Raw genomic sequence first — 459005 nt, 5'->3', positions numbered from 1 at the left:
AGTTGTGCCAACATCAAGACGAACATTCACGCCGGAAGAAAAAGCACGAATTGTACTGGAGATTCTAAGAGAAGAAAAGTCCATTTCGCAGCTGGCTTCGGAAGAAGGAATCCATCCCAATGTGTTAAATCGCTGGAAGAATGAAGCGACTCAAAATCTGGCTCAGCTCTTTGTAGACGACCGGAAAGGGATCACGAAGATGAAAAAAGAATACGAGCAGCAGATCGAAGACCTCTACGCCGAAGTGGGTAAACTGACCACCCAATTGTCGTGGCTCAAAAAAAAATCTGGCCGATAATCTCAGCCGTGCCGAACGGTTGCTCCTCGTCGAGTATGGGAACGCTGAACTTTCCATTCAAACGCAGGCGGACTTGCTCAGCCTGAATCGTTCCAGCCTGTATTACAAGCCGGTCCCTCCCTCCCCGGAGGAAATTCGCCTCAAGCACCGGATTGACGAGCTTTACACCCGCCATTCGTTTATGGGTTACCGGACGATTGCGGCCATCATGAACCGGGAAGGGGATGCTATTCATCCCAACACCGTACGGCGGTATATGCGGGAAATGGGGATCATGGCGATCTTCCCCGGTCCTAACCTGAGTAAGCGAGACCTACAGCACCGGATCTACCCGTACCTGCTGCGTAAGCTGCCGATTACAGCGCCGGATCAGGTCTGGAGTGTCGATATTACCTATATCCGCATGAAACAGGGCTGGATGTATCTGTATGCCGTCATGGACTGGTATTCGCGCTTCATTGTGGACTGGCAACTGGATCAAAGTCTGGAAATTGACTTTGTCCTGGAAACCATGAAACGCGCCTTGGCCCGTCGTGTTCCGTCCATCGTGAACAGCGACCAGGGCAGCCACTTCACCAGTCCCAAGTACATTGATCTGCTCAAGGAAAAGGAGATTCGGATCAGCATGGACGGGAAGGGCCGAGCGACAGACAATATTGTCATTGAGCGCTTTTGGCGCAGCCTAAAGTACAACGAAATTTACATCAACGAGTATGGCAGTCCAAGAGAGACCCGGCAGGGTGTAGGAGGATATATCCATTTGCATAATCACTACCTGCCTCATCAGTCCCTGCAAAACCATACGCCGGCTGCTGTGTATAACCAGGAGGTCATGCTTTCATCCACATAGGAATAAGGTGAAGGGAACTTTGTTCCCCTCCCGCGCCTTCGCTTGGGCCTTGTCCTCCACCTACAACAGCTCTACTTTTCACTTTGCACTTTTTTTCACACCTTAAATATATTCAAATCTCTGTCTTGACATCTTGTAGCACCATATTGGGGGGTATATGTAGAATGAGTGAGGGGGGTAGAGCGGCACGATGTCGGACCAGCAATAAGGTGAGGAACTGATGTTAGAACTCTTACTAAAGAGAGAAAACACTACTCCAACTTTTTTCGGAGATTTTGAAACCGAATATTATTTTTGAAGATACCAAATCCATTTGAACTATAAGGGAGTAAAATAACAAATAAGTTTTTGATGTATCTTGTATGAATCCTTTACGGCCTATTTAATGCAAAATGCATGAAGATAGGCCTTTTTTGACGATTAGAGATTATGACGCGGTAGAATATTGCTTAACTGATGCCCGATTCCGTAACTGCTTGATTTGAAACTTTCGATTTTAAAAGTATCGGAATGACGAGTGGATCGTGAACATGACCGACTCTGAGGGCGGCGTCCGCATGTGGCAGTATGACGAGCTGAGCCGGGTGAGCAAAATCGTGGAGGCCGATCTGACGGGGACGTTCTTACTTGTGACGGATGTCATCGGATCAGCGAAGTGAAGAATCCGCAGGCCACGGTAACGAAACTTTTCTACGACGAGCAAGACAACCTGATTTAGGTGACATCGCCAGTTTACATTCTGAGAAGTTTGCAATTTTTTGTTAAAATTAGGAGTGAACACAATATCTTAAAGTGTATTGGACTATTTGAGCAGTACCGGTACGTGGCATCAATTTTCGCCTCGAATCCAATGAGACGAGGTCCACATCATTCATCCCGCCCTAGTAATGTTCTTACTTGGCAGTATTGACTATTTCTCTATAAGCAGACATCAGGCATCCACTATAGCGACGACAAAAAGTGCCTTTAACCCGCATGGTTAAAGGATTTATGCTCGAGCTTTCCGTGGTGTAGAAAAGGGGCTAAGGGGACTACTTCAAGACTTAAAATCCTGCAGTAGGCGAATACCGTACCGGCTCGATCCCGGTCCTCGGCATCTAATCTATAGGTATTTGGAAATGATCGCATGGCCCCGTTATTAAGTGGGTGTCTGTGCGATTTTTTTCGTGTCTAAAACATTCAGGCATTTGCTCATGGCATTAGCCGAAGTGGGATTATATTCCTATAATGGCGGAGCATCAGGAAAGGCACTCAGTTTGCGAGCAAGCTAGTCCTTTCTGGTTAATACCTCAACCATGATTCCTGCTCCAAGCCGGAAGCCGTATGTAAAAGAAGAGGCCAGTTCCATTCCATGGGTCTGAGCGTATAAGTCCAGCAGAGCCTCAAGCTCCTCAAACTCCTCCTCGGAATGCCGCTTTTTCCAAGCCTCAATCGCCTCGGATGTCTTTCGGCTGATCTGCCGATAATCCGGGTCGCTGGAGATCACTTTTTCATCGGGACACAGGTTGCCGTGATACAATTCCTCCAAAAGGCTTCTCATTCCATCCATCCTATCTGTAAAAGTATATAATATAGCGCTTTAACCTTGCCAAAGCTAATGAAGTTTAAAAAGAATCCAAGTTCAATTTAGAAGCGCTGTCCCCAGTGGGGCCTTCTCTTGATAAGCTGTTGACAGATTACCGCGTAAGCGACGTTCAATTATCAGATAAATCCTATCTAAAATGTCAATGAAAGCTCAGCTTTCACGCAGTTCTATTCGCAAAATGACAATTTGCTATTCCTGACTTTATCTTGTCCCTGAAGCACTGAGATGGCACAGGTATCTTTTTTCTTGAATAGATAATACCATACAAATTTCATTTTGTAGAGTATACTACGTGGATTATTCTTGGCATACAACGGAATAATGAATCAAAAAGAGGTATTTTCCTTGAAATCAGAACAAATATTTGGACAAGTTTTAAGGACAATTCGTAAAAAGCAGAAAATGAGTCAGGAGAACTTGGCCTTTCGAAGCAATCTTGATCGGACATACATATCTATGTTGGAGCGTGGCATTCATCAACCAACATTAAATTCTTTGCTTGCAATCGCCAGTGCTTTAAGCATGAAGGCTTCAGAGTTGGTGGAACTCGTTGAAAATGAGATTGAAAAAGAATGAGCGACCATTATAATTATTTCAAAATGACTGTGCGAAAACGCATGGTCATTTTATTTTGAGTAAGTGTTGATAAAAAAACGCTGGATACCACCCGAGCGCAAGGGAGAAATGAAAGACAAATTGAACAGTTGCCAAGGCAGATACGTTGTTGACAGTCTACCGCTTCTTTTGGAGCGGTTTTTCTTTTGCTGATAACCTTCGCAATTTCACCCCATTAAGTATTAACTTGTAAGCGATTTCCATGTACTGTACCTTAGCTTCCACACCAACACTCTGCCGAGATCACCGCGATTGGCTAGGAAAATAGTCTGATTTTAGGGAAATTTATCCAAAAAGTTCTCAGTTTGTTCATTGATCTTTGTTTCTCTGCCCCTTTATAATCTGTGTGGATTTTGCCATAAAAAGAAAGTGGTTCCATGGATAAGAGACTCCCAATCGACGAAAAGGAGAGATTTGATGAGAATCAACAGAAGGGATTTTCTCAAGTGGTCGGTGGCGGCAGTGGCAGCGCTGAAATTGGAAATGGATATGGACAAGCTGAACACGGTGATGGCAGCGGACACGGACCCGCCGGTGATTTGGCTGCTGGGATCGGGTTGTTCGGGCTGCAGCATATCCACTCTGAACGTGACGAACCCGACCACCATCGAAGATGTGCTTCAGAACAAAATCAGTATGAAGTATGATAGCACGCTCATGGCGGCCTCAGGTGAAAGTGCAATGCAGGCGCTTGAAAATGCGGCGAACCAGTATAACGGACAATTCATTCTTGTAATCGAGGGTGCTATTCCGGGGGGAGCCTCCAAGAACTACTGTATTATCGGTGAGCAGAACGGGGTTCCGCTTACCATGTATGATGCTGTACTCAAATATGGACCGAAAGCGAAATACGTCGTATCGGCAGGCACCTGCGCCTCCTTCGGCGGTGTGGCAGCCGCAGCCCCCAACAGCACAGGATGCGTAACCGTTAAATCACTGCTGAGCGGCCAAACCGCGAACCCGGTCGTCAATTTGGCGGGATGTCCTGTGAATGCGACGGTAATGGTGCAGACACTGCTTGATTTAATTTTGACTGGTGTACCTTCTCTCGACAATAACGGCCGCCCGAGTAAATATTTCGGCACAAGCATACATAGTGTGTGTCCGAGAAGAGGACAAACCCAGGTCTCCCAGCCTGGAATTTATGGCTGCTATAAGAGTGTCGGCTGTAAAGGTCCCTTTAACCAATCGCCATGCCCGTCGCTCAAGTGGAACAACCAACAAGGCTGGTGCATCCAATCGGACTACCCGTGCATCGGTTGCACAGCACCTGCATTCCCGCTAAATCCACTCATCAACGCTTAAGCGGCGACTAAGAATGGGTGAATGATCGAAAGGTCCCCTTTAAAGTGGTTCCATGGATAGGAGACTCCCATTCCGCGAAGAGGAGAGATTTGATGAGAATCAACAGGAGAGATTTTCTCAAGTGGTCGGTGGCGGCTGTGGCAGCGCTGAAGTTGGAAATGGATATGGACAAGCTTAACACGGTTATGGCAGCGGACACGGACCCGCCGGTGATTTGGCTGCTGGGGTCGGGATGTTCGGGCTGCAGCATATCCACGCTGAACGTGACGAACCCGACCACCATCGAAGATGTGCTTCAGAACAAAATCAGTATGAAGTATGATAGCACGCTTATGGCTGGCGCAGGTGAAAATGCGATGCAGGCGCTTGAAAATGCGGCGAACCAGTATAACGGGCAATTCATTCTCGTGATCGAGGGCGCTATTCCAGGAGGAGCTTCTAAAAACAACTGTATTATCGGCGAGCAGAACGGGGTTCCGCTTACCATGTATGATGCTGTGCTCAAATATGGACCGAAAGCGAAATACGTCGTGGCGGCAGGTACCTGCGCCTCCTTCGGCGGTGTGGCGGCCGCAGCCCCCAACAGCACAGGGTGCGTAACCGTTAAATCGCTGCTGAGCGGCAAAACTGCGAAACCGGTCGTCAATTTGGCGGGGTGTCCCGTGAATGCGACGGTAATGGTGCAGACGCTGCTTGATTTAATCTTGACTGGTGTACCTTCTCTCGACAGTTACAGCCGCCCGAGTAAATATTTCAGCACAACCGTACACAGTGTTTGTCCAAGAAGAGAAACAGAAGAAGTGTCCCAGCCCGGAATTTACGGCTGTTATGAGGAAATCGGCTGCAAAGGCCCTGGAAACCTATCGCCATGCCCGTCGCTAAAGTGGAATAACCGACAAGGTTGGTGCGTCCAATCGAATTATCCTTGTATCGGTTGTACATCTCCCGCATTCCCGCTAAATCCTGTCATTTCCGTCTCAAGCCACGATTAAGAAAGGGTGAATGATAATGAGTACAATTAAACTGGATCCAGTAACTCGTCTGGAAGGACATTTGAAGGTCGAAGTCACGCTGGACGCAAATAATGCGGTTGCTTCCGCCACCGTCGCCGGAATGCTGTTCCGGGATTTTGAGAACATGCTGCTGAGTCGGCCTCCAAGAGATGCTGCTTTCCTGACTCAGCGGATTTGCGGGGTATGCCCGGTACCGCAGGCCGTTGCTTCCTCCAAGGCGGTTGAGAAGATAACGGGCTTTAAACCCAATCTCCAGGGGCTGATGCTGCGGAATCTGATTCAAGGGGCGAATTTCCTGGACAGCGGAATCACGCATTTTTACCATTTATCGTTACTAGACTATATTCAAGGTCCGCAAATGAGCCCGTGGACGGGAGGCTACACGCAGGATCTAAGGTTCAGTGCCGCCGATACCCAAACGCTGACGAATCACTATCTTTCGGCGCTGCAAATCCGCAGGAAGGCTAACGAAATGGCGGCCATCTTCAGCGGTAAGCTTCCCCATGCCGCGAATATTGTTCCGGGCGGTGTAACGGCCCTGCCATCGGCAACGGAAATCACCAACTTCAGAAACTATTTGAACGATATACAGTCCTTCATTTCCAGTACTTATCAATCGGACGTCAACATGCTGGCTTCGGCTTACAGCGATTACTACAACGTGGGGACAGGGTACGGCAACCTGATCACCTTCGGTGTGTTTGACACAAATACTTCCGGAGGCTTGTTATTCCCTGCCGGTACGGTCACAGGCGGAACCGTCGGCACATTCAACGAAGCGAACATTAAGGAATACAATAAATATTCGTATTACTCCTCTCCAAGCGGACAAGCTCCGGCAAGCGGCACCACGACAGCGAGCTACGGAAAGAGCGGAGCTTACACCTGGTTGAAATCTCCCCGGTACAACAATACGCCATTCGAAGCGGGACCGCTGGCCAGAGTGTGGGTAAGCGGCGACTACCGCAATGGCGTATCCGTTATGGACCGGCATATGGCGCGCTACGTAGAAATGGCCAAGCTCGTAAGCAATATGCAAACGTGGCTGGATCAATTGACGCCAGGGGCCAGCGGATTTACGAATATCGGCGATCCGGCATCGGGCAGCGCCTCCGGATTAACGGAAGCTCCCCGGGGCGCGATCGGCCATTGGTTATCGGTATCGAGCTCCAAAATTTCCAAATACCAAATCATTACCCCAACCTGCTGGAACGCCTCTCCGATGGACGACTCCGGCAACCCGGGCCCTGTTGAAAAAGCACTGATTGGCACCCAGGTGGCAGACCCGGCGCAGCCTGTGGAACTGCTCCGCATTGTGCATTCCTTTGACCCCTGCACCGGTTGTTCTGTGCATGTCATGTCCCCAGACGGCGTGGAAATGTCCAAATTTGTCGTGCAGCCTCTTGGCAAATAACGATGAAGGACACCGCGGTCATTGGAATCGGCAACATACTCCTGAAGGATGACGGCATCGGCGTCCATACGATCCGCGAGTTGGAGAAAGAAGACCTCCCGTCCACGGTTGAACTGGTGGATGGGGGGACTTCCACCCTTGCCATGCTGAGCTATTTTCTGGAGTGCCGGAAAATTATCGTTATCGATGCGCTCAAGGCCGGCTTGGAGCCCGGAACGATTTACCGGATCAGGCCGGAGGATCTTGCGAGCTACGAGAAGGGGAATTTATCCATTCACGATGTTCAAATTTTAGATGTGGTCCAAATGGCCCGCATGCTCGGCGCCGCTCCGGACGTGACCATATTCGGCATTGAACCGCTGGAGATCGGTTATGAACTCGAAATGTCGGATCTCATGAGGAACAAGATTCCTGAGATTATCGGGCTTCTCAAGCAAGAATTGGGCTTCGCAAGTCAGGAGGAGACGAGCTTTGCATGAAGCGGCTATTGTAGAAAGCGCCTTGGAATTAATCCTCGCGAAAGCTGAAGAGCACCATTTGACCAAAATTAGGCGCATCACGGCCAAGGTAGGAGAACTGTCGGGGGCCCTGCCGGAAGCCATGCAATTCGTTTTTCTGAACGCATCGCAGGGGACGATTGCTGAAGGGTCCGATTTTATCATCGAACAAGTGGAAGCAACAGCCTCATGCGGGAGCTGTGACATTACGTTTCCCATCCGTTTTTACCATCCCGTGTGCCCTTCATGCGGCGGGCTGGACAATCAGGTGCTTACAGGTTATGAGCTGTATATCGATACGATGGAGGGTGATTAAATGAGCAGCATTAAAGTCGTTACCAACATCCTGAAGGTGAATGACGAGCTGACGCGGGAGAACAAGAAGCTGATGAACCAGAAGGGGCTGTATGTCATCAATTTAATGAGCTCCCCGGGGTCCGGCAAAACTTCCATTCTGGAGAAAGTGATCGCGAGGCTTAAGAATGAAGTGAAGATTGCGGTGATTGAGGGTGACCTCTATACGACTAAGGATGCCGAAAGAATCGAGGCCCACGGCGTGCAGGTCGTGCAAATCAACACCGAGGGCGGGTGTCACCTGGACGGGCAGATGATCCGGAACGCCTTAAGCCATTTGAACTTGGAAGAGACGAACCTGCTGATTATCGAGAATGTCGGCAACCTGATTTGTCCCGCATCCTTCGAGCTGGGGGAGGATCTGATCATCACCGTATTAAGTACGACGGAAGGAAACGACAAGCCGCAGAAATATCCGCGCATGTTCGAAAAGTCCGGCATTGTCATTTTGAATAAAGTCGATTTGGTGCCTTATACGAACTTTAACAAGGATGAATTCCACAAGGATATACAGGAAATTAATCCGAAAGCAAATATTATTGAAACTTCCTGCGTAACCGGCCAGGGAATTGATGAGCTGTGCTCCTGGTTGAAGGAAAAGATCTCGATCTCGAATCCAGTATAAAAAAAGGAGTGTTACCTATGCCTCATATTGGTTTTGGCGAACTTATTGTTATTTTGGTCATCGCGTTAATTGTGTTCGGTCCCGGCAAGCTTCCCTCGGTGGGCGGAGCCATCGGGAAAGCCTTCTCTGAATTCCGGAAAGCGTCCAAAGAGTTGACCGGCGAGGCTGCCGTTTCAACTGCCACTAACGAGCCTGTTCCGATTCAAGCTGCCTCTGTTCCGGTTCAAGCAGCCGTTACTCAAGAAACCAATGAAGTCAAGTCATAATCGTCTCATCGGTGAATGTTGATGTGGGAGAGCGAAAATATCGTTAAGGCCGTTCGCTGGCTGGGCAAATTCCGCGCCCGCATCATCGCCGGAGTGTTGATTGTCATCGCCTTGGCGGCGGCCGTATATGCGGTGTCGGACCCGCTTCTGAAGCTGTTATGCCGGCCGCTGCAGGATCAGCCGCTGTTCTATATGACGCCTGTAGACGGAGTGATGACGAAGCTGAAGGTGGCGATGTTCGGAGGAATTGTCGCTTCTTTTCCCGTTCTGGCCTGCCTGATCGTGTCCATGTTCGCCCCCCTGCTGGGACGCGGCATTCGTCTCAAAATTTATTTTTTGGCCATTCCGATCGCTGTCGTTCTGTTTGCGGGGGGGATCGCATTTGCCTACGAGTTTATTTTGCCGAACACCGTCGACTTTCTGATCAAGAGCGGACAAGGAGTTCTGAAGCCGATGATTTCCGGGAATGCTTATGTATCGTTTATGGCATTCTTTTTGATCTCGGTGGCCCTGGTTTTTGAACTGCCGATCGTGATGGTCGCGCTGTCGAGAATTGGCCTGATTCATTCCAAGATGCTGATGAGAAAACGGAAATTCGCGATACTGGGAATTGCGATCCTACTGGCGATTTTGTCTCCAACCCCCGATGCGTTCTCGCTCTTGGCGGAATCGATACCGGTGGCGGCGCTGTACGAAATCAGCATTTGGACGATTTACCTTCTGGAGAGAAAGGGCATGCCAGGGATGAAGCGTGTGACTACCCATGATTAATCAAAACCGTGTACGGCAAGATACGGATCAACCGGTGCTCGAGCATTTGGCGGAGCTGCGCAGAAGGTTAATTGTGACAGTGGTTTCCATCATTGTTCTGACCGCCGTCATTTACACGAAAGCGTTCCTGATTGTGGAGATTTTAAAAAGATCCGTTGGGAACGAGGGGCTGGATCTGGCGTTTTTTTCGTTAACCGGAGCTTTTGTCCTGAGGGTCAAGCTGTCTTTTATTGCGTCCCTTGTCGCGCTGTCCCCGCTCATCGCTTACCAGCTGTTTGCTTTTATCGGTCCCGGTCTGACCGCCAAGGAACGAAAAGTGCTGCTTTCGGCGGTGGTTTATATGGTTCCCAGTTTCGTTTTGGGCGTCGTGCTCAGTTATGCGGCGGTCGTTCCTTCCGTTTTGCGCGTCCTTCTCACATACGGAAATTCTTATATGAAGGCGGCCTTGTCGGGCGAGGAATACATCAGCTTCATTGCGATGCTGTGCGTCGTTTTCGGTCTTGTCTTCATGCTTCCTTTTCCGCTCATCGCGCTTGGGAAGCTGGGGCTCCTGCGTTCCTCCTGGATGAAAAAAGCGAGGTTCACCATTGTGTTCTCCGTATTGATCGGGGAAGGCTTGCTCGTGGCTGACATCACCTCGGTGATCCTGCTGGCCGTACCTTTGATTCTTATTTACGAAATCAGCCTAAGAGTCGTCATACGGATGGAGAAACGCAGGGAGGCGGCGTCACAATAACATCTAGGAATGGAATGAGGGCGAGAAGCTATGTTGAGTGAGGTCATCCGGGTGGAGGTCCAGGTGAAGGGCATTGTGCAGGGAGTGGGATTCCGCCCTTTTGTCTACCGGCTTGCGCATCAGCATGATCTGAGAGGATGGGTCACGAACGACGCAAGCGGCGTCAGACTGGAGGCGGAGGGCCGCAGGCCGGACATTGATACTTTCTTGGCTTCATTACGAACGTCCGCCCCGCCGCTCTCGCATATCGAGGAACTGACCTGGGTGCTGCACTCCCCAATCGGATACACGGAATTCAGCATAAAAGAGAGCGTTGGCGCTACCTCTCACGAGGTGAACCTCTCGCCGGATATCTACGTGTGTGAAGATTGTCTTGCGGAGTTGAAGGACCCCGGTAACCGGAGGTTCCGCTATCCGTACATCAACTGCACCAACTGCGGGCCCCGGTTTACTATTACGGTTCAGGTTCCATACGACAGGAAGCATACGACGATCCGGGATTTCGAGCTGTGCGAGGATTGTAAGAAGGAATACCATGATCCATCGAATCGGCGGTTTCATGCCCAGCCGGTGTCATGTCCAAAGTGCGGACCAAAGGTATATCTGCTGGATGCTTCCGGCAAAAGAGTAGATACCGCTGATCCGGTCGCGTGTGCCGCCGAACGGTTGAAGTCGGGCGCCATTCTAGCGGTCAAGGGCCTTGGCGGCTATCACCTCGCTTGCGACGCGGCGCAGGAGTCGGCGGTACGGGAGCTGCGGGCGCGTAAGCGCAGGGACGGCAAACCGTTCGCCGTTATGGCGGATTCGCTGGAGACGGTGCTCCGCATTTGCGCCGTTACGGAGAAGGAACGGGAGCTTCTAACGAGCCCCCGGCGGCCGATCGTCCTGCTTCCGTTGAAGACAGAGGCATTGAAGTTTCTTCCGGCGGCGGATTCCCTTTCACCCGACAACAACATGCTGGGTGTGATGCTGCCGTATACGCCGCTGCAGCATCTGTTGTTTCAGGACGGAATGGAGCTTATGGTCATGACGAGCGGCAACCGTTCCGGTGAGCCTATTGTGTACCGCGACGAAGAGGCTGTACCCGCTCTTCAAGGAATCGCCGACTATTACCTGGCTGGGAAACTGCCAATTCATATGCGGACGGACGATACGGTAACCAGTGTGTTTCGGGAACGGGAGTACATCATCCGCCGATCACGCGGGTATGTTCCTTTTCCAATTGACTTGTCCGCTGTCGTTCAATCGGCGGAAGGAAAGCCGCACAAGTCCGGCAATCCTCCCATTTTGGCTTTGGGGGGAGAACTCAAGAATACGTTTTGTTTGGTCAAAGACCGCAAAGCCTTTGTCAGCCATCATATCGGCGATCTGGATAACCTGGAAACACTGGATTCCCTGATCGGCGGAGCAGAGCATTTTCAAAATATATTCGCAGCCGAACCCGGGGCTTTAGCCTTCGATATGCACCCTGGATACCGGTCCTCTCAATATGCGTCCGAACAAAAGAATATCGTCAAGATTCCCGTTCAGCATCATCACGCGCATATCGCTTCCTGTATGGCGGAGAACGGCGTTTCCGGTCCGGTGATTGGAGTTGCCTTCGACGGCACGGGACTGGGCGAAGACGGGCATATCTGGGGCGGTGAATTTTTCGCCGGGGATTACAGTGGATTTGAGCGTATGGCCCGCTTCGGGTATGTCCCGCTCCCCGGAGGGGATGCGGCTGTCAAGGAGCCTTGGCGGATGGCCTTGAGCTATATTCTGAATGACGAAGCTGCTGAGCTGCCGGCCGAGTTGCTGAAGACAATCGAGCCGTACAAAAGGGACATTGTCACACGCCAAATTCTGCAGCGCATCAACACGCCGCTTACGAGCAGCGTCGGCAGGCTGTTTGACGCCGTGTCGTCTCTAACCGGGGTATGCCATTATGCCGAATATGAAGGTCAGGCGGCCATCCGTTTGGAAAGCGCGGCTGACCGGGAGACGGCACGGATCTATCCTTACGAAGTGAAGACTGTGCAAGGCATGCTTGAGATCGGCACTGCGCCTCTGATCCGGGAATTGGTTCGCGAAATTCGCGACGGCATGAGCATTTCCGGAATTTCCGGAGCGTTTCACCGGACACTGGCTGCCATTGTAGCGGATATCTGCGGACGGATTCGATCCAAGCGGGGTCTGAATGAGGTGGCGCTCAGCGGCGGTGTGTTTCAAAACCGCTTGCTGCTCGCCCTTACGGTCGACGAATTGGAACGCAGCGGGTTTCGCGTATTGCTTCACAGCAAGGTGCCCGCTAATGATGGGGGGCTCTCACTGGGTCAGGCGGCGATCGCGCTGGGCAAATATCTTACACGGGAAGGGATGCGAGAAGCATGTGTTTGGCAATACCCGGAGTAGTAGAAAGCGTAAGCGGCGACAGGGCGGTGATCGATATTACCGGTATCCGGAGGGAAGTGTCCATTGCCCTGGTTGACCAGGTGAACGTTGGAGATTACCTGCTCGTTCATGCGGGCTGTGCGATTGCGATCATCGATAAGCAGGAAGCGATGGAGACGCTGGAGCTGCTTAATCAGCTGGCGGGGAATATCCATGCTTAGTGAACTGGAACCATTCAGAAATGAAACGTTGGCGGAAGGCCTGGTGAAGGCCATCCAGCGCTATGACGGCAGGCCCGTTTCAATTATGGAGGTGTGCGGCACCCATACGATGGCGATCTCCCGTTATGGAATTCGGGAGCTGCTGCCGCCGAACGTCAGGCTCATTTCGGGACCGGGCTGTCCGGTCTGTGTAACCCCGAGCTTTTACCTGAAATCAGCTTTGGAGCTCTGCAGGAGAGAGGATACCATCGTGGCTACTTTCGGTGACATGATGCGGATTCCGTATAAGGGCGTCAGCCTGCTGACCGAGAAGGCGCTGGGCAGAGATATCCGTATGGTCTATTCCCCGCTGGACAGTCTGGATATCGCCCGACAGCACCCGGACAAGACCGTCATCTTTCTGTCCGTTGGGTTTGAGACGACGGTTCCCGTTACGGCAATCGCGGTTCTGGAGGCCGCACAGCAGGGGCTTGACAATTTCATGATCCTGTCAGCGAATAAAACGATTCCGGCGGCGATGCACCTGCTGTCTTCGGACCCTGAAGTCGCCGTTGACGGGTTCCTGTATCCCGGCCATGTCAGCGCGGTGATCGGCTCTGGCCTTTACGAGGAACTGGCCAAGGCGTATGGGATTCCGGGAGCCGTCACCGGGTTCGACCCGGCGGATATTTTGGGCTCGATCCTCTACGTGCTGGAGCAAATCCGGGACAAGAAGGCCACCGTCGCCAACTTGTATTCCATGGTTGTTCAACCGGGTGGCAATCCGATTGCCCGGGGAAAAATCGATGAGGTATTCGAGCCTTCAAATGCCGTCTGGCGGGGACTCGGACAGATCCCGGGCTCAGGCCTTCGGCTTCGTGAGAAATACAGAGCCTTTGATGCATGGGGCCTGATAAACGGCTCCGTGGAGGAACGGGACGAGGAAGCGCGCGGCTGCCGCTGCGGCGATATTTTGAAAGGAAAATGCCTCCCATCCGATTGCAAGCTGTTTGGAAAAGCATGCACGCCCGAAACCCCGGTCGGTTCCTGTATGGTGTCGAGCGAAGGGACCTGTGCGGCATATTACCGATATCAATAGCGGGAGGAAGTCCAATGAGCGAAATCATTACTTTAGCCCATGGCAGCGGGGGGAAGCTGACCCATCAACTGATCCAAGGGATATTTCAGAAGCACTTTCGGAACGATTGGCTCCTAGAGGGCGGCGATTCGGCAGTGCTGGAGACTCTCCCGGGACAAATGGCGTTTACCACGGATTCCTATGTGATTCATCCGCTTTTTTTCAGGGGAGGGAACATCGGGAAGCTGGCCGTCTGCGGGACCGTTAACGATCTGGCCGTCTGCGGTGCGATTCCGAAGTATATCAGCTGCGGCTGGATCATCGAAGAAGGGTTTCCTCTGGGGGAACTGGAGGAGATTGCGGAATCCATGGCGGCGACCGCGCAGGAAGCGGGCGTATTTATTGTAACCGGTGATACCAAAATCGTTCCGAGAGGCTGTGCGGACAAGCTATTCCTTAACACCTCCGGAGTGGGCTTTATTCCGGAAGGTCTCCGGCTGTCTCCCGCCTTGATCCGGCCGGGGGACCAAGTGATCGTCACCGGTACGATCGGGGACCACGGGACAGCGATTCTGATTGAGCGGGAACAGCTTCAGGTGGAGACCGGACTTGCCAGCGACTGTGCGCCGCTGAACGGAATGCTGGAGCTGATAACGGCTTCAATGGGCGGTGCTGTAAGACTTATGCGGGACCCGACCCGCGGCGGCGTAGCCACTACACTGAATGAATTTACGGAGGGGCAGAGCTTCGGCATCCGGCTGGAGGAACATGCGCTTCCCGTAAAAGGGGAAGTGAGCGGTCTATGCGGCATGCTGGGAATGGACCCGCTGTACATAGCTAATGAGGGCAAAGCCCTTCTGATCGTCGACGGGGCCCAGGCAGAGCGAGCGATGGAATTGCTGCGCAGTCACCCCAACGGACGGGACGCTGCCGTAATCGGCGAAGTTGTCGCGGATCATCCGGGAAAGGTGTATATGCGTACGCTGGCCGGAGGCCACCGCATCATCGATATGCTGGTAGGCGACCAATTGCCCCGGATTTGTTAAGCAGCGGGATACCCCATCTTAAAGAAGGACCTTATCCCCGGATTACGAAATACTAAGACGGTCTGAGACTGCAGTAATGAAAAATGATGCGCGAGGCGCTTCTACCAGGAGAAGGTGTATGAATGAGGAAAATTTCCGCCAGTAACGGCTACGTCTACTTTCTTGTTGTATTGGCGCTGCATGTGTTGGGGGGAGCCGGATTTCTCACGGCAGCGGCCCGCGAGCCGAAGCTGTGGGGTCTTGGCCTTTTGGCTTATACGCTCGGCCTGCGTCACGCTTTTGACGCCGATCATATTTCGGCCATTGACAATACGATCCGGAAGCTGATCGAACGGAAAAGAAACCCTTTAGGCGTGGGCATGTTTTTTTCCCTCGGGCACTCGACGGTTGTCTTCCTCATGGTGCTGGGGATCGCGCTCTCGATGAACACGTTTGTGCTCGATAATCCAAAAGTACGTGAAGTCGGCGGGCTGATCGGGACGCTGGTATCCGGCTTCTTCCTGATCTTTGTCGGACTGATTAATGTGTTCACACTTATGAAGCTATGGAGCAGAGCCCGGGGGGCGGCGAACCAAACAGGCGGGAATTCCGGATTGAGTCATATGCATGGACCCAAGGGGATGTTTACCCGATTTTTGGCTCCTGCCCTTCGGATGATCAGCAAAAGCTGGCATATGTATCCGCTCGGATTTCTGTTCGGGCTTGGCTTTGATACGGCGACGGAAGTGAGTTTGCTTGCTATATCGGCCAGCACTGCGAACGAATCGGTCTCGATTATCGGCATTTTGTCCCTGCCGCTGCTGTTTGCAGCCGGAATGAGCTTAATGGACACGGTCGACGGCGCGATTATGACAAGGGCCTACCGCTGGGCATTCATTTCCTACAAGAAAAAGACAGCCTATAACCTGATCGTTACCGGTGTCTCGGTTGTATCCGCGTTTTTTATCGGCTCCGTTCAGCTCGTTCATCTAATTGAAGCGAAATGGCCGCAGCATCTCCAGTGGATCAACAGGCTCGGTATCGATCACCTTGGCTACGCTCTGGCCGGATTTCTGATTTTGATCTGGATCGTCTCGATGATCATTTGGAGAGGGATGAGAGGCAGACAGGCCGTTGACGGATGTGAACTTTAGGATATTCAAGCTATCACATGATTCCCGCCATGCGGGGATTGTGTGATTTTTTTAAAATATAAGAATCTATAAGTTTCACACTTATAAATGGCCTTATATTTCTACGAGAAACAGATGCCCTCCTTCTGCAAGGACGGCGCAACCGTTTCTTCTTGTCTATTAATACTTCTCCAATATCGTCTCATTGATGATCATGCTTACGAATTGGGCCATTTGCTCAGGTGCTTCGCGACGTTCCTCCCGTATCCACTGGATAAGGCTATTCCAAAAACCGCCGGCGGAAAAGGCCATGATATATTTGGCCATAGCCGTATGGGGTCCAGGTTCTGTAAGGGGAACCACGGTCCGGTGAATCACCGGGAGGTATTGATTATATTTTTGCAGCAGCAAATGCAATAAATCATTGTTCTCCAACCTCATAAGAAAATCCATATGCTTCTCCCAGAAAGTAAAATAAACTTTGGCCATATTATACACGGTTAAGGTTGGTTCCGCCTGCAATCGTTCGATGTATTCCTCGCACAGTTTTTGTACGTATCCATTCAATACTTCATCCTTGGATTTAAAATTGCGATAAAAGGTACGTCTAGCCAGTTGGGCTTTCTCCGCTATTTCGGAGATGGTGATTTGACTGTATGTTTTATGTTTCATTAATTCCAGCAACGCCTCGATAAGCCATGTCTTGGACTGCTCCGCAATGGGATTGATTTTCTCGTTCGGCATAAAGTTCTCCTTCGGATAGGTGTCACAAATGATTGGCTTTGTAGCACTTGCGCCTGATCTGTTGACCTTATTTGATGCGGTTATTATACTGAAAACCAATCAGTGTCACAAGTGTGACATTCGCTTAAGGAGGGGGATTATGAAAACATTTTATATGATCGTCTGGCTGCTTCCGGTCATTTTTATGTTGCATGATTTTGAAGAAGTCATTATGATCAGAGCCTGGCTGCAAAGAAATAAGTCATACATTCGGGCCAGAAAGGGCAAACCGGTTCCTTTTAATATTCAGGCTTCAACGGCCTCATTTACAGTCGCGGTAGCCATTGAGTTCGTCATTTTATCCGTAATAACGATCCTTTCGTATTTGCTGGATAATTATGTTGTCTGGTATGGAGCTTTTGCAGGTTTTACCGTTCATTTAGTGTTTCATCTCTATCAATGGATTCGCTTTAAAAAATATGTTCCGTCCGCGTTGACCTCCGTTGTTTTTCTGCCGGTATGTTGCTATTTTCTATATAAATCCGCTGTCTTCCTAGGATATGACGCTTTAACTCTAATACTATCGACTTTAATTTTTACAGTCATTATTGCAGTGAATATAGCTGTTTTGCATAAGCTGATGGTTCGTTTTGACAGATGGCTTGATCAGTACAAACTAACCGTTAACTAATGGAGAGCGCATTGCTCTCGCGGATACGATCGGCTGTGCTTATCAATGGCCTCCTATTTCTATGAGAAACGGATGCTCTTCTCCTGTGGGGTGTATCCGTTTTCATTTCAGAAAATGACATGTTTTATAAAAAAAATTTCTTCCATTTAAAATTAACTGAATTTCTCCTTCATTTGCCCCGGGAAATCGGCCCGGCCGGTCATTTGGCGGCGCAGCAGGCGCAAACCCTTGATCTTATGCGGAAAATCCATGCTCGGGCCGCTTAAGAAACGTAAAATTTAATCGTTTTCATTTCGGTTTATTTTTTACTAAAAAATGGGCTCGAAAGCGATGCGAGTAAGCGGATTCATTTGCTGGAGTTTATGATGCCCAGCTTGACGCAAATACGTATGTTTGTTACGGTTTTTACAAGCGAATGACCGCTGAACAGCATTTTTGCGAAATATTTGCTTAATGATGCGAGGGATGTTGACTAAACGGACAAAGAGGAGATGGTTGATCTTGATCAAAGGACTCATATTCGATTTTGACGGAACGATTATCGATACGGAGACGGCTTGGTACACCGCATTTCAGGAAGCCTATAAGGAACATGAGGTCGATCTGACGCTCGAACAATATTCGACTTGCATCGGAACAAGCCTCAACAGCTTTAATCCTTATGAATACCTGATGACCGATTTGAAGCTTGATATTGACAAAGCTGAATTCAGAAAGGCTGTCCGGCAAAGGCACAGCGAGCTGATGGAAGTTCAAGCGGTACGCCCGGGCATTCAGCATTATCTGGATTCGGCCAAAGCAGCCGGACTGAAGATTGGGCTTGCCACCAGCTCAGATAGAAATTGGATTGACAAGTATATGGACCAGCTCGGCATCCGCGAATATTTCGATTGTATCTGTACTGCGGACGATGTCGAGAATGTAAAACCCGATCCGGAATTGTATCAGAAGGCACTGTCCTGTCTCGGTCTGAAACCAGAAGAGGCTGTGGCTATCGAGGATTCGCCGAACGGCTCCAAAGCTGCTGCTGCGGCCGGCCTTGATTGTGTCGTGATTCCGAACGAAATCACAGGTTTTCTTAAATTTGAAACTCCGCATCACAGAATAGAAAGTTTATCACACCTCGATTTCGACCATGTGCTTACCCGCCGCTGTTTCCAAGACATGAATCTCCAGGTTTAAGCCCGCTGACGTTCACTTCTTTCCGACTGACCAAGTTCAGAGAGGAGCAGGTGTACATCCTAAATTCAGACTTTCATAGTTCCTGTTCCTCACAGCAGTATTTTAAAAATGACTAAGGGGGACGCCATTGTGAAAGCCGTACATTTTGGAGCTGGCAATATTGGCAGAGGGTTTATCGGCCCCGTCTTGTCTCGCTCCGGTTATAACGTTTGTTTTGTCGGACGCAATAAGAGAAAGATTGCCGAACTGCAAAAAAGGGGACAATATCCGGTCACCCTGGCCAACGAGAACCGGGACAAATTTATTGTGGATAATGTAACAGCCATTAATTTGAATGATACCGAGAAGGTAGCGGAAGCGATCGCCGATGCGGAACTCGTAACGACTGCCGTCGGAGTCTCCGCGCTGAAGGATATTGCGGGAACGATAGCCCGCGGTATCGAGCTGCGGCTGAGCCAAAGCGGCACACCCCAGCCCCTGCATATTATCGCCTGCGAGAATGGCATCGGGGGAAGCCAGCGGTTGAGAAAATCCGTATATCGGCATTTGCGGCCAGACGTGATCAAGCGAGCCGACCGCATTGTAGCGTTTCCGAATACGATGGTCGACCGCATTGTGCCCGTCCAGAAGCATGCCGACCCGCTGGCGGTCATGGTTGAACCTTTCAGCGAGTGGATTGTCCCTCGAAGCGGGATGATCGGCGATTATAACGAGATTGAAGGGGTCCGTTATGTCGATTCACTTGATCCCTATCTGGAACGGAAGCTGTTTACCGTTAACACGGGTCATTGCAGCGCCGCTTATTTCGGATATCTTGAAGGCTATACTTCACTTCAGGAAGCGATGTCTGATCCTGTTATCCGCTCCCGGGTATATGGCGTCCTGCAAGAAACGGGGGCGATGCTGGTACACTTATACGGATTCGACCCGGCGCAGCATGAGAAGTACATTAAGAAAATGATGGAACGCTTCGCAAACCGCAACTTCAAAGATAAAGTTTCGCGAGTGGCCAGATCTCCGCTCCGCAAGCTTTCCCCGAATGAACGGCTCGTACGGCCTGCGCTGAAGGCCCATGAGCTTGGATTCGAAACTTCTCATTTGGTCTCGGCTATTGCCTCCGCGCTGCTCTATGAGAATAATGATGATCCAGAGGCGGTAAGTCTTCAAATGGCTATTCGGAGTTCGGGTATTGAAAAGGTAGTGTCCGATGAATTGGGCATTCCGGCCGAACATCCGCTGCACAGCCGCATTGTGGAGGAATATTTCAACACCTGTGTAAAATACCAGCATAAGGCCGGCTTGGGCTTTGAGACGCTTACCGACTCCTTAAGCCCTTCGGCGATATCCGACAACCCGTAATTGAAGGCTTACCGCAAGGTTTGAGAATATCGAAAGACAAAAGAGACCGCATATTTGTGGTCTCTTTTGTTGTGCGTATTGCAGGGTATCGCCTCACCTAACTATTTACTGAACAGTAATCCGAAATGATAAGGGGGGAGATCAATGATGCGAAGTAAGTTAAATCCTGCATCAATCCATATCCGAGCATCTTGTGGTAAATCCATTAAGCGGAGTGTCTCCGAAGGGTCAAAAAAGGTAGCCCATAATGCTTCGGAAGGCATTCCAGATTCATGAAATTTCAACGTTATCACCCCGTTACGATTTCTTTGGTTTCGGACTAATTTCCACAACTTCGGCATCGTATTAAATATTTGCATTTGCTTAATTGACTAACATATTAGCGAATGTTAATATGATATCACAAATACATATTAAAATTTATTAATATGAGGTGCAGTTATGGATCACCTTGATGTTACAGCCAAATTTATTCGCGGGTTTGCGGATAAGACAAGATTGCAAATCCTATACTCTCTGATACAAGAGGGGAAGACAGTATCACAGCTCATCGAAGAGATCGGGGCCTCCCAGTCCAGAATATCTCAACACTTAGCCTGTTTACGTGATTGTGGAATCGTAGAGAGCAGGCAGGAAGGAAAGTATGTGTATTACTCTGTCAAGAATGAAGATATCATTAGCCTTCTCCGCATGTTCGATATAGCTTTGCAACCTGTAAAGTCCTTAGTTTCATGTTGTGAGACGGTAGAAACATTAACTTGCTTATCCGCAGACAACATAGAGAGTAAGAAAGGTAGCAAATTGAATGAACAATCAATGGAACAGGTTGATTTATAAGGCTTGGTCGCCCGTCTACGATATTTTCTTCAACTCGCCTCCATTCCGCTCTGCACGACAGAAAATTTTCCAAAAGGCAAAAATTAAGAAAGGAAGCAGCGTTCTGCTTGTGGGTGTTGGTACTGGTGCTGACCTTTCGTACCTTTTGAGCCTAAATATAAAGATTTCAGCTGTCGACCTTTCTAAGGAAATGCTTGCCCAGGCTCGGAAAAAGGATCCTTCGAATGAAGTTGACTTTCTTGAGATGGACGCACAACGGCTTTCATTTCCAGAAGGTCATTTCGATGCCGTTATTGCAAACTTAATATTATCGGTTGTTCCTGATGCCGGCAAATGCTTCAGCGAAATGGTTCGTGTAACAAAGCGCGGAGGCCAAATCATTATAATGGATAAATTTATACCCCGAAGTGGGAAGCTGCCGAAACCAATGGTTTTTCTCCGACCTATTATTGCGCTTATGGGTACAGACATTGGACGGAGTTTTGAACAAATTTCCGCCTCGTACCAGAATCATTTTAATATCCAAGTCGATGAAGGAGTTATGCTTGGCGGTATGTACAGAGGTATTTTACTGCAGAAAGGGAAGGTTTTTCATGAAGGAACATGAACAATCTTTAAAAAGCAGCACTCCCGGATACGAAGGCGTGGTTTTGTCTAATGTAGTTCAGAATCAATGAAGCATGGGAGTCAGACCATTTTCTTGTTGAAACGATACATTAAGAACAATGCCCTGACAAACAAGTCTATTGCAATAGACAGCCACACTCCCGCAATTCCAAGCCCCATCGAAATGCCCAGAACATAAACGCCTATAACCCGAATGAGCCACATACCTATGGTTGTGCTGTACAATGGACTTTTGGTGTCACCCGCACCCTGTAGTGCTCCTGCCAACACTAATCCGATCGCCAGGAAGGGTTGGGCGAAGGCATCAATACGCAGGGCTGTAATGACCATACCGCGAACCTCAGTCTCGTCTGTAAACCATGCTGCGGCGGCAGGGGAAAGGAAGAATAACAGAACACCCACGAAGGACATGAACAGGACAGCGATCACAGTGGCTATTTTTCCAAATTGGTAGGCGTCATCTTGACGATTCGCCCCTAAGCTTTGCCCTACAAGCGTTGCTGCCGCCACCGCTAATCCATATCCGGGCATATAGGAGAACACCTCGATATTGCCTGCTATGGTGTGAGCGGCATAGGTTTCGGTGCTAATCCGGACAATTAAGCCGAAGTACAGCACCTGGCCAAAACGCATGATAAGCCGTTCAATAGCAGCGGGTGTAGATAATTTCAATAAAGGTAGAGCAAATTCACGATTGAAAATGAACCCCTGGGTTATCGGGAAAGATAATCTCGTCTTCCGAATGTGAAGATACAGCAGAACCGTACCCGCTATTCGCACCATCGTAGTCGCCCACGCCGCACCTGTAATGCCAAGCCCGTGAAACCCGAGAATCCCAAAAATGAGTACATAATCCAGAGGAATATGAAAGATGTTAATCCACAGTCCGATCTTCATAGGGGTCTTGGTATTGCCCGCCGCCCTTAATATGCTGCCGAATACCGTCATTAACGAAATCAGAATCGAGGGTACGGCGACAATACGGAAATACTTCACTCCTTCGGCTACCACATTCGGCTCCGCTCCCATGGCACGCAATAACGTTTCGGCAAAGAAGAATGTAACTATTCCAAAAAATAATCCCGCCGCCGAGGCTGCCCATGTTGACTGTGTGACGATAGCTTTAGCTTTGTCAAAATCACCTGCCCCCACGCTTTTCGCGATCATGGAAGAGGCGCCAACCCCTAACGCCATAAACACAGCTATGTAGACAGCTAAGATCGCATTGGTCACACCAACGGCCGCGACCTCTGTCAATCCCAGTTTAGACACAAACAATGTATCGACAAATCCTACGACCGTTTGAAAAAAATTCTCAATCATCGCAGGGACAGCTAAAGCCAATATGATTTTGGCTTTCTGACCCCGAGTCTCACTCGGCATCTCAAGCAGATTCGATGACACAGCATTCCCTCCGTTATTAGTTGATGGGGATGGTATTAGCTTTATTTTATCCCCCCAGGGGGGATGTGTAAACGAAATAAAAACCCACGGAGAAAAGCTCATTTTCCGCGGGCTTCTTCATTATATTTTTCATTCACTATTTCCAAATCTTCTGGATATTTTGATTTCACTATCTGTACCTTTAATTTGCATCGAAAGCAGGGCATTCAGATCGTTAAGAGACAGATTTTCCAAAGAGTTGATTTTTTCCATAATTTCGCTATTGAATATTTCTTCTACGACCCGAATCTGAGCAGTCAATTTTTCCCCTTCAGGCGTTAAAGAAATAATGGTTTTTCTGCTGTCATTCTGAGAAATTTCTTTATATATGAATTTCTTATCCATCAGTCTTTGTACAAGCCGGCTTGGATGTTGTGAGTTGCATAATAATAAGTCCCCTAGTTCAGCAATGGACATCGGCCCAAATTTGGATAACACCGTAATCACTTCACTTTGGCTAGGTGTAATATCTAGTCCGTTTGCTGTCAGCAAGTCGGTAAAACGATGATTTCCTTCCCGCTGGGCACATTGAATTAAGTAACGTAATTTATCTATTGCCTCCAAGTGCTTCACTCCTTATGCAATCAGTATACCATATATGTGCCTTGACATATAACTGCTGTTTTAATATTATATGTCTAGACATATATGTCGAGGCGTATAATATAGGAGGGAAGCCAATATCATTTACCGTAGCCTTAAATAAGGAATACAACGGCGTTGGATTCAATATGCTAGCCGTCTGTCCGGGAGCAACGGATACTAACTTTTTCAAGAACGGCGGAATATCCTTTGGAAATAAAAGAACGCCCGGCGATGTTGTCAGGGCCGCGTTCAAAGGGCTGGAAAAGAAAAAAATAAGTTGTGGTGGACGGGAAGCAAAACATGTTTTCATCTGTACTTTTACCAATATTTTTATCGAGAAATAGAATGGTTAATCTGGTGTCCAATATTATGGTTAAACGAATAGATAAGGGAGGGCTATAAAATGAGAACAAGAGTATTGGGTTCCGATCTGGAGGTATCTGAAATTGGCTTGGGCTGTATGGGAATGAGTCAATCCTATGGAAAAACGGATGAAAAAGAAGCCATATATACGATTCACTATGCTCTGGACAATGGAATCAATTTTTTGGATACGGCGGACATGTACGGAAACGGGCATAATGAAGAGCTGATAGGCAGAGCATTAGCTTCATATACAGGATCTACTGAAGTTATTATTGCTTCCAAATTTGGAATCGTTAATGGGGATGATATTACTAGGCGTTACATAGACGGCAGCCCGAAATACGTTAGATCGGCGATTGAAAAAAGCTTAAAGCGTTTAAATCTGGATCATCTGGATTTATACTATATTCATCGCATCGATAAAACCGTCCCGATTGAAGAAACCGTTGGCGTGATGTCCGATTTGGTTGCAGAGGGAAAAATCAGAAATATCGGGATATGCGAAGCATCACTGGAAACCATCGAAAAGGCCAATCAAGTTCATCCGATTACTGCCGTACAATCTGAATATTCGCTTTGGAGCAGAGATGTCGAGGCAGCTATTTTGCCTAAATTAACAGAGCTTGGCATTGGATTTGTTCCGTATAGCCCGCTTGGCCGGGGATTTTTAACAACTAATTTCCAGTTTGAAGAACAGGATATGCGGAGGTTTTTACCGAGATTTCAGGATGAGAATTTATTGAACAACCAAAAATTAGTAGATGAGCTTACAAAAATGGCGGAAGATATGAATTTAAAAACTGCGCAGCTGACTCTAGCTTGGGTGTTAAACAAAGGTGAACATATTGTTCCTATCCCTGGAACCACAAAAATATCTCACCTGAATGATAATATTAAAGCGGCGGATGTTGTGTTAACTGCTGAGCAAATGGCTGAGTTGGACCGCTTATTTGACTTGTCAGCCATTCAAGGAACGAGATATCCTCAAATACTTATGGAAGAGCTAAATTTATAGGAGAAGCTGAGTACCCAATGCAATGCGGAGGTAATGTGTTAATGATGAAGGAATATGCTCTGGGACAGGATCTTCACATCCGTATGCTGGCCTCTGACGAACCGCCGCCTTATGAACTGCTGCTGCTCGCCGACCCGTCCCGCGACCTGGTAGACCGCTATCTGCAGAAGGGAACCTGTTACATTGCCGTATTGTCCGAAGAGGCATTGCTGCAAAAGCCGGTTGGCGTCTTTGTACTGCTGCCGAGGGGTGCGGAAACGGTTGAGATTATGAATATCGCCGTAAGGGAAGATGCTCAGGGCAAGGGGATCGGGAGAAGATTGCTGCAAGCCGCAATTGAAATAGCGAAAGCATTTGAAGCCCGGAACATCGAGATCGGCACAGGGAACTCCAGTATTCATCAGCTGGCGCTATACCAAAAATACGGATTTCGGATCGTCGGCGTAGATCGTGACTTTTTTGTCCGAAATTATACGGAGGCCATCTATGAGGACGGCATACAGTGCCGGGATATGATCCGGTTAAGGTATAACGAAGGCGGCAGTATAACAGAGTCTTTGGAATAACGAAAAACCCGCGAGAAACCTTTTTAAGGGTGTTTCGCGGGTTTTGTATTTTTTACAAAATGATCTGAGTGACGGTTCTGATCGTTACGGCAGCGTGACGGTTACTGCTTCTTTCTTTAGGGCCTTTTTAAACATTTTGACCGCGGAAGCGATTAGTATTGCACCAAGTACCAATTTCAGCAAGCTGGAAGATACATAACCGATTAACATTCCGCCAATAAAGGAACCAATAATGGAGCCAATGCCCATAGGCAGGACGAGATCTTTCAATTCGGTTCTCTGTTTATATGCCCCGTTGGAGCCGTGTCTAATCATGCCGATCAGCACAGTCGGTAGGCTAATGAGAATGCTGGCTGTACCTGCAACTTTAATATCCAGTCCAAAAACAAGAATTAGAGTGGGGATAATCAGCTCGCCGCCGGCCACCCCAAGCAGACTGCTCACAATTCCAATGCCTATACCAAAAATGACACCGACAATAATCGCAACCGGAAGCGCCATAGGTATGCCGCCCGATACAATCGGATGAAAGGATTCGACTAGAAGGAGAATGCCGATGCCAACTAATAGCACGAGGATTACTTTCTCCAGAGCCCGTTCCGACAGATGCTTCGAGTAATTGGCTCCCGAGTAGGCGCCGAACATCCCTCCAGCTATAAATGCGAGTATGATTGGAATATCGTTGACGAGATCACTTACCGCGATTTTGGGAAGGCGAAAGATTAGAGAGGAGATCAGAGTAACTAAACTAACCGCCAAATTAAAAGCGACGGCTTGCCGGGCGGTATAACGGAATAGGCCAACTAACACCGGAAGACGAAACTCAGCACCCCCTAGTCCGATTAAGCCTCCTAAGCAACCGATGGGTGCGCCTGTAACAAAAGCGAGTAACGACTTTCTTCCACTTCCTGCCATTTAACGAAAACCTCCTTAGAATATTTATATAAAAACAAAACAATACATAACAGTGTAAAATCATGCTCTATTTTTCGGTGAAATGAATTAAATATAACAAAACAATACATAACAAAATTAAAACAAGTCTATCCTATGTCCTAATAAAAGACAATAGAAAAATTCTGAATATTTTCTTAGTCGCGGATAGATTTTTTCCTGTCGGTTCATTGCGAATAATGTAGAAAAAGCATTGACAAGACTCCGCCTGAACTCTATACTTTAAACGTTAATCCGACAAAAATGGTATGTTTAAATAAGAAGTGTAAATTTGTACCATTGTACGGGATGTTTAGAGTAAAGGAGCCAAGGCAATGCCGGAATTAAGTAATAGGCTGGACGGATTTACCGAATCGATTATTCGCAAAATGACCCGTGTAGCCAGAGAGTATGACGCCATTAACTTATCCCAGGGCTTCCCCGATTTCGATCCGCCCCGGGAGCTGACGGAGGAGCTGCGGAAAATAGCGGACAACGGCCCTCATCAGTATGAGATTACGTGGGGTTCCGAGTTGTTCCGGGAGAAGCTTGCGCTCAAGCAGACAAAGCTGATGGGTATCCCGGTAGATCCGGCAACGAATATTGTCGTGACCTGCGGCAGCACGGAAGCCATGATGGCAGCGATGATGACGGTGTGCAACCCGGGCGACAAGGTTATCGTATTCTCTCCGTTCTATGAAAATTATACGGCGGATGCGATTCTGACCGGCGTAACCCCCATTTATGTGCCGCTCGCCCCGCCGGAATTCCAGTTTGACTCCGCGAAATTGCGGAACGCTTTTGAACAGGGAGTTAAGGCGATTGTCCTCTGCAATCCGTCCAACCCGACAGGAAAAGTGTTCACGCGCGAGGAACTGGAGGAGATTGCCCGGCTCGCGGTAGAATTCGACACGTTCGTAATTACGGATGAAGTCTACGAGCATATTGTGTACGAGCCGCATGTGCATACGTACATGGCTTCTCTGCCAGGGATGTTTGAGCGCACGCTGTCCTGCAGCTCGCTGTCCAAGACGTACTCGATCACCGGCTGGAGACTGGGGTACATTATCGGTCCAGCTCATGTCATTGAGGTCTGCCGCAAGGTGCATGATTTCCTCACTGTCGGAGCAGCTGCTCCCTTGCAGAAAGCGGCGGTGAAGGGACTCGAAATGGACGACGCATATTATGAAGAGCTTACTAAAGTTTATGAGCGGAAGCGGACGCTGTTTCTGGACGGGCTGGACCGGATCGGTCTCAAATATTACAAGCCCCAAGGCGCGTATTATGTGCTGGTAGATATCAGCGAGTTCGGCGAGCCGGATGATTACAAGTTCTGCGAGTGGCTGGCGAAGGAGATTGGAGTGGCGGCGGTTCCGGGATCAAGCTTTTTCCGGGAGGACGTGCGCCAGTATATCCGGTTTCATTTTGCCAAGAAGGAAGAGACGCTGCTCGAGGCGCTCAAACGGCTGGAGAAGCTTGAAGCTTACCGGGGCACGGAAATAACAAATTTAAAATAAATCGAAAACGAGAGGAATAGACAAATGAACAAGATAAAAAAAGGGTTGGTCATTACACTGGTTGTTTCCCTGATGGGACTTCTGCTCGCCGCTTGCGGCGGCAATGAGAAAGCTGCGAATGAGGGCGCATCGCCGGAGACGAAGAAGGACATCAAGATTGGCGTATCTCCCGGCCCTTATGGCGATATGATCACTAAAGCGATTGCTCCTTATATGGAAAAGCAGGGCTACAAGATTGAAGTCGTTCAATTTTCGGACTATGTGCAGCCGGACCAAGCGCTGGGCAGCGGAGAAATCGACGCCAATCTGATGCAGCACACGGTATATCTGACGAAATTCGCTGCGGACAACAAGCTGGACATCGGCAAGGTGATCTCGGTTCCGACAGCGGGCATGGGCGTGTATTCCAACTCGGTGAAGAATATGGCGGACCTTCCGCATGGTGCCAAGGTAGCGATTGCCGTCGACGCTTCCAATCTGGCGCGCTCGCTGCGCTTCCTGAAGGCCCTCGGTTTGATTGACCTGAAAGCCGACGTGGACCCGACCAAAGCTACTGTGCATGACGTATCGGAAAATCCGCATAACCTGGAGTTTGTGACGATGGATGCGGCCCAAATCTCGCGCAGCCTGGACAGCGTGGCGATCGGCCTGATTCCCGGAAACTTTGCCATCGCGGCAAAGCTTGATCTCGCAAGTGCACTGGCTGTTGAGAAGCTGACGGAGGATTACAAGAACGTCGTTGCAGTGCGGACTCCGGATATTGACGGCCAGCTTGGCAAGGATCTGAAAGCGGCAGTTGAGTCGGAAGAATTCCATCAAGCGATTGAAGACGCGAACGGAATTTTCAAAGCTTTTGACAAACCGGAATGGTATACAACCAAATACGGCAAGTAATCAATCAGCTGGACAGCATGGCATGAACGGTGTTGATTGCAGGAAAGGGTGCTCGTGGTGATTGTTCTTGATAAAGTGAACGTGATCTTTAAACAAAAGGGCCGGATAATGCACGCGGTCAAAGAGGCATCCATTACCGTAGGCAAGGGCGAAATCTTCGGAATTGTCGGGCCGAGCGGAGCCGGGAAGAGCACTTTGGTTCGGGTAATCAATCTCCTGCAGCCGCCCGCTTCCGGCCAAGTCATTGTAGGCGGTCAGGATATTACCCGGTTCAAAGGCGCCGCGCTGCGCAATGTTAGATTGAAGATAGGCATGATCTTCCAGCACTTCAACTTGATCAGCGGAGCGACGGTATACAACAATATTGCGTTCGCGCTCAAAGCGAACAACTATCCCAAGGAGAAGATTCGCGCCCGGGTGCTTGAGCTGCTCGAGCAGGTGAATCTGTCGGACAAGGCGCAGGTGTATCCGGCCAATTTGAGCGGCGGACAGAAGCAGCGGGTGGCGATTGCCCGTGCGCTCGCGAACGATCCGGAAATCCTGCTGTGCGACGAGGCGACCTCGGCGCTCGACCTGGAGAACACGGAAGAGATTATCCGGATTCTGCGGCGCATTAACCGGGACAATCCGATTACGATTGTGTTCATCACGCATGAGATGGACGTGGCCCGGAAGCTGTTTGACCGTATTGCGGTGATGGCGGAAGGTGAAATCGTGGAGGTAGGCGATACGTACCAAATCTTTACGGAACCGCAGCATCCCTTGACCCAGTCTTTGGTTTCCCGTGTGCTGAATATTGAAGTGCCGGAGCATTTGGAGCTGAGGGACCAGGAGGAAATGCTAAAGATCACCTACACCGGAGAGAGGGCTTACGAACCGCTCATCAGTAAGGTGTCGAAGGAATTTGACGTGCTGGTCGATATTCTCCACGGCAAGATCGAATATATTCAAGGCAAACCGCTCGGTATTCTGCTTATCAAGCTGAGCGGGGACGCAGCGGAAATTGCCAGAGCCCGGGACTATATCTCCGGACAGGTGTTTAAAATTGAACGGATTTCCGCCGTAAAGGAAGGGGGAGAGCTGAATGGATAGCACCTGGGATATTTTACAGTTGGAGCTGCCCTCCGCGATTTGGGAAACGCTGATTATGATTGGCATTTCCTTAGCCGCTTCGCTTGTGTTCGGATTGCTAATCGGTCTCATTCTGTATTTGTCTGCCAGTCCCCTGTTCTTTCCCAAACGGACGCTTAATGCGGTGATGGGCGTGCTGGTGAATGTGATCCGCTCCGTTCCATTCGTCATTCTGCTCGTGCTGCTCATTCCATTGACTAAGGTGATCGTCAAAACGACCATCGGGCCGGTAGCCGCTTCGGTTCCGCTGGCTTTTGCATCCGTCGCATTTTTCGCCCGGCTGGTTGAAGGGGCGTTCAGCGAAGTGGATAAAGGCGTGCTCGAAGCGGCCATTGCCACCGGAGCGGGCCTAGGTCTGATTTTACGGAAGGTGCTGTTTGTGGAGGCAATGCCGGGCCTGATCCGGGCGACGACCGTGACGGTTATCAGTCTGATCGGTTATTCCGCGATGGCGGGCCTGGTTGGCGGCGGCGGGATCGGCGATTTGGCGATTCAGTACGGATATTACCGCTATGAAACGGGCGTGATGATCGCAACGGTCCTTCTGCTGATTGTCATTGTCCAGGGAGCGCAATTCGTCGGCGATTGGTGCGCCCGGGTATTTACCAGAAAGTAGAGGTGGGTTTCTTGCAGGAACTGTACAGCATTATTTCTGATCCGCAGCGGATCAAGACGGAAGGAATCGCGGAAAAGTACGTTACGGATAATCTGGGACGCCTGCAGGGAACCTGCGACGCTCTGGTGTTTCCGGTCAGTACGGAAGAGGTCAGCGGAGTGATGAAATGGGCGTACGCGAACTCTGTTCAAGTGACGCCGCGTGGGGCGGGGACGAATCTCGTCGGTTCTACCGTTCCGGAGCATGGGGGGATCGTGCTTGATCTGTCCCTGATGAACCGGATTGTGGAGCTGGACGAAGACACGTTGACCGTGACGGTGGAACCGGGCGTTCTGCTTGCCGACCTGCAAGCCTATGTGGAAGCCCGCGGGCTGTTCTATCCGCCAGATCCCGGGGAGAAGCAGGCGACGATCGGCGGCAATATCAGCACCAATGCAGGCGGCATGCGCGCGGTCAAGTACGGCGTGACGCGGGATTATGTGCGCGGGTTGACGGCAGTTCTGCCAAGCGGCGAGGTGATTCACACCGGCGGCAAGGTGGTGAAGGACAGCTCGGGGCTGTCGCTCAAACATCTGCTCATCGGTTCGGAAGGCACGCTTGGCATCATCACCGAATGCGTATTGAAGCTTATTCCGAAGCCTGCGTTCGTAATGGGGGCGCTTGTGCCTTTTGACAGCCTGAAGACAGGGATTGACGCTGTGATTCGGCTCATTCACGAGAATGTGGGACCGACCGCTATCGAGTTCATGGAGCGCAAGGTGGTTGCGTTGGGCGAGCGGTTTATGGGAGTCTCCTTTCCATATCCGGAGGCGTCGGCGTACATCCTGCTGTCCTTCGACGGCAACAGCGAGGGTGAAGTCCGCTCCAATGCGGAGCGCGCGCGTCAGTCTGTCGTTCGCAGCGGAGCGCTCGACTTCCTGCTGCTGGAGGACAAAGAGACTCTGGACGAAGTCTGGAAGGTTCGCGGGGCGCTGGTCAAGGCGGTAGAAGCGGTGTCCGAGCAGGAGCCAGTGGATATCGTCGTACCGATCAACAAGACGGCGGATTTTATCGCTTACGCCAATAAAGTGGAGCAGGAAAGCGGCGTGCAGTTGATCAGCTTCGGCCATGCCGGGGACGGCAATGTGCATTTATGCGTCGTACGCGGGGAGCGGGATGCGGAGGCTTGGCGGAAGGATTTGAAAGCCGTCATGAGCCGCATCTACGGAAAAAGCCATGAGCTTGGCGGCTTGACGTCGGGCGAGCATGGAATCGGGCTGAGCAAGAAGCCTTATTTCCAGAAAGCAACGGACCCGGCGGTGATCGCTGCCATGAAGCAGATCAAGGACGCGCTTGATGACCGCCACATCCTGAATACGGGCAAGATTTTTTAAGGAAAAATAATAGGTTAGAGATGAAGCACCGTCACCTGTTTTTAGGGTGAGGGTGCTTCTTTTTTTGTTACAGCAGAACGGTAATCTGGAGCGTCAACCGTCCTGGGAGTATCAGTAGAAAATCGGCGATAGCTAATACCTATCAAAAGATAGCTTATTAATCTTGGTAAAGTCTGAGAGAGCATGCTAATCTGTTGACATCTGGCCAGATACATAATTGATAGAAGAAGGAGGGCAATAAAGTGGCACATAACGAAAGGTTATTGGAAGCTAATGAACAAAACTTTGCTTTGGCTGCCCAATGTGTAAGCAAGGGAGGAGTGATCATCGCCCCCAGTGATACGAATCTGGCACTGACGCTTAATCCATGGGCTGATGAAGCCATTGACCGGGCTTTCGCCATCAAGAATAGACCGGCGACCTCCGCGTTGACTTTGTTTTTTCTGAATCCCAATGAATGGAAAGAATATGCGACGGCGGCTGATCCCGGGCTTGTCCAAGCATTCGTTGATGCTTATTGGCCCGGCCCCCTCAATATTGTGCTCCCGAAGAAAGAAAATGTTCCTGATAAGATGATTCGCGGCGGCTCCACAGTAGCGTTGGGTTGTCTCAGCAATCCCGTATGGCGGGGAATGATGCGTTATTTGGATATGCCTGTGACCATGACATCAGCGAATCTTTCAGGTCAGGCTGACGGTGTTCTTGTAGATATGAAGCTGGCTCTGAATCAAGTCGGGAGCAAGGTGGATTATATGCTGGAAGGAGGGGCTCAAGGTACGACAAAGTCCAGTACGATCATCGACCTTTCCGGAGAACCTCGCGTCCTGCGGTATGGAGATATTACTGTCGCCCAGTTGAATCAAATCGCTCCCGTCTTTAAGGAAATTAGTTAAGCTCTATCTTTGAACTAATTTCAGAGGCAAGTTGCCGCTTTTCAAAAATCTCCTTTCAAGCCTAACCCAATCCGGCTCTAAGGGAGATTTTTGTCTATTTCTGGATTTATTGCTGCTTCCCCAGCAAATTCAACTGCCAAGTCACCCCGAATTGATCGCCGACCCAGGCGAACTTATCGCTGAAAGGATATTTATCCAGAGGCATGAACACCTGGCCCCCCTCGGACAGCTTGCCGAACAGATTCTCGATCTCTTCCTCGGTCTCGCAATTAACATAGAGTGAAATGGCGGGTGTAAAAGTAAAGTCATGCGGGGTATTGCTGTCAATGCACATAAACTGCTGGTCGTTCAGGGAGAACACGGCATGCACCACGCTTCCTTCAGCTCCTGCCTCGCCAGGTCCGTAACGCTGCATATGCAGAATTTCCGACCGCTCGAACAAGGAAATGTAGAAGTTCATGGCTTCCTCGGCTTGTCCGGAAAACATTAGAAAAGTCGTGATCTTTTGATTATCCATAAACATCGCTCCCTTATAGAAATAGAAAAAAACAAACTCAGAAACGAACAAGTGTTCTCTATACATCATTATTAATAAGTATCGACGACTTGTCAAGTGCTTAATCATTTTCAAGAAAATCGCATCTTTGCCCTGTCCTAATTGTTAATAAAGGTGGATAATGGAATCGGCAGGCAGAAAGAGTGATTCTTAAAAAGAAAGGGCGGTAGCAATGAAAGACTTAGTTCAAGCGAGGAAAAAAGAAATGAGTTATCATGAGCAGTTTTACCGCGACACCGCTCTTTTTGAACCTGGGACATGGTTATCCAAGCCGGTAGAAGTCGTACTGGATATGCTTTCAAGATTAGACCTTAATAACGAAGTCAGAGTGCTTGATTTGGGATGCGGCGTTGGAAGAAACAGCATTCCTATCGCGCAGAAAATTCAGAAGACGGGCGGGTCTGTGGTTAGTATGGATCTGCTGCCCATCGCCATTGACAAACTAAGAACATACGCGGAAAAATACAAGGTGAATGAAAGTATACATACAAAAGTAGCGGATGCGGAATTTTATCCGATCACACCAGGCCATTTCGATTACATTATCGCTTGTTCCTGCCTTGAGCATGTCTCCGGCATAGCCGCTTTCCGGTCTGTGATTCAGCGGATGATTAACGGTACAAGAAATGAGGGTATCCATTGTATCCTGATGAGCACGGAAGTCATGGAATATCAGATTGAAACTGGTGAAGAAACGGAAGGAGAGATTGAATTAAATCTGAAGACGGAAGAGGCTGTCAGCACGTTGAGAGAATTGTATACGGATTGGGAAATTTTGATTCAAAGAGCGGTACCGCAGACCATTCACGAAAAAAAGTATGAAAAAGAGATAGAATTCAGAAGCACCTGGCTTACTTTTGCAGCAAGAAATGCGAGAAAGCGATTTTGAGGAGGCCTAACGCAGGTGACCGATTTAAAGCGGATTGGGCAAGGCAGAACCGCCGATATATTCGAATATTCGCAAGGAAGGATTATCAAGCTGTACAAAAAAGATTTTCCCGCCGAGGCGATCAATCAGGAGCTTGTGGTCAGCGGGTTAGCCAGTTCGCTCGGTATTCGCACGCCGGAGCCTTTTGGACATACACAACTGGACGGCAGGGACGGATTAATATTTCAGCGCATATCCGGTGTTTCTTTACTTAGTCTTATTATCAAAAAGCCCTGGGCCATTTCTAATTATTCAAAATTACTGGCGAGCCTGCACGCTGAAATCCATGCTTATGAGGCGGCTGAATTGAACAGGACTCAGAAGAAGGTCCTCTGTGATTACATCCAACAAGCTCCCCTGCTTACCGAACAGGAAAAGGAAAAGATTATCCGCTACACAGAGGAACTGCCTGACGGGAACAAGCTGTGCCATGGCGATTTTCATCCGGACAACGTGCTGTGTGACGAAGGGTATTGGATCGTTGACTGGATGACCGGAATATCGGGAAATCCTGCCGGCGACACGGCCAGAACGGTTATTTTGCTCAGTGTCGGTTCTATGCCTGACGATACTCCAGCTCCCCTTAAGCTGTTTGTCCAATTCCTAAGAAACAAGGTAAAGGCAGCCTACATTAAAGAATATCTTCGTTTAACCGGGCATGAATATTCAACCATCGATGAGTGGATATTGCCGGCAGCGGCGGCCAGATTGGTCGAATGGATTCCGCAGAATGAGAAAGACGCGCTGTTATCTATCATCAGAGCGAGGTTAAAGACATTGGTATAATCTTCATTGGATCGAAGGGAGATGCCTAAAATTGATTTATGTAATCAAATTTATCTACAGCTTCGTGCTGCCTCCGGGAATATTTGTTGTGCTGCTGGCGCTGCTGGCATTATGGCTGTTATGGAAAAAACAGCGCGGTCCGGCAGTGGTCCTTCTCTCCGTAACGCTGCTGCTGTATTTGGCGTCGGTGCCGCTGATCGCGAACCCGCTGATGCGCAGTCTGGAATCGCGGTACGCCCAGCCGGAGCGGGTTCAGGGCGACTGTCTGGTGGTGCTCGGAGGCGGGGCTACGACAGGAACGCCCGACATTGATGGCGAAGGCAGCTTGGGCGGATCGGCGGCCAATCGGCTGGTAACTGCGGTCCGGCTGCATCGCTTGACTGGATTGCCGGTGCTGTTCAGCGGCGGGCAGGTTTTTGCCGACAGCGGCAACGAGGGCGATATCGCCCGCAGGCAGCTGCTCGGACTGGGAGTGGATGAACGGAGTATTCTTATCGAGAACCGTTCGCTGAACACGGAGCAGAATGCCGAATTTACGGCCGCGCTCATGAAGGAGCACGGGCTAAGCCGCCCGGTGCTGGTTACTTCGGCATTCCATATGCCGCGGGCGGTTGCGGAGTTCAGGCAGACCGGAATGAAGGTTCAGCCGTATCCGACCGATTACCATATAAGCGGCGGCGCCACGGCGGCTTGGTATGCGAGCATGCTGGCGCCCAGCCCTGGTGCAATTGGAACGGTTGGAACGGCGCTGAAGGAATATCTCGGATTACTGGCTGCTGTGATCAAAGATAAAATATAACGATGGAGGATCTAGGTTATATACTTAAGCGAAGATCCCGTTTCTTCGTGGAGCGGGAGTTCCGGAACAAGGGGATCGCCCGGAGGATTGTGCAGCGGCTGGAAGAGGAAGCGGCCAGGCAGGGATATAAGGGAATCAAGCTGGAAACGGGAGATCAGCAGACCGAGGCGATCGGATTCTACAAAAAGAATGGCTACGGCGAGATTGAACGGTTTAGAGAATACGCCGATTGTCCATCCAGCCTGTGTTATGAGAAGAGACTGTAGATTAGAAAAAGAAGGTGATCATTTGAATTTTTCGCATATTTTATTTGATCTGGACGGAACGCTGACGGACCCGAAGATTGGTATTACCAAGTCGGTGCAGTACGCGCTGGCCAAGTTTGGGATTATCGAAGACGATTTGGATCGTTTGGAGCCGTTCATCGGGCCGCCGCTGGCTCATTCGTTTCAGGAGTTTTACGATTTTTCAGAGGAGGATGCCTGGCAGGCCGTGCAGTATTACCGGGAGTATTTTGCGGACAAGGGTATTTTCGAAAATGAGCTGTACGCCGGCATTCCCGAGCTATTGAGCATGCTCACGCAGCGGCAGGCCGTTCTGATCATAGCAACTTCCAAGCCGCTTGTGTTCGCGGAGAAGATTCTGAAGCATTTTAAGCTGGATCATTTTTTTCATGCGGTGGTCGGGAGCAACCTGGATGGAACGCTGTCGGATAAGAGTGAGATCATTAAGTATATCCTGGAACAAGAGAATTTGGACACAGCCAGCACCGTAATGATCGGAGACCGGAAGCATGACATTATCGGAGCGCATAACAACGGAATATCGTCGATTGGGGTCTTGTACGGATATGGCAGCGCGGCTGAGATGGAAGCTATTGGGCCGACGTATTGCATACATACTGTGCAGGAACTATATGAAGCATTTGCTTCAGGAGAGGAGGAGGCAGGATAACTATGATTTCCATCAGGAAGATCGGCAAAGAAGATTTGCCAGAGTTAAACGGTTTGTATGAGGAACTGACGGGACACAAGAGCAATGAGGCCAAGCTGGTCAGCGTGTTCGAGTCGCATGAAGATAATGACAACTACATACTGCTGGGTGCTTTTCAAGACGATATACTGGCTGGTTCGCTAATGGGGATCATCTGCCAGGATTTTGTGGGAGAATGCAAGTCTTTTATGGTTATCGAGAATGTCGTTGTTGCCAGCCGTTTCAGAAGACAAGGTGTCGGCAGGGTACTAATGCAGGAAATCGAGCGGGCGGCGCGGGAAAGAGATTGCACTTATATCATTTTTGTATCGGGCGGGCAGCGGACGGAAGCGCATAAGTTCTACGAAGAGTTAGGCTATCGGGAAGAGAATGTGATGGGGTTTCGCAAGCATTTTTAAAGGAGCGTCAGCTTAAGGAAAGGCGGTAAAGGAATGCCGATCGATTTTCACGACCACAATAATCAATTCACCTATGCCTCCAGAGAGGCAGAAGCAAGCTGGGTTCAAACGATTGAGCGGTACGTCCGGCTTCAAGGGAAGCGGGTGTTGGACATAGGCTGCGGCGGACAATTGCAGGGACATTCCGAACATTACTTTTGTTTGCTCAAGGGAATGCGCTTGATACGGGTCTCAAGGATGGGGAATACGATATCGTGCTGGATCGCGCGTTGATTCATCATATTAGAGATTTAGGCGCGTGCTTTCGGGAAGCCCATCGGGTAATGAAGCCTGGCGGAAAATTCATCATCCAAGACCGGACGCCTGAAGATTGCGCGCTTGCGGGAAGTCCAAGCCATATCCGGGGCTATTTTTTTGAAAAATACCCGAAGCTGCTACAGCAGGAAATTCAAAGACGCTATTCCGGCAGTGAGGTTATTGACGCTTTAAGACAGACCGGGTTCAGCCTAACCGCCGAGTTCTCATACTGGGAAACCCGAAAAAGATATGAGGACTTCGAACAGTTGGGACTGGATTTGCTCAAGCGGACGGGAAGATCCCTGCTATTTGAACTGACGGATGACGAGCTCTCGGAGCTGGTGAACTTCATCGGGCAGCGTCTGGCAAGCGGCCAACCCATTCAAGAACAGGACCGATGGACGGTGTGGATCGCGGAGAAACAATAAGAACGGCCGGAGGTGAAAATGATCATGTCCATGGATTTACAGCCTGTTACATATCGGGAGTACACGCCGACAGGGGAAGAGTTTATCACCTTGGTTGAAAGCGCGGGCTGGCACGGGGTAACGGAGAAGGGAAGCGAACAGCTGGAAAAGGCTCTGCGCCAGAGTTGGCTGGTAGTTTCGGCTTTTGAGGAGGATCGGCTGGTTGGAATGGGCCGGGTGATTTCGGATGGCATTTTTCAAGCGTTCATATGTGATTTGATTATTTTACCGGAATACCAGGGCAAAGGCATTGGCGCCGGTATTCTGAACAGATTGCTGAAAAAGTGCAAAGAACAGGATATCCTGATGGTTCAATTATTTGCGGCGGCGGATAAGTCCGGATTTTATAAAAAGTTCGGGTTTGAGGAACGGCCTGAGGCGGCGCCGGGGATGAGATGGGTCGGCAGAGACAGCGTATAATCGTATAACAGCGGGAATTCGCGGCGAAACCGATGTGAAGTTGAAGAATTTCGATTCTACAAAGAGGATCAGATTCCCGAAATCGTAATACCTTATCCAAGAGAGATCTTTACCCGGTAAAAAAGGGAAGCTGCGATGTTTGATTTTAGAAGATGATTATAAATGCGAAATGGGTGAAACGCTTGAAAAAAGTGCTGGTTCATTTGTTAAAGATGGTCGTTTTGGTCACCGTATTGCTGCTTGTGGGGTTTGCTGTCAGCGAGATTACCGAATACCGAAGTCAATATTTCAAGTTCCCATTCCCCGATCAGCTTGTTTTTCTTTACCCTCTAATTCCCTCCCTTTCCGGTTTGGTTATCGGAGTTGAGACTTTACTTCGAGAACGCAGCCGTAAAGGCCGCTGGACCTTTAACGGGTATCGGCTGATTTTTCTTGCTTTACCTGCCCTATTGTTCTGTGTTTATCCGTATATGCCATGGAAAATGGAGTGGCTGCCGAAGGGCGTAGTTTATTTGCTGCTGACTTCCGCTCAAATCAATGTAATCTCCGGTGTGCTGTTCGGATACTTTGTGATTACAAGTTTGGAGAAAAGGGACACTGGAATCACTTATCTGGAGAAGGAGCGAAAAATATAAATCGTTGGGAATATCGGACGGTAAAATATAAGACGGGCGGCTTTCTGGGTGGCAAGCTGGACGAGGAGGACTTTCAAAATCTGTTGAACAGCTATGGAAATGACGGCTGGGAGCTTGTTTCCTGCTTTGATACCAGCATCAGTCAGGGTCAGACCCGGGATGTTGTGGCCATTTTCAAAAGACCAGTATGAGGACATTGTAAATCTGTAGTGAACGATGATGCGCCAAGCTATTTTCCATACTAGGTACTTCAATCCGAATTGAAGTACCTAGTGCTGGAATTTGGTATCTGATCTGGAGTACAGCACAACCGACCCGTCAAAATTTTTCAGCTTTACGTATTCATCGGAGAACATTTGGACAAGACCTGCGCCTACGCGGGAATACATGCCGTCAGGACCGATCTGCAGAGCGAACACGTATTTTTGCGCCAGCGCGGCGGTAAAAAATTCAGCGTTTTTCATAATCGTATATGGCATGAGGTTCCCTCCTGGTTTTTTTGGACTAACATATGGGATCGCGTTAATTTGCTAAATTATACATCGGTGTTTCAAAAGTTTCAATGGGTTTTCATTTTGGTCACATTTATGGAAAAAAGGGCAGAAAAATAAAGCAGCGACCGGCGCTGGAAATGGCGTCCGATCCGCTGCTTTTTCATACATCGCTGCTCTATGCCTTGCCTCTGCCTCCCGGGCGTGAATCACGGTTCCCGGTCAGACTTTCCTCTACATTGTCCATAATGCCCCTGACGATATCTTCCACCTTGCCGGTCGACCCTTCCCTATTCGACTGAGGGCTGTCGGGATCGGGAATCGGCTCGACGCCGCTTCCCTTGGGATCTGTCAGCCTGCTCTTATCCTCCATGGTATCTCATTCCTTTCTGCACAGGTTCGCTGATTAGGTTATGCAATACCGGTCTTTCTATGTACTGAGTAAACCGGATCAGGGAAATTGAGCACAGACTTCATTGAACGGTTTGGGCACAAGGGAGAATCCGGAGATAGACAGCACTTGTTCTTAAGCAGATACAGGCACGGACGGGAAAATGTCCCTTTCATTTTCGAAAAAAAGCCCGTTCTAGAACGATAAGCGGGAAAAGCTCCGGCTTAATTCTCCAATTTCTTATGGCTTCGGTAAAATCGCCTGAATAAAGCGGAGAAATTCCCTTCAAAGCGCTGTTTAAACCGTTTTCAGACAAATAAGAGGGAGGAATTCCGTTTCATCCGTCCCCCCCATTTCCCGATCACCGTTGACATGCAGTGCAGGTGGCAAATATAGGATGAGAGCGGCTGAGATGCCTTGAATTGATATATAACCAAAAGCTGGCGGGCAGACGCGCGCAGCCCTCCCCCGCAGAAGGGGGAGGGCTGCCATATTAGGAGAGCAATTACGTTAATGTTAGAGCAAACTGCTGTCGCAGGAAGCTAGGATTGCAATGTGGACAACGCTTTCAATTTCCAGGCGACAATCTCTTTGAAAATGTCTTTAATACTCATGTCTAAGCGCGTTCTTTGGATCTTGAGAATATCTTCCGATCTTACGCTTACCTTCCTACCGTAAACCGTGACCTCCCATTCATAGCCCAAACCGGAAGTTTTTCTCACCATGGACATTTCGTAAGAAGATTGGCGCGCCTCATCATTAATTGCCTGAACATCCCGTGATAAACGTTCGAGCCTTTCTTCAGTAGCGTTGTGAAATAAAAGAACCATAATTGTCCCTCCTAATAGTAGTTTGGTAGCATAACTTTATCGATCAGCGATTGTACAATACTGACTTCAAAAGTGTATGTTTTGTAATGTATATATAGTATGATACTGGAACTTGAGGCAGGAGTGAAGAGATGTTTTTGTCGGAATCATTCGAATGCTCAAAATAGCCAGATGGTCCCAAATTATTTCGTATTTGTCTTCATCTAAAACGTTTACACCCTTGAATTTACTTGAGATTTGAGATATCCATTTTGTATATCATACAGTATGTCGACATTTTGCTTATTTACGTTATTAAACAGAAGAGGATTTGTCGAAACACCCTGCAGTACACTCTTTGTTTACCGGCTGCATTATCCTGTTGTGTCTTCCACATTTGTAATTTAATATTAATCAATAATGCTGCAGGAAGGAGCCGGCATCGTGGCAAAACAGAAGTACTATGTGGTATGGGAGGGACGGAAGCCGGGAGTGTACGCGACTTGGGCGGAATGCAAACGGCAGACGGACCAGTTTACAGGAGCAAAATACAAATCCTATGAGTCGAAGACCGCAGCTGAGGAAGCGTTCCGGATAGGCTGGAAAGGCAATTGGGGCAAGACGGGATCTGAAAAAGGCAGCGCAGCCGGAGGGTCTCAGGGAAGCTATACTTCCAAGCGGACGGGCGCGCAGACCGCGGAATCAATTGACTATGACAGCATCTCGGTTGATGTGGGAACAAGGGGAAACCCCGGCCCTGTCGAATATAAAGGAGTAGACACACGGACTGGTGAGGTCATCTTCTCCTGCGGTCCGATTAGCAAGGGTACGAATAATCTCGGTGAATTTCTGGCTATTGTGCACGCCCTTGCGCTTCTGCAGAAAGAAGGCAGCGGCAAGACGGTATACAGCGATTCGGTCAACGCAATGAAATGGGTCAGAGAGAAAAAGGTCTCGACCACCCTGCCCCGGGACCATACAACGGAGGAGATTTGGGGGTTTATCGACCGGGCGGAGAAATGGCTTCAGACGCATACATATGATAACAAGGTGCTGAAGTGGCAGACCCGGCAGTGGGGAGAGATCAAGGCGGATTACGGAAGAAAATAAGAGAGAAGCGTCCCCTGCATCCCAGCAGGAAACGCTTCCATACTGGGGAGATATGGAAGGGGAACCCTATGATATTCGGCAACGATTGGGACGAGGTATTGCATGAAGAAACGCAGAAGCCGTATTTTCAGGATCTGCGCTATACATTGGCCAGGGAATACAAGCAGTATACGGTTTATCCGCCGAAGGAACTGCTGTTCTCCGCTCTGAAGCAGACGGACTACAGCAAGACGAGGGTCGTCATTCTTGGACAAGATCCTTATCATGGCGCGGGACAGGCCCATGGGCTCAGCTTTTCGGTGATGCCTGGTGTGCGGATTCCGCCGTCCCTGCGCAATATTTATACTGAGCTGGCCAGCGATATCGGCGCTGATATTCCGAATCACGGGTCGCTGCTGCATTGGTCACAGCAGGGGGTGCTGCTGCTCAATGCGGTTCTGACCGTGCGCGAAGGCCAGCCCAACTCGCATAAAGGAATGGGCTGGGAACGGTTTACGGATGCTATTATGGAGAAACTTAACGAAAGGGACACACCGTTGGTCTTCATTTTATGGGGCAGCCATGCCCAGCAGAAGGGTGCTTGCATCGACCATAGCCATCACAAAGTGATCCGGTCGGCTCACCCGAGTCCGTTCTCGGCTCACCGGGGCTTTCTCGGCAGCAATCCATTCTCGCAGACCAATCAATTTTTGAGCGCTCACGGTCTGGAACCGATCGATTGGAACATACCGAATTTATAGGACGGGTCAGGCAGAAGGGGGCTATTAGAATGAGACATTGGGTAGGCAAGCCGGTTATTGCGTATCTTGGAAAGCCTCCTTACGTCACGATGAGAGGAGTGCTGCGCAAGTGGGACAGCGCCGCAGGGCGCGTAGTCATCGGCCATCAGGAGGCCGGAGTCCCTATTCGCGACATTGCGATTATCAAAGCGCTGGCTCCCAAAGAAAGAGCGCTCCCTCCAGTCCTTCATTCCGTCGGCTATATTATGAAAGACCGGCTGCAATTCGATAATGCCGTCTATTTCAAGTCGGCGGTCACGGTCTGGAAGGGGGACCGGCTGATTGCGCTTAATACCACCCTTGTTTCCCATACGAAGGGATCGGTCACTTTGGAAGACGGAAGAACGCTGATGAAAGGGACGCATCTGTTTGTCGTCCGCTCGCTAAAAGGCTAGAGCGCAAGTTTAAGCCAGCAACCTCAAGAGCCTTGTCTGCAAATTATGCAGGCAGGGCTCTTTTTAACACGGTATAGACAGGCCTCAGTTAAGTTTCATTCATCCGTTCTGCAACGATAATTTCGTATACCCGAAGAAAAATAATTTTGACGGTCATATAGACCGGCAGTGCCAGCAGCACACCGATAATACCGTAGAATTCTCCGCCCACAAGTACAATGATTACCGTAGTCAGCGGATGGACATCCAGAGATTTGCCGTAAATGATCGGAGTAAGCAGGTTATCCTGGATTTGCTGTGCAGCGACAATAATGACCAGAGACCACAAGGCGGTCATGGGAGATTCGATAAAACTGACGATTACAACGGGAATGGAAGCAAGAATAGCGCCGATATAGGGAATGAAGTTCAACGGCACCGACACGAGGGCAAGCAGCAGGGCATATGGCAAACCGATCACAAGAAAACCGATGTACAGGGTGAGGCCCAGGATCAGATTCAGAATCACCCGCGTAACGATGAAGCTGCTGAGCGCAGAATCGACTTGCTCCAGCGTTTCCTGCCCTTCACTCCGGTATTTTCGCGGAATCAGTCCGAGCAGAATACGGGGCAGCTTATGGCTGTCTTTCAGCATATAGTACAAAATAATCGGCAGCGTGGCCACAACGACAACAATGTTGGAGATGACCGTTATCAGATTGCTGATGGAGTTCGTTACCCAGGTTACCGCGTTTTGCAGGTATTCGGTTAGCCGGACCGTCAAATCCGATTCCCCGTGAAATAACCTCGCAAACATCGGGTTCTCGCGCAGACGGTCAAGCTGGGTCTGGAGATCCTGGACAAGGTACGGCGCGTTTCGGATAAAATTTTGGATTTGATCCTGCAGCGTCGGCCAGACGGCGACCCAGAAAATAGCGAACAGAGCAATAAATACGGCATAGATGAGCAAAATGGCGATCGGGCGCTTGAGCTTTCTTTTTTCCAGATAATTGACCAGCGGGCGGAGCAAATAATACATGAATCCGGAGAGCATCATCGGTACAAGCAGCAGGTTAATGATGGTTCCGATAGGCGAGAATAGAACGATAACCTTGGAGCCGAGATAAAGGATAAGCAGTAGAAATATGATTCCAAGCGTGGTACGGAAAAACTTGTTCTGCAGCAGCAATGGCCGCACCTCCTAATATGGACCCAAATAGTATGTATGATGGATCTACTAATATGCAGTCTACTAAATAGTTAAACCCGATTCCAGGTTTGTAACCGCCGGATTCATTTCAGGCCAAGGAATGGCGAACATGACAAACAGGCTGTCTTCCCGAATTAATCGGAACGAAAGACAGCCTTGCTTTCATGTACTTCTGCGAGAGCGGCGCCGCCGTTTCTTCTTGAAATATAAGACTTTATAAGCTTCTCGCCTATCGTTTGGCCTTATATTTTTACGAGAAACGTACCTGCTTCTTAAAAAGACTCCGTCAGGCGTTTCTTCTTATTATCTTAATTTTTTGTTAGGTTCTGCCTGAGTCGTTTCCTTTGCTTTTACAAGGGACAAGAAAAAGAAGAAATCGCCTAAAGCGCTCAGCGCCGCAGCGATGATGGCGTAATCTTCTGCGGACATTTCCTCTTCCTGTGGGATGCGTTGGATGTTTTTCTTATTTGCCATCTTCTCTCACCCGCTTCATCTGGTCGTATGCTACAAGGTATGCTGCGAAGAGTAAAGACGGAATAGGCGGGAAGGATGTATTTTCCAAGGCTTCTTGAGCAGGAAGGGGCATATTGATTATACTGGATTAATCGGACAATCACTGGCTAAAGGAGAATTAAGGGATGATACTGCATAAAGGGGAGATTTTATTTAGGCAGGGCGATAGCTGTGATACGTTGTACCATATCAAGAGCGGTCTATTCAAGGTGACAAGACTGCATGAGAATGGGAATATCGTGCTGTTCAACATTCTTTATCCCGGGGAGACGGTGCCTCACCATTCGCTCATCTCGCCTAAAGAAGCTCACGGGACGGCCACTGCGCTCATGAGCAGCGAAGCCCAGCCCATCCCGGCCTCGGAATGGTACCGCCAGCTTCGCGAGGAGCCGGGTAAAGCAATGGAGGTTGCCCTTCTGCTGCAGGAAAAGGTAAGATTCATGCAGACCCGGCTGGATCATCTTACGATCGGGTCGCCTGCCGAAAGGCTGGAGCTGCTAATAAAATGGCTGCGCGATTATTCGCACGGGGTCCCATTAACCGAACTGCTGACTCAGGAAGAGATCGGACAGCTGATCGGCGTCCGCAGGGAGACGGTGAACAGGCTGCTGCGCGGCTGAGCTTGTACTTTTTCTGGAAGAACTTGTCTACTTGTTGGGAAATAGCCTTTTCTGTGGTATAATGGGGTCAGAATTCAAAACAAAATCGAAAGGATCAGGATACCATGTGTCCCCGAAGGACGATTCCCCAAAGGACGATTTGGAAACGTTATGATCTATCTTATACTTAGCTTCCTTGTAGAAGGTGTGTGAACAGTCAGTTGACGCTAGCCGCCTCTACGAAGGAAGGGAATAGGTATGCGAAGGAGAAAGACAACCGATTCACCCCGTCGTAGAGGTTGGTGGGACGTCTAGCCGCCATTTACGATAAGGGGAGCCTGTATGAGGAACCATAACAGCGGTGTTCGTCTGCCGCTACAATTGACGATTAATTTGATCGGAACGTTGTTGCTTAGTTTTACTTACTATCACATCAATTATCAGAACCATTTGACCGAGGGCGGGTTCGTTGGGCTGTCGCTGCTCGGCAAGTACGTTCTGGGACTGTCGCCATCGCTCACCGTGCTGCTGCTTGATCTTCCGGTTCTGCTGGCAGCCTTGGTACTCAAAGGAAAGAGATTTGTCTGCAATACATTTATTTCCATAGGGTCGTTTACCGTGTTCTACGGACTGATGGAGCGCTATTCCGGACTAGTGCTTAATTTCCATGGCAACCTGGCGCTGGCGGCGCTGCTGTCCGGACTGCTGACGGGTCTTGGCGCGGGACTGGTGCTGCGATGCGGAGGCGCTAGCGGCGGTGATGACATCCTGTCTCTCTTGATCAGCGAGTGGAAGGGGATTAAGGTCGGCACCGTGTTCATTATAATGGACATTGTCGTGCTGCTGCTGTCACTCTTCTATATGCCGCTCAGAGAAACGATGTATACGGCGATGGCGGTGATCGTGGCCGGCCAGGTTATCACGTTTATAACCTCGCTTGGCAAGCCGAAACGGACAAAGAAAAAGCTGCAGGTTCAGCCTGCGCTTGTGGGCCGTAAAGAAGCAACCGCCGCAGGAAAATTATAATAATTATTTGGGGTCAGCCGAAACCGGCTGGCTTTTTCTACGTATAGAAGGAGTAAGGATGCAAATCCTAAAACTATACAGTATCCGAATAAAAGGAGGAAACAGCATGCTCAGGAGGCTTATCGACAAACTCATTCACTCCGTCGGACACTCGAAACACGAAAGACACGGAGGTTCTTCCGGAAATTACCGGAGACCAATGCATTACAGAAATTCGTCCAGCAGCAGACCCGGTTACGGGAGCGGACGCGGCCACGGCTATTACAAGAACAGATATGGAAGTTCAAGCTGAATATTCGCTTCTAAATGCAGTAAATAAGAAACGGATGCTAACCTATTTTAGGGAGGCGTCCGTTTCTTGTTATTCATTGAGATCGGCTAAGGAGTCCAAATCGGATAATGCCTGCTGGGCATCCCGAATGAACTCCTGCGTTTCCGTGTATGGATTCGATTCCTCGTCAAGCAGTCTCAGCAGTATGTGCCGCACTCCCGCCGTAAGCTCCAGCTCTTCGGACCAGCTTCGCTCGGCGCCGCCCGGCGCGGGAGTATACCCTGAATACAGCATATAAAGCATAAGATGTCCGATATCGTGCAAATCCGATTGTTTGGACGCGGGCATGCGCTTTGGCAGTCCGTCCTTATCCCGCTCCGCTTCGCCGTTATTACAAGGGGGATCGTCCCCGATCCGGCGGGCCAGACCAAAATCGATTAAGTAGATATCATCCCCCCGGAGAATGATGTTGGGAATGCGCAGATCAAGGTGCACGAAGCCGCGTTCATGCACATGGTTCACCCGTTCCATCAAGCTCAAGACGAAGCGGAGCGTGTCTTTTTCCCCGAAAATGAATCCCCGCTCGAAAATTAGCTGCTCCAATGTATAACCCTCAATATAATCGGTAACCAGCCAAGCAGAGCCGTTCTCCTCAAAATAATCTCTGCAGGCCGGGATATAGGGATGATCCAGCTGCTTAAGGATATCCCGTTCCCGCTTCAGCATCTGCTTCCCAGCATCCTGTTTGCTCGGTTTGGCCTGTTTGACGGCCACCTGGCGTCTCTCCCGCTTATCCAGGCAGCGGTAAGCCAGTCCGTAGCTTCCCATGCCGATCCGGGAGAGCACCTCGTAACGCTGCCCAATCAGCTCTCCTTTCTCCCTGGGGTAATCCCTCCAGGCGGATATGAATGCGCGCATGCGTGCAAGCAATGGACATCCTCCCAACAGTATTCCGTCATGTGTAATCTATTCCTTCATTATTGCATATTTACCTAGGGCATTCGCAAGTCTGGAAGTCAGATGACAAGAGATGCGGTTAGAGTTTCTTACCTGAAAAGTGGGGCTGCAAGTTTCAGAAATTACATCCAGTGTTTAAGCTACAGTATAAAGAAAAAATATTGAAATCTAATCATTGAGGAGGCGTAAGCTTGGATCTGCTAGCCATTATTAAAGCCATCGTACTTGGTCTGGTCGAAGGCCTGACCGAATTCGCTCCGGTATCTTCTACAGGACATATGATTATTGTCGATGATATATGGTTGAAATCGCAGGAGTTTCTCGGAAAATACACAGCTAATACATTTAAAGTCGTGACCCAGCTCGGTTCAATCCTTGCGGTTGTCGTCATTTTCAGGAAACGTTTTATTGATTTGCTCGGACTGAAACGCTTTAGCAAGGAATCGCTTGAACCGGTCCCGGACGGCCAGCTGCAGGTACAGACCGGGGGCCGTCTGAAGCTTGGACAGGTTATTGTAGGTCTCATTCCTGCCGGTCTGCTAGGAATGTTATTCGAAGATTATATTGATGAATATTTGTTCTCGACATCAACCGTGCTGATCGGTCTGGTAATTGGCGCCCTATTTATGATTTGCGCGGATTTATTTGCTCCGAAGCGCGCCAGGAAGCAGAGTGTTGACCAGATTACATACAGGCAAGCGCTTGCGGTGGGGTTAATCCAGTGTGTCTCGCTCTGGCCCGGCTTCTCCCGCTCCGGCTCGACGATTTCGGGAGGCGTCCTGCTTGGCCTGAGCCACCGGGCCGCCGCCGATTTCACCTTTATTATGGCCGTTCCGATCATGGCCGGCGCAAGCCTGATCTCGCTTTACAAGAACTGGCAGTATTTTACGCTCGATGCACTGCCGTTCTTTATCGCCGGATTTATCAGCGCCTTCGTGTTCGCGCTGCTGTCGATGCGGTTCTTTCTGAAGCTGATCAACCGGATCAAGCTGCTGCCGTTCGCCATCTACCGCATTGTGCTGGCCACCGTGGTCTATATTATTTTCTTTTAACCGGTTATCAGGTATCGATATAACCAGAACCCCTATCTCCTATTGCGAGCCGCAGGGTCTTGCCGTAACATAAATGTTGTACTCATCAACCACTCAAACCATTCACTAAATAACGGAAACAGGTGCTTGCCGGAATAGAGAATTCCGGAGCTTAATAGGGAAGCTCGGTGCAAAGCCGACGCGGTCCCGCCACTGTAACGGAAGAGTCTTTCAGCCCTTTATGCCACTGTCAGCCCGCGCTGACGGGAAGGCCGCTTACGGACGATGACGCCGCAGCCAGGAGACCTGCCTGTTTCAACGCACTGCAGTACCTACGGGAGATAGGGAGGTGTTAGATCGCAAACGTGATATTAACGTAGGCGTCTTTCCTCTTGGGCTTTTAAGGAAGGACGCCTTTTTGTTGGATCGTTTATGTGAAATAGGAAGCGGGCCTTCCGAGGCGGATAAGATGTCACTTCCTCAAACAACGTAGTTTGATGTTTTTTTGGAAGACCACGGCAGGATAAGTCGAATAGGAGGAACATGGAAATGACAACGCAAGTAAAAACAAGCAATCTCGGATATCCAAGAATCGGCGCGAACCGGGAATGGAAAAAAGCGCTGGAGGGTTACTGGGCGGGACGAACCCAGGAGGAACAGCTGCGGGCGGAAATGGACCGCATGCAGCTGGGTAATCTGCGCAAGCAGCAGGAGGCGGGTATCGATCTGATTCCTGTCGGAGATTTCACCTATTACGATCATGTGCTGGATACGGCAGTCATGTTCGGCATTGTGCCGCCCAGGTACCGGTATGAAGATAGACCTGCCGGACTGGATTTATATTTTGCCATGGCCCGAGGTAATTCCCGGGCGGCGGCATGCGAAATGACGAAATGGTTCAATACGAATTACCATTACATCGTGCCGGAGATCGGGGATCTTAAGCCTGTTCTGACGGAGAACAAACCGCTTGCCGCATACCGGTTCGCCAAATCGCAGGCGGGCATTGACGGCAAGCCCGTGGTCATTGGACTCTATACGTTCCTGAAGCTGTCCAAGGGCTTTGCCCCTTCGGAAATCCGCAGTGTGGCGCAGCGCTTTCTGCCGGTCTATGTGCAGCTGCTGCAGGAACTGGAGCGAGAGGGGGCGGCCTGGGTTCAAATAGACGAACCTGCGGTAGTGACCGGACTTCGGGAAGAGGATATTAAGCTTCTAAGCGAAATTTATGGCGAGCTTCATTCCGCTGTTCCGGGACTCTCCATTATGCTGCAGACTTACTTCGAGTCCGCCGAACCGCTTGAAGCCCTGCTGAAGCTGCCGGTGCAGGGGATCGGACTCGATTTTGTACACGACAGCGGGGCTAATCTGGAAGCGATCGAGCGCTTGGGCTGGCCGAAGGATAAGACGCTTGGAGCCGGAGTGATCGACGGGCGCGGGATTTGGCGCTGCGACCCGGATGATAAGCTGGCGCTGGCTCAGCGCTTGACTGCCCTTGTCCCGGAGGGCAAATTGATTTTGCAGCCGTCCAGCAGCCTGCTGCACGTGCCTGTGACAGTGCGCAGCGAGGAGAAGCTGAAGCCGGAGGTGCGCAGCGCGCTGGCCTTCGCCGATGAGAAGCTGGCGGAGCTTGCGCTGCTGAAACGGGCGCTGCTTGAGGGCCGTGACGCCGCCGGGGCTTCGTTAGCCGAGACGCAGGCTGCGCTGGCCGCCTTCCGCAAGCTGCCCGAGCGCAGCCGCGCGGACGTGGCGGAGCTTGAACGCGGCCTGGCCGAGCTGCCCGACCGGCGAAGCCCGGCCTATGCCGAGCGGGCAAAGCGCCAGCAGGACAAGTGGCGGCTGCCGCTGCTGCCGACAACGACCATCGGCAGCTTTCCGCAGACGCCGGAGGTCCGGCAGGCGCGGCTGAAATGGCGCAAGGGCGAGCTGAGCGAGGAAGTCTATGACGGCTTTATCCGCCGGCAAATTGCGGACTCCATCGCACTTCAGGAGAACATCGGTCTGGATGTTCTGGTGCATGGCGAGTTTGAACGAACAGATATGGTGGAGTTCTTCGGGGAGAAGCTGGATGGATTTCTGTTCACCCAGAACGGCTGGGTGCAATCCTACGGTTCCCGGTGCGTTAAGCCGCCGGTCATATACGCCGATGTCGCGTTCACCGAACCGATGACTGTCAAGGAAAGCGTCTATGCGCAGTCTTTGACGAAGCTGCCGGTAAAGGGCATGCTGACCGGGCCGGTCACGATTCTGAACTGGTCCTTCGTGCGTGACGATTTAAGCCGGGAGCGGCTAGCGAACCAGATTGCGCTCGCGCTGCGGCAGGAGGTGCTGGCACTCGAAAGCGCTGGAGTGGAAATGATTCAGGTGGACGAGCCGGCGGTGCGTGAAGGACTTCCGCTCAAGGAGAAGGACCGCAGGCATTATCTGGACTGGGCCGTAAAATCTTTCAGAATCTCAACGAATCTCGTCCGCGATACGACGCAAATTCATACCCATATGTGCTATTGCGAATTTGGTGATATGATCGACTCCATTTCCGATATGGATGCGGATGTTATTTCCATTGAGACATCGCGCAGCCATGGTGAGCTGATTGCAAGCTTTGAGAAAATGGAATATGACAAGGGGATCGGCCTTGGAGTATACGACATTCATAGTCCGCGGGTTCCGTCGGTCGAAGAAATGGAGACCGGCATCGACCGTGCGCTGCGGGTGCTGCACCCGGAGCAGTTCTGGATCAATCCGGACTGCGGACTGAAGACGCGGGGCTGGAGCGAGACGGAGGCATCATTGCGAAATATGGTGGCGGCCGCTGAGGATGCAAGAAAGAAAGCGCGGGCTATTCAGCCGTAACTTGCGAAAGATCGACTTTAAAAAGCAATAAACCGGGAATCCGATCCCGGTTTATTGCTTTTTATATACATACCTTATTTCTTCTTAAACGTGTCACAATCTGTTTCTTCGGAGCGGGAAGCTTGTTGCACGTTGTTGAAAGCAATGAAGATCGACTCAGCGTTGCACTTGTTTTCATTCGCCCAATAAGTACAGGTGTTCACTTCGCAAAGCACATCTTTTGCCATAAGTATTCACCTCCTGTCATGAAATGAATAACGCCCGGACAAGGTGGACCTTATCCGGGAAAGCACGCCCTCATTCTTGCGAATGTAGGGCTGTTCGTTAGTATAATTTCCTCATTCTTCTTGATTTATACCACAAAGGTCATACCGGAGGATGATCCCAGGACACTAATATACCCGGTATCTGAGATACTCATCAGCGCCTGTCTAAAGAAATTGCATAAGAAAGATTTGTGCTCCGCAACCTTTCAATGTCTGGAAACGTCTGGAGATTAAAGATCGGACCAACAGATAATTTTTGGGGGGATGCGGATGTTCAAGCGAGGTCTGTATTGTATGGTAACGGTGCTGTTGTTGTCTATCATGCTGGTTGGCTGCAGTTCGGGCAGCGGCGCCAGGAACGCGGATAAGGCTGAAAAATCCCTGATGAAAAAAAGCGACTCGTCTCAATCGAATGCGGTCAGCAAGGGGGCTCCTGCTGCGGACGTTCTTGCAGATACCGCCGAAACCGCGCAAGCTGCCGGATCGGAGGGCGGTAAAGAGTCTGCAAGCTACTCGGCTGCAGAACAATCCATCAGCAGTTTCAGCGGTTTCGCGTCCGGCGATGTAGCCGCTGGGCTGAACAACAAGCTAATCTATCATGCCAATCTCAATATGGAAGTCGAAAATTACGAGCAAGCGCAGACGGAAGTGCGGAATATGATTAATCTTGCCCGCGGATACATTCTTGGATTCACGGAAACGATGTCCGATTCCGAGCATGGCGGTACATTTGTTATAAAGGTGCCGGCCTCCGGGTTTTCCTCTTTCCTGGACAGTCTAGAGAAGATCAAGAGTGAATCTCTTCAAAGCAGCATCGAGGGTCAGGACGTTTCCGAAGAGTATGTTGACCTCGAAGCGCGTCTGAAGGCGAAGCAGCTGCTGGAATCCCAGTACGTCGAATTTATGAAAAAGGCGACCAAAGCCACGGATCTTGTATCGTTTGCCAACGAGCTTGGCAAGATTCAGGAGGAAATCGAGCAGATCAAGGGAAGAATGCGTTATATCGATCAAAATGTGCTGTACTCGACGGTGGAACTGCGGCTGTACCAGCCGGACGAGAGCACTTTAAGCTTGCGTAAGGACGAGCCGCAGTCCCTATTTGCCAGAGCCTCAGACGCGCTGCGCGGAACCTTGAATGCCCTCTCCACGGGGTTAGAGTGGCTCTTTATTCTCCTGGCCGGGGCGCTGCCGGTACTAATCGTAGCCGGCCTCATTCTAGCCGCGCTGCTCTGGGTCCGTCGTTCTAGACGCCGCCGCGCAAAGGCCTCGCTGCTGATCCGGGAAGTCAATCGGCGTACAGACGAGGGGGCTTACGAAGGACCGGCTGGACAAAGCCGGACAGACGGAGAAGATGAGCCTGGAGAAGCGCTGCACACGCCGGAACCGCCAGAAGATAAATAAGAGAAAAAGCCTCCGGACGGGCGAAAGGCCCGTTCTGGAGGCTTTTGTTGCATTCACTCTCTACAAAGAGAGCTCTACTGGAATAAGAAGCGGTATTCGCCATAACCTTCCCGCTCAAGATCCTCTATCGGAACGAAGCGCAGCGCGGCGGAATTGATGCAGTAGCGCAGACCGTCCGGTCCCGGTCCATCGTTAAAGACATGGCCGAGATGCGAGTCCGCTTCCCTGCTGCGCACCTCCGTGCGGATCATCAAATGGCTGAGATCGGTCTTCTCCTTCACTGAATAGTCGCGAAGCGGCCGGGTGAAGCTGGGCCATCCGCAGCCGGAATCATATTTATCCCTCGAACTAAAGAGCGGCTCTCCGGACACGATGTCCACATATATGCCTTCTCCGTGATGATCCCAAAAATCATTTTGAAAAGGGGATTCCGTGGCATTATTCTGCGTAACCTCGTATTGCAGGGGCGTAAGCCGCTGCTTCAGGCTCTGCTTGTCCTCTTTATGTGACCAATGCTTCTCGATAAAGGCTTCCCGGCCGGAGGCTTTGCGGTAGCGTTTGTAATGGCCCGGATTTTTGCGGTGATAGCCTTGATGGTATTCTTCCGCAGGGTAAAAGACCCCAGCCGGAACAATTGGCGTCACAACCGGACCCGAGAAGCGGCCGCTTTGCTCGGTTGCGATCTTGGATGCCTCTGCTTCCTTGCGCTGCTCCTCATTATGATAGAAGATCGCCGTCCGGTAGGACGAGCCGCGGTCATGGAATTGGCCGCCTTCATCCGTCGGATCAATTTGCTGCCAGAACAGCTCGAGCAGCTTGCTGTATGGAAAAATTATAGGATCGAACGTAATTTGCACAGCTTCGGCATGGCCCGTTGTTTCGGAGCAGACTTCTTCGTAAGTCGGATTAACCGTATGCCCTCCGGTATAGCCGGAGACGACGTCGATAATGCCGGGCAGTTCCTCGAACGGGGAGACCATACACCAGAAGCAGCCTCCTGCGAATGTCGCTTTTTCAGTGCGGGAGCCTGTTTCGTTAGTCGGATTGTCAGTCATAGTTGTCCCTCCTGTTAAATCAAACAATTAAATAGAACACAATTTAATTATAAACCATTTAAGTGCTTTATGCCAACAAGCCGCATGCTTCAGGCTGAACGATTGTACCGATGCCTGCCGCCTTTTAGCAGGAGGCTAAGCAACAGGAGCGCCGCAATGTACAGCGCCGCAGCTATTCCGGCGGCGGCGGGATGCTCCCGGGCGCTGCCGCCAAGAAAGGCGAAGAGAGCGATGCCCGGTATTTTGCCCAGTCCCGAAGCAAGGATAAAGGTCCAGAAGGGCAGCCCGGCCGCAGCGGCATACACATTGACCGCCGCTTGCGGTATGACCGGCAGCAGGCGGGCTGCAACGACAGAGGCGAAGGGCCGCCGCTGAACGGCAGCCGTGAATTTGTCCAGCGCCGGAATCGAAGACAAATAAGCGCGTCCTTTTTCCGGAAACAGCCATTTGACGCCGCCAAACATCAGCCCCGCAGCAATCGTTGTTGCGAGCCAGCACATTGCTCCGCCTGCCAGACTTCCGTATACATATCCGAACAGTCCGATGACGGCTTTGTACGGTACGACCGGGAATAGAGCCAGCGCGGCCGCGGCCAGGATCGAGAGCAGAACATGCCCGTCTTGGCCCAGCCAGTCTAGAATGGTATATCTGTAGATAAACGCGGCGCCCATGCCCGAAACATAACACAGCGCCAATAGCCATTTTCTCATTGTAATATGTCCTTTCCCTTTCATCTTCACCCATCATACTGAAAAAAATTGAAGAATAGAAGAAAACTCATTTGTCGGATTGCCTTGGCAGGGTATAATAGTTCATTAGAGATGAAGCGGCTGTTGCCGCAAGGGACAGAACAGGCAGAGAGGGGGAAAGAGAATGGATGATTACCGCAAATCGGTGGAAGACCAGATTGTGGAAAGCTATAGGCGCGACGAAGAAATGATGATCCTCGTATTTGCCCAATGGTGCGTGAATAACGGTCTTGATCCGGAAGCCCTCTATTTGCAGGCATATCCGCAGCAGCAGGGCAATGAACAGCTTGCCAGGGCCATTGCGCTGACTGTGCCGGTGGATGAGTCCGGTTTTATATCGGATGATACGGTGCTCGGAGTGCTTTCGCTATATGGAAACGATGACTTGGCTTTTGTTATCACTGAGGCGATTGCGGCACGTAAATAAACTTTTATTGGAAAACAATGTTCAGCAGGCACGTAATGTGGTAAAATTATATGTACTAACTAAATGTAAGTTTTTTAGTGAGAGGTGAGAACAATGGAAGAGCATCAGTTGGCGTTGTGTCCCCGGTTCGAGACGGCATTCTCTTTCCTGGGCAAACGGTGGAACGGCCTCATTATTAAGACATTGATGAGCGGACCGAAACGCTTTAAGGACATATCCGGCCTTATTCCCTTGATGAGCGATAAAATGCTGTCGGAACGGATGAAGGATCTGGAGAGCGAAGGCATTCTGGAGCGGCATGTGTATCCGGAGACGCCTGTGCGCATCGAGTACGAGCTGACGGAAAAAGGCCGCGCGCTGGAACCTGTCATGGAGCAGATTCAGAAATGGGCGGAACAGTGGGTGAAGTAATGGCCGCGCAAACAGTAGATCAAGAAGAAAACTGACGTCGAATTTATCGGCGCCAGTTTTTTTTATAAATTCATACGAGAATGCCTTTCTCTTTTTTTAATTTGAAAATCTCTTCAACTGCTTTTTTATAGCCGCCGGCCTGCTTAAAAGAATCGCTGATCTTCTTAATATTTTCAACATAGCTAGGATCGTTTAACACCTTTTCCACCGAATCCTTTAATAGTTCCGGAGTAAGCTGGTCCTTATCCAGAGAAATGGCCGCTCCGAGTTCCGAAGCTCTTCCTGCCATATAAGGCTGGTCCGCGCCTATAGGTATCGCTACAAAAGGCACTTCATTATATAGTAAGTCACTGGTGCTGTTCATGCCTGCATGAGTTATCGCCACGTCGGTATATTTTAAAATCTCCGATTGAGGCACAAAGTTTCTTACAATGAAATGATCGGGTATATCAAATTCAGATAAATCCACATTGTATGCGGTCATCACCACAACAGCATCGGTATCGGCAAAGGTTTTAAAGAAAAGTTCATAAAGCTTGGTGTCCGTGTTGAACACGGTGCCGAGTGAGATATATACGACTTTTTTGCCTTCCAATCGTTCAAAAGGAAAATCCAAATTTTCTTGCCGGTCATAGATTGGCGGTCCGATAAATTTAAAGCTGTCATCATAATACTCCGGATGGGAAACAAAATATTTTGAAGTATAGGCAATATTGATATCGCCTTTATTAAAAAATAAGCTCATCAGGTTATCCGGCATTTCCACCCCATAGACTTCTTTCAATTGTTTTGATGCTTTTTTGTAGGTTTCCATAACGGGATGATTTTTCATTAGCTCTTCATTGGAGAATTCTTTGTGCTGAGCCATAAGTTCCTTGGGAGTAGCAAATACGGCAAAGGAAGAAACCGAAGGGATTTTTAAAATTTGAGCAAAGGCATTTCCAAAAGGATACATCGCTGTATACATAATATAATCAAAATGTTTATCTTTAATTTGATCTAAAACATCTTCTATTATTTTATCGCTTGACTTGAGCGCTTCATTAATATTATCAAATAATCTCGCTAACCCCGTGTCTTGAGGCGGGTTGTCTTTTCTGTTGCCAAAGATTGATTCTATCTTATAGCTTTTAAATTCAGCGCCGGTTTTTTCGATTTTTTCTTTAAACTCTTCTGTACAAAAATAAGTGACTTCCTCACCTTGATTGATTAATTCATTTACCAATCCGAGTGTCGGATTAACATGACCATGAGCCGGGATACTTAAAAAAAGTACTTTTGACATCTTTTCACATCCTCTTCTTATTTCTTGCAAAAAGATCTTTAGTGTGCAACTTGTGCATTTTTTTGGCTGTGTAAAAGCTTTTCAATGGCTTCAGCGGCTTTTTTAGCTCCGCCGGCCTCTTGAATGTTCTTCTGCATATCATATACACGCTGCTGCAGCTGCTCATCCTCTGAAACTTCTTGAACCGCTTTCTGCAATACTTGAACGGTTACTTCATCCGGCAGAAAATGCTTCCCCAGTCCCAATTCCGTTACGCGGCGGGCGGTGATTTCCTGCTCAAACATCTGCGGGACGACAACCAGGGGTACGCCGTTGCTCAACGCTTCCATCGTGCTGTTCATGCCGCCATGCGTGATAAACAACCGGGTATGAGGGAGAATTTCAAGCTGCGGGACCTTTTGGCGGACAATAAAGTTATCTGGAATATCCCCCAAGCTTTCCGGAGTGATCTTAGATCCTGTAGACATGACTATCTGCCAGCCGGAGTCGCGAAAAGCTTCGATACACATGGTATAGAATTCCGGCCATGGGTTGAAAATCGTACCGAGCGATATCAGCATGACAGGGCGCTCATGATTCTCATCGATCGGCAGGCTCTCATCATAATTGCGCTTGCCAATAGACGGACCAATAAACAGGAAGCGTTCGTCAAACAGATCTCCTTTGAGCTGAAAAGCCCGAGGCATAAAGGCAATATTTAATTTCTCCGGAGCGAATAATTCCATAAAGGATGCAAACGGAATCCCTTCCTTCTCCGAAAAATCCTTGAGCTTTGACGCCAATTCATTCTTGATCTCGTCCGAAACCTCAGGTAACGCCGATACATGCTCATTTTCCGCATAGGAAGAGTACAGCCGTACCGCAGGAATGCCGTGCTTTGCAGCGAACAGTTTTCCGGCCAACGCTATAAAATCAAACAGAATTAAATCCGGAAGATCATCCGCATACATCTGCTCCAATTGATAATATGTGGAAATCGCTTCTTCAATGAATTTCATGTGGAGATTTTCCGCATTGCTGCTTATGGCTTCATTGATTTGTTTAACATGATCTAGTTGATCTAAAATATCCATTGAGGGCGAATGATAGGGAATAACCGAAACCCCCGTTTGCTCAATATCCGGTATAAACTTTTCTGTTGCCGGATAAGTCACTCTATAGCCTCTTTGAACGAGCTCCGATACAACGGCTAGAGTTGGATTAACATGTCCGAAAGCAGGAATATTAATCATGGCAATATGAGTTTTTTTCACTTTAATCAACCTCCATTTGGATTAGAATTGTACCATGTGATGGAATAAATTATAGTATATGTAAAAATAGAGTTCAATTTTAATAGAGACTTTAACGACGAAAATAGACAAAAGAGGTGAAAGTGTTGCATCAAACAAGAGAATGGATTTTTGAGGCGTTGCTGTTATTGTTGGAGACTACACCCTACGATCAGATTAAAATTACCAGTATTACAAAAAAAGCAGGAGTCGCCAGACAGACTTTCTACAGGAATTATAAAAGTAAAGATGACATCATTATCCAATATTTAGATGATATATTTAAAGAGCGTCTATTAATAATAAAAAAATGGCAGGGCATTAATGAGAATGATGTTCTTACTGATCTCCTCTTTGCTCACTTGAAGAAACATCGTGAATCTTTACTAAAAGTCATCAAAGCTGTGCCTGATTGTTTACTAAATGAACGCGTTGAGGAATTTATAAAATATTTAGTGCATCTGTATAATAAAGAACATACAAATACAGATAAATTAAAAGAATTACATTTTAAATATTCAATCCAGTATCAACTTGCAGGAGGATTTACGATCATAGTAGACTGGCTTAAGAACGATATGCCGTTGTCTTTTGAAGAGATGAGAAAAATCATGAGTGAATTTGGAAAGTCATTTATTGAACAAGGCATTTATGTGCCTGATATTTTATATAGTCTTGCGAATCAATTGGAGAGTTTGTGATAGATCTCATCCTCCAAAGCGTTCAAAAAGCAGCTCGGAATCCCCCGGGCGAAGTATCGGCTTCAGTCGGAGTAAACCGCCCGCCATTCCAAAGAATGACGGGTACTTTGTGGTTTGCATATTTTCCCTGAGAAAAAACTTGCACAAAGGCCATAAAGAAGTAATATAATAAAAAAAACGAATGTCCCTTGCTTATTGGAAGCGCTTACTAAAATGCTGCGTCAAACTACCTTTACACATCGTGACGTAACGGCTATGTCTTTCGGATTGCTGTACACACCTGAATTCATTCCTTTATAAATTCCCCCGCCATGCGGGGTAAATTGAGGGAGGCGAGCAAGATGAAGACCACTCTGCTTTCACGGGAAGTAGGTTATGGAAAGGAGGATGTCGCCGAGCTGGAAACGGCATCCGTTAAAGTGCAGCTCATTTATGATAAGACGCTGTTCATGCTGCACAGCCACATGCCTGCCTCGTTATGGGACGCTACGATTGCAGTGCCTTACAGCATAATTTCTTCTCTATACAAAGGTAACGGCGACGGCGGCACGGTGTTTCAGAAATGGATTCAAGGGCCCTCGGGCTGGAAATGCATCGGTTGTGAGAGACATTGTTTGGAAAAGGGCGAATCGGAAAGCAGAACGAATGTATCGGATCAGCGTCGCACCTACACGTTTCATAACGGCAGAAGACAAAGCCTGATTCTTCAGGCGGTAATTTGGTCTCTGTTTGAAAAAACGCTGCTGCTTCATCCTTTTCTGGGCGCCGAGGCATTTCTGGACGGTGATGATCTGGAGACGATATCGGCCTATTTTGTGCCCACCTATGTCAATGACGTCCGTTTTCGGGAGCTTAAAAAGCCTTGCAAAGCATACACGGACAGGGGTGTCCGCGTTTTTCAGGAATGGATTGCGGCTCCGGACCTTGTACTTCAATGGGATGGCGGTTTGACGGAAGGAAGATGGATGACCGGCGTGTATGTCAATCAGGCCAAATTTGCCGGACTCGGGCCGTACTTGAAGGACGCCGCAGGCAAGCGCACTTACATGCAAGCCTATGTGCAATAAGATCTGTTCAAAATGTTGATGGATTTGCCGTGATTCCAATCACACGGAAGCTCTCTCTTCAGGGTTAAGGTGTAAGAGTAGATAAACCAGCACCCCTGAGGAGGAGCCATAATGAGCATAAAACAACCTTTATTCAATAGTGATACGATGGTAAGAGATATTGTGCTGCAGTTCCCCAAAGCAGCGGACTACTTCAAGGCGAACAAAATCGATTTCTGCTGCGGCGGCGCGAAGCCGCTTCGGTCGGCAGCGGACGAGCTCGGTTTAGATGCGGGCGCCGTCCTCGGCGATTTGTACAAGCTGGTGGAGGAGCACCCTATTCTGGAAGAAGATACCGTATGGAACGAGGCATCGTCCGAAGCGCTGATCGGCCATATTGTGAGCAAGCATCACCGCTATTTGCGCGAAGAGCTGCCGCTGATCGGACAGAACGTTGCCAAGGTATTTCATGCGCACGGCGGAGACTCCCCGCATCTGGCCGAGCTGTACCGCCTGTTCAACCAGTTGAAGGACGAATTGCTGGAGCATACGGCGAAGGAAGAAGCGCAGGATTTTCCGAGTATTCTTGCCTACGAGCAAAAGGGAGACGAAGAATCTTTGGCCGCGCTGCGGGGAGCTCTTCACAATTTGGAAGAGGAGCATGACGCCGCGGGGAACATTCTGAGACAGCTTCGAGCCGTCACTGGCGACTTCACTCCACCTGAGCATGCCTGCACAACTTATCGTCTGACCTATACGCGGCTGGAAGAACTGGAAGGCATGACCTTTGAGCATGTACATCTGGAGAATAATATTCTATTCCCGCGATATCAATAATTGATTTTTTATAGCAGCCGATTTTCCGAGACGTGATTGTTTCAGGAGAATCGGCTGTTTTGGGTTGACTAAAATGAGCGGTTTGTCAATAGGGGGAGCATTAAAAGTTGTTACAAGTTAGTGTGAAAACTTTCACGATTGGTGTGACTGGGGTCACGCGGCATAAAAATGTAAACTGTATAATTCCGGTATAAAGATACGATAGATGACAATCAAAGCTTTGAGGAGGACCTGACAATGACATCGAATCGAGAAAAATTAGTGCTGATCGGCAACGGAATGGCAGGCGTCGGAACCATTGAACAGATTTTGAAGCTTGGCGGCGCATACGACATTACGGTCTTCGGCAGCGAGCCTCATCCGAATTACAACCGCATTATGCTGTCCTACGTCCTTGAAGGAAGCAAAACGGTGGACGATATTATCCTGAACGACCGGAACTGGTACAAGGATAATGGCATTACTCTGCATACGGGAACTACGGTAACCCGCATTGACGGAGACAAGCGGCAGGTAATTGCGGAGAACGGTTTGACCGCTCATTACGATAAAGTCATTATCGCCACCGGTTCCAATTCGTTCATTCTGCCGATCCCGGGCAGCACTAAGGAAGGCGTCGTTGGTTTCCGCGACATCTCCGATTGCGAAGCGATGCTTGAAGCTGCGAAGCAGTATGGCAAAGCGGCTGTCATCGGCGGCGGACTGCTCGGGCTGGAAGCGGCGAAGGGGCTCGTGAACCTCGGTATGGACGTAACCGTCGTCCATTTGATGGAGGACTTGATGGAGCGCCAGCTGGACCATACCGCCGCTTCGATGCTGAAAGCGGAACTGGAGCGCCAGGGTGTCAAGTTCGCCATGGGCAAGCAGACAGTGGAGCTTACCGGCGATGAGCGGGTAAGCGGTCTGCGCTTTAACGACGGTACGGAGCTGGAGGCGCAGTTCGTGGTCATGGCTGTCGGCATTAAGCCGAATGTGGCGGTGGCGAAGGACAGCGGCATTGAGGTGAACCGGGGCATCGTCGTTAACGACTATTTGCAAACGTCGCTTGCGGATGTGTATTCCGTCGGGGAATGCACCGAGCACCGAGGTGTCTGCTACGGTCTGGTAGCCCCGCTGTTTGAACAAGGCACGGTGCTTGCGAAGTATTTATGCGGCGTTGAAACCAAGCCTTATGAGGGTTCAGTCGTCTCGACCAAGCTGAAAATTTCCGGCGTGGACGTCTTCTCTGCCGGGGAATTCATTGATACGCCGGAGCACACAGTTATTTCCGCCAAGGATGACTGGAAGAGAACCTACAAGAAAATTTTGCTGAAGGATAACCTCATAGTCGGCGCCGTTCTGTTCGGCGATGTGACGGAATCAGCCAGCTTGCAGAAGCTGGTGAAACAAGGTGCGGAGATGACCGATGACATCTATGCGGACGTTATGGGCACCGGCTGCTGCGGAGGAGGCGGGGCCAAGAAGACGGCGTCCGTCGAAAGCATGTCCGACGAGGAAATTGTCTGCGGCTGCAACGGCGTGACCAAGAAGGCGATTGTCGATGCCATCACCGAGAACGGCTTTACAACCGTGGACGAAATCAAGGCCTGCACCGGCGCTACCCGATCCTGCGGAGGCTGTAAGCCGGTCGTAGAACAAATTCTGCAGTACGTGCTCGGCGACGGCTTCGAGCAGAGCATGAAGACCGGAATTTGCGGCTGTACAACGCTCAGCCGGGATGAAATTGTGGCCGAAATCCGGGCCAAAGGGCTGACAACGACCAAAGAGGTCATGAACGTTCTTGGCTGGAAACAGGAGGAGGGCTGCTCGAAATGCCGTCCGGCGGTCAACTATTATCTGGGTATGATCTATCCGGATACGCATAAAGACGAGAAGGAATCGCGCTTCGTCAACGAACGGATGAGCGCTAACATTCAGAAAGACGGCACGTTCACTGTCGTTCCGCGCATGTACGGCGGAGTGACAACCCCTGAAGATCTGAAGAAAATTGCCGATGTCTCCATCAAGTATGATGTCAAAGTCGTCAAAGTAACCGGCGGACAGCGTCTGGATCTGATCGGTATTAAAAAAGAGGATGTGCCCAAAGTATGGGAAGAGTTGGACATGCCTTCCGGCTACGCTTATGCCAAATCGCTGCGGACGGTCAAGACCTGCGTAGGCTCTCAGTTCTGCCGGTTCGGCACACAGGATTCGATGAGCATGGGAGCGCTGCTGGAGCGGAAGTATGAGCGGCTTGATTTCCCCGCCAAATTTAAAATGGCCGTGAACGGCTGCCCGCGGAACTGCGCAGAGTCCTGCACGAAGGACATCGGCATTGTCGGCAACGATGGAGGCTGGGAAGTGTTCATCGGAGGCAACGGCGGCATCAAGCCGCGGATAGCGGATTCTTTCTGTAAAGTGAAGACGGACGATGAACTGGTGGAGATCTGCTCCGCCGTAATGCAGTACTACCGTGAGACCGGCAATTACCTGGAAAGAACATCTGAATGGGTGGAACGGATGGGGCTGGAGCATATCAAGACAGTCATTCTGGACAACGAAGAGGAGCGTAAGGCGCTTGCGCAGCGCATCGACTTCGCCTTGACCCAGGTCCAAGATCCATGGAAAAAAATGCTGAACGACGGCGCGACACGCTCTGCGCTGTTTGAAGCGACAGAAATCCGTTAAATCAATCCGGGCAAAAGGAGAGAGAACGATGGGAGCAGCAAGACAGACCTATGCCGCAGGCAAGGTAGAGGACTATTTGAAGCAAATCGGCCGCGTGATCGTTATCGAAGGCAAAGAACTGGCCGTATTCCGTACTTCGGGAGACGAGTTCTACGCTCTGGAGAACCGCAATCCCCATCCCAAAGGCGGCCCTTTGGCCGAGGGAATCGTATCCGGGCATTACCTGTACGACCCGCTGTACGATTGGAAAATCGATCTTCGCACCGGCGAGGTTCAGGCGCCCGACAAGGGACAGGCGGCGGCTTATCCGGTTCATGTTGACGGAGATACCGTTGTTATCGGGATTTAAGGATAGTCAGAGAAAAATAATGAGGTGTTAGGGGCATGTTTACGCAAAGTGTGGAAAATATTATTACTGCTGCGGTTACCAAACGCGACAAAATGAACGAAAGCCTGCCGCGTTATGCATTGGCCGCGCTGCTTGCCGGCGCTTATGTCGGTATCGGCATCATCCTGATCTTTACTTTGGGAGCGCCTCTGGCAGCGGCCAAGTCGCCCTTCCAGCCGCTCGTAATGGGAGCAACCTTCGGCATCGCGCTGACGCTGGTCATCTTTGCCGGTTCAGAGCTGTTTACCGGAAATAACATGTTCTTTACCGCCAGCACTCTGGCAGGCAGAACGAGCGTATGGGATACGATCAAGAACTGGATCATCGTTTTTCTCGGCAACCTTGCCGGCGCGCTGCTCCTGGCCTGGCTGGTGCAAGGAACAGGACTGTTCAAGGCCGCTGCCCCGGATCATCTGCTCTTCGCCGCTGCTGCCAAAAAGATGAGCCTGCCTTTTTCCGAATTGTTCTTCCGCGGGATTCTGTGCAACTGGCTCGTCTGTCTGGCGATCTGGATGTCGTCCAGAGCGAAGAGCGAAGGCGCCAAGCTGGTGCTGATCTGGTGGTGTCTGCTTGCCTTCATCGCGAGCGGCTACGAGCACAGTGTGGCGAACATGACACTGATGAGCGTGGCACTGCTGCTGCCGAACCATCCGGAGACCGTCAGCTTGGCCGGTTGGCTGCATAACATGATTCCGGTCACGCTGGGCAATATGATCGGCGGCGGCGTATTCGTCGGCATGGCTTATTGGGTCATTTCGCCCGTCCGTTCCGTCCGCAGCAAGCGATAGGATTTAAGTATTATGAGAACAAACGGCATGTCTCCGATGGGTTGGGGGCTTGCCGTTTTTTTCTGAAATAAAAGAAAAAAAGCGCCCAAACAGGGCGCCCTGACCACGAAAATCAAAGGGTCAAAAACACGGACAATTTATGATTCACTGAGGAAAGAATAGGGTAAAATAGTTGGGATGTTAGATTCGGCAGATCTCGGTTGGGCACATCTCACAATGGCAGATTTCCTGAAGCATCTCAATATTTTTAATAACAATCATGCCGTTCTCGTATTCTACGGCGTCTTTTTTGCGAAGATCGCTAAGCATACGATTAACACTCTCGCGAGTCGCGCCGATCATGTTGGACAAGTCGGTATGTGTAATTTTTTTGTTAATCAGAATAGCCTCGCCGTTCTTCTCGCCGTACGTATGACTCAGACGAATCAGCGTGGAGCAGAGCGCGCCCGGTTTGCCGTACATCATCAAATCGCGGAACTTGGTTTGCGTCAGGCGGTGATGAATACCCATCCATTTCATAAAGTCGATGGCAAAATCACAGTGCTGGCAGATCAGAATTTCGAGATCTTTGTGTTCGATCACACCGACCTCGCTCTCCTCGATCACTTCGGCAGTGAAGCTGTGCTTCGTGCTGAAGAAGGGATCGGCTTGGCCGACCATGTCGCCGGCTTGATACATATAAAGTATGAGTTCCTTGCCTTCATCCGTGGATTTTGTCAGCTTGACGCGTCCGCGTTTGAGATAAAACAGCTTATCCGAATAATCGCCTTCCCAGAATAAATGAGAGCCTTCCGGAACCAACCTTTCTTTCATCGTTACTAGCAGTCTGTTAAAGTTTTGTTCGGAGAAACAGTTAGTGTTTCCGTGGGCTTCGATAACATTCGTATGTTCTTTCATAATCGACATCCCCCTTTATTCCCTCAGTTTTTCAATAAATTTTAAATTAATTATACAATGAATTTTTTAATTGTGGGTGGAAAAATCACGGAAAAAGTGTCTAATTTTCAACATTGTGATTATTTTCACTTCAAAAGCGCGATTTTTAGTGTGATTTCTAATAGGTTTTTCTAATAATGCTGTTTTCGTTACCCGAAAGGGAGCAAACAGCTTTTCTTAATATAAAACATGGTTAAGCCTTAGGCAAGTAGAATGTGATTTAAGACACAACTTTTTAAGAGCTGACATAAGCCGGTCAGAACAATGAACATGATTGCTTATTCCGGCTTGAATGATGTTGTTGTACGAATCTGGGTCAAATCGGGAGACTATTACGTTTCCGCCTTGCTCTTACCCGAAGAAATGGTAATGAACTGCTGTGGGGCTTTCCGATTTTTTTGCCGGAGATTGATCATACTATATAAGAAGTTATTTTGTTGGCATATTCCCAGTGATCTTGAAAGCTTCCCGGATCAGCGGCGCGGCGGAGCATGAAGCCTTCTTTTGCAAAAAAACCTCAGTTTTAATTAAAATTAGGAATAATAGCATGGATAGTTCTGCTAACAAGCGACAACTTATGCAATTTCCCGGATAAAGGCATTGATTTCTTCTATAGAAACGATTGTTAGTCTGAGATTAATAAGCATAGAAAGAGAAGGATATAGGAAGGATGGCCCTAAAAAAGAGGCGTAATGTAAGCGGTTTTATAATAGAAGAAAAAAATTTTTATACTTTGTGAAAGATTTCACTATACAAGTGGCACATGATGTGATATTATCGATTTTGTAGAGAGGAACAAACACAAATTGACAGGAGGACGAGGGAAATGGCAGTAAAGAATGAAGTGGCCGCCCAAGTGAAACAACCTACCGCTGAAGAATATATTCAGACATTGGTAGATAAAGCAAAGAAAGCTCAAGAAGCTTATATGGCCCTTGATCAAGAGCAAGTCAACAATATCGTTCATGCTATGGCGCTGGCCGGACTCGACAAGCATATGTACCTGGCTAAACTGGCAGTTGAAGAAACTGGCCGCGGTGTTTACGAAGACAAGATCACCAAGAACATCTTTGCTACAGAATATATCTACCATGGAATCAAGTATGACAAAACTGTAGGTGTTATCGAAGATAATCCTTATGACAACTTCCAAAAGATTGCCGAGCCAGTTGGCATCGTTATGGGCATCACACCGGTAACCAACCCAACATCCACCACGATGTTTAAAGCATTGATCGCCGCCAAGACACGCAATCCTATTATATTCGGTTTCCATCCATCTGCGCAAGAGTGTAGTGCCGCTGCTGCAAAGATTTTGCATGATGCTGCTGTCAAAGCCGGCGCACCGGAGAATTGCATCCAATGGATCGAGCAGCCGACAATGGATAAAACTAACGCACTGATGAACAATGATGGTGTGGCTCTGATCCTGGCAACAGGCGGATCTGCAATGGTTAAAGCGGCATACAGCTGCGGCAAACCGGCTCTTGGCGTAGGCCCTGGTAACGTACCTGCCTTCATTGAAAAGAGCGCTGATATCGATCAAGCGGTAAATGACATTATTCTTTCGAAAACATTTGACAACGGCATGATCTGCGCATCCGAGCAGGCTATCATCATCGAAGAGCCGATTTTCGACCAAGTGAAGAAGAAATTGATCGCCAACGGTTGCTACTTTGTCAACAAAGAAGAAGCTGCCAAGCTGACCAACGGCGCGATGAACGTAGAAAAATGCGCGGTTAACCCGGTAATCGTCGGTCAATCCGCTGTAAAAATCGCTGAAATGTGCGGAATTCAAGTGCCTGCAGGCACCAAAATCCTGATTGCAGAACTCGAAGGCGTGGGCACGAAATACCCGCTGTCCGCTGAGAAACTGAGCCCGGTTCTGGCTTGCTACAAAGTTAAGAATGCGGACCAAGGCATCGAGCGTGCGGCTCAGATCGTTGAATTCGGAGGCATGGGGCATAGCTCTGCTATCCACTCGAACAACGAAGAAGTAATCATGAAATTCTCCAACCGTCTGCAAACCGGACGTATTCTCGTAAATTCGCCTTCCACCCATGGTGCAATCGGCGACATCTATAACACGAACATCCCTTCGCTGACTCTGGGCTGCGGATCCTATGGCCGCAACTCGGTATCCCAAAACGTTACTGCCATTAACTTGATCAACGTGAAAAGGGTGAATCGTCGTACCGTGAATATGCAATGGTTTAAACTGCCGGAGAAGATCTACTTTGAAAAAGGCGCAACCCAATACCTGGCCAAAATGCCTGACATCACTCGTGTAGCAATCATCACCGACCCGATGATGGTTAAACTGGGTTATGTGGAAAGAGTTGAGCACTACCTGCGTCAACGCCAAACTCCTGTAGCAATCGAAGTGTTCTCGGAAGTTGAACCGGATCCATCGACAACTACAGTTGAAAAAGGTACTGCCATGATGAACAGATTCCAGCCGGACTGCATCATCGCCCTTGGCGGCGGTTCCTCTATGGATGCTGCAAAAGGAATGTGGCTGTTCTACGAACATCCGGATGCTGACTTTGATGGTCTGAAGCAAAAATTCATGGATATCCGCAAACGGGTCTACAAATTCCCGAAACTGGGCATTAAAGCGAAATTAGTTGCAATCCCTACAACTTCGGGTACTGGTTCGGAAGTAACCTCCTTCGCGGTTATTACCGACAAAACAACTACTCCAAATATGAAGTATCCGCTGGCCGATTATGAGCTTACTCCTGACGTAGCCATTATCGATCCGGAATTCGTATATAGCTTGCCGAGAACAGCTGTTGCTGATACGGGTATGGACGTGCTGACACATGCGATCGAGGCCTATGTGTCCATCCTGGCAAGCGACTACTCCGACGGTCTTGCTATCAAAGCTATTCAGTTGGTATTCCAATATCTGGAGAAATCCGCACTGGAAGCCGACAAGCTTGCCCGTGAGAAAATGCATAATGCATCGACGCTGGCCGGTATGGCCTTTGCCAACGCGTTCCTTGGCATCAACCACAGCTTAGCGCACAAATGGGGCGGTCAATACCACACGCCTCATGGACGCACCAACGCTATCCTGTTGCCGCACGTTATCCGCTACAATGCGAAAAAACCTTCGAAGTTCGCTTCGTTCCCGAAATATTCGCACTTTGTGGCTGACGAGCGCTACGCTGAAATCGCCCGTATTTTGGGACTGCCTGCCCGCACTACCGAAGAAGGTATCAACAGCCTGATCAACGCCATTCGCGAGTTGAACAAAAAACTGGGTATCGAAGATTCCTTCCAGCAACTGGGCTTCGATCCGAAGGATTTCGAAGCCAATGTAGACTACTTGGCCGATAAAGCCTTCGAAGACCAATGCACAACTGCCAATCCGAAGCTGCCGCTGGTAAGCGAACTTGCCGACGTATACCGTAATGCCTTCTACGGCAGATTTGACAACTAATTTTTAAGTCTGAATCAGGCTTAATGCATATACAGAAATAGGCTTTTTGACAGTTCAAACTGGGATTGTCCCTTGAGTGACAAATATCACCGAAAAGATGCTGAATGGTGATATTTGTCACAGTTTTCTCCGGGAAAGTAAACTAAGATGTTTATATAAGATCCCAGTTATTGAACTTCAATTATGGATTTTGTTACAGATAACAGCGTGGGATCACGAGACACGGGATTAACCTTCAAGCCCGCGATCTCTACAAATCATATAAATATATGGAGGGATTAGCATGTCGGTGATTGAAAGAGAAGTACAAGAAGTTAAGTCGGGATGGCGTGGATTTGTTAGTGGCAAATGGAGCAAGCATGTCAACGTCAATGATTTCATCGAGAAGAACATCAAACCTTATGAAGGAAACGAAGATTTCCTCGTGGGTCCAACCAGCAACACTAACGAATTGTGGAAAATTATTTCCCAATTGAGCAAAGAGGAAAGAGAAAAAGGCGGCGTGTGGGATATTGATCTTAACACGGTTTCCACCATCACTTCTCACAAACCTGGCTACATCGACAAGGACAAGGAACAAATTGTAGGCGTTCAAACAGATGCGCCTTTCAAACGTTCGATTCAACCGTTCGGCGGTATCAAGATGATGATCGATGCTACCAAAGCCTATGGTTTCGAACTTCCGAGCAACATTGTTGACATGTTTACGAATATCCGCAAAACGCATAACCAAGGCGTTTTTGATGCATATACAAATGATATGAGAGCCGTTCGTAAAGCGGGCATCATTACGGGTCTTCCTGATGCTTACGGCCGCGGCCGTATTATCGGCGACTATCGCCGTGTTGCTCTGTACGGTATTGATTTCTTGATCAAGGAAAAGAAGCAAGATCAGCTTAACCTTGAAGTGGATTCCATGAGCGAAAGCGTCATTCGTCTTCGTGAAGAGCTGTCGGAGCAAATCCGTGCCCTGAGCGAGCTGAAAGAAATGGCTGCTGCGCACGGGCTTGATATTTCCAAACCTGCGAACACTGCGAAAGAAGCTTTCCAATGGGTATACTTCGGCTACCTGGCTGCTATCAAGGAACAAAACGGTGCCGCGATGTCCCTTGGACGGGTATCTTCCTTCCTGGATATCTACGTTCAACGCGACGTTGAAGAGGGTACTTTGACTGAAGAGCAAGCTCAAGAGCTTGTTGACCATTTCGTTATGAAACTGCGTATCGTGAAATTCCTTCGTACTCCTGAGTACAACGACTTGTTCTCCGGTGACCCGACTTGGGTAACAGAATCCATCGGCGGTATGTCCGTGGACGGAAGAACTCGCGTTACGAAGAACAGCTTCCGTTTCCTGCACACTCTGTACAACCTGGGACCGGCTCCAGAGCCGAACCTGACTGTTCTGTGGTCCGAGAAGCTTCCTGAAGGATTCAAGAAATATTGCGCCAAAGTATCTATCGAGACTAGCTCGATCCAATACGAAAATGACGATCTGATGCGTCCGATCTATGGCGATGACTACGGTATTGCATGCTGCGTATCCGCAATGCGCATCGGTAAACAAATGCAATTCTTCGGCGCACGCGCCAACCTGGCTAAAGCTCTGCTGTACGCTATCAACGGTGGTGTGGATGAGAAATCCGGCGTTCAAGTCGGACCTGAATATCCGCGCATTACTTCCGAAGTGCTCGATTACAACGAAGTAATCAGCCGCTTCAAACCGATGATGGAATGGCTTGCTAAGACTTACATCAATACTCTTAACGTTATCCACTACATGCATGATAAATATTCCTACGAACGCATTGAAATGGCACTGCATGACCGTGACATTCTGCGTACGATGGCTTGCGGTATCGCTGGTCTGTCGGTTGCTACCGACTCCCTGAGCGCGATCAAATACGCTAAAGTTAAACCGATCCGCAACGAACAAGGCATTGCAGTAGACTTCGAAATCGAAGGTGAATTCCCTTGCTACGGCAACAACGATGATGCTGTTGACAGCATTGCAGTTGAACTGGTTGAGTCCTTCATGAACATGATTCGTAAACATCAAACTTATCGTGATTCCCTGCCGACTCAATCAATTCTGACAATTACTTCGAACGTTGTATACGGCAAGAAAACCGGTACTACGCCTGACGGACGTAAAAAAGGCGAACCGTTCGCACCTGGTGCTAACCCAATGCATGGACGCGACAAGAAGGGTGCTCTTGCTTCCCTGAGCTCCGTAGCTAAACTGCCTTATGAAGACAGCCTTGACGGTATTTCCAATACCTTCTCGATCGTTCCTAAGGCCCTGGGTAAAGATGAAGAAGGACGCAAGGCGAACCTGGTATCCATGATGGACGGATATTTCCACAGCAAAGGTCATCACTTGAACGTTAACGTATTTAACCGCGAACAACTGATGGACGCTATGGAACATCCTGAGAACTACCCGCAACTCACCATCCGCGTATCCGGTTATGCCGTTAACTTCATCAAGCTGACTCGTGAACAACAACTCGATGTTATTAACCGTACGTTCCACGGATCGATGTAAGTTGTCTCTAACGTAAATTAAACTTTAAATATGCTGTAACATGCAAGGTGATACCGCCCTTGATTCAAGGGCGGTAAAATCTTGTGCTGATATTGTTAAAATTTTAAGTTTTTGATTGATAGCCAGTCGTGAAGAAAGGATGACCACCTATGATTAAAGGCCGTATCCACTCTCTGGAAACCTTTGGAACCGTAGACGGGCCTGGTATCCGTTTCATTTTATTTATGCAAGGGTGTTTAATGAAGTGTCAATACTGCCACAATCCGGATACATGGGCTTTAGACGAGGGAAGAGAAGTAACTGTAGAAGAGATTCTTAAGGAAATCGAACCTTACCTGAATTATTACCGTACTTCTGGTGGCGGACTGACCGTATCCGGCGGAGAACCGACGCTTCAGGCCAAGTTTGTGGAACAACTGTTCACTGAAGTGAAGAAACGTTGGAATTTACATACGACTCTGGATTCCAATGGATATAACGAAGGAGATAAAATTACGGACCTCCTGAACGTAACGGATCTTGTGCTTCTGGATCTCAAGCACATCGATGACGAGGCTCATCTCAAGCTGACTGGAAAGTCGAATGAGCGTACACTAAAGTTGGCCCGCTGGCTGTCCGATCACGGACGCAAGATGTGGATTCGTCTTGTTTATGTACCTGGAATTCATGATAAGGAAGAAGATCTGCTCAATCTGGGCCGGTTTATCGGGACTTTGAAAGGTGTAGAGAAGTTCGAAATTTTGCCTTATCATCAGATGGGGGTCTATAAGTGGGAAATGCTTGGTAAGCCTTACGAACTGGAAGGTGTGCCAAGTCCTACCGATGAAGAAGTGCAGCGGGCATACCAGCTTATCGACGAAGGTCGCAAGCAGACGGCTCTTGTATAATATTATTTCAACCTGAATATTAATCGGGAATCCGGAGCGAGGTTCTGATTTTTAATAACGGATGAGTGTCACTCAACCGTGCACAATAAAAGCTGCTTTCACAGTCCGATATTCTTCGGAGCATGGAGCAGCTTTTTTCATGATTTGAGAATGCTAATAATATCGTCATACGAGCCTTCATTATTGATTTCCTGGGAAATTGGCCTGCGAAATCACCGAATTCGGGAACGCATTTTGAACTAAATTACATCTCTTCAAGGGAGAATTTTATGTTTTTTTGCAAATTTTCTCCATTTTGCTGAAACTTTTTGCCTGGGATTGCGTCTAATAATATGTTTTGTTTTTGGGGGAAGCCATGACAAAAGCGCTAGCCGCCTGTGGGCGGCTGTGTTTTTGCCGGGAATATCAGAAATAGGCGGAGTTCACGCCATTTAAGTTCTTATTTTTACAAAAAAGGGAGCAGAAGGAGTCATACTAATGAACGTTAGAAAATTGGCATTAATAGCTGTACTTACGGTGGCGCAAGCCGCCTCGGCAATTCCGGCATTTGCCGAATCCGCAACACAGATACCGGCTGAGACGGCAGCAAAGTCCGCAGTCGCCAATACTGTATCCTCCGCTTCACCGAAAGTAGCCGCTGCAGCTACGGCGATTACCGGAACGGTGTCACCGGCCCCAACAACGTCGCCTTCTCCAACAACGTCGCCGGCCCCAACTGCATCGCCGAACGCTTCGGCCTTTCCGTCATCTACCGTGGAAGGATCGCCGGTGGTGGAACAGCCTGGTGTAACTCCGGAGCCATCGGCCTCCGTGTCACCGTTAGCCACACCTCAGCCGACCGCAACTTCGCCAGTACCGATTCCTGCCAGTGTCGCCGGTGCGGGTCAACTTGTGTTGATGATGAACAGCAATAAGATGTATTTGAATGGCGTCCAATATTTGGCGGGCCAGCCAATGGCCGTGAAGAATGGCGTTTCTAATGTGGCCATCCGGGCTATGGTGGAGCGCGTGGGCCTGAAGTTGACCTACAACGGAGCAACTAAAGAAACGATTATTATGAAGGACGGCAATGAGCTGCGTTTCAAGACAAATAGCAAGATTTATACGGTTAACGGCAAAGCTACAACGATGAAAGGTCCAGCCTACCAATACAAAAACACCTTTATGGTCCCGCTGACCTCGATTACCCAGGCGCTTGGCATCCCATATACGGTGGATAACGTGCAGAAACGTGTCATCCTGACCTTGCAGACGAAGCCTAAAGCTTCCTTTACGGTGCAGCCAGCCGAAATTTTCGCGGGAGAAACGACCGTTAATTATGTGACCAGCAATACAGCCTCGAACGGTGCGACGATTGTTGACGAGCGCTGGGAAGGACGGCAGGATATTTTTGAACAGCCCGGCTATTATACAGTCAGTTATTCAGTTATGGATTCCAACGGCCAGTGGAGTGACCCGTATTCGGTAACCATAAATGTCCTCAAGCCGAATCAGCCGCCGGTGGCGCAGTTTACGACTAACAAAGACGAGTACAAGATGGGTGAGCCAATCACTATCACGAATATCAGTTCCGACCCGGACGGCGATCAGTTGACGGAATCATGGTCCAATCGGGCGCTGGCTTTCTTTAATCCGGGTCCCGTCTCGATTCAACTGACGGTCACTGATACCCATGGTCTCAGCAGCACATTCGAGAAGACGATCAATATTACGAACGAAGTGTTGTACAGCCAAGAGGACTTCAACAAGCTCTTCGTGCCGCTGGGCGACATTTATACGATCAACGGAAGCGAGATACCGAGTTGGAACAAGATCTCCTATACTACGGGTTCCGAGCCCGTGACGCTGATCCGCAGCAACAGCCCTGAAACCGTATATTCGGAAGGTATTGTCTATCAGGAGACAGCGATGGGGGATACCCGGTTGATGGTTCACCATAAGAATTCGATGTCAACTAACATGAAGATGTACGTCATTGCAACGAACAACAACATTTATCCTACTACCATTACGACGCAGCGCTCCGGCTTTGGCGGTCCGCTTGATATTCCTACGGCAACAGGCAAAAAGTCTATCGAAACGTATTATCAGTCGATCCAGACGGGCAGTGCTTATAGCAATGTAACCTTGCAGCCTGGAGAAAGCAAAGCGGTTCTTACCACAATTAATAATGTAACGATGAAGCCGGGCCAGATCATTTCACTCATGTCCGATGTATTCAGTGATTACCCGGTGAAATATTCCGTGATCATGATTGACGCTACCAAGGACCCGCTGCTTACGCTGCCAACTCTTAGTTACCTGGATCGCGACGGTGTGCATAACCGCGGGACATATGCGGACGCGAACCGCATTATCACGGTAACCGATCCGGTGGGCGCGACACCTTCAAGATTGGTGATCGGGGACAACAACAGCGACCCGAATCTTCCGGGAACGGACGCGCTTTCGGGTTCGGTGGCTTCCAACGCGGGCAACTTCGGCGTCGTCTACAAAATTACGCTGACCCGGGTAGCCCCCAACACGCTGATCACGCTTAATCCGCGAGGCGGGAAATACCAGGGACCGCTGCTGGTAAACGGTAATATCATCCAGGCTCCGAACTCGAGCGCCGTTGATGCCCCGAACCAGAACAGCGTGCTGTACCGCACCGGTAATATTGAGCAGACGGTAGAAATCATGTTTACCGCAGCTTCCGGAAGCAATCTGCCAATTAATCTGTTGTTTATGCCGCTTCCGGCTCAGAAGGCACAATAACTAAAAAACTACTTGACGTTATATAAATCTTCCCGGCAAAGCGCGTGTTCAAACAGCTTGCCGGGAATTTTTTTAAGAATACCTCTGAATCCGGCTGTGAGCAGCGCTTCATTGACGGCGTCATATTTTTGGGGCATTATAAAAAGAGGGGTTATTTACCTTGAACCTTTACTTTTGGGAGATGAGCTTATGCTGTCGACAGAAGAAATACTAGAAGCCATGTCGGAGCAGGGACTGCGAATCACCGACCAGCGCAAGACGCTTGCCAAATTATTCGGCGAGAGTACAGGATATTTGTCCGCCAAGGATGTATATAAACATATGGAACGCAAGTACAGCGGGCTCAGCTTTGATACGGTCTACCGCAACCTGCGGGTGATGGAAGAGATGGGCGTGCTGGAGCAGATCGTCTTTGAGGACGGTATTAAATTCAAAGCCAACTGCAGTCAGGACCATCACCACCATCATATGATATGTTTGCAGTGCCAGAAGACGTATCCTATTTCCTTCTGCCCGATGAATATGACAGATACGCCCGATCAATTTCGGGTTGTGAAGCATAAATTCGAAGTGTTCGGGTACTGTAGGGAATGTGAGGAGGCCGGCGCGGAGGATAAAGCGGCTCGCGGAGAAGAGGGGAAATAGTTATGGGAATCGGACGAACTGCGGTACAAGCGCCGATCAAGATTTACCGCAAGTACATCTCTCCGTTAAAGCCGGCTACCTGCCGGTTTTATCCGACCTGCTCGGCGTATGCGCTCGAAGCGGTGGAAGTGCATGGTCCTCTTAAGGGCTCCTGGCTTGCTGCCAAGCGGATTGCCCGGTGCCATCCTTTTCATCCGGGCGGTCTCGATCCGGTACCTCCGGCCAAAGAGCAGATTTCGAGTCAGGAAGCTGCAGGCCCTACTTGACATAGGTAAGCTATATTGGTTATATTTTCAATAATAATGTATTTCCGACGAATGGATGAGTACATCGGGACGCCAGTACAGAGAGCCGGGGCAGGTGCAAGCCGGTCTGGAACGTCAGGTGGAAGATGGTCCGGGAGGAACCGCTTGCGAGCGATCTGAGACTGCATCAGTCTCCGCGTAAGCCTGCGGCGTGACCAGCGTTAATGGGCAGTTCCCAGAGCGGGAACTGGATGAGTCCGTTCTCCGTGAGGAGGCGGAAAATTGGGTGGTAACGCGTGAGACAACTCTCGCCCCATATGGGGGCGGGAGTTTTTTTTGCGGGCAAAAACATTTATGAACAGGTGCGGCGCTCCACAGGTGCTTGACATAACGACACATTGTGTCATGGAGAAACGAACCGGCCGGGTTAACCCGGCAGTGCAGCTCCGGCTGCAACAAAAGAAAGGATGACGGAAATGAGCCAGGAGAAAACTTTTTATTTAACAACACCAATCTATTACCCGAGTGACAAGCTGCATATCGGTCATGCGTATTCGACGGTTGCGGGCGATGCAATGGCGCGCTACAAGCGGCTTCGCGGGTATGAAGTCCGCTATCTTACGGGAACGGACGAGCACGGCCAGAAGATCGAGCGTAAGGCTGAGGAAGCAGGTAAGACGCCGCAGCAATTTGTGGACGACATCGTTGCCGGGATCAAGGATTTATGGCGCAAGCTCGACATCTCCAATGACGATTTCATTCGCACAACGGAAGAGCGTCATAAAAAGGTTGTTCAGGACATTTTCGACCGCCTGCTCCAGCAGGGGGATATTTACAAAGGCGAGTATGAAGGCTGGTACAGCATTTCGGACGAAACCTTTTACACGGAGACGCAGCTCGTGGATATCGTTCGCGATGCGGACGGTAATATTATCGGCGGTAAAAGCCCGGAGAGCGGCCATCCCGTGGAACTGGTGAAGGAAGAAAGCTATTTCTTCAAAATGAGCAAATATGCCGACCGGCTGCTGCAGTTTTACGAGGAGAATCCGGAGTTTATTTTGCCTGAGTCGCGCAAAAACGAAATGATCAACAACTTCATCAAGCCCGGCCTTGAAGATTTGGCGGTATCCCGGACGACATTTGATTGGGGCGTTAAGGTCAAAGGCGACGAGAAGCATGTAGTTTATGTCTGGATTGATGCGCTGACCAACTATATTACAGCTCTCGGCTACGGCTCCGAGGACCGCAGTCTGTATGATAAGTTCTGGCCTGCCGATGTGCATATCGTGGGCAAGGAGATCGTCAGATTTCACACGATTTACTGGCCGATCATTTTGATGGCGCTGGGCGAGCCGCTGCCCAAGAAGGTGTTCGCGCACGGCTGGCTGCTGATGAAGGAAGGCAAAATGTCCAAATCGAAAGGCAATGTCGTGGACCCGGTAACGCTGATCGACCGTTACGGTCTTGACGCTCTCCGTTATTATCTGCTGCGTGAGGTTCCGTTTGGCTCCGACGGCACGTTCACGCCCGAAAGCTTCGTAGACCGGATCAACTACGACCTGGCCAACGACCTCGGGAACCTGCTGAACCGCACCGTTGCGATGATCGACAAATATTTCGGCGGCGAGCTACCGGCTTATGAAGGCCAGGTAACCGCTTTTGACGGCGAACTGGAAGCAGCGGTTGCTCTTACCTACGCCAAAGTGGAAGAAGCGATGGAAAAAATGGAGTTCTCGGTTGCGCTGGCCGCGATCGGAGCGCTCGTCAGCCGCACGAATAAATATATCGATGAGACGCAGCCATGGGTGTTAGCCAAGGATGAGAGCAGAACGCGCGAACTGGCTTCCGTGATGAGACATCTGGCCGAGGGACTGCGGACGGCTTCGATTCTGCTTCAACCGTTCCTGACTCAAGCTCCGGCAAAAATCTGGGAGCAGCTCGGCATTGAAAAGGGTGAGCTGACCACCTGGGACAGCGGCAAGACGTTCGGCTTGATCCCGGCTGGCACGAAGCTAGTGAAGGGATCGCCGATCTTCCCTCGCCTGGACGTAGAGCAGGAGGTTGCCTACATCGCATCCGTGATGGGAGGCGGCAAGAAGACCGCTGAGTCCGGCGCGACTACCGCCGAAGCCGCTAGCGCGCAGCCGGCAACCGCAGCAGCCGCCGAGCCGGAAGAAGAGCATAAAGAAGAAATCGGCATCGACGATTTCGCCAAATCCGAGCTGCGAGTGGCACAGGTGCTCGCCGCCGAGCCGGTGAAGAAGGCCGACAAGCTGCTGAAGCTGCAGCTCGATCTCGGCTATGAACAGCGCCAGGTCGTATCCGGCATTGCCAAGTTCTATACGCCGGAGGAGCTTGTCGGACGCAAGGTGATCTGCATCGTGAACCTGAAGCCGGTGAAGCTCCGGGGCGAGCTGTCGCAGGGTATGATTTTGGCGGCTTCCAAGGGTGACCAGCTTACGATTGCGACGGTACCCGACTCGATGCCGAACGGCGCTATTGTAAAGTAGATTGAAGAAGCAGAACGCTTGATTAGGAGTTTCATTCCGAAAAAAGCGGCTTGGTCATTGGACCGGGCTGCTTTTTTCTATCAAAGATAGTTAAGAATAGTATAAATCGCTCTATTACCGTAAGAATGAATATTAGGCGATTGACTTATCGTAACGATTACGACTATAATCTAATAGTAAAGTTTACGATCAGGAGGAGAAACACACAAAATGTTATTCAAAGGAATTAAGGGACTGGCGCTTCCCCTTATGCTGTTGGCGCTTCTGCTGGCCGGCTGCGGCCCGAAGAGCAGTGGTACGATCGTGGAGGACAAGGTGAACGTAGTTACTACTTTTTACCCCATTTATGAATTTGCGCAGGAAATCGGCGGGGAAGACGTCAATGCCATCAATCTGCTGCCGGTCGGCGTGGAGCCGCATGACTGGACACCGCGCAGTCAAGATATCGTGAATACTTCCAAAGCGCAGCTGTTCCTGTATAATGGTGCAGGTCTGGAGGGCTGGGTGCCAAATTTCCTGAAGGGTCTGGACAGCGGCAGTAAGGTGCAAGCGGTCGAAGTAAGCAAAGGCATCGATTATATTATGACGAATGAAGAGGAAGACCATGATCACGGCGCGGAACATGCAGAGGAACACGGAGAGGAAGCATCCGGCGACTCGCTCCATACCGATCCGCATACATGGGTTAGCCCGAAATCGGCCCTTCTGATGGCTGAAAATATTAAAAACAGTCTGGTTCAGGTTGATCCCGCACATAAAGACGGATACGAAGAGCGTTACAGTAAGGTAGCGGATCGTCTGAAGGCGCTGGGTTCCAAGTTTGAAACGGAGCTGGCAAAGGTCCCGAATAAAGAAATCGTGGTGTCTCATCAGGCGTTTGCTTATCTGTGCCGCGATTACGGCCTTACCCAGCACGCGATTATGGGCCTGTCTCCGGACGCCGAGCCTCGGGGTCAGGATTTGGTGAAGCTGGCGGAACTGGTGAAAAAAGAGGGCATTCGTTATATTTTTTTCGAGGAGCTGGTTTCGGACAAATTGGCCAAGACGTTAGCCGCCGAAGCGGGCGTGTCGACTATGGTGCTTAATCCGGTAGAGGGGCTTACGGAACAGGATCAGAAAAACAATGAAAATTATTTCACTCTTATGGAGAAAAATTTGCAAAATTTAATTCTGGCTTTAAAATAAGGGAGAAAGCCTACGTGAAAGGGGGGATTGCCATGCAACCGGTATCCCTGGACTGCCACCAGCATATGATCGATATACAGAACCTATCGTTTTCCTACGGGGAACAGAAGGTCATTTCCGATTTGAATTTAACAGTGAGAGAACGTGATTTTGTCGGCATTATCGGCTCGAATGGAGCCGGCAAAACTACACTGCTTAAAATGATTGTCGGCCTGCTTCCGGCAACCGAAGGCGAGATCAGCTTGTTCGGCCAGCCGGTCCGCAAGTTCAAGGATTGGGAACGAATCGGTTATGTGCCGCAAAAAAATGCGTTCAACCCGCTGTTTCCCGCCACGGTACGGGAAGTAGTCATGTCCGGACTTTACAACAACAAAAAAGTATTCCGCCGCATCTCCCGTGCCGAGCAGTGTAAATGTGATGACGCATTGGAAGTTATGCGCATTCAGGGCATTCAGAACAAACGGGTAGGCATGCTGTCCGGCGGCCAGCAGCAGCGCGTCTTTCTGGCGCGGGCGCTGATTAACCATCCGGATCTGCTCATTCTGGACGAACCTACGGTCGGCATCGACATCGAGACGCAGGCTGCATTCTTCGATCTGATTACGCATATGCATGCCCATCATCATATGACATTCCTGATGGTTTCGCATGACATCGATATGATTCAGAACTATCTTGGCAAGGACCCTTTGAAGTGTAACGGCAAAATCAATTTCTATTCCCGCCATTCGCATGAGCTTCAGAACTGCGCCGCCAAAGACCTGCAGCATACGCTCACATAATAAAGATCGGCCATTGTACAACATAAGCTGATCAGGCCTTTGCCCTTAAGGTTTTAATCTTGATCTTTAATACGATCGGCCATTGTACAACATAAGCTGATCAGGCCTTTTGTCCTTAAGGTCTTAATCTTGATCTTTAATACGATTGGCCATTGTACAACATTAGCTGATCAAGCCTTTGCTCTTAATTCGATTGGCCATTGTACAACATTAGCCGATCAAGCCTTTAATCTTTAAGCTTTTAATCTAGGTACGAAAAAAGTCAAGCGTGTCCCGCTTTTTGGGACGTAAGCGCTCATTGAGTCAAACAGACCCAGGGAGCGTCCCCCTGAACACCTCCGCCAAAAATTGCGGGTGTCCAGAGGGCGCGGCCCTTGGGGCCCTCCCCGGTGGGGAGGGTTTGGGAGGGGAAACTTTGGATATTTTATTCAGCGATTTTTTTCAGCGGGCGCTCGCGGGCGGCCTGTTGATTGGGATTACGGCGCCGCTTATGGGCGTTTTTCTTGTGCTTAGAAGGTTGTCCATGATTGGGGACTCGCTGGCCCATGTCACAATCGCCGGGGTGGCGCTCGGATTTCTGACCGGCTTTTACCCGCTGGGAGCAGGGCTGATTTTTGCCGTCGCGGCTTCATTCGGGATAGAGAAGCTCCGTAAGGCCTACAAGAGTTACGCGGAGCTGTCGATCGCCGTTATTATGTCGGGCGGCGTGGCGCTGGCCTCATTATTTTTTACCTTGGGAAAAGGATATAACGCCGATGTCATCAGCTACCTGTTCGGCAGCATTTATACGCTTGACAATACCGATCTTCTGGTCGTTGGCATCGTGACCCTTGTGGTGGTAACCGTAATGTCGGTGTTTTTCAAGGAATTCTTTCTGCTCAGCTTCGAGGAAGACGCCGCCAGCGTGAGCGGACTGCCTGTTAAGATGCTTAATGTGCTGATCACGGTTCTGACGGCGCTCGTCATCAGCACCGCGATCAAAATCGTCGGCTCTCTGCTCGTATCCGCGCTCCTGACTATTCCGGTGGCGATCAGCCTGCTGCTGTCGCGCAGCTTTAGGATCTCCGTTATTTTATCGGTTGTTATAGCGGAAATCGCCGTTGTCAGCGGGCTGGTCATTGCGGGGATCTGGAATCTCGCGCCGGGTGCAACGATTGTTCTACTGCTGATTGCCCTTCTCGCGCTGACACTGGCCGGTAAAAAAGGAGTTCGCCTGTAGTATCGGCCGGGAAGGATGGGTAAGCGCAGCAAAACCGGAAGCCCGAAGGCTCCCGGCACAGTGACTGAAGGAGAGATGCCGCAGTGTCCAACATTAACGCGGGAATCGCTTTAGCCGCCGGTCTGGCTTCATTCATTTCCCCCTGCTGTCTGCCGCTGTATCCTTCTTATTTATCATACATAACCGGGCTGTCGGTCCAGCAGCTAAGAACGGGAGAACAGAGAAGGGAAGCCCGTCTTCGTACGCTCAGCCATACACTGGCGTTCATTCTGGGGTTTTCGGCCGTCTTTTATACGCTCGGCTTCGGCGCCGGGGTATTTGGGCAGTTCTTCATCGAACAGCGCGAGCTGATCCGCCAATTGTCCGCTATCTTGATTATTGCGATGGGACTGTTTCTGCTGGGCATTTTTCAGCCCCGCTTCCTTATGCGCGAGCGTAAGCTGGAATTCAGCCGGAAACCGGCGGGGTATGTCGGCTCCTTTATTTTCGGCATCGGCTTCTCCGCCGGCTGGTCTCCCTGCATTGGTCCGATCCTGACGGCGATTATCGCCCTGTCGGCGAGCGAACCGGGAACCTGGCTGAAGCTGATTACGGCGTACAGCATCGGGTTCGCGCTGCCTTTTTTCGTGCTGGCCTTTTTCGTTGGGGGGGCGCGGCGGCTGCTGAAATATTCGGGTCCTCTGATGAAAATCGGCGGAGCGCTGATGGTCTTTATGGGCATCCTGCTGTTTACGGATCAGATGTTCCGCATTACCATTTGGCTGCAGGGCATTACTCCGGGTTGGCTTAAGTTCTAAGGAAGGCTTAAGTAAAATAATCGATCCGGCCCGCTGGAAAATACGTAAAAATACGCTCTGTGATAAATTCGCGCAGGGCGTTTTGCTGTTCATACGGATAACGCTTCTCAATGACCGCTCTGGCGTCAGCACACTCATAAACTCACACACTCCTTTGCAAAAAGGATAAGCTTATTTTCCCGAATTAAATTGTCAAAAAATCATGGCAATGAAGTGCAGATTGGGCGCAGTTCTTGTGTGCTTTCGACTTGCCAAGCTTGGGGAGAAACATGTATCATTGTTAGAACAAGATTTGGTCTTAGGACCATGGTCAATATAGAAAAGAGGTAATTGCATGCCAACACCCAGCATGGAGGATTATTTGGAGCGCATATACAAGCTGATCGACGAAAAAGGCTATGCGCGGGTATCGGATATTGCGGAGGGCCTGGAGGTTCATCCCTCTTCCGTTACCAAAATGATCCAAAAACTGGATAAGGACGAATATCTCATCTATGAGAAATATCGTGGGCTCGTCCTGACCACTAAAGGAAAAAAAGTAGGGAAACGTCTGGTGGACCGCCATAAGCTGCTGGAAGAGTTTCTCGCGATAATTGGCGTTCAGGAGCAAAATATTTACCGGGATGTCGAGGGAATTGAGCATCATTTGAGCTGGGATTCCATTACATGCATAGAGTCTCTTGTGGAATTTTTCCGCCGGGATGAGAGCAGAATTCAGATGTTAAATCAGATTCATCAGGAATTATACAGCGAATCATGAGCACAACCGGAAACGGATATTGTCCTGAAATGGACAGTAGATCCGTTTCTTTTGCTTTTTCCGCAACCTTTTCCATTTTTCCTCGTCCAAATTTGTAGCATGTTACATAACCGGAGGTTTGGGGAGGAATTATGAAACTGAAGAATTGGGTCATCGGAATGCTGCTTATTGTTCTCTGTGTACCGCTGTTGTCTTCCGGTGCCGCTCGGGCGGCATCAGCTGTAATTACAATTGAACTGGACGGAATCCCGCTTGCGAGCGACGTGCCGCCGTATATGACTTTCAGAAATGTAACAATGGTGCCGCTCGGAGTGATCAGCCAAGGTCTGGGCGCGCAGGTGGTATGGAATCAGAGCAGCAGGACCGTTACGATCGTCAAGGACGGCATTGAGCTGAAGCTCATGAGTGGCAAAAAAACGGCAGTGGTCAACGGAGCCTCCGTTGCTCTGGATAATTCGGTCGTAATCAGGCAGGGGCGGATTATGGTGCCGATTCGGTTCGTGGCGGAGAATCTCGGCCTTCAGGTTGTATGGAATAAAGCCGCCAAGCAGATTTCGCTATATACGGACGCCGAGCCGGCGCAAGCAAGCGATCCGGTAAATCCGCAGACGCCCTCCGTACCCGTTATTCCGAAGCCAACTGTCTCCAGTATTCCCGGTGCAGGCTCCAAGGCGATGAAAGGGGTTTGGATATCCAGCGTATTCAATCTGGACTGGCCCTCTGCGTCTTCGATGGGGAAGATCGATCAGCAGAAAAAAGAGTTCATCAGCATGCTCGACAAGCTGAAAGCCATCGGCTTCAATGCCGTATTCGTGCAGGTTCGCCCAAGCGGCGACAGCCTGTACCCGTCTTCGCTTGTTCCCTGGTCCAAGGTGCTGACCGGCACCCAGGGCAAGGACCCGGGCTATGATCCGCTGGAGTTCATGATCGACGCGGCGCATGCACGGGGAATGCAGTTCCATGCCTGGTTCAATCCGTTCCGGGCGACGACGGACGCTTCTACGTCCTCACTTGCCGCCAATCATGTCGCCAAGGCGCATCCGGAGTGGATGGTCAAGGCGTACAACAAGCTCTACATTAACCCGGGAATCCCGGAGGCGCGTCAGAGCATCATCGATACAGTGCTTGAAGTCGTGAGAGGCTACTCGATCGACGGCGTTCATCTGGACGACTATTTCTATCCGTCTTCCTCTTTTGATGATGACAGCACATTCAATACCTATAACGCTAACCATATCGCAAGCAAAGACGACTGGCGGCGTGATAATATCAACGACTTTGTTCGCGAGCTCGGGAAGCAGATTCATGCGCTGAGGCCCGAGGTTTCATACGGAATCAGCCCCTTTGGCGTCTGGCGCAATATCAAGATGGACAGCACCGGTTCGGATACGACGGCAGGCGTGTCCGCATATGACGATATATACGCCGACGTCCGGACCTGGATCAAGCAGGATTGGGTCGATTATATCGCTCCGCAAATTTATTGGAGCCTATCCTTTGATGTAGCCAGGTACGACAAGCTGGTGGAATGGTGGGCGAACGAGGTTCGGAATACGGGCGTGAAGCTGTATATCGGCCAGGCGGCCTATAAAGTGGGCGCGGCGGACCAAAGCGCCGAATGGCAGAGCGGCGAGCAGATTATCAACCAGTTGAAATTCAACGAAAAATTCGCTGAAGTGCAGGGCAGCATCATGTTCCGGGCCAATGATATTGTGGTGCGCAATCCATCAGATTTAAGCAGCTTGCTAACCTTTTATTTTAAATCCTAATCCGGTTTCCTAGGCATTAAATATCCCCCGTGCTCATAGATAAGCAGTATAAGTCTATGGGAACGGGGGATTGCCGTTTATGGAGATCAATGCGGTCTTTGAAGGAGGCGGCGTAAAGGGCATTTCGCTTGCAGGGGCGGTTCAGGCGTCGGAGGAAGCGGGTGTTACATTCAAAAGGGTGGCAGGCACCTCCTCAGGCTCTATTGTCGCCTCACTGCTTGCAGCCGGGTACAGCGGGGAGGAAATGAGCAGAATTATTCAGGGCACCTCGTTCCGATCTTTTTTGAAACGCTCGCCATTCTTCAATACCAAGCTAATCGGTCCCGCCCTGCGGGTGATGCTGAAAAAAGGGCTCTACTCGGGAGAGGCGCTGGAATCATGGATACGCGGCATTTTACGGCAGAGGGGAATTGTTTCTTTTCGAGATCTTCCTCCGGGCAAGCTGTCGATCATCGCTTCCGACATTACAGATGGCCGGCTTGTTGTCCTGCCTGAGGGACTTGAGGAGTATGGGATCAACCCCGATAATTTTGAGGTGGCCAAGGCGGTGCGCATAAGCTGCAGCATCCCCTATTTCTTTGATCCGGTGATACTGCGCAGGAGCGGGAAAGCGGCGGAAGGAAAGTCTTTTGCCGAACAGTTTGTCTATATGGTGGACGGAGGATTGCTGAGCAATTTTCCGATGTGGCTGTTTGAGGAAAAAGAGCCCGGCGTGCAGGGTGCGGTAAAGGTTCCGGTAGTCGGCTATCAGATGGTCGGGCGCACAGCACCCCAGGCCAACCGGATCACAGGACCGTTCAGTATGCTCCAGGCACTGGTCGGAACGATGCTGTCGGCGCATGACGAGCGCTATATTGAGCAGGAAAAGTTCGTCCGTACCGTCAAAATTCCCACACTCGGGATCGGTACGGTCCAATTTGAACTGACCCCTGAAGAGAGCACGTCACTGTACAATTCCGGATACCATGCGGGAAAGGAGTTTTTCCAGAAATGGCGTCCGGGACGGTTTGAGAAGCTGCTGATTATAAATAAAAAAGCGTCCTCGCATTTTTGATGGAATGCGAGGACGCCGGGTACCGTGCTTAAATCAGTGATATCTGGGCAGTTGTTCATCTTCGTTCTTCCCTTTGCTGCCTTCAATGACTCGAAAAGGATAGGTCTTGCGTTTGCCGGCTGGCGGCGGGCTCTTTCGCATGCCTGCGACCTTCGCCAATGTCTTCTGGGAAGGCTTTACCTTGATTTTGGGCTGTCTCCGGTTACCGCTTCCCGTAAACCGGCGGGGCGGGAACTTGTAGAGCAGGAACAAGACAAGGAACAAAGCGACGGGAACGATAAAGCCCTTCAGCGAACTAAGGCCATCTGTTTCCAAACCTGATACGAGACCGAAAACCGCTAGCAGTACTGCGGTCCAAAAAATCAAAGCATGCCGTTTCATAGGCCACTCATCCTTTCGCAGGGTCCAATATGCCTCCGGTTACACTTGATTGTTGATATCCTTTTGCTTCGATTGCCGCATCCAATTCGCGCATGCGGTTGAAGGAGGCAATCGATACTTCCACCTGATCGTCCTTTGGTTCTTTCGTTGTAAGCAGCTGCAGCCATAGTCCGGGATAGCCGAGAAAGCGCAGCACCGGAAGTTCACGTACGGCGTTGGTGCCCTTCAGCACTTCGAAGGATACACCGATAACGAGTGGAAGCAGGATAAGCCGCTGCACGATCCTCTCTACAAGGGTATCCCAAGGCACAACGGAATAAATGATGACACCCAGCACTATCGTCAGCATCATGAAGCTGCTGCCGCAGCGGTAATGCAGGCGGCTGTGCTTCTGTACGTTCTCTACCGTCAATTCGTCGCCGGCTTCGAACGCGCTGATGACCTTATGCTCTGCGCCGTGATACTGGAACAATCTTTTGACAACAGGGGTCTGGGAGATAGCCCACAGATAGACAAGCAGCAGGACCAGCTTAATGGCCCCTTCAATGAGGTTGTGCAGAACGTAGTTCTTGAATGCATTGCCGAACAAATAATGTTCTACGAACACGGGAACAAGGGTGAAAATAATTTTGCCGACAATGAAGGATAAAATACCCATGACGGCTACGCCCAGCATCATACCAAGACTCCAGCCCTCTTCTTTCTCCTTCTTCTTATTCTGCTTGGCGATTTCCTCCGTCTCCGTCTCGTCTTCCGCATAAGCCTCCGCGGAATAATTCAAATGCTTGGAGCCTTTGGCGCTGGCATCTATAATACTGACAAGGCCGCGGAGCAGCGGGATCTTGCGCAGTTTGACAACCCAGCTCTTCTCGCTTCTCGGCACCTCCAAAAAAGTAATTTCCTGATTCTTCCGCCGCACGGCTGTCACATTGACATGCTTGCCGCCGAACATAACACCTTCGATGACGGCCTGACCGCCGTAACTCGGAATTCCCTGAGACAACCAATTCACCTTCCCGTAATATTGTAGTGTATTGCTCTTTATATTCTTCATTGTAACTAATTTTTGTTTACATTTCTACTTGGATCGATCTTTCCTGCGCATACTAGTCTGTAAAGAGGATTAGAGGCCAATTGTAAGGGCTATATCTTATAGTAGAAAGAGGAGAGTGCGGCTAAATGGGCAATGCGGCGAGTCAGCAGCGGCAGAAGACGAATCCGTTGTTTTTTGCGATTGAAACGGGTTTTTTTGCGGGCCTCATCTGGGGCGGATTGCATTGGATATTCTATGTGCTTCACTTTACAAAGGTAATCCCGGGCTTTCTGGGCGAGCCGATCTTTAAGCATAAATTTCTGGTGACGGTCGCTGGGCAACTGGCGGGGTATCTTCTGTTCATCGGCTTCTCGGTTCTTTGTTCCATCTTGTATGTTCTGGTTTTCCGTAAAATTAAAGGGCCTTGGGCAGGAATGATCTATGGAATTGTGTGGTGGTCGGTGCTTATTCTGGCCTGCTCCTGGCTCTTCCTGATGCAGCCGCCTTTTCGGCTTCCCTGGGATTCGTTAATCAGTGAATTTTGCCTGTTCCTGCTATGGGGACTGTTCATTGGCTATACGGCCGCGACCGAATACACGGATGAGCGCAAGAGGGACAGCAGTACGGGAATGGCCTGACGATCAAAAAAACTTCTCAGTTGGCATGGCCCTATGTTACAATACAATGTGGCTATTTTCGAGAGGAGAATGATCATGGGCAACAACCGGGTCTCCAAACTGCGGAAGGTAGTACAGGATCGCGGTCTGGATGCGATGTTAATCACGAGCAGCATTAACCGCCGTTATTTGAGCGGATTTACCGGTTCATCCGGCTATGTGCTGATTACGGGCGACGAGAGCTATTTGCTGACCGACTTCCGCTACATGACCCAGGCTTCGGAACAGGCGAAGGGGCTTAAGGTCGTGCAGCATGGGCCGAAGTTTATCGATACGGTTCGCGAGCTGCTGCCGAAGAGCGGGCAGGTACGCCTTGGCTTCGAGCAGGACGACGTGTCCTACGGCGCATATACGTCATACGTGGAAGCGCTGAAGCCGGCCGAACTCGTTCCGGTATCTCAAGCGGTAGAGAAGCTTCGCATGTTCAAGGATGAAGATGAGCTTGCCGTGATGAGAAGAGCGGCGGATCTTGCGGACGATACGTTCCGGCACATTCTGAATGTGATCAAGCCGGGCATGACCGAGCGGGACGTCGATCTGGAAATGGAATTCTACATGCGGAGCCACGGGGCGACCGCCTCGTCCTTCGATACGATCGTAGCTTCCGGAGAACGCTCCTCCATGCCGCATGGCGTTGCGAGTCAGAAGGTCATTCAGAATAATGAATTCGTGACGTTTGACTTTGGCGCGCTGCTGGACGGCTACTGCTCCGACATCACGCGGACGATCGCGCTGGGCAGCCCTGACCCTAAACTTAAAGAGATTTACGACATCGTGCTGGAGGCTCAGCTGTACGCGCTGGAGCATATTAAGCCGGGCATGACCGGCAAGGAATGCGACGCTCTGTCACGGGATATCATCACCCGCTATGGTTACGGAGAGCAGTTCGGGCATAGTCTTGGCCACGGCCTTGGCATGGAAGTTCATGAGTGGCCGCGGCTGTCGAAGCTCAGCGACGATGTGCTTCAGCCGGGTATGGTTGTCACCGTTGAGCCGGGCATTTATGTGCCGGGACTCGGAGGCGTTCGCATTGAGGATGATGTAGTCGTAACGGAGACCGGCGTCGAGAGATTGACTCATTCATCTAAGGATTACACCGTTCTCTAAATTTCGGTAAAACCGCCCTGCTAGGTTACAGCCGAAACAGTTTAATTGTTCTAATATAAGGACAAGTTATTTTCGAATTCAGGAGGGGTTTATTAGTGATTTCCGTAAACGATTTTAAAACAGGCCTGACCGTTGAGGTGGACGGCGACATTTTTACTGTGTTGGACTTCCAGCATGTTAAACCGGGCAAGGGCGCGGCGTTCGTCCGTTCCAAGCTGAAGAACCTGCGCAACGGCAACACCGTTGAACGTACTTTCCGTGCGGGCGAGACAATCGGCCGCGCCATCATCGAGAACCGCGCCGTGCAATATCTGTATGCGAGCGCTTCCGAGCATGTGTTCATGGACAACCAAACCTATGATCAATTCACCCTTGAAGCTGACCAGCTCGAATGGGAACTGAACTTCCTTAAAGAGAACATGACGGTTAACATCGTCAGCTACCAGGGCGAGCTTCTCGGCATCAATCTGCCGACCAGCGTTGAGCTCAAAGTTGTGGAAACCGAGCCGGGCGTAAAAGGCAATACAGCCCAAGGCGCGACGAAGGCGGCCAAACTTGAGACCGGACATACCGTTCAGGTGCCGCTCTTCATTAACGAGGATGACGTTCTCCTGATCGATACACGCGAAGGCAAGTATATTTCCCGCGCGTAAGCTTGCTTTGTCTTGTTACCGCACGATACCGGCCTCCCCGCATGGATGCGGGGAGTTTTAGCGTTCAACGGCCTTAAGATATGTCGCTATTTTTTGCAAAATAATTAACGCATCCGGTCACTTTCGTATTATACTGTGTAAAAGCGGGAAACCGAATGTATTAACTGCTACATAGAATTTGAAGTAGGGAGTGAATGAGGCTTTGTCACTTTATGTCATGAAATTCGGAGGCAGCTCCGTAGGCGACACCGAGCGTATGAAGCGGGTTGCCAAACGCATCGCAGACAAGCAGGATGAGGGCCATCGCTGTGTCGTGGTCGTCTCCGCCATGGGGGACACGACCGACGATCTGATCGATCAGGCCAAGCTGCTTAGCAGCCAGCAGCCTGCGCGCGAGATGGACATGCTGATGACGACAGGGGAGCAGATCTCCATTGCGCTGCTGTCCATCGCTCTAGCCGGCATTGGACGGGAGGCCGTTTCCTATACGGGCTGGCAGGCCGGCTTCCGCACGGATGAGACGCACGGACGGGCTCGGATTAACGAGATTGTACCCGGTCGTGTGCTGGAAGCGCTGGAGAAAGACAAGATTGTTATCGTTGCCGGCTTTCAAGGGATGACGACTGACGGCGAAATTACGACGCTCGGACGCGGCGGCTCCGATACGACGGCGGTTGCGCTGGCTGCGGCGATCAAGGCGGACGTGTGCGAGATCTATACCGACGTTGATGGTGTATATTCCACCGACCCGCGCATCGTGAAGAACGCGCGCAAGCTTAAAGAAATCTCATATGACGAAATGCTGGAGCTCGCCAATCTGGGCGCTGCCGTGCTGCATCCGCGCGCGGTGGAATACGCAAAGCGGTACCAGGTGAAGCTGGTTGTGCGGTCGAGCTTTAATTATAATGAAGGCACTGTGGTGAAGGAGGAAGCAAGCATGGAGCAGGGAGTGGCGGTAAGCGGCATCGCTTACGACAAAAATGTGGCTCGGATCAGTATTTCGGGAGTGGCCGATGTTCCCGGCGTACTGGCTCAGGTGTTCGGAAAGCTGGCCGCTGAAGGCATCAACGTCGACATCATCGTGCAGAGCGGCGTACAGAACGGGGAAGCGGATTTCTCCTTCACCGTTTCGCTGGGCGAAATGGAAAAGGCCAAGGATGTTATCCGGCAAATCAGACAAGAATTGCCATACCGCCAAGTAACATCGGAAGATAATCTGGTCAAGATCTCCATCGTCGGCGCGGGCATGGTCAGCCATCCCGGTGTCGCGGCGCAGATGTTCGATGTGATTTCAAGTCTTGGAATCAGCATCAAGATGGTCAGCACCTCCGAGATCAAGGTATCTTGCGTTGTGGAGTCCGGCAAGCTTCAAGAGATTATCCAGGCGCTGCATACGGCGTACGGTCTGGATACCGACCAGCAGGTGTTTGTGGGCGGTCCGCAGGATCGCCGGTAGTCTACCATTTCAAAGATTTGATAAAGTTTAAAGCGGAATAATCCACAAATTTCTATACAGTAAGCAGCAACAAGGGACTGCCCCGCGAGCCTAGCAAGGCTTTCGGAGCAGTCCCTTTTTTTAATTCATTCGAATGTGTAAGCTGCCCTTAGGCCAGCCGTTTGAACCTCCCCAGTATTTCCACTGTCTCCAGCACATTGACGAATGCGGTTGGGTCGACTGTAACAACCACCTTGCGAAGCTCCGCAAGCTCGTACCGCGTGGTGACCGTCATCAGCATCGTGTTGCCTTCATGGCTGTATCCCCCTTCCGCATTGACGACGGTAACGCCATGCGGAAGCCGGTTCAACTCCGCGACCATCTCATCCTTCCGCTTTGTAACGATGAAGCAGGTCAGTTTGACATGCCGGATATGAATGATGTCAACGACCTTGCTCTTCACAAAGGTACACAGCATGGCGTACAGCGCGGAATCCCAGCTTTTCATAAAGCCAAGGGTCAATATGATCACCCCGTCCATAATGAACAGCACTGTTCCCATAGGCACATCGCGCTTGCGCGTGATGATGGAGCCCAGAATATCGAATCCTCCCGATGATCCGCCCGCACGTAAAGAGAAACCGATGCCTCCCGCAATAATAACCCCGCCGAAGATGCTGGCGAGAATTGGATCTTTGGTCACCTGCACCTGGGGAATGATCGTCAGAAACCAGGTCGTGCTGGCGACGCAGAGCATGCTGAGGCAGATGTATTTTTTCCCCACGGCAACGAAGCCCCAGAGCAGAATCGGCAGATTGATGCCGAAATAGATGAGCGAAATATACTTGGGATTGGTCAAGTATCCGATGACGGACGCCGTTCCTGCCACTCCTCCGCTGAGCAGCTGATGCGGGATGAGGAACAGCTTGAGACCGGCGGCGACCAGGAGGGCGGAAAGTACGACAATAGCTGCTTCTCTGGCCGTTTTGGCAAGACTTTCAAAAGTGTTGACTACTGCATGATGACGCGTGTGCATGGAAGCATTCCTTTCTGTATCATGACTTGGTTATCATTTTGCTAAAAATATTTTATCACACTGATGAGATTTTTCTATCACTTTTTTCGCAATGGTTTCTTTTCCATATATATTGGATTGCCGCACCTGATTTTATGCCGGATTCTTGTTGTCTAAAGCGGGACAATCCCGCATATCTATGAATATAACAGCCGGGAATCGGCGGCTTTCGGAAGAAGCGACGCAAATTTCGGGCAGAGGGGGCTGTAACGAAGGTGGACAAGTATGTAAGCTGGATGGCTATTCTGCGGATGCTGTCGGGCAGCGTGGAAATCACTGCTGCGCTAATTATGCTGCGATTGAACCAGGTGGATAAGGCGCTTGCGGTTAATTCGGGGCTCGCGCTGGTCGGTCCGACCGTGCTGATTCTGACGACGGCCATCGGACTAACGGGCATGGCGCAGGATCTCTCTCCCAGCAAGCTGGCCTGGGTGGGTATAGGCGTGGCGTGTCTCTTAATCGGCATTTTGAAAAAATGATAGATTGGTAGTCATATTGCGAACGTACAAGCATAGATATGGAATAAAGCATTCCATAGAGGACAACTGGGGGTACGGCTTATGGCCAACGACTGGCTTCAATTATTTCCCGAAAAAGTGAAAGCCGCGCTTTCCCGGCTCCCGCTTACGTTGCTGGAGACGGTGGAAGAAATACGCATTAGGGAAGGTCGTCCGCTGGAAATCAATTATGCAGGTAAATACCATTTTGTAGACGCGGCCGGGGGGCTGACCCTGGAACCGGAGGAGGCATACAAACCGGACCGCGAAGACAGCCACCGGATGCTTGATCTGATCAGCAACCATTCACTGTATACGATGGAAGAAGAGCTTCGCAAGGGATTCATCACCATCCCGGGCGGACACCGGATCGGGCTCGCTGGGCGGACGGTTCTGAGCGGCGGCAGTGTAGGTCATCTCCGGGACATCGGCGGATTCAACGTCCGGATCGCAAGAGAGATTCCCGGAGTCGCCGACCGGCTTCTGCCGCATCTTCTGGACGGGAGCCGCCAGCGGGTCATGCACACGCTCATTCTGTCTCCGCCCCAGCATGGGAAGACAACGCTGCTCCGTGATCTAGCCCGGCAGATTTCCGCCGGGAGCAAGGGAGGAAGGGAAGGGCGCAGGCCGGGCCTTAAGGTAGGCATCGTGGACGAGCGTTCCGAGATTGCCGGAAGCCGAAGGGGGATTCCTGCCTTCGACATCGGCCCGCGCACGGATGTGCTGGACGGCTGTCCCAAAGCCGAGGGCATGATGATGATGATTCGCTCCCTCTCGCCGGATGTGCTGATTGCAGACGAAATCGGCCGGCCCGAGGATGTCGAGGCGGTGTCCGAGGCGCTGCACGCCGGAATTACCGTTCTGGCAGCCGCGCACGGCCGGGAAGTGTCCGAGCTGGCACTAAGACCCGGTCTGGGCAGGCTTATCGAGCTGGGGATGTTCGAAAGGTATGTCATCCTCCGCCGGTCGGCAGGAGAACTCTCCTTCCGCGTGCTGGACGGCCGCAAACGCTCGCTTCCGGTATACACCGGAGAAGTTAAAGGAGGCGAACGCCATGCTTAAGCTTCTCGGCGCCGCGATGATCCTCCTCGCGGCCACGCTGGCGGGCTTCAGGCGGGCCGGCCAGTACGCAGACCGGCCCCGGCACATCCGCGGTCTAATCGCCGCGCTTCAGCGCCTGGAGACCGAGATCATGTACGGCTATACGCCGCTGCCGGAAGCGATGAAGCGGATCGCTGTCCAGTCAAGGGAGCCGCTGCGGGGCTTCTTCGCCGCAGCCGCCGATAGCATGTGCGCGCCGCGTAACGAGAGCGCGCAGGAAGCGGTGGGCCGGGCGATGGAAACGCACTGGAAGGCGACCGCGATGAAAGCGCCGGAGCAGGAAATTGTCCGGCAGCTCAGCTGCACCCTGGGCACCAGCGACCGAAGCAATCAAGCGAATCATATTGCGCTGGCGCTGCAGCAGCTGAAGCAGGAGGAGATTTCGGCCCGTGAGGACCAGGCCAAGTACGAAAAAGTGAGCAAAAGCCTGGGACTGCTGCTGGGGGCGCTCATCGTCATTTTGATCTTTTAGCGAGGTGCCAGGAATGAATATTGAAGTCAATGCGATCTTTCAAATTGCCGGCATCGGCATCATTATCGCCATGATTCATACCGTGCTCAAGCAGATGGGCAAAGAGGATATTGCCCACTGGGTGACCGTCATCGGCTTTGTCGTCGTGCTGTTCATGGTCATCCGGATGCTGGACGGACTGCTGCAGGAAATCAAGACGATCTTTCTTTTTCAATAGGCCGCGCCATGGAAATCATTCAAATCGTAGGAATCGGGCTGATGTCGACCGTCCTCATTCTTGTACTAAAAGAACAAAAGCCGATGTTCGCCTTCTTGCTAGCCGCGGCTACGGGCATACTCATCTTCCTGTTTCTGATCGGCAGAATCGGCGGCGTCATATCCACGCTTCAGCGGCTCGCGGAGTCTTCGGGCATGGAGACCGTATATCTAAAGACTGTGTTCAAAATTATCGGGATCGCCTATATCGCGGAATTCGGAGCCCAGATCGTACGCGACGCGGGCCAGGAATCGATCGCTTCCAAAATCGAACTGGCCGGGAAGGTGCTGATTATGACGCTTGCTGTGCCGATCATCGGCATCATTATTGAGACGGTCATGAAACTGCTGCCAGCGTAAAAGGTGTCATTAGGTCAAGCCCATCCGCAATCGAAAGGAGCAACGGCAATGGAAAAGCGCGGCATATTCCGTCCTCCCAAACTTGGTGCCGCGCTGCTGCTTCTCTGTCTCGTGTTGATCGGATGGAGCCGGGCTGCCGCCGCATCGCCTGCGGACGAAGCCGGAATGACCGCAGGCCAAATCGGGAATAACCCGGGCCAAACGGAGACTTATACGGGCCAAGCCGGGACTAGTCCGGTCGAATCCGGGAATTCAGCCGATCAAGCCGGAGCAGCGGCGGAGCCGGCCGGGGCTTCAGCGGTGTCAAGCGGGGCGCAAACCGGTCAGGCAGAAACACCCATTGACCAGTGGGTAAAGAGCCAGGTGGACGAACTGCCCAAAGACGAGGTCGAGAGGTACTGGGATCAGCTGATGAAGGATTACGGCGGTTTTTTTCCGGATGGGGCCACACCTTCGCTCATGGATATGCTGCTACCGGGCGGGAAAGGGCTTAGCCTGCAAAATGTGCTGTCGGGACTCTTATCTTACATGTGGCATGAAGTGCTCTACAACGGCAAACTGCTCGTCACGATCGTCATGATCAGTGTAATGAGCATGATTCTGGAGACGCTGCAAACGGCGTTTGAGCGAAAGATGGTCAGCAAGGTGGCGTATACGATCTGCTTCATGGTGGTGCTGGTTATCGCGGTCAACAGCTTTAATGTCGCCATCGGCTATGCCAAGGACGCCATCGACCGGATGATCGACTTCATGATGGCGATGATACCGCTTCTGTTCGCTCTGCTTGCTTCTATGGGCAACATCGTAACCGTCTCGGTGACCCATCCCCTGATCGTGTTCATGATCCATACGATTGGCACCCTGATTCATACTATGGTGTTTCCGCTGCTGTTCTTCTCGGCGGTTCTGCATCTGGTCAGTTCCATCTCAGACAAATATAAGCTAACCCAGCTTGCAAATCTGCTGAGAAATATCGGCACTGGGGTGCTTGGCGTCCTGCTGACCGTCTTCCTGGGCGTTATCTCCGTCAGAGGCATTACGAGCTCGGTTACGGACGGAGTAACGCTCAGGGCGGCTAAATACATTACTGGAAATTTCGTACCCGTCATCGGCAAAATGTTCGCGGACGCCACCGATACCGTCATATCCGCTTCATTGCTGGTGAAGAATGCGATCGGTCTGTCAGGCGTAATCATCATCCTGTTCCTATGCGCGTTCCCGGCGATCAAAATCCTTGTGCTGGCTATCATTTACAACGTAGCCGGGGCCGTGATGCAGCCGCTCGGCGACACGCCGATCGTATCCTGCCTGCAGACGATCGGAAAGAGCATGATCTATGTGTTCGCCGCCTTGGCCGCCGTGTCGCTCATGTTCTTTCTGGCGGTCACCATCATGCTGACGGCCGGAAACGTCACGGTCATGATGAGATGACGGCATACAAGGGAGGTGGATTATGAGCTGGCTGGGAGGATGGCTGCGGGAAATCATTTTAATCGTGCTGCTGGCGACATTCGTCGAACTTCTGCTCCCGAGCAAGTCGATGGAGCGTTATGCCAGGCTTGTGCTCAGCCTGCTGATTCTGCTGACGCTGCTCGGCCCCATCGTCTCGCTGTTGAAAGGCAGCGCGGCGTCCGAGCTCAGTCTGGCCCTCAGCCGGTCGGACGGCGGGACATCCGGGCAGACCGGGACGGCAGCTGCGGAGCTTCAAAAAATTTTGGCCGACGGGCGAAGGCTCGCCGCAGGCAGCAGGGACCAAAGCCTAAAGCTGGCCGCGCAGCAAATCGCCGGACAGATGAGAGATCAGATTGCCGCAGAGACGGGGAAGCATGGAGCGAATGTGAACGTAACGCTCGCTCTGACGAATGAGGCGGACGCTACATGGGCTCCGGCCATAACTCAGGTGGTTGTCACGCTTCCCGGTGAAGCAGGCGCCGCTCAAGGCAATGCGCCCGGTGGACCTGGCAGCGGCGGAAGCACTCCGATCATGGTTCAGCCCGTGGAGGATATCAAAGTTAAACTTGGCGAGGGAGAGAATAGGCCGAAGGAACAGGACGCAAGCGCAGGCCGGGCCGATCTGGCGGTATCCGGGACGGACGAGGGAGGCGGATCTGGCGGTGCGGACGCCCAAGCGGTAACGGCGCTGCTGGAGAAGAACTGGAGCCTTGATCCCGGCAAGATAAAAGTAGTGGGCGGCGGCACGGACAAATTATAACGACAGGGTTCATCTGACGGGAAATGGAAGGAGGGCAAACGATAGTGGGCAATTGGCTGAAGAAGCTGGAGCAGCTGGTCGGCGGCGGGACGGACAATCCGAAGCGAAACCATACGTTCCGCTGGCTGATCATCCTGGGTCTCCTAGGCGCGGCGATTATGCTGTTCAATTCCTTTGTTAATGTGAAGAAGCTCGACAGTGAGAATACGGGGAGAGGATCGCCGCAAACTCAGAACTCGCAGGCGGCCATGCAGGAGGAGACGGGGGAAAGCACAAGTTCGTTTGACGGCATTGAGCGCGAAATGGAGAACCAGATGAAAGGTATTCTGGAGCAAATCGTCGGGGTCGGCACGGTGGATATTATGGTGACCGTGGATTCCACCGAGGAGGTCGTCGTCCAGCGTAATGTGAACGATTCCCAGCAGCTCAGCGAGGAGACCGACGCGAACGGCGGCAAACGCCACACGACCACGTATACGAGAGACGGCGAAATCGTCACCTACACCCAATCCGGAGACGAGACGCCGATTATTACCAAAAGAATCAAGCCTCAGGTTCGCGGTGTGCTCATTGTCGCCAAGGGAGCCGAGAACAAGGTGGTGAATAGGCTGATCATGCAGGCGGTCGAAAAAGCGCTGAACGTCCCAAGCTACCGCATTTCCGTTGTGCCGCGCAAGCAGGAATAAGAAGCGCGATAGGCTATGGTTTCGGCAGACGAATCTGAAGGAACAGCAAAAAGGAGGAAAAGTAATGAACGGCAAAAGACAAACAATCTGGTTGGTGTCTATGCTCAGCTTAATGGTAGTCCTCTCCGCTTACTATTTGTTCACGGAGGACTCGGGCGTCTCTTCGCCCAAGGATACGGCCGGCACGATTCAGGTGGATACCGTCAAAGATACGGCGGGGGCTGCGCTTCCGTCGACAGCTGACAGCGGCGCGACTGCAAGTGAAGTGACTCCGCAGGGCGGCGATTCGGCCGCTGATCCGAATGCGTCCTCGGATTCGGCCGCGGCCGCCGATCCAAATGCCGCGGCAGACCCGAACGCCGATTCAAATGCCGCGGCAGACCCGAACGCGGCACCAAGCTCAGCGGAAGACGCTTCGAGCTCCGCGCCGGCGGGAACGGATGACGGCAAATCCGCGGCAGACCCGGCAGCGGATGCCGGTAAGGATCAGGCATCCGCCTCGGCTCCCGCCGCTTCCGCGAAACCGGACACGGCCTCATCGGATAGCGGTAAGGATGCCGCATCGGCAGACAGCGGCGTATCGAAGGACGATGCAGCCGTTCTGAATGAAGTCGCATCGCAAAGCACTTCGGCCTCCAGTCTGTTCACCAACTACTTATACGAACGCGAGCAGAAGAACCTGAAAGAACAACATGATCTGCTGGCTGCGATCAATGATATGGACAAATCGCCGGCGGACAGCGCGGCGGCGCAGGAGCAGCTGCATCAGCTGGAAGAGAAGGAATCCAGAATCAACGGAATCGAAGAAAAGCTTCAACAAGAGTACAGCGAAGCAATCGTCAAGGAAGGAAGCAATGATTCCTACAAGGTGGTTGTGCTCAGCGACAAGCTGGATGTGAAACAGGCGGCTTCGATCATCGATCTGGTTATGAAAGAGCTGAGCGTTTCACAGGATAAAGTAAGCGTACAGCATGTATCGGAGCAGTAATACGAACATAAAATTACGCAGGAATTGGCGAAAGAGCTCGGGTTGTCCCGGGCTCTTTCTATTTCCTCCGTTTGTGATATAATACATAAAGTTATCATGGAAAATAGGTGGATTAGCTTTGCAGCTAACCTTTGCCCTATGTTTTTGCGAGTGACGTGTTGACGCCCCCGAAAGGGCCGCGAAGCCGTTTCATCTTATCCGCCGAGTTGGCGGGTTCGACAGAAAGCTGAAGGAGTGAACTGATCGAAATGTTCAAATTAAGTGAAATTAAGGAATTGATCGAATTGCTGGACCAGACCTCTTCCGTGCATGAACTGGAGATTGAAAGCGAAGGAATGAAGCTGGCTATCCGCAAACCGGACCGTTCCGAGGCTGCTGAAGCGCATGTAATTCCGGCAGCGCCTTTTCCTTACCCCTTTACGCCCGCTCCACAGCCGCCCGTTCCGCAGCAGATTGCCGGGCAAGCTGCCGTCAGTCCCGCCGCTCCGCAAGCGGAGACGATCTCTACTCCCGCAGAGGGAACCTTACATAAAATCGTTTCTCCGATGGTGGGAACATTCTACACCGCAGCTTCGCCGGATTTACCTCAGTTCGTAAGCGTTGGCGACCGGGTGACCGAGAAGTCGACGGTGTGCATTATCGAAGCGATGAAGCTGATGAACGAGCTGGAAGCGGAAGTCCGCGGGGAAATCGTGTCCGTACTTGCGGAGAACGGCCAGCTTGTGGAGTACGGCCAGCCCTTGTTCCTGGTGAAGCCGGAATCTTAGAATCGGGAGGAAAGTAATGAATATACAAAAAGTGTTGATCGCCAACCGGGGGGAAATTGCCGTTCGGATTATTCGCGCCTGCCGCGAATTGGGCATTTCAACCGTTGCGGTCTATTCGGAGCCCGACCGCGATTCGCTGCATGTCCGGCTGGCCGACGAAGCTTATTGCATCGGACCGACAGCTTCCAAGGACAGCTATTTGAATTTTACGAATATTATGAGCGTCGCCACCCTGACTGAATGCGACGCCGTCCATCCAGGCTACGGCTTCCTTGCCGAGAACGCCGATTTCGCCGAGATTTGCGGTTCCTGCAATATCATATTTATCGGTCCGTCCCCTGAAGCCATCACCCGGATGGGTGACAAAGCTGTGGCGAAAGATACGATGAAGCAGGCCGGCGTTCCGGTCATTCCCGGTTCCGACGGTCTTGTGGACGATGTGGAGGAAGCGATGCTGCTTGGCAGAGAGATTGGTTACCCCATTATCATCAAGGCTACCGCCGGAGGCGGAGGCAAAGGCATCCGTATCGCCGAAGATGAGGAATCGCTGGTCAAGCAGATTACTGCCGCCCAGCAGGAAGCGCAGAAGGCATTCGGCAACGCCGGAGTCTATCTGGAGAAATACCTGACCGGCATGAAGCATGTCGAAATCCAGATTATCGCCGATAACCACGGCAACGTTGTCCATCTGGGCGAACGGGACTGTTCCGTGCAGCGCCGCCGCCAGAAGCTGGTGGAGGAGGCGCCTTGCTCTGTTCTTACGCCGGATATCCGCCAGGCTATGGGAGAAGCGGCTGTCCGCGCCGCGCTGGCCGTAAATTATTCCGGTGCGGGAACGCTTGAATTTCTGCTTGGCGCAGACGGGCAGTTTTACTTTATGGAAATGAACACCCGTATTCAGGTTGAGCATCCGGTTACCGAAATGGTAACGGGAGTGGATTTGATCAAGGAAATGATTTCGGTGGCCGAGGGCAACCCACTTTCATTCACCCAGGAGGATATCGTCATTAACGGCTGGTCGATCGAGTGCCGCATCAATGCGGAAGACCCGGCCAAGAATTTCATGCCTTCTCCGGGCAAGATCGGCTTTTACCTGCCTCCGGGCGGACTTGGCGTCCGTGTGGACAGTGCCGCGTATCCCGGCGGAACGATATCGCCTTTTTATGATTCCATGATTGCAAAGCTCATCGTCTGGGCGCCTACGCGCCAGGAAGCGATTTTCAAGATGAAGCGGGCTCTGGGCGAGTTCGCCATTGAAGGTATACATACCACAATCCCCTTCCATCAAAAATTGCTGGAGCATCCCGTATTCCTGGACGGCCATTTCGATATCAAGTTCCTTGAAGAAAATGAAATTTAGGGCGAAGCCGCATTGTTTGTCATAAACTTCGCCAAATGATATAGTATGTTTAATGGAGAGACGTGCTTTAAGCTTGCCATCATGAACAAATGTGAAAGGTGTGGGGGACAAAATGAGTACACTGCCGACAGAATTTGAACGTACGGAAATCGGTGAAATCCAGATCGCTCCCGAAGTGATTGAGGTGATCGCGGGCCTTGCGACCGTTGAGGTTAAAGGCGTAGCGGGCATGAGCGGCGGATTTGCCGGAGGCATTGTCGAGCTGCTGGGACGCAAGAACCTTTCAAAAGGCGTTAAGGTGGAAGTCGGACAGCGCGAGGCTGCGGTGGACGTCTCCGTGATTATCGAATATGGAACCCGTCTCCCGGAAGTGGCGGCGGAAATTCAGCGAAACGTCAAACGGTCCATCGAAACGATGACAGGCCTGACGGTAGTAGAAGTGAATGTGCATATTCACGACGTCCAGTTCAAGAGTGCGGAAAAGAACACTGCTGCCGATGATACCGAATTTGCCCTTCGTGTGAAATAAGGACTTCCGGTCTTCATTAAACCCCCGACGGTCAAGTCGAGGGTTTAGTCTACTTTGAGGAGGTTAATAGGCTCGTGGCCAAAATTTTAGACAGACTTTTGCTGTTTATTTACAGCTTGAGCGTTGGAACATTATCTGTTATTGCCATCCTCCTGTTAAGCGGTGTTCTTCCGCGGAGTCTGGAGATCCGGAACTGGGAAACCGCTTATATCGCCGTGATTGTTGCGGCGGTGATTTTGTTCCTGCTCAGTATCCGGTTCTTCTACATCTCCATTCGCCGGGAGCGGACATCCAGTCTGTCGGTCGATCAGCGGACGGAGTACGGAGATATTCAGATTTCCATGGAAACGATTGAGAATCTCAGCCTAAAGGCGGCCGGAAGAGTCAAGGGCATCCGCGACCTGAGATCGCGTATTCGCGTCTCCCAGGCGGGACTTGAAATTATGATTCGCGGTGTAGTGGACGGCGAGCATTCGCTGCCGCTTCTGACTTCGGAAGTACAGCGGCAGGTGCATGAATATGTGCAGGATACGACGGGCGTTCCGGTTGCCGACGTGTCCGTCTATATTGCCAATCTTGCCCAGGCGCCCAGCTTCAAAAGCCGAGTGGAATAGAGGTGAATTTCCCTTATGCCTTGGAGAGAAATATGGGGAAGTCACGGAGGTAGAATTGCCGGAGTGGCCTTTGGCTTAATTCTTGGCATCATTTATTTAATTAGCGGTTTCTGGGATATGCTGTTCTTTGCACTGGTTGTGTTCATCGGATATACGCTTGGCGGCAGAAAAGACGCGCAGGCTCCACTGTTCCCGTGGCGGGAGCTGCTGGAGCAGTTGTCGGGCCGCTGGCGTCCGTTCAAGTGAACCGCGCTAAAGCCTTTCTTTCGGAGCGAACTGGTCATCCTGTGTTTCTGTGCCCGAAAGAAGGGCGGTGCGGTTTTTTTGCGTGCTGCAGAGATCATTGGAGTGTGCTGATTTCTAGAGAGACTGGAAAATCTTCATCTAATTTGAGTATTTCGGACGGGAACGGGGTATTATGCTGAAATTATAGGGAGTTTTTCCAGCTGTCTAATTCATATATGACGTAGAGGGAAATTGAACGGGAGTATTTCCGCTATCCTTGTTACTTGAAGCATGATTAATTTAAAGGAGGAACAAATGAAAAGACGTATAGCGAGAGAAATTATCGTACAAAGCCTGTATCAGATGGAAATGAACGAGGTGGAAAGCGGCGAAGCGGTGGAAATGCTGCTGGAAGAGGCGGCGGAGGAAAATGAGACCGAGCGCGTTATTTCGGACGAGCTGCAGCTAAAGGATTATGTGCTGGACCATGTGAACGGCATTTGGGAAGCTAAGCCTGCGATTGACGATATGCTGGAGCATTATTTGAAGGGCTGGCAGATGAGCCGGTTGTCCCGCGTCGACCGTCAGATTTTAAGGCTAGCCGCCTATGAAATGATTTATCGGAATGACGTTCCGGCAAAGGTTGCCGTCAATGAGGCGATTGAGCTCGCCAAGCATTTCGGCACCGAGGATTCCGGCAAATTCGTCAACGGTGTGCTGGGAAAAATGATTCAGGATCTGGAAGAACTGAAGACAAACCGTTCCAAAAAATGAAGTTGTTTCACTAAAAGATGTTACGATGCGCCTGGTGCGCCCTTTTTTCACGAAAAGACAGCCTAACAACTATCAAAGTTCATCAAAGGGGAGATCGTGTCATGACAGCAGCAATCATCAGCGGTAAACTGGTTTCCGAAGAGATTCGTGTGGATATTGCCCGGGAGGTTGAGGCACTTGCGGCGCGCGGGGTCAAGCCTGGCTTGGCTGTAGTGCTTGTAGGTGAGGACCCGGGTTCCCAGGTATATGTGAACAGCAAGGAAAAAACCTGTATCAGCCTTGGCTTCCATTCGGTAGTTCATCGGCTGCCCGCTTCGACTTCCCAGGAAGAACTGCTCTCGCTCGTTGACGAGCTGAACCACGCGGACGAGATAGACGGCATTCTGGTGCAGCTTCCGCTGCCGAAGCACATTAATGAAAAAGCTGTGATCGACGCCATCTCCGTAGAGAAGGATGTTGACGGTTTCCATCCGGTTAATGTAGGCAACCTGGTCATCGGCGATGACAGCCTGCTGCCTTGTACGCCTGCGGGCGTAATCGAATTAATCAAGCGTACAGGCATCGACCTTTCCGGCAAGCATGCCGTCGTTATCGGCCGCAGCAATATTGTCGGCAAGCCGGTGTCCCTGCTGCTGCAGCGCGAGAACGCTACGGTCACGATGTGTCATTCCCGCACGAGCAATATGGCCGAGCTATGCCGGATGGCTGATGTGCTGGTGGTGGCGATCGGCCGGGCCAACTTTATCGATGCTTCCTATGTGAAGCCGGGTGCGGTCGTTATCGACGTGGGCATGAACCGGCTTGATAACGGCAAGCTGGCCGGAGACGTTGACTACGACAGCGCGAAGGAAGTTGCAGGCTACATAACGCCGGTTCCTGGCGGCGTAGGGCCGATGACCATTACGATGCTGATGGTCAACACGCTGACCGCGGCGAAGCGCCGCCACGGACTGGAATAGGACAGGCATCATGGCGGAGCGGAAGGTATATTCCATTAAAGATCTTAACCGTTACATCCGCATGAAGCTGGACTCGGATCATCTGCTCTCCGATGTGTGGATACGCGGGGAGATCTCCAACTTTACGCATCATGGCAGCGGACATATGTATTTTACGCTGAAGGATGAGAGCAGCCGCATCAAGGCGATTATGTTCGCTTCCCATAACCAGCGGCTGCCTTTTGTGCCGAAGGAAGGTTCGCGGGTTATCGCCAGGGGCAATGTGACGGTATACGAGAGGGATGGGCAGTACCAGTTCTATGCGACACATATGCAGCCCGACGGCATCGGCAGCTTGTATCTGGCCTATGAGCAGCTGAAGAAGAAGCTGGAGCAGGAGGGACTGTTCGCGGCGGAGCTCAAGCGTCCGCTGCCCCGTTATCCGCGCTGCATCGGCGTCGTTACGTCGCCGACGGGCGCGGCGGTTCGGGATATTCTAATTACGCTGCGCAGACGGTTTCCGCAGGTGGCTATTGTGCTCTATCCCGTTCTTGTGCAGGGTAAGAGCGCGGCGCCTTCCATCGTGAAGGCCATCCGCGATCTGAATGCCATGGGCGAGGCCGATGTGCTCATCGTGGGCCGCGGCGGCGGCTCGCTGGAGGAGCTCTGGGCCTTTAACGAAGAAGCGGTAGCGCGGGCGATTGCGGCCTCGGATATTCCGGTTATCTCAGCCGTCGGCCATGAGACTGACTTTACGATCGCCGATTTCGCGGCCGATCTGCGCGCCGCGACGCCCACGGCCGCAGCGGAGCTGGCCGTGCCGCATGCTGCGGAGCTGGCTGCGCAGCTCCGCCAGCAGCAGCGCCTGCTGCGCCAGGGGCTGCAGCGGCGCGCGCAGCGCGGGCGCGAGCGGCTCGCGGCGCTGCAGCGCTCGCCGGTGCTGGCCAGCCCGCGCCGGCACCTGCTCCAGCACGCGCAGCGGCTGGACATGCTGCGCCAGCGGCTCGGCCGAGCCGCCGAAGCGCGGCAGGCGCGGGCCCGCGAGCGTCAGGCGGTGCTGCATCACCGCCTGGAGCGTTACAGCCCGCGCGAAGGCATCACCGCCGCGCGGCGCCGGAGCGACGCGGCAAGGCGCGAGCTGGCCGCCGCCATGAGAGCGCGTCTGGCGGACAAGCGCTCCCGCTTTGCGGCGGAGCTTAAGGCGCTGGACGCGCTCAGCCCGCTGAAGGTCATGGCGCGGGGGTACAGCCTTGTCTATGATGAGAAGGAACGGCATTTGATCAAATCGCTGAACGAGGTCCAGCTCGGCGACCTGGTGGTCGTCAAGCTGGCCGACGGTCAGCTGGATTGCCAGGTATGGGGTATGAAGGAGGATGCGAAGGATCATGGCGAAGGAAGAAGCGGAACTGGGGTTTGAGGAGGCAATGGACCAGCTTGAGCTGATCGTACGTGAACTGGAGCAGGGCGACGTTCCGCTGGAGAAAGCGATCGACCTGTTTCAGCAGGGGATGAAGCTCTCGCAGCTGTGCGGAGCCAAGCTTGAGCAGGTGGAGCGCAAGATCGAAATGATTGTGGAAGAAGACGGAGAACTGCGCAAGAAGCCGTTTGGCTCCTCGCTGGAAGGGGACGGCGATGACTCCTTTTAATAACGGCCTTCCCGAGAATGAACCGGCAGAAGCTCAGAGTGCTGAATCCGTAAATCGTGAGCCTTTAAATCAATATATCGCCGGTGTGGGCGATCTCGTCTCGGGTGAGTTCAGGGCGTTATTCCCACCGCATTGGGAGGTTCCCGATAAACTGGCGGAAGCGATGAACTATTCGCTTCTAGCCGGCGGAAAGCGCCTCCGCCCTCTGCTCGTTATCGCGGCGTGCGAAGCGATCGGAGGACATCGGGAAGCGGCGCTTCCAGTGGCCGCAGCGATTGAAATGGTGCATACGTATTCATTGATTCATGATGATCTGCCCGCGATGGACGATGATGATTACCGGCGGGGAAGGTTAACGAACCATAAAGTGTACGGCGAAGCGGCAGCCATATTGGCGGGAGACGCCCTGCTGACGCATGCCTTTTACAGCGTCGTACAGGCCACCCGCAGGTACGGGGTACCTGCAGAGAGCGTGCTGTCCATTGTGGAGGATCTGGCGGAAATGGCCGGTCCGCGCGGTATGGTCGGCGGGCAGGCGGCTGACATGGAGGGAGAGCAGGGACTGACCGATCTCGAGAGCCTGCGCTACATTCATTTACATAAGACGGGCGATCTGATCGTCTTCTCGCTGCTCGCCGGAGGGCGGATAGGTGGAGCTTCGGAGGAGCAGCTTGAGGCCTTGCGCCGGTTCGGTGTCAGCATCGGGCTTGCTTTTCAGGTGCAGGACGACATCCTTGACCTCGTCGGCGACGAAAGCAAGCTTGGCAAGAAGACGGGGAGCGACGTGAAGCAGCAGAAGGTGACCTACCCTTATTTCATCGGGCTGGAGGCCTCCCGCCGGGAAGTGGAGCGGCTGACGGAAGAAGCCAAGACCGCCGTGCGAGCAGGAGGATTTGCCGACGGGTCGCGCCTGCTCGAAATTGCAGATTACTTAATGTCCAGAGATCATTAAGCTTTACGCAAACGGCTGATTTCGATAGCCGTTTCATATATGTTATAATGAAGGCTATACTTTACAACATCAGGAAAGCGGGGAGATCACGTGCTGCTTCCACAACTGAATGATCCTAAGCAACTGAAATCGCTATCGATCGAACAATTGAATACTCTGGCGGAGGAAATCCGCGGGTTTTTGATTGAGAAGCTGTCTGTGACCGGCGGACATCTCGCCTCCAATCTGGGAGTAGTGGAACTCACGCTGGCCCTGCATTACTGCTACAACAGTCCAAGGGATAAATTTATTTTTGATGTCGGACATCAGGCGTATGTCCACAAAATATTGACCGGCCGTAAGGACCGGTTCGATTCGCTGCGCAAGCAGAACGGTCTCTGCGGCTTTGTCAAGCGGGCCGAAAGCGAACATGACGTATGGGAAGCCGGCCACAGCAGCACTTCTCTCTCTGCCGCGATGGGTATGGCTATGGCCCGGGATTTCAAGGGAGAGGACAACAAGGTTATCGCGGTGATCGGCGACGGGGCTCTCACCGGCGGTATGGCCTTCGAGGCCCTAAACCATATCGGACATGAACGCCGCAAGCTGATGGTTATTCTTAACGATAATGAAATGTCCATCGCGCCCAATGTCGGAGCTATGCATAACTATTTAAGCCGGATTCGCTCTGACCGGCATTATTTACGGGCCAAGGATGAAGTGGAAGGGCTTCTAAGGAAGATTCCGGCCATCGGCGGCCGGTTGGCGAAGACTGCGGAACGGATGAAAGACCGCCTCAAATATATGATGGTTCCCGGCGTTCTGTTCGAGGAACTGGGCTTTACATATCTTGGACCTGTGGATGGACATGATCTTACGACTATGATCGATACATTCCATCAGGCCGACAATGTGGCGGGTCCCGTGCTGGTGCATGTGCTCACTACGAAGGGCAAAGGCTATAAGCCGGCGGAAGCCGATTCCTATAAATGGCACGGCATCACGCCGTATAAGATTGAATCCGGCCAGGTACTGAAAGCTGTAGGCAATCCTATGTATACGGAAGTATTCGGCGAGACCTTGATTGAGCTTGGGCGCCAAGACGAGCGGCTGATCGCCGTGACTCCGGCGATGCCGGGAGGTTCGGGCCTGTTTCCGTTCTCGAAGGAATTTCCCGGCCGGATGATTGATGTGGGTATCGCGGAGCAGCATGCGGCGACGCTGTGCGCTGCGCTGGCGATGGAGGGAATGAAGCCGGTATTTGCGGTCTATTCCACTTTTATGCAGCGCGCATACGACCAGATTGTACACGACATCTGCCGGCATAACGCGAACGTGATGTTCGCCATCGACCGGGCGGGATTTGTCGGAGCAGACGGGGAGACGCATCAGGGGGTATACGATATCGCTTTTATGCGGCATATCCCGAATATTGTGCTAATGATGCCCAAGGATGAGAACGAGCTGCGCCATATGATGAAGACGGCGCTGGAATATAATGAAGGCCCGATTGCATACCGTTATCCCCGCGTGAATGGCACCGGAGTAGCGCTTGATCCGGAGCTTCGCTGCCTGCCGATCGGCTCGTGGGAGCGGCTTCGTCCGGGCGATGACATTGCCGTTATTGCTTGCGGACCGATGGTGCAGTTGGCCGAAGAGGCGGCAGACCAGCTCAAACGGGAAGGAATCCAGGTTGGCGTTGTCAATGCCCGGTTCTTGAAGCCTTTGGACGGTTCCATGCTGCAGGGTCTTGCCCGGGCCGGAACGAAGATGGTCGTGCTCGAAGAAGCGAGCCAGGCGGGGAGCCTAGGCAGCGCTGTGCTCGAGTATTATGCTGAACATGGACTGCATACTGTCAGCGTTGAATTGATGGGCGTGCCGGATATATTTGTCGAGCACGGCTCGATTAAGGAGCAGCGCCAACTGACGGGACTTACCGTTGAAGCGCTATGCGGACGAATCAAATCGATGAGGGCGGCAAGCTCTTATCCTTACGGCAAGACAACTACGTCTTCGTAAGCTTGCGAAGATGCGAGAATAGAAGTTGGAGATGACTATGGAGCACGGTAAAGAAAAAGAACGGAGCCCTAAGGAAAGAATCGACGTTCTGCTCGTCGAGCAGGGCTTCTATGAAAGCCGCGAGAAGGCCAAAGCGGCCATAATGGCTGGCCTGGTGCTAGCCAATGAAGAACGCATCGAGAAAGCCGGCATGAAGGTGCCGCGAAGTGCTGTCCTTAAGGTGAAAGGCGCTGTACACCCTTATGTCAGCAGGGGAGGGCTCAAGCTTGAAAAGGCGCTGCGCCTTTTTGGCATCGATGTTTCGAGCCGAACAATGCTGGATATCGGCGCTTCCACCGGAGGATTCACCGATTGCGCGCTTCAGAACGGAGCAAGCTATGTTTATGCCATCGACGTAGGCTATAACCAGTTGGACTGGTCGCTGCGCGAAGATGAACGGGTATGCGTCATGGAACGGACGAATTTCCGGTATATGACGCCGCCCGACCTCAAAGGCCCCGTTCCGGATTTCGCCAGTATCGATGTTTCTTTCATCTCCCTAAAGATCATTCTTCCTCCGCTCATGGCGCTGCTGGACCGCCCCGCCGACATTGTAGCGCTGATCAAGCCCCAATTCGAGGCCGGTCGGGAAAAGGTCGGCAAATCCGGTGTTGTACGCGATCCGGCGGTTCATCGGGAAGTGCTGGAGAATGTGCTGACAATGGCGCGTGACCTTGGCTTTATTCTCAAGGGCCTGACTTTCTCGCCGATCACGGGCGGTGAGGGCAACATCGAATTTCTGGCTCACTGGCGTCTTGAACAGGAAGGCGTACACGATAGCGGCGAAGCCGCTGACCGGGGGGAAGTGTCCCACGATCAGGCTTCCTCCGAGTCTTACGGCGATTTTGCCGCAATCGCGAAAGACGTGGTGGCGGAAGCCGCGGGCACGTTCGGCGGTCAGGCATCCACTCATGGAAACTCATCGAGAAGATGAGTTTCTTTTGGCTATTAGGAGGGATTTTGCCCTATCTGCTCGAATAAATCACCGAGGTGATTCGGATGTCGGGTAGCCCGGACAAAGCGGTTATGGCGGTGATCGGCGTTGGGCTGGCGGTATGGGTCGTCTACCGCATTTATGTATGGCTCCAGAGCTCGCCGCGTTCCTTTTTGCAGGATCATATTCCGCTGAATGATGAGATTAACCCCCACCCGGCTGTAAGTTTGCTGGAAGATGCAGGCTACGAAGTTGTCGGCGGCAAGCTGAAAATTCCGCTGTCCTTTAACGTTGACGGCGCTCCGCTGTACAGCCGGCTGTTTGTCGATTACATCGCTGCAGCGGAGGATGGCACACAGTATCTCGTCGTGCTTGCTCGTCCGCGCCGTCCGGTGGAGTGGACCGGAAGCGGACTGCGGGATATGCTGCTTCCATATCTTTTGATTTATCCAGGGGTTGGGGGTCTGCTCTATGTGAATGCTCCGGCCGCCACGGTCAACGTGATCACTTTTGGCAGGGATGATGGAGAGAATGATTAGCACTTTTTAAATATACGGGAGGCTATTAATGAAAGGTCAAAGACATATCAAGATACGAGAAATCATTACCCATAGGGATATTGAAACACAGGATGAGCTGGTTGAAGCGCTTCGAAACGCTGGTTTTCAAGTTACCCAGGCAACCGTGTCCCGAGATATCAAGGAACTGCTGCTAATCAAGGTTCCGATGGATGACGGGAGATATAAGTATTCGCTGCCAACCGATCAGCGCTACAATCCGACACAGAAGCTGAGACGGGTGCTCGTGGACAATTTTGTGCACATCGACTACTCGGGCAATCTGGTTGTTATGAAATGTCTGCCTGGAACGGCCAACTCCGTCGCCGCGCTGATCGACAGTATCGAGTGGCCGCAAATTATGGGGACAATCTCCGGTGATGATACGATTTTGATTATCTGCCGGGAGACGGAGGACAGCAAAAAAGTAGTATCACAAATCATGGGTTACATTTAATTTAAGTATCAGCGTTAAAAAAGACCCCTTCCTCTATATGCATGGGATGAATCGGCTCCGGACAAGGGAGGGTCTTTGCCCTCTTCATTGTCCGCTATCTTCAAGCATCTTGTTCGATCTATTCCATAGCCATTTTTACGCCCCCCTTCGGATGTTTCACATTTGCGCATTAATTTCGTTCTTCTCGCCTGACAGTAACTTTTTTACTGAAAACCCCTTGACTCCGAACCTATGTTCGGTCATACTTTGAGCATGGCCGTGTAAATCTTAAACGAATTTGCCGGGAAGCCAAATTAGCTTGGCTAACGTCTTTTTGAGTAGAATGGACTTTACAAGAGCTCCCTTTCGCTAATCATTAGTATGAGGGAGAGTTCATAGGGCATGTTATTTATGCGTCGGAGGTGCAATATTTGTGCTTGAAACATTATCCATTCGCAACCTGGCGGTTGTCGAGTCGGTAGATGTCTACTTTTATCCGGGCTTTCACGTGCTTACCGGTGAGACGGGCGCGGGCAAATCAATCATCATTGATGCGCTTGGATTGATTGCCGGGGCCAGGGGCTCGGCGGAATCCATTCGCTACGGCTGCGAGAAGGCGGAGATGGAAGCCCTGTTCAGCCTGCCAAGCGGACATTCGGTCTGGAGCACGCTGGAGAAGCTCGGAATCAGGGCGCAGAAAGAAGAGCATTTAATTATACGCCGGGAGCTGAATTCCCAGGGAAAGAGTACTTCAAGAGTTAACGGCCAAATGGTAAATCTGACGATGCTGCGTGAAATTGGTGAGCAGCTTGTCAATATCCACGGCCAGCACGAGCACCAGAATCTGCTTAGACCGGAGCGGCATCTGGGGCTGCTGGATACGTATGGAGAATCTGTAATCGGACCGCTTAAGGCGGAATACCAGGAGAAATATTCAAAGTTTGCCCAGGTGGAGAAAGAACTTCGCGAGCTGCAGGATTCGAGCCAAAAAAGCTATCAGATGCTTGATCTGTACCGGTTTCAATTGGAGGAGATCTCTTCTGCTGCCTTAAAGCCGGGAGAAGATGAATTACTTTCCGAGGAAAGGGTCAAACTATCCTATAGCGAGAAAATGATGGATTCCATCTCCGGCGCTTACGAGCTGCTGAATGGCCGTCAGGGGCTTGAAGCGATCAGCAACGTTATTTCCTCCTTGGAAGAAGTTGTCCGTTATGATGAAAAAGCGCTAAAGCCTGTTCTGGAACAGCTTCAGTCCTCTTTTTATCAATTGGAGGATGCCTCTTTCCAGCTGCGCGATTACCGCGAAGACATTGAGTTCAACCCGGCAAGGCTGGAAGAAGTGGAGAATCGGCTTGATCTTATCTCCGGCCTGCGGCGTAAATACGGCGACAGCGTGGAGCAAATTCTGGAGTATTACGAGCAGATCTCCCGTGAAACCGATTTACTTGAGAACAAGGACGAACATTTGGAGAAACTTACGGTTAAGCGGGACGTCCTGCTTAGCGAACTGATGGAGACAGCGGTGCAGCTTAGCGAAGCCCGGCGTCAGTGTGCGGCGGATCTGGCGTCACAGGTCGAAGGTGAACTGAAGGACCTTCAAATGGAGCGGACTTCCCTTGAAGTTAAGATTGATACGCTTGATGATCCACGGGGAGTTGAATATGAAGGACGCCGCATCCGGTTGACCCGGCAGGGTATAGACAGCGCCGAGTTCATGATTTCTCCCAATCCGGGCGAGCCGCTGCGTCCGTTGAGCAAAATTGCTTCGGGCGGAGAGCTGTCGCGTATCATGCTGGCAATGAAGAGCATCTTCGCAAGGCATGAGGATATCCCTGTTCTGATATTCGACGAAGTGGACACCGGGGTCAGCGGACGTGCAGCGCAATCCATCGCCGATAAGCTGTACCGGCTGTCCTCAACATGCCAGGTCTTCTCCATAACTCACCTGCCGCAGGTGGCCTGCATGGCGGACCATCAGTATCTTATCCGTAAAAAGGTGCAGGAAGGCCGTACAATGACCGAGGTGGAGGCCCTGTCCGAAGATGGACGGGTTAAGGAGCTGGCCAGAATGCTGGGCGGTGTGGAGATTACTGAAAAAACGCTGCATCATGCGCAGGAAATGCTTAATCTGGCGGAGGCCAGCAAGGCTGGGGAAGCCCAAGCGGTTAAGTATTGACAGTAATAAAAGCCTGGGGGCAGGGTTATCTTATAGGTACGCAATTGGCGACCACTTTTTTCGTCAAGCGAAAGAAGCAAAAGGGAGCGTGACAGCCTTTGAAGCCCAACCTCAGGAAGTTAATGCCAGGTCTTTTATTTGCCTTCTTTCTTAGTGTTTCAGGTTTGACCGTTCCGGGTTCCGGCTATGCCTCGAATGCCGAAATAAATCACGGACACGCAGCGGCCCAGAACGGAGCAGAGCACGACATTAGGGTATATCCCGGCGGGCAGACAATCGGCGTTAAGGTGAAGTCGGCAGGCGTGCTGGTTGTGGGACATCATCTTGTCGACGTGTCGGGGCAAACTAAAATATCACCGGGCGAGACGAGCGGACTGCTGCCGGGCGATCTTATGGTATCCATTGATGGCGTCAAGCTGAACGAGATAAGCAGGGTGTCGGATCTGGTAAAGAGGGCAGGAAATACCGGCAGCGAACTCAACATCCGTTATATTCGTGAAGGTAAGGAACGAACAGCCAGACTCAAACCGGCTTATGATCGAAATGACAAGGTATGGCGGCTCGGCTTGTATATCAGGGATTCCGCCGCAGGCGTCGGAACACTGACTTTTTATGCCCCACACGAGGGTGTTTACGGAGCGTTGGGTCATGTTATTACCGATATGAACACCGGTACTCCTATTGTCGTCGGGAGTGGTCATATCGTGGAATCGAACGTAACCTCTATCTCCAAAAGCCATAACGGCGACCCTGGAGAGAAACGTGCAGTTTTCATGAAGGAAGGTCAAGTGCTCGGCAACGTTGAAAGCAACACCGATTTCGGGATTTTCGGCAAAATGGGGCGTAATCCGGATCATAGCCTGTACCGTGAACCCATTCCTGTGGCTATGAGCAGCGAAGTCAAGGAAGGTCCCGCGCAAATTCTTACCGTAGTCGAAGGCCAGCGGGTCGAGCGGTTCAACGTTGAAATTATCCATGTATCCCGCCAACAGGAGCCGGCTACTAAAGGAATGGTCGTGCGGATCACCGATTCCAGACTGATCGATAAGACCGGAGGCATTGTGCAGGGCATGAGCGGCAGCCCTATTCTTCAGCAAGGCAAGCTGGTCGGTGCAGTGACACATGTCTTCGTCAATGATCCTAAATCCGGTTACGGTTGTTTCATCGAATGGATGCTCAAAGATTCGGGGGCGGCACAGCAGCATAGTTTTCAACCAAATCTTAAGGCGGTTTAGCCTTAAGATTTTTTTGTCGAACGTTCATGAAGATAATCGAATGGTGTAATAAAAATATTAATTATAAATCATGGCTAAAAAAAAATAAAGAAAAATAATTTTCGACAGAAGGAAATTCATTCCACATGTCGAAATCATTATGCAGAGAAGATAAAATGCTGTTTGATAAAAGCAGATATTCATAAGGAGGAAACAACCAGTGCAAAATATTGAAGTGTTATTGGCTGATGATAATCGGGAATTCACTAATTTGCTTGCTGAGTATATTTCCGAACAGGAAGACATGACTGTAACTGGAATTGCGTACAATGGTGAAGAAGTAGTTCAATTATTAAGTCAAGCCCGCAAGATCCCCGACGTTCTTATCCTTGATATCATTATGCCGCATCTTGACGGACTGGGTGTACTCGAACGCCTGCGGGAGCTGGATTTGAATCCCCAGCCAAAGATCATTATGCTGACGGCCTTCGGTCAGGAAAATATCACACAAAGAGCGGTGCAGCTCGGAGCGTCGTACTACATCCTGAAACCGTTTGATATGGAAGTGCTCGCGAATCGTGTACGTCAGCTTGTTGGAACCCAGAGCGGCAATGTCACGGCCAGTTCTCCTTCCGGTTCTCAAATCTTCTCGTCGGTCAAATCCAATGTCGTTCCGCTGTCCAAAGGTAAAAATTTGGATGCCAATATCACTTCGATCATACATGAAATCGGTGTTCCTGCGCATATTAAAGGATATCAGTATTTGCGTGAGGCCATTACGATGGTATACAACAATATTGAAATTCTTGGTGCCATCACAAAGACACTCTATCCAGCCATCGCCGAAAAATTCAAGACAACGCCGTCACGCGTAGAGCGGGCGATCCGCCACGCTATCGAGGTAGCCTGGACGCGGGGCAACATCGACTCCATCAGCCATCTGTTCGGCTATACGATCAATATCAGTAAGTCCAAACCGACCAATAGCGAATTTATCGCGATGGTGGCAGACAAGCTGCGGATCGAGCATAAGGTGTCTTGAAAGCCCGGTGTTACGCGGAATGAGGACGATAGATAGGACGTTTGTTCCCGTCAACTTGTCCGTACGTTGAGCGGAGATTCCGATAAACTATCGGTGCGCGACTCCGCTAAACTTTCCGTATTCGCCTCGTACAGTAGCGCATATTTATCGGTCGTTTAGCTATCGAAATCATACCGCAAATCAGCGGCTTGTTCAAACATGCGCTCGATCCTTTAACGGGGTCGGGCGCTTTTTTGCGTTATTCAGTAATCGAAAATAAACACAGGTGTGATCCTGACAATCCCCTACAAGTCAAGATATAATCTAATGTTGGCCGAAATTTTACACAGAAAGGTTGTTTGGAATGGTCAACAGTTACGAATTTGCGCGCAATGCTGGGTCGGGGGATATGCGTCTAGACGAATTATTTGAAATCTTTATTTATGCGAAGCTCTCCGAGGGGAAATCCGAACGGACGATAGAGTCGTATACGGAATACTACCGATATTTCTGCCGATATCTTGATAGCTGCGGAATAGAGAAGGTGTACTCGTCCGTAACGCCGAGCTTATTGCGCAACTACATGGGTTGGATGCTTTACGGACAGCGAAAATGGGACGGGCACAAACACAAGAGCGAAAAAAACATGACTCAAGGTTTATCCCCTACGACGGTCAATACGAAAATGAAAGCAATTAAAGCTATGTTTAGATTTTTGCACGAGGACGGGGTTATCCCTCATAACCCGGCTGCGCGCGTAGGTAAGGCTCGCGAAACGGAGAATGAGATACGGATACTTACGGTTGAAGAACTGCAGCGTCTTCTTAGAGCGCCAGATAAGGATACATACCCAGGTTTCCGGGACTATGTAGCGCTGCATGTTTTAATAGACAGCTTTGCACGAGCGGGTGAGTTGCTGTCACTTAAAGCTTCAAACGTGGACTTTAACCGAGGAGTGCTCCATTTTGAGGCCGACATCGTTAAGACGCGTAAGGGGCGGTCTGTTCCTGTATCGAGCTATACACTAAGGCTTTTAATGATTCTAATCCATGAGAACGCAAATTTCGAATCAGAGTATATATTTTTAACAAAGAAGGGAAGGCCGTTGCGTGATGATCGGCTTAGAGAGCGCATTAAGCTACACGCGAAAAATGCCGGCATTGACGCGAATGTATTTTTACATCAGTTCAGGCACACGGCCGCTGCGATGTTTATGGACAAGGGCGGATCACTGCGTTGTTTGGCCGCTATGTTAGGTCATACAGACCTGCGGTCAACAATGCGGTATACGATGCCTACTGACCGGGCGCTGAAAGAGCAGCATGCGGCCTTTTCTCTGATGAACGACGTTGTAAGTCCGCTGTAAAAAACGGTGATAGGGAGTAAAAGAGTGGCCGGAAAGCCCCGCGAGGAGCCGACCGGCTTTTTCTTCGGAGGCAGACCGGCTTACCGTTCGCCCTTGTACTCGCGCTCGTCAACGTCAGGGAAGGCGCTTTCCCATAGTTTATACGTCTTATGTAACGTCCTTTCTCCGTTTTTGTAAAGGTGAACATTGGCATATCCGTATTCATCACCGTTCCGATGACGGGCGCGGCCGAGCTTAACCGATATAATACGGCCGGACCGCGTGACCTCGTACACTCCTTCGTAGTCTTTAATTGCACGTTTTTCCTCGTCCACATTAACGCCCCGCTTTCGCTTTAAATACGTACTCACTTCATGCGTAGTAGTGATAACGACTTGAATGTTTCTGGCTTACACAAGAGTTAAGGTCACAGAACTTGGGATAACACTACAACGCCTTGTAATTGTTCTAATATGCTTTTGTCAACCATCTTCGTAAACTCCCTGTATTGCTCTCTATGTCCCAGGATTACCGTAACAGCACTAAGGTCGAACTTGAAATCCCCCTTAACACGCCATTCACGTTCGTGAGTCCAGTCCGTAATTTTCTTGCTATTCGAGAGATCGAAATCAACTATCCTCCACCAATCAGACGGAGGGAGGAGTTTTTTGGCAACTTCGCTTTGTTCATAAAAACAAGGCCTGCCACCTTGTCTATAGATATACAACTTATAAAAACACAGGCCATTTGCGGAATACCGAAGCTTTCCTCCTAACTCTTTTCTATACACCCCTTCATGATAGACATTCTGGCTAATCCCAGAAAGAGGCGCATCCTGAAAACACACGGCAGGGCTGTCGCCCACAATAAACCCTGTGCTTTTTTCGCTTCCTCGTATACAACGGTCTTCAAGAATTTTAACTAAATTATGGACATTGCTCGGAGAACCGTTGCGCTTAGTTAAATGTACAAGTGATGAGCTCATGTCAGTTCTGTTGTGTAACCTTCTCTCCCATTTATCCTTGTCGTAGGACATTTCTTTAACCTCCATATTCAACAATGTTCACTAAAGGGGATTTACTTTCTATTTTCTCCGTCATTTCGCCGTGAAATCAGCGTGTGTCAACCTGCAGTGTCCGTCCGGAATGATTAGGTAGGGTATGCGAGGAAAGACGCTAAAAAGCCGCGTTCCTACGGTGAGGGCGCGGCAGGTTATGTATTATTCTTTCTCGATCGTAATCAACTCGGATATGTCGTCAATTTCTAATGCATCGGCTATTTTCGCCAGATGTTCCCGATTAATGCCTGTGCGCATGTTGTTCGTAAGCTCACTTATTGACGCTTGGCGCACTCCGGACATTTTCATCAATTCAGTTTGTGTTATTCCCCTCGATTGAAGAACCTCGTCTAGTTTAACGCGAATTTTTCGCACCACGCTCACCGTCCCTAAACCCATTATACCCAAAGAGAAAAATATCGTAAATCAGATGTTGACAATATACGAATATACGTATAATATTAAGCCATCGGATATACGAATATACGTAAAATTATATAGGAGGTTTCAAAAATGACTAACCTAATCTCAATAATCGCAGCCAATATAGAAGTCTCCCCGTCCCCGAGCCGCGCATATTCACGCGTAGCCGTCCGTAACCGCCGGGCCGCCCTCAAGGGCGCGCTTTGGCTCGGTCTTAAAGCGGCCGCAACCTTATCAGCGGTCTTCGTACGTGAATTATTCCTATAACAACGTAACAACTTGGCCGGCGGGCATACGCGGGAGGGGAACTATGGCGAGATTGCGGGAAATGGTTCGTTGGGATGCGAATACGATCCGCGACGGAATCGGATATGTAGTTTTCTGGCGCATAGGTCGTAGATGGGAAAGTGAAACGCTTTGGTTAGATGAAAATGACGGCATCGCGCCAGAAGACCGAGAAACGATCAACCGCATATTGGAGCAGGATGAAAACGCGATAGCGGTTAATGGCTACCATTGCGGACAGCTTAGCGCAGATATGACGGTTGAAGAAATCGAAAAGTGCATTCGCTGGATTTACGATGAAAAGCGTAATCTTCTCATACACTTCATCGCCGCGCCACAGCCAGAGGGAAACCGGTCTAAACAATGTAAGCCTAATGCTTCCCTGTCGCGGAAAGGAGTGACGTTAATGCCACGCAAGAAAGCCGCATCCGAACGTTTGAACTATTATCTACGCAAACTTGGCGAATACGGCGCGCGCCTTGAGGCCGACCGCAACTATGACGAATGGGGATGGCGCCGCTACCGCCTTAACGCGTACCGGAATCGCGTGTACAAGCTGCTTAACTGCGAGAGAATGCGGGAGCTGCGGGCTAAATACGGAAGGGGAAACCGCCAATGAAACGGACTAAACGTATTGTGACAGTAGTATACGAATATGACAGCGCAGAGGAAGCCGCGCAGCACCGCCGCATAATGGAGGCGGACGAATGGATTGCGCACGAAATTAGCGTAACCAGCGTCTTGACTACGATGTACACGTTGGAATTAGCGGAGGAGGATGGCGTATGAAAAAGATGAACGCATATTGCGTACTAAGCGTAAAGTAAACCGCCTGATGAGCGCCTAGCGCCTTGGACCCGCTGCGGTGCGGGTTGAAACGATGGGGTCGTGAATCACGACGTCACCGTCGCGGATTACCGCAAAAATTCATATAACAACGGGAGGTTTTAGCATGAAAACAATCGTTAGCTATCTTCGATCCGGCAAAAAGGGACGCGTATCTCTCACGCTGGAAGGCGCAGGAGCCCAGCAGCGCGCACTCGTATCATGGTCTACGTTCATCGTCACGTTCCCGCACGTCAGTCTCCGCTCAATGACCGGTGAAATCCCGGCCACTCCCGCACAACTCCGGAAACTCGGCTTTAACGTCGTCGACATTACCCCGATCGCGCCCGAAGCGTTCACCGAGCAGGTCGTGTATAGCCCCGGCCCTTACGGTCACTTCGTTGTTTCTCTCTTTGAAACAAAGCAAGAACTGGTTATCAATCCTCGCGCTTTCCGTCGTATTACCGGTGTATCCGATCGCGCCTACATGGGCAGCGTCTGCGTTACCCGCGAACAGGCCGCCGATATCGGATTCATTTTCCCGCCAGTCGAAACGGAGGAGCCGACCCATGCCCTCGCAATCTAAATACCCACGCGTTAAAATTCGTTGGATTCCGGAAGCCGGCAGCGGTATGGACCCGGAAACATATAACGGAATCCTCGTAGCTGACAACGCCAGTCTATACCGCTCACAGGACGGCCGTACCGCGCTGGGTATCGTTGAGCCTGCGGATATGGCCGGCTCGTACCGCATCAAGGGCGCGGACCTCGTATTACTGTCGCGGGAGTCATTACCGAAGCTGGCTGAACTTCTCAGCGGTATGACGGCGTTGCAGTATTTGCTTTCACTGGTGCCGCGTTTTGACTGCCCGGATGAACTACACGTATGAAGGAGGTGAAAACGATGAAATGGAACCGTAGAATAGTGCGCCGGGACCGTAGACGCCTTTACGTACTACAGACCGGCGACACATACGCAGAGATTAAACTGCGCCCGCAAGGTGTGCGGCTTGGGTAACGGTGCGCTAACACTGTATAAGCTGACCAAAGCAATGTTTGTACCAGGTAATACCCGACCACCAGCGTTGCACAGTTGACGGCCGATATTTCCGCGACTTCCGGTTGCCGCCGGAGGGCCTGCCTCGCGGACAGCTTTACCTCGTACCGTCAGCGCCAAATGACGGATCGCCATACGGGAGATCTTACGCAGTACGCCAATGCTGCGCGTAACAACGTGGATTACGCCAATAATCTGCTAAGCGTATCCGGTCACTCACGCCAATGTGTGGCCGGATTTACTTACGCCAATTTACGTTAACATACAGCGGCTGGCTACCGCCAAACCTTGCGGACAACCTCGGCCGGGAAACTGGGAATCGGGCAGCGTGGTCGTCCGTTTCTTATGTCTATTTGTACGAACATATGTGCCGATTGGTTTCAAGTTTTTGCGATTAATTCGCCGGCGCTCCGTTTTTTTTGCGTCAAAGTGTGCCAAACCGATGTGTAGGATGTCGGTATACATGAAAGGATTTGACGCATAGTGAACGAACGTACACCGCTGCCTAACGATAAGTAAACGCTAAATTACTCCCACATGTCCCAAACTGGCAAATTTTTGTCCCTATATTTTGTCCCTATATACAGTGTAAGGGGATGTCCCAATTTCCGGAATCACTGTCCGTATGTAAGTAAGAATTAAATTTCCGGAATCGGTGCGGGAGCCCCCGTTGATTACGGATGTTAAAAGTGTAGGATAAAAAGTTTCCGGTGAGGTGTACGTTCTGCATTTGGGCGGTGTCATAAATAGTGAAGGCGAAATTTCACTCGGAAATGTGCGAAACAGTATCCGGGCGTCGTCTTTTTAGGTAGAAGGCGGCATGACCGCTTAACTATAAAAACTAAACGAAAAGGGAGCGATTTATATGACGATGGCAGCGAAAATTAACGGTGAGATTAAAGCGGAATTGACTCGTATCAGCACGCAGCTTAACTACGTGACGGCGAGGCTAGAAGCGGGGGGTCGCGCTAAAGAATCAGCGGCATACGTGCTACTTTCGGGAGCTGAGTCGGCAATGCTTCTCATGATGGCCGGCGGTGTCTCAAGTGATTCCGCTGGCTCGGCCGAAGATTTCACCGAACAGATCATGTCCGTATTTGACGAGGCTCTAAACATCGTTCGGCTCGGCGATGAAATCGAACGAACAGCGCCCCTCTACGCAAGGCTCGGCCGGCAACTCAAGTTCCGCGCTGATAAGGTTCTACAGGAGTTTGGTGCAGTTACAGGGGCGAGCCTCCTACGTAGTGAGGGCATCATGAAGAAGCGCATTCCAAAAAAGTCCGGAGAGCTGTTCAAATTGAGAGTGCAAGTCTCAACGGCAGCACAAGACGAGAAAGTACGCTTGCTTCAACTGGCGTAAGACGTATTTTAGCGCGCGGCTCTGTAATGGAGCTGCATTTTCAACGTCAAACTATTGGTAGGCCGACCAGGACGGCTAATATTGACGTTAACAACCGAAGGAGTCCGGGTTATCTTAATTAACAAGGGCGCTCCGACTACGGGGGCGTCTTTTTAATCTAATTCGGAAAGGGGCACGCTTTATGACAATTACATTAACGGAGACAGCGGTGGCACTCGGCGAAAACGAAGTCATGATGCGCGAGTTCTTGTACAGGCGGAAGGTCCTGCGCAGATACGGCCTGCCACTCAAGCGTTATATCCCGAAGTATTTCGTTATCCGGGAACACCTCGTAACGGATACGAAAAATCCTCCGTACATTGAGCGGTATACTGGCGTGACTGCGGAAGGGATCGCGCTCATACGGAAGCTTCGAGAGGGCGAGGTTGTGGACGTACGACAGGAGGATATAGCAGCGTAGGTTGTTATCCCGTATTAGTAAGGGCGGTGGTATATACGGCCTGCTCAACGAGCACACGTTATTAATACGTAATTTTAATATCGGTTGTGGCAGGCGGTTCGACTAAAATTGTGAAAGGATTGTAACATGTCCGCTATCCATAGTTCAGGCGAAGCGCTCTCCGCAAGTTTAAAGCAACGCGCATACCTCGACCGCCGCCGGAAGGACGTAGACGACGCATGGGCGACGTACATACTCGAAGCGATTGAGCGGTCTAAAGCTGGCAAGCCACAGCCCGTCCGCTATGGATTCGATGACCTAAACGCACAGACTGACACGTTCGTCAAACGCGAAGCCGGCCGGTGGGCGCGGTCATGCCGGAAATACCGATTATATGAGGATGACTTCGAGAGTCACTTCCGGTTTACCGTCGCTAAGGCTGCGTTAAGGTACGACGGTAAGAACGGGTCATTTTTCGATTACCTGCGGGGTTCGATTCGGAATGCTGGCCGGGACATGGTGAGGCGAGCGTTAACGAAAAAGAACCGGATAAATCACCTTGCGTTAAGCTTACAGGACGAAGCGGTCATGCGGGAAGTTGAGCGGTCCGGCATCGTGGCGAGTGCGGAGGAACAGGCAATCGCGCAATACACAGTCGAATGCATGGCGGCGGACACGTCACTTACGGACACAGAACGGGCAGTATTCGAACTTTTGCGGGCCGATCCGGAAGCTACGCTGCAGGAAATAGCAAACGCGCTCGGCTTGTCCGACCGAAAGCAGGCACAGCGACTAAAGCAGCGACTAGCGGAGAAGCTGCGCAAGTACATCACGGATGCACCGTAATAATCCCGGCTGGCAGCTTCGCGCGGCCTGACCGTTTACATAAAACCAAAACGAAAAGGAGCGTGTCTATAGTGGAACAGTTAACGAAAGTGTTTGCTTACGGTGCTGCAGAAGTAAGAACGGTAATAATCGGAGGCGATCCGTGGTTCGTCGCAAAGGATATATCGGATGTACTTGGGTTTTCCGAGACGTCTGCAATGACGAGGTATCTTGACGAGGACGAGAAAACCAACCTGTCAATTAAGCAGGGCGGTAGTAACTTAACTACGAACATCACCGTAATAAGCGAACCGGGGTTATACTCCGCAATCCTCCGCAGTCGCAAACCGGAAGCCCGCGCGTTCAAACGTTGGGTCACGCACGAAGTCATCCAGTCAATCCGTAAAACGGGAATGTACGCGGCGGATGAATTGCTCGATGACCCGGACTTGCTACTCAAAACAGTAACGCGCTTAACAGAGGAGCGACGCGCACGTCTGGCAGCAGAGGCACAGGTAATCGAAATGACTCCAAAAGCTGAGGCTTTCGATACGTTTATTGACGCTGACGGAACGATGACAATCGATCAAGTAGCGAAAATGCTCGGCATTAAACCGAAGGGATTGCGCGATACGTTACGCGAGCGAAAATTGATTCGACAGGACGGACTTCCCTATCAGCGGTTTACTCCACGTTATTTTGAGGTAGTACCGTATGTGTCCCCCAGTGGCACAGCAAAACCGTACTCTCGCGTGACCACGGAGGGGGTAGCGTACATTGAGCGGATACTCGCGGGCGCTTGCGTTGAAGAACCGCCAGCAGCTTCAAATGTTATTGCGCTCCCTACGCGACAGCTACAGTCTATCACGCTGAATTTGCGGCAGGACGCGTAACGGTTCGAGGAATAAGCAAGGGTTCTCGCATATCAGCGGGAGCCCTCTTACACACAAACAAAGGAGGGAGCGAGATTGAACAACGATTTTATAGCGGACGTCATCGCGTTTCAAACGGCCGGAGACGAACGGGCAATCGAAAAGGCGCTCGCATTCACGCGCCAAGATTGGGCGGTGACAGACGACGACCGCCACTACTTGCGGATTGCAGCGCAGATTAAAACGAGCACGTCAGGAGCCCGCCGCGAGTTCCGCTACGATCCGACCACAATGCCAGAATATCGCGAAGCCATACGCAAGGGAATCGGCGTGGACATAGCGGCCGGCGCTCCGGACCTTAACGCTGTGCTGGCGTACCTGGGCGACAATGAATACGGAGCTCTGGCGGAGGCTTGGCGGGCCGAATATGCATATCGTGGCCACGTTGAAACCGTCATTAAGCCGGCGCTTCGTCATGCGTTAGGACGCGTTGATGCTACGAGATCGCCGCGTGAAATGGTCGGCTACATACGCCGTGCGTTTATGACCGAATACAGCCGACTTGACCGTGAACAGACCGGTATCGTGCGGCTAGGTCGGCGAAATGAAGCCGGGGATTTCACCAACTTATACGTCACGCCTAAAGAGCCGCAGCCTTGGCGAATAATCTTCGACCGGGACGTTAGGGACTTGGACGTGCCCGCTATTCTTAATAGGCTCACGCGTAAGCAGCGCGGCTATATCGAAGAGGCTCACGCGATCGTTGAGCGTGATATAGAGGCTGGGGACATGCGCGAATACAAGGTCGATGATGGCGGCCATTACCGGATGAAGTCGCGATACATCGCGCGGCGGCTCGGAATTGGCGAGAGTAACTTCCGGAAATGCTTGGCGAATGTCCGTAAAAGAGCAGTGAAGTAGTTGCATTTTTGCATATATATAGATAGTGTACATTGGTTGACACGGACAGGCCGGAGTCAGGCCCCATCATACAACAATTCAAACTAAGGAGGAATTATGATATGGGCGCAGCAGTCGTATATAACAACGAGGGAATGTTCGTGGATGTGACCACAATTTGGGACAACGGCTATTTCTTTAAAGGTGCGTTCGTTCCCGGACAGGATAATTACGCCACGCTTGCTGAGGCCGTCGCATGTTTGACCGGATTCTCGCTGCAGATGGCGGAGAGGGACGCGGCTGTCCGAGATTTGAGCGGATATTATACGCACACTACTGGCAAGGTGGTTCCGCATCCCTTAACGGATAAGCTACGCGCGTGGGTTCGGGCTGATTACGACTTGGCGGAGTCTTCGTTCCTGTCAGAGACCGAGATGCAGCGCCGGCGTACGCAGCACGAATCGTTAAGTTACGAGGATCGCGCGAATACGTCGACCGGACTGGACGGTACGCCAACTAACGAGTGGATGATCGAGGTCCGCAGGGTAGGCGGTTCGGCCGAAACGAAAGACTGGCCGGATAAGGAAGACCGCGTGAAAGTGCGGTTTTAGTAGGCGGAGAGAAGAATAATAGACCGGGCTGGCGGAGTCGGTCGGCCTATTTAATCGGGAGGTGTCAGTTTGAGCGTACTGCCAATCGGGATTAACCCGGAGACAGGCGAGATAGGTCGCTTTTTGCCGGAAGGGGAAGGCTACGAGTTCACTACGCCAGCACAACGGGAAGCCAGACGCAAACGTCGACAGAGGTCTCGTGCCATTGAAATGCGGTCCGGCATGCGCTGGGTGGCGTGCTACCATGACGCGATCAGAAGCGTGACGCTGGCGCTGTCTCTTACGGAGGCGGGCGCGCTTATCCGGTTGCTTCCGTACTTGCGATTCAAAGGTGAGGGCCGCCTAATCGAGAACGGAAAGCCGCTCAAGCAAACGGACATCCAGCGTATTATCGGACGCAGCAAGGCCGCCACGATCGCGCTGCTCAGACGTTTAGAAGAGCTCGGAATAATAACGAAGGAAACGAACGGCCGCACGAATATCTACTCGTTCAATGCGGAGTATCATACGTACGGCACCGTTAACGACGGCGTTAAGTTCACGAAGCTGTACCAGTACCACGCTAACGAGATTACGCGTGACCTTGGCCTGAATGAAATCGGCCTGCTCTACAAGATTCTTCCGTATTTCCATTACACGACGTACTACCTTTGCGCCAATCCAGATGAGGAGAACGAGAACAACATCGAGCATTTGACGCGCGAACGGCTGGCGGAATTGATCGGCCACGAACCGGAGACAGTGTCTCGCCTAGTTGCGAGCCTGCAGGCAAAGGGCGTTATACTATCGACGCGATCGGTCAGCAGTGTTAATTATATCGTCCATCCTGACGTCATGTATCGGAAGGAAACAGAGGATGTAGAGTATACGGATTTCGTACGGAGACTGTTCAAACAGCACCAACTCCGGCAGGCTATGTGATCAAATCGATACCATTCGAGGGGGTCTATGTGATCAAATCGATACCATTCAAAAGTCGTGTCCGCCTTAGAGCGGCGCGGCTTTCAGCGTTTTTTGGGCAAAATGTTCTCTTCTCTTATAGATAACGTCCAATAACGAAATAAATAAATCGGGTGAATACGAAACATATCACTTCGGGCCGAGAAGCCTGGCCCTTGTGAGATATTGAGTGCGCAGATAATTAATATTCCGACATACGCGCCAGCGGATGGAGGGGCAAGGCCAAGGGCTGCGGCAGGAAGTTAAGCATAAACCTTTCCCACTCATATTCATGAAGCATAATCGAAGAAGTATCTCATGTAGGCAAACACAAAGAATAGCGCGGATAAAGAAACGGAGTTGATTGCGTAATGTACTGCGTATGGTTAGCGTTATGTATCGTTCATATCGCGTTAGCTATAGCGGGAGTGTTCGCTTACGTACGTTTATGTATAGACGTAGATGAGCGGATAGACTTCGGTAATGTCGTATTCATATGCGTATTTCCTGCGTTATATCTAGCGTTAGTATACGCGTTTAAGCGCTGGCCTGGCGGTTGGATATAGCGCTAATATACGTCGTTCTTACGCCCTGCCTGAGCGTGAGAGCGGCGCTTTTTTATTGCGCTGGTGTGTTCGTTACGGTATCGCAGTACGCGCGCTAATCCAGGCGCATAGGAAGCGATAGACAGGTGCCTTTCGTCCGCTTTGCCTGAGCGGATGAGGGCGCTATTTTTATTCGACAATACGGGAGGAATTAACGATGGCATTGAAACGGTTAGAAGCGCACCACCTTATCGCGCTGCAATGGCTCGCGTTGCCACGACGCGGAGGCCTGACGATGGCAGAGATCGGAGAGAAGGCGGGAGTCACACGCCAGGCTTTGTACGACTGGATCAAGGACCCACTTTTTGAACGGGAGTTAAAGCGCCAGATTACACGCAATACGCTAGACCGGATTCCGGAAGTAACTGACGCTATGATTGACGCAGCAGTACAGGACAGGAACGCTGCGGCTGCGAAGTTGGTACTCGGTCTTAACGGAATGCTAACGGAACAGTTTGAGGTTATTACCGCTGACGCTACCGCATTGGATCGCGCAGACCTTGAACGTAAGCTTGCGGAGTATCGAGCACGGAAAGACGGCGCTAAGACAGAAGAGTAAAGCGGGGCAGTTTTCGTCCCACTATAATGAAGGAACGCAGATGCTGCGGCTTGACTTCGGTTGACATGCGGCCTTTTTCACCTGCTGCGGGCTCCTGGCGCGTGCCCTCCGAAAACTTTTGACGCAATTGCGCTATCAGACGAAATCGAACGTATTTTCGCCTTATAAACGCTGAATACTCCGTTTCCAATTCGCGGGAAATACGCTGCATAAACTGGAAGCGGAATAGAACGGTGAATACCGCTAAACCCGCGCCGTTACTACGTTCTTTATCCGCTGGAAATGGTAACGAATATTCAACGCATAATAGGCGTTTATGCAGCGCGATATAACGGCCGAAAAACGTTGATTTGGTGCGGTTTTTGTGGGTGTAAAGGTATTTTATATGACCGCCAAATGCGTATTTTGTGAAGTAGTATGCGCATAAACGGTGTATAACGTAAAGTGTACGATTTAGCGGTCGGAATTACGTATTTGCGAGAGGGGCGGCCACCCCCGCACCCCTACGCGCGGCCCCCTTCAAGCGTCAGAACAATCCGCGAATCAAATTTAACTTTGAACTTTACACGGACAGACCTACGTTATGCGTCGGCCGTAGTTACACGTATTTTTGGCATAGAATCACCGTCGAATTAGCCTGCGTACGGCTTCCGGAGTGTATTCGTACCCCTACAGACCAAACACGCTAATTTCACGGCAATATTAAGCGATAATCAAGCGCTGTCCTTTCGTGAGAGCAGCGCTATTTTTATGAGGAGGTGGAGGGCCATCGCATGGGTAAATGACCGTTGGCTTGATCGGAAAGAGCGCGCGGAGCTAATCGCAAGTATAGACGCGCTTATCGGCGAGATGTCAGTAGCGGAATTAACGCTTGAGGAAGAGGCGGAACTCGCGCAATATCTGGACGAGCATGAGCGGTTGACGCGTATTCACCGAGCGGAGAGTGATTTGCTATACTTCGCACTCGAATACTTTTCGGAAGCGCACAATCCCGGTAGCGCCGGCAATTGGGACGGGTTCGATATTACGGAGGTGTCCGAAGCACCGGAATTTCACCGCGAGATATGCGAGACAATGGACACCGTGTCTATGCGCACCGTTAACGCAAAGGTAGCGCGCGGCGCGCCCCGTTCACACGCAAAGTCAACGTATTTGTCGCGTGCTTTTCCTGCGCGTGAGATTGCGTATCGACATCGCAAGTACATAATCAATATATCGGAGACACCTTCCGTTTCTACGGGGAATCTTGAGTGGATTGCGAACCAATTGAAGTCAAACGAGAAATTACGGCGTGATTTTGGTCCATTATTGCATATTAACAAGAATGTAAACCCAAAGGATAATTCTAACGAGTTCGTCGCATGGGAGCCCGGGGCAGATGGAAGGCCGCACCAGTTAACGAAAGTTGAAGCGGCGTCGACGAATCAGTCTTTACGCGGTCGTAACTGGGACGGAGTTCGCCCGGACCTCATTATCTGCGACGATTTGGAAGATATACGCTCAAACGCGGCTACTCCGGAGTTGCGTCAGAAAATGCGGGACTGGTTTTCGCAGACTGTAATTCCGCTCGGCGATCCTAAAGGTAAAAAGACCGCATTTGTTTATATGGGAACGGTCGTACATGCGGAGTCGTTACTGCTAACGGTCATGAAGCGTTCAGACTTTAACGCCAAGTTATACAAGGCGCTGATTGACGAGCCTGAGCGATTGGACCTGTGGGATAAGTGCCGCGAGATTTACCTTAACGCTGACAATCCTGGTCGGGTATCAGACGCACTCGCTTTTTACGAAGCAAACCGCGTCGAAATGGATCGCGGCGCGGTCGTATTATGGCCGGAAGTTCAGCCGCTTTGGAAGCTAATGACGTGGAAATGGGACAACGGGTCGAAAGCGTTCAACACGGAGTACCAAAACAATCCGATTGACGAAGAATCAGCGATATTCAATCCGGAGACGTTCCGGTATTACGATGAATCCGACTTGCTTGATTCAAACGGCCAACCGATTCCGCTGGACGTATACGCGTTTTGGGATATCGCGCAAGGCAAGAGCAGCCGGGCCGACTACAACGCGATTGTAACGATCGGCAAGCACCGTCAGACGGGCGTTATGTACGTGCTTGAAGCATGGGCCAGGAAATGTCCCGCGCATATAGCGTTAGAGCAGGCGGTTGAATTTATTCGTGACTACGGATACAAGACGTTTGCGATTGAAACAGTAGGCGCACAGCACGATATGTACCGTCAACTTTGCGAGAGGCTGCAGAAGGAGCGCATCGGGAGTACGAGAGTTAAGCCGGTTGTAAGCCGCACAAAGAAAGAAATACGCATTGAATCATTGGAGCCGCTCGTGGAGAACGGCTTTTTGCGTTTTAATAAATCGCATCGACTTTTATTCGAGCAAATGGAGCAGTTCCCGTCTGGAACTCACGACGACTTACCGGACGCCCTGGCTGGTGCAGTAGAAGCATCCGGAGGAGCAGCTAGAAGAGGTCGCACATGGAGCAGGAAGCCGAAAGGATTGTAAAGGAGGTATACGGTTGTTTGAAGTAGGGAGCCAGTACCCACCAAAAGAGCATGAAGACCGCGTTAAGCGTTACCGTGGAAATAGAGACGTAGTAACGAGTAACGCCGATCTAATTAAACGTATTAGCGAACGAATCGAGCAGGACGGCCGCCGTTATATTTATGCGAATTACGCGGACCTTATCTGCAAGAAAGCGGCTGACTTACTGTTCGGTGAGTCGCCGATCTACGGAGCCGGTGAAGAGGGTTCTCCGGAACAGCAAGCCGTAGAGCGAATCGTCAGAGATAACGCGCTGAACGTAACTAATTACGAAATGGCTTACGGGAATGCTTACCGTGGGGACTCGTTTTATAAGGTGAAATGGGCGCAAGAATATCGCGGAGTTTTAGCAGAGTCTGTAGACCCGTACCGCGTAATGATCGAAGCGCAAAATGCGGCTTACGTATTCCCGGAAGAGATTCCCGGAGACCGAAAGAAGATCGCACGCTATCATATCGCGGTCCCGGTAAGCGTCAGCGAAGGAAACTCGGTTAAATGGGAGCTTCACGTTGAGACACACGGACCCGGCACAATCATAACCGCAAAATACGCAATGACTCCGCTTTCGACCGTTAATGGCGAGGTTTTTACGTGGCAGATCACAGACGAATTAGAAGCGCCGAGCGAACCTATCAAGACAGGTGTTCCGTTCCCCCTGGTCATTCACGCGCCGAACTTCGCATTAGATGACGCATGGGAAGGCGTCGACGACATTACGGAGCACGCCGCCATATTCTACGAGATCAATAACAGGTTAACGCAAATAGCGGCGATCCTAGATAAGCACGCCGACCCGATTCTCACAATGCCCGCAGGTGTTCTGGAAGAAGGGCCGGACGGTGTTCCGCAGATGCGCGCTGCTTACGCAAAAGTTATTGAAGTTGTTGGCGAGCACGACGTTGTTCCGCAGTATATTACCTGGGACGGAAAGCTCGACTCTGCCTTTAAAGAGTTGGACACGCTTATTGATACGCTCCTAACGACCGCCGAATTGCCACCGATCGCACTCGGCAAAGAGAACGCCGGCACAAGCGGGGCGACCGGTCTTGCGGTCAAGTACCGAATGGGTCCGCTACTTTCGAAGATCGCGCGTAAACGTCAGTATTTTGATAAGGCGCTAACAGATGCGCTGTTTATCGCGCAGCTTTTGGAGCACGCGCAATCCCGAACAAAACCGGAGTACACGCCGACGAAGCCGCACATTATTTTCGCGGATGGATTGCCGACAGATGAGCGTGAGCAAGCCGAAATCGCACAGATTCGTACGGGAGGCAAGCCGACTCTCGCCGTGAACGACGCAATTAAGCGCCTTGACGGTGTAACCGACGCGCAGGCGGCCGAGATTATCACGCGGATTGACGCGGACGAAGAGCGGACAATGGGAACGGTTGACTCGACGATATTTAACGCGGAGGGAGGCGGTCAAGTTGCCTAAATTCAGGAAAAAGCCCGTTGTCATTGATGCGTGGCAGTTCACGAAAGAAAACTTTCGAGAAGGTGTCCCCAGAGACTTTAGAGACAGACGGGTTACTTTGTGGAGTCAGTACGGCGGAGAGGTAATCGAAGGAGAAATAGATACATTAGAAGGGAAAATGCGAATCTCAGAAGGCGACTACCTCGTTAAGGGCGTGTCGGGCGAGTTTTACCCATGCAAACCGGATATCTTCGCGCTAACGTACGAAGAGGTTGACGAGTAATGTCCGTTATCCCCGATCCGGACTACGATTACGACGTTAACCTGCTCATTAAAGCGTTTAAGGGCGCCCTGCTCGCGATCGCCGGCGAACTGTCGCGCCTGGACCTAACCGGAATCTCCCGCGCTAATGCGAAGGCCGCACTCGCCGAGGTTGCGGCTATTTTGCGTGGGCTTAACGAAGAGTCGGCGGAATGGGTCGAGAAACACGTACCCAAAGCGGCGACCGACGGAGTTATCCGCGCTATCGTAGACTTAGGCGCAGCGGAGACGGTAGAGGAAGCGGAGAAGATTGCTAAGTTTAATCGGATCAACCGCGAATTTGTAGCGTCGGCCGTTGCGGATACACAGGCGGACTTGCTTGCGGTTACTCAAAACGTTGAGCGCCGCGTTAAGCAAGCTGTGCGTCAGGCAACCGCTGAATCACTGCGCGCTAATTTGACGAAAGGCGTAAACGGCCAGCGAACGCTTAATGCGGACATGCTGCAACGGATGAGGCAGACGCTCGGCAGCGCGATTGATACCGGGATTATTGATAGCGCAGGCCGCCGCTGGAAACCGGATGTTTACGTCGAAATGGTCAGCCGGACGAAGATGAACGCAGCACATCGTGAGGCTACGATCAACGAAGCGGTCGGGCGCGGCGCTTTATATGCGAGGGTATCCCGACATGGAGCTACGGATGCCTGCCGAAATTGGGAGGGGCGCATTGTCAAGTTGACGCCGGGCGCTCCGGGTGACTATCCGTATATTGGCGACATTTCAAGGCGCGAACTATTTCATCCGAAGTGCCGGCACGTTTTATCACCGGTGCGCGATCCGCAGCTATTGGCGCAGTAGAGCGCCCGTCCAGACGTGGAATGACGTTAAACTTTACGGAAATTGTGCCGACGGGCCTAGTACGGGAGGAATTAACGATGAAACGATTTGCTAACGAGTATTTTCCACTTTTCAACGCAGATGACGGAAGCGGGGGAGGCGGCGGCAACGAAGGCGGAGACCCAAAAACGTTTACCCAGGAAGAACTTGACGCAATCGTGCGCGACCGTTTGGCGAGAGATCGCAAAGGCCACGAAGACTACGACGATATCGAGGCGCGGTTAGCTGGTTTCGAAACTACGCAGGCTGAACTTAATGCGGCGAAAGAAGCTGCGGAGCAACGCGCGCAAGTAGCGGAGGAAGCACGTTCCAAAGCGCTTGAGACTGCGAATCAACGTTTAGTAAAAGCGGAGTTTAAGGCGCTGGCCCATTCCGCAGACCACAAAATTAGGCCGGACGCGATCGAGGATGCGTTCAAGCTGGCGGACATTTCCGGAGTGACCGTCGATGATACCGGTAATGTGGTCGGAATGCATGATGTAATCAAGGCGCTGATTGAGTCGAAACCGTATCTTACGGAGCAGTCGAGCGGATCGCGGCAGATTGGCGGAGATACGAACGGCGGAAGCAGCAAAATTGATACATCCAGCATGAGCGCACACGACATGCTAACACTCGCATACTCGAAGCAGGGCAAGTAATAAGCAGGTGAAATCGTCTTGCTTATTTTATTTTAATTTCATAACACATTATAGGGGGAATTAATCAATGGCTTTAACACTTTTGGAATCCGCAAAACTGACACAAGACGCACTGCAGAAGGGCGTAATTACAACCTTCGTCCAATCCGCACCAGTCCTGCAGATGCTCCCGTTTATCGAATATCAAGGTAGTGCGTACGCCTATAACCGGGAGGACACGCTGCCTGACGTCGCATTTCGTGGAGTTAATGAGTCTTACACAGAGTCTACCGGTACAGTAGCGAGAGAGTCTGAAACCCTTGTAATCCTCGGCGGCGTTTCTGACGTGGACAGATACCAACAACAGACGGAATCAAACCTCAATGACATCCGCGCCGTACACACTGGGCTGAAAGCCAAGGCTACCGCCTTTAAGTTCCAAGATACTTTTTTCAACGGGGACGTGGCTGTAGACTCAAAATCGTTTAACGGGTTGAAGAAGAGGATTTCCGGGGACCAGTTGCTCACAGCGGCTACAAATGGGCTCGATATTAGTGACGACGCCAACGTGCATATTTTCCTGGAGGCACTAGACGCCCTGATTTATCAAACACGCGGACGTGCCGACGCACTTTTCATGGACTCCAAGACCATGATTAAGCTCAACTCTATCGCACGGAAATTGGGATTTCACGCGCAAAGCGTTGATGCTATGGGGCAGCCTGTTACTTTGTATAACAATGTTCCAATCTTCGACGCTGGCGAGAACGCAGTCGGGGCCAAGATTATCGGACACGGTGAGACAACGGGCTCCGCTGTGAATACGACTTCTATTTATGCCGTTAAATTCGGCGCTAATCAATTCTTGTCCGGGCTCACTAATGGCGGCGTACAAGTCGAAGACCTGGGACTAACGGACAGCGGCACCGCATACAGAACGTTGGTCGAGTTTTATTGCGGCATCGCTATGTTTGATCCAAAGTCCGCTGCACGTCTGTCCGGTATCATTGCCTAACTTAGTGGGAGGTGTGCAGATGTTCGTTATCAAAACGCCAAACCCGAATTATGACGGGATAACGCTCGGAGTTAAGTTTAATAACGGTATGGCCGTGGTTGAAGACGAGAGTCTGCGCAAGATTCTCGTTAACGACTACGGCTATATTTTTGAAGAAATCTCGCCGGAGGAGCCGCAAGTCAGCGCTGTGAAGGCACCAAAGCCGCGTAAGACTGCCGCAAAATCCTCCGGTAAATAAACGGAGGTGTGCGCATGTCAACAACAGTAACCGCAGCAGATACGTATATCACCGAGAACGTAATCGATACCGAGGGATGGGCGGAATCAGACGCAGCCAAAAGACAACGACTGTTAAACGCGGCCGAGCGTACTTTAATCCGCTATTACTCGAAATATACGATTCCAGACGATGCCGTTTACGAATTTGCTGCGGCTCTGGCTACGGTATACAGCGATGTAATGATCGCGGGACAGCGGGGAGTCCAAGCAACGTCATTAAGCGGCGTTACTTCGACGACTTTCCGGGAAGGCCAGCGCGAGCTCGTGAATCTAATTCCGCAGGCGTGTCGTGATATTGTCGGGGACGCTAACGGTGTTACCCTACCCGCGCGTAAGGTCGGGAGGTTGGTCCTGTAATGGCGATTATCCCACTACCGCAGACTGCCGTAATCTCGCCCCTTACTGGGTACGATCCGGACTATAACGAGCCGACTTACGGTGACGACTACGAACTTCGCTGCCGCTTTCAGGAAGGCACAAAACTTGTCCGGGATAGGAACGGGGAAGAGGTCGTAAGCGTAGGCGAGTTCCTTTTTGACGGACTCGCGACGGTCACGATTAACGATAAGCTCACGTACACCAACGAATTAGGAGCGGCTACAACGTACACGCCAATCGCAATAAGCGTAAAAAGGGCGATCAACGGAAAGCCAATCTTAACGGAGGTGAACGTATAGATGGCAAATACAATCGAATTTGACATTAGCGCGTTTACGAAAAAGCTGACGGCGTCCAAAGCGGAATTGCTGGCGGGGGCTATATCCGGTATGCACGACGCTACCGACCATTTGCTTGCGGTTTCGCGCGATGAGGCTCCGCTAAAGTCGAGTACATTGCGCACAACGGCCGGCAAAGACGTAACGGTAGAGGGCGATACGGTAACAGGCGAAGTTTACTATTCGGCTACGGAAACGGACTCGAAGGGTGAGCGGTATAACTACGCGCTCCGCGTCCACGAAATGGGCGAGTATAAGAATCCGACCACGCCCGGCACTCGTCCGAAATTCCTATCACGACCGCTTCGGGTTAACGCAAAACTTTACCGGAAGATGCTTATTGCCGGAATGAAGCGGGGAGGTGGCGCAGGTGCTGACCATAGCGGAAACTAACGCGCTGCTTCGTACGTTGATTCCCGGATTTACCTTCGTCGGTAATGAGTTCACGTCAGCTAACCCGGACGATTGCGCTTTTATGCGGATCAATGGAGGTAGCGCCCCGAGCGAATGGACTCCGAAATCCTATCCGTCAGTACAAGTCGTTGTTCGTGCGAAGTCAGCGCTAACGGCCGAGACGAAAGCGAACGAGATTTACGCAGCGTTGCACGGAAAGACCGAGTTTACGGTCGGGAGCCAGCGCGTAGTTAAGTGCCTAGCGGAACAAAGTGCGCCGTGGTATCTCGGTAAAGACGAGAGTGCACGTACGATGTACTCGCTCAACTTTACGTTAACGACAATTTAAACGAGGCTGTCCGATTACGGGCGGCCTTTTATAATTTGAGGAGGAATTAATACATGGCTCAAAACATTGAGAAAATCGAGCTTGGCCCGGCAATCGTCGAGTTCGGAACTGGCGTTGACCTGGTCACGTTTGAAACTACGATCGGTGGCGTAGTGCTCACGACCGAGACGTCGTACCGCGAACAAAAGACGGACCAAACCGGTGAGACTGTCGTAGGCAAGCGTGTCACAGGCCGTAATGTATCCGTAACGATTCCCTTTGGTGAGTATGAGCTGTCTGTTATCTCGAAAATCATGGTAGGGGCCGAAGCGGTGACTGACGGTACAGACACGAAGATCAACGTTAAGACTGGCGTTGGCCTTAATCTGTTAGATGCTGCGAAGAAGGCGATTATCAAGCCTATCGCCCACAAAACGGACCCGAATTATTGGGCAACGCTGCCGCTCGCTTATCCGGAAACAGACCTGTCTTACAGCTTCAACAACGAGAATGAACGGATCACGAACGTTACGCTCCGGTCTACTCCAGACGCCAGCGATGTCGTGCTGATCCTCGGTGACGAAACGATTACGGCTACCCCGTAATTTAACGGGCGGGCTTCGGCTCGCCTTTACTTTTTACGATAAGGAGCGAAAACAATGCTATTTAAGCGTTCAGATAAAGGCGCAGGGGCTACGTTGCCGACGCTGCCTAACCTCCCAAATACGGTAGTCTTCGGCGAAGATAGCGCGCAGCCTAAAACGGTCCAGGTGCGTAAAATTACGATCGCACAGTGGCGGGAGCTTTTTGGCGCAATCCAAACGTTGCCGCAACTGTTGGTTAGCGTAATCTCCGCGCCAGCAGATCGGCGTGTAGCCTTCGCACTTGTGGCGCTAGAGCAGTCGCTTGGTGATTTCGTGCGCGTTGTATCCGTACTGACCGGAATTGACACGGAATGGATCGACGAGAACGCGTCCGTTGACGAGATACTGGCGTACTTAACGGCGGTGGCGAGCGTCAACAACTTCGGAGAAATGCTAAAAAACGTGCAAGGCGTCCTGAACCTGGGAATACCGAAAACAGCGGAATCGGCGGAACAGGGCGCGGAGTAACAGCGGAACAGTTTTTTATCGATGCCGCGATTAAGCTCGGCAAAACGCAGATCGAGTTTGAGCGCGGCTACTACGTCATGGACATTCTCGACGTGATCGACGCAGCCGACCGTTACCAGGCGCAGCAGACGCTCGCAGCGCTGAACAACGCGGTAATGTCGCAGACGACCAGCGTAGAGGATTTTCGAAAGTATGCGGACGCCCTGCAGAAGCGCGCCGGCTACGATAAAGTCGCGGACACACCCGCGTTCGATAAGAGCGGATTCGACCGTTTAAAAATGAAAATGAAACTCGGAATATAGCGCCTTTAACGGGCGCTCTTATTTTTGCCCGAAGAGGTGATTACGATAGATACCGCAGCAACAGACGTCGGAGCGATAAAGGCCGTCATAACCGCAGACATTTCGCAATACACGGCTGGCGTAGAGCAGGCAAAGAAGAAGGCTGCAGAACTCGGACACTCCGCGCACCAGGCGGAAGCATCGTTTATGGGCTTGAATATGGCGCTCAAAGACGTTGGTGCGTCGTCCGCTCAGATTACGCGAATTAACGACGCTCTCCGCCGGTCGAACCCGGAACTACTCCGTAAACAAATCGCAGCCGTTACGGACGAGATGCGTAAGCTTGGGGCAAGTGCAGCGGAGATCGATAAAGTCGCTAAGGAAATCGAAAAGAACGCACTCGCCACGAACCGGACAGCGAACGAGGTTAAAGCGTTAGGCGCGGCCTATATCGGACTTGCCGTTGCGATGGCTGCGATTATTACGAAGTCCGTCCAGACGGCGGCGACGTTCGAGCAGGCGATGGCGAAGGTTAAGGCGATTACGCAGGCGACCGGAGCCGAGTTCGAGAAGTTACGGGAACAAGCGATACAACTCGGAGCGTCAACGGTATTTAGCGCGAGTCAAGCGGCAGATGCGGCCGCTCTCCTCGCACAAGCCGGATTTAAAACGAAAGACGTTATGACGGCGCTGCCTGGCGTATTATCGCTCGCAGCCGCCGGTCAGATGGACCTCGCGCAGACGGCCAGCATCGCGGCAAGCGTACTGAACGGATTCCGGCTAGAGACGGAAGAAACAGGACGCGTAGTTGACGTATTGGCGAAAGCGTCGATTGACTCGAACGCGGATATATCAGACCTGGGTAAACAGCAATGCCCGGTTGCGAAGAAACTCGCAGCATAAAAACTAGGTGAATTCGGTGAAACCTAACCTATCTAGGAGGAATAATGGTAAGTACGAAACGTAAAACTACGGATGAGTTCTTCCGAGAAGTTGAAGAACTAACCGGTGGAGAATACGTATTCTTCGGGGAATACAGAAACAACAAAACTAAAATGCAAGCAAAACACTCTGTATGCGGCAGAGTGTTTTTTATTAGCCCACACAGGTTCTTAGCAGCGTACAAAGAACGTAAGGGCGGCTGCCCAGACTGCACTATGCAGCGAGTAGTTAACGCGAGAAGAGGCGACCCAGCAGAGCAGAACGCCAGGATACAGGAAGCCCTCGGAGACGATTATGTCCTACTCAGTAGCTACGTAAATTCACGCACTAAGGTATCCGTCAAACACCTAGTATGTGGGACGTCGTTTAGTGCGACTCCTAATAATATTCTTTCAAAGGGAAGTCGATGTCCTGGCTGCAAAATCTCAAAAGGAGAGGACGCGATTCGCAAGCATCTTGAGTCCATTGACGTTACTTTCGCAAGAGAGTACAGGACTCCTGACTGCAAACACATAAACACCCTGCCTTTCGATTTCGCGGTGTTTGGAGAGGGGCACGTCGTCCTTTTGATTGAATTTGACGGGGAACAACACTTCGAGCAGAAAGACTTTTTCGGAGGGAGACCCGCCTTACTAGCACGTAAGAGGAACGATAGGATAAAGAATGAGTATTGCAGCAGAAGCCGCACACCGCTGTTGCGAATTCCTTATTGGAAGTTTGATCAAATCCCCGAATTAATTAACTCGTACTTATTAGATAGTATGGCAATACCGAGCGAAGCCTGTTGAGAAATCACGGGAACGTGTAACGACTAGGCGGAGTACCCTACGTCCTGAGGATACGGGGAAACGCCCACGAGCGCCTAGCACCGTAACGTTAAGACGACGGTGAAGAGATAGTCTGAACTTACGGGAAACCGTAAGAAGCGGAGGATAAAGAGCCTCTGCGATAACACATTGCTTGCAATGAAATATATTGCACCAGTCGCGGCCAACATGGGCCTGTCCGTAGAAGAAGCGACGGCAGCGGTCGAAGCGCTCTCCAACGCAGGCATACGCGGTGAGAACGCAGGTACGTCCCTTCGCGCTATCCTTTTGCAGCTCGCGTCCCCATCCGAAGAGGCCGCGTTCTATATGGATAAACTCGGCGTTTCTATTCAAGACAGCGCAGGCAACGTACTCCCATTCGCGCAAATCATCGGACAGATGCAAGGCGCATTCGCACGGTTGACCCAAGCGCAGCAGGCAGACGTAGCCGCAACACTCGTCGGCCAAGAAGCGGCAAGCGGATTCCTTACGCTCATCTCGAACGGACAGTCAACGCTCGAATCGTATACCGCGCAGCTTCAAAACGCAGGCGGGACCGCTGAACAAGTCGCCGGAACGCAGATGGATACGCTCAAAGGATCGATAAACGAGATGCAGTCCGCGCTCGAATCCGCCGGTATCTCGGTAGGCGATAAGTTCGCGCCAGCCGTCCGGTTAGTCACGGAGCAAATTACGGGACTCATTAACGGATTTACCGGGCTGAGCTCGCCAATGCAGGGCGCAATCATTGCGTTTACGACGATAGCTCCGTTGGTGGCCGGGGCTACCGCCAGTTTGATTTCACTCAGAATTGCGCTGAAAGCGATAAAGGATACCTCAGAAGTAGCAGCCGCAGGCATGACCGCTTTTAAGGCAAGTCTCCCGATCATTGGCGTAATCTCTATCGCCATTTCCGCATTAGCAGCCGGTGCCGCAGCACTAGCGGGCAGATATGCAGAAACGAAAAAGGCAGCGGAAGACTTTGCGGCAGCACAAACGTCATTGAACGACGCGCTCAGTAAGTCGCCATTAATGCGTACAACGGGCGACCTCGAAGACCTACGCGGCCGAATCGAAGAAACTACGCAGGCACTCCGGGACCGTGAGGCGATTGAGCGCAGGATTGCGAACCTGAAAGGCGGAAATACCGGGCAGGACTGGCGGGCAGGTGCGGCCGAATTGCGCAAGCTGAACGATGAACTCGACGCCGCGGATAAGAGACTGCGCGACTTAGGGTACGCGAGCAGCGAGGCCGCGGCGGGCGGAATCACGAAGATGAACAAAGCGATAAACGATTCAGTTCCGGCGTTGCTACAGGAGGAGCGCGCTAACTTACAGGCGGCGGCTGCGAGTAACGAGCGGTTGACCGCGATCGAGTCAAATATCGCTACATATAAAAAGCTGTCTAGCGCGCAGCGGCTCGATGCCAACCAAAAGGAGCAATTGCACAGCGCAACTGCCGCGTTGGTTAAGCAATACCCCGGACTGCATACGGTTATGGACGAAGAGGGTAATATCCGCATTACGAACATTAACCTTGCGGAGCAGCAGGCGGGGGCCGAACGGAGCTTACTTGACGGTACGCTAAAAGTGGAGAAGGCCCGCATCGAACAGATGGAGCGGACGACTAAGGCGCAAAAGGCCGCTATCGAGGCGCAAATCGCAAACTACCAAGCGCTGCTGAGAACGATGAACGCGGTTATCAGCGCGTCTGGAAGTTCAGCGCTAACCGACCCGGACTCCCTTGCGGCTGAGAAAATTTACGTCCAAGGACAGAAGCGCCTCGACGCCCTCTACCCTGAGCAAAATCAGGTACAATCCGCTCTTAACGAGTTAGAAGCGCAGAAGTCCGCATTAACAAGCGGTAATTTGGGCGCTTACTCCGGTAAGACTACTGGACCCGGCGTTGACTTATCGAAGCCGAAAAAGCAGAGAACATCGAAGCCGAAAACAGAAAAGCCCGGTAAGTCCGCCGCCGAGATCGCAGCCGAAGCGCGTAAGGCCGCGTATGAATCCGACCTCAAGACCGTCCAGTTCCAATCGGACTTTTACGATTTATCCGCCGATGCGCAAATCAAAAAGTACGAAGCGCTCCGGAAGAAGCACGCGCAGTTTTTGAAGGAGTCCGTTGACGATGCGCGTACCCTTACGCTCCAAATCAAGAAGCTGCAGGAAGACAGCGTCCAATCGCGCTACGACTTTTCGGCAACGTGGATTGAGGCGGAAGAGAAGCGCATGGAAGATAGCGGAAATACCGAACTCCAAATCGCGGAAACAAAACTCGCAAGCTGGACGCGTCTCCGTAATCGGTATAAGAAGGACTCCGAACAATACAAGGCGGCCGACGAAGAAGTACGCCAGTCCCGCAAAGACGTAACCGCCGCGCAGGAAGAGGAAGCGCAGGCCCAGTACGAAGCCTCCGAGAAGTGGATAACTGCCGAAGAACGACGCATGACTGATGCAGGCAAGTCGGAGACCGAAATCGCGCAGATGAAGATTGCGGCGTGGGCTCGCGTCCGTGACCGCTACTCTAAGGATTCGGAATTCTACGCGCAGGCAGACGAGGAATTGTATGCAGCACGCAAGGACCTGACGGAAAAAACGGCCGAACTCGCGAACGACCTCGTTGAGGCGGAAAAGGACGCGGTCGAGCAGGCAAAGAAAGCGGAACTTGACGCAATCGAGGCGTCAAAAGATGCGGATATCGAAGCGATTAACAAGCGCAAAGACGAGTACATCAGCGCTCAGGACGCTAAGATTGCCGCTATCGACGACCTCCTCGCGAAAGAGGCCGAACTCAATACGGATGCGGACTACGAAACGCAGCTCACGCAGAAGAACGCCCGCATTGCGGAACTCGGCAGCGCTGTAGGCCCCGAAGGTATAGCCGAGCGCGAGAAGACGATCGAAGAACGCGACCGGATGATTCTCGAACATGAACGCGACCTCCGCAAACGCGAACTCGAATCGCAAAAGTCCGCGCTGGCAGACGAAAAGGATACGCAGGCCAAAGCGTTCGAGGCGGAAATCGACGCGCGCGAGAAATCGTATGAGCGCGAGAAGGCGGATGCCGAGGCGCAGTATGACGCGCTGCTTGCCGCATTCGAATCGTACAGCGGCGATATCCAGACGATTGAGGCCGCGATTGCGTCGTTCCGCGTATCGTCTGCTGCAAGTGCCAACGCCGAAATTCTCAGCGGACTTGATGTGTTCGTCACGGAATACAACGCGAAGATGGCGTCTGTTACCGCAGCCAAGGCCGAGGCGCAGGAAGCGCTAGACTTGGCCGAGTACAACAACAATAAGGACGCATGGGCAGCGGCGAAGGCTGCGGGCAATACGGCGGAAATGGAACGGCTGGCCGCCCGTAATAAGGAGCTGCGCATTAAGTACGGTGTTACGAAAGATACCGGAGAAAAGCTGCAGTACTTTGCGGATGGCGGCATCGTTCAGGGGGCGCGTGGGCAGGCGGTTCCAGTTATCGCGCACGCGGGCGAAATCGTACTGAATCCGCAGCAGCAAGCGGCCTTGTTCGATATGCTCGCGGTTCCGCGCTTGGCTGCACCGGGTCCGGCGGCCCCGACGTACATTACGCAGCACATTGACCTCGGCGTGGATGAAGTGACGCTGAATGATCGCGCTGATATTGTAACGTTCTATGACGAAAGAACTCGCGCACTGTCCCGGTTGCAGGCGATGGGGGTGAAAGAGTGACGTACGACGTTGCGGTAAACGGTGTTTGGTTATCTACGCAGGGAGCTTCACTTTTCGAACGCAAGCTCCCGGTCCTTCCGGAAACGGATGACAACACGGTTAAAATCGCGGGCACGGACGGCGTTATCGATTTCGGCGGGTCTTACGGAGCGCGGACGCTCGGCCTGACGTTCGAGATTACGGTTAGCGGCGCGGACTTTCATCGGACAGTCGCGTACCTTGCGCGTACGTTTAACGCCAAGCGCGGCGAGATTACGCTCGAATTTAACGACATGCCCGGTAAGTATTACCGCGCGACTTACGCGGGAACGCTGGCACTCGGCGCTACAGGCTCGCGGCTGATAGACGTAAGTCTGCGCATGAATGATCCGTGGCCGACCGGCAGCGAAGTCGTAACGGAATTTACGATAACGAACTCGCCGCAGTCCGTGTCGATTACGTCAGCGGCGGATGTTCCGGCGGAACCGGTAATCACGTTGACTAATACGGGGAGTAATACGATTTACGGCTTTACGATTAAGAACGAATACGAAATCGAATAAACAGCGCGCGGATAGGCGCTCGGTCACTACAGCCGGGCGTATTTTTGTTGCGCTAAAAGGAGAACGATTAAATGGCGATGCAAATTTCGAATTACCTTAGCGCGGCTCTACTCAATCAGGCGTTCCGCAACGCAACATGGACACCGCCCGGAACTGTTTATCTGGCGCTTTACACGTCGGACCCAACAGCGGCCGACACCGGAACAGAGGTAAGCGGCGGGGCATACGCTCGGCAGGCGATAGCGTTCGGAGCCGCAGCGGTTGAAGGCGGAAAGATGACGGTAAAATCGTCGGCTGACGTGGCGTTTCCGATTGCGACGGCGGACTGGGGGCTCGTAACACACGTTGGGCTGCGGACGGCATCTACGGGCGGTAATCTACTGTGTTCGCAGGCGTTGGCGAATCAGCGCTCCGTGCTCGTGGGAGATACGCCGAAATTTCTGGCGGGATCGACGCTTGTTAGATTCGCACAATAACGGAAGGAGGTAACGCTTAGATGACGCAACAAACGATGTATCCCGCGTCGCCTAACTCGCAGGTAACGGAATTGTCAGCGGCGATTACGGACACTGATACGGCTATCACGGTCGTAAACGGGGTGGTACTACCGGGCGCTCCGAATATTGTAACGCTGGGAACGGATGAGACGGCGGAAACGGTGTTGTATACGGGTAAGAGCGGGAATAATCTGACGGGAGTAACGCGCGGATTCGGCGGAACAACTGCGAAATCGTGGGCGGTAGGTACGAAGGTGGCGCGGTATTTTACGGCCGCAGATCACGAGGCGTTTCGCGGGAACATAAACGACATCATCGCTCAGAAAGGCGCAACAAACGGCATAGCTACGCTTGGTACAGACACTAAAGTACCTATCGCGCAACTGCCCGCTGCAACAGCCTCAACCGTCAATACGCTAATTCAGCGGGATGCTAATGGTCGCGCCCAAGTAGCTGCCCCGTCAGCGGCGGCGGATATCGCCCGAAAGGATACGGTGGATGGCGCAATAACCACGCATAAGGCTGAGAGCGATCCACATACCCAGTATTATAAAGAGGGCGATTCCGTTCTGCCAATGGGGTATGGGGCACAAATCCGAGCGAAGACATCGGGAGGTTCGGATTGCGTGTTAGTTGATCAATACAACGGAAACTCTATCCGCATTGGCGACAGTAACAATCAGGGCATTTCTAACTGGGCAGGTCGAGAAGTTCCGTACGAAGGGATTTCGGCCCTTGTCTTTGGGTTTGGAGGGCAGCTCAAGGCTAGAACCGCTGACGGGACAGGCAAAACGGTTATTATCAATCATTATAACGGAAATACCGTGCAGCTCGGGGACTCCAACAACCAAGGGATTTGCAACTGGGAAACCAATGAGTTATGGCATGCTGGGAGCCTGCTATACAAGAAAGGAAATGGATCACCTGAGGGCAGTGTAACGGCTCCGGTGGGCACGCTATATGCTCGAACGGACGGCGGCGCTAGTACAACGCTTTATGTAAAACAATCCGGCAGCGGGAATACGGGGTGGGTGGCAAAATGATAAAAACATGCTTACGATTAAATGATCAGATCATTAACATCGGGCCTTGGGACGAGCAAGTTGTTAAGGTACTAGTCACTCCGGCGGAGTATGACCAAGAAGGCAATGTAACGCAGGAAGATGTATACGAGGATCGCGTCATCAACCCATTACCGGAGGGTGCGGAAACGGTGGAACTTGATGTAGAATACGGCCCTGATCGCGGATGGTATGTTGTTGGTTCCGATAACCACCCGACCGAGATCGAGCAACTGCAGCAGCGCCTTGACGCGTCCGAAACGGAGCTAACGAATACACAAATCGCTTTAGCGGACACTTACGAACAGCTCCTCGCGGCCCAAACGGAGACAACTAACGTTCAACTCGCGCTCACTGACGTATACGAACAATTAATTGCACTACAAGGAGGTGCTGCGTAATGGCTAAGGTGTACGCGGACTTGATCCGCAAAGGGTACAAAACGCTTGACAACGTTCCGGCTGGTCTACGCGATGCGGTAGCGGGCCTACTGACGGAGGAGGTGGCGCAATAATGTTTGGTGGCGCTTTTAACCGTTTACCATTCGACCGCCCGTATTCCGTCGAACTCTATTTCGCGCTGACATTCGATATCGTGACGGAGGTTGGCTCGCACATGTCACTCGAATTTCCTATCTCGGTAGCGTACGAGTTTACAACGGAGGCAGCAGCGGAAATGGTACGCGATATTCCGTTCGGCGCCACGTACGAATTTACGACGGAATTTGATGCGCCAATGACCCGCGAGCTAATGATAGCTGCCGTCTACGATTTGCTTACGGAGTTCGAAGCGGGCGTACGCTACACCCATACGGACGCCGTTACGTTTAGCGGTGGATTCGCTCCGGGCGACAAGATCGTCATTGACTGCGCCCGCAAGACCGTCACTATCAACGGGGATAATGCGCTGTACTTGACGGATGGCGATTTCCTGGCGCTCATTAACGGAACGAATTTGGTCACGTACACAGACGGAGAGGGTGTCCGCAGTGTCCGAGCCCGCATCACTCATCGCGATAAATATCTGTACTAAGGAGGGCGCAGCTTGACGCAATATCTACAATCGTACGATAAAAACCGCCAGCGTATCGGCGTCCTCGTTGACGCTTACGATATCACGCGGACACGGCGGATTAATGCGGACTATTCGTTAACGTTTTCAGTGCCGATGACGTCCGCCGACTACCGCGAAAAGCTTCCGCTCAAGGGTCACGTCATGGATGAGCGCGGCCAGTATTACGTCATTAACTCGCGGCAACGGACGCGAGACGGCCGCAAGCTGACCGCTCAAATTTCGTGCTCACACGTAATGTTCAAGCTCGCGGATTACAAATTTCCGTACGCATCCTACATTGACGAAGCCTACGGCATCCATATCACGCAATTAACAGCGCTTATCCAGTCCGTAACGGGCGGGCGCTTCGTTTTCTCCGTTGACGATACGTTCGACCTCGTAGACGTCAAGGACTTCGGGCGCGGAAACTGCTTGGAGGCGCTTAACTACGTTATTAACGCGTTCGGAGCCGAAGTCGATCCGGATAACTTTACGCTGCATCTCCGTAAACGAACCGGCAACGCATCGGCGGCCCTACAGTATCGCGTCGGCAAAAATATCGTAAGCTCAACGCTCACGGACAGCGGGGAATCGCTGTGTACTCGGCTGTTCGCGGAGATGAAAGATTCGCGCACATGGATCGGTCAGCCTGCGTCGATATTGACTGCGGAGGAGCGTGCGCGGCTTGAAGCGATACCGGGCGCGATCGTTAACGGAGTCCTACAGGTGAACTACCTTGTCTCCCCGTACGCGTCCGTATGGACCAGCGATAGCGTGCCGTTTTATGACGATGTGCTTTCGGAGCAGGACGTTACCGATCCGCTGAAACTGCTCGAAGCAGCGCGGAAGAGGTTGGCCGAGCGGGATGTGCCGGCGTTGGAGGTATCCGTTAGCGCGGCGGACTTATTCAAGCTGGACAAAACGGAGCCTGCGCCGGGCCTCGGCGATACCGTTACGCTGATTGACCCGGACATGGAGCTGAGCGGAATAACCGCGCGAATAACGGAATTGACGGAGTATCCGTACGCTCGCGACCAACACTCGCAGGTAACGGTAGCTAACGTCATGCGACGGGACTATGCTCAGATTATTGCGGACTTGGAGGCGGGGCGGCGAGCGGTTGAGTCCGTATTCAGCGGCGGCCGTATCCGGGCGGAAGCGTTCGAGGAGTTTGCGCGTCTGGCCGTCAACGAAGTCAACGCAAGTAAAACGCAGGTCAAGTACGATACGCGCGGAATCGTTCTGCAATCGACGGCGGATGCGGACGACCTCGTACTCTTAACTTCGAACGGTATCGTTATCTCAACGGACGGAGGAGCAACGGCCCGTACCGCGATTACCGCGAACGGCATAGCAGCGGAACAGGTTATCGGCCAGTTCGGTAATTTCGTGTCAATGCTGATCGGCTCCGGAAACAACGTTACGCAGATCAACACGAACGGAATCGCGGCCGGACACTCGGACTTTAACAGCGCACCGTTCCGCGTTGATATGCAAGGTAACGTAACGGCGAACCGCCTGACCGCGAACTCTGCGAATATCTTCTCGTCCAACTTCACGAACGGCGCTATAACCGGCTCGTCGATTAACGTCGGTAACGGAGTCTTTACGGTGGACTCGTCCGGCAACATGCGGGCGACAAGCGGAGAGTTTAGCGGATTTATCAGCGCGTCGTCAATTACGGGTACGAACATAAGCGGCGGTACGATTACGGGTGCTGCAATTCAGACCGCTACGTCGACACGTAAAATCGTCTTGAATGCGGACGGCTTACGCTCGTTTGACGGTAGCGGAACCCGGCGCATTTCAATCGATACGAATGACGGATTCGGCACGCAGGAGCTACGCTTCTACGGAGCGACCGGCGGTAAGAGCGGCGTGGTCAGCGGAAGTGATGGCCGCCTGAATGTAGCGGCATCGTCCGGGCTCCTTGTACTCGCGGGTCCGACGGTCGTACTCGGCGGGGAAGCAAACGTAGAGGACTTCCCGATTACGCATACGGTAGCGGTCGGGTCTGGCGTTAGTGCGTTCGACTTTAACGGTGTGCCGGTCGCTAACTTTACCGCACTCGATGCGCTGGCGGGCGATGTATCGACGCTATCAGCCGCTCTTAGCAACAAGGCCGACCGCTCAATCGCAGCGACAAATATTACGTTTGACCCGTCGACACGCAACCTCAAGATGTTCAGCGCAACCGGGGCGCAGTTGGCTATCGTAAACATACCGGCGTAAAGAAAGGACGTAATGAAATGAAAGCACGCGCACTACTCGAATGCACAATTGATACCGCTAATCCCGCCGCTGAACTGTCCGCAACCATTAGCGCGGTGCTGGCGGTTTTGCCGACGGAGGGGCAGCGCCTATCCGTTCTACGGTCGCTCGATGACGAGATTGGCCGAGCGCTCGCGGATTACGAAACGGAGGGGGCCGCTTAATGACGGAGGCTGACGTATTGAAATATTTCTTAACGCAGGGACCGTTCGCGGTCCTTTTCGTTTGGCTGCTCATCTACGTGATGAAGACGAATAGCAAACGCGAGGGACGCCTGCAGGACCTACTCGATAAGTTTAGCGATAAGTACGACGTAATCATCGGAGAGCTGCGGGAAATGAAAGAACGTTTTCCGCGCGGAAAGGAGTAACGATATGAATTACCGCAAGGACTATATTCCGAAGACGACAGCGTGTAATCGGCGGCCGGGCCTCGCTATGACCGCGCAAACTATCACGATACACAACACGGGTAATCCGTCAAGTAGCGCCGCCGGCGAGCGCGCATGGTTAGCGAACGGCTCGAACACGCGGCAGGCATCGTTCCACATCGTAATCGACAGCGCAGAGGCAATCGAAGCAATTCCGCTGAATGAGTGCGCTTGGCACGCGGGCGACGGTAGCGGATTGCGCAGCGGAAACCGTACGTCGATCGGCGTTGAAATCTGCGAGAGCGGCGATTACGCGAAGACGCTCGATAACGCGGCTACGCTTGTGGCCGGTATGTTAAAAGAGCGCGGCTGGGGCGTTGACCGACTGCGCCGACACTACGATTGGTCCGGCAAAGTCTGCCCGCGCTTAATGTATGACGGCGGAAAGTGGACGGGATGGGCGGAGTTTAAGGCGAAGGTTGACGCTATATTAAATGTGAAGGAGATCGATGACGACGTGAAAGTCGATAAGGCCAACGTTAAGATTAACGGCGTGAAGTCGAAGGGTGGCGTATTGATTGACGGGACGGTGTACGTTCCGCTGCGTGAGGTTGCGGATAAGCTTGGAGCGGCTATTGCGTGGGATAACGTTAGCAAGACGGCAAGCGTAACGACAATTAAAGCGAAAGCTAAAGGAGCGAAATAATAATGAAGAAACGTTTATTGAATCCGGTATTTATCGCAGCGGTGGCAGGCCTGACGTATCAACTACTCGTTAAGTACGGAGTGGCTCCGGAGGCCGGCGTGTATCAGTCGGCGGTTGATATCGTGACGTACGCGCTGATTGGCGTAGGTATTTATAAGACATTCCCGGCGGAAGAGGGCACGAAGTAAAACGAAGTGAATAAAAGAAGCGCAGTTCTCGCGGAAATTAATCCGTTGAGGGCTGCGCTTTTTTGCGTTTATTGAAGCCCGTACTGCGCCTTAGAAACGACCTTACCGTCCGTATATGTAATTATTGCGTTAGCTCCTAAATCGCCTATGCCTTCGTAAGAGTATACCTGTGTTCCGTATCCTTCTGATAGAAGCTCGCCCGTGCCGCCTACTATTTTCACCACGTCATATAGCCGCATCCCTTCCTTAATACTTAAAAAGTCGGCCATCGTCATTTTTGCGTTGTCGTCTACTGGTATCCAGTCGCTTGTATCTGTCGGTTGCGTTATCTCAGGAGTAGGAGAGGGGACGAGAGGAAAGTCACCTTTTCGCACATCTAAATTCTGCAATTTTTCCTCCATGCTAATTCCTTCTATAAACTCAATGGCCGATTTTGCTGCTTTGGCCTCTTTCGTCCCCGGATAACTATTTAGTATCTGATAAAACATTTTCCGAGCGGTTAACGGCTTGCCCTCGTTAAGTTCGGTTTTAGCACTACGGAATAACTCGTCAGGCGGGAGGGAAGGTTCGGGCGAGGGCGACGGAGTTATAATCGGCTTTGTCGAAGGGGAGGGGCTAGACGTTGGTATCGCTTGTTCTGTGGCGGGCCTACATCCGGCAAAGAGTATGAAAGCTACGAGCGCAAGTATACTACGTTTCATGTTATCTCCTTTAGTTTTACAATGTTTCTAATATTATACGAAGAAAGGTTGTTTCAGTGTCAATGACATTTCCAGATTATGCCGCCGAATTAGCCGGCGTAAGATACTCGCTATCATACCGCCAGCCAACGAACACGTCCGTAATCTTCTCGACCGCGCTATCTAACGCTACCGGATCGAGCGCCCAATGTGTAGGCCCGCCGTTAACCGCGACGCTCACTGCCCGGCGCTCCGAAAGCGTGAGTCCTGCGCAATTCACCGCGCGCTGAAAGTCCGCCAGAAGAACGACAAGCTCTCCGCTACCTCTCGCCAAGCGATCGGCCGCCAGCGTGTCGTATTCAACGAGTACCCGGCGCACCGTTTGCGCATCCTCCATACGAAACTTCTCGTCAAATGCCCGTTGTACTTTCTCCGTATCGATTTTACATGCGCCCATATTTACGCCGCCTCCGTTTTCGTAGTAGATTCGATCCAAATCGTAATACTGTCGCGGGTGTCCACCTGAACTTCAGCCATTACGCTCAGCTCCCTTCGAGTTGCTCCGCGCTCTCGATAACCGCTTGAACCTCCGTAGTAAGCGGGAAATGGCGCGCAATCTTGAAGCGCAATCTGTCTGTTACCTTCCGCTTTCCCGTTTCGGCCATCGCGACCGAAGATAGGCTCGTTCCAAGGCACTGCGAAAATTCCTGCTGCGTCAGTCCGTAAGCCAGTCTAATAGCGCGCATTTCTTTTCCATTCATTTCGATTCCTCCGATTCTGTATTCTCACATTAAGGCGAAATAAAAAAGAACCCATACGGGCTCTCTCATTTCTTCCTTCATATAAATATGTACGCAAAAGTAGGAATCTTACGGTTAAAAGTATCCGGTTATCACATTGCTAATTCAACAGGAGGGTCAATCAGAGCGGGCGGACCACGGTATTTACTTTATCTATTCACTCGTAGTTACTCGGTTTACACGTATAGGGCGGAGCATATATCGGAGGCCCCAAAAGGGGTTACGTAGTATATAACGTAATTTTCGACATGCTTGTGGCAGGCAAAATCAATTATTTTGTGTCTGTTTTATGAACGGTAGCGACGAAGCCATTTTCGAAATTGGCAGTCGTCTGAAAGACGTAAGACTAAATAGCTGTGATATTAAATGAAACGTTCTAAATGAGTAAAGGAAAAGGCATAGTGTGCAGAAGAATCCGCATTTACTATGCCTTTTCCGTCTTTTTTTATTCTTGTGATTTATATTCATCTAGCGAATTTGTGAGTGAGGTGTTAATTTCATCAACAAAATCGTATAACCTAGGCATGAAGTCGTCATAAAGAATATGATACTTAATGGCAAGGTGTTGATAAACTTTGTTGTCTATTAATGGTTGCGGGCAAAAAGGTTCCGGACTATCGACGTTACATAATTGAAATAGAACGTAGTTAAAGAGTTGAAGTTCATCTAAAACTTCCTGAAACAGTTTCGGGTACGCTGTTGTTACATTTCCGTATGCATTCAGCGGGATATCTCCATTTATCGTAGGAGTAAAGAACGTTGAGATTGCAGAATTGAAAGATGAATGAAGTGATTCGGAAAAAAACTCATGTTGTCGCTTTCTTCTTTCATCAAAGAACTTAATTTGGGCTGTGGCGTCACCCAGCTTATTCAAAAGTCGGTGTATTTTAGGTTTAATATGCTTTTGCTTTGCGTTCTTTATCCAAAATTGGTTGTTATCGTAAAGTTCATTTAGATTTCCATATTTGTTCAAAAAGTCGCTATCTATGAGACACACGTATAGCATATCAAATGCTTCAGTCAAAGGTCTAAATAAGCACTTAAATACATCAGGAAGTCCTGAGTGAATCGCTTTTCTTATTCCAACTAATAGAGTCGTGACCTTGGAGATAAGGACTAGGTAAGTTATTTGTACTGGACGAGCGTTTTCAAGTGTATCTCGTATTTCAATAACAAGCCGAAGTCCAACATCATAAAGAGAAAGGAAGTCATCTAGCTCTGCTTCCCGTATCGTAGATAGTACGTCACTTTCAGTCTCCTTCAGAATAAAGTCAAAATCAAGGCGAGGGTCAAGAGAACTTTCTGTGAAGAAAAGTGCATCTAATAGATTTGATTTTTCAAATAGTTTGTTGCTCATAAGCTCCCCCATTCCAGGTAGATACTATATATTGTATTTATATGTGAATTATAACTCTATATAGAGTGTGTGAGTATACCTATTTTTGAATTTTTTTTGCCTGCAATGTACGTCTACCTTTCTATTTGTTAAACCGTCGCTTACCGCGTTTCTTTTCGTTTCCACTATCAATCAAGTTGGTCACTGGCGATGCCTTGTCGTGCTGTTCGCGCAAGTCCGTTCCCGTGTATTTAACGTAAACTTGCGTCATATTTAGTGAGGTGTGCCCGAGAATACGCGCAAGGGCCATTGGATCACCCCCACCGCGCAGGAATTTTACAGCGAAATAATGACGAAATGTGTGCGCTGATACTCGCGGGCCTGAAACGCCGACTCGGTTAGCGTACAACTTTAACATTTTACCGAAAGTGTCCCCGAGGTAGCGCTCCCCAAACTGCGTTAACCAAACGTAATCACCCGGCCCCACATCCATATAAGCGATAAGCTTTTCGAGTTCCTTTAGCGTTCGCTGAGATACCGGAACGACGCGTGTAGTATTCGTTTTAGCGATTTCGGCGCGAACGACAATCTGACGTAGTTTAAAGTCTATATCGTACACGCGCAGATTGGTCAGTTCTTTAATGCGTAGACCGCAGTCGCAAAGAACGAGCATCATGCAGTAATCCCTCCGGCCCGTATATACCCGTTTGTTTGGTGCGCTCAGTAGCCGAAGTACGTCGTCATCAGTGAATACTTCGAACGTATCTTTTTCCTCTGCCTGGTAGCTGACCGCGTTCATTGGTGAATAGGTGATGATACGTTCTCTTACGAGGTAATTAAAGAAAATCCGCATGTTCCGTATGACGTTGTTAACAGTACGCGGTGATAGCCCCTTTTCACCGTTAGGACTCGTCGGATGGTCGTCCCATTTCGTTTTGTTAAACGTTAGGTATTCGATATACTCCCGCAGGACTTCGGTTGTAATTTCACTATAGCTTCCTGCTTCGTACCATTTCCGAAACTGCTCAAGTACCTGCGCATAGGCTTCGAGCGTTTTTGGTGAGCGCTTCTCAATCCGCTTGGAATCAAGAAACTGCGGGACATGCTTGTCCAGCGCCACCTTTACGCCTTTTTTACCTCTCGTTACAAACGAAAACTTCGCTTCCTTCTTCGTCATTTATCCGCGTCTCCTTTAGCGATAAAGTTTCGCTAAACGTTCCGATAAAGGTGCGCGCAGTTTATTGCAATAGCGACAAGTTCACGTCCAACTTTCCGCGTCGTTGTGCGGTTTTCTGGCGTTGACGTCCGGGACCAATAGCGAGTTTATCGCGATGGTGGCAGACAAGCTGCGGATCGAGCATAAGGTGTCTTGAAAGGGTAAGGATCAGTGATACGCTTAGGGATTGGTGGGTTTAACGGATAATTTGGTTGAAAATAATTTTGCCTATAAATATTTTTTGAGCATTTGGAAACGAATAACTATCTAATTGATTAATACTATAAATTCATTCCTCTATTGAGTGCGGAAAAAATCAATGGAGGGATGATTTTTTTATCCTTAAAAAGTAGATTTAACCAACACTCAAAACGAACCGTTGAGCAAAAAGTTTATTCTACCCCGTCCAATCCGTACATTGGAATGTCCAAAGAATAGCTTAGTTCATCATTATGGGGCTAACCAATCGACATCAATAAAACAACCACAGCGAATGATACATTTGAACAATGGGTTAATTTTTTTATGTCATCATTCTCTTGCATTTGTTTTGCCCTTTTCGTTCGTCTTTAGACGGGTATATTAACAGGATTTTTATGAATCATCTACTAGAATATTTCTAGGAGGTGTTTCTATGAAGAGAGATAAGGGAGGTAAGAAAATGTCTCCAACTGCGCTTGCAAAAATAGCAGAAAAAAAGAAACAATTAACCGAAGAAAAAAGAAGTCAAATGGTTAAGGCTGGAGGATCAATTAAAACAAGAAATGTTATTGATGCTCAAGAGATTTGCCGGGAAGTTAGAGGTAAATAATAATGCCTTTATCTGAAATTGATTTTGGGAAAAGCATTGTACCTCTTATTGAGGGGGAAGATGCTTTTTTTGTTGATACAAATGTTTTAGTAGCTTATTTTTATGAAAAGGACATAAAGCATTGGAGCCTGTGGTGTAACGGGGATATGGATAGGTGGAGATCTTTAGATAAGAGGATAAGATTCAGGTGAAGAACATAAAATAGCCCACCAGAATTGGAAGCAACTGCCTCTGCATAGAGGAAGCGGCTTCTATCTGGTACTCTTCTTTATTTGAGGCGCATGCTAGCAACTTTCACAGTGCTCCGGTCTTCTTTTTGTCAGCACGTCTTCGATAATTTCTATAAATTCGGGAGATGCCTTCGCCTGTACCGCCAATTCATAGATGTTAAATAGCTGTTCATCGGTTAACATTTCAAGTGAGGAGGGGCGCGGAGAAGGAGTAAAATGATAGTCCATTAGATTCCTCCATAAGTTAATTAGTTTCTTGAAAATACATCCTTTCCAAATGGTACCATCTATCCCTCTCCTTGTCTTCCCTGATTCTCCCTCTCAATTTCTCTTTACAAATGATGGATAATATGTAATAATAGTTGTTCTTCTTAAAGCAGCTGTATATTAAAAAAGCAGTACGATAAATTGACCAGCAATTTGTCGCGCTGCTTTTTAATTGGGTGAAACGGTTATTCTTACGGGTTTTTGTCTACCGCTGCCAGGAATCTTTGGATGCGTCTTTCGTTTGCCTCCGAAACTGTTGCGAATTGTTCTCCCGATTGGAAGAGCACAATCTTGCGACTAGCATCGTAGTCGTTAATATTATTCATATTGACGACATTGCTGCGGTCAAGACGCTCAAATCCCCGACTTCCATAAGCGGCAAACAGGTCAGACAAAGTTGTGGGGAGAACAAACTCGCCTTCTTTCGTATGGACGAATATTGTATTCTTGTAATTGGAGAAATACAATATATCTTCCTCTTTGACTTCAAGGGAGGAACCGTCTTTTAGTAGAACACGCATGTTTTCCCCATCCTTAATCGATTACTTGCGCAGTTCTTGCGGGATTTCAGGGCTGTTTAGGCCTATTTTCATTACGGAAGCAAAGAAACGCGCAGAAGCGGAAAGAGCAGAAGAGGCATGTTTTGCGACAGTTTTTCTCATGATCATAACCTCCTTTCCCAGGGTATAATGGTTAAAGACTGAATGAAAAATGCTAAAGCCATATTAGAAGATTCAATCCAGAAGTTGAAGCAGACCAGCAAAATCGAAACGCATTTAAGGTAAGGGAACCATTTTACTGGAATTTGAGCATTTTTATCCGGATTGGGAGCAAAAAGAATCATCATAATCAGAGATACGGCATTCATGGTCCAAAGAATAGTCCCGCTAACCGCAAAAAAATAAGGAGTGAAGGAATAGATCAAGGTAGAGGCTATATTACAGGCAGTAGCTGTCTTTAGATGAAAGCCTCCTGAACATAATCGCAATAGGTTAAAACATAGCATAAAAGTTAGTGTCGCTTCAAAATTGCCTAATAACCAGCCAATCAATGAAGATACGGCAAAAGTAAGAAGAGCGTTCAAAATGATGCCTAGGGAATATTCCATTACTTCAATGGAACTGGTATCTTCTGGATTCGCTCGTTTAATAGCAACAGCGATTTTATTGGCCAAGGTGCTCAGAATATATCACCACGATCCTTTTTGTTGGAGAAATACAAATAACCAATTAATACGGTGCCATAAAACAAAGGAACCAGAAAAGCAAACTGATATAAATATTTCAGGAAATACATCATTAAGAATAAACAGGCAACAGATGGAACAGATAAGGAGAATAATATGATATCTCGTTTGTTAATTATGAGTCTAGCATCGGGTTTATCGGGTATATAATCAAAGCCTTTTCTTTTTTTGCCAATATAATAGCCTATAAATATAACAACTGAGTCAGTTATTAATTGCATCAGAAATATTCCAGTAGAGACGATGGGGAAATCCAGTTGATAAATCCCGGTGATATTTATGACAATATAGATTAGTGATTGTATCAACATAAAAGCCTGCAGAGCTGTGCCGGCCATAATAGTAGCGTAAAAGATATGTATCCGAAACAGCATCCATAAAAAGCAGACGAAAAAAACAAATTGCATGAAAACATCCAGATATGCGTAGCCATGCTCTACTCTGATTACGTATGAGAGGAAAGTCATGATTAAACTTGCGAAGATAATTTCTTTTAGATAAAGATCAATCTTAAAAAGCTTCAAAGCAAGATAAAAGAGTGAAGCAGTATCCAAAACCGAAAAAAACACGTAAAAAATAAAATTAATCAATTCAGACACGCTCCAAGTGTGCAAACTCTCATTTCCTAATTCTTGAAATTAGTATAGCGAATAATATACAATTCAACAACAGATAATTACACTTTCCACCAAATATTTCTTTTTATTTTAAAATCGAGAGGAGATTTGTTATGAATCAGCGTCTGTTAAGCGAGGAATATGACGAAAGTTACGAAAAGTATCTTAAATTGGTGCCGGAAAAGGGAGAGCTTGCCGATGTGCTGCTGGAACAATCGAAGACTGCGTTCGCCTTGTTTGAAGGATTGACCGAGGAGCAGGGGAGTTACCGGTATGCCCCGGAGAAATGGAGCATCAAGCAGCTGCTAGGTCATTTGACCGACAGTGACCGGATTTTCGCCTATCGTGTGCTGCGGATATCAAGGGGAGATCAGACGCCGCTTCCCGGGTATGATGAGAATGATTTTGTGAATGCAGCCGGGTTTGATTCCTATTCGCTGGAGGAGTTGACCCGGCAATTTAAAGCCTCGCGCCAATCGACGCTGGCTTTGATTGCGGCCATTCCGGAAGAAGCGTGGACCCGCAAAGGCTCCTCGAACGGCCATCCTATTACGGCAAGGGCGCAGGCCTGCCTGCTGATCGGTCATGAGCTGCATCATCTGAGCATCATCAAGGAACGCTACCTGGTATAATCTGAATTTCTCATAGATATCAATAGCTTTATTATTCGTGTAACGGATGCTTCCCTAAAGGAAAGTATCCGTTTCTTTTTGCTTGCATAAACATGACATACAAATAACATATACCTATAAAATAGTGCGCCTTGCATAATGAAACACCTCGAAAATTGTCGAATTGAACAATTAAATGTAATGTTAGTTGACCTAGTTCTTGGCTTCATGTACATTTTGCTTACACAAACGAAGTGATATTTATCACACTTTACATCGAATTCAGTGTCAAAGCATGCACAGGAAATCGATTTCCTGAGGGAATCGGCAGCTTGTTTTCATCAATGCATGTTGGGAAACCGGTTTCCTGAATGTGGGAAGTTCGTCGCTAATTCGGCTGGTCGCTTCTTTGCTGCGAAGGGTTGGAGGGAGTCATGAATATCACGATAAGAGATGTAGCCATGAGAGCTAATGTGTCACCGGCCACCGTATCACGGGTTCTCAATCAGAGTAAACCAGTCAGCAAAGCGGTAAGGGAGAAAGTCATGAGGGTTGTGGAAGAGCTGAATTTCAATCCCAACTCTGTTGCTCGCAGTCTCGCCATGAAGGAAAGCAAGTTGATCGGTGTGGTCATTCCAAACATTGACAGTGTATTTCTTTCAAAGTTTGTAAACATCATAGAAGAGGAATTCTTTAAGCACAATTATACGACGCTGCTCTGCAATACAAGACGCGATGATGATGTTGAGAAGGATTATTTAAGGCTCTTAAAAGACAAGTATGTGGATGGTGTAGTGCTGATGACCTCTCATCCCAAGCCGCATCAAATTGAGTTTTTCGAGCAGGAAGACATTCCTGTGGTATTTGCCGGGCATACCGACACGACCGAGCAATTCTCGTCTGTGAATATTGATAATTATCAGGCTATGTATGATGCGGCCCGGTATTTGCTAGAGAACGGTCATCGAAGAATCGCTTTTTTTGGCGGCCCTTTTATCTATCGTCAAGCAGTGGAAAGGTTGTCCGGTTACAAGCAAGCGCTGGCTGACTACGGAGTCAAGTACGAAGAATCGCTTGTTTTTGCAAATGATTATGATATCGAACACGGCTTTGAGAACGGCATCCAGTTGTTCCAAAGAGCGGACAGGCCAACAGCTGTATGCTGTGTGAGTGATATGGTCGCTGTCGGCGCGATAAAGGCGGCGGAAATGAGCGGGCTCAGGGTTCCCGAAGATATTTCGATTATGGGCTTCGATGATATCCGCTTGGCGAAAGCTTACCGTCCCGGTATTACGACAATCCGGCAGCCGATTCATGAGCTCAGCGTTCAGGCGGCAGAAATGCTGCTTAAGCAAATCAAGCACAAAGATGAGTATATCAAGGAAACGAGGATTCTTTCCCATGAAATTATCGTAAGGGGGAGTTGCATGGCAGTGAATGGCTGATGCTGAGTTAGTATAACTGGTTCTGGAAAGGATACGTACACACACGCTTCAACTGCATCGCAGGTTTTTAAAACGACTGATTATTTTATACAGAGGGGTAGATTATCCATGAAAAAGAAGCTGGGCGCTGTATTGCTTTCTACATTAATGATGTTCACGCTGGCTGCTTGCGGCGGAAATGCGAGCACGAATTCAGCTAATCCAACCAGTAATACGGGAGGCACGCCTGCAAATACCGCTGAGCCTGCCGCGAACGAAGAGCTGAAGCCCGAACCAGGGGCGGAATTAAGATTTTGGACGTTTACCACTGACCTGAAGCCATTCACAGACTACGCACTGAAGGAATTCGAACAGAAGTATAACATCAAGGTCACGGTTGAAGATGTAGGCTACTGGGATAGCATTGGCCGGTTGTCAACCGACGGGCCGGCCGGCGTAGGCGCCGACGTGTTCGGTCTTCAGACCCCCGATGTAGCGAATGCGGCCCAATCCGGCCTCATACTGCCGAACGACTATTTTGAAGAAGAGACGAAAAGCATCAATAAGCCGGACACGATCGCTGCGGCTACCCATGACGGCATTCTGTACGGTTATCCCTGGAATGTGTACACGTTCAGCCTTTACTACAATAAAGATCTCGTTAAAGATGCGAAGCTTGAGACATGGGATGATATCATCGCCTTCTCTAAGAAATTCAATGATGTAAAGAACAACAAGTATGGCTTCTTGTATGAACCGAAAACCTCTGCATTTGACGTTGCCTTCATGACCGGTTATGGCGGATACATCTTCGGCAACAACGAAACCGATGTCAATGATATCGGAATTAATAACGAAGGCTCCGTCAAAGGGCTGAAGTTCATTCAATCGCTTCGCGAGATTATGCCGCTTGCATTGGCTGATGCTACGAACAACCTGAAGGAAGGCTTGTGGGGACAAGGCAAGCTCGCGATTAATATGGACGGGAGCTGGGCAATTGGCGAGCATAGCAAGCAGCCGTTTCCTGTAGGTGTGCTTCCAATGCCGAAGCTGCCGGGCGGAGAGAATGCGATGCCGCTTGCGGGAAGCACCGGATACTATGTAAGCTCCTATACCAAATATCCGAACGCGGCGAAAATTTTCGCGAACTTCATTACAACGAAGGAAATGCAAATTAAAAACAATGAGCTGACCGGCGCTCTTCCTGCCGCGAATATCACCGGAACCGAACAGGGCATACGTAATGATGAGCTGACTCAGGGCTTCCTTAAACAGATTGCAAGCAGCCACAGATTCCCGGGCCTGTTTGAAACCCAGTATGTATGGCCGGCGCTGGATGCCGCTGTAGCTGAAGTGTGGAATGGCGGGGACCCCAAGGCTGCTCTGGACAAGGCTGCGGACAAATTAAAGAGCAATATCGCTAACCAGAAATAAGGTTGAATGTTGGAAAGGGCAGGCGGTCACCCGTTTGGTTAAGGGTGGCCGCAGTTTATTAAAGGAGGTTAAAGGGTGATGCAGGAGCTCATAGCGAAGCAGAGCAAATCCGGAGCAACCAAATCCTACAGCACAATCGCCACGATCTTATCGGTGCTGGCCATGGGCTTGGGACAATTGTATAATCGCCAGTTTATGAAGGGTATTATTTTGCTGGCGGTTCATGCGATTACGTTGTATACCGTTATTTTTAAGCTGCCTCATGCGGTATGGGGACTTACAACCCTTGGTGAAACACAGACTCAGCTCAAAAAAGTGGGCAGGCTTTATCAGCAAGTCATGGGGGACCATTCCGTGTTCCTGATGATTGAAGGTCTAGTGACGATATTCGCCGTAATCCTTCTGCTATGGATTTACGTGCTGAATATCAAGGACTCCTACCGGACCGGCAAATTGCGGGAACAAGGAGGGGTTCCCAATACCTTCAGACAGACGGTCAGCTTTGTGCTGTCCTACCGTTTCCCTTATCTGATCCTTGCGCTTCCGCTGGCTGGCGTCTTCTTCTTTACGATTATGCCGATCGTATTCATGATTTTGATTGCCTTTACCGACTACACCTCCAAGAATATGCCTCCGGCGCATCTGCTGAATTGGACGGGCTTTGATGCCTTCAGGGACGTCTTCCAGCTGAAAGGATGGAGCACCACCTTTTACAAAGTTACGCTCTGGACCTTCCTATGGGCGATTCTGGCGACGCTCACCGGTTATTTCGGCGGATTTGGAGCCGCGCTGCTCGTACAGCAAAAACGGATTCGGTTTAAATCGTTCTGGCGCACGCTGTTCATTCTTCCATACGCCATTCCGATGTTTGTCTCGATGCTGATTCTGCAAAATATGTTTAACGGCCAGTTCGGACCGGTTAACCAATACCTTGAGCTTATGGGCTTCGACCGAATTCCGTGGCTGTCCGACCCGACCTGGGCCAAGGTCACGCTCGTTATTGCGAATTTCTGGGTAGCTTTTCCGGTATCCATGCTTATGATTATCGGAATTATGTCAACGATCCCTAAAGATATGTATGAAGCGGCCGATATTGACGGCGCGAGTTCTTTTCAGAAGACCCGGCTCATTACCTTTCCCAGCGTTATGTATTCGATGGCGCCGCTGATTATCATGTCTTTCGTGGGCAATATGAATAATTTCAATGTGATTTTCCTGCTGACGAATGGCAATCCGATCAATAGCGACCTCCAGTTTGCCGGGGATACCGATATTCTGATCACTTGGCTCTATAAGCTTTCCATGGGCTATGGACAGTACAACTACGCATCCGTCATTGGCATTATTATCTTTATTATTCTGTCCGTGTTCGCGATTTGGAATGTTCGCCGGACCAAGACATTTAAGGAGGACACCTCATCATGAGCCGCAAACTAAGAGGATCAGTCTGGCTGTCAATCAGTTATGTGCTGCTTGCTGTTATCGGTGTCTTCTCCGTATATCCCGCTCTTTGGGTGGTTATGTCTTCCTTCCGGACAGGCAACTCGTTATTCAGCGAAACGCTATTTCCGACAGCCTTTACGTTAGAGCACTATGCGAATCTGTTTAACAAATATGACTTTGCCCTGTGGTATACCAATACCTTGAAGATTGCCCTGACTACTACTGTTATCGGCACTGTTCTGACGCTGCTTCCCGGCTATGCGTTCTCAATCTTCCGGTTTACCGGACGGAAAACGATGATGAGCACATTGATGGTGCTGGGCTTGTTCCCCGGATTTATGAGTATGATCGCCATATTCATTCTGCTGAATCTGCTGAACCTGTTGAACACGCATTTAGCGGTCATTCTCGTCTATACGGCGGGAGCGCCTCTGTTCTTTCTCTTTGCCAAGAGCTACTTCGACACGATTCCCAAAAGCCTGGTGGAAGCGGCGCGTATTGACGGGGCAGGCCACTTAAGCATCTTCTTCCGGATTGTCATGCCGCTGTCCACGCCGCTGATTGTGTATACGGCGCTGAGTATTTTTGCCGGCTCGTTCACCGATTTCCTCTTTGCCAAGCTCGTGCTGCGAACGCCGGAGACGAAGACGCTGGCTGTTGGGCTATTCGATATGATCAGTGCACGGCAGGCTACGGACTTTACCAGTTTTGCGGCCGGATGTGTGCTCATTGCGGTTCCGATTACGTTCTTGTTCATCCTGCTGCAGCGTCTGCTGACGGAAGGGTTAACGGCTGGCGCCGAGAAGGGATAAGAGCCGAAGAAGATTTTTGTTGACACTGTTTTTGTGTGATGTTAGGATACTTAAAAATACATGTTATGATAAATGTCATTGCAATCTTGTATAAGCTCATTAATCGGGTGTGGGCGTTTCTACAGGCAACCTTAATTGCCACAGGCTACAAGAGGAAGCAGAGCCAGGAATTCGCTTTTTCGGGTAAAAGATGTTTGCGCCCCGGCAAAGGCGTTTCGGCTGCTCCCTTTTGTTCCTGTGGCTATTTGCTTATCCGTTTAGATTACCCGAAGAACGAAAAATTGGATGTAAAGCGAGGTCACACACAATGATTAAAGATCAAGTATTGGCAAATGATTGGATATCGGTAGCTTATTCCCAGGATATTGGAACTGAACCGGTGCCTATTACTGTTTTGGAAGAGAGGATCGTTCTTTTTAGAACCCGGGAAGGGGTACACGCTTTTAAGGATTTATGTATTCACCGGGGGGCGTCGCTGTCATTGGGTAAAGTGGTGGATGATTGTATCGTATGTCCCTATCACGGCTGGAAATATGATGCGGAGGGAAAATGCGTTAGAATCCCCCAACAGCCCGCAGAGCAGACGATTCCGCCAAAGGCAAAAGCGATTGCTTATCCATGTGCGGAGAAATACGGCGTGATCTGGGTAAAGCTTGACGGGGACGATTCGGAGACTCCGGTTCCTTTTTATGAGGAATATGAGGACCCTTCCTTTAGAACGGTTCATGCCGAACCGTATATCCTGCACGCGGCCGCGCCGAGAGTCGTTGAAAATTTTCTGGATGCGAGCCATTTGGCATTTGTCCACGACGGACTATTGGGTGACTCCGCCTTTCCGGAAATCCCTGATTACGGTGTGAACTGGAAGGAGAACCGGTACGTTTCCGACGAGATTCCCGTTTATGCCGATGCGGACGGTTCGGGTAATTATGCGACGATCTATTATACCTTTGAAATTCTGCGCCCGATGACCGCAAGGCTGAAAAAAGTAAACTATACCAACAATCAGATTCTTTCGATGTTATTTACGGTACTTCCGCATGCAGAGAGGGAAACGACGGTGTTCGCACTGGTCACCAGAAATTATGCGCTGGATCAACCGGATGAATATTTCCGGGATTTTCAGAAGAAGGTTATTGAACAAGACGCAGGGATTGTGGAAAGTCAGAAACCGGAGGAGCTTCCTCTTGATTTACAAGCGGAACTTCATCTGAAAGCGGACAGGGTCAGCATTGCTTACCGGCGTTGGCTGGGAGAGCTTGGTGTGACCTACGGAAGCGATGTTACGGGTGTCAAGAAGTGATAGAAATATAATTTCACAACATTAGTCAGATTTTATTACAGGAGGATGTTACATTGTGAGTAAAGATCAATTATCTGTTGAACCGGTGGATATCGTCATTATCGGCGGTGGCCCGGCCGGAATGTTTGCCGCCTTTTACGGCGGAATCCGTCAAGCCTCCGTTAAAATAATCGAGAGCATGCCCCAACTGGGGGGACAGCTTGCCGCCCTTTATCCGGAAAAATATATATACGATGTGGCCGGATTTCCGAAGGTAACGGCTCAAGAGCTCGTCAATTCGCTGCAGCGGCAGCTGGATCACTTCTCGCCGGAAGTTTGCCTGGAGGAGAAAGTGGTCGAATTGATCAAGCTGGAGGAGCGGCTGTTCGAGATCCGTACGAACAAGGCGGTACACTTTGCGCGCTCAGTCCTCATTACCGCCGGTGTCGGCGCGTTTGAGCCCCGCCGTCTGGAGCTGCCGGAAGCGGCAAAATACGAGAAGAAAAATCTGCACTATTTTATCAGTGATCTGCATCAGTTCAAAGGGCAAAAGGTGCTGATCAGCGGTGGGGGCGACTCTGCGGTCGACTGGGCGCTCATGCTGGAGCCGATTGCGGAAAGTGTGACGCTCATCCACCGCCGGGACAAATTCCGGGCACATGAGCACAGCGTGGAAAGGCTGATGAAATCAACCGTAAATGTTCAGGTTCCAATGGAAATCGCGGCGATTGAGGGGGAAGACGTGATCGAGAGAGCTACCCTGCGCAACGTAAAAACGAAAGAAACCATGAATCTTGACGTCGACGCCGTCATTGTCAACTTCGGATTCATCTCTTCACTTGGACCGATCAGCGAGTGGGGGCTGGACATTGTGAACGGCTCTATTGTCGTCGACTCCCGGATGGAGACGAGCATTCCGGGCATCTTCGCCGCGGGCGACGTGACGACCTATCCCGGTAAAATCAAGCTGATTGCCGTCGGATTCGGTGAAGCCCCAACCGCTGTCAACAACGCCAAGGTGTATATCGACCCGAACGCCAAGCTGTCACCTGGCCACAGCAGCAATATGAAGCTGTAATTGATATAAAGGCCGTGATTCTCTACGAATAGTAGAAAGTCACGGCCTTTTTAAGTTTTTCATCCGGCCCCTGTCGCACCGCTGTCCTGAAAAATGATTTCGCACCGGAGGTTATCCTTTAGCGGATCTTTTGGCTTGGCCGCTTACAGCGGCGGATTCTTATGGCATTTGCGGCATACCGGATAATAGGCTTCGTTCCCGCCGATCTGGATTTGCTTGCCGCTGTAGACAGGCTTCCCGTTCTCGACCCTTAGCGTCATCGTCGCCTTGCGCTCGCAGAACCAGCAGATTGTCTTCATTTCCTCGATTTTATCGGCATAAATCAGCATATACTTGCTGCCCTCGAACAGATTGTTCTGAAAATCATTCTTGAGGCCGAAGGCCATCACCGGAATGTCCAACTCATCAACGATGCGAACCAGTTGGAGAATACTTCCTTTATTCAAAAATTGGCATTCATCGATCAGCACGCAGTGGGGTTTCGGCTGGGCCGCACTCACGATTCCGAAAATATCCATATTATCGTCAATGGCGATAGCCTGTCTGCGGAGCCCGATCCGCGAGGAGACATAGCCGATTTCATCCCGGTTGTCGATGGCCGAGGTGAAAATCTGCACCGACTTGCCTTGTTCTTCATAATTATGAGCAACTTTAAGAATCTCGATCGATTTTCCGCTGTTCATTGACCCGTATTTAAAAAATAACTGTGCCACTGTCCATCTGTCCTTTCTTAAAAGAAGACCTAAAATCCAATATCCGAAAATGCGACCTTAATAGATTAGCACACTCCCAGCCGCCGAGGCCAGCCAAAAAAAGCGCCGTGCTGGTTATTTGTTTAGGCTATCTGTTAATATATCTGTATGGGAACCTGCCGGTCTTTGACAGTGCGGGTTATTTTGCGCGAAGTGAACCGGATGAGTGTGGAAACTATAGAGAAAGGAGCGGATGAGAATGGCGGAGAAGCTTGATTCATATAAGGAACGGATCGCGAAGCTGAAAGAGGATGGCAAGCTGACGGCTGATGCGGAAGCGCTGCTGGAAGAATTGATGATGGGCCTTCTGGAGATGGAGCGGAGCAACAGGGCGCTGCGGAAGGCGGCGGTAAAGGCGGCCGGAGGACAGACGATGTCCAGCCGTCTGCGCGATGCACTGTACGAATAGGAAGAAGCGATTATGGAGGAACGCGGATGTCCATGATTTTTCCTTTTTTGAAAAAATACCGGGTCGCCGCCGGCTTCGCCCTGCTTATGATGCTGGTGGAACTGGCGGTGCAGCTGTCACAGCCTTTGCTGATTTCCAAAATTATTGATGGCGGCATCCGGCAGCGGAATCTTTCCGTGGTCTGGCTGTGGGGCGGCATATTGGCGGCAAGCGCGGCTTTGGCTTTTACCGCCGGCATTCTCAGTTCTTTTTTCGCCTCGCATGCCAGCCAGGGATTCGGGTTCGATCTAAGAGACAAGCTGTACGCGAAGGTGCAGTCTTTATCCTATGAAGCGTTTAACCGCTTTGCCGCGTCCACGCTGATTACGCGCCTGACGGGAGACGTGACGCAGCTGCAGGATATGGTCTTTACGTGCCTGCGGTTTATGTCCCGCATTCCGCTTATGGTGGTTGGCAGCGTCATTATGGGTCTGGTCGTGCAATGGAGGCTTGGGCTTATTCTGGCGGTGACCGTGCCGGTTATGATCGTCTTCCTGTTTATCCTGATGAGAAGATCATCGCGGATGTTCCATACGGTCCAGAGCAAGCTGGACGGAGTGAACAGCGCCTTGCAGGAGAACTTGACCGGTATCCGGCTAATCAGGGTATTTGTGCGGATGGGCCATGAGATTGGACGGTTCGCTGGTTACAGCAAGGATCTTATGCGCAGTACGGTATCTGCGCTGCGGCTTACAGAGTCGACGATGCCCTTCATACTGTTGATGATGAATGGCGGCATTCTGCTGCTGCTGTGGCTGGGCAGGATTCAAATCACAGCAGGGGCAGCCACGCAGGGCCAGACCGTCGCGGTGATCAACTACTCGCTGCGGACCATCGGAGGATTGTCGGCTTTATCCGGGGTTGTGGCAGGCTATTCCAGATTGCTGGCTTCCGGACTTCATACGGGACAATATTCGCTACGGACGGCTGGACGCTTCCGACGAAGAGGTGGAAAGGGCCGCCAGATTGGCCAACGCCCATTCCTTCATCATGCGTCTGCCGGGAGGGTATGACCGGATGCTGTCGGTTGAAGGCGGAGGGATCAGCCAGGGGCAGAAGCAGCTGATTGCCATCGCCAGGGCGATTCTGGCAGATCCGGCCATGCTGGTGCTGGATGAAGCGACCAGCAGCATTGACACGGAAACCGAACTGAAAATTCAGGAAGGTCTCCAATCCTTGATGAAAGGGCGCACCAGCTTTGTCATCGCCCACAGGCTGAATACAATTCGTCAAGCCGATCGTATTCTTGTGCTTCAGGGCGGCAGGCTTGTTCAGCAGGGCAGCCATGAGGAGCTGCTGGACAAGGGCGGGTTATACAGCGAACTGGTTAAGGGCGCAGTGAAGGCATAAGCCATGGCCGTAATCTCCGGTCCTAGACCAACGGGGGCCGGAGATTACGGCTAAATGAGGGGCGAGTAACATCTGCCCCGCGCCGACCCTCACTCGCCCGGATAAGTCTTCCTCAGAAAAGACACCGATTGCTTGATCAGCGCTTCTAACACTTCAACCTTAATATCAGCGATTTTATTAATGTAGACGCAGCCTTTTCCTGCTGTATATTTTCCCAAATCCGCAAGCAAAGCTTCCCGTTCCGGATTATAGGCCGCTAAATAAAGGCTGATCTTGGCCTTTCGTGGCGAAAAACCGGCGAGCGGCGCATCGCCCTCGTGGCCCGTGGCATATTTATAGTGATAGGTTCCGAATCCGATAATGCTCGTTCCCCACATTTTTGCCGGGAATCCGGTCGTTTCCGTAAAAATATCGAGCAGCTTGTACGCGTCCTCACGCTTTTGGGGATGCTCCACGTTTTCAATAAATTCGATAACACTGCTGTCGTTTTCTTTCGTCTTGGGTTCATACATAGCAGAAATTCCTTTCGCAGTCGGACTGGACCCGGCAGCACAGATTAAACGGCTTCTTTCGCTTCCTTCAGCTCGCGGAGAGGGCCGCTTGTCCATTTTTTCCCTAGCTTAATTGAAGGCTTCTCGATGTAATAGTACGACAGGCTGGAAGCCAGAAGCGACGCAGCGATAGCGATGGAGAGCGTCGCCCACATAGGCAGCAGATTGTGGAAAGCGTAAACGCAGGAGAACAGCACCACCGAATGGTAGAGATACAGGCTGTAAGAGATCGCCCCCAAAGATTTGACCGGTTTTTTCTCGAGCAGATTTGAAATCCTGGGTGAAGACAAGGTCGATGTAATCAGGATACACACGCCAACCGCGATTCCCCAATCAGCCGTGAGAGACAGCCAAACCCCGCTAACGGAGAACAACCGTTTGAATACAGCATCGCCGATCCCGGCGTAGGTATACACGAACAGACCGGACAACAATAGAGCATATTTCATTGGAACACTTAAACGCAGCACTTTCGAAATGAGATTTACCCGGTATTTGGCAAGCAGGGCGCCCAGGATAAAGAACGAAATGTAGTGGAGAGTAAAGTAGAGATTGGAGGAGATGGGATGCGAATTTGCCGGATGCGCCAGATTGTTGAGTAGAAGCGCCGTACCCGATAAGAGTATGCCCAGAGCCACATTTGACTTCCAGCCGAATCGCTTGATGAAGAGCATGATGAAGGGGAAGACGAGGGAGACTCGTAGTTCGACGGACAATGACCACAGGACGGGGTCCAATGCGTAATCCTTAAAGCTGCCCAGCAGAATCATATGATCCACAATCAGCCAAAAGGACAAAGGCGTGCTCCATACATCATGAAAAAAAGAGCTGAACCCGGAATGAAGTCCCGGATGATAAAAAGCCAGATAAGCCAAAATCGAGCACCCGACGGCCACGATGTAAGGAATATAGATTCTGCACAGCCTTTTGATAAAAAAATGCGGGATATTCACTTTTTTTCCATCGGAATAAAAGGGCAGCGACAGGACAAATCCGCTTAAGACAAAGAAAAAGATAACCGCTTCATGCCCCGCTTTGAAGATTCGAAGTGGTGTGTAATTTAACGCATCCAGCCACAGCAATCCTGTAAAAATAAAGACAAAATGATGAACGACAACAGTCAGCGCCGCCAGACCTCTTAAAGAGTCCAACTGATGATATCTTATCAACCCAGCACCTCCGCGATATTCATTATTGAAAATATGATCAGGATCAGGAAGCAGGTTTGGAAGGCCGCCTCGGTCCGTCTCTATGCTTCTCCTTGAAGCGGGGTCCGACATAATTCCGCTTGCGGTCCCGGGTCAGAATCCAGCCGCCCAGAAAGCTCATGCCCGCTGCGAACATGACAAGTCCTCCGGCAAAATGAAGCCAGGCGAACAAAGGCGAGGCCGTCTCGTCGCCGTGCATCGCAAGATAGTTGAACAGATCGTCTTTCATCATGAGGAAGCCCTTCATAGCCAGCAGACCAGGCAGCACCAGAATAAGGATGGCAATAAAGCGGGAGAGCAGCAGTTTCATAACCGTTTCCTTCCTCTCTATAACCTTTATCCGGGAATGGGCGGAACGTTGTATTCACTTAATTAACAGCATTTTGCAAAATACTCATATTTATGATAACGCTTCGAATTTTAAATGTCCATGGCGCAAAGGCATTTTGTGATATGGGCAAAAGGGAGTACAATAGAGTGGATTATGCGAATGATGCGTAAAGAACTGGGGGATACGAATTTATGACCATTTCATGTGATGTCGCGGTGCTTGGGGGAGGAACCGGGGGCTATGTAGCGGCAATCCGGGCTGCACAGCTCGGCAAGTCGGTTGTCGTCATCGAACAGGATAAACTGGGCGGGACGTGCCTGCATCGCGGCTGCATTCCAAGCAAGGCGCTGCTGCGCAGCGCGGAGGTTTACGCGGATATTGCAGAAAGCGAAGAATACGGGATTGAAATTTCCGGCGTTAAGCTGGCGTTCGGCAAAGTGCAGCGCCGCAAGGAAGCGGTTGTGGAGCAGCTGCATCAGGGCGTCCAGTATTTGATGCGTAAAAATAAAATTCAGGTGCTTAAAGGTAAGGGGCGGGTGATCGGCCCTTCGATTTTTTCTCCGCGCAGCGGGGCGGTCGCGGTGGAGCTTGAGGACGGCGAGATGGAGACGGTGGTGCCGGTCAACCTGATCATCGCCACCGGGTCGCGCCCCCGGGTCATTCCGGGGCTTGAGCCGGATGGGCAGTATATTCTAAGCAGCGAAGAAGCGCTTCGGATGGAGGAGCTGCCGGCCTCGATGCTGATCGTCGGCGGCGGGGTTATCGGCGTGGAATGGGCGTCGATGCTGGCCGACTTCGGCGTACGGGTCACAGTCGTTGAGGCAGCGGAGCAGCTGCTTCCCCGGGAAGACGCAGAGGTAGCCAGAGAACTGCAGCGCCTGTTGAAAAAACGCGGAGTAACCGTAATGACGGGCGTAACGGTGAATGCTGGCACATGCCAGGTAACCGAAGAAGGCGTCAGCGTTGAAGTGACGAAGGGCGGCAAAACCGAGGTGCTGACCGCCGGCAAGCTGCTGATATCGGTGGGAAGAGAGGCCAATATCTATAATATTGGCCTGGAGAACACGGATATCCGCTTTGATAAGGGCGTCATCGAAGTGAATGCCAATATGCAGACGAACGAGCCGCATATTTATGCGATTGGAGATTGCATCGGGGGACTGCAGCTGGCTCATGCCGCCAGCCATGAAGGCATTATGGCGGTCAATCATCTGGCCGGAGAGCGGCTGCATCCCTACCATACCCACCTCGTCCCGCGCTGCGTATATACGCGGCCGGAGGTGGCGAGCGTAGGGTACACGGAGAAGGAGGCCAAAGAGCTTGGCCACAATGTCGCAACCGGAAAATTTCCGTTCTCGGCGATTGGCAAAGCGCTTGTGTACGGTTCGAAGGACGGCTTCGTGAAGGTTGTCGCCGATAAGACGAGCGGAGACATTCTCGGTGTGCAAATGATCGGGCCTCATGTGACCGATCTGATTGGCGAGGCCGCATTAGCCCAGCTGCTGGATGCGACGCCTTGGGAAATCGGCGAGGCGATCCATGCGCACCCCACGCTCTCTGAAATTGTCGGCGAAGCGATGCTTGCCGTGGACGGCAAGGCCATCGGTATTTGACAGGGGCCGAGGCGAAGGGTGGATGGCTGCCGGGTGAACGCACTTTACACTTTACGGACTTCCGGATGAAGGAAAATCACGTAAAAGTCCTGTAGCGCCCGGATACGGCCGAAGCGGGGGACTGCTTAACCCGGTCCCGCGTCATTGACGCGCAAACGGGCGCTGATCGGCTTTTCTTTTTGAAGTCAAACGCTATATAATAGACTTACACCCGATTAGTACCAGGTTTTAAGATCAGATCAATAAACGGTCTGCCTGCCGGTGGCGGAATCGGGGCCAGAACGAAGGAGGTACCCCTACTATGGATACGCAAGGTACTGCAAATAAAGTGAACAGGCATGAACCGCTTGGACTGACCGACGGCCAAGTGATCGACATGTACCGATATATGATGCTTGCGCGCAAATACGACGAGCGCAGTCTGCTGCTGCAGCGGGCCGGAAAGATCAACTTCCACGTCTCGGGCATTGGCCAGGAAGCGGCGCAGGTGGCGGCCGCCTTCGCGCTCGACCGGGAGAACGATTATTTTTTGCCCTATTACCGCGATTACGCATTCGTGCTGTCTGTAGGCATGACGACCCGCGAGCTGCTGCTGTCGGTATTCGCCAAGGAAGAGGACCCGAACAGCGGCGGACGGCAGATGCCCGGCCATTTCGGCAGCAAACGGCTGCGTATCGTTACCGGCTCCAGCCCCGTAACGACACAGGTTCCTCATGCGGTTGGCTTTGCGCTGGCCGCCAAGATGCAGAAGAAGAAGTTTGTCTCTTTCGTCACGTTCGGTGAAGGCTCCAGCAATCAGGGAGATTTTCATGAAGCATGCAATTTTGCCGGAGTCAATAAGCTTCCGGTCATTATCATGTGCGAGAACAACCAGTACGCGATCTCGATTCCGGCTCACCGCCAGCTTGGCGGCAAGGTCAGCGACCGCGCGCTCGGCTATGGCTTCCCGGGCATCCGCGTGGACGGCAACGATCCGCTGGAAGTATACCGCGCCGTCAAGGAAGCCCGCGAACGGGCGATAGCCGGTGAAGGCCCGACGCTGATTGAAGCGATGATGTACCGCCTGTCCCCGCACTCCACCTCCGATAACGACCTTGCGTACCGTACCAAAGAAGAGGTCGAGGAGAACTGGAAAAAAGACGGCGTAGCCCGTTTCCGGGATTATTTGACGGAGCTTGGCCTATGGAGCGAGGAACAAGAACGCGATCTCGCCGCCCAGTATAATCTGGAACTCAAAGAAGCAATCGAATACGCCGACAATGCGCCGTTCCCGAAACCGGAAGATACGCTGCTGCATGTGTACAGCGAATCCGAGGGAGGAGTGTAACCCATGGCAATGATGGAATATATCGACGCCATCCGGCTGGCGATGAAGGAAGAAATGGAACGCGACGACTCCGTCTTTGTTCTTGGTGAAGACGTTGGCGTTAAGGGCGGCGTGTTCACCACGACCAAGGGGCTGCAGGAGCAGTTCGGCGCTGAGCGCGTGCTTGATACGCCGCTTGCGGAATCGGCGATTGCCGGCGTGGCAATCGGCGCGGCGATGTACGGGATGAAGCCGATTGCGGAAATGCAGTATTCCGATTTCATGCTGCCGGCCACCAATCAGATTATCAGCGAAGCGGCCAAAATCCGCTACCGCTCCAATAACGATTGGAGCTGTCCGGTTGTCATCCGTGCGCCGATTGGCGGCGGCATTTTCGGCGGTCTATACCATTCACAGTGTACCGAATCGATATTCTTCGGCACACCGGGTCTAAAGATCGTCGCGCCGTATTCGGCATATGACGCGAAAGGGCTGCTGAAAGCGGCCGTACGCGATCCGGACCCGGTTCTGTTCTTCGAGCATAAGAAATGCTACAAGCTGATCAAGGAGGACGTTCCCGAGATCGACTATACCGTTCCGATCGGTGAAGCGAATCTGCTGCGCGAGGGTGATGATATCACAGTCATCGGCTACAGCCTGCCGCTGCATTTTGCGATGCAGGCGGCGGAGGAATTGGAGCGTGAGCAGGGCATTACGGCGCATATTCTCGATTTGCGCACGCTGCAGCCGCTGGACCGCGAGGCAATCAAGGCAGCCGTGCGGCGGACAGGCAAAGTGCTGATCGTGCATGAGGATAACAAGACGGGCGGCGTAGGCGCAGAGGTTGCGGCGATTATCGCCGAGGAGTGCCTGTTTGAGCTGGACGCGCCGATCTTCCGCCTGTGCGGGCCGGATGTTCCGGCGATGCCGATCAGCCCGCCGATGGAGAAATTTTTCATGCTCAGCAAGGACAAATTGAAAGCGGAAATGCTGCGCCTGGCGCAGTATTAGGGGTAGGCGGGCAAGTGGCCGGGCAGCGCGGGAAGTGCCGACTTCATGCGAAGCGAAATGGAGCGGCTTAGCTGGCTGTGGGGCTCGCTGAAGGCCAAGGGCGCGTTGCTGGCGAGGCCAGCGGAGAAGGCGCGGCCAAGGCCGTAGGGCTAGGCGCGCTAGCGGAAAGGCCTTGATCATAAGCAAACCCGGCGTGGCGCCCTCCCCCTTGAAAGGGAAAAACTCCCTCATATTCGCCTTCAACCGAACAAATCTACCAATGAACGGGAATTGTTCCCGCTTATTTTGCTCATTCGGCTGAAACAGACGGTTTTCAACTGAATAAACTGGAGGTTTTCCGTCTTATTTGATAAAAAGCGCTTCAATCCATAGATTTAACAGGAGAAATTCCCTCTTAGCTATTGAAACCCGGGCTAAAAATGGTTTACAACAACTTGCAACCAATGAAGACACGGTCTTGCGAGAGCGGGACGTTTAAGGAGTGAAAGTATGACCGACAACAAGAAATTGACGGACGTTACGATGCCTCAGCTCGCGGAGTCGCTGGTATCGGCAACCATCGGCAAATGGCTGAAGAAGCCGGGAGATTCGGTGGAGCAGTATGAGCCGCTGTGCGAAGTGATTACGGATAAGGTCAACGCCGAGCTGCCGTCCACGGTGGACGGAGTCATGGGCGACATCCTGGCCGAGGAAGGGCAGACGGTCGCGGTCGGCGAAGTGATCTGCCGGATCGCGGTATCCGCTCCGGCGGCCCCGGCTTCGGCCCCCGCCGAAGCCGCTCCCGCGCGCGCCGAGGCAGCGCCGCGCGCGGCCGTCGCCGCCGCGCCTACAGCGGCGGCGCAGCCTGCGGCATATGGCGCAGCCTATGCCGCGCACGATCCTAACGCGCCGATGCGGGCGCGTTATTCTCCTGCTGTGCAGAGCCTTGCGGCGCAGCACAGCATTGATCTGTCCGCCGTGCCGGGCACCGGCCTCGGCGGACGCGTCACGCGCAAGGACGTGCTGGCGTTCCTTGCGAACGGACCTGCTGCGGCGGCGGCCCCGCCGCAGAGCAGCCCCGCGCCGCAGCCTGCGGCGGGCGGCGCGTACGGCGCAGCCGCGCAGCCGCAGGGCGCGGCGCCCGCCTGGCAGACGGCAAGCTCGCCTGCGCCGGCGGAGACGCTGCCGCCCGTCCGGCACTCCGGGCTGCATCTGTCAGAATTGCCGCGCATCCCGGAAATCGAGGTGGAGAGCGGCCGTTCCGAGTATTTGATCGACGTGACGCCGATCCGCAATACGATTGCTTCGCGGATGCGTCAGAGCGTCTCGGAAATTCCGCATGCCTGGACGATGATCGAGGTGGACGTGACGAACCTTGTGCTGCTGCGCAACAAGCTGAAGGATGAATTCAAGCGCAGAGAAGGGATCAACCTGACGTATCTCGCATTCCTGATGAAGGCTGTCGTCAGCGCGATCAAGGATTACCCGATTATGAATTCGGTCTGGGCGGTTGACAAAATCATTGTCAAGCGGGACATTAATATATCGCTGGCGGTCGGCACCGAGGATTCGGTCTGGACCCCGGTTATCAAGAAGGCGGACCAGAAGAACGTGGCGGGTCTTGCCCGGGAAATAGAAGAACTGGCGATGAAGACTCGCGACGGCAAGCTGCGCGTTGAGGATATGCAGGGCGGAACCTTTACCGTCAACAATACCGGCTCATTCGGCTCGATTCTGTCTTATCCGATCATTAACTATCCGCAGGCGGCCATTTTGACTTTTGAATCGATTGTGAAAAAGCCTGTCGTCATCAACGATATGATCGCTGTCCGTTCGATGGCCAACATTTGCCTCTCGCTGGACCACCGGATTCTCGACGGCGTTATCTGCGGCCGCTTCCTGCAGCGGGTGAAGGATAATATCGAGAGCTACAGCATGGATACGAACGTCTATTAAGCGAAGCGCTCGCGTCGGTACGAATACCGGCCTGACTGGGGTCCGGGTAACCATCGGGCACAAGGACAGGCCGATTCCGGACCGGTTCTTAACGACTGCCGGGATACCAGAACAGGCCGTTTTTTACAAAGGCTTCGTAAGAATCAAGGGCAAAGGAGATGTTAAAGCATGGACACCGCAGAACCTCGGAAGCTGGAAATATCCTATTTTCCCATGATCGAATACAGCCAAGCCTGGGATATGCAAAAAGAGTCGGTCCGCGCCATTGACGCTGGCGAGCGCCTTGAGCGGCTGATTCTTCTGCAGCACCCGCCAACCTATACGATCGGGTCGCAGAACCATCCCGAGCATCTTCTGATGAATGCCGATCAGCTGCGGGAGCAGGGAATCTCCTTGTTTGAAATCGACCGCGGCGGGGACATTACCTATCACGGGCCGGGACAGCTGGTTGGTTACCCGCTGCTAAGAATCGGCGAGCAGGGCAGAGTCGACCTCCACGGCTATCTGCGGTCGCTGGAGCAGGTGATCATCGATTACCTTGCAACCTTCGGCATCGAGGGCGGCAGAAAGCCGGAGTATACCGGAGTATGGGTAGGCGATGTGAAGATTTGCGCCATCGGCGTGAAATTCAATAAGAGCCGCTCACGCAAAGGCTTCTTGACCAGTCACGGCTTCGCCTTTAACATTCGGGAGGGCATTGCGGAAGAAGGCTTCCGGGGAATCATCCCCTGCGGGATTTCACAGTACGGCGTGACCTCGCTGGAAGAGTGCACTGGCCGCAGGTTCGAGATCGAAGAAGTCGCAGCGGCGCTCGTTCCCCATTTTCTGAGCCGGTTCCCCTATGACGGGATCGTGTCGGACTGGGCGAATACCCCGAATGGACAGTAAACGAAGAGCAGCGCAAACAGCGGCCCGGAATATCCGGACCGCTGTGTAATTAGCGGGGAAAGCGCCAAGTCTCGTTATCCGGCAAGAAAAGGCTCGATAACAATCATAAGTGTAGAAGCAACCATTGCGATCAGCATTACATAAATAAAGACGCGGAACCATTTTTGACGTTGCATGTGTGACTCCTTTGAAATTAGTTTAAGTTTAGGGCATACAGCGCTTTTGCCGGGGGATCGGCTACAGCTTATTGTAACGTATACTTGAAAGCGAGGGAAGTCCGGTGGTAGTACAAGACCGATTGATTCAGGAATTTATGGAGCTTGTCCAGATCGACAGCGAGACGAAGAATGAACGGAACATCGCCGATCATTTGATCGGCAAATTCAAGGAGCTGGGACTGGAAGCCGTAGAAGATGATTCACAAGAAAGAACCGGGCACGGCGCGGGCAATCTGATTGTCACGTGGCCTGCGGAGAATGCGGAAGACGCTCCCAAGCTGCTGTTCACCTGCCATATGGATACGGTTGTTCCGGGTCAGGGAATCAAACCGGTGCTCGGCGAAGACGGCTGGATCACGAGCGATGGCACGACCATCCTTGGGGCGGATGACAAAGCGGGTCTGGCCGCGCTCTTTGAAGGGATTCGCGTAATCAAGGAGCAGAACATTCCGCATGGACAGATTCAATTTATCATCACGGCGGGCGAAGAATCCGGGCTGCTCGGCTCGCGCTCGCTCGACCCGAAATATTTGGACGCGGATTTCGGCTTTGCGCTTGATTCCAACGGCGAAATCGGCTCCATCGCGGTAGCCGCTCCGACGCAGGCGAAGATCACGATGGAGATCTTTGGTAAATCCGCCCATGCCGGCGTCAATCCCGAAGACGGCATCAGCGCCATCCAGGTAGCAGGCAAAGCGATTGCCGCGATGAAGCTTGGCCGCATCGACAGTGAGACAACCGCCAATATCGGCAGATTCGCAGGCGGCGGACCGACGAATGTCGTCTGCGACCATGTGCAGCTGGATGCGGAAGCGCGGAGCATTGTCCAGGAAAAAGTGGATCTGCAGCTGGCGCAGATGCGCGAAGCGCTTGAAACTACTGTGCGCGAATACGGGGCGGAATGCGAATTCCGCAGCGAGATCATTTACCCGGCCTTCAGCTTTAACGAGCATGACCCCATTGTGCAGCTGGCTGAGCGGGCCATCTCCTCGGTTGGACTGACACCAAGACGGTTCCCGTCGGGCGGCGGCAGTGACGCCAACGTGTTCAACGGACTGAAAGTACCGACGCTCAACTTGGCAATCGGATATGAGAATATCCATACCACTAAAGAGCGGATCAAGGCGGCTGATATCGTCAAGGCGGCCGAGCTGGTAGTGGCGATTGTCAAGGAAAGCGCAAAAAAATAGCGGCAGACAGCCGCCCGGCGACTCTTGTAAAGGGAAGGAGCCGCAGGCGGCCGCAATGCAGCGAGAAGCTGCTCTATGGGCCGAAATGCCGGCCAATATGAGCAGCTTCTTTTAGTGTTTCAGAAAACAAGAAGGGAAGATCACGAGGGTAGGCCGACTGCCGGATGCCTGTGGAACGGATTGCCGAAGTCGAGAGCGGCCGGATTAGCCCGAGAGGGCACCCTAAGTTTTACATGGCCTGGGGCGTTACACCTTCTTGCAGGCGGTTCTCCGAGTGCAGGTTGATATATTCCCGGTTGTGCAGCGACAACACATAAGCCAGCGGCATATCCGGCCCGAACCGCTTCTGCAAAGCGAGCAGCCCTTGACGAATTTGTTCCGGTTTTCCCGCGATCAACAACCCTGTACGGCCTACCCTGTTATTCATGACGATTTCCTTCTTTCTCTTGAAGTTTGCTATAATACACCGTATGCAGACCAGAGATAAAGGAGACCTGATAAATATGGAAAATCAAGGAACTGGATTGAAAAAAGTATGGCCGGCCAATCCGGCGCTGGACGAGACTACGGTATCCACCCAGCCTATTTTTGAAGGCAGAATTATTACGCTTCAGGTGGACACGGTGACCCTGCCGGACGGCAATACCGCAACCCGGGAAGTAGTTAAGCATCCGGGAGCGGTGGCGGTTCTGGCCCTGAATAAGGGTAAGATGCTCGTTGTCGAGCAGTTCCGCCAGCCGATGGGACGTACGGAAGTGGAGATTCCGGCAGGTAAACTGGACCCCGGCGAAGATCCGCTGGAAGCCGCTGGGCGGGAATTGCAGGAAGAGACGGGCTTTCACAGCGGAAATCTGTTCCTACTGAAATCGTTCTACACCTCTCCGGGTTTCGCCAACGAGATTATTCATCTCTATGTGACGGAGAATGCGCAGAGCGGAGAGATGGCGCTTGACGAGGACGAGTTCCTTGTTGTGACGGAGCTGACTCTTGAAGAAGCGTACGAGTACATTGCCGATGGGCGGATTGCCGACGCGAAGACCATGATGGCGGTCTACGCCTGGCATTTGTATACGCTGACCGGGAAATGGAACTAGGACATAAGGGAGCGCAGCAGGGCTTGAATTTAACGGGACTGGAACACGGGAAGGGCGCCGGGTGGAATCCTGCCGAGCCGGCTTCCGGACGAGGGACGCATGATCTGAATCGGCCCTCCATGGATGAGAAGCACAAGCGGAAAGGGGCCTCGGCCGCATCCTCTTCCGCGCTGGAGCTTGTCCGCTGCTATTGCGACCTGCATGTCCATATCGGCAGAACGTCCGAGGGACAGCCGGTCAAGATCAGCGGCAGCCGCGAGCTGACCTTTGCGGGAATCGCCAAGGAAGCGGCGGAGCGCAAGGGCATCGGCTTGATCGGCATTATCGACAGTCACTCGCCCGCCGTTCAGCGGGATATTCTGAACTGTCTCCATGATGGAGAGATGACGGAGGCCGAAGGCGGCGGCATCGCGTACCGCAGAACGGCAATCATACTCGGTACAGAGATCGAAATCCGCGAGCCCGGGCGCAAAGAATGCCATGTGCTGGCCTTCATGCCCGATCTTAAGGCGATGACCGAATTCAGCCTCTGGATGGGGCGCCATATGCGGAACGTTAACTTAAGCTCCCAGCGCATCTATGTCCCCTCCCGGGAGCTTCAGGACGAAATATACGGGCGCGGAGGGATATTGATACCCGCCCACATCTTCACGCCGCATAAAGGCTTGTACGGCTGCGCCGCCGAGCGGATGGCCGAGCTGTTCGACCTCCGGCGGATCGCTGCGGTGGAACTCGGCCTCAGCGCGGATTCGGAAATGGCCGGTTATATTTCCGAACTCGATCCGTACACGTTTCTGACGAATTCGGATGCTCATTCGCTGGGGAAGATCGGACGCGAATACAATGAAATGGAGCTCGCCGACCCTTCGTTTGCGGAGCTGCGGCTTGCGCTCGAAGGCCGCGAAGGCCGCCGGGTTACGGCCAACTACGGGCTGAACCCCCGGCTTGGCAAGTATCACCGGACGTACTGCGCGGGCTGCGGCAGCATTATCGACGAAGCTTATGCAACCTCGCAGCGCTGTCCGTACTGCGGCAGCGTAAAGCTGGTGCAGGGTGTGCTGGACCGGATTCTGAATATCGCGGACAGGGAGGAGCCGGTCGTTCCGGACCGCCGCCCGCCTTACCGTTATCAGGTTCCGCTGGAGTTTATTCCGGGTCTTGGAAAGGCGAAGATGAATCTTCTGCTGGAGGCCTTCGGCACTGAGATGAATATTCTGCATGAAGCCGGCGAGGAGGAACTGGCTGTGGTAGCCGGTGTGGAGCTGGCTGCGAAGATCGCCGCCGCCCGCTCCGGAAGCCTGGAGCTTACCGCCGGCGGGGGCGGAACGTACGGAAGGGTAGCCCTTGCGCCCAAGGACAAGTCATAGAGCGGGGCGTTTCTTCATATGGTGTAACATGTGACCATGAGAGGAGAACGTCCCGATGCGGAACTTCCGTCATATGATTAAGGAGCAGACACCGCTTTATATTTTTGTCGCCGTATTATTCTTGGTAGGGGTCGTCTTCGGCGCCCTGATCGTCAGCGCGCTGACGATGGACCAGCAACAGGAGCTCAGCGACTATCTGGGCAATTTCTTTATGACCGTGGATCAGCACGGGCTACCCGCGGCGCCGGAATCGTTCTGGAGCATAGCAGGTCTTCATCTGAAATGGATCGGCCTCATCTGGATTCTCGGCCTGTCGGTTATCGGGCTTCCCGGTATACTTGTCCTGGATTTCCTCAAGGGCGTGCTCATCGGCTTCACGGTCGGCTGCCTGGTAAGCCAATATTCATGGCATGGCCTGCTGTTCGCGCTCGTGTCCGTCGCTCCGCATAATCTGGTGGTGATTCCGGCGCTTCTCGTATGCAGCGCGGCGGCCATCGCGTTCTCGCTGCTCATGATCCGCAGCAGGGTGACTGCTCGCCGTCCGCTTCGCGTCGGGCGTCCTTTTGCCATGTATACGCTGCTGTCTTTTGTTATGGCCCTCTTAATTCTCGGCGTATCCTCCTTCGAGACGTGGGTTACACCGACAATGATGCGCTGGGTGACCCCCTCTTTGGTGCAGTCGGCGGCGGAATATAACGGACAGTAAAAGCGTTTGACTTCTCAAGATTACTCCCCCTATAATGAAAGAAGTGACTTTAAGAGAGAACACAGCGCTATTTTCCTGGGGGGAGGGAGAATGATGATGGAAGACAAGATCGATAAAATTAAGCAGCAACTGCAATCCCAAGGATACAAGCTTACACCCCAACGGGAAGCGACCGTACGCGTACTGCTGGAGAATGAGGACGATCATCTCAGCGCCGAAGACGTGTTCATGCTCGTAAAGGAGAAGGCTCCGGAGATTGGTCTCGCCACCGTATATCGTACCCTTGAACTCCTCAGCGAGCTTCATATCGTAGAGAAGATCAACTTCGGCGACGGCGTCGCCAGATATGATCTGCGGACGGATACTTCCAAGCATCATCATCATCATATGATATGTGTGCAATGCGGCAGCATGGATGAGATCCGCGAAGACTGGCTTGCGCCATTGGAAGAGAAACTGTATAAGGAATTCAATTTCTCGGTCATCGATCACCGGCTTGATTTTCACGGGATCTGCTACCGCTGCAGGGAGAAGAACAATTCGGAAGGTAAACGTTCTGAGTAAATTCATAGACCTATTAAGTTACATGAAGTTAATAGAAGATACACCCAGTAGCTCTCCCCGGCACTCTGCCGGAGAGAGCTTTTTGGTGGTGTCAGTAAGCCTTCTCATAACGCCAGAATATACATAAGCGGGCCGGAAGCTGCATAAATTGGGAAGGGATTGTCCGTATCAGCGGCAAAGCTATGAGGGCATCGGTTTTTTGCAGGGGTCAAAAGTTTTTCGCGGGAGGAATGCAAAATGATCATTTCCGTACCCAAAGCGCTTCGACGGCTCTGTTACATTGTGATATTTGTCGCATTGAGCTGCCTGTTCTATAATATAATGGACCTGCTTCACAGCTGGATCAATCCGGTTCCCGATCCGTACATACCGGAAGGCTCGGCAGTTCGGGCGTTTCACGAGATTCAGCCCGGGGGAGAGGCAATGAATCCGGGAGAAAGGCTTCGCCTGTACTACTGGTACGGGGAGTGAATTCGCTTTAGGCAGGAATAATTACGAAAGTTGTCGAATGAAACGTTTAGAAACGGGGGGTTCTTCCGGGGCTGTAAGTTTTGCGCGTTGTGGCGCCCTTTGCGCCGAATTTTTAACCGCATCTATGCGGCGCGCCAGGGTGGGAGCGTGGACCAATGAAGTCACACTTGCAGGCCTTTTTGCAGTATCTTTCCCGTGAAAAAAACGTGTCGCCCAGCACTCTGGAATCCTACGGACGCGATGTCTCACAGTTTCTGCACTATGCCGAAGGACGGGGCGTCCTAACCGTGGACGATATCCGCAAGCCGCTGATTACGCTCTATCTCGGCGGGCTTAAAGCGGCGGGCCGGGCGGCGGCGACCATTAACCGGAACCAGGTCTCGATCCGCGCCTTTTTTCAATTTCTGCTAAAAGAAAGGCTGATCACCGCCGATCCGACGCTTGAGATGGAAGCGGTAAGGTCCGAGAAGAAAGCTCCGATGGTGCTGAGCGTTGAAGAGGTAGAGCAGCTGCTGGCAGCGCCCGATCTCATGACTCCACACGGGCTTCGCGACAAGGCTATGCTTGAACTGCTGTATGCTGCCGGAATCCGGGTGTCCGAGCTGATCATGCTTGATGTTGGCGATGTGCAGCCCGGCCTGGGATTTGCACGGTGCTGCGGCTTCGGCGGCAAGGAACGGGTGGTGCCGATTGGGGTCATCGCGTCGGAATGCGTGGAGGCTTATACCAGGGACAGCCGGGACAAGCTGCTGCGTGAAGACAAGAACGAACCGGCGCTGTTTCTCAACAGTCTAGGCGGCAGGCTTACCCGGCAGGGGTTCTGGAAAATAATTAAAAAATATGCGAAGGAGACGAATATCCGGCAGGATATTACGCCGCATACGCTGCGGCATTCGTTCGCCGCCCATCTGCTGGAAAGAGGGGCCGATCTGCGCTCCGTGCAGCAGATGCTCGGACATGCCGATATTTCCACGACGCAGATGTACAGCGGCATCGCCCGCGCAAATATGAAAGAAGTTTATGAAAAGCATCATCCCCGGGCGCGCTAATGTATTTTTTTGGGAAAACATATCCATTATAACCATTACTTAAGCTAAAGGGAGCGTGGACGGAAGTGTCCTCTTTTAAACGGATTTGCTTTATCGTACTTGACAGCGTCGGCATCGGGGAGGCCCCGGACGCCGCCGGCTTCGGCGATGCGGGCGCGCATACGCTCGGCCATATTCTGGAGCGGAACCCTGGGCTAAAGCTGCCGAATATGCAGCGTTTGGGCCTGGCGAATATCGCCCCGCTGCCGCCGCTTGAGCCGGCTTCGGCACCGGAAGCCTATTATGGAAAGATGCAGGAGGTTTCCGTTGGCAAAGATACGATGACCGGCCACTGGGAATTGATGGGCCTGAAGATCGAGACGCCGTTCAATACGTATCCGGACGGATTTCCCGCGGAGCTTATACAGAAATTCGAGGCTGCCACAGGCCGCAAGGTGCTTGGCAACAAACCGGCCTCCGGTACCGAAATTCTTGTGGAATACGGCGAAGAGCAGATGAAGACGGGGGCCTGGATCGTCTACACCTCTGCGGACAGCGTGTTTCAGCTGGCTGCGCATGAGGAGATCATCCCGCTGGACGAGCTGTACCGCGCCTGCCATATCGCCAGAGAGCTGACGATGGCGCCTGAATTCTCGGTCGGCCGTGTCATTGCCCGGCCCTACGTCGGTGAGCCGGGAAGCTTTACCCGGACGCCGAACCGGCATGATTATGCGGTGAAGCCGCCGAAGCCGACGGTAATGAACGCGCTGGCCGACATCGGCAGGGATGTGATCGCCGTTGGCAAGATCAACGATATTTTTACGGGCGAGGGCGTGTCGGTTTCTTACCCTACCAAGAGCAATGAACATGGTATCGAAGTGACGATTGAACAGCTTCGTAAGCCGTTTGACGGGCTGCTGTTCACGAATTTGGTCGATTTCGATTCCCTCTATGGACACCGGCGCGATCCGGAAGGCTACGGCCGTGCTCTTGAAGTGTTCGATAAGGCGCTGCCGGATATTATGTCCGCCTTGGGCGAGGACGATCTGCTGATTGTGTCCGCCGACCACGGCAATGATCCCGTACACAGCGGAACCGACCATACCCGCGAATACGTGCCTCTGCTCGTATATGGTCCGAAGCTTAAGGCCCCGAGCAGTCTTGGCGTTCGGAAGACCTTTTCCGATGTGGCGGCGACAATCGCCGAGAATTTCGGAGCAGCGGCGCCGCAGTACGGGACTAGCTTCCTTGGAGAGCTGAAGTAATCCGCCTGACGGCGGCATGGATTTTTTGGAATCTGCATCATAATTACGCACACGCCTACATTTAAGGAGGAGCATACATGACGAACACAGTAAGCCTCGGCGCGATTCAGGAAGCAGCAGAGTACATCAAGAGTAAAGGGGCGGAAGCGCCGGAAATCGGGCTGATTCTCGGCTCCGGGCTCGGTATTCTGGCCGATTTGATCCAAGACGGGATTAGTATCCCTTATCAGGATATCCCCCATTTTCCGGTGTCCACTGTTGAAGGACATGAAGGAGAGCTGCTGATCGGTACGATCGAAGGCCGCAAGGTCGTGATGATGAAAGGCCGCTTTCATATGTACGAGGGTTACGGACCGGAGACGACGGCGTTTCCAGTACGCGTGATGAAGGAACTGGGCGTAACCAGCCTGCTCGTGACCAACGCCGCGGGCGGTGTGAATACGGATTTCTCGGCGGGGGATTTGATGCTCCTTACCGACCATCTTAACCTGACGGGCCGCAATCCGCTGATCGGACCGAATGATGCTAAGCTTGGCGTGCGCTTCCCTGATATGTCCGAGCCGTACAGCCGCCGGCTGATCGCTGTGGCGCGCGAAACGGCGAAGGCCCAGAACTTCACGTTCAAAGAAGGCATCTACGCGGGCCTGCTCGGGCCGTGCTATGAGACGCCGGCCGAGATTGTCATGCTGCGCCGCCTGGGCGCCGATGCGGTCGGCATGTCCACTGTATCCGAGACCATCGTCGCCCGCCATGCCGGTATCGAGGTGCTCGGCATCTCCTGTATTACGAACATGGCCGCTGGCATTCTCGACCAGCCCTTGTCCCATGATGAGGTCATGGAGACAGCGGAGCGGGTGCGCGAACGCTTCTTGAGCCTTGTGCTTGCTCTTATTCCGAACATGTAGAAGGAGGAATCCACAATGACACAATCCGCAAACAGCGCACCTGATGCCGTTGCTTATGGCGTACAGGTGAAGGAAGCCGCCGCCTATGTAGAATCCAAGCTGGGCTCTTATAAGCCCGTTATCGGCCTGATCCTCGGTTCCGGCCTTGGCGATCTGGGCGACCAGATTGAGGATGCCGTATATTTGCCTTACGAAGAGATTCCTCATTTTCCGCGCTCGACGGTGGAAGGACATGCCGGACGGTTCGTCATCGGCAAGCTGGAAGGCAAGGACGTCATCATTATGCAGGGACGTTTCCACTATTACGAAGGCTATGCGATGCGCAAGGTTGTGCTGCCCGTTTACGTTCTGGCCAAGCTCGGCATCGGTACGCTCGTTATCACCAATGCGGGCGGCGGCATGAACCGGGCGTTCAAAGCAGGCGACCTGATGCTGATCACCGATCATCTGAATATGACGGGGGACAACCCGCTGATCGGACCGAATGATCCGGAGCTTGGCGTACGGTTCCCGGACATGTCCCGCGCTTACGATCCGGAATATATCGCGCTTGCCAAGAAGCTGGCGCCCGAAATCAAGGGGGCGGATGGAGAAAGCTTGAAGCTTCAGGAAGGGGTATACGCAGGCATCAGCGGCCCGACCTATGAGACGCCGTCCGAGCTGAATATGCTCGCGTTACTCGGCGGCGACGCCGTCGGCATGTCGACTGTTCCCGAAGTCATCGCCGCGAGCCACAGCAGATTGAGAGTGCTCGGCATTACCTGTATCACCGACATGGCGATCGGCGACGAACTGGAGCCATTGACGCATGAGCAGGTAGTCAAGGTGGCGAATCTAACCAAACCGAAGTTTATCGGTCTTGTCCGCGCTTTCGTGCGCGAGGTACAAATTTAATATGCGGGCCATCGACATTATCCATAAGAAAAGAGACGGAGGCGAGCTGAGCCGCGAGGAAATCTCATTCCTCATCCAGGGTTACAGCCGCGGGGAAATACCTGATTATCAAATGTCCGCCTGGGCGATGGCCGTCTATTTCCGGGGCATGAACGCCCGCGAGACCGGCGATTTAACCCTGGAAATGGCCAAGTCCGGCGACCAGGTCGATCTCAGTCCGATTGCGGGCATCAAGGTGGACAAGCATTCAACGGGAGGCGTGGGCGATAAGACGACCGTCGTTCTCGCTCCACTAGTGGCATCGGCAGGGGTTCCGGTCGCCAAAATGTCCGGGCGCGGCCTCGGCCACACCGGCGGCACGCTGGACAAGCTGGAGTCCATCTCCGGCTTCTCCGTCGAGATGGACCGCGAGCGCTTTTTCGCTCAGGTCGGCGAAATCGGCGCGGCGGTTATCGGCCAGTCGGGCAATATTACCCCGGCTGACAAGAAGCTGTACGCTCTGCGTGACGTGACCGCTACCGTGGAATCCATTCCGCTCATCGCCAGCTCCGTCATGAGCAAGAAAATCGCCGCCGGCGCGGACGCCATCGTGCTTGATGTCAAGACCGGCAGCGGTGCGTTCATGAAGACGCTGGATGATTCCATCGCGCTGGCGCAGGCGATGGTTGATATCGGAACCCAGCTTGGCCGCAACACGGTCGCCGTCATCAGCGACATGGATCAGCCGCTCGGGTACGGCATCGGCAACGCGCTGGAAATCAAGGAAGGCATCGAAACGCTGCGCGGCCATGGTCCGAAGGATCTCACGGAAGTATGCCTGATCCTTGGCAGCCAGATGCTGGTTCTCGGCGGCAAGGCGCAGGATACGGAGGAAGCCCGCAGGGTCCTTCAGGAGCACATCGCGGACGGCAGCGCCTTTGAGAAGCTGAAGGTGATCGTCGCGGCCCAAGGCGGGAATGTTGCTCAGATTGAATCGCCTTCGATGCTGCCCGCCGCCCGGAAGCAGGTGGAGGTTAAAGCGGCGGCAGACGGCCATATCGAAGCGATCCAGGCCGAAGAAATCGGCATCGCCGCCATGCTGCTCGGCGCGGGACGGGAGACGAAGGAATCCGTCATCGACCTGGCTGTCGGCATCGTGCTGTCGAAGAAGGTTGGCGACGCCGTCTCCGCCGGAGATACGTTGGCCGTCCTGCATGTGAACGACGCTTCCGGCAGCAAGGTGAAGGAAGCCGAGGAGAAGGTGCTGGAAGCCTACCGCATTACGGCTCAGCCTGTAACGCCTCCGCCACTCGTCTATGCCATCGTTACAAAGGATGGCGTAACCCGGTATTAGTGGAGTATACTGGGATTGATTGTATTTTATGTGGTGGAGGAGAAGGAATGAGCCAAGCGTTTAAATTGTTGGATCCGCAAGAATTGTCGGATAATGTATTCAAGCTGATTGGGGAAGACTGGATGCTGATCACGGCAGGAGGAGCCGAGCGGTACAACACGATGACAGCCAGCTGGGGCGGACTGGGTATCCTCTGGCACAAAAAAATCGCTTTTTGCGTAGTAAGGCCAACCCGATACACCTATGAATTTATGGAGTCCTCGGATACGTTCTCGCTGTCGTTCTTTACGGAGGATTACCGGAGTGCGCTGGAGATTTGCGGCAGCGCCTCGGGAAGAGATACGGATAAAGCGGAGGCAGCGGATATCACTCCGGTGGAAGACACGCCTGGGATCGTGTATTTCCAGGAGGCCAGACTCGTACTTGAATGCCGCAAGCTCTACTATCAGGACCTAGACCCGGCTAAATTTCTGGATGAAAGCATTCATCAGATGTATCCCAAAAAAGATTACCATCGTTTGTATGTTGGTGAAATTACGCAGGTCCGGATTAAAGAATAAATTCGATTGACAATTTATTTTGATACGGCAAGAACGGCCATTCCCTTTGGGGTTTGGCCGTTTTTTTTATATTTTATCTGGAAATACCGGGAATATTTCCACCCTTTTCTGACGAAACTGGAACACAGTACCTGCGATAAGAAGGTTAACGTTCAGGAGGGGAACTTTGATGACAAAATTTCGCTTATGTTTGCTGGCGCTGTGCATCGTATTTAGCGCTGTGAGCCCGGCCACCGCGGCGTTCGCGGAGGAAAAGGGGCAGAAGTCCGGCGGTGCCGCCAAGGCGGCCGATCTGGCGCCGCAGGCGCGCTCGGCCATTCTGATGGATGCCGGGACCGGAACCGTCATTTACGAGAAGAACAGCCATGATAAGCTGCCTCCGGCAAGCATCACGAAGATCATGACGATGCTGCTCACCGTTGAAGCGCTGGATGACGGACGGCTGAAGCTGACCGATAAGGTCCGGACAAGCGACTACGCTGCGTCGATGGGGGGTTCACAGATTTTTCTGGAGCCGGGTGAAGAAATGACCGTCGATGAGATGCTGAAGGGCATCGCGATGGCTTCCGGGAACGATGCGTCCGTGGCGATGGCGGAGAAGCTCGCCGGTTCGGAGAGCGCTTTTGTCGACCTGATGAACAAGCGGGCGGAGGAGCTCGGCATGAAGGATACACATTTTGCCAACTGCAATGGGCTTCCTGCCGAGAACCACTATTCCTCTGCGCGTGATATCGCGGTCATGAGCCGCGAGCTCCTGAAGCATGAACGGATTATCAAATACACCGGCTCCTACCAGGATTATCTGCGCAAGGATTCGGAGAAGCCGTTCTGGCTCGTAAATACGAACAAGCTGGTACGCTTCTATACAGGGGCGGACGGACTGAAGACCGGCTATACCTCGGAAGCCAAATTCTGTCTGTCGGCGACCGCGTCAAGAGACGGGCTGCGGGCAGTCGCCGTCGTGCTGGGAGAGCCCAATACGAAGACCCGCAACAGCGAGGTATCGGGCATGTTCGACTTCTTGTTCTCGCAGTATAAAGTCCATACGATTCATAAGGCCGGCGAGACGCTGGGCACACTCAAGATCGGGAAGGGCGTAAAGGCCGAGCTGCCGATCAAGGCGCAAGAGGACTACACCATTTTGCTGAAAAAAGGAATTACCCAGGAAGGCGTCCGTCATGAAACCGTCATTCTGGATCAAGTCAAGGCTCCAATATCCAAAGGGCAGACGATTGGGAAGCTGGTTGTTTACCAGGGCAATACGATTGTGAAGCAGTATGAGCTGAAGGCGCCCGAAGATATTGCCAAGGCCGGCTGGTGGAAGCTGTTCAAACGGACGGCAGGCTCGATGTTCAAGGTGAACTGACGGATAGAGCGGCGCGTCAACACTGAGGGATTCGTCCCTTCATGCTTTGCCGGACATGAGGCGGTTTATGCCGGCTTGTCCCGATCCTTTTGTAGAACGATGAGAGTTTTCTTCTAGTTTTGTCGTGAGGCAGGATTCGCTCTTTGCCGCGTAGAAATCGTTGTCCTTGAAGACGTTGTAAGCTGCCAAAGACCGTTTCAAAGCAACGAAGAGGAGAGTGGCAAATATGAATTCTCATGTACAGTTGGAGCATCACAGGGGTGTGCTGGTCGTTCGTTTGACCGGGGAGCTGGACCATCATGCGGCCGATTTTGTGAGAATGGACTTGGATGAAGCGATTTTGCGGAAGCAGGTGGAGCATCTTGTGCTGAACTTGAAGGATCTCCAGTTTATGGACAGCTCGGGGCTGGGTGTTATTCTGGGACGGTACAAGCTGATTCGCAGCAAAGGCGGAAAAATGGTCATCTGCGATGCCAACCCGCCGGTCAAGCGGCTCCTGGAAATGTCGGGTCTGCTGAAAATCATGCCGCTGTATCAGGATGAAACTGCAGCGCTTTCGGATTTGGAGGTCGCGTTATGACACAAGCACAAGCGGAAAATTACATGAGCGTCCAGTTTGCGGCGCTGTCGGAGAATGAGTCGTTCGCGCGCGTAGTCGTCGCGGCTTTCGTCTCCAGGCTCGACCCGACCCTGGATGAGCTGAACGATCTGAAGACAGTTGTGTCGGAGGCGGTCACCAACTGTATTATTCACGGCTATGACAGCGATCCGTCGGGGATTGTATACATCTCTGCGGTGATCAGAGGGGAGACGGTGCATCTTATGATCGAGGACAAGGGTAAGGGCATCGACGATCTGGAGCTGGCGCAGCAGCCGCTGTACACATCCAAGCCGGAGCTGGAGCGTTCGGGCATGGGCTTTACCATCATGGAGAACTTCATGGACGAATTTGAAGTCGCCAGCGAACCCGGACAAGGGACCTCGATCCGGATGAAGAAGACGATCGTCTCAAAAAAAGCTTTATATAATTAGGGGATGGAGCCATGGATGCAGAATCAAAAAAAGCTCCGCAGACCTATTTGGACGATGCGGAGGTCAAACGGCTGATCGCGCTCAGCCAGGCCGGGGACACGACTGCCCGCGACACGCTGGTGGGCTGCAATATCCGGCTGGTCTGGTCGGTGGTTCAGCGGTTTATGAACCGGGGGTACGAGCCTGACGACCTGTTCCAGATCGGCTGTATCGGTCTGCTGAAGTCCGTGGACAAGTTCGATCTCAGCTATGACGTCAAGTTCTCAACCTACGCTGTACCGATGATTATCGGCGAGATCCAGCGGTTCCTGCGTGATGACGGCACTCTGAAGGTCAGTCGGTCGCTGAAGGAAATGGCCAACAAGGTCCGCAAAATGAAGGACGAGATGTCCAAAACGAATGGCCGTCTGCCGACAATCGGCGAGGTGGCGGAGGCGCTGGGCGTTACGCCCGAAGAAATCGTCTTCGCCCAGGAGGCCAACAAGCCGCCAACCTCAATCCACGAGACCGTGTTCGAGAATGACGGCGACCCGATTACCCTGATCGACCAGATTGCTGACGAGTCCCAGGAGAAGTGGTTCGACAAGCTTGCGCTGAATGAAGCCATCGGTTCCCTGACCGAGCGTGAACGGCTGATCGTCTACCTGCGCTACTACCGCGACCAGACCCAGTCCGAGGTCGCAAGCCGCCTTGGCATTTCCCAGGTCCAGGTGTCGCGGCTGGAGAAGAAGATTTTGCAAAGTATCAAGGACCAGATTGCACAGTGAATGGTTGCCGAACGGATGACCCGTAGGAAGAAGCCTTGGCGAAGGCTGCTTTTTACGGGTTTTTGTCTGCTTTGGAATATTAGTTGTTTTATTGATGTTTTTTGCCGAATATAGTAGTAGACAGTCCCAATAACATAATTTACAATGAGTGCATATTTGAAAATATAGGATGAATTATAAATATTTTATCAATATTTTTAAGGAGATGAGGGTGTTGGTCGGTATTTATGGCGTGAAAATCCCCAAGTCACCAGGAACAGATTATCATGAGGTACTGAATCGTCTGTCGGAAGAGAGGAGAAACCGTACGCTTCGCTTTTCCAGAAAGGATGACCGTATCCGAAGCGTAATAGCGGAAGCCTTGATTCGAACTTTGTTCCTTCGGGAACATAAAGTTGACAACGAATCTCTTCGGTTCACGGCTAACCGATACGGCAAACCTTTTCTTGCTGCATATCCGGATTATCATTATAATCTATCGCATTCCGGAGACTATGTTCTTTGCGCCGTTGACCAGCAGCCTATAGGAATCGATATAGAAGAGATTAAGCCTATAGACCTAACTATAGCCGACCGCTTCTTTTCCGGCAGGGAGAATGAGGAAATAAAGGAAATACCCGAAGATAGGCGTATCGGTTATTTCTATCAATTGTGGACCGCCAAGGAGAGCTATATCAAGTTTAGAGGTAAAGGACTGTCCATGCCGCTCAATTCTTTCTCTATCCGGATTGACGATAACGGTATTGAGCTGTCAGAGAAAGACGGCTGTCCGCTGAAAGAACCGGATTGCTATTTCAAAGCGTTCCATCTTTCCCCCCAATATAAGGTCACACTATGCTCTGAAAACCCAAATCATCCCGAAGAAATACAAAGGATCGATGGCCTTGAACTATTCAAGGAATTTGTTGAGGTGTCGGGAGGGAATTATGCAGCGCGTTAAACTGTCGGCAACGAATTATTCAGGTATGGCTGACAGTGACTTTATTAATCTCCTTAGGGCAATTACTGAATATCCGGAAAAAGTGATAATGGTCATTAATCAGGTTCTATCAGCTAAATCCCTCAATTCTTCCGGGGGACGTACGGTTTGAACATTTTTCTCTCATTCGTCATGTTTTTCTCTCTCATGTCAGGCATTGAAAATAGACTTCATGATATGATAGAGGGGAAAATATAAAAAAGGATGGAGTGTGGCTACATGCAAGAGGAATTGGCAAAAGCGTTAAATGAGCAAATGAATTTTGAATTTTATTCGGCGCATGTGTACTTGGCGATGGCAGCGTATTGTTCGGGCGAAAGTCTGGACGGGTTCGCGAACTTTTTTCTGATTCAGGCGGAAGAGGAACGTTTTCATGCGATGAAGATCTACAAATTCCTTAACGACCGGGATCAGCGGGCTACTCTGGCGGCACTGCCTGAGCCGAAGAATGATTATGCTTCCGTTCTGGAAGCTTTTGAGGCAAGCTACGCCCATGAACAGAAGAACACCAGCAAATTCTATCATCTGGCCGATCTGGCGCTTGACGCGCGTGAGCATGCCACGATTTATTTCCTGAAATGGTTCATTGACGAGCAGGTCGAGGAAGAGGCGCTGTTCAGCAACATTATCCAAAAGCTGAAACGGATCGAGAACGACAGCAACGCTTTCTATATGATGGACGCCGAGTTTGCGGCCCGCACATTTACGCCTCCGGCCGAGTAAGACCGGCGGCCCTGGCTTCTGAGGGGTACATACTTAAATCAAGCCCGAGCCTGAGTGCCGGGCTTTTTTGTGTTGCCATAAGGGGCTGTTTTCGGATACAATTCTATCGATAATGATTATCAATATCAAATATTTAGAGGGATTTATATATGCACTTACTGGAGGAGAGCGATGGAGCACCAACCGGAATTATACGATGTAACGATTATCGGCGGAGGGCCTGCCGGTATGTATGCGGCTTTTTATTGCGGTATGCGTGACCTGAAGACCAAATTAATCGATGCGAATCCAGAACTGGGCGGTAAAATGCTCATATATCCCGAAAAGGTCATTTGGGACGTAGGCGGTGTCACGCCTGTACTTTGCAGGCAGCTAATCGACCGGCTTAAGCAGCAGGGGGTTACCTTCGATCCGGCCATTGTACTGGGGGAGCAAATTGCCTCGATGGACCGGCAGGAGGATGGGACTTATCTATTGACCTCCTCGGGGGGAAACATCCACTGGACCCGCACGGTAATTCTGTGTATCGGGTACGGTATTCTAAAGATGGCGAAGCTGGAGATTGAAGGAGCGGACCGATATGAGATCTCTAACCTGCATTATACCGTTCAGGAATTGGAGCTATTTAGAGGCAAGCATGTGCTGATATCCGGCGGCGGTGACACTGCAGTAGACTGGGCAAACGCGCTGGAGCCGGTGGCGGAGCGGGTTACCATCGTGCATCGGCGCGAGCAGTTCGGCGGACATGAGAAGAATATTGCCAACATGAAAGCGTCCTCGGTAAATGTACGCACGCCTTATTCGGTAAGCCAACTGTACAGCTCCGGTGGTGAACGAATAGAGGAAGTTACCATCTGTCATGTGGATACCGGAGAAACCGAACGGATTAAGGTGGACGCCGTCATCGTCAATCACGGGATGAGATCCGATTTCGGACCCGTGCGGGAATGGGGGCTGGACATGGGGGAATGGAGCGCGAATGTCAGCGAAAAGCTCGAAACGAATCTGCCCGGCGTGTTCGGCGCGGGTGATTTTGTCAACTATGGCAGCAAGGTGAGGCTGATTGCCGGAGCGTTTACGGACGCGGTATTAGCGGTGAACAGCGCTAAGCTGTACCTTGATCCGGAAGCCCCGAAGGTCGCTTACGTCTCTTCGCATAACGAACGCTTCAAAGAGAAGAATAAAGCGCTGGGCGCTCTGGAATGATCGGCAGAGGTTGACGGTCCGCAGGATATCCGCTAAGTGAGAGGAAGGCTGCGCTGTCCTTACTGGGGAGGCACAGCCTTCCGCCTTATTTCGGCCTTTCGCCAAGGGCAATGTTCCGGGGTAGGATGGGAAACAAATTTTTTCTATAAAATGCTAAATAAAGCGTTTACACAAAATCTTCCTTATGCTATGATCGAATAAACATGATCATGCAAACGTTTGTGAATTTTCTGCTGTGCTTGGAAACCGGAGAGGCAGCAGATTTTTTATGCGTTCTGTGCAAACGTTAGCACCAATGTTTAATGAACCTAAAGCGGAGGGGATAAAATTTCTATGTCAATGGAGTATGACAAGAAACGCTGGCGCTGGCTCTCTTTTGTAACCGCTATCATTATGGTTTTTCAGTTGGTTTCGGGGCTGCTGCCGACAGCGGCGCACGCCGATCCGGACACCTTGGCTGCCGATTCGCTGACCGACCAGCCGGGCGGGGCAACGAAGTGGATCGTTGTCGGCATTCAGAATTGGGACAACAGTAATACGCAAATGCAGATGAAGCATCTGGCAGGCGGATTTTACGAGTATTCCACCGTGCTGCCAGCTGGCCACTACGAGTTCAAGCTCGTTAAATCCGGCACCTGGAGCGGATTTGACAACAGCGGCAATAACTTTTCCTTTGATCTGGGCGCGTCCACGAAGGTCAATTTCTACATAAATGAGGACCTGAATGAGGCGCGGATCAGCTTGCCGAACGTGCAGGGAATCCAGCAGTATACCCCAACTCTGCCCCCTGACAAGTGGCCCAGACTGGTCGGAGATCTGCAGCCTGTCTTCGGAGAAGCGGAGTGGTCGCCGGGAGAAAGCCAGCAGTTTTTTGTCGATTACAACTTTGATAACACGGTATACAAAATCCAGCGGAGCCTGCCTGCGGGGAACTATCAGGCGAAGGTCATTTTCGGAACCGACTGGAACAACGACGAGAACTACGGAGACAACGGTCAAAACCTTGCTGTAAACGTGCTGGATCCGGCCAATGTAACGTTTACGATTGATTACAGCTCGGGCAGCAGAAATCTGACCCATGATTATGTTGCAAAAAATTCGGCCTACGACGGCAAAATCGATAAAGGCGCCATCGCGTTCGACAGCCGTTCCATTACTTACAAGAAACCCTTCGGTGCAATTAAAAAGGGGCAGCAGGATGTCACTTTGCGGATTGCCGCCCAGCAGGGCGACGTGCAGTTGGCTAAGGTGGAGCTGACGAATTCGGATTCGCTGTCCAAAGATTTTACGATGAACCGGGTGACTTCGGTAAATAACAAGGATTATTTTGAAGTGACGATTCCGGGAAGCCAGTTCTCCAAGATCGGTATTTGGGGCTATAAATTCATCCTGGTGGACGGTGCAGCCAAAGCAGAGTATGGCGATGACACTTCCAGAGGCGGAAGCGGAAGCGTCAGCGATGACGGCGCCGTTCCTTACGATCTGACGGTATACGATCCGGACTTCAAAACGCCGGACTGGATGAAGAATGCGGTGGTTTATCAGATTTTTCCGGACCGCTTCTTTGACGGGGACAAGAGCAACAACCGCGCCAAGACTGCGGATGGATACCGAGGGGCGAACTCGGATAAATATGCGACAGAGAAGGACGGACAGAAGCTGCAATATTTTGACGGCGGGGTAACAAATGATCCGACTCCGGATCAAGTTTGGGGAACGTGGGACGATGTACCGGAGAATCCCGACCGCACCACAGCGGAGAATAAGCCTTCCTATCCGGACGCCCGGACTGATGGAGCATGGACCAACGAGTTCTACGGCGGTGATATCCAGGGGATACAGGCCAAACTCAGTTACCTGAAATCACTGGGTATTACAACTCTGTATCTCAATCCCGTAGCCTGGGCGGCTTCCAACCATAAATACGATGCCACCGATTATGAGCATCTGGACCCGATGTTCGGCGATCCGGTTTATAATACCCCTGGCGATCCGTCCTCGGGACTGGATTACACCGCTTCGCGGGCGGAATCCGACCGGGTATATCAGGCTTTTGCCAAGGCTGCCCACGAACAGGGAATGCATATCATTAACGACGGCGTGTTCAATCATGTGGGGGACGACTCGATTTATTTTGACCGGTATGGTAAATATCCCGAAATCGGTGCCTACGAATACTGGGCCAAAGTCTATGAAAAAATGAACGCGGACAAAATATCTAAGCCGGACGCGGAAGCCGCGGTCCGCGCGGAGTTTACGGCCAAGATCAATCCGCTGACAGGTGTAAAATATAAGTACCCGGACGATTTTTCATATACAACCTGGTTCACCATTTCGAACGAAAAGGTTAAGAACCGCGACGACGACAACCTGCATTACAAATACGACGCATGGTGGGGATATGACTCTCTGCCGGCGATGGATGCCAAAGAACCGCAAACGGAAGCAACGGACTTTTTTCCTGTGGATACAGAGGCGCTTGAGGGGCAGAACGAATGGAATAACATCGGCTATCGTGAGGCGGTCATCGGGCATGACCTTGCCGGTCTTAGCGAAGCCGACGCCGACAGAGAAATGCAGTCAACTAACTCGCAGAGATGGATGTGGATGGGCTCCAGCGGCTGGCGGCTTGACGTTGCTCCCGACGTATCGGGCGGCACGTGGCAGAAATTCCGCGAAGCGGTCAAATCGACCGAGGGGAGAACCGACGCAAACGGCAATCCGATTGAGGAACCGCTCATACTTGGCGAAGAATGGGGCGTTGCCACGCGCTACCTGCTCGGGGATCAGTTCGACTCGGTAATGAACTACCGTTTCCGGGGGGCGGTTCAGAGCTACATGATTTCCGGAGATGCGAATACCTTGAACCAGTCGCTGGAATCGATTCGTGAGGATTATCCGAAGGAAGCGTGGCAGGTCATGCTGAACCTGGTGGATTCGCATGATACTACCCGATCCCTCACAAAATACGACTATCCGGAATATGAAGAGGAGCATTTGGTGATTGCGAAAGATGCTACTGAGCGGGCATTGAAGCTGCAAGCTTTGACGGCGATTCTGCAAATGGGCTATCCCGGCGCTCCAACGATCTATTATGGCGATGAAGTCGGTGTCACAGGCACGAAGGACCCTGACTCCAGACGCGCTTTCCCATGGGAACGAATTGTTGAGAATGACAGCGGCAGTTACAGCGCAGCAGGAAAGTATGCAGAGCTATTCGGCACCTATCAGAAGGCGGCGAAGGTTCGGGAGGACAATGAAGTCTTCCGTACCGGCGATCTGAAGGCGGTCTATGCAAGCGGGGATGTGATTGTATATGCCCGTAAAAATGATACCAAAGGCGCGCTGGTCGCCATTAACCGGGGCAGCGACGCCCAGACTGTTCAGGCTGATGTCACCGGCTTTTTGCCCGAAGGTATAACCCTTCAGGATAAGCTGGGAAGCGGCGCGGAAGGCACGGTGACTGGAGGCAAAATCAGCCTGACGATTCCGACGCTCTCCGGCATGATGATGCTGTCGACGACTGAGTTGTCTGAAGTAGCTCAGGTCACCGGCCTGAAAGCGGCGGGAGGCAGCGGCAGCGTGGCTCTGTCCTGGAATGCCGTGGATGGCGCTGAGGGTTATATTGTCTACCGGGCGGCCATTGAAGGCGGCGGCCTGCAAAAGGTAGGCGAAAGCGGAAGCCTTGGCTTTACCGACAGCAGCGTCATTAATGGAAATAAATACTATTACACCGTGACGGCTAAAGTGGGAGCGAACGAGAGCGAGCCATGCGACATGGCTTCGGCAACGCCGGCTTTTGTCATTGATTCCGTCACAACGGTGCAGGAAGCAACCTATATGACGGTCGGCGTCGGCAAGGCAACCTACGAAATTCTGGTAGATATCAACATTCCCGGACTGACGGATGTGCCTGCCAATATTGGTCAGGATCCGACGGGCGTTATCGCCAAGCTGATTTACTATCCAAGCTCCGGCTCGCCGGATCAGGCTTTGGAAACGAAGCTGCGCTATAAAATGGACAATGCGGAGACCGGCTCCAAGGTGTACTGGGCGAAGTTCGAGCCGTCAGCGGCAGGCAGCTATACGTATTTGGCCCAGGTATCTACGGATAATGGAGAACATTTTGTATCTTCCAATCCGTCAATCCTGGCTGTCTCCCCCGACCCGGACGATACCGAAGGCCCGGCAGCCCCTGTACTGGGTGACATTCCGGTCGAGTCGAATATGACGCATCTGACCTGGACACTTGACGCGGCGGATGCCGCAGGCATCGAAATTTACCGGAAGGAGGCGGGAAAAGAGTATAGGCTGGTAGCTGCGCTTCCAAGCAGCATGCGCCAGTACACGGATTATACTGTCAGCAACGATACGGCTTATACGTATAAGGTCGCTGCCTATGACGCCGCTTACAATCGTTCTTACTCGGCGGAAAAAGAAGTCACCCCGAAGCTGGTCATGGTCGATGTCACGCTTCGCCTGCATTTGCCGGATTATACGCCGAGCACGGACGGCATTTATATCGCGGGCGATTTCAACGGCTGGAACGCCGGTTCGACCGCCATGAAGGTGCCGAGCGGCGCGACCGACAGAAGTGTGGTCGAATACAATTTCAAGATGATGGCGGGCAAGTCGATCCAGTATAAATACACCCGTGGTTATTGGGAGACCGAGGCGTTCACGAGCCATTCCCGGAATGCGGACGATACGACCGATATGGGCAACTGGGCATACAGCTCCACCGACACCAATATGAGGCTGACGATTGCCAATCAGGGCGGCAGCAAGCAGGTTATCGAGGATTACGTGCTGCGCTGGATCGATATGCCGATGATCGTTACGCTTCCTCGAACCTCGTACGGCACAGACATTGAGTATACGACGGACGAAAGTGCTATGAATCTAAAGGCTATCGTGCCGTTCGGCGTAGCCTTTACGATCAACGGGCAGCCGATCGCGGATGGCGCGATGGACGCTCACGGCAATGTCCTGCTAAGCAATATCCCGCTCGCGCCGGGAGTGAACAAGTTCGTGCTTCATATCGAGCCTACGGCTGAGACGCTGGCCCAGCCATGGTATACGGATAAAGGACGCGCCGGTCAGGCAACGAAGACGCTGGCGATTACCGTCACAAGATCTGGCAGCGATAACGGCGGCGGTGGCGGTACTACGCAGCCGACTCTGACTGAACTTACGGTGAGCCCGCCTACTTCAAGCCTGACCGTAGGCGACAAGTGGAGTACGTCTGTTCAGGCGCTTTACAGCGACAACAGCAAAGCCGATGTAACGTCGCAAGCAACGTTTGAGTCGGCGCAGCCGGGGATCGCCAGTGTTAGCGGCCAAGGCATCATAACGGCGGTAGCGGAAGGCAGGGCCGAAATTACCATCCGTTACGGCGGGCTATCGAAGGCAATTACAGTGCAGGTGGTTAAGAAGCCGGAGGAACCGGACGCGAGCAAACCGAAATTTTTAATCGTCGGCAAGCCTGCTTCAAGCCTGACTGTAGGCGACACGTGGAGTACCGTTGTTCTCGCCGTATACAGCGATGATAGCAAGGTTGATGTAACTTCACATTCGACGTTCGAGTCGAGTAACCCGTTGATTGCAAGCGTTGAAGCAGGGGGGAGGGTAAAAGCTCTCTCACCGGGTACGGCTGCCATTTCTGTCCGTTATAGCGGACTGTCTATGAGCTACGATGTTCAGGTGGTCCAACAGAGCGGCTCGGGCGGAACAGGCGGCACCGGCAGCGGAGGCGGCACATCGGCAGCCGATCAAACCCTAATAGCCGGGACGCAGACGGTAACGGCGGATCAGCTGAAACCTGACAGCAGCGGCGTCGTGTCGATCACGCTGGACCGTAATGCTGGGCGGCTCCTTCTGCCCGTTCAATCTGTATCGGCTGCGGGAATGAGCAGCCTTGAAATTAAGGGAGATCAGGTTACGCTGACCATTCAGGCAGAGGTATTGCAATCCCTCTCCGCCTTGCTGACAGCGGAGCAGCTGAACGGAGCGCATATTGCGGTGAGCGTGCATAAGCTGGAGCAAGCCTCCAAAGAGGCTGCGGCCAAGCAGCTGTCCCTGCCTTCTGGAACCGTTATGAGCTTTGCAAGTGAGGTGTACGATTTGGCTTTGCAAGCGGTCACGAAGGATGGTAGAGCGGTGAGTCTTGCCGCGTTCCCGAAACCGGTGGAGCTTACTTTCCACATGGACGCAAAAGCCGATTCACAGCTTACCGGCGTATACTACCTGAATGACGCCGGTATCGCGGAGTATATTGGAGGAGAATGGGACGGCGGCCTTCTCAAAGCGAAGGTGACCCATTTCAGCCGTTACGCCGCAATGGAATACATTAAGACTTATAATGATGTTCCGGCAGGACATTGGGCGAACCGGGCCGTTACCGTGCTGAGCGCCAAGCATATCGTGAACGGCATAAGCGGCGGAGGCTTTGCGCCGAACCAGCCGGTCACGCGCGCGGAGTTCGCGGCAATGCTCGTCCGTTCGCTGGGTCTTGCCGCTAAGGAGAAGGCATCTTTCTCCGATGTAACCGGTAAGGAATGGTATGCTGATTCCATAGCGGCCGCTTACGAGCGCGGAATTGTGAAGGGCGTGAATGCCGGGTCCTTCAAACCGCAGCAGCAAATTACACGCGAAGAGATGGCGTCCATGATCATCCGGGCCTATCAGGTGAAGGCGGGAATATCCGCGGCTTATTCGGAGCAAGCTTCATTCACCGACAGTTCACGCATCAGCGGTTGGGCGAAGAATGATGTGGCCGCAGCCGTGTCGCTTGGCCTACTGAAAGGCAAGGATGGCGGCCGGTTCGTGCCGAAAGAAAATGCAACCCGCGCCGAGTCCGCGCAAGCTCTGTATAATTTGATCTCGAAATAATAAGACATAGCTGCTTTTAGCCCCAAGCGGACGCTTGGGGCTGTTTGCTGAGGAAGGAGAGGGACATTAAAGCGAATGAGCAGCCCGCACATGAATGAGATTGCGGACTCGGGCGCTGCACGCTGCACCATCGACAATTGACGTTATTCGCTGGAAGGGGGGATTATGAGCTTGGCCTCTTCCTCAGGATTAAGCCAAAAATGCCCGTCTCCCAAATCCAGGAGACGGGCATTTATATGGGCTTAAGCGTTAGTCATTACTTTAGCGTGCTGTAATATATCCTTCCGCTTTCAGCAGCTCGGCGATCAGTACGGCGCCGCCGGCGGCGCCTCTAAGCGTATTGTGGGACAGTCCGACGAATTTGAAGTCGTACAGCGAATCTTCGCGCAGTCGGCCGGCAGAAATGCCCATGCCGTTCTCGAGATCGCGGTCCAGGTTCGTCTGCGGCCGGTTCTCCTCTTCGAAATAGGTGATGAACTGCTTCGGTGCGCTTGGCAGCTCCAGCTCCTGCGGGCGACCTTTGTAGTTCTTCCAGCTTTCCAGAATGTCTTCCTTGGAAGGCTTGTTCTCGAAAGAGACGAATACGGTGGCCAGATGGCCGTCCGTAACCGGAACGCGGATACATTGGGTAGTGATTTGAGGGCTAGATGCTTTTACAATCGCCCCGTCTTCAACAGTTCCCCAAATGCGCAGCGGCTCCTGCTCGCTCTTTTCTTCTTCACCGCCAATATAAGGAATGACATTGTCCAGCATTTCCGGCCAGTCGGTAAATGTCTTGCCTGCTCCGGAAATCGCCTGGTAGGTGCTGGCGACGACCTGTGTCGGTTTGAAGCCGCGCAGTGCGGTCAGCATCGGCACATAGCTCTGGATGGAGCAATTGGGCTTGACGGCGATAAATCCGGTTTCGGTTCCAAGACGCTTACGCTGGGCGGCGATAACCTCCAGATGCTCGGGATTGATCTCCGGAACGACCATCGGCACGTCCGGCGTCCAGCGGTGGGCCGAGTTATTCGAAATAACGGGCACGCCCGCTTTGGCGTAGGCTTCTTCAAGGGCCTGAATCTCATTCTTCTTCATGTCGACGGCGCAAAAAATGAGGTCAACCCCGGAGGCCACTTCTTCGACATGCGAAGCGTCTTGAACAGGAATATTCTTAACGGTTTCAGGCATTGGGCTGGAGAGCTTCCATCTGCCCTTTACTGATTCTTCGTACGTTTTGCCCGCAGAGTTCGCGCTGGCAGCGATTGCGGTTACCTGAAACCACGGATGATTTTCCAAAAGAGCGATGAAGCGTTGGCCGACCATGCCGGTTCCGCCGACAATACCGGCTCTAAGCTTTTGTGTCATAACGTTTTTCAGTTCCTTTCGAGGGCCGTAAAATAGCGGCATATAATGTACTGAATTATAAAGGATATGCCGGGAACGTTCAATATGAGAATGCACCCAAACAGCATATTTGTTTCATATTGTGTAAGGATTATGACGGATTTTTGTTGCCAATTGCATGAAGAGTTTGGGTGACGAACCATTTATGTTTTTCACGCATAGTGTCCTCGGTTGCTTGATCTAGTCCCCAATCGGGAAATCTGGAGCAGACGGAATGCCGCAAATAAATCCCAATAAAGGAGATTTGTGAAGTCAATCTCCATGCAAAGATGACATTGTTATTGGTCCGAGGCAAGGGCCAGAATGATTTTAACATATCCCGGATCATGGCCTCGTTCAGCGATTTGTCCATTTTCACAGAGTCAATATCCAGCATTTTCGTGATTATTTCTTCTTGTTTAGGCAGAAAGTCCAAGTGAAGCTTTGAGCAATCTACGCTGTCGGATTCAGCCATAAGTTCCTCCAAGTAAGCTTGCCATTGCTGCTCTTTCGATTTTCCCTCTATAATATAAGAGTATAGCACAGTGTGGTACATTGCTTTACCCTCGTCTAAGGGACATCAGGGTTATTAAGGGGTATTAATAGATATAGAGAGGAGTGAAGGTTATGACGACATGGAATTTGCAGGGAACAGCATGCCATTTGCTTGTCTGCGGGGGGAGCAGCTGCAAGAAACACAAAAGTGGGGAGATCGCGCAGGCGATCAAGAAAGAAATTGAGAAGCAGGGCGGGGAGGCTCTGATTCATACGACGTTTACCTCCTGCGCCGGACGGTGCGGAGATGCGCCGGTCGTTATTTCCTATCCCGAAGGGGTCTGGTACGGGGATATGTCGCCAAAGCGGGTCAAGGTGCTTGTCAGAAAATCGCTGGTGGGAAAGCGGTTCAAAAAAAATATCCTGTACACATTCGGGAAGGATGGCATGAAAGCTTCAGCCAAGGAAGGGATGAAGGGAAAGAAAAAGGGGAAAAAATAGAGTATTATGTAAATTGAACGCGAATTATACAGGTCTTCCGCCTTACCCGCACTCGGCAAAATAGCCGTCTGCGGGTTATTTTCTTTTGCGGCACGGGGCATTATCATCGAGTTGTTGGAGAAAAAGAAAGAATAGAGGTGAACGAACCGGATGTTCGTAAAGCTTGCCGACCGTGATCCCGTTCTAAACGGAAAAGTGTTCTTGAAAGACGAGATCCGCTATAACCTGCTGCATCTGATTTGTGGGAGTCCGGAAGCCCTGCGGATCAAGAGCAAGAGCGAAGATCTGATATTCGCTCAGACTCCGGGCTTCAATCCCTGGCTGTGGCTCTCCCCAGAGCTAACTGAAGAGCGAAAGGATGAGATGCTACGGAACCTGGCAGAGCATGTGCGGTCTCAAGTTTTTCCGGGGATATCCTCCGATCCCGGGACCGCAGAGTCTTTTGCACGTTATTATACGGAAGGCCGCAGGCTAAAAGCCCAGCCGTATATGATACTGGAAGCGTACATATGTCCCGAGGTTAGGCCCCCGGCAGATGTGAATGGATATATCGAACGGGCGAATGCGCGGCATACAGAAATGGTTGCGGCGAATATGTCCGCTTTTTCAAAAGAAGTATTCGGTGTCACGCCCATGCCCGACGATGTCTATAGAGCTGCTACGGCGGCTATTGGAACGGGAGGGCTATACCTGTGGAATGTAGATGGTATACCGGTCTCTATGGCGAGAATCGCTCACCGCACGGCCCGGCATGCCCGGATTAACGATGTGTACACACCGCCGGGCGAGCGGAAGAGTGGTTATGCCAGCGCCATTGTAGCGGCCATTAGCAGTTACTGTATACGGGACGGCTTGACTCCGCTGCTGTATGCGGACGCCAAAAACCCGGACTCCAATAAAGTGTATCAGTCGATCGGCTTTGCGGGCGCAGGAAGGATCGCGGATATAAGGTTTCGGTAATTTGTCTGCGGGATTTGACTTGTCTGCCGCAAGTTGACTATGCTATTAAAAAAAGCCGACGTACGCTTGATTAATCGCCGCATTGGGAGGCTTGGGGATGCAAAGATTGCAGATTTGGCCGGAGAGATTCCGCAAATTTTTTCTGAACAATAAATTCGTCGTTTTCCTGCTCGTGCTGCTGCTTATCGGGCTCAATGTGCTTGTATTCGCGAGGATACCGTTCATCTTTATGCCGTTATCGGTGCTGCTTCATACGGTGGCGCTGCCTGTTATTTTGTCGGGGGTCGCCTATTACCTGTTGAATCCGCTGGTGGACCGGCTGGAGCGTAAGAGCAAGGTTAAGCGCGCCTATGGGATCGTGATTTTGTATCTTCTTATTATCGGTGTCATAACCGTTATTCTGCTGACGGTCATTCCGATTATCAAGGGTCAGCTCTTGGATTTAATCGACAATTTCCCCCGTTACAGCGCTCAAATCCAAGAGGAATTCAGTGATTTAACGGGCAGCCGGCTATTCGATCAGTTACAGCAGAGCATGGGAGCCGACGTCAGCTCGCTGACGACGCGAGTGTCCGAATGGCTGACTACATTTCTACATAACGCTCTAACGGGTGTGGGCAGCTTGGTCGGAACGCTTACCGAGATCATTCTGGGAATTGTAACGACCCCGTTTATCCTTTTTTACATGCTCAGGGACGGCAAACGTTTCCCCGATTATATTCTGCATATGGTTCCTACCGCGCTAAAGCCGCAGACCCGGATGGTTATGTCTGAGATGAACAAACAGATTTCTTCCTATATCCGCGGTCAGATCATCGTAAGCTGCTGTATCGGAGCACTGCTCTACATCGGCTATCTGATCATCGGCCTGAAATATTCGCTTGTGCTCGCCATTGCTGCCGCTTGTACGGCAGTTGTGCCTTATTTGGGTCCGGCCATCGCAATTACGCCCGCGCTTGTCGTGGCACTGGTCACCTCGCCATTCATGCTGCTGAAAATGATTATGGTCTGGACGGCCGTTCAATTGATTGAAGGCAAGTTCATCTCTCCGCAGATCATGGGCAAGACGCTGAAGATTCATCCGATTACGATTATTTTCGTGATTGTTTTTGCCGGCAAAATGTTCGGGGTGATCGGCATAATTCTGGCCGTGCCCGGCTACGCTGTGCTGAAGGTAGTGGTCACGCATATTTTTCAGTGGTTCCGTTTCCGTTCCGGACTGTACGACTCGTCCGAGGACGGCAAAGAGCAGCCATAAGACAAACTGACGAAAGGATGAACGCTTGTGCGACAGCCTGAAGCTGCAACGATGTACGGAAAAGTACGGGGCATACAAGATCATGGCATTAACATCTGGCGTGGTATTCCTTTCGCCGCTCCTCCCACCGGCGAACTGCGTTTTAGGGCGCCTCAGCCTCCGGCAAGCTGGAACGGGGTGCGGGACGCCTTCGCCTTCGGCCCGGTATGCCACCAGCCGCCTGACCGGAAAGGCACCCGCTTTCCCGGAGGAACGCCGGTCTACGATGAGGACTGCCTATACCTGAATGTATGGGCGCCTGCCGGGGCGGAGTCTCTGCCTGTTATGGTATGGATTCACGGCGGGACGTTTCTGACCGGAGCGGGCAGCCAGCCGCTGTTCGACGGTGCCGCTCTTGCCCTCAGCGGAAATGTCGTTGTCGTATCGGTCAATTACCGTCTGGGACCGTTCGGATTTCTTCATTTGGCGCCGCTCGGCGATGACTACTCATCCAATGTGGGACTGCTGGATCAGATTGCCGCGCTGGAATGGACGCGAGGCAATATTGCCGGTTTTGGCGGCGACCCGCAGCGGATAACGGTATTCGGCGAGTCGGCGGGAAGCATGAGCATCGCCGCGCTGCTGGCAATGCCGGCCGCGCGCGGCCTGCTTACGGGCGCGATTATGCAGAGCGGCCCATCCCAGGCGTTTCGTCCCGAGCAGGGCGAGGCAGTTGCCTTAGGGCTGCTCGCCGAGCTGGGCATTGACCGGGCGAATGCAGGGAAGCTGCTGGAGCTTCCGGCCGAAGCCATTATGGAAGCGGCTGGAAGGCTAGTGCAGCGGCTGACCGGCGGTTCGCCCGCCATGATCTTTCAGCCTGTGGTTGATTCCCTGACACTGCCGGAAGAGCCGGTTCGGGCCGTCGCGAACGGTTCTGCGGCGGGTATTCCGCTGCTGATCGGCACGAACGCCCACGAAGGCCACTATTTTTTCCGTGAAGGTGCGCAGGTACCGGCCATCGAAGAGTCGCTGAAGGTGCTCCAGCAAGCGCTGGGTACACCGGATCTGTCAGAACTTGCCTCACATTATCCTGCGAACTGGGAGGGGCCTGCCGGGATCTTGACCGATCTGTTCTTCTGGGGCGGTGCGATTGCGTTTGCGGAGAGCCAACTGGAGCACGGACCGGTCTGGATGTACCGCTTCGATTGGGGAGTGAAGGAGCATCCGCTGCTCTTAAGAGCGGTACACACCGCGGAGATCCCCTATGTGTTTGGCAATATGTCGCATTTGCGGGACTTGGGACTCGCAATCAGCCCGCCGATGGAGTCGCTTTCGAGTAGCATGCAGAATGCATGGATTGCATTTGCCCACGGAGGAAGACCGGGTACCAGAGACCTTCCGTGGCCGGAGTACGGGCTTACGGAGCGAGCCACCCTTATTTTTGACGAAACCGCATGCGTGGTGAAGGACCCTGACCCGGAGAAACGCCGGCTGGTGTTCAAATATATTTCTTAAGATTGTATCGTTTGCATAAAACTCTTTACGAATCAGGGAAAAAGGAATAAGCTGGGATTGTGAAAAAAATTACGGAATACAAGATTCTCGGGGTAAGGTGAAATTCCTGACCGGCGGTGAGGTTCGCGAGGGCGGACCGCAGCCCGCGACTCCTTTTTTTCTTAGCTGGAAAGAAGGGACTGATCTGGTGGAAATCCAGAGCCGACGGTAAAGTCCGGAGGAGAGAGGATCAAAGGATAGGAACGGCTTTTTGCTAAGATTAAAGAATTTATAAGTTTTCAGCGGAGCTGAACAATTCTTTAATCGCAAGAAAAGCTACCGCTAATGAAGGATTCGGCGGCATCTTCGAAAGGGCACCAATCGGTGCTTTTCTTATGGACGTTTTTATTCAATATAACCCCCGAGATTGCCTCAAATTGGCACTCGGGGTTTTTTTGGTCTTGAACGGGATTTTGTATCGACAAGGAGAAATGATTTATGAGTAATGTAACGGCTTCTTCTCAAACTCAAACGGTGCGGACGGCGCCGCTGCGCGGCGGATTCTGGCTGGTGGTTCTTGGGGCGGCTCTATGGGGCGTCGACCCGCTGTTCCGCATCCTGCTGCTGAAGTCTCTGACTTCGTCGCAAATCGTGCTGCTGGAGCATGTGGTGCTCTTTCTGGCGGCCGCTCCCGTGTTATGGCGCCACCGGGCCGAACTGAAGCGAATACGGCTGCGGCATGCGGCCGCATTGATCTTCGTATCCTGGGGCGGATCGGCCGTGGCGACCATCCTGTTCACCAAGGCGCTCGCAGGCGGCGACATTAACGCTGTGGTGCTGCTCCAGAAGCTGCAGCCGCTGTTCGCCATTGGCCTTGCCGCCCTGGTGCTGAAGGAACGGCTGCCCCGCTATTTCGGTCCGCTCGTTCTGCTTGCGCTCCTTGGCACCTATTTGCTGACCTTTGGCTGGAGCATGCCGTTCGGGCAGGCCGCCAGCTTCATCGGAATCGGCAGCGTCATGGCTCTTGGAGCAGCGGCGCTGTGGGGCGGATCGACCGTGATGGGCCGCTATCTGCTTGGAACTATGAAGTACGAGACCGTTACTTCGCTGCGCTTTATTCTGGCGCTGCCGTTTCTATTCGTCCTTACGTCGATGGAAGGAGCGCCTTGGCAGCTGCAAGGGGGACTCGGTTCCTCCGCCGCCATAGCAATCAATCTGCTGCTGCAGGCGCTTCTTCCCGGGCTGCTCAGCATGCTGCTGTACTACAAAGGACTGAGTACAACCAAAGCCTCTTTTGCGACACTCGCAGAGCTAAGCTTCCCGATGACCAGCCTTGTACTGAACTGGATCGTCTATCAACAGCTAGTCACGTGGCAGCAGATTCTGGGCTTTGCGATGATCTGGACCGCGCTGTTCTTCATCTCCAGCCAGCAGAGAGAACGGCTTGAGGCGGCGAGCCAGCCGAATTCATAAAGCATGCCATGGAACGCCTGAGGGGACAGCCCCAGGGCAAATGCTCGAATATAGAAACGTCCAAGCCGGTTAACACCGCTGGCTTGGACGTTTTTTTCTATTTGGAAAAGTCAGTTGAAATGGGGAACCAGCTTGACAGCTCCGTATCCTAGCGATGCCAGCTGGCCCTGGGTCATGAACAGCCTGCCGCCAGTGCTGAAGCTGTTGGAAGGTGTGAGAGTGATTTTTGCCGCTCCCTGCGAGATTGTATATTGATAGTTCGAGGCTTTATAGGATGTTCCCGGCTGATCCAAGAGCTCCACCTTCCAGCCGAGGGCTGTCGCGAGAGGCCGCACAGGAATCCAGCGTTTGCCGTCTGCTTCAAATACTGTACTTACCGGGATGCTGAGGCCGTTGATCTCCGCCGTATACTCATATTGTTCAATAACGGGTACCGGGACGACGGGCAGTTCGGCAGGATTAATGCCAGCAGGTAAGGCTGATGAAGGTCTGGAAAGGACAGAAGGATAGATGGCCGACCGTTCTGCTTCACTCGTGAGAAGATGGGAGGCAGACGTCTTCAGATCGTACACCCTCTGCAGCCGGCGCGGCTCGTTCTCCACATACAGCAGTTTGGAGATGGAATTGTTAAAGGCATACATCGAGCCTGCTAGGACAGTGGTTCTTTTTCCCGTCTCTGGATTGTAAGCCGTAATCAAATTTTGTTTCGCCTGGCTGTCATACCCGGATTCCAGCAGCGTGTGTTGGTCGTACCAGCCCGTACGAAAGCTTGTCTGCATAGTTTTATACAAAGAAACGTCTCCGGTCTTCATATTTTTTAAATAATAGTCGTTAAGCTTGGCAATGTAGTCGCTGTATGGCGATAGACTCTTTACATAAAGATAGCGGGAACGCTCCAGAAGTCCCCATTTCCCGTCCGGTGACAGCGAATAGATATTTTTGTGGACAATGGCTTGGCGATCTGGATCGTATACATAACTGCCCTCGGGATCATCTGAACCACCGATTATTAGTGAGCCGTCCTCTGCTGTTCTGAAGAAATGGAATGGTTCCTGCCATTTGGCAAAAGTGCCGTCCTGCTGCTTGTATACCACCGCATTTTGGTACTTTTCGTCAACCATGTAGCGGATCGAGTATATCTCAACTCCTTTGGCGGCATCCACCGCGTAATCCTGCACGCTGTTTTCGGATTTGGCATATACGGAAGGCAGGACTTGTCCACTAAGGGTCAGCAGCACCGCGGCGGCTAAGATTATTCGGATAAAGGCTTGGGATAATAACTTCATGATTTTGGTTAATCCTCCTTCTTTTGCAATATTGAGTATAGACTCATTCGGCCGTGAAAAGTTTCGGGATATTCCTGATATAAGCAAGTCAGTCTGATGATTGCCCATGCGCAAGAGTAAAAATAAACCTTTCCACCCATACTACCGTTAATCTGGCTTACTGGCGTTAGTTTGAAATAGGAGGACAAGCGGATGAAGACCCACTCTGGTTCCGCCATCTATATACAACTGAAGAATCGGGTGACGCTTCCTCAAGGTAAAGGTGTGAAGCTTGGCGACATCGCATACCTGATTGCACCGCCGGAGTGGGAGGAGCGGCTAAAATCACTGCTTCTGGTCCAGCCGGAGTACAGCGACGGCAACCTGATCCTCATCGATCTGCTGAAGGTCATTCCTCTGGTGAAGCAGCTGCTGCCGGAAGCCGATATCGAGCCGATTGGAGAAGGAAAGACGATTGTCCAGATCAGCGAATCCAAGGGCGGTCAGAAGCCGTCGCCTGCGATGTTCGCGCTTGTCTGGCTGCTGCTGTTCTTTGGCGCGGCGCTGACGATTATGAATTTCCATGCGGACGTGAGTATGCAGGCGGTCCAAATCCGGATTGTGGAGATGCTGACCGGCCGCAGGGACGAGCATCCTTATCTGTTCCAACTGGCCTATTCCATCGGTATCGGGTTCGGCATGGTGATCTTTTTCAATCATCTTTTTAAGAAAAAATGGAATGAGGAGCCGACCCCGCTCGAAGTGGAAATGTTCCTGTATCAGAAAAATATCGACCAGTACGTTATTCATGAGGAATACCGGAAAATGAAGCGTGACGAAGGCGGAACAAGTGAAAGGGAGGAAGTGTAAATGACGGCTCCGATTGAGGTGGGCCTGAATTTGATCCTTGGCATTGCGGGAGGCATCGCCGTCGGCGGCGGGGTGATCGCTCTGTTTGTCGTGCTCGACATGATTCCGCGGTTGGCGCAGCTGACGAAATCTTACGATAAGGTTCACTGGTATGAAGGCGCTATGGTCAGCGGATCGCTGCTAGGCACGGTGAGCGATTTCTGGAACTGGAAAATTGCAGCAGGCCCGGTGGCCGAAGCGGCGGTCGGCTTGTTCGGGGGAATCTTTGTCGGCATGCTTGCCGCCGCCTTGACGGAAGTTCTTAACGTACTGCCGATTTTGGCCAAACGCCTTCATATGACTTCACACCTGTTCGGTCTGCTGATGGCGATGGTATGTGGCAAAGTGGCGGGTTCCTTATTTGATTGGTTTGTGTATCGACAGTAAACGGAGGGCTAAAGATGAGCAAATACATTCATAGCGGTGATTACTTGGACAGCAAAGGACCGAAGCAGCCGCTTTCGGATGCGGAGAACGCCGGAGATACCAGCGGGGCATCCAATCTTGTTGTGGAGCAAGCCGCCGGAGAAACCGAAGCAGCGGCTGAGAGCGACGCGTCGAGCGGCGCCAGTGAAGGAGTGAGCGCTGGCGCAGTTGACTTGGCGACAGGCTTCGTAATGAAGCAGAGCGCCGGAGCGGGCGAAATGGAAGCATCCTGGGAGCCTGGAGCTCCGGAGGAGGGCTCCGAAGGAGGGGTAACCGGCTTTATCAAGAGTATTTTGAGTGGTGAAGACGGCAGTAAGGAATCTTCTTCAGAGCAGGCTCAGGCAGGTTCGAACCTATCCCCGGACGAAGAACGGCCGGAAGAGCAAACTGGCGATGGGGCGCAAAAGGGAGAAGAAAATCAGGGTGCGGAGAGCCTTCAAGAACAGGAGGCGGCTTCGGGGCAGCCTAAAGATCCCAAGCAGGAGAAACGGGATAAGGAACTTTCAAATTCCGTGAAAGAATCCATTATATATTGGCATGGCGAGGACAAGATTCCGGAATCGCTTGATCAGACAAAAGAAATTTTGACCGAAGTGATGGGCCTTGGAGCGTCATTCGACGTAGTATTCCGGGAAATGGTCTTAGGCGGCAGAAAAACGGGTCTTTTATTAATCAGCGGCTTTGCCAAGGACGTCGTCCTGGATGAGATCCTGAAGCGGCTTACCTACTTGACCCCAGTCAGTATGTCTTCTGATGCCTTGGCCGCATTTATGAATGAGTACATCCCTCATATCCAGGTCGAGAAGGCCGATCGGATGAGCGACGCGATCAACCAGGCCATGGCGGGGATGAGCGTTCTGTTTATTGAGGGAGAATCGCATGTCATCATCATGGATACGCGGCTTTATCCGGTTCGGGGGCCGGAGGAGCCATCTATCGAGCGAGTGGTGCGGGGCGCGCGCGACGGGTTCACGGAGACACTGCTGAGCAATATCGCCCTTGTTCGCCGCAGGCTGCGTGATCCGGGACTGAGAATCGAGCTTCACAAGGTGGGACGGAGGACGCAAACGGATGTGTCCATCGCCTATATCGACGATATTGTGGATAAAACCCAGGTCAAAGCGGTCACCGAAAAAATCAAAAGCGTCGACATTGACGGCATTCCGCTGGCAGACAAGCAGTTGGAGGAGGCAATCATAGGGAAGAACTGGAATCCGTATCCTATGGTCCGTTATTCCGAGCGGCCGGACGTTGTCGCTTCCCACCTGCTTGAAGGCAGGGTCGTCTTATTCGTTGATACGTCCCCCAGCGTAATGGTCATCCCGACGACGTTTTTTGATTTGTGTCAGCATGCGGAAGAGAACCGCCAGACCCCGCTTATGGGCTCTTATTTGCGGTGGGTTCGGCTCGCCGGAATCTTCGCTTCCATCTTCCTGCTGCCGCTCTGGATGCTGTTAGTCATCCATCCCGAGCTAAAGCCCCCGATGCTCGAATTTATTGGTCCGCAGAAGAATGCCAGAATTCCGCTGCTTGCCCAGTTTCTGATCATCGAGTTCGGTGTGGATTTGCTGCGCATGGCCGCAGTGCATACACCCTCACCGCTTGGTTCGGCCATGGGCCTGGTCGCCGCGATTCTGATCGGAGACATCGCCGTGCAGACCGGACTGTTCGTTAATGAGGTTGTCCTGTATATGGCCGTGGCTACGATCGGCATGTTTGCTACGCCAAGCTATGAGCTTGGCTTGGCCAACCGGATTGTCCGCCTGCTCCTGCTTCTGGCCACAGGCTTCTTCCATGTTTCAGGACTTGTGGTCGCCTCGACCCTGTTCATCGTTCTGCTGACGGTCAACCGTTCCTACAACTCGTCCTATCTGTGGCCATTCATACCGTTTAATGCAAAGGCTATGGGGGCAATCCTGTTCCGCGTGCCGGTGCTTTCTTCCAAAACAAGGCCGTCTTTCAATAAAACGAGGGATAATACGCGTATGCCTCTAACCGCCGGAAAGAAGGACAAATCGTAGGATAATACAAATCAACTGCATATTTGTCCATTCTATGGCGTTCCCTTCCTCTGCTATACTGAATAGCATAAAAGAATGGGATGGATATTCCACAGAAATCGGAGGATTGCGAATATGTATTTACACGGGACGAGCCGGATTAACGATGCCGGTCATTTGGAAATCGGCGGATGCGACGTTACGGAACTCAAAGCCGAGTACGGAACTCCGCTATATATCATGGATGAACAGCTTATCCGCCGCCGCTGCCGCGAATATATGGACGCTTTTGCCGCCAGCGGGCTGGGCTTCCAAGTAGCCTACGCCAGCAAGGCGTTCTCGGTAATGGCGATGTGCCGGATCGCGGATGAAGAGGGGCTTTCCCTTGATGTCGTCTCCGACGGCGAGCTTTACACAGCTTTGCAGGCCGGATTTCCGGCTGACCGGATTCACTTTCATGGCAACAACAAGACGCCGTTTGAAATCGAGATGGCACTGGACGCGGGAATTGGCTGCTTCGTCGTCGACAACTTCGTTGAGCTGGAGCTTCTGCAAGCCATCGCGGCGAGCAAGCATGTAAATGTCAATATTCTGCTGCGCGTAACGCCTGGTGTTGAGGCGCATGCGCATCATGCCTATGCCGCCACCGGCCAGACCGATTCCAAGTTCGGTTTCGATATTGGCAACGGCTCGGCCTTTGAAGCGGTAAAACAGGCATCTGCCAAGGACAATCTGACGCTGCTGGGCGTACATTCGCATATCGGCTCCCAGATTTTTGAGACGGAAGGCTTTGAAATGGCGGTTGAGCGTGTAGCCGACTTTGCCCGCCGCGTGAAGGAAGAACTGAACACCGAGTTCCGCGTGGTCAACCTCGGCGGAGGCTTCGGCATCCGTTATACCGAAGGCGACACGCCGCTGCAAGTATCCGAATATGTCGCCGCCATCACTGGCGCGGTGAAGAAGTATTTTGCGGGAATCGGCGCGGTGCTGCCTGAAATCTGGGTCGAGCCGGGCCGCAGTATTGTCGGCGACGCAGGAACGACTCTGTATACGGTCGGCACGAACAAGACGATCCCGGGCGTACGCAAATATGTCGCGGTCGACGGAGGGATGGGCGATAATCCGCGTCCTGCGCTCTATGAATCGAAATATGAGGCGCTGCTGGCGAACCGTGCGAATGAGGCGTCCGTGGAGACCGTATCCATCGCGGGCAAATGCTGCGAAAGCGGCGATATGCTGATTTGGGATGTGGAGCTGCCGGAAACGAAGAGCGGCGATCTGCTCGCCGTAGCTTGCACAGGCGCCTATAACTATTCCATGGCCAGCAACTACAACCGTATCGCCCGTCCGGCCGTTGTATTCGTGCAGAACGGACAAAGCGATCTTGTGGTCAAGCGTGAAAGCCATAGCGATCTGATTGCCAATGACATTATTCCGGCGCGAATCGCGAAACAGCCGGTAACGAAATAACGCGTGTAGCGCGGGCTTTGAAGGCCATCATGCACATCATGTGCCGTGATGGCTTTTTGCCGTGCCGGGCGCCGGGCGATCACTGCTTGAAACTCCTGGCTTCGGTTGTGCACTGGTGATCCGCTGTTAATGTGCCGCCTAACTGGTCCGGGGAGACAAGGCGCATCAGAAGCGGACCTATATGCTTTGCTTTGGGAAGACTTTCATAGTAAACTGTAAAAGTATTGCACATTTTGTCCAACGTGAAAGGGGTATTTATATATGGCAAAACAAGCGAAAATCACACTCGAAAACGGCGGCGAAGTCCTGCTCGACCTGTTCGATCAAGATGCTCCCAATACCGTAGCCAATTTTGAAAAGCTGGCGAGTGACGGTTTCTATAACGGTCTTGTGTTCCACCGCGTGATCCCGGGCTTCGTGGCCCAAGGCGGCTGTCCTAACGGCACAGGAACCGGCGGACCAGGATACACAATCAACTGCGAGATCAACCCGAACAAGCATGAGCGCGGAACGCTCGCCATGGCGCATGCCGGACGCAACACCGGCGGCAGCCAGTTCTACATCTGCTTTGCTCCGCAGCCGCATCTTGACGGCCAGCATACCGTATTCGGCAAAGTAGTAAAGGGCATGGAATACGTCGATGCCTTCCAAGGCCGCGACAAAATGACTTCCGTGGAAGTTTACGAAGCGTAAGAACATCTTACAGCCCAAGCTCAATCAGAAAGCATAAAGCCCGGCCGCATGACCGATTGATTCGGAATGCGACCGGGCTTTTTTTATAGACGCTTAAACGCGTTCTCCGGCAGCTTCCCACCAATTACCACCTCGAGGCTTCTTGTGCAGATCAGGTTCCTTATAGTAGACTATAATTATTCCTTATTAAGAACAGGTATAGGCGGCCACGAACCTAAGATAGACCCCCAAATAATTCCTCCTGCAGAAAATAAAAAAACCAAGATCGAAAGTGAAAAAGTGGGTAATACAAATTAGGGATAACAGGTGCTGCCGCCGCTAACAACATACCGGCAAAGATTAAGAAGGAGTGTGATGAGACTTACATAAGCGCGCAAATAAGAAAAATGGTTCTTTTATGGTCAGTTCTGCTGTATTAATTGTAACGGACAATTCCCCTGATTAGCGAGCAATCCAATTTATATATTTGAACACGGTATTTTACCGTCAATTGACATGGGAGAGGGGAAGAAAGGGATGACGTTGCGGAAATTGATGAGGAAAAGAATCGCCTTGTGGCTCGTGATCCTGATGCTGGTTGCCCAATACAGCTATGGTCTCGGATTTACGACTGAAGTCAAGGCGGGAGCTATCGAGAACGACACGAATATTATCACCAGTGTGTCAATGGCGGTCTATGGTCCCGGCGGAGAGACGGTTACGGGCGATGTCTACGAGCAGGGCTCGGAAGTAACGTTGAATTATACCTGGGCCTTGCCGGATGGGCATAGTTATAAGGCCGGGGACACGTTTGCTTTCCATCTGCCCGACCAGTTCAAGCTATTCAATGATATTAGCGGTCCGCTGGTTTCTGATGAAGGCGACGTGGGCAGTTTTACCGTTAACAAAGATAATCATCTTGTTGTCATGACATTTAACAGCTTCATTGAGGACCATGACAATGTACATGGAACGCTGAGCTTCCGCACCAAGTTCGATAAAGAGGTAATCAAAGGCAGCACCGTTCAGGAGATCCTGTTCCCGGTCAACGGGGATACCCAAGTGGTCACCCTGCGTTTCAAGCCGAATATCGCGTCCGCCATTGAGAAAAAAGGAACGCCCGAGGGGTACAATGCGGAGAGCATTCAGTGGTCGGTGGATGTGAATAAGACACTGGAATCGGTCTATGGCGCGGAGATGAGCGATCCCATTCCGGCGGGCTTGACCGTTGATACGGTAACTGCCGCTGTCTATCAGCTTGATGTTCAGCTGGATGGGACGGTGAATCAAGGCCCTCTTGTTGATTCCGCAAAATACACGCTGGATGTTCAGAATGGAACGCTTAAGCTGAAGTTTGCCGATTCGCCGATCACCGGCGCATACCGTATTGTGTTTTCCACAGCAATTACCGATCTGACCAAAACGAAATTTACAAATACGGCATCCTTCTCTGGCGACAATTTGTCTCCGGTGACCGCCTCGGCAACGGTTGCGGTTCAACGCGCGCCGAGTCTGCAAAAATATGCAATTCGTTATGAACCCTCCACACAGACTGTCACCTGGGGCATCAATTACAATTATAACTATGGTACGATCCCGCAGGCTGATACGGTGCTCAAGGATTTATTCAATGACAGTCAGGAATTGGTTCCGGATTCCGTTAAAGTCTATAATGTGAGCGTGGATTCCGATGGAAAGGCGGAGGTGGGCTCACAGCTGGCGGAAGGAACGGATTATACGGTTTCACCGGCTTCCGCAGTTGGCAAAACCGGGTTTAAGCTTCAGTTTTTGCGGGATGTGACCACGCCTTATTTTATCGAGTACAAGACCAAGAACAAGGAGCGTCTGTTCGACTCCAAAAGAATATACAACACGGTAACCTCCGGCACTTATAAAGCGGAATACAATCAGGATATTCACCCCGTCATTATTTATAAAACAGTCGATGCCGCCGGAGCCGATTACCGCAACAAAACCGTAGACTGGAAAATTACGATCAACGAGGACAACTACCCGATGAGTGATGTTGTCGTCAAGGATACCTTCCCTTCCGGCGGCCTTACATTTATTCCGGAGTCGCTGGTAGTCCGCAATGCTTCGGGAACCGTAGTCCCTGCATCGGAATATACATTGGAGTATACCCAGCCGGTTGTGCAAGGAGAAGGATTCACCGTAGCTTTCAAAAAGCCGATTACCGGAAAATATACCATCAGCTATAAGCTGCGCTTTGACTATTACGGCATCAAGGACGGCGGGGATAAATTCTATAATACGGCAACCGTTACCTGGGACGAAGGAACCGCCTCGGCGAAGGCTATATTCAATCCCCGGATCGAAGTCAAGAATAACGGATTCAAATATGGACAGTACAATGCGGCGTCCAAGGAAATAACATGGTCGATTGGAGCCAACTATAACGGCAAGCCGCTGCAAAATGCGGAGATTGTTGACGCCATTGAGGCGCCGCAGCAGCTGGTGCCCGGATCGGTGAAGATCAAGCAGTTGTATTTATGGCCGAATGGCCTCACCTGGAAAATGTCCGACCTGAATGTGAAATACTCGGTTACACTAGGCAACGACAATGTGCTGAGAGTGAAATTCGATGAACCGGTGAATTACCCTTTCTACGTCGAGTTTAAAACAACTCTCGAAGGACAGCTGATTAACAGCGGCAAAGTTTATAATACGGCAAGCATTTATGACGGAAATAAGAAGGTATCGGGAGATCTGACTGGCGCTGTGACCATTCCATATGGTGGAGAGTATGTCGTCAAGAGCGGAGCGCAGGCTGGCGACAAGATTAACTGGACGATTCATATCAACCGGGGCCAATCCTTCATAAAGGATGCGAAGATTACGGATGTCGGAAGCGCGAATCAAATGCTGCTGACCGATTCGTTCCATCTGTATCCTACGACGGTTGCTCAGGACGGAACGCTGACCAAAGCAGCTCCGGAGCTTGTAAAGGGAACCGATTATACTCTCGATATCACCACAACGAATGAAGGCAAGCAGACATTTGTCTTAAGCTTTGTGAAAGACATTAAATCGGCGTATATCCTGGAGTACCAGTCGCTGATTGCGGCCCGCAGCGGAGAAACGGTGACGAATGCCGTTACGCTCAGCGGCAACAATGTGGTGGAAGTGACGAAGGAAACTTCGACTGAGATTATCGTCGGCGTGTCGAGCGGCTTTGGAACAGGCAGCGGTTCAAGAAGCATGCTGACGATCAAGAAGCTGGACGACGACGATCACCTGAAGCTTCTAGTTGGAGCGACATTTGATTTGTATCGTCTGAACGGAAGCGAACGCTTGTTAATCGGAACGAAGACGACTGGGGCGGACGGTACCGTTATATTTAACGGAATTTTGGCCGGAAGCTATGTATTGGTAGAGACGAAGGCACCCGAAGGCTATGTTCTGGGTGCCGCCGAGCGTCCGGTGACCGTTGGTGCAGGGGCAAATATTGTACTGCCAATAACCAATCATAAGCTCGCTTCACCGACACCGTCCGTAACACCGTCGCCAACGCCGTCCGTGACACCATCGCCAACACCGTCGCCAACGCCGTCGGCCGTTCCATCGGTACCGCCGTCTGTGAACCCGTCGGTTGCGCCATCGGTACCGCCGTCTGAGGCCCCGTCGGTTGCGCCATCTGAGCCGCCGATCGTGAACCCGTCGGCTGCGCCATCAGAATCACCGTCCGTTACGCCGTCAATTACACCGGCTCCATCAGCAACACCTACGGCTTCGACCGTCATTATCCCGGATGAGCAAATTCCGGCAGGGCCGGCGAATTCGAGTGAGCCGCAGCCTTCACCGGTACCTAGTGTGACGCCGACGGAAGTGCCGGCAGATGACGAGGTTCCGCTTGGCGGGGTCGACATTGACGAGGATGACGTTCCCAAAGGCGGCCCTTCCGACCCGGGTCCAAGTCCCGCAACCGGCAACTTGCCGAAGACCGGAGAAGGAAGCTCGCTTCCTATATATATGGGCGGTCTGGGTCTTATCCTGATCGGACTTATCCTCAACCGCTGGTTGATCCATAACAAGAAAACGAAATAACGGCCGGTCTAACATCCAGTATACCGGCTGAATCGGTAAGCGCCCGGGAGCCAACCCGGGCGCTTTTGCTAAACATTAGGGGCAGGTACGAGATTGCACGTATTCCTGTTTTTGAGACATTGAGCGATCATGATAAGCTATACTGGTAAAGAAGAGCAAGAGAATCCAAAGAGCGGGGAGGAAGGGTATGCTGCAGGAACAGGTGATATATAGAGTACTGACTGCCGCACTTGAAACCGGCGCTGATTTTGCGGAAATCTTCGCCGAGGATAAGACGAGCGGGCGACTTGAGATGGTGGGAGGAACGCTGGAAAGCTCCCTTTCCGGCCGTGATTACGGGGTAGGCATCCGGATTTTGCGGGAGAACTTTTCCGTCTATGCGTACACGAACGACAGCAGCGAGCAGAATCTAATCGCTACGGCCCGTTCGGCAGCGGCGGCCATTCGCGGCGGCGCAGCCGGCAGCCGGGTAATGGATCTTCGGCGGACGGTCATTGATCATCGCCATGTCATCGGGATTATGCCGGACAGCTCGCAGAAAAAGCGTAATATTGAACTGATGCGGCGCGCCCACAGCACGGCGGCAGCATATGATCCAAGCATCGCCCAGACGAAAATTCACGCGACGAATCAACTCCAAAATGTGCTGATTGCCAATACCGAGGGCCTATTGGTTCAGGATATGCGGGTCTATACTAGACTTGGGATCAGCGCGGTGGCGGAGGATGGGGACCAGAAGCAGTCCGGCTTCAGTGGACCTGGCGCCTATGCCGGTCACGAGTTTCTGGAAAGCCTGGACATCGAAGAACATGCCCGGAAGGCTTCCCGGATTGCGGTCACGATGGTCAAAGCGGCCTATGCGCCCAGCGGGAGGCTCCCCGTCATTATCGACAACGGGTTTGGCGGCGTCTTGTTCCATGAAGCCTGCGGCCATGGGCTGGAGTCGACCGCCGTCGCACCAGGATCGTCAGTCTTCGCCGGTAAAATCGGTGAGCAGGTCGCTTCGCCGCTTGTGACCGCGGTCGACGACGGTACGATCCTGAATGCTTGGGGCTCGCTGAATATCGACGACGAGGGCGCCAAGACGCAGCGCAACGTCCTGATCGAGAACGGCATACTGAAGGGCTACTTGATCGACCGGATGGGCTCACGCAGAATGGGCTTACCTTCCACGGGCTCCGGCCGCCGGCAATCCTATAAATTCGCTCCGGCTTCGCGGATGAACAACACGTTCATTTGCAATGGAGCGTCGACCCGCGAGGAGATAATCGCAAATACCGAATACGGCATTTATGCCAAGTCCATGGGCGGCGGCTCGGTAAACACGGCCACGAGCGACTTCAATTTTGCCGTTCAGGAAGCCTATATTATACGTAACGGCAAAATCGCCGAGCCGGTCAAGGGCGCGACCCTGATTGGCAAGGGGATCGACTGTTTAAGCAAAATTGACATGGTTGGCAACAACCTCGAACACGGACAGGGCATGTGCGGGTCAGTCAGCGGCAGTCTGCCGGTTAACTGCGGACAGCCGACGATCCGGGTGTCGGAAATGACCGTCGGGGGAAGAAAGGGGGAGTAGCGCGTTGAATATCGAAGAGTTTCAGAAAGTTCTTTTTGCACAAGGCCGGGAAGCGGGCTTCACCGAAATGGAAATCTACTATGCGAACGGCCGGTCCACCTCGGTCTCGGTGCTTAAAGGTGAAATTGATGCGTACAACATCGTAGAGAGCGGCGGCCTGTCGTTCCGCGGCCTCATCGGCGGCAAAATGGGCTATTCATCCACCGAGAGGCTGGATTATGAATCCATAGACTATTTGCTTGACGAAGCAGGAAGCAATGCCGAAGTGCTGGAGAACGAGGAGCCGGAAGAATTGTTTGCCGGTTCCGGGCACTACCATTCCGTGGATACCTATTTGGCTTCTCTAATTAAGACTCCCCCCGGCCAATTGATCGAAGCCGCCCTTGCGATGGAACGCATTGCCCTGAATGCCGATCACCGCATTGATATGGTTAGACGCTCCGCCGCCTCGGTCAGCGAAAGTGAAGTGCTGATCGTAAATACGAAAGGCCTGAACTGTCACAGAAAGCATAGCTCCGCCTCTGCGAGCATTTATGTGCTGGCTAAAGAATCGAAGGATGCGAAGGAGACCGTGACCGGAGGCTGGTTCGACTTCTCTCTGCGCAGCTTTGACGATATCGATCTGGAAGGTGTGGCGCTGACAGGCGTCCGGGAGGCCGTTTCCAAGCTGGGAGCGTCGACGGTGCCTTCGGACAATTATCCCATTATTTTTAGAAATGACGCTGCAACTTCTCTGCTGTCAAGCTTCGCTTCGGTGTTCTCCGCCGAGTCGGTGGACAAAGGATTTTCCCGTCTAAAAGGCAAGCTGGGCGAGCAGGTGGCGGGGAGCAATATATCGATCATCGATGACCCGCTGATGGAAAATGTGCCGTCAAGCAAGGCGTTCGATGCGGAAGGCAGCGCCACCGCGCGGCATGAACTGATCAAGGACGGCAGACTGCTTACCTTTTTGCATAACCGCAAAACGGCCCGAAAGGCAGGGGTCCAGAGTACAGCCAATGCCGCAAAGGGCGGATACAAAGGCATGGTCGAAGTTTCGCATCATAACCTGTATATCGCACCCGGAACAACCAGCCTTTCGGAAATCATCCGTGAAACGGAACGGGGGATTCTGATCGTGGAGCTTCAGGGTCTGCATGCGGGGACGAATGCGACTTCGGGGAGCTTTTCCCTGGCGGCAATAGGCTATTTGATCGAGCACGGTGAAATCGTAAGACCGGTAAATCAGATTACGGTATCCGGCAACTTTTTTGAGCTGCTTAATGGGATCGAGAGGATTGGATATGATTCGCGGTTTATCGGCAGCTGCACCTCTCCGACGCTCAAGGTCAGCTCGTTGTCCGTGTCGGGAGCCTGATCGGACGCTATGGCAATGAATAAATAAATAAAACTTACAATAATAAAGTAAATTTAATTATGTTATTTAGTAATGATTGATTTTTGCGCGATAAAATGATAAGATACCGTCATAAACGTCGGTATATTGCCGGCTCAAATGAATATAACAATCCTTCAGGGCAGGGTGAAATTCCCTACCGGCGGTGATGATTCGTATGACGCGGGAGCGGCATACGCAAGACAAGTCCGCTACCCGGAACGCGCTTGCCGCGCGGACGGTGGACCCGGTGAGATTCCGGGACCGACAGTATAGTCTGGATGGAAGAAGGAGAGAAAGCCGCTTGCTCTATTCTCATAGGGCAGGCCCAATGAAATGGCTTCCGATATTATGTGCGATAATTCACAAGAATCTGATGTTCAGGGACTTGTCCGCATATGGTTATGGATGCTTTCTCACTCTCAAACTGCCCATTTAAGGCTCCTCGAAGGAGTATTGAATGGGCTTTTTAGTTAATAACAGATGACGCTGCAGGGGACGGAGGTTAGGCATGAATGTAATGAATGACGAGTTCTATATGTCGCTTGCGCTTGACATGGCTGAGCGCGCCCAGGGGCAGACGGGGATTAATCCGGTTGTCGGCTGCGTTGTCGTTAAAGATGGAGCGGTTATCGGCCTGGGCACCCATCTGAAGCGGGGTACCGGGCATGCGGAGGTGCATGCGCTGAATATGGCGGCAGGGCAGGCGGCGGGAAGCACCGCTTATGTGACGCTGGAGCCCTGCAGCCATTACGGCAAGACGCCCCCGTGCAGCGAGCGGCTGATTGCCGAAGGCGTGACAAGGGTCGTTATCGCTTGCGAGGACCCGAATCCACAGGTGGCCGGACGCGGAATCGCGATGCTCCGGAAGGCGGGAATCGAAGTGGAGGTCGGGCTGCTGCGCGAACGCGCCCTGCGGCTCAATGAGAAGTTCATTAAATATATACTGACGAAGCAGCCTTTCGTCACATTGAAAAGCGCCAGCACGTTGGACGGCAAGATTGCCACGCGCACCGGCGACAGTAAATGGATATCCAATGAGGCGGCGAGGGGAATCGTACATACGATAAGGCATCGTCATCAGGGCATCATGGTTGGCGTAGGCACGGTCATTGCCGATAATCCCTCGCTCACGACCCGGACCGAGGTGCCAGGCATCAATCCGGTGCGGATCATTATTGATTCGAATCTTCGCACTCCGCTTGAATCATCGGTTGTGACCGACAAGCAGGCGCAGACGATTATTGTTGCGGCAGAAACCGTCGACGCTGCGAAGGAAGAAGCGCTGACAGCGGCCGGGGTGCAGGTGCTGCGCTGCGGCGCAGGACCGCAAGTAGACCTGAATACCGCCATGTCCAGGCTCGGCGAACTGGAGATCGGTTCCATCCTGCTGGAAGGCGGAGGCATCCTTAACGGGGCGATGCTGGAGCAGGGGCTTGTGGACCGTGTGGTGCTCTTTTTCGCTCCGAAGATTGTCGGAGGCGGCGCTGCGGCGCCGGCCGCGTTTTCTTTTGACGGGGTGGAGCTGATGAGCAATGCCATTACGCTGCGGGGAGTGGAAGTAGAGGTTCTCGGAGATAATGTGTGCATCAGCGGCATACCCGAGCTAGCATAGAAGGAGAGGGGAAACAGGATGTTTACAGGATTGATCGAAGAAGTCGGCGTGCTGCGCAGCGTTTCCTCGGGCGGCGAGATGATGGTTCTGCATATTAATGCTTCCGTCATCATGGACGATCTCAAAATCGGCGACAGCGTGTCGGTCAACGGGGTCTGTCTGACGGCGACCTCGATAAGCGATCACGGCTTTACCGCCGACGTCATGCCGCAGACATACCGCAACAGCACACTTAAGGAACTGCGGGTCGGCGGCCGGATCAATCTGGAGCGGGCGATGTCGGCCAGAGGGCGTTTCGGCGGGCATATCGTGCAGGGCCATGTCGACGGTACGGGAACCATCAAGAGCGTAAAGCGCGATCAGAACGCTGTTGTATTCGAGATTGCGCTGGGCCGCGCGTCGCTGTTCAAGTTCATTATTCCGAAAGGCTCGATCACGATTGACGGAATCAGCCTGACGGTGGCGGGTACGGCGGCTTCATCGTTCACCGTGTCCATTATCCCGCATACACTTGGCGAAACCGTGCTTGCCGACAAGCGAGCAGGAGATCATGTTAATATCGAATGCGACGTGCTGGGCAAGTATGTGGATCATCTGCTCCGTTACGGCTCCTCCCCGCAAAATGCTGCGGATGAGGAAGAGGCTGAGGGTTCCCGCATCAGCAGCGAATTTTTGGCGGCGAACGGTTTTTTATAAAATCGGAAAGTTTACAGCGAACCAGGAGGTCAAGGAAATGAGCCAATATAATAACGAAGATATTCGCCTGGACCCGATTGAAGAAGCGATCTACGATTTGATGCGCGGCAAGGTTGTTATCGTTGTCGATGACGAAGACCGCGAGAATGAGGGCGACTTTATCGCATTGGCGGAACGGGCGACGCCGGAAGTGATCAACTTCATGATTACCGAAGGACGCGGGCTTGTCTGCCTGCCGATTACGGCGGAGCGGGCGGCGGAGCTGGATCTGAAGCCGATGGTCAGTCAAAATACCGATTTTCACGGGACGGCCTTTACCGTTTCGATCGACCACAAGGATACAACGACCGGGATCTCGGCCTATGAGCGGTCGCTGACCGCCAAGGCGATTATGGACCCGAAAGCCGGCCCGATGGATTTCCGCAGACCTGGCCATATGTTCCCGCTGATCGCGAAAAAGGGTGGCGTGCTGCGCAGAAGCGGCCATACGGAAGCTGCCGTGGATCTGGCCCGTATGTGCGGCGCCTACCCCGCTGCGGTTATATGCGAGGTTGTTAAGGAAGACGGCACGATGGCCCGTCTCCCCGATCTGCATGAAATCGCCAAGAAGCATGATCTGAAGCTTATCAGCATCGCGGACCTGATCCATTACCGCAATGAGAAGGAGAAACTGGTCACCCGCGAAGTGTCGGTCCGCCTGCCCACCGATTTCGGCGAATTCCAGACGATTGCCTATACGAACGAGGTGGATGATAAAGAGCATGTTGCTCTCGTCAAAGGGGATATTTCCGGAGACGAGCCGGTGCTGGTCCGCGTACATTCGGAGTGCCTTACCGGCGATGTGTTCCATTCCCACCGCTGCGACTGCGGACCGCAGTTCGAAGCGGCGCTGCGCCAGATCGAAGCTGCGGGCAAGGGCGTTCTGCTCTACATGCGCCAGGAAGGCCGGGGCATCGGCTTGATCAACAAGCTGCGCGCGTATAAGCTTCAGGAACAAGGTCTGGACACGGTCGATGCGAATCTGGAGCTCGGGTTCCCGGCGGATTTGCGCGATTACGGAATTGGCGCGCAAATCCTGAAGGATTTGGGCGTTCGCCGGATTAAGCTGATGACAAATAACCCGCGCAAAATTAAAGGGCTGGAAGGCTACGGCCTTGAAGTTGTGGAGCGCGTGCCGATCCAGATGCCGGAGAACGAAGACAATACGAATTATTTGCACACCAAGCAGTCCAAGCTCGGCCACCTGTTGAAGTTCGACGATATTGAACAGAACGAAAGCTCCAAGGCGTAAGCCGTTATTCAAATTTGAGCAAGCAGATTTTTAATATAAGCTGACTAATTTATGGAAGGGTTGTTGATGAGTATGCCGCAGATTTTTGAAGGACATTTAGTTTCAGAAGGTTTGAAATACGGGATTGTAGTGGGACGTTTCAATGAATTTATTACGAGCAAGCTGCTGTCCGGGGCTCTCGACGCATTCAAGCGTCACGGTGTTAAGGATGATGAAATCTCCGTAGCCTGGGTACCGGGAGTGTTCGAAATTCCGCTGATTGCGCAAAAAATGGCCGAAAGCGGCAAATACGATGCAGTCGTTACGCTGGGCACTGTAATCCGCGGTTCCACGACCCATTACGATTACGTCTGCAACGAGGTATCCAAAGGAGTGGCTGCCATTAATCTCAAGACGGGCGTTCCGACAATCTTCGGCGTGCTGACAACCGAGAACATTGAGCAGGCCGTCGAGCGCGCCGGCACGAAAGCGGGCAACAAGGGCTGGGACGCGGCGGTATCCGCTATTGAGATGGCGAATCTTTCCAAACTTATTTAAAAATATAAGAATTTATAAGCTGAGCGCTTATCAATTTGCCTTATATTTCTACGAGAAACGGTGCCGTCCTAAAAGGCCGGCGAAGGCGTTTCTTCTTGAGGAAATGGAAATTCCGCGAAGTCCGCTATTGACGAATCCGTCCCAAACGTGCTTATTTATATGTATAAGGAAGAAAGCGATCTAATCTAAATCTTAGAGTTTTCGACTTGTGTAGCGCCCTCACCCCGGGCGCTGCACTTTACTTTTTTGCGGGAGGTTGGCTCGTGACTGTATTGTACAAGCTGGAGACGTTTGAGGGCCCGCTTGATTTATTGCTGCATTTGATCGACAAAGCGGAAATCGACATCCAGGACATTCCGGTCAGCGAGATCACCGAGCAGTACATGGAATATTTGCGGAATATGCAGGAGCTTGAACTGGAAATCACAAGCGAGTTCCTGGTGATGGCCGCGACTTTGCTCTCCATTAAGAGCAAGATTCTGCTGCCCAAGCCGCCCGTGATCGAATTCGACGAATTCGAATATTACGAGGAGGACGACTTCGATCCACGGGCGGAGCTGGTGCAGCGTCTGATCGAATACCGTAAAATCAAGAGCATTGCCACCCAACTGATGGATATGGAGAGCGAACGCAGCCTTATTTTTACGAAGGAGCCGGAGGATTTGGCTCCCTTTGTGCCATCCCAGGTCGACAATACCCTTAAAGGCCTTCATACGTCGGATTTGATCGCCGCATTTCGCAAAGCGCTTGGCAAGGCGGCCAGACGTTCCGCCTATGCGCGGATTACCAGAGATGAAATTTCGGTCAAGGACCGCATCCGCGATGTATCCGAGGCGCTCCGGCGGACCGGCAAGGGAGGAAGGCTGCGCTTCTCGTCGCTGCTGAATGAAAGCATGGAGAGGTATGAAATCGTTGCTACCTTTCTGGCTATTCTGGAGTTGATGAAGATGAAGGCGATCTTTTGCTATCAGGAGAAATTGTTTGACGACATTGTGATGGAATGGAGAGGAGCAGAAGACTTCAATGGATTACAAGAGTCTGAAATCAATTATTGAGGGATTGCTGTTTCTGGCCGGAGAGGACGGGCTGTCCGCCCGGCAAATTGCCGAGATAACAGAGCAGCGGACGGAACTGGTTGCAGAGACTATGGAGGAGCTGCGGGAGGAGCTGGCCTCACAGGGGCGCGGCCTTCAGGTCGTGCAGATCGCCGGCAACTACCGGCTCGCGACGCTGCCGGAGCATGCGCCGTATTTCGAGCGGCTGGCGTATTCGCCTTCCCGCGCGTCTTTGTCGCAGGCGGCGCTGGAGACGCTGTCTATCATCGCATACAGGCAGCCGATTACGCGGGTGGAGATTGAGGAGATCCGCGGGGTGAAATCCGAGCGGGCGATTCATACGCTGACCAATAAAGACCTTATTCAAGAGGTCGGCAGGGCGGAAGCCGTGGGGCGTCCGATCCTGTACGGAACGACCAAGTCTTTCCTGGAGACGTTTGGGCTGGCCAGCCTGAAGGAGCTGCCGGAGCCCGCCGCACTGGATAGCGGAGATCATCTGGAGGAAGAAACGCAGCTATTGTTCGACAAGCTGGATACCCGCCAGCTGACAATTGATGAAGTGGAGCAACCTAAAATGGAGTATGAAGAATCATAGGCGCAATGGGTCTATGATTTTTTTGTATTTGAGAGCTTAGACGAATTTATCGTCATGCGAATTTTTCCAGTCTGAAAATGCCATACTAATCCAAGGGGTCCTATCAAAGATTGCTTGGAGGTTGACACGTGAAGCTATGGCTGTTAATTGGCGTCCTGCTGCTGGCTGGCTCGATCTTGCTGCTCTCTTCCCGCATTCATATTCATTTCAGTCTGAATAGAACAGGCCAGGATGACCGGATCGTGCTTGATATTACCGCCCTTTTCGGATTGGTTAAGCTCCATTACTCGCTTCCGGCGCTCGCATTTGAAGGTTTTAAGCGCGGGCTGCATGTCAAGCTGGAAGAGACCGGTATCGCGCCGGCAAGATCGTCGAACAAGGAAGAGACGGATATCGACAAGGATGACGTTATCGAATGGATGGAATATGGAAAAAAAGCGCTGCGCGCCACGCAAGGGCTGAAACGCTGGACCGCCGATACACTGTCCCATCTGCAGATTACGAAGCTGGACTGGTCCACCAATTTTTCACTGGGCGACGCAGCGGGAACGGCCACGGCGGCCGGGGCGCTTTGGGGGCTGAAGTGGAGCTTGATCGGCTGGGCCTCGCAGTGGGTAAAGCTGCTGCACCGTCCGCGCCTATTCGTGGTTCCGGTGTTCGATGACGACGTGAAATTTTCCACCGAGGTCGATTGCGCCGGAAGAATATCTGCGGGCCACGCGCTGTTTGCAGGATTCAGGCTGCTGGTACGGGCCATGCAGGCGGATGAAGGCATCAGACAGTGGAAGGAGCTTGTCCGCGAGATGCGGTCCCGGAAACGGGGAAAAAGTGCTGCATGACCCTGGCGGGGTACATAGTAACGCTTCTTTCGGGGGAATATACGTTGTGAAGGAATTCTATTCCCTAGAAGTCGAAGGAGGATAACAATATGAGTGACCACCCCATTCAAGGTCTAATGCAGACCGCGATGGAAAACATTAAAGGCATGGTCGACGTCAACACCATCGTCGGCGAGCCGGTTCAGACGTCGGACGGCAGCACGATTTTGCCCATTAGTAAAGTTGCATTCGGATTTGCCGCAGGGGGCAGTGACTTCAATGTCGAAGATGAAGACAAGCCTGCGAATGGCCAAAGCGGCGTGAAGCTGCTCCCATTCGGAGGCGGCAGCGGGGGCGGGGTTTCCATCCGGCCAATTGCTTTTCTTGTCGTCGGCCAGCAAGGTGTGCATATCGTGCCGCTCGACAACCAAACTCATATTTTTGAGAAAATTATCGATGCCACCCCAGGGCTGATCGACAAAATCCAGTCGATGTTTCCCGCTCAAGGCGGCCAAGGCGGTCAAGGCGGAAACGCGACTGCACAGCAAAATACACAGCCGCCCGCACAACCGGTAACCGTCACGCAGTAACCGAAAGGGAGTTCGGCAGACTGGTCCCCGCGAATCCGGTTCATGCCGGGGCATGCCGTAAAGACCGGTGCGGTCTGCCGCAAACATAAGGATATCGCTAGCTGCGGTATCCTTTTTTGCGCAACGTGAAAGGAAAGGACATACCGTTCCCGAAACAAGCATACACTTGTACAAAATGCCGATAGGAACCCGGAGGGTGAACATGAAGAGAGTAAATTTCGGATTCTTTATAGCTCTGGTCTGCATCAGCCTGCTCCTGCTCTTCACTCCGATTGCGGCGGCTGACACGGAAACGGAGCAACAGAACGTATCTACCCATGCCAAGGCGGCCGCGCTGATTGATGTGGAGTCCGGTCGGATACTCTACAGCAGCCACGGTGATGAGCCGATGCTGATCGCCAGCCTGACCAAGATCATGACCGCCATCGTGGCCATTGAGAACGGCGATTTAAGCAGCAAGGTCAAGGTCGGCAAGAACGCTTTTGCCAAGGAAGGATCGTCCCTGTTCCTTAGACAGGGAGAGGAGATGACGCTTGAGAACATGCTGTACGGTCTGATGCTGCGTTCGGGCAATGATGCGGCGACGGCCATCGCGGAGCATGTCGGCGGTTCTGAGGAAGGATTTGTCCATCTTATGAATGCCAAGGCGGAGGCGCTGGGACTCGCCCATACCCATTTTGCCAATCCCCACGGCCTTGACGCCAAAGGACACTTCTCCACAGCCAATGACCTTGCCGAACTGACGGCCTATGCGCTGCATAATCCCGTATTCCAGGAAATTGTGAAGACGCAGGTGAAGACGGCGGATAATCCATACGATAAATGGGACTACAAATGGAGCAACAAAAATAAAATGCTGCGGCTCTATAATGGAGCGGACGGAGTGAAGACGGGCTATACGAAAAAAGCGCTGCGCTGCCTTGTCAGTTCCGCGACCCGGGGAAGACAGCAGCTGGTCGCGGTAACGCTTAATGACGGCAATGATTGGAACGACCATGCCTCGCTGCTCGATTTCGGCTTTAACCGGTTCCCGCTAAAAACGATTATCGAACGGGGAGAGAAGCTGACGGGCTATGAGCTCGCGGCGGGCCTTAACTTCTCGTATCCATTCAAGCAGGGAGAACAGGAGCGGATCGTCACAGAGCTGGTTCTGAATCCGAAGCGGGCGACCAAAGACGGCACCGATAAGAATTTCGGACTACGGGGAACGCTTGTACTGAAGCTAGGCGGTGAGCCAATTGGCCAGGTTCCCGTCTATGAACCTGACCGTCTGCCGCCGGCAACATCTCCATATATGGAAAAATACGCTTCCACCACGGCCTATCCGGCGGACACATGGCTTCAGGCCGCCTACAGCGCGCTGCGCGCTTTGTTCCGGATCGGGGCGGAAGGAGGCGTCTCCCATGATTAACATCATTTGGCTGGGTATGATCGTTATTGGCTTTGTGTTCGCCGCCGTGAACGGCCGGATGGACGCTTTTACTGCCGCTGTATTCGACGGCGCAAAGAATGGGGTGACGGTCAGCTTCGGGCTGATCAGCGTCCTGGTCTTCTGGCTTGGCGTCATGAAGATTGCGGAAGATGCCGGACTGCTGCGCAGCATCGCCAGACTGCTTGGGCCGATTGTCGGCTTCCTGTTCCCGGATGTGCCGAAAGGGCATCCGGCGATTGGCTATATTCTATCCAACATGAGCGCCAACCTTCTTGGCTTGGGCAATGCTGCGACGCCGATGGGAATCAAGGCGATGCAGGAGCTGCAGACCTTGAATCCCGACAAGGATACGGCCTCCCCCGCGATGTGTACGCTGCTGGCGCTGAATACCGCCAGCATCACGCTCATTCCGGCGACGCTGATCGCGATCCGCCTGAACTACGGCTCCTCCGATCCGGCGGATATCGTCGGGACGACGCTCGCGGCGACCTTCGTTGCAACGCTAGCCGCCATCTTCGCAGACCGGCTGTGCCGCCGGATGCTTCTGCTGCGAAGGCCCCCGGGGCCGCCAGCGGAGAGCCGCTCCCCAACTGGGGGCGGACCGGCTTCACCACATTATCAAGTGAAAGGGTGAATGCCCTTGTACCAGATCATCAGCTTGATTTCAACCTGGGCCATACCCGTCATGATTGCTTTCATACCATTATATGCTTACGCTCGAAAGGTTCCCGTCTACGAATCGTTTGTGGACGGAGCCAAGGAGGGCTTCGGAACGGCAATCGGGATCATTCCCCATCTGGTCGGCATGATGGTGGCGATCAGCGTGTTCCGCGCTTCCGGCGCGCTAGATTTTCTCATGGGATTCATCTCTCCGCTGCTGAGGGGTCTCGGAGTTCCGCCTGAGGTGCTGCCGCTCGGATTGCTGCGCCCCCTTACCGGCACCGGCTCGCTAGCCTACGCTACCGAACTGATTCGCGTTCACGGCCCTGATTCACTGATCGGCCGGATTGCCTCCACCATTCAGGGCAGCACGGACACTACCTTGTATGTGCTAACCGTCTACTTCGGCGCCGTCGGCATCCGCAACGGACGCTATGCGCTCAAGGTAGGGCTCTTCTCGGACCTCGTAGGCTTTGTCGCCGCCATCGCCATTTGCCTGCTGGTGTTCGGCTGACGCCAAGTCCGAATGCCGGGATTGGTCGTTGGTTGGGGGGATCGATTGACGGGTTGCTTGGAGTACTAGGCTGTGGAGGCGGCGGGCCAGTGGGCTGTGGAGATTCCTGTGTTAATACATCTTTTTCCGTAGAAATCCCCATCCTAAACCACAATTTCTGCAAAAGTGCAGGCATTTCTCCTCTATCTCCCCGTTAGGCAGCGGGTAAGCTCGAAAATCTGCACAATTGCAGCCTTGACCTCTTCCTGTGCTAAATACACCTGGTGAACCTGCAGGTTTGCAGGAAAAACGCCAGCCACCATACCCGGGACACAGACTCAACAGAAGTTATTGGGTCAGTAGGTGGTTTTGCAGGAACCCGCCGCGAGTTAGGCCCGGTTCCCTGGGCCACCCATCTCTCAGCCGCAGTGAAACGGGCGACTTTTCGGCGAGGCGTAACGCAGACTTCCTCTTTTTCATATGCTATTGAAGCAATGGAAAAGGGAGGCAACGGGTATGCCATATCAAGGGTTCATCATTCACACTTCCGTCTGTCCGTCTATCAACGGCAAAGGTTTTGATTTCTGGATCGATGCTTCGGGCACAACCCATGCGGCGCCGCTTCTGACCGACCCTGAATATATCCACCTCTGTCTGGAGGGCGATTTCGGGAAGCCTTTGACCGCTGCGCCGCCAGCCCAGATTAAGGAGCAGGTTTTTTCGGCATGCCGGCTCATTCTGGATTTGGCCGCGCTGTACAGCATATCACCGGTGATTGTTAAGCCCCACAACGATTCATGCCCCGGCCCCTATTTCCCCTGGAATGAACTTGTGCTTTATCCCGGCGATGGTTATCATTAGTCTGAGGTGACCAATCGACAATGGAAAGATTACAGAAAATACTGGCACAGGCCGGAGTTGCGTCAAGACGTAAATGTGAAGAGCTGATTCTGGCCGGCAAAGTGGAAGTGAACGGCGAGGTCGTGACGACGCTCGGAACGAAAGCCGATCCTAATAGTGATATCATCAAGGTGTCGGGCAAAAGGATTTCGGGCGAGAATAAAATTTATATCATGTTCAACAAGCCGAAGGGCGTTATTACAAGCGCTTCCGATCCGAAGGGCCGCAAAATCGTGACGGATTACATGAAGGGCATCAAGGAACGGGTGTATCCGATCGGAAGGCTTGACTACGATACGGAAGGTCTGCTTCTGCTGACTAACGACGGGGAATTTGCCAATCTGCTGACCCATCCGAAGCATCATGTGCCCAAGACGTATCTGGCTACGGTCAAAGGCATTCCGCACGGCACGGCGCTGGACAAGCTGAAGGACGGCATCAAGCTGGAGGACGGCATGACGGCTCCTGCGGAAGTGGAGTACAAGGATATTGACGAGGACAGCAAGGAGTCGGTCATCAGCATCACGATCCACGAGGGCCGCAACCGCCAGGTGCGCCGTATGTTCGAGGCGATCTCTCATCCCGTTATCCGGCTAAAGCGGATTTCGTTCGGCGATATTCTGCTGCAGAATCTGAAGCGCGGCTCGTACCGCCATTTGACCAAGGACGAGATCAACGGGCTGAAACAGCTCGCCATGGCCGGACTGGCCAAAGGAAACAACACCCGCAAAGACACATAATGTTCACAAGTGCCGCAAAGACCCCCCGGAAAAATGAAGCCGTATTCGTTATAATGTTCATAGGATGTTCACACTTCTTGTTAACGATATGAACGGTATCATAGAAGGGGGCAATCTGTGTGGGCAAAGCGAGAAAACCGGTACAAATCATCATTTTGGTTCTGATCGTGCTGCTTGGCGGGTATGCGGTCGGAACCTCGGCGTTGGGAGGAGACGGCAAGCCGAAAGAGGGCAGCCGTGCTCCTTCCTTTAAGCTGCTTGGGCTGGACGGAAAGACCCATACGCTGGACGAATATAAAGGTAAGCCGATTGTCCTGAATTTCTGGGGCTCCTGGTGCGCGCCATGCGTAAAGGAAATGCCTGCTCTTCAGGCGCAGTGGGAGAAATGGGAGACCTTAGGGGTCGTTGTCGTTGGCATCAATGTCGGTGAGGATCAAATGACGGTCCAGAATTTTGTAAACGGTACCGGCGTCAACTTTCCGATTCTGATGGACCAGAGCAGGGAAGCGGTTCGCAGCTACGGGATCTCTCCTCTGCCAACGACCTTTTTTATTAACGCCAAAGGAAAAATCGATACGATCCATATCGGTCAGCTTGAACTGAGCACGCTCGATGCGCAAATCGGAAAGCTGGTGAACCGATGAGCGGACGTACACCCCTGTTCGTCAATACGAAATGCGAATGCGGGCATCAGAATCCCGCCGGTACGGTGCTATGCGAAGCGTGCGGCAAGCCGCTGCAGGATAACGCGGACTCCGGTGATCCGCTTGAAATGCGCTATGACGGCATGGCCCGCCGTTCCCAAAAGGCCAACCCCGGCGTCATCGACCGGGTGTGGAACTTTTTTTCCTCGGTCAAAATCGCGATCTACCTGATCGTGCTGACGCTTCTCGGCTCCACGCTGGGAACGATCTTTCCGCAGGAAAGCACCTTTCTTAATATCGATCCTTCCACCTACTATAAGCAGAGTTACGGCACAGCCGGCGAAATCTATTTCAGACTCGGCCTATCCCATACGTATGAATCCTGGTGGTTCATCACTCTCCTGGTTATGATCGGAGCCTCGCTCGTCATTTGCAGCCTTGACCGTGTGCTCCCTCTGTACAAAGCTCTTCATCGGCAAAATATCCGCAAGCACCGCCGGTTTCTAACAAGGCAGAAGGTTGTTCTTGTAAGTAAGATCGCGGAGGATTCGGATGCCTGGGTGGCAGGAGCCGTTCAGCCTCTGAAGAAACAGGGTTATCGGGTTATGACGGACGGCAGCGCACTGCTCGCGGAGAAGCACCGGTTCAGCCGCTGGGGGCCTTACATTATCCACATCGGCCTCATTATCTTTCTGCTTGCCGTGCTGGCCAGAGGGCTGCCAGGGCTTAATATGGATCAGCATCTTGCCTTTCCGCAGGGAGATATCATCCATATTCCGGATACCTCCTATTATTTGGAGAATGAGAAGTTCACCGTAGAGTTCTACAAGGATGAGGAGATGCCTGAAGAATTTCGCGGCAAAAAAGTGCTGCCCAAGCTGTACGAAACGAAGGCGGTGCTGTACGAATGTACGGCAGACTGCGGCGACCCATCCAAAGAGCCAAAGCTAACGAAAGTGGATTCGCATGCGATCCAGGTTAACGATCCTTTAAGCTACAAAGGAATGAAAGCGTATCAGTTCGACTACGACCTGACCCCTGTGCTGCGTTCGGTAACGCCAAAGCTGGTCAATTCCGCGACAGGAGAATCGTACGGTTCGTTCAAGCTGGAGATGAAGAACTCGCAGCGCAGCTTGGCCGCCGGTCCCTACACGCTGGAGCTGAAGGAGAAGTATATGGAATTCGGACTGAACGAGGAAGGACGGCCGATCTCCAAATCACCGTATCCCAACGCGCCTGCCTTTCTTTTTCTGATCAAGGGCCCGAATTTGCCGGCGGACGGCGAGCAGTATTTCTATTTTCCGAAGCAGAACGACAAGGCCGAATTCCAGCAGGATGCAATCAATGACAAGCTCGGGGGAGAGGAACGCTTTCTGGAGCTTGAGGTGGGCGATATGAGCGGCGTCGATTTCTCGGAGTCAACCAGCTATCTCAACATCCGCGTGGACCGTGCGATGCCCTTTGTCTGGGTCGGCGCCGGAATTGTCATGCTCGGCCTGGTGCTTGGTTTTTACTGGCAGCATAGACGGATCTGGCTGACTGTGGACGGGGGAGAGCTGACGCTTGGGGCGCATACGAACAAGAACTGGTTCGGACTTCGGCGGGAAGTGAAATCCTTCTTGGAGAAAATGAATATTTCCGTGGATGAAAAATCATTGGAAAATGGGGGAGGTCAAGCATGAGTCTGCTCGATTTCAGCAATGATGCATTTATCGCAGCCTTTTTCCTGTACAGCGGAGCGTTCATGTTGTTTACCATCGCCATCATGGGGCGCAGATGGTCCGGCCGGAGTCCCGAGGAGCATACCGCGCGCTGGGGCAGAATCGCCTTTATCACCTCATCCCTTGGACTCTTATGTCATCTTGCGTATTTCTTCACCCGCTGGGCGGGCGGGGGACATATTCCCGTCAGCAACATGTATGAGTTCATGACCTTCTTATCGATGATGGTGATGGCCGCGTTTACCGTCATCTTCTCCATTTACCGCAAAATCCTGCTCGGTCTTTTCTCCGTTCCGATTTCCATCATTGTTATGGCGTATGCCGCCGTGTTCCCGCAGGAAGTGCAGCCGCTTATTCCATCTTTAAAATCGATCTATCTGAACATTCATGTGACGCTGGCTGCTCTTGGCGAATCCTTTTTTGCGGTGGGATTTGCGGCGGGATTGATGTATCTGCTGAGAACAGTTAATTTTAATAGCTCGTCAAAAAACGACAAACGCCAGCAGCGGGGAGTCGAATTTACGCTGTTCATCATCATCGTTATTATCGGATTTCTGGTGTCGGTATTCGCATTTCGGGGGGCGGGCTACGAGACGGTTTTTACCAGAAGCAACGTTACCGTTGACAATCCCGGGCAGAAAGATAGTACAATAGAGAAAGTCAGTTATAAAATGCCGCCCATTGTGGCACCTTACCATAGCGAAATTGAGAGCTTCCAGTCGATTCTTGGCATCAAGAAACCGCTAACCGAAGCGCCATTCTGGATGAAGGGTGTCAATGCCGGAAGGAAATTTAATACAGTAATCTGGTCGCTTCTGACCGGAACTGTCATTTACGGCGTATTGCGCCTCATTGTCCGCAAGCCGCTTGGCAAAGCGCTTCAACCCGTATTGGACGGAATCGATGAGGGCGATCTCGATGAGATTACATACCGGGCAATCGCCATCGGTTTCCCTATTTTTACGCTGGGGGCTTTGATTTTTGCCATGATATGGGCCCAGGTGGCATGGGGAAGATTTTGGGGCTGGGATCCGAAGGAAGTATGGGCTCTTGTGACTTGGCTGTTTTACAGCGCCTATCTCCATCTTCGGCTGGCGCGCGGATGGCAGGGACGCAAATCCGCATGGCTGGCCGTACTTGGTTTTCTGGTTGTCATGTTTACTCTGGTTGGCGTTAATCTGGTGATCGCCGGACTCCATTCATATGCCGGAACAGAATAAGTTGTCTACTGGGATACCGGTAGCGTCAATCTGGGTAATCTTCTACTGTATCGATGAAGGGGTTGTTGTGAAATGGCAGAGCATCTGAATAGAATTCTGGTGGTAGACGATGAGGAACGTATCCGCCGTCTGCTGAAAATGTATCTTGAGAAGGAAGGCTATGAAATCGACGAAGCAGAGGACGGAGAAATTGCGCTGCGCAAAGCAACCGCCGCTGATTACGGATTGATTCTGCTGGATGTCATGCTGCCCGGGATTGACGGCATCGAGGTGCTGACCCGGCTGAGAGACGTAAAGTCCACTCCGGTTCTCATGCTGACTGCCAAGGGCGAGGAGATCAACCGTGTGCAGGGCTTTGAAATGGGAGCCGACGATTATGTTGTCAAACCGTTCAGCCCGCGTGAGGTCATCTACCGGGTAAAGGCGATTATGCGCCGTTCCTCGGCGACCGCCTTTCTGTCGAAGGAGACGAATTCCAGCAATAATATCGTATTTACACATCTGGTGATCGAGCATGACGCGCACCGCGTTACGGCCGGAGGGCAGGAGGTCAGCTTGACGCCTAAGGAGTATGAATTGCTGCATTATTTGGCGGTATCTCCGGATAAAGTATTCTCGCGGGAGGAATTGCTGAAGGATGTATGGAATTATGAATTTTTCGGCGATTTGCGTACAGTGGATACCCATGTGAAGCGTCTTCGCGAAAAGCTGAATAAGGTGTCGCCGGAATCCGCTGCGATGATCACGACGGTGTGGGGCGTAGGCTACAAGCTTGAGGTCCCGAAATAAGTGAACTTCTGGAGAAGCCTTGTCGGCAAGCTGTGGGTGACGATTATCTGTCTCGTCGCTGTCGTGCTTATGACACTGGGGCTGTTCCTGCTGCCATACATTGACAGCAACTTCGCCAATTCCGGCGCAATCAAAAGATTATTCATGTATACGGCCTTGATCGGGTTTTCCATGACGACCTTCTTCGCATTGTTTCTGTTCACCAAGATTACGCAGCCGATGCATCAGGTTATCGCAGCGGCGGATGCAATCCGCCGGGGAGAGTACGGTAAAAGGCTAAAGCTTGTCACAAGCGATGAAATCGGCGAGCTGGCAACATCCTTCAATCATATGGCTGCCGAGCTGGAGGGTACAATCCGAAGTCTGAATCATGAAAAAGGGCTTCTGTCCAGCGTACTTCGCAGCATGAGCGATCCCGTGATCACATTCGACAATGAAGGGAAGATCGTACTCATCAATCCGCACGGCCAGTCCCTGCTGGAAAGTTGGAGTGATTTGAAATGGGAGCAGGAAGGCGAAGACGATTTTGAATACGTAAGCGGAGAGGCTCAAGGTGTTCCGCGTCCGCTGCGCCTGCTGTTCCGGCGTACGCTTCGGGATGGCGGCGACCACAGCTCTAATGTGCATGTGCGCCAGGATGTATGGTCGGTGCATATGGCGCCGCTATATTCGGACAATCAAATTCAGGGCACCGTAGCCGTGCTGCGGGATGTGACCGAAGAAGTCCGGCTTGAGAAAATGCGCCGCGATTTTCTGGCCAATGTATCCCATGAAATCCGCACTCCGCTGTCGATGATGCAGGGATACAGCGAGGCGCTGCTGGACGGCATGGCTTCTTCGCCGGAGGAGAGCAGCGAGCTTGTTCAGGTGATTCATGATGAGGCGCTGCGGATGGGCCGGCTGGTGAAGGATCTGCTTGATTTGGCCCGGATGGATGCCGGACATACGGATCTGCATAAGGCTCCGGTCAACATGACCGAGCTGCTGGAACGGATATACCGCAAATTCTCCGTGCGCGCCAAGGAGCGGGACATCGAATTGCGCTGCATTAAAAAGAGCAGCGAGTTATGGCTCCATGATGCGGACGAGGATAAGCTGGAGCAGGTTCTGACGAATCTGCTGGATAATGCGTTCCGGCATACCCCCGCTGGCAAAAAAATCGATATCGTGGCCGACTGGATTATTTTTGCGAACCGGTCGGAAATCGAGGTCGAGGTTCGAGACGAAGGGGTGGGCATTCCTTCCGAGGATCTTCCCTTTATTTTTGAACGATTCTACAAAGCGGATAAAGCCCGGGTTCGCGGGGAATCCGGAGGCACCGGCCTTGGGCTGGCTATCGTTAAGAATATCGTCGAATCCCACGGCGGACATATCTCGGCTGCCAGCAAATTAGGCGAAGGAACCTGTTTTACGCTTCGTCTGCCTGTCGAAAAACAATAAATTTTAAATATTTTTGATTGCACCTCTTGCCTCGGAGGTGCTTTTTGTTGAATGGAGCCGATAAATCTTGTTCTCCGTGGAACAAGCTAACAGGAGGATTTTCAATGAGAAAAATGACAATCGTTAAGCGCTTCATTTCGGTAATTATCCTGTTTCCAGACATGCTTCTGGACGGAGCCGCACGATGAGCCGCTACATTTTGTCTCTGGACCAGGGCACGACCAGTTCGCGGGCGATTCTGTTCGATGAAGAAGCCAAAATGGTCAGCCAGGCTCAGTATGAGCTAACCCAGTATTTCCCCCGTCCAGGCTGGGTAGAGCATGATCCGGAACAGATCTGGAATATGCAGCTCAGGTCGGCAAGAGCAGCCGTTGTGAAGAGCGGTATCGATCCCTCGCAAATCGCCGCGATCGGCATTACGAACCAACGTGAGACGGCGCTGGTGTGGGAGAAGGCGACAGGCAAACCGGTATACCCGGCCATCGTATGGCAGGACCGGCGAACTGCGGAGATGTGCGAGGAACTTAAGCGAAGGGGGCTGGAGCGGGAAATCGGGGAGAAAACAGGCCTCGTCGCCGACGCTTATTTCTCGGCGACGAAGATCGCCTGGATATTGGATCATGTGGAAGGCGCGCGTGAAAGAGCCGAGAGGGGCGAGCTGCTCGCCGGAACGGTGGATACCTGGCTGACCTGGAAGCTCACCGGCGGCGCCGTACACGCTACGGACGTCACCAATGCGTCGCGGACGATGCTGTTCGATCTGCACCGGAAGGTCTGGGACGGGAAGCTGATGGCCGAGCTGAACATTCCGGCAGGTATGCTGCCCGAGGTGCGGATGTCGGGCGGGTCCTTTGGAACGGCGCTTAAGCAGTGGTTCGGAGCGGAGATCCCCATTGCTTCCGTGCTTGGGGATCAGCAGGCGGCGCTCTTTGGCCACACCTGTCTGGAAGCCGGGAGCGCCAAGAATACGTACGGCACCGGCTGCTTTATTCTGATGAATACGGGAAGCGAAGCGGTTGTCTCGCGGCATGGACTGCTGACGACGGTGGCATGGGGAATAGGCGATCAGCTGTATTATGCGCTTGAGGGCAGTGTATTCGTCGCGGGAGCGGCGGTGCAGTGGCTGGAGGAGGGTCTCGGCTTGATAGAAAATCCGGGGCAATCCGAGGAAAAGGCGCGGGAGGTTGAAGACAGCGGCGGGGTCGTCGTCGTGCCCGCTTTTACCGGACTGGGCGCGCCGTATTGGGATATGTATGCCCGGGGAGCGGTGTTCGGTTTAACGCGGGGAACGACCTCCGCCCACCTTGTACGCGCCACGCTGGAATCACTTGCATTCCAATCAAGAGATGTCATCGGGGCAATGGAGAAGGACGCCGGCATGCCGCTATCCGACCTGCGGGTGGACGGCGGAGCGGTACGTAATGATCTGCTGATGCAGTTTCAGGCAGATATTCTAGGCAGAGAAGTAACGCGAACGACATACGCAGAGACAACGGCGCTGGGTGCGGCTCTGCTGGCGGGTCTTATCGCGGGCTTTTGGAACCGTGAAGAACTGCGGAATTTCAACAAGGCGGAGAAGACTTTTACGCCTGTCATGCCGCAGGAAGAACGGGAGGACCGCTACCGTATTTGGCAGGACGCCGTCTCAAGGACGATGGGATGGGATAAGCATGAACGCCTGTGAGAGTATCGTTGGCCCCTACAATAGAAAAGGGTTATGACAAGAAGAGGCGGATCGCGATCCTTTAAGAAAGTTGCGGTCTGCTTCCCGGTGTCCGGTAGAGGGAGGCAATGGCGCTGGCTGTATGCTCAATTTCCTGTCTTAGCTCAGGCGGCGTGGTAACAATCACGTCCGCTCCGTAAGACAGAATGATGCGTTTCGCCGATTCGAACGTATGGAACTCCGCCTCTACTTTAAGCCATGCGGGGTCTGATGAAACGGCGGAAAACAGCACCTTCACATAACGCTCTTTTTCAAGCTCCGGGAGTGCAGAGTCCCGAATCCGCAGCTCGGCGGGATAGCGGGGCAATGAAGCCTTGAAGTCGCGGGTAGACTGCTCCCAGTACGCCCTAAGATCGAAATCCAGAGGCCGCTGAAAATGTTCCTCCATAATTTCCGCCTGTACTATCCGCGACACCCGATATGTCCGAAGATTGCTTTCGCAGAAAGCCACCGCGTACCATACCCCTTTTTTCGCCACCAGTCCGAGAGGTTCGATGGTCCGTTCCTTCGCCTCAGTACTAGCCTCAGTACTCTGCCCGTAGGTGATTCTGACTCTCTGGCTTTCCCGGATTGCTTGCTGAAGCAGAATTAGATAGAGGACGGATTCATCAATAGGATGCCATGAGGCACCGTCAATGTGAATTTGTCCGGCCAGACTGTACCCGGCTTCCGGGCTGAGTGGTCTGGATACGGCCTCGAGCTTGCGGGCTGCCGCAGCAAAGTCCTCTCTAATCCCTAGATCATCAAGGATCGCAGGATCGGCAGTCAAGAGCAGCGCGCCGATCTCCTGGGGCTTCATGCCCGTAAGCCTGGTACGGTAGCCTTCCGCGAGCATCCAGCCTCCTTCGCGGCCCCGCTCTGCCAGCACAGGAATGCCCGCTGCCGATAGCGCCTCCATATCCCGGTGCACCGTCCGTTCGGATATTTCAAGCATGCCTGATAATTGGCGGGTCGTAAGTTTGCCGCGATTCTGAAGCAGCAGTAGAATGGACAGCAGACGGTCGGCTCTCATCTCCGCGATTCCTCCTAACTTAAATATAACTTTTAACAGCTATATCTATAATATACGACAATCCATGACATATATAAGGGCTAAACTGAATATACAGCCTGTGTTTAATCCAGTGAAGGCCGGAAAAGCTGAAAATCTGGAGAAGCTAAATGGAGCAGGCGAGTTCTGGTCTCAGGGAGGCACCTTAATATGAAAACGCTGCAGGGAAAGATTGCGCTTGTCACCGGAGCAAGCAGAGGAGCGGGAAAGGGTATAGCGCTGGAATTGGCCGCCGCCGGGGCTTACGTCTATGTGACTGGCAGAAGCGTTAATGGAAATCTCAAGAAAAATAGCCCGGGAAATATTGATGCTACAGTGGAAGAAATCGTAAAGGGAGGGGGGCTCGGAGCGGCGGTAAGATGCGATCATACTGATACCCGGGATACGGAAAGCTTAATTTCGCGCATTACTTCCGAACAAGGCAGGCTGGACATACTGGTGAACAATGTCTGGGGAGGCAACGAGCTGCCGATTGATGAGCGGCTTTTCTGGGAGCAGCCGCTGGAGCATTGGAACCATATGTTCGAATCCGGCGTACGCGCACAGCTGCTAACGAATTACTTTGCGATCCCGCTGATGCGCATCCACAAGAACGGACTGATCATTCACACTACTTTTTGGGACCGGTATAGACATATCAGCAATTTCTACTATGATTTGTCCAAAAATGCGCTGGTGCGCATGGCGTGCGGATTATCCAAGGAACTTGCGGCTGACGGAATCGCCGTCATTCCGCTGTCTCCGGGCTGGATGCGGACAGAGCTTGTTCTGGACGCCTTTCATACGGATGAAGCACATTGGCGGGAAGTGGAAGAACTGCAAGCAACCGAATCCACCCGTTATATCGGGAGGGCCGTATGTGCTTTGGCCGCCGATCCGAAGATTATGGAAAGGTCGGGCGTGCCTCAGCAGGTAGGGTATTTGGCGGAACAATACGGTTTTACCGATATTGACGGCCGGGTGGTTCCGCCATTCCTAATATCTGAATAATAAAAGCGCCGGCTGCCCATTTAAGTGGCAGCCGGCGCTCTGTTTATGCCGTGTATTTAGGAATATTAAAGTCTACTGAAGTACGACTTCTTTAGCTGTATTGATCTCCGATAAGGCGGCCAGTTTCACCAGTACGTCATTCGGAACTTCCTTGTCAACGGTCAGCAGCATAACGGCTTCGCCGCCGACAACGATACGTCCCACCTGCATCGATGCGATGTTGACGTCGTTCTGGCCGAGCAGCGTACCCACGTTGCCGATAATGCCGGGTTTATCGTTATGGGAGATCAGGATTTGATTGCCTTCCGGAGCGATATCAACTGGGAATTTACCGAGCTGCACGATCCGTTCACCGTATCCTTGCAGAAGCGTACCGGCAACAAGACGCTCTTCGCCTCCCTCGGCAATGAGCTTCACTGTAATCAGGTTGGTGAAGCCTTTGGTCTTCGAGGCTTTCGTCACGACCACATTTACTTCACGGCTTTTGGCCAAGTGCATGGAATTGACGATGTTGACGTCGCCGCCGAAGTGGCGGGACAGCACGCCTTTGACAATGTACCGGTTCAGCGGTTGGGTGTCGACGTCCGAGAGATCCCCGGCAAATTCCACATGAATTTCGCTGATGGCGCCATTCGTGATCTGCGAAGCGAAGCTGCCAAGCTTCTCGCCGAGATTGAAGTAAGGCTGCAGCTTGTTCATGACGCTCGGCGCAACCGGAGGGATGTTAACCGCGTTGATGAACGGCTCGTTCCGCAAAATATGCAGCACCTGCTCGGATACGTCGATCGCCACATTCTCCTGAGCTTCCACAGTCGATGCGCCAAGGTGCGGAGTAACGATAATTTTCGGATGCGACAGGAAAGGATGATCCGCTTGCGGCGGTTCTTTCTCGAATACGTCGAAAGCCGCTCCGGCTACGATTCCTGCATCAATAGCTTCCACCAGAGCCATTTCGTCAATGACGCCGCCGCGTGCGCAGTTAACGATGCGCATGCCTTTTTTCATAACCTCGAACTGAGCCCGGGAAATCATATGGCGCGTTTGCGGAGTCAGCGGAGTGTGGACCGTAATGAAGTCCGCGCCCTTTACAATGTCATCGACCGTAGCCAGTGTAACTTCCAGCTTCTCTGCCCGGTCGGCCGTCAGAAACGGGTCAAAGGCCAGGATGTTCATGCCGAATGCTTTGGCGCGCTTGGCAACTTCGCTGCCGATTCGGCCCATGCCGAGTACGCCAAGCGTTTTGCCGCGGAGTTCAACGCCGAGAAATGATTTTTTGTCCCACACGCCGGTAATGGTCTTCGTATAGGCTTGGGGAATATGACGGGCCAGAGCCATCATCATCGCAAAGGCATGCTCACAGGTAGTGATGGTGTTGCCGTCCGGCGCGTTAATAACGACAACTCCGCGCTTCGTGGCGGCTTCCAGATTGATATTGTCCACACCGACGCCTGCACGTCCGATTACTTTCAGTTTGGACCCCGCTTCGATAATTTTCTCGGTGACAGTGGTTTGGGAGCGTACGAGCAGACCGTCGTATTCGCCGATAATCGCAATGAGTTCATCCTCGCTGAGTCCCGTTTTTTTGTCTACCGTTACGTCGCTTGCTTCCGTCAGCTGCTGAATGCCCAGATCGCTGATCGGGTCCGATACCAAAATTTTAAACATGATTTCTTTTTCCTCCTTAGATGTGTGAACACTATTATTTTTTGAGGAGGCCTTTAAGGCTCTCCGGATTACCTGAAACAGCTTTTCCACAGAAGAGGGCGATCATACCGCATTTTCAGGCAAGCGTCAACGCGGTGTCGCAGCAGAGAATAGGTCTGAAGCAGGACCCTGAAGCATGGGCTGCTCATCCGGGCGGGCATTAGAGAAGCAGGCGGTCAACAAAAAAACTCCCGATCTCATACTGCTTCCGCAGTAAGGGACGAGAGTTGTCGTGGTACCACCCTAATTCACCGCATCCTTTACAGACACAGCCTCATATCCTGAAAGACAGGAACACTGGTAACGGAGATGATCCGATTGTGCCTACTATTAGTTCAACACAATATCTCAGGAGCGCTAAAGTACACTGTCCGCCACCGGCTTGCACCATCCGCCGGCTCTCTGAAGACCTTCAGTATCTTTGTTCCATCATCGGTTTTGCTTGATTAATTTTTTCATAATGTAACATGGCTGTGCTACATGTGTCAATAGTATTTTGCCGGATGATTGTGGTATGATTCATTTGCCGATATCAGTCGTAGAAGAAAGGGAGCTGCGGAACCGTTTCCTTGCTGTAGTACTGCTGGCGCCATCGGGAGAAATCCCGTTCCCTAATGGCTCCGGTGGATACAAGCAGGGAGGTTGCGCTCTGGATATCCTTAAGTTTCAGGGATGCGGCCTTGCCGGAATGGGTCAGATTATCGATCTTGGCCGTTACATCCTGCGGTTCGTAATCCTCGAAAATGCTGCGGTTCAGCATGATTTCCGCGATAGCGGCGTTCTTTTGCAGCAGAGGCATTTTGTTCCATTTTGCTAGCGGGATAGTCTTCAGATTGCCCGTCTCGGAAGGAATGGAAGAATTCTTCTGGGAACCCCATTTAAGCATTGAGGCATAATAATTGCTCTGGGCCAAAAGTCCGTATCTAACTGCTCCAGCCGCAAACTCCCCGTTTTTCAGTACCTTTGCCGCCTGTGCTTTCCCGGAGGCCGAGGATGCCTTGCCGGCAGCTTCGGAGAAGAGGCGAAGGCTTTTCAGAATATTAAGCTGGCCTTGCTTCAGAAGCGGAGATTCGTCGAAGATGGAGTCCTGTGTCACTTGCGAGTAAGCGCCATCCGCGAGATTGCGGAGATTTTTGAGTATTTCCGTACGATCAGCGCCGCTTCCCCGTATGAGAAGGTCAACCTGCTCGTTCCAGTTCCGCTTGAATTCCCGATATGGCGAAAATACGTTATGATAGAAAGTAACGAGATCCGTTTGCCGGTAATATGCGAAGGATTCAGAGGATTGTCCATCGGCGTTCAGTTTCTCATATTTGGCCTCGACCTTGTCGGCGCCGACCTTCACTCCGGTGAAAAAGACAGCAAAGGCAGAGATCAGGCAGAACAAAAATCCAAGTGTGTACAGCATTGGCTTGCTGGATGAACGGTGATTCATTTTAAAAGCTCCTTTTTCTATGAGGATTGAATTGGATATGAATGCTAGGATTTGAAATATTTTAAGAACAGGTAGGTAATGGATGAAAAAATTTAAACTCAGCGACATAAAAGTACAAAAAGCAACACCTGAGCAGTTAACCGACCGGCTGCTTTTAATTAATCTTTATTTTACACAGGGCCTTACCCTTATTATCGGATTGATCTGGGTATTATTTCAGAAAAGAAATCCTTTTCAAGTACTAAATTTTCCCGAAAGCATCAATTTTGCCGCCTGGGGCCTAGGTCTCGCGGTCATTATGCTTGTAGTGGACTTCGTGTTAACCTATATTGTCCCCGAACAAACCATGGATGACGGAGGGATAAACGAGCTGTTGTTCCGTAAACGGCCGCTTTGGCATATCGTACTGATCGCCGCCATGGTGTCCATTTGCGAAGAGCTGCTGTTCCGAGGCGCCATACAGTATGCTTTCGGGCCGTATTGGACGAGCATACTGTTTGCGATTATCCATGTTCGCTATTTAAGGCACTGGATTCCTACGGGCTGGGTATTTGCCAGCAGCTACGGCCTCGGGCTTATCTACATCTATTCCGGTACGATCTGGGCGCCTATTTTATGTCATTTCATCATCGACCTGTTCTCAGGACTGGTGATCCGCTACAGGAGGGAGTCATGAGTGAGGAGCTCAGCCGGGTAAAGTCCCGCCAGAACAAAAGAAGCCGCGGGGGCATGTCCGGCGTCAAAGCAAGCAATCCGCGCAAAGCGGAAGCTTCATCTCCAAGAAAAAAAGAATCATCCTCACAAGCCTTGTCCCGGTCGCGAAAAAAGAATACGGAGGGCGGAAAGTCTGCGGCGGTAAGGCAGAAGGCCGGAACCGCGCGGGGCGGGAGAAGAGCGGACCGGCCCAAACCGGGAGAAAACAAGGAGCAATCCCCCCCGTCCCGCTCGGCGACCTATCGCTCGGAACGGATCAGGCTCAGCAAGCTGTTCGTGAATTCGCTGAATGTTCTGTTTATGCTGCTGTTGATCTTTCTGCTGTGGTGGGGGATAAAAGGGGCTCCGCCGCTTAGGACGCTATGGTAGCGGGCTTGGCCGGGCTGCTTCAGTTTACGATAATCAGGTGAAAGGCCCCGCTCATCCTTCGCATAAGATGGGCCGGGGCCTTTTTCGCTTAATTTTAGCTTACCGCATTTTCAGTTCGATACTGCGAGGATCGACAAAGCCGTAGCCCTTGCTCTCAAGCGTCGTCAGCAGTTTATCCAGCGCTTCGGTTGTCCACGGCAGTTCGTGCATCAGGATATTGCTGCCGGGATGGAGCTGATCGGTGACGTTCTTAATCAGCTTTTCCGTCTTGCCTGTGTCCTTTTCCTTCATCGTCCAATCAAGGGAGCCGTTCGACCAGGTCATGTACAGCATTCCGTTCTCCGCGGCGACCTTTTTGCCGACATCTCCGCCCGCCCCATGAGGGGGCCGGAAGAATACCGGAGCCACTCCAGTGACTTCCTTAACGATTCTCTGTACATCTTCAATTTGTTTCTTGACGGCGGTGTACGGCTTATCTTTGAGAACGATATGATCCCAGCTGTGATTGCCGATGATTCCGCCGCGTTCCTGAATCAACTTCAGCAGCTCCGGGTTCTCCTTGATGCGGTACCCGTTGACGAAGAAGATCGCTTTGGCATGATGTTTTTCCAGCGTGTTGAAGATTGAGTTGATCAGTTTCGCTTCCTTGGGTCCGTCGTCGAACGTAAGCAGTACGACCTTTTTGTTCGTGGTTTCTTCATTAGGCTTAATGTCGTAATTCTTGTTCATGTGGTACAGCAGCGGTACTTTCACTTCCGTTCCGCTTCCGGCCTGTTCTTCTGGATTTGCGCCGCCGTTAACCGATCCGGCGACCGGGGAAGCGGAAGCTCCCGGCGATTCAGCGGTATCCTCACTGCCGGCGGCTGCAGCGGAAGGCTGAACAGAGGGGCTTGCTGTAGAAGTTCCGGTCAGGGCCGCTGAAGATGAAGCATTTGCGCTTGGCGACGCAGCCGTCATTCCGCCATCCGGAGCAGTGTTCTCCGCGCTGCTGCACGATGTCAGCAGAAAGGCGGCAAGCAGCAGCGCAGCTGTCTGTTTACCCACTTATTTCAACTCGCTTTCCTGTGATTAAGCTGTATGAGGCGGAAACCTTCTGCGAACACTAGAGATGATTTTATCATACAAGGAGGTAATAAATGTGAAGACTTCGTCATTTTTTTTCGGAGTGATGCTGGGTGCCGCCGCCAGTATGCTTATGTCCAACAAGCGGAACATGTTTATGCCGATGCTGGGGCAATCCAGGGCTGCCGAAAAAGCAAAAAATAAAATTATCAATATGGCGACTACAGGCTTTGGGAACACTTCCGCAAATCAGCAGCCGGCCAAAACGGAAAGCTCCGGATCGGAGGGGCATAAGGCAGCTTTGCCTGTCCGTTCCAAGGAAGCCGACCTGAGCATGCTGAAGGATTTTATCCGCAGCAATCCCGATGTCAAACACGACGTGGAAAAAATCCTCAAAGAAACCCATACAGCCATACCGGGCTTGTAACCGAAAGGCAAAGGCCGACAGAATCATTTTGGAGACTTTCTCCAGAATGATTCTTTTTTTAATATAGGAAGAAACGGTTAGCCGTACTTTTGAAAATGCTGCTTTTCCCGCTTATAATATATTTACGTGCATTTATTGCGGCAAAATGGTAACATACATACATATCAATCACCATAATAACCATTTTTGGCTCATTACTCGGGACTCATCATACACTATAATAAATTTGAGTTTTCAAAAGGAGGATCCTGTCATGAGAATAGAGCGTTTAAGTCAAGATAAGATACGGATTTTCCTCACTTTTGACGATCTGAGCGAGCGGGGAATTCAGAAAGAAGACATGTGGCAGGAAGTCCCTAAAGTTCATGACCTTTTTACGGAGATGATGGATCAGGCATATAATGAACTCGGATTTGACGCAACCGGTCCTCTTGCCGTGGAAGTGTTCGCTCTGCCTGCACAAGGTATGGTCGTCATCGTAACCCGGGGTAAATATGATCATCAGTACGGTTCGCCAGGGGAAGAAGAATTACCAGATGAGATTTACGAAATGGAAGTCACCCTTGAACAAGCGGACTCCATTGTCTATGCTTTCCGTGATTTTGAAGTCGTGGTTGAAGCGGCTCATGTGCTCATCGGCAATATTACTTCCGCAGGCAAGCTGTACTCTTATCAGGATAAATGGTACCTCTATTTCGATCCGAAAGAATTTGAGGAACCCGCACTGTCAGCGCTTGTCGCTGTGCTCGCCGAATTCGGGGATTCATCTCCGGTGACCGAGGCGGTACTGAACGAATACGGCAAGACGGTTATGGCGGAGAACGCCATTCAGCAGCTTTGCGCCTTTTTCAAACGCCAGGAATAATGAGGAAGGGGTGGAACCTCGGTGACCCTTTACCTGTTGTTACGACGACGCCGGCTGGTCCTGCCTGTTTCATAGGGGATAGGCCGGCTGTTCTTTTATTTTGACAAGCGGGGAGGTACGTTCGGTGCTTTTGTTATCGGTAGTTTCGTCGGCAGTGGCACCGGGGCTTGCTCTGTTGATATATTTTTACCTGAAGGACAAGTATGACCAGGAGCCGCTCCATATGGTGCTTAAAGTTTTTTTGCTGGGCCTGCTGATTGTCTTTCCGGTCATGATTATTCAAAGAGGACTGACGCTGGGGCTGGATACGGGTCCTTACACGGAATCATTTCTGATCTCCGCCGGAGTGGAAGAGTGCCTGAAATGGTTTGTGATGTACCACATCATCTACAATCATACCGAGTTCGACGAACCGTATGACGGCATACTTTATGCTGTTGCGATTTCGCTCGGTTTTGCGACGATTGAGAATGTGATGTACGCTTGGTACAGCCATGCTTCGCTTGGCTCCATGTTTCTTCGCGCGCTTCTTCCGGTATCGGGGCATGCCATGTTCGGTGTTGTGATGGGGTATCATCTTGGCAGAGCCAAATTTTCGAACGGGGTCAGAAGGCGCGGCATCCTTGCTGTATCGCTGCTTCTTCCTTGGATCTGGCACGGAATTTACGACTTTATTTTGAACACAACGCCAAACTATTGGATTTGGTATATCGTTCCTTTAATGGCCTTCTTATGGTATGGAGGCATGATTAAAGTAGCGCGGGCCAACAGCCTGTCGCCTTTTCGCCTGCTGAAGCGGGAGGAAGAGGTTAATCTATAACGCAGATGGAGACACTGTTACGGGCAGATTTTCCACAGAGAAAATTAGACTGTAAAGAGAGGTGTCTTTTTTTGCGGGTAAAAGTGCGAATCGTGTGCAAGCAGTGCGGTGAAAGCTATATTCTGCGCGGCATAAAATATCATGGCATTGTTCAGACCGGGTTCAAGCAATGTCTCTGCAACTGCACCGAAGGATTTCTGATTGAAGAGCAGGCCTAATAAGGCGTTGCTCTTTTTTGCTATTGTATACCGTTCCTATACCGATTCTCTTTGCGGCTGGTGCATAAGACCTCTTTACTTTAGTCAAACTAACGGCAATAAGCTACCAGAAGGGAGTCTTCAAGGCATATGTACAAAAGAATGAGTGCCGTATTGTTCCCATTGACTTTGATTCTGCTCATCGGGGCGCTTGTATGGGGGTATCAGGAGAATCAAGAAAAGAACGCCGTTCTGCTGAAAGCGGAAAACCAATACCAGCGGTCCTTCCACGATCTGTCTTATCATATGGAGCGGCTGCATGGCGAATTGGGTAACGTACTTGCCGTCAGCTCAACCTCCGATGGAATGCATCACAAGTTCTTGACGAATGTGTGGCGAATTACCAGCGAGGCGCAAAACGAGATCAACCAGCTCCCGCTGACACTGCTGCCTTTCAGCAAGACGGAGGAGTTCCTCTCCAAGATTTCCAACTTCTCATACAAGGCGGCGGTGCGCGATTACGCTGCCAAGCCTTTGACCGATGGGGAAATGAAAAACTTGACGGCTCTGTATAAAAGCTCCGGCGAGATTTCGAAGGATCTTCAGGATGTGCAGAACAAGGTCATTACGAATCATCTCCGGTGGATGGACGTTGAAGCCGCTCTGGCAACGGAGAAAAAAGCCGAGGACAACACGATTATCGACGGTTTCAAAACGGTTGATAAAAGAGTGAGTGCTTATCCGGAGCTGGATTGGGGGCCATCCGTAGCCAGCGTTTACGATAAACGTTCCGTCAAAAAGCTGAATGGTCCGCCCGCCTCGGAGGATGATATCCGCCGCAAGGCGCTGAAATATGCCGACGCCGGCAGCGGGGCCAAGGTGCATTTGACCGAGAACGGAAAAGGCACGGAATGGGAAACGTACACGGCGACGGTAAGCGGAGCGAATGAAACGGTAAGTATGGATTTCACGAAAAAAGGCGGGCTGCTGATTTCTTATAACAATAACCGCGAGATTGGAGCCCCGAAGGTATCGGTGGATGATGCCGTCGCCAAGGCCGGCGAATTCCTGAAACGCAAGGGATATTCGGATATGACGCCCGTCAGCGCTGACCGGTACGGCAATATGTGCAATTTCACGTTTGTTACGAAGCAAAGCGGTGTACTGATCTATCCCGAAAAGATAACGGTGCGCTCCGGACTCGATACCGGCGATACCACCGGTTTTCAGTCCAGCGATTATGTCAATGAGCATCAGGAAAACCGCAAAATTGCAAAGCCCGGAATGAGCCTTGCCGATGCGCGGAAAAAGCTTAACCCGGATTTCCGGGAGATCTACAACCGTCTCTCCTTGATTGAGAATGATGACGGTGAAGAAGTCCTCACTTACGAATTCGGCGGCCGGATTAACGGTTCCCAGTACCGGATTTATCTGAATGCGGACACCGGAATCGAAGAATCGGTTGAAGAGATCCGGACCGCTTCCGGCGCCCAAAAATAATAACAGCAGTGAAGAGTTTCATTAAATACCGGATTAAGGCTGTCCGCTTGCGGATGGCCTTTTTGCGTCATAAATGATATGAACTCCGGTATCCTTGCATGGATTCGTACTGGAGCGTCCCCGTAATATTTTCTCACCCAGCCGCCGCATCACATGGTATAATCGCCATTAGAATATCTTACTAATTTCAATGGCGGTGACATGTTTGTATCCCAAAATTAACGACCAACTGTTCATCCAGGTACCATCCAGCGACGCTTCCGAAGCGGAAGTCGAATACCGGTCCAGAATAGCTGAACTGGAAGACGAGGCCTTTCTGATAGAAATTCCGATGCAGGAAAGCAGCGGACGGCTTAAGAAACTGCATATCGGGGATGAGCTGTCGGTTTATTTTATGGGCGAGGGCGGAATCAAAAATTATTTTTATACGCATGTGCTCGGTTTCAAGGAAGACGTCATCCGAATGGTGCGTGTACATAAGCCGGCGAAGGATGAGATTCTGAAGATACAAAGACGAAGCTTCCTGCGTGTCAGCGCAGAGCTGGAGCTGGCTGTCAGAACAGCGGCGGGTATCCGCTTTCTGGTTCGAACCGAAGATATCGGCGGCGGCGGAACTTCGTTCTGGACGGACGTAAGCACTCCGCTTGAAGTCGGTGATCGGCTGGAGTGCTGGCTTCTTATCCCTTACCGTAACGGATTGAACGAACATGCTTACTTTGAAGCCGAGGTAGTACGGATGAAAGAGCTCGATACCGGGCGGAGTGTGGCCATGCTAAAGTTCGTAAACATCTTGGATGGCGAGCGTCAGAAAATTATCCGCTTTTGCTTCGAGCGGCAGTTTGATTTCCGCAACCGTTAAAGCGAGTCAGGCTATAGTTTCACGCGGGATTCGCGGAAAGAGTTCTAAAATACCCTGAAATTTGCTGCCATTCCCCGATTTTTTTGCTGTATTTTGAGTCTATGCGATTTTGCACTGCTGTACAAACTGTGGTATAATTTTATAAGTCGCAGGCAATGCCTGCTTTTTTCTTGAAGATATCAGAAGGTATGAATTTATGTTCGTGCTTTCCGGTAGGTCAAGTGGATCAACGCCAAGCGCGATCTTGGCATTATGCCTGAGGAGGAATGCCCCTTTGGTTAGGCAGGGGACACATATCGCTGACAAAATTAACGTCGCCATCGACGGACCTGCCGGGGCAGGCAAGAGTACAGTAGCCCGAATGGTAGCACAGAAGCTTTCTTACATTTATGTCGATACGGGAGCCATGTACCGGGCGGTTACCTGGTATATGATCCGCAAAGACATTATGCCGGAAGATCATGATAACGTGCTTCAAACAGTACGAAATATGGTGATTGAATTAATACCCGGAGAAGAAGTGCAGAAAGTGATAATCAACGGGGAAGACGTGACTCCTCATATCCGCAGTTTGCAGGTCAGCGGCATGGTATCGCAGTATGCCAAGATTGAGTCCATCCGAACAAGGCTGAGTCAGCTGCAGCGCGAGATGGCGCTTGGTAAAGGAGTCGTGATGGACGGCCGCGATATCGGCACAACCGTACTGCCGGATGCTGAAGTGAAAATTTTCATGACGGCAAGCGTGAAGGAGCGTGCGCTCCGCCGCTACAAGGAGCTGAAAGATGCGGAACAGGTAACTCTGGAGCAGCTTGAGAACGATATTGCGCAGCGCGACCTTCTGGATCAGAGCCGGGAAATTTCGCCGCTGCGGCGTGCGGATGACAGCATTCTGCTCGATACGACGTCGATGGATATCGTACAGGTTGTGGAGACCATCGTGTCCCATTGCAGATCTTATGCCCGCGGGGAGAGAAATCATTAATGATTTATGTCATTTGCCGAGGATTGCTTCGCTTGATCTATGCCGTTCTGTTTCCGCTTAAGACGGTGGGAATTGAAAATATTCCGAACGAGGGCGGAGTACTGCTATGCGGCAACCACACCAGCAATCTTGATCCTTTTACTATGGGCATCAAGCTGGAGCGCAAAGTGAACTATATGGCCAAGGCTGAGCTGTTCAAGGTTCCTGTACTCGGCCGGCTAGTCAGACAGGTGGGCGCTTTTCCGGTTAAACGCGGCGGTGTAAGCAAAGAATCCATTAAAACGGCGCTTAATTTGCTTAGAAGCGGGCAAGTAATGGGCATTTTCCCGGAAGGAACGCGGAACAGCGACAGCGGAATTGCCAAAAAAGGAGCGGCGACTTTTGCCCTCCGCAGTGGCGCGGCAGTTGTACCGGCGGCGATAATCGGCCCATACAAGCCTTTTCGCCGGATGGTCGTCGTTTACGGCGCTCCGATTGATCTGAGCGAATATGCCGCAGGCGGCAGCGATTCGGCTGAAGCGGTTACCGATCTTATCATGGCCCGGATTCGCGAGATGCTGGAGACCGGTAAGCCAAGCGGGAAATAAAGCGGCATAGCCGTTATTATTTGGAACATAATAGGATAGTAACATCTATAGCGGGGCATTTGTTAAAGATGTATGTTTTGAACCCTGCTCTAGTGCGGGTTTAAATAAATGGGGTTTTGAATCGAGGAGGGTAATCACATGTCTGAAGAAATAAGAAATCAGGAAGCTGCGGAGAACAACGAATCCGTAGAGGCGGTTGATTCCGCTGCTAGCAATCAAGAGGAAATAGCAAGCCAGGATGAGCTGGAGCAAATCATTTCCTTGAAAAAAGGCGACACCGTGAAAGGAACGATCGTCAAAATCGAAGATAACCAAGCTTATGTGAGCATTGGATATAAATATGACGGCGTCATTCCGATTCGCGAATTGTCTTCCGTTCAACTCGACAATGCCGCTTCGGCTGTTGAAGTCGGACAAGAAGTGGAGTGCAAGGTTGTCAGCATCAACGACAACAAGGAAAGCCTTGTTCTTTCCAAACGCGCTGTGGACAGCGAGAAATCCTGGGACGATCTGGAGAAATACTACAATTCCCAAGAGGCTTTCGAAGTCACCGTGGCCGACGTGGTCAAAGGCGGTCTGGTTGCCGACGTGGGTGCCCGCGGATTTATCCCTGCTTCCATGGTTGAGCGTCATTTCGTTGAAGATTTCAGCGATTACAAAGGACGTACGCTTCGCGTAAAAGTGAAAGAGCTTGACCGTGAGAACGGAAAGGTTATTCTCTCCGCGAAGGAAGTGCTCGAAGAGGAATTCGAAGCCAACAAGCAAAGAATTATGTCCGAGCTTACCGAAGGCGAAATCATCGAAGGTACGGTACAGCGTCTGACCCAATTCGGAGCGTTTGTCGATGTGGGTGGCGTTGATGGACTCGTTCACGTCTCCGAAATCGCTTGGAGCCATGTTGACAAACCTTCCGATGTGATTTCCGAAGGTGACAAGGTACGTGTAAAAGTACTGAAAGTCGATCCGGAAAAAGGCAAAATCAGCCTGAGTATCAAAGCGGCAACGCCTGGTCCTTGGGACACGGCTTCCGACAAAATCAATATCGGCGATGTGGTAACAGGCGAAGTAAAACGTCTTGTCAACTTCGGAGCGTTCGTTGAGCTGTTCCCTGGTGTAGAAGGTCTTGTCCATATCTCGCAAATTTCCCATAAGCATATCGGCACACCGCATGAAGTGCTTAAGGAAGGACAGGAAGTTCAAGTGAAAGTTCTGGATTTCAATCCGTCCGAGAAGCGCGTCTCCTTAAGCATTAAGGAAACGGAAGAAGCTCCGGCGCCTACTGCCAAGCCGGAAAGAAACAGAGACCGGGCTCCTAAAGAAGTGCTCGACAACCCCAATGTTTCGCTGAGCAACCAAGGACTCAGCTTTACGCTGGCCGAACGTTTCGGCGACAAGCTGGACAAATTCAAGGGGAAATAATTCCTTATTTTGTCTGACATAATGGGTATACTTATCGGCGAACCCTTTTATATGAGGGTTCGCCGATTGTGTTTTTAGGCGTTAGCCAAGCGAAGGCTTTTTTGCTATGATGGGTAACGAAAGGCAGACAGGAGGAATGAAACATGGCAAGACCCGTTGTGGCCATCGTAGGAAGGCCCAATGTAGGGAAATCAACGATTTTTAACCGGCTGATCGGTGACCGGCTGGCTATTGTAGAGGATAAACCCGGAATCACCCGCGACCGGATATACGGCGTATCGGAATGGAACGGCAAGGCGTTCAGCGTAATTGATACGGGCGGTATCGAGATCGATGGCGAGGATATGATTTTGAAATCCATCCGTATCCAGGCAGAGCTGGCGATCGAGGAAGCGGATCTTATCGTATTTATGTGTGAAGCGAAGAGCGGATTGACTAATGCGGACGAGGAAGTGGCTCAACTGCTGTTCCGGTCAGGCAAGCCGGTCGTACTCGCAATCAACAAAGTGGACAATATGAAGCGGGCTGAGGATATCTATGAATTCTACAGCCTGGGCTTCGGAGATCCGATCGGCATCTCCGGCAGCCACGGCACCGGAATCGGCGATCTGCTGGATGAGGTTACGGAGCGGCTTCCGGAGCCGCAGGACGAGGAATACGACGAGGATGTGATCCGCGTTGCGCTGATCGGCCGCCCTAATGTGGGCAAATCGTCCTTGGTCAATGCGATACTCGGCGAGGAGCGCGTTATTGTCAGCGATGTGGCGGGAACGACCCGCGATGCAATTGATACGCCGTTTGAACGTGACGGACAGCGCTATGTGCTGATCGATACCGCTGGTATGCGAAAGCGCGGCAAAGTGTATGAAACGACGGAGAAATACAGCGTTATGCGCGCTATGCGGGCAATTGAACGAGCGGATGTCGTACTCGTCGTTATTAACGGCGAAGAAGGCATCATCGATCAGGATAAGCATATCGCCGGTTATGCGCATGATGCCGGCAAGGCATCGATGTTCGTGGTTAATAAGTGGGATGCCGTCGAGAAGGACGATAAGACGATGCAGCACTTCGAGAACAAGATCCGCGACCATTTCTTGTTCATGACCTATGCGCCGGTTGTCTTCCTGTCCGCGCTGACAAAACAGCGCCTGCATAAGCTGCTGCCCATTGTACAGCATGTCGCGCAGCAGCATTCCCTGCGCATTGCGACGCATCTTCTCAACGATGTCGTCTCGGATGCTGTTGCGATCAATCCGCCGCCGACCGATAAGGGACGCCGTCTGCGTATCAATTATGTGACTCAGGTGGCCGTGAAGCCGCCGACGATTGTCGTATTCGTCAACGATCCTTCGCTGATGCACTTCTCCTATGAACGTTACCTGGAGAACAAAATCCGCGGTGCGTTTAATTTTGAGGGAACGCCGATCCGAATCTTTACACGGCGCAAATCCGACGATGAATAGGGGAGAAGAAGCGTGGCGTTTGAAATTGTAGTAATTGTTGTTAGTTATCTGCTTGGCTCCGTCAGCTTTAGCGTGCTGCTGGCAAGGCTGATTAAGGGCATTGATATCCGTCATTACGGGAGCGGCAACGCAGGAGCAACCAATACGCTGCGGGTTCTTGGAACAGGACCCGCCATACTGGTGCTGGTCCTGGATGTGCTCAAAGGCATTATCGCCGTTTGGCTCGGTGTATGGGCTGGCGGGTGGGGAGGCTGGGTCTCCGCAGCCTGCGGTATAGCGGCGATTATCGGGCATAACTGGCCGCTTTACTTTCATTTCAAAGGCGGAAAAGGTATCGCGACCACGATTGGCGTAATGGCGACACTAGCCTTGGTGCCTGCGCTGTACGCTGGAATTATCGCCATTCTGTCCATCGTTGTTACCCGTTACGTCTCGCTCGGGTCGCTGCTGTTCGTTGCATTGACGCCGGTGTTCCTGCTGTTCACCGGGTTTACATATCCGGTGCTGTGGACTAGCCTTATTATCGCTGTCTTTGCATTCTGGCGGCACCGGACGAATATAATTAAAATTGCGCAGCGGCGCGAGAACAAAATCGGTTCCAAGTCCAAAGGAGGGAAGCGCGTTGTCTGACAAAGTCGCCGTACTCGTTGCGGGAAGTTGGGGAACAGCGCTGGCAAGTGTTCTGGCGGCGAACCATCCGGAGGTCTATCTATGGACGCGGAATGCATCCCAGTCGGAGGAAATCAACGCCAAGCATACGAACGAGCGTTATTTGCCGGGAGCGGTTCTTCCGGGTAACATTATCGCGACAACCGATATGGCAGAGGCGGTTGCAGGTGCCAAAGCGGTCGTCATCGTGGCTCCTTCATCGGGTATGCGCCAGGTCGCCCGCAGTCTGAAGCCTCATTGGAAGGAAGAGATGCTATGCGTTCATGCGACCAAAGGCTTTGAGACGGAGACCATGAAACGGATGTCCACGGTTATATCTGAGGAGCTTGGCTGTGATGAAGACCGTATCGTTGTCCTATCCGGTCCGAGCCATGCGGAGGAGGTCGTCCGCCATTGCCCGACAACGGTCGTCGTCGCTTCATTGGATGAGAAGGCCGCGATACGGGCTCAGGATTTGTTCATGAACAATGACTTCCGTGTATACACGAATCGGGATATGCTTGGCGTGGAATTGGCTGGAGCGCTTAAGAACATCATTGCGCTCGGTGCAGGGATGTCCGATGGTCTCGGATACGGAGATAATGCCAAGGCGGCGCTGATTACCCGGGGCATCGCGGAAATTTCCCGCGTCGGCGTGGAGCTCGGGGCGAACCCTCTGACGTTCGCCGGTCTCGCTGGAATCGGTGATCTTGTCGTAACGGCGACGAGCAAGCATAGCCGCAACTGGCGGGCAGGCTCGCTGCTCGGACAGGGCAAGCCGCTGGATGAGGTGCTAGGGTCGATGGGCATGGTAGTAGAAGGCATACGCACAACCCAGGCAGCATACGCCATCTCCGCAAAACTGGGCGTGCAAATGCCGATTACGGACCAAATTTATCATGTGCTGTTCCTTGGCCGGAGTCCGCGGGAAGCGGTCGAGGCCCTTATGGGACGCGATCCGAAAGCCGAACTCGAGTCCATCTCTCAGGAAACATGGGAGCAATGGCATACGTGAAGTAACCTTGGAGTGCCCTCACCTTTTACCGGATCTCCTCATATGCTGTATCGGGGATTGACGGAGGAGGGATGACAAATGAGCCGAAATTTTTCCAAGGACGCCTTGAACGCCATTAATAAAAAGGCGGGCAAAAACATCTCGGAAGGCGCCGTTAAAAGGCTGGCCGGTACAGTAAAGCCGGGAACGCTGCAGAGTGAAGCCCAGCTCCGCCAATTGATCAAGCAGGTATCAGCGATGGCCAATGTGCCGGTCAGCGAAGCTACAATTAAGGAAATTATCCATGCTGTAAAGAAGACCGGGGCAAATCCGAACAGTATGGAAACCTTAATGAAAATGATGCTAAAAAAATAGGGCCTTCTTTCCAAAAAGAGCAAAAGAACCAAAGCGGTTCGGATGCTCTTTTTTTTGTGATCGTGTTATAATATACCTATAATATCCAGTTGAAAGGAGACGTACGAATGGACCCGATGACCAAAATGTGGATGTCTCTGATTGCTATTTTGATCATGGGTCTGTCCGTATTTCTGATTACGTTTGCCCGCAACAGGACGAAAGGCCTGCTCCGCGGAGTGTTGTCCGTCATCGCTTTTGTCATCATGCTAATCGGATTGCTTGGCGGCTTGGCCTCAATTATGTAAGCCGTTACATATAGCTGCGGCAGTAGGGCGGAAGATATGGTCCGAATAATTGCAGGAAGGCTGCAGCACAGATCTGCCAGGCAATACTGGAAGTAACAGGTAACCTCACAGCGTCGAACCGAACATATTTCTGATTGAATCGTAGCACGATTTTTGAAGGAATGGGGCGTGAAGGAATGTTAGCCGGTGATACTATGCCGCAGGGGCTGCGTAAGGCTCTTGTACAGGCTGCTGATGCATTATGCTTTGGGGAAGAGGAAGACCCGCCATTATGGCTTCTGGGAGGAAGCTGCGGGCTGCTTCTGCACGATGTGCCGCTTGCGGCGCCTCCTCGCGATATCGATCTGTACGCGGATCTGGAAGCTGTGGACAGGCTCCATTCCGCTCTTGGACGATATGCTTGCGGGAAACCCGCTGAAGACTGGAGCCGCGGATGCTTTTCGCTAATCGGCCATTACCGGCTGGATGATTATCATTTGGAGCTCGTATGCGGGTTCAAAGTATGCAGCGGCCCATCGAAGTACAATGTGGAGACCTGTCTTCTGCAGACGGGCGCACCCGCCGAGAATTATCCCGGTATCGGAAGGCTGCGGCTCATGCCGCTGGCCCATGAGTTTGTATTCAACGTGCTGCGCGGACGCAGAGACCGTTATGAGGTGATCGCCTCTGTCATGAGGAGAAATTTGCCTGCGCATCTGCCGCTGGTTCAAACGCTGATCCGGCGCAATTCGCTGGAGCTTTCCCATATTGGGCTGCTTGGAGAGCTGCTGGGCGTAACCGCGCTCTGCTCATAATTTTGCTATTCGAACTTGTCGAGCCATAAGAGGAGGATACTGACATCGATGAAACCGCATAGAGGATATAAGGTTGTATTTTTGCCGGAGGGGCGGCAGACCGAAATTGCCGGGGGCGTATCGCTGCTCAAAGCGGCGCGCAAGGCTGGCGTTAAAATAGCTACCCGCTGCGACGGGAAAGCCGGCTGTCTGATGTGCAAGGTCAAGATTGAGGATGAGACTGCAGGCGGGGTTAAGCCCCCGGGGGATATCGAACGGCGCAAGCTGGGCAGCCAGCTCAACGATGGCGTCCGTCTGGCCTGTCAGGCCATTGTGCAGGGAGACATCCGTGTGACCGTTCCCGAAGACCCTTTGAAAGCTGCTGTACGACGCAGGCTGGAAGAGGCGCGGCGCGGCCACGAGGATGAATTGTGGTAAATATGCCGAAGGAGCCGCCAAGCCGGGTAGGAATCATTCGGGGAGGCACTCTGCCGTCTTTACGTGTAGCAGGCGTGCTGGGAACGCTGCTCCTTACTCTCTTCCTGTCCGGCTGCCTGTATAACGGTAAGGAGGAGGGAAGGACCGCCGTCAGTTACCATGAAAGTGTGAGCCGGGTTCAGTCCGCTGTCGACGATTTCTACCAGAAGGAGGGCCTGCTTCCGATCTTGAACGCTGACAGGGAGACGCCAAGGTTCGAGAAATTTCGGATTGATCTGGATAAGCTGAACAAAAAGGGCTATTTGGATGATATTCCGGCGGCGGCCTTCGAAAAAGGAGGCAGCGCCTATTTTTTGCTGCTGGATGAGGAGAGAAATCCGACCGTAAAGGTGATGGATCTTGTCACGGTTCAGGCTGTGAACGATGTCCAGCGGAAGGTGAATCTATACCGTTCAGCCCATAATGGCGAACTGCCCGCAGCTGGAGAGCTGTATCCCGGTCTGTACAAGATCGACGGCAAAAAGGCCGGGACGGAAAGGCTAAAGCTGACAAGCGTGTACTCCGGCCAGGAGATGGATTTTATTATGGATAAGACCGGGGGTGTATACGCCGATTACGCATTCGACATTATGTCTGCGATAGACAGGATAGGAGTGCAGCCGGCCACAGGCGAGGATCTGCGCTCGCTGCTCCTGGAAAGTTTCTGGTTCGTCCCTGTCAAATCGCTCCCTTATTACTGGGTGGGGGGCCAGCCCGTTCCCTGCGTATTATCCGAAGAGCAAGGAGCGGAGTAACAAAATACACGTAACTTCTAAAAAAGGGCAGTTGTCCGTGGGATGACTGTCTTTTTGCGTGCGATGAAAGATTAATAGATGTGTCCGGGTCACGCTTCCGGCGGGAGTTCTATTTCGGGCGGGATGCTCATATGCATGATGAGAAAGCTTCCGGGCTCCAGTAACGCCTGCCGTGCTCCCAGTCTGAGAAACAACCTTCAATTTGCGTGAAAGCAGGTCATAAATCTGCAGCGGGTACATATGATGATACTAGTCCAAATGCATGTCCGAGCGTTCGGAGTTTACCGCGGGGCAAAGCTTACGGACCTTACGGACCAAGCTTCAGCCGGGCAGCAAGTGCAGAGTCCGGTTCATGCCGAGAAGGCGATGAACACCGGCGGCAAGCGCGAAGTCGATGCTCTTCAGGCATTTTTTCTTCGGAAGTATATGAGGAGGGATCTCTTTTGGAAAAAGTGGATATTTTCAAGGACATTGCCGAACGCACCGGCGGGGACATTTATCTCGGAGTCGTCGGCGCGGTCCGCACGGGGAAATCAACATTTATCAAGCGCTTTATGGAAACGATCGTACTGCCTAACATAACGAGCGAGGCGGACCGCGTGCGTGCCGTGGATGAGCTGCCGCAGAGCGCCGCAGGCAAGACGATTATGACGACCGAACCTAAGTTCGTTCCGAATAACGCGGTACAGATCAAGGTTGCCGAGGGGCTTGAGGTTAACGTCAGACTCGTGGATTGTGTCGGCTACGCGGTCGATGGCGCCAAGGGCTATGAGGACGAGAACGGCCCTCGGATGATCTCCACACCTTGGTTCGAGGAGCCGATTCCGTTTCAGGAAGCGGCGGAAATCGGCACTCGCAAAGTGATCCAGGAGCATTCGACGCTTGGTGTCGTCGTCACCACGGACGGCACCGTTGCGGAAATTCCGCGCAGTTCGTACGTAGATTCGGAAGAACGCGTCATTGCGGAGCTTAAGGAGGTCGGCAAGCCGTTCGTAGTTGTCATCAACTCCACTCGGCCGAGAAGCGAGGAGACCCAGCAGCTCCGCAGCGAGCTGGCCGCCAAATACGATATTCCGGTCATGACGCTCAGCGCGGCTACAATGTCCGAGGATGACGTAACAGGCGTGCTGCGTGAAGTCTTGTATGAATTCCCCGTGCATGAAGTGAATGTCAATCTGCCGAGCTGGGTAATGGTGCTGCCCGAGAATCACTGGCTGCGCAGCAATTACGAGAATTCCGTGCGCGACACCGTCAAGGATATCCGCCGCCTGCGCGATGTCGACCGGCTGGTTTCCCAGTTTGCGGAATATGACTTTATCGACAGAGCCGGACTCAGCGGCATGAATATGGGCCAAGGCGTCGCGGAAATCGACCTGTACGCGCCTGAAGAGCTGTATGACCAGGTACTGATGGAAGTCGTCGGCGTCGAAATCCGCGGCAAGGACCATCTGCTGCAGCTGATGCAGGAATTCTCTCATGCCAAACGGGAGTACGACCGGTTCGCGGAAGCACTCGAAATGGTCAAGACGACAGGCTACGGCATTGCCGCGCCTTCCCTGGCCGAAATGGCGCTCGACGAGCCGGAGCTGATCCGCCAGGGCACGCGCTTTGGGGTGCGGCTGAAAGCGACCGCTCCGTCCATCCATATGATCCGTGTCGATGTGGAATCGGAGTTCTCGCCGATCATCGGTACGGAGAAGCAGAGTGAAGAGCTTGTCCGCTATCTGATGCAGGATTTTGAGAAAGACCCGATAAAGATCTGGGAGTCGGATATATTCGGCCGGTCGCTGCACAGCATCGTAAGGGAGGGCATACAAGGCAAAATCGCCATGATGCCGGACAACGCCCGCTATAAGCTGCAAGAAACGCTGGGCCGCATTATTAACGAAGGGTCCGGCGGCTTGATTGCTATTATTCTGTAAGCCCATTTAGCAACGAAAAAATAGCGAAGAAAAAAGAGCGGGACGCCAGCGTCCTGCTCTTTTTATGCCGTTTTGGAGATGCAGGAAATCATTTCAGCTTGTTTTTTTCGGAACGCCTTGAAATTATGGATGGGCTGTATTACTATAAATTTGTTGCGCATCCGGGGAAGGATGCAGGCAATAATGCATTTTATGAAAATCATCACGTATATTTTGCGTTGAAACGGAAACAGTGAACAATAACAGAGAACTTGCCAGGGAGGTGAGAAGAAATGAATAAATCTGATTTGATCAACCAAGTGACGGAAGCAACTGAACTTCCCAAGAAGGATGTTACCAAAGCAGTAGACGCCGTATTCGAGGCGATTACGGAAGCTTTGCAGGGCGGTGACAAAGTGCAACTGGTCGGATTTGGAAACTTTGAAGTCCGCGAACGTTCCGCACGCAAAGGCCGCAATCCGCAAACCGGTGAAGAAATCGAAATTCCTTCGAGCAAAGTTCCGGCATTCAAACCGGGCAAAGCGCTCAAAGACGGAATTAAATAATGATTTCTACATAGCCGATTATTATTATGATTCGAATTAACCATGCCGCCCTTTCAGGCGGCATTTATTTTTAAGAGCGGCAAAACGTTATTTCCGAAGGGAGGACTAGCGATGAGCGAGAGCAAGAACGAAGGCGCCCCGGATGCGGTGGAGAGCGATTATATCGTCGTGAAGGCCAAAGAGAACGGCGTGCAGGTGATCGGGCTGACGAGAGGTCTGGATACCCGCTTTCATCATACCGAGAAGCTCGACAAGGGAGAGGTGCTGATTGCGCAGTTTACCGATCATACCTCGGCGATGAAAATCCGCGGCAAGGCGGAGATCATGACCAAGCACGGACAATTGGAGAGCGGCATCTAAAGCAGCAGGCATAGCCTGCTTTTTTTTGCATATAAAAAAGTATAGTTTTCACGCTTAATCCAGGTCTTCTATATGCGTACATTGCTGCTTAGGCGTAAAGGGGGATGAATGATGAACCGGACATGGTGGATTGGAGCGGCGATGCTGGTTACGGCGGTTTCCGCCGCTTTGCTTCCAAGGATGGAAAGCCTTCATTCATCCATGCTGGGCGAACATAGGATAGTGGAGACCCTTTCGTCAGCCAAGGACGGAATTATTCTAGGGGACGCCAATTTGGTGGACTCAGTCGGCAGCCTCCCCTTCTCTATGTCCATCGGCAGCGTCGGCTTAGAGGATGGAGTGCTGTCGCTGGATTTGAAGGTAACGGACAGCAGGCTTGAGCCCAGGGAGGTATACGCCGATATGGCCAAGGCTTTCCTGTTCGCTTTCCGGGATACGGAAAATATCGATCAGGTTATGCTAAGAGTCATAGCGGAGGACAAATGGCTGGGTACGGCGCGTCTGCTGCTTGCTGCGGACGCCAGGCGCCAAGAACTGTCCGGCGAACTGCTGAGCGAGCTTCAAACAGCCGGCAATCTGCCGCTTACAGGCGGTCTCAAGGCGGCTTTTCGAATCAGTGAAACGAGCCTCTGGAAAAATCAATTCATTCCTCCCTCATCCGGGTAAATGTAACTAAGAAGCTTGGAACGGCTGGGAATCCGGTTGTGCGCGACTCAAAAACATGTGATATAATGGTCAAGATTGAGACAAGATTGTGAACAAACGATCAGTCATACATTTTTATTGGCTCGGAGGCTGAAATGAAACCGTACCGCATACCGCAACTGGCTAAAACTTATACGGACTACGACATGATTCAGCGGCATACGGACCTGCCGCCATTTCCGGATGCCCGGGTATCATTGTTATATATATTTCTGAACCATGGCGCCGCGAGGAAGCCCGACGCGGAGCTGTGTTCGCTCGTTACCGCGCTCGTGCAGCTTGGGCTCGATACCCATGAGTCGATCGATCTTATGGCAGACCCTCCCGGAGGGGATGCTATGCGTTCACGGCAGTTGAAGGTGCTCGCGGGAGATTATTTCAGCAGTTGGTTTTATCATATTTTGGCTAAGAGCGGGGAAATCGGGATCGTCGGTTCTTTAAGCGCGGCAATCGCCGATTTTAATGTTCTTAAGGCGCAGCTGTACATCAAGGCGAAAGAAATGATTCTTTCAGCTGAAGCTTATTTGCAGGCCGCTGTGCAGCTGAACATGCGTCTATTCCTGTCTTTTACCCCCCTGATCGATCGTTCTCTTGCTGAGACGTGGGCGAATCTGCTGTATGAATTCAGCCGGTGCGAGACCATAGCGCTGGAACTGAAGCGGGGAGCTTCGACTGCCGAAGCGCTGCATGGCTACTGTTTCTGGCATTTGCTGGAGGCGGCGAATGATGAAGAGAGACGGCAGCTCCGGGATCGGAAGCTCGGGCCTAAGGATTGGAAGAAGCTGAAAATGAAGTATAAATGCGAATCCCTGCTGACGGACAAGCTGCATCAGGCGATGGATTCCATTCAGAAGCTCTTTCAGGATCTCAGGGACGAGAGCCTCGCCCGCGAACTGCGGGTGACGCTTGACCGTTTCCATCTGCAATTGAAAATGTCGGGACAAGCAGCGGGGGAGGCATAGGATCATACATGAATAAGTCAACAGCGGCCGGCGATAACGGGATCAAGCCGAAGGAACAGTTTGTCCATTCCGTATTTGAGAAAATCGCCGGGAAGTACGATACAATGAATGATATCCTCAGCTTCCGGCGTCACAAGGCTTGGAGGCAGTTTGCCATGGACAAGATGGCGATGCGCCGCGGAGATACCGCCGTCGATCTATGCTGCGGCACCTGCGACTGGAGCATCGCGCTCGCTGAGAGCAGTGAGACCGGAGGCGTCATGGGACTCGACTTCAGCGAGAGTATGCTCGCCGTAGGGCGCCGCAAGGTGGAAGAGCGGGGGCTTGGCGACCGGATCTCCCTGGTACAGGGAAACGCCATGAATCTTCCGTTCGGTGATTGCTCCTTCGATTACGCTACTATCGGCTTCGGTCTGCGCAATGTGCCCGACCCCATTCAGGTGCTTAGCGAAATGAAGCGCGTGGTGAAGCCCGGCGGGATGGTTGTCTGCCTGGAATTGTCCAAGCCAACGGTCCAGCCATTCAAAGGCATTTATTATTTCTACCTCACACGGATGCTGCCGCTGATCGGCAAGCTGTTCGCGAAGAGCTATGAGCAGTACAAATGGCTTCCCGAATCGCTTGCGATGTTTCCGGACCGAAGGCAGCTGGAACAGATCTTTCGTGAAACCGGTCTGGAGCGCGTAGAATCCTTCCCCTTGACTGGAGGCATCGCGGCATTACACATTGGGCTCAAGGAGAATGTGGATGTTTAAGAAAATTGGTATTTTTATGCAAATGATAAAGTTTGAACATACGTTATTCGCACTTCCGTTTGCATTTATGGGCGCCTTGCTCGGCTCGATGGTGATGTCCGGCTCACTTCCTTCCTGGCGGGATATCGGCTGGATCATCATTGCCATGTTCGGCGCCCGCAGCGCCGCGATGGGACTGAACCGATTAATTGACCGCGTAAGCGACGCCAAGAATCCGCGTACGGCAGGTAGAGCCATTCCAGCGGGATTGTTGAAGGCGGGAGAAGTGATTGTCTTTGTCGCCTTTTCCTTCTTCCTGTTGTTCTGGGCAGCGTTCAAGCTAAACCCGCTGTCCGCGAAGCTGCTGCCGATTGCGGTGTTCCTGCTTGTGTTTTATTCCTTTACGAAGCGTTTTACCTGGGCCTGCCATCTGATTTTGGGCCTCACGATCGCGCTGGCCCCGCTTGGGGGATGGGTCGCGGTCACTGGCAAGGTGGATTGGACCGCCATGGTATTTTATTTTACCATCATGTTCTGGACGGCCGGGTTTGACGTTATTTATTCGTGCCAGGATGTGGAGTTCGACAAGAAGGAAGGGCTGCACTCCATTCCGGTCCGCTTTGGTGTTGCGGGAGCGCTTAAGATCGCCAAGGTATTTCATATATTGACCGGCATAGGCTTCATTTCTTTGCTGTTCATGGCTCATCTGAGCTGGTGGTATATCGCAGGCATGCTGATTGCTTACGCTATTTTGTTCTATGAGCATCACATCGTTTCCCCGAACGATTTGAGCCGTCTGCAAACGGCATTTTTCACGATGAACGGGGTGCTCAGTATCGTGGTGTTCTCTTTTACCTTGATTGACCTGGTGGTGCAGACTAACAAATGAGCAATTCAAGATCGAAGGGCTTTATAGTCGGCATTACGGGGGCCAGCGGCGCGATATACGGTGTGCGTTTGACGGAAACGCTGCTGTCCCTAGGGTCTATTGTGCATCTTGTTATTAGCAATGCGGGCTGGCGGGTTCTGAAAGAAGAGCTGGGCTGGAGCGTCTCTGACCGGGAGGGCGTTCTGAATGATCAATTTGGAGGCTGGCCCGGTTCTCTGATCTATCACCCCGTCGCCGATATCGGAGCTTCCATCGCGAGCGGCTCCTTCCGGACGGAAGGGATGATCATCATGCCCTGTTCCATGGGAACGCTGTCGGCCGTGGCGAACGGCTCCTCCGACAATTTGATGACCCGCGCCGCAGATGTGATGCTGAAGGAGGGGCGTCCGCTGGTGCTCGTTCCCCGGGAGACGCCGCTGCATGCGATACATTTGGAAAATATGCTGAAGCTGTCCCGGCTCGGCGTTCGAATCATTCCGGCCATGCCGGCTTTTTATTTCGGGCCGCAAAGCATGGATGATCTGGTCAACTTTATGGTCGGGAAGGTGCTGGACAGCTTCGGAATTGATCACGCTTTATTTCGCAGATGGGGGGATTAAGATGAGGAGCGGTCCTGCCGTAATCGGCAAAATCAGCTATACCAATTCATGGCCCGTTTTTTTTAACTTTGATCCCTCTGCTCTTTCTTTTCCGGCCCGGATGGTTAGCGAGGTGCCTTCCGTACTGAATCGCGGCATGGCCCGCGGTGATATTGATGTTGGGGCGCTGTCTTCTTTTGCATTTGCTGAAGCGAGCGACAGGCTGCTGCTGCTGCCGGGCCTGTCCGTCAGCTCGGACGGTCCCGTGAGGTCGATTCTTTTGTTCTCGAAGGGAACGGTGGAAGAAGCGGCGAAGGGAACGGTCGCCGTGACGAACACGTCGGCTACGTCGGTGAATCTGCTGAAAATTTTGCTGGAGAAGGCTGTGGGCGGAAATCCGCAATACATAAGCGCTGAGCCGAATCTGGAGAAAATGATGGAACAGGCGGATGCCTGTCTGCTGATTGGCGATCATGCAATCCGGGCAATGTGGCAGAATAAACAGTATAGAGTTACCGATCTGGGCGAAATGTGGAAACGGTGGACGGGACTTGGGATGACTTTTGCGGTATGGGCTGTAAGCCGGAAATCGGCGCTGGAAATACCGGAGGCGGTCGCTGAGATCTGCCAAGCCTTAATCGAGAGCAAGCGGCGGGGACTGCGGAATCTGGCGCCGATTGTCTCGGAGGCCTGCAATCGAATCGGCGGCGATGCCGGATACTGGTCTGGTTATTTCCAGAATTTGTGTTATGATTTTGGAGAAAGGCAGCAGGGAGGTTTGGATCTCTATTTCCGTTATGCCAATGAAATGGGGCTGCTGCCGCAGAAGGTGAAAATGGAGTTTTGGAGCGACAATCTGCTGACACGGGTGAAGGAATGAAACGACTGCAAATGTTCGGCCTGCTAAATAAGGATATGGAAATTCTGGAAAAGGAACTGTACCGAAGCGTACAGGGCGATGATCCCCTGCTCACGGAAACGTCGCTCCACCTGCTGAAGGCCGGCGGCAAGCGGCTGCGTCCGGTATTTGTGCTCATGGGCGGTAAATTCGGCACATACGACCTCGACAAGCTGAAGCGGATTGCCGTTCCCCTGGAGCTGATTCACAGCGCTTCCCTTGTCCACGACGATGTCATCGACGATGCGGATACGCGGCGCGGCGAGCCAACCGTTAAGGCCAAATGGGACGACAAAATCGCAATGTACACGGGCGATTATATCTATGCCAAGGCGCTGGCCATAACGGCGGAGCTGCCGAACCCGCGCATCCATCAGATTCTGTCCAAGGCGATGGTGGAGATGACGATTGGCGAGATGGAGCAGATCCGCGATTTCTTCAACAGCGGACAGAGTGTACGCCATTATTTGCGGCGTATCCGGCGCAAAACCGCCTTGCTCATTGCCATCAGCTGCCAGCTTGGGGCGCTGGCAGCGGACGCTGAGCTGGAGAAGGCCGGGCTGCTCTACAAGTATGGATATAATGTAGGGATGGCTTTCCAAATCCGCGACGATCTGCTTGATCTGAGAGGAACGGAGAAGCAGATTGGCAAACCGCCGGGCAGCGATATGCGGCAGGGGAATATTACTCTGCCGGTCATCTACACCCTGGAGGACGACCGTCTGCGCGGCGCCCTTCTGGATGAACTGGAGCAGATCCGCGAAGGCCGGGCGGGAGCTGGCCGCGCCATTGACATCATTCTATCCGGGGACGGCATTTCCCGAGCGGAGGAATTGGCCTCGCGTTACATCGACAAGGCGCTGGCCGCGCTGGATAAGCTGCCGAACAACCGCACAAAGGGCAATTTGCGCGACATTGCCTATTTTGTAACCGGCAGGGCATACTGATAATGCTGCGTGGTCCGATTTAACAATTTAACAGACAGCGGCGATTTTGGTAAGATAGCTTAACAGACCATCATCTATAAGGGAGAATGGAGAGTGAACCCTATGGAAAGAACGTATTTGATGATCAAACCTGACGGTGTGCAGCGCGGTCTGATTGGCCGCATTGTAGCCCGTTTCGAGGACAAAGGTTTTAAGCTGGTCGCCGCCAAGCTCATCACGGTAACGGAGGAGCAGGCCAAGATTCATTATGCGGAGCATGAAGGCAAAGATTTTTTCCCGGAGCTCATCTCGTTTATCACATCCGGCCCCGTTTTTGCAATGATCTGGGAAGGCGACGACGTGATCGCTCTGTCCAGACTGCTGATCGGGAAGACGAAGGTGGGCGAAGCGCTTCCTGGGACCATCCGCGGGGATTTCGCCAGCCATACCCCTCTCAATCTTATTCACGGTTCCGACTCTCCCGAGAGCGCAGCAAGAGAAATCGCCAACTTTTTTGCTCCCGAGGAACTGAACAAGTATAACAAAGATATTGAGGCCTGGATCTGATCCGGGCATAAAGACAGGGGTAGATGAAAATGATGCCTGAACGTGAAGCGGCGGCAGTGGATCCCGATTACACGGGGTTTATTCAAAATGTCAATAAAAGTACGGGCATCGATCTGTCACAGTATAAGGAAGCCCAGATGAAACGGCGTCTAACGACACTTCGCACGAAGAACGGATACCATACTTTCACCGACTTTTTTGCGGCGATGATGGCAGACAAGGGTCTGTTTTATGAGTTCCTGGACCGGATGACGATTAATGTTTCTGAATTTTGGCGCAATCCGAACCGCTGGGAAGTGCTGCGCGATATTATTTTGCCTGAACTCCAGGGAAGCGGCAAGGGGCTGAAACTGTGGAGCGCGGCTTGTTCCACCGGAGAAGAGCCTTACACACTCGCCATGATTCTATCCGATAAAAAAATTCTGCGCGAGACCAGCATTCTGGCGACCGATATCGATGAAGGCGCATTGGCCAAGGCCAATAAGGGAATATATCTTGAGCGTTCGCTGAAGGATGTACCGAAGGACGTGGCCGCACGGTATTTCTCGCCTGAAGGGCTGATGTATAAGGTCAGTGATGAATTGAAGAAAAATATTAACTTCCACAAGCAGAATCTGCTGCTGGACAAATTCGATACCGGGTTCGATCTTATCGTTTGCCGGAACGTAATGATCTATTTCACGGAGGAAGCCAAGGATAAGCTGTACCGCAAGTTCTCGGCCAGTCTCCGTCCCGGCGGCTATTTGTTCGTTGGAAGCACGGAGCAGATTTTTACACCTTCCAAATACGGGTTCGAATCTACGGAAACTTTCTTTTACCGGAAAAAATAAGACGCTTCTCTATTGTTGTCCTGTACTTAGGTATACTTTCGGCTGCATGCAGAGATACTGAATGATAGAATCAGTATGCCAAGCGAAAGGTCGTCTATAAATGGATAAAAGCAAGGTAATCGACGCATACCGCCGGGGGTTCATTACGGTAAAGGAATGCGGACAAATTCTCGGTGTGGAGGATGTGCAGCTTCAGCTCCTGCTTCGGCAGGAACTGAGCAAAATGTCCTGCATGCGGGAGAGCCGGCGTGTCGGCGGCTAAAGTCCCGTTTCATTGCAGTCGGCGAAGGCGCCGCCCGCTCCTATAAAATGGAGCCCGGGCGGCGCTTTTTTGCTATGTGCAGACCAGGACCTCACTTTGTGCCGCTATCTTGATGTGACTTTCTTGTCAAAAGTGATTTCCCTATACTATAATGAGCAAAGGTCATAACGGATTTTAGCAGTTTACAGTTTGAAAGCGCGAAGGGGGAACGCAGCATGAGTTTACGTTATTTAACTGCCGGGGAGACACACGGTCCCCAGCTTACGGCGATTATAGAGGGTATGCCCAGCAATCTTACGCTGGATTTTGAACAGCTTAATTTTCAATTGCAGCGGCGTCAAAAAGGATACGGCCGCGGTCGCCGCATGCAAATTGAGAAAGATACCGCCCAGATTGTCGGAGGAGTACGTCACGGAGTCACGACCGGAGCTCCAATTGCGCTGGTTGTAGAGAATAAAGACTGGACTCACTGGAAGAATATCATGAATGTTGAGCCGATTTCGGGCGCAGACGAGGATAAGCGGCGGGTGAACCGTCCACGTCCCGGGCATGCGGACCTGAACGGAGGACTTAAATACAATCTAACGGATTTGCGCAATGTCCTGGAGCGTTCCAGCGCCAGGGAGACGGCGGCGCGGGTGGCCTGCGGCGCGGTGGCGCGTCAACTTCTCGAAGCATTCGGAGTGAAGATTGCCGGACAGGTCATCCGTATCGGTGAAATCGAAGCTCCTGCGAATGACTTGCCCATTGACGAACTAATTGCCCGCACGGAAGAATCCTCGGTCAGAGTAGTGGACAAGGAAACCGAGAAGAAAATGGAAGCCTACATAGACCAGATCAAGGAAGAAGGCGACTCCATCGGCGGAATCGTGGAATGTATCGTCGAAGGGCTTCCGGTTGGCCTTGGAACCTATGTGCAGTATGACCGCAAGCTGGACGGAGCCATCGGCGGAGCGGTTATGTCCATCAACGCTTTCAAAGGCGTGGAGATCGGGATTGGCTTTGAAGCGGGCAAGCTGCGAGGCTCGAAGGTCCATGACGAGATTATGTACGATCCCGCACGCGGATACCACCGGGCCAGCAACCGGCTTGGCGGATTTGAAGGCGGAATAACGAACGGCATGCCGGTTGTGGTTCGCGGTGTGATGAAGCCGATTCCGACGCTCTACAAGCCTTTGCAGAGCGTGGATATCGATACCAAGGAGCCGTTTACCGCACAGGTGGAGCGCTCCGATGCCTGCGCGGTGCCCGCAGCATGCGTCGTAATGGAGAATGTGGTTGCCTGGGAAATTGCCAAGGCGTTCCTGGATAAGTTCGGCGGCGATTCCTTGGAAGAAATTAGAGCCAATTATAATAACTATCTCGCCCAACTGGAGAGCTACTGATATGCGGCGGATTCAAGTAGATTTGGGTAATCGTTCCTATCCGATCGTGATCGGCAGCGGAATACTGGAGGGCATTGCCGGACTGTGCGCGGAAGCCGGATTTCCGGTGCGCAGCCCGCTGCTGATCGTCAGCGACAGCGCAGTAGCTCCTTTATATCTGGCTAATCTGGAATCACGGCTAAAGGCCGGGGGCTATACGGTGGTCAGCCATGTCATTCCGTCGGGAGAAGCTTCAAAGTCCCTGACTGTGTACGAGGAAGTGATGACGACGGCGATCTCTGCCGGGCTAGACCGCAGCTCTGCCGTTCTGGCGCTCGGAGGCGGGGTTGTCGGCGATTTAGCGGGCTTCGTGGCCGCCACTTATATGCGCGGCATCGGCTTCTTGCAGATTCCGACGACGATACTGGCGCATGACAGCAGCGTCGGCGGCAAGGTGGCGGTGAACCACCCGCTAGCGAAGAATATGATCGGCGCCTTCTATCAGCCGAAAATGGTCGTGTACGACCTGAACACGCTGAAGTCGCTTCCTCCTCGCCAGGTGCGATCCGGTCTGGCCGAAGTTATCAAGCACGGTCTTATCCTGGATCGCGATTTCGCCTACTGGTGCCGGGACCATGCAGCCGAACTGCTCGATCTGGAGCCGGAGGCGCTGGGCTATGCGCTGGAGCGCGGCTGCGCGATCAAGGCGGACGTCGTAGGCGAGGATGAAAGGGAGCATGGGCTGCGGGCCATCCTGAACCTGGGTCATACGATTGGACATGCCGTAGAAGCAGTGGGCGGTTATGGAACCTTCCTGCACGGGGAGGCCATCTCCATCGGAATGGCGGGCTCGGCGCTTCTGGCCGCCAAGCTGGGGCGTTCCCGTTCTCTCTACGAAGAGACGGTTTCCATGCTCAGCGCGCTGGAGCTTCCAACCAGATTGCCGGCCGAATACGGCGAGGAAGACATCATCGAAGCGATGATGCATGACAAGAAATTCAAGGAAGGCCGGATAACGTTCATCGTTCCCGACGAAATTGGAGCCGTCAGCATTGTTGACGGTATCGAGGAGTCTGCGGTACGCGAGGTTATCAGGCAGCTTAAAGAGGAGGGAAGCCCATGGTAAACCGTGGAATTCGCGGAGCGACAACCGTAACTCGCAACGACGAAACGGAAATTCTGCGGGAAACCGTCCTGCTGCTGCGGGAAATGGTTGAACGCAATGACATTATTGCCGAAGATATTTGCAGTGTGTGGATCACGATGACGACCGATCTGGATGCAACTTTTCCGGCGCGGGCTATTCGGGAAATCGAGGGCTGGGAGCTGGTGCCTCTTATGTGCTCGACTGAAATTCCGGTTAAGGGCAGCCTGCCGAAATGCATTCGCCTGATGGTGCAGGTCAACACGGATAAGAGTCAGAGTGAAATCCGCCATGTATACCTGAACGAGGCGCAGAAGCTTCGTCCCGATCTATCCGAAAGCAAATAGCGCGGCTTAACTAAAAGGTAAATGACAGTTTACCCGGTCCTTGCCAAGGGAACGCTTTTAACATCGATGCAAGTCTCCCTCATAATATAGTTGTCCAGGGGTTGTCAATAAGCGTTGGTATCATGTATAGTGTAAACAGACGAGTGAAGCAGAGCCAAGACTGAGATTAGATGAGCTGAGAAGAGCAGAGTGTAAGGGATTTTCAGGGTACATACAAGGCGCGAGATATGCAAGTACAGGGACTGCGGATTAGCAGGCTTACAAGTGCATGAATATCTGATGATGGATTGCCGCCCGTTTATGTAATTCCGAACTTTATCGCCCTTATATGTGGGTAGCGTCTTTTGGGGAAATCGTATTTGCGTTGTTCTGATGTGCGGAGTTTTCTTCATGAATGATCTGCCGTGGAGCCATTGCATTTTCCAGAAGCCGGAATCCCGCTCTTATATACGCTTGTTTAACATGACCTCTACTTCGGTGGAGGTTTTTCTGCATTTTGGGCCCCTGTTTTCGAAGCTAAAGACACGGGTGACGTATGATGTACCAACCCTTTCTAAGTCCAAGGAGGAACGACAAATGACCAGTCCTAATGTAGAACAAGTGGTGTCGCTCTCGCGGCAGTATAATCTGATTCCCGTAGTGAAGCGGCTGCTGGCCGATATGGAAACCCCGATCCGGATATTCCAGCGGTTCGCCGGCCGGAAGAATGCCTTTCTGCTGGAAAGCGTGGAGGGCGGCATCCAATGGGCCCGGTATTCGTTCATCGGCAGCGATCCGTTTCTGCTTATCTCCGGCAAAAAGGGTGCGATCAACGTGGAAATCGGCGGCGAGAAAAGAGGGCTGAAAGGCAAGCCGATCGAGGAACTGAAAGCCCTTCTGCGTTCATACCGCAGTCCCAAGCTTGCGGAGATGCCTCCGTTTACCGGCGGGGCAATCGGATTCTTCGGGTATGATCTGCTGCAGTATTACGAGAAGCTGCCGGCTCATGCCAGCGACGACTTAAAGATGGATGACATCCGCTTCATGTTCTGCGACCGGATTATCGTGTTCGACCATGTCAAACAGCAGATCCTGCTGGTCGGCAACCTGCATGTCAAGGACGGCGACACGGATTCCGATATCCGGGCGAATTACGAGAAGCTGAACAGCAAGCTGGATGAAATGGCGGAGGAGCTGTGCAAGGAAGCGCCGAAGGAAAACATGAACCGGCGGAGCATCCCGCAGGATATCGAGCTAGGAGACATTCACTCCAACCTGACGAAGGAACAGTTTATCGGTAATGTGGAGCAGGCCAAGGAATATATCCGGGCCGGCGATATTTTTCAGGTGGTGCTGTCTCAGCGGTTTCATATCAATACCGAGGTGTCTCCGCTCCATGTCTACCGGCTGCTGCGCACATTGAATCCATCCCCGTACATGTATTATCTCAAAATGGATGAAGAGATCATCGTCGGAACATCGCCGGAAGCACTGGTGAAGGTGGACGGTGACCGAGTCGAGACCCGCCCGATTGCCGGAACGAGACCCAGAGGAGAGACCGAGGCGCGGGACCGCGCACTGGCGGCTGAGCTGCTGGAGGATGAAAAAGAGAGAGCCGAGCACCTGATGCTCGTCGATCTTGGCCGCAACGATCTTGGCCGGGTGTCGAAGTTCGGAACCGTCAAATGCGATTCCTTCATGGAGATCGAGAAATACTCTCATGTCATGCATATGGTGTCGAATGTCTCGGGCACGCTTCGCGAGGATAAAGACTTCTTCGACGCTTTCCTTTCCTGTCTGCCGGCGGGCACCGTATCCGGAGCGCCGAAGCTGCGGGCGATGGAGATTATCGCTGAGCTGGAGCGTGAAGCAAGGGGAGCGTATGCGGGAGCAATCGGTTATCTTGGCTTCTCCGGAAATATGGATTCCTGCATTACGATTCGGACGATTATTTTCCGCAAAGGCCGGGCTTATGTTCAGGCAGGGGCGGGGATTGTATGGGATTCGGTGCCGGAGAAGGAGTATGAGGAGACCGTAAACAAGGCGAAGGGCATGCTCAAAGCGATCCGGATGGCAGAGACGATGTTCCCGGCAAAAGCGAAAGAGGGCGGCAGCATCAATCAGGATTATATGTACGAGTACACTCCTTGACGCAAAGAGCGCGGGAAGAGCTTGGAGCGGGCAATAATCTAATATAAGCGGGAGGAGAAAAAAAGGATGAACAGCAATGCCAATCTATTGATCCAGTCCGGAATCGCCGGATTGATCGAAGGCAAGAATTTAACCCGGGAGCAGGCGCGGGATATCATGGGCGGGATCATGGAAGGAGCAGCGACGCAGGCCCAAATCGGCTCCCTGCTTACCGCTCTGCGGATCAAGGGGGAAACAGTGGAGGAAATAACCGGCTTCGCAGAAGCGATGAAGGGCTACGGTACCGCGGTTGCGACAGAAAACTCGCGGCTGCTGGACACCTGCGGAACGGGCGGCTCGGGTATTCACAAGACCAATATCTCCACCACTTCCGCCATTATTGCCGCTGCCGCTTCGGTGCGTGTCGCCAAACATGGCAATCGTTCCGCTTCCGGCAGAACGGGCAGTGCCGATGTGCTGGAAGCACTCGGGGTTAACATTCATCTGGATGCGGAGCAGGCTGGGCGGTGTCTGGACGAGATCGGCATCTGCTTCCTCTTCGCGCAGCTTTACCATCCGTCCATGAAGCATGCGGCCGGCCCCCGCAAAGAGCTGGGCGTGAGGACGGTATTCAACGTGCTTGGCCCGCTGACGAACCCGGCCAGAGCGGACCGCCAGCTTCTAGGGGTATACGACAAGGAGAAGACGGAGACGCTCGCCACGGTCCTGAAGGAGCTGGGCCTGAAGCGCGCTCTCGTGGTCAGCAGTCACGAAGGTCTGGACGAGATCAGTATTTCGGGACCGACCGCTGTGGCTGAGCTGCGGGATGGCAAGGTTACGACCTATGATATCACCCCGGAAGAGCTGGGGCTTTCCCGCCATCCGCTTGAAGCCATTCTAGGCGGCGGCCCTGCAGAGAATTCGGCCATTATCCGCGCGGTGCTGGACGGCGCGAAGACACCGTACCGGGATATCGTGCTTGCCAATTCCGGTGCTTGCATCTATGTCGCCGGTCTCGCCGATACGCTTGCCGAAGGTGTACGGAAGGCGGCGGAAACGATTGATTCGGGCGCAGCGGCCCGCAAGCTGGAGCAGCTTATCGCCATAACGGAGGAGCTAAAACATGTATCTAGATAAAATCGTAGCCACAAAGATTAAAGAGGTTGAGCTGCTCGCCGAATCCTTCTCTCTTACCGAAGCGGAAGCGCAAATCGCCGGCCTGCCGGAGACGCGCGGCTTCCGCAAGGCGCTCACACTCGGACGGAAGCGTGATATGGGGCTGATCGCCGAGGTGAAGAAGGCATCCCCCTCCAAAGGACTGATCCGGGCGGATTTCGATCCGGTCCAGATTGCCAAGGCTTACGAGACTGGCGGAGCGGACTGCCTCTCCGTTCTCACCGACAGCCAGTATTTCCAGGGCAGCGGCGAATATTTGCGGCAAGTCCGCGAAGCGGTCGCTCTGCCGCTCCTGCGCAAGGATTTCATCATCGACGAGAAGCAAATCTATGAAGCCCGGCTGCTTGGTGCAGACGCCGTGCTGCTGATTGCGGCCATTCTGACGCCGGCGGCGCTCTCCTCACTCTCAGACACGGCTGCCGGACTCGGACTCGACGTACTGATTGAGGTCCATGACCGCAGCGAACTGGAGGCCGTGCTTGATACGGGCAGAGCGGAGCTTCCACATGTGCTGCTCGGCATCAATAACCGCAACCTGCACACGTTCGAAACCGCGCTGGCAACGACAGCTGAGCTTGCGGCGCTCGCTCCGAAGGGGGTTCCCCTAATCAGCGAAAGCGGAATTGCGGGGCCGGAGGATATTGCTTATCTGCAGACGACCGGGGCTGAAGGTGTGCTGGTCGGAGAATATTTTATGAGACAGCAGGATGTGGAGAAGGCGGTCGGTAAGCTGCTTGGCCCTGTTCTGCGAGGTAAGGACCAGGTGCGCAATGGCTGAGGCAAAAGTAAAAATCTGTGGACTTCAGGACGTTGAAGTGCTAAAATCTATGGTACACTTGCCGGTTGATTATATCGGCCTTGTCTTTGCTCCGAGCCGCAGGAAGGTGTCGCCGGAGCAGGCTTCGGGTCTGATATCCATCCTGGCTGATTGGAGAACGAGCCAGGCCCCTATTGCCGCCGGGGTATTTGTTGACCCGGACATGGATGAATTATATAAGATTCTTTCCGCCGCGCCGCTCGGCGTTATTCAGCTGCACGGGACCGAAAGTCCGGCATTTTGCCGTGAGGTCAAAGAAGCCTTTCCTGGCGTTCAGGTATGGAAGGCTCTATCTGTGGCGGCTCAAGGTGGCGAGGTGAACCATGAACTGGCGCTTGAAAGCTATGCCGGAACGATTGACGCCGTTCTGCTCGATACGTATGACTCCGCGCAGCGTGGCGGCTCCGGACGGACCTTCGCCTGGGAACAGATCCCGGATTACCACAAGCGGGCGAGGGCGATCGGTGTGTCGCTGTATGTGGCCGGGGGACTTTCCCCGGACAATGTCGGCGGTCTTCTGACGGCTTACGCGCCGGATGGAGTAGACGTATCAAGCGGTGTGGAAAGTGACGGTGTGAAAGATATAGCCAAAATCACAGCTTTTGTGGAAAGGGTGAAGCAATCATGATACAGGTGCCGGACCGGCATGGACGTTTCGGAGCTTTCGGGGGACGCTTCGTACCCGAAACCTTGATGAATGCATTGATAGAACTGGAGGAGGCTTATAACAAGTTCTCAGCCGATCCGAAGTTTCAGGAGCAGGTCGATTATTTGCTTAAGCAGTATTCCGGACGCGAGACACCGCTGTACTACGCCGAACGGCTCAGCGCGCAGCTGGGCGGAGCGAAAATATATCTGAAGCGTGAGGACCTGAACCATACCGGAGCCCATAAGATCAATAACGCGATCGGCCAGGCCATTCTCGCGAAGATGATGGGCAAGAAGAAGGTCATTGCCGAGACAGGGGCAGGCCAGCACGGCGTCGCAACCGCAACGGTCGCCGCGCTGCTGGGCATGGAATGCAAGGTATTCATGGGCGAGGAAGATACCCGCCGCCAGCAGCTTAACGTATTTCGGATGAAGCTGCTGGGCGCCGAGGTTATTCCCGTTACCTCCGGATCACGGACGCTTAAGGACGCCGGCAACGAGGCGCTGCGCTACTGGGTCAGCAACGTAAACGATACTTTCTATGTTCTCGGCTCTGCGGTCGGTCCGCATCCATACCCGATGATGGTCCGCAATTTCCAGCGGGTTATCGGAGATGAGACGCGGCGGCAAATTTTGGAAGCCGAAGGAAGATTACCGGATCTCTTGGTGGCCGCCGTTGGCGGCGGCAGCAATGCCATCGGAATGTTCTATCCTTTCCTTGAAGACGAGACCGTGGATATGGTCGGCGTTGAAGCCGCTGGCAAAGGGGTCGACACGCCTTATCACGCCGCAACGATGAGCAAAGGAAGCCACGGTGTGTTCCAGGGCTCGATGAGCTACCTGCTTCAGGATGAATACGGCCAGGTTATTGAGGCCCATTCCATCTCCGCAGGGCTCGATTATCCCGGAGTCGGACCGGAGCATTCCTATCTGAAAGATATTGAGCGCGTTAAATATGTCCCCATTACGGATCAGGAAGCGCTCGACGCTCTTAAGCTGCTGTGCGTGACCGAAGGCATTATTCCCGCCCTGGAATCGGCTCATGCCGTGGCACAGGTTACGAAGATTGCGCCGGCTCTCTCCAAGGACGATATCATTGTCATCTGTCTATCAGGCCGGGGCGACAAAGATGTGGAATCGATTATGGCTTATACGGAAGGAGCAGGGCTGAAATGACGACCGAAACGACGAACCGCATGGATGTGACATTCCGGCGGCTGAAGGAACAGGGACGGGCGGCGCTGATTCCGTTTCTGACCATAGGCGATCCGGATCTGGAGACGAGCCTGGCCATTATTGCCGAACTGGAAGCGGCTGGAGCGGACATTGTTGAGCTGGGCGTTCCTTACTCCGATCCTTTGGCGGACGGCCCTGTGATCCAGCGCGCATCATCGCGGGCGCTGCGAGGGAATATACACCTGCGGACCTGCATGGAAACGGCGCTGAAGGCTCGTGAAGCCGGAAGCAAGCTGCCGTTTATTCTCTTTACTTACTACAATCCCGTGCTGCAGATGGGACTCGATACGTTTTTTGCCGAATTGAACCATCATGAGATCAGCGGGTTGATCATTCCGGATTTGCCTGTTGAGGAGGCGGAAGAAATGCGCTCCCGCAGCCGTGACGCAGGCATTAACCTGGTTCCTCTTGTAGCGCCGACCTCCAGCGAGCGCATCGCGAAGATCGTATCCGGCGCGAACGGATTCGTATACTGCGTATCCTCTCTTGGAGTAACAGGGGAGCGTGCATCTTTCCATGAAGACGTGGACCGGTTCATTGAATCCGTCCGTCAGGCGACCGATCTTCCGGTGGCGGTCGGATTTGGCATCTCGACTCCAGAGCAGGTCGCCAGATTCGCCAAAATCTGCGATGGCGTAGTGGTCGGGAGCGCTATCGTACGCAAGATTGAGGAAGTAATTGTTCTTCTTGAAGATCCGGCGAAGCGCGCTGAAGGGCTGTTGCAAATCCGTGATTTTGTGGCACAATTAAGACCATAGTTTTATTGAAAATATAAGACTTTATAAGCTTCGCGCCTATCGTTTGGTCTTATATTTCTACGAGAAACGGATGCCCTCCTCCTGCGAGGACGGCGAAGCCGTTTCTTCTTGCACCGATAGATTATTACCGAGAGAGAGGATCGTTCATGAAGCCGAAACCCCATATCGTTGGCCTTCCGGTCTACAAGCCCGGCAAGCCTATAGAAGAAGTGAAGAAGGAGTATGGTCTTGAAGAGGTTATTAAGCTTGCCTCCAATGAGAATCCTTATGGCTCTTCACCAAGCGCAAAAGCTGCCATTCAGGCGGAACTGGACAATCTCAGCCTGTATCCCGACGGCTCCGCTGCCGAATTGACCGCTTCCCTCGCCGCCCATTTGGGCGTAAGCAGCGACAATATCATTTTCGGCTGCGGATCGGATGAGATTATTGCGCTTATCGCCCGCGCCTTCTTCCTGCCTGGCGACGAGACGATTATGGCCGACCAGACCTTCTCCGTCTACAAGAGCAACGCGGATATCGAAGGCGCGGTGAGCATCGAAGTGCCGCTGGTTCAAGGCACGCACGATTTGGATGGAATGCTCGCCCGAATTACCGGCAAGACCAAAGTAATCTGGGTATGCAACCCGAATAATCCAACGGGTACAATTGTATCCGGGCCGGCGCTGACCGCTTTCCTGGACGCTGTCCCGGACGGCGTGATGGTCGTGCTTGACGAAGCCTACTACGAGTATGTGACCGACCCGTCCTACTCCGACGGTATCAAGCTTCTGGATCGCTATCCGAACCTCGTCGTGCTGCGCACCTTCTCCAAGATATACGGGCTCGCGGCGCTGCGGATCGGATACGGGGTCGCCAGACCCGAAATTATTACGCTCATTAATCAGGTGCGCGAACCGTTCAACACTTCCCGTCTTGCGCAGGCTGCCGCGATTGCGGCTCTGGGAGACCAGGACTATGTGGAAGAATGCCGCCGCCTAAACAGCGCCGGACTGATTCAGCTTCAGGGTGAATTCAAACGTCTTGGGCTGGAATCCTTCCCGGCGCACGGGAACTTCATTATGGTTGATGTCCGTGTGTCTGCGTTTGACATTTTCGAATTGCTGCTCCGCAAAGGCGTTATCGTGAGAGCCGGACACCGCCTTTATCCTACCTACATCCGGGTTACCATCGGCTCGCAGGAGCAGAACCAGGTCTTTATCGAGGCATTGGAGGCCGCGCTCAAAGAGCAGGGAGTTCTGGTATAGCACGGACAGCGCAAGGAAATTACAGAAGGCGAGTTGTTTAAAGACATGACGACTAAGATTGCAATATTCGGCGTCGGGTTGATCGGCGGTTCCCTGGCTCTCTGCTTTAAGGGCAGAGAAGGGCTAAATGTGGTGGGACATGCCCATCGCCCGGAATCGGCTGCCAAATATGTAAGCAGAGGCGTAGTCGACAGCGCGACGCTGTCTTTTGAAGAGGCGGCGCTGGACGCGGATTTTATTTTTTTGTGCGTCCCGGTTGGGATGCTGGAAGATTATATGCTCAGGCTGAGCAAGCTGCCGCTTAAGAAGGGCTGCATTATTACGGATGTGGGCAGCACCAAAGCGAGCATTGCCGCCTGCGCGGCTTCGATTGACCTGCATGACGTCTATTTTATCGGCGGTCATCCGATGGCTGGCTCGGAACGCTCCGGTGTGGAGGCAGCTTCTTCGCTGCTCTTCGAGAATGCCTATTATGTGCTTACTCCGCCCCCGGATATCCCGGAAGAGGCATATGAGGCCCTTAAGACGCTGCTGGTACATACGAGAGCGCAGATCGTCCGGCTGGAGCCCCAGCGGCATGATGAGATTGTCGGAGCAATCAGCCATTTACCCCATATAATCGCCGTGGCGCTTGTGAATCAGGTTCACGGGTACGACTCTGCCGATTCGCTGTACAGCACGCTGGCTGCGGGAGGATTCCGTGATATTACACGGATTGCGTCGAGCGAGCCCGTTATTTGGCGGGATATTTTGCTGAATAACCGCTCGGTTATGCTGGAGCTGCTGAAGGACTGGAACGAAGAGATTTCTGCTTTCGTGCAATTGCTGGAGAACGAAGACGGAGAAGGGATCGAGAAAGCGTTCCAGGAAGCGGGCGGTTTCCGCAGCAAGCTCCCTGACCGGCGCAAGGGCATGATTACCCCGCTGTTCGATCTGCATATCGACGTTCCCGATCATCCCGGCATCATTGGACGAATCGCAACGGAACTGGGCGATCAGGGCATCAACCTGAGCAATGTGCAGATTATTGAAAGCCGGGAGGACGTTCCGGGTATTATGCGCCTGTCTTTCCGCCAGGAGAGCGATATGGAACGCGCCAAAGTGCTGCTGCAGCGGCATGACTACACAGTGTACGTATAACGTTTAAAGCAAGGCCGGGCCAGCGCCCGGCTTTTTTGAGTGAAATCAACCTGAAAAAGATGACGTCCTGCTTGCAACGGCTATCGAGAACCGATGCCGCAGATACAGGGCTCAGCTGTTAAGCCAGCGCTATATAGAAAAGGGCAAAAAAAGACCGCTTTCAGAAAGCGGCCACAGTTCACTGTATTGGAACTGAACAGTTTTGGATAGGAGTGGAGAGAAACCATACTGTACTTTTATTATATGTATCCGTTTACATTTTGTCAACGCTTTCAAGAAAAGTTTTTGTGTGGTATTCGTAATGCTTCACAACTGCCTGGATACAGCCGATAAATCTAGAATACAGAAGAAAGGCTGAATGGCCTCCCTGTCGAAGCGGAAGCTCGTAAAGGTAAATAAGGATTTGCGGCATAAGTCTATTAATGTCATTGGAAACCGAATTGTGGTACAATAGGAAAAGTATTTTTATAGAGTTACCAACTGTAACCAAATGTCCGAAATTCCGCAGTTTATCGTTGGCCTTAATGAATATACATAGAAACCGGTATGAAAATCAGATTTTTTTCAGAAAGACCGCAACTTTTTTGGTCCTGTTCGGTAATAATGGGTACGAACGGGATATAACGCGCTATGGCGAGGAGGCAATGCCCACCATGACGGATTCCCAGTTAATCCAGCAAATCAAGCAAGGAAATACAGAACTTTATTCAGAACTCATGCGACGCTATCAACGCAAAATACTGGCATTTGTCTATCATATGTTGAAGAATTCCCAAATGGAGCTTATCGCCGAAGATCTCTGTTCGGAAACGTTTTACAAAGCCTTCCGCAGCCTTCATTCCTTTCGTGAGGTAGATGCGTCCTTTTCCACATGGCTGTACACCATCGCGCGCAATACCGTACTAAGCGAGCTTCGCAAGAACCGCGGGGGGAATGTATCGCTTGAAGAAAGCGGCTATACGCCGGTCGCTCCGCTGGAAGTGGCTCCTGAGCAGGCCGTACTGCGCAACGAGCGGATGAATCTTGTGCGTAAGGCCATCAACAATCTTCCGGAAAAACAGCGCTCCGCGCTGATTCTGCGGGAGTACGACCAAATGGATTATCAGGAGATCGCAACTATTCTTGACCAAAGCGTCAGCTCGGTCAAATCGCTGCTGTTCCGTGCGAGAAGCAGCGTTAAGCTTCAGCTTGAATCCTATTTTTACGAACCCGCTTACGAACAACACCTTGAGAGGATGAAAAGCCAATGAACTGCAGAGAAGCGCAGAATCTGATTCCGCTTCTTTGGGATGCTCCTCCCGGTAAACCGGAGCGAATTCGTCTATTGCAGCACATCTCGGGATGCTCCTACTGCGCAGCCGAATGGGAGATGTGGGAAGAAAGCAGCCGGCTGATCAAAGACATGAAGTCTGAGATGAGCGAGGAACGCGCCGAGGCCATTAATGCCCGGGTGATGGAACGGATTTATTTGGAAAGCCCCTGGCTGATGCCGGGGGACGGCAGGTCGGCCGGCAAGCCCAGTATCTTCCGGCGGCGGATCAGCTTGTGGATCGCCTGTTTTTTGGCGGTGTTCCTATGCAGCTTACTCTACTATACAATGGTGCAGACGCCGGGTAACACCACTATGGCGCAGAGCGGAATTATGCCGACCGGGATTGCCGGATCGTCAAACGACTGGCAGTCTGTCTATCCGGTCACTTCCGGAGGCAGCCAGATTATCGAGCCTCTTGTCGTAAGCATGGGGCCAACCCATCCGCAATACTGGATGCTGCTGTCGATGCTGGGTGTAGGTTTGTCCATCTTTTCGCTTGCCCGGCTTAACCGGTATCGCAGACATTGAAAGAGCTCTCTTAGATATTCAAGAGGGCTCTTTTGCTGCGTAGAAACGTCCAAACTTGGAGACATTTAAGCTCATCCATGTTACAGTAAGAAGAAATATACGGAAAAGGATGGGAGTTTACTTATGTTGATGGGCTTGATACGCCATGGCCAAACGGATTGGAATGCTGTCGGCAGGATTCAAGGGCAAAGTGATATCCCGCTTAACGGCGAAGGCCGCAGACAGGCGGAACTGCTCGCGGAGCGGCTTCTGCGCGAGCCATACCGCTGGGACTACTGCATCACCAGCAACCTTTCCCGTGCGGAAGAAACGGGGAGAATTATTGCCGGAAGACTAGGGCTTCCGCTCCTTGAGGCAGACGAGCGTATCAGAGAACGCGCCTACGGACAGGTAGAGGGGCTTACAGCCGCTGAGCGTGAAGCTAGATGGGGAAAGAACTGGAATCAGCAGGAATTCGGCCAAGAGAAGGATGAACAGCTTCAGGCGCGGGGGCTTGCTTTTATGGAGGACTTATCCGGGAAGCATCCGGACCGGAATGTGCTCGTTGTGTCGCATGGAGGGTTTCTCGCCCAGCTCTATATCGCGCTATATAAGGACAAATACACCCAGCGGATTGGCAATCTTTCCCTTACGATTCTGGAGAAGCAAGAGAAGGAATGGAACCCGCTCCTGTATAACTGTACCCGGCATATCCTGCAAAACCAGCGTTAACCCGATCGCCTTCGGGTTATTTTTTTTACGAAAAATGGAATAAAAAAAGCCATTCATCCCATAATGGTATTAAAACGGCGAGGCGATGAAGATGAATCTGGCGGATATGCTCAGCTTTGCGGACATGAGTCAGCTGACGGCCATAGCAGGCCGTTACCGGTGCGAATGTAAGCAAAATTCCAAGCATGACCTTATTCAGACCCTGCTCATAACGCTTGGAAGCAAAGACTTTATGGAAGCGCAATTGAGGGAATGCACACAAGACGATTTGCGGTTTCTGAATACCCTGCTGTTTGATGAAAGAAGCTATCTTACTCTTGAGGATTTGCTTGCCGCAGCGAGAGCGTCGTCATTCGAGACCCAGCCTGGAACAAATGGAGGCTATCGCGAGACGGTAACCCGGTTCAAAAACGGAGGGTGGCTCTTTAACGGTGCATCTCAGCATACCAAGTACTTGTTTCAAGTTCCGAAAGATCTTAAGGAACGCTTCCGTGACCGGATGGCGGCAAGGATTAAGGAAGGGCTGGAAATAAGCGGGGAACCGGGCGTGTACAGGGAGGAAGGCGAACTAGCCGCCGCCGATTTGCTGACCCTTCTGCGTTTTGTTTTGGAGAACGAGCCGGAATTGAATCTGGAAGGCGCGATGTACAGAAGATGCCAACAGCAGTTGATGAATGGCCTGCATATTTCCGAACCGCTTCTGACCAAAGGAGGCTGGAGGTTCGGCTACGGCAGAGCCTGCGAGCATTACCCGCCAAGGCTGGCCCTCCTGTACGATTATGCACGCCATCGGCGATGGATTGCGGAGGAAGGGCAGAGGCTTAAGCTGACGAGCTTAGGCGCGGCGGTTTTGGATGAAGCAAAATATGAATCCCTGTTGCAGATTTTCTCCTTTTGGTTAAGACTTTATAAAGGCGCAATTCCAAATCTTCCATCACTCGTATATTGGATCAGTGTCAGCGCTTACGATTGGGTGACAGTCAAATCTTTAAAAAATGCGCTGGGCTGGCTCATTAAGCCGTTTTATTACGACGATGCCGATTCGATTTTGGAAAAACGCATTCTGCGTATGATGTTGCATCTGGGAATGCTCAGAATGGGAGAAGGGGATGCAGGCCCTGTAATCAAAATGACTACATGGGGTATGGAAAGAGTGCAATCCAGGCAGTTTCTCCTATAAGCAAGGGGGAGCTGTGTAACGCCGGTATCTCACCAGGAGGCCATAGGTCATGTAGCCGAAGGATTGCCGCTTCTGATTGAGGACGACATATCGGTCGGACACGGGGCAATTGTCCATGGCTGCAGGATAGGCAAAGGAACATTAATAGGAATGGGCGCTATTGTATTGAACGGAGCAGAGATTGGTGAATATGCTTTAGTAGGAGCCGGTTCGATTGTAACCGAAAACAAAAAAATTCCCCCATACACCCTTTCCCTCGGATCTCCGGCCAAGGTAGTACGGGAATTGACGGACCAGGATCTGCTCCGGATGGCGCGCACGTCTGCCAGATATGTGGAGTTAGGGAAAGTATACGGATTAACATAAACAGCGGAGGTGTATTCGAATGGACAAAATGAAGGCAACCTATGAGGTGATGTTAGGGCTCGCGGCAGAAATGGTGTGGGACGAAGCGCTGCGCAAGCGCCGGTGCGCCATCTTGTACCGTGAGATTGACACGGCGCTGGCAATCGGCGACGAGGAAGCATTCCGAAACCTGACTGAAGAACTGAAAAGTTTAGCATAAATACATGAGGTGCGCTTAATGGCGCATCTTTTTTTGTGAAAACATTCTCGCTTACAGAATTTCCAAATGAGGGGGAGCCAGAATGAAATTCAGCGATTTCAACAGCGGCAGTTGGGAAGAGAGTGGCCATTATTATGATACTTGTTCTCATACCGTTCACAGGATTGACAGGACAGGAATCGCCGCCCCAGGCGGTGGAGAGATTGCGCGATTACATCGATAGGATTGGGCGATAATAAATGAAATATGTCATAATGTAAAATCCAGTAATTTCAGGTATGCCATCGTGCTGAATGCCGGGGGAACACTGACTGCCGCCGATGTATTTGAAAGCGATTTACTGATTGATATCAAAGGGTTTTTCGACGATAATAGCTTTAGGGGGATTGCGCTTGCAATTCAGGAAATACAAGAAATGTGGCTAAAAGATATGAAATAAAATTGTGACTAAAAATGGACAATTCATAATGAGCGCTTTCCCAAATCCGAAAGGGGGTAAACGCAAAATGAGCAGCCATGACGAGCATCCGGAAAAACCGGACTTGAAACCGCCCAGCCGAAAAGAGATGTCCCGCAGACAATTTCTGACCTATACGCTCGGAGGAGCCACCGCTTTTATGGGAGCGGGCGCCCTTCTGCCCATGATCCGTTTCGCCGTCGACCCGATACTACATAAGAAAGGCGCGGGTGATTTCATCAAGGTGGCGGAAGAATCCAAGATAACGGATGAGCCCCAGGAATTCACGTTTGAGCTGAAGCAGCAGGACGGATGGTACGCCAGCACAGCGACGCTGACCGCGTGGATCCGTAAAAACGAACAGGGAGAAATTTATGCGCTTTCACCGATCTGTAAGCATCTGGGCTGTACGGTCGGATGGAATAATAACAAAGCCACTCCGGATGAATTCCACTGTCCCTGCCACGGCGCGCGTTACACCAAAGAGGGCTTGAATTTGGCCGTTGCGCCGAAGCCGCTCGATCAGTACAAGACCAAAATCGAAAATGGCTGGGTATACCTCGGCGATATCGTGCCGAATACTGAGGCCGCCAAGGAGGCGTAACTGCCGATGTTTAAAAATATCTACAACTGGATTGACGAACGTCTGGATATTACGCCGATTTGGAGAGATGTGGCCGATCACGAGGTTCCTGAGCATGTAAACCCTGCGCATCATTTTTCCGCATTTGTATACTGCTTTGGCGGATTGACCTTTTTCATAACCGTTATTCAAATTCTGTCCGGCATGTTTCTGACAATGTACTACGTTCCCGACATTATCAACGCTTACGCCAGTGTTGAATACTTGCAGACCAAAGTCGCTTTCGGGCAAATCGTCCGCGGTATGCACCATTGGGGGGCCAGCCTTGTTATTGTCATGATGTTTCTGCATACGATGCGGGTATTCTTCACCGGTTCGTATAAGGCGCCGCGCGAGATGAACTGGGTGGTCGGGATGCTTATTTTTTTCGTGATGTTGGGGTTAGGGCTCACCGGATATTTGCTTCCGTGGGATAACAAGGCTTACTTCGCGACAAAAGTCACACTGGAGATCGCCAATTCGACGCCCGTATTGGGTCCGGTGCTCAAGGAGCTGATGCAGGGCGGCGACGTTGTCGGCGCAGAGACGCTGACGAGGTTCTTTGCTCTCCATGTATTCTTCCTGCCGGCGCTGCTGCTTATACTGCTCGTTGGACATTTCATCATGATTCGCAGACAAGGCATTTCCGGCCCGCTGTAACGGGCTGCATCCGAAGAGAGGAGGACTTATGGTGGCTCATGAAGACAACTCTAAGGAAAAAATAGTCTATGTCGGCGATTCCCGCGTCAGGCGGGGAGAAGGCTTTATCCCTCCTGCCGACTATACAGCTTACCCCGGGAAATCCGAGGCGTTCATCCCGAACTTTCTCCTCAAGGAATGGATGGTCGGCGTCGTGGTGCTCGTAGGCATTCTGGTGCTGACGATTTCGGAGCCCGCGCCGCTTGGCTTTCCCGCCAACGCCGGCGCGACGGTTATCCCGGTTCCCGACTGGTATTTCCTGTTCTTATATCAATATCTGAAGCTTCCCTATGCTTCCGGAGACTATATCGTGCTCGGGACGCTTGGGGTTACGGGCGTGGCTTTCGGTTCCCTGCTGCTGGCTCCTTTTTTGGATACAGGAAGAGAACGCAGATTTTACCGCAGACCGATCGCTTCCTCGCTGATGTTTCTGTCGCTCGCGGCGATTATCTACCTGACGAACACAGCCTGGACAGAGTATAAGCATGAAATGGCGGCTACCGGCCAGGTGCCTGAAGATGTGCAGCGTGAGGAAAAAGCCGCCGAGAACCGGGCAAAGGGGCTTCCGGCCGGCAGCGCCGCGCAGGCAAAAGAGATCGCTATCGTCGACAAGGATGATCCGGCTATGGCAGCCTTTCAGAAGGCCGGATGCGTGGCCTGCCACGCTGCTGATCTGAAGGGCGCGGCAGGACCGTCTCTACGGGGTGTCGGTGATACTCACGATAAGGCAGCCATTTTGACCATTATTAAAGAAGGTTACAATAATAAGATGCCACCCATGTATGATACAGCCATTAACGCGGGGTTAACCGATCAGGATATCAACCATTTGGCGGAGTGGCTTGCGAAACAAAAATCCGAACAGTAGAATAAAGGTAATATCGCATAACCTGATCGAATAGCTGCGGTCAGGTTTTTGTATGCTTTGGGGGAGACCGAACGTGTCGATTGTTGGAATGAAAATGGACAAGCTGCTGCAACACAGGGCCATAATTTGGCTCCTGCTGGCAGTCAATGTCCCGGGAACGATTTACGGATACATATGGTACGGCAATCAATTGGCCTATACGGCGGCTCATTACCCAAGCTGGCTTTTGCCTTTCGTGCCTGACAGCCCTACGGCAAGCTTGTTCTTCACACTGGCGCTTATTTTGCTGCTCTATCCGCCGAAGACCGCGGCAGGAATTTCGGTGAGAGCCTTGATCGAGGCGCTCGCGGTTGTAACTTCCGTTAAGTACGGCATCTGGGCGGTATCCATTATTGCAGCGGGAGGCTATCAGGGAGGACCGATCGTTTGGCAGGATTGGATGCTGATGATTTCGCACGCGGGAATGGCTGCGGAGGCGCTGCTGTACGCCCGGTTTTTTATTTGCCGAAAGATGATTCCGGCGGCTCTGCTGTGGACTCTTCTTAACGATACGGTCGATTATTCCTACGGCGTTTATCCTTGGCTTCCCAGGGCGCTTACGGACGATGTTCCGCAGGTCCGGAACTTTACCTTTCTGCTGACTCTCTTTAGCGCGGCGGCCGCTTGGCTCGCGTCCAAGGATGTATATCCAAGACGTGCCCAATAAAGAGAATATGACGTTCTAATCCTTGTCCCTAAGCCATACACATAAGGCAGGAGGGAGGGATGTCCCATGCTGCGCGGGAGGAATTGGATATTCATTACGCTGGTTGTACTGGTCTGCACGGCTGGATGGGATGCGTCAAGTGTGTCGGGTTACAGCGAGCTCGCTGCTAGCCAGTCGGATTCAAGCCGGGCTCAATCGCCGGCGGAGAGAACGCAGCCGCCGGTAACCGCCGAAGCGAATGCTCTTAAGCTGGAGCAGCAGGCGGAGACGCTGTACGGGTTAGTCACGGAAGGGAACATCAATAAAGCTAGGGAAACGATGGATGCGATTTCCAGACTGTTCGTGCAATCTTCTTTCGATGGACTCACATCTGTGGAAGGAATCAATGCGCTCTCGGGGGCGATTATTGATATGAAAGCCGCCGTGGCGGGAGTAAGCGTGCAGCAGGAGCGTTGGGAGACGTCTGCAGCAAGGCTGCGTCTAGCCGCCAATAGTCTGGCTCATCCCCGTCAGCCGATGTGGCTTCAATATTACAAGCTGATCCGCGAGGATCTGAACGATATGGAACAAAGCGCGGCCAAGAGTGATATGACAGGCTGGAGAACGGCGGTTGCCCGTATTCAGGAGCGTTATGATACGATCCGGCCTGCCGTCATTATTGCCCGCAAGCCGGAAGAAGTGAACCGGTTCGATGCTTGGCTGTCTTATGCCGCCGGGCTTATGTCAGGGAGCCGGCCGCCGGAAAGGGAAGAGCTCATGAATGCCGTCTCACACGGCAGGGAGGCCGCCAGAGTAATGTTCGGCAAGGAAAGGGATGAACCGGCGCTGTCCCTTCCGCTCGCTCCCCGGGAATACGGCTTGGCGGGATGGCTGGGCGCTGGATTTATCCTGGCTGCGCTGGCCTACACCGCTTATAGGAAATATCGAGGCGAAAGAAGCCGCTGGCAGCTTTTCTGAAAATGAATTTCTCAAAGAATGCATAATATTAGGAGGTGTCCCATAAGCCATAGTGAACTGTGGCCTTATTTGAGGACAGATAGAAAAAAAGGGGCGCCCTTTTATTTAGGCTGACCCGGGCGATCGCTTACGAAATGATAGACGGAGAACATCCCGATGCATTCCCGTCCGAGTTGAAGCGGGACAGTGCAGAAACCTGAAATCGTGCATCTTTGGGTCGCCCGAGAAGACCTGTTCTATAACGTGCCTGCAAAAATACACTCTTTTTCCCGTTCCGCCTCAAATTCAGTCAGCACAGCCTCAAATCCCTGCAGAAAGTGCAGGATTTCCCGGTGAATAAACGATTTGGATTAAAAAAAGCTGCATTTTAGCTGTTTTGCCAGATGCTGAACTATAATCGCACTCAACCCGATCCGTCCCCGACCTAATGTTGGAACCATTGTCCTGATTCCTACAACGGAAGCCGGCAAGCCTTTCGATATCCGAAAGACCTGCCGCTTCTTAACTTTTCTTTGCCATTCTGAATAGAGAAGGCGCTCTTGTCAAATAGGAATATCCCCTTTTGGGACAGCCCCTTTGCGCTTTGTAAAAACGGACGCTGCTGCAGGGTTCAGATTTCCCGGAAGCCCTCTCCCTGAACGTCGTGCACATCGCTGATAATGACAAATGCCCGCGGATCGACGGATTTGACCAGCCGGCTTAATTGCCGGATTTCCTGACGGGAAACAATGCAATATACCATATGCTTCGCCTGCTTGGAATAAGCGCCGATGGAAGGAATGAGGGTAACGCCCCGCTCCATTTCATTAGTAATCAGGTCGGCGATTTCCTCTCCGAAGTCGCTAATAATCGTAAAGGCTTTGGCGGCGTATGCCCCTTCCTGGATAAAATCGATCACTCGGGAAGCGATAAATACAGCGACCAGCGTATACAAAATTTTCTCTCTCGGGATGTAGATAAGGGATAATCCGATAATAACAACATCAGTTACCAATATGACCTGTCCCATGCTCCAGCCAAAGCGGCGGCCGAATATGCGGGCCACAATGTCGACGCCGCCGGTCGTACCGCCGAAGCGGAAGACGATGCCTAGTCCAAGGCCAAGGGTTACTCCCGCATAAAGAGAGGCCAGAATAAAGTCATGCTCTGTCTGAAAGGGGTCGAACCAGCCAAGGGCAATCATCCGCTCGAAGAGCCAAAGGAAGAACGACAGCGAGCCGATGCCGACGCCGGTGTAAGCGATTTGCCTTGCGCCAAGTTCTTTCCAGCCCAGCAGAAACAGCGGAAGGTTAAGCAGCAGGGTGGTAAGGAACACAGGAATGTCAAAGCCGTAATTCAGCAGAATGGTAATCCCTGTGACTCCTCCTTCCATGAGCTGATTGGGAATAATGAAATAAAGCAGTCCGAAAGCGTATACGGCAGTTCCCAGCATGATCGGAGCGACCGTCTTAATGGTTGAAGTCAGTTTCAAAGTGTTCATGGATTCCTCCGCAATGCCGTTTATTACGGCAGTTTTTCTTCCTTTACGGGAAAGTATACCTCTGATCAGGGGGTGAGATAATCAAAAAAGATTTGTCTTCAAAACGTCTTTACGATAACATAGTGGCAAACGAAAAGGCAATATGCGGCAGACCGAAAGGAGCGCCTTCAGGAAATGGAGAAAAGCCTCGCCGAAATACAGCGGGAAGTGGACGCTTATATAGGGCAGTTTAAAGAGGGTTATTTCAGTCCGCTCTCTATGCTTGCGCGCATGTCCGAGGAAGTGGGAGAGCTGGCGCGGGAAGTCAATCATTCCTTCGGGGAGAAGCCGAAAAAGGCGGACGAGCCGGAAAATTCCATCGAAATGGAACTGGGAGATATTCTGTTTATCACCGTTTGCTTCGCCAATTCACTCGGCATCGATTTGACGGAAGCCATGAACAAGGTCATGCATAAATTTAATACCCGGGACGCGGACCGCTGGACGAAAAAAAACACCGATTAAGCCCAGACGCATATGATGAAGCATATGACGGGGGGTGGTAGGCATGAGTCCCGGTGATTATGTCAAAGAGGCGTACCGTTGTATTCTGCGAAGCGATTTCGAAGAAGCGATAGTGTGCTTCGAAGCTGCGATTGCGGCCGATCCGAATGATCCGGAGGTCCGGTATCGCTGCTCAATCACTTACGCACGCAGCGGGAAGCTGGAAAAGGCGGCCGAACATGCCAGAGCCGCGGTGAAGCTTGACGGCGCGAAGCCGGATTACCGTCTGCATTTGCAGCACCTGCAAGCTATGCTGCATGTGCAGGAAGCCAAACGGTTGCTGGAGGAAGCTATCGGCTACAGGAGCAATCCCTACCGGCCGGTCACATTGCTGAAGGAGGCTGTGAAGCTTGACCCGCTTTATGGGGATGCTTATGTATGGCTGGCCATTGCTTACAGTCGAGTGAACGATCCTTTGGCGGCGATCGCAGCCATGAAAGAAGTTATTTTGCTTCATCCGGACGATGAAGGTTTGAAGGAATTAATGAAAGATCTGCAGAAATCACTGCAGAAGTATGTGCAGTAATCATCAGATGAATGAAAGCGGGGGCCATATCTAATATGAAAAATAAAATCAGAGTCATAGTTTCAGGAGCCGGTGGCCGGATGGGCAGAGAAGTCGTTAAGCTGGTTCTGCAGGATGAAGAGCTGACGCTTGCCGCCGCAGTGGATCATTCGTTGCATGATATTGATGCGGGCTTGCTGGTTGGCCTGCCGGAAGCGGGAGTAACCGTTACAACGGATCTCGATGCCGCGTTGTCTGCCGGAAGCGCAGATGTGCTGGTCGATTTTACGATACCGCAGTCCGCGTATTCCAACACGGTTGCGGCAATTAAATATGGTGTAAGGCCGGTTATCGGTACGACCGGCTTTACGCCTGAACAGATTAATGAATTGGACAAGCAGTGCCGGGAACAGGGAATCGGCGGACTGATCGCCCCGAATTTCTCGATTGGAGCGATCCTGATGATGAAGTTTGCGGCGCAGGCGGCCAAATATTTTCCCAACCTGGAAATTATTGAGTATCATGGAGACCAGAAGCTGGATGCGCCCTCAGGTACAGCTATCAAAACGGCTGAGCTGATTGCCGAGGCACGCGAGGAGGTACGTCAGGGTAATCCACAGGAGGAGGAAACCATCGAAGGCGCTCGAGGCGGCTACTATAACGGTTTCCGGATTCACAGCGTGCGGCTTCCGGGTGTATTTGCGCAGCAGGAGGTTGTCTTCGGCAGCTTCGGCCAGACGCTGAAGATCCGCCACGATTCCTATGAGCGTTCGGGGTATATGCCTGGGGTCAAGCTGGGGATCGAAAAAGTTATGGGATATACTGGTATGATATACGGATTTGATCACTTTATCGAATAAACGGGGGAGAAACCGATGAAGATTGCATTTATTGCGCATGACCGCAAGAAAGATGAAATGGTTAATTTTGTAACCGCTTATGAGGATGTGTTTCAGGGGCATGAAATGTACTCGACCGGTACAACCGGCCAGCGTATTATGGAAGCGACAAGCTTAAGAATTCACCGCTTCATGTCGGGCCCTCTCGGCGGGGACCAGCAGATTGGCGCTCTTGTGGCGCAGGACGAGCTGGACCTGATTATTTTTCTCCGCGATCCGCTGATGGCGCAGCCGCATGAACCGGATATTTCGGCTCTGCTGCGGTTATGCGACGTGTACGGGATTCCGGTGGCCACTAATATAGCGACTGCGGAAATTTTGGTCAAGGCGATCGACCGCGGCGATTTCGCCTGGCGGGACCTGGTGCACAAGTACAAGCCGGGTATTGAAGAATGAAGCTCGATATTCTCGTATTCGGAGCCCACGCCGACGATGCGGAGATCGGCATGGCCGGAACGATTGCCAAGCATACGACAGCCGGCCTTAAGGTGGGGCTCTGCGATCTGACCGCAGCGGAAATGTCCTCCAACGGTACGGTGGAGAGCCGCAAAGAGGAAGCGGCCCGGGCCGCAGGCCTGCTTGGCGCTTCGTCGCGCACCAATTTGGGGCTGCCCGACCGGGGATTGCGCCTGACCGAGGATCAAATTGCGGCGGTAACGGCGGAGATCCGCCGCTGCTCGCCGGATATCGTGTTCGCTCCCTACTGGGAAGACCGCCATCCCGACCATGTAGCCTGCAGCAGGCTCGTGGAGGAGGCGGTTTTTAATGCGAAGCTTCGCCGGTATATGCCGTCGCTTCCGGCGGTGAAGGCGCCGCAGCTTTATTTTTACTTCATCAACGATTTGGGGCGCACAGATCTTATCGTTGACGTGACGGATCATTACGGACTGAAGGAATCTGCCTTGTCATGCTATATTTCCCAATTTCAGAAATTACCAGGAGAAGATATTGTGGCAACACCGCTGAACGACGGCTATATCGAACGCGTCCGTTCCAGAGATATGCTGGTCGGACAGCGCAGGGGATTTGCTTATGCCGAAGGTTTTGCTTCAAAAGTTCCCTATGCGGTTGATTTGTTCAAGAGATAAGATGGATACGTGGCGGGTGTTTGCACAGCGGATGCTCGCGGACCAACCAGCAAATAATTAAAGGAGACGGACATATGGACCGGTTGTTGAAAATAGGCATTACCTGTTATCCGTCTCTCGGCGGTTCCGGTGTGGTGGCCACTGAACTAGGGAAGCTGCTGGCTGAAAAGGGCCATGAGGTTCATTTTATTACTCACAGCGTTCCGTTCCGTCTGGGGACGTTTCAGAAAAATATATTTTATCACGAGGTTGAAGTTAACGACTATTATGTGTTCCGGTACCCGCCCTATGATCTTGCTCTGGCGACGAAGATGGCCCAGGTAGCCAAGATGGAGAAGCTGGATTTGCTCCACGTTCACTATGCGGTTCCGCATGCCGTCTGCGCCTTTTTGGCCAAGCAAATGGTGGGCGGGCAGGTCAAAGTAGTAACGACGCTTCACGGGACGGATATAACGGTTCTAGGGCAGGACGAATCGCTTAAGGATCTGATCCGGCTAGGCATTAATGAGAGCGACGCGGTAACGGCGGTGTCACAGGACCTTATCAACGAGACTCGCCGGGTGCTGGATATTACGGATGAGATCGATCTGACCTACAATTTTGTGGACAAACGGGTATATTATCCGAGAGATGTATCCGATCTAAGAGGGGATTTTGCGTCTCCAGATGAAAAAATTTTGATGCATATTTCCAATTTCAGGCCGGTCAAGCGTGTTGGAGATGTGGTGGATATCTTTGCTAGAGTCGCTAAGGAAATTCCTGCCCGTCTTTTGCTTGTCGGAGAGGGGCCGGAGCTTCCGAAGATTCAGGCCAAAGTCGCCGAAATGGGTATAGAGGAAAAGGTAAGGTTTCTCGGCAAGCAGGATGAAATCGCTCAGGTGATTTCGCTTGCGGATGTGCTGCTGCTCCCCTCGGAGAAAGAGAGCTTCGGGCTTGTAGCCTTGGAAGCGATGGCCTGCGGCGTGCCGACGATCGGCTCGCAGGCGGGGGGAATACCCGAACTGGTGCTGCATGGCGAGACCGGATTTCTGGCCCCGATCGGCGATACGGCAGCCATGGCGGAGTACGCTGTCCGGCTATTGACGGACGAGGATCTTGCGGGCAGGTTCCGCAAAGCATGCCTGGAGCGCGCGCGAGAGGATTTCTGCAAGGACGCCATTACCGATCAATACGAAAGTATCTATTACCGTGTGCTGGACCGCAGGGTGACGAAAGCGATCCGATAAGAATGGAGCCGTGGCATTATGAATTGGAAAATGGCCGATCCCCTGATGGCCGAAGCTGCCGGGCGAATCATCATTCGCCTGACCGATGCCGGGCATGAAGCCTACTGGGTAGGCGGCTGTATCCGGGACGAGCTGCTGGGGCGGCCCGTTCACGATATGGATATCACCACCTCAGCCAAGCCGGAGTCGGTCATGTCGCTCTTTCCAAGATGTGTGCCGACAGGCCTGCAGCATGGAACGGTTACAGTGCTGGAGGACGATTTCCCGTTTGAGGTGACAACCTACCGGACCGAGAGCGGCTATGCCGATCACCGGCGGCCGGAGACGGTTACTTTTGTTATGGATGTCAAGGAGGATCTTCGCCGCCGTGACTTTACGATCAATGCGATCTGTCTCGGTCTGGACGGAAGATTGATCGATCCGTTCGGCGGGGCGGATGACCTGCGCCGCCGGCTGATCCGCTGCGTAGGCAAGGCGGAAGACCGCTTTGACGAGGACGCGCTCCGCATGCTCCGCTGCGTACGCTTCGCGTCCACTCTGGGCTTCAGCGTCGCGAAGAACACGTGGCGCGGCCTGCTGCGCCGCCGGGACGGCCTGGTGCATATCGCCGTGGAGCGCGTCTTTGCTGAGCTGACGCGCATCGTGGAAGGCCCCCGGCCGCTGACGGGCCTTGCGATGCTGGCGCGCAGCGGGCTGCTCGCGCGCGGCAAGGCCCCGTTCCCCTGGACCGGAGAAGACCTGGCGGCTGCAGCCGCAGGTCTTACCGGCATCGGGGAACTGGGGAGCGCCCGCCTGCGGTGGGCGCTGCTGCTCCATGCCCTGGGGGCGACGGCCGAGGCGGCCGACGGCTTGATGCGGGCATGGACGTTCCCGGGGGCGACGCGGCGCGGCGTCGCCCAGGTGCTGCGGGTCCGCGAGGCGTGGACCGCAGCGGCGGCGGAGGCGGGGCCGGGAGAAGGCCCCGCAGACTTCCGGCGGCGGTTCCTCGCCGCCGCGCTGGCCTTCGGCGCGGAAGCCGCCGAAGGGTGGCTGGCGCTGCTGGCCGCCATGCCGTGCGGCGGCCCGTGCGCCGGGCTTGTTCCGTCCGCCCGGCGGTGGCTGGACGAAATGCCCGTGCGCGGCCTGGCCGATCTGGCGGTGACGGGCGGCGATTTAGCGTCCGCACTGGACCGCCGTCCGGGGCCTTGGCTGGGAGAGCTGCTTCAGGCACTGCTGCTGGCAGCGGCGTCCGGCATCCTGCCTAATGACAGGACAGCATTGATTAACGAAGCGAAAAGGATGAATCACCATGAGCAATGATAAAATAATGGCCGCTGCTTCCGAAGCGGACTTACTAAGAGATACGAACTGGGCCGGTAGACTGAGGCGCCTGGATACCGTCGTGTCTACTCAGGAGGAAGCCAAGCTGCTCGCAGAGAAGGGCGCTCCCGAAGGGACTGCCGTTATGGCTGAAGAGCAGACAGGCGGACGGGGAACAAGGGGCCGGCGTTGGCATTCCCCGAAGGGCAAGGGCGTCTGGATGAGCGTTGTTTTGCGGCCGGAGATACCGCTGCAGTCTACGCCTCAGCTGACGCTTCTGGCAGGCGTAGCCGTTTGCTCAGCCATCCGTAATTTTACCGGTGTGGAAGCAGGAATCAAATGGCCGAACGATCTTCTGGCCCGCGGCAGAAAGCTGTGCGGCATTTTGCTGGAATCGAATGTGGGACCTGGAGGGCTCCAGTATGCAATCGCCGGGATTGGCATCAGCACCAATCTGTCGGAGGAGGACTATCCCGCAGAGCTTCGCCATATTGCGACATCGCTGCTGATTGAGAGCGGCATGCCTGTTGACCGCGAACAATTGGCCGCAGAAGTGCTGCGGGAGCTGGAACACCATTATAGGCTGTACATGGAGCAAGGCCTGAAACCGATCGCGAGGCTGTGGGAGGAGCACTCGGTTACCCTAGGCAGAAGGATTGGGCTGGAGACGCCCCGGGGCTGGCTGGAAGGGACGGCTGTAGGCCTCGGCGAAGACGGCGGACTGCTGCTTCGGGAGGACAATGGATCGGTGACGAGTGTATATTCCGGCGAAATCACCTTAGTATAAAATACCAGACCTTGTCACATTTATATCGTGTAATTGTCCGGCAGATTTGTTATACTGATCGCAAGAGGCGGTATCTGTGAAAAGAACTGCACTCTTGGCATAGCAAAGCTGCTTTTGTTTATACCTTCATAACTGTAATGAACGGTTACGTTGGATTCTGCTCTGAGCCGCAAGGACCGAGACAGAAGGGACGATCGCGAGTGACTCTTTTTTGCCCTTCGGACCTTTTTAGCGGATACGCTAAAAGGTTTTTTTGTTTGCGCTAAAACAAGCGCGGTGACTCGCAAAAGGGGAAAAGGGAATGGCTGACAAACAAGCACTGAACATTGTGAAAATGAAAAAAATGAAGGCGGAAGGCGTGCCGCTGAGCATGCTGACCGCATATGACTATCCTTCGGCCGCCTTGGCCGAAGAGGCCGGCGTCGATATGATCCTGGTCGGCGATTCGCTCGGCAATGTCGTTCTTGGATACAGCTCGACGCTGCCTGTCACCATCGACGATATGGTATACCATACGCGGGCGGTCGCCAGGGGAGCGGAGCATACGTTCATCGTGGCGGATATGCCGTTTATGACGTATCACGGCGGCATCGACGAGACACTGAAGAATGTGCGTAGGCTTATGCAGGAAGGACATGCCCATGCGGTTAAGATGGAAGGCGGGCTTGAAATATGCGCCGCCGTGTCTTCCATCGTCTCCGCGGGAGTGCCGGTACTGGGCCATATCGGGCTCACGCCGCAGTCGGTAAATACAATTGGCGGGTACCGGGTGCAGGGCAAGGATGCCCAGGATGCGCAGCGGCTTATGGATGAGGCGAAGGCGCTGGAGAAGGCGGGCGCATTTGGCATCGTGCTGGAACTGGTTACCGAAGAAGTGGCTGAAGCGATCACGAAAGAGCTTACCATTCCGACCATTGGAATCGGAGCGGGACGCTATTGTGACGGCCAGGTGCTCGTGTTCCACGATGTGCTGCGGTATGCTTCGCCTTACAGGGAGAAGCGGTTTGTGAAGACGTATGCCGACGTCGGCGGTATCATCCGCGACGCGCTCGGCCAATATGTGCAGGAAGTCAAACAGCGTGCCTTTCCGGAAGCAGGCCATGCGTTCGGCGCGGATGAGAGTGTGCTGGAATCATTATACGGCGCAGCCGGAAAAGGAGCGAGATCATAATGAGAGTCGTTAGAACAATAGAGCAGCTTCGGGAAGCCACCTCGTTTATGCGGCGTACAGGACAGGGGCCTGTCGGGCTGGTTCCGACGATGGGTTATCTGCATGACGGCCACGCAAGTCTGCTGCGGCGGGCGGGAGAAATGTGCGGCACGGTTGTCATGAGCATTTTTGTCAATCCGATTCAATTCGGACCGAATGAGGATTATGAGGCCTATCCGCGCGACGAGCAGCGGGATTTGGAGCTTGCGGAACGCGAGGGCGCCGATATCGTGTTTATTCCGACGGTAGAGGTGATGTATCCCCGCCCAATCCGCAGTAAGATAACGGTGTCCTCTCTTACAACGAGATTATGCGGCGCCTCGCGCCCGGGCCATTTTGACGGAGTGACGACCGTGGTCGCCAAGCTGTTTAATCTGGTTCAGCCCGAATATGCCTTTTTCGGACTGAAGGACGCGCAGCAGGTAGCCGTGCTTCGGCAAATGGTGGATGATCTGAACATGAATGTGGAGATCATCCCTTGCCCCATCGTACGTGAAAGCGACGGGCTCGCGCTCAGCTCCCGCAACGTCTATTTATCGGCCGAAGAACGCCGTCAGGCGCTGGTGCTGTCCCGCTCGCTTCAGGAGGCCCGCAAGGCGGTAGAGGAAGGACAGGCCGCTACGACCGATGAAGTCCGGGAGCTGCTGACATCCGTTATTTCCGGCTCGCCGCTTGCCGACATTGATTACGCGGAAATCTTGACATTTCCGGAGCTTGAACCGCTTGAAGGGAACTTCCCGCTTACGAGAGCCGAAGGGGAGATTATAATGGCGCTGGCCGTTCGGTTTGGCCGTACGCGCCTGATCGACAATATCATCTTTACGCCGAAGGAGGTCGCAGCGCTTGTATAGACATATGATGAAATCGAAAATCCACCGGGCGACGGTCACCGAAGCCAACCTGAATTATGTCGGCAGCATTACGATTGACGAGGATCTGATGGAAGCCGCAGACCTGCTTGAGAACGAGAAAGTGCAGATTGTGGACAACAACAACGGTTCGCGTCTGGAAACTTACGTCATACCGGGTCCGCGAGGCAGCGGCGTCATTTGTCTGAACGGCGCGGCGGCGCGGCTTGTGCAGCCCGGCGATACGGTCATTATTATTTCATATGCGATACTTTCCCGGGAAGAGCTTGAAGTGCATAAGCCTACGGTTGTGTTTGTGGACGAGAACAACCGTCCCGTTAAGCTTGACAATAAGGAGCTTCACGCGACGATTGTCTGATTTGGCTATCGGGCCCTGTGACCATGCAATGACTGCCACGCATGAAAGGCCCGCTCCGGGCGAACAATGAAGTCAGGCAAGCTGCACTGATCTCATTTTCGCAAGGAGGGATGGCTCCTATGTTTCAACAGATGTTTGCCGAAATGAACGAAATGCTCTCCGATATCGCCAGACAGCTGCCGAAGGCTCAGGGAGTAAAGCGGCATGAGCTTTTAGGCAAATACCGCATGCTCCGCAAGCTTAGCGATGAAGCGCTGGATGAATGGCTGGCTTTTGCGGAAGCGCTCAGTCTGTTTCGCCAGAAAGCGGAGCTTACTGAGGAGCCGGAACCGGAGACGCCGCTTAGCGGGGAAGACTCCGGAATTGAGTTGGAGAATTTTGCGCGCGGTCAAGGGTATTACAAGCTGCTGATGTTTCCAAAATGCATCGAGCAGTTCAGCATTGTCATTTCCCATTATCCCGACAATCTGGCGGCGCGTCTGTATCTGGCCATGTCCCATCTTCATCAAGGAGAAGCCCTCACGGCGCGGGTTCACTTGGAACATATGCTGCCCCTTGTTCAGAGCCGCAAGCTGAAGGCGCATCTGTATAATGCCGTGGGCTGCATTGCGGCGTCGGGCCGCCAGTTCGATGAAGCGAAAGAACTGTTCGGGCTGGCATTGAAATACGATCCGGCGCTGCCTGAACCGGACGCCAATCTGGAGGTCTGCAGGCGCGGCAGAGGCGAGCTTCAGTTCGGTTCTCAGCTGGTTTCGCTATTATAATAATCAGGCTTTTCATTTGGTGCGATGCAAGCTGCTGCTTTCCGGCGGAGTGCATCGCCTTTTTTCGCAACTTCTGTTATGCTGATTAAGAGTCTCGAATGAAAGGGTTTAGAAAACATCATGAAATTTGCGGTGCTTGATTTTGAAACGACGGGAACCCAGTCCGTAGGTGAAATTATCCAGGTCGGACTTGCCATCATAGAAGAAGACCGGTCCATTTCGCGTGTGTACGGCTCCTACGTCAAGCCCAAAGGACCGATACCCCCTTTTATTACCGGCTTAACCGGCATTACGGACAGCGATGTGCAGGATGCCCCCGAACTGGAAGAGATGATGATGGAACTGGTGCCTCTTCTTGATGATGTCGTGCTTGTTGGGCATAATGTCGCTTTCGATTTTCATTTTCTTCAGAGCGCTCTGGACCGGTGCGGTTATTTGCCGTTTCAGGGGCGTATTCTCGATACGATCGATTTTTTAAAAATCTGCTTTCCATCGCTCACCTCCTACCAGCTTGGAAACGTCAGCTCCCATTTCGGGCTTCAGCATGAACGTCCGCATCAGGCGGACAGCGACGCGCTGGCGACAGCGCATGTATTGCTGAAATGTCTGGATGAGCTGTACAGCCTGCCTTTGCTTACGGTACAGCGGTTGACCGAGCTGTTTGCCGGTGAAGACAGCGATCTGAGCTGGTTTTTTGAGGGCTTGCTGAGTGAGCGTGAGCTGGAAACCTTCCAGCCTGAAGGTGATCTTAAGTTTTACCGCCAGCTTGCATTAGCTGTGGGTGATTGGACGGAGCTGGCTCCACCGCGCGAGGACGGCTATAATCCGTTGGAGCATATGCCGTTTGAGGCTTACTTGAACGAGATTACCGAACGGCTGCGGAGCATCCTGCCCCAGTACGAAAGCCGGCAGGCTCAGGAAATTATGTTCGGCGAAGTGATCAAGGCGCTGGAAGAAGAGAAGCATCTGCTGATCGAGGCGGGCACAGGGACCGGCAAATCGCTCGGCTATTTGCTCCCGGCTATTTACCAGAGCGTTTGCACGGGGCAAAAGGTAATGGTCAGCACTCATACGATCAATCTTCAGGATCAGCTTCGCGAGCGCGATGTTCCACTCTTGACCGAAGCCGTTCCTTTTCCGTTCAAGGCTGCCGTCTTCAAGGGAAGGGGACACTATTTGTGTCTGCGCAAGTTTGAACATAAAATAAATAAAAAGGATTACGCCTCACCGAGAGAGGATACTCTAACATCGGCGCAAATGATTGTGTGGCTCACCCAGACCGAATCGGGCGACGACGAAGAGCTGAATTTAAGCGGCCGGGGCGGCGATTTCTGGGAAACGGTGGCGAGCGATACGGACTCCTGCCTGGGACGGTCATGCCCGTGGTTCCGTAAATGCTATTACCATCGCGCCAAGCAGGAGGCGGGTAACGCCGACGTGGTCATTACGAACCACTCGAAGCTATTCGCCGATATGAAAGCGGGCCATCAGCTGCTTCCTTCCTATGAGTACCTTGTAATTGACGAAGCGCATCAACTGGAGGAAGTGGCCGGCAAGCACCTGGGCATGCATATGAAGCATTTTACCGTCTCCCATACACTGAACCGCTTGTACAAAGACAGCCGCACCGGTCAACTGCCCGCACTCCGGCAGATCCTGCAAAGCTCGGGCAGTGAACAGGCCGCCGAGTGGAGCGGGATTATCAACCGGCTGTATCCCGACCTCCTTACCGTAAAAGAGGCATGGGATCTGCTCAGCGATAAGCTGTATGCATTGATACCGGAACGGGCCGACTCGGCGGGAGAAGCGGGGCAGTTGGTTCACCGCCTTCTGCCTGCCAAGAGACCAAAAGGCTGGGAAGAGCTTGCTTCACTGGAGAGTACACTAAATTTGTCTTTAAGCGATATTATCCGCAAAGGGGAAAAAATGCTTGCCGAGATGCGTGACCAGGAAGGTCAATCGTCAGCGGATAGCCTTGTAACTGATATCGGAGGACTATTCAAGGATTTGGCCGATATCCGCGAGCAAGTGCGTTTTTTTATGGGCATGAAAGACGAAAATGTTGTATATTGGCTGGAGGCAAATGGAAACTATCGCAGCAAATCCCTGCAGCTGTACGCCGTGCCCGTTGATGTCAGCGCGCAGCTCAAGGAGCTTTTCTTTGATAAGAAAAAAAGCGCTGTCCTGACCTCGGCAACCTTGTCCGTAGATAAATCGTTCCAGTATATGATCGACAACCTCGGATTGAACGAGGCGCAGGAGGAAGGAAGGCTATCGACCATACAGCTTCCTTCACCCTTTAAGTACCGGGATCAGGCGCTGCTGGTCATTCCGCGGGATTTCCCAAGCGTGAAGGGAACCGTCGGCGACGCCCGATTTGTCGATATGCTCGTTCATTCCCTGGCTGAAGCCGCAGTGACCACGCGCGGGCGGATGCTTGTGCTGTTCACGTCATATAAGATGCTTCGGCAGGTATACGAGCCTCTCAAGGAGGCGCTTGCGTCCGAAGATATCACTGTACTCGGGCAAGGCGTTGAAGGAGGAAGCCGAAGCAAGCTGCTCCGCCGGTTCCAGGAGAATTCAGCTTCCGTCCTGCTTGGAACGAGCAGCTTCTGGGAAGGCGTCGATATCCCTGGTGACGCGCTAACCTGTCTGGCAATCGTCAGACTGCCTTTTCAGCCGCCTAACCATCCGCTCGCAGAGGCGAAGGCCGAGCTATTGCAGGCGCAGAAGAAGAATCCGTTCATGAAGCTGTCCGTGCCTCAAGCCGTAATCCGTTTTAAGCAGGGCTTCGGCCGCCTTGTACGGACCGCGCAGGATCGCGGCATTGTTATTGTTTATGATACCAGAGTAATCGAATCTTATTACGGTAAGTATTTCCTGTACTCGCTGCCAGGACCTAAAATGGAGCATATGTCGACGGAACAAATGGTCCCCCGCATCGCCGAATGGCTACAGCAAGACGGCGCATCCTAATAAAAATACTCGATTGGCCATTGTATAACATAGGCCAATCCAGTCTTTTGCTTTTCAGCACTTCGATCGGCCATTGTATAACATAGGCCAATCCAGTCTTTTGCTTTTCAGCACTTCGATTGGCCATTGTACAACATAGGCCGATCTGCCGATCTTAATCTTTACATGGGTCATACTGTATGTAGATTCCGCCAATTGTCAAGCGTGTCCCGTCAGGGACGAAAAGCGATCCTTCATCCGCCTGATTCAAGGTCCCGCCCAACTTTTGCCGGGCGCCAATTTGCCGTGAGCGGGTGTCCAGAGGGCGGTAGCCCTTGGGGCCCTCCCTTTTAGGGAGGGTTTGGGAGGGTCCTATTTAAAATTTAGGAGGAGAACTCATGAAATCGGACAAAATATCTGAGGCCGTCGTCCGCAGATTGCCAGTATATCTGCGTTTTTTGAACGACCTGCAAAATCGCGAAATCGCCACTGTTTCTTCTCAAGAACTCGGACAACGACTGGATTTAAATCCTGCGCAAATCCGCAAGGATTTGGCCTATTTTGGCGACTTCGGCAGGAAGGGCATTGGTTATGACGTACCCTACCTGATCGAAAAAATCCGCCACATCCTGAAGCTCGACCAACAGATTAATGTTGTTCTGGTAGGAGCGGGGAATCTGGGTCAGGCGCTGTCCAATTACAATATTTATCTGAAAGATACAATGAAAATTACGGCCGTCTTTGATTCCTACCCGCCGAAGATCGGGACCAAGATCAATACTTTGACCGTTCAGCCTATGGATGAACTTGCAAGTACCGTACGCGAGCAGGGCATTCGCATAGGCATTATTACCGTGCCCGAGCAGGAGGCGCAAAAAGTAGCGGATATTCTTATCGGAGCCGGCATTGAAGCGATCCTGAATTTCGCTCCGGTAATCCTGAAGACGCCGCCTGAGATTCGTGTGCATGCGGCGGATTTTACGACCGACCTGCAAAGTCTGGCTTACTATCTGCATGAAGGAAAGGACGAAGAAGAGCATGGGTACTAAATGGATGATCCGAAACGGCAAATTTGCCGTGCCTGGCGCGGATAAGCCTGTTTTTGAAGGATATATGGTAATTGATAACGATTTGATTACGTACATAGGGGAAGAAGCGCCCGTTCTTGAAGAAGACGTACCTGTCTTTGAAGGCAACCGCCTGCTGTTCCTTCCGGGGCTTGTCAATACGCATGGGCATGCGGCGATGTCGCTGCTGCGCGGTTATGGAGACGATCTTGCCCTTCAGGTATGGCTTCAGGAAAAAATGTGGCCAATGGAAGGGAAATTCACCGGAGACGACGTCTACTGGGGAACCGCACTCTCGGTGCTGGAAATGCTCAAGGGCGGGACAACGACGTTTCTTGATATGTATGATCATATGGACCGGGTGGCTGAGGTGGCGGAAGCATCTGGAATACGCGCCGTCCTGATGCGTGGTGTAATCGGGCTGTGCCCGGCAGAGGTGCAGAATCAGAAGCTTGCGGAAGCGGTTGCTTTTGCAAAAAAATGGCATAACGCGGCGGATGGACGGATCACCGCTATGATATCACCCCATTCGCCGTATACTTGTCCTCCGGATTATATCGAGAAATTTGTCCAGGCGGCGCATGACCTCGACCTGCCTATTCATACGCATATGTCCGAAACGCGGCGGGAAGTGGAGCAAAATGAAGCGGATTACGGCCTTCGGCCCGTTGCCCATCTGGAGAAGCTCGGGATGTTCACCCGGCCGTCGCTAGTGGCGCACGCTGTCCATCTGAACGATGAGGAAATCGAAATTCTTGCCCGCAATCAAGTTGGCGTCTCGCATAATCCGGGCAGCAATCTGAAGCTGGCAAGCGGCGTGGCGCGCGTTCCCGAGCTGCTGAAGGCCGGTGTTACGGTATCGCTCGGAACGGATGGCGCGGCAAGCAACAACAACCTGGACATGTTCGAGGAGATGCGTCTAGCCGCGCTGATTCATAAAGGAGTGTCCGGCGATCCGACGGCGGTTCCGGCAGGCGAGGCCCTGCGTATAGCTACGGAGTATGGCGCAAAGTCTTTATTCCTTAATCAAGTGGGAAGGCTCGCGCCGGGAATGAAAGCTGATTTCATCGCCATTGATATTGACCAGCCACATCTGCTTCCGCATACGGATCTGATATCCCATACCGTATACTCGGCGAGCGCCAAGGACGTAGAGCATGTATGGGTCGACGGCAAGCAGATCATTAAGCACGGGGAATGCCTGACCTTGGACGAAGAGGCAATCCGGCGCAAGGCGCAGGAAGCATTCGAGGGACTGCTGAATCGGTAAATTTAAGGAGCTTTCGCTGACAGCCTGTACGACTACTGGAACAAAGGAAACAAGAGCCTCGTCATTTTGGGACGGCGGTAATGTTTCTTCCTAAGAAGGAGAGCTGCACGTTGAGAAAAAGGAGAAAATGGATCTACTACGGGGTGTTTCTGGCCCTGCTCCTTCTGTTCGGATTATATCAATTTTTTGCCTACGTGCTGAAGGATCAATGGAGCGAGCGCAGCGCAGCCGAAGCTGCGGCAATTAGCGGGGCGGGCCTAACCGAGATTGATAAAGCGGAGAAATCGGTATGGGATGAGAACTCTATTTATTGGGTGATTACTGGCAAAAGCAAGACCGGCTCCGATATGATGGTGTGGGTGCGTTTTACTGTTGACGGCAAGCCGGCCAAAGGAGAGAACGCCGTGCATGCGCAGGAGCTGTCTCAGGGAGTATCCGAGGATAAAATGCGGCAGATTATCGCTTCCTCCATTCCGGGTGCCAAGATCGAGCGTTTGCTTCCCGGCGCCTATAACGGCGAGTACGCCTGGCAGCTTTTTTATAAAGAGGGGGACCGCTACTATTACCGGTTCTACCGCTTCTCGGACGGTGAGCAGATCGGCGACGGCTACAGCCTGCCCAATCGTTAATTAGACGTAATAAGAAGAACCAGCCACAACCTAAAGAGGATGGCTGGTTCTTTATTTTTTAAAGATTATTTTCGGGCAGCTCTGCATGAAGTAAATGATAAAAATGATCTTTTGCCATTCGTTCTTTCCAAGGCGTATGTCCGCAATGCTCAAGTAAGTGATAACGGAAGTCTTGCAGGACGGCAGACAGAGGCCGTATGACGCCTGAATAGGGATGAGGATCATGTATTCCGTGAATCGCGACAACAGGACAGACCACATGATAGCCTAGCTTTAGCAGCTCGCCGGATGACCTAAGCGCATCGGCTTCTTTCCAGATGTGATGATAGGCATTCAAATCGAATTCCACCATGTCATCATCAGAGGGTATGGGATCAAACAGGTCTGTTTTTTCCATTATCTTTCCATATTGACGAAGAATTTCATTCTTATCGGATTCGTTTTTTTCCAGACCGGCCTCGAGCTCACGGACTCTTCTTTTATCCTGCTCGTTTAATCGGGCTAACCTGGTGGCCTGCAGATCTTTGGTATACTGCTGCTCGAAAGGAGCGCTCCCGACTAGAATTAACTTCCGGACGAGATCCGGAAATGACGCCGCAAAAATAAAGCTCAACCAGGCGCCCCAGGAATAACCGACGAGACAGACGGGTCCGTTGACGTAATGCTCAATATCCTTCTTGAGTTCGAGAAGTAATTCATCTATTGTCAGCCCGGTCTGAAAGGACTCGATAACTCCGACTTTCTCTGATAAAAAAGCCGCCACTCCAGCCATCTCTCCGGCAGCGCCCGGCCCGCCATGAATTAAAAAGGTTTGATAGGGAGGCTTGCCGTACGCTTTTGCCACAATAATGAATCTCCTTTCGGAACAAAGGCAGAAAATAGAAAGTAAAATTTTAAATATTCTTCACATTTGATTCGTTCTAGTATATACACCTATGATATACTACTAGTTGTATCAGGGCATGCCAAAATGCATGCCAGTCTCGAACGGCGCTAGGCACGCTGCTTGGAAAGCAATAAAGTTAGACATCATTAGAGAGGAGGACGTTGTTTGAAACTTCGTCTAATGCCTGTATTGTTGACTGCACTGCTGTCTGCTGCGCTATTGTTCGGCGGGTGGTTTTTGTACCGTGAGTTTGCCGTTCAGGAACCGCTTGAAAAGATGGTCAGCAGTTATGAGGGTGTTAAGCAGTCCCATATTACCATTAACCGCAATGAGGTTACTTTGAAACTTGATTTGCAGCCGGGCACGAAGCTTCGTGAACTGGTTCATTATATAAATACCGAAGGCAAGTCCATAATCGGAGACCGGACCGTCAAGCTTGATGTGGAGGAACATTCGAGTGAAGTGCTGGACGATTATTGGGATCGAGCGCTGTTTTCTGTAGCTGAGGCGATGGAGAGCCGCAAATATACGGTTATTCCGGAGACGCTGAAAGAGCTGTCCGCTCAGTATAAGAATGTTGCCGTTACAACGGAAATAGACGACAAGAATGTGTATGTGAGTTTGTCGGACGGCACAAAGAGCAAATTTATTATTTTGCCGCGCGAGCCTGAAACGATGGGGGTATGGAACAATGCCTAAATGGAGCAAAGAAGTATTAATCGGATTTGTGCCGGTGCTGCTGATTTTTATGGCTTTTCTGGGTATTAATATCGTGCCTGTTATCGTTGCTGCCGCCATGGTCGGCGCCCTGCTCGTTATCACCCATATGCGCGGCGGCATCGCCGTAAATGCGGGTGCGGAGAAGAAGCGTAAGAAGAAGGGTCCGGCTAAGCTGACGTTTGAAGAAATCGGCGGCCAGGATAACGCGAAGCAGGAACTGCGCGAGGCGCTCGATTTTCTGATCCGGCATGAAGAAATCAGCAAGTTCGGGATTCGTCCGCTCAAAGGGATTCTTCTTACCGGCCCTCCCGGGACGGGCAAGACGCTAATGGCGAAGGCTGCGGCCCATTACACGAACTCGGTATTCGTGGCGGCCTCCGGCAGTGAGTTTGTGGAAATGTATGTCGGCGTTGGCGCCGGACGGATCCGCGATCTGTTCAAGGACGCCCGTACCCGTGCGGTTAAGGAGAATCGGGAAAGCGCCATTATTTTCATCGACGAAATTGACGTCATCGGCGGCAAGCGTGAAGGCGGGCAGCAGCGGGAGTATGATCAGACGCTTAACCAGCTTCTTACCGAGATGGATGGCATTTATAATTCGGAAACTCCGCGTATTCTGCTGATCGCCGCTACGAATCGTAAGGAGATGCTTGATCCGGCGCTGCTGCGTCCGGGGCGCTTTGACCGTCATATTCAAGTGGACATGCCCGACAAAAAAGGCCGCAAGTCCATTTTAGAGCTGCACGCCAAGAATAAGCCGCTACATCCCGATGTCAATTTGGATAAACTTGCGGAGGAAGCTTACGGCTTCTCCGGAGCCCAGCTCGAAAGCGTGATGAATGAAGCCGCGATCTATATGATGCGTGATAATTTGACTCAAGTAGAGGACCGCCATTTGGCAATGGCGATTGACAAGGTCATGATGGGCGAGAAGACGGACCGTGAGACGAACCAGGAAGAGAAGAAGCGGGTAGCGATTCATGAGCTGGGACATGCCATTATGGCCGAGCTTCTGCGTCCGGGCAGCGTCAGTCAGGTAACACTCACTCCGCGCGGTCAGGCGCTCGGCTATGTGCGGCATAACCCGCAGCAGGAGCAGTATCTGTACACGAAAGACTATCTTGAGGAGCAGATTATGATTGCGCTCGGCGGAGCGGCAGCCGAAGAAATGTATTACGGCGGACGGAGCACAGGCTCCCGGGGCGATTTCGACCAGGCGCTCGGTATTGTGGAAATGATGATGAAATCCGGCCTGACCTCCCTTGGAATCGCCAAGCTGGAAATGGTAACAACGGAAGAACTAATGAAAGAGAATAGTAAAATATTGGACGAACTGATGGAGCGAACCCATTCTCTTCTGGAAAATAAACGAAATCTTTTTGATTATTCCCTGGATATCCTAATGAAGGAAGAAGTGCTCTCCGGAGAACAATTTCGTTGTCAATTTCGTGACAGTGTCCTTTTACCGGCATAATTATTGATGCCGGTTATTTTTTTTTACTTTTAATGCATGCTAAGATATTATAAATGTCGGAGTATGCTGTTTTTTCGACAGACAAATAGGTCCTACACAAATGTAGAGATACCTGAAAGGATGGAGGCTTTTTATGAATTTTAAGAAAATCGGTGTCATCGGCGGAGGCACGATGGGACAAGGGATTGCCGAAATGTTGGCAGCCAAGGGTCTGGATGTCCTGCTCGTAGAGAAAACGCCGGAAAAACTGGACTACTCTTACAGCATGATCGAGACGAGTCTCGATAAACAACTGGAGAAATGGGCAATCACTCAGGCAGAGAAGAAGCTTATCCTCGGCCGTATCCAAAAAGTGACTCATTTCGCGGAACTCAGCTCCTGCGACATGGTCATCGAAACTATAATTGAGGATCTGGAAGAGAAGAAGAAAGTATTTAATCAGCTCGACCAGGTATGTCCGAACAATATTATTCTTGCCAGCAACACGTCCACGCTCAGCTTAACGGAGCTTGCAAGCTCCACGATGTACCCTGAACGTGTCATCGGCATGCACTTCATTTATCCGGTCGCGAAGGTGGACGTCGTAGAAATCGTACGCGGCCTTAAGACGTCGGATTCGACATTTGAGAATACTAAAGCTTTTGTTGACGATGTTGTTGAGAAGAAAGGCGTAATGATCTACGAATCCCCGGGATTTGTAACTTCACGCCTCATTTGTCTGTTCATTAATGAAGCTATGCATGTTCTGCAAGAGGGCGTCGCATCCCCGGAGGATATCGACGATGCTATGCGTATCGGCTACCAGTTCCAGTACGGCCCGCTTGAAATGGCTGACCGCTTCGGCCTGGATTCGGTTCTTGCCGCTCTGGAGCGTATGTTCCGCGAGTACGGCGAACTGAAATACCGCCCGTCGACCATTCTGAAAAAGATGGTGCGTGCGGGACAACTGGGCATGAAATCGGGCGAAGGCTTCTTCAAGTATGACAAGGATGGTGACCGTGTATGAAAGTACTCGTAATTAACGCAGGTTCTTCTTCGCTGAAATATCAGCTTTATGACATGACCGATGAATCCGTATTGGCCAAAGGCTTGGTCGAGCGCATTGGTATGGATTCCTCGATCCTGACGCATAAGCCGACAGGCAAACAGGAAGTTACCGAAGTAAGCGAAATTCTGGAACATACGACGGCAATCCGTAAAGTATTGGCCAATTTGACCGACAAGGAACATGGCGTGATCGACTCCATTAAAGAGATCAATGCCGTAGGTCACCGCGTCGTTCACGGCGGCGAGACCTTTAAGGCATCGGCACTGGTAGACGGGGCGGCCAAATCGGAAATCCGCCGGCTGTTCGACCTTGCTCCGCTACATAACCCGGCGGCTGTTATGGGGATTACCGCTTCGGAAATCAATATGCCGGGTGTTCCACAGGTTGTCGTATTCGATACCGCATTCCATCAGACTATGCCGGAAAAAGCTTATATGTACGCCATTCCGAGAGTGCTGTACAACAAGTACAAAGTTCGCCGCTATGGCGCGCACGGCACATCGCATGATTTTGTAAGCAAGGCTGCAGCCGAGTACCTTGGGCGTCCGCTGGAAGACCTCAAGATTATCACCTGCCATATCGGCAACGGCGCCAGCGTTACCGCTGTTCAAGGCGGGATATCGGTGGACACTTCGATGGGCATGACCCCGCTGGAAGGTCTCATGATGGGTACGCGCAGCGGCGACATCGATCCGGCTGTCGTTCCTTACGTCATGAACAAAGAGGAGCTTACTCCGGGCGAAGCCAGCTCCATGCTCAATAAGCACAGCGGCTTGCTCGCCATTTCCGGAACAAGCAGCGACATGCGGGACATTATTGACGGCTATGAGAAGGGCGAGCCGAATTCCACACTGGCCTTTGAAATGTACGAATACCGTCTGCGCAAATATATCGGTTCCTATGCGGCGGCGATGGACGGCGTTGATGTCATTGTCTTCACGGCCGGCGTAGGCGAGAATGCTTCATTGCTTCGCGAGAAGGTTCTGAGCAACCTGACCTTCCTCGGAATAGAGCTGGACAAGGAAGCGAACAAGGTTCGCTCCGGCGATCCTCGCCGCATTTCAGCGAGTGGCTCCAAGGTAGAAGTGCTTGTCGTTCCGACCAACGAAGAACTCGTTATCGCCCGCGATACGCTTCGCATCGTGCAAGAACAAGCATAAAGAGTTACAATAGTAAATAGCAAGAGGAATCCACAGCCAAAGGCCCGTTAGCGGTCTTTGGCTGTCGGACCTTTTACCGTACTGCACTTCTATAGAGGAGAGATTGAGGGCATGGCTAACAAAACTGTTATCCAAGGCGTGAAAGATCATGTTGGAGAAAGCGTCGTCATTGGCTGCTGGGTAAATAACAAACGATCCAGCGGCAAAATACAGTTCCTGCAGCTTCGGGACGGAACCGGTTATATTCAGGGCGTCGTCGTGAAATCGGAAGTACCGGAGGAGGTCTGGAACGCAGCTAAAAGTCTGACCCAGGAAAGCTCTCTTTACGTCACTGGAATTATCCGCGAAGAACCCCGCAGCCAATCGGGATTTGAGATGACGGTGACCGGTATCGAGATTTTGCACCTAACCGAGAATTATCCGATTACACCGAAGGAGCATGGCGTCGACTTCCTGATGGATCACCGGCATCTGTGGCTCCGCTCCTCGAAGCAGCGGGCGATTCTTGTGATCCGGGCGGAAATTATCCGGGCGGTTCAGGAGTATTTTGACATTAACGGCTTTACCCTCGTCGATCCTCCGATCCTGACCCCGACATCGGCGGAGGGAACGACCAACCTGTTCCACACCAAGTACTTTGAGGAAGACGCCTATTTGACGCAGAGCGGACAGCTATATATGGAAGCCGCGGCGATGGCGCTCGGCCGTGTATACTCGTTCGGACCGACCTTCCGCGCGGAGAAATCGAAAACCCGCCGCCATTTGATCGAGTTCTGGATGATTGAGCCGGAGATGGCGTTCACGGAGCATGAAGAAAGCCTGCGCATTCAGGAAGAGTTCATCAGTCATGTCGTGCAGTCCGTGCTAAAGAACTGCCGGACGGAGCTTGAGGCGGTGGGACGCGATATTTCCAAGCTGGAAAATATCAAGGCTCCATTCCCGCGCATCACATATGACGACGCGATCAAATTCCTGAATGATAAAGGCTTTGACATCCCTTGGGGAGAGGACTTCGGCGCGCCGCATGAAACGGCAATTGCGGAAGAATATGATAAGCCGGTATTCATTACACATTATCCGGCCGGAATTAAGGCTTTCTACATGAAGCCTGATCCGAATCGCCCGGATGTCGTACTGTGCGCGGATATGATTGCTCCGGAAGGATACGGGGAAATTATCGGCGGATCGCAGCGGATCGACGATCCCAAGCTGCTAGAGGAACGCTTTAAAGAGCATGAGCTGTCACTGGATACGTACAAATGGTATATGGATCTTCGGACGTATGGCTCTGTTCCTCATTCCGGTTTCGGACTTGGTCTGGAACGGACTGTAGCCTGGATTTGCGGATTGGATCATGTGCGCGAGACCATTCCGTTCCCGCGGATGCTGTACCGTCTCTACCCTTAAGAAGAGAGGAGGGGCTTATGGACGGCAAGGAAGGAAACAGTTGGAGCGGAGGCGCATCCTTTGGACTGCAGAGCGGGATGGCCGTCATTCCATATACGCTTCTAACCGCTTACCGAAGGCTGGGTTTGACCGGCAGCGAGACGCTGCTGCTCATTCATCTGCTCTCTTTCCGCCAGATTGAAGGAAAGGACTTTCCTTCACTGGAGGAGCTGCAAGCCGTTACCGGACGCAACGGTTCGGTTATTGCCAGTGAGCTGCAGAAGCTAATCAAAGAAGGATTCTTAAAGATTGTAGCGGGCAGCGACGAGCGGCAGGGTATCCATTACGAACGCTATGACTTCTCGGGGCTGTATGATAAGCTGGGTTCTTATCTCGCCTCCCAGAATGATTCTTCAGCAGCTGATGGGAACCGTGGTTCAATTCGAAGCGGCGGCCGGGCAGTATCGCTCGGAACAGGCAATAATCTTCCCGGTGATGCGTTTGGGGAAGATGAAAGCCGTAGTCTCTTCGTTGTATTCGAGAAGGAGTTTGGCCGTCCGCTTTCACCGATGGAATGCGAGACGATCTCCGGATGGCTCGACCAGGACCGGTATCCCGAGGAACTGATTCTGCTCGCTTTGAAGGAATCCGTCTTCGCCGGAAAGGTGCATTTTCGTTATATTGACAGGATTCTGCTAGAATGGAGCCGCAACCGGGTGAAGAACGCCCAGGACGTCAAGGCGTACTCCCAGCGGTTTCGCGGGGGAAGATAGCAGGGATAATTAATAAGGCCGATCAAGGAATCAGACTTGATCGGCCTTATTTGCTAGGCGAAAATGTTGAACTATAAAAGATGCCGGGTTGTTAGAAATCGACTATTCCTTTTCGTCGTTTGGCGTAAGCTCCGCTTCCAGCGCAGCTCCCATTTCACGCGAACGTTCGGCGCAGCGGCTGACCGCCGCAATAACCGTTTCAAAAAAATCACCCTTGTCCAGCACTTCCAGCGCAGCCTGGGTGGAACCGCCCGGAGAGGTGACCTTCTTACGGAGGGCGGCTGGTTCTTCACCCGTCTGCTGCACCATGCGGGCCGCGCCGAGCACCGTCTGTACCGTCAATTCGGCGCTCTGCTCCTTCGACAGTCCGCCGCGGATGCCGGCGGCAATCATCGCTTCCATCATGTAATAGATGTAAGCGGGACCGCTGCCGGAGATGCCGGTCAGCGTTTCCATGCGCTCTTCATCGATCACGGCCGTAAGCCCTACCGCCTCGAAGATGTTAAGTGCAAGCTTCCGTTGTTCTTCAGACACTTCCTTGGAGAAGGCAATGCCTGTTGCGCCAAGACCGATTGAGCTGGAGGTGTTCGGCATGGTGCGGACAACAGGCTGTTTCTTGCCGAGCAGTCCCTGAATCGTGCGGATGGACAGGCCTGCAATGACGGAAACGATTAACTGCCCGTCCGTGAGCAGCGGTGCGAGGTCCCGAATTGCCGCCGCCGCATCCTTGGGCTTCATGGCAAGCACAATAACCGGGGATGTACGCAAATATTCGTCTTTATGTTCGGGGTCGTTGGTCCCGTTGACGCCGTAGCGGGAACGCAGTTCGGCCAAACGTTCACTGCTGCTGCGATTAAGCATTACTACATTATCGGCATAAATGACGGAGCGGGCGATCAGACCACGGACGATCGCTTCTGCCATAGAGCCGGCCCCGTGAAAAACGACCTTATGATTAATTAAAGGCTTAGCAGTTTGTTGACACATCGTCTTGAGTTCCTCCTTGGCGGATAATGGCTAGCTTCGGATTTGTCCGTTGCCGTAAATTTTGTATTTGGTAGAAGTCAGCGCAGGCAGACCCATCGGTCCGCGGGCATGCAGCTTCTGGGTGCTGATGCCAATCTCGGCGCCGTATCCGAATTCGAAGCCATCGGTGAAGCGGGTAGACGCGTTATGGTAGACTGCCGCAGCGTCGACTTCATCTTGGAACCGTTCGGCGCTCTCCTCATCCTCTGTCACAATGCACTCGGAATGCTTTGTACCATACCGGGCAATATGTTCCAGCGCTTCATCAATTCCGTCTACTACTTTAATGTTAAGGATATAATCATTATATTCTGTCGCAAAATTCTCCTCGGTGACCGGGAGCGCCCATGGAATGAGCGTCCGTGTACGGGAACATCCTCGAAGCTCCACCTTAGCGCTGCGGAAAGCTTCTCCAAGCGCGGTCAGATGCTCAGCCGCGAAGCTCCGGTGAACAAGCAGGGTCTCCATCGAGTTGCAGACGGAGGGACGCTGCGCTTTGGCGTTCAGGCTGATGGATTCAGCCATTTCCGCGACTGCGCTGGCATCCAGATACGTATGGCAGATGCCTGCCCCCGTCTCAATAACGGGAACCGTAGCGTTCTTCACAACATTCTGAATCAGCGAGCTGCCGCCGCGCGGGATAATGACATCAAGTAAACCGTTCAGTTTGAGCAATTCGTCAACGGACGAGCGGTTTGGGTCTTCAATAAGCTGCAGCGCCTCAGGAGGGATGTTCGTCCCAGCCAGAGCAGCATGCAGCACCTCGACGATTTTGCGGTTGGATGAGAGAGCGGCTGAACCGCCCCGCAGCACGACGGCATTACCCGTCTTCAGGCATAGACCGGCGGCATCGACCGTAACGTTCGGGCGAGCTTCATAAATAATGCCGATAACGCCAAGCGGCACACGGATTTTCTCAATGATCAGACCGTTCGGGCGCTCCAACGTCTCAAGAGTATCCCCGACCGGATCGGGAAGAACGGCGATTTGCTGAAGCCCCTCGGCGATTGCGTCGATCCGGTCGGTATCCAGCGATAGCCGGTCCAGCATGGATTGCGGCGTACCGCCTTGTCTGCCCCGTTCCAGATCCTCGGCGTTAGCTTCGATAATCGCGGCAGCTTCCCGCCGCAGCGCATCTGCCATTACCAGCAGCGCTTCGTTCTTCTGTCCGGTAGTCAGTCTGCCGAGCGCCCCTGCAGCACGTTTAGCCAGGGCCGCTTTGCTTGCAACTTCACCCATCATCTTTCCCCCTTAAACAAATTGAATCATAACATATTAGGCAAAAAGGTTTCACAGCAGAAGTTGTTTATTTCAACGTAATCCATTCATCCCTGTGAATGACCTCAAGCCGGTGCACTTCTTCTCCAAGCTGGTGCATGACCTCACCGCTCGGCAGTCCCCGGATGATGCGCAGCTGAGTGTCGTCGTAATTCACGATGCCGCGTCCGAGCAGCTTGGAATCGAGACCGAGCACTTCAACGACATCTCCGGCATGAAAGCTGCCCTGAACCTCCCGGACGCCTACCGGCAGCAGACTGTGCCCTCCGTGAACCAGTGCTTCTTCTGCTCCGGCGTCGACAATCAACGAGCCGAGCGGTGTGGACATGAAGCCCAGCCATTGCTTCTTGACGGGGAGGGAAGACAGCGTTGTGGCAAAGTACGTGCCCTTGCCTTCGTCCTTGACCGCCAGCTGTAAATCGCCGGGTTCGGTCACGCGTCCCACAAAGACGGGCACGCCTCCACGGGTGGCGATCTTCGCGGCGTCGATTTTGGAGCGCATGCCGCCTGTTCCGACTGCTGAACCGGCTCCTCCGGCAGTCGAATAAATTTCCGGCGTGATCTCTTCGATAAGCCGGTAGCGCTTGGCATCCGGATTGCTGCGCGGATCGCTGCTGTATAGGCCGTCGATATCCGTTAGCATCAGCAGGCGCGAGGCTTTGAGCAGGTTGGCGACCAAAGCGGATAGCATATCGTTATCGCCGAATTTCAGTTCATCGACGGACACCGTGTCATTCTCATTGAATACCGGAATCACACCCTGCCTCAGCAGCTCTTCGACGGTCATTGAGGCGTTGTTCATTGCGCGGCGGCTGCGGAAATCCGTGCGGGTCAGCAGAATTTGGGCAGCAGTCAGGCCGTGCGCGGAGAAGGCTTCCTGGTAGGCCTGCATCAATAGCGCCTGGCCCACGGCTGCGGCGGCCTGCTTCTCATGAAGCAGCTTGGGACGCGCGGGATATCCGATGCTGCGGAAGCCCGCGGCAACCGCCCCCGAGGTTACGAGCAGCACTTCGCAGCCGCTGCGCCTCAGATCCGCGATTTCGGACGCGAAAAAGGCGACCGCGTCGCGGTTAAGCCCGCCTTCGGCTGCGGTCAGAGAGCTGCTGCCAATTTTGACCACTAATCGTGTAGACATTGCCTTTCACTTCCTATTATCCATATTGAACAACAAAAAAGCCCCCATCCTTAGACTGAGCAAAGGACGAAAGCTTGGGTTCACTTCCGCGGTACCACCTTCATTGATGAGGGATCATCCGACTTTAGCCTCGTAACGGGAGGAATCCGTCCTGCGGAGCAGGCCGTTCGGGGGTAGGATTCGGAACGCTAGCCGCGGTAAATTCTTTCAGCCTATCGGAATTTACTCTCTGGCGCGGTAGGATCGTTCGTACTGGTCCCGTCTGCACGTTTACCTATTTGACAATTAGAATACCATGAGGAGCCAAGTTTGCCAAGAGAGTTCAAGCTATTGCCTTTGAAAAGACCGGTGTATGGAAAATGTTTATCCTTCCGGCGAGCGGGCAAAATAGATCTATTCCGTGTTCAGGAGGTGGAACCATTGAATAAAGAGAACCTGCAGAAGCTTCAAGAAAGAAAAGATGAACTGGAGGAGCAGCGGCAGACTATGCGAGAATTTATTGAGGAAGAGACCGGCAGTCCCCACTCAAGAGGGCCGGTTGACGAAGATACCTCGCATGTGCCTGATACTCAGAACCATTTCATTTCCGAGCGTAATTTCCGTAAATACCAGAACTAACGTCAATTGTAAAATAACCAAAGCCGCTCATCACATCCGTAGTGATGGACGGCTTTTTGCCGCGTAACCGAATTATTCGTCGCCTTTCGGCGGCTATTCCTGCGCAAGCTCGGCTACCGTTGTTTGGAACGTGTGAATAAAAGCTTCGGCTGCTTTGGACAGATAGCGCCCCCTGCGGTAGGCGACGACTAGTGTCCGGCTGGGCACAGGCTCAGCCAAAGGCAAATAGACCGGTACAAACTCGCTGCGCGGAGCGCGGGAAATAAAGCGGGGAACCAGCGTCACGCCCATGCCTGCCGCCACAAGCGATTGGATGGTTTCCATATTATTGCTCTCGAAAACAATGGACGGATCAAATCCGGCCTCCCGGCACAGGTCCACTGTCATTTTACGAAAGCCTTGGCCTTCTTTAAGGACAATAAACGATTCTCCTTTTAGTTCTTCTATTGCCGTTCTCATGCCGGTGAACGCGCGTACAGCCAAAGGATGCTCCGGCGGAACCGCGAGATCAATGCGCTCCTCCCCAAGAATTTCATAGGCCAGCGCGGGGACCTCCAGCGGCAGAGACAGCAGGCTGAGATCCGTCTGGCCGCTTGCGGTTAGCTTTTCCAGATTCATTGAGGAATCCTCCAGCAGCGTAATATCTATATCCGGGTATTTTCGCTTAAATACCGGCAGCACATAGGGCAGCAGGTGGGCTCCCGTAATCGGCATGCTGCCGACAACCACACGTCCAGTACGAAGCTCTGATATATCATTCATCTCCTGGCGAAGCAGCTCAACCGCATCGATAATGATTTGCGCCTGATCCACAAATTTCCTTCCCGCATGGGTAAGCTCAACAGTGCTTGTATTCCGCTGGAATAGCATTACGCCGAGCTCCCTCTCAAGCTTGGAAAGCTGCTGGCTTAGCGAGGGCTGGGCGATATGGAGTTTCTCCGCGGCCCTTGAGAAATTTCGTTCATTTGCGATTTGCAGCACGTAAAGCAGTTGTCTGAGTTCCATTCTAGTAGTCTCCTTCTAAGATTCATCCTCTTATAAGCATAACCTATAAAGGAGCCCGAATAGATATTAAAAAAATACACTTTACAATACTGTACGTTCAGTATATTATATAATATGTAAACGATACGTTCAGTATTTATTTTGTGGAAAATAAAGGGAGGAATTTTTAATGAAAGTTGTAGCTTTTAATGGAAGTCCTGCTAAAGCAGGAAATACTTATCATGGAATAAAAATAGTTATTGATGAACTTGAAAAAGAAGGAATAGAAACGGAAATAGTTCACGTAGGGAATAAACCTGTTAGAGGATGTATTGCTTGTAAAAAATGCATAAAAAATAAAAATGGAAAATGTATTATTACTACTGATCCGGTTAATGAATGGGTTGAAAAGATGAAAGAAGCGGATGGAATAATTTTAGGGTCACCCGTTCACTATTCATCCATTGCTGGAACAATGAAATCATTTTTGGATAGAGCTTTTCGTGTGGCAGAAGCCAATGATAGTATGTTAAGACATAAAGTTGGTGTATCAGTTGTAGCAGTAAGACGTGCAGGTGGAATTCCAACTTTTGACCAGTTAAATAACTACATTAATCATTCTGAAATGCTTATGGCTACTTCAAATTATTGGAATGTTATTAACGGAACAGCACCAGGGGAGGCAATGCAGGATCAAGAAGGGATTCAAATCATGAGGATACTTGGTAAAAATATGGCATGGCTTATGAAGTTGATAGAAAACGGTGAAGGAAATGTAAAGAAGCCTGAAAGAGAAGAAAAAATATTTACTAATTTTATTCGTTAAGGCGAGTGGAGTTTTATGGGAAGTTTTTCCTAACAAAGCGTATCCATCCTTATAATATTTACCTATAAGAATTATAGATATTATATCTTGGCGTAATAAACAACCTCATGTTATATTTAGATCATTCCAAGGGGAAATCTATTTTTCCTTACAGATGAACGAATCTATGACGAGGTGAAATTATGGGCAAGAAAACAATGTTCGAGAAAATCTGGGACAATCACGTTATCTATCAAGAGGAAGGCAAACCTAGCATTCTATATATCGACTTGCAGCTGGTGCACGAAGTTACATCGCCGCAGGCTTTTGAAGGACTTCGTCTGAGCGGACGCAAGATTCGCCGCCCGGAGCTGACTTTTGCAACGATGGACCACAACGTTCCTACCACTGACCGTTTCAATATTACGGACCCGATCTCCAAACAGCAGATCGATACACTCACGAAGAACTGCGCCGATTTCGGAGTGAAGCTGTTCGGTCTTGACGATCTTGACAATGGGGTCGTGCACGTTATGGGGCCGGAACTGGGACTTACACATCCCGGCAAAACGATCGTCTGCGGAGACAGTCATACTTCGACCCACGGTGCTTTTGGAGCCCTTGCTTTCGGCATCGGGACAAGTGAAGTAGAGCATGTTATGGCAACCCAGTGCTTGCAGCAGGCTAAAGCGAAGACGATGGAAGTACGCTTTATTGGCAAGCGCAACCCGGGTGTTACGGCGAAAGACATGATCCTTGGACTGATTGCCAAATACGGCACGGACTTCGCAACAGGTTATGTCATTGAATACACAGGAGAATCTATCAGCGAGCTGTCTATGGAAGAGCGGATGACCGTCTGCAACATGTCGATTGAAGCCGGAGCCAGAGCGGGCATGATCGCTCCTGACGAGAAGACATTCGAATATCTGCGCGGCCGTCAATATGTTCCGCAAGGCGCCGCATTTGACGAGGCTGTAGCATCTTGGAAAGAGCTGGTTACCGACGAAGGCGCGGAGTTCGACACGGTTGTCGAATTTGCAGTGGACTCGCTGATTCCGCAAGTAACTTGGGGCACAAGCCCGGGTATGGGTACCGACATTACGTCTACAGTGCCGAATCCGGCTGATTTTGCTACCGAGAACGAACGTAAAGCGGCTGAAAAGGCGCTGGAATACATGGATTTGAAGCCTGGAACTCCTATTTCCGAAATTGCCATTGATTATGTCTTCATCGGTTCCTGTACAAATGGCCGGATCGAGGATTTGCGCGCGGCGGCTGAGGTTGCCAAGGGCCATAAGGTATCGGAGAACGTAACGGCCATTGTCGTGCCGGGTTCGGGAAGAGTAAAAGCTCTGGCCGAGAAGGAAGGTCTGGACAAAATTTTCACGGAAGCCGGTTTTGAATGGCGCGAAGCGGGATGCAGCATGTGTCTGGCGATGAACCCTGACATTCTGCAGCCGGGAGAGCGCTGCGCGTCGACCTCCAACCGGAACTTTGAAGGCCGCCAAGGACGTGGGGGACGTACGCATCTTGTCTCGCCTGAAATGGCTGCCGCGGCTGCGATCAAAGGCCACTTCACGGATGTGCGGGATTGGAACTTCAAGACGGAAGCCGTCAGCTCATAAGAATTTGAGATAATCGGGAGGGTAATATAGATGGAAGCTTTTAAGAAATTAACCGGGATTGTCGGACCTGTGGATCGGGTCAATGTGGATACGGATGCCATTATTCCGAAGCAATTCCTTAAAAGAATTGAACGGACAGGTTTCGGACAGTTTCTGTTCTTTGAATGGCGTTTTGATGAAGCGGGCAACGACAATCCGGCATTTGCGTTGAACCAGGACCGCTACAAAGGTGCGTCCATTCTGATCTCCAGAGCCAACTTCGGCTGCGGTTCCTCCAGAGAGCATGCTCCGTGGGCGATCTTGGACTACGGCTTTAAGGTGATTATCGCATCGTCATATGCCGATATTTTTTACAACAACTGCTTCAAGAACGGCATTCTTCCGATCAAGCTCTCTGAAGAGCAGGTGGAAGATCTGTTCCAGCGGACTGCAGCCCATGAAGGCTATGAGCTGACTGTCGATCTTGAGAACAACAATATCAGCGACGCTCATGGTCTGAGTATCAGCTTCAATATTGACGAGCACCGCCGTCAGTTCCTGCTGCAAGGTCTTGACGACATCGGTCTGACGCTTCAGCATAAGGACGCAATTGCTGCCTATGAACAGAAGCATGCGGCTAAGCTTTTTGCCTAATAGGGGCTGGGGAGCAGCAAAGATACGAATCTCGTAAATTTTTACACAAAACTTCCATTTCCTGTACCGGAAATGGAAGTTTTTTTGCTATAATAGCAGAATGTATAAACATCAAGACTAGAATTGCTGTCTCATATGTAACTTTTGGCAAATACCCGCGTCTGGAATTTATCGCAGTCGTTCTGCAATTAGGGAGTAAGGGGAGAAGAGAATGAGGAAGACTTGTCTGAAAATGTTCGCGCTGCTGCTGCCCCTGCTGGTGTTTATTGTCTGGTTCGGGCAGGACGCGGAGGCGGCGGGTAGAGGGAAAATAGTGCTGGATAACCAAGAGCTGGCGCTGCCGCAAGGTATTAAGCTCGAGAACATCAACGGGAGTGTCATGATCCCGATCCGTGTCGTCACAGAGAATCTGGGATACGAAGTGTTATGGGATCAAACGGCCCGTAAAGTGACGATCCGTCAGGATTTTAAAGAGATTAAGCTGTTTGTCGGGAGCAAAAACGCCGATGCGGACGGTGTTCCGCTCAGCCTTAACGCCGCGCCTAAACAGACCGGAGGGACGGTTCTCGTCCCGATTCGGTTCGTTGGCGAACAGTTCGGGCTTGAAGTCGGCTGGGACAATAAAGAAAAGATTGTCTATCTGTCCGGGAATTCATCAGATTCTAGCTCGGCTATGCCTGAAACCTCGCTGGCTGCTGCGCCTTCTCCGCCCGCAAGTCCGGCGGTCAGCTCGCCGGCGCCTACACCTGCGCCGTCGCAGACTACCGGCACGGTAACGGGGACAGCTTCATCACCGCCCGGGCCTACAGAGGCGCCTGCCGGAACCGCTGAAGGCACGCCGATACAGGTAAAAGGGGCGGATTTTATCGCGAATCAGCTGATCATTGCCGTTACCGGTACCGTCAAGCCGAATATTACGACGCTGGATAATCCGAGCCGAATTATCGTGGAGCTGCCGGGCACTTCGTTGGCGTCCGATTTCGCGGGGGGAGGACCGGTCTCAGGAGCTGCCCAAGGTACGCTTGATGTTTCGGAATATCCGCTAATAGCCGCTATCGGTTATTCGTTGACAGGTACTGCTCCTTCCGCCGTCCGGTTTGAAATTCAGACGACGGAAAAATTGCCTTATCGGCTAAGCGTTGATGACAGCACTGGTCTTATCACCGTGGATCTGAACGTTAGTGATACAGGAGGAGCCACTAGCGGCGGCAGCGGCAACCCCGTGGTTGTGCTGGACGCCGGACATGGCGGTTCGGCTTCAGGTGCGGTTAGCCCGGCAGGACGAAAGGAGAAAGACTTCAATCTGGCGGTCATTCAAAAGGCTGGAGCTCTGCTGCAAGGCGATGGGCGCGTGACGGTTGTGTACACGCGGACAGAGGATATTACGCTTGGTCTGCAGGATCGTGTTGATATCGCGGAAGCGGCTGGAGCGAATCTCTTCGTATCGCTGCATGCGAATGCGATAGAAACGACAACCCCCAATTGGTACAAGGTTAACGGCAGCGAAACCTATTACACCCGCAGTGACAGTCTTCCGTTAGCCAGGGTTATGCATAAGCATCTGGTGAAGGGAACCGGCTTCAAGGACAACGGGGTTAGGACGAGGAGCTTTCATGTGACCAGGGAAACCTCAATGCCGGCGGTGCTGCTGGAGTCAGGTTATCTGACGAATACTTCAGATGAATCGAAGCTTTTTTCCAATGATATTCAGGATTCACTGGCTCGGGAAATTGCGGCGGGCATTATTGAATATTTAGGAATTTAGGAATTTAGGCTCATTTATAATAAGGAGCAGCGATCTATTTAGACGCCGGATAGGATGGAAATCTTTCGCAACTTTTCATGAAGCCCGGCGTCTAATTAGTGTCAAAGGTTGTCGGGCGGATGCCACCATAGAACGCCGTTCCGGGGCGGAATACTAGATTCCTAGAGGTGAAGAATGAAGAAATTAAGCTTTTTGCTGCTCGTGCTATTGTTCGTACTCGTTATGCCGGAAAATGGACATGCCGCTTCTGGAAACAACAAGATTTTTCTCGACGGCAAGGAATTGACCGCAGGACAAAGCGTCCCGGTCGAGAATTTGAACGGTACCGTTATGGTACCGCTGCGGATGATTGTCCAGAACTTGGGATACAAAGTGGACTGGAACCAGAGTGCTAAGACGGTGACAATCAGCCAGCAGGGTAAAGTGATCTCGCTTGTAGTCGGCCAAAAAACTGCGACAGTCGACGGCAATGAGGTAACTCTTAATGAGGCCCCCGTCCTGAGGACGGATACCTCGCTTGTGCCCATCCGTTTCATTTCCGAGCAGTTCGGGTTAAAGGTGGAATGGGATAACAAGGAGAAGACGGTAACGATAACATCGCCGCCGACTTCCGCTGACGGCAGTTCGCCTGCAAACAACACTCCATCCACAGGAGGCAGTTCATCGGGAGATGGAACCAACGCGGGAGTGACGCCGTCCGGATCCGCAAGCAATTCAACGAAGGTTAACGGCGTTAGCTTTAGCGATAACCAGCTTCTTATCGCGTTATCCGGTGATTCGGCGCCTAAGGTTTCCGTTCTGGATGGTCCCGCTCGAATCGTGGTTGATATTCCAAACGCCTCCTTCTCCGATTCGTTCGGGTCTGGACAGAACCTGCCGTCCGATCAAATGAATACGCTTGATGCGACAGGCTACCCGGATGTCAAGGAAATCCGCTATTCTTTATACAGCAGTAATCCTTATATGGTGAGGTTCGTTATCGAACTGAATGAGTCAAAAGATTTCGGTTACAGCTTATCCGGAAACGATTCGTCGTCCAAGCTGGCCATCATTGACCTGAATAGCACTGGAGGATTGGTTGCCGCCGCCGGTGGAACCGGGACGGATGTAGCCACGGGTCCGCTTGACAGAGGCGGCAAGAAGCTCGTTGTACTGGATGCCGGGCACGGTGCCAAGGATTCCGGCGCGGTCGGGGTTACAGGGAAATATGAGAAGAACTTTAATTTGGCGGTAGTCCTCAAAGCAGAGGCGCTGCTGAAGCAGGAGGCAAATATCGAAGTTGTGCTGACGCGCAGCGATGATACTTTCCTTGAGCTCAAAGAGCGGGCGGCTATCGCCAATAACTTGAACGCAGACTTGTTCATTTCGGTACATGCGAACAGCAGCCCGTCTACAGCTGCCAGCGGCACCGAGACGTACTATAAACGGGATGAGAGCAAGGCATTTGCCGCTGTCATGCATAAATATTTGGTGCAGGCAACCGGACTTAGCGACCGGGGCGTGCAGTACGGCAATTTTCATGTTATTCGTGAAACGAAGATGCCGGCGATTCTGCTGGAAGCCGGATATCTCAGCAATAAAAAAGACGAAGCTCTCCTATTTACGGAAGATTTGCAGAATAGGGTGGCCGCAGCGATTGTGAGCGGAATTAAAGAGTACCTGGGCATCAGCTAACAGCCTCACGGCAGACTGACGCCGCAGAGTCAGGCTTCTGCCCATGCAGGGATAGAGGATGCTTTGCGGGAAGGTCTGCCCCTTCTTATAAATTTACAAGATATGCACACGGCATCATTCTACTAAGGAGGCTTTGAAATGTGGAATAAAAAAATGGGGATCATCGGTATAGCGTCGGCTCTTCTGCTTGTCCTGGCAGGATGCGGCGACAAATCGTCTACTGCGCCTGCAAATGAGGGGGGCATCACTTCACCGGCTGTCGTCAGCGGTACTGAAGCGAATGTTGAAGCTTCGGAGCAGCCTGCGGAAAGTGCCGTTCCGGATCCTACGGCGCAGCCAACGGCAGTAAATGAGAGTCCTCCTTCAGTTGAGCCGTCACCGAGCGTTGCGCCGCCCGAGGAGAAGCAGGGCCAAACGATTGATGTCTATTATACGGATTCTCAAATGACGGATCTGAAGCCGGCAAAGGCGGACATTGCTTTCAAGGATGACACCGAAAAATACACGGAAGCTTTCAAAGCGCTGCAAAAAAGCGGCAACTCGGACCTGCTCTCTTTATGGGGAAAAATGGAGCTGAAGTCTCTGAAGTTTGAGAACGGGCAAATCGTGATGGATATTCACAAACCGGCAGAGGCTCAGCTAGGAGCCGGAGGCGAATCCTTTGCGCTCAGCGCGCTAACTAAGACCCTGTTCCAATTTCCGGAAGTTCAGAGCATTGAGCTGCTGGTTGATGGAGAGCAGGTTGAAAGCCTGATGGGCCATGCAGACCTGCTGCATCCGATGACCAGGGAGAACAGTCAGTAAGCCGGCACAGGAAAAGAGCATCGGCATGTCTAATACCCTTAATGACAGGGACGGCTTATCTATATGCAGAGAGGGGAACATTCCAAATTGTCTGGACTTAATAAATACAACTATTACTATAGGGGATATACTAAGAAGGCTATATCCATCCTGCTCACCGGGGCGATTGCGTTTGGCGCAGCGGGGACGGTATTGGCGGACAGAGCGCCCGCCGGGAACACAGCTGGGGCCGTATCGGCGCCGAGTGCAGCGGGGACTGGGGCTTTCTCCGATGTAACCTCCGGCTTTTGGGCCGAGAAGCATATCTACAAACTTGCCGCACAGGAAATCATCATAGGCAACAACGGAAAGTTTCGTCCAGGGGACCCTGTTACCCAACAGGAAGCTGTGCTGATGGCTTTGCGTTTCATGAAGCTGGATGACCAGGCTTCGAGCGGGACGGCAACAGCGCTTCCGGCCGGCTTTGACGTCTCCAATTATTACAAGCCATATGTCGTATTGGCGTTTCAGCGGAACGTGCTGGACAAAACGACGGAAATGGCTGTCGACAATCTGAAGACGTCCTGGGGCACACGCAAGGCTACCCGTGAGTGGATCGCCGAGCTGTTGATCCGCGCCCTTGGCAAGACATCAGATGCCCAGGCAGTCGCCAGCGAGCCTTCGGGGTTTGCGGATGACACCAAGATTTCCGAAGGTAAACGCGGATATATCAACGTTGCCATCGACCTTGGGCTTACGAACGGGCTAAGCGGGAATATTTTTAATCCAAAGGGAGAAGTTACGCGGGCGCAGCTCGCCACCTTCTTAAGCCGGGCTGAAGTTCATTCGGCGGCGGTATACAATAATACGTCAAGCGGTATCGTAACCGAAGTAAAAGAAGGCAAAATGACACTATATAGCGGTGCATCCAACTCCGTGTACTCCTTGAACTCCGGGACGGCTTATTTCAGCAGCGCTGCCGAAACGGCGATCTCGCTGAACAATATCCAGCCTTATACTAAAGTCACGGTCATTGGCAAGAACGGAGCGGCTGCCTATGTAGAACTGACTGATCCGAAACCGCAGGTGGAGACGATCCAAGGCACATTCGCGAGATTATCCGTAAGCAGCAACAAGCTGTGGCTGAAAAATGCCGACGGTTACCCGGAATATGCCTTCGACAATGCTACTTCCTTTGTGGATGCTGGGGGCAGCGCCATTGCAGCTTCCTCGATTTCGGAGGATAGTATCGTGGCGATTACACGAGAGACATTTACAGGACAGAATAAGATTCTTAAAGTTCAGGTCACTTCTGGTGTCGTCAATAAAACAACATCCGGAACGCTCAAAAGCATCGACCTTACCGCCAAGACGATAACCTTCACGAACGCTACTGGAACGGAAGAAACATTCAAATGGGCGGACAGCGCCCTATTCAGCTATCAAAAGGCTATTCTGCTGCCTTCTGAATTGAAAGCTGGTTCTGCGGTGAATTATAAGATTGTGAACAATCTGATCGTTTCCGTTGAGGTGACGCAGGCTGTAGAACGGACGGTACAGGGAATGCTCACCGATCTGAACGGTTCCTCTGTAGTCTACAAGAAAGCGGATGGTACACGCGGCGTCCAACTGCTTGCGTCAAGCACTGCCATCGTCATACCGGGCTATGCCAAACCGGCCTCGTCGGATCTCATTGCGGACGCGACTTACGGCGACACTGTAGAACTGACGTTAAACGGCAGCGACCAGGTAACAAAGATAGCGGTAGTCAGCCGCAAGCTGGAGCAGCTGTTCGGAACGTCGGTAGTCAGCTATAACTTCAAGACCAAGCTGCTGACAGTCATGGACAGCGACAATCAAGCGCGTGTCTACCAGCTCGACGAGAATACGAAGTTCATCAACGGTTTCGGTAATGTGCCAACGCTGAACAATATTGCTTCGATGCTCACAGAAAATCAAAAGCTGAATATTAGCGTACTTGGCCAGCGGACGCTTTCCCTGGAAATTGTAAGCAAATATGAAGGTACATTAGCCTCGGTCAATACCGCGACAAGAACGCTTGTCCTAAAGACGACTGACGGCCGTTCCATGATCCTGCCGTATCCGCCGATTGTCGAGATATTCGGACGAACGGGTCTTTCCATTACCGATGTAACTGTTGGCAGTGCCGTAACCGGCTTCCTCACGCCAAGCCAGGATTCGCTGACTTCACTGAAAGTGAAGACATCCCAGCAACTGGAGCTTGCGTATGTCGACGCGGCGAACAACAAATTGGGTGTCAAGACATCCGGAGGGAATATCGATATTTACACGCTCGCCATTCCGCTGACCGATGAGGCCGGACAGACGATCAAGCTGAGCGATCTCAAAGCCGGAAACTATGTGAATGTCAGCGCACTTGGAAGCTCCCCAACGTCGATTCAATCCGTAAAGCTGACGGCAGGCCAGGTAACAGCCATTGACGCCGCAGCCGGGACCTTGAGCGTTAAAGACTATTCGGGAGCCGTCCAAGCCTTCGGAACGGGAGGAAGCGTCAAAATTGTCCGTGACAATGGCACTTCCGCTGCACTGGGTTCACTTTCTGTATCCGAAAGAGCGGAGGTCCGCAAGGATGCCGACGGAACGACGATTGTCCGCGTACTGCCCGTTCAAAACCGCTACTTTTCGAGCTATGATGCAGCCGCAGGCCGCATTGTTGTCAAGCGGGATAACGTCAATGACGAAAATTACCGGTTTATCCTGTCGCCTAACGTATACATTCACCAAGGCGACACGACTTTATCCGTGCAATCTCTCAAAGAAAATGATAAAATTGCAGTATATTTCAATAACAATGTCGTAGTTGAAATTGTGAAGCAGTAAGGAATGGCGGCTTTCCGCGAGAGATACCGTCCTGACGCATGGCTTCCCTGCGTCGGGACGTTTTTTTGAGGAAGAGGAGATACAATCTTGTAATGTATGGGACTGCACTGTTATAATACATACTTCATTGAACTTTCCTTGAATAAGTTGGTGCAACCATTTATACTAGCAGAGCGATATATCTGAAGCGTGAGGTACACCATATGAAGATTTCAGATGTCCGCCACATTCTGGATACGATTGGCGAAATGTTTCCGGATGCGGACTGTGAGCTGAACCACAGCAATGCGTTTGAGCTGACGATTGCCGTGCTGCTGTCGGCTCAATGCACGGACGCAACCGTAAACAAAGTCACTGCAGACTTGTTCCGGAAGTATAAAACACCGCTGGATTATGTATCGGTCCCTCTGGAAGAACTGGAGCAAGACATACGGCGGATCGGCCTTTACCGCAATAAGGCTAAGCATATTCAGAATTTATGCGCGATTCTGATCGATCAGTATGGCGGGGAAGTGCCGCAGGCCCACGATCAGCTGGTTACACTTCCGGGAGTGGGACGCAAGACGGCCAATGTGGTCGTTTCCAACGCCTTCGGCGTGCCTGCGATTGCCGTGGATACACATGTTGAGAGAGTATCCAAGCGTCTGGGGCTGGCGGGCTGGAAGGATTCGGTGCTAGAGGTTGAGAAGAAGCTGATGAAGGCGGTCCCGATGAATGAATGGACGCTGACGCATCACCGGCTGATTTTTTTCGGAAGATATCACTGCAAGGCGCAGAATCCGAAATGTCAGGTATGCCCGCTTCTGGATGTATGCCGCGAAGGAAAAAAACGTATGAAAACCTCGCAGGTAAGTAAAGCTAAGAAATAGTGAAGCGCGGCCGCTTTAAGTCAGATATGAAGAAGAGGATGGGATTAGAATGAAATGCATTTCCGTATACACAGATAATTTTGAGCTGTTCTCGGATATTTTCGACCGTGTAGTGGACAGTTCGATGGAAGAGAACGAGGAGCAGGAAGTAGAGGGCGTAACGATCAGCCATTCCGGGGACGTACCCGAACATTACCTTGAGCGTATGGCGCAAAAGCCTGAAGTCGTGGTTATGAAAGATAAATCCCGCGGGCTGACGATCCTTCAGCATGGCAAGGTATTTGAAATTCTGCTGCCGGTGCTTGAGACGGCCTAAGCGGCTAAACGGCGGAGTTCCCAATGAGGGGGCTCCGCTTTTTTGCACGGTTTGTCTATTGAATATATTTGTTAATGGCTTCCAGATTTACTTTGGAAATGGGCTTGTATGACTGCTTGAATGGCAGTTCTGCAAGCCTATTTTTTGGTTTAGGAAGATCGGATTTCGAAATATGAATTGTTTTTTTCAAGTATTGTTTTGAAGGATGATTTTGCCGATATAAACGATAGTGCTTTTAGAAAATCAAACCGAAAAAGGGGATTTTTGCTTTTACAGAAATGAGGGGGATGGGTTTCGTTGAAAACAAAGCATGGTATGCAGTGGAATTTTCATTCGGTCAAAAGCAAGCTGATTATGTCTTTTTTGTGCATTTTGCTTTTGCCCAGTCTGGCGATCGGCGGCGCTTCTTATTTTACCGCACGTAACAAAGTCAATGATGACTTAAGGCATTCGGCATCTTCCAATGTAAATCTGCTGAATCAAATGATCGAGAAGAGCATTAGTGAAAAAATGAAAGCCATTGATTTCTTATCCCAGCAGGTGGATGTCAATAACATAATTTCCGAATCGGGTGCTGAAAATGCCGAAATAAAAGAGCTGCTTGTCAGCTTCAAAGCATTGCATCCGGACTTGGAAACGGTATTTGCATCAAATAACCAAGGGGCTATACTTAGCGCGACTAAATTGAATCTGCCCAAAGGCTTTGACCCAAGGACGAGACCTCAATATATCAAGGCAATGCAGCATAAAGACCAGGCTATCATAACAGATGCATATACATCCGCCTCGACGAATACTACGGTTGTAACCATAGCGAAGGCGACGAAGGACGGACATGGGATCGTGGGGGCGAATTTCAGCCTGGCCGAGTTAAGCAAAACCGTGGCAGGAGCGAAAATCGGCTCACAGGGCTATGTCATTTTGATCGACAATCAGAGGAAGTATCTGGTGTCGCCGGGTGTGAAGATTGGCGATACGGCTAAATTAGAGGTGATCGGTCGTATGTTTAAATCCGGTTCGGACGAACTGGATTATGTAAATGAGAGGGACGGAAAGACTAAGAAATTGATATTTGTCACCAATGCTCTCACCGGATGGAAAATAGCAGGCACATGGTACATAGATGAAGTGAAGCGGGAGGCTGCCCCAATTTTCCGGATGACGCTTATCGTTCTAATCGCAGCTATGGCAGCAGGTTTGGCCTTAATTTTGTTTATTATCCGTTCGATCACTTCTCCGCTGCGTTCGCTTAAAGAAGCTTCCGAGAAACTCGCCGAAGGGGACTTGTCAACTCACGTGCAGGTGAAATCGAAGGATGAGTTGGGGCAGCTTGGATCGACTTTCAACCTGATGATTGATTCGCTGAGAGGAGTGCTTACTGAAGTAAGCGAATTGTCTGATCAACTGGCCGCTTCGGCGGAGCAGCTCGCGGTGAGTTCGGAGCAGACCGTCAAGGCTACCGAGCATATTGCGGGAGCGACGGAGAAAATGTCGGATGGGGCTGAAAAACAGGTTGGAACGGTGGATGAAGGGGCTCAGACCGTTTATGAAATAACCGCCCGCATTCAAGAAATTGCCGCTGCCGCCCAATTGGTCACGGATACCTCGAACAAAACGGCGACGTTGTCGGCGGAAGGTACTCAAGCCATCGGAAATGCCGCAGAGCAGATGGATTCCATCGATAGTTCAGTCGAAAATTTGGCGCGTCTTATTCAAGTATTGTCCCACACTTCGCAAAAAATCGGTGAAGTGACGAAAGCAATTACTCAATTTTCCGGACAAACAGGCATGCTCTCGCTGAATGCTTCTATCGAAGCGGCCAGAGCGGGAGAGCATGGGCGGGGGTTTGCAGTGGTGGCCAGTGAAGTGAAGAAGCTGTCCGATCAGTCTGCCCAGTCGGCGCAAGAGATCTCCTTGCTGGTCCGCAATATCCAAGAAGAGATTGTCAACGTTCAGGCCTCTATGGACACTTCCACACAAGAAGTTAAGGGAGGTATGGTCACGGTGGGAACCGCCGGAAGTCTGTTCTCGCAGATCGAGCGGTTTGTAGACGAGGTGAATGATCAAATCGGCGGCGTCTCGTCGGCAGTGAAGCAAATTTCCGACGGGGCGTCGGAAATGAACGAGGCCATTGATGCCATCGCGCACGTTGCCCGGTCCAATGCGACCGAAACGGAGAATATTTCCGCCGCCGCCCAGGAGCAGCTGGCCTCCATGGAGGAAATATCGTCGTCATCGGCGGATTTATCCAGAATGGCTGAGGAAATGCACGCGTTGGTTGACCGATTCAAGCTGTAATTTAGATGAGGCTGTCCCTTTTTGCCGCTTTCGGTGACTGGGATAGCCTCGCTTTAATATTTTCGGCAAAATCGGCCTAAAAACCGTGGGCGCCAATACGGCTAGTGCGATTCGGGCGTTGTCATGGCAAGGATCAATCTGATGAACGGTATCGGAATCGGGCTAATCGAGTTGCTATACGGTAAGTGGATACAGTTTTATTCTCTCTGCATATTTGATTTGTGCCAATCCGATGATAAAATGGAATTATTCTATTCTTATAAAAATACTTACCGGATATCGGCAGCCTGACGGATAACCATTACATATCGGCAGAGGTGGATAGCATATGGGTGCGGAGCGGGAGAGAATACAAAGCGATGTGAATACAGCTTCGAAATGGAATTTGGCAAGGCTCTCCGAGTGGGCGGAGCTGCAAGGTGACAGGGATACAGGTCGCATTTTCGCGGATTTGCTCGAAAAAGAGAAGTCCGGGGAGCTGGTCTTCGCCTTTTGCGGTCATTTTTCGGCAGGGAAATCAAGCCTGATCAATGCGCTGTGCGGCAAAGATATTCTTCCTTCGGGACCCCTGCCTACGAGCGCAAACGTCGTTTCGATTCGCTCTGGATATCCGCGAACGCTGATCTATAAAGGCAGTGGCGGGACCGGCATGGGAGAACCTATGGAAGTGTCAGCGAAGCAGCTCCGTGATTACTGCCGCCTTGGAGAAGATTACAGTGCAATCGAGGTGTGGGAGGATGTGCCGCTTCTGGGGCCGCATGGCGTGCTTATGGATACCCCTGGGGTAGATTCCACGGAGGAAGGCCATCAAAGCGCAACCCGTTCGGCGCTGCATTTGGCGGATATCGTATTCTACATTATGGATTACAATCACGTGCAGTCAGAGAATAATCTCGTCTTCGCCAAAAATTTGAGCGATTGGGGCAAGCCGCTATACCTGATCATCAACCAGATCGACAAGCATCGGGAACAGGAGATAAGCATTGAGGATTACCGGAAGCAAGTGGTAAGCGCTTTCCGGGATTGGGGCGTCAAGTTTGCCGGTCTGCTGTTCACTTCGCTGAAAGAAAAAGAGCATCCGCTGAGCCGCCTGGAAAGCCTCCCCGGGCTGATTGCTGAATTGCTGGAACGGCGGGAAGCGCTTCTGACATACAGTCTATCCCGGTCGATCGAGCATACGGCCGATGCTTACTTGTCGTCGTTCCGCGAAGAGCAGCGGGAGGAAAGGGAAGCGCTGCTTAAAGAACTTGACGGTGAAGATCCCGTTAGCCTGGAACGTGAGTTGGCAGAGATGGAAAAAGAGGAGAAGGAACTGGAAAAACTGCCTGATCTCGCACGGCATAAGCTTCGCGCCAGTCTGGACGCTCTTCTAGGAAACGCGAACCTGATGCCCGCCGATATCCGGGAAGCGATAAGCCGCTATGCCGATAGCCTTAAGCCGGGATTTCGGACGGGGCTGCTGACCACAGCGGCCAAGCGGGAGAGGGAGCGGGCAAGCCGGCTTGCGCTGCTCGCCGATGCGCTGGAGCGGCAGGTATCGGCGCAGCTTGATGGGCATGTGCTCTCGCTTCTTCGCTCATGGGGCGGGGAATTGGAGCTGTGGAGCGATGCCGACGAGCTGGAGCTGAGGAACGCTTTTCCGCAGACGGGAGCTGAGTGGCTGGCGGAAGCGGTGAAGCCGGGAACGCCCGTGGAGGGCGAGGCGCTGCTCCAATTCTGCCGCGGCCTGGCGGCGGACATCCGGAGCGGCTACCGCCGCGCCGCCCTCGGCGCAGCCGACGGGCTGCTGGCGAAGCTGCCGCCGCTCCTTGAGGCGCGGCGCGCGCAGCTTGCGCGCCGCAAGGCCGCCCGCGCCCGGCAGGCGCAAGCCGCCGCCGCGCTGGGGGCCCTTACCCGCGCGTACGAAGCCCGCGCGGCTGAACTCGCGGCGAAGCTGCCGCCGCGACGCACGCTCACCCCCGGCCTGCTGCCGGAGGTGAGCGCCCTCCCGCGGGCGGCCCGTGCCGGGGCCGCCCCGCAGGAGCGTCCGCCGCTTCGCTTGGCGGACGCAGGACCGGCCGCGCAGGGCGCTGCGGCCGGACCCGCGCCGGCGGAGGGGCGCCGGCGGCTGGGCGAAGCCGCGCAGCTGCTGGCGGGCGCGGCTTCGCTGCTAAGTGGCGAGCCGTCAATGGGGTCGGCGGCTCGCAGCCTGGCGGCGCGCGCGGCGGACCTCGCCGGCGGCCGGTTCACGCTGGCGCTATTCGGAGCATTTAGCGCCGGCAAATCCTCCTTCGCCAATGCGCTGCTAGGCGAAGAGGTGCTGCCCGTGTCTCCCCATCCCGCCACGGCAGCGGTGAACCGCATTCTTAAGCCAGAGGGACCGTTCCGGCACGCCACGGCTGAAGTGGCGATGAAGAGCAGGGAAGAGATATGGGACGATATCCGCCATTCCTTCGAAGTGCTTCAGCTCGGAGAACCGTCGCCCGGAGCTTGGGCGGACGCGGTGTCTGAGCTGCCCGCACGGGGCTTGCACCCGTCGGCGCTGCCGCATGCCGGATTCCTGAGGGCGGCGACAAAAGGCTGGAATGAGGCGGAATCTCTCCTCGGAACAGTACGGACGGTTGAGCTTGACGAGTACCGCAAGCTTGTCGCCGAAGAGAGCCGGGCCTGCTTTGTCCGGAGTATCGATCTGTACTACGCCTGCCCGCTGACGGATTGCGGAATTGTGCTGGTCGATACGCCGGGGGCCGATTCCGTGCACGCCCGGCATACCGGCGTCACCTTCGCCTACATGAAGGAAGCCGACGCGATTTGTTTCGTTACCTACTACAATCACGCTTTCTCCAAGGCCGACCGTCAACTGCTGGCGCAGCTAGGCCGGATCAGGGAGAGCGGCGCGCTGGACAAAATGTTTGTCATCGTCAACGCCTCAGACCTTGCATCGGATGAGGCTGAGCTGGCGGAAGTCAAGGAGCATGTCGCCGGCAATCTGCGCTCAGCGGGGCTGATCAACCCGCGTATTTACGCGGTTTCCAGCATGCTGGCACTGGAGGGCAAGACTGGGGGAGGCCATGCGGTATTTGAAGCCTCCCGGTTTGCAGTCTTTGAGGCGGCGCTGTGGCAATTCGCGGGTGAAGAACTGCCTGCTCTGTCGCTGAAGGCGGGGATGGACAGTCTTAGATCCGTCACCCGCCAGGCAGAGGAATGGCTGGACATGGCGCTGAAAGCCGACTCGGACTGGGACGACGAGATCCGCCGCATGGAAGAACGCCGCCGCGCAGCGGAGATAAGGCTTGCACAGCTGGAAGCCGAAGAGCGTCCCGCGCGTGAGCTGCGGCGCGAGGGAGGAGAGCTGCTGTACCATGTACATCAGCGGCTCGGGTTCTCGTTTGGCCGGATGTTTCAGGAATCCTTCCATCCGTCGCTGCTGCGGGACGATGGCGGCGGTCTGAAGGATGTCTTCGCCGCTTGCGGACGTGACTTGTGGCGCACCGCAGGCCGGGAACTGGAGTCGGAGCTGTGGGCGACGACGCTTCGGCTCACGGATGCCGGCCGCCGGCTGGTCCGTGAGGCTGCGGCGGCTGCGGCTTTCGAGCTTGGCCTGCCCCATGAACTGCCGTCTTCCAGGGTAACAGAGGATAACGCTTGGCCGGCGCCGGAAGGCCTTGAGGGCAATCTGCCTCCTGCGGATTGGGGAAGATTGTGGGGACTGTTCAAATCGCCGAAGCACTTCTTTGAAGGCGGCGGGCGGGACGCGTTAAGAAACGCGGTGGAACCGCTGCTGAAGGAAGCGCTTGCCTCGGCAGCATTGAAGCGGGAGAAACTTCTGCTGGATCATTACGAATCACTAACGCTGCAGGCACTGGCTGGAGCTTCCGAAGCGCTGAGGGAGATGATGAAAGAGCAGGAATTGGCGATGTCCGCGATGCGGAAAGGGGGTGATTCGGCGGGGCGCTGGAGCCAGCTTGTCGGCAGGCTGCGTGACCAAGAAACCGCTTTTGGCAACCTCACAAAAATTTAAAGTGTGAAGTTTGATGGAAAATGTCGAAGAATACTTGCAATCTGTCGCGTCTTGGAAGAAAATAAAGAAGCCTGAAAATTTGCAGAGAAACTGCTGCTTTTTGCATGGAAATTGCAGGAAGGAGCGGGTTTTGCCGAAAGAGGTTGAATACCGATATGTGGGGATCTCCCTATTCTGCTTACAGCCGCAAGCTGCTGCTGCTGGGCAGCGGAGAATTGGGCAAGGAAGTGATCATTGAAGCTCAGCGACTCGGCGTAGAGACGGTAGCCGTAGACCGTTACGATGGCGCTCCCGCGATGGGGGTTGCCCACCGTTCCTATGTGCTTGATATGCTGGATGGAGAAGCGCTTAAGGAGCTGATCCGCACCGAGAAGCCCGATGTTATCGTTCCGGAGATTGAAGCTATTGCCACGGACGCTCTTTTGGAATTGGAAGAAGAAGGATTTTGTGTCGTGCCGACCGCACGCGCAACCAAGCTGACTATGGACCGGGAAGGCATTCGCCGGCTGGCTGCTGAGAAGCTTGGATTTCCTACGGCGGATTACCGGTTCGCGGACAGTCTTGAAGAGCTCCGGCAGGCGGTGCAGGAGCTGGGAACGCCGTGCGTGATCAAGCCGATTATGAGCTCCTCCGGCAAAGGACAGAGTGTCTGCCGGAAACCCGAGGATGCGGACAGCTGCTGGAACACGGCCCTTGAGGGAGCCAGAGCGAAAGGAACACGGGTCATTGTGGAATCTTTCGTCGTCTTCGAGAGCGAGATTACGCTGTTGACCGTTCGCTCTTCCTCCGGGACGGTGTTCTGTCCGCCGATCGGGCATATCCAGAAGGATGGGGATTATGTGGAATCCTGGCAGCCGCATGAAATGACGGAAGAACAGCTTGCTCAGGCGCAAGATATCGCGCGTAACGTAACGGACGAGCTTGGCGGTTACGGCATCTTTGGCGTTGAGCTGTTCCTGACGAGGGAAGGCGTTCTGTTTAGTGAAGTAAGCCCGAGACCGCATGACACCGGAATGGTGACGATGGTTACTCAGGATTTGTCGGAATTTGCTCTGCATGTCAGAGCAGTTCTCGGTTTCCCGCTTGAGCCGGTGGAATTGTTGTCACCGGGAGCGTCGGCGACGCTTAAGGCCGGGAAAGATGCTGTCGGACAGGCTTATGCCGTTACCGGACTGAATGAAGCGCTGCGGCTTCCCCGCACGCAGGTCCGTGTATTTGGCAAACCGGAGGTCCGCCCGGGACGGCGGATGGCGGTCGCGCTAAGTGCGGCCGATAATGTGGAGAAAGCGCGGGCGACAGCCAAAGAGGCGGCGTCACTGCTAAAAGTGGAGGTATACAAGGATGAACAGTAGTACTCAGGCACCGGTACTGCAGATTCGCAACATCGATATGAACGATCTGGAGACAATTACGGCACTGCTGAGAGGATTCGGCTATCCGACAACCCTTAACGTGATGAAAGAGAGACTGGAGGCTGTGAAGAATGATCCGGCCTACTGCACGCTCGTTGCTGAAGTCGACGGTCAAACGGTCGGAATGATTGAACTCCGGCAGGTTATCTCCTATTGCAAGGAGCAGGAATCCGTCGCCGAGGTTACCGCCATTATTGTCGAGGAGTCTCTCAGAAGAAGCGGGCTTGGCAAACGGCTGATAGCTGCCGGAGAAGATTGGGCGCGCGGCCGTCAATGCAAGCAGATTTTCCTTAGCAGCGGCAATCGCGTCGAACGAGCGCCAGCACATGCTTTTTACCGCCATCTCGGATTCGAACAGAACGGTTATCGCTTTTGCAAATCGCTGTTTTAAATCGTTTTGAAATAAATCGTTTTACACCAAAACGTATACTTTACCGAGCATCCATCCCCATCCCGCTTTCAGCAGGGGTGGTTTTTTTATTGAGAGACAGCAAAGGTTAAAAGGATTCTTGTTTGAAATAAAGACACATCAGCCTTACAATTAAAAATGAAAGCGCATACTTTATCGTTTGCGAGGAGGAGCATCATTTTGTACTTTTAAAGGGAGGCGTAAAAAGCGGGAGCGGTCCGGCGTCGGCATACGCAATGTGGATGAGCGAATCCGTTTGTACTATGGGCGGGAATACGGCCTATCCTTCAAGAGCGAGCTTGAAGAAGGCACTGTGGTTACGGTTACTTTTCCGGCTCATGAAATCCCAATGAAAAGGATACCGGTATGGCTGACCCTGCTTCTCTTAATCCTTATGGCAGCGGCGCTGTCCTCCTGCTTGGGATCGACCCCGCCGCACATCGACGATACGGGGACGAAGCTGATTAATCTGGATAATATGCTGTGGCCGGAAAATCAGAAGCTGCTCTTCCCGTTCGTGAGGTAAATTTCATTGATAGAGTTGCAGCTTTCATGCTAGAATTTCGCTACGCAGTGCCGTGTCAAGGCGGCTGTATGCCGTGCGGAGTCAATGAACAGCTTGCAGGCGGCAATTTAGAAGGGAGAATACAGAATGTCTTACAAACTGGCGGTAGGAAGCAGCGACGGGGAGCTTGTCGATCAGCATTTCGGAAGAAGCGAGCGGTTTTATATTTATGAAGTCGGCGATGAAGGAGAATGGACTCTGCTGGAAGTCCGCGACAACGTAACCACGCGGGAAGAGGGAGAGCATCACACGGATGAACTCAGCAAGACGGTCGACATGCTCAAAGACTGCAGCAAGGTGCTTGTGCTTCAGATCGGGCCGGGAGCGCAGCAGAGGCTGAAGCAGCTCGGAATTACAGTGTATTCCAGCAGGGGGACAGTCGAGGACGCGGTCGGTAAGCTGATTGCGTTCGAGAACAAACGGAAGAACCGGACGTTTCTGGACCGTGAGCAGGCGGAATAACATTAGGCGGCCGCAGCCGTACAGGGCGGCGGAGCATAGAAAGGTTTGGGTGGACGCGAAAGTCTACCCAAACTTTTTTTTGCGTAAAAGTCCGCTCAACCCGTACAATTCCCCTTAAAAAAGCCGGTATTTGTCTGTGTAAGGAGGACAAGTCGAGGAATCAGCCAAAGGCATCGCCGAGGTGGACATCGTGGACACCCAGAACTCCCAGCCTACTCAGAACGATAAGATGGATCTGTTCCTTACCAAGAAATACAGCACCATGCTGATCAATCCGGTCGACCAAGCGGCGGGCGTCATCATCAATAAAGCAAAAGCGGCCAATACTCCGGTCGTGTTCCTGAACCGCAAGCCGCTTCCCGGACCGTCGGAATTTTTTTCGCGGATTGGGGGCGGCTTTTTGCCGTCAGCTCTCACAAAATGGGCTCCTCTCCCATATTCTATGGGCAAACGCCTTATGTCAGGGGGAGCGGAACATGTTGAAAATCGACTTACGCGGTACGCGGGAAGCAAAGAAGAATGCATGGAGGACGGCGGAAGTATGGAAATGGGACGGCAGCGGATGGAACGAGCGTATATCCCAGCCGGAGCAGGATGCTCGGACCCCGGAGATTGCCTATGCTGTTGTGCCGTCTGAACCCGGCTGGTACCGGATTGATCTCCACAGCGGGGATGTAGACGTGACCTACGGGGATGAATTTCAAGCCGATGCCGAATTGCGGGCCATTTCCCTTCACCCGGCGCCGTTTAGGCTAAATGAAGGGGTGCTTTGGGGATACATTGGCGACAATGGACGCACGGTCATTGAACCCCGCTTCGACTATGCCGAAGAATTCCAGGAGAACGGTCTTGCCGTCATTCAAAGCAAGGGTCACAGCGGCTTAATTAACACAGCGGGCAAAGAAGTCGTTAAGCCTGTGTACGCGTTTATCGGGCCTTTTGAAGAAGGACGCGCGGTCGCGAGCGACAGCAAAGGTTATTTTTTAATAGATGAGAAGGGAAAGCCTTTGACAGGACGCAGATACGACTATCTGAACTCCCTGCAGGAAGGGCGTGCGCTGTTTTACAAGCAGGTGGATGACAAATACAGATACGGCTATTTGGACCGTAACGGCCGGGAAGCCATTCCAGCCCAATACGAGGATGCGTCCGACTTTAAGGATGGAAAGGCGCTTGTTAAGGTCCAGGCGGGAGAATTTGCACTGATCGGGAAGAACGGCGAAGTCCTGCATACGTACCACTACCCTTTTGTAGGCAATCCGGGAGACGGCTTGCTTGCCTATCAGGCGGAGGAGAACGGCAGATACGGATATATCGATGAGGAAGGAAAAACGGTCATTAAGCCGCAGTTTACGACAGCGCTGCCTTTTTCGGAAGGAAGGGCGGCTGTTAACATAGCGGAGACCTATCAGAACGCCTATGGCTTGATCGATAGGAACGGGACGTTTGTCATTCAGCCTAACTACGAGTACATCCAGCAGCTCGGGGAGAACCGCGTCGCGCTCGGGACACCTCTGAAGCCGGCTGAACCGTTCCGTGGCTCCTCGTATACTATAGCCGATGCTGTAACCGGCCGGATACTTGGCGCTCATCCGCTGCGCGGAGTGAACAATTACAGTGAGGGACTCGCCTCCGTATATGATGAACAAGAGACTTATTTCATTGACCGAAGCGGAAACCGGGCAGCACAGCCGCCGGTTGTTCCGGGCTCGGGCACCCTTTCATTCAGCGGAAAACTGATCAGAGCGGACGTGGATCAGCGTACCAGTTATTATGACCGGAACGGAAGACAGGTGTGGAAGGAAAATACGCTCATTCCCCTCCGGCTTCCCTACGCCGTGGAAGAGCGGAAGTTTAAACCGGACTTCAATTACCTCGTCTACTACCCGTATGTACAAGGATTTTCCGATTCGAGTGTGTCTGCCCGGGTCAATAACAGACTGAAAGAGCTTTCGCTTGTTAATGAGGTTATCCCTGAAGATCAGCGGGATTACAGCTACACGGGTGATTTTTCCGTCTCTTTTTTCCGCAAAAATCTGCTGCAGCTTGAGTTAGACGGTTACCGCTTCCCTTATGGAGCCGCCCATGGAATGCCTACCCGTATTTTTACGCCCATCGATTTGCGGTCCGGTAAATTCTATGAACTAAAAGATTTGTTCAAGCCGGCGATCAACTACACGGATAGGCTCAGTGAAATTGTTGCCCGGCAGATCGAGAACGATCCCCAATACTCGTATGTATTTGAGGGTGCCTTCAAAGGCATAGCTCAAGACCAGCCGTTCTATGTCGACGGAGAAGCGCTCTATCTTTATTTCGCTCCTTACGAGATTGCCCCTTACGCCGCAGGCTTCCCGACCTTCCGTGTTCCTTTTGCGGAGATTATGGGCCTCATCAACACCGAGGGAGCATTCTGGCGGTCTTTTCACTAAATATAAAGGCACACGGCACTGATAAGAGATTACAAAGGCACACCTAAAATGGCAGAAATTAACGTCACATAACGGGTGAGTAGTATGTTACAATGACCAAGGAACATATTACAACTTTGTAATCTTTGCCGCTATTCTCTTATACGGCATAGAGACACAACAAGAAGAGGAGATGGCGGAATGAAGAGCAACATGGTAAAAGCACTACTAAGCGGAAGCGTAGCGGCGGTAATGGCGCTTGGCATATCCTTACCATCGCAGGCACAGGCGGCTTCGGCGCAGGTGACGGTTAAGGAGGGAATCAGCTACGAACAGCTGATGCAATATTTGCAGCGAAATTATGGTAAAACGATCCCGTCTGATCTGACAGGTATAACAGACGGTAATTGTTCCAATCCTGCCGTGGCTAAGCCGGCACCAGCGCCGGATGCAAAGCCGGTCGAGACTAAGCCGGTAGCAGCCCCGGCGGAAAAGCCGGCTGTAGCGAAACCGGCGGAAACGCCAGCCCCAGCGGCCAAGCCTGCGCCACCAGTGCAAACAGCTCCTGAGGCTGTCCAGTCTGACAAAGCTTCATTTGTCAAACAAGTAGTAGACTTGGTAAACCAGGAACGTGCCAAAGCCGGTCTTGCTCCGCTGACTGCGCTTGACAGCTTGAACAAAGTTGCGGCGGCTAAAGCGACGGATATGCGGAGCAACAACTATTTCTCGCATACGTCACCTACGTACGGTTCACCGTTTGATATGATGCGCACTTTTGGCGTTACTTATAACTATGCCGGCGAGAATATTGCAAAAGGCCAGCGTACGCCGGAAGAAGTCATGAATGCCTGGATGAACAGCCCGGGACACAAAGCCAACATTCTGAACAAAAATTTCAACTATATCGGAGTGGGCTTTGACAATTACTATTGGGCGCAGGAGTTTATCGGAAAATAATACATTCGCGTTCCCGTGTTACACGAGAGACCGTCTTTCTTCCACTGCGGAGAAGGGCGGTCTTTCTTTATTTGAAATTTGAAAAAACGAAAAGAAGCACGGGAGATTTCCTGTGCTTCTTTAATATGGGTTATGCAGGGGTCGAACCTGCGACCTGCCGATTAAGAGTCGGCTGCTCTACCAGCTAAGCTAATAACCCGTGTCAATGATTCAACGAGAAATAGTATAACTCTGATCATAGATTTATGCAAGCTTTTTTTAATATTTTTTTGATTCCCAATTAATTCCTTTATATTTCTCTGTTTTTCAGTACATTTGCAAAATAAAGATAGAAGAATTATGTTTAAATACAACACATATTATCGATCGGATGGAGGGATAGGTTTGAACGATTTCAGATGGACCTGGCGGGGTCTAAGCCTTCTGTCCATTGCGGCCACGCTGCTGCTGGTCATCGGCTTCATTTATGCAGCTAGAGATATCATGTCCCCCCGGGGAACCAGTTACTCCGCTGAGGTCCCTCAGAATACGGCGGCTCCCGCCGAAGAATCAGGCATTCTTAAGGTCGCGGCAGTCGGCGATTCGCTGGCCAAGGGTACGGGGGATAATACGGGCGAGGGCTTTGTGCGGCGGGCCGTGGCAGGTTTGTCCGCAGACGGAACGAAGACCGAGCTAGTCGGGAACCTCGGCATTAACGGCCTGACAACAGCCGGGCTGCGGGACAAGCTTAAAGAAGAAGGCGTACAGTATGTTCTCCGTCAGGCCAATATTATTCTCGTTTCGATTGGCGGCAATGATCTGTTTCAGGGAGCGCAGCGCATGCTGAACGAATCGGGGGGAGGAACAGATGAGAGCAGGGAAGCCGCATCAGGGTCTGCAGATGTTCAAGCGGGTTCCGGCGGGAGCGAAGGCGCCGCTGCGGGCAGCGCTGCGGTTCCCGGCAGCGGTTCCCCGGAGAACGCTGCGTTAAAGGATCTGACTCCTGAACAGCTGCTCAGGAGTCTTCCCGGCGCCTCAAAGCGGCTGGAGGAAGTTCTGAGCGCAATATCTGAGATCAATCCGCAGGCGCGGATTTACTATATCGGTCTGTACAATCCTTTCGGGGATCTTCGGGAGATGCTTATTCCGGGCAATCAGGCCGTCACATCTTGGAATGGTGCGGCGATGGATATCATCAACCGCAACACCGGCATGACACTTGTCCCGACTCTTGATTTGTTTAACGGCCATCTCGGCCAATATTTGTCCAGCGACCACTTTCATCCGAACGGCGATGGGTATCAGCGGATGGCGGACCGGATTGTTCAGGCGGTAAGGTAGAGGAAAGAGGTGGAATACATGATCACGCATGACAACATAAACAGCTCTGGAGCCGTCGTCTTATCCGTTAACGGGGTCCGCAAAAAAATAGGACGGAAGCGGATTATCGACAACGTTACTTTTGACGTTCGGGAAGGCGAGATTTTCGGCTTTCTCGGTCCGAATGGGGCAGGAAAGACGACCACAATCCGCATGCTCGTCGATTTGATACGGCCAAGCGAGGGTTCCATTACCGTATGCGGCTATAATGTTAACAAACAGCCTGAAATGGCGCTGCAGTATGTTGGCTCCATCGTCGAAAATCCCGAGGTTTATTCATACTTGACAGGCTGGGAGAATTTGCAGCATTTCGCGCGCATGCAGCCGGGAGTTGATGAGGAGCGGATTGCCGAGGTTGCCCGGACCGTCCGGCTTGACCAGCGTATACATGACAAGGTGAGGACTTACTCGCTTGGTATGCGCCAGCGCCTGGGGATAGCACAGGCGCTGCTCGGACGCCCGCGGCTGCTTATTCTGGACGAGCCCACGAACGGTCTCGATCCCAAGGGCATCAAAGAAATGCGGGAATTCATCCGCAAGCTGGCGGAAGAGGGAATGGCGGTGTTCGTATCCAGCCATCTGCTGAGCGAAATTCAGCTGCTCTGTGACCGCGTCGCTATTATCAGCAGAGGGCGCGTGCTGGCCGTTGGCGGCGTGAGCGAACTTGTCGCCCGCAATTCGCCTTATGTGCTGTGGGAGCTGGAGCCATACGAACGGGGCGCAGCCTTGCTGGAATCAAGAGCGGGAATCCGGCTTGCAGACCCGGCCGAGCTTGCGCTGGATGATACAGTCATTGCGAATCTGAGGAGCGGGTCCGCCGTGACGATTATGGATGACGATGCCGTACCGGATACCGTCGCCGCGCTCGTAGCCTCGGGAATTGAGGTTAGAGCCGTGCATAAAATCAACCCGACACTGGAACAGCTATTCTTGAAACTGACGGAGGGTGAGACTATTGAATAGCCTGCTGCCGCTCATCCGCAATGAGTGCATGAAAATCATTAAGAAGAAACGCTTCTATGTCATTTTGCTTATTCTGGTCGTGCTTGTTCCGATGTTCACCTATGCCCAGATGCGATCGGCTGAACGGAACAGGGAGAAGTTCAGTTCCGATTGGCGGCTGGAATTGCAGCAGCAGATTACCGATAACGAAAATTCGCTTAGCAGCAGCCGGATTCCGGAGGAGTGGAAGACGTACCGGCGAATTTTTATACAGCAGATGCAGTATTATCTCGATCATGATGTGAATCCGAACGAACCCAGCGGCGTAACCTTTACCCGCGAATTTTTGGACAATTCGATCTCATTGTTCATCCCGCTGATGATCATGGCGGTTGCTTCCGATATTGTATCCGGAGAACGAACGACGGGAACCATTAAAATGCTGTTGACCCGGCCCGTAAAGCGCTGGAAGGTGCTTATGAGCAAATTGATCGCGCTGCTGATGTTTGTGTCACTGATTATTTTATCCGCCTTTCTGGTAAGCTACCTTATCTCCGGACTGGCTTTCGGGTACGGCGGCTTTAACGCGCCAGTCTTCACCGGCTTTCAGCTTAGCGGAGACTCGGTCGATATGTCCGCGGTTCATTCGGTGCCGCAGTGGGAATATATGCTGATGCAGTGTGGTCTCATCTGGTTTGTCAGCGTAGTTGTCGCTCTGCTCGCCTTTATGGTTTCGGTGCTGTTCCGCAGTACGGCGGCAAGCATCGTCGTAATGATGGCCGCGCTGATCGCCGGCACGATCCTTACCAATATGGCATCGGCTTGGACTTCGGCCAAGTATCTGTTCATGGTTAACCTGGGCCTGACCAATTATCTGTCCGGGTCTCCGGCGCCGATTGAAGGGATGTCACTGCCTTTTTCGATTGCGGTTCTGAGCATTTGGGGGATCGTATCTATAATCATTTCATTCGCCGTCTTTACGAAAAGGGATATTTTGAATTAGAATGTACAAAGTAACCAAAACATTTGTTTGCATTTTGGGATTAGAGAAGAGAAGGGGGAACATGAATGTTCGAACAGGTCGATATGTTCGCTGGAGTCTCGAAGAACGGCGCAGCAGACCGGACTGGATACGATGCTGACGACATTCAGGTGCTTGAAGGTCTGGTTGCGGTTCGCAAACGGCCCGGCATGTATATCGGCAGTACGAGTTCCTCGGGACTACACCATTTGGTATGGGAAATCGTAGATAATGCAGTGGATGAACATCTGGCGAAATATTGCACGAAAATCGATATCGTGCTGCGCAAAGACGGCTCGGTGACCGTTACCGACAACGGCCGGGGAATTCCGACAGGCATGCACAAAACGGGCGTTCCGACGCCGCAAGTTGTATTCACCATCCTGCATGCCGGCGGCAAGTTCGGAGGCTCGGGATACAAGAAATCGGGCGGACTGCACGGCGTCGGCGCTTCGGTGACGAACGCTCTGTCGGAATGGCTTGAGGTGGAGATCTACCGGGAAGGCAAAATACACCGCCAGCGCTTTGAATATTGGGTCGGTAAAGACGGTAAAGAACATGTCGGAGAACCCGTTACGGGTCTTGAGATATTGGGCAATACGAACAAAACCGGCTCGAAAATCTCATTCAAGCCGGATATTCGCGTGTTCCAGGGAGGCATTTCGCTGAACTACGATACGCTTGCCGAACGGCTTCAGGAGATTGCATTCCTCAACTCGGGACTACGCATCACGCTGACGGACGAACGGGGCGGACGCCAGGATGAGTATTATTATGAGGGCGGAGCCAGCGAATTCGTTCGCTATCTGAATGAAGGCAAGGATGTACTGCATGACGTCATCCATTTCAGCGCCGAGAAGGATGAGATTGAGGTAGAAGTGGCGATCCAATACAACGGTGGCTATACCGAGACGATCGCGTCATTCGTGAACTCGATTCCGACCCGCAGCGGCGGTACGCACGAGACCGGATTCAAGACAGCGTATACGCGCGTCATGAATGATTACGCCCGGAGAACGGGGCTGCTGAAAGAGAAAGATAAGAATCTGGATGGCAGCGACCTACGGGAAGGCATGATGGCTGTGATCAGCATCAAAATGGCCGAGGTCGAATTCGTCGGCCAGACCAAGGACCAGCTCGGCAGCGCCTCGGCGAGAGGCACGGTTGATTTTATCGTCTCCGAGAATATGCAACGCTTTCTTGAAGAGAATCCACAGGTGGCGCAGAGTCTGCTGAGGAAATCCATCCAGGCTGCCAAAGCGCGCGAAGCGGCCCGCAAGGCGCGGGATGAAATACGCAGCGGCAAGAAGCGCAGTGAAGGCTCGAATCTGGGCGGCAAGCTGTCTCCTGCGCAATCCAAGGACTTTTCCCGCACCGAGCTGTTCATTGTGGAAGGCGATTCCGCAGGCGGCTCAGCCAAGCAGGGGCGCGATTCCAAGATTCAAGCGATTCTGCCCCTCAAGGGCAAGCCGATGAACCCCGAGAAGGCAAAATTGCCGGAAATTCTGAAGAACGACGAATACCGGGCGATCATTGCTGCCATTGGCGCTGGAATAGGCTCGGATTTCACAGTCGAAGACTGTAATTATTCCAAAATCATCATCATGACCGATGCGGACACCGACGGCGCGCATATTCAGGTGCTGCTGCTGACGTTCTTCTACCGGTACATGAAGCCGCTGATCGATGCGGGCAAAGTATACATCGCTCAGCCTCCGCTGTATAAGCTGACCCGCAAATCGGGCAAGCTGGAAACGGTCAGATACGCCTGGACGGATGAGCAGCTTCAGAACTATTTGAAAGAGTTCGGCAAGAACTTTGAGCTTCAACGCTACAAAGGGCTCGGCGAAATGAACCCCGATCAGCTGTGGGAAACGACAATGAATCCCGAGTCGCGGACCATGCTTCAGGTGCAGATTGAGGATGCCGCCAAGGCGGAGCGCCGTGTGTCTACGCTGATGGGCGACAAGGTCGACCCGCGTAAGCGCTGGATTGTCGAGAATGTCGATTTTACCGAGATTGTAGAGTAGTGACGAGACATAATATTTAAGTGTTCTCGTCACAAGGTGACGAGAATTTCGAGATTTTAGAAACTTGGCGATAAAGAGCGCAGCGGCGGAATTGTCTTGGAGGAGCGTCAGCGTTCGCCTTTGTCCCCGAATATCAACCTTTGAATAATATTAAAGATATTTGGGGACAACAGCGACCGGAAGGACAATCCGCAGCGGAGCCGCGTTAATCGTCACATTTTTTCATAAGGCGACAGTTTGAGGAACAGAAGGTGAATGCATGAGCAGTTTATCCGAACAATTTTTGCCGGCATTTCTGGAAGAGGTCGTCGGCGACCGATTCGGCCGGTATTCTAAATATATCATTCAGGACCGGGCCATTCCCGACGTCCGCGACGGACTGAAGCCCGTGCAGCGCCGAATACTGTACGCTATGTACGATTCGGGCAATACACCGGACAAACCGTACCGCAAGTCGGCCAAGACAGTCGGGGATGTGATGGGGAATTACCATCCGCACGGCGACTCGTCGATCTATGAGGGCATGGTAAGAATGGCGCAGCCTTGGAAAATGGGGCATGTGCTCGTTGACGGACACGGCAACTGGGGCTCGATGGATGATGATCCTGCGGCAGCCATGCGTTATACGGAGGCCCGGCTGTCACCGATTGCCATGGAAATGATGCGCGACATCGAGAAACGTACCGTCCTGTTCAAGGACAACTTCGACAACACGGCCAAGGAGCCGGTCGTGGTTCCGTCGCGGTATCCGAATTTGCTCGTGAACGGCACGAGCGGCATCTCGGCCGGCTTTGCCACCGAAATCCCGCCCCATAATCTGCGCGAGACTATTGATGCCTGCATCGCGGTTATGCAGAAGCCGGAGATCGAGCTGGAGGAGATCATGACCTTCATGAAAGGGCCGGATTTTCCGACAGGCGGTCTTATTATGGGCGGCGACGGAATTATGGATGCTTACCGGACAGGCAAAGGGCGCATCTACCTGCGCTCCAAGACGGAGATTGAGAATCTGCGCGGAGGCAAGCAGCAGATCGTCATTACCGAAATCCCGTTTCAGGTCGTCAAATCGCGTCTGGTTACCGCCATGGAGAATATCCGCCTTGAGAAAAAGGTTGAAGGCATAGCGGAAGTACGCGACGAAAGCGGCCGCGAAGGTCTGCGGATCGTGATCGAACTGAAGAAGGAAGCTGATGCGCAGGGGATTCTGGCCTACTTGCTCAAGAAGACCGACCTGCAGATCACCTATAATTTCAACATGGTCGCTATTGTCAATAAAGCGCCCCAGCAGCTGGGCCTTAAGGCCATCCTTGAGGCTTACATCGCCCATCAGCGTGAAGTCGTAACGCATCGTACCCGGTTCGATCTGGAGCGGGCGGAGGACCGGGCTCACGTACTGGAGGGGCTGGTCAAGGCGCTCAATATTCTGGATGAAGTAATCGCAGCTATCAAAGCATCCAAGAACCGTCAGGACGCCCAGAACAATCTGGTCTGGATGTTCGGCTTCAGCGAAAGACAAGCCGATTCGATCCTGACTCTCCAGCTGTATCGTCTGACTAATCTGGAGATCAAGACGCTGGAGAAGGAATTGGAGGAGACGCAGAAGAAGATTGCTGCCTTGCGCAGCATCCTGGAGAGCGACAAGAAGCTGATTGGCGTCATCCGCAAGGAACTGATGGAGATCCGCGATAAATACGGCATTGACCGCCGGTCCGCCATTCAGGTCGAGGTGGAAGAGCTCAAGGTCAGCATTGAGGCGCTGGTCAACGCGGAGGATGTGCTTGTAGCGCTGTCGGGGGACGGCTATATCAAACGGACAAGCATGCTATCCTTCACCCGCTCCGGCGGCGAACGGAATTCTTCCGGCGTCAAGGAAGGCGACTATATCGCCAGCCTGCTCGACGTTAATACGCGGGACAGTCTGCTGGTATTTACGCGCAAGGGGCAATATTTCCTGCTGCCCGTCCATCAGATTCCGGAGTTCAAATGGAAGGATCAGGGCACCGCGATTGTAAACGTGATCGGTCTGGGCAAGGGAGACAGCATAGCCGGAATGATACCTGTAAGCAATTTCGAAGAGCCTGACCAAAGCCTGTTCTTTATTACCCGCAAAGGACAGGTGAAGCGCACCGAGCTGAAGGAATACTTCACCAGCCGCAGCGGCGCCGTGGCGGCATGCAAGGTGGCTAAGGAGGATGAAGTGCTGTCGGTTATGCTGAGCGGTGGAGATAAAGATCTAATGCTAGTCACCAAGGAAGGAATGAGCATCCGCTTCCGCGAGAGCGAAGTCAATCCGATGGGCCGCGTAGCCGCTGGCGTAAAAGGGATTCAGCTTCGAGAAGGCGATGAGGTGATATCCTGCTTCCGCGTCTCGGACGACGAGGGAGAGGTTCTGGCTGTGACTGAACTGGGCTACGGCAAGCGCAGTCTGCTGCTGGATTATATGCCGCAGAGCCGGGGCGGCAAGGGATTGCCGACATTTGAATTCAAGGAAGGCAAGCGCGTCCGTCCGAACGGCAGCCGTATTGCCGGGGCATTTTACTGTAGAGAACCGTTTGAACTGACCGCCATTACTCGCGAAGGCGCGCTGTACCATTTCTCCTCGGAAGCCGCGCCAATCGCCGACCGGCGTTCGACCGGCAAGCTTCTTGTTCCGCTGGAGAAGAAAGACGAGATCATCAGCTTGCAAATTTCCGTGAAATAAAGCGGATTTTATCGATATCGGGAGAATCCGCAACCAAGCATCCGCCGCCTCTTTTCGACAGAGGCGGCGGATGCTTTTTTCAAAGATGCTTCAAGGGCGGCGCAGCCGTTTCTCTTGGTGGAGAAGTATACTGATTAATACATCCGTGCTGTGGGTAAAAAGTTCACGGAGTTATTTATTTTTTTCCACTTGCAGGAAAAAGAAACTCTTCCGCGAACATATCTTAATAACGGATCTTTCGCCAAGAAAGGAAGGAACAACTGTGAACTCCTTTGAATTCAGTAAAATATGGCATAAAATTCTTAAAGACTATAAGGTTCATATGGATACAAAGCTGGCTCCTACGCTTACCGACGCGCAGCTTACGGTGCTTGAATTAGTTCAGGAACGGGGAGCCGCCAAGCCTTCCGATCTGGCTCCGCATCTGGCTACCAGTCCTGCCGCGGTTACGATGCTGCTCGACCGGATGGAGCGGGGCGGACTGATTATCAGAGACAGGGATGCCTCCGACCGCCGGATCGTCTGGGTCAGCATAACCGATCTCGGCAGGAAGGAAACCGCGCGCGGCCTTAAGGTCCGCAGCGATTTTTTCGCGGAAGTGCTGGACCATATTTCGGCCCATAATCAGCAGCTTCTGCTGTATTTAATGGGTAAGCTCGTGGCTCCGGGCAATGAAGCCGCCCCTCTGGAAATGACCAGGTAACCAGGAATTAGCGGGGCAGATATAACAAAAGCAGGCCTATCCCGCAGAGGGATAGCCTGCTTCTTGCAATGGTCAGCGGAATGCTGACATGAATTTTGTGGGGGAACACCCCGCTGCGTAACAGTGTCGCTGCTTTTACCTGAGAGCCCGCTCCTGAAGCTCTTCGCTCCACAGGTCCCAAGGATATTGACGCGGAGGTAGAGAGATCAGTTCGACTTCTTGTTTAGTAACGGGATGCGGGAATCCGACAAGCGAAGACCACAGCGCGATTTGCTGTCCTGGCTTGTTGACGGACGCTCCGTATTTTTGGTCTCCGTACAGCGGACAGCCGGCATGGGCAAGCTGTACGCGAATTTGATGAGACCGTCCGGTAAGCAGGTCCACTTTTACAAGACTGAAACCTTCGGTGAAGCCAAGTACGGTATAATCCAGTATGGCTTCCTTTCCGCCAGGTGTACCTTCCCGAACAACAGTAACTGTGTTCGTCTTGGCATTTTTGAGCAGGATATTTCGCAATCGGCCGTTTTGAGCAGGCAGCCGTCCGTGTACGACGGTCAAATACACTTTGCGGAAGCTACGGCTGCGGACACTTTCCGACAATCGAGAAGCCGCCTTGGAGGTCTTGGCGAACACCATGGCTCCGCCGACGGGACGGTCTAACCGATGAACGAGGCCCATATAGACATTGCCGGGTTTATCATAGCGCCGTTTGACATCCTCTTTCAGCAGGGTGAGCAGATCGGCATCTCCCGTGGCATCCTCCTGTACGGGAATGTTAACCGGCTTAACGATTCCAAGAAGATGATTATCCTCATACAAAATCTGACAGGAACCCGGCATCTGTCCGTCTTCCTGTCCGCCGTTTACGCTCCGCACCATGGCTCTACGACTCCCAGCGGCCGAGAATGCCGCAAGGCAGATTCAGTCCGGAGGAAGTGATCGGCAGGCCGATTTCCCCGGAGCTGAGCTTGCCTCCGTAGCGCGATTTCATCGTCATGGCCAGCATGTTCTCCAGAACGGTTGGGGAAATGCCGGTCGTATAGGAATTGATGAGCAGGAAGAGCGGGTTATCACTCAAAATGCTCATGCAGCTCTCCAGAAACGGATACAAGCTCTGCTCCAGCTTCCACATCTCGCCGCCGGGTCCTCTGCCGTAGGAGGGAGGATCCATAATGATCGCGTCATACTTATTGCCCCGGCGCTGCTCGCGCTGCACGAATTTGAAGACGTCGTCGGTGATGAACCGGACCGGACGCTCTCCGAGGCCGGACAGCTGCAGGTTTTCTTTTGCCCACTGAACCATGCCTTTGGCCGCATCGACATGCACGACGGAAGCGCCCGCGCTGGCCGCCGCAACGGTGGCCCCGCCTGTATAAGCGAACAGGTTAAGCACCTGTATTTTACGTCCCGCGCCCGCAATCTTGTCCATCATCCAGCTCCAGTTGGCCGCCTGCTCCGGAAATAATCCCGTATGCTTGAAGTTGGTTGGACGAAGATGGAATCTAAGCTTGCCGTAGCTGATGCTCCAGCTATCAGGTATGCTTTTTTTCATTTCCCAGTGACCGCCGCCCGATGAGCTGCGATGATAATGTCCGTGAACATCCTTCCACCGCGAGGTTTCTTTTGTAAGCGGCCATATAATTTGCGGGTCCGGCCGCCGAAGAATGATATCCCCCCAGCGCTCCAGCTTTTCTCCGCCTCCTGTATCGATAATCTCATAATCCTTCCAGTCCCGAGCCATGTACATGTTAATCCATCCTTCAAAAATTCATTTAGCCTATATTGTACATCATTTTGCCGGTTTATAACAAACGGTTCGAGCGCTTTATCCATGAGCTATTCTGCTGCAAAATATCATTGACATTGATAATCATTATCAATAGAATGGGTTTATATCCCACACCGCTACTGGAGAAGGGATACTTTCATTGTTTTCAAAAACGGCTTTCTGTCATTTGGGGGAGGATATGGAACATGGCTAAAATATTGGTGGTATATGCCAGCCTGACCGGCAATACAGAGGAAATAGCGGAACTGATCGCGGAGGGAATCCGCCAGTCGGGAGGAGAGGCGGTCATGAAATCGGTCACCGACTGCAGCGCCTTCGATATAGCATCCTATGATGGTTCCGTGTTGGGAGCCTACACCTGGGGAGACGGAGAGCTGCCCGATGAATTCCTCGATTTCTATGAGGAGCTGGATGAAATAGATTTAGCAGGCAGAAAGACGGCCGTGTTCGGAAGCGGCGACACCGGTTATGACATCTACTGCGGTGCGGTTGACCTGATTGAGGAAAAGCTGAGGGAAAAGGGCGCCGCCATAGTACAGACGAGTCTGAAAATTGAATATGGGCCGACAGCCGTGGAGAAAGAGGATTGCCGCAAATTCGGACAGCGTTTTGCCGAGGCCTGCGTAGGGGTATCTTAAGATGAATACGGCATGCGGCGCAGTTGCTAATCCGGCCTCCCGTCTTCCAAAATTTCACGATTATATCGTAGAGCGTACGCTGCTTGATATGGCGGAGGTAAGCGCCGGCGGAAAAGAATTGCCTTTGTGGCGGCAGCAGGTGCAGTATGCGGTCGGTCATACGTTAAACGATTATTACAGCTTAACGCCCGAGGTGCGCAGGGAGACGCCTATTCAGTTTCTCCTGGAGCGCAGATGGCCTCTGCGAGTTCAACTGTTTCCTTCGCTTATGCACTATTGGGAGGTTAAAAATACGATATCCGATGCACTGGTCCGCCTAGTAAGCAGTTGTCACGAGGGAGAGATTCCGTTCATGCTGTATGAACAGTGGTATGTGCCCGTACCTGAACTGCAAATGGACTTGTCCATCATCTTTCAATTGGTCTGGCACTCCCGCAGAAGAGGCAGCGGACTGAATGTGCAGAAGTTCATGGTGTGCGGAAATGAGGAGGTTGCCCGGGGGTTCATACATATGGCCAACGTGTTCTGCCGCAAGACTTTCGGCGCGCCGCCCGAGAGCGTGGAGATTCATTATCTCATGGAGGAGGAGAGGCGCCTCTACGACGGGAATGCCTATACGCTGGAAGCCTCGCTCGATTACTTAAGGCTGCTAGCCGTATTGAATAGCGAGGGAGGCAGCGGATGCGCAGACTGTACGTCAAAGGGCGAAAGCTGAGGCAGAACCAGTAAGGACAGCTTATCAAGGCATCTCCTGATGTGACTTAGGCTGCCGCGTTGTGACACACAAGGACCCTACGGACCGTCGCCGGACCATAGGGTCTTCATGCCGCCGGTTCCCGGCGGATCTTTCACGCTTAATAGTCACTTAACCGGGTCTAGCTGATATAACGATAGTAATCCTGCTTATTGGTAATGACGAATCCGCAGCTTTCATACAGTCCGAGCGCGTTAGGGTTGTCCAGTGCGACTTCCAGGTTAATTCCGTTACCGATGCGTCTTTCCCGTTGAATCGTCTGAATAAGAGCGCTGCGTCCGATGCCTCGGCCCCGCATTCTCTCATCTACGGTGAAGGCGTAAATCCACGTTTCGTGATGTTCTGTCCACAGCCGCATTTTGCCTACGGGCTGCCCCTCAAGCTCAATAATGATATGCTCATTGCTGCTTTCCCCATCCAGTTCTTCATACATTTCTACCGCTTCTTCCAGCGTCGTATTGAAGCCCATGCTGTCGAGAACGGCGAGCAGTCTCTTCTCGTCGGCGCGGGCGGGACGAAGGATCACCATGTCATCAGGCAGGATCTTGTTCTCGAAAGCTGAACGGTCCTCAGCCTTCTCATAGTCCCATTTCATCTGGTATTCCGCATGATTGAACTCGAGCGGCAGGGTCTTCAGAAAGCCGGAGGCGGATTTGGAAGCCGCCGGCGCATTGAGCAGTATGCTCTTCGCCTTCATGCGGACGATCTGTTTATAGGCCTGCTGCCATAATGAGGTGAAGATGCCGCGCCGGCGGTAGCCGGGCCGCACCATTCCGCAAACTTCAACTTCGCCGCCGAAGCTGTACAGTCCGATAAATCCGGCCAGCAGCCCCTCTTCGTAAGTATAGAGCCACTGAGCGCCTCCAGACCCCGGTTCGCTTCGTAGCGAATCCCAGTTAAGCTTCAGCGATATGCCATCATAATCTTCGCAGCGGCGCTGCAATTCCTCTATTTCTCGTAAAATTTCCTGTGTCGCCAAACCCGTTTCCTCCTAATCATTGGAATCGCAGCCCGAGCGGACATTTCGCTGCGAATAACGGGCAGTTTGTTTAAGACAGACCGCTTCCGTTCTCATTCAGCACGTCCCCGTACTCGGGATGCTTCTTGAATTGATGCGCGGCGTAGGAGCATTGAGGGATGATCGATAGTCCCTCGTTTCTTGCTTTTTCTACAACCGCTTTGACCAGCTCTTCGCCTGCTCCCTGACCCCGCAGTTGTTCCGATACATACGTATGATCGACGATCATTGTCTTGGAATTGTCCAACTTGTATGTAATTTCAGCAAGGTCTTCTCCATCTCCGGCAATGTAAAACCGACCTTCTCCTGAAGAAATTTGCCGCATATTCATCACTCCTGTTATATGGATTACCGTTATTTTACTCTCTCTACGGGCAAAAAGCGAGTTAGACTCGAATAATATTGACCAAAGGCAGAAAATCGCGAATTTTGGATTAATTTGGGTAAAATGACAATTTTGACTCTCGTTTTCAGGAGTGCTATACTGGTTGCACAGCAAAGCAATATGGTTAGTATGAGACTGATTAGAATATAGATCTAATCGGTCTTATGTTTTTAAATCCATACTTAGGAGGAATTGGTAATGAGTGAAGCAGTACGATTGATGGAAAGAACCGGGAAGCCTGCCGCGCAGCGGAGACAGGGCCTGGTGCCTGTTGTCATCTACGGTGCGGGTTCTGAATCCCTTTCCCTTAGCGCGGATGCAAAAACGATAGACAGTATTCTGAGCAAAAATCCGCGGGCGATTGTGAAAGCGGAACTGCCGGCGTCCGGCACCAAAGATGTGATTATTCAGGGCGTACAGCGCCAGCCTTTGACCAAAAAGCTGCTGCATATCGACTTCCATGTCATTGATTTGAAAGCCGAGCTGGACACTAAGGTAGCCCTGCATTTTACCGGTACGCCGGAAGGGGTTAAAGCCGGAGGCGTGCAGACGGTCGAGCTGCATGAGCTGGATATCCGCACACTGCCGGACAAGCTGGAATCCGTATTTGAAGTGGACGTAAGCAGCTTGAATATCGGAGATCATCTGCTCGTTTCAGACCTGCCGAAGCATCCGGGATGGGAAGTGCTGACAGATCCGGAAACGCTGGTCGTTAAGATCGCGCCGCCTGCTGTCCAGGCAGAGCCTGCGGCCGAAGAAGGGGCTGCGGAACCGGCGGCCGAAGAGGTTGCCGAAGGAGCGAAAGCCTGACCTGCGGCTCGCAATTGAGATATATACAATTAAAGCGCGTCCTCTCCGGACCCGGAGGGAACGCGCTTTTGTGTGAGCAGGCGTTGATATTCGGCTTGGCTGCCTGTTATTCATCGGCTATGACAAGCTTGATATTGTTCTCCTCCGCAAACTGCTGGTAATCGCTCCCGGGCATGGTGCCGGTAACCAAATAATCGATATCTTCCAGCTTGCAGTAGGTCATGAGCGCATGCTTGCCAAATTTGTTGTGGTCTACAAGCAAGAACACTTCCCGGCAGCGTTCGACCACGATTTGCTTGATTTCGCTCTCGAGCGGAGATGAATTGGTTACGCCGCTCAAGATTGAAATGCCGGTTGAAGCCATAAACGCTTTATTAATATTGTACGCTTTCAGCAGGTCCATATTTTTGAAGCTGGCAAATGATTTTGTCTTGCGCTCCAGGACACCGCCAGTTGAAATGACATTCAAATTGCCGTAAGGCAGAGAACCAAGGATGAAGTCAAGATTGCTTGTAATAACGGTCAAGTTCAAATGCTTAATATATTCAATCATCTCAAGAGTGGTTGTTCCGGAATCAATGTATATAATATCCCCGTCAGTTACATACCCCGCAGCAGCTTTGGCAATTCTCTGTTTTTCGCTGTGGTTCTGCGACTTTCTGTCGTTAAAAGAAATGAGAGGCGGGTTTACAGCGGCTACACCGCCATACACCTTCTTAACTTCCCCTCCTTCGACCAGTTCCTGGATATCCCGTCTAATCGTATTTTTGGAAACATCGAATACAGCAACGAGTTCGTCGAGCGACACGGTGTTGTGTTCAATGATATAATCCTGAATTTGCTTAATGCGTTTGGTCTTTAGCATGTCGATCCTTCCTTAGTATATCGATTAATGTAACTGCACATTGCCTTTAATTGCATTATACCAACAAAACACCAAAAGTTAACCATTTATATTCAGCACACAGGGCAGCGACAGTTTTACAACGTAACAATGTTATGTTACAATGCGTTTATGAGGTGAAGAAAATGGAGGATGATTTAATATCAAAAAAGGAGCTTCTGGACCTTACCGGAATTTCATACGGACAGCTTTACCGCTGGAAGCGCAAGCAGCTCATTCCGGAAGAATGGTTTATCCGAAAATCCACGTTTACTGGACAGGAGACCTTTTTTCCAAGCATGCTTATTCAAGCCCGGATTCGAAATATCTTAAATATGAAGGATGATCTTTCGCTTGATGAGCTCGCCAGCAGACTGTCCAATACGGAAGGGTATAGCGAGATCCGTTTGACCAAAGAGGCTATAATAGAACGAAACATTGTTACGGATATTGCAATGTCTGCGTATGGACCGGAGGTTCAGAGCAATGAGGGCTTGTATTCCTTCGAGCAGCTTCTGCATTTGTATGCGGCGGACACTTTACTTGCCAGAGGGGAGATGAGTCTGGATGAAGGAAGGCTTTTGCTGCGTACGCTGGAGAAGCATGCCGGCGCGCTGACAGGTAAGCCGTGCGAGCTTTATTTTGTCCGGAAAATGGGCGTTGCCTTATTTCTGCTAGCGCCGTCGCCGGCTGAACTCTATTTCGATGAGGGTGTCCGGCTGGTTGCGAAAGTGACGCTCGGAGATTTGGTTGAACAGTTGAAAGGGAGGTTATCGTAGAGTGACAGAGGAAGATAAGGAGCTAGGGCAGCGGCCGGATCTTATCCTTAATGGAGTCGGCAGCGCTGCGGGAGGGGCTTACGACAAAGTCCTTATAGACGGAGTGGGGAAAGTCGAGGGTTCGCTAAATGCGCGGTTATTCAAAGCGAACGGGCAGATTCGGGTGAAAGGAGGATTGTTTACCGAAGGCATGGAAGTTAATGGTATAATGAGCCTCGGAGGGCCTCTGCGGATCAATACAATGAAATTGGACGGTATCCTCCATATCGATGGCAGCGTCATAGGCGAGAACTGTGTTCTGAACGGGCTGATGACCGCAAAGGGGGATTGTGAATTAGAGGAATTCAGAGGCGTGGGGGGATTTACGATTGAGGGTCTGCTGAGCGCGGGACATGTAGACATCCGGCTGGAGGGAGCGGGGCAAGTTCATGAAATCGGAGTGGAGAGTCTGAAGGTCCGTCAGGGGGATCAGAGTCTATGGAACCGGTTATTGGGCGGAATCATCCCGAAACTGAAGCCGATGCTTACCGCGAGGGTCATCGAGGGAGATGATCTGGACTTGGAATATACAAATGCGGATGTCGTCAGAGGGAATGATGTTATTATCGGAGAGGGCTGTTCCGTCGGGTTGGTGGAATACCGAACCGGATTAACGGTCCACCCCGGAGCCCGTATTGGAAAGGAAGTGAAGACCGGTGACTGATACAGCTCGCGGTAATTTCAAAATAATGGGCACAACGTCATCCGCCGGAGGTTCGTTCCGAAATGTGGGTATAACGGGTGAGTGCAGGTTTTCGGGAGATGTCGACTGTGTAAAGTTCGGCTTGACCGGGAATTCGGAAATTGATGGCAGTCTGAAGGCGGAAGAAATCAAGCTGACCGGTGAATGCGGAGTGCAGGGCCATATCGATGCACTGTCCGTAAAGGGGCGCGGAGAACTGATGGCGGGTTCCGGGATAAGGGCTGAGCGGCTTGCGTTTGAAGGACACATCGGAGTGAAGGGTGATTGCGAGGCGGGAGAATTCCGGCTTACCGGCGTGGTGGAGATCGGCGGACTGCTGAGCGGAGATCAGTTGGATATCAATCTAATCGGATACAGCCGGGCGGGAGATGTCGGTGGAGGCAAGATCCGAATCAAACGAAGCAAGGGATATTTGTTGATGAAGATGGTCAAACCGGGCCAGGAAGCCCGCTTCGAGGGAAGAAGTATTGAAGGCGACTTCGTGGAGCTTGAGCATGTGGCGGCCGAAACGGTAAGGGGCGGAAATGTCATTATCGGACCTGGCTGTGAGATCGAAACGGTGGAATACAGAGAAGCACTGGAGATACACAAGAGTGCGAATGTGCGTCGCCAGGTTAAACTGTAAACCGGATACTTATAGAAAAACGGGAGTGGAGAGTATGAGTGATAAAAAGAATAACCGTCTGGGCCTGGTCATTGCCGGGCTTTTGCTGGGCATTCTGATGGCATCCATGGACAGTACGATCGTGGCGACGGCCATGGGGAACATCGTTGGGGAATTGGGCGGGATGGACAAATTCGTCTGGGTTACCTCGGCCTATCTCGTCGCCGAGATGGCGGGCATGCCGATCTTCGGCAAACTGTCGGATATGTACGGCCGCAAGAAATTTTTCGTGTTCGGCCTTCTGGTGTTTATGGCAGGGTCCGCGCTGTGCGGAACGGCTGAAAGCATCACCCAACTGGCCATTTACCGGGCGGTGCAAGGGATAGGCGGCGGAGCGCTGGTGCCGATAGCCTTCGCGATTATGTTCGATGCGGTGCCGCTTGAGTCCCGCGGGAAGCTGGGCGGCGCTTTTGGCGCGGTATTCGGACTGTCCAGCATATTTGGTCCGCTGCTCGGCGCCTACATTACGGATCATATCGCCTGGCAGTGGGTATTTTACATCAACCTGCCGCTCGGAGTCTTTGCCTTTGTGCTGGTGGCGTTCTTTTACAAGGAATCGCATGAGCATTCGAAGCAGCCGATTGACTGGCTTGGCGCAGGTACGCTGCTTGGGGCGGTGATCTGCCTGATGTTCGCGCTGGAACTGGGCGGCAAAGAATATGCATGGAATTCTGGGTTTATTCTCAGCCTGTTCGGCGCGGCTGCGGTGCTTGCTGCGGTGTTTCTGTATGTGGAGACGAAGGCGGAGGAGCCGATCATTTCCTTCGGATTGTTCCGCCGGCGGCTGTATGCCTTCAGCATTCTGATCGCTCTGTTCAGCGGAGCGACATTCGTTGTCGCCTCGGTTTATATCCCGATCTTTATTCAAGGCGTGCTTGGGGGCACGGCCACCAATTCCGGTCTGGTGCTTCTGCCGATGATGGTGGGTTCCGTTATCTCGGCAACCGCAGGAGGCTTCCTGATGAATAAATTCAGCTACCGCAGCCTGATGGTTCCTACCCTCGTGCTTCTGGCGCTAGGAATCTGGCTGGCCTCCACGCTTCCGCCGGATGCGACGCGGCTGCTCGTCACTGTGTATATGGTTCTTATCGGTTTTGGCGTCGGCGCGTCTTTCTCGGTTCTGGGCAACGCCGCCATAGACGGCTTGACCGCCCGGCAGCGCGGATCGGCGAGCGCAACCCTGAATTTCATCCGGTCCCTGGGCATGACAGTAGGCATTACCTCCTTCGGCATTATCCAGAGCCATTACTTGACGGACCGGCTGAGGAGTCTGACTGCGGCATCGGGAGCGGCTCAAGGCGGGCCGGGAGCGATCAATCTCTCGGACCCCCATACTCTGCTGTCCCCGGCTGCGAGGGCGCTGATTCCGCCGGAGATATTAAGCAAAATCACGGAGGGGCTGGCTTCATCCATCACACAAACCTTCGCCTGGGCCATGATTCCGGCGGTGCTGGCCCTTCTCGCCTCGCTGTTCATGGGAAGCAGCAAAATGGTTGGTACGGAAGAAGAAGCAGCGGCCTCCGGCCATTAACCCGGCAAGCCCTTATTCCCAGTTCTTGCAGACATCGACCCATGCCTTGCCGCCCGAGTATTGCTCCAGTTCGGCGCAGGTAAGTTCAATTGCGGAATTCGAGCTGCCGCAGGCGGGGAAGAGGGTATCAAAGCGCTTCATGGAGATATCAAGATAGACCTCGAGGTCATTAGCCAGTCCGAATGGGCAAACGCCGCCGACGGCATGTCCGGTCTGCTTCAGTACTTCCTCCGGAGACAGCATTTTCGGCTTGAATCCGAACTCGCTCCGGAATTTTTTGTTGTCGACCTTAGTATCGCCGGCGGCCACAACCAGGATTGCGGCTTCGCCTTCGCCGTAGAAGGACAGCGTTTTGGCTATACGGGCGGGGATGACGCCGATCGTCTCCGCGGCTGTCTCTACAGTAGCGCTGGAGGATTCAAATTCCATGATATGCTGCTCTCTTCCAACTTCGTGGAAGTGTGCTTTTACACTTTCAATAGACATGACAAAGGGTTCCTTTCCTCATAAAAAATAAAGATTTTGCGATAATTAATCATTTTAACGGCTTATTTGATATGTGGCAAAAGATTCTGTTTCGGCACATCAACAAAGCGGCGCTCCTCAAGCGAAGAGCGCCGCTTTTGTATTTTTTCAATCCTCCAGATTGAGCTTTTGCAGCAGGGCGATCAGTTGATCCTCTTCTTCATCCGTCAAATCGCGTGTCAGCTTGGCGTTGGATTCATCCAAAAGGGTCTGAAGCACCGGCTGGAACTCTATTGCTTTATGAGTGGGGTAGAGCTGGTGCGACCGGCGGTCCTCCGGGTCTGCCCTGCGCTCGATATAGCCTGCAGCTTCCAACTGCTTGACCGAGCGGGCGGTGGTGGCCTTGTCAAATTTGAGGCCTACGGTCAACTGGTCCTGCGTTGTTCCCGGAGACATGAGAATCGCCTTAAGGAAGCTGTACTGCCCGCCGCCGCCGATTCCGTACTCGCCGAGCGAGCGGGACATGCGTTTCAGTTGAGTTCGGTGAATATAGGAGATCAGCTTACCGATCGGTTCTTTTTTATTAGGATCGGATTCTTTCATAAGCACTCCTTTCGGGATATCGGGTTCATATTCGCATGCTTTCATCATGATAAAAAAATTTTACCGCAATATAGTTGCGCGCGCAACAAAATTGCAGTACACTTTGAATTGTAGATAGTTGCGTATGCAACTAAATCGGTACATGCGAAAAAGAGGTGGCTTATGAGCACAATTAATCGGGGAACTTATCAAGAGGATGCCGGCGTACAGGGCCGCCGCTGGCTGATTCTTATTGTATTAAATCTGTTTATTTTCATGTCCACCTTGGACGGAAGCATTGTGAACATTGCTCTGCCGGTGCTGTCGGAGAAGCTGAATCTGCCGATCGCACAGATCGAATGGGTGACCACCGGCTATCTGATGGCGATTTGCGCGGCGATTCTGTTCTTCGGAAGACTTGGAGATATCGCCGGCAAGATTAGACTGTTCAAGATCGGCACGGTCGTCTTCATCCTTGGTTCCTTGCTGTGCGGGCTGAGCGGTTCGCTGCCGGTGCTGGTGGCGGCCAGGGTTGTTCAGGCGATGGGCGCATCAATGACCATGGCGAACAGCCAGGGTATTGTGACGGATATTTTTCCGGCAACGGAGCGGGGGAAGGCGCTCGGGCTTATGGGCACCTTCGTTTCTCTTGGAAGTATCGCCGGTCCAAGCCTTGGCGGCATTATTGTTGCCAATCTCGGCTGGGAGTATATCTTCTGGGTGAATGTTCCGATCGGCTTGATGGCAATCTTCCTTGGCTGGAAGGTGCTCCCGAAAGATCTGATCCAGGTGAAGGCGAGAGTCGACATTCCCGGAAGCCTGCTGTTCGCATGTTTCATTATTGCTCTGTTTACGGGCCTTCTGCTCGGACAGCAGCATGGATACGGGAGTACCGGCATAATAATTGCGCTCTGCGCTGCCGTACTAGCCTTTATCGCCTTTCTCCAGGTGGAGCTGCGGAGGCCCGAGCCGCTGCTGCAATTGAATCTCTTCAAGAATCCGCTGTTCTCGCTCAGCATTCTTTGCGGGTTTCTCGTATTCGCCGCCAACTTCTGCTTTAACATTATTTCGCCATTCTACACACAGAACATGCTTGGCCTGTCTCCGTCTTCGGCGGGCTTTCTGCTCATGCTGTTTCCGATAAGCATGGTAGTCATCGCCCCGCTGAGCGGCGCTTTGTCGGACAAGATCGGCTCGGAATTTCTTACATTTGCCGGACTGGTCGTCATGGTCATCGCCCAATTCGGACTGGCTCAGCTTCATGACGGGAGTCCAGTCTGGCTCGTGGGTGTATGGATCGCGATGCTAGGGGTTGGCAACGGACTGTTTCAGTCCCCTAACAACTCCCTGATTATGTCCACAGTGCCCCGCACTGAGCTCGGTTCGGCGGGCAGCGTGAATTCGCTGGTGCGCAATATCGGTATGGTCGTCGGCATTACCATTGCCACCACCACCTTGTTCCATGTGATGAGCGGCAAAGCCGGCTATCGCGTCACCGGTTTGATCCCGGACCGTCCCGATATTTTTCTGGCGGGCATGCATGTCGTGTTAATCACTTCAGCGGCAATCAGTCTGGCGGCGGCTCTGCTGACGGGCTGGCGGTTCATGCACACAAGACGGGTTCGTGTAGAGGTTAGTCAGCACAGACCGGGAGAGGGCAGAGGATGACCCTAATGAGTTCAAGGTGAGGGAATCCTTAGATCATAGATATAGCACACTTAGGAAAAAAGAAACGCCTCCGATCCATCGCTGATCGCGAATGGAACGGAGGCGTTTGATCTTTGGTGCTTCATTCCGGCAGCCGGCTCGGTGACCGCCTGCGGCCCTGCGGCCGTTTCGAACGGACAGGCAAATGGTACAAAGCTCCAATGTTTAGTGAAGCTGTGACGCTTCTTTCCATACCAGAAAGCGCTTTTTCAGTCTGGCGAACAACAGGTTGATGATAATGCCCAGCACGGTGATGAACAGGACGATGCCGTACATGAGCGGCAGATCATAGCGGGCGGTAGAGTTGATGTAATACCATCCGAGCCCCGTGCTGGCACCGATGACTTCAGATGCGATAATCATGAAGAACGATAGCTGGGCGGCAAATTCAATACCGATAAAAATATTGGGCGCGGTGAACGGCAGGACGACCTTGGTAAACAGCTCTCTGCGCGTAGCTCCCATGGACCGTGCCGCCCGCAGCAGGTTGTAATCGATATCCTTGGCTCCGGACATCGTATTAAACAGTACGGGCCAGAGCGCAGACCAGAAGATGACGACCACCTTTTCCGAAGTTCCGATTCCGAAGAAGATCATGAAAATCGGAATGATCGCGAAGGGGTTCAGCTTCTCGCAGGTGCGGAAGAAAGGCAGCAACGCTTTTTCCGCCGAACTAAAAAAGGTACCGAGCAAAAATCCGAGCGGAATACCGATAATCAGCGAGAGCAAGAACCCGAGCAGCACCCGGTACAGGCTGATTAGCGTCTGCCCCAGCAGCACGTCGGAGAATGCCGAGCGGAAGATGGCTAGAATCGCGTCGCTGGGAGGCGAGATGACGCCCTTCGGAATGATTCGGGCGCCGATCTCCCAGAAAATGAAGAACAACAGGATCGGGATGCTGCCGATGCCGATTTTTTTAAGCTTGACTGCGGTGGAATTCATGGAACCCGTCTCGTCCTCCTTTACTTAAGATAAGATCCGGCTAGGCCGCGGCTTTATGGCTTGAATCGGGAGCCTGCCGCCAATGCAGCACTGCACTCTCCAGGTATTCAAGCACATAATTGAGCGCCAGACCGACGCCTGCAACCATAATGGCTCCAAGGTAAATGCGCTCGACAAACCCCATGCTTTGGGCATTGTGGATCATCCAGCCCATACCGGAATCGGCGCCCATGCTCTCCGAACCGATCAGCATGAAGAAGCTCATGGTCAGTCCGGTACGGAGTCCGGTGATCAATGTCGGCGAGGCGCCGGGCAGGATCACCTTTGTGAAGATCACCAGTTTGCCCGCATTCATGGATTTGGCCGACCGGATCAGCAGCGGATCGACATTCTGAATACCGGCTATGGTCGTGAACAATATCGGCCAGAACGACGACCAGAAGATAACCGTATAGATGCCTCCCTCTCCGATTCCGATAATGATAACGAAGACCGGAAATAGAATAAACGGCGGGATGCTGGAGAGAAATTTGGTGAGAGGGTGGAGAAATGCGGCCAGCTTCGGCATGGCTCCGGCCAGAATAAAGCCAAGCGGCAGGGCCAAAATGGTAGCCAGGACAAAGCCGACAAACACTCTTTTCAGGCTGATGGAAATGTAGAGAAAAATGTTTGTCAGTCCCAGTTCGACTCCGGTCTTTACGATCCGCGAGAAGGGCGGGACAAATACGTTGCTAACGAGTCCCAGCCTCGGCGCAAGCTCCCAAACGATCAGCACCAGGAAAAAAAGATAAAAGCTTAACAGTTTCCGATGAACCGAAATGATCCATTTCATCGCGTTTCCATCCTCCTTACTTAGGGGCTTGCGTCTGCAGAGCCGTGTCCTCATCCTCTACCACACTGAAATCAATCAGCAGCCGTTCCAGTTCGTCCATATCGATCGGAGTGGGAACGGTCAGCTGAGCCAGGGTGTTTTGCGAAGTGGTGGATTTGCCGAGTCCTCTTTTGCCGTAAAATGCGATTTGTCTCAGTTTTTTAGTCATAATCGGGTTCTCCCTCAACTATTGGTTGTAATTAAGCGGCGAATAATCGCCGCTTTTCCTTTGCATAATGGCATTTCAGCTAGGGTCAAACTGGGTGGTGATCAGGTCATTGACGTGAAGCTGATCCTTCTTCAAGGATCCGGATACAACGAGGTCATCAATCCAAGGCTGGATCAGCTTGTCCTGGAATCCTTTTCCAGTGTAGTAGTAGTGCACGGCGTTTACCGGTTGGCCGATATAGTCGCCGGTCAGCTTGATCGCTTCTTCCTCATGCGCCGGGTTGACGATCCAGTCCTGCGCTTTCTTAATCGCGTTGACAAAGCCCTGGATGGCTTCGGGATTATCCTTGATAAATTGTTCCGTGAAGTAGTAGAAGGTTGTGCCTGCCGCTTCGCCGAGTCCGGTATCCGCCGTGTCGAAAATTTCGATCAGACCGGAGTCCTTTGCCAACTTGTAAAAGGGTGGATGGACGCCGACGATGTCAATATTGCCCTGCTGGTTGGCCTGCAAGGCCGCCGTGTCGCTTTCGAAAGCGACAAACTTGATTTGATCACGCTTGAAGCCCAGATGGTCGAATGCGTTGGTGGCGATAAAGGTTGTGCAGCTCGGTACGGTGCCGTTGATCGTAATTTTCTCACCCTTCTTCTTCTTGATCAGCTCATCCAGGGAAGAAACACCCGCCTTGGGGCTGACATAGAATTTCATGTGATGATATTTTTCATCAACATCCGGCTTCGGTTCAACTCCGCCGATCGTAACGCCCTTGATTTTGGCCCCGCCGGCGATATAGGTGGCGATATTGTTAACATGGGTGCTGGAGACATTGTTCGTTCCGTTCAAGATGGAGGGAAGTACTTGTGCGGTAGTCAGCTCGCCGGTATATTCCACATTGATCCCTTCCTCGGCGAAAAAGCCTTTTTTCTCGGCAATCACCCATGGTGTGGAGGAGCAGTTGACCTTGGTGTCGGTTTTGATGGTGTACACCTTCTTGCCGGATTTGGCCGGGTCAAACCCTGCGTTCTTTAAGGTCGATAACCCTGCGGCGCCTTGGATGCCGATTCCTTTCTTCGTCTGCCCCAAGTAGCTGCCCACGCCGATTCCTACTACCACCAAAGCGGCGACTACGGAAATAATAACCCATTTCTTTTTACCATCTGCCATCTTTCTCACACTCCTAAAAATTTTAATTTAAGTTAAATTTTAACATATAAAGATGCAACTATTCAGCCCTTCATCACCTGCCTCGGTGTAATATAAAAAAGAGACTAAACGAACTTCCCGAGGGGAAGAACGTTAGTCTCCAGCTTACTGGTCAACTTTCTTTAATCCGATAATTCTTATGAGATTTATAGATTAAAGCTTATTCTAAGACTTTCATGATTGTCAACGCATGAACTTACATAAATCGTTCAGTTCGAAAATTTGTAACATTATTATATTGGTTGTCATTTTATAGCGGGATGGCCTAGCCATTTGCCTGCCGCTGACATGATTCCGTCCAGCACGATGGCCAGGACCGCAATAATCAAAACTCCGGAGAACATCTCCACAATCTGATAATTGGCTTGCGCCGTATAAATCATGAAGCCCAGGCCGGAGCTGGATCCCATCATTTCAGCCGCGATCAGAAACAGCAGCGCATAGCCCGCAGCTAGACGTGTTCCGGTCAAGATGGAGGGGAAGGCTAAGGGAAGCAGGACTTTCGTCGTCAGCCGAAGGCGGCTTAGCCCAAATGAACGCGCCGCTTTGACAATGTCTGCGTCGGCATGGATCATCCCGGACAGCGTGCTGAACATAATCGGCCAAATGCAGGCCCAGGCGATAATCGAGACTTTCGTGGGCTCGCCGGCTCCCATGAATACGATGATGATGTGAAACACAACAAAGGGATTGATGTGAGAGAGCCACTCCAGCACCGGCCTGGTGGCAATACGGATCTTGTCCGGCCAGCCGGCCAGGGCTATTCCGAGCGGCACACCTGCAATCAGGGCGATGGCCAGTCCTCCGGCGGCGCGCCCCAGGCTAATCAGCAGATGGTGCGCCAGCGCTCCTGTTGCCGCCTGTTCGCCGATGAACTGAAGCACCCGCGTGAGCGGAGGAATGAATTGGGGGTCTACCCATTCGAACCTTACACTGGCTTCCCACAGGACGAGGAAGGCGATGACGACAGTATAACGCTTGCCAAGCTTTGTTAACACATTCACTTACGTTCCTCCCGACACAATTTATTTATCGCCAGATCTGTTAAGGATGTCCGGACTGTACCGGTGAAGCGGATGGCGAAGTATGGCCTGAATGACCGGAATGCCCGGCTGCAGGCGACGAATGCTCATGTGACATGTGGCCGCTGTGATCGCTGGCGGATGGCGAAGGCACATCACCCTCTCCCGAGAAGCTGCCGTTCGTTCTGCTCAGCCGGCTTGTTGACGCGCCACCAGCCACGAGAATCAGCAACATAGCGGACAATACGGTAACCGCAAAAATACGGTTTGGCCTGCCTCGCAGCTTACGGGGGGCGGGCGCCGCACTCCATGCGGATTCAAGAGGCTTCCAGAAAAACAGATCGCGTTCCAGCTTGCGCAATACGGCGCTCAGAGCGACGCCAATCAGGGAAATACATAGCCCAACGGCAAAGATTGGCGTCGTGGCATACGGGGACGAGTAGTAATTGCTGGACCAATGAAGCAGCCAGCCGAGACCGGCCAAGCCTCCCAGCATTTCTCCGGCCACCAGAATAGCCAACAGCAAGATAATCGACGTACGGACCCCCAGCAAAATAGAGGGAGCCGCCCCTGGCAGTATGATCTGCAAGAACAGCCGCGAGGGAGAGGTTCCCATACTGCGCGCCGCTTTCAGCAAGTCCGCATCTATATTCTGCACACCGCCAATGACATGGTGAAGCAGAGGCCAGAATGCGACCCAGGCGACGATGATCAGCTTCGCCTTTTCCCCGATCCCGAAGAACAGCAGAAATACCGTCATGAGCGAAAAGGGATTGACCTGGGCCAGAATGCGGAACAGCGGGTTCAGTCCCGCAGCCAGACTGGGCAGCCAGTACCCGAGAATCGCACCCGCCGGCACGGCTAGCAGTGCTGCCAGCACAATGCCTGCAACCACACGCCACAGTGTGGCTATCGTATGGCCAAGGAGATGCTGGTCCCGCAGAAGAGCTGCGATCTCCTGCAGCACCGCAGACAACGGCGGGAAGAAAGTCGGATTCACCAGCCCGCTTCTCGGCAAAACCTCCCACAGAATACAGAGCAGGGCGATGCCGGATAAACGTAAGCAGACGAGCAGCAAAACCGGGATATTCCTGGTTGCCATGAAAGTATAACCCCCTGTTCGTTTAATAAATCCTATTTTTCTCATAAGTTTTGTACAGTTTAGATTTGTCATCGATTTTTTGTCAATAGATTTACTGGCTGGATAAGAATTCGAATTTGACGGAATCAAGAACATTCGTCAGTCACTGATCGCCGCTCGCCGCTGCTTTTCCATGGATTTGTTACTTTCGCCGTTGACAGAAACTGGGGATCGTTCTATAATACCCTAAGCATATGGGGATTATGGGATAACGAACACGGCCGACCGAATGTAAGGAAGCCGGATGACTGCAGCGGCAGTTGTCCGGCTTTTGTCGCTTTGCGGGTTATCGGATTCCAGAGCCAACCGGTTTACCGGAGGCTTGAGATGAGCGGCACTGCCGCTCGTTTAAGCCTCAAGTCTTCATAGGCAGAGTCGCACCATGAGATGCCCGCTTCCGTGGGAAATGATCGGAACGATCCGGTCGCTCCCTCAGGCGGTACATTATGCATTTCTTGTCTGGCTGCGGCGGACAATCGCCGCCAAGCTCTAACGTACCAGATCGGGATATCGTCTTCGCGGTGAAGGACGAGCCTGGACAAATTGATGGAAAGGTGGTATTTGCGTTGGCGAACGAATCACGCCATCCTTGTTACGACGAGATGGCGCATCATTATTTTGCCCGCATGCATGTGGCGGTAGCGCCGAAATGCAATATCAACTGCAATTATTGCAATATCAAATATGACTGCGTCAGCGAGAGTCGCCCCGGCGTCGTCAGTAAGGTGCTTACGCCGCAGGAGGCTTACGCCAAGGTGCGCAGTACGCTGGCTTCGCTGCCGCAGCTGACTGTGGTCGGCATCGCAGGACCCGGCGATCCGCTGGCCAATCCGCGGGAGACGTTCGAAACCTTCGGCCTGCTGTCCGAAGGCCTGCCCGATCTGCAGCTGTGCCTCAGTACCAACGGGCTGAAGCTGCCCGATTATTCGGAGGATATCGTCAGGCATCGCATCTCCCATGTGGCCGTCACGGTCAATGCCGTCGATCCGCAGATCGGGGCGGAGGTATACCGCGCTGTGTTCTTCCGAGGTAAGGCCTACAGGGGCAGGGAGGCTGCAGAACTGTTACTGCACAACCAGCTGGAGGGCATCCGGCGGATCGCTAGAAGTGTGGCGTAAAGGTCAAAGTCAATTCCGTGCTGATTCCCGGCGTTAATGACAGCCATCTGATCAAGGTGACCGAGGCGGTCAAGGCGGCAGGCGCTTGCTCCCATAATATTATGCCGCTGATTCTCTCGCCTGGCAGCGTATATGAGAAGGAAGGACGCAAGGAGCCCGCTCCTTCGCTGACGCTTCAGGTGCAGGCGCGCAGCGAGGCGGTTATGCCGGTCATGCGGCATTGCCGCCAATGCCGCGCCGACGCGGTCGGGCTGATTGGCGAAGATCTTGGCGTCAAGACCGGAAACGCACCGGCCCGGGAATATGACCCGGCAGCACGCGAGGAGCTGCTTATCCGGCTGGACCGGACGACCGCGGAGCACAAGCGGCGCGAAGCCAATGAGGGAGAGCAAGGAGAGCGCGGCAGCATGCGCATCGCCGTGGCGACGCGCGGCGGGGGCCAGGTGAATGTACATTTCGGACATGCACGCGAGTTTCTTGTCTACGAGGTATCAGGGCAAGAGCAGAAGCTGCTGGGCGTTCGGCGGATTCAGGCTTACTGCAACGGCAAGGCCGAATGCGGGGAAGCGGACAAGGAGGCGATTCTGGATGAGACGGTGGCGCTGCTGCAGGATTGCTCCATCGTTCTCTGCGCCACGATCGGTCCCGGACCGGCCGAGCGGCTGGCCCGCGCCGGTCTGACAGCGCTGGCGCGAGAGGGAGAGATCGGCAAGCTGCTGGAGCAGTGTGCCAAATATCATCGCTTCTTCAGCTCCATCTCCTGCTCCCCACCTTCAGCTTGCCCGTCCGCTGCGCAGCAGCGGTGACGGTCCAGGAATATAAAGCGGGCTTCGTGGCTTAACCGGACGCGGGGCCTGCTTCGTATATGAGGTCAGCCCCTTTTCTGGTTGGCCTTTTTTTATGGTCGTTTTTGTGTGTCCAGGCGCTTATTTCACTCCGGTACCGGGGGGAAATGATCTGCTCCGCCGTGAAATCCGTCAACGAATGAAATGCGGCTTTCTACGAAGAGAAGGCTGTCTGCTGATCAGCGGATGGAATTACGCGTTCAATGATTTCATACTCGGGATACCGCACGGCAGCCCGCTCCAATCGAAAAAAGCCTCCGGTCAATCGCAGCAATCAGCGATGGATCGGAGGCTTTTGGCCTTCCGGCGCGGCGCTCAAGCGGCCGACCGCGCATGGGCCGGACCGGGTTCGCGGTCCGGCTTTAGTTCTTGAAGCTGTGGATTGGGGCAGGAATCCGGCCGCCCCGGTCGATAAAGCCCGCGCAGTTAAAGGAGTTGACAGGCATAATCGGAGCATAGCCAAGCAGACCGCCGAACTCGACCATCTCGCCGACTCCCTTGCCAATCACGGGAATGAGGCGAACGGCTGTCGTCTTGTTGTTGACCATGCCGATCGCAGCTTCGTCGGCGATGATGCCGGAGATCGTCTCTCTGGACGTGTCGCCCGGGATGGCGATCATATCGAGTCCGACCGAGCAGACGCAGGTCATCGCTTCGAGCTTCTCCAGCGTCAGCGCGCCGCGCTGTACGGCTTGAATCATGCCATGGTCTTCACTAACGGGGATGAACGCGCCGCTAAGTCCGCCTACATAGGAAGAAGCCATGACGCCGCCTTTCTTGACGTTGTCGTTAAGGATGGCGAGCGCAGCCGTCGTTCCGGGCGCTCCCGCTTCTTCAAGGCCCATTACCTGGAAGATTTCCGCGATGGAATCCCCGATCAGCGGCGTTGGCGCCAGCGACAGGTCGATAATGCCGAACGGCACGCCGAGACGCTTCGATGCTTCCTGCGCTACGAGCTGGCCGACACGGGTCACCTTGAAGGCGGTCCGCTTAATCGTCTCGCACAGTGTCTCGAAGTCCTGTCCTTTCACTTCCTCCAACGCCCGTTTGACAACGCCGGGGCCGCTGACCCCTACGTTAATGACGCATTCCCGTTCGCCTACACCGTGGAAAGCACCGGCCATGAAAGGGTTGTCCTCCACGGCGTTGCAGAATACAACCAGCTTCGCGCAGCCGATAGAGTCCCGGTCCGCCGTACGCTCAGCGGTCTGGCGAATAATCTCGCCCATCAGCTTGACGGCGTCCATGTTGATGCCGCTGCGCGACGAACCGACATTGACGGAGGAGCATACTCTTTCCGTTACGGCGAGCGCTTCGGGAATGCTCTCGATCAGCTTGCGGTCGCCCGTGGTGCAGCCCTTCTGCACAAGCGCGGAGAATCCGCCGATGAAGTTGACGCCAACTTCCTTAGCCGCCTTGTCCAAAGCTTCCGCAACCGGAACATAGCTGTCCGTATTCAGAGAACCCGCCGCAATGGAAATGGGCGTAACCGAAATCCGTTTATTGACAATCGGAACGCCAAACTGTTTTTCCAGATCTTCACCGGTCTTTACCAGCTTCTCTGCGGATTTGGTGATCTTGTCATAGATCTTTTGGTTAAACACTTTCAAATCCGTATGCGCGCAATCCATCAGGCTGATGCCCATGGTAATGGTCCGCACGTCCAGGTTCATCTCGCGGATCATTTTATTCGTTTCTTGTACTTCCACCAGTGAAATCATGGTAACCCTCCCGCTTGCGTTTATCATTAAAAAGTCTGTATGGATCGGCTTAGCGCCTTAAATACGGTGCATAATATTAAAAATATCCTCATGCTGCAGCTTGATTTCCACGCCAATCTCCTCGCCGATCTGCTGCAGTTCTTCTACCAGAACCTCGGTGGATTTCGCCGCTTGCGAAATATCGACAATCATCATCATGTTGAAGTAATCTTGGACAATCGTCTGAGAAATATCCAGAATATTTACATTTCTTTCTGCCAAATACGTGCATACCTTGGCAATAATACCCACCTTGTCTTTTCCGAGTACAGTAATGATCCCTTTCAATGCTGCTTCCCCCTTGTCTCCATACTTTCCGCCCATGAAAGGACGTAATTGTTTATTTAACTCATTATGTCAAAAGGCGGTGCAAGCTTCAACCAAATGTTTTATGTCAGATTGCATTTACTAGGAAATAAAAATCGCAATAGCTTCTGAATTGTCACATTATAGAGGATTTTCTGAAAATAACTCGAATACTATTACCCTCTGGAATCGGCGAAAAACTGAATAGCCGGATATCCGAACTCCGGAAGAAGGGGTGATCAAATGGTAATATCCATACTGTTATTTATTTTGGCGGGACTTGCGGAAATTGGCGGGGGTTACCTGGTGTGGCTGTGGCTGCGGGAATCAAGGCCGCTCTGGTTCGGCATCACCGGAGCGCTGATCCTTGTCGTGTACGGCATTATTCCAACCTTCCAGCGCTTCCCCGGCTTTGGACGCGTGTATGCGGCCTATGGCGGTGTCTTTATTATGCTGGCTGTGTTATGGGGATGGCTTGTCGACAAAAAGACACCCGACCTGTACGATTGGATCGGCGCAGCGGTCTGTTTGGCCGGAGTCAGCATTATGCTGTGGGCGCCTCGGACCTAAAGATCCATTTGACGATCAGCCGGAAGGCGAAGAAGAGAAACAGGATGCCGGTAAGAAAGTTCAGCCATTGTGCGAACGCAGGTGTAACGAGAGGGTGAGCCAACTGCCCCAGCAGCGCAATCGCCGTCAGAAACAGAACGGTCGCCAGCAGGCAGCCAAGCCCGTACTGAGTCAGCTCGCTGCTCCGCAGCTTAAGCTCAGCCATCTTTGCCGAAAAGATTCCGGTCCAGAAGAGGAGAGTCAGCGGATTGGATGCGGTCAGCAGAAAGGCGCGGACAAACATGCCGTCTTGGCCGGAGCCGTTCGCAATAGGGAGGACGGGCAGCAGGCTGTAACCGAATATTCCTGCGATCATAGTAAGGCCGAACACCATAAGCGTGCCTGCTCCGAGCACATAAAGAATACCGCCGGGCCTCCGCCCTGCGCCAAGCAGAGCAACCCCCCGCAGCGCGGCGAGAATGAATAGACCATCAGCCACCGATACGCCGGCGACTCCCGCTTCGGCTGCGGCGAAGCCGCGCAGCGAGGCGGCGTGAAAAATAAACAAACAAACCGGACCCACGGCAAGCTGAAGCAGAAGGCCCAATTTTAACCCCTTGAATATCATGTGTTCCCCCCCTCCCGTTCATCTGTTCCACTTCTCTTTTAGTGAAGACATGGAAATCATGGTATTGCTTCTGATCACTCCCGGCACGCTTTTCAGCCTATCGGACAAAAATTTCTCCAGCTCCCCAGTGTCCTCCACAAGGACCTTCAGCAAGTAGTCAAATTCGCCTGCAAGGTGGTGGCATTCCAGCACCTCGTCACAGTCTGATATGAATGCGCGAAACGAGGGAATTTGCTCCGTCCGGTCGATGACGACCAGCACGAACGCCAGCAGCTTGTAGCCTGCCTTGGCCCGGTTAATCCTGACGGTGTATTCTTCGATCGTTCCGGACTCGTCCATTTTGCGGATTCTCTCCGTAACTGCGGGGATTGAGAGCTTCACTCTTTTGCTGATGTCGGAAACGGTCATCCGGCTGTTCTCCTTCAGCGCTTCCAGAATACTGCGGTCGATTTCGTCCATGGTCAACCTCATCCCATCATTGATATAAGATGATTGTAAGGTAGGCGTTAATAATCGTAAATGATTTTGCATAATACATTAAAAAGTAAAGAAATATATGCCATTATATTAAACTTTTAAGTCTGGTCATATCATAGATTAACATCCAAGAAGACCCCTTCACAGTATTCCCGGTTAAGCCGTTAATAGAGACTATAGGCATTTATGCATTTTGTATGATAAGAAAGGTTGGTATTGGTGAAAAAGTGGCAAAAAAGGCTTATACTAATGGTGAAATGGAAGGGGCTTCCGCCAGGGTATGGCGATTTTCCATGGCTGATTGCCGCTTATATTTTTGACTTTAATGCCGATATTGAAGTGTAGGATAATGTTTAAAGGTGGACTGGGTATGACTGCGATTGACAATTATCTAATGCTGGAAACGATCTCCGATAATGCTAGCAAATCAGTGTACAGATGCAGAGATACGGTCTCCCAGGGTACAGTTATATTAAAGGTCCTGAAATCGGAATCTGCCGGGCATGAGGAGGTCCTGCGGTTCAAGCAGGAATACAGCATGCTCCGGGAATTAAGCGGATGCGTCGATGGCGTAATCAAACCTCTTAAGCTGGAAGAGCAGAACGGTTACTTTATTATGGTACTGGAGGATGTGCAGGGGCGGTCCTTAAAGCGGATCATGGCTGATAACAAACCGGATCAGGAAGCTCTGCTGCGGCTGTTTATTAAGATTGTCGATATTGTTGGAGCCATCCATGAACACAATGTAATACATAAAGATATCAAACCTTCCAATATTGTATGGGATCAGGAAAAAGACGTCGTGCAGGTGATCGACTTCGATCTGGCGGTTAAGCTGTCCAAAGAAAAGCGGGATTTCCAAAACAGCGGCGTCCTGGAAGGCAGTCTATTATACATCTCTCCGGAACAAACCGGCCGGATGAACAGAAACATCGATTACAGAACGGATTATTACTCACTCGGCGTTGTATTGTATGAGATGGTGACCGGCGTCAAGCCTTTCGAATCGGCTGATATCCTGGACCAGATTTACTCCATTATTGCAAAAGAAGCGGTTTCTCCTTATCAGCTAACCGGGGGCAGAGTATCGCGGTCATTATCCGGCATCATCATGAAGCTCATGGAGAAATCGCCCGAAAATAGATATCGAAGCGCCTACGGCATCAAAGCCGATTTAAAGAAATGTCTGGACGGCGGCGGTGATTTTGAGCTGGCACAGGAAGATAAACGGAATATCTTTCGGATTTCGCAAAAAATCTACGGCAGGGAAGAGGAACTGAGCCGTCTGGCTGACGCCTTTAGAACAAGCTTGAGAGACAAACCGCAAATCATGCTGATTTCCGGGGATGCAGGTGTAGGCAAGACCGCCCTGGTGAACGAGCTATATCAATATATAAGTCAGGAGAAAGGGCTTTTTGCGGCAGGAAAGTTCGATCAGTATAACCAGAACAGCCCATATAGCGCGATGATCCAGGCTTTCAGGAAATTGATTCATCAGCTGCTTGACAGCACTGATAACGAGTATAAGAAGAAACTGGAGATGTCTCTGAGAACCGCTTTGGACGGCAATGGAATCCTGATCACGAATATCATACCTGAACTTGCGAAGCTGATCGGTGTTCAGCCGGAAATTGAGCCTCTGAATCCTGCCGAGGAAATCAACCGCTTCGTTCAGACCTTCATTAACTTTATCGCGGGGATTACGAATAATGAAAGACCCTTGGTCTTATTTCTGGATGATGTTCAGTGGGCCGATTTGTCAAACTTGCAGCTTATGGAGAAGCTGGCGCTCAGTAATCATTTGCGGAAATTATTTATCATTTGCTCATACAGGCAGCTTGCGGCGCCGGAGAGCGGTCCCCTTTTTGCCGCTATCGCTAAAATTGAAAGAAGTACGGAAGCAGGAAAAATCGCCTTGGGTTCCTTGTCCCTCAGGGATGTGGAAAGCTTCATTGCAGATACGCTTTATGCCGAACCCGATAGGGTAAAGGAACTTTCCGAAATTATTTATGCGAGAACTAAAGGGAATCCCTTTTTTATAAACGAAGTTTTAATTGAATTGCATAAGAACGGCTTTATTTATTTTGACGACCTGGAAGGCCAATGGAAGTGGGTGCTTGCCCAAATCTCCGATTTGAATATTAACGACAATGTCGTCGAGTTCTTGATGATGAAGCTGCAAGCCCTGCCGGAGGAAGACCAGAGAGTACTAAGATTATGCGCATCGATTGGCAATCTGTTCGATTACAGAATGCTGTCCCTGATCGCCGAAGAGGAGCAGCGGGTTATTGCCAAGTCTCTCATTAAGGCCATGGGTGAGGATATTATCATTCCTGCCGACACGAATCACTCCATGCTGCCCAGTCTCCTTGAAGAGACGGAGGACATCCCCCGGGATATTAACGCTTATTTCAAATTCCAGCATGACCGGCTTCAGCAGGTTTGCTACCAAATGATCGATGCCGGGACAAGCAAGAAGCTGCATCTGAAAATAGGAAGACTGCTGCTTATGCAGCTGGCTCCCGGAGAAATTGAAGATAGGCTCGCAGATATTGTAACGCATATCAATAAAGGGATTGAATTTATCAGCGAAGAGGATGAAATCAATCAAGCTATTCAGCTCAATCTGAAAGCCGCAAACCAAGCGAAGGCGGTCTTTGGCTATGACGCCGCATTTGCGTTCCTGGAAGCAGCGTTTAGCCTTTTGCAGAAGAGCCCATGGAAGAACGATGAGCGGCGGACCTCGGAAATTTATAGACTGTATGCCGAATGCGGTTATTTGACCCACCGTACCGAAGAAGCCGACAAGGCATGCGCCATTCTTCTAAAGCAGACGAGCGACAGCTTTGCCATTGCCCAGGTCTATGAGATGCAGGCGAATCATTATACTTATCTGGGGATGATGAAGGAATCCATAGCTTCCGGGAAGCGCGGGCTTAAAGCACTGGGTATCAAAATACCGGATAAGCCCGGAATGGCGTCCGTGTTAAAGGAATTTCTAAAGGTTAAAGTAAGTCTCAGAGGCTTGACGATCGAGGAGATTTTCGAAAAACCTGAAATGAAGGACGAAAAAGTCAAGCTCATCATGAGACTATTGATCAATATTTTTCCTCCGGCGTATATTTCGGGTGAGACCAGCCTGTTTGCCTTTGTCGTGCTGAAAAAAGCTCAATTGACATTGAAATACGGGAACAGTCCCGAATCCGCAATTGCTTTCATCGGATATTCCATTTTGTTGTCCGGGTTTGGCGATATAAAAGGGGCCTACGATTTTGGAAGGCTGGGCATAAGAATCAATGACAAATTCGATGATTTACAGTGGAGAGGGGCCGCACATGTATTATATACGCTGTTTTGCCACGTATGGAATGAACCCTGGGACACCCTGCAGGAATGGTTCGGCAAAGCGGTTGATTCCAGCCTGAGAACAGGCAGTTGGCTGTATCTTGCTCATTCATGCTTTTATATCAATCTCTGGAATCCTGCGATGGACATCACCTCCTATCTTCATGAGAGCAAAAGATACATTGCAATGATTGAAAATACAAGGCACAAGGAAGCGCTGGCGATGGCCAAACTGGCGAGGCAGCAATTTCTGAATCTTGCCGGGGAACTGAAAGACCCTCTCTCGTTCAACAGTGAGACCTTTAGTGAAGAGGCGTATTTGGAAGAACTTGAAGAAGCTAAATATTATTCCGGAATTAACGTCTATTATATTTTTAAAATGAAGCTTCTGTTTACCTACGAAAGCTACGGCGCTTCCCTGACATATATCGACAAGGCGAATAAAATGATCGGCACCCTTACGGGGACGGCTTTCATGGAAGAATTCTCCCTGTATACATTCCTGAATCTGGCCTATTGCTATAAAGACTTAAACGCTTACGGAAAGGTAAAGGCAAGAGCAAGAATGCACAAAGAGTACGGCAGGGTTCGAAAGTGGGCGGCCCATACACCGGAGAATTTTCTGCTGCATGAGAGATTGATGAAGGCCGAATGGGCAAGAATCTTGGGCAAGAATGAACTGGCGGGTAAATATTACGATCTTGCCATAGCAGCCTGTGAAAAAGGGAATATTGTCAGATATAAGGCGCTTGTCTATGAGCTGGCCGCGAAATTCTATAACAGCAGACAATTCACGGAGTTTGCCTCATATCTGTTCAGACAAGCTTTATATTACTATTCCGTGTGGGGAGCCAAAGGCAAGATCAAGCATATTAATCAGAAATATCAGGATATCGTGAAATATAAAAGGGAATACCCCATGGGAAGATCGGTCACGGATTCCACAGAGAGCATCGACCTCAATTCCATTCTTCTGGCATCCCAGGCCATTTCAAAGGAAATCGAACTGAATAATCTGCTGGAAGCGCTGATGGAAATCGTCATTAAAAATGCGGGAGCCCAAAGAGGCTGTATCCTATTGAGATCCAACACGAATCTGCTGGTCGAAGGAGAATACAGGCCCGATGACGACAAAATTACCGTTGTGGTGCATCGCCATTCAGAGGATTACAATCTGCCGTATTCCATTATCCATGATGTGGAGGAGAGCAAGGAAACTCTGATTTATCAGGATGCCTGTTCCGAAGCCGGGCTTATTAATGATCCCTATATTATTAAGCACCAGCCCAAATCTCTCGTGTGCATGCCGCTAATTAATCATAACAAGACGATTGCTATAATCTATCTGGAGAATAATCTGGTAACAGGCGTGTTCACGAAAGAAAGAATGAGAATTATCAATCTGCTGTCGAGAGAAATGGTGTTCTCGCTTGAGAACGCCAGCCTGTATACGGATCTGGAGCGCTCGGAAGAGAAATACCGCGAGCTTGTCAACAACATGCTGGACGGAATATTCATTATTCAGGACATGCAATGCAAATTTGTTAACACGGCTTTGGCGCGAATGATTGGCTATGAAATGGAAGAGATGATAGAGCAGCCTTTTGATAAATTTATTGCTCCGGCCCAGAGGGAAGATGTGTTGGCTTTGCACCGAAAAAGGATTGACGGGATAGATACTCCGGGCGAGTATGAAAGCAGACTGGTGCATAAGGACGGTATACAAGAGGTTGATGTGATTCTTAAAGCCATTTCCATTAACTATCTGAACAGGCCGGCAGTTCAAGGAACGGTTAAGGATATTACGGAGCGAAAAAGAGCGGAAGAAGAGCTGAGAAAGCATAAGGAGCATCTGGAAGAACTGGTAATCGAGAGAACCAAAGAGCTGAAGCAGAACAACGAGGAATTGAACAAGAATATCCTGTTGATCGAAAAGATATCCATTACCGATGAACTGACCGGCTTGTATAATAGACGGCATTTCAATACGATTTTTTATAGCGAAGTGGGCAGAGCCGGGATAGACAAAGGGTATTTGGCTTATATTATGCTTGATATTGACTATTACAAAAAGTATAACGACACGTACGGCCATTATGAAGGCGATAATGTATTGCGCAGGCTTGGAGGAACGATCAAAGAGCAGGCTGCCAAGGCCAGTGATTACGTATTCCGGCTGGGAGGAGAGGAATTCGGGGTTATCGTCACCGGATTGACTCCCGAGCAGTCCTTCGAGTATGCCGATGGAATCAGGAGAAGCGTTGAAGAATTAAACATACCGCATGAAAAGAGTCCGGTCTTCGGATACTTAACCGTGTCGGTGGGAGTTGCGGCGGTAAGGGTCGACGGTCTGACGGAGAAAGATATTTATAAGCTGGCGGATGACGCGCTTTACCAGTCCAAGGCCGACGGCCGAAACCGGGTTACCATGCTCGAACATAAGGTAGAGCACGGATGAAATGCAAAGTGAAAGAAGCCGGGGCGCATCATTATGCCGCTAATTTCGGCTTCTTTGCTGTTCCCGGACTGAAAGGGAGGCGCTATTGACAGCCGCTTTCGGTGTGGAGTATATTAAACCATGTATTAAACAACGTTTAAATCACTGTGTAAAATAGGCGCAGGAAGGAGAAATGGCTCTACATGACCCTGGAACAAGATCCTGAGGTTTTCGGAGATAAAGATACGAAGCAGCAAATTCTTGACGCCACAGTAGATTTGATATGCGAGGGAGGAGTAGAATATGTAACCTTGCGCCGAATAGCCGCGAAGGCCGAGGTGAATCTGGCGCTTGTAAATTACTATTACCGGTCCAAGGACAATCTGCTGATTGAGGCGATCCGTACGCTGATTTCCCGTTTTGATGCCGCGCTCAATGCGCTTGAGGATGACGCTCTGCCGCCCAAAGATCGGCTGAAGCTGTTCTTCAAGAAGTATGCCGGCCATCTTCTGCAATATCCGGGACTGGCCAAGCACATGATGAATAAGACCCCGAGCATCATGGGCTCACTTCATAAATATTCCCAATACAGCAAAACAATGAAGCAGCAAAAAATGCTGTCCGTCTTGCGGGAGACAACAGGCGAGCAGGATGAAGACCGGCTCAGGCTGATGATGGTTCAGCTGTTCGGAGCCGTATTAATGCCGATTGTCGCGTACACATGCGCGGAACCGGAAGACGATGACGAAAGCTTGCCCAGCGCGCATCTGCCCTCGGTGGAAATTCAGGTTGATCATCTGATCGACCATTACTTTCACAAGTATGAGGTTTAACCGAAAACATATATAGAAAGAGTGGAGATTCATGGAACATACGAAACAGGCGGTTTCGTCCGCCGCGGAAACGGAGTCTTTTTCGCTAAAAGCGATCATTCCGCCTCTGCTGGCGATTATCGTCGGCATGATTATGGTTATTCTGGACAGCACGGTGGTCAATGTCGCCATTCCGAACCTTACCGACTATTTCAATGCGGATCTCAAGACTATTCAATGGACCATTACCGGATATACGCTTGCGTTGTCAGCTGTGATCCCGCTGGCCGGATGGATGACCGACCGGTTCGGCGCCAAACGGATATTCGTAGCGACGGTTGTGATGTTCGTTATTGGGTCGGTGCTGTGTTCAATAGCCCAGACACCTGTACAGCTTATTATTTATCGCGTCATTCAGGGCCTGGGCGGCGGAATGGTCGCTCCGATCGGGATGGCTATGGTATTCCGCCTGGCTCCTCCGGAGCGCAGAGGCTCCATTATGGGCATGCTCGGCATTCCGATGCTGCTGGCCCCGGCGCTGGGCCCGATCCTTTCCGGTTGGCTGATTGAGTATGTAAGCTGGCACTGGATCTTTCTGATCAACCTGCCGATAGGCATCGTTGCCGTTATCCTGGGCGCGAAATATTTGCCGAATACCGAGCGGCATGAGACGCCGCATCTCGATCTGCTCGGCATCATTCTCGCTCCGATTGCCTTCTCGATGCTGGCTTATGGTGTCAATGAAGGCGGAGGCACCGGCTGGTCGACGACACCGGCGATTACTGGACTCACCGTTGGCGGCGCCGCACTGCTCTTGTTCATTATTGTGGAGCTGCGGCAGAAGAATCCGCTGCTTGAGCTGCGTGTCTTTGGCTCATCCGACTTTACCCGCGGCATCTTCCTGTCCTGGGTTACCCAGGCGGCCTTGTTCGGCTCCATGCTGTTCGTACCGCTGTATTTGCAGAATGTGCGTCAATTCTCTGCGCTTGAGACCGGTCTGATTCTTCTGCCGCAGGCTCTGGCCTCCGCCATCGGTATGCCGCTTGGCGGACGGCTGTTTGACAAGATTGGCGCAAGACCGCTGGCATTTGTCGGGCTGTCGATCATCTCGACCGCGCTGTTCCTGCTGTCGAATATTACGATCGAAACAAGTCTGCCGAGCATTATGGTCTGTCTTGGACTAATGGGCCTTGGCATGGGTCTTACGATGATGCCGGTGAATACGCATGTGCTTAACGCCGCGCCGCGCCATCTCGTGGGACGCGTTACACCGTTGACAACGGCTGCACAGCAGGTTGTCGTTTCTTTCGCCGTTGCCGGAATGACCGGATATCTGACCACACAGATTAGCGAACATATGGCAGCGGCCGGCAAGGGCGGCAATCCGCTAGTAGCGGCGGTCATGGGCTTTGACGATGTCTTCTTCCTGTCAGCCTGTATCGCCGCTGCCGGAGTTGTGATCAGTCTGATTCTGCGCAAGCCGAAAGCGGGATCGTCCGACGAGGGCGAAGTGCAGCAAGAAGATGCCGCGCTCTTGCCCGGCCATTAATAACAGGCTGTACCTTATAACCGGCAGAATCCGGATGCAGTGATGTAAGTCAGGGGATGCTCCGTGAGCGAAACAATCGCTTGCGGGGCATCCCCTTGTTTTGTATATGGGAGCGGACGATCTGCCGACGAAATTCAGGATGTGATGAAGGTTCCGCACTGCCATGGGTAATTCCTCCGATATTTGCAGATACTGATGTCAAACATGTCGTTGGAGGGCGTCTTATGAAGCGTGAAGAGAAGGGTTTATCCGTATGGCAGCTTACCATGCTTGCGCTTGGAACCGTTGTGGGCGGCTCATTTTTCCTGGGCTCCTCGGTGGCGATTCGTGCGGCGGGACCTTCTGTACTGGTGGCTTATGTTATTGGCGGGATTCTGGTCTATTTCATTTTAACGGCGCTGTCAGAAATGACGGTTGCGAATCCGGCGTCCGGATCATTCCGCACTTATACTGAACAAGCCTTTGGCCGGGGAGCCGGCTTTACGATAGGCTGGGTATACTGGACCGGGCTTGTACTGGCTATGTCAAGCGAAGCGACGGCGGCGTCCATATTACTTCGGAATTGGTTCCCCATACTTTCACTCCCCGTACTCGGGGTGGTTATTATTATCATCGTAACGCTGCTTAACTTGCTGGGAGCACAATGGTTAGGCAAGCTCGAAAGCGGGCTCGCCGCGATAAAGCTGCTTGCCATTGCTGCTTTTGTAGTTATTGCCGTATGCTTGGCCGCCGGAATCGGGACCGCTCTGTTCGGTACCACAGCCGGGCAGGGCGGCGCAGTGGCGGCCGGGTACGGCCTCCTGACGGGCGAGCCCTGGATGCCGGGAGGGATCAGCGGCATTGCAGGGAGCATGCTGATGGTGATGTTTACCTATGCGGGATTTGAAGTGCTCGGACTCGCCGCGTCCGAGACGAGTAAGCCAGCGGTAACGATACCGAAGGCCATCCGGCTCACAATTGTCCTGCTGGTCGGTCTTTATTTAGCCGCTATAACAGCTCTGTTCCTGCTGATTCCCCGTTCCCTTGTGTCTGAAGAGGTCAGCCCGTTCGTATCGGCGCTCACCCTGCATGGTTTGGGCTGGACGGGAACTGTAATGAACATCGTACTGGTATCAGCGATTTTATCCACAATGCTTGCATCCGTATTCGGCTTGGGCCGTATGCTCCGCTCTCTGGCCGAGGAAGGGCATACGCCGGTCTGGATGCGGGACCGCTCGGACATACCGTATCGCGGCATTCTCGTATCGGGAGGGGGTATGCTCGGCGCTCTCGGTCTCGGATTGATGCTGCCGCAGGGCATTTATTTATTTCTGGTCAGCTCGGGCGGCTTCTCTCTGCTGTTCGTCTATGTCGTCATCATGGCCAGCCATTACCGGCTCCGTAAACGGCATGGCGGCTCATTTGTACAGCGGCGCGGAATGAGAGGGTTTCCCTATACGTCATGGCTCTCCATCGGAAGCCTGATCGCAATTATCGTAAGCATGCCGCTAATCCCGGGCCAGGGGGGAGGCCTTGCGGCTGGAGTGATGTTTGTTCTGCTGTTCGCAGGCTTGTACGCGTTCGGCCGCTTTCGCCGAAAATCGCCTTATCTATCCCGAAAGCAGCTCCGCCCGCTGCCGCCCGTCAGACCTGTGTCTCCCGGTTATGCCAACGTAGAGATGTCTGAAGAACTGACCGATCCTAAGTCGAAGAATTGAGAAGGGCATTCTTTTCAATCAAGCCCCCCAGCCTTACAACAAGACTAGGGGTCTTTTTGGCGGTGATATATTGTTAATATTTCTTTACACCGTTACTTTCCCGGGACTGAAAAAAGCAACATCCAGCGGATTCCGGTCCACTAATCTTTTGTATTGATACATAGGGTATCCCACCATCACTGCTCCGGTGATGATCTTATCTTCTGGGATATGGAACAAATCCAGCATGGGGGAACCTTCTGCACGCGCACAAAATTCGAGCAGCCCCGCCCAACAGGAACCTAAGCCGATGGAAGGCGCAAATAATTCGAGATAGGTCAGCGAGAAGATCGAATTTTCCCGGGCGTTCTTGAAATCTTTAGCAGCAGTTGTGAGGATAAGGCTTGGAGCATTGCGCAGAATCACATCCGTTCCTTCTTTACGGTATGTGTCAACGATGGAAGAATATCGCGTGCCTAATACGGGGGCATTTTCCAGGCACTGGATCGTCATTTCCGAAGCCTTGCGCAAAGTCTCTTTATCCTCAACAATGACATAGGAGATCCCCTGTGAATTGCTGCCCGTAGGCGCGAAGCGGGCGATCTCCACAAGCTGCAGCAGTTTTTCCCGTGGAACCGCCGTCTTCTTGTAACTGCGTATAGAACGGCGGGATCGTAAGAAGCGCTCGGCTTCTTCTGCGCTAAACTTGCTGAACTCTGAGATTGGAAGCTGTCCGGCCAGCGGCGTTAATGAATGATCAATCGCTTCGTTTGGGCATACAGCGACACAATGTCCGCATTCAATACAGGCTGTCGGCGACGTCTCTTCGGGACCTTGTTCTCCCATAGTTAAAGCACGGGTTGGACATTCTTTCACACATATCTCACATTGTATGCACTCTTCTTGATCTACTGTAATTAATCCCACACGTTTCACTCCTTCACATTGGGCCTATTGGTATGTAATAAACTGATCGGTCTAATATATCGTATCACACCCTCTTAATCTGTCAATATCTGGGTTACGCCTCTTTTGAGCTAAAGCTTATATGATTTTTCTTTGGACGAATTTAGGAATGTTCTGTCATGCTATAATGGGTCTATGTCTAGTAGAATGGCCGAGAACCTAGCGGCAGAAGGAGGCTTTTTCCATAAATGAAAGACAAAATTACAAGCCTTCCCACATCGCCGGGAGTCTATCTGATGAAAGATTCGCTTGGCGGGATCATTTATGTCGGCAAATCCAAGAATCTCAAAAAAAGAGTGCAATCCTACTTCTATAACTTGAGGTCCCATCCCAAAAAGGTAAAGCAGCTGGTCGGCCACATAAAGGACCTGGAGCACAGAGTGACAGATACCGAATTTGAGGCTTTTATGCTGGAGTGCAGGTTAATTCAGGAATTGAAGCCCATGTACAATAAAAAAATGAAAAATCCGCTCGCCTACACCTATATTGTTATAAAGATCACCGTAGGGCTGCGCCGTATAGAAATTACCAACAAACCTGGCGCAAGCGATGACCATGTGGTATTCGGACCCTACACAGCTAACCGAAATTCGGTGGAACGGGCGGTCCAAGGGATTCAGCAATGTTACAAAATCGCCTGCACTCATTCTCACTGGAGCAGCTCCGCCTGCTTGAACTATTCACTCGGGCTATGTCTAGGCATGTGTCTGGGCGGGGAGGCTGTTAACGAATATAACCGGATCTTAGACCGGTTTATCGCTCTTCTTGACGGCAGTGACCGGGGACTGTATGAAGAAATGCAGCAAAGAATGCAGGAGGCGGCCGAGCAGTACGACTTTAAGGCGGCGGCGAAATACAGGGACTATATAGAGTCCGTAGACTTCATTCTAAATAAGGAAAAAGTAATCGGATTCACCGAAGAGAACCGGAATATCGTCATCTATGAATATTTAAGCGAGGATACGATCAAGCTCTTTCTCGTCAAACGGAATGTCATTCTTCACAGGGAGAAGCTTACACTCGGGCCGTCTGGAATGGAGCCGCTGCACGCCAGGATAAAGGACTTAATTATGAACAGCTTCAGGGCCGATTCGACTCTTCAATCCAGTAAAGTTAGCCGTGAAGAAATTGATGAGGCTCAGATTATTTACAGCTATCTCCAGGGCAGCGCCTGCCATTATCTCTTTATTCCTGAAGAATGGCTTGAATCTGGCGACCACCCCGACATTGACAAAGCGCTGCATGCTTATCTGAATAACGCATTGACTCCCATTTGAAAAAAGCATATACTCAAATTGCACATTAGCACATTTTATATCAACATGAACAAATGTGCAAAAGCTACGAGGTGTCTACATGGATAATAATGAAGAGATCAGGTTAATGCTGAAGGTTGCCCAGATGTATTACGACAACGACATGACGCAGAGCGAAATTTCGAAGGAGCTTGGGATTTACCGGACGACCATAAGCCGCATGTTGAAGAAAATCCGCGAGAAAGGCATCGTGAAGATCACGATTAACTATAGCCTGAGCGAAACCTTCAGCATCGAACGGCAGCTGGTGGAGCGCTTCGGTCTGAAGGAAGCAATCGTAGTCCCGGTTACAGGCGACGATAAGAAGTCCAAGCTGAAAGTCATGGGCCAGGCTTGCGCACAGCTGATCAGCCGGATTGTCGGTGATGAAGATGTGGTCGGTTTAGCCTGGGGAAGCTCGTTGGCCGAGGTCATTAATGAACTGGAAGAGCCCCGCGAATCCGGCGCCGTGTTCGTGCCTATGGTTGGCGGACCGTCGGGCAAGCTGGAGAGTCAATTCCATGTGAATACCCTTGTGTACGCAGCCGCGCAGAAGTTTAAGGGAACGTCCTACCTGATTGATGTTCCTGCCATACTGGAGCGCAAGGAAACGCGGGATCAGATCGTGGAGTCGCAATATTTTCAGAACATTTCGGAACTTTGGGAAAAGGTTACCATTGCGATTTTTGGCATCGGTTCCATTCAGATAAAGGGCAGCGCGACCTGGAATTCTTTTTACGGGAACGAGCTGTTTGAAGAGCTGGAAAGAGGCCAAATTGTCGGGGATATTTGTTCCCAATTTTTTGATATCGGCGGAAATCTTGTGACTACAAGCATCTCCGAGCGCAGGATTGCGATTGGGCTGGACCATTTGCACAAGACGAAGTATTCCATTGGAGTTGCGGAGTCGGAGGAAAAGGCGGACGCCATTATTGGCGCTTTGCGCGGAAAATATGTTAACGTTCTGGTGACTACTGAAGAAACGGCCCGGATCATTTTGGAACGCACAGTCTAAGGAGGAGAACAATGTCTGACGATATCAAGAAAATCTGCGCTAGGGAAGCCCTTAAGTTTATTAAGACCGGCACGGTTATCGGCTTGGGCGGAGGAAGCACCATATCCTATCTGATCCAATATCTCAAAGAGGATGCCAATCTTGAGATCAAAGTGGTGACGCCATCCGTCAAGACGAGACTGCTCTGCATCCAGAACGGGCTGGAGGTGCTGTACACGTCCGCGGTTGAGCAAGTATCGGTAGCTTTTGACGGCTGCGACGAGGTGGATGAAAGCCTGAACGCGCTGAAGAGCGGAGGCGGCATCCATACGAAAGAAAAGCTAATCGCTTCCATGGCGGAAGACTACATACTGCTTGTCGACGATACGAAGTTTGTGAATCGCCTGACCTTTAAGCATCCCGTCGTTCTGGAGATCCTTGAGGATTCTTTGGCCTATGTGCAGCGTAAAGTAACGGAGCTGGGAGGCAAGCCGTCCATTCGGTCGAGTGCCGCCAAAGACGGGTTCACCGTGACGGAGAACGGAAATCTGCTGCTGGACGTGCATTTTGAACAGGTGGAGGATATTGCCAAGCTTGAAAGCGATCTGCAGCAGATTCGCGGGGTGGTCGATACATCCTTATTTGTCAATGTGGCTACGAAAGCGCTGATTGCCGGTGAATCCGGCATCCGACTGGTGTCCGCAGCGAAGAATTAAGCCCTACTTTATAATCTTATCCGTTAAAAAAGTCCAATAAATCGGGTCGCGTGACGCTGGAGGCTTCAGCATACGACGGTGCGGTTTATTGGAGTTTTGCTTTTTAATGCAATCGGCTTCACTATCCTGTTAATGGGATGGGGGAGCCGTTTTTCATTAGAATAGACCGCCAAATTTCAGCCGAAATTCGACCGAAATTTTATGTTGACAATCCCAAAGCGGGTGTTATACTGAAACTGTGAAAACGAGCACAAATTATTATTCAATGCACAAATGTGCAGATCAATTAGGTGGTGGTAGGTTAGCCGGGAATGGGGAGTCAGGAAAGAAATAATTTAATAACCAGATTGTAAGCGCTTAATTAAAGAACAAGGGGACGATTAATAATGAAGCTTGTAGCCATTACGTCTTGTCCGACCGGTATAGCTCACACCTATATGGCGGCGGAAGCACTTCAAGTGGCAGCCAAAGCAATGGGTCATAACATCAAAGTAGAGACCCAAGGCTCCGTTGGCGCCGAGAACGTGATTACAGAGCAGGATCTCCGGGAAGCGGACGGAATCATTATTGCCGCCGATACCAAGGTAGATAAGAGCCGTTTTGCCGGAAGAGCGATCATTGAAGTTCCGGTTAAGGAAGCCATCAGAGATCCAAAAGAGCTGATTAACCGGGCTTTAAACGCCAAGCCGGAGGCTGCCGCAAAAGTGGATCTGACCGAGCAGGTAAATCAAATCAAGGCGGAAGAAAAAGAATCGAGAAGTGGAATCTACAAGCATCTGATGACCGGCGTTTCATTCATGATACCTTTTGTGGTGGCTGGCGGCCTGCTGATTGCGCTGGGCTTCGCCATCGGCGGTATATATGTCTTCGACCATCCGGGATCGATTGGCGAAACGTTGTTCACAACCGGTAAATCGGCATTTGCCTTGATGATTCCCATCTTGGGCGCATATATCGCATACTCGATTGCCGACAGGCCCGCTCTAGTACCCGGGATGATCGGCGGATACTTTGCCAGCACGAACGGGTCGGGCTTCCTTGGCGCTCTGCTTGCCGGCTTTGCTGCAGGTTATCTGGTGCTTGCGATCAAGAAGTATCTGAAGCTGCCCAAAACGATGCAGGGCCTGATGCCAATCCTTATTATTCCTTTACTGTCCGCGGGTATTATGGGACTGCTCATGGTTTACGTTGTTGGAGAGCCGGTCGCCTTCGTCAACAAGGCATTGGCTGATTGGTTGAATTCGCTTAATGGTACAAATGCGGCAATACTTGGAATTATTCTTGGATTGATGCAGGCCTTCGACATGGGAGGTCCGGTCAACAAGGCGGCCTATGCGTTCGCCACTTCCACGCTCGTACCGGGTCACGCTTCGCCGATTATGGCGGCTGTTATGGCAGCCGGTATGGTTCCGCCGCTTGGAATTGCACTGTCGACCGTGCTTGCGAAGAGAAAGTACACGGCTGCGGAAAAAGAAGCGGGGAAAGCCTGCTGGGCCTTGGGCGCATCCTTCATTACCGAAGGCGCTATCCCATTCGCTGCGACCGATCCTCTTCGGGTCATCCCGTCCATCATGGCCGGTTCCGCAGTGGCCGGCGGTCTGTCAATGGTGTTTGGAGCTGGACTAGCCGTTCCGCACGGCGGCGTATGGGTGCTGTTGATTCCGAATGTCGTAACCCAACTGGTTCCGTATATCATTGCCATTTTGGCAGGGACAGCGGTTACGGCGGGCATCCTTTCTTTTGTTAAGAAAAATGTAAGTGAAATTAGCGGTTCAAAAGTACAATACGATAACGTTCAGGGGGAATTGAAACTATGAGTAAGTTGAATTGGGCCATCATTGGCCCGGGCTGGGCAGCATCGGATTTTGTAAAAGCGATCAAAACGGTAAATGGAAGTGTCTACGCCGTAGCAGGAATATCACAGGAAGAGGCACAGGCCTTTGCCGATAAGAATCAAGTCGAAAAAGCCTTCGGAGATTATACAGAGATGTTAAAGGACGAAGCGATCGACGTTGTCTACATCTCCACCCCTCATAATCTGCACCACAAGTTTATTATGGAGAGCCTGAAGCATGGCAAGCATGTGATCAGCGAAAAGGCAATTACGGTAAACAGCGAGCAGCTCACTGAAATTATCGCATTGGCCGAAGAGAAGAACCTGGTCGTTGCCGAAGCGATGACGCTGTACTATATGCCGCTATACAAAAAACTCAAGGAGATTCTGGATTCGGGTCAGCTGGGCAAGCTGAAAATGATTCAGGTATCCTTCGGAAGCTGCAAGGAATACGATGTGAAGAACCGCTTTTTCAGCAAAGATCTGGCCGGGGGAGCGCTTCTCGATATCGGAACCTATGCGTTGTCCTTCACCCGCTTCTTCCTGTCCCAGCAGCCGCATGAGGTTCTGACGACGGTGAAAACATTCGAAACAGGGGTGGATGAGCAGTCCGGAATTATCCTGAAAAATGGTGCAGACGAAATGGCAGTCATCTCGCTGACCATGCGGGCCAAAATGCCGAAACGCGGTATAGTCGCGGGAGAGCTCGGGTTCATCACCGTGGACAACTTCCCAAGAGCGGATAAAGCCACCATTACCTATACTGCGGACGGCAGAGTAGAACAGATTGAGGCCGGAGAGACGGCTAAAGCACTGGAGTACGAAGTGGAAGATATGCAGAACTTCATCTTGAATAAGAAGAATACCGCTACGCTGCATCTGTCCAATGATGTTATGGCTCTTATGACCAATGTCCGCAATCAATGGGGCATAAAATATCCTTTCGAGTAATAGCACACAAAAGACCGAGTCCCGGCAGAGCGCTGGGGTTCGGTTTTTTGTCGTATTTTGAGTCGAATTAACGCAGCTTTCGATTACAGGTTTCCAGATTATAGTATAATGAGGCTACAGTACATAAGGAACTGTTACTCAAATGAATTTATACGGAAGTGTACCGAGTTGCTGATTGATGCAGTGATTTAACTTGCGGTAAAAAATTTAACTATAAAGAGGTGTTTTATTGAAGAAATGGGCTTTTATTCTTCCCTTATCCTTTTGCTTACTAAGTACGGGGACGAGTTTCGCAAGTTCATCAGATAGCCAATCGATCATCGTTACTGTAAACGAAAAGGTAATAAATTTTGATGTACAACCTATTAATGATCAAGGCACGGTTTTTGTCCCAATCCGTTTTATTGTGGATGAACTGGGCGGAAATATAACTTCATGGAAGGACAACGAGATTTCCTTAAAGAAGGGTATCACAACCGTTACTTTAGGTATCGGGTCTACAACAGTTTATAAAAATCAGCAGCAATTCTCGCTTACAGCCGCTCCAAAATTAATAAATGGTAGAACGTTAGTGCCTCTCCGATTTCTATCCGAAGCGTTAGGAGCATCCGTAAATTACGAAAACAATCGTATATCGATTAGTACAGATGATACTAAACAATCTCTAGCCGTCAGAGGTAATTCCATCGGAAACCTAAACAACGGTGGCTGGTATGCGACTGATAATGAATGGATTTATTTCAACAATCAACTTGACAGCGGCAAACTTTATAAAGAAAAGATGGATGGCTCTGAAAGTCAAAAAATCAGCGATGACCAGTATGTCGGCTATCTTAATATCGTTAATGAAGGTCTTTATTATACAAGTGACAATAAACTTTTTAAATCAGATTTAGATGGGTCCAACCGAATGCTGCTAAAGGACTTTGGAATTGGGCTGAACTTTGTAACTGTTGTAGGCGATTGGATTTATTATACTGAAGGCAGCTCAATGTTTAAGCCGCTATATCGCATGAAGACAGATGGCACATCAAAAGTGTTGCTTGAAAAGTATGGTGTATCAAGTATCGCCGTATCAGGCGGACAAATTTTTTATACCATTGATGCTCGTAAATTATTTGTTATGAACACTGACGGCAGCAAAAAAAAGAAACTGCTTGAGGGCAGCTATATCACATGGGTAGACGTAAAAGATCAATCATTACTCTTCAATTACGATAAGCAGCTTTATACAATGAGGATAGACGGAACGTCATTAACCAAAATCTCGGAACATAATGCTCAAAATATTAACGTGCAAGGCGATTGGCTGTACTACAGCAACTATTCGGAATATAGCAAAAAATTATATCGGATCAACCTTATTGATAAGACAACCCAAAAGTTAAGCGATAATAAAACATTTTATCTTCACATACTAGGCAACAAAATTTTCTTTCTCAATGCTAATGTCAGAAGTGTCGAAGAGATCATTGTTGATTAACACAATAGACCGGTTAAACGGCAATGAGGAGGATCGAATATGAAGCTTTATCAAATGTCATCACGGCCAAACGGCACTGATCGGTTGGCGAGCTTTCTGGAAGACAACTTCGTCTGTATCGGCTGGCCGGGAATCAGTGATCTGGAGCATACGGGCAGTGACGAACTGCGGGAGAGATTCGCCGCCGTGTACGGCAAGGAGTTAGCCGATCCAGACGCAGCGGCGGTCGGGGTCGCACTTTTTGTGCATGGGATGCAGGACGGCGATTACGTGCTGGTAGTTGCCGAAGACGCAGGATATGTGTATCTGGGTGACCTCGGCGACTATTTCTATGACGAACGATATGATAACGAGCAGGATGGAATGTGTCACCGCAGGGGAGTTACCTGGCTGAGCCGCATTCCCCGGGACGAACTGAACCCCGCCTTACGGGAATGGCTGAATGAAGGCGCGGCTGTTTCGGTTTACCCCCTACCGGACGAAGAGGCAGGGCTGGACCGCTGGCTTAACCCTTCAATCGAACCGCAAATATCCCGGACGGAACGGGTTAAGGTAGATAACAAGACGATTGAAGAAGCGCTGGAGGTTCTGAAATCGGCGCTTCGCAGTGAAGACCCGGAACGGCGGGAAAGAGCGGCGGCGGCGATTCTCGGGTATGCCAGGGGGCAGTATTGAGAAGTGCAGATGTATGCTATCCGCTGTTTCGCTTAAATGCCTCCAGGCACTTCTTGCAAATGCAGGCTTTGCCGAGATACTCCTTCGAAATCTGCTTCAATATCTCCTGCGGAAAAATCTCTTTCATGCACCAGCAGTCTGCATGGGAGCGGCCCGCCGCGCCCGCGCAGTCATTGGCCTTTCCGCACAGAGGGCAGATTCCCGCAGACTGTGCTGCTTGTTTGGCTTGATCCGGCATTTAGAAACTCCTTCCTTTCTATTTCGTCGAATGTTAGAATGTAAAATAATTTGGTTATCTAAGGGGCAGTTATCGATATGGAAACAACAAAAGCCGAGGCAGACCATAAAGATTATTTAGAAGCTTATTCCGCATGCCTCTCGTTGTGGCCGGTTGCTTATAAAACCGTCTACGTCACAACCAGCTATGGAGATACTCATATACTCATTAGCGGTTCGGAAGAGAATCCGCCGCTTCTTTTACTGCATGGACTGGGTTTCAGCTCTACCATGTGGTATCCCAATATAGCAGAACTAAGCAAAAGTTGCTGTACATATTGTATTGATATTGTTGGAGACGCCAATAAGACGATATTCACCCGTAAACCGGCTTCCAGATCCGAGTTATCCGAATGGCTGCTTGAAGTAATTAAGGCGTTGAACTTAGAGCGGCCCGATCTTGCCGGATTGTCGTACGGGGGATTCATTGCGCTTAATTTTGCGATTCACTATCCGGAATACATCAATAAGGTTATATTACTTAGTCCGGCAGGCACTTTACAACCTTTTAAACTACAATTTTTCGCAAGAGTATTCTCAACTTTATTTTTCTCCGGAAAAAAGGCGTTATTGGATAACTTTCTGCGCTGGATGTTCGAGGAGCGATATGAGATGCATCCTTTATTTTTACAACAGCTAACTGCCGGTATGAGGCTTAGACGCTCATCCAGTGTTGACCGAGGGAAGAAAAAATCCAAGTCGATCTGGCCGAGTGTTATTCCAAATGATGAATTGAAAAATATAAAGTCTGACGTAATGCTGCTCCTTGGAGAGGAAGAAGTGATATACAATCCGGTCAAAGGCCTCAAGAGAGCAAAGAAATGGATTCCGAGAATTGATGCCAAGCTATTAAAAAATGTCGGTCATGGTATGTCAATGGAACAACCTGACCTTATCAATAACTACATCCTGAGTTTTCTGCAAAAGTGAGCTTGGCGTCAGTGGGGACAGGAGGTGCTGCCATGACAAACGAAAACTTTTTCATCTTATCTACAATTGTTGGGCTAATCATCCTATGTTGGGCTAATCATCCTAGTCGCGGGATTCAGCGGAATCCACTTTTTTTGTCCCAGCCATTTCATTTACAAACGCAGCTCCCAAAATCAAGATCCCTCCAAATATTTGTAACAGAGTCATTCCTTCATGCAGGAAAATACTTGACATTAGGATGGCTGAAATCGGGTCGATATAACTGAAAGCGGCAATGTATTGACTGCTTAATTTCCTTAGGGCAGAAAAATAAATGAGGTATGCAACACCCGTATGTACAACTCCCACGATAACAAGCAGTCCTATGGATGTGCCGGATGTTGAAGATATTTGAAATCCGTCGTTGGTCAGCACATATGGAATCAATGAAAGGGCTGAAATGAACAGCTGCATGAAGGAGCTCTCAATGCCTGAGATGTTTTTTAAAAATTTATTGAGCATGACAACAATGGCATAAAAAGCCGCTGCCGTTAAACCGTAGCCGATTCCAAGAATATTATTTGTTCCGGCCGCGCCGCCGCCTATCCCAACGATACATAGCATCCCTGCCATTGCAGATAGGATACACAGGACATTGATCAGCTTTAAGCTTTCTTTGAGGATCAGCGGAGATAAGAACATCACAAAGATTGGCGCAAAATAGTAGCAGATCGTCGCATTTGCAATCGTCGTGTAATGGTAGGCTTGAAACAAGAAAATCCAGTTCATTCCGAGTGCGATTCCGGATGCAGCAAGCAGCCATAGATTGGGCCGTATTCTTTTCCATGAAAGCCTTTGTGTAAATACGAAGCTGGCAGCGAATAACAGGAGGCTTCCGACTAAACCTCTTACGAGCGCAATCTGACTGGAGGAAAACGGGATATTCCGTACAAACAAACCTATGCTGCCGAATATCAACATCGAAATGATGAAACTGATTTTAGCTTTGCTCATAATAGCGATCCTCTCTTAAAAAATCAATATTTTCTGCGATGAATGAAGAACCCCGGTATAGATTAGATGCAGAGGGTAACGCTTGCTTAATAAAGCACCCAATCGTAAAATATATTGTACAATCGTTAGTTATAACTGTCAAACTAAAAGGAGCTATTATGAATTTGAATGAAGTCATTTCCATGAATTTGAAAAATCTGAGGCTCGAACGAAATTTAAGCCTGGGTCAATTGTCTGAATTATCCGGTGTAAGCAAAGTGATGCTTTCTCAAATCGAAAAAGGCGAGTCAAGTCCCACCATTAATACCATTTGGAAAATTGCCAGCGGATTGAAAGTGCCATACACCAAATTGATCGATGAAGCCATTGAGCACGCCGTTGTGATCCGTAAATCCGACACCAAGATGCAATCCGAGAATGATGACTCCTTTCGTTCATATTGCTACTATGCGAATAATCCGATTCGGGATTTTGAATTGTTTAAAGTGGAGATGGAACCGCATGCTTCAAAAGAGTCTGATGGTCATTCACCGAAAACCCAAGAGTATATTCTGGTGCTAAGAGGAGAATTAACGCTGAAAATAAATGCTCAGGAATATGTATTACAAGAAGGCGATTCCATTTACTTTGACTGTACTTCCCCGCACTCATTTGCAAATAATCAAGAAACTCTCCTTGAGTTTACGGACATCATCTACTATTCTTGATGCAGACGGATAGTGATGCGGGGAAGTTCCGATATCACAGAACCGATTATGGAAGGAGCGAGCAGAATGATGAATCCTGAGGTTACCGCGTTTATAGAGAACATTCAATCAGCCTGGCAAATCGAGGTTTGCAATCAGCTCCGCCAAATGGTTCATCAGACCATTCCCGAGGTTCAGGAACGGATTCAATACAAGAAACCGCATTTTCTAAAAAACGGAAAATACACTGCAGTCATTACACCGTCAAAAGATGCGGTGGCCTTTATGCTGTTCAATGTCAGCGGGGTTGATGTCCCCGAAGAGTTTGAGGGCCCTGCCGAACGCAAGTCGATCAAAATACACGAAGGGGATTCGCCGGATTATGAGTTGCTGGCCGGGCTTCTCGCTCAGTCCTCTAAAGAACTTTAAATTATAGAAGCTCCCGCAGGTTGCTGTGGGAGTTTTTTTGTATCTCTCGAATACTTTTAAGCCTTCTTTATTCAATACTTTTTCCACTACTAATGGTCTGTGCTCAACAAAAGTTAAATCTGTGCTTTTTCAATAACTCCATAACACTCTTTTTATGGTAATCTTCCACATATTATCGTATGGCAGATAGATTAGGAGAATGTTTTCGCTGCATCTATGCAATGTCAATCTATTCTAACTCCTGAAATGAAGGATTGAGCAGAAATCTCCATATTTTTTAGGTGGCATGTCCAGCGGGTATATTATAGCTATCAAAAACCAAAGGGGTTATTCCCTTACACGAAGAAACCGCAAACCCTAATACACCAACCGGCTAATCAACGAAAAAAGTCCTTATCAACTCTAGCACGCGCACTTCCCGGTGGGTTGAATGCTTTGGGGTGAGGAAGCTTTTGAGAAGGCCGAAGCGGAGAACAAGCCCGTGTTTGTTGTATCCATTTCCACATGTCATTTATGAGATGTTCGCGAAAATCATTTTTTTAGAAGCTTCTACCATTAGAATTAGTTGGAGTTATTTTGTTGTTGGAAAATATAAGATTTGTTGCGTTATATTCTTCCAGTTCATATAATAATAAGACTATAGTCCATTGGTACTAACATAATAAAGTGAACCATTCATATTCAGTTGTATTCAGTAATTTCACGATCTTCGTGAGTAATACGTTAGGTGAAATCAATTGTAATCGTCAAGAAAGGAATCGAAGAATGAATCCAAAAGTTACAATAACAACAGTTGATTTTAAAAATTTTAAAGCTTTGAGAAGTTACACATTGCGACTTCAGCACATGAACATATTAGTTGGCCCAAACAACAGTGGGAAATCCACAATAATAAGCGCATTTAGGGCTCTTGGAGTAGGAATAAGACAGGGATTTTCCAAAAAGGCATCTTTAGTTCAGGGTCCTAATTCCGAAAGATATGGGTATCCTATCTCTGAAGAATCGTTACCTATGTCTTTGGAAAATGTGCACACTGATTATGCGGAAATAGATTCATCAGTTACGTTTAAATTGTCCAATGGCAATAAATTAATTCTTTTCTTCCCTAGATCAGGTGGATGTAATTTGTTAACAGAATCATCCGGAAGAGTAGTTACAACACCCAAGCAATTCAAAGAGGAGTTCCCGTTAGACTTGGAAATTGTTCCTGTTCTTGGACCACTTGAACAAAATGAACAAATCGTCTCTGAAGAAACCGTAAGGAAGGGATTAACAACGCACAGGGCTTCAAGACATTTTAGAAATTATTGGACGTATTATCCGGAAGGTTTCGAGGGTTTTGTAGAGTTAGTTGCAAAAACATGGCCGGGAATGACTATAGAAGCTCCAAGGAAACCTCATGTTATGGCATCGGAGCTTATAATGTTTTGTAATGAAAATAGAATTCCTCGTGAACTGTACTGGTCTGGATTCGGATTTCAAATATGGTGTCAGTTACTCACCCACATCTCAAGATGTAAAAAAGCTTCCCTGTTAATTGTTGATGAACCTGAGGTATATCTACATCCAGATGTACAGAGACAATTACTTGGAATATTAAGGTACTCTGGTCCAGATATTGTTATTGCAACTCACTCAACAGAAATCATGGGGGAAGCCGATGCAACAGAAATAATGCTAATTAACAAATCAAAGAAACTAGCAGATCGATTAAGAGATGTAGAGGGTGTACAAAAGGCGCTTGATACAGTTGGCTCTATACAGAATGTTACCTTAACTCAACTTGCAAGAACTGGGCGGATGCTGTTCTTTGAAGGGGACGATGATTACAAGATTATTCGGAGATTCGCAAGAAAGCTTGGGTTGACAGAATTATCAACAGGTAATGATATCACTGCGTTTAAGTCAGGTGGATTCTCCTATTGGCAAAGAGTTAAATCATTTGCTTGGGGGTTTAAAGAAACATTAAATAAATCATTACATATAGGTGCGATATTTGACCGCGACTTCTGGTGTGATGAAGAATTACTAGAAATCCAGTTGGAGATACGAGAGCACTTGGAACTATCACATGTTCATTCAAAGAAAGAAATAGAGAATTATTTGCTAAATCCAGAGGTGTTAGAAAAATCTTTAAAGAAAGCAATTAGGGAAAGGGAAAATAGGACTGAGACTATAATCTCTGAAGGGGAAAGTGTTTATCATATATTAGACAGGGTAACAAGTCCTTTAAAGATTACTATTCAAGGTCAATATCTTGCAAGAAGAACCGATTACCTTAAGGGAAAGAAGTCAGGTATGGATACAGCGACAATTAACACTGAAACACTCAGTTTATTTGAAGAGAAGTGGACAGATTTAAATCGACGAATGGATCTGGTGCCTGGGAAAATAGTTTTAAAGTTACTAAGGGATGAATTACAGAGAATTTATATGGTTAGTTTAACTGATTTTAAAATTATTGATGAGTTTACCACGAGAGAGATTCCTGAAGATTTACGTGATCTCCTATTTAGAATAGAGGAGTTTAGAACTCGTGAGTGATTCAAGAAGACAATTAACTTCATCTAGCGTCTCATTCACGCAGCGGTTGCTATCGCTCCCTTGGTCCGCAGATGCATTTCCGAAGAAGCTGATTCAGCAGACAATCCTGCGAGGCTAAGTCTTCGAGCGGGCGCTGACGCGCCTTAAGCCTCTCTGATTCGTGAAAGCGGAAACGTTATATGAAAATTCTATTAAGTACTAGAAAAGGTGAGAATCATATGTTTCCGGATCTAGAGGATTATGATACGAAAGATATAAGAAGCCTATTGCTTTACGCATGGCATTTTGAATTATATGGTGTTAAGGAACTAATAGAAAATACTAATAATAATTTAAATGAAAGAATCAAAGTAAATATCGACAAATCTTTAGAATTAATTGATGATTGGGAAGAACATGACAAGTCATTAAGAAAAGTGCAAATGTATCATTCAATTAAACCATTAGCATTTCAATCATTTTTATTAACATTGTATTCTATTCTGGAAGCTTCTTTAGATGGATACTGTAATACATGTAAAAAGTATATGGGGTTAAAGATCAATTTGGAGGACTTTAAAGATAAGGGGATAACACGCAGTATTAATTATTTAGAGAAAGTAATTGAAATTGAAACTATTAAATCAGATTATCTCTGGGGTAAGATGATACAGATTAATGATTTGAGAAATGATTTAATTCATAGATGCGGTTCAGTTAGCAAAAAGAAAAGTAAAAAAACATATTCTGAAGAACTTAGCGTGGAAGTTATAGATGGTAGGATCGGAATAACATATGAGAATATTATACAAATTTATGACTATATTGAGAAGTTTATGAGGGTAGTGTTTAGTAGACATTTTACAAATAAAAATAAAACTTTGTCATATCCAATAGATTTGGAGAAATAAATATCGTATGTAATCTTTGAAGACAGACCCTCCTATAACATAGAATTCACTACCGCCTTGGCCTGCGGGAGGAATCGGAGGAAGCTTGTCAGGCAGACAACCTTGCGAGGCTAAGTCTGGCGACCGATGCTGCAGCGGGATTGAGCAAGTCGCCATCGCCGGTTCTCATATTCGCATGTTCCTGGGCTATTAACTGGATCTTCGCCTTCTTTGGCGAAATTGCTCGTACGGCTTCCAGTGTGCAAGGGATATCAATGATTGCGCTGTTCCCGTTTACCTTTCTCTCAAATGCTTTCGTGCCGGTCAATACCATGCCGGACTGGCTCCAGTGGTTCGTTAACATCAACCCGATTTCGCATTTGGTCACGGCTGTCCGGGATCTCGTCAACGCGGGAACGATGGGCGGAAATCTTGCCTTCTCCCTCATCGGCGCCGCTGTCATTGTGGCGATCTTCAATCACGGTACGCGCTTATATGCGCCGCACATAATCATTAAAGTTATTGATCAGGTAACCCCCAATGATGGCGGGTTACCTTTTTTTGATCCCCTGGGACTTTGCCGGTTCAATTGGGGAAATTTCCGTAACTGGACAGAACCCAGGATTTGTTACACATAACAATTGAGTGAATTGCGGCTGGGCCTGGGAGAGCTCTACGAAATAACTGCCAATGATGTGATTGAGGCCAACGCCTCCATTCTGGAAAGATAGCGATCGGAGGGTCTGGACATGGCTGTAATAGTACTTTTTTTCCCGCTTGGGCAGCTTGTAAACGGATGGTGGAGCATAGGTTACAACGTCAAAGAGATTGGCAATACGGTAGCTGTTCCTTACATACTTTGAAAAAGCTTTCGCAAATGCCGGATCGCCTACACGGGGGGAGCCGAATGTAAACAAGTTGGGGGAGCTATAGACAGTATTGGCCGCAATATCTATCGCACATAACGTCGCGAGCGCCGCGCCGAGACTATGACCTGTGATGTATAATGTCTTGTCAGGAGACAACCGGGTAAGTGCGGAAATAATGCCACTACGGGCTGAGGAATAGATGTCTGTGAAGCCGCGATGTGTAAGACAGTCCTCCTTTATATACTTGAACCTCTTTTGAGAGGCGATGATGTCGGAGATCCAATCGGACGTTGAACTTGTTCCCCGAAAGGCGACAATGATCTCTTGCGGTGATTCGAGAATAAACCCGAAGTGCTCCCATACATTGTTAATGGATTTCGCTTGAATAGTATGACTGACCGAATAATTCAAGGGAACGACGAACGAACCGTCCATATTTGAAAATTGCACATAAGTCTGTCCGCAGACGGCTGCCAGAAAGATTGCCCGCTGCTCATAATCTTTGTTAGCCATCTGCATCCCGCCCTTCTTTCTCCTTGTTTATGATAAGGATAGAAGATGGGTGCTTGTCGATGAAACGTGAATTGCGTAAAGCTCGGACATCTTGCTGTATGCCGGATGGACAAGATGGCCCGAGAGATTGGGGAGCGCTTGTGCGGGCTTTTTTCAAACATTTTCTGATGCCTTAGCCTTGCGGCAATTCTTGTCTCATTTCACCCCAATTTCCGACTACTTTCCTCTGAGCCCGGAAGAAATAATGGGTCCATAAGTGATAATCTGGGCCATGATCATTCCCATTTGTTGAGGCGTTTGCTTCATGCCGGATTCGAGCCAATGCAAGAGTATGCCAAAATTAGCCGAGGATATATAAGCAATCAGGTAATCCCGCGGAATATGCATTTTCTCTTCCTGTGGCTGCAAGTAAGTGAATTTATCATAAATTTGTTCAGTGAGAAAGTTTTTGTACCGGTTCACGTAAGAGAGATCTCCGTTCGTTCCGAACATAATGGTAAGAAACTCCGCATGTCGGCTGAATTCCTCGAAAATGCGTACGGATAATGGATAGGGCTCATCTTTTTCGGCACATTGACTTAATTCATTGAAATCCAACTGTGTGACAATAACTTTGATTTGCTCGAAAACATCATCTTTCATCTGCTCCAGCATGTCAGGAACATCCCGATAGTGCAAGTAAAAGGTACCCCGGTTAATGCTCGCGCGGTTTGCGATATCCGTAACGGTAATGCCATCCGCTTTTTTCTCCCTCATGAGTTCCATAAGCGCTTTATGCAGAAGTTGTTTGGTGCGAACTTGTCTCCGGTCTAATTTCTCAGCCATTTAATCACCTTATACGAAAAATATTTACTGATAATCAACACATGAGTGTTGAATTGATGGTTAGTAAACAATGCGAACTATATTTGATTATTGTTCTACCAGATTCATTCATTATAATAAACATTATGATCGATAATCAACACTGTGTTTATTAAATGAAAAAAAGCAATAAAGAGAAAAATACGGAAAGCCGAATCAAGCCCTGAAATCGCAAGATTCTCGGCAAATCAAGGGTGGTATCGCGAAATTACCCCTTTCGTCCCTTTAGGCTCGGCAGAAGTGTTTTGCCGCTTTAAGGATGAGAGGGGTTATTTATATTTTAAGGGAGGCAGTCAAATGGAAAAAATATCAAAATCCGCGAACCATACGCATCAACCTTCCCAGGATTTGATAAGCGGATCGGTGGCGCTTTTACGCTGCTTACTCATAGAGGGCGTAGAGTGTGTATTTGGGTACCCGGGAGGGAATGTCCTGTACATCTATGATGCAATGACCGGTAATCCGGACTTTAGACACATTCTGACCCGGCACGAGCAAGGGGCTGTTCACGCAGCGGACGGATATGCCCGATCGACAGGAAAAGTAGGCGTGTGTATCGCCACCTCTGGTCCGGGAGCTGCAAACTTGGTGACGGGAATCGCAACGGCCTATATGGATTCTGTACCGCTTGTCGTCATTACTGGTAATGTCCTGTCAACAGTCATGGGTACCGATGCTTTTCAGGAAGCGGACATCATTGGTATTACAATGCCGATAACCAAACACAGTTACTTAGTACGCGAGGTAAGCGACCTGCCGCGCATCATCCATGAAGCGTTCTATATTGCAAATACCGGAAGGAAAGGCCCCGTTCTAATCGACATACCCAAAGACATATCCAATCACAAAATGTTCTTTTATGCATCCACCAGCATTAATTTACGTGGTTACGATGCGGCTCCGAGTCCTGATCAGACCGAAATAGATACGTTAATTCAGGCTATTACAGAATCCGAAAGACCGGTCATTATAGCTGGCGGCGGGGTAGTTTCTTCCAATGCATCCGGTGAGCTGCTGGAGTTCGTGAATAAAACAAATACCCCGGTGACTACCACATTGCTCGGTTTAGGCGGTTTCCCGAGTGACCACAACCTCTGGATGGGGATGCCGGGGCATCATGGTGCATATACGGCGAATATGGCCATTCAAAACGCCGACCTGATTATTTCCATCGGATCACGGTTTGATGACAGGGTCACGATGAAATTGGATAGTTTTGCTCCGCATGCCAAGCGGATCGCCCACATCGATATTGATCCTGCTGAACTGGGTAAGAATGTCAAACCGGATATTGCATGTGTTGGTGATATCAAAGCTGTGCTTGAATATGCAAATACGATAGCTATACCATCCCCGTCAAGCAGTTGGATCCATAAACTCCAGCACTTCAAATCAACCTATCCACTGCGGTACAAAGATTCCGATACAGAGCTTAAACCGCAATTTGTTCTAGAAATGATCCATGAGACAACGCAAGGGGATGCGATTATTACTACTGACGTAGGTCAGCACCAAATGTGGACAGCCCAATTTTACAAATTCAATCGCCCGCGCTCATTTATTACTTCCGGAGGTCTTGGAACAATGGGATTCGGACTTCCGTCTGCTATAGGTGCTCAGATAGGAAATCCAAACCGTCTTGTCGTTTCGGTAAACGGCGATGGGGGCATTCAGATGTGTATACAAGAGCTGGCTGTTTGTGCTATTCAGAATATTCCTGTCAAAATTGTGGTGATTAACAATCAAGTATTGGGGATGGTCAAACAATGGCAGGAAATCATTTACGAGAATCGTTACAGCCACATCGATCTTGGGGGGAGTCCCGATTTCGTAAAATTGGCTGAGGCTTACGGAATCAAGGGATTGAGAGCAAGCAATAAAACTCAGGCTTCCCGTATTTGGCAAGAAGCTCTGGAAACGCCTGGGCCTGTACTTGTGGAGTTTGTTGTGTCAAAAGAAGAGAATGTATACCCTATGGTTCTCAGTGGAACGGCATTGGATCAGATGATCATGGGGGATTTCAAATGATTTACAAAAAAAGAAAATCTAATAGTGTTAGACTTGTTTTAACGAAGGATTGAACAGAAATCTCCACATTTCTCTCGGCGGCATGTCCGGCTTGTATATTATAATGATTACAAAAAACCAAAGGGGGCTGTTCCCATGAGCGAAGAAACCGCATCTCCAAAATACACCAATCGGCTAATCAATGAGAAGAGTCCTTATCTGCTCCAGCACGCGCACAATCCGGTGGATTGGATGCCTTGGGGCGAGGAAGCTTTCGAGAAGGCCAAAGCGGAGAACAAGCCCGTGTTCGTATCCATCGGCTATTCCACCTGTCATTGGTGCCATGCGATGGAAGAAGAATCTTTTGACGATGAAGAGGTTGCAGAGCTTCTTAACGGTAATTATGTGGCGGTCAAGGTAGACCGGGAGGAAAGGCCGGATATCGACGCCCTGTATATGTCGGTCTGTCAGGCGATGACAGGCGGGGGAGGCTGGCCTCTGACGGTGCTGCTGACGCCGGAAAAGAAGCCGTTCTATGCCGGAACGTATTTTCCGAAGCGGCGGATGATGGGGCAGGTTGGACTATTGGAGGTACTGGAGCAGGTCCGGGCGAAATGGGAAACGGACAGCGTGAAGCTCCACCAGCTTGGCGATGAACTGCTCTCCGAGCTTCAGGCCGCGGCTGCCAAGAACAGCGTTGAACAAGATGTTGAATTGTCGGAAGATATTTTGCACCATGCCTTCCGGTTGTACAGCACGATATTTGACGAGGAGAACGGGGGCTTCGGACATGCTCCCAAGTTCCCGACGCCGCATAATCTGTCCTTTCTGCTCGCATACAGCCAGAAGTATGACAACGCGGAGGCGCTGCGAATGGTCGAAAAGACGCTGGAGTTCATGTATCGGGGCGGTATTTACGACCATATCGGATTCGGATTTGCGCGTTACTCCACTGACGAGCTGTGGCTGGTGCCGCATTTTGAGAAAATGCTCTTCGACAACGCGCTGATCGCCTCCGCTTATGTGGAAGCTTACCAGATCACGGAGAAGCCGCTGTATGCAGAAGTTGCGGAGAGCATATTTGCTTACGTATTGCGCGAATTGACTTCGCCCGAAGGCGCGTTCTATTCTGCGGAGGATGCTGATTCGGACGGCGAGGAAGGCGCATTCTATATCTTCAGCACGGAAGAGGTCGAGGAAGCGCTGGGGCCTGAAGATAGTCAATCCTACTGTAGCCTCTACGGGATAACGGAGGAAGGCATTTCGCGGGGATACAGCATCCCGAATCTGCTTGAAGGACTGCCGGATGAGATCGCTGAAAAAATGGGCATGACTCCTCTGGATCTGCGTACCCGGATAGAGGAATGGCGGGAGAAGATGTTCGCTTACAGAAGCAAGCGCGTGCGTCCTTCCAAGGACGACAAAGTGCTGACCTCGTGGAACAGCCTGATGATCACGGCGCTGGCGAAGGGAGCCAAAGCGTTCCAAAAGCCAGAATACGCCGAGGCTGCCGGAGCGGCGGCGAATTTCCTCTGGAACCATCTGCGCCGCGAGGATGGCCGGCTGCTGGCAAGATACCGCGACGGCGAGGCCGCTTATCCGGGATATGTGGACGATTATGCTTTTCTAATGTGGGGATTGACCGAGCTGTATGAGGCCACGGGACAAGCGGTCTATCTGGAGCGGGCGCTTCAGCTTAAAGACGGACTGCTGGATTTGTTCCAGGATGAAGAGGAAGGCGGATTCTACTTCACAGGCAAGGATGCGGAACAGCTTCCGATCCGCTCGAAGGAGCTATATGACGGCGCAATGCCGTCCGGCAATTCCGTGGCGGTGAAGGTGCTGTGGAAGCTCGCCGTAATTACCCAGGACGTTAAGCTCAAGGGTGTTGCTGAGCGGACGGCGGCAGTGCTGGGCAAGGCCGCGATGAAATATCCCGCCAGCTACGCCATGTTCCTGCAAGGGCTGTTCACCATGACAGGCGGCGGCAAGGAATGGGTATTGTCCGGCAAAAAAGAAGATCCTGCCCTGAACGAAATGATTTCTCTTGCGCAGCGTACCTTTATGCCGGATGCTTCGCTGCTCATTCACTGGGAAGCTCCGGAGGACGAGTTGGCGGCGCTTCTGCCGCATCTGAAGGACAAGCCGGCGATCGGCGGTGACGCCACGGCGTATGTCTGTCGTGATTTTGCCTGTCAAGAGCCGATTACAAGCCTGGAGGCGGTGCGTGAGCTTTTTGTCAAACAGGAGAAGGAAACAAAGTAACCGGAATGTAATAAAGTAACCGGACCGTAAAAGCGAAAAAGGGAGCTGCGGCTCCCTTTTTTCATGGCATGGTTCGATCTTTCGCTGCTGCTAGTAATCATTCGGCAGTTCTTACTCCCTTGGATACTCTGGCCTGTGACATGACGTTCGCTGCTTTATATTTCATTAAGCGCAAGATCGTGTAGGAGCCGAAGATTCCCGTATACAGCACCAGTCTCAGCCAATCCGTATCTTTATCCATAATAAGGATCAGCAGCACATGCAAGTAGGCCAACAGATAGAACAGATACGCCCAGCGCTGGATTTTACGCCACTTTGCACCCCCGATCCGGCTCCGCACTTTTCTAAAGGACGTAATGAACAGAGGAATCATCACAATAAAAGCGATAATGCCGATAACAGAGTAGCTAAGGTAGATCGTTTTCCTGAGCACTGTGGCTTCATCGGAGCTGAGCATGGAAGAAACTCTTACGAGGAATCTGACGAGGTACACAAAACCATGGGCCAGCATGAGAATGGAAGCAATGATCGCTAGCGGGGCGCGGATAGACATCAATTTTCGGGTATAGTTCCAGCGATTGTTTAGTGCCCCGGCAAACATCACGGGAATGAACAAAGCAATGGAGATGACGCCATGCGAGACGGCTCTTTCCAATTCACGGATGAATCCTTGCAGTTGAAAGCCGCTAAAAAGCCGGATCATCTCGTAGGTGGTGACGACGATCGTAATTGTGGTGGCTAAGGTGTAAAGAGCGGCACGATTTTTTTGAATAAACTTCGGAAACTGGCACAGCAGGGCCGCAATCAGCAAACAATACAGCAGAGACATGAAAAAAACCCCCTCATTAATTGATAACGATTATCATTATTGATATAATGGTTGATTCAATTTAAATTGTCAGTGATATTTTTAACACATTGTATAGCCTTTATGGGCAGCACCACGGGATAGGCGATCGCATACACTAAAGCAAAATCCAGCTAACGAAAGGTATGAGCTTATGTCAACCTATTCTGGACCGCAAACCCTGATTTATCAAGCTGATCCCACTGCGCTTCACCATGTGAAAAAAGTGCGCGAATCGATGCATGGCTCTTTAAAGCCCTTCATTAATCGGAAAGTAAGGATTCATACCATCGACGGGGTGACCCACGAGGGGATGATCTCGGGTATCGACGAGGGCCATCTTTATCTGACTGTGCAGGCGTCTGGCCCCTCGATGAGAGGATATTACAATCCGTATTATCCGCCTTATCCTTATTACTACCCGGTCAATCCGATCGGCAACGTCATTTTACCGCTGGTGCTGTACAATTTGCTGGCTATTTCGCTGCTCTGAAGCGAATAACACAAAAAGAGCGCCCAGCAGCCGGAAGGGCTGTCGAACGCTCTTTTTTCTACGATGATAACCAAAAAAGACAGACACAGGAAATCCCCGGTCTGCCTGTTTGGTCTAACAGTTCTTACTTAAACATTGACGACGGCCGTAATCTCTTCGTCCAGCTCCAGTCTTACATCCTCGCGATAAGCGCGGATATTGTACTCGGAATGAAGATAGCGCAGAATCGCTTCAATCATATTGCTTTCGACGAGATACTGGCTTCGGCCCTGTATCCACACTTCGGCGGTATAACCGGTCTCTTCCTCCCAGCTAAGTTCCACCTGCACATCCGTTACCTTAACGCCCTTGCGCTCGGCCATGTGAAGGCAGATAGCGTTGATAATTTCATCCATGCTGAGGACGGTTATGGACATTAGTAACGTCCACCCCGTTCGTCAAACTTGCGGCGCTGCTGTCTGCGGCGGAAGAAGGAAAGGACGAGCATAACTACCAGATAGATCGCCAGCATGTTAACTGCAAAGCCGAGGATGTTGCCGAAAGCGCCCATGCTGCCGAACAAGCCGCCGAACAACAGGCCAGCCAGACCGCCGAATATCATCCCTTTCATGAAGCTGCCGCCGCTGAAAAATCCGCGTTTAGCCGTGCCTGCCGTCGTTCCGGCTGTTGTTCCCTTGGTGCTGTCGCTTTTATTTACATTGCTTTGAGTCGATTTATTCGGCGTAGTCGTGTAACTCCGCTGTCCCGATTTGAAACCGCCGCCGCCGCGCCGCGCATCCGCATAATCCGGGGCCGCCGCCGCGAAGAAAAGGGTAAAGGCCATAACAATCATCATTGCGCTTTTTAAGAATTTCATTAATAAATCTGACCTCCTAAAAGTTTTGATAGCATAAGCTTCCTGAACGACTTCGCAAAACTCGCTACGGAAGCAAACGCTTAGTTTGTGTGCCTACCCGGTAATACGGAGACTTCTCTGAATGGTTCCATTTTTCTATTCTTATTTTTTAAATAAATGGCAAAGGCACTTTCCGCTAAACAGTGGACAAAGGATAGTCTGTGCTGCGATACTTAAAAAAATTCAAAAAAAGGAAGCTCATAATCTATCCTTCCAGGGAGGTAAAAGGAATGCCGCCATCTGAAATGTTTGATATTTTCGATGAAAAAATGGTCCGGATCGGAAGCGACAGCCGGGAAAATGCGCATGCCAAAGGGCTATGGCATCAAACGTTCCATTGCTGGATTGTCCATCCCTCGAAGGGCGAAGGCGGAAGCCTCCTTTTTCAGCTGCGCCACATGACCAAGGATACTTTTCCGGGACTGCTGGATACTTCATGCGCCGGACATCTTCAGGCCGGAGAAACGGTGGAGGACGGTGTTCGGGAGCTGCGGGAGGAACTCGGGCCGAACGTCCCGTTCGAAGAACTGATCTATTGCGGGATCGTTGCTGAGGAGTGTATTCCATCGGACGGACTGATAGATAGGGAGTTTAGTCATGTGTTTCTTTATACTTGCGATCAGGAATTGGAGCGATATTCCTTTCAGCGGGAAGAAATTTCCGGGCTGTTCTTTGTAGATATTCCGAAATTCCGGCAGCTGGTTGGAGGGGGGATAGAAGCTCTTCAGATCGAGGGGATTGTCTGGGATGAGAAGGTGCAGCTTGCAAGGCCGGAGGAAAGGGTGGTGAGTCTGGGGGATTTTACGCCGAACACCAATGAATATTATAAGATGCTGTTCGGGCATTTAGGACCGGAAGGGTAGGACGCTGCATAAAAAACTCCCATCGGAGTCTTTCGAAGAAGCTGTCGAATTACTCAGGAGCGGTTGTTTAAAAAAAAAGCGCGGGCACAGTACCCGCGCAAAAGCAGTTTTGAGAGATGTCAAATACTGGTGTACCCATCCGAGACAAGCTCCAGTGCACCGGTAGCCGGATCCATAATCATGCCGTGAACGGGAACACCCGGTGGAAGCAGGGGATGACGCTTAATTAGCTCCACAGTTTGAATTACCCCTTCGTCAATACTGTCAAACCCTTTAAGCCACTTGGTAAGCTTAATTCCCGCATTTTCCAAGGTAGACAGAACCTCATCCGAAATCCCGCGTTCCTTGATCGATTGAATCATATGCTCGGCGTTCAGCGAAGCCATGCCGCAGCCGTGATGGCCGACGACGATAACCTCATCTGCGCTGAGTTCGTACAGGGCAACCATCACACTGCGCATAACGCTTCCGAAGGGCTGGGAAATGACGGCACCGGCATTTTTAATGATTTTGACGTCGCCGTTCCTGAAATTCATCGCTTTCGGCAGCAGCTCCACAAGCCGCGTGTCCATGCAGGTGATGATGAGCAGCTTTTTATTCGGAAATCGGCTTGTCAGATAGGCTTCGTATTCTTTATTTTCCACAAATTTCTCGTTAAATTTCAAAATATCGGAGACTTGACTCATAATGGCGGAACCCTCCTAAGATTATTTATGAACGGGAATGGACTTCACAGACGGAAGCCGGTTCAGGCCGGGTCCCCTCTAGGCCCCGCATATCGCGTACCAAAATATTTTGCCCATAAAGCTGTGAATCGCTGCTCAGTTTAAAGGAAGATGTGTTCACATCGGCGTCCAGCTTCAATTGTTCCTCATAAAAAATCTCATGCTGGTTTCCAACGACTATAGGAAGACCCTCGGCTTCGACATGCAGGTCCCCGGTATCCGGCTTGTCCAAGATCAGCAGCACATTGATGCCGTCGCATCCGCAGTCAACCGTATCGTAAAAGAGCTTGAATGTCCCCGGCCGGCTGCCCAGCCGTTCCTTCAGTCTTTGTAGAGCAAGCGGCGTCACCTGAATTTTCATTGCAGTTCACGCTCCTTTTTCCTGTGTCAGAACGTAAGCGGAGGAACAATTCTTTAAATCTCAGATAATCCGCTCCGAAGTTGATTATACGCACTTAAAAAAGTATCATCAAGAGTAGCTTCGAAATTACGGAAAGCCGGTGACATGAAATGGAACAACAACTACAAGCGGAATGGAATGCCTTCAGTATTTTATTAGCCAAAATCAGCGGATACCGCGAGGCGATCGGTCTGCTGCATTGGGACCTGCGGACGGGGGCGCCTCGCAAGGGAGTGGAAGTCCGGTCGAAGACGATCGGTATGCTGAGCGGAGAACTGTTCAAGCTGGAAACTTCGCCCGAGATGGGGCGGTTCACGGAACACTTCAGCAGACCGGAGGTGGTGAGCCAGCTAACTGACGTGCAGAAGAAGATCGTCAAGGATTGCCGGAAGGAGTACGAGCGCAGCAAGAGCATTCCTCCGGAAAAATATGAGGAATACGCCATTCTGGCCGCCCGGTCGGAGACGATGTGGGAGACGGCGAAGGAAAACAACGATTTTGCTTCCTTTGAGCCTTTGCTCAGCCGGATCGTCGCCTTCAAACAGGAATTCATCGATTATTGGGGCGTGAAAGGCACGCGTTATGACACGCTGCTGGACATGTACGAGCCTGACCTGACGGTAGAGAAGCTCGACGGGATCTTTAACCGCCTGCGCAGCCGCCTTGTGCCATTGGCCGAGCAAATCGCTGCTTCGCCAAACAAGCCTGATGCGAACCTTCTAAAGGGAACTTTCGGCATAGAAGAGCAGGAGAAGTTCGGACTCTTTATTTTGCAGCAGATGGGTTATGATTTTGCAGCCGGCCGGTTAGACGAGAGTGTGCATCCTTTCGCTACGGGACTGAATCCCGGAGATGTTCGCATTACGACGAATTACCTGGCAGATAACGTGACCAGCTCCATTTTCAGCTCTCTGCACGAAGGCGGACATGCGCTGTATGAACAGAACATCGACAAGGCTCTTGTCGGCACACCGCTTGCGCAGGGCGCTTCTATGGGCATTCACGAATCCCAATCCAGACTATGGGAAAATATGATCGGCCGCAGCCATGCGTTCTGGGAACGGTATTACGGAGATTTGCAGCAGCATTTCCCGGAGACCTTCAAGGATGTGAAGGCGGAGGAGTTCTACCGGGCGATTAACCGGGTGGAGAATTCGCTAATCCGCATTGAGGCGGACGAGCTGACCTATAATCTGCATATTATTATCCGCTATGAGATTGAGAAGCTTATTTTTAATGAAGGGCTCACCGTCAAGGAGCTGCCGGAGGTATGGAATACGAAGTACCGTGAATATCTTGGTATCACGCCGCCGAGCGACAGCCTTGGCGTACTGCAGGACGTGCATTGGTCGGGCGGGGATTTCGGCTATTTCGCCTCTTATTCGCTGGGCAATATGTATGCGGCGCAAATTCTGCATACGCTGCGTAAAGAGCTGCCGGAATTCGACTCCCTGGTGTCTTCGGGGAATCTACTGCCGATCAAGGAATGGCTTACGGACAAAATTTACCGTTACGGCATGAGCCAGACGCCGTCGCAAATTATTGAACGGGTAACGGGCGAACCGCTGAACCCCGACTATCTGGCGGATTACCTGGAAGCGAAGTACCGTGAAATCTATCGTTTGGATCAGGTTAAATAGCGCGGGCGTCAGTGGATTGCCTTAAGCTTAGAGCATATAATAGAAGAAAATAACAAATGAAAGGAGACAGGATATGGCAAACACTTACACTTACAGCCGAAAAGAAGAAGTCGCGAACGCGATAACGCACGGCATTGGAGCCATCCTCAGCGTGGCCGCGCTTATCCTGCTCATTGTTTTTTCCAGTATGTGGGGAACGGCCTGGCATGTCGTTAGCTTCTCCATCTATGGAACCACAATGCTGCTGCTGTATTTGAACTCGACGATCGTACATAGCCTGAAGGAAGGCAAGCTAAAGGATCTGTTCGAGTTCTTCGACCATTCCTCCATTTATCTGTTTATCGCGGGGACCTATACGCCTTTCTTGCTGGTTGCTATCCGAGGTACGCTGGGCTGGAGCTTGTTCGGGGTCATTTGGGGCATCGCCTTCTTCGGAGTTCTGTTCAAAGCCTTCTTTACGAAAAAGTTTTTGTTCATGTCGACGATTTTTTATATCGCCATGGGCTGGCTGATCGTAATTGCCTGGGCGCCGCTTACGGCTACCGTGGCGGAGGGCGGAATGGCGCTGCTGATGGCGGGAGGCATTCTGTACACGCTCGGCACCATTTTCTATGTCTGGCGCGCTTTTCCTTTTCACCATGCCGTCTGGCATGTGTTCGTGCTGTTGGGCAGCGTGACGCATTTCTTCGCGGTCTTGCTGTATCTGCTGCCGATTCGCTGACGCTCAGTGTTTTGGAATATTGATAAGAGCTAGAACAGAGAAAAAGATGACAAGCAAAAATGCTTGACATCTTTCTTTGTTTTCGGTATTATAAGGAGCGTTGAAATGGTGTAAAGTGTTTTTCCTTGACGAAGGGAGTGCCCTTGATGAGTCAGGGTAACCGGCTAGAGAAAACGAACCGAATTAACTTATTGTTCGCATTTTACGAGTCTCTGCTTACCGACAAGCAGCAGACGTTTCTGAAATATTATTTCCATGACGATTTCTCGCTTGGAGAGATTGCCGCGGAATTCGAGATCAGCCGCCAGGCCGTCTATGAGCATATCAAGCGCGCCGAGCAGGTGCTGGAGAACTATGAGAATAAGCTGGGGTTATTGGCGAAGCATGAGAGCCGTACCCGGTATTTTGAAGAATTGCGCAGACTGCCGCAGGATGGAGCGCTGCTTGAGCCGTTCAAACGGCGGTTTGCGGATATTGTGGATTCTTTGGAGAAGCTGGAGTAGCTGAAGGGAGAAGCAGCCTATGGCATTTGAAGGATTAACCGGAAGACTGCAGAGCGTGTTCAGCAAGCTGCGCGGCAAAGGCAAGGTGTCCGAGGATGATGTAAACGAGGCAATGCGCGAGGTGCGCCTTGCGCTGCTCGAAGCGGACGTTAACTTTAAGGTCGTCAAGGACTTTGTGGCGAAGGTGAAGGAGAAGGCCATCGGTACAGAAGTGATGTCGAGCTTCACGCCGGGCATGGTGATCATCGACATCGTGAACAAGGAATTGACGGAGCTGATGGGCGGAAGCCAGGCGAAGCTGGCCAAGGCGAATAAGCCGCCGACCGTCATTATGATGGCGGGCCTCCAGGGCGCCGGTAAGACGACGACTTCCGGCAAGCTGGCTAAGCTGCTGCAAAAGGGAAATCACCGTCCGCTGCTCGTGGCCGGCGACATTTACCGTCCCGCTGCGATCAAGCAGCTTCAGGTGCTCGGAGAGCAGATCAAGGCGCCGGTGTTCACACTGGGCGACAAGACAAGCCCGGTTGAGATCGCGAAGCAAGGTCTGCAGCATGCCAAGGACAATAACCTCGATTATGTCATTATCGATACCGCCGGCCGTCTGCATATTGATGAAGACCTCATGGAAGAACTGAAGCAGATTCATGCGGCCGTGAATCCGGATGAAGTGCTGCTCGTGGTCGACGCCATGACCGGTCAGGACGCCGTGAACGTGGCCGACAGCTTCAACAAGCAGCTTGAGCTGACCGGCGTCGTGTTAACGAAGCTTGACGGTGATACCCGCGGCGGTGCCGCCCTCTCCGTTAAGGCCGTAACCGGCTGCCCGATCAAGTTCGCCGCTCTCGGCGAGAAGATCGACGCGCTGGAGCCTTTCCATCCGGAGCGGATGGCTTCGCGGATTCTCGGTATGGGCGACATGCTGTCGCTGATCGAGAAGGCGCAGGCCAACATCGACGCCGACAAGGCAAAGGAAATGGAACGTAAGATGCGCAATGCGGAGTTTACGTTCGATGATTTCCTGGAGCAAATGGATCAGGTCAAGAAGCTCGGCCCGATCGACCAAATCCTCGACATGCTCCCGGGCATGAACAAAGCCAAAGGCATGAAGGATTTGAAGGTCGACGACAAGCAGATGGGCCGCGTCGAAGCGATTGTGCATTCGATGACGAAGCAGGAGAAGAGCCAGCCCGAGATCATCAACCACAACCGCCGCAAGCGGATCGCCGCCGGCAGCGGCACCTCGCTTGCCGAGGTGAACCGGCTCATCAAGCAGTTCGATGAGATGCGCCGGATGATGAAGCAATTCTCTGGCATGATGGGCGGAATGGGCGGAGGCAAAGCCTCCAAGAAGAACGCCATGAAGCAGCTTAAAGCGCTCGGCGGCAAAGGCATGAAGTTCCCCTTCCGCTAATCTTTAAGGTTTTATCTTTTACTGCGATTAACCATTGTACAACATAGGTTAATCAGTGTTTATCTTTTTACTGCGATTAACCATTGTACAACATAGGTTAATCCGCCCTTAGTCTTATATCTTTTGAAGTTGTAGTTTTTAGGGGTTCAACCCGTAACTAGATAGATTCGCAGTTAAGCGTGTCCCGTAAGGGACGGAAAGCGATCATTACCCCAACCATCCAAGGTCCCGCAAGTCCACCCGCCAACGCCAATTGCCATTAGCGGGTGTCCAGAGGGCGGCAGCCCTTGGGGCCCTCCCCAGTGGGGAGGGTTTGGGAGGGGATACCCTTATAAGGAGGTGAATTTCGTGGCAGTACGTATTCGTCTGAAACGTATGGGTGCTCATAAAGCGCCTTTCTATCGTGTAGTGGTTTCCGATTCCCGGTCTCCTCGTGACGGTCGTTTTATCGAGGAAATCGGTTACTATAACCCGGTTGCACAACCGGCAGTAGTGAACATCGATGAGGAAAAAGCGCTCAAGTGGCTTCAAACCGGTGCGCAAGCATCCGACACGGTTCGCAACTTGCTGAGCAAAGCGGGTGTGTTGAAGAAGTTCCATGAGTCTAAGCTGCAGAAATAATGACTGATTGCGAGGGTCCTCTATGGAAGAATTAGTTGCAGTTATTGCTAAGGCTTTAGTGGATCATCCGGAAGATGTGACGGTGCGGACCGTGGAGAAGGATCATCTGATTGTATATGAACTTTCCGTTCATCCGAGTGATGTGGGCAAGGTCATCGGCAAGCAGGGGCGGATCGCCAAAGCGCTCCGGACAGTCGTCACATCGGCAGCAGTCAAGAGCGATAAGCGTGTCACCGTGGATATTTTATCCTGATTGGTGACCATTAAAAGAGGGGCTGGGGATCGCTGGATTCCGGCTCCTTTTGTCTAATTAAGAGAGATAAGATACGTCCCTGCGGAGCATAGGCTTTTTACACTGGGGAACGTTATTCATATAAAGTTGAAGCGTTAAGGGAGTGGATGGCATGACGGAATCGCTGTTAACGGTAGGCAAGCTGGTCAATACCCACGGGATTCGCGGCGAGATCAAAATATTATCCCGGACCGATTTTCCCGAGGTGAGGTTTGCTCCGGGGAGTAAGCTCCTGATTTTTCCGGAAGATGGAAAAGGACAGTTTGAGGTCACCGTGGAGGCGGCACGCGAGCATAAGGGAATGTATATCGTAAAGCTGAAGGGCTATAACGACATCAACCAGGTGGAAAAATATAAAGGCAGTCTGATCAAAGTTACAGAGGGCGACCGCGTGGAACTGCCGGAGAACGAGTACTATTTTCACGATATTATCGGCTGCGAGGTCTACACAGCTGAAGCAGAGGCTGCGCCGCTTGGCGTGATTTCTGAGATTCTGACCCCCGGCGCTAACGATGTTTGGGTTGTCAGACGTCCCAAAGGCCAGGATATACTGATACCCGTTATTGACGACGTAGTACTTGATGTTGATGTTCCGAACAAGCGTGTGAAGATTCAGCTGATGGAAGGACTGCTGTCATGATCCGGATCGATGTGCTGACGCTTTTTCCGGAAATGTGTGAAGGCGTATTCGGGACAAGTATTCTGGGCAAGGCGCGGGAAAAAGGCATCGTCCGGCTGAATGCGGTGAACTTCCGCGATTATGCGAACAACAAGCACGGCAGTGTCGATGACACTCCTTATGGCGGCGGCGGCGGGATGGTGCTCAAGCCTGAGCCGATCTTTGCCGCAGTGGAGCATATTCTGGACAATCTGGAGGGCCGGTCAGTGACAGAGAGCGAAACGGAAAGCGCAGATCCGACGCACTTGATCCCAGCTGGCGAAGGGTCTGAAGATAGAACAGCGGGCTTGGATCAAGCGGAGAACGTCAACCCGCGTATTATACTCATGTGTCCGCAAGGCCGGACTTTCGATCAGCGAATCGCTGAGGAGTTGGCCAAGGAGGAGCATCTTATTTTTATTTGCGGACATTACGAGGGCTATGACGAGCGTATCCGCGAGCATCTGGTTACGGATGAATTGTCCATCGGTGACTATGTGCTGACAGGCGGAGAACTGCCCGCGCTCACAGTTATCGACGCGGTAGTCCGTCTACAGCCCGGAGCGCTTGGGAATGAGTCCTCCGCGGTGACTGATTCGTTCAGCACGGGGCTGCTGGAGTACCCGCATTACACGCGTCCGCCTGAGTTTCGGGGCTGGAAGGTGCCGGATATGCTGCTGAGCGGCCATCACGCCAATATCGAAGCGTGGAGGAGAGAGCAGTCGCTGAAGCGAACGCTGGAACGCAGACCCGAGCTGCTTGAGCAGGCGGAGCTTACAGCAAAAGACCATAAGCTGCTGGAACGATTGAAAGCAGAATTAAATGAGGCTCGTGCCTGCAGCCGCAGCGAAGAAGAGAAGGCGTCTTTTTAACTTATCCGTTAAAAAGACGCCTTTTCGTTAATATGAAATGCAATTAGCCGTCATAAAAAGTTCAGTAGGGCCATATATTATTAAGGTGTCATTACCTGCATTTTTGGGTAATAAAGTAAGACGCCGTAAAATATAGAAAAGGCTTAACCAGCGAAAGGATGAACTTTGAAATGACAACGAAGTCACAAGAAGATTTCAAGCCGGATACGAACCCGATCCGCAAAGAGGCGGAGCCGCTCCGCACGGTCAGCGATATTATTGACTTCTACACGAACCGAAAATCTTGAAGTTTCTCGTCCCCTGGGGGACGGGTGCGAAACCTATCCATCAACCCTGCTAGGAGTCTATCGCCATCCATGCAGAGAGATAATTTCCAAGAGGACCACCCAATCCGTGAACTCTGGTTCAAAGGTTGGGTGGTCCTCTGCGTGATCAGCCAAGAAAGATAAATGATCGGAATTACATGAGCTTTTTGCAAAATGCTGTGCAAATGAAAAAAGACCGTCCGAAGACGGTCTCTCTACCCGAGGCGCTTAACTTTCATGATCCGTATCCCGCGCCACCAAAAGCCGATTCATTAGCCAATGGTCCGGGTAAGGGATACGTTCAACATGTCATTATTAATGTGAACGCACCTCCTTTCCTTGTACGGACAGTATAGCATAGGAGTACTGAAATATCTATATAATTCTAAATGTTTTTTTAGCATTTTTACGGGTAGGGGGGATAGCGGCGTACAAATATTGGGGATATCATAAATCTGTGAAATGTTTATATAAATAAAGGGTATTTTGTATTATTATTAATATATCAGTTCTGAAGGAGGTATTTTATGAAATATTTTAATTATAAGTTAATTAGTACATACCGTACTCAACTGATGGGGATATCCATATTATGGATTGTATTTTTTCACTCTACGATTAATACCTCCTCTTTTCCAATCATTAATACATTTAAAACAATCGGATATGGAGGAGTAGATATTTTTTTGATGTTATCTGGTTTGGGGTTATATTTCTCGTGGCAGAAAGACAATAACGTTATAACATTTTATAAGAGACGACTACTGCGTATTATTCCAACTTATATGATATTTGTATTTATTATTTGTCTCCTTTATTGGTATGTTGGTGAAATGTCGCTTACAGATGTAGTTTTGAATTTGACCACACTAAGTTTTTGGGTGGACTCTAAAAATAAATTTGATTGGTATGTCCCAGCAATTTTGGTTCTATATTTACTTACACCCGTATTTATGCACTATTTCAAGTCGAAAAACAAGTATATTTCAGTTGCTGCGGCTATTCTTATTGGATTACTAATAACTGTTGTTATTACACCAACACCTCTATCTTATCTAAATATTTTTACTATAAGAATTCCAATATTTTTCATAGGGTTTCTTGTAGGTTATTGGATTGAGACCCGTAAAAAAGCTAACTTGTTACATTTAGTAGTAAATATAGTGATGGCAATTTTGGGTTTAATCTTTTTAGCTGTAAGTATAAAGAATTTACCATATGAATTTTCATGGCACTATGGCTTATTTTGGTATCCATTTATTTTAATTACATTACCTTTGTGTATGTTTGCGGCAGCCTTTTTACAAACCCTTTCAAAGCTTGGTATTAAAAAATTTATCTTCTTAACTTTCTGCGGTACACACAGTCTTGAAATATATTTGATCCATGAAAGGGTTTTAAATATTACTGCTAAAATAAGCGGAAATCTAAGTATAGACAATTTTATATATAATCTAATTTGCATTTTAATTACTTTACTAATGGCATTTTTGCTAAAAAAATCAATAGCTAGCTTTACCGCTAAATTCACGAGAACTATTCAATCAAGAAAAGTGGCTTAAATTATTGCGTTCATCTAACTTCAGTTGATAGCTTAAGCTGAAATTTATTGTAAATTCTGCGTTAGATTTATACTTGCAACAATGGGGGAATAAGCCGTATAATAATATTCGTCGCTGACATTCCACTTATATGGATTGTGTATGCGCAGTAGCAGCTTGCAAATATCGGGGTATGGCGCAGTCTGGTAGCGCGCACCCTTGGGGTGGGTGAGGCCGTGGGTTCGAATCCCGCTACTCCGATTTTCTTGAACTTAAAAACCGCAACATGACCAATTTTTAGATTGGTGGTTGCGGTTTTTTGTTTTTATAACAAAGCATTATTTCGTTACACTGATCGCACCCACGGAAGAGGAGAGGGAGAGGAGCGGTCCGCCTCCATTAATATCGCTCTTGCCGGAGGGTACTCCGGAAACGCGGCCGAGATCGGTGTCTGCCTCAAGCGTGCAGCTCAGCGATTGCTCCAAAGCTGCTTTTATGCTGCCTACATCAGTGCTGGCAGTGAGGGAGGAACTGCTGTCCATTGCGGCAATAGCAAGTGAAATGCTGCCGGTGTCGGTGTTTATGCTGGATTTCCCTGTAATATGTGCATCTTCAATACTCACACTTCCGACATCGCTGGAGATATGGTAGGTGCCCGTTAATCCGTGAAGTTTGATTTTTCCGACATCGCCCTTAATGTCAAACTGGCTAATGCTTGCGGGAATTTCAATAATGTATGAGATACTGAAGTCGGAGGTGCCGTACGTTCTGCTTGCCCATGACCATAAATCGGTGTCTGGCTTATCTTTCGGATGAGTGTTCACTTTCAGTTCGCCGCCGCTCTCCCGAATGGATACTTCGGCGCTGTTTAAAATGCGCTGGCTGGTATCTTTTCTGCCAAGAGCATTGTAAGAAATAATCGTTGCGGTTACATTTAAATCGGTTCCACTGCCCGGCTTTAATTCAATATCGCCTACCGAATTATCAAGGACAAGCGTCGAAGCCGAACCGACCGGACTCTGGGTGGAGAGTTGTTTGGTGATTCTTCCAGACTTGAGCTGGTCCGATACGTGATCCGCAGTGTCTTCAATCGTTTGCGCGGCGCTACCCACTGCCTCCCCGACGTTTTGCTGAATAGTCTCACCGAATGACTCCGCTGCCTGCCCGATGTCCCGCATCGAGGTCTCCATATCGTTGCTCGCGCTGTCCGCCGACTTCCCGGGAAGCGGTGTACAGCCTGCTAGAAGCAGCGCCGCAAATAGGGCAGCCATTGTCACTTTCTTCATACTTTTTCTCAATTCGATGTCCCCCTTTAATAAACAAACAAAACATTTTGAACCGCAGCAATCCGATCTTGCCAATCCCCTAATTATTCGCCTGAAAGTATGTACTAAGCGCATTATATCTTATGGAAATTTATTGAAACAGGGGCTGGAGACTGGTGCTAAACTAGACTAAAGTTGGGGAGGATAGAGATAAGTGGCTGTTTCGCCAGCAAACATCCTGCAAGAATCCGGTAACGGCCTAAAAAGTTGTTTCAGAAAAAAGACTTCCCGTATAATAATAAATAAAGCCCCCAAAAGAAAGGATACTTGCTGATGCGATACATTGTATTCCTCATGATTTTGTTGGCGGTAGCTGTCATTTATACTGTAACCCGGGTTCTGAACACAAGGAAGACGAAAAAAGGAAATGCTCCAAAGAACAATGTGATTCCACTGGATGCGCACCGAAAAGCGCGGAAAAGTACGGATGAACAGCCCTGCTCAAGCTGCAAAAAGAAAAACGGCAAGCTTATTTTTTATGCACAGGATGACGGCTCGGTTGTCGGCTTATGCAAGGACTGCCAAGCAAAGGCCAAAAAGCGGGATATGCTCCCTCTATAATCTCATAAATAGGTTGTATTCATTCGCCTGGTATGATATCATTAATTCTGTTGTGTGGAATACGGTGGTCCGCTGCGGATGATGAAGGAGAACGAAGATTTCTCCGGAGGAGGCATGAACACCTGTACGGAAGGAGGAAGTCCTTAATGAATATTTTACAAGAAATTACACAAGAACAGCTCCGCAAGGATATCCCGAGCTTTCGCCCTGGCGACACTTTGAAAGTGCACGTTAAGGTTATCGAGGGAACCCGCGAACGTATCCAGCTGTTCGAAGGCGTTGTAATCAAACGCCGCGGCGGCGGAATCAGCGCGACTTTTACGGTTCGTAAAATTTCTTACGGCGTTGGTGTGGAAAGAACATTCCCGATCAACTCGCCTAAGATTGACAAAATCGAAGTAATTCGCTATGGTAAAGTTCGTCGCGCCAAGCTGTACTACCTGCGTGAACTGCGTGGTAAAGCTGCAAGAATTAAAGAGATTCGTCGCTAATCCAAGCGGCAAAGGAAAGGGGCTTGATTTCAAGCCCTTTTCGTTTATTAAGATTTTGACATACTTTACAGATAGATAAAGCTGGGGACGGGCTTCTTTCGAAAAAGCCTTCTGAGGAAATTAAGGCAGAGGTTTTTTGGGGTGAAGTTTTTTTGATTTGTATTGGTTCATAAAAAATCCTTGGACTGTCAAGGTTAAGGAGAGGACGGTGAACTATGCAGCAGGATTTGCAGCAGGGACAAGGCGAGGGCGATAATCAGGCTTCGCACGTTCCGCCCAAGCAAAAGAATGAACTGTTGGAATGGGTAAAAGCGATCGCGATCGCTTTAATACTGGTTATTCTGATTCGTTGGCTGTTGTTCAAACCGTTTATTGTGGACGGACCATCCATGCAGCCGAACTTCCATACCGGCGAGCGGGTAATCGTCAATGAAATTCTGTATGACTTCCGGTCCCCACAACGGGGCGAAGTTATTGTATTTCATGTGCCTTCCGAAGGCAGGGATTTCATTAAGCGGGTCATCGCTGTAGCCGGGGATACCGTAAAGGTTGAAGGCGACGTAGTGACCGTAAACGGCAAAAAGGTAGACGAAACCTACATTCAAGGAGCGATCGACCAGGCGCATAAGAACAACCAGCTTTACAACAACAAGAACTTCCCCAACGAGGACTTTAAGGACGGAGTCGTGCCTGAAGGCTATGTATTCGCTATGGGGGACAACCGTTCCGACAGCAAGGACAGCCGGATGATTGGCTATATTCCGCTGGGCGATATCGTCGGCCGGGCCGATGTGATTTTCTGGCCGGTGTCGGATATGGAATGGATTAAGCATTAACATACTTACTCAAAGGAGGCGATGGGCAGTGACCATACAATGGTTTCCGGGTCATATGACGAAAGCCAGACGGCAAATCGAGGATAGATTGAAGCTCATTGACGTTGCTATAGAACTGCTCGATGCCCGTCTTCCGCTGTCCAGCCGCAATCCGATGATTGACGATATTTTGCGGGATAAGCCGCGGCTTATTATTTTGAACAAAAGCGACTTGGCTGATCCAGAGATGAACCGGCAGTGGCTTGCTTTTTTCAAGGGAGAGGGGCATGCCGTGCATCTCGTAGACGCCTCGACCGGCAACGGAGTTAAGGAAATTCCGGATCAGGTCAAGCTTCTGCTCAAAGAAAAGATCGACAAGCAGATCGCCAAAGGGATGAATCCGCGGGCGATGCGGGCGCTCATCGTCGGCATTCCCAATGTGGGCAAATCGACGCTGATCAACCGGATGGCCGGCCGCAACATCGCGGCAACGGGCGACCGTCCGGGCGTCACGAAAGGACAGCAGTGGATCAAGACCGGAGGGAACCTTGAGCTTCTCGATACCCCGGGGATATTGTGGCCGAAGTTCGAGGATCAGCAGGTCGGTTACCGGTTGGCGATTACCGGAGCGATTCGTGAGGAGATTCTCAATGTGGAAGACATCGCGTTCTATGCGGTCAAATATTTGCTTCGGGACTACGGTGACAGATTCCGGGAGAGGTACGGGATTGATAAGCTTCCGGAGGATTTGGAGAACCCGGACGAAATTGTAGCAGTTATGGAAGCGGTGGGCCGTAAGCGCGGCTGCCTGGTCAGCGGAGGAAGAGTCGATCTCGAGAAGGCCTCCCGTACTCTGCTGCATGAGCTGCGTGCCGGCAAGCTGGGCCGGTTCACGCTGGAAGCACCGAACACGAAAGGCTAACAGCGCGGATTTCGTACTTAATCATGGCAGATTCGAACGCGGCAAGACTTCCGGGTGCAATGCAGTCTAGTCTATACGCAACCAACAATTGAATAGCAGCGCGCTATAAACAAAGAGTCCGTCGTTTTCGGCGGCTCTTTTTTTGCATGGGATGAGGTTAACATAAGCGGAGAAACTTTTTACATAAAATTGCGTTTCAATAACTAGAAGTATAATCATTGGCAGTGTTAACTGAGAGGCTATGGAAAAAGAATCCTCGTAAATAGTGGAGTGACCTTGCCTGCCGGCCTGTGGTAAGCTTGAATAAGAAGCAGGCGATAAGCAGCGGAAATTATAGTTTGGCAGGTGGGTGAACGAATGGATATCGATATGCTGTTCTATGAAAAAGAGGGCTGGGGGCAGTCTTACTGCCGCATTGCCGGAGTGGACGAGGTGGGCAGAGGCTGTCTGTTCGGCGACGTGGTTGCGGCAGCGGTCATTTTGCCGGAGGGTCTGATGATCGAGGGAGTGGATGACTCCAAAAAGCTGACAGCTAAAAAAAGGGAGGCTCTGTACGAGTTAATTATGGAGCAGGCGCTGGCTGTCGGTGTGGGTCATGTGGATTCTTCTATGATCGATGAAATCAATATCAAGCAGGCTTCAAGGCTGGCCATGAAGAAAGCGGTGGAAGGGCTCGGTATCCGGCCGGATTATATGCTGATTGACGCGGAAAAGATCGATCTCCCTCTGCCGCAGCGGGCAATTATTAAGGGGGATGCCAACAGTCAATCGATCGCAGCGGCGTCGATCATAGCCAAAGTAACTCGCGACAGACTGTGCGAAGGATTATGGGAGGACTTGTATCCGGATTACGGGATTGCCATACATAAGGGGTATGCGACAAAGCTTCACCGCGAGCGGATTGTAACGCTGGGGCCGACGCCGATGCATCGGCGCAGCTTTTTGGGAAGAATCCTGGTGGAGCAGCCTACATTATTTTAACAGATTCTTCAAAATTAAAAATAGAGATGTAGTGCAGTCCGGTGAAGCTGTTAAGCCGGGCTGTTTTTTTTCCAGATAAAAATGGAGAACACCGCTTCACTTGCAAAAATGGCGGCAGATGCCGATATAAAAGCAAGAAGTTAAGAAGACAGGGGGAAGCGGCGTGAACATTGGGTCTTTGATTCGCGGACTGCTGGGAGACAGCAAGCCAGGAGCAGCGAAAGCACTTGAATTGAAAGAAGGACAGATCGTCCGCGGCGTTGTTCTCAATGTATCGGAATCGGGAAAAGAAGCGCTGGTACAAATTCACGGTACGCCCGTGCGTGCAGAGCTGGAGACGCCGCTGCAGCCAGGGCAATCACTAAATCTGCAGGTGGGGCCACCGGGGGATCGGGGGATGCCGGTATTGAAGCCGGCTCCGGCGGGCAGCAGCGCTTCCCCTCAGACGATGGGGGAGGCGCTGAGCGCGCTTGGTCTGAGCGATTCCAAGGCAGGGCGTGAAATCATACAGGCCATGCAGGCCGGAGGGTTGCCTTTGACCAAGGAAACGGCCGCCAAGCTGAATCTGGTAATAGATGCCAAACCGGCGAACGTGCCTGTGCAGGAGTGGCTGGAAGCGGCTGTCATTGCGGAAAAAAGAGGTCTCCCGGTAACTCCTGGAAGCGTCAGAGGACTTCAGCAGGCGGTGTTCGGGCCGCAGCTTCACCAGCTGCTGTCCGCGCTGGAAGATCAGTTGAATCTGTGGATGGAGCAGCAGAAGGGGGGCGGAGAAGGATTGGCGGCCCAGCCGGGCGCTGATACTGGCACTTCGCCTGAAGCTGCTGGGGGTCTCACCGGAAATGCTGCCAATCAGGCAGCAGGAACTGCAGGAGCGGCAAATGCCCAAAACAGTGAAGCACAGGCAGGAAATTCGGAGCCGTCGGGCGTAAAGGCATCGGTCGCCGGAACGGATTCGGTCACAGCTGGCAATGGTAATGCCGCAGTGGGGAGCGAAGCGGCGAAGACGGAAGCCGACGGGAAGACGGCGGACAGAAGCGGGGCAGCTCTGTCGTCGGCTGCGACACAAGGAGATCCGGATACGGTTGAAGGAATGAACGGAAAGGTACAGCCGGGGCGTGGGTTGGAAGCGGATGGAAGCGAAACGCAAGCCCCCAGTGGAACCGCCAGCAAAGGCCTAACAGGGGGCAGCGAATCATCAGTTCATGGCGCGAGCATGCCGGAAGGCGGACAGGCCGCTGGTGAAGCCGGGACTGAAAGTGTGCAGTCAGGCCGGGGTTTATCGGCAGCTGAAACGCAGGCGCAGACCGGAGAAGCGCAGGCGAGCGGGAAGGCAACGAATGAGACTCAGGCCAGAGGCGGAGTGCAGAATAGCGGTGCGGCCGCAGGCGAAGTGAAGGCTGGCGGATCGGCACCTGATGGGTTGGGTGCCGGAGGCGTGCGGGCTGATGGGCTGGCGGCTAATGAGACATGGGCCGGGGGAGTGCAGGCGGCGGCTTCAGAGGCGCAGCCGCGGGCTGGCGCCCTGCTCGCGAAGCTGCAGGGCGTGCTCGGCGAGCTGCGGGACACGCTGCCGCAGCTCGCCGCTCTCCCGCCGTCGGACGCGGCGGGAGAGCCCTCCCGCGCGGATGCGGCGCGCGGGCCGGGTCCGGCTGCGGCGCAGCCGCAGCCGGAAGCCACCCAGGGCGGCGCATGGGTGGCGCGGGTGCTCAAGCTGCTCGGTGCAGAGCACGAGCAGCAGGCGCTCCGCGGCGGCGGGGGGCTGACCGCCGCTGCGGAGCTGGGCCCGGCGCATCCGCAGGGCGCGCCGGGAGCGGTCGCCGGGGAGCGGACCGGCGACACGGTCAAGGGCGTGCTGCTGCAGGCAATGGGCAGCAGCGACGTTCCCGCGGCGCTGAAAGAAGCCGCGGGGCAGCTGGTGCAGCATCTGACCGGCCAACAGCTGCTGCTGAACACGGACCGGACAGCGCCGTTTGCGCAGGTTACACTGTTCCTGCCGCTTAAGGGGCCGGACGGGGAGGAGACCGCTTCCGTCCATATACAGTCCCGGCGGGGGCCCAAGGGGGAGCTGGATGCGTCAAACTGCCGGCTGTGGTTTGATCTGGATATGAAGGCTCTGGGTCAGACGCTCGTCGATGTGCAGGTCGTTGACCGCATTGTCAGCCTGAAGCTGCACAATAACGAGTCATGGGCGCAAGAACTGTTTGAAACATCGAAGGATGAGATCAAGTCCGCGATAGAGACGATTGGCTATCAGCTTTCCTCCTTTAAGGCGGAGCCGTTCCCTGCTCAAAATACCGAAAAGCCGGGCAAGGGACCGGGCATCCCGGACGATTACGTTCCCGATTCTTATAAAGGAGTGGATTACCGGATATGAAAGATTCTTCCGACGAACTCTTATACAGCATGAAAAAAGCGGTGGCGCTCAAATATGTGCCGGGGAAGACCGAAGCTCCGGTCGTTGTCGCCAAGGGGCAGGGAAACATTGCCGAAGCGATCTTGCAGAAGGCAAAAGAAAACGGCGTTGCCATTCAGGAGGATGCCGCATTAGTCGAAGTGCTTTCCAAGCTTGATCTCGACCAGCAAATACCGCCCGGATTATATCATCTGGTAGCTGAAATATTAAGCTACGTATACCGAAGTGATGCCGCCGCCGGAACCGGGGAATGGGATGAACGAATTGAATGAGCTGAGCGGGAAGGCTGGAAATTACGCCAAGAGTGAGGAAGCTTGTTATAACCGTAAGCAAAAAGGCAGAGCGGCCGAAGAAGCAGCCGTGCTTTACCTCTCAGCCAAAGGCTATGCCATTGTGGAGCGCAACTGGCGCTGCCGGACGGGTGAGATCGACATTATCGCCGAGCAGGGCGGCCGCCTCGTTTTTGTCGAAGTGCGCAGCCGAAGCGGCAGCTTGGCGCAGGGAACGCCGGAGGAATCGGTAGATGCCCGCAAAATAGACCAAGTGCGGCGGACTGCGGGAGTTTACATGCATGCCAATCGTCAAGGCGAACGTCTCGTGTCTTTTGATGTCATTACGGTAATGTTAAACCGGGATTTAAGTGTCTCTTCGCTCAATCATATTTGCGAGGCATTCTAATCTAAGGTGATTTATGCGCAAAAGTGCAAATGCCTGTCAGATGGGAATTATTAACTTTCAAGCAATTAAGGCTCGTTGACTGGGATGAGAGTTTCAAAATGGCTCGCCATGGGTCAGTCCAGAATGAAAATGGGTATACATTAGTGTAACCGTTTATTACATCAAGAGGAGGCTGTCCGAGTGAACCAACAATATGATGTACAAGTGAAATTTGTTTGCCAACATTGCGGGCAGGAAATTGGAGTTGTATTTAATACAGAGCCGGTTACGACCATCAGTTGTGGCTCTTGCCGTCAGACTTTTACTGTCATGAGGCCGGCGATTGCGGAAGAAATATTAATTGATTGGGAAAATGAAGCGCTGTTCCAAAAAATACGCGCGGATAAGTCACAGAGCAGTAATGCAAGCTTGATGACGCTGATTATTAATGTTATTGAACTATTAACCTGGCGGGATAACGGAGCCGGTCAGGTTGAGGCGATTAAAGCGATGCGGCAATGGCTGATTGAGAATGAGGGTACGCCGATTCTTGCCGAGCTGATGCAATCATCAGACAATCCGCGGCTCCATAAACGCAATTTGTGAAGTGGTGAAAAGCGGAAGCTTCTAGCTTACACAGCAGGAACAAAGGTAAGCAGGGATCGCAATCCGGGCTTCGGGCGGAACTGGCAAGAGTCGCGTGCGGGGCCTGTTTGCCATGCATGGAGAAAGCACCAGGCAAGCATATATTTATATACGAAAAAACTGCGCGCCTACCTTGTGCCATACACATCTACGATTAAACGCAACTGTTTTATATAAGACTGTCTATATACATATGAAATCGTAAACAGAGGAGGAGAGAGATAGATGACAAAAGTCTATTTCACATCGGATCATCATTTTGGGCATAAAGCCATTATTGATTATGAATCCCGGCCATTCGAGACTGTGGAGCAGATGAATGAATCGATGATTGCAAGCTGGAACCAAACGGTTGGGCAAACGGACCAGGTATTTCATCTGGGCGATTTTTCTTCTTTGGGGAAAGAGGAGACAAGCCAAATATTATCCAGGCTGAACGGCTATAAGACGCTGATTCTGGGCAATCATGACCGCGACCGTTCCCGCAGTTGGTGGCTGGATGCCGGATTTCAGGAAGTGAGCGGGAACGGCATTATTTATAAAGATTTTTTTCTGCTTACCCATGAGCCTATGTACATGAATCGGCACATGCCTTACGTAAATATACACGGTCATATCCATGGGCAAAAGTACGAAGGGATTAATCATTTCAATGTTTGCGTAGAGCACTGGAACTATAAGCCGGTGTCATTTGAAGCCATTATGGAAGCCTTAACCTCGCAGCAGGAAGCAAGCGGGAACCCTCCGGCCGAAAGCTGATTGACTTAGCCTATCTTGCGTTTAGCGGCTGGTACAACTGCAGCAAACCATCCGAATACAGTGATGACTCGAAGCCCAAACACACTTTTCTGCGGCGAGTCGCACATTTCGTCAAATTTTTTCTTCTATAATATTAGGTGGAGGATATTTGAATTCTACTCCTCTTCAACGGGCTGCTTGTCCAGGTTGCGGTACTGCAGCGCTTCCGCGATGTGAGCGGATGAAATCCCGTCCGCCCCGTCCAGGTCGGCGATGGTGCGGGACAGCTTCAGTATGCGGTCATAAGACCGCATACTCAGTCCCAGGTTCTCCAGCAGCGAGTGCAGCATGCGGGCGCCCTCTGGACCGGGATCGGCGTAGCGGCGCAGGGATGTGCCGTATAGCTCGCTGTTCCAGGAGATGGGCAGGCGCCGGTAGCGCTCAGCCTGAATGGCTTGAGCCGCTTCTACGCTGGAGCGCATTTCCGCCGTCGACAGGCCGGCACTTCCTTTGACATCCCATTCTCTGGGCCTTGGTACATCAACTTGAAGGTCGATGCGGTCCAGCAGCGGCCCCGAGATCCTCCCGCGGTACTGAGCGATGCGCGCCGCGCTGCATGTGCATCGCTGCTGGGGATGCCCGCTTCCGAGGAAACCGCAGTGGCACGGATTCATAGAAGCAGCGAGCATAAATCTAGCTGGAAAAGTAAAAGCGGCCCTTGCCCTGCTGATCGTTACGACATGGTCTTCCAGCGGCTGGCGCAGCACTTCCAGCACGCTGCGCGAGAATTCAGGCATCTCGTCGAGGAACAGAATGCCCCGATGCGCCAGACTGACCTCCCCCGGCTTTGGAACGCTGCCGCCGCCGATCAATCCCGCCCCGGAGATGGTATGATGGGGCGAGCGGAAGGCCCTTTCCCGAATCAGTCCCCGGTGAGCGTCCTTCAGCTTGCCTGCAGCGCTGAATATTTGGGTGACCTCCAGCGCTTCGCTGTCGGTCAGGGCAGGCAGAATCCCGGGCAGGCGCTTAATCATCATCGTCTTACCCGTGCCTGGCGGGCCAATAAGAAGGAGGTTATGCATGCCGGCGGCGGCAATGGTCAGCGCCCGTTTGACATGATGCTGGCCCAGCACATCGCTGTAGTCCTCCTGCATCTCTTCCGCTGGTTCTGAGGCAGTTGGGAAGCTGATGGGGGAAATATAACGAAGATGCTCCAATGACAGCGCCATCACGGGCTGAGATGGGCTTGGCCTGCTGCTCGCCGTTACCGGAAATGGCAGGCTGTTCATTTCGTCTTCCAGCCCATCCGCCGCATGGAAATCGGCTGAACCTGCCGTATCAGAGGCTATACAGGTGTCATTCTGTTCTTCTGGCTTGCTTATGTTGTGAGAAAGCGACGGCTCCGGTCCACGCAGATCCCGCAAATGATCAAGAGCATAGACCAGCATGCCGCCGATTAGGGCTGCTTCCGCCGCGTTGCCGCCCGGCAGCAGCACGGCTCCGAAACCGGCCTTTCGGGCGGCTTCGATCATCGGCAGCACACCGGTTACCGGGCGGAGGCTGCCGTCAAGCGCGAGCTCGCCGATTATTAACGTCTTTCTTGCAATAGGCATCACAAGCTGACCGCTTGTCGTCAGAATGCCGACAGCGATCGCAAGATCAAAAGCCGAGCCTTCCTTGCGCAGATCGGCCGGGGCCAGATTAATGGTAACCCGCTGCTGCGGATAGCGGAAGCCGCAATTCCTCACGGCGGAGCGGACGCGAAGAGCCGCCTCGCGTATGGAAGAGTCTGGAAGCCCGATAATATGGGTCTGCGGCAAGCCGTTTGCGAGGTCCACCTCAACGCCGATCATTACGCCCTCAATTCCGTACAGGCACGCACTGTGCATTTTTCCATACATAACAAAACACCTCTCTCCAAAAGTCGGCACATCATGTGCGCAAGGCTTCAGTAAAGAGGTGCTTCCCCATTTTCCGAAAATATTGATATGCATCCATTATATAAATCAATCCAGGTACAAATCAATAGTCATTGCCAATCGGAACTTCTCCTGAGCAGTCAACCTGCTGTAAAATGATAGATTAATATTTTATACAATATAATTTAAGGCTAATAAAATTAAAGCCAAATGATTTTTTGCAAATAACATTCAAACAGCAAAATATGATAAAATTGAGTAAAGAAAGCAGGTGAATATAAGCTATGACACAAAAATCAACGATTATTCCAGAACTGCTGCTCGATAACCAGCTTTGTTTCACAATCTATGCTTGTTCGCGAGAGATAACGAAGCTGTATCAGCCATTTCTTGATGAGCTCGGCGTTACGTATTCACAATATCTTGTCATGCTTGTTCTGTGGGAGAAAGAGCAATGTACCGTCAAGGAGATTGGCAACGCCTTGTACCTTGATTCCGGGACGCTGACTCCGCTGCTGAAGCGTCTGCAGGCCGCCGGACTAATTATTCGCGAGCGTTCGCAGGACGATGAGCGCAAAGTGCTGATTTCTCCAACGGATGAAGGCTGGGCGCTTCAGGATCAAGCTAAAGATATCCCGGGCGTAATGGCGGAAGGAATGAAGATGTCCAAAGAGGAATTCGGAGATCTCCTTCTGCAGTTCCGCAGTTTATTGAACAGGGTACATCAAGCGAATTGCCGTAATTGAAATGGATGTCCAAGAAGTTTGTCAATGATATCGTTCGCATTTCGGTATGAAACCATGCGAAAATGTATGTATAAAGCATGAAAGATTTATGAGGTAAGCGTTTTAAAAACATGATACAATATTCTGGGTTTCCAAATTTGGCATTGCAACCTCATTGCCAACTTGCAGGAAGAAGGCTGCCGGTTTTCCGGAATTGGACCTTTTGTCTGCTTAAGGGAATTCAGGATGCTGAACCGGACCGAACCCGATCTAGCGGTAATCCATACGGAAAGCGGAAAGTCTGCAGGCTGCCTGCGGGCTCCGCTACACTTTAGGAGGCTTCCGGAATGAATATCCACGAGTATCAGGGAAAAGAAGTGCTAAAAAGTTACGGCGTCACCGTACCGAATGGGAAAGTGGCTTTTACCGTAGAGGAAGCGGTAGCTGCAGCCCAGGAACTGAACAGTCCCGTCGCCGTTGTGAAAGCGCAGATCCATGCGGGCGGCAGAGGAAAGGCCGGGGGCGTCAAGGTCGCAAAGAATTTGGATGAAGTCCGCTCATATGCCGGAGAAATTCTCGGTAAGACACTGGTTACGCACCAGACAGGTCCCGAAGGCAAAGTAGTAAAACGGCTGCTCATCGAAGAGGGCTGCCATATCCTCAAGGAGTATTATATTGGGCTTGTGGTCGACCGGGGAACGGGGCGTATCGTGCTGATGGGTTCCGAAGAGGGCGGAACAGAAATCGAAGAGGTGGCGGCCCTGCGCCCGGAGAAGATTTTTAAGGAAACCATTGATCCGGCGGTGGGACTGCAGGTGTTTCAGGCACGCAGGTTGGCCTACAATATTTTCATCCCGAATGATCTCATTAGCCAGGCGGTCAAGTTTATGCAAGCGCTCTATTCCGCTTTTGTGGATAAAGACTGCTCGATTGCCGAAATAAATCCGCTGGTCATTACGAAGGACGGCAAGGTTCTGGCGCTTGACGCCAAGCTGAATTTTGACTCGAATGCGCTGTTTCGCCATAAGGATATTCAGGATTTGCGCGACATGGACGAGGAAGACGAGAAGGAAATCGAAGCCTCCAAATACGATCTGAGCTATATTGCGCTGGATGGCAATATCGGCTGTATGGTCAACGGCGCAGGATTGGCGATGGCAACGATGGATATCATCAAATATTACGGAGGCGAACCGGCCAACTTCCTTGATGTGGGCGGCGGCGCAACAGTGGAGAAAGTGACCGAGGCGTTCAAGATTATTTTGTCCGACTCCAAGGTAAGAGGGATTTTCATAAATATATTTGGCGGTATTATGCGCTGTGACGTGATTGCCAGCGGAGTGGTAGAAGCGGCCAGACAGCTGGGGCTAACCAAACCGCTCGTAGTCCGTCTTGAAGGTACCAACGTAGAGCTGGGCAAGCAGATTTTGTCTGGTTCGGGACTGAATATCGTTTCGGCGGATTCCATGGCTGACGGAGCCCGTAAAATTGTCTCACTTGTGCAGTAATGACAAATTTGCCGCGATTTCCTGTACTTTACAATAAGGAATAGGATGTGAATAGGGATGAGCATTCTTGTCGATAAAAATACGAAAGTCATCACGCAGGGGGTTACGGGTTCGACGGGCTTGTTCCATACTAAAGGTGCGCTGGAGTACGGGACGAAGATGGTGGGCGGCGTTACGCCGGGTAAAGGAGGCACCTCATTTGACATCACGCTGAATAACGGCAAAACAGTAAGTCTGCCTATCTTCAATACGGTGATCGAGGCCAAGAAGGCGACGGGTGCGACCGCCAGCGTTATTTATGTGCCTCCGGCTTATGCGGCTGATTCGATTATGGAGGCGGTAGATGCCGAACTCGATCTTGTAATCTGTATTACAGAGGGAATTCCGGTGCTTGATATGGTCAAGGTGAAGCGTTACCTCGAGGGCCGCTCCACGGTGCTGATCGGTCCGAACTGTCCGGGTATTATTACGCCTGGGGAATGTAAAATCGGCATTATGCCGGGCTATATCCACATGCCGGGATATGTCGGCGTCGTGTCCCGCAGCGGAACACTGACCTATGAAGCGGTTCATCAGTTAACAACCCGCGGCATCGGCCAGTCGTCAGCGGTAGGCATCGGAGGCGATCCTGTCAAGGGATCGGAATTTATCGATATTCTGAAAAGGTTTAATGATGATCCCAGCACGAAGGCGGTCATTATGATCGGCGAAATTGGAGGGACGGCTGAGGAGGAAGCTGCCGTATGGATTCGTGACCATATGACCAAGCCGGTAGTTGGCTTCATCGGGGGAAAGACAGCCCCTGCAGGCAAGCGGATGGGTCATGCTGGCGCGATTATTTCGGGCGGTAAAGGTACGGCCAGCGAGAAAATCGCGGTTCTTGAAGCGTGCGGTATCAGAGTTGCTCCAACACCCGCTGAAATGGGCTCAACGCTTGTAAGTGTACTGGAAGAAAGAGGAATTCTAAACGCTTGCACGACGCATTAAGCCCTTTGTGAAGCTACGCAACATTCCCGGGCGACTGTCCCCTGACAAAACAGTACTTCCGGTAACCGTCCAATTGTGTATAATAATAACAAAGGTAAGCAACCTTTTATTCTCTTTACGGGGATAGAAGGTTGCTTTTTTGCGTTTGCGCTGCGAGCAACACAAAATTTGGAGGGTGTGCACCTCCTATACGAGGGAGAGTCTGTTTATGAACAATCGGGATATATTATTCGGTTTGCATGAAGTGGAAGGCATTGGCTGGAGGAGCATCGGCAAAATTCGCAAAGCGGGATTTTTGTCGGAACAGGCGTTTGACTGTACGGTGGAGGATTGGGAGAGAATCGGCATCACGCCTGGAATGTCGGCAAAGCTGTCGAAAACTCTGACCCCGGATTGGGTGCAACAGCGCCGTTCTCTCATAGAATCAGCCGATGTATCGATGGTTACCATATTCGATGATCAATATCCTCAGCTGCTGAAAGAAACATCCCAGCCTCCCTGGGTATTATACTACCGGGGACGGGCTGAGCTGCTGCATAGACCCGGTATTGCGCTTGTTGGCACGCGCGTTCCAACGTCTTACGGCCGCAAGGTTGGAGCCGTTCTCGCCGAGGAGTTGGCCGCAAGCGGCCTTGCCGTTGTCAGCGGGTTGGCCCGCGGAATCGACAGTATCTGTCATGAAGCGGCGCTAGGGCAGCAAGGGGGAACCGTGGCTGTGATGGCTACCGGGATGGACAAAATATACCCTCCGGAGAATCGCGAACTGCTGGAACGGATTTCACGTGAAGGCCTGGTGGTCACTGAATATCCGATCGGCACCAAAAGCCACCCCGGCCTTTTTCCTCAGCGTAACCGGATTATAGCCGGGCTCACTCTCGGAACCGTCGTCGTAGAAGCTGACAGCCGCAGCGGCTCTCTGATCACGGCAGATGCCGCCCTTGAAGCGGGAAGGGATGTATATGCTGTTCCCGGACCGATTACTTCCCCAAAAAGCAGGGGGGCGCTCGAACTGATCAAACAGGGAGCGGCTCTAGTGACGGGTGCAGCCGACATCATAGCGGAATACGTCTCTCTGCTGCCTGAGCCTGCAGATTTTACACCGGATCGGGAGACCGGGAGCGACAGGATTGGGATGGTATGCAGTGAAAAGAATTTGACAAGTGACGAGTCCCGCCTATACCATATACTGCATCAGGGACCATGTTCTCTGGATGAATTGTTGGAAAAAAGCGGTCTGGATTTTGGACATTTGCATTCCGTTCTGTTATCTTTAATCATAAAAAAAGCGGTAACATCCTTACCAGGCGCAGTATATAAGGTTATATAATAGAGAAGTTTGAGGGTTTGGCGTACTCTTCCGAACTGAGTTTTGCTATAGAATTCAATGAAGTTTATGCTGACAAACTTTTAGGAGGACGATTGTGTGGCTGATTCTTTGGTCATTGTCGAGTCGCCTGCAAAGGCGAAGACCATCGGCAAATATTTGGGCAGCAAATATATTGTAAAGGCATCAATGGGACATGTTCGCGACTTGCCCAAAAGCCAGATTGGTGTAGAAGTCGAGAATGACTTTAATCCCAAATATATTACAATTCGCGGCAAAGGCTCGGTGCTTAAAGAGCTGAAAGACGCAAGCAAAAAAGTCAAAAAAGTATATCTGGCGGCTGACCCGGACCGCGAAGGAGAAGCGATTGCCTGGCATCTGGCGCATGCGCTGGAACTGGACAATACGCAGGATTGCCGCGTCGTGTTCAACGAGATTACGAAGCAGGCCGTGAAGGACGCTTTTAAGACTCCGCGCAAAATAAATATGGATCTGGTCAACGCCCAGCAGGCCCGGCGCATCCTTGACCGGCTTGTTGGTTATAAAATCAGCCCTTTATTATGGAAGAAAGTTAAAAAGGGGCTGTCCGCCGGACGTGTACAGTCGGTAGCGGTTAAAATCATTATGGACCGGGAGAATGAGATCTCGGCATTCGTGCCGGAGGAATACTGGAGCATTACCGCCAAGCTTGGTATCCGTGATTCCTTATTCGAGGCCAGATTCTATAAATTAAATGGCGAGAAAAAGGAACTTGGGCGCGAGAGGGACGTACAGGAAGTAATGAAGGCGATTGAAGGCGCCGATTTCATCGTCAGCGAAGTGAAGGAAAAGGAAAGACAGCGTCATCCGTCAGCTCCATTTACAACCAGCTCCCTTCAACAAGAAGCGGCTCGCAAGCTCGGATTCCGGGCGGCGAAGACGATGTCTGTCGCCCAGCAGCTGTATGAGGGTGTGGAGCTCGGAAAAGAAGGCACAGTTGGTCTTATTACGTACATGCGTACAGACTCTACTCGGATATCCGCGACAGCGCAGGAAGAAGCAAAGGAGCTGATCTCCGGCAAATACGGGAAGGATTTTCTGCCGGAATCGCCGCGTCAATACTCCAAGAAGGCGGCCGGAGCTCAGGACGCGCATGAAGCGATCCGCCCAACTTCGGCGCTGCGCGAACCGGATACCGTCAAAGAGTTTACCAGCCGCGACCAGTTTCGGCTTTACAAGCTGATATGGGAACGGTTTACGTCCAGTCAGATGGCTTCGGCCCGGCTGGATACGCTGTCAGTCGACATTTCGGCAGGCGAGGTTGTGTTTCGTGCCGTTGGTTCGAAGGTGTCTTTTCCCGGCTTTATGAAGGTGTATGTGGAAGGCAACGATGACGGCACAACGGAAGAGGAGAAGTACCTGCCTCAGCTGCAGGCTGGAGATAAGCTGATTTCGCAGGAAATCGAGCCGAAACAGCATTTTACTCAGCCGCCGCCCCGTTATACGGAAGCGCGTCTCGTTAAGACGCTGGAGGAGCTGGGAATTGGACGTCCAAGCACCTATGCGCCGACGCTGGAAACCATTCAGAAGCGCGGCTATGTCGCCATAGAAGAAAAAAAGTTTATGCCCACCGAGCTCGGGGAACTGGTCATTGAACAAATGGAGCAGTTCTTTCCGGAAATCCTTGATGTAGAATTTACGGCCCATATGGAAGGCGATCTTGACCATGTGGAAGAAGGCGCGGAAGATTGGGTAAAAGTGCTTGCTGAATTTTACAATTCCTTCGAGAAGCGTCTTGAAGTGGCCGAAGAGGAAATGAAAGAGATTGAGATCGTGGATGAAGTTTCCGATGAAATTTGCGAAAAATGCGGTAAGCCGCTCGTTTACAAGCTGGGACGTTTCGGTAAATTTTTAGCCTGTTCGGGCTTCCCCGACTGCCGGAATACAAAGCCGATCATTAAGGATATCGGGGTAGGCTGCCCGAAATGCCATGAAGGAAAAGTCGTAGAGCGGCGCAGCAAGAAGGGACGTGTCTTCTATGGCTGCGACCGTTATCCTGAATGCGACTTTGTCTCCTGGGATAAACCGTCTTCAAAACCCTGCCCCGAGTGCGGCTCGTGGATGGTTGAGAAACGGAACAAGCAAGGAACCCGGCTGCAGTGTACGTCCTGCGACCATACCGAGAGTCTGGAGGACAGCGAAGAGGAAACGGCGGAATAAATAAGCTTAACACTAATAAATTCATCTAGAAAGACTTATGGAGGTTGTGTACAGTTGACGGATACTGCTAAGCAAACAGCGGGCAGCCCCGCTCCGGTTACGGTAATCGGCGCTGGGCTTGCCGGAAGTGAAGCGGCCTGGCAGCTCGCATCGCGGGGAGTGCCTGTTAAATTATATGAAATGCGGCCTGTCGTAAAGACACCGGCTCATCATACGGATAAATTCGCCGAGCTTGTATGCAGCAACTCGCTGCGCGCGAATGGACTTGGCAACGCGGTCGGCGTACTCAAAGAGGAGATGCGGCGGCTTGGCTCCCTGGTGCTGGGCTCTGCCGACAAGCATGCCGTACCGGCGGGAGGCGCGCTTGCCGTCGACCGGGACGGATTTTCGGGCGAAATTACGGCAGCGCTGCAAGGGCATCCGCTTGTTGAAGTTATAAATGAGGAATTGACGCATATACCGGATGAAGGGATTGTTGTGATCGCTTCCGGACCGTTGACATCTCCGGCATTGTCTTCCGAGATTAAGGCGCTGCTGGGCGAGGAGTATTTTTACTTTTACGACGCGGCGGCTCCGATCGTTGAGAAGGATTCAATCGATATGAGCAAGGTGTATTTGGCTTCCCGGTATGATAAAGGCGAAGCCGCCTATCTTAACTGCCCGATGACGGAAGAGGAATTCGACGTATTTTATGACGCCCTTATTTCTGCGGAAACGGCAGCACTCAAGGACTTTGAGAAAGAAATCTATTTCGAAGGCTGCATGCCGATCGAGATTATGATGAAACGCGGCAAGCAGACGGCGCTGTTCGGGCCCATGAAGCCGGTGGGGCTCGTCAATCCCCATACGGGCAAGCTACCATATGCCGTCGTTCAACTGCGCCAGGACAACGCTGCCGGAACGCTCTATAACCTCGTTGGATTTCAAACACACCTGAAATGGGGCGAGCAGAAGCGGGTCTTTTCGCTGATCCCAGGTCTTGAAAATGCGGAATATGTCCGCTACGGTGTTATGCACCGCAATACCTTCATTAACTCGCCGAAGCTGCTGCATCCAACCTATCAGATGAAAGGCAGGGAACGGCTGTTTTTTGCTGGACAGATGACAGGTGTGGAAGGCTATGTTGAATCTGCGGCCTCGGGTATGATAGCCGGCATTAATGCCGCTAGATTTGCTCTTGGTGAGGAGCTGCTTGTATTTCCGGAAGATACCGTTCTTGGAAGCATGCCGGCTTATATTACGGCTGCCGATTCCAAGCATTTTCAGCCGATGAACGCCAACTTCGGCCTTCTACCGAAGCCTGAACGGAAGATCCGAAACAAAAAGGAGAAGAATGAGCTTCTTGCGCATCGCGCATTGGATAGTCTGGCCGGGTTCTCAGACCGTACGGGTTTGCCACATCATATCGGTTCCGAGACCCTGCAAAGAACCTGACGCATTTTCGGAGCACAATCGAAGGAGGCAAGAGCATGATTCCCAGCTTTCACGCAACGACTATTTGCGCCGTAAGGCATAATGGCGAAGCGGCAATTGCAGGCGACGGGCAGGTTACCTTTGGAGAAAATGTCATAATGAAGACGACCGCCAAAAAAGTGCGGAGGCTGTACAGAGGGCAGGTCGTCGCCGGATTCGCCGGATCTGTTGCCGACGCAATCACCCTCTTTGAGAAATTTGAAGGCAAACTGGAAGAGCATCACGGCAATTTGCAGCGCGCCGCGGTAGAACTGGCCAAGGATTGGCGTCAGGACCGTGTTCTGCGCAAGCTTGAGGCGCTGATGATTGTAATGGATAAGAATGGAATGCTGCTTATTTCCGGTGGAGGCGAAATTATCGAGCCGGACGACGATGTGCTGGCGATCGGCTCCGGCGGCAACTTTGCCCTGGCTTCCGCCCGGGCTCTGAAGCGGCATGCCAAGGATCTCAGCGCGGCGGATATCGCCAAGGAAGCGCTTAAGATCGCCTCCGAAATTTGCGTATATACGAATTCGAATATTATCGTCGAACAATTGCAGGCTTAAAGACTGACAGAGAGGTGGAGGAATCAAGATGGCGAATCAATCGCTTACGCCCCGGCAAATCGTAGCCGAGCTGGATAAGTATATTGTCGGCCAGAAGCAGGCCAAGAAATCGATGGCTGTCGCTTTGCGCAACCGCTACCGGCGCAGCCAGCTGTCTGAAGAACTTCGAGACGAAATCGTACCAAAGAATATCTTGATGATCGGGCCTACGGGTGTTGGCAAGACCGAGATCGCCAGACGTCTTGCCAAGCTGGTGAATGCTCCGTTCGTCAAAGTGGAGGCCACGAAATTTACTGAAGTCGGCTATGTAGGACGCGATGTGGAGTCCATGGTTCGCGATCTGGTGGAGACCGCGATCCGAATGGTCAAGCTTGAGCGTACCGAAAAAGTGAAAGACCGTGCGGAAGAACTGGCTAATGAACGCATCGTGCGTATTCTTGCCCCTTCCGCCTCTAAGAATAAAGCCCAACGCAACCCGTTTGAGATGCTGTTTGGCGGGAATGGCGGCCAGGAGGACGCAAAGGCCGATGATTCGGAAGGCGATGCTTCCTTGAATGAAAGCCGCCGGGGAATCCGGTTTAAACTGCTTGCCGGACAGCTCGAAGACGATATCATTGAAATCGATGTCGAAGACACCGCACCGACCATGCTGGATATGTTCGCCGGTCAGGGTAACGACCAGATGGGAATGAATATGCAGGAGATGTTCGGAAGTCTGCTGCCGAAACGGACCAAGAAGCGTAAGCTGCCTGTCCGTGAGGCGCGTAAAGTGCTCATTCAGGATGAAGCGAACAAGCTGATTGATATGGATGACGTTATCCAGGAATCCGTCGCGCGCGCGGAGCAATCGGGCATTATTTTCATCGACGAGATTGATAAGGTGGCGAGCCAGGGCAAAGGGGGAGGTCCCGATGTTTCCCGCGAGGGCGTGCAAAGGGATATTTTGCCGATCGTTGAAGGATCAACCGTGATGACGAAATACGGCCCTGTAAAGACCGATTATGTATTGTTCGTGGCAGCGGGAGCTTTTCACGTCTCCAAACCGTCCGATCTCATTCCTGAACTCCAGGGGCGCTTTCCTATTCGCGTTGAACTGAGCAGCCTTTCCCTTGAAGATTTCGTATCCATACTCACCGAGCCGGAAAATGCGCTGACAAAGCAATATTCCAATTTACTCGCTACGGAAAATATCGAAGTGGAGTTTCAGAGCGACGCCATCTACGAAATTGCGAAAATTGCGGCGACGGTCAATCAAAATATGGAGAATATCGGAGCCCGGCGTCTTCACACCATTTTGGAGAAGCTTCTGGAAGACCTCTCGTTCGAGGCTCCTGAGCTTACACTCGAGAAAATGGTAATCACACCCGAATACGTTCGTGAGAAGCTGGCAAGTATCGCTCAGGATCGGGACTTAAGCCAGTATATTTTGTAATTGCCCATTAATGGCAGGTTTCTAGGAAAGAAGTATTAGTCAAAAAATAATTAAAACCCAAAATAAGTAATTTTGAAGGAATATATGGAGCGTTTAAGGATATTATGGACATTAAATGGAAAAAAGTAGATAAAAAATGATTCAAGCCCTATCTCATTTTAAAAGATAGGGCTATTTTCTTATTGTAATATTATACAAATTCTACGAGAATCAATATATGCAAAAAAAACCTCGATTATGTCTTTTAATGTCGAGCGTTTTTCTAGGTTTTTTTGTAAGAGATTGAGCATCTTTCAATCAAATGTTGTCGAAAAGGAAGGATTTTTAGAAGAGTTGTGGAATTCTTTTCACTATGATAGCTTTGGAAGGGGGAAAATTATGGGTTTGCTGAACTCTCTTAGTTTCCGGCGGTTGCAAAAGGGCGTTGACGCCGCCAATATGCGACAAAACGCACTGGCTAATAACGTGGCAAATGTCGATACGCCTAATTTCAAGCGCTCCGATGTCTCTTTTGAGAGCTTTCTGCGTGAGCAGGAAAGAGGACTTCAATCTTCACTTAGAGCGAAAGTAACGGATTCCCGCCATATTCAATTCGGGTCGACAGGCAATGTACCCTCACCGGTCATCCAGACTGACAAGAGGACGTCTATGAACAATAACGGCAATAATGTCGACATTGACCGAGAAATGGCGCTAAGTGCCGAGAACCAGCTCCGGTACAGTTCTTACGTTCAACTTTTGAACAGTCAAATTTCAATGATGCGAACGGCGACTGAAGGGAGATAATGAGGTATGAATTTCGGCAGCAGTTTTGGAATCAGCGCCTCTGCCTTAACCGCACAACGGCTAAGAATGGACGTAATCTCGTCCAATATTGCCAATGCGGAAACGACAAGAGCGTCGGTGGTCGACGGCAAAGCGGTGCCTTATCGGCGCAAACTGGTGGTGCTGGAGTCGAAACAGAACGATAGTTTTTCCAATATTCTGCATTCTAAGATGAATGGCGGAACGGAAGGCGTGAGTGTCAAGTCCATTATAGAGGATTCCTCGCCGCTAAAGCCGGTATATAATCCGACACATCCCGATGCTGATGAGAATGGGTATGTATACATGCCCAATGTGGATGTAACGAAAGAGATGGTGGATATGATCTCCGCCTCCCGTTCCTATGAAGCGAATGTTACCATGCTCAATGCCAGCAAAGCGATGGTCTCCAAAGCACTTGAAATCGGCAAGTAATTTTCAGTACAAATCTTCTAACGTGACTGTAAGGATTGGTATACTTTAGCGTTTGATTTCTAGGAGGAGAAACCTTGATACAGAATTTGACAATTGGTGCACAAAGCATCCAGCCACTAGCAATGAAGACCACAGAGACGCAATCTGCGGCCGGTCTTTCGGACACTACTAAAAGCTTCGGATCTTATCTTGAGGATGCCCTTAATCAAGTGGCTGCTCAGGAGCAAACTGCCAAAGATATGAATAACAAGTTTGTCCTGGGGGAAGTGAATGTGGATGAAGCGATGATCTCCTCACAGCAGGCTCTGCTGAGTTTGCAATTGACCGCCCAAGTCCGAAACAGAGCTGTTGAAGCTTACCAGGAAATTATGAGAACTCAGATCTAATTAGATCTAAACAATCCTAGCATAGTTTCGGATGGGGTGACACTGTGAATGAAAGGTTCGCCCAGTACAGGGATAAACTTGCCCAGTATTGGAATAGATTCAGCGTCAGACAGAAAATACTTTTCTTTTCTACGCTGTTGATCATTATAATCATCATCGTCGCAGCGACGATGCAGCTTACCAAGACAGAGTACGAGGTGGCTTTTCAGGATTTGGACAGTACAGATGCCGCCGGAGTAATAAACTATCTGGAATCTGCGGGCATCAGCTACAGGTTAAGTCCAGATGGAAAAAGTATTTCCGTTCCGAGTGCGGACGCAGCCCGCGCCAAAGTAGATATTGGATCGCAAGGGATCGTTCAGGACGGCTCAATTGGCTATAAGATTTTTGACCAGAGCTCATCAATGATCGGAACGACAGACAATGAGTTTAATGTAAAGTACAACAACGCTCTTAACGGGGAAGTGGAGCAGCTTCTTCGCAGGATGCAGGGAATTAAGGATGCCAAGGTTCTCGTCAATCTGCCAAAGGAGACCGTGTTTGCTACCCAGGATGACCAGGAGAAGGCTTCGGCATCCGTGGTACTGAGCTTTAAACCGGGCTTTAGACCCACTCAGGACAACATCGACGGCTATTTCAATCTGGTTAAGACGGCCGTGCCCAATCTGCCCATTGATAACATTACAATTACGAATAATGAAACCGAGCTTTTACCGACGGCAAAAGGTGGACAAGCGGGCGTTTCCAGCCAGGTTGAAGAAAACTTCCTCCTTCAGAAGAAATTCGAAGAAGATGTGAAAAAGGATGTTAAAGCGTTTCTCAGCAAGCTAACTGGGCCCGATAAAGTTGATGTGCTTGTTTTTTCCAAGCTGAACTTCGACAAAGAGACCCGAAAGGAAAACCGGGTTGAGCCTGTAGACCCTGAAAATATGCAAGGGATCGTAATCAGCTCCCAAATAATTAGTAATACGTACTCTGGACAAGGCAGTACGGACGGTGGAGTAGCGGGAACCGGGGCTGGAGATGTACAAGGATACCCGAGCAGTGCGAATTCTGGAAACACTTCATCTGAGGAGTCGTCCGAGACCAAAAATTTTGAAGTGAACCGAATCACGAGAGACATCATCGCAAGTCCATACACTGTAAAAGATTTAACCATTAATGTTGCGGTTGAACCACCCGATGGGCAACCAACTTTGGATCCGGCCACTTCGGCTGCCATTCGGCTTATTTTGGTCAATATTGTCAGAGCTTCCCTTGCCGATTCAGGGATTACCTATACTGACGCTGATTTGAGTAAAAAAGTTTCGGTCTACTCTCAATCTTTTGGTGCACAAGCAGCAGCCCAAGCATCTAGCGGCTTTGCAAACTGGATGATATGGGCGATCGCCGCAGCGGCACTGCTGGTTGGAGCTGGCGCGGGATACATCATCTATCGACGCCGCCGCAATAATACGGAAGAAGAAGAGGAAGAGATTCCGCTTCAGGTGCCGACCGAATTCCCGTCCATTAACCTGGACAGCGTAACGAACGAGAGTCAAGTGCGTAAGCAGCTGGAAAGCCTGGCTAAGAAAAAGCCGGAAGAGTTCGTAAACCTGCTGCGCACCTGGCTAGCAGATGAACAGAGGTGAACGAATGGTAAAGGCGGCACAGCAGGGGCTTAGCGGCCGTCAAAAGGCCGCAATCCTGCTCATTACATTAGGACCGGAAGTTTCGGCGCAGATTTTCAAGCATTTAAGAGACGAGGAGATTGAGCAGCTTACGCTGGAGATCGCTAATGTCCGCAAGGTTGACAGCGGCGAGAAGGAATTAATCTTATCGGAGTTTCATCAAATCTGCCTGGCCCAGGAATATATTTCGCAAGGCGGCATCAACTATGCCAAGGAAATCTTAGAGAAGGCGCTCGGGCAGCAAAAGGCGCTGGAAGTTATCAACCGGCTTACGGCGACGCTTCAGGTCAGACCATTCGATTTTGCGCGGAAGGCTGATCCAAATCAAATTTTGAACTTTATTCAAAATGAAAATGTGCAGACCATCGCCCTTGTCCTATCGTACCTTCAATTTGAACAGGCGGCTGCAATTCTTTCTTCTTTGCCGCAAGAGAAGCAGGCTGAGGTTGCTAGAAGAATTGCTGTTATGGACAGCACCTCTCCGGAGGTCATTTCCCAGATTGAGAAAGTTCTGGAGCAAAAGCTGTCCGCAACCGTTACTCAGGATTATACAAATGCAGGCGGCATCGAGTCGATCGTACAGATACTGAATGGCGTCGACCGGGGGACAGAGCGAACTATCCTGGATTCACTTGAAATTCAGGATCCTGAACTGGCGGAAGAAATCAAGAAGCGGATGTTCGTATTCGAGGATATCGTCAATGTGGACAACCGTTCCATCCAGCGCATTATCCGCGATATCGAGAATGCGGATTTGCAGCTTGCGCTTAAGGTAGCGAGCGAAGAAGTCCGCGATGTCATTTTCCGGAATATGTCCAAACGTATGGCGGAAACATTCAGGGAAGAAATGGAATACATGGGCCCGGTGCGGCTTCGTGATGTAGAGGAAGCTCAAACCCGTATTGTGAGTACCATTCGAAGGCTGGAAGAGTCAGGTGAAATCATCATAGCCCGCGGTGGAGGAGATGACATTATTGTCTAGGTTGATCAAACACTCCCAATATGTACCTGTTGAAGCACTCAAGAGATTGGAGCTGGCCCGGCAGCATGCCGGTCTAGCCGAAGAAGAAACCCAATCAGAGGAAAATAGCGAAACGCAACATGGCGATTCCGCTCGCGAGGCGGCCGAGCAGACATGCAAACAAATGCTGCGCGACGCTAAGGAGTTTGCCGAAGAACAGGTGCGGAGTGCCTCACTTGAGGCTGAACACATCATTGAGAGAGCGCATAGTGAAGCCGAAGAATGGTGGCGCAGCCGCAGGGAGCAGGATGAACACCTAACCGAAGCGGTCAAGGCAGAAGCTTATAGTCAAGGCTACAATGAGGGTTTGCTGCAGGCTGAAGAAGAAATGAAGGCAAAGCTAGTGAAGGTAATGGAAGAGGCTCAAGCCGTTTTGTTAGAAGCCTATAAAGCGCGTGATGTGATCATTCAGGAAGCTGAGCCTTTTCTCGTTGAACTGAGCTGCGATATCGCCGAGAAAATTGTGGAGAAGCAGTTAACGGTTGAACCGGCGTTTACAATTGATCTCATCAAGAGAAACCTGGCCCGTAAGAGGGAGCAGGGGATCATCTCTCTATGCGTAAACCCTAAACAGTTCACTTTTGTTAACGCGGCACGCGAAGAACTTTCATTGGCTATTGATTCGCAGGCTGAACTTCAGATTTTGCCCGACTCGACGGTGAAGGACCATGGATGCGTGATACGTTCTTCACTTGGAAGCGTGGACGCAAGGATCGACACCCAGCTCGAAGAGATTAAGAAGGAACTGATTAGGGTGGCGCTGGATAATGTTGGGCAGAGAAATGGGGAAGGTAATGCTTGACACCCAGAAATACAAAGAGCAGCTGCGTAGTATCGATCCCGTCAGAATTAACGGCAAGGTAACTCAGGTTATCGGGCTGATGGTCGAGTCGGAAGGGCCGGATGCCAGTATAGGTGACGTTTGCTATATCTATCCTGCCAAGGGCAGCAGACCGCTCAAGGCGGAGGTCGTCGGCTTTCGCGATAATAAGGTACTGCTTATGCCGCTAGGCGAGCTGCAAGCGGTTGGACCCGGCTGTGATGTGGTAGGTACGGGTAAACCGCTCAACGTGCAGGTGGGTTCCGAACTGCTCGGCAAGGTGCTCGATGGTCTTGGACAGCCTCTTGACGGTTCGCTTATACCGGCTCGCATGCCGTACAGTTCAACTTTCAATATCCCTACTAATCCGCTTAACAGGCCCAGAGTACAGGAACCGATCAGCATCGGAGTGCGGGCGATCGACGGACTGCTAACGATTGGCAAGGGGCAGCGGGTCGGAATTTTTGCAGGCTCAGGCGTAGGTAAAAGTACGCTGATGGGTATGATCGCCCGGGGGACTTCTGCGGATGTTAATGTTATCGCACTGATTGGAGAGCGCGGGAGAGAAGTTCTCGACTTCATCGAACGCGACCTCGGTCAGGAGGGGCTGCAGCGGTCGGTTGTAATCGTAGCGACCTCGGACCAACCGGCGCTGATCAGGATCAAAGGAGCGTTGATTGCTACGACCATCGCAGAGTATTTTCGTGATCGTGGACTCAACGTCATGCTGATGATGGATTCGGTCACACGGTATGCGATGGCACAACGCGAAGTAGGTCTTGCCGTCGGTGAACCGCCGGCGATGCGGGGGTATACACCATCAGTATTTGCCAGTCTGCCGAAACTGCTTGAACGCGCAGGAACAGGGCCAACCGGATCAATTACAGCTTTTTATACCGTGCTGGTCGATGGAGATGATATGAACGAACCGATTGCCGATGCAGTTCGCGGCATATTGGATGGACATATTGTGCTTAACCGGAGCATTGCGAATAAAGGGCATTTTCCGGCGATCGACGTACTTGCAAGCATCAGCCGGGTGATGAAGGATATCGCGCCTGCGGATCAGATTGAGGCGGCGGAAAATGTGAAGCGGTTGATGTCGGTTTACAAGGAATCCGAAGATTTAATTAATATTGGCGCTTACCAGAGAGGTTCCAATGCCCAGATTGATGAATCGCTGCATTATATTGATAGTATTTGGGATTTTACAAAACAGAAGGTAGACGAGAAGACAACGCTGACCGAAGTTCAACAGATCTTAATTTCCCAGTTCGCGAGGAGTTGATTTGATTAATGAGATTTCACTATAATTTCCAGAAAGTCGTCGATTTGAAGGGCAATGAAAAAACGCAGGCGGAATGGTTGCTCTCAAACGCGCTTGGGGAACTCCAGGCCCAGGAGAAAAGTCTGGTTGAACTTATGGAACAGCGAAATGAAATTTTACTCTCGCTTCAGGCAGCGGCAGAGCGCAGAACACCGATGGCGATGATCCGGGAAATGCAGGATTACGTGGATTATTTGGACAACTGCATTACCCGCAAACAAGGTGAGATTAGCCAAGCGCATCAAGAAGTTTCAAGAAAACAGGATAATCTTAACTCAAAAGCTTTGGATGAAAAAATTTGGTTGAAAGCAAGGGAAAAAGCGCTGGGCATTTTTAAACAAAATATGAATTTGCGGGAACAAAACGAACTGGATGAGATGGCTACCGTCCGCTTCGCGATGAGGCCCCTCTGACGTTTGGAGGTTATTCACCAGTGGCAACGAACGATTTTGAGCTTGAAAACGAAGGGGCGGCAAGCAAGTTTGAGCGGTTTCTGTTTCTGATGATTCCGATTATTTTCACTCTTGTCCTCATTGGGGTGCTGCTGACGCTTTTAAATACGGATTTCAGAAACGACATGCTGCAGATAGCTAACAAAATTCCGCTTGTAAATCAATGGGTGCCTGATCCGAAAGAGGCTACCGCCGGCAGTAGCCAGCAGCAGGATCAAGAGGCAAGCTCGGAAGCAACCATTAAGGAGCTAAAGGCCAAGCTATCCGAACAGGAAAAGACAGTACAACAGCTGAATGAGCAAAAAACCGCGCAGGACAATCAGGTACAGGAACTGCAGACTCAGATTGTCGACATGCAGGAGACCGCCAGCAGTCAGGAACAGGCAGAAGCAGAGGATGCCCACGAGAAAGAGATAGCAGCTATGACTAAACTTTATGCGGGAATGAAAGCATCCAAAGCGGCGGCGATCATGCAAAATATGACGACCGATGAAGTGGTTCAGCTTCTTAGCGGAATGAATAATGACAGCAAAACTGCCATTTTGGAAAAGATGGACCCGAAAGTTGCCGCAGACGTGTCCATAAAGCTAAAAGAATCGGCTAATTCTTCCGATATGGCTATTGCAGCCCTTCAATCGAGACTAAATCAAGAATCGGCGGCAGCAAGCGTCTCGAACGGCAGCAATTCAAATCTTGACAAGGAAAAGCTAAGCCAGACTTTCTCCGCTATGCCTGCCGCCGAAGCAGCAAAACTGCTCAGCGATATGTACGGCATCAGTCCGGATAAGGTGATTACGATTCTGAGTACCGTGAACGACGGTGTGCGGTCTTCCATACTATCCGAGATGACCAAGAATGATACAAAAGGAGTAACTGCCAAAATTGTGAATCGTCTGATGGGTGGTAAATAAGCTTTACACTTGAAAGGAGGTGGAAAATGATGAGTCTTGTATTTCAAATGATTTCTTCAGGCAAAGGTCTTAATGCCAAAGCGGCTGCTTCTGCCGGATCTTCCGGAATAGAAGGAGTTATCGGTACTGCGGGAAACGGGATGTTCTCCCAGACTCTGTTGCAATCGATGGCAGGAGCGGCTTCTGGTATGACAGCAGCTTCAAAGGGCGATTCGGTAGCTGTAACTTTACAGAACCTTCTGAAGACGACAGTTTCCGGATCAACAGACAAGGATGGCGAAATGTCAGGCGCGGCCGGCCAAGAGCTGCTGGATCAACTTCTTCCCGAGCTTGCAAAACTGGATGAACAGATTGAAACGAATCCCGCGCTGCTGGCGGCGCTTCAAGGCTGGCTGATTCAAGTCTCCGCTCTTTTGTCAGGGGAAGGTCAGGCTGAGAACACGCTTACAGCACTTGCACAGAACCCCGCAACCGCCAGGTTTGCTGTTCAGGATGAACTGAACAACCTTGCGGCCAGATTTCAGCAAGCTGCAGATAGCGGCGATGAAGCCGCAGCGGGCAAAGCGCTGACGCTGCTGAACAGCTTTGCGGCAATCCTTGAACCGTATACTGGAACCGAAACAACTTCCAATGTAACTTCTGTACAGTCTGCGGCCTCCCAAACTGCCGTCGCAGGAAAGATTCAAGAACGCCAAGAGGACGGCAATAATTTCGAAGGAACCGCTCCTTCCAAGACCGGAGACTTGATTGCGAACAAGCCGGATACTTCCGGAAAAGCTGCCGCGAACCCTAGCGATGTCAAGGCTGCTGCAGGCAACATGATGGACCTTAAAGTAACGACGACATCCGCAGAAGGTAAGGAGCATTCCAAGGCAAGTGCAGATGTACTATCCGAAATGGCTGCAGAGCAGGATTCTTCCACAGGGGACAGCAAAGTCATTACCGCAGGCCAGCTCATGCTGAGAGACGGAATTACGGCTCCTCTGAAGACGGAGACCCACCAAGTTCCGGTTCATAGATTTGCGCAAGAAATGACTGGTTTTATTACAGGCAAGCTGGAGATTGTCAATAAAGGCGGGATTGCCGAGGCGACAATATCTCTGTTTCCGGAAAATCTGGGACAAGTAGATGTCAAAATCACGATGCAGAACGGTCATTTGGTAGCGCATTTCATGACTGAGCATGCTGGAGCCAAAGATTTGCTTGAGAATCAGATGTCCCAGCTGCGTGCTGCGCTTCAATCCCAAGGACTGCAGGTGGAAAAACTGGAAGTTTCACAGAACAATGCTTCCCAGCAGTCGCAGCTCTTTCAAGAGGGACGACATTCTGGAGCAGGCGGCCAGGGTTCCGACAGACGCTCCAAGGAGCGGAAGGAAGCATCAGATGATGCTATTCTCACCGCCGAACTCGATGGAGAATGGAAAGAATGGCTGAATAGCGAAAGACAAAGTGCCCGTAGTCTGACAGGACAGTTCTCAGCTGAGGCTTAGGGGTGATGGAAAGAGGGGTGAAAGGTAATGGCAACCTCGAATAGTATGATATCCACAAATAATGTATGGCCCAACTATTCGGCAGCTAACGTCTCGGGCAGCAGTAAGGGCGATCAAACGCTCGGGAAAGACCAATTTCTTAAAATTTTGGTTACACAACTGCAGAATCAGGATCCGATGCAGCCTTTGCAAGACAAGGAATTTATTGCTCAAATGGCTCAATTTACATCTGTTGAGCAGCTTATGAACATCTCCGGCCAGATAACGGCGCTTAATCAGTCGCTTGGCTCGGTTTCAGGTCTAATTGGAAAAAATGTCAGCTGGCTTGACAGCTCCACTTCAGAGCAGAAATCGGGAACGGTGGATTCCATTGTCGTTAACGACGGAGTGCAGTATGCGCTTGTTGGTAAGGACAAGATTGCGCTCACTGATATTACGCAAATTAAAAATAGTGACAGCACCTCGGCGGTGGACGAAGCCGGCAGCGCAGGCGGGACGGCATCATGAACGATAAAATGACTGTCGGACAGATGTTTACCGGTGTCCGGCATCCGGGCGTGCTGCCGCGTTCAAACACCGTCAATAACAACGGATCTTCATCCGGAAGTACCTCTTTCGAAACCGTACTTCAGCGGAATATGCTGAAATTCAGCAATCATGCTGCGAAGCGGCTGGAGCAGCGAGGGATTCAGCTTGGAAGCAAGCAGCTTGACCAGATCTCTTCGGCCGTAGAACAAGCGGCGGCCAAAGGCAGCAAGGAATCGCTCATTCTGTTGAAAGATTTGGCGCTGATTGTCAGTGTTGCTAACCGTACCGTGGTGACGGCAATAGATGGGAACTCCATGAAGGACAATGTGTTCACCCAAATAGATAGTGCAGTGATCATCTCTTGACCCGGCTGGTCCTAACGGAAAGCCGGAGGACCGCCGACCGACTGAAGCGGTCCTACCTATAATCATTATCCAAATTAATGGAGCCCCCAAGCTCTAAATTCTGGGAGGGTATAATAATGTTAAGATCAATGTACTCTGGTGTTTCAGGCATGCGCGGTTTCCAAACCAAGCTGGATGTTATCGGAAACAACATCGCGAATGTGAATACGATCGGTTTCAAATCGGGACGTGTCATGTTCAAAGATATCATGAGCCAGACGATTTCGGGCGTTACCGCGCCAAACGATGACGGACAGGGCGGTGTCAACGCCAAGCAAATCGGACTTGGCGTCAGCATCGGTTCCATTGACACGATGCATCTGGCAGGCAGCGCCCAAACAACCAATAATCCGACCGATCTGCGTATCGACGGAGATGGTTTTTTCCTTGTTAATTTGACTGGCGAGGAAGCGACTCCTTTTCTGACCCGGGCCGGTGACTTTCATGTTGATGCCAGCCGTAACCTGGTTACTTCTGACGGCCTTCATGTGCTGGATTCAGGCGGAGCGCCGATAGTCATTGGAGAGGACGTCACGGCCTTCTCGATTTCCAATGACGGAACCATTGTACAGACAATGGCCGACGGTACAACCCAACCGGGCGTCCAAATCGGCGTCGCTAAAGTCAGCAACCCTCAGGGCCTTGAGAAAATTGGGGGCAATCTGTATCGAATGACTTTGAATGCCAACGCAGAAGGCGCTCTGGAGCCTACAACCGCCAACAATGGCGAAGCAGGCACCGGAGCAATTGTTGCGGGACAATTGGAAATGTCCAATGTCGATCTGACGAATGAATTTACAGAAATGATCGTCGCTCAGCGCGGGTTCCAGGCGAATTCCCGGATTATTACAACATCGGATGAAGTGCTTCAGGAAGTCGTTAATCTGAAACGATAATTTCAGGTCATCCTGGCAATTCTCTGGTTTAGTATTTTTCGGATGCTGGGCTTGCAGAATAATAGCTATATATTGCTTGTTTATAGCTCATCGTATTGGTTACAATCTGGGGGAGGCGATCCTCTCCCAATTTATTGTTAGGAGGCCTCTTATGATCTCGGTAACACGTTTAAACGGATCGCCAATGTGGCTGAATGCCCTGCTGGTGGAAATGGTGGAAGAAAGCCCAGATACTTACATCACGCTTGTAACGGGCAAGAGGCTGATCGTTCTTGAAAAAGCCGACGAAGTTATTGCGAAAATCCGTGATTACAATAAGGAAATCGGCGCCTACTCAGCCACCATTAAAGTCCAAACACTGGAGGAGCTTTCATGAAAAAGATGCTGCCTTGGCTCATCACGATTTTATTGGCGATTACTTTAATCGTGCTGGCCGCTTTTTTACTAATGAACAAATGGTTTTCCGATAGCAGCGGCAACGCGGTTAACGACTCAGTAAGCAGTGTGGAGACAAAGAACTTGACTGCAGATGAAATCGTGGCCATGACTTCGGAAATTAACGAAATAAAAACCAATCTTGCTGATCCCGATTACATCGTTTCTATAAACTTCGCCTTCCAATTGAATTCCGAATCAAGTAAGGAAGAGTTCGAAAAAATCAAGGAAATCAAGATCAAACCGCTTATTATTAAAGCACTGGCCGACGCTAAACCGCAGGAACTGAATGGGGCGGCCGGCAAGGATCAGCTTTGCAGCAAGCTTGTTAATATAATCAACAATACGTTGACAGATGGAAAGCTGACCCAGGTGGAGATGACCGCTTTTGTTGTAACTACTATATAAACGGCAGCATTTCAAAGTTATCTTATGGGGGGTGATTGAATGGTTGATGTACTTTCGCAAAACGAGATTGATGCCCTGCTTGCCGCTTTATCATCCGGTGAGATGGACGCCGACGAACTAAAAAAAGAGGAAACCCAGCGCAAAATACGCTCATATGATTTTAAACGGGCTGTACGTTTCTCGAAGGATCATATCCGAAGCCTGACCCGGATTCATGATAACTTCGCCCGATATCTGACGACTTATTTCTCGGCACAGTTACGAACTTTTGTACAGATCAATGTCGTTCAGGTGGAGCAGTTGCCTTATGATGAATTCATCCGTTCCATACCCAAGATGACTATATTGAATATTTTTGAAGCTGAGCCCTTGGAAGGTAGAATGGTAATGGAAGTGCACCCGAATATTGCCTTCGCCATGCTTGATCGGCTTCTTGGAGGGATCGGGACGGCTCCTTCCAAAATCAACGCTCTGACTGAAATTGAAACAACTATAATGGAGCGTATATTCAGCAGATGCTTTGAGAGCTTGCAGGAGGCCTGGAAGACGGTGCTGGATATTGAGCCGGTTATGGAAGCGCTGGAGACAAATCCGCAGTTTATGCAGATCGTATCCCCTAATGAAACAATTGCGCTCATTTCACTCAGCACCAAGATCGGGGATACAACGGGCATGATCAATCTATGTATCCCGCACGTTGTACTGGAGCCAATCATGTCCAGATTGTCCGTGCATCAATGGTTTGTATCTGAGAAAAAGGCTAGGGATGAGCAGGAAGTGGAGGCGATTAGAGCCAGCGTCAACAAGGCTCAGCTTCCAATAGTCGCCGAACTGGGGGAATCCAGAATTTCGATAGCCGAGTTCCTCGGCCTTAATGTAGGAGATGTAATCTCACTTAATAGGACCGTTGATACCGGACTATCGATCAAAGTGGGCGACAAGCTGAAGTTTATTGGAAGTCCGGGAATGCTCAAAGACCGGGTAGCCGTGCAAATTGATGAGATTGTCAGCGAAGGAGTTGAAGGACTTGACGAGTAAAGATTATTTATCCCAGGAAGAAATCGACGCACTTTTAAGACAATCGGCGGAAAGCCCGGGAAGCGCATCTTCAGAGAAGACGGTGGATGATTATCTGACCCCGTTTGAGCAGGATGCCTTAGGAGAGATTGGTAATATTACGTTCGGCAGCGCCGCAACAGCGCTTTCGACCCTGCTCGGTAAAAAAGTGGACATCACGACCCCGCAAGTCTCCATTATTACGCGCAGTGAGTTTGAGGAAGTTTTCCCTAAACCTCACGTTGCAGTGCATGTAGAGTATGTAGATGGCTTTCAGGGCATTAACTCGCTCGTGATCAAAATCCGTGATGCCCAGGTTATTGCCGATCTGATGCTGGGTGGTACCGGAGAACCTAATGAAGAAGAACTGAACGAGATACATGTCAGTGCTGTGCAGGAGGCCATGAATCAAATGATGGGCTCCTCCGCCACATCGATGTCGACCATTTTCAACCGGTTCGTTAACATTTCGCCGCCAGGTATCGATATCCTTAACATGTCTAGCGGCGAGGGAGTGGCTAACCTGCCTGAAGACGAGACACTGATTCGTATCTCGTTCCGTCTCAAAATTGGTGAACTGATCGACTCGACCCTTATGCAGCTTCTGCCCGTTTCTTTTGCTAAGGATATGGTGATGATGCTGGTTGGAGACTCCTCGGAATCGACTGAAGCGCCTGCTGCCGCTGTTGAAGCACCGGCCCCTGCCAAACCGGAAACATCTCAGCCCCAGCCCGCATCGGCTGCTCAGCAGCCGGCGGCACAACAGGTACCACCAGGACAATATCCGGGAATGCCTGAAGGAGGCCATTATTATCCACCATACGGAATGCCTTCTTATGGTATGCCCCCTCAGGGAATGCCTGGACAACAGGGAATGCCTTACCCGCAGTCCCCGCCCCCAGCTTCCCAGCCGAACCGGAATGTCAACGTACAGCCGGTCCAGTTTGCCAATCTCAGCGGTAACACATTTGGGAATATTGACGAAAATAATTTGAACTTATTGATGGACATACCCCTAAAAGTGACCGTAGAATTAGGTAGGACCCAGAAGCAAATCAAAGA

Annotated in this window: 469 protein-coding genes, 2 tRNA genes, 5 pseudogenes, 4 riboswitches and 1 other annotated feature (1 of these 481 running past the window's edge); of the genes and pseudogenes, 394 read left to right on the top strand and 82 right to left on the bottom strand. The window is 51.6% G+C overall.

Annotated elements, in window-relative coordinates:
* Positions 1–4: 4 nt before the first annotated feature.
* Together PDUR_RS18210 and PDUR_RS30110 are read left to right on the top strand one after the other, a co-directional pair.
* A protein-coding gene (locus PDUR_RS18210; RefSeq protein ID WP_218918414.1) for an IS3 family transposase occupies positions 5–1148 on the top strand; the annotation gives its coding sequence in 2 pieces (ribosomal slippage) (positions 5–279 and positions 278–1148; 1146 coding nt in all).
* Positions 1149–1678: 530 nt separating this feature from the next.
* Complete coding sequence (locus tag PDUR_RS30110; protein WP_269079189.1) at positions 1679–1807, top strand: hypothetical protein; 129 nt, start codon at positions 1679–1681, stop codon at positions 1805–1807.
* Between the two features lie 608 nt (positions 1808–2415).
* On the opposite strand, the gene PDUR_RS18205 is transcribed toward PDUR_RS30110, so the two are convergent.
* Entirely contained in the window at positions 2416–2688 is a 273-nt protein-coding gene (locus PDUR_RS18205; protein ID WP_042207559.1) for a DUF6809 family protein, read from the bottom strand.
* A gap of 390 nt (positions 2689–3078) precedes the next feature.
* On the opposite strand from PDUR_RS18205, the gene PDUR_RS18200 reads away from it, so the two are divergent.
* From PDUR_RS18200 to PDUR_RS18130, 15 genes are all read left to right on the top strand, one after another.
* Entirely contained in the window at positions 3079–3309 is a 231-nt protein-coding gene (locus tag PDUR_RS18200; RefSeq protein ID WP_042207558.1) for a helix-turn-helix domain-containing protein, read from the top strand.
* Positions 3310–3765: 456 nt separating this feature from the next.
* On the top strand, positions 3766–4653 hold the full coding sequence (locus tag PDUR_RS18195) for a hydrogenase small subunit (RefSeq protein ID WP_042207557.1): 888 nt from the start codon (positions 3766–3768) through the stop codon (positions 4651–4653).
* Between the two features lie 92 nt (positions 4654–4745).
* Positions 4746–5645 carry a hydrogenase small subunit gene (locus PDUR_RS18190; protein ID WP_042207556.1) on the top strand — a complete coding sequence of 300 codons (900 nt, stop codon included), beginning with the start codon at positions 4746–4748 and terminating at the stop codon, positions 5643–5645.
* 16 nt (positions 5646–5661) lie between these two features.
* On the top strand, positions 5662–7080 hold the full coding sequence (locus PDUR_RS18185; protein WP_042207555.1) for a nickel-dependent hydrogenase large subunit: 1419 nt from the start codon (positions 5662–5664) through the stop codon (positions 7078–7080).
* A 2-nt stretch (positions 7081–7082) separates the two neighbouring features.
* Positions 7083–7559: a HyaD/HybD family hydrogenase maturation endopeptidase gene (locus tag PDUR_RS18180; protein WP_042207554.1), complete on the top strand. Its 477-nt coding sequence runs from the start codon at positions 7083–7085 to the stop codon at positions 7557–7559.
* On the top strand, positions 7552–7893 hold the full coding sequence (locus PDUR_RS18175; RefSeq protein ID WP_042207553.1) for a hydrogenase maturation nickel metallochaperone HypA/HybF: 342 nt from the start codon (positions 7552–7554) through the stop codon (positions 7891–7893). Before PDUR_RS18180 ends, PDUR_RS18175 begins: the two co-directional genes overlap by 8 nt.
* Entirely contained in the window at positions 7894–8556 is a 663-nt protein-coding gene (gene hypB, locus PDUR_RS18170) for a hydrogenase nickel incorporation protein HypB (protein ID WP_042207552.1), read from the top strand. It abuts the gene before it with no gap.
* A gap of 17 nt (positions 8557–8573) precedes the next feature.
* Positions 8574–8822, top strand: a complete 249-nt coding sequence (locus PDUR_RS18165; RefSeq protein WP_042207551.1) for a twin-arginine translocase TatA/TatE family subunit — start codon at positions 8574–8576, stop codon at positions 8820–8822.
* 21 nt (positions 8823–8843) lie between these two features.
* The gene (gene tatC / locus PDUR_RS18160; protein ID WP_042207550.1) at positions 8844–9593 is read left to right on the top strand and encodes a twin-arginine translocase subunit TatC; all 750 of its coding nucleotides are present in this window, start codon (positions 8844–8846) and stop codon (positions 9591–9593) included.
* Positions 9586–10329 (top strand): twin-arginine translocase subunit TatC, encoded by a 744-nt coding sequence (gene tatC / locus PDUR_RS18155; RefSeq protein WP_042207549.1) that lies wholly within the window; start codon positions 9586–9588, stop codon positions 10327–10329. The genes tatC (PDUR_RS18160) and tatC (PDUR_RS18155) overlap by 8 nt, the downstream gene beginning before the upstream one ends.
* 30 nt (positions 10330–10359) lie before the next feature.
* Positions 10360–12723 (top strand): carbamoyltransferase HypF, encoded by a 2364-nt coding sequence (hypF, locus tag PDUR_RS18150; RefSeq protein WP_042207548.1) that lies wholly within the window; start codon positions 10360–10362, stop codon positions 12721–12723.
* Positions 12699–12923 (top strand): HypC/HybG/HupF family hydrogenase formation chaperone, encoded by a 225-nt coding sequence (locus PDUR_RS18145; RefSeq protein WP_042207547.1) that lies wholly within the window; start codon positions 12699–12701, stop codon positions 12921–12923. The genes hypF and PDUR_RS18145 overlap by 25 nt, the downstream gene beginning before the upstream one ends.
* Positions 12916–14001 carry a hydrogenase formation protein HypD gene (gene hypD, locus PDUR_RS18140; RefSeq protein WP_042207546.1) on the top strand — a complete coding sequence of 362 codons (1086 nt, stop codon included), beginning with the start codon at positions 12916–12918 and terminating at the stop codon, positions 13999–14001. The genes PDUR_RS18145 and hypD overlap by 8 nt, the downstream gene beginning before the upstream one ends.
* Positions 14002–14015: 14 nt before the next feature.
* Positions 14016–15026: a hydrogenase expression/formation protein HypE gene (gene hypE, locus PDUR_RS18135; RefSeq protein ID WP_042207545.1), complete on the top strand. Its 1011-nt coding sequence runs from the start codon at positions 14016–14018 to the stop codon at positions 15024–15026.
* Between the two features lie 122 nt (positions 15027–15148).
* Entirely contained in the window at positions 15149–16159 is a 1011-nt protein-coding gene (locus PDUR_RS18130; RefSeq protein WP_042207544.1) for a HoxN/HupN/NixA family nickel/cobalt transporter, read from the top strand.
* Between the two features lie 159 nt (positions 16160–16318).
* Here PDUR_RS18130 and PDUR_RS18125 read toward each other — a convergent pair whose 3' ends face one another.
* Positions 16319–16882: a TetR/AcrR family transcriptional regulator gene (locus PDUR_RS18125; RefSeq protein WP_042207543.1), complete on the bottom strand. Its 564-nt coding sequence runs from the start codon at positions 16880–16882 to the stop codon at positions 16319–16321.
* A 139-nt stretch (positions 16883–17021) separates the two neighbouring features.
* Between PDUR_RS18125 and PDUR_RS18120 the strand changes: the two genes are divergently transcribed.
* From PDUR_RS18120 to PDUR_RS18100, 5 genes are all read left to right on the top strand, one after another.
* Positions 17022–17552 (top strand): HXXEE domain-containing protein, encoded by a 531-nt coding sequence (locus PDUR_RS18120; protein WP_042207542.1) that lies wholly within the window; start codon positions 17022–17024, stop codon positions 17550–17552.
* Positions 17553–18053: 501 nt separating this feature from the next.
* Positions 18054–18734: an HAD family hydrolase gene (locus PDUR_RS18115; protein WP_042207541.1), complete on the top strand. Its 681-nt coding sequence runs from the start codon at positions 18054–18056 to the stop codon at positions 18732–18734.
* Positions 18735–18863: 129 nt separating this feature from the next.
* Entirely contained in the window at positions 18864–20093 is a 1230-nt protein-coding gene (locus PDUR_RS18110) for a mannitol-1-phosphate 5-dehydrogenase (RefSeq protein WP_042207540.1), read from the top strand.
* Positions 20094–20534: 441 nt separating this feature from the next.
* A complete protein-coding gene (locus tag PDUR_RS18105; protein WP_042207539.1) occupies positions 20535–20930 on the top strand; it encodes an ArsR/SmtB family transcription factor in 396 nt (131 codons plus the stop codon).
* On the top strand, positions 20899–21537 hold the full coding sequence (locus PDUR_RS18100) for a class I SAM-dependent methyltransferase (protein WP_042207538.1): 639 nt from the start codon (positions 20899–20901) through the stop codon (positions 21535–21537). The genes PDUR_RS18105 and PDUR_RS18100 overlap by 32 nt, the downstream gene beginning before the upstream one ends.
* An 80-nt stretch (positions 21538–21617) precedes the next feature.
* Here the strand turns inward: PDUR_RS18100 and PDUR_RS18095 are convergent, their stop codons facing one another.
* Together PDUR_RS18095 and PDUR_RS18090 are read right to left on the bottom strand one after the other, a co-directional pair.
* Complete coding sequence (locus PDUR_RS18095; RefSeq protein WP_330217217.1) at positions 21618–22961, bottom strand: MATE family efflux transporter; 1344 nt, start codon at positions 22959–22961, stop codon at positions 21618–21620.
* A 129-nt stretch (positions 22962–23090) separates the two neighbouring features.
* Positions 23091–23564, bottom strand: a complete 474-nt coding sequence (locus PDUR_RS18090) for a MarR family winged helix-turn-helix transcriptional regulator (RefSeq protein ID WP_052410285.1) — start codon at positions 23562–23564, stop codon at positions 23091–23093.
* 424 nt (positions 23565–23988) lie between these two features.
* Between PDUR_RS18090 and PDUR_RS18080 the strand changes: the two genes are divergently transcribed.
* Together PDUR_RS18080 and PDUR_RS18075 are read left to right on the top strand one after the other, a co-directional pair.
* On the top strand, positions 23989–24966 hold the full coding sequence (locus tag PDUR_RS18080; protein WP_042207537.1) for an aldo/keto reductase: 978 nt from the start codon (positions 23989–23991) through the stop codon (positions 24964–24966).
* 41 nt (positions 24967–25007) lie between these two features.
* Positions 25008–25532 (top strand): GNAT family N-acetyltransferase, encoded by a 525-nt coding sequence (locus PDUR_RS18075; protein ID WP_233277391.1) that lies wholly within the window; start codon positions 25008–25010, stop codon positions 25530–25532.
* 84 nt (positions 25533–25616) lie between these two features.
* Here PDUR_RS18075 and PDUR_RS18070 read toward each other — a convergent pair whose 3' ends face one another.
* A complete protein-coding gene (locus PDUR_RS18070; protein ID WP_042207536.1) occupies positions 25617–26447 on the bottom strand; it encodes a sulfite exporter TauE/SafE family protein in 831 nt (276 codons plus the stop codon).
* Positions 26448–26800: 353 nt separating this feature from the next.
* Between PDUR_RS18070 and PDUR_RS18065 the strand changes: the two genes are divergently transcribed.
* The 6 genes from PDUR_RS18065 (at position 26801) to PDUR_RS18040 (ending at position 32889) form a co-directional block, all read left to right on the top strand.
* Positions 26801–27982 carry a pyridoxal phosphate-dependent aminotransferase gene (locus tag PDUR_RS18065; protein ID WP_042207535.1) on the top strand — a complete coding sequence of 394 codons (1182 nt, stop codon included), beginning with the start codon at positions 26801–26803 and terminating at the stop codon, positions 27980–27982.
* Between the two features lie 24 nt (positions 27983–28006).
* Entirely contained in the window at positions 28007–28876 is an 870-nt protein-coding gene (locus PDUR_RS18060; RefSeq protein ID WP_042207534.1) for a MetQ/NlpA family ABC transporter substrate-binding protein, read from the top strand.
* 57 nt (positions 28877–28933) lie between these two features.
* A complete protein-coding gene (locus tag PDUR_RS18055) occupies positions 28934–29968 on the top strand; it encodes a methionine ABC transporter ATP-binding protein (protein WP_042209483.1) in 1035 nt (344 codons plus the stop codon).
* A complete protein-coding gene (locus tag PDUR_RS18050; protein WP_042207532.1) occupies positions 29961–30623 on the top strand; it encodes a methionine ABC transporter permease in 663 nt (220 codons plus the stop codon). Before PDUR_RS18055 ends, PDUR_RS18050 begins: the two co-directional genes overlap by 8 nt.
* Positions 30624–30634: 11 nt before the next feature.
* Positions 30635–31996: an FAD-binding oxidoreductase gene (locus tag PDUR_RS18045; RefSeq protein WP_218918413.1), complete on the top strand. Its 1362-nt coding sequence runs from the start codon at positions 30635–30637 to the stop codon at positions 31994–31996.
* Between the two features lie 242 nt (positions 31997–32238).
* The gene (locus PDUR_RS18040) at positions 32239–32889 is read left to right on the top strand and encodes an L-threonylcarbamoyladenylate synthase (protein ID WP_042207529.1); all 651 of its coding nucleotides are present in this window, start codon (positions 32239–32241) and stop codon (positions 32887–32889) included.
* Positions 32890–32995: 106 nt separating this feature from the next.
* Here PDUR_RS18040 and PDUR_RS18035 read toward each other — a convergent pair whose 3' ends face one another.
* A complete protein-coding gene (locus PDUR_RS18035; protein ID WP_042209482.1) occupies positions 32996–33412 on the bottom strand; it encodes a VOC family protein in 417 nt (138 codons plus the stop codon).
* A gap of 205 nt (positions 33413–33617) precedes the next feature.
* Here PDUR_RS18035 and PDUR_RS18030 point away from each other — a divergent pair, with 205 nt between their 5' ends.
* From PDUR_RS18030 to PDUR_RS17990, 10 genes are all read left to right on the top strand, one after another.
* Positions 33618–34334: a class I SAM-dependent methyltransferase gene (locus PDUR_RS18030; protein WP_042207528.1), complete on the top strand. Its 717-nt coding sequence runs from the start codon at positions 33618–33620 to the stop codon at positions 34332–34334.
* Between the two features lie 15 nt (positions 34335–34349).
* Positions 34350–35159, top strand: coding sequence for a phosphotransferase family protein (locus tag PDUR_RS18025; protein WP_042207527.1), 810 nt, complete (start codon positions 34350–34352; stop codon positions 35157–35159).
* 31 nt (positions 35160–35190) lie between these two features.
* On the top strand, positions 35191–35958 hold the full coding sequence (locus PDUR_RS18020; RefSeq protein WP_042207526.1) for a YdcF family protein: 768 nt from the start codon (positions 35191–35193) through the stop codon (positions 35956–35958).
* A gap of 2 nt (positions 35959–35960) precedes the next feature.
* On the top strand, positions 35961–36224 hold the full coding sequence (locus tag PDUR_RS18015) for a GNAT family N-acetyltransferase (protein WP_052410283.1): 264 nt from the start codon (positions 35961–35963) through the stop codon (positions 36222–36224).
* A gap of 22 nt (positions 36225–36246) precedes the next feature.
* Positions 36247–36912 (top strand): HAD family hydrolase, encoded by a 666-nt coding sequence (locus tag PDUR_RS18010; RefSeq protein ID WP_233277388.1) that lies wholly within the window; start codon positions 36247–36249, stop codon positions 36910–36912.
* 2 nt (positions 36913–36914) lie between these two features.
* Positions 36915–37349, top strand: a complete 435-nt coding sequence (locus tag PDUR_RS18005; protein ID WP_052410282.1) for a GNAT family N-acetyltransferase — start codon at positions 36915–36917, stop codon at positions 37347–37349.
* 197 nt (positions 37350–37546) lie between these two features.
* Complete coding sequence (locus PDUR_RS28210; protein WP_233277387.1) at positions 37547–38074, top strand: class I SAM-dependent methyltransferase; 528 nt, start codon at positions 37547–37549, stop codon at positions 38072–38074.
* Between the two features lie 24 nt (positions 38075–38098).
* Positions 38099–38533 (top strand): GNAT family N-acetyltransferase, encoded by a 435-nt coding sequence (locus tag PDUR_RS17995; protein ID WP_169744920.1) that lies wholly within the window; start codon positions 38099–38101, stop codon positions 38531–38533.
* Positions 38534–38715: 182 nt separating this feature from the next.
* A complete protein-coding gene (locus tag PDUR_RS29210) occupies positions 38716–39168 on the top strand; it encodes a hypothetical protein (RefSeq protein ID WP_169744875.1) in 453 nt (150 codons plus the stop codon).
* Positions 39096–39359: a DUF4177 domain-containing protein gene (locus PDUR_RS17990; protein WP_233277583.1), complete on the top strand. Its 264-nt coding sequence runs from the start codon at positions 39096–39098 to the stop codon at positions 39357–39359. The genes PDUR_RS29210 and PDUR_RS17990 overlap by 73 nt, the downstream gene beginning before the upstream one ends.
* 78 nt (positions 39360–39437) lie before the next feature.
* Here the strand turns inward: PDUR_RS17990 and PDUR_RS17985 are convergent, their stop codons facing one another.
* The 3 genes from PDUR_RS17985 to PDUR_RS17975 form a co-directional block, all read right to left on the bottom strand.
* Positions 39438–39647 carry a hypothetical protein gene (locus PDUR_RS17985; protein WP_025688120.1) on the bottom strand — a complete coding sequence of 70 codons (210 nt, stop codon included), beginning with the start codon at positions 39645–39647 and terminating at the stop codon, positions 39438–39440.
* 190 nt (positions 39648–39837) lie between these two features.
* Positions 39838–40032, bottom strand: coding sequence for a hypothetical protein (locus tag PDUR_RS17980; protein ID WP_042207524.1), 195 nt, complete (start codon positions 40030–40032; stop codon positions 39838–39840).
* Positions 40033–40592: 560 nt separating this feature from the next.
* Positions 40593–40880 carry a hypothetical protein gene (locus PDUR_RS17975; RefSeq protein ID WP_042207523.1) on the bottom strand — a complete coding sequence of 96 codons (288 nt, stop codon included), beginning with the start codon at positions 40878–40880 and terminating at the stop codon, positions 40593–40595.
* Positions 40881–41303: 423 nt separating this feature from the next.
* Between PDUR_RS17975 and rnhA the strand changes: the two genes are divergently transcribed.
* From rnhA to PDUR_RS17960, 3 genes are all read left to right on the top strand, one after another.
* Complete coding sequence (gene rnhA, locus PDUR_RS17970) at positions 41304–41969, top strand: ribonuclease H (RefSeq protein WP_042207522.1); 666 nt, start codon at positions 41304–41306, stop codon at positions 41967–41969.
* Between the two features lie 71 nt (positions 41970–42040).
* Positions 42041–42709, top strand: coding sequence for a uracil-DNA glycosylase (locus PDUR_RS17965; protein WP_042209477.1), 669 nt, complete (start codon positions 42041–42043; stop codon positions 42707–42709).
* Positions 42710–42738: 29 nt separating this feature from the next.
* Positions 42739–43143, top strand: coding sequence for a hypothetical protein (locus PDUR_RS17960; RefSeq protein ID WP_042207521.1), 405 nt, complete (start codon positions 42739–42741; stop codon positions 43141–43143).
* A gap of 88 nt (positions 43144–43231) precedes the next feature.
* Here the strand turns inward: PDUR_RS17960 and PDUR_RS17955 are convergent, their stop codons facing one another.
* Complete coding sequence (locus tag PDUR_RS17955; protein ID WP_042207520.1) at positions 43232–44311, bottom strand: AI-2E family transporter; 1080 nt, start codon at positions 44309–44311, stop codon at positions 43232–43234.
* Positions 44312–44635: 324 nt separating this feature from the next.
* Positions 44636–44806 carry a hypothetical protein gene (locus PDUR_RS28845; protein ID WP_156130496.1) on the bottom strand — a complete coding sequence of 57 codons (171 nt, stop codon included), beginning with the start codon at positions 44804–44806 and terminating at the stop codon, positions 44636–44638.
* A gap of 164 nt (positions 44807–44970) precedes the next feature.
* Between PDUR_RS28845 and PDUR_RS17950 the strand changes: the two genes are divergently transcribed.
* Together PDUR_RS17950 and PDUR_RS17945 are read left to right on the top strand one after the other, a co-directional pair.
* Positions 44971–45465 carry a Crp/Fnr family transcriptional regulator gene (locus tag PDUR_RS17950; protein ID WP_042207518.1) on the top strand — a complete coding sequence of 165 codons (495 nt, stop codon included), beginning with the start codon at positions 44971–44973 and terminating at the stop codon, positions 45463–45465.
* A 321-nt stretch (positions 45466–45786) separates the two neighbouring features.
* Complete coding sequence (locus tag PDUR_RS17945; protein WP_042207517.1) at positions 45787–46470, top strand: YitT family protein; 684 nt, start codon at positions 45787–45789, stop codon at positions 46468–46470.
* A 361-nt stretch (positions 46471–46831) separates the two neighbouring features.
* On the opposite strand, the gene PDUR_RS17935 is transcribed toward PDUR_RS17945, so the two are convergent.
* Positions 46832–47671, bottom strand: a complete 840-nt coding sequence (locus PDUR_RS17935; RefSeq protein ID WP_052410278.1) for a serine/threonine protein kinase — start codon at positions 47669–47671, stop codon at positions 46832–46834.
* Positions 47672–47889: 218 nt separating this feature from the next.
* On the opposite strand from PDUR_RS17935, the gene PDUR_RS17930 reads away from it, so the two are divergent.
* The gene (locus PDUR_RS17930; RefSeq protein ID WP_042207514.1) at positions 47890–48750 is read left to right on the top strand and encodes an undecaprenyl-diphosphate phosphatase; all 861 of its coding nucleotides are present in this window, start codon (positions 47890–47892) and stop codon (positions 48748–48750) included.
* A 103-nt stretch (positions 48751–48853) separates the two neighbouring features.
* A riboswitch (cobalamin riboswitch) is annotated at positions 48854–49057 on the top strand.
* Between the two features lie 221 nt (positions 49058–49278).
* On the top strand, positions 49279–51579 hold the full coding sequence (metE, locus tag PDUR_RS17925) for a 5-methyltetrahydropteroyltriglutamate--homocysteine S-methyltransferase (protein ID WP_042207513.1): 2301 nt from the start codon (positions 49279–49281) through the stop codon (positions 51577–51579).
* A gap of 74 nt (positions 51580–51653) precedes the next feature.
* On the opposite strand, the gene PDUR_RS28205 is transcribed toward metE, so the two are convergent.
* Positions 51654–51806: a DUF1540 domain-containing protein gene (locus tag PDUR_RS28205; RefSeq protein WP_081949577.1), complete on the bottom strand. Its 153-nt coding sequence runs from the start codon at positions 51804–51806 to the stop codon at positions 51654–51656.
* A gap of 309 nt (positions 51807–52115) precedes the next feature.
* Here PDUR_RS28205 and PDUR_RS17920 point away from each other — a divergent pair, with 309 nt between their 5' ends.
* Positions 52116–53246 (top strand): DUF4349 domain-containing protein, encoded by a 1131-nt coding sequence (locus PDUR_RS17920; protein WP_052410277.1) that lies wholly within the window; start codon positions 52116–52118, stop codon positions 53244–53246.
* A 74-nt stretch (positions 53247–53320) separates the two neighbouring features.
* Here the strand turns inward: PDUR_RS17920 and msrB are convergent, their stop codons facing one another.
* Positions 53321–54301 carry a peptide-methionine (R)-S-oxide reductase MsrB gene (msrB, locus tag PDUR_RS17915; protein ID WP_042207512.1) on the bottom strand — a complete coding sequence of 327 codons (981 nt, stop codon included), beginning with the start codon at positions 54299–54301 and terminating at the stop codon, positions 53321–53323.
* A gap of 89 nt (positions 54302–54390) precedes the next feature.
* Positions 54391–55011, bottom strand: a complete 621-nt coding sequence (locus PDUR_RS17910) for a TVP38/TMEM64 family protein (protein ID WP_042209473.1) — start codon at positions 55009–55011, stop codon at positions 54391–54393.
* 163 nt (positions 55012–55174) lie between these two features.
* Between PDUR_RS17910 and PDUR_RS17905 the strand changes: the two genes are divergently transcribed.
* Positions 55175–55477 (top strand): protein YxiS, encoded by a 303-nt coding sequence (locus tag PDUR_RS17905; protein ID WP_042207511.1) that lies wholly within the window; start codon positions 55175–55177, stop codon positions 55475–55477.
* Between the two features lie 93 nt (positions 55478–55570).
* Entirely contained in the window at positions 55571–55888 is a 318-nt protein-coding gene (locus PDUR_RS17900; protein WP_025703145.1) for a winged helix-turn-helix transcriptional regulator, read from the top strand.
* Positions 55889–55958: 70 nt separating this feature from the next.
* Here PDUR_RS17900 and PDUR_RS17895 read toward each other — a convergent pair whose 3' ends face one another.
* A complete protein-coding gene (locus PDUR_RS17895; protein WP_042207510.1) occupies positions 55959–57173 on the bottom strand; it encodes a macrolide family glycosyltransferase in 1215 nt (404 codons plus the stop codon).
* A 38-nt stretch (positions 57174–57211) separates the two neighbouring features.
* The gene (locus tag PDUR_RS17890; RefSeq protein ID WP_042207509.1) at positions 57212–58426 is read right to left on the bottom strand and encodes a macrolide family glycosyltransferase; all 1215 of its coding nucleotides are present in this window, start codon (positions 58424–58426) and stop codon (positions 57212–57214) included.
* Between the two features lie 125 nt (positions 58427–58551).
* On the opposite strand from PDUR_RS17890, the gene PDUR_RS17885 reads away from it, so the two are divergent.
* The 6 genes from PDUR_RS17885 (at position 58552) to PDUR_RS17860 (ending at position 64871) form a co-directional block, all read left to right on the top strand.
* Positions 58552–59145, top strand: a complete 594-nt coding sequence (locus PDUR_RS17885; RefSeq protein ID WP_042207508.1) for a TetR/AcrR family transcriptional regulator — start codon at positions 58552–58554, stop codon at positions 59143–59145.
* Positions 59146–59486: 341 nt separating this feature from the next.
* Positions 59487–60212 carry a hypothetical protein gene (locus PDUR_RS17880; RefSeq protein ID WP_042207506.1) on the top strand — a complete coding sequence of 242 codons (726 nt, stop codon included), beginning with the start codon at positions 59487–59489 and terminating at the stop codon, positions 60210–60212.
* Positions 60213–60323: 111 nt separating this feature from the next.
* Positions 60324–61028, top strand: a complete 705-nt coding sequence (gene ric / locus PDUR_RS17875) for an iron-sulfur cluster repair di-iron protein (protein WP_042207505.1) — start codon at positions 60324–60326, stop codon at positions 61026–61028.
* Positions 61029–61265: 237 nt separating this feature from the next.
* Positions 61266–63695, top strand: coding sequence for a nitrite reductase large subunit NirB (gene nirB, locus PDUR_RS17870; protein WP_042207503.1), 2430 nt, complete (start codon positions 61266–61268; stop codon positions 63693–63695).
* A gap of 28 nt (positions 63696–63723) precedes the next feature.
* The gene (gene nirD, locus PDUR_RS17865) at positions 63724–64044 is read left to right on the top strand and encodes a nitrite reductase small subunit NirD (RefSeq protein ID WP_042207502.1); all 321 of its coding nucleotides are present in this window, start codon (positions 63724–63726) and stop codon (positions 64042–64044) included.
* 35 nt (positions 64045–64079) lie between these two features.
* A complete protein-coding gene (locus PDUR_RS17860; RefSeq protein ID WP_042207501.1) occupies positions 64080–64871 on the top strand; it encodes a formate/nitrite transporter family protein in 792 nt (263 codons plus the stop codon).
* A 180-nt stretch (positions 64872–65051) separates the two neighbouring features.
* Here PDUR_RS17860 and PDUR_RS17855 read toward each other — a convergent pair whose 3' ends face one another.
* Positions 65052–65768, bottom strand: a complete 717-nt coding sequence (locus PDUR_RS17855) for a Crp/Fnr family transcriptional regulator (RefSeq protein WP_042207500.1) — start codon at positions 65766–65768, stop codon at positions 65052–65054.
* A gap of 865 nt (positions 65769–66633) precedes the next feature.
* Between PDUR_RS17855 and adhE the strand changes: the two genes are divergently transcribed.
* The 14 genes from adhE to PDUR_RS17785 all read left to right on the top strand — a co-directional run bounded on the left by adhE (position 66634) and on the right by PDUR_RS17785 (position 86410).
* Positions 66634–69255 carry a bifunctional acetaldehyde-CoA/alcohol dehydrogenase gene (gene adhE / locus PDUR_RS17850; RefSeq protein ID WP_042207499.1) on the top strand — a complete coding sequence of 874 codons (2622 nt, stop codon included), beginning with the start codon at positions 66634–66636 and terminating at the stop codon, positions 69253–69255.
* Between the two features lie 283 nt (positions 69256–69538).
* Entirely contained in the window at positions 69539–71800 is a 2262-nt protein-coding gene (pflB, locus tag PDUR_RS17845; RefSeq protein ID WP_042207497.1) for a formate C-acetyltransferase, read from the top strand.
* A gap of 149 nt (positions 71801–71949) precedes the next feature.
* Positions 71950–72687 carry a pyruvate formate-lyase-activating protein gene (pflA, locus tag PDUR_RS17840; protein WP_042207496.1) on the top strand — a complete coding sequence of 246 codons (738 nt, stop codon included), beginning with the start codon at positions 71950–71952 and terminating at the stop codon, positions 72685–72687.
* A 477-nt stretch (positions 72688–73164) separates the two neighbouring features.
* A complete protein-coding gene (locus tag PDUR_RS17835) occupies positions 73165–75444 on the top strand; it encodes a copper amine oxidase N-terminal domain-containing protein (RefSeq protein ID WP_042207495.1) in 2280 nt (759 codons plus the stop codon).
* A 189-nt stretch (positions 75445–75633) separates the two neighbouring features.
* Positions 75634–76089: a Fur family transcriptional regulator gene (locus PDUR_RS17830; RefSeq protein WP_025700314.1), complete on the top strand. Its 456-nt coding sequence runs from the start codon at positions 75634–75636 to the stop codon at positions 76087–76089.
* 2 nt (positions 76090–76091) lie between these two features.
* Complete coding sequence (gene yidD, locus PDUR_RS17825; RefSeq protein WP_025700312.1) at positions 76092–76355, top strand: membrane protein insertion efficiency factor YidD; 264 nt, start codon at positions 76092–76094, stop codon at positions 76353–76355.
* Positions 76356–76810: 455 nt separating this feature from the next.
* Entirely contained in the window at positions 76811–78844 is a 2034-nt protein-coding gene (gene metG / locus PDUR_RS17820) for a methionine--tRNA ligase (protein ID WP_042207494.1), read from the top strand.
* Between the two features lie 210 nt (positions 78845–79054).
* On the top strand, positions 79055–80029 hold the full coding sequence (locus PDUR_RS17815; protein WP_042207493.1) for a metal ABC transporter solute-binding protein, Zn/Mn family: 975 nt from the start codon (positions 79055–79057) through the stop codon (positions 80027–80029).
* 32 nt (positions 80030–80061) lie between these two features.
* Positions 80062–80811: a metal ABC transporter ATP-binding protein gene (locus tag PDUR_RS17810; protein WP_042207492.1), complete on the top strand. Its 750-nt coding sequence runs from the start codon at positions 80062–80064 to the stop codon at positions 80809–80811.
* A 415-nt stretch (positions 80812–81226) separates the two neighbouring features.
* Entirely contained in the window at positions 81227–82030 is an 804-nt protein-coding gene (locus PDUR_RS17805) for a metal ABC transporter permease (RefSeq protein WP_042207491.1), read from the top strand.
* Positions 82031–82113: 83 nt separating this feature from the next.
* Positions 82114–82827, top strand: a complete 714-nt coding sequence (locus PDUR_RS17800; protein WP_042207490.1) for a cytochrome c biogenesis CcdA family protein — start codon at positions 82114–82116, stop codon at positions 82825–82827.
* Positions 82828–83161: 334 nt separating this feature from the next.
* Entirely contained in the window at positions 83162–83587 is a 426-nt protein-coding gene (gene mntR, locus PDUR_RS17795) for a transcriptional regulator MntR (RefSeq protein WP_042207489.1), read from the top strand.
* Between the two features lie 131 nt (positions 83588–83718).
* Entirely contained in the window at positions 83719–85356 is a 1638-nt protein-coding gene (locus tag PDUR_RS17790) for a family 10 glycosylhydrolase (RefSeq protein WP_042207487.1), read from the top strand.
* Positions 85357–85435: 79 nt separating this feature from the next.
* Complete coding sequence (locus PDUR_RS17785; protein WP_042207485.1) at positions 85436–86410, top strand: patatin-like phospholipase family protein; 975 nt, start codon at positions 85436–85438, stop codon at positions 86408–86410.
* Positions 86411–86443: 33 nt separating this feature from the next.
* On the opposite strand, the gene PDUR_RS17780 is transcribed toward PDUR_RS17785, so the two are convergent.
* A complete protein-coding gene (locus PDUR_RS17780) occupies positions 86444–86791 on the bottom strand; it encodes a hypothetical protein (RefSeq protein WP_042207484.1) in 348 nt (115 codons plus the stop codon).
* A 7-nt stretch (positions 86792–86798) separates the two neighbouring features.
* Positions 86799–87743, bottom strand: a complete 945-nt coding sequence (locus tag PDUR_RS17775) for a DUF1385 domain-containing protein (RefSeq protein WP_042209472.1) — start codon at positions 87741–87743, stop codon at positions 86799–86801.
* Positions 87744–87970: 227 nt separating this feature from the next.
* Here PDUR_RS17775 and PDUR_RS17770 point away from each other — a divergent pair, with 227 nt between their 5' ends.
* From PDUR_RS17770 to PDUR_RS17755, 4 genes are all read left to right on the top strand, one after another.
* The gene (locus PDUR_RS17770; RefSeq protein ID WP_042207483.1) at positions 87971–88462 is read left to right on the top strand and encodes a YqhR family membrane protein; all 492 of its coding nucleotides are present in this window, start codon (positions 87971–87973) and stop codon (positions 88460–88462) included.
* A 75-nt stretch (positions 88463–88537) separates the two neighbouring features.
* The gene (locus tag PDUR_RS17765; protein ID WP_042207481.1) at positions 88538–89608 is read left to right on the top strand and encodes a M24 family metallopeptidase; all 1071 of its coding nucleotides are present in this window, start codon (positions 88538–88540) and stop codon (positions 89606–89608) included.
* A gap of 95 nt (positions 89609–89703) precedes the next feature.
* Positions 89704–90261, top strand: a complete 558-nt coding sequence (gene efp, locus PDUR_RS17760) for an elongation factor P (RefSeq protein WP_042207480.1) — start codon at positions 89704–89706, stop codon at positions 90259–90261.
* A gap of 202 nt (positions 90262–90463) precedes the next feature.
* Positions 90464–91717: an aspartate kinase gene (locus PDUR_RS17755; RefSeq protein ID WP_042207479.1), complete on the top strand. Its 1254-nt coding sequence runs from the start codon at positions 90464–90466 to the stop codon at positions 91715–91717.
* A 148-nt stretch (positions 91718–91865) separates the two neighbouring features.
* On the opposite strand, the gene PDUR_RS17750 is transcribed toward PDUR_RS17755, so the two are convergent.
* Complete coding sequence (locus tag PDUR_RS17750; RefSeq protein WP_081949573.1) at positions 91866–92732, bottom strand: YitT family protein; 867 nt, start codon at positions 92730–92732, stop codon at positions 91866–91868.
* 254 nt (positions 92733–92986) lie between these two features.
* On the opposite strand from PDUR_RS17750, the gene PDUR_RS17745 reads away from it, so the two are divergent.
* The 27 genes from PDUR_RS17745 (at position 92987) to PDUR_RS17615 (ending at position 116888) form a co-directional block, all read left to right on the top strand.
* On the top strand, positions 92987–93250 hold the full coding sequence (locus PDUR_RS17745; protein WP_407944236.1) for a YqhV family protein: 264 nt from the start codon (positions 92987–92989) through the stop codon (positions 93248–93250).
* Between the two features lie 81 nt (positions 93251–93331).
* Positions 93332–94330 carry a stage III sporulation protein AA gene (gene spoIIIAA, locus PDUR_RS17740; protein WP_042207478.1) on the top strand — a complete coding sequence of 333 codons (999 nt, stop codon included), beginning with the start codon at positions 93332–93334 and terminating at the stop codon, positions 94328–94330.
* Positions 94323–94841, top strand: a complete 519-nt coding sequence (gene spoIIIAB / locus PDUR_RS17735) for a stage III sporulation protein SpoIIIAB (RefSeq protein ID WP_042207477.1) — start codon at positions 94323–94325, stop codon at positions 94839–94841. Before spoIIIAA ends, spoIIIAB begins: the two co-directional genes overlap by 8 nt.
* A gap of 13 nt (positions 94842–94854) precedes the next feature.
* Positions 94855–95058: a stage III sporulation protein AC gene (gene spoIIIAC, locus PDUR_RS17730; RefSeq protein ID WP_025335735.1), complete on the top strand. Its 204-nt coding sequence runs from the start codon at positions 94855–94857 to the stop codon at positions 95056–95058.
* 8 nt (positions 95059–95066) lie between these two features.
* Entirely contained in the window at positions 95067–95456 is a 390-nt protein-coding gene (gene spoIIIAD / locus PDUR_RS17725; protein WP_042207476.1) for a stage III sporulation protein AD, read from the top strand.
* 48 nt (positions 95457–95504) lie between these two features.
* A complete protein-coding gene (gene spoIIIAE / locus PDUR_RS17720; protein ID WP_233277386.1) occupies positions 95505–96887 on the top strand; it encodes a stage III sporulation protein AE in 1383 nt (460 codons plus the stop codon).
* 22 nt (positions 96888–96909) lie between these two features.
* A complete protein-coding gene (gene spoIIIAF / locus PDUR_RS27395) occupies positions 96910–97668 on the top strand; it encodes a stage III sporulation protein AF (protein WP_052410275.1) in 759 nt (252 codons plus the stop codon).
* Between the two features lie 44 nt (positions 97669–97712).
* Positions 97713–98354 carry a stage III sporulation protein AG gene (spoIIIAG, locus tag PDUR_RS17710; RefSeq protein ID WP_042207474.1) on the top strand — a complete coding sequence of 214 codons (642 nt, stop codon included), beginning with the start codon at positions 97713–97715 and terminating at the stop codon, positions 98352–98354.
* Positions 98355–98418: 64 nt separating this feature from the next.
* Entirely contained in the window at positions 98419–99342 is a 924-nt protein-coding gene (locus PDUR_RS17705; protein ID WP_042207473.1) for a SpoIIIAH-like family protein, read from the top strand.
* A 248-nt stretch (positions 99343–99590) separates the two neighbouring features.
* Positions 99591–100109 carry an acetyl-CoA carboxylase biotin carboxyl carrier protein gene (gene accB / locus PDUR_RS17700; RefSeq protein ID WP_042207472.1) on the top strand — a complete coding sequence of 173 codons (519 nt, stop codon included), beginning with the start codon at positions 99591–99593 and terminating at the stop codon, positions 100107–100109.
* Between the two features lie 16 nt (positions 100110–100125).
* Positions 100126–101469, top strand: a complete 1344-nt coding sequence (gene accC / locus PDUR_RS17695) for an acetyl-CoA carboxylase biotin carboxylase subunit (RefSeq protein ID WP_042207471.1) — start codon at positions 100126–100128, stop codon at positions 101467–101469.
* Between the two features lie 112 nt (positions 101470–101581).
* Complete coding sequence (locus PDUR_RS17690) at positions 101582–101998, top strand: Asp23/Gls24 family envelope stress response protein (RefSeq protein WP_042207470.1); 417 nt, start codon at positions 101582–101584, stop codon at positions 101996–101998.
* A gap of 74 nt (positions 101999–102072) precedes the next feature.
* Positions 102073–102612, top strand: coding sequence for an alkaline shock response membrane anchor protein AmaP (gene amaP, locus PDUR_RS17685; RefSeq protein ID WP_042207469.1), 540 nt, complete (start codon positions 102073–102075; stop codon positions 102610–102612).
* Positions 102613–102627: 15 nt separating this feature from the next.
* On the top strand, positions 102628–102858 hold the full coding sequence (locus tag PDUR_RS17680; RefSeq protein ID WP_042207468.1) for a DUF2273 domain-containing protein: 231 nt from the start codon (positions 102628–102630) through the stop codon (positions 102856–102858).
* A gap of 294 nt (positions 102859–103152) precedes the next feature.
* Positions 103153–103611 carry a transcription antitermination factor NusB gene (nusB, locus tag PDUR_RS17675; protein WP_042207467.1) on the top strand — a complete coding sequence of 153 codons (459 nt, stop codon included), beginning with the start codon at positions 103153–103155 and terminating at the stop codon, positions 103609–103611.
* A 101-nt stretch (positions 103612–103712) separates the two neighbouring features.
* On the top strand, positions 103713–104570 hold the full coding sequence (gene folD / locus PDUR_RS17670) for a bifunctional methylenetetrahydrofolate dehydrogenase/methenyltetrahydrofolate cyclohydrolase FolD (RefSeq protein ID WP_042207466.1): 858 nt from the start codon (positions 103713–103715) through the stop codon (positions 104568–104570).
* A gap of 10 nt (positions 104571–104580) precedes the next feature.
* On the top strand, positions 104581–105966 hold the full coding sequence (xseA, locus tag PDUR_RS17665) for an exodeoxyribonuclease VII large subunit (RefSeq protein ID WP_042207465.1): 1386 nt from the start codon (positions 104581–104583) through the stop codon (positions 105964–105966).
* Positions 105935–106195 (top strand): exodeoxyribonuclease VII small subunit, encoded by a 261-nt coding sequence (gene xseB / locus PDUR_RS17660; RefSeq protein WP_025691555.1) that lies wholly within the window; start codon positions 105935–105937, stop codon positions 106193–106195. Before xseA ends, xseB begins: the two co-directional genes overlap by 32 nt.
* Positions 106182–107147 (top strand): polyprenyl synthetase family protein, encoded by a 966-nt coding sequence (locus PDUR_RS17655; RefSeq protein WP_081949572.1) that lies wholly within the window; start codon positions 106182–106184, stop codon positions 107145–107147. Before xseB ends, PDUR_RS17655 begins: the two co-directional genes overlap by 14 nt.
* 90 nt (positions 107148–107237) lie before the next feature.
* Positions 107238–109145 (top strand): 1-deoxy-D-xylulose-5-phosphate synthase, encoded by a 1908-nt coding sequence (gene dxs / locus PDUR_RS17650; RefSeq protein WP_042207464.1) that lies wholly within the window; start codon positions 107238–107240, stop codon positions 109143–109145.
* A gap of 37 nt (positions 109146–109182) precedes the next feature.
* On the top strand, positions 109183–110118 hold the full coding sequence (locus PDUR_RS17645; RefSeq protein WP_042207463.1) for a TlyA family RNA methyltransferase: 936 nt from the start codon (positions 109183–109185) through the stop codon (positions 110116–110118).
* Positions 110119–110183: 65 nt separating this feature from the next.
* A complete protein-coding gene (locus PDUR_RS17640; protein WP_042209465.1) occupies positions 110184–110657 on the top strand; it encodes a hypothetical protein in 474 nt (157 codons plus the stop codon).
* A 28-nt stretch (positions 110658–110685) separates the two neighbouring features.
* Positions 110686–111132 (top strand): transcriptional regulator AhrC/ArgR, encoded by a 447-nt coding sequence (gene ahrC / locus PDUR_RS17635; protein ID WP_042207462.1) that lies wholly within the window; start codon positions 110686–110688, stop codon positions 111130–111132.
* A 412-nt stretch (positions 111133–111544) separates the two neighbouring features.
* Positions 111545–113287 (top strand): DNA repair protein RecN, encoded by a 1743-nt coding sequence (gene recN, locus PDUR_RS17630; RefSeq protein WP_042207461.1) that lies wholly within the window; start codon positions 111545–111547, stop codon positions 113285–113287.
* A 98-nt stretch (positions 113288–113385) separates the two neighbouring features.
* Positions 113386–114522 (top strand): SpoIVB peptidase, encoded by a 1137-nt coding sequence (gene spoIVB, locus PDUR_RS17625; RefSeq protein WP_042207460.1) that lies wholly within the window; start codon positions 113386–113388, stop codon positions 114520–114522.
* 199 nt (positions 114523–114721) lie between these two features.
* Complete coding sequence (spo0A, locus tag PDUR_RS17620) at positions 114722–115543, top strand: sporulation transcription factor Spo0A (RefSeq protein WP_042207458.1); 822 nt, start codon at positions 114722–114724, stop codon at positions 115541–115543.
* 343 nt (positions 115544–115886) lie between these two features.
* Entirely contained in the window at positions 115887–116888 is a 1002-nt protein-coding gene (locus tag PDUR_RS17615; protein WP_042207457.1) for a tyrosine-type recombinase/integrase, read from the top strand.
* Positions 116889–116968: 80 nt separating this feature from the next.
* On the opposite strand, the gene PDUR_RS17610 is transcribed toward PDUR_RS17615, so the two are convergent.
* The 3 genes from PDUR_RS17610 to PDUR_RS30105 form a co-directional block, all read right to left on the bottom strand.
* A complete protein-coding gene (locus PDUR_RS17610) occupies positions 116969–117202 on the bottom strand; it encodes an NUMOD4 domain-containing protein (RefSeq protein ID WP_042207456.1) in 234 nt (77 codons plus the stop codon).
* A 92-nt stretch (positions 117203–117294) separates the two neighbouring features.
* Complete coding sequence (locus tag PDUR_RS17605) at positions 117295–117903, bottom strand: hypothetical protein (RefSeq protein WP_042207455.1); 609 nt, start codon at positions 117901–117903, stop codon at positions 117295–117297.
* A gap of 183 nt (positions 117904–118086) precedes the next feature.
* Positions 118087–118323 (bottom strand): helix-turn-helix domain-containing protein, encoded by a 237-nt coding sequence (locus PDUR_RS30105; RefSeq protein ID WP_042209463.1) that lies wholly within the window; start codon positions 118321–118323, stop codon positions 118087–118089.
* A 114-nt stretch (positions 118324–118437) separates the two neighbouring features.
* Between PDUR_RS30105 and PDUR_RS28840 the strand changes: the two genes are divergently transcribed.
* The 41 genes from PDUR_RS28840 (at position 118438) to PDUR_RS17405 (ending at position 149655) form a co-directional block, all read left to right on the top strand.
* Positions 118438–118614: a hypothetical protein gene (locus tag PDUR_RS28840; protein WP_156130494.1), complete on the top strand. Its 177-nt coding sequence runs from the start codon at positions 118438–118440 to the stop codon at positions 118612–118614.
* A gap of 43 nt (positions 118615–118657) precedes the next feature.
* The gene (locus tag PDUR_RS27390; RefSeq protein WP_052410274.1) at positions 118658–119251 is read left to right on the top strand and encodes a hypothetical protein; all 594 of its coding nucleotides are present in this window, start codon (positions 118658–118660) and stop codon (positions 119249–119251) included.
* Complete coding sequence (locus PDUR_RS28835; protein WP_156130492.1) at positions 119248–119421, top strand: hypothetical protein; 174 nt, start codon at positions 119248–119250, stop codon at positions 119419–119421. The genes PDUR_RS27390 and PDUR_RS28835 overlap by 4 nt, the downstream gene beginning before the upstream one ends.
* Positions 119422–119584: 163 nt before the next feature.
* The gene (locus tag PDUR_RS17585) at positions 119585–120043 is read left to right on the top strand and encodes a hypothetical protein (protein ID WP_042207453.1); all 459 of its coding nucleotides are present in this window, start codon (positions 119585–119587) and stop codon (positions 120041–120043) included.
* The gene (locus tag PDUR_RS17580; RefSeq protein WP_042207452.1) at positions 120027–120347 is read left to right on the top strand and encodes a hypothetical protein; all 321 of its coding nucleotides are present in this window, start codon (positions 120027–120029) and stop codon (positions 120345–120347) included. The genes PDUR_RS17585 and PDUR_RS17580 overlap by 17 nt, the downstream gene beginning before the upstream one ends.
* A 1032-nt stretch (positions 120348–121379) precedes the next feature.
* Positions 121380–121874, top strand: coding sequence for a hypothetical protein (locus PDUR_RS17575; protein WP_042207451.1), 495 nt, complete (start codon positions 121380–121382; stop codon positions 121872–121874).
* 181 nt (positions 121875–122055) lie between these two features.
* Entirely contained in the window at positions 122056–122334 is a 279-nt protein-coding gene (locus tag PDUR_RS17570) for a phage antirepressor KilAC domain-containing protein (protein ID WP_042207450.1), read from the top strand.
* A gap of 126 nt (positions 122335–122460) precedes the next feature.
* Positions 122461–123159 carry an RNA polymerase sigma factor gene (locus tag PDUR_RS28830; protein WP_042207449.1) on the top strand — a complete coding sequence of 233 codons (699 nt, stop codon included), beginning with the start codon at positions 122461–122463 and terminating at the stop codon, positions 123157–123159.
* Positions 123160–123230: 71 nt separating this feature from the next.
* Positions 123231–124031 (top strand): BRO family protein, encoded by an 801-nt coding sequence (locus tag PDUR_RS27385; RefSeq protein ID WP_052410273.1) that lies wholly within the window; start codon positions 123231–123233, stop codon positions 124029–124031.
* A gap of 174 nt (positions 124032–124205) precedes the next feature.
* Positions 124206–124931 (top strand): hypothetical protein, encoded by a 726-nt coding sequence (locus PDUR_RS17555; RefSeq protein WP_156130491.1) that lies wholly within the window; start codon positions 124206–124208, stop codon positions 124929–124931.
* Positions 124932–125032: 101 nt separating this feature from the next.
* Positions 125033–125521: a hypothetical protein gene (locus tag PDUR_RS17550; RefSeq protein WP_042207447.1), complete on the top strand. Its 489-nt coding sequence runs from the start codon at positions 125033–125035 to the stop codon at positions 125519–125521.
* A 69-nt stretch (positions 125522–125590) separates the two neighbouring features.
* Positions 125591–126442 (top strand): helix-turn-helix domain-containing protein, encoded by an 852-nt coding sequence (locus PDUR_RS17545; protein ID WP_052410272.1) that lies wholly within the window; start codon positions 125591–125593, stop codon positions 126440–126442.
* A gap of 780 nt (positions 126443–127222) precedes the next feature.
* The gene (locus PDUR_RS17540; protein WP_042207446.1) at positions 127223–127624 is read left to right on the top strand and encodes a hypothetical protein; all 402 of its coding nucleotides are present in this window, start codon (positions 127223–127225) and stop codon (positions 127622–127624) included.
* Positions 127625–128374: 750 nt separating this feature from the next.
* On the top strand, positions 128375–130150 hold the full coding sequence (gene terL / locus PDUR_RS17535) for a phage terminase large subunit (protein WP_052410271.1): 1776 nt from the start codon (positions 128375–128377) through the stop codon (positions 130148–130150).
* A 13-nt stretch (positions 130151–130163) separates the two neighbouring features.
* Positions 130164–131624, top strand: coding sequence for a phage portal protein (locus PDUR_RS17530; RefSeq protein WP_052410270.1), 1461 nt, complete (start codon positions 130164–130166; stop codon positions 131622–131624).
* Positions 131617–131886, top strand: coding sequence for a hypothetical protein (locus tag PDUR_RS17525; RefSeq protein WP_042207444.1), 270 nt, complete (start codon positions 131617–131619; stop codon positions 131884–131886). Before PDUR_RS17530 ends, PDUR_RS17525 begins: the two co-directional genes overlap by 8 nt.
* Positions 131886–132722, top strand: a complete 837-nt coding sequence (locus tag PDUR_RS17520; RefSeq protein WP_042207443.1) for a phage minor capsid protein — start codon at positions 131886–131888, stop codon at positions 132720–132722. The genes PDUR_RS17525 and PDUR_RS17520 overlap by 1 nt, the downstream gene beginning before the upstream one ends.
* A gap of 77 nt (positions 132723–132799) precedes the next feature.
* The gene (locus PDUR_RS17515) at positions 132800–133402 is read left to right on the top strand and encodes a phage scaffolding protein (protein ID WP_052410269.1); all 603 of its coding nucleotides are present in this window, start codon (positions 132800–132802) and stop codon (positions 133400–133402) included.
* 67 nt (positions 133403–133469) lie between these two features.
* Complete coding sequence (locus tag PDUR_RS17510) at positions 133470–134396, top strand: major capsid protein (protein ID WP_042207442.1); 927 nt, start codon at positions 133470–133472, stop codon at positions 134394–134396.
* A gap of 19 nt (positions 134397–134415) precedes the next feature.
* Complete coding sequence (locus PDUR_RS17505; RefSeq protein WP_042207441.1) at positions 134416–134634, top strand: hypothetical protein; 219 nt, start codon at positions 134416–134418, stop codon at positions 134632–134634.
* A gap of 14 nt (positions 134635–134648) precedes the next feature.
* Positions 134649–135032 (top strand): hypothetical protein, encoded by a 384-nt coding sequence (locus PDUR_RS17500; protein ID WP_042207440.1) that lies wholly within the window; start codon positions 134649–134651, stop codon positions 135030–135032.
* Positions 135032–135352 carry a hypothetical protein gene (locus PDUR_RS17495; protein ID WP_042207439.1) on the top strand — a complete coding sequence of 107 codons (321 nt, stop codon included), beginning with the start codon at positions 135032–135034 and terminating at the stop codon, positions 135350–135352. Before PDUR_RS17500 ends, PDUR_RS17495 begins: the two co-directional genes overlap by 1 nt.
* Positions 135353–135784 (top strand): hypothetical protein, encoded by a 432-nt coding sequence (locus PDUR_RS17490; RefSeq protein ID WP_052410268.1) that lies wholly within the window; start codon positions 135353–135355, stop codon positions 135782–135784.
* A complete protein-coding gene (locus PDUR_RS17485) occupies positions 135762–136133 on the top strand; it encodes a minor capsid protein (protein ID WP_042207437.1) in 372 nt (123 codons plus the stop codon). The genes PDUR_RS17490 and PDUR_RS17485 overlap by 23 nt, the downstream gene beginning before the upstream one ends.
* Before the next feature lie 53 nt (positions 136134–136186).
* Positions 136187–136717 carry a hypothetical protein gene (locus tag PDUR_RS17480; RefSeq protein WP_042207436.1) on the top strand — a complete coding sequence of 177 codons (531 nt, stop codon included), beginning with the start codon at positions 136187–136189 and terminating at the stop codon, positions 136715–136717.
* A 54-nt stretch (positions 136718–136771) separates the two neighbouring features.
* The gene (locus tag PDUR_RS17475; protein WP_042207435.1) at positions 136772–137224 is read left to right on the top strand and encodes a hypothetical protein; all 453 of its coding nucleotides are present in this window, start codon (positions 136772–136774) and stop codon (positions 137222–137224) included.
* 77 nt (positions 137225–137301) lie between these two features.
* Positions 137302–137526, top strand: a complete 225-nt coding sequence (locus PDUR_RS17470) for a hypothetical protein (protein WP_042207434.1) — start codon at positions 137302–137304, stop codon at positions 137524–137526.
* 24 nt (positions 137527–137550) lie between these two features.
* A complete protein-coding gene (locus PDUR_RS17465) occupies positions 137551–138408 on the top strand; it encodes a phage tail tape measure protein (RefSeq protein WP_042207433.1) in 858 nt (285 codons plus the stop codon).
* A 44-nt stretch (positions 138409–138452) separates the two neighbouring features.
* A complete protein-coding gene (locus PDUR_RS17460; RefSeq protein ID WP_052410267.1) occupies positions 138453–139235 on the top strand; it encodes a PDDEXK family nuclease in 783 nt (260 codons plus the stop codon).
* 177 nt (positions 139236–139412) lie between these two features.
* Positions 139413–142967, top strand: a complete 3555-nt coding sequence (locus PDUR_RS27380; protein WP_052410266.1) for a phage tail tape measure protein — start codon at positions 139413–139415, stop codon at positions 142965–142967.
* Positions 142964–143509, top strand: coding sequence for a phage tail domain-containing protein (locus PDUR_RS17450; RefSeq protein WP_042207432.1), 546 nt, complete (start codon positions 142964–142966; stop codon positions 143507–143509). The genes PDUR_RS27380 and PDUR_RS17450 overlap by 4 nt, the downstream gene beginning before the upstream one ends.
* A 77-nt stretch (positions 143510–143586) precedes the next feature.
* Complete coding sequence (locus PDUR_RS17445) at positions 143587–143985, top strand: phage tail fiber protein (RefSeq protein WP_052410457.1); 399 nt, start codon at positions 143587–143589, stop codon at positions 143983–143985.
* Between the two features lie 20 nt (positions 143986–144005).
* Positions 144006–145049, top strand: a complete 1044-nt coding sequence (locus tag PDUR_RS17440) for a hypothetical protein (RefSeq protein ID WP_042207430.1) — start codon at positions 144006–144008, stop codon at positions 145047–145049.
* Positions 145046–145468, top strand: a complete 423-nt coding sequence (locus PDUR_RS17435; protein WP_042207429.1) for a hypothetical protein — start codon at positions 145046–145048, stop codon at positions 145466–145468. The genes PDUR_RS17440 and PDUR_RS17435 overlap by 4 nt, the downstream gene beginning before the upstream one ends.
* Positions 145468–145581: a CD1375 family protein gene (locus PDUR_RS29525; RefSeq protein WP_218918412.1), complete on the top strand. Its 114-nt coding sequence runs from the start codon at positions 145468–145470 to the stop codon at positions 145579–145581. Before PDUR_RS17435 ends, PDUR_RS29525 begins: the two co-directional genes overlap by 1 nt.
* On the top strand, positions 145581–146099 hold the full coding sequence (locus PDUR_RS27375) for a phage distal tail protein (RefSeq protein ID WP_052410265.1): 519 nt from the start codon (positions 145581–145583) through the stop codon (positions 146097–146099). Before PDUR_RS29525 ends, PDUR_RS27375 begins: the two co-directional genes overlap by 1 nt.
* 12 nt (positions 146100–146111) lie before the next feature.
* The gene (locus tag PDUR_RS17425) at positions 146112–148352 is read left to right on the top strand and encodes a phage tail protein (protein WP_042207428.1); all 2241 of its coding nucleotides are present in this window, start codon (positions 146112–146114) and stop codon (positions 148350–148352) included.
* Between the two features lie 17 nt (positions 148353–148369).
* On the top strand, positions 148370–148555 hold the full coding sequence (locus PDUR_RS17420; protein WP_042207427.1) for a hypothetical protein: 186 nt from the start codon (positions 148370–148372) through the stop codon (positions 148553–148555).
* Positions 148555–148761 carry a BhlA/UviB family holin-like peptide gene (locus tag PDUR_RS17415; protein ID WP_042207426.1) on the top strand — a complete coding sequence of 69 codons (207 nt, stop codon included), beginning with the start codon at positions 148555–148557 and terminating at the stop codon, positions 148759–148761. Before PDUR_RS17420 ends, PDUR_RS17415 begins: the two co-directional genes overlap by 1 nt.
* Positions 148762–148765: 4 nt before the next feature.
* Positions 148766–149467 carry an N-acetylmuramoyl-L-alanine amidase gene (locus PDUR_RS17410; RefSeq protein ID WP_042207425.1) on the top strand — a complete coding sequence of 234 codons (702 nt, stop codon included), beginning with the start codon at positions 148766–148768 and terminating at the stop codon, positions 149465–149467.
* Positions 149468–149469: 2 nt separating this feature from the next.
* Positions 149470–149655, top strand: a complete 186-nt coding sequence (locus tag PDUR_RS17405; protein ID WP_042207424.1) for a hypothetical protein — start codon at positions 149470–149472, stop codon at positions 149653–149655.
* A 68-nt stretch (positions 149656–149723) separates the two neighbouring features.
* Here PDUR_RS17405 and PDUR_RS27370 read toward each other — a convergent pair whose 3' ends face one another.
* The 5 genes from PDUR_RS27370 to PDUR_RS17380 form a co-directional block, all read right to left on the bottom strand.
* The gene (locus PDUR_RS27370; RefSeq protein WP_052410264.1) at positions 149724–150356 is read right to left on the bottom strand and encodes an outer membrane protein assembly factor BamD; all 633 of its coding nucleotides are present in this window, start codon (positions 150354–150356) and stop codon (positions 149724–149726) included.
* A 76-nt stretch (positions 150357–150432) separates the two neighbouring features.
* Complete coding sequence (locus PDUR_RS17395; protein WP_042207423.1) at positions 150433–150792, bottom strand: hypothetical protein; 360 nt, start codon at positions 150790–150792, stop codon at positions 150433–150435.
* Between the two features lie 85 nt (positions 150793–150877).
* Positions 150878–151096: a helix-turn-helix transcriptional regulator gene (locus PDUR_RS17390; protein ID WP_042207422.1), complete on the bottom strand. Its 219-nt coding sequence runs from the start codon at positions 151094–151096 to the stop codon at positions 150878–150880.
* Between the two features lie 484 nt (positions 151097–151580).
* Positions 151581–152492 carry a hypothetical protein gene (locus PDUR_RS17385; protein ID WP_042207421.1) on the bottom strand — a complete coding sequence of 304 codons (912 nt, stop codon included), beginning with the start codon at positions 152490–152492 and terminating at the stop codon, positions 151581–151583.
* Positions 152493–152613: 121 nt separating this feature from the next.
* Positions 152614–153648 (bottom strand): tyrosine-type recombinase/integrase, encoded by a 1035-nt coding sequence (locus PDUR_RS17380; protein ID WP_042207420.1) that lies wholly within the window; start codon positions 153646–153648, stop codon positions 152614–152616.
* Positions 153649–154321: 673 nt separating this feature from the next.
* Here PDUR_RS17380 and PDUR_RS28825 point away from each other — a divergent pair.
* Entirely contained in the window at positions 154322–154498 is a 177-nt protein-coding gene (locus tag PDUR_RS28825) for a hypothetical protein (RefSeq protein ID WP_156130487.1), read from the top strand.
* Positions 154499–154500: 2 nt separating this feature from the next.
* Positions 154501–154689, top strand: a complete 189-nt coding sequence (locus tag PDUR_RS17375; RefSeq protein WP_042207419.1) for a hypothetical protein — start codon at positions 154501–154503, stop codon at positions 154687–154689.
* Positions 154690–154782: 93 nt separating this feature from the next.
* Here the strand turns inward: PDUR_RS17375 and PDUR_RS28200 are convergent, their stop codons facing one another.
* From PDUR_RS28200 to PDUR_RS17360, 4 genes are all read right to left on the bottom strand, one after another.
* Positions 154783–154956, bottom strand: coding sequence for a sporulation histidine kinase inhibitor Sda (locus tag PDUR_RS28200; RefSeq protein ID WP_081949569.1), 174 nt, complete (start codon positions 154954–154956; stop codon positions 154783–154785).
* Positions 154957–155186: 230 nt separating this feature from the next.
* Positions 155187–155516 (bottom strand): LytTR family DNA-binding domain-containing protein, encoded by a 330-nt coding sequence (locus tag PDUR_RS17370; protein ID WP_042207418.1) that lies wholly within the window; start codon positions 155514–155516, stop codon positions 155187–155189.
* Positions 155517–155659: 143 nt separating this feature from the next.
* Positions 155660–156169 carry an accessory gene regulator ArgB-like protein gene (locus PDUR_RS17365; protein ID WP_169744919.1) on the bottom strand — a complete coding sequence of 170 codons (510 nt, stop codon included), beginning with the start codon at positions 156167–156169 and terminating at the stop codon, positions 155660–155662.
* 5 nt (positions 156170–156174) lie between these two features.
* Entirely contained in the window at positions 156175–156831 is a 657-nt protein-coding gene (locus tag PDUR_RS17360; protein WP_042207416.1) for a hypothetical protein, read from the bottom strand.
* Between the two features lie 140 nt (positions 156832–156971).
* On the opposite strand from PDUR_RS17360, the gene PDUR_RS17355 reads away from it, so the two are divergent.
* The 7 genes from PDUR_RS17355 to PDUR_RS17320 all read left to right on the top strand — a co-directional run bounded on the left by PDUR_RS17355 (position 156972) and on the right by PDUR_RS17320 (position 164942).
* The gene (locus tag PDUR_RS17355) at positions 156972–157490 is read left to right on the top strand and encodes a DinB family protein (RefSeq protein WP_042207415.1); all 519 of its coding nucleotides are present in this window, start codon (positions 156972–156974) and stop codon (positions 157488–157490) included.
* A 413-nt stretch (positions 157491–157903) separates the two neighbouring features.
* The gene (locus PDUR_RS17350; RefSeq protein ID WP_042207414.1) at positions 157904–158914 is read left to right on the top strand and encodes a LacI family DNA-binding transcriptional regulator; all 1011 of its coding nucleotides are present in this window, start codon (positions 157904–157906) and stop codon (positions 158912–158914) included.
* Positions 158915–159022: 108 nt separating this feature from the next.
* A complete protein-coding gene (locus tag PDUR_RS17345) occupies positions 159023–160327 on the top strand; it encodes a sugar ABC transporter substrate-binding protein (RefSeq protein ID WP_042207413.1) in 1305 nt (434 codons plus the stop codon).
* 78 nt (positions 160328–160405) lie between these two features.
* Positions 160406–161752: a carbohydrate ABC transporter permease gene (locus PDUR_RS17340; RefSeq protein WP_042207412.1), complete on the top strand. Its 1347-nt coding sequence runs from the start codon at positions 160406–160408 to the stop codon at positions 161750–161752.
* Positions 161749–162582, top strand: a complete 834-nt coding sequence (locus PDUR_RS17335; protein WP_042207411.1) for a sugar ABC transporter permease — start codon at positions 161749–161751, stop codon at positions 162580–162582. The genes PDUR_RS17340 and PDUR_RS17335 overlap by 4 nt, the downstream gene beginning before the upstream one ends.
* A 66-nt stretch (positions 162583–162648) precedes the next feature.
* Positions 162649–162750, top strand: a riboswitch (purine riboswitch).
* 139 nt (positions 162751–162889) lie between these two features.
* Complete coding sequence (locus tag PDUR_RS17325; RefSeq protein WP_042207409.1) at positions 162890–163885, top strand: aromatic ring-hydroxylating dioxygenase subunit alpha; 996 nt, start codon at positions 162890–162892, stop codon at positions 163883–163885.
* A gap of 55 nt (positions 163886–163940) precedes the next feature.
* Positions 163941–164942 (top strand): NAD(P)/FAD-dependent oxidoreductase, encoded by a 1002-nt coding sequence (locus PDUR_RS17320; protein ID WP_042207408.1) that lies wholly within the window; start codon positions 163941–163943, stop codon positions 164940–164942.
* 143 nt (positions 164943–165085) lie between these two features.
* Here the strand turns inward: PDUR_RS17320 and PDUR_RS17315 are convergent, their stop codons facing one another.
* Entirely contained in the window at positions 165086–165655 is a 570-nt protein-coding gene (locus PDUR_RS17315; protein WP_042207406.1) for a thymidine kinase, read from the bottom strand.
* Positions 165656–165893: 238 nt separating this feature from the next.
* On the opposite strand from PDUR_RS17315, the gene PDUR_RS17310 reads away from it, so the two are divergent.
* The 3 genes and pseudogenes from PDUR_RS17310 to PDUR_RS29870 form a co-directional block, all read left to right on the top strand.
* Entirely contained in the window at positions 165894–166103 is a 210-nt protein-coding gene (locus PDUR_RS17310) for a hypothetical protein (RefSeq protein ID WP_042207405.1), read from the top strand.
* Between the two features lie 26 nt (positions 166104–166129).
* A complete protein-coding gene (locus PDUR_RS17305; RefSeq protein WP_081949567.1) occupies positions 166130–167155 on the top strand; it encodes an ABC transporter permease in 1026 nt (341 codons plus the stop codon).
* Positions 167043–167492 (top strand): annotated as a pseudogene (locus tag PDUR_RS29870) (ATP-binding cassette domain-containing protein); the annotation flags it as partial. The gene PDUR_RS17305 and the pseudogene PDUR_RS29870, both read left to right, overlap by 113 nt.
* Before the next feature lie 89 nt (positions 167493–167581).
* On the opposite strand, the gene PDUR_RS17300 reads toward PDUR_RS29870, so the two are convergent.
* The 3 genes from PDUR_RS17300 to PDUR_RS17290 are packed head-to-tail and all read right to left on the bottom strand — an operon-like array spanning position 167582 to position 169561.
* Entirely contained in the window at positions 167582–168004 is a 423-nt protein-coding gene (locus tag PDUR_RS17300; protein WP_042207403.1) for a DUF1801 domain-containing protein, read from the bottom strand.
* A 44-nt stretch (positions 168005–168048) separates the two neighbouring features.
* Positions 168049–169212, bottom strand: coding sequence for an acyltransferase family protein (locus tag PDUR_RS17295; RefSeq protein WP_042207402.1), 1164 nt, complete (start codon positions 169210–169212; stop codon positions 168049–168051).
* 43 nt (positions 169213–169255) lie between these two features.
* On the bottom strand, positions 169256–169561 hold the full coding sequence (locus PDUR_RS17290) for a DUF2627 domain-containing protein (RefSeq protein ID WP_042207401.1): 306 nt from the start codon (positions 169559–169561) through the stop codon (positions 169256–169258).
* Positions 169562–169773: 212 nt separating this feature from the next.
* On the opposite strand from PDUR_RS17290, the gene lpdA reads away from it, so the two are divergent.
* The 5 genes from lpdA (at position 169774) to lipB (ending at position 176335) form a co-directional block, all read left to right on the top strand.
* A complete protein-coding gene (lpdA, locus tag PDUR_RS17285; RefSeq protein WP_042207400.1) occupies positions 169774–171195 on the top strand; it encodes a dihydrolipoyl dehydrogenase in 1422 nt (473 codons plus the stop codon).
* 301 nt (positions 171196–171496) lie between these two features.
* A complete protein-coding gene (locus PDUR_RS17280) occupies positions 171497–172522 on the top strand; it encodes a thiamine pyrophosphate-dependent dehydrogenase E1 component subunit alpha (RefSeq protein ID WP_042207399.1) in 1026 nt (341 codons plus the stop codon).
* A 3-nt stretch (positions 172523–172525) separates the two neighbouring features.
* Positions 172526–173512, top strand: a complete 987-nt coding sequence (locus PDUR_RS17275) for an alpha-ketoacid dehydrogenase subunit beta (RefSeq protein ID WP_042207398.1) — start codon at positions 172526–172528, stop codon at positions 173510–173512.
* Between the two features lie 489 nt (positions 173513–174001).
* Positions 174002–175447, top strand: coding sequence for a dihydrolipoamide acetyltransferase family protein (locus tag PDUR_RS17270; protein WP_042207397.1), 1446 nt, complete (start codon positions 174002–174004; stop codon positions 175445–175447).
* 168 nt (positions 175448–175615) lie between these two features.
* Complete coding sequence (lipB, locus tag PDUR_RS17265; RefSeq protein ID WP_042207396.1) at positions 175616–176335, top strand: lipoyl(octanoyl) transferase LipB; 720 nt, start codon at positions 175616–175618, stop codon at positions 176333–176335.
* A 74-nt stretch (positions 176336–176409) separates the two neighbouring features.
* Here lipB and prli42 read toward each other — a convergent pair whose 3' ends face one another.
* On the bottom strand, positions 176410–176511 hold the full coding sequence (gene prli42 / locus PDUR_RS28820; protein WP_144415233.1) for a stressosome-associated protein Prli42: 102 nt from the start codon (positions 176509–176511) through the stop codon (positions 176410–176412).
* A gap of 104 nt (positions 176512–176615) precedes the next feature.
* Here prli42 and PDUR_RS17260 point away from each other — a divergent pair, with 104 nt between their 5' ends.
* Positions 176616–177743 carry a M20/M25/M40 family metallo-hydrolase gene (locus tag PDUR_RS17260; protein ID WP_042207395.1) on the top strand — a complete coding sequence of 376 codons (1128 nt, stop codon included), beginning with the start codon at positions 176616–176618 and terminating at the stop codon, positions 177741–177743.
* A 229-nt stretch (positions 177744–177972) separates the two neighbouring features.
* Here PDUR_RS17260 and PDUR_RS17255 read toward each other — a convergent pair whose 3' ends face one another.
* Entirely contained in the window at positions 177973–178170 is a 198-nt protein-coding gene (locus PDUR_RS17255; protein WP_042207394.1) for a hypothetical protein, read from the bottom strand.
* Between the two features lie 76 nt (positions 178171–178246).
* On the opposite strand from PDUR_RS17255, the gene PDUR_RS17250 reads away from it, so the two are divergent.
* From PDUR_RS17250 to PDUR_RS17160, 20 genes are all read left to right on the top strand, one after another.
* A complete protein-coding gene (locus PDUR_RS17250; RefSeq protein ID WP_042207393.1) occupies positions 178247–178837 on the top strand; it encodes an NUDIX hydrolase in 591 nt (196 codons plus the stop codon).
* 119 nt (positions 178838–178956) lie between these two features.
* Entirely contained in the window at positions 178957–180204 is a 1248-nt protein-coding gene (locus PDUR_RS17245; RefSeq protein ID WP_042209453.1) for an endonuclease Q family protein, read from the top strand.
* A 55-nt stretch (positions 180205–180259) separates the two neighbouring features.
* Positions 180260–180910 (top strand): stage II sporulation protein M, encoded by a 651-nt coding sequence (gene spoIIM, locus PDUR_RS17240; protein WP_042207392.1) that lies wholly within the window; start codon positions 180260–180262, stop codon positions 180908–180910.
* 96 nt (positions 180911–181006) lie between these two features.
* Positions 181007–181474, top strand: a complete 468-nt coding sequence (gene fur, locus PDUR_RS17235) for a ferric iron uptake transcriptional regulator (RefSeq protein WP_042209452.1) — start codon at positions 181007–181009, stop codon at positions 181472–181474.
* Positions 181475–181711: 237 nt separating this feature from the next.
* Entirely contained in the window at positions 181712–181945 is a 234-nt protein-coding gene (locus PDUR_RS17230) for a DUF4227 family protein (protein ID WP_042207391.1), read from the top strand.
* Positions 181946–182100: 155 nt separating this feature from the next.
* Positions 182101–182994, top strand: coding sequence for a site-specific tyrosine recombinase XerD (gene xerD, locus PDUR_RS17225; RefSeq protein WP_042207390.1), 894 nt, complete (start codon positions 182101–182103; stop codon positions 182992–182994).
* 65 nt (positions 182995–183059) lie between these two features.
* Positions 183060–184238, top strand: a complete 1179-nt coding sequence (gene deoB, locus PDUR_RS17220) for a phosphopentomutase (protein ID WP_042207389.1) — start codon at positions 183060–183062, stop codon at positions 184236–184238.
* A 77-nt stretch (positions 184239–184315) separates the two neighbouring features.
* Positions 184316–185143 carry a purine-nucleoside phosphorylase gene (locus PDUR_RS17215; protein WP_042207388.1) on the top strand — a complete coding sequence of 276 codons (828 nt, stop codon included), beginning with the start codon at positions 184316–184318 and terminating at the stop codon, positions 185141–185143.
* A gap of 15 nt (positions 185144–185158) precedes the next feature.
* On the top strand, positions 185159–186037 hold the full coding sequence (locus PDUR_RS17210) for a purine-nucleoside phosphorylase (RefSeq protein WP_042207387.1): 879 nt from the start codon (positions 185159–185161) through the stop codon (positions 186035–186037).
* Position 186038: 1 nt separating this feature from the next.
* On the top strand, positions 186039–187370 hold the full coding sequence (locus tag PDUR_RS17205; RefSeq protein WP_042207386.1) for a pyrimidine-nucleoside phosphorylase: 1332 nt from the start codon (positions 186039–186041) through the stop codon (positions 187368–187370).
* 47 nt (positions 187371–187417) lie between these two features.
* On the top strand, positions 187418–187930 hold the full coding sequence (locus tag PDUR_RS17200) for a flavin reductase family protein (RefSeq protein WP_042207385.1): 513 nt from the start codon (positions 187418–187420) through the stop codon (positions 187928–187930).
* A gap of 169 nt (positions 187931–188099) precedes the next feature.
* Positions 188100–189296: a D-alanyl-D-alanine carboxypeptidase family protein gene (locus tag PDUR_RS17195; RefSeq protein ID WP_042207384.1), complete on the top strand. Its 1197-nt coding sequence runs from the start codon at positions 188100–188102 to the stop codon at positions 189294–189296.
* A gap of 226 nt (positions 189297–189522) precedes the next feature.
* Positions 189523–189876 (top strand): anti-sigma F factor antagonist, encoded by a 354-nt coding sequence (gene spoIIAA / locus PDUR_RS17190; RefSeq protein ID WP_042207383.1) that lies wholly within the window; start codon positions 189523–189525, stop codon positions 189874–189876.
* Entirely contained in the window at positions 189873–190328 is a 456-nt protein-coding gene (gene spoIIAB / locus PDUR_RS17185; protein WP_042207382.1) for an anti-sigma F factor, read from the top strand. The genes spoIIAA and spoIIAB overlap by 4 nt, the downstream gene beginning before the upstream one ends.
* A gap of 11 nt (positions 190329–190339) precedes the next feature.
* Entirely contained in the window at positions 190340–191095 is a 756-nt protein-coding gene (gene sigF, locus PDUR_RS17180; protein ID WP_025690402.1) for an RNA polymerase sporulation sigma factor SigF, read from the top strand.
* A gap of 214 nt (positions 191096–191309) precedes the next feature.
* Positions 191310–192035, top strand: coding sequence for a 4'-phosphopantetheinyl transferase family protein (locus PDUR_RS17175; protein ID WP_052410263.1), 726 nt, complete (start codon positions 191310–191312; stop codon positions 192033–192035).
* Positions 192022–192186, top strand: a complete 165-nt coding sequence (locus PDUR_RS28815; RefSeq protein ID WP_156130485.1) for a hypothetical protein — start codon at positions 192022–192024, stop codon at positions 192184–192186. The genes PDUR_RS17175 and PDUR_RS28815 overlap by 14 nt, the downstream gene beginning before the upstream one ends.
* Positions 192187–192293: 107 nt before the next feature.
* A complete protein-coding gene (locus PDUR_RS17170; RefSeq protein ID WP_042207380.1) occupies positions 192294–192797 on the top strand; it encodes a ferritin in 504 nt (167 codons plus the stop codon).
* Positions 192798–192968: 171 nt separating this feature from the next.
* Complete coding sequence (locus tag PDUR_RS17165; RefSeq protein ID WP_042207378.1) at positions 192969–194003, top strand: NAD(P)/FAD-dependent oxidoreductase; 1035 nt, start codon at positions 192969–192971, stop codon at positions 194001–194003.
* Positions 194004–194336: 333 nt separating this feature from the next.
* Positions 194337–200894 carry an S-layer homology domain-containing protein gene (locus PDUR_RS17160; RefSeq protein WP_052410262.1) on the top strand — a complete coding sequence of 2186 codons (6558 nt, stop codon included), beginning with the start codon at positions 194337–194339 and terminating at the stop codon, positions 200892–200894.
* A 261-nt stretch (positions 200895–201155) separates the two neighbouring features.
* On the opposite strand, the gene asd is transcribed toward PDUR_RS17160, so the two are convergent.
* Together asd and PDUR_RS17150 are read right to left on the bottom strand one after the other, a co-directional pair.
* Positions 201156–202241, bottom strand: coding sequence for an aspartate-semialdehyde dehydrogenase (gene asd, locus PDUR_RS17155; protein ID WP_081949563.1), 1086 nt, complete (start codon positions 202239–202241; stop codon positions 201156–201158).
* Positions 202242–202371: 130 nt separating this feature from the next.
* The gene (locus tag PDUR_RS17150) at positions 202372–202734 is read right to left on the bottom strand and encodes a hypothetical protein (RefSeq protein WP_156130483.1); all 363 of its coding nucleotides are present in this window, start codon (positions 202732–202734) and stop codon (positions 202372–202374) included.
* Between the two features lie 152 nt (positions 202735–202886).
* On the opposite strand from PDUR_RS17150, the gene PDUR_RS17145 reads away from it, so the two are divergent.
* The 5 genes from PDUR_RS17145 (at position 202887) to PDUR_RS17125 (ending at position 208419) form a co-directional block, all read left to right on the top strand.
* Positions 202887–203255 (top strand): (2Fe-2S) ferredoxin domain-containing protein, encoded by a 369-nt coding sequence (locus PDUR_RS17145; protein WP_042207376.1) that lies wholly within the window; start codon positions 202887–202889, stop codon positions 203253–203255.
* Between the two features lie 150 nt (positions 203256–203405).
* Entirely contained in the window at positions 203406–204215 is an 810-nt protein-coding gene (locus PDUR_RS17140) for a GNAT family N-acetyltransferase (RefSeq protein WP_042207375.1), read from the top strand.
* Positions 204216–204312: 97 nt separating this feature from the next.
* Positions 204313–205473, top strand: coding sequence for an AI-2E family transporter (locus tag PDUR_RS17135; RefSeq protein WP_042207373.1), 1161 nt, complete (start codon positions 204313–204315; stop codon positions 205471–205473).
* A 27-nt stretch (positions 205474–205500) separates the two neighbouring features.
* A complete protein-coding gene (locus PDUR_RS17130; protein ID WP_081949562.1) occupies positions 205501–206967 on the top strand; it encodes a carboxylesterase/lipase family protein in 1467 nt (488 codons plus the stop codon).
* Positions 206968–207046: 79 nt separating this feature from the next.
* Positions 207047–207201: riboswitch (FMN riboswitch) on the top strand.
* Positions 207202–207444: 243 nt separating this feature from the next.
* Positions 207445–208419 (top strand): DMT family transporter, encoded by a 975-nt coding sequence (locus tag PDUR_RS17125; protein ID WP_042207372.1) that lies wholly within the window; start codon positions 207445–207447, stop codon positions 208417–208419.
* Positions 208420–208529: 110 nt separating this feature from the next.
* Here PDUR_RS17125 and PDUR_RS17120 read toward each other — a convergent pair whose 3' ends face one another.
* Entirely contained in the window at positions 208530–209705 is a 1176-nt protein-coding gene (locus PDUR_RS17120) for a hypothetical protein (protein WP_042207370.1), read from the bottom strand.
* A gap of 192 nt (positions 209706–209897) precedes the next feature.
* On the opposite strand from PDUR_RS17120, the gene PDUR_RS17115 reads away from it, so the two are divergent.
* From PDUR_RS17115 to glpK, 27 genes are all read left to right on the top strand, one after another.
* Positions 209898–210554 carry a stage V sporulation protein AA gene (locus PDUR_RS17115; protein ID WP_042207369.1) on the top strand — a complete coding sequence of 219 codons (657 nt, stop codon included), beginning with the start codon at positions 209898–209900 and terminating at the stop codon, positions 210552–210554.
* Positions 210555–210980, top strand: a complete 426-nt coding sequence (locus tag PDUR_RS17110) for a stage V sporulation protein AB (RefSeq protein WP_042207368.1) — start codon at positions 210555–210557, stop codon at positions 210978–210980. It begins immediately after the preceding gene.
* Between the two features lie 14 nt (positions 210981–210994).
* A complete protein-coding gene (locus PDUR_RS17105) occupies positions 210995–213040 on the top strand; it encodes a spore germination protein (protein ID WP_233277385.1) in 2046 nt (681 codons plus the stop codon).
* A 114-nt stretch (positions 213041–213154) separates the two neighbouring features.
* Positions 213155–214489, top strand: coding sequence for a diaminopimelate decarboxylase (lysA, locus tag PDUR_RS17100; protein WP_042207367.1), 1335 nt, complete (start codon positions 213155–213157; stop codon positions 214487–214489).
* A gap of 261 nt (positions 214490–214750) precedes the next feature.
* The gene (locus PDUR_RS17095) at positions 214751–215182 is read left to right on the top strand and encodes a peptidylprolyl isomerase (protein WP_042207365.1); all 432 of its coding nucleotides are present in this window, start codon (positions 214751–214753) and stop codon (positions 215180–215182) included.
* 516 nt (positions 215183–215698) lie between these two features.
* Positions 215699–219226: a collagen binding domain-containing protein gene (locus PDUR_RS17090; protein WP_052410261.1), complete on the top strand. Its 3528-nt coding sequence runs from the start codon at positions 215699–215701 to the stop codon at positions 219224–219226.
* Positions 219227–219413: 187 nt separating this feature from the next.
* Complete coding sequence (locus PDUR_RS17085) at positions 219414–220805, top strand: TldD/PmbA family protein (RefSeq protein ID WP_042207364.1); 1392 nt, start codon at positions 219414–219416, stop codon at positions 220803–220805.
* A 4-nt stretch (positions 220806–220809) separates the two neighbouring features.
* Positions 220810–222162 (top strand): TldD/PmbA family protein, encoded by a 1353-nt coding sequence (locus PDUR_RS17080; protein ID WP_042207363.1) that lies wholly within the window; start codon positions 220810–220812, stop codon positions 222160–222162.
* Positions 222163–222309: 147 nt separating this feature from the next.
* Positions 222310–222477: riboswitch (FMN riboswitch) on the top strand.
* 214 nt (positions 222478–222691) lie between these two features.
* On the top strand, positions 222692–223795 hold the full coding sequence (ribD, locus tag PDUR_RS17075; protein WP_042207362.1) for a bifunctional diaminohydroxyphosphoribosylaminopyrimidine deaminase/5-amino-6-(5-phosphoribosylamino)uracil reductase RibD: 1104 nt from the start codon (positions 222692–222694) through the stop codon (positions 223793–223795).
* 18 nt (positions 223796–223813) lie between these two features.
* A complete protein-coding gene (locus PDUR_RS17070) occupies positions 223814–224491 on the top strand; it encodes a riboflavin synthase (RefSeq protein WP_042207361.1) in 678 nt (225 codons plus the stop codon).
* Positions 224492–224528: 37 nt separating this feature from the next.
* Positions 224529–225782, top strand: a complete 1254-nt coding sequence (locus PDUR_RS17065) for a bifunctional 3,4-dihydroxy-2-butanone-4-phosphate synthase/GTP cyclohydrolase II (RefSeq protein ID WP_042207360.1) — start codon at positions 224529–224531, stop codon at positions 225780–225782.
* Between the two features lie 72 nt (positions 225783–225854).
* A complete protein-coding gene (ribH, locus tag PDUR_RS17060; RefSeq protein ID WP_025696978.1) occupies positions 225855–226319 on the top strand; it encodes a 6,7-dimethyl-8-ribityllumazine synthase in 465 nt (154 codons plus the stop codon).
* A 263-nt stretch (positions 226320–226582) separates the two neighbouring features.
* Positions 226583–227374, top strand: coding sequence for a segregation and condensation protein A (locus tag PDUR_RS17055; protein WP_042207359.1), 792 nt, complete (start codon positions 226583–226585; stop codon positions 227372–227374).
* A complete protein-coding gene (gene scpB / locus PDUR_RS17050) occupies positions 227343–227969 on the top strand; it encodes an SMC-Scp complex subunit ScpB (RefSeq protein ID WP_042207358.1) in 627 nt (208 codons plus the stop codon). The genes PDUR_RS17055 and scpB overlap by 32 nt, the downstream gene beginning before the upstream one ends.
* 128 nt (positions 227970–228097) lie before the next feature.
* The gene (locus tag PDUR_RS17045) at positions 228098–228808 is read left to right on the top strand and encodes a DUF2953 domain-containing protein (RefSeq protein ID WP_042207357.1); all 711 of its coding nucleotides are present in this window, start codon (positions 228098–228100) and stop codon (positions 228806–228808) included.
* Between the two features lie 89 nt (positions 228809–228897).
* Positions 228898–229377: a GerW family sporulation protein gene (gene ytfJ / locus PDUR_RS17040; RefSeq protein WP_042207356.1), complete on the top strand. Its 480-nt coding sequence runs from the start codon at positions 228898–228900 to the stop codon at positions 229375–229377.
* 202 nt (positions 229378–229579) lie between these two features.
* Positions 229580–230788: a D-alanyl-D-alanine carboxypeptidase family protein gene (locus PDUR_RS17035; RefSeq protein ID WP_042207355.1), complete on the top strand. Its 1209-nt coding sequence runs from the start codon at positions 229580–229582 to the stop codon at positions 230786–230788.
* Positions 230781–231443, top strand: a complete 663-nt coding sequence (locus PDUR_RS17030) for a nucleoside recognition domain-containing protein (RefSeq protein ID WP_042207354.1) — start codon at positions 230781–230783, stop codon at positions 231441–231443. Before PDUR_RS17035 ends, PDUR_RS17030 begins: the two co-directional genes overlap by 8 nt.
* Before the next feature lie 51 nt (positions 231444–231494).
* Positions 231495–231983 (top strand): spore maturation protein, encoded by a 489-nt coding sequence (locus tag PDUR_RS17025; protein ID WP_051500371.1) that lies wholly within the window; start codon positions 231495–231497, stop codon positions 231981–231983.
* A gap of 495 nt (positions 231984–232478) precedes the next feature.
* Positions 232479–232823, top strand: coding sequence for an N-acetylmuramoyl-L-alanine amidase (locus PDUR_RS17020; protein ID WP_042207352.1), 345 nt, complete (start codon positions 232479–232481; stop codon positions 232821–232823).
* 20 nt (positions 232824–232843) lie between these two features.
* Positions 232844–233602: a pseudouridine synthase gene (locus tag PDUR_RS17015; protein ID WP_042207351.1), complete on the top strand. Its 759-nt coding sequence runs from the start codon at positions 232844–232846 to the stop codon at positions 233600–233602.
* A gap of 119 nt (positions 233603–233721) precedes the next feature.
* Positions 233722–234246, top strand: coding sequence for a redoxin domain-containing protein (locus PDUR_RS17010; protein WP_042207350.1), 525 nt, complete (start codon positions 233722–233724; stop codon positions 234244–234246).
* Positions 234243–235928 carry a cytochrome c biogenesis protein ResB gene (resB, locus tag PDUR_RS17005; protein WP_042207349.1) on the top strand — a complete coding sequence of 562 codons (1686 nt, stop codon included), beginning with the start codon at positions 234243–234245 and terminating at the stop codon, positions 235926–235928. The genes PDUR_RS17010 and resB overlap by 4 nt, the downstream gene beginning before the upstream one ends.
* Positions 235925–237187: a cytochrome c biogenesis protein CcsA gene (gene ccsA, locus PDUR_RS17000; protein ID WP_042207348.1), complete on the top strand. Its 1263-nt coding sequence runs from the start codon at positions 235925–235927 to the stop codon at positions 237185–237187. Before resB ends, ccsA begins: the two co-directional genes overlap by 4 nt.
* 72 nt (positions 237188–237259) lie before the next feature.
* A complete protein-coding gene (locus PDUR_RS16995; protein ID WP_025689300.1) occupies positions 237260–237976 on the top strand; it encodes a response regulator transcription factor in 717 nt (238 codons plus the stop codon).
* Positions 237977–239416, top strand: coding sequence for an ATP-binding protein (locus tag PDUR_RS16990; RefSeq protein ID WP_042207347.1), 1440 nt, complete (start codon positions 237977–237979; stop codon positions 239414–239416). It abuts the gene before it with no gap.
* 184 nt (positions 239417–239600) lie between these two features.
* Positions 239601–241100 (top strand): glycerol kinase GlpK, encoded by a 1500-nt coding sequence (gene glpK / locus PDUR_RS16985; RefSeq protein WP_042207346.1) that lies wholly within the window; start codon positions 239601–239603, stop codon positions 241098–241100.
* 61 nt (positions 241101–241161) lie between these two features.
* Here glpK and PDUR_RS16980 read toward each other — a convergent pair whose 3' ends face one another.
* A complete protein-coding gene (locus tag PDUR_RS16980; protein ID WP_042207345.1) occupies positions 241162–242151 on the bottom strand; it encodes a helix-turn-helix transcriptional regulator in 990 nt (329 codons plus the stop codon).
* Between the two features lie 189 nt (positions 242152–242340).
* On the opposite strand from PDUR_RS16980, the gene PDUR_RS16975 reads away from it, so the two are divergent.
* Positions 242341–243180 (top strand): SDR family NAD(P)-dependent oxidoreductase, encoded by an 840-nt coding sequence (locus PDUR_RS16975; protein ID WP_042207344.1) that lies wholly within the window; start codon positions 242341–242343, stop codon positions 243178–243180.
* A gap of 72 nt (positions 243181–243252) precedes the next feature.
* Here PDUR_RS16975 and serA read toward each other — a convergent pair whose 3' ends face one another.
* A complete protein-coding gene (gene serA, locus PDUR_RS16970) occupies positions 243253–244845 on the bottom strand; it encodes a phosphoglycerate dehydrogenase (protein WP_042207343.1) in 1593 nt (530 codons plus the stop codon).
* Positions 244846–245097: 252 nt separating this feature from the next.
* Positions 245098–245326 (bottom strand) — a binding site (T-box leader).
* Positions 245327–245416: 90 nt separating this feature from the next.
* Positions 245417–246319: a hypothetical protein gene (locus tag PDUR_RS16965; protein WP_042207342.1), complete on the bottom strand. Its 903-nt coding sequence runs from the start codon at positions 246317–246319 to the stop codon at positions 245417–245419.
* An 82-nt stretch (positions 246320–246401) separates the two neighbouring features.
* Here PDUR_RS16965 and PDUR_RS16960 point away from each other — a divergent pair, with 82 nt between their 5' ends.
* Positions 246402–246995 carry a CPBP family intramembrane glutamic endopeptidase gene (locus tag PDUR_RS16960; protein ID WP_042207341.1) on the top strand — a complete coding sequence of 198 codons (594 nt, stop codon included), beginning with the start codon at positions 246402–246404 and terminating at the stop codon, positions 246993–246995.
* Complete coding sequence (locus PDUR_RS16955) at positions 246992–247402, top strand: hypothetical protein (protein WP_042207339.1); 411 nt, start codon at positions 246992–246994, stop codon at positions 247400–247402. The genes PDUR_RS16960 and PDUR_RS16955 overlap by 4 nt, the downstream gene beginning before the upstream one ends.
* 99 nt (positions 247403–247501) lie before the next feature.
* Here PDUR_RS16955 and PDUR_RS16950 read toward each other — a convergent pair whose 3' ends face one another.
* Complete coding sequence (locus tag PDUR_RS16950) at positions 247502–248446, bottom strand: polysaccharide deacetylase family protein (RefSeq protein ID WP_042207338.1); 945 nt, start codon at positions 248444–248446, stop codon at positions 247502–247504.
* A gap of 94 nt (positions 248447–248540) precedes the next feature.
* On the opposite strand from PDUR_RS16950, the gene PDUR_RS16945 reads away from it, so the two are divergent.
* From PDUR_RS16945 to PDUR_RS16700, 53 genes and pseudogenes are all read left to right on the top strand, one after another.
* Positions 248541–248891 (top strand): hypothetical protein, encoded by a 351-nt coding sequence (locus tag PDUR_RS16945; RefSeq protein ID WP_042207337.1) that lies wholly within the window; start codon positions 248541–248543, stop codon positions 248889–248891.
* A 253-nt stretch (positions 248892–249144) separates the two neighbouring features.
* The gene (locus tag PDUR_RS16940; RefSeq protein WP_042207336.1) at positions 249145–249756 is read left to right on the top strand and encodes a genetic competence negative regulator; all 612 of its coding nucleotides are present in this window, start codon (positions 249145–249147) and stop codon (positions 249754–249756) included.
* A gap of 124 nt (positions 249757–249880) precedes the next feature.
* A complete protein-coding gene (prsW, locus tag PDUR_RS16935; RefSeq protein WP_042207335.1) occupies positions 249881–250576 on the top strand; it encodes a glutamic-type intramembrane protease PrsW in 696 nt (231 codons plus the stop codon).
* A gap of 71 nt (positions 250577–250647) precedes the next feature.
* Entirely contained in the window at positions 250648–250794 is a 147-nt protein-coding gene (locus PDUR_RS29200; protein ID WP_169744918.1) for a hypothetical protein, read from the top strand.
* 129 nt (positions 250795–250923) lie between these two features.
* A complete protein-coding gene (ypeB, locus tag PDUR_RS16930) occupies positions 250924–252273 on the top strand; it encodes a germination protein YpeB (RefSeq protein ID WP_042207334.1) in 1350 nt (449 codons plus the stop codon).
* Positions 252274–252478: 205 nt separating this feature from the next.
* Positions 252479–253132, top strand: a complete 654-nt coding sequence (locus PDUR_RS16925; RefSeq protein ID WP_179945164.1) for a flagellar brake protein — start codon at positions 252479–252481, stop codon at positions 253130–253132.
* Positions 253133–253406: 274 nt separating this feature from the next.
* The gene (gene cmk, locus PDUR_RS16920) at positions 253407–254114 is read left to right on the top strand and encodes a (d)CMP kinase (RefSeq protein ID WP_042207332.1); all 708 of its coding nucleotides are present in this window, start codon (positions 253407–253409) and stop codon (positions 254112–254114) included.
* Entirely contained in the window at positions 254114–254701 is a 588-nt protein-coding gene (locus PDUR_RS16915; protein ID WP_042207331.1) for a lysophospholipid acyltransferase family protein, read from the top strand. The genes cmk and PDUR_RS16915 overlap by 1 nt, the downstream gene beginning before the upstream one ends.
* Before the next feature lie 138 nt (positions 254702–254839).
* Positions 254840–256120 carry a 30S ribosomal protein S1 gene (gene rpsA, locus PDUR_RS16910; protein ID WP_081949559.1) on the top strand — a complete coding sequence of 427 codons (1281 nt, stop codon included), beginning with the start codon at positions 254840–254842 and terminating at the stop codon, positions 256118–256120.
* Between the two features lie 143 nt (positions 256121–256263).
* Entirely contained in the window at positions 256264–257586 is a 1323-nt protein-coding gene (der, locus tag PDUR_RS16905; RefSeq protein ID WP_036597000.1) for a ribosome biogenesis GTPase Der, read from the top strand.
* A 12-nt stretch (positions 257587–257598) separates the two neighbouring features.
* On the top strand, positions 257599–258216 hold the full coding sequence (plsY, locus tag PDUR_RS16900) for a glycerol-3-phosphate 1-O-acyltransferase PlsY (protein WP_042207330.1): 618 nt from the start codon (positions 257599–257601) through the stop codon (positions 258214–258216).
* Positions 258209–259249, top strand: a complete 1041-nt coding sequence (locus PDUR_RS16895) for an NAD(P)H-dependent glycerol-3-phosphate dehydrogenase (protein ID WP_042207329.1) — start codon at positions 258209–258211, stop codon at positions 259247–259249. Before plsY ends, PDUR_RS16895 begins: the two co-directional genes overlap by 8 nt.
* Before the next feature lie 78 nt (positions 259250–259327).
* Positions 259328–259603: a stage VI sporulation protein F gene (locus tag PDUR_RS16890; protein WP_042207328.1), complete on the top strand. Its 276-nt coding sequence runs from the start codon at positions 259328–259330 to the stop codon at positions 259601–259603.
* A 107-nt stretch (positions 259604–259710) separates the two neighbouring features.
* Positions 259711–259890: a DUF2768 family protein gene (locus PDUR_RS16885; RefSeq protein WP_042207326.1), complete on the top strand. Its 180-nt coding sequence runs from the start codon at positions 259711–259713 to the stop codon at positions 259888–259890.
* A 176-nt stretch (positions 259891–260066) separates the two neighbouring features.
* Complete coding sequence (locus PDUR_RS16880; RefSeq protein ID WP_052410260.1) at positions 260067–260684, top strand: hypothetical protein; 618 nt, start codon at positions 260067–260069, stop codon at positions 260682–260684.
* Between the two features lie 48 nt (positions 260685–260732).
* The gene (locus PDUR_RS16875) at positions 260733–261101 is read left to right on the top strand and encodes a 2Fe-2S iron-sulfur cluster-binding protein (RefSeq protein WP_042207325.1); all 369 of its coding nucleotides are present in this window, start codon (positions 260733–260735) and stop codon (positions 261099–261101) included.
* Between the two features lie 2 nt (positions 261102–261103).
* Positions 261104–261895 carry a YphF family lipoprotein gene (locus PDUR_RS16870; RefSeq protein WP_052410259.1) on the top strand — a complete coding sequence of 264 codons (792 nt, stop codon included), beginning with the start codon at positions 261104–261106 and terminating at the stop codon, positions 261893–261895.
* A gap of 443 nt (positions 261896–262338) precedes the next feature.
* On the top strand, positions 262339–263817 hold the full coding sequence (spoIVA, locus tag PDUR_RS16865) for a stage IV sporulation protein A (protein WP_042207324.1): 1479 nt from the start codon (positions 262339–262341) through the stop codon (positions 263815–263817).
* A 272-nt stretch (positions 263818–264089) separates the two neighbouring features.
* Positions 264090–264362 (top strand): HU family DNA-binding protein, encoded by a 273-nt coding sequence (locus PDUR_RS16860; RefSeq protein WP_025691450.1) that lies wholly within the window; start codon positions 264090–264092, stop codon positions 264360–264362.
* Between the two features lie 111 nt (positions 264363–264473).
* Positions 264474–264722, top strand: coding sequence for a trp RNA-binding attenuation protein MtrB (gene mtrB, locus PDUR_RS16855; RefSeq protein WP_042207323.1), 249 nt, complete (start codon positions 264474–264476; stop codon positions 264720–264722).
* A gap of 108 nt (positions 264723–264830) precedes the next feature.
* On the top strand, positions 264831–265388 hold the full coding sequence (locus PDUR_RS16850; protein WP_156130481.1) for a hypothetical protein: 558 nt from the start codon (positions 264831–264833) through the stop codon (positions 265386–265388).
* 134 nt (positions 265389–265522) lie between these two features.
* The gene (locus PDUR_RS16845) at positions 265523–266389 is read left to right on the top strand and encodes a heptaprenyl diphosphate synthase component 1 (protein WP_042207321.1); all 867 of its coding nucleotides are present in this window, start codon (positions 265523–265525) and stop codon (positions 266387–266389) included.
* 8 nt (positions 266390–266397) lie between these two features.
* A complete protein-coding gene (locus PDUR_RS16840; RefSeq protein ID WP_042207320.1) occupies positions 266398–267144 on the top strand; it encodes a demethylmenaquinone methyltransferase in 747 nt (248 codons plus the stop codon).
* Positions 267137–268012 carry a UbiA-like polyprenyltransferase gene (locus tag PDUR_RS16835; protein ID WP_042207318.1) on the top strand — a complete coding sequence of 292 codons (876 nt, stop codon included), beginning with the start codon at positions 267137–267139 and terminating at the stop codon, positions 268010–268012. Before PDUR_RS16840 ends, PDUR_RS16835 begins: the two co-directional genes overlap by 8 nt.
* On the top strand, positions 268009–268611 hold the full coding sequence (locus tag PDUR_RS16830) for a UbiX family flavin prenyltransferase (RefSeq protein WP_042207317.1): 603 nt from the start codon (positions 268009–268011) through the stop codon (positions 268609–268611). The genes PDUR_RS16835 and PDUR_RS16830 overlap by 4 nt, the downstream gene beginning before the upstream one ends.
* 1 nt (position 268612) lies before the next feature.
* Positions 268613–269470 carry a menaquinone biosynthetic enzyme MqnA/MqnD family protein gene (locus tag PDUR_RS16825; protein ID WP_042207316.1) on the top strand — a complete coding sequence of 286 codons (858 nt, stop codon included), beginning with the start codon at positions 268613–268615 and terminating at the stop codon, positions 269468–269470.
* Positions 269467–270435: a polyprenyl synthetase family protein gene (locus PDUR_RS16820; RefSeq protein WP_042207315.1), complete on the top strand. Its 969-nt coding sequence runs from the start codon at positions 269467–269469 to the stop codon at positions 270433–270435. Before PDUR_RS16825 ends, PDUR_RS16820 begins: the two co-directional genes overlap by 4 nt.
* A 102-nt stretch (positions 270436–270537) precedes the next feature.
* Complete coding sequence (gene ndk / locus PDUR_RS16815; protein WP_042207313.1) at positions 270538–270981, top strand: nucleoside-diphosphate kinase; 444 nt, start codon at positions 270538–270540, stop codon at positions 270979–270981.
* 32 nt (positions 270982–271013) lie between these two features.
* The gene (locus PDUR_RS16810; protein ID WP_042209439.1) at positions 271014–271811 is read left to right on the top strand and encodes a CheR family methyltransferase; all 798 of its coding nucleotides are present in this window, start codon (positions 271014–271016) and stop codon (positions 271809–271811) included.
* A 100-nt stretch (positions 271812–271911) separates the two neighbouring features.
* Positions 271912–272073 (top strand): hypothetical protein, encoded by a 162-nt coding sequence (locus PDUR_RS29195; RefSeq protein ID WP_169744917.1) that lies wholly within the window; start codon positions 271912–271914, stop codon positions 272071–272073.
* Between the two features lie 215 nt (positions 272074–272288).
* Positions 272289–273458: a chorismate synthase gene (aroC, locus tag PDUR_RS16805; protein WP_042207312.1), complete on the top strand. Its 1170-nt coding sequence runs from the start codon at positions 272289–272291 to the stop codon at positions 273456–273458.
* Between the two features lies 1 nt (position 273459).
* Complete coding sequence (gene aroB / locus PDUR_RS16800; protein WP_042207311.1) at positions 273460–274563, top strand: 3-dehydroquinate synthase; 1104 nt, start codon at positions 273460–273462, stop codon at positions 274561–274563.
* Entirely contained in the window at positions 274557–274928 is a 372-nt protein-coding gene (gene aroH / locus PDUR_RS16795; protein ID WP_042207310.1) for a chorismate mutase, read from the top strand. Before aroB ends, aroH begins: the two co-directional genes overlap by 7 nt.
* 576 nt (positions 274929–275504) lie before the next feature.
* Positions 275505–277058, top strand: a complete 1554-nt coding sequence (gene trpE / locus PDUR_RS16790; protein ID WP_042207308.1) for an anthranilate synthase component I — start codon at positions 275505–275507, stop codon at positions 277056–277058.
* Between the two features lie 66 nt (positions 277059–277124).
* Positions 277125–278174, top strand: coding sequence for an anthranilate phosphoribosyltransferase (gene trpD, locus PDUR_RS16785; protein WP_042207307.1), 1050 nt, complete (start codon positions 277125–277127; stop codon positions 278172–278174).
* Positions 278161–278991, top strand: a complete 831-nt coding sequence (gene trpC / locus PDUR_RS16780; RefSeq protein ID WP_042207306.1) for an indole-3-glycerol phosphate synthase TrpC — start codon at positions 278161–278163, stop codon at positions 278989–278991. The genes trpD and trpC overlap by 14 nt, the downstream gene beginning before the upstream one ends.
* Positions 278984–279658, top strand: coding sequence for a phosphoribosylanthranilate isomerase (locus PDUR_RS16775; RefSeq protein ID WP_042207305.1), 675 nt, complete (start codon positions 278984–278986; stop codon positions 279656–279658). The genes trpC and PDUR_RS16775 overlap by 8 nt, the downstream gene beginning before the upstream one ends.
* Positions 279655–280854: a tryptophan synthase subunit beta gene (gene trpB / locus PDUR_RS16770; RefSeq protein WP_042207303.1), complete on the top strand. Its 1200-nt coding sequence runs from the start codon at positions 279655–279657 to the stop codon at positions 280852–280854. The genes PDUR_RS16775 and trpB overlap by 4 nt, the downstream gene beginning before the upstream one ends.
* Positions 280851–281672, top strand: a complete 822-nt coding sequence (trpA, locus tag PDUR_RS16765; RefSeq protein WP_042207302.1) for a tryptophan synthase subunit alpha — start codon at positions 280851–280853, stop codon at positions 281670–281672. Before trpB ends, trpA begins: the two co-directional genes overlap by 4 nt.
* A 146-nt stretch (positions 281673–281818) precedes the next feature.
* A complete protein-coding gene (gene hisC, locus PDUR_RS16760) occupies positions 281819–282916 on the top strand; it encodes a histidinol-phosphate transaminase (RefSeq protein WP_042207301.1) in 1098 nt (365 codons plus the stop codon).
* A 45-nt stretch (positions 282917–282961) separates the two neighbouring features.
* The gene (locus PDUR_RS16755; protein WP_042207300.1) at positions 282962–284056 is read left to right on the top strand and encodes a prephenate dehydrogenase; all 1095 of its coding nucleotides are present in this window, start codon (positions 282962–282964) and stop codon (positions 284054–284056) included.
* Between the two features lie 653 nt (positions 284057–284709).
* The gene (locus PDUR_RS16750; protein WP_042207299.1) at positions 284710–285306 is read left to right on the top strand and encodes an RNA polymerase sigma factor; all 597 of its coding nucleotides are present in this window, start codon (positions 284710–284712) and stop codon (positions 285304–285306) included.
* On the top strand, positions 285303–285896 hold the full coding sequence (locus PDUR_RS16745; protein WP_042207297.1) for an anti-sigma factor: 594 nt from the start codon (positions 285303–285305) through the stop codon (positions 285894–285896). Before PDUR_RS16750 ends, PDUR_RS16745 begins: the two co-directional genes overlap by 4 nt.
* 123 nt (positions 285897–286019) lie before the next feature.
* Positions 286020–286607 carry a histidine phosphatase family protein gene (locus PDUR_RS16740; protein ID WP_042207296.1) on the top strand — a complete coding sequence of 196 codons (588 nt, stop codon included), beginning with the start codon at positions 286020–286022 and terminating at the stop codon, positions 286605–286607.
* A gap of 91 nt (positions 286608–286698) precedes the next feature.
* The gene (locus PDUR_RS16735; protein WP_042207295.1) at positions 286699–287787 is read left to right on the top strand and encodes a hypothetical protein; all 1089 of its coding nucleotides are present in this window, start codon (positions 286699–286701) and stop codon (positions 287785–287787) included.
* Positions 287775–288153 (top strand): annotated as a pseudogene (locus PDUR_RS16730) (gamma carbonic anhydrase family protein); the annotation flags it as partial. The gene PDUR_RS16735 and the pseudogene PDUR_RS16730, both read left to right, overlap by 13 nt.
* 19 nt (positions 288154–288172) lie before the next feature.
* Complete coding sequence (locus tag PDUR_RS16725; RefSeq protein ID WP_036594344.1) at positions 288173–288352, top strand: IDEAL domain-containing protein; 180 nt, start codon at positions 288173–288175, stop codon at positions 288350–288352.
* Between the two features lie 286 nt (positions 288353–288638).
* The gene (locus PDUR_RS28810; RefSeq protein WP_156130479.1) at positions 288639–288791 is read left to right on the top strand and encodes a hypothetical protein; all 153 of its coding nucleotides are present in this window, start codon (positions 288639–288641) and stop codon (positions 288789–288791) included.
* Between the two features lie 67 nt (positions 288792–288858).
* Positions 288859–289413 carry a QcrA and Rieske domain-containing protein gene (locus PDUR_RS16720; protein WP_042207294.1) on the top strand — a complete coding sequence of 185 codons (555 nt, stop codon included), beginning with the start codon at positions 288859–288861 and terminating at the stop codon, positions 289411–289413.
* Between the two features lie 6 nt (positions 289414–289419).
* Entirely contained in the window at positions 289420–290091 is a 672-nt protein-coding gene (gene qcrB, locus PDUR_RS16715; protein ID WP_042207293.1) for a menaquinol-cytochrome c reductase cytochrome b subunit, read from the top strand.
* A gap of 31 nt (positions 290092–290122) precedes the next feature.
* Positions 290123–290998, top strand: a complete 876-nt coding sequence (locus PDUR_RS16710) for a menaquinol-cytochrome c reductase cytochrome b/c subunit (protein WP_042209438.1) — start codon at positions 290123–290125, stop codon at positions 290996–290998.
* A gap of 73 nt (positions 290999–291071) precedes the next feature.
* Positions 291072–291704 (top strand): DUF1405 domain-containing protein, encoded by a 633-nt coding sequence (locus PDUR_RS16705; RefSeq protein WP_042207292.1) that lies wholly within the window; start codon positions 291072–291074, stop codon positions 291702–291704.
* Positions 291705–291770: 66 nt separating this feature from the next.
* Positions 291771–292661, top strand: coding sequence for a sporulation protein YpjB (locus PDUR_RS16700; protein ID WP_042207291.1), 891 nt, complete (start codon positions 291771–291773; stop codon positions 292659–292661).
* Between the two features lie 610 nt (positions 292662–293271).
* Here PDUR_RS16700 and PDUR_RS16695 read toward each other — a convergent pair.
* On the bottom strand, positions 293272–294141 hold the full coding sequence (locus PDUR_RS16695; protein ID WP_042207290.1) for a YitT family protein: 870 nt from the start codon (positions 294139–294141) through the stop codon (positions 293272–293274).
* Positions 294142–294315: 174 nt separating this feature from the next.
* On the opposite strand from PDUR_RS16695, the gene PDUR_RS16690 reads away from it, so the two are divergent.
* The 16 genes from PDUR_RS16690 (at position 294316) to PDUR_RS16615 (ending at position 309610) form a co-directional block, all read left to right on the top strand.
* A complete protein-coding gene (locus PDUR_RS16690) occupies positions 294316–294645 on the top strand; it encodes a nucleotide pyrophosphohydrolase (RefSeq protein WP_042207289.1) in 330 nt (109 codons plus the stop codon).
* Between the two features lie 43 nt (positions 294646–294688).
* On the top strand, positions 294689–295210 hold the full coding sequence (locus PDUR_RS16685) for a tetratricopeptide repeat protein (protein ID WP_042207287.1): 522 nt from the start codon (positions 294689–294691) through the stop codon (positions 295208–295210).
* Between the two features lie 35 nt (positions 295211–295245).
* A complete protein-coding gene (dapB, locus tag PDUR_RS16680; RefSeq protein ID WP_042207286.1) occupies positions 295246–296049 on the top strand; it encodes a 4-hydroxy-tetrahydrodipicolinate reductase in 804 nt (267 codons plus the stop codon).
* Between the two features lie 15 nt (positions 296050–296064).
* The gene (mgsA, locus tag PDUR_RS16675) at positions 296065–296484 is read left to right on the top strand and encodes a methylglyoxal synthase (protein ID WP_042207285.1); all 420 of its coding nucleotides are present in this window, start codon (positions 296065–296067) and stop codon (positions 296482–296484) included.
* Positions 296481–297176: a bacillithiol biosynthesis deacetylase BshB1 gene (gene bshB1, locus PDUR_RS16670; RefSeq protein WP_042207283.1), complete on the top strand. Its 696-nt coding sequence runs from the start codon at positions 296481–296483 to the stop codon at positions 297174–297176. Before mgsA ends, bshB1 begins: the two co-directional genes overlap by 4 nt.
* Before the next feature lie 74 nt (positions 297177–297250).
* Positions 297251–298402 carry an N-acetyl-alpha-D-glucosaminyl L-malate synthase BshA gene (gene bshA, locus PDUR_RS16665; RefSeq protein WP_042207282.1) on the top strand — a complete coding sequence of 384 codons (1152 nt, stop codon included), beginning with the start codon at positions 297251–297253 and terminating at the stop codon, positions 298400–298402.
* A gap of 18 nt (positions 298403–298420) precedes the next feature.
* The gene (locus tag PDUR_RS16660) at positions 298421–299701 is read left to right on the top strand and encodes a CCA tRNA nucleotidyltransferase (RefSeq protein ID WP_042207281.1); all 1281 of its coding nucleotides are present in this window, start codon (positions 298421–298423) and stop codon (positions 299699–299701) included.
* The gene (locus PDUR_RS16655) at positions 299691–300488 is read left to right on the top strand and encodes a biotin--[acetyl-CoA-carboxylase] ligase (protein ID WP_052410258.1); all 798 of its coding nucleotides are present in this window, start codon (positions 299691–299693) and stop codon (positions 300486–300488) included. The genes PDUR_RS16660 and PDUR_RS16655 overlap by 11 nt, the downstream gene beginning before the upstream one ends.
* Positions 300489–300789: 301 nt before the next feature.
* Positions 300790–301659 (top strand): 3-methyl-2-oxobutanoate hydroxymethyltransferase, encoded by an 870-nt coding sequence (gene panB / locus PDUR_RS16650; protein WP_042207280.1) that lies wholly within the window; start codon positions 300790–300792, stop codon positions 301657–301659.
* Entirely contained in the window at positions 301659–302549 is an 891-nt protein-coding gene (panC, locus tag PDUR_RS16645; RefSeq protein WP_042207278.1) for a pantoate--beta-alanine ligase, read from the top strand. The genes panB and panC overlap by 1 nt, the downstream gene beginning before the upstream one ends.
* Positions 302542–302925 carry an aspartate 1-decarboxylase gene (gene panD / locus PDUR_RS16640; RefSeq protein ID WP_042207277.1) on the top strand — a complete coding sequence of 128 codons (384 nt, stop codon included), beginning with the start codon at positions 302542–302544 and terminating at the stop codon, positions 302923–302925. Before panC ends, panD begins: the two co-directional genes overlap by 8 nt.
* A gap of 119 nt (positions 302926–303044) precedes the next feature.
* A complete protein-coding gene (locus tag PDUR_RS16635) occupies positions 303045–303689 on the top strand; it encodes a tetratricopeptide repeat protein (protein ID WP_042207276.1) in 645 nt (214 codons plus the stop codon).
* Between the two features lie 120 nt (positions 303690–303809).
* Positions 303810–306665 (top strand): ATP-dependent DNA helicase DinG, encoded by a 2856-nt coding sequence (gene dinG / locus PDUR_RS16630; protein WP_042207275.1) that lies wholly within the window; start codon positions 303810–303812, stop codon positions 306663–306665.
* A 377-nt stretch (positions 306666–307042) separates the two neighbouring features.
* A complete protein-coding gene (locus PDUR_RS16625) occupies positions 307043–307693 on the top strand; it encodes a redox-sensing transcriptional repressor Rex (protein WP_042207274.1) in 651 nt (216 codons plus the stop codon).
* Positions 307683–308981, top strand: coding sequence for an amidohydrolase (locus PDUR_RS16620; RefSeq protein ID WP_042207272.1), 1299 nt, complete (start codon positions 307683–307685; stop codon positions 308979–308981). The genes PDUR_RS16625 and PDUR_RS16620 overlap by 11 nt, the downstream gene beginning before the upstream one ends.
* Before the next feature lie 110 nt (positions 308982–309091).
* Positions 309092–309610 (top strand): cell wall elongation regulator TseB-like domain-containing protein, encoded by a 519-nt coding sequence (locus PDUR_RS16615; protein WP_042207271.1) that lies wholly within the window; start codon positions 309092–309094, stop codon positions 309608–309610.
* Positions 309611–309668: 58 nt separating this feature from the next.
* Here PDUR_RS16615 and PDUR_RS16610 read toward each other — a convergent pair whose 3' ends face one another.
* Positions 309669–310454 (bottom strand): alpha/beta fold hydrolase, encoded by a 786-nt coding sequence (locus tag PDUR_RS16610; protein ID WP_218918411.1) that lies wholly within the window; start codon positions 310452–310454, stop codon positions 309669–309671.
* Positions 310455–310661: 207 nt separating this feature from the next.
* On the opposite strand from PDUR_RS16610, the gene PDUR_RS16605 reads away from it, so the two are divergent.
* From PDUR_RS16605 to PDUR_RS16580, 6 genes are all read left to right on the top strand, one after another.
* Entirely contained in the window at positions 310662–311195 is a 534-nt protein-coding gene (locus tag PDUR_RS16605) for a hypothetical protein (RefSeq protein ID WP_042207269.1), read from the top strand.
* Positions 311188–312690 (top strand): AAA family ATPase, encoded by a 1503-nt coding sequence (locus tag PDUR_RS16600; protein ID WP_042207268.1) that lies wholly within the window; start codon positions 311188–311190, stop codon positions 312688–312690. The genes PDUR_RS16605 and PDUR_RS16600 overlap by 8 nt, the downstream gene beginning before the upstream one ends.
* Positions 312691–312823: 133 nt before the next feature.
* A complete protein-coding gene (locus PDUR_RS16595) occupies positions 312824–313696 on the top strand; it encodes a 3-hydroxyacyl-CoA dehydrogenase family protein (protein ID WP_042207267.1) in 873 nt (290 codons plus the stop codon).
* Entirely contained in the window at positions 313693–314898 is a 1206-nt protein-coding gene (locus PDUR_RS16590) for an acetate/propionate family kinase (protein ID WP_042207266.1), read from the top strand. The genes PDUR_RS16595 and PDUR_RS16590 overlap by 4 nt, the downstream gene beginning before the upstream one ends.
* A 111-nt stretch (positions 314899–315009) precedes the next feature.
* Entirely contained in the window at positions 315010–316305 is a 1296-nt protein-coding gene (gene asnS / locus PDUR_RS16585; protein ID WP_042207264.1) for an asparagine--tRNA ligase, read from the top strand.
* Positions 316306–316322: 17 nt separating this feature from the next.
* Positions 316323–317057, top strand: a complete 735-nt coding sequence (locus tag PDUR_RS16580; protein ID WP_042207263.1) for a DnaD domain protein — start codon at positions 316323–316325, stop codon at positions 317055–317057.
* A 102-nt stretch (positions 317058–317159) separates the two neighbouring features.
* Here the strand turns inward: PDUR_RS16580 and proC are convergent, their stop codons facing one another.
* The 3 genes from proC to proB form a co-directional block, all read right to left on the bottom strand.
* A complete protein-coding gene (proC, locus tag PDUR_RS16575; protein WP_042207262.1) occupies positions 317160–318044 on the bottom strand; it encodes a pyrroline-5-carboxylate reductase in 885 nt (294 codons plus the stop codon).
* Between the two features lie 30 nt (positions 318045–318074).
* A complete protein-coding gene (locus tag PDUR_RS16570) occupies positions 318075–319322 on the bottom strand; it encodes a glutamate-5-semialdehyde dehydrogenase (RefSeq protein WP_042207261.1) in 1248 nt (415 codons plus the stop codon).
* 67 nt (positions 319323–319389) lie between these two features.
* Positions 319390–320496 carry a glutamate 5-kinase gene (proB, locus tag PDUR_RS16565; RefSeq protein ID WP_042207260.1) on the bottom strand — a complete coding sequence of 369 codons (1107 nt, stop codon included), beginning with the start codon at positions 320494–320496 and terminating at the stop codon, positions 319390–319392.
* A 420-nt stretch (positions 320497–320916) separates the two neighbouring features.
* Here proB and PDUR_RS16560 point away from each other — a divergent pair, with 420 nt between their 5' ends.
* Positions 320917–321114, top strand: coding sequence for a hypothetical protein (locus PDUR_RS16560; RefSeq protein WP_042207259.1), 198 nt, complete (start codon positions 320917–320919; stop codon positions 321112–321114).
* Between the two features lie 93 nt (positions 321115–321207).
* Here the strand turns inward: PDUR_RS16560 and PDUR_RS16555 are convergent, their stop codons facing one another.
* Positions 321208–322119 (bottom strand): LysR family transcriptional regulator, encoded by a 912-nt coding sequence (locus tag PDUR_RS16555; protein WP_042207258.1) that lies wholly within the window; start codon positions 322117–322119, stop codon positions 321208–321210.
* 169 nt (positions 322120–322288) lie between these two features.
* Between PDUR_RS16555 and PDUR_RS16550 the strand changes: the two genes are divergently transcribed.
* The 18 genes and pseudogenes from PDUR_RS16550 to PDUR_RS30100 all read left to right on the top strand — a co-directional run bounded on the left by PDUR_RS16550 (position 322289) and on the right by PDUR_RS30100 (position 345944).
* Positions 322289–322924: a flavodoxin family protein gene (locus PDUR_RS16550; protein ID WP_042207257.1), complete on the top strand. Its 636-nt coding sequence runs from the start codon at positions 322289–322291 to the stop codon at positions 322922–322924.
* A gap of 182 nt (positions 322925–323106) precedes the next feature.
* The gene (gene leuC / locus PDUR_RS16545) at positions 323107–324531 is read left to right on the top strand and encodes a 3-isopropylmalate dehydratase large subunit (protein WP_042207256.1); all 1425 of its coding nucleotides are present in this window, start codon (positions 323107–323109) and stop codon (positions 324529–324531) included.
* 30 nt (positions 324532–324561) lie between these two features.
* Positions 324562–325164 (top strand): 3-isopropylmalate dehydratase small subunit, encoded by a 603-nt coding sequence (gene leuD, locus PDUR_RS16540; RefSeq protein ID WP_042207255.1) that lies wholly within the window; start codon positions 324562–324564, stop codon positions 325162–325164.
* Between the two features lie 211 nt (positions 325165–325375).
* Entirely contained in the window at positions 325376–326929 is a 1554-nt protein-coding gene (locus tag PDUR_RS16535; RefSeq protein ID WP_042207253.1) for an N-acetylmuramoyl-L-alanine amidase, read from the top strand.
* Between the two features lie 174 nt (positions 326930–327103).
* A complete protein-coding gene (locus PDUR_RS16530; protein WP_042207252.1) occupies positions 327104–328603 on the top strand; it encodes an N-acetylmuramoyl-L-alanine amidase family protein in 1500 nt (499 codons plus the stop codon).
* Between the two features lie 138 nt (positions 328604–328741).
* Entirely contained in the window at positions 328742–329407 is a 666-nt protein-coding gene (locus PDUR_RS16525) for a GerMN domain-containing protein (RefSeq protein WP_042207250.1), read from the top strand.
* 87 nt (positions 329408–329494) lie between these two features.
* Entirely contained in the window at positions 329495–332248 is a 2754-nt protein-coding gene (locus tag PDUR_RS16520) for an S-layer homology domain-containing protein (protein ID WP_042207249.1), read from the top strand.
* A gap of 203 nt (positions 332249–332451) precedes the next feature.
* The gene (nth, locus tag PDUR_RS16515; protein WP_042207248.1) at positions 332452–333117 is read left to right on the top strand and encodes an endonuclease III; all 666 of its coding nucleotides are present in this window, start codon (positions 332452–332454) and stop codon (positions 333115–333117) included.
* 49 nt (positions 333118–333166) lie between these two features.
* Positions 333167–333433 carry a hypothetical protein gene (locus tag PDUR_RS16510; RefSeq protein WP_025697548.1) on the top strand — a complete coding sequence of 89 codons (267 nt, stop codon included), beginning with the start codon at positions 333167–333169 and terminating at the stop codon, positions 333431–333433.
* Positions 333434–333730: 297 nt separating this feature from the next.
* Positions 333731–335731, top strand: coding sequence for a methyl-accepting chemotaxis protein (locus PDUR_RS16505; RefSeq protein ID WP_042207247.1), 2001 nt, complete (start codon positions 333731–333733; stop codon positions 335729–335731).
* A gap of 328 nt (positions 335732–336059) precedes the next feature.
* On the top strand, positions 336060–339731 hold the full coding sequence (locus PDUR_RS16500; protein ID WP_052410256.1) for a dynamin family protein: 3672 nt from the start codon (positions 336060–336062) through the stop codon (positions 339729–339731).
* Between the two features lie 155 nt (positions 339732–339886).
* Positions 339887–341083 (top strand): formate-dependent phosphoribosylglycinamide formyltransferase, encoded by a 1197-nt coding sequence (purT, locus tag PDUR_RS16495; RefSeq protein WP_042207245.1) that lies wholly within the window; start codon positions 339887–339889, stop codon positions 341081–341083.
* Positions 341073–341534, top strand: coding sequence for a GNAT family N-acetyltransferase (locus tag PDUR_RS16490; protein ID WP_042207244.1), 462 nt, complete (start codon positions 341073–341075; stop codon positions 341532–341534). The genes purT and PDUR_RS16490 overlap by 11 nt, the downstream gene beginning before the upstream one ends.
* Positions 341535–341808: 274 nt before the next feature.
* On the top strand, positions 341809–342078 hold the full coding sequence (locus tag PDUR_RS16485; protein WP_042207243.1) for a hypothetical protein: 270 nt from the start codon (positions 341809–341811) through the stop codon (positions 342076–342078).
* Positions 342079–342204: 126 nt separating this feature from the next.
* Entirely contained in the window at positions 342205–342579 is a 375-nt protein-coding gene (locus PDUR_RS16480) for a NifB/NifX family molybdenum-iron cluster-binding protein (protein ID WP_042207242.1), read from the top strand.
* Positions 342580–342742: 163 nt separating this feature from the next.
* Positions 342743–342937 (top strand): annotated as a pseudogene (locus PDUR_RS29865) (methyl-galactoside ABC transporter substrate-binding protein); the annotation flags it as partial.
* 118 nt (positions 342938–343055) lie between these two features.
* On the top strand, positions 343056–345008 hold the full coding sequence (locus tag PDUR_RS16470; protein ID WP_042207239.1) for a WG repeat-containing protein: 1953 nt from the start codon (positions 343056–343058) through the stop codon (positions 345006–345008).
* Between the two features lie 180 nt (positions 345009–345188).
* The gene (locus PDUR_RS30100; protein WP_042207238.1) at positions 345189–345944 is read left to right on the top strand and encodes a CAP domain-containing protein; all 756 of its coding nucleotides are present in this window, start codon (positions 345189–345191) and stop codon (positions 345942–345944) included.
* A gap of 126 nt (positions 345945–346070) precedes the next feature.
* On the opposite strand, the gene PDUR_RS16460 is transcribed toward PDUR_RS30100, so the two are convergent.
* A tRNA-Lys gene (locus PDUR_RS16460) sits at positions 346071–346143 on the bottom strand.
* Between the two features lie 185 nt (positions 346144–346328).
* On the opposite strand from PDUR_RS16460, the gene PDUR_RS16455 reads away from it, so the two are divergent.
* The 6 genes from PDUR_RS16455 to PDUR_RS16430 all read left to right on the top strand — a co-directional run bounded on the left by PDUR_RS16455 (position 346329) and on the right by PDUR_RS16430 (position 354700).
* A complete protein-coding gene (locus PDUR_RS16455; RefSeq protein WP_052410255.1) occupies positions 346329–347264 on the top strand; it encodes a GDSL-type esterase/lipase family protein in 936 nt (311 codons plus the stop codon).
* 18 nt (positions 347265–347282) lie between these two features.
* Positions 347283–348266 (top strand): ABC transporter ATP-binding protein, encoded by a 984-nt coding sequence (locus tag PDUR_RS16450; RefSeq protein ID WP_042207236.1) that lies wholly within the window; start codon positions 347283–347285, stop codon positions 348264–348266.
* Positions 348259–349248, top strand: coding sequence for an ABC transporter permease (locus PDUR_RS16445; protein WP_042207235.1), 990 nt, complete (start codon positions 348259–348261; stop codon positions 349246–349248). Before PDUR_RS16450 ends, PDUR_RS16445 begins: the two co-directional genes overlap by 8 nt.
* Positions 349249–349313: 65 nt before the next feature.
* Complete coding sequence (gene parE / locus PDUR_RS16440) at positions 349314–351296, top strand: DNA topoisomerase IV subunit B (protein ID WP_042207234.1); 1983 nt, start codon at positions 349314–349316, stop codon at positions 351294–351296.
* Between the two features lie 259 nt (positions 351297–351555).
* The gene (gene gyrA, locus PDUR_RS16435) at positions 351556–353997 is read left to right on the top strand and encodes a DNA gyrase subunit A (RefSeq protein WP_042207233.1); all 2442 of its coding nucleotides are present in this window, start codon (positions 351556–351558) and stop codon (positions 353995–353997) included.
* A gap of 262 nt (positions 353998–354259) precedes the next feature.
* Positions 354260–354700, top strand: coding sequence for a MarR family winged helix-turn-helix transcriptional regulator (locus tag PDUR_RS16430; RefSeq protein WP_042207232.1), 441 nt, complete (start codon positions 354260–354262; stop codon positions 354698–354700).
* Positions 354701–354835: 135 nt separating this feature from the next.
* On the opposite strand, the gene PDUR_RS16425 is transcribed toward PDUR_RS16430, so the two are convergent.
* Positions 354836–355579 (bottom strand): RluA family pseudouridine synthase, encoded by a 744-nt coding sequence (locus PDUR_RS16425; RefSeq protein ID WP_233277384.1) that lies wholly within the window; start codon positions 355577–355579, stop codon positions 354836–354838.
* A gap of 4 nt (positions 355580–355583) precedes the next feature.
* Positions 355584–356447: a class I SAM-dependent methyltransferase gene (locus PDUR_RS16420; protein WP_042207231.1), complete on the bottom strand. Its 864-nt coding sequence runs from the start codon at positions 356445–356447 to the stop codon at positions 355584–355586.
* A gap of 227 nt (positions 356448–356674) precedes the next feature.
* Between PDUR_RS16420 and PDUR_RS16415 the strand changes: the two genes are divergently transcribed.
* Positions 356675–357127 (top strand): flavodoxin, encoded by a 453-nt coding sequence (locus PDUR_RS16415; protein WP_042207230.1) that lies wholly within the window; start codon positions 356675–356677, stop codon positions 357125–357127.
* A gap of 1 nt (position 357128) precedes the next feature.
* The gene (locus tag PDUR_RS16410) at positions 357129–357842 is read left to right on the top strand and encodes a hypothetical protein (RefSeq protein WP_052410254.1); all 714 of its coding nucleotides are present in this window, start codon (positions 357129–357131) and stop codon (positions 357840–357842) included.
* A 160-nt stretch (positions 357843–358002) separates the two neighbouring features.
* On the opposite strand, the gene PDUR_RS16405 is transcribed toward PDUR_RS16410, so the two are convergent.
* Entirely contained in the window at positions 358003–358860 is an 858-nt protein-coding gene (locus PDUR_RS16405) for a GNAT family N-acetyltransferase (protein WP_042207229.1), read from the bottom strand.
* Positions 358861–358930: 70 nt separating this feature from the next.
* A complete protein-coding gene (locus PDUR_RS16400; protein ID WP_042207228.1) occupies positions 358931–359224 on the bottom strand; it encodes a GNAT family N-acetyltransferase in 294 nt (97 codons plus the stop codon).
* Positions 359225–359482: 258 nt separating this feature from the next.
* Between PDUR_RS16400 and PDUR_RS16395 the strand changes: the two genes are divergently transcribed.
* Entirely contained in the window at positions 359483–360094 is a 612-nt protein-coding gene (locus PDUR_RS16395; protein ID WP_042207227.1) for a 50S ribosomal protein L25, read from the top strand.
* 106 nt (positions 360095–360200) lie between these two features.
* Here PDUR_RS16395 and PDUR_RS16390 read toward each other — a convergent pair whose 3' ends face one another.
* Positions 360201–360959 (bottom strand): DeoR/GlpR family DNA-binding transcription regulator, encoded by a 759-nt coding sequence (locus PDUR_RS16390; protein WP_042207226.1) that lies wholly within the window; start codon positions 360957–360959, stop codon positions 360201–360203.
* A gap of 164 nt (positions 360960–361123) precedes the next feature.
* Between PDUR_RS16390 and PDUR_RS16385 the strand changes: the two genes are divergently transcribed.
* The 4 genes from PDUR_RS16385 to PDUR_RS16370 are packed head-to-tail and all read left to right on the top strand — an operon-like array spanning position 361124 to position 364693.
* Complete coding sequence (locus tag PDUR_RS16385; RefSeq protein WP_042207225.1) at positions 361124–361756, top strand: YhbD family protein; 633 nt, start codon at positions 361124–361126, stop codon at positions 361754–361756.
* Position 361757: 1 nt separating this feature from the next.
* Positions 361758–362459, top strand: coding sequence for a hypothetical protein (locus PDUR_RS16380; RefSeq protein ID WP_042207223.1), 702 nt, complete (start codon positions 361758–361760; stop codon positions 362457–362459).
* Positions 362452–363123 (top strand): hypothetical protein, encoded by a 672-nt coding sequence (locus tag PDUR_RS27365; RefSeq protein ID WP_052410252.1) that lies wholly within the window; start codon positions 362452–362454, stop codon positions 363121–363123. Before PDUR_RS16380 ends, PDUR_RS27365 begins: the two co-directional genes overlap by 8 nt.
* A gap of 34 nt (positions 363124–363157) precedes the next feature.
* The gene (locus PDUR_RS16370) at positions 363158–364693 is read left to right on the top strand and encodes an MDR family MFS transporter (protein ID WP_042207222.1); all 1536 of its coding nucleotides are present in this window, start codon (positions 363158–363160) and stop codon (positions 364691–364693) included.
* A 12-nt stretch (positions 364694–364705) separates the two neighbouring features.
* Here the strand turns inward: PDUR_RS16370 and PDUR_RS16365 are convergent, their stop codons facing one another.
* A complete protein-coding gene (locus tag PDUR_RS16365; RefSeq protein ID WP_042207221.1) occupies positions 364706–365179 on the bottom strand; it encodes a YbaK/EbsC family protein in 474 nt (157 codons plus the stop codon).
* Between the two features lie 147 nt (positions 365180–365326).
* On the bottom strand, positions 365327–365761 hold the full coding sequence (locus tag PDUR_RS16360) for a MarR family winged helix-turn-helix transcriptional regulator (RefSeq protein ID WP_042207220.1): 435 nt from the start codon (positions 365759–365761) through the stop codon (positions 365327–365329).
* A 162-nt stretch (positions 365762–365923) separates the two neighbouring features.
* On the opposite strand from PDUR_RS16360, the gene PDUR_RS16355 reads away from it, so the two are divergent.
* The gene (locus tag PDUR_RS16355) at positions 365924–367408 is read left to right on the top strand and encodes an MFS transporter (protein ID WP_042207219.1); all 1485 of its coding nucleotides are present in this window, start codon (positions 365924–365926) and stop codon (positions 367406–367408) included.
* Positions 367409–367612: 204 nt separating this feature from the next.
* Here the strand turns inward: PDUR_RS16355 and PDUR_RS16350 are convergent, their stop codons facing one another.
* The 6 genes from PDUR_RS16350 to PDUR_RS16325 all read right to left on the bottom strand — a co-directional run bounded on the left by PDUR_RS16350 (position 367613) and on the right by PDUR_RS16325 (position 372753).
* Entirely contained in the window at positions 367613–368389 is a 777-nt protein-coding gene (locus tag PDUR_RS16350; RefSeq protein WP_042207218.1) for an ABC transporter permease, read from the bottom strand.
* 40 nt (positions 368390–368429) lie between these two features.
* Positions 368430–369221, bottom strand: a complete 792-nt coding sequence (locus PDUR_RS16345) for an ABC transporter permease (RefSeq protein ID WP_042207217.1) — start codon at positions 369219–369221, stop codon at positions 368430–368432.
* Positions 369222–369237: 16 nt separating this feature from the next.
* The gene (locus PDUR_RS29520; protein ID WP_042207216.1) at positions 369238–369429 is read right to left on the bottom strand and encodes a hypothetical protein; all 192 of its coding nucleotides are present in this window, start codon (positions 369427–369429) and stop codon (positions 369238–369240) included.
* A gap of 75 nt (positions 369430–369504) precedes the next feature.
* The gene (locus PDUR_RS16335; protein ID WP_042207215.1) at positions 369505–370590 is read right to left on the bottom strand and encodes an ABC transporter substrate-binding protein; all 1086 of its coding nucleotides are present in this window, start codon (positions 370588–370590) and stop codon (positions 369505–369507) included.
* A 284-nt stretch (positions 370591–370874) separates the two neighbouring features.
* Positions 370875–371633, bottom strand: a complete 759-nt coding sequence (locus PDUR_RS16330; RefSeq protein ID WP_042207214.1) for an ABC transporter permease — start codon at positions 371631–371633, stop codon at positions 370875–370877.
* Positions 371634–371673: 40 nt separating this feature from the next.
* Positions 371674–372753, bottom strand: a complete 1080-nt coding sequence (locus tag PDUR_RS16325) for an ABC transporter permease (RefSeq protein WP_052410251.1) — start codon at positions 372751–372753, stop codon at positions 371674–371676.
* A gap of 485 nt (positions 372754–373238) precedes the next feature.
* Between PDUR_RS16325 and PDUR_RS27360 the strand changes: the two genes are divergently transcribed.
* From PDUR_RS27360 to PDUR_RS16315, 3 genes are all read left to right on the top strand, one after another.
* A complete protein-coding gene (locus PDUR_RS27360; protein ID WP_052410250.1) occupies positions 373239–373910 on the top strand; it encodes a radical SAM protein in 672 nt (223 codons plus the stop codon).
* A gap of 17 nt (positions 373911–373927) precedes the next feature.
* Entirely contained in the window at positions 373928–374716 is a 789-nt protein-coding gene (locus PDUR_RS27355; protein ID WP_052410249.1) for a NifB/NifX family molybdenum-iron cluster-binding protein, read from the top strand.
* Between the two features lie 94 nt (positions 374717–374810).
* Positions 374811–375128, top strand: a complete 318-nt coding sequence (locus tag PDUR_RS16315; protein ID WP_042207213.1) for a hypothetical protein — start codon at positions 374811–374813, stop codon at positions 375126–375128.
* Here PDUR_RS16315 and PDUR_RS16310 read toward each other — a convergent pair.
* Entirely contained in the window at positions 375118–376476 is a 1359-nt protein-coding gene (locus PDUR_RS16310; RefSeq protein ID WP_042207212.1) for a PFL family protein, read from the bottom strand. The genes PDUR_RS16315 and PDUR_RS16310 overlap by 11 nt on opposite strands.
* Before the next feature lie 57 nt (positions 376477–376533).
* Positions 376534–376803, bottom strand: a complete 270-nt coding sequence (locus PDUR_RS16305; protein WP_025695090.1) for an ACT domain-containing protein — start codon at positions 376801–376803, stop codon at positions 376534–376536.
* Between the two features lie 261 nt (positions 376804–377064).
* On the opposite strand from PDUR_RS16305, the gene PDUR_RS16300 reads away from it, so the two are divergent.
* Complete coding sequence (locus PDUR_RS16300; protein ID WP_042207211.1) at positions 377065–377391, top strand: YnfA family protein; 327 nt, start codon at positions 377065–377067, stop codon at positions 377389–377391.
* Here PDUR_RS16300 and PDUR_RS16295 read toward each other — a convergent pair.
* Together PDUR_RS16295 and PDUR_RS16290 are read right to left on the bottom strand one after the other, a co-directional pair.
* Entirely contained in the window at positions 377366–377998 is a 633-nt protein-coding gene (locus PDUR_RS16295) for a LysE family transporter (protein ID WP_042207210.1), read from the bottom strand. The two genes, PDUR_RS16300 and PDUR_RS16295, sit on opposite strands and share 26 nt — an antisense overlap.
* A gap of 18 nt (positions 377999–378016) precedes the next feature.
* Positions 378017–378457, bottom strand: a complete 441-nt coding sequence (locus tag PDUR_RS16290; protein WP_042207209.1) for an Lrp/AsnC family transcriptional regulator — start codon at positions 378455–378457, stop codon at positions 378017–378019.
* A 388-nt stretch (positions 378458–378845) separates the two neighbouring features.
* On the opposite strand from PDUR_RS16290, the gene PDUR_RS16285 reads away from it, so the two are divergent.
* From PDUR_RS16285 to PDUR_RS16270, 4 genes are all read left to right on the top strand, one after another.
* Complete coding sequence (locus tag PDUR_RS16285; protein ID WP_042207208.1) at positions 378846–384278, top strand: diguanylate cyclase; 5433 nt, start codon at positions 378846–378848, stop codon at positions 384276–384278.
* 182 nt (positions 384279–384460) lie between these two features.
* Entirely contained in the window at positions 384461–385090 is a 630-nt protein-coding gene (locus tag PDUR_RS16280; RefSeq protein ID WP_042207207.1) for a TetR/AcrR family transcriptional regulator, read from the top strand.
* Between the two features lie 31 nt (positions 385091–385121).
* Entirely contained in the window at positions 385122–386618 is a 1497-nt protein-coding gene (locus PDUR_RS16275) for a DHA2 family efflux MFS transporter permease subunit (protein WP_042207206.1), read from the top strand.
* Positions 386619–386842: 224 nt separating this feature from the next.
* On the top strand, positions 386843–388315 hold the full coding sequence (locus PDUR_RS16270) for an amino acid permease (RefSeq protein WP_042207205.1): 1473 nt from the start codon (positions 386843–386845) through the stop codon (positions 388313–388315).
* Between the two features lie 84 nt (positions 388316–388399).
* Here the strand turns inward: PDUR_RS16270 and PDUR_RS16265 are convergent, their stop codons facing one another.
* Positions 388400–389221, bottom strand: coding sequence for a nitroreductase family protein (locus PDUR_RS16265; RefSeq protein ID WP_042207203.1), 822 nt, complete (start codon positions 389219–389221; stop codon positions 388400–388402).
* 227 nt (positions 389222–389448) lie between these two features.
* Here PDUR_RS16265 and PDUR_RS16260 point away from each other — a divergent pair, with 227 nt between their 5' ends.
* From PDUR_RS16260 to PDUR_RS16230, 7 genes are all read left to right on the top strand, one after another.
* Complete coding sequence (locus tag PDUR_RS16260; protein ID WP_042207202.1) at positions 389449–390537, top strand: GIY-YIG nuclease family protein; 1089 nt, start codon at positions 389449–389451, stop codon at positions 390535–390537.
* A 79-nt stretch (positions 390538–390616) separates the two neighbouring features.
* On the top strand, positions 390617–391570 hold the full coding sequence (locus PDUR_RS16255; protein WP_042207201.1) for a sugar-binding transcriptional regulator: 954 nt from the start codon (positions 390617–390619) through the stop codon (positions 391568–391570).
* Between the two features lie 11 nt (positions 391571–391581).
* Entirely contained in the window at positions 391582–392265 is a 684-nt protein-coding gene (rpiA, locus tag PDUR_RS16250; RefSeq protein ID WP_042207200.1) for a ribose 5-phosphate isomerase A, read from the top strand.
* 386 nt (positions 392266–392651) lie between these two features.
* Positions 392652–394082, top strand: a complete 1431-nt coding sequence (locus PDUR_RS16245; protein WP_042207198.1) for a PTS fructose transporter subunit IIC — start codon at positions 392652–392654, stop codon at positions 394080–394082.
* A complete protein-coding gene (locus tag PDUR_RS16240; RefSeq protein ID WP_042207197.1) occupies positions 394079–395050 on the top strand; it encodes a Gfo/Idh/MocA family protein in 972 nt (323 codons plus the stop codon). The genes PDUR_RS16245 and PDUR_RS16240 overlap by 4 nt, the downstream gene beginning before the upstream one ends.
* A gap of 229 nt (positions 395051–395279) precedes the next feature.
* Entirely contained in the window at positions 395280–396533 is a 1254-nt protein-coding gene (locus tag PDUR_RS16235) for a DUF5050 domain-containing protein (protein WP_042207196.1), read from the top strand.
* A 39-nt stretch (positions 396534–396572) separates the two neighbouring features.
* The gene (locus PDUR_RS16230; RefSeq protein ID WP_042207195.1) at positions 396573–397208 is read left to right on the top strand and encodes a hypothetical protein; all 636 of its coding nucleotides are present in this window, start codon (positions 396573–396575) and stop codon (positions 397206–397208) included.
* A 16-nt stretch (positions 397209–397224) separates the two neighbouring features.
* On the opposite strand, the gene PDUR_RS16225 is transcribed toward PDUR_RS16230, so the two are convergent.
* On the bottom strand, positions 397225–397446 hold the full coding sequence (locus tag PDUR_RS16225; RefSeq protein ID WP_042207193.1) for a cysteine-rich CWC family protein: 222 nt from the start codon (positions 397444–397446) through the stop codon (positions 397225–397227).
* A 77-nt stretch (positions 397447–397523) separates the two neighbouring features.
* Here PDUR_RS16225 and PDUR_RS16220 point away from each other — a divergent pair, with 77 nt between their 5' ends.
* Positions 397524–398414, top strand: a complete 891-nt coding sequence (locus tag PDUR_RS16220; RefSeq protein ID WP_042207191.1) for an alpha/beta fold hydrolase — start codon at positions 397524–397526, stop codon at positions 398412–398414.
* 102 nt (positions 398415–398516) lie between these two features.
* Here PDUR_RS16220 and PDUR_RS16215 read toward each other — a convergent pair whose 3' ends face one another.
* Entirely contained in the window at positions 398517–399407 is an 891-nt protein-coding gene (locus PDUR_RS16215) for a DMT family transporter (RefSeq protein ID WP_042207190.1), read from the bottom strand.
* 164 nt (positions 399408–399571) lie between these two features.
* Here PDUR_RS16215 and PDUR_RS16210 point away from each other — a divergent pair, with 164 nt between their 5' ends.
* From PDUR_RS16210 to PDUR_RS28180, 6 genes and pseudogenes are all read left to right on the top strand, one after another.
* Positions 399572–400114 (top strand): helix-turn-helix domain-containing protein, encoded by a 543-nt coding sequence (locus PDUR_RS16210; RefSeq protein ID WP_218918409.1) that lies wholly within the window; start codon positions 399572–399574, stop codon positions 400112–400114.
* 69 nt (positions 400115–400183) lie between these two features.
* The gene (locus PDUR_RS16205; protein WP_042209431.1) at positions 400184–400522 is read left to right on the top strand and encodes a DUF1801 domain-containing protein; all 339 of its coding nucleotides are present in this window, start codon (positions 400184–400186) and stop codon (positions 400520–400522) included.
* Between the two features lie 376 nt (positions 400523–400898).
* Positions 400899–401033: pseudogene (locus PDUR_RS30215) on the top strand (DUF255 domain-containing protein); the annotation flags it as partial.
* A gap of 254 nt (positions 401034–401287) precedes the next feature.
* Positions 401288–403066, top strand: a complete 1779-nt coding sequence (locus PDUR_RS16200; RefSeq protein WP_042207188.1) for an ATP-dependent nuclease — start codon at positions 401288–401290, stop codon at positions 403064–403066.
* Between the two features lie 218 nt (positions 403067–403284).
* A complete protein-coding gene (locus PDUR_RS16195) occupies positions 403285–403956 on the top strand; it encodes a hypothetical protein (protein ID WP_042207187.1) in 672 nt (223 codons plus the stop codon).
* Positions 403957–404117: 161 nt separating this feature from the next.
* Positions 404118–404445: pseudogene (locus tag PDUR_RS28180) on the top strand (ABC transporter permease); the annotation flags it as partial.
* A 41-nt stretch (positions 404446–404486) separates the two neighbouring features.
* Here PDUR_RS28180 and PDUR_RS16185 read toward each other — a convergent pair.
* Both PDUR_RS16185 and PDUR_RS16180 read right to left on the bottom strand, forming a co-directional pair.
* Positions 404487–405317, bottom strand: a complete 831-nt coding sequence (locus PDUR_RS16185; RefSeq protein ID WP_407944235.1) for a lipase family protein — start codon at positions 405315–405317, stop codon at positions 404487–404489.
* Positions 405318–405533: 216 nt separating this feature from the next.
* Positions 405534–406142 (bottom strand): TetR/AcrR family transcriptional regulator, encoded by a 609-nt coding sequence (locus PDUR_RS16180; RefSeq protein ID WP_042207184.1) that lies wholly within the window; start codon positions 406140–406142, stop codon positions 405534–405536.
* Positions 406143–406478: 336 nt separating this feature from the next.
* On the opposite strand from PDUR_RS16180, the gene ilvB reads away from it, so the two are divergent.
* Complete coding sequence (ilvB, locus tag PDUR_RS16175; protein ID WP_042207183.1) at positions 406479–408209, top strand: biosynthetic-type acetolactate synthase large subunit; 1731 nt, start codon at positions 406479–406481, stop codon at positions 408207–408209.
* Positions 408210–408344: 135 nt separating this feature from the next.
* Positions 408345–410453 carry a thioredoxin domain-containing protein gene (locus tag PDUR_RS16170; RefSeq protein ID WP_042207182.1) on the top strand — a complete coding sequence of 703 codons (2109 nt, stop codon included), beginning with the start codon at positions 408345–408347 and terminating at the stop codon, positions 410451–410453.
* Between the two features lie 97 nt (positions 410454–410550).
* On the opposite strand, the gene PDUR_RS16165 is transcribed toward PDUR_RS16170, so the two are convergent.
* Positions 410551–411282: a ferric reductase-like transmembrane domain-containing protein gene (locus PDUR_RS16165; RefSeq protein ID WP_042207181.1), complete on the bottom strand. Its 732-nt coding sequence runs from the start codon at positions 411280–411282 to the stop codon at positions 410551–410553.
* Positions 411283–411454: 172 nt separating this feature from the next.
* Here PDUR_RS16165 and PDUR_RS16160 point away from each other — a divergent pair, with 172 nt between their 5' ends.
* Positions 411455–411793 carry a hypothetical protein gene (locus tag PDUR_RS16160; protein WP_042207180.1) on the top strand — a complete coding sequence of 113 codons (339 nt, stop codon included), beginning with the start codon at positions 411455–411457 and terminating at the stop codon, positions 411791–411793.
* A gap of 128 nt (positions 411794–411921) precedes the next feature.
* Here PDUR_RS16160 and PDUR_RS16155 read toward each other — a convergent pair whose 3' ends face one another.
* The gene (locus tag PDUR_RS16155; protein ID WP_042207179.1) at positions 411922–412209 is read right to left on the bottom strand and encodes a YxcD family protein; all 288 of its coding nucleotides are present in this window, start codon (positions 412207–412209) and stop codon (positions 411922–411924) included.
* Positions 412209–412649 (bottom strand): hypothetical protein, encoded by a 441-nt coding sequence (locus PDUR_RS16150; protein ID WP_042207178.1) that lies wholly within the window; start codon positions 412647–412649, stop codon positions 412209–412211. Before PDUR_RS16150 ends, PDUR_RS16155 begins: the two co-directional genes overlap by 1 nt.
* A 269-nt stretch (positions 412650–412918) precedes the next feature.
* On the opposite strand from PDUR_RS16150, the gene PDUR_RS16145 reads away from it, so the two are divergent.
* Positions 412919–413551 (top strand): NUDIX hydrolase, encoded by a 633-nt coding sequence (locus PDUR_RS16145; RefSeq protein WP_042207177.1) that lies wholly within the window; start codon positions 412919–412921, stop codon positions 413549–413551.
* Positions 413552–413670: 119 nt separating this feature from the next.
* Here the strand turns inward: PDUR_RS16145 and PDUR_RS16140 are convergent, their stop codons facing one another.
* Both PDUR_RS16140 and PDUR_RS16135 read right to left on the bottom strand, forming a co-directional pair.
* Entirely contained in the window at positions 413671–414237 is a 567-nt protein-coding gene (locus PDUR_RS16140) for a beta-class carbonic anhydrase (RefSeq protein WP_042207176.1), read from the bottom strand.
* Positions 414238–414262: 25 nt separating this feature from the next.
* Complete coding sequence (locus PDUR_RS16135; RefSeq protein ID WP_042207175.1) at positions 414263–414637, bottom strand: iron-sulfur cluster biosynthesis family protein; 375 nt, start codon at positions 414635–414637, stop codon at positions 414263–414265.
* 149 nt (positions 414638–414786) lie between these two features.
* On the opposite strand from PDUR_RS16135, the gene PDUR_RS16130 reads away from it, so the two are divergent.
* The 10 genes from PDUR_RS16130 (at position 414787) to PDUR_RS16085 (ending at position 423501) form a co-directional block, all read left to right on the top strand.
* Positions 414787–416316 carry a carboxypeptidase M32 gene (locus PDUR_RS16130; RefSeq protein WP_042207174.1) on the top strand — a complete coding sequence of 510 codons (1530 nt, stop codon included), beginning with the start codon at positions 414787–414789 and terminating at the stop codon, positions 416314–416316.
* Positions 416317–416389: 73 nt separating this feature from the next.
* Complete coding sequence (gene trhA, locus PDUR_RS16125; RefSeq protein WP_042207173.1) at positions 416390–417037, top strand: PAQR family membrane homeostasis protein TrhA; 648 nt, start codon at positions 416390–416392, stop codon at positions 417035–417037.
* Between the two features lie 146 nt (positions 417038–417183).
* Complete coding sequence (locus tag PDUR_RS16120; protein WP_042207172.1) at positions 417184–417540, top strand: putative DNA-binding protein; 357 nt, start codon at positions 417184–417186, stop codon at positions 417538–417540.
* 19 nt (positions 417541–417559) lie between these two features.
* A complete protein-coding gene (gene ffh / locus PDUR_RS16115) occupies positions 417560–418951 on the top strand; it encodes a signal recognition particle protein (RefSeq protein ID WP_025691350.1) in 1392 nt (463 codons plus the stop codon).
* A 348-nt stretch (positions 418952–419299) separates the two neighbouring features.
* Positions 419300–419572 carry a 30S ribosomal protein S16 gene (gene rpsP / locus PDUR_RS16110; protein ID WP_025335406.1) on the top strand — a complete coding sequence of 91 codons (273 nt, stop codon included), beginning with the start codon at positions 419300–419302 and terminating at the stop codon, positions 419570–419572.
* 22 nt (positions 419573–419594) lie between these two features.
* Positions 419595–419825, top strand: a complete 231-nt coding sequence (locus PDUR_RS16105) for a KH domain-containing protein (protein WP_042207171.1) — start codon at positions 419595–419597, stop codon at positions 419823–419825.
* Between the two features lie 151 nt (positions 419826–419976).
* Entirely contained in the window at positions 419977–420504 is a 528-nt protein-coding gene (rimM, locus tag PDUR_RS16100; protein ID WP_042207170.1) for a ribosome maturation factor RimM, read from the top strand.
* The gene (gene trmD, locus PDUR_RS16095; protein WP_042209430.1) at positions 420504–421394 is read left to right on the top strand and encodes a tRNA (guanosine(37)-N1)-methyltransferase TrmD; all 891 of its coding nucleotides are present in this window, start codon (positions 420504–420506) and stop codon (positions 421392–421394) included. The genes rimM and trmD overlap by 1 nt, the downstream gene beginning before the upstream one ends.
* An 832-nt stretch (positions 421395–422226) precedes the next feature.
* Positions 422227–423261 (top strand): acyltransferase family protein, encoded by a 1035-nt coding sequence (locus PDUR_RS16090; protein WP_042207169.1) that lies wholly within the window; start codon positions 422227–422229, stop codon positions 423259–423261.
* 166 nt (positions 423262–423427) lie between these two features.
* Positions 423428–423501: transfer RNA gene (locus PDUR_RS16085), tRNA-Pro, on the top strand.
* A gap of 77 nt (positions 423502–423578) precedes the next feature.
* Here PDUR_RS16085 and PDUR_RS16080 read toward each other — a convergent pair.
* Entirely contained in the window at positions 423579–424538 is a 960-nt protein-coding gene (locus PDUR_RS16080; protein ID WP_042207168.1) for a DUF4097 family beta strand repeat-containing protein, read from the bottom strand.
* Positions 424539–424838: 300 nt separating this feature from the next.
* On the opposite strand from PDUR_RS16080, the gene PDUR_RS16075 reads away from it, so the two are divergent.
* The 10 genes from PDUR_RS16075 to PDUR_RS16030 all read left to right on the top strand — a co-directional run bounded on the left by PDUR_RS16075 (position 424839) and on the right by PDUR_RS16030 (position 432809).
* Positions 424839–425126: a hypothetical protein gene (locus tag PDUR_RS16075; RefSeq protein WP_042207166.1), complete on the top strand. Its 288-nt coding sequence runs from the start codon at positions 424839–424841 to the stop codon at positions 425124–425126.
* Between the two features lie 146 nt (positions 425127–425272).
* Positions 425273–425617: a 50S ribosomal protein L19 gene (gene rplS / locus PDUR_RS16070; protein WP_025335399.1), complete on the top strand. Its 345-nt coding sequence runs from the start codon at positions 425273–425275 to the stop codon at positions 425615–425617.
* A gap of 215 nt (positions 425618–425832) precedes the next feature.
* On the top strand, positions 425833–426453 hold the full coding sequence (lepB, locus tag PDUR_RS16065; protein ID WP_042207165.1) for a signal peptidase I: 621 nt from the start codon (positions 425833–425835) through the stop codon (positions 426451–426453).
* A gap of 28 nt (positions 426454–426481) precedes the next feature.
* On the top strand, positions 426482–427354 hold the full coding sequence (gene ylqF / locus PDUR_RS16060; protein WP_042207164.1) for a ribosome biogenesis GTPase YlqF: 873 nt from the start codon (positions 426482–426484) through the stop codon (positions 427352–427354).
* Between the two features lie 357 nt (positions 427355–427711).
* Positions 427712–428335 carry a ribonuclease HII gene (locus PDUR_RS16055; RefSeq protein ID WP_042207163.1) on the top strand — a complete coding sequence of 208 codons (624 nt, stop codon included), beginning with the start codon at positions 427712–427714 and terminating at the stop codon, positions 428333–428335.
* A 163-nt stretch (positions 428336–428498) separates the two neighbouring features.
* The gene (locus tag PDUR_RS16050; protein WP_042207162.1) at positions 428499–430709 is read left to right on the top strand and encodes a putative sodium/potassium/calcium exchanger; all 2211 of its coding nucleotides are present in this window, start codon (positions 428499–428501) and stop codon (positions 430707–430709) included.
* Positions 430706–431020, top strand: a complete 315-nt coding sequence (locus PDUR_RS16045) for an EscU/YscU/HrcU family type III secretion system export apparatus switch protein (RefSeq protein WP_042207161.1) — start codon at positions 430706–430708, stop codon at positions 431018–431020. The genes PDUR_RS16050 and PDUR_RS16045 overlap by 4 nt, the downstream gene beginning before the upstream one ends.
* Positions 431004–431426 carry a YraN family protein gene (locus PDUR_RS16040; protein WP_081949552.1) on the top strand — a complete coding sequence of 141 codons (423 nt, stop codon included), beginning with the start codon at positions 431004–431006 and terminating at the stop codon, positions 431424–431426. Before PDUR_RS16045 ends, PDUR_RS16040 begins: the two co-directional genes overlap by 17 nt.
* Before the next feature lie 180 nt (positions 431427–431606).
* On the top strand, positions 431607–432011 hold the full coding sequence (locus tag PDUR_RS16035) for a hypothetical protein (RefSeq protein WP_042207160.1): 405 nt from the start codon (positions 431607–431609) through the stop codon (positions 432009–432011).
* 264 nt (positions 432012–432275) lie between these two features.
* A complete protein-coding gene (locus tag PDUR_RS16030) occupies positions 432276–432809 on the top strand; it encodes a metallophosphoesterase (RefSeq protein ID WP_042207159.1) in 534 nt (177 codons plus the stop codon).
* 155 nt (positions 432810–432964) lie between these two features.
* On the opposite strand, the gene PDUR_RS16025 is transcribed toward PDUR_RS16030, so the two are convergent.
* The gene (locus tag PDUR_RS16025) at positions 432965–434689 is read right to left on the bottom strand and encodes a YifB family Mg chelatase-like AAA ATPase (RefSeq protein WP_042207157.1); all 1725 of its coding nucleotides are present in this window, start codon (positions 434687–434689) and stop codon (positions 432965–432967) included.
* A gap of 302 nt (positions 434690–434991) precedes the next feature.
* Here PDUR_RS16025 and PDUR_RS16020 point away from each other — a divergent pair, with 302 nt between their 5' ends.
* The 25 genes from PDUR_RS16020 to fliY form a co-directional block, all read left to right on the top strand.
* The gene (locus PDUR_RS16020) at positions 434992–435453 is read left to right on the top strand and encodes a MarR family winged helix-turn-helix transcriptional regulator (RefSeq protein ID WP_042207156.1); all 462 of its coding nucleotides are present in this window, start codon (positions 434992–434994) and stop codon (positions 435451–435453) included.
* A gap of 326 nt (positions 435454–435779) precedes the next feature.
* Positions 435780–436940: an ADP-forming succinate--CoA ligase subunit beta gene (sucC, locus tag PDUR_RS16015; protein ID WP_042207155.1), complete on the top strand. Its 1161-nt coding sequence runs from the start codon at positions 435780–435782 to the stop codon at positions 436938–436940.
* 57 nt (positions 436941–436997) lie between these two features.
* Positions 436998–437927, top strand: coding sequence for a succinate--CoA ligase subunit alpha (sucD, locus tag PDUR_RS16010; RefSeq protein ID WP_042207154.1), 930 nt, complete (start codon positions 436998–437000; stop codon positions 437925–437927).
* 208 nt (positions 437928–438135) lie between these two features.
* Positions 438136–439254: a DNA-processing protein DprA gene (gene dprA, locus PDUR_RS16005; protein WP_042207153.1), complete on the top strand. Its 1119-nt coding sequence runs from the start codon at positions 438136–438138 to the stop codon at positions 439252–439254.
* 96 nt (positions 439255–439350) lie between these two features.
* On the top strand, positions 439351–441450 hold the full coding sequence (topA, locus tag PDUR_RS16000; RefSeq protein WP_042207152.1) for a type I DNA topoisomerase: 2100 nt from the start codon (positions 439351–439353) through the stop codon (positions 441448–441450).
* Between the two features lie 54 nt (positions 441451–441504).
* Complete coding sequence (trmFO, locus tag PDUR_RS15995; RefSeq protein WP_042207150.1) at positions 441505–442884, top strand: FADH(2)-oxidizing methylenetetrahydrofolate--tRNA-(uracil(54)-C(5))-methyltransferase TrmFO; 1380 nt, start codon at positions 441505–441507, stop codon at positions 442882–442884.
* Between the two features lie 35 nt (positions 442885–442919).
* Positions 442920–443468 (top strand): ATP-dependent protease subunit HslV, encoded by a 549-nt coding sequence (gene hslV, locus PDUR_RS15990; RefSeq protein WP_042207149.1) that lies wholly within the window; start codon positions 442920–442922, stop codon positions 443466–443468.
* Positions 443469–443496: 28 nt separating this feature from the next.
* Positions 443497–444900, top strand: a complete 1404-nt coding sequence (gene hslU / locus PDUR_RS15985; protein ID WP_042207148.1) for an ATP-dependent protease ATPase subunit HslU — start codon at positions 443497–443499, stop codon at positions 444898–444900.
* A gap of 378 nt (positions 444901–445278) precedes the next feature.
* Complete coding sequence (gene flgB, locus PDUR_RS15980; protein ID WP_042207147.1) at positions 445279–445686, top strand: flagellar basal body rod protein FlgB; 408 nt, start codon at positions 445279–445281, stop codon at positions 445684–445686.
* 6 nt (positions 445687–445692) lie between these two features.
* Entirely contained in the window at positions 445693–446139 is a 447-nt protein-coding gene (flgC, locus tag PDUR_RS15975; protein ID WP_042207146.1) for a flagellar basal body rod protein FlgC, read from the top strand.
* A gap of 74 nt (positions 446140–446213) precedes the next feature.
* Positions 446214–446525: a flagellar hook-basal body complex protein FliE gene (gene fliE / locus PDUR_RS15970; RefSeq protein WP_042207145.1), complete on the top strand. Its 312-nt coding sequence runs from the start codon at positions 446214–446216 to the stop codon at positions 446523–446525.
* Positions 446526–446569: 44 nt separating this feature from the next.
* Positions 446570–448156, top strand: a complete 1587-nt coding sequence (gene fliF, locus PDUR_RS15965) for a flagellar basal-body MS-ring/collar protein FliF (protein ID WP_042207144.1) — start codon at positions 446570–446572, stop codon at positions 448154–448156.
* 4 nt (positions 448157–448160) lie between these two features.
* On the top strand, positions 448161–449177 hold the full coding sequence (fliG, locus tag PDUR_RS15960; RefSeq protein WP_042207143.1) for a flagellar motor switch protein FliG: 1017 nt from the start codon (positions 448161–448163) through the stop codon (positions 449175–449177).
* Positions 449170–450018, top strand: coding sequence for a FliH/SctL family protein (locus PDUR_RS15955; protein WP_042207142.1), 849 nt, complete (start codon positions 449170–449172; stop codon positions 450016–450018). Before fliG ends, PDUR_RS15955 begins: the two co-directional genes overlap by 8 nt.
* Complete coding sequence (fliI, locus tag PDUR_RS15950) at positions 450011–451324, top strand: flagellar protein export ATPase FliI (protein WP_042209428.1); 1314 nt, start codon at positions 450011–450013, stop codon at positions 451322–451324. Before PDUR_RS15955 ends, fliI begins: the two co-directional genes overlap by 8 nt.
* Positions 451325–451332: 8 nt before the next feature.
* The gene (fliJ, locus tag PDUR_RS15945) at positions 451333–451776 is read left to right on the top strand and encodes a flagellar export protein FliJ (protein ID WP_042207141.1); all 444 of its coding nucleotides are present in this window, start codon (positions 451333–451335) and stop codon (positions 451774–451776) included.
* Positions 451777–451796: 20 nt separating this feature from the next.
* Positions 451797–452726: a MotE family protein gene (locus PDUR_RS15940; RefSeq protein ID WP_042207140.1), complete on the top strand. Its 930-nt coding sequence runs from the start codon at positions 451797–451799 to the stop codon at positions 452724–452726.
* A 26-nt stretch (positions 452727–452752) separates the two neighbouring features.
* Complete coding sequence (locus PDUR_RS15935; RefSeq protein ID WP_081949551.1) at positions 452753–454216, top strand: flagellar hook-length control protein FliK; 1464 nt, start codon at positions 452753–452755, stop codon at positions 454214–454216.
* A gap of 27 nt (positions 454217–454243) precedes the next feature.
* Positions 454244–454723, top strand: a complete 480-nt coding sequence (locus PDUR_RS15930; RefSeq protein ID WP_042207139.1) for a flagellar hook capping FlgD N-terminal domain-containing protein — start codon at positions 454244–454246, stop codon at positions 454721–454723.
* A complete protein-coding gene (locus tag PDUR_RS15925; protein WP_042207138.1) occupies positions 454720–455109 on the top strand; it encodes a TIGR02530 family flagellar biosynthesis protein in 390 nt (129 codons plus the stop codon). The genes PDUR_RS15930 and PDUR_RS15925 overlap by 4 nt, the downstream gene beginning before the upstream one ends.
* A 116-nt stretch (positions 455110–455225) precedes the next feature.
* On the top strand, positions 455226–456044 hold the full coding sequence (gene flgG / locus PDUR_RS15920; protein WP_042207137.1) for a flagellar basal body rod protein FlgG: 819 nt from the start codon (positions 455226–455228) through the stop codon (positions 456042–456044).
* Between the two features lie 151 nt (positions 456045–456195).
* Positions 456196–456420 (top strand): flagellar FlbD family protein, encoded by a 225-nt coding sequence (locus PDUR_RS15915; protein ID WP_025697967.1) that lies wholly within the window; start codon positions 456196–456198, stop codon positions 456418–456420.
* Entirely contained in the window at positions 456417–456887 is a 471-nt protein-coding gene (locus PDUR_RS15910; protein WP_042207136.1) for a flagellar basal body-associated FliL family protein, read from the top strand. The genes PDUR_RS15915 and PDUR_RS15910 overlap by 4 nt, the downstream gene beginning before the upstream one ends.
* 39 nt (positions 456888–456926) lie before the next feature.
* Entirely contained in the window at positions 456927–457925 is a 999-nt protein-coding gene (gene fliM, locus PDUR_RS15905) for a flagellar motor switch protein FliM (protein ID WP_042207135.1), read from the top strand.
* Positions 457915–459005: the 5' portion of a flagellar motor switch phosphatase FliY gene (gene fliY / locus PDUR_RS15900; protein WP_042207134.1), read on the top strand. The gene runs 181 nt beyond the window's last position; 1091 of the gene's 1272 nt are visible here — the first part of the coding sequence; the start codon lies at positions 457915–457917; its stop codon lies beyond the right edge, outside the window. Before fliM ends, fliY begins: the two co-directional genes overlap by 11 nt.

This window comes from Paenibacillus durus (assembly GCF_000756615.1).
Lineage (GTDB): Bacteria > Bacillota > Bacilli > Paenibacillales > Paenibacillaceae > Paenibacillus_AQ > Paenibacillus_AQ durus.
The sequence above is the reverse complement of the archived record's forward strand: the minus strand, read 5'-3'. Positions and strand labels throughout refer to the sequence as shown.

What these genes read in the sequence shown, in the direction of transcription:
- aroC (WP_042207312.1), top strand. Translation starts at nt 272,289, where the DNA reads ATGAGTTTACGTTATTTAACTGCCGGGGAGACACACGGTCCCCAGCTT.
- PDUR_RS16165 (WP_042207181.1), bottom strand. Translation starts at nt 411,282, where the DNA reads ATGTCTCTGCTGTATTGTTTGCTGATTGCGGCCCTGCTGTGCCAGTTT.
- PDUR_RS30105 (WP_042209463.1), bottom strand. Translation starts at nt 118,323, where the DNA reads ATGGGTTTAGGGACGGTGAGCGTGGTGCGAAAAATTCGCGTTAAACTA.
- PDUR_RS18070 (WP_042207536.1), bottom strand. Translation starts at nt 26,447, where the DNA reads ATGGCAGGAAGTGGAAGAAAGTCGTTACTCGCTTTTGTTACAGGCGCA.
- PDUR_RS17300 (WP_042207403.1), bottom strand. Translation starts at nt 168,004, where the DNA reads ATGTATGAACCCAAGACGAAAGAAAACGACAGCAGTGTTATCGAATTT.
- metE (WP_042207513.1), top strand. Translation starts at nt 49,279, where the DNA reads ATGACAACGCAAGTAAAAACAAGCAATCTCGGATATCCAAGAATCGGC.
- PDUR_RS15915 (WP_025697967.1), top strand. Translation starts at nt 456,196, where the DNA reads ATGATCTCGGTAACACGTTTAAACGGATCGCCAATGTGGCTGAATGCC.
- PDUR_RS17105 (WP_233277385.1), top strand. Translation starts at nt 210,995, where the DNA reads ATGAGCAAATACATTCATAGCGGTGATTACTTGGACAGCAAAGGACCG.
- PDUR_RS16600 (WP_042207268.1), top strand. Translation starts at nt 311,188, where the DNA reads ATGCCTAAATGGAGCAAAGAAGTATTAATCGGATTTGTGCCGGTGCTG.
- PDUR_RS16390 (WP_042207226.1), bottom strand. Translation starts at nt 360,959, where the DNA reads ATGCTAAAGACCAAACGCATTAAGCAAATTCAGGATTATATCATTGAA.
- PDUR_RS27390 (WP_052410274.1), top strand. Translation starts at nt 118,658, where the DNA reads ATGGCGAGATTGCGGGAAATGGTTCGTTGGGATGCGAATACGATCCGC.
- hisC (WP_042207301.1), top strand. Translation starts at nt 281,819, where the DNA reads ATGAAGCCGAAACCCCATATCGTTGGCCTTCCGGTCTACAAGCCCGGC.
- PDUR_RS16890 (WP_042207328.1), top strand. Translation starts at nt 259,328, where the DNA reads ATGAGCCGAAATTTTTCCAAGGACGCCTTGAACGCCATTAATAAAAAG.
- PDUR_RS16180 (WP_042207184.1), bottom strand. Translation starts at nt 406,142, where the DNA reads ATGGCTGAGAAATTAGACCGGAGACAAGTTCGCACCAAACAACTTCTG.
- PDUR_RS17230 (WP_042207391.1), top strand. Translation starts at nt 181,712, where the DNA reads ATGATCATTTCCGTACCCAAAGCGCTTCGACGGCTCTGTTACATTGTG.
- PDUR_RS17205 (WP_042207386.1), top strand. Translation starts at nt 186,039, where the DNA reads ATGCGGGCCATCGACATTATCCATAAGAAAAGAGACGGAGGCGAGCTG.
- PDUR_RS17095 (WP_042207365.1), top strand. Translation starts at nt 214,751, where the DNA reads ATGGCAAAACAAGCGAAAATCACACTCGAAAACGGCGGCGAAGTCCTG.
- lepB (WP_042207165.1), top strand. Translation starts at nt 425,833, where the DNA reads ATGCAGCAGGATTTGCAGCAGGGACAAGGCGAGGGCGATAATCAGGCT.
- panB (WP_042207280.1), top strand. Translation starts at nt 300,790, where the DNA reads ATGGCTGACAAACAAGCACTGAACATTGTGAAAATGAAAAAAATGAAG.
- PDUR_RS18195 (WP_042207557.1), top strand. Translation starts at nt 3,766, where the DNA reads ATGAGAATCAACAGAAGGGATTTTCTCAAGTGGTCGGTGGCGGCAGTG.
- PDUR_RS17495 (WP_042207439.1), top strand. Translation starts at nt 135,032, where the DNA reads ATGGCGATTATCCCACTACCGCAGACTGCCGTAATCTCGCCCCTTACT.
- PDUR_RS16215 (WP_042207190.1), bottom strand. Translation starts at nt 399,407, where the DNA reads ATGAGCAAAGCTAAAATCAGTTTCATCATTTCGATGTTGATATTCGGC.
- PDUR_RS18185 (WP_042207555.1), top strand. Translation starts at nt 5,662, where the DNA reads ATGAGTACAATTAAACTGGATCCAGTAACTCGTCTGGAAGGACATTTG.
- hypB (WP_042207552.1), top strand. Translation starts at nt 7,894, where the DNA reads ATGAGCAGCATTAAAGTCGTTACCAACATCCTGAAGGTGAATGACGAG.
- resB (WP_042207349.1), top strand. Translation starts at nt 234,243, where the DNA reads ATGAGCGGACGTACACCCCTGTTCGTCAATACGAAATGCGAATGCGGG.
- PDUR_RS16535 (WP_042207253.1), top strand. Translation starts at nt 325,376, where the DNA reads ATGAGGAAGACTTGTCTGAAAATGTTCGCGCTGCTGCTGCCCCTGCTG.
- lysA (WP_042207367.1), top strand. Translation starts at nt 213,155, where the DNA reads ATGTATTTACACGGGACGAGCCGGATTAACGATGCCGGTCATTTGGAA.
- PDUR_RS16580 (WP_042207263.1), top strand. Translation starts at nt 316,323, where the DNA reads ATGGACGGCAAGGAAGGAAACAGTTGGAGCGGAGGCGCATCCTTTGGA.
- PDUR_RS16810 (WP_042209439.1), top strand. Translation starts at nt 271,014, where the DNA reads ATGCCTGAACGTGAAGCGGCGGCAGTGGATCCCGATTACACGGGGTTT.
- trpA (WP_042207302.1), top strand. Translation starts at nt 280,851, where the DNA reads ATGACGACCGAAACGACGAACCGCATGGATGTGACATTCCGGCGGCTG.
- PDUR_RS15925 (WP_042207138.1), top strand. Translation starts at nt 454,720, where the DNA reads ATGAACGATAAAATGACTGTCGGACAGATGTTTACCGGTGTCCGGCAT.
- spoIIIAC (WP_025335735.1), top strand. Translation starts at nt 94,855, where the DNA reads ATGAATATTGAAGTCAATGCGATCTTTCAAATTGCCGGCATCGGCATC.
- PDUR_RS17140 (WP_042207375.1), top strand. Translation starts at nt 203,406, where the DNA reads ATGTTCGTAAAGCTTGCCGACCGTGATCCCGTTCTAAACGGAAAAGTG.
- tatC (WP_042207549.1), top strand. Translation starts at nt 9,586, where the DNA reads ATGATTAATCAAAACCGTGTACGGCAAGATACGGATCAACCGGTGCTC.
- purT (WP_042207245.1), top strand. Translation starts at nt 339,887, where the DNA reads ATGTGGGGATCTCCCTATTCTGCTTACAGCCGCAAGCTGCTGCTGCTG.
- PDUR_RS15935 (WP_081949551.1), top strand. Translation starts at nt 452,753, where the DNA reads ATGATGAGTCTTGTATTTCAAATGATTTCTTCAGGCAAAGGTCTTAAT.
- PDUR_RS16885 (WP_042207326.1), top strand. Translation starts at nt 259,711, where the DNA reads ATGGACCCGATGACCAAAATGTGGATGTCTCTGATTGCTATTTTGATC.
- PDUR_RS17750 (WP_081949573.1), bottom strand. Translation starts at nt 92,732, where the DNA reads ATGCACACGCGTCATCATGCAGTAGTCAACACTTTTGAAAGTCTTGCC.
- bshA (WP_042207282.1), top strand. Translation starts at nt 297,251, where the DNA reads ATGGACCGGTTGTTGAAAATAGGCATTACCTGTTATCCGTCTCTCGGC.
- fliI (WP_042209428.1), top strand. Translation starts at nt 450,011, where the DNA reads ATGCTTGACACCCAGAAATACAAAGAGCAGCTGCGTAGTATCGATCCC.
- PDUR_RS16355 (WP_042207219.1), top strand. Translation starts at nt 365,924, where the DNA reads ATGAGCACAATTAATCGGGGAACTTATCAAGAGGATGCCGGCGTACAG.
- mntR (WP_042207489.1), top strand. Translation starts at nt 83,162, where the DNA reads ATGCCAACACCCAGCATGGAGGATTATTTGGAGCGCATATACAAGCTG.
- PDUR_RS16845 (WP_042207321.1), top strand. Translation starts at nt 265,523, where the DNA reads ATGAAACCGTACCGCATACCGCAACTGGCTAAAACTTATACGGACTAC.
- sucC (WP_042207155.1), top strand. Translation starts at nt 435,780, where the DNA reads ATGAATATCCACGAGTATCAGGGAAAAGAAGTGCTAAAAAGTTACGGC.
- PDUR_RS17880 (WP_042207506.1), top strand. Translation starts at nt 59,487, where the DNA reads ATGAAGACCACTCTGCTTTCACGGGAAGTAGGTTATGGAAAGGAGGAT.
- rpiA (WP_042207200.1), top strand. Translation starts at nt 391,582, where the DNA reads ATGTCTGACGATATCAAGAAAATCTGCGCTAGGGAAGCCCTTAAGTTT.
- pflB (WP_042207497.1), top strand. Translation starts at nt 69,539, where the DNA reads ATGTCGGTGATTGAAAGAGAAGTACAAGAAGTTAAGTCGGGATGGCGT.
- rimM (WP_042207170.1), top strand. Translation starts at nt 419,977, where the DNA reads ATGACGGAATCGCTGTTAACGGTAGGCAAGCTGGTCAATACCCACGGG.
- PDUR_RS16260 (WP_042207202.1), top strand. Translation starts at nt 389,449, where the DNA reads ATGAAAGACAAAATTACAAGCCTTCCCACATCGCCGGGAGTCTATCTG.
- PDUR_RS17975 (WP_042207523.1), bottom strand. Translation starts at nt 40,880, where the DNA reads ATGGTTCTTTTATTTCACAACGCTACTGAAGAAAGGCTCGAACGTTTA.
- lipB (WP_042207396.1), top strand. Translation starts at nt 175,616, where the DNA reads ATGGACACCGCAGAACCTCGGAAGCTGGAAATATCCTATTTTCCCATG.
- PDUR_RS18015 (WP_052410283.1), top strand. Translation starts at nt 35,961, where the DNA reads ATGGAGGATCTAGGTTATATACTTAAGCGAAGATCCCGTTTCTTCGTG.
- PDUR_RS17340 (WP_042207412.1), top strand. Translation starts at nt 160,406, where the DNA reads ATGCAGGAGCTCATAGCGAAGCAGAGCAAATCCGGAGCAACCAAATCC.
- PDUR_RS28835 (WP_156130492.1), top strand. Translation starts at nt 119,248, where the DNA reads ATGAAACGGACTAAACGTATTGTGACAGTAGTATACGAATATGACAGC.
- PDUR_RS17380 (WP_042207420.1), bottom strand. Translation starts at nt 153,648, where the DNA reads ATGACGAAGAAGGAAGCGAAGTTTTCGTTTGTAACGAGAGGTAAAAAA.
- rpsA (WP_081949559.1), top strand. Translation starts at nt 254,840, where the DNA reads ATGTCTGAAGAAATAAGAAATCAGGAAGCTGCGGAGAACAACGAATCC.
- PDUR_RS18035 (WP_042209482.1), bottom strand. Translation starts at nt 33,412, where the DNA reads ATGTTTATGGATAATCAAAAGATCACGACTTTTCTAATGTTTTCCGGA.
- PDUR_RS16625 (WP_042207274.1), top strand. Translation starts at nt 307,043, where the DNA reads ATGAAATCGGACAAAATATCTGAGGCCGTCGTCCGCAGATTGCCAGTA.
- PDUR_RS17410 (WP_042207425.1), top strand. Translation starts at nt 148,766, where the DNA reads ATGAATTACCGCAAGGACTATATTCCGAAGACGACAGCGTGTAATCGG.
- ytfJ (WP_042207356.1), top strand. Translation starts at nt 228,898, where the DNA reads ATGAGTGACCACCCCATTCAAGGTCTAATGCAGACCGCGATGGAAAAC.
- PDUR_RS18130 (WP_042207544.1), top strand. Translation starts at nt 15,149, where the DNA reads ATGAGGAAAATTTCCGCCAGTAACGGCTACGTCTACTTTCTTGTTGTA.
- PDUR_RS17210 (WP_042207387.1), top strand. Translation starts at nt 185,159, where the DNA reads ATGACACAATCCGCAAACAGCGCACCTGATGCCGTTGCTTATGGCGTA.
- PDUR_RS16965 (WP_042207342.1), bottom strand. Translation starts at nt 246,319, where the DNA reads ATGAATCACCGTTCATCCAGCAAGCCAATGCTGTACACACTTGGATTT.
- spoIIIAB (WP_042207477.1), top strand. Translation starts at nt 94,323, where the DNA reads ATGCTTAAGCTTCTCGGCGCCGCGATGATCCTCCTCGCGGCCACGCTG.
- dprA (WP_042207153.1), top strand. Translation starts at nt 438,136, where the DNA reads ATGAACAATCGGGATATATTATTCGGTTTGCATGAAGTGGAAGGCATT.
- PDUR_RS16700 (WP_042207291.1), top strand. Translation starts at nt 291,771, where the DNA reads ATGCTGCGCGGGAGGAATTGGATATTCATTACGCTGGTTGTACTGGTC.
- PDUR_RS17995 (WP_169744920.1), top strand. Translation starts at nt 38,099, where the DNA reads ATGTCCATGGATTTACAGCCTGTTACATATCGGGAGTACACGCCGACA.
- PDUR_RS28205 (WP_081949577.1), bottom strand. Translation starts at nt 51,806, where the DNA reads ATGGCAAAAGATGTGCTTTGCGAAGTGAACACCTGTACTTATTGGGCG.
- PDUR_RS17920 (WP_052410277.1), top strand. Translation starts at nt 52,116, where the DNA reads ATGTTCAAGCGAGGTCTGTATTGTATGGTAACGGTGCTGTTGTTGTCT.
- yidD (WP_025700312.1), top strand. Translation starts at nt 76,092, where the DNA reads ATGGGAATCGGACGAACTGCGGTACAAGCGCCGATCAAGATTTACCGC.
- aroH (WP_042207310.1), top strand. Translation starts at nt 274,557, where the DNA reads ATGGTAAACCGTGGAATTCGCGGAGCGACAACCGTAACTCGCAACGAC.
- PDUR_RS16090 (WP_042207169.1), top strand. Translation starts at nt 422,227, where the DNA reads ATGAAATATTTTAATTATAAGTTAATTAGTACATACCGTACTCAACTG.
- sucD (WP_042207154.1), top strand. Translation starts at nt 436,998, where the DNA reads ATGAGCATTCTTGTCGATAAAAATACGAAAGTCATCACGCAGGGGGTT.
- rplS (WP_025335399.1), top strand. Translation starts at nt 425,273, where the DNA reads ATGAATATTTTACAAGAAATTACACAAGAACAGCTCCGCAAGGATATC.
- PDUR_RS17110 (WP_042207368.1), top strand. Translation starts at nt 210,555, where the DNA reads ATGACGGCTCCGATTGAGGTGGGCCTGAATTTGATCCTTGGCATTGCG.
- adhE (WP_042207499.1), top strand. Translation starts at nt 66,634, where the DNA reads ATGGCAGTAAAGAATGAAGTGGCCGCCCAAGTGAAACAACCTACCGCT.
- PDUR_RS17550 (WP_042207447.1), top strand. Translation starts at nt 125,033, where the DNA reads ATGGGCGCAGCAGTCGTATATAACAACGAGGGAATGTTCGTGGATGTG.
- PDUR_RS17375 (WP_042207419.1), top strand. Translation starts at nt 154,501, where the DNA reads ATGCCTTTATCTGAAATTGATTTTGGGAAAAGCATTGTACCTCTTATT.
- PDUR_RS17245 (WP_042209453.1), top strand. Translation starts at nt 178,957, where the DNA reads ATGGATGAGAAGCACAAGCGGAAAGGGGCCTCGGCCGCATCCTCTTCC.
- PDUR_RS16660 (WP_042207281.1), top strand. Translation starts at nt 298,421, where the DNA reads ATGAATTGGAAAATGGCCGATCCCCTGATGGCCGAAGCTGCCGGGCGA.
- PDUR_RS17440 (WP_042207430.1), top strand. Translation starts at nt 144,006, where the DNA reads ATGACGCAACAAACGATGTATCCCGCGTCGCCTAACTCGCAGGTAACG.
- PDUR_RS16310 (WP_042207212.1), bottom strand. Translation starts at nt 376,476, where the DNA reads ATGATTTCACTGGTGGAAGTACAAGAAACGAATAAAATGATCCGCGAG.
- ribH (WP_025696978.1), top strand. Translation starts at nt 225,855, where the DNA reads ATGCCGCAGATTTTTGAAGGACATTTAGTTTCAGAAGGTTTGAAATAC.
- PDUR_RS16915 (WP_042207331.1), top strand. Translation starts at nt 254,114, where the DNA reads ATGATTTATGTCATTTGCCGAGGATTGCTTCGCTTGATCTATGCCGTT.
- PDUR_RS17115 (WP_042207369.1), top strand. Translation starts at nt 209,898, where the DNA reads ATGAAGACCCACTCTGGTTCCGCCATCTATATACAACTGAAGAATCGG.
- PDUR_RS27370 (WP_052410264.1), bottom strand. Translation starts at nt 150,356, where the DNA reads ATGAAACGTAGTATACTTGCGCTCGTAGCTTTCATACTCTTTGCCGGA.
- PDUR_RS17500 (WP_042207440.1), top strand. Translation starts at nt 134,649, where the DNA reads ATGTCAACAACAGTAACCGCAGCAGATACGTATATCACCGAGAACGTA.
- PDUR_RS18205 (WP_042207559.1), bottom strand. Translation starts at nt 2,688, where the DNA reads ATGAGAAGCCTTTTGGAGGAATTGTATCACGGCAACCTGTGTCCCGAT.
- PDUR_RS17145 (WP_042207376.1), top strand. Translation starts at nt 202,887, where the DNA reads ATGACGACATGGAATTTGCAGGGAACAGCATGCCATTTGCTTGTCTGC.
- PDUR_RS17950 (WP_042207518.1), top strand. Translation starts at nt 44,971, where the DNA reads ATGATACTGCATAAAGGGGAGATTTTATTTAGGCAGGGCGATAGCTGT.
- ric (WP_042207505.1), top strand. Translation starts at nt 60,324, where the DNA reads ATGAGCATAAAACAACCTTTATTCAATAGTGATACGATGGTAAGAGAT.
- PDUR_RS17580 (WP_042207452.1), top strand. Translation starts at nt 120,027, where the DNA reads ATGCCCTCGCAATCTAAATACCCACGCGTTAAAATTCGTTGGATTCCG.
- PDUR_RS16130 (WP_042207174.1), top strand. Translation starts at nt 414,787, where the DNA reads ATGGAACAACAACTACAAGCGGAATGGAATGCCTTCAGTATTTTATTA.
- PDUR_RS16960 (WP_042207341.1), top strand. Translation starts at nt 246,402, where the DNA reads ATGAAAAAATTTAAACTCAGCGACATAAAAGTACAAAAAGCAACACCT.
- PDUR_RS28840 (WP_156130494.1), top strand. Translation starts at nt 118,438, where the DNA reads ATGACTAACCTAATCTCAATAATCGCAGCCAATATAGAAGTCTCCCCG.
- spoIIAA (WP_042207383.1), top strand. Translation starts at nt 189,523, where the DNA reads ATGAATTCTCATGTACAGTTGGAGCATCACAGGGGTGTGCTGGTCGTT.
- PDUR_RS17905 (WP_042207511.1), top strand. Translation starts at nt 55,175, where the DNA reads ATGGATGATTACCGCAAATCGGTGGAAGACCAGATTGTGGAAAGCTAT.
- PDUR_RS17415 (WP_042207426.1), top strand. Translation starts at nt 148,555, where the DNA reads ATGACGGAGGCTGACGTATTGAAATATTTCTTAACGCAGGGACCGTTC.
- flgC (WP_042207146.1), top strand. Translation starts at nt 445,693, where the DNA reads ATGAATTTCGGCAGCAGTTTTGGAATCAGCGCCTCTGCCTTAACCGCA.
- PDUR_RS17015 (WP_042207351.1), top strand. Translation starts at nt 232,844, where the DNA reads ATGGAAAGATTACAGAAAATACTGGCACAGGCCGGAGTTGCGTCAAGA.
- PDUR_RS16285 (WP_042207208.1), top strand. Translation starts at nt 378,846, where the DNA reads ATGACTGCGATTGACAATTATCTAATGCTGGAAACGATCTCCGATAAT.
- PDUR_RS17680 (WP_042207468.1), top strand. Translation starts at nt 102,628, where the DNA reads ATGCCTTGGAGAGAAATATGGGGAAGTCACGGAGGTAGAATTGCCGGA.
- nth (WP_042207248.1), top strand. Translation starts at nt 332,452, where the DNA reads ATGAAGATTTCAGATGTCCGCCACATTCTGGATACGATTGGCGAAATG.
- PDUR_RS16255 (WP_042207201.1), top strand. Translation starts at nt 390,617, where the DNA reads ATGGATAATAATGAAGAGATCAGGTTAATGCTGAAGGTTGCCCAGATG.
- ndk (WP_042207313.1), top strand. Translation starts at nt 270,538, where the DNA reads ATGGAAAGAACGTATTTGATGATCAAACCTGACGGTGTGCAGCGCGGT.
- fliM (WP_042207135.1), top strand. Translation starts at nt 456,927, where the DNA reads ATGGTTGATGTACTTTCGCAAAACGAGATTGATGCCCTGCTTGCCGCT.
- PDUR_RS17985 (WP_025688120.1), bottom strand. Translation starts at nt 39,647, where the DNA reads ATGCCATATACGATTATGAAAAACGCTGAATTTTTTACCGCCGCGCTG.
- PDUR_RS18180 (WP_042207554.1), top strand. Translation starts at nt 7,083, where the DNA reads ATGAAGGACACCGCGGTCATTGGAATCGGCAACATACTCCTGAAGGAT.
- PDUR_RS17250 (WP_042207393.1), top strand. Translation starts at nt 178,247, where the DNA reads ATGGAAAATCAAGGAACTGGATTGAAAAAAGTATGGCCGGCCAATCCG.
- PDUR_RS18105 (WP_042207539.1), top strand. Translation starts at nt 20,535, where the DNA reads ATGGATCACCTTGATGTTACAGCCAAATTTATTCGCGGGTTTGCGGAT.
- PDUR_RS16300 (WP_042207211.1), top strand. Translation starts at nt 377,065, where the DNA reads ATGGTAATATCCATACTGTTATTTATTTTGGCGGGACTTGCGGAAATT.
- PDUR_RS17575 (WP_042207451.1), top strand. Translation starts at nt 121,380, where the DNA reads ATGACGATGGCAGCGAAAATTAACGGTGAGATTAAAGCGGAATTGACT.
- PDUR_RS16725 (WP_036594344.1), top strand. Translation starts at nt 288,173, where the DNA reads ATGGACAAAATGAAGGCAACCTATGAGGTGATGTTAGGGCTCGCGGCA.
- PDUR_RS17520 (WP_042207443.1), top strand. Translation starts at nt 131,886, where the DNA reads ATGTCCGTTATCCCCGATCCGGACTACGATTACGACGTTAACCTGCTC.
- dapB (WP_042207286.1), top strand. Translation starts at nt 295,246, where the DNA reads ATGAAAAATAAAATCAGAGTCATAGTTTCAGGAGCCGGTGGCCGGATG.
- pflA (WP_042207496.1), top strand. Translation starts at nt 71,950, where the DNA reads ATGATTAAAGGCCGTATCCACTCTCTGGAAACCTTTGGAACCGTAGAC.
- mgsA (WP_042207285.1), top strand. Translation starts at nt 296,065, where the DNA reads ATGAAGATTGCATTTATTGCGCATGACCGCAAGAAAGATGAAATGGTT.
- spoIIM (WP_042207392.1), top strand. Translation starts at nt 180,260, where the DNA reads ATGCGGAACTTCCGTCATATGATTAAGGAGCAGACACCGCTTTATATT.
- xerD (WP_042207390.1), top strand. Translation starts at nt 182,101, where the DNA reads ATGAAGTCACACTTGCAGGCCTTTTTGCAGTATCTTTCCCGTGAAAAA.
- PDUR_RS16860 (WP_025691450.1), top strand. Translation starts at nt 264,090, where the DNA reads ATGAATAAATCTGATTTGATCAACCAAGTGACGGAAGCAACTGAACTT.
- PDUR_RS17640 (WP_042209465.1), top strand. Translation starts at nt 110,184, where the DNA reads ATGTCGGGTAGCCCGGACAAAGCGGTTATGGCGGTGATCGGCGTTGGG.
- PDUR_RS16450 (WP_042207236.1), top strand. Translation starts at nt 347,283, where the DNA reads ATGATCACGCATGACAACATAAACAGCTCTGGAGCCGTCGTCTTATCC.
- PDUR_RS17085 (WP_042207364.1), top strand. Translation starts at nt 219,414, where the DNA reads ATGCTGCAGGAACAGGTGATATATAGAGTACTGACTGCCGCACTTGAA.
- sigF (WP_025690402.1), top strand. Translation starts at nt 190,340, where the DNA reads ATGGATGCAGAATCAAAAAAAGCTCCGCAGACCTATTTGGACGATGCG.
- PDUR_RS16195 (WP_042207187.1), top strand. Translation starts at nt 403,285, where the DNA reads ATGTTTCCGGATCTAGAGGATTATGATACGAAAGATATAAGAAGCCTA.
- PDUR_RS17895 (WP_042207510.1), bottom strand. Translation starts at nt 57,173, where the DNA reads ATGTCAAAAGTACTTTTTTTAAGTATCCCGGCTCATGGTCATGTTAAT.
- PDUR_RS17390 (WP_042207422.1), bottom strand. Translation starts at nt 151,096, where the DNA reads ATGAATGGAAAAGAAATGCGCGCTATTAGACTGGCTTACGGACTGACG.
- PDUR_RS17065 (WP_042207360.1), top strand. Translation starts at nt 224,529, where the DNA reads ATGAGCCAATATAATAACGAAGATATTCGCCTGGACCCGATTGAAGAA.
- PDUR_RS18075 (WP_233277391.1), top strand. Translation starts at nt 25,008, where the DNA reads ATGATGAAGGAATATGCTCTGGGACAGGATCTTCACATCCGTATGCTG.
- nusB (WP_042207467.1), top strand. Translation starts at nt 103,153, where the DNA reads ATGAAAAGACGTATAGCGAGAGAAATTATCGTACAAAGCCTGTATCAG.
- PDUR_RS16880 (WP_052410260.1), top strand. Translation starts at nt 260,067, where the DNA reads ATGTTAGCCGGTGATACTATGCCGCAGGGGCTGCGTAAGGCTCTTGTA.
- PDUR_RS16360 (WP_042207220.1), bottom strand. Translation starts at nt 365,761, where the DNA reads ATGAAAGAATCCGATCCTAATAAAAAAGAACCGATCGGTAAGCTGATC.
- glpK (WP_042207346.1), top strand. Translation starts at nt 239,601, where the DNA reads ATGAGCCGCTACATTTTGTCTCTGGACCAGGGCACGACCAGTTCGCGG.
- PDUR_RS16045 (WP_042207161.1), top strand. Translation starts at nt 430,706, where the DNA reads ATGAAAGATTCTTCCGACGAACTCTTATACAGCATGAAAAAAGCGGTG.
- PDUR_RS17395 (WP_042207423.1), bottom strand. Translation starts at nt 150,792, where the DNA reads ATGGGCGCATGTAAAATCGATACGGAGAAAGTACAACGGGCATTTGAC.
- PDUR_RS16655 (WP_052410258.1), top strand. Translation starts at nt 299,691, where the DNA reads ATGAGCAATGATAAAATAATGGCCGCTGCTTCCGAAGCGGACTTACTA.
- PDUR_RS16170 (WP_042207182.1), top strand. Translation starts at nt 408,345, where the DNA reads ATGAGCGAAGAAACCGCATCTCCAAAATACACCAATCGGCTAATCAAT.
- PDUR_RS17305 (WP_081949567.1), top strand. Translation starts at nt 166,130, where the DNA reads ATGTCCATGATTTTTCCTTTTTTGAAAAAATACCGGGTCGCCGCCGGC.
- PDUR_RS17505 (WP_042207441.1), top strand. Translation starts at nt 134,416, where the DNA reads ATGTTCGTTATCAAAACGCCAAACCCGAATTATGACGGGATAACGCTC.
- PDUR_RS18060 (WP_042207534.1), top strand. Translation starts at nt 28,007, where the DNA reads ATGAACAAGATAAAAAAAGGGTTGGTCATTACACTGGTTGTTTCCCTG.
- PDUR_RS16470 (WP_042207239.1), top strand. Translation starts at nt 343,056, where the DNA reads ATGTTGAAAATCGACTTACGCGGTACGCGGGAAGCAAAGAAGAATGCA.
- PDUR_RS16160 (WP_042207180.1), top strand. Translation starts at nt 411,455, where the DNA reads ATGTCAACCTATTCTGGACCGCAAACCCTGATTTATCAAGCTGATCCC.
- PDUR_RS17290 (WP_042207401.1), bottom strand. Translation starts at nt 169,561, where the DNA reads ATGAAACTGCTGCTCTCCCGCTTTATTGCCATCCTTATTCTGGTGCTG.
- PDUR_RS17490 (WP_052410268.1), top strand. Translation starts at nt 135,353, where the DNA reads ATGGCAAATACAATCGAATTTGACATTAGCGCGTTTACGAAAAAGCTG.
- PDUR_RS16150 (WP_042207178.1), bottom strand. Translation starts at nt 412,649, where the DNA reads ATGAAATTCTTAAAAAGCGCAATGATGATTGTTATGGCCTTTACCCTT.
- leuC (WP_042207256.1), top strand. Translation starts at nt 323,107, where the DNA reads ATGGGCAAGAAAACAATGTTCGAGAAAATCTGGGACAATCACGTTATC.
- trpE (WP_042207308.1), top strand. Translation starts at nt 275,505, where the DNA reads ATGACCAGTCCTAATGTAGAACAAGTGGTGTCGCTCTCGCGGCAGTAT.
- ffh (WP_025691350.1), top strand. Translation starts at nt 417,560, where the DNA reads ATGGCATTTGAAGGATTAACCGGAAGACTGCAGAGCGTGTTCAGCAAG.
- hslV (WP_042207149.1), top strand. Translation starts at nt 442,920, where the DNA reads ATGATTCCCAGCTTTCACGCAACGACTATTTGCGCCGTAAGGCATAAT.
- PDUR_RS16230 (WP_042207195.1), top strand. Translation starts at nt 396,573, where the DNA reads ATGAAGCTTTATCAAATGTCATCACGGCCAAACGGCACTGATCGGTTG.
- PDUR_RS16350 (WP_042207218.1), bottom strand. Translation starts at nt 368,389, where the DNA reads ATGAATTCCACCGCAGTCAAGCTTAAAAAAATCGGCATCGGCAGCATC.
- PDUR_RS16155 (WP_042207179.1), bottom strand. Translation starts at nt 412,209, where the DNA reads ATGTCCATAACCGTCCTCAGCATGGATGAAATTATCAACGCTATCTGC.
- PDUR_RS17355 (WP_042207415.1), top strand. Translation starts at nt 156,972, where the DNA reads ATGAATCAGCGTCTGTTAAGCGAGGAATATGACGAAAGTTACGAAAAG.
- PDUR_RS16835 (WP_042207318.1), top strand. Translation starts at nt 267,137, where the DNA reads ATGTTTAAGAAAATTGGTATTTTTATGCAAATGATAAAGTTTGAACAT.
- PDUR_RS17035 (WP_042207355.1), top strand. Translation starts at nt 229,580, where the DNA reads ATGAAGAGAGTAAATTTCGGATTCTTTATAGCTCTGGTCTGCATCAGC.
- PDUR_RS16055 (WP_042207163.1), top strand. Translation starts at nt 427,712, where the DNA reads ATGGATATCGATATGCTGTTCTATGAAAAAGAGGGCTGGGGGCAGTCT.
- PDUR_RS17030 (WP_042207354.1), top strand. Translation starts at nt 230,781, where the DNA reads ATGATTAACATCATTTGGCTGGGTATGATCGTTATTGGCTTTGTGTTC.
- PDUR_RS17910 (WP_042209473.1), bottom strand. Translation starts at nt 55,011, where the DNA reads ATGAGAAAATGGCTATTGGCGCTGTGTTATGTTTCGGGCATGGGCGCC.
- PDUR_RS28830 (WP_042207449.1), top strand. Translation starts at nt 122,461, where the DNA reads ATGTCCGCTATCCATAGTTCAGGCGAAGCGCTCTCCGCAAGTTTAAAG.
- PDUR_RS29525 (WP_218918412.1), top strand. Translation starts at nt 145,468, where the DNA reads ATGGCTAAGGTGTACGCGGACTTGATCCGCAAAGGGTACAAAACGCTT.
- PDUR_RS17325 (WP_042207409.1), top strand. Translation starts at nt 162,890, where the DNA reads ATGATTAAAGATCAAGTATTGGCAAATGATTGGATATCGGTAGCTTAT.
- fliJ (WP_042207141.1), top strand. Translation starts at nt 451,333, where the DNA reads ATGAGATTTCACTATAATTTCCAGAAAGTCGTCGATTTGAAGGGCAAT.
- msrB (WP_042207512.1), bottom strand. Translation starts at nt 54,301, where the DNA reads ATGACTGACAATCCGACTAACGAAACAGGCTCCCGCACTGAAAAAGCG.
- PDUR_RS17310 (WP_042207405.1), top strand. Translation starts at nt 165,894, where the DNA reads ATGGCGGAGAAGCTTGATTCATATAAGGAACGGATCGCGAAGCTGAAA.
- accC (WP_042207471.1), top strand. Translation starts at nt 100,126, where the DNA reads ATGAATATACAAAAAGTGTTGATCGCCAACCGGGGGGAAATTGCCGTT.
- PDUR_RS16290 (WP_042207209.1), bottom strand. Translation starts at nt 378,457, where the DNA reads ATGGACGAAATCGACCGCAGTATTCTGGAAGCGCTGAAGGAGAACAGC.
- nirD (WP_042207502.1), top strand. Translation starts at nt 63,724, where the DNA reads ATGGGAGCAGCAAGACAGACCTATGCCGCAGGCAAGGTAGAGGACTAT.
- prli42 (WP_144415233.1), bottom strand. Translation starts at nt 176,511, where the DNA reads ATGCAACGTCAAAAATGGTTCCGCGTCTTTATTTATGTAATGCTGATC.
- gyrA (WP_042207233.1), top strand. Translation starts at nt 351,556, where the DNA reads ATGAGCAGTTTATCCGAACAATTTTTGCCGGCATTTCTGGAAGAGGTC.
- PDUR_RS16275 (WP_042207206.1), top strand. Translation starts at nt 385,122, where the DNA reads ATGGAACATACGAAACAGGCGGTTTCGTCCGCCGCGGAAACGGAGTCT.
- hypE (WP_042207545.1), top strand. Translation starts at nt 14,016, where the DNA reads ATGAGCGAAATCATTACTTTAGCCCATGGCAGCGGGGGGAAGCTGACC.
- PDUR_RS16415 (WP_042207230.1), top strand. Translation starts at nt 356,675, where the DNA reads ATGGCTAAAATATTGGTGGTATATGCCAGCCTGACCGGCAATACAGAG.
- PDUR_RS30100 (WP_042207238.1), top strand. Translation starts at nt 345,189, where the DNA reads ATGAAGAGCAACATGGTAAAAGCACTACTAAGCGGAAGCGTAGCGGCG.
- PDUR_RS16240 (WP_042207197.1), top strand. Translation starts at nt 394,079, where the DNA reads ATGAGTAAGTTGAATTGGGCCATCATTGGCCCGGGCTGGGCAGCATCG.
- PDUR_RS16480 (WP_042207242.1), top strand. Translation starts at nt 342,205, where the DNA reads ATGTCTTACAAACTGGCGGTAGGAAGCAGCGACGGGGAGCTTGTCGAT.
- PDUR_RS17810 (WP_042207492.1), top strand. Translation starts at nt 80,062, where the DNA reads ATGCAACCGGTATCCCTGGACTGCCACCAGCATATGATCGATATACAG.
- PDUR_RS16500 (WP_052410256.1), top strand. Translation starts at nt 336,060, where the DNA reads ATGGGTGCGGAGCGGGAGAGAATACAAAGCGATGTGAATACAGCTTCG.
- PDUR_RS17195 (WP_042207384.1), top strand. Translation starts at nt 188,100, where the DNA reads ATGACAAAATTTCGCTTATGTTTGCTGGCGCTGTGCATCGTATTTAGC.
- PDUR_RS27375 (WP_052410265.1), top strand. Translation starts at nt 145,581, where the DNA reads ATGTTTGGTGGCGCTTTTAACCGTTTACCATTCGACCGCCCGTATTCC.
- PDUR_RS17515 (WP_052410269.1), top strand. Translation starts at nt 132,800, where the DNA reads ATGAAACGATTTGCTAACGAGTATTTTCCACTTTTCAACGCAGATGAC.
- PDUR_RS16980 (WP_042207345.1), bottom strand. Translation starts at nt 242,151, where the DNA reads ATGAGAGCCGACCGTCTGCTGTCCATTCTACTGCTGCTTCAGAATCGC.
- leuD (WP_042207255.1), top strand. Translation starts at nt 324,562, where the DNA reads ATGGAAGCTTTTAAGAAATTAACCGGGATTGTCGGACCTGTGGATCGG.
- PDUR_RS16690 (WP_042207289.1), top strand. Translation starts at nt 294,316, where the DNA reads ATGGAGAAAAGCCTCGCCGAAATACAGCGGGAAGTGGACGCTTATATA.
- PDUR_RS17335 (WP_042207411.1), top strand. Translation starts at nt 161,749, where the DNA reads ATGAGCCGCAAACTAAGAGGATCAGTCTGGCTGTCAATCAGTTATGTG.
- PDUR_RS15930 (WP_042207139.1), top strand. Translation starts at nt 454,244, where the DNA reads ATGGCAACCTCGAATAGTATGATATCCACAAATAATGTATGGCCCAAC.
- trpB (WP_042207303.1), top strand. Translation starts at nt 279,655, where the DNA reads ATGATACAGGTGCCGGACCGGCATGGACGTTTCGGAGCTTTCGGGGGA.
- trpC (WP_042207306.1), top strand. Translation starts at nt 278,161, where the DNA reads ATGTATCTAGATAAAATCGTAGCCACAAAGATTAAAGAGGTTGAGCTG.
- accB (WP_042207472.1), top strand. Translation starts at nt 99,591, where the DNA reads ATGTTCAAATTAAGTGAAATTAAGGAATTGATCGAATTGCTGGACCAG.
- PDUR_RS17460 (WP_052410267.1), top strand. Translation starts at nt 138,453, where the DNA reads ATGGTAAGTACGAAACGTAAAACTACGGATGAGTTCTTCCGAGAAGTT.
- PDUR_RS16825 (WP_042207316.1), top strand. Translation starts at nt 268,613, where the DNA reads ATGAGGAGCGGTCCTGCCGTAATCGGCAAAATCAGCTATACCAATTCA.
- PDUR_RS16595 (WP_042207267.1), top strand. Translation starts at nt 312,824, where the DNA reads ATGAATTTTAAGAAAATCGGTGTCATCGGCGGAGGCACGATGGGACAA.
- PDUR_RS17405 (WP_042207424.1), top strand. Translation starts at nt 149,470, where the DNA reads ATGAAGAAACGTTTATTGAATCCGGTATTTATCGCAGCGGTGGCAGGC.
- PDUR_RS17780 (WP_042207484.1), bottom strand. Translation starts at nt 86,791, where the DNA reads ATGAAACGGCATGCTTTGATTTTTTGGACCGCAGTACTGCTAGCGGTT.
- PDUR_RS16400 (WP_042207228.1), bottom strand. Translation starts at nt 359,224, where the DNA reads ATGCGGCAAATTTCTTCAGGAGAAGGTCGGTTTTACATTGCCGGAGAT.
- PDUR_RS17165 (WP_042207378.1), top strand. Translation starts at nt 192,969, where the DNA reads ATGGAGCACCAACCGGAATTATACGATGTAACGATTATCGGCGGAGGG.
- PDUR_RS16875 (WP_042207325.1), top strand. Translation starts at nt 260,733, where the DNA reads ATGAAACCGCATAGAGGATATAAGGTTGTATTTTTGCCGGAGGGGCGG.
- PDUR_RS17690 (WP_042207470.1), top strand. Translation starts at nt 101,582, where the DNA reads ATGAGTACACTGCCGACAGAATTTGAACGTACGGAAATCGGTGAAATC.
- PDUR_RS18100 (WP_042207538.1), top strand. Translation starts at nt 20,899, where the DNA reads ATGAACAATCAATGGAACAGGTTGATTTATAAGGCTTGGTCGCCCGTC.
- PDUR_RS17090 (WP_052410261.1), top strand. Translation starts at nt 215,699, where the DNA reads ATGACGTTGCGGAAATTGATGAGGAAAAGAATCGCCTTGTGGCTCGTG.
- spoIIIAD (WP_042207476.1), top strand. Translation starts at nt 95,067, where the DNA reads ATGGAAATCATTCAAATCGTAGGAATCGGGCTGATGTCGACCGTCCTC.
- PDUR_RS16590 (WP_042207266.1), top strand. Translation starts at nt 313,693, where the DNA reads ATGAAAGTACTCGTAATTAACGCAGGTTCTTCTTCGCTGAAATATCAG.
- PDUR_RS17815 (WP_042207493.1), top strand. Translation starts at nt 79,055, where the DNA reads ATGTTATTCAAAGGAATTAAGGGACTGGCGCTTCCCCTTATGCTGTTG.
- fliG (WP_042207143.1), top strand. Translation starts at nt 448,161, where the DNA reads ATGGTAAAGGCGGCACAGCAGGGGCTTAGCGGCCGTCAAAAGGCCGCA.
- PDUR_RS16750 (WP_042207299.1), top strand. Translation starts at nt 284,710, where the DNA reads ATGACGGATTCCCAGTTAATCCAGCAAATCAAGCAAGGAAATACAGAA.
- PDUR_RS16755 (WP_042207300.1), top strand. Translation starts at nt 282,962, where the DNA reads ATGACGACTAAGATTGCAATATTCGGCGTCGGGTTGATCGGCGGTTCC.
- PDUR_RS29520 (WP_042207216.1), bottom strand. Translation starts at nt 369,429, where the DNA reads ATGACTAAAAAACTGAGACAAATCGCATTTTACGGCAAAAGAGGACTC.
- qcrB (WP_042207293.1), top strand. Translation starts at nt 289,420, where the DNA reads ATGTTTAAAAATATCTACAACTGGATTGACGAACGTCTGGATATTACG.
- PDUR_RS16020 (WP_042207156.1), top strand. Translation starts at nt 434,992, where the DNA reads ATGACACAAAAATCAACGATTATTCCAGAACTGCTGCTCGATAACCAG.
- spoIIIAA (WP_042207478.1), top strand. Translation starts at nt 93,332, where the DNA reads ATGGCCAACGACTGGCTTCAATTATTTCCCGAAAAAGTGAAAGCCGCG.
- PDUR_RS16365 (WP_042207221.1), bottom strand. Translation starts at nt 365,179, where the DNA reads ATGTCTATTGAAAGTGTAAAAGCACACTTCCACGAAGTTGGAAGAGAG.
- fur (WP_042209452.1), top strand. Translation starts at nt 181,007, where the DNA reads ATGGAAGACAAGATCGATAAAATTAAGCAGCAACTGCAATCCCAAGGA.
- PDUR_RS16220 (WP_042207191.1), top strand. Translation starts at nt 397,524, where the DNA reads ATGGAAACAACAAAAGCCGAGGCAGACCATAAAGATTATTTAGAAGCT.
- metG (WP_042207494.1), top strand. Translation starts at nt 76,811, where the DNA reads ATGAGCCAGGAGAAAACTTTTTATTTAACAACACCAATCTATTACCCG.
- PDUR_RS17480 (WP_042207436.1), top strand. Translation starts at nt 136,187, where the DNA reads ATGGCTCAAAACATTGAGAAAATCGAGCTTGGCCCGGCAATCGTCGAG.
- PDUR_RS16530 (WP_042207252.1), top strand. Translation starts at nt 327,104, where the DNA reads ATGAAGAAATTAAGCTTTTTGCTGCTCGTGCTATTGTTCGTACTCGTT.
- asnS (WP_042207264.1), top strand. Translation starts at nt 315,010, where the DNA reads ATGGCTAACAAAACTGTTATCCAAGGCGTGAAAGATCATGTTGGAGAA.
- hypF (WP_042207548.1), top strand. Translation starts at nt 10,360, where the DNA reads ATGTTGAGTGAGGTCATCCGGGTGGAGGTCCAGGTGAAGGGCATTGTG.
- PDUR_RS16120 (WP_042207172.1), top strand. Translation starts at nt 417,184, where the DNA reads ATGAGTCAGGGTAACCGGCTAGAGAAAACGAACCGAATTAACTTATTG.
- PDUR_RS17540 (WP_042207446.1), top strand. Translation starts at nt 127,223, where the DNA reads ATGGCATTGAAACGGTTAGAAGCGCACCACCTTATCGCGCTGCAATGG.
- PDUR_RS16830 (WP_042207317.1), top strand. Translation starts at nt 268,009, where the DNA reads ATGAGCAATTCAAGATCGAAGGGCTTTATAGTCGGCATTACGGGGGCC.
- PDUR_RS16370 (WP_042207222.1), top strand. Translation starts at nt 363,158, where the DNA reads ATGAGTGATAAAAAGAATAACCGTCTGGGCCTGGTCATTGCCGGGCTT.
- PDUR_RS18190 (WP_042207556.1), top strand. Translation starts at nt 4,746, where the DNA reads ATGAGAATCAACAGGAGAGATTTTCTCAAGTGGTCGGTGGCGGCTGTG.
- PDUR_RS16270 (WP_042207205.1), top strand. Translation starts at nt 386,843, where the DNA reads ATGAAGCGTGAAGAGAAGGGTTTATCCGTATGGCAGCTTACCATGCTT.
- trpD (WP_042207307.1), top strand. Translation starts at nt 277,125, where the DNA reads ATGAACAGCAATGCCAATCTATTGATCCAGTCCGGAATCGCCGGATTG.
- PDUR_RS16840 (WP_042207320.1), top strand. Translation starts at nt 266,398, where the DNA reads ATGAATAAGTCAACAGCGGCCGGCGATAACGGGATCAAGCCGAAGGAA.
- PDUR_RS17770 (WP_042207483.1), top strand. Translation starts at nt 87,971, where the DNA reads ATGGGCAATGCGGCGAGTCAGCAGCGGCAGAAGACGAATCCGTTGTTT.
- PDUR_RS17830 (WP_025700314.1), top strand. Translation starts at nt 75,634, where the DNA reads ATGCTGTCGACAGAAGAAATACTAGAAGCCATGTCGGAGCAGGGACTG.
- PDUR_RS18005 (WP_052410282.1), top strand. Translation starts at nt 36,915, where the DNA reads ATGATTTCCATCAGGAAGATCGGCAAAGAAGATTTGCCAGAGTTAAAC.
- PDUR_RS16620 (WP_042207272.1), top strand. Translation starts at nt 307,683, where the DNA reads ATGGGTACTAAATGGATGATCCGAAACGGCAAATTTGCCGTGCCTGGC.
- PDUR_RS16635 (WP_042207276.1), top strand. Translation starts at nt 303,045, where the DNA reads ATGTTTCAACAGATGTTTGCCGAAATGAACGAAATGCTCTCCGATATC.
- PDUR_RS17655 (WP_081949572.1), top strand. Translation starts at nt 106,182, where the DNA reads ATGACTCCTTTTAATAACGGCCTTCCCGAGAATGAACCGGCAGAAGCT.
- PDUR_RS17275 (WP_042207398.1), top strand. Translation starts at nt 172,526, where the DNA reads ATGGCAATGATGGAATATATCGACGCCATCCGGCTGGCGATGAAGGAA.
- PDUR_RS16550 (WP_042207257.1), top strand. Translation starts at nt 322,289, where the DNA reads ATGAAAGTTGTAGCTTTTAATGGAAGTCCTGCTAAAGCAGGAAATACT.
- PDUR_RS17855 (WP_042207500.1), bottom strand. Translation starts at nt 65,768, where the DNA reads ATGAAAGAACATACGAATGTTATCGAAGCCCACGGAAACACTAACTGT.
- PDUR_RS16205 (WP_042209431.1), top strand. Translation starts at nt 400,184, where the DNA reads ATGAATCCTGAGGTTACCGCGTTTATAGAGAACATTCAATCAGCCTGG.
- PDUR_RS28815 (WP_156130485.1), top strand. Translation starts at nt 192,022, where the DNA reads ATGCAGCGCGTTAAACTGTCGGCAACGAATTATTCAGGTATGGCTGAC.
- tatC (WP_042207550.1), top strand. Translation starts at nt 8,844, where the DNA reads ATGTGGGAGAGCGAAAATATCGTTAAGGCCGTTCGCTGGCTGGGCAAA.
- PDUR_RS17215 (WP_042207388.1), top strand. Translation starts at nt 184,316, where the DNA reads ATGACGAACACAGTAAGCCTCGGCGCGATTCAGGAAGCAGCAGAGTAC.
- PDUR_RS17835 (WP_042207495.1), top strand. Translation starts at nt 73,165, where the DNA reads ATGAACGTTAGAAAATTGGCATTAATAGCTGTACTTACGGTGGCGCAA.
- PDUR_RS16025 (WP_042207157.1), bottom strand. Translation starts at nt 434,689, where the DNA reads ATGTATGGAAAAATGCACAGTGCGTGCCTGTACGGAATTGAGGGCGTA.
- PDUR_RS17765 (WP_042207481.1), top strand. Translation starts at nt 88,538, where the DNA reads ATGGGCAACAACCGGGTCTCCAAACTGCGGAAGGTAGTACAGGATCGC.
- xseA (WP_042207465.1), top strand. Translation starts at nt 104,581, where the DNA reads ATGGCGGAGCGGAAGGTATATTCCATTAAAGATCTTAACCGTTACATC.
- PDUR_RS17150 (WP_156130483.1), bottom strand. Translation starts at nt 202,734, where the DNA reads ATGGCTGAATCCGACAGCGTAGATTGCTCAAAGCTTCACTTGGACTTT.
- folD (WP_042207466.1), top strand. Translation starts at nt 103,713, where the DNA reads ATGACAGCAGCAATCATCAGCGGTAAACTGGTTTCCGAAGAGATTCGT.
- PDUR_RS16555 (WP_042207258.1), bottom strand. Translation starts at nt 322,119, where the DNA reads ATGGAACTCAGACAACTGCTTTACGTGCTGCAAATCGCAAATGAACGA.
- PDUR_RS18030 (WP_042207528.1), top strand. Translation starts at nt 33,618, where the DNA reads ATGAAAGACTTAGTTCAAGCGAGGAAAAAAGAAATGAGTTATCATGAG.
- PDUR_RS18065 (WP_042207535.1), top strand. Translation starts at nt 26,801, where the DNA reads ATGCCGGAATTAAGTAATAGGCTGGACGGATTTACCGAATCGATTATT.
- ilvB (WP_042207183.1), top strand. Translation starts at nt 406,479, where the DNA reads ATGGAAAAAATATCAAAATCCGCGAACCATACGCATCAACCTTCCCAG.
- PDUR_RS17120 (WP_042207370.1), bottom strand. Translation starts at nt 209,705, where the DNA reads ATGAAGTTATTATCCCAAGCCTTTATCCGAATAATCTTAGCCGCCGCG.
- PDUR_RS17255 (WP_042207394.1), bottom strand. Translation starts at nt 178,170, where the DNA reads ATGAATAACAGGGTAGGCCGTACAGGGTTGTTGATCGCGGGAAAACCG.
- PDUR_RS16510 (WP_025697548.1), top strand. Translation starts at nt 333,167, where the DNA reads ATGAAATGCATTTCCGTATACACAGATAATTTTGAGCTGTTCTCGGAT.
- PDUR_RS18145 (WP_042207547.1), top strand. Translation starts at nt 12,699, where the DNA reads ATGTGTTTGGCAATACCCGGAGTAGTAGAAAGCGTAAGCGGCGACAGG.
- hslU (WP_042207148.1), top strand. Translation starts at nt 443,497, where the DNA reads ATGGCGAATCAATCGCTTACGCCCCGGCAAATCGTAGCCGAGCTGGAT.
- PDUR_RS30110 (WP_269079189.1), top strand. Translation starts at nt 1,679, where the DNA reads ATGACCGACTCTGAGGGCGGCGTCCGCATGTGGCAGTATGACGAGCTG.
- PDUR_RS16410 (WP_052410254.1), top strand. Translation starts at nt 357,129, where the DNA reads ATGAATACGGCATGCGGCGCAGTTGCTAATCCGGCCTCCCGTCTTCCA.
- PDUR_RS16685 (WP_042207287.1), top strand. Translation starts at nt 294,689, where the DNA reads ATGAGTCCCGGTGATTATGTCAAAGAGGCGTACCGTTGTATTCTGCGA.
- PDUR_RS16995 (WP_025689300.1), top strand. Translation starts at nt 237,260, where the DNA reads ATGGCAGAGCATCTGAATAGAATTCTGGTGGTAGACGATGAGGAACGT.
- asd (WP_081949563.1), bottom strand. Translation starts at nt 202,241, where the DNA reads ATGACACAAAAGCTTAGAGCCGGTATTGTCGGCGGAACCGGCATGGTC.
- scpB (WP_042207358.1), top strand. Translation starts at nt 227,343, where the DNA reads ATGGATTACAAGAGTCTGAAATCAATTATTGAGGGATTGCTGTTTCTG.
- PDUR_RS17470 (WP_042207434.1), top strand. Translation starts at nt 137,302, where the DNA reads ATGGACATTCTCGACGTGATCGACGCAGCCGACCGTTACCAGGCGCAG.
- PDUR_RS16145 (WP_042207177.1), top strand. Translation starts at nt 412,919, where the DNA reads ATGCCGCCATCTGAAATGTTTGATATTTTCGATGAAAAAATGGTCCGG.
- flgG (WP_042207137.1), top strand. Translation starts at nt 455,226, where the DNA reads ATGTTAAGATCAATGTACTCTGGTGTTTCAGGCATGCGCGGTTTCCAA.
- PDUR_RS17615 (WP_042207457.1), top strand. Translation starts at nt 115,887, where the DNA reads ATGGTCAACAGTTACGAATTTGCGCGCAATGCTGGGTCGGGGGATATG.
- PDUR_RS16075 (WP_042207166.1), top strand. Translation starts at nt 424,839, where the DNA reads ATGCGATACATTGTATTCCTCATGATTTTGTTGGCGGTAGCTGTCATT.
- PDUR_RS16940 (WP_042207336.1), top strand. Translation starts at nt 249,145, where the DNA reads ATGAGAATAGAGCGTTTAAGTCAAGATAAGATACGGATTTTCCTCACT.
- PDUR_RS16335 (WP_042207215.1), bottom strand. Translation starts at nt 370,590, where the DNA reads ATGGCAGATGGTAAAAAGAAATGGGTTATTATTTCCGTAGTCGCCGCT.
- PDUR_RS18120 (WP_042207542.1), top strand. Translation starts at nt 17,022, where the DNA reads ATGAAAACATTTTATATGATCGTCTGGCTGCTTCCGGTCATTTTTATG.
- PDUR_RS27380 (WP_052410266.1), top strand. Translation starts at nt 139,413, where the DNA reads ATGAAATATATTGCACCAGTCGCGGCCAACATGGGCCTGTCCGTAGAA.
- PDUR_RS16200 (WP_042207188.1), top strand. Translation starts at nt 401,288, where the DNA reads ATGAATCCAAAAGTTACAATAACAACAGTTGATTTTAAAAATTTTAAA.
- PDUR_RS28845 (WP_156130496.1), bottom strand. Translation starts at nt 44,806, where the DNA reads ATGGCAAATAAGAAAAACATCCAACGCATCCCACAGGAAGAGGAAATG.
- PDUR_RS17070 (WP_042207361.1), top strand. Translation starts at nt 223,814, where the DNA reads ATGTTTACAGGATTGATCGAAGAAGTCGGCGTGCTGCGCAGCGTTTCC.
- PDUR_RS16490 (WP_042207244.1), top strand. Translation starts at nt 341,073, where the DNA reads ATGAACAGTAGTACTCAGGCACCGGTACTGCAGATTCGCAACATCGAT.
- PDUR_RS16745 (WP_042207297.1), top strand. Translation starts at nt 285,303, where the DNA reads ATGAACTGCAGAGAAGCGCAGAATCTGATTCCGCTTCTTTGGGATGCT.
- PDUR_RS17900 (WP_025703145.1), top strand. Translation starts at nt 55,571, where the DNA reads ATGGAAGAGCATCAGTTGGCGTTGTGTCCCCGGTTCGAGACGGCATTC.
- PDUR_RS16735 (WP_042207295.1), top strand. Translation starts at nt 286,699, where the DNA reads ATGAATCTGGCGGATATGCTCAGCTTTGCGGACATGAGTCAGCTGACG.
- PDUR_RS17125 (WP_042207372.1), top strand. Translation starts at nt 207,445, where the DNA reads ATGAGTAATGTAACGGCTTCTTCTCAAACTCAAACGGTGCGGACGGCG.
- PDUR_RS16295 (WP_042207210.1), bottom strand. Translation starts at nt 377,998, where the DNA reads ATGATATTCAAGGGGTTAAAATTGGGCCTTCTGCTTCAGCTTGCCGTG.
- PDUR_RS27360 (WP_052410250.1), top strand. Translation starts at nt 373,239, where the DNA reads ATGCATTTCTTGTCTGGCTGCGGCGGACAATCGCCGCCAAGCTCTAAC.
- PDUR_RS17170 (WP_042207380.1), top strand. Translation starts at nt 192,294, where the DNA reads ATGCAAGAGGAATTGGCAAAAGCGTTAAATGAGCAAATGAATTTTGAA.
- PDUR_RS16695 (WP_042207290.1), bottom strand. Translation starts at nt 294,141, where the DNA reads ATGAACACTTTGAAACTGACTTCAACCATTAAGACGGTCGCTCCGATC.
- PDUR_RS16280 (WP_042207207.1), top strand. Translation starts at nt 384,461, where the DNA reads ATGACCCTGGAACAAGATCCTGAGGTTTTCGGAGATAAAGATACGAAG.
- spoIIAB (WP_042207382.1), top strand. Translation starts at nt 189,873, where the DNA reads ATGACACAAGCACAAGCGGAAAATTACATGAGCGTCCAGTTTGCGGCG.
- PDUR_RS16325 (WP_052410251.1), bottom strand. Translation starts at nt 372,753, where the DNA reads ATGGCAACCAGGAATATCCCGGTTTTGCTGCTCGTCTGCTTACGTTTA.
- PDUR_RS17605 (WP_042207455.1), bottom strand. Translation starts at nt 117,903, where the DNA reads ATGTCCTACGACAAGGATAAATGGGAGAGAAGGTTACACAACAGAACT.
- PDUR_RS17270 (WP_042207397.1), top strand. Translation starts at nt 174,002, where the DNA reads ATGACCGACAACAAGAAATTGACGGACGTTACGATGCCTCAGCTCGCG.
- PDUR_RS18050 (WP_042207532.1), top strand. Translation starts at nt 29,961, where the DNA reads ATGGATAGCACCTGGGATATTTTACAGTTGGAGCTGCCCTCCGCGATT.
- trhA (WP_042207173.1), top strand. Translation starts at nt 416,390, where the DNA reads ATGGCAAACACTTACACTTACAGCCGAAAAGAAGAAGTCGCGAACGCG.
- spoIIIAF (WP_052410275.1), top strand. Translation starts at nt 96,910, where the DNA reads ATGAGCTGGCTGGGAGGATGGCTGCGGGAAATCATTTTAATCGTGCTG.
- dinG (WP_042207275.1), top strand. Translation starts at nt 303,810, where the DNA reads ATGAAATTTGCGGTGCTTGATTTTGAAACGACGGGAACCCAGTCCGTA.
- PDUR_RS16395 (WP_042207227.1), top strand. Translation starts at nt 359,483, where the DNA reads ATGAGTGAAGCAGTACGATTGATGGAAAGAACCGGGAAGCCTGCCGCG.
- PDUR_RS17345 (WP_042207413.1), top strand. Translation starts at nt 159,023, where the DNA reads ATGAAAAAGAAGCTGGGCGCTGTATTGCTTTCTACATTAATGATGTTC.
- PDUR_RS17160 (WP_052410262.1), top strand. Translation starts at nt 194,337, where the DNA reads ATGTCAATGGAGTATGACAAGAAACGCTGGCGCTGGCTCTCTTTTGTA.
- PDUR_RS17705 (WP_042207473.1), top strand. Translation starts at nt 98,419, where the DNA reads ATGAACGGCAAAAGACAAACAATCTGGTTGGTGTCTATGCTCAGCTTA.
- proC (WP_042207262.1), bottom strand. Translation starts at nt 318,044, where the DNA reads ATGTGTCAACAAACTGCTAAGCCTTTAATTAATCATAAGGTCGTTTTT.
- lpdA (WP_042207400.1), top strand. Translation starts at nt 169,774, where the DNA reads ATGACCATTTCATGTGATGTCGCGGTGCTTGGGGGAGGAACCGGGGGC.
- PDUR_RS18165 (WP_042207551.1), top strand. Translation starts at nt 8,574, where the DNA reads ATGCCTCATATTGGTTTTGGCGAACTTATTGTTATTTTGGTCATCGCG.
- PDUR_RS17775 (WP_042209472.1), bottom strand. Translation starts at nt 87,743, where the DNA reads ATGTTCGGCGGCAAGCATGTCAATGTGACAGCCGTGCGGCGGAAGAAT.
- PDUR_RS16570 (WP_042207261.1), bottom strand. Translation starts at nt 319,322, where the DNA reads ATGGGTGAAGTTGCAAGCAAAGCGGCCCTGGCTAAACGTGCTGCAGGG.
- flgB (WP_042207147.1), top strand. Translation starts at nt 445,279, where the DNA reads ATGGGTTTGCTGAACTCTCTTAGTTTCCGGCGGTTGCAAAAGGGCGTT.
- PDUR_RS16040 (WP_081949552.1), top strand. Translation starts at nt 431,004, where the DNA reads ATGAACGAATTGAATGAGCTGAGCGGGAAGGCTGGAAATTACGCCAAG.
- PDUR_RS17960 (WP_042207521.1), top strand. Translation starts at nt 42,739, where the DNA reads ATGAGACATTGGGTAGGCAAGCCGGTTATTGCGTATCTTGGAAAGCCT.
- PDUR_RS16245 (WP_042207198.1), top strand. Translation starts at nt 392,652, where the DNA reads ATGAAGCTTGTAGCCATTACGTCTTGTCCGACCGGTATAGCTCACACC.
- PDUR_RS29195 (WP_169744917.1), top strand. Translation starts at nt 271,912, where the DNA reads ATGGATAAAAGCAAGGTAATCGACGCATACCGCCGGGGGTTCATTACG.
- PDUR_RS16975 (WP_042207344.1), top strand. Translation starts at nt 242,341, where the DNA reads ATGAAAACGCTGCAGGGAAAGATTGCGCTTGTCACCGGAGCAAGCAGA.
- aroB (WP_042207311.1), top strand. Translation starts at nt 273,460, where the DNA reads ATGCGGCGGATTCAAGTAGATTTGGGTAATCGTTCCTATCCGATCGTG.
- PDUR_RS17200 (WP_042207385.1), top strand. Translation starts at nt 187,418, where the DNA reads ATGAGCCAAGCGTTTAAATTGTTGGATCCGCAAGAATTGTCGGATAAT.
- spoIIIAE (WP_233277386.1), top strand. Translation starts at nt 95,505, where the DNA reads ATGGAAAAGCGCGGCATATTCCGTCCTCCCAAACTTGGTGCCGCGCTG.
- PDUR_RS28200 (WP_081949569.1), bottom strand. Translation starts at nt 154,956, where the DNA reads ATGGACTATCATTTTACTCCTTCTCCGCGCCCCTCCTCACTTGAAATG.
- nirB (WP_042207503.1), top strand. Translation starts at nt 61,266, where the DNA reads ATGACATCGAATCGAGAAAAATTAGTGCTGATCGGCAACGGAATGGCA.
- PDUR_RS17385 (WP_042207421.1), bottom strand. Translation starts at nt 152,492, where the DNA reads ATGAGCAACAAACTATTTGAAAAATCAAATCTATTAGATGCACTTTTC.
- PDUR_RS17020 (WP_042207352.1), top strand. Translation starts at nt 232,479, where the DNA reads ATGCCATATCAAGGGTTCATCATTCACACTTCCGTCTGTCCGTCTATC.
- PDUR_RS17025 (WP_051500371.1), top strand. Translation starts at nt 231,495, where the DNA reads ATGATTGCTTTCATACCATTATATGCTTACGCTCGAAAGGTTCCCGTC.
- proB (WP_042207260.1), bottom strand. Translation starts at nt 320,496, where the DNA reads ATGTCTACACGATTAGTGGTCAAAATTGGCAGCAGCTCTCTGACCGCA.
- ccsA (WP_042207348.1), top strand. Translation starts at nt 235,925, where the DNA reads ATGAGTCTGCTCGATTTCAGCAATGATGCATTTATCGCAGCCTTTTTC.
- PDUR_RS16105 (WP_042207171.1), top strand. Translation starts at nt 419,595, where the DNA reads ATGGAAGAATTAGTTGCAGTTATTGCTAAGGCTTTAGTGGATCATCCG.
- PDUR_RS16225 (WP_042207193.1), bottom strand. Translation starts at nt 397,446, where the DNA reads ATGCCGGATCAAGCCAAACAAGCAGCACAGTCTGCGGGAATCTGCCCT.
- PDUR_RS16720 (WP_042207294.1), top strand. Translation starts at nt 288,859, where the DNA reads ATGAGCAGCCATGACGAGCATCCGGAAAAACCGGACTTGAAACCGCCC.
- PDUR_RS17945 (WP_042207517.1), top strand. Translation starts at nt 45,787, where the DNA reads ATGAGGAACCATAACAGCGGTGTTCGTCTGCCGCTACAATTGACGATT.
- PDUR_RS17475 (WP_042207435.1), top strand. Translation starts at nt 136,772, where the DNA reads ATGCTATTTAAGCGTTCAGATAAAGGCGCAGGGGCTACGTTGCCGACG.
- PDUR_RS16955 (WP_042207339.1), top strand. Translation starts at nt 246,992, where the DNA reads ATGAGTGAGGAGCTCAGCCGGGTAAAGTCCCGCCAGAACAAAAGAAGC.
- PDUR_RS17350 (WP_042207414.1), top strand. Translation starts at nt 157,904, where the DNA reads ATGAATATCACGATAAGAGATGTAGCCATGAGAGCTAATGTGTCACCG.
- ypeB (WP_042207334.1), top strand. Translation starts at nt 250,924, where the DNA reads ATGTACAAAAGAATGAGTGCCGTATTGTTCCCATTGACTTTGATTCTG.
- ribD (WP_042207362.1), top strand. Translation starts at nt 222,692, where the DNA reads ATGAATGTAATGAATGACGAGTTCTATATGTCGCTTGCGCTTGACATG.
- PDUR_RS16140 (WP_042207176.1), bottom strand. Translation starts at nt 414,237, where the DNA reads ATGAGTCAAGTCTCCGATATTTTGAAATTTAACGAGAAATTTGTGGAA.
- PDUR_RS17435 (WP_042207429.1), top strand. Translation starts at nt 145,046, where the DNA reads ATGATAAAAACATGCTTACGATTAAATGATCAGATCATTAACATCGGG.
- PDUR_RS28825 (WP_156130487.1), top strand. Translation starts at nt 154,322, where the DNA reads ATGAAGAGAGATAAGGGAGGTAAGAAAATGTCTCCAACTGCGCTTGCA.
- parE (WP_042207234.1), top strand. Translation starts at nt 349,314, where the DNA reads ATGTTCGAACAGGTCGATATGTTCGCTGGAGTCTCGAAGAACGGCGCA.
- PDUR_RS17785 (WP_042207485.1), top strand. Translation starts at nt 85,436, where the DNA reads ATGGAGATCAATGCGGTCTTTGAAGGAGGCGGCGTAAAGGGCATTTCG.
- mtrB (WP_042207323.1), top strand. Translation starts at nt 264,474, where the DNA reads ATGAGCGAGAGCAAGAACGAAGGCGCCCCGGATGCGGTGGAGAGCGAT.
- PDUR_RS15910 (WP_042207136.1), top strand. Translation starts at nt 456,417, where the DNA reads ATGAAAAAGATGCTGCCTTGGCTCATCACGATTTTATTGGCGATTACT.
- PDUR_RS17445 (WP_052410457.1), top strand. Translation starts at nt 143,587, where the DNA reads ATGCAAATTTCGAATTACCTTAGCGCGGCTCTACTCAATCAGGCGTTC.
- terL (WP_052410271.1), top strand. Translation starts at nt 128,375, where the DNA reads ATGAGGAGGTGGAGGGCCATCGCATGGGTAAATGACCGTTGGCTTGAT.
- serA (WP_042207343.1), bottom strand. Translation starts at nt 244,845, where the DNA reads ATGTTTAAAATTTTGGTATCGGACCCGATCAGCGATCTGGGCATTCAG.
- PDUR_RS16775 (WP_042207305.1), top strand. Translation starts at nt 278,984, where the DNA reads ATGGCTGAGGCAAAAGTAAAAATCTGTGGACTTCAGGACGTTGAAGTG.
- PDUR_RS16525 (WP_042207250.1), top strand. Translation starts at nt 328,742, where the DNA reads ATGTGGAATAAAAAAATGGGGATCATCGGTATAGCGTCGGCTCTTCTG.
- PDUR_RS16315 (WP_042207213.1), top strand. Translation starts at nt 374,811, where the DNA reads ATGGTCGTTTTTGTGTGTCCAGGCGCTTATTTCACTCCGGTACCGGGG.
- PDUR_RS17585 (WP_042207453.1), top strand. Translation starts at nt 119,585, where the DNA reads ATGAAAACAATCGTTAGCTATCTTCGATCCGGCAAAAAGGGACGCGTA.
- PDUR_RS17280 (WP_042207399.1), top strand. Translation starts at nt 171,497, where the DNA reads ATGGATACGCAAGGTACTGCAAATAAAGTGAACAGGCATGAACCGCTT.
- hypD (WP_042207546.1), top strand. Translation starts at nt 12,916, where the DNA reads ATGCTTAGTGAACTGGAACCATTCAGAAATGAAACGTTGGCGGAAGGC.
- PDUR_RS17570 (WP_042207450.1), top strand. Translation starts at nt 122,056, where the DNA reads ATGACAATTACATTAACGGAGACAGCGGTGGCACTCGGCGAAAACGAA.
- PDUR_RS18125 (WP_042207543.1), bottom strand. Translation starts at nt 16,882, where the DNA reads ATGCCGAACGAGAAAATCAATCCCATTGCGGAGCAGTCCAAGACATGG.
- PDUR_RS17370 (WP_042207418.1), bottom strand. Translation starts at nt 155,516, where the DNA reads ATGCGTGTTCTACTAAAAGACGGTTCCTCCCTTGAAGTCAAAGAGGAA.
- bshB1 (WP_042207283.1), top strand. Translation starts at nt 296,481, where the DNA reads ATGAAGCTCGATATTCTCGTATTCGGAGCCCACGCCGACGATGCGGAG.
- PDUR_RS16420 (WP_042207231.1), bottom strand. Translation starts at nt 356,447, where the DNA reads ATGTACATGGCTCGGGACTGGAAGGATTATGAGATTATCGATACAGGA.
- PDUR_RS16030 (WP_042207159.1), top strand. Translation starts at nt 432,276, where the DNA reads ATGACAAAAGTCTATTTCACATCGGATCATCATTTTGGGCATAAAGCC.
- PDUR_RS16740 (WP_042207296.1), top strand. Translation starts at nt 286,020, where the DNA reads ATGTTGATGGGCTTGATACGCCATGGCCAAACGGATTGGAATGCTGTC.
- PDUR_RS16385 (WP_042207225.1), top strand. Translation starts at nt 361,124, where the DNA reads ATGGAGGATGATTTAATATCAAAAAAGGAGCTTCTGGACCTTACCGGA.
- PDUR_RS16850 (WP_156130481.1), top strand. Translation starts at nt 264,831, where the DNA reads ATGATGAACCGGACATGGTGGATTGGAGCGGCGATGCTGGTTACGGCG.
- panC (WP_042207278.1), top strand. Translation starts at nt 301,659, where the DNA reads ATGAGAGTCGTTAGAACAATAGAGCAGCTTCGGGAAGCCACCTCGTTT.
- PDUR_RS17860 (WP_042207501.1), top strand. Translation starts at nt 64,080, where the DNA reads ATGTTTACGCAAAGTGTGGAAAATATTATTACTGCTGCGGTTACCAAA.
- PDUR_RS17980 (WP_042207524.1), bottom strand. Translation starts at nt 40,032, where the DNA reads ATGGAGGATAAGAGCAGGCTGACAGATCCCAAGGGAAGCGGCGTCGAG.
- PDUR_RS17135 (WP_042207373.1), top strand. Translation starts at nt 204,313, where the DNA reads ATGCAAAGATTGCAGATTTGGCCGGAGAGATTCCGCAAATTTTTTCTG.
- PDUR_RS16425 (WP_233277384.1), bottom strand. Translation starts at nt 355,579, where the DNA reads ATGGTGCGGAGCGTAAACGGCGGACAGGAAGACGGACAGATGCCGGGT.
- PDUR_RS17420 (WP_042207427.1), top strand. Translation starts at nt 148,370, where the DNA reads ATGAAAGCACGCGCACTACTCGAATGCACAATTGATACCGCTAATCCC.
- PDUR_RS16870 (WP_052410259.1), top strand. Translation starts at nt 261,104, where the DNA reads ATGCCGAAGGAGCCGCCAAGCCGGGTAGGAATCATTCGGGGAGGCACT.
- PDUR_RS17790 (WP_042207487.1), top strand. Translation starts at nt 83,719, where the DNA reads ATGAAACTGAAGAATTGGGTCATCGGAATGCTGCTTATTGTTCTCTGT.
- PDUR_RS16185 (WP_407944235.1), bottom strand. Translation starts at nt 405,317, where the DNA reads ATGGCTAACAAAGATTATGAGCAGCGGGCAATCTTTCTGGCAGCCGTC.
- PDUR_RS18080 (WP_042207537.1), top strand. Translation starts at nt 23,989, where the DNA reads ATGAGAACAAGAGTATTGGGTTCCGATCTGGAGGTATCTGAAATTGGC.
- ahrC (WP_042207462.1), top strand. Translation starts at nt 110,686, where the DNA reads ATGAAAGGTCAAAGACATATCAAGATACGAGAAATCATTACCCATAGG.
- PDUR_RS17645 (WP_042207463.1), top strand. Translation starts at nt 109,183, where the DNA reads ATGGAGCACGGTAAAGAAAAAGAACGGAGCCCTAAGGAAAGAATCGAC.
- der (WP_036597000.1), top strand. Translation starts at nt 256,264, where the DNA reads ATGGCAAGACCCGTTGTGGCCATCGTAGGAAGGCCCAATGTAGGGAAA.
- PDUR_RS16820 (WP_042207315.1), top strand. Translation starts at nt 269,467, where the DNA reads ATGAAACGACTGCAAATGTTCGGCCTGCTAAATAAGGATATGGAAATT.
- PDUR_RS16135 (WP_042207175.1), bottom strand. Translation starts at nt 414,637, where the DNA reads ATGAAAATTCAGGTGACGCCGCTTGCTCTACAAAGACTGAAGGAACGG.
- xseB (WP_025691555.1), top strand. Translation starts at nt 105,935, where the DNA reads ATGGCGAAGGAAGAAGCGGAACTGGGGTTTGAGGAGGCAATGGACCAG.
- PDUR_RS16345 (WP_042207217.1), bottom strand. Translation starts at nt 369,221, where the DNA reads ATGAAATGGATCATTTCGGTTCATCGGAAACTGTTAAGCTTTTATCTT.
- PDUR_RS17510 (WP_042207442.1), top strand. Translation starts at nt 133,470, where the DNA reads ATGGCTTTAACACTTTTGGAATCCGCAAAACTGACACAAGACGCACTG.